Raw genomic sequence first — 444,234 nt, 5'->3', positions numbered from 1 at the left:
CCCCCCCCCCCCCCCCCCCCCCCCGCCCCAGAGGAGTCGCATCATGACCGTCATCACGCGCGCCGAGCGGAGCACCCGCACGAGGACGCCCGCCGAAGAACCGTCGATCCCGCAGCGCAGAGGGGGGACCGCGGGGTACTGGATCTACCTCCTGCCCGGGTTCGTCCTGCTGCTCGTCATCATCGTCATCCCCCTCCTCTTCAACGTCTATCTGACGTTCACGAAGTGGCGCGGAGTGCGCGAACCGGAGTTCATCGGCCTCGACAACTGGCTGAAGATCTTCACCGACGAGAAGTTCTGGACCTCGTTCGCGAACTCGATCTGGATGGTCATCGCGATGGTCGTCGTGCCGACGGTCGTGGGCCTCATCGTCGCCGCCCTCCTGTTCGACGTCGTCGGGCGCAAGTTCGGCGGCAAGGTCGGCAGCTTCCTGCGCGCGAGCTACTACCTCCCGCAGATCCTTCCCATCGCCGTCGCCGGCATCGTCATCGGCTGGCTCTTCCGGCCGGGCGACACGGGCGCGATGAACCAGATCCTGAGCGTGGTCGGCATCCCCGCCGTGGACTGGCTCGGCCAGATGCCCTCGGCCCTGCTCGTCCTCATGCTCGTGCTCGTGTGGGTGCAGATCGGCTACCCGATCGTCGTGTTCATGGCCGCACTGCAGCGCGTCGATCCCGAGCTCTACGAGGCCGCCGAACTCGACGGTGCGAACTGGTTCCAGCGCTTCGGTGCGATCACCCTCAGCATCATCCGGCCCGAGGTCTTCGTCGTCACGCTCACGTGCACGATCGCCGCCCTGAAGGTGTTCGGTCCGGTGTACGTCATCACCCAGGGCGGGCCCGCGGGAGCCACGCTCGTCCCCGCCTACTACGCCTACACGGAGTTCTTCACGAAGCGGAACATCGGCTACGGCGCGACCATCGCGACGGTGCTCACGATCCTCGTCGTCATCGTCTCGATCATCTTCATCCGCGTGCAGAACTCGCTGGAGCGCAAGGAAAGGGCGGGACTCTGATGGCCGCGACGACCGCAATCATCACCTCGGGCAAGACCCGGGTGCGCCCGCGCGGCGGCATGACCAAGAAGCGCGCGCTCGACTGGCTTCTGCTCGCCGCCGTCATCGTCGGCGCACTCATCGTGCTGGTGCCCTTCTACCTCATCCTCGTCAACGCCTTCAAGTCGCCGGTCGACTACGCGACGTCGGGTCCGTTCGCCCTTCCGCAGGCGATCGACTTCTCGGGCATCCAGGCGTTCTGGGAGCGGGTGAACTTCCCCCAGAAGGTGTGGAACTCCATCTTCATCTCCGGCGTGGTGGCCGTGCTCGCCGTGCTGATCTCGGTGCTCAACGCGTTCGCGATCGGCATCGGGCGCGTCCGCGGCCGCACGTGGATCGTGCTGCTGTTCCTGCTCGCGAACCTGCTTCCGCAGGAGGCGCTCCTGTACCCGCTCTACTACATGTTCAAGTCGGTCGGGCTCTACGACAGCGTCTGGTCGGTCATCATCGTCTTCACCGTCGTCCAGGCGGCGTTCGGCACCTATCTGCTGGCGTCGGTGTACGGCACCTTCCCCAAGGAGATCCTCGAGGCCGCCTCGCTCGACGGAGCGACGCGGTGGCAGATCCTGTGGCGGGTCGTCTTCCCGATCAGCCGGCCGACACTGGCGGTGCTGCTCATCTTCTTCTTCATCTGGACGTGGAACGAGTTCCTGATCCCGCTGACCTTCCTGCCGTCCAACGCCAACCAGACGGTGCCGGTGGCGATCAGCGTGCTCACCGGTGACCGGCTCATGGACGTCACGACCACGGCGGGAGCGGCGCTCATCAGCATCATCCCGACGATCATCTTCTTCCTCATCTTCCAGCGCACCCTCACGCGGGGCATCACGGCAGGAGCAGTCAAGTAATGAAGTTCACCGACGGGTTCTGGCAGCTCCGGCCCGGGGTCGAGGCGCTGTACGCCCAGGAGGCGTACGACGTCTGGCAGACCGATCGCACCCCGGACGGCCCCGGTCTCGTGGTCACCGCGCCCACGTCCGTGATCGCCAAGCGCGGCGACACCCTCAACCGTCCGGTGCTCACCGTCACCCTCTCCTCGCCCCTCGAGGGCGTGGTGCGCGTGCGCATCGCCCACCACGAGGGCGGTCGCTGGCACGGCGGATTCGCGCTGCCCGGCGCCGTCGAAGGCGGCGCGGGCGAGGCCGCCGCGACCGACGACGGCGGGACCATCACGACCGGGGGGCTCACCGCGCGCGTGACCGCGGGCGCACCGTGGTCGCTGTCATTCGCGCACGGCGACCGCGTGCTGACCTCGAGCGGGCACAAGGCGCAGGGCTACGTGAAGCTCGCGCCGGGCGCCCAGGTCGACCGCGGTATCGTCGACAACTCGCGCACCGGCGCGCCGGCACCGATCGAGCGCGTGTTCGTCCACGAGCAGCTCGACCTCGGGGTCGGCGAGCTCGTCTACGGGCTGGGCGAGCGGTTCGGCCCCGTGGTCAAGAACGGCCAGAGCGTCGAGATCTGGAACGCCGATGGCGGCACCTCGAGCGAGCAGGCCTATAAGAGCGTGCCGTTCTACCTGTCGGATCGCGGCTACGGCGTGCTCGTCAACGACCCCGGGCACGTGTCGTTCGAGATCGGCTCGGAGGCCGTCGAGCGCGTGCAGTTCTCGGTGCCCGGCGAGGTGCTCGAGTACTTCGTGATCGACGGTCCGACGCCGAAGGACGTGCTGACCCGCTACACCGCGCTGACCGGACGCCCGCCCGTCGTGCCGGCCTGGTCGTACGGGCTCTGGCTGTCGACGTCGTTCACGACCGACTACGACGAGGCGACCGTGACCTCGTTCATCGACGAGATGGCGGCGCGGGAGCTGCCGGTCTCGGTGTTTCACTTCGACTGCTTCTGGATGCGCGAGTTCAACTGGTGCGACTTCGAATGGGACCCGCGCACCTTCCCCGACCCCGACGGCATGCTCGCCCGCCTGCACGACAAGGACCTCCGCGTCTGCGTGTGGCTCAACCCCTACATCGGCCAGCGCTCGCCGCTGTTCGCCGAAGCCGCCGAGCGCGGCTTCCTGGTGAAGCGCGCGGACGGCTCGGTCTGGCAGTGGGACCTGTGGCAGGCCGGCATGGGCCTCGTCGACTTCACGAACCCCGAGGCGACCGCCTGGTACCAGTCGCACCTGCGGCGTCTGGTCGACCAAGGCGTGGACTGCTTCAAGACCGACTTCGGCGAGCGGATCCCCGTGGACGTCGAGTGGGCCGACGGCTCCGACCCGCAGCGCATGCACAACCTGTACACGCAGCTCTACAACGAGGCCGTGCACGCGGTGCTGGTCGAGAAGCGGGGCGAGGGCGACGCCGTGCTCTTCGCCCGCTCGGCGACCGCGGGCGGTCAGACGATGCCCGTGCACTGGGGCGGCGACTCGACGTCGACGTTCGTGTCGATGGCCGAGACGCTGCGCGGCGGGCTGTCGCTCGCGTACAGCGGATTCGCGCACTGGAGCCACGACATCGGCGGGTTCGAAGGGACCCCGGATACCGCGGTCTACAAGCGCTGGACCGCGTTCGGCCTGCTCGGCAGCCACAGCCGCTTCCACGGTTCGGGCTCGTACCGCGTGCCGTGGGCGTTCGACGAGGAGGCCGTCGAGGTCACCCGGCGATTCACGCACCTGAAGATGCACCTCATGCCCTACCTGTTCCAGGCGGGAGTGGATGCCGCGGCCACCGGCCTGCCGCTGCTGCGGCCGATGCTGCTGGAGTTCCCCGACGACCCCGCCGTGCGGCACCTGGACCGTCAGTACATGCTCGGCGGCGACATCCTGGTGGCTCCCGTCTTCTCGGAGGCGGGCGAGGTCGAGTTCTACCTGCCGGCCGGCGAGTGGACGAGCCTGCTCACCGGCGAGACGGTGACGGGCGGCGGATGGCGTCGCGAGACCCATGGCTTCGACAGCCTGCCGCTCTATGTGCGGCCCGGAGCAGTCATCCCGTGGGGCGCGCGCAGCGACCGACCCGACTACGACTATCTCGACGGGCTCACGCTGCGCGTCTTCCCCGGCGGCTCGGGAGCCCGCGACGTGACGGTCACGACCCCCGACGGCCGGAGCGAGACGTTCACGGCCGACCTGTCGGAGGTGACACGATGACACCCGTGACTTCTGCGACGATCACCCAGGGCAGCCCCGACTACCGCGACGCGGGTCTCGTGTTCCCGCCCGGCTTCACGTTCGGCTCGGCGACGGCGTCGTACCAGGTCGAGGGCGCCTTCGACGAGGACGGCCGCGGCCCCTCGATCTGGGACACCTTCAGCAAGACGCCCGGCAGGGTCTGGAACGGCGACACCGGCGACGTCGCCTGCGATCACTACCACCGCGTCGACGCCGACCTCGACCTGATGAAGGAGCTCGGACTCGGCGCCTATCGATTCTCGATCGCGTGGCCGCGGATCATGCCGACCGGCACCGGCGAGGTCAACCAGGCTGGGATCGACTTCTACTCCCGGCTGGTCGACGGTCTGCTCGAGCGCGGCATCCTTCCGGTGGCGACGCTCTACCACTGGGACCTGCCGCAGGCGCTGGAGGATGCCGGCGGCTGGCCGGTGCGCGCGACGGCGGACGCCTTCGAGCGCTACGCCGAGGTCATGGGCGCGGCGCTCGGCGACCGGGTGCACACCTGGACCACGCTGAACGAGCCGTGGTGCTCGGCCTACCTCGGCTACGGACAGGGCGGGCACGCGCCCGGGCGGCACGAGCCCGCCGCCGCGCTCGCCGCGGTGCACCACCTCAACCTCGGCCACGGCCGCGCCGTCCAGGCGCTGCGCGCGACGTCGACGGGCGACCCCGACTACTCGATCACCCTCAACTTCCACGTGCTCCGCGGCGTGGGCGACGGGGCCGGCGAGGCCATGCGCCGCATCGACGGCCTCGCCAACCGTGTCTTCACGCACCCGCTGCTGAAAGGCGAATACCCGTCCGACGTGGTCGCGGACACGGCATCCGTCACCGACTGGTCGTTCGTGCGCGATGGTGACCTCACCGCGATCCACCAGCCGATCGACGTGCTGGGCGTCAACTACTATTCGACGGCCACCGTGCAGCTCTGGGACGGCGTCTCGCCGAAGCAGATGAACGACGGGCACAAGGGCGCCGCCGGCGGCACCGCGTGGCCGGGCAGCGATCAGCTCGTCGAGTTCGTCGCGCAGCCCGGCCCGTACACCGAGATGGGCTGGAACATCGCTCCCGAGGGACTCGAGGAGCTCCTGCTGGCGCTGAAGGCGGAGTTCCCCGCCCAGCCGCTGATGGTGACCGAGAACGGCGCAGCCTTCGCCGATGTCGTCGCCGACGATGGGTCGGTGCCCGACCCGGAGCGGCTCGACTACCTGCGCCGCCACTTCACCGCGGCTCACCGCGCGCTGGAGCAGGGGGTGGATCTGCGGGGCTACTTCGTGTGGTCGCTCCTCGACAACTTCGAGTGGGGCTATGGCTACGCCAAGCGCTTCGGGATCGTGCGCGTCGACTTCGACTCGCTCGAGCGCACGGTCAAGGACAGTGGACGCTGGTACGCCGAGCTCGCGAAGACCGGAGTGCTCCCCGCCTGAGGCCGTCGCACAGAATCGGAGATCTTCGTCGACACACCGGGGGACGGATGCCGCGCCCAGCGTGTCGCGCACGATCTCCGATTCTGTGCACCGGCGCCTGGGTGCGACCCGGGAGGTCGCCGAGCGAACGCCGCGACATCCCGCCCGCCCGCGTCCCGGCGGGGGTGGGCGGGCATACCCTGACGAGGTGACTGAGCTGCGCTTCACCCACGAATCGGATGCCTCGCGCTACACGCTGCACCGCGGCGACGACCTCGTGAGCGTGCTCGACTATCGCGACGACGGCCGCACCGTCGCGATGACGCGCGCGTACACGGTGCCCACGTTCCGCGGGCACGGCTACGCCGGCGAGCTCGTCGACCGGGCGGTCGCCGAGCTCGAGCGCTCGGGTTCGCGGGCCGTCAGCCCGGTCTGCTGGTACGTGGCCGACTGGTTCGCGGCCAACCCCGGTCGCAACGGCATCCTCGCCGGACGCCGCTCCGCCTAGTCACCTGCTCCGCCGCCCGGCCCTATGCTGGCCGCGTGCGCATGGAAGAGGTGTTCACCACCGTCGCCGTGGGGTTCGAGGCCGTCGGCGCCGCCGCGATGATCGTCGGCTTCGTCATCGCCGTCGTGCTCGGTGCGCGGTCGCTGGCCCGGCACGAGGGCGGAGGTGCGGCGTTCACCACCCTGCGCACGACGCTCGGCGCCGCGATCCTGCTCGGTCTCGAGGTGCTGGTCGCCGCCGATCTCATCCGCACCATCACGTCCAAACCGTCACTCGAGGACGCCGCGATCCTCGGATTGATCGTGCTGATCCGCACGCTGCTGTCGATGTCGATCCAGATCGAGATCGAGGGCACCTTGCCGTGGCGTCGCGCCCTCACGCGCACGGGCGGTCAGATGCTGGGCGATGCGGTCGCCCGGGATCGTGCGGCCGGCCGCGCTGCCGCGGGTACGGATGCGGTCGGCGCCGCCGAGAGTCGCTGACTCGGCTTGTCAACCCCCTGATGCCCCAGCGGGGCTCCCCACAGGGTGGAGGGTGACGAGAGGAGCGCCTCATGGACCGTGATCTTCCCGATGGAGTGATCGACGCAGACCCGCCCGGCGGGTGGGACGAGGTCGGCGACACCGAAGCACAGGAGCGCAGCGCCGAGGAGGCCGACTCCGAGACGCTGCTGACCGACACCGCGCTGCAGCCCGACGACCCCATCGAGGGCGAGGCGGCGCGGCAGGGAGCCGACCCCGATCTCGGGGTGACCGAAGAACGAGGCGAAGAGGAGCCGTGATGAGCACCACAGGCAACGAGTTCGAGCAGCCCGGCGTCAACTACCCCGACCGGGGTGACGCGGCCGGCGCCACCGGAACCCCCGGTTCGGAGGACCCGACCCGAGAGGGCGGCGTCACGCCTGAGCCGACGAGCGGCAGCCATCTCGAGGCGGCCGACGAAGGCGCGGACGCCGCGCCGACGACGGCGGACGGCCCCGCGCAGGACGCCGAACCGGCGGCGGCCGCAGCCGCGGAGCCGAGCCACGAGGCGGTCGGCATCGGCGTGATGGGATCCGCGGACGGGCTCGACCACCATGGGCAGGACGAAGGGCGCGACACGCTCACCGTCGGCGAAGCCCAGCGTCAGGAGGGCGGTCTCGGCACCGAGCAGGAGCAGCGGCTGCCTGCGATGTCGCAGAACGACGCCAGCGCCATCGACAAGGTGTCGGGCATCGCCGCGCAGACGCGAGCCGACGTCGGCACAGAGCCGGTGGGACGCATCGCCGAGGTGCTGCAGCAGCGGCTCGATCAGGCCGGTGTGGACCTGCCGGCGGCTGACGTCGACGAACTGGCGAACCAGATCGCGACGGGTGACGCCGCATCGCCGGAGCAGGCGTAGAGACGAGCGATGCCCGCCCTCGATGTGAGGGCGGGCATCGTGCTGTCGGGCGATCATGCCCTCGGCGAGGGCGTGGTCGTTGGTCGCGTCAGGCGATCGCGCAGGCGGTCGGGCAGGCGTCGGCCGCAGCGGCATGGACCCCGATCGGTCGGGCCCACACGCCGCGCGGGCGTGCGGGGGCGGCCTGCGTCGGCGCGACGGCCGGAGCGGCGAGCGCGGCGGCCTGAGACTCGCGGCGTGCGCGGATGGAGCGCAGCAGGGCGAGTTCGCGATCGCGCCACATGGTCTCGTGGCGGTACTGCTGTTCGGCGGCGGTGACGAGCGAGAGCATTGTTTCCTCCGTTGCTTCCGATGACCACAACGTACGCCGGGGGTCCGACATTGCAGGCTCCCGCGGAGGTGGCAGGAATCCGCTCGATCGCGGCAGTCCGTCAGCGGTCGCCGGCGAACGCCCGGATGAGTGCGGCGGCGGGCGCGGCATCCCGGATCATCGTCTCGTGACCGCGGTCGGGCACCTCCTCGAGGCGCGCGTCGGGCATCGACGCGACGATGCGCTCGCACCAGGCTCGGGGTGCGACCAGGTCGTTCTCGCCGCGCAGCACCAGCGTCCGGGCCGAGACGGCGGGCAGCACGTCCTCCGGGCGGTGGACGAGCATCGCGCGGAACTTCGTGAGCAGCTTCGGGCCGGCGCGCACGTACTCGCGGGCACCGCGGGCGATCACCTTGGGACTCTCGCCTGCGATGTCGCGCAGCAGCCGCGACAGCTGCCGGAGGCCCGATCGTGCGTCGGGATCCACGGTCGGCCCCACGAGCACGAGGGCGGAGACGGCGGACGGATGCCGCGCCCCGAGCTCCAGGGCGATCTGCGCGCCCATCGAGTGGCCGATCACGATGACGGGTCCGTCAGCGTGGCCGCGCAGGTAGGCGGCGATCAGATCGGCCGTGCGCTCCATCGTGAGGACCCGGCGAGGCTCGGGCGCCTCGCCGTACCCCGGCAGGTCGATCGCGATGACCTCGGCGCGATCGTCGAGATTCGCGATGAGGTCGGCGAAGACGCTCCGGCCCATGCCGATTCCGTGGACGAGCAGGTAGACGGGGTCGCCGGCACCGCGGCGCTCCACCACCAGGGTCGCGCCGGCGAAGGAGAACTCTCGGGCCGGACTCACCCCAGAAGCGTATTCGACCGGCTCATGCCGCCCCGGGTTCGTCGCGCAGCCCGACCCGGTCGGGGATGTCGAACTGCACCCGCCGCAGCCACTCCGGATCCGGCCACGGACGCGACGCGGGGAGGGCGCGCAGGCGGGCGCGCAGCGCGGCCGCCGAGGCCTCGACCGGCAGCACGCGAGAGGGTGCGCGGTGCGCGAGGGCGCCGAGCCACCAGTGCCGCCACGTGCCCTCGATCGACTCGGGCCCGACGACGACGTAGTAGTCCGGCATCACCGCCTCGCCGTGGGCGAAGAGATCGAGGAAGGTCTGCACCTCGACCTCGAGCGTGCCGAGCGTGGCGCGCTCCTCGTACAGCTCGACCCAGGCCGCCGCGACGTGCTCGAGCGGGTCGGCATCGTGCACGACATACGGGGAGGCCGCCGACACGACCGCACGGGCGGCCTCGGCGGGATGGGCCGCGCGCAGCGACAGTGCGCGGACGGCCGGAACGTCTGCGAGGCCGCTCAGCAGCGGCTCGCTGTCGCCGCCGACCAGGGCGACGACGGTGGATCGCGGAGCGGGTTCCGTCGCGGGCGCCATATTCCACGATACGTCCGCAGGAGCGTGCGCGGGCGGCACGCGCCGCCGGGTCGAGGCATCCGCTCAGCTCGCTTCCAGCACGACCGTCGACAGATCGGCCCCGAACGTGAACCGCGCGTCGACGCTGCCGCCCCGCAGCACGCCCGGCAGCCACCGCACCGTGTCGGCGCGCATGCGCCCGTAGGGGATCTCGCCGAGCGGGAACCATCGGGGCGCGAGGGTCGCGCTCGCCGCCGGGACACCGGTGAACCGCCGGCACACGAATACGGTCGCATGCTCCGACAGCGTCCGCCGTGTCGGGAAGTGCCGCTCCACGACGCCCGCTTCACGGAGATCGGATGCCGCGACCCCGACGCCGACCTCTTCGAGGAGGCCGCGCACGGCGGCGTCGCGCGCTGTCTCGCCCCGCTGCAGAGCGCTGCCCGCGCCGACGATCCGCCCCCGTCCGGCGCCCGTCAGCCGGTCGCCCAGGAGCACCTCGAGGCCGTCCGCGCCGGTGCGCATCACGAAGACGACGCACACCTCGGGCAAGGGCATGGGAGCAGGCTACGCCCTGCGAACGGCCTCTCCCGTCGGCCTCGCCCGGCCTGCCTCGACCGCGATGTCGGCGCGCGAACGTACGGTGTGAGCATGCGGATCCTGCACACCTCGGACTGGCACATCGGGCGGTCGTTCCACGGCCACGCCACGCTCGATGCGCTCGGCGGCGTGCTCGAGGTTCTCGTCGGCCAGGTGCGCGAGCACGAGGTCGACGTCGTGGTCGTGGCGGGCGACGTGTTCGACTCCGCTGCGCCGGCCGCAGCCTGCTACGGCGTGCTCACCGGCGCGCTGGCCGCACTCTCCGACGCCGGTGCGACCGTGGTGGTGACGAGCGGCAACCACGACTCGTCGGCGCGCCTCGGATTCCAGTCGTCGCTGCTGCGGCAGGGCATCCACGTCGTCACCGATCCCCTGACGACGGGCACGCCCGTCACCGTCGACGACGAGCACGGACCGGTGCACTTCTACGGCATCCCGTTCCTCGAGCCCGCGCTCGTGCGCCACCTCTGGCCCGACGCCGAGATCCGCTCGCAGCGTCTCGCGATCGAGTACGCGATGGGGCTCGTCCGCGTCGATGCCGCGCGTCGCGGCGGGCGCTCCGTCGCGATCGCCCACTGCTTCGCCGCCGGCGTCGACGCCACGCCCGGCGTCGAGCGCGAGATCCGGCAGGGCAGCCTCGACGTCGTTCCGCTGGCCGCGTTCGACGGGCCGGACTACGTCGCGCTCGGTCACATCCACGGCCGCCAGCGGCTGTCCGACCGCGTCCGCTACGCCGGTGCCCCGCTGCACTACAGCTTCGGCGAGGGCGACAAGCCCCGCGGCTCGTGGCTGATCGACCTCGATGCCGACGGCCTCGCCGCGGTGGAGTGGCTCGACCTGCCGGTGCCGCGCCGCCTCATGACGATCCGAGGCTCGCTCGACGAACTGCTCGGCGATGAGCGCTTCGCGGAGGCCACCGACGCGTGGGTGTGCGCGCAGTACACCGACGCCACCCCGCAGCTCGATCCCATGCGCCGGCTGCAGGCGCGGTTCCCGCACTGCGCCACCGTCATGCACACGCCCGAAGGCCTGCGCGGCGACGACGGCCTCACCTACTCGCGCCGCGTGCGCCAGGCCCGCAGCGACGCCGAACTGGTCGATGCCTTCCTCGTGCACGTGCGCGAGGGAGAGGGGGCCTCCGAGCGCGAGTCCGAGGTCATCCGCGACGTCATCGACGAGCGCACGCTCGCGGAGGCGAGAGCGTGAGGCTGCACCGACTCGAGGTCACCGGGTTCGGGCCGTTCCGCGAGCGGCAGGTGGTCGACTTCGACGCGTTCGCCGACGACGGCATCTTCCTCATCGCGGGCCGCACCGGCGCGGGCAAGTCGAGCGTTCTCGACGCGGTGACCTTCGCGCTCTATGGCGGGGTGCCGCGCTACGACGGATCCGACAAGCGGCTGCGCAGCGACCATTGCGCCCCCGAAGACCCCACCGTCGTGACCGTCGAGTTCAGCGCGGGCGGCCGCCGCTGGCGCGTGACGCGCTCCCCGGAGTACGAGCGTCCGAAGCAGCGCGGCACCGGCATGACGACCGAGCCCCACCGGGCTCAGCTCGACGAGCACGTCGAGCGGGAGTGGATCGGCCGCGCTGCGCGACCCGTCGACGTCGCGCATGCGCTCGATGAGATCCTCGGACTCAGCCAGCAGCAGTTCCTCCAGGTGATCCTGCTGGCGCAGAACCGATTCGCCGAGTTCCTCCTCGCGAAGAACGACGAAAGGCAGCGGCTGCTGCGCCGACTGTTCGGCACGCGCACCTACGAGGCCTATCAGCTCGCGCTCGAGGAGCGGAGGAAAGATGCCGAGCGCTCGCTCGCAGCGGCCGGTGACGGCGTCGAGATGCTGCTGGCGGAGGCCGAGCGGCTCCTCGCGGCCGGGGAGCTCGACGGCGGGTCGCCCGTCGAGCCGCTCGCCCCGGCGGAGCGCCTGCCCGCTGCGGCTGTGGGGGTGCAGCGCGCCGAGTACCGCGCCGAGACGCTCGTGCGCGAGCGCGCCGAGGCCGACGCGGCGCACCGCTCCGCCGAGAACGCGCACTCCGCGGCGAAGACGCTGCGCGACAAGCAGGAGCAGCGCGCCCGGTCCCGGGCAGCGCTCGAGGCCCTCGAGGCGGCCGAGTCCGCGATCGCTGCCGACCGTGGGACGCTGACGCGCGCCCTCGAGGCCGAAGCGCTCCGGGCGCCGATTGAGGCTGCGGTCGGCGCGGCCGAGGCCGCGGCAGCCGCCGTCACCGAGGTGGCGCGTGCGCGTGCGGCCTGGGCCGAGGCCGCCGCCATCGACGACGCGGAACTGTCCGTCGATGCCCTCGCGGCCTTCATCGAGCAGCAGACCGGCGATCTCGCCGTGTGGTCCGCCGCCGAGGCCCGCGAGCGCGACCTCGCCCGCCTGACCGCCGAGCTCGCCGAGGGCGAGGCGCGCGCGACGGAGCACACCCAGAACCTCGGCCGGATCGATGAGCTGCGAGGCGCATTCCCCGCACGACTCGCCGAGCTCGACGCCGAACTGAGCGCGGCCCAGGGAGCCGCGGGCGCCCTCGACGCGGCGATCGCGCATCGCGACGCACTGGCGGCCCGTCTCGCCGCCGCGCAGGAGGCCGCACGCCTCGAGGACGCCGCAGGTGCGGCGGAGGCGGCGTATCTGCACGCGAGCGCCGAGCTCGACACCGCGCGGGCGGTCGTCACCTCGCTGCTGCAGCGCCGGCTCGCGGGCCGCGCCGGCGAGCTCGCCGCGGAGCTCGTCGACGGCGAGCCCTGCGCCGTGTGCGGCGCGACAGAGCATCCGGCCCCGGCTCCGGCCTCCGACACCCCCGTCTCCGATGATGAGATCACCGCAGCCGAGCACGCACGCGATGTCGCCGCCGAGGCGGAGCAGGCGGTGGCCGCGCGCGCGAAGGAAGCACGCGAGCGCTGCGCGGCGGCGGTCGCACGGGCGGGCGGTGCGGATGCCGACACCTTGACGACCGAGCTCGCGGCGGCCGAGGCGTCCGTCGCCGCCGCGTCCGAGGCGGCCGCACGCCGTGATCGCCTGGCGACGGAGCGCGCGCAGCTCGCCGCCACCGAGGCCGAGGCGCGGGCGGAGCGCGAGTCGCTGGCGACGGAGCTCGGTGCCCTGCGGGAGCGCCTTGCCGCGCTCGCGGCCGATGCGGCCTCTGCGCGCCGTGCCGTCGACGACGCGCGCGGCGACTTCGCCGGCGTCGCCGACCGCATCGCCGACGCCACGGCGAAGCGGTCCCTGGCGACCGCGCTGCGCGACGCACTGGCGACGGCCGATGCCGCGCAGGCCTCCGCCCGGCGCGCTGCCGGCGACCGCGACGCCCGGATCGCGGCATCCGCGTTCTCCGACGCCCTCGACGCGGCCGCGGCCCTGCGCGCGAGCGAGGCGAGGGTCGCCCTCGACGAGCGCATCCGCGAGCACGAGGTCGCCCTGCGGACGGAGCGCGATCGTCTGCGCGATCTCGAGCTCGAGCTCGCCGGGGCGCCGGAAGAGCCGGTCGACGTCGCGGCGACCGCTCTCGCGCTCGATGCGGCTCGCGACCAGTGGAGCGCAGCCGTCGATCGGGCGGCGCACGCGTCGCAGGTCGCCGAGCGGCTCGCCGACCTCGTCCGGCGCGCGACGACCGCGCATGACGCGATCAGCGGACTCGCCGCCGACCACGCGGTGATCGCCCGGCTCGCGAACACAGTGGCCGGCCGGGCGCCGAACACGCATCGCATGACGCTCGAGTCCTTCGTCCTCGCCGCCGAACTGGAGGAGATCGTCGAGGCCGCCAATCTGCGGCTCGACGACATGTCGTCCGGGCGCTATCGCCTGCAGCACAGCGACGCCCTCGCGGCGCGCGGCGCGTCGTCTGGACTGGGCCTCTCGATCATGGATGCGCACACCGGCCTCGCCCGTCCGGCGCAGTCACTGTCGGGCGGCGAGACGTTCCTCGCGTCGCTTGCGCTGGCGCTCGGTCTCGCCGAGGTCGTCACCGCACGTGCCGGCGGCGTGCGACTGGACACCCTGTTCATCGACGAGGGATTCGGCTCGCTCGACGACGACACGCTGGAGCTGGCGATGCGCACGCTCGACGAGCTCCGCCAGGGCGGCCGCACGGTCGGCCTCATCAGTCACGTCGCGGCGATGAAGGAGCAGCTCCCCGCGCAACTGGCCGTCGAGGCCACTCCCCAGGGGCCGAGCGTCATCCGCCAGGAGGCCGCCCTGCCCGCGTGACGCGGCACCCATTGCCCCGCCCGGATACACGGGTGTAACGTTCGCGCAGGATCGTTCCTGGGGACCGATCACGCCCGAACCGCCGGCTCCGTCCGGCCGCGGCCGCGCGCCGCGCACGCTCCATCCACAACGTCGTACGGAGTACTTCCACATGCGCACCTCATCCTGGGGGCGCCGCGCCCTCGCCACCCTCGCCGCCTCGGCGATCATCGTCACCGGCAGCCTGTTCACGGCGTCCGCCGCCCACGCGGCTCCCCTCCCACCGGACAACGTGCGTGTCATGGCCGCGCTGGGCGACTCGATAACCCAGGCCTCGATGACCTGCAGCAGCCTGCTCAACTGTCCGGCGAACAGCTGGGCCACCGGGTCGACGACGTCGGTCAACTCGCAGCTGCTCCGCCTTCGCGCGACCGCGGCGCCCGACAATGCCGTCGGGTACAACAACGCGGTCGCCGGGGCCGCCTCCGGAGCCCTCAACACGCAGGCCGCCAAAGCCGTGACTCAGGGAGCCCAGTACGTCACGATCGAGATCGGGGCGAACGATGCGTGCACCAAGACCGTCGGCGCCATGACGCCGACCGCCACGTTCAAGACCAACGTGCAGAACGCGCTCGTCACGCTGTCGAAGAGCGCCGCCGCGCCGCAGGTCTTCATCGCGAGCGTTCCGAACCTGCTGCGGATGTACGAGGTCAACAAGTCCAGCGCCAGCGCGCGACTCACGTGGGCCCTGCTCGGCATCTGCAAGTCGATGCTGGCGAATCCGTCGAGCACCAAAGCGGTAGACGTCCAGCGTCGAGCCGCGGTGCAGCAGCGGGTCGATGAATACAACCTGGCGCTCGCGGAGGCGTGTGCGGCGTACGTGTGGTGCCGATACGACGGCGGGGTCGTCGCGAACTACGCGTTCACCCGGGCCGACATCTCCACGCGCGACTACTTCCACCCGTCGCTGTCCGGTCAGGCGAATCTGGCCGCCATCACCTGGCCGAAGACGCAGTGGGCGTCGTGATGCGATGACGCAGAAAGGCCGGCCGGTACGCAGACCGGCCCGCCCTTCTCGTACGTCGACTACTCGACGAGGTACTGCTGCGCTGCGTCGTAGATCGTGGTGATGAACCGGGTGGCCTGCTCTTCACCGAACATGCCGTCGGAGCCCTCCACGATGCCGCCGATCGCTGCCTCGACGCCCGCGTCCCCCATCACCAGCGTGCTCTGACCGATCGAGATCAGCATCTCGTCGGTGTAGAACTGCGCGGTGACCTCCTCGGTGATGCTCGGCTCGATCTCCTGCATGATCGCGAGGATCTCGGGCCGCACGGCGGCGAGGTACGCGGCCTCGTCGTACGTTCCGGTCGCCTCGCCCTCCGAGCCGTCGTCGGTGCCGTCCTCGACGGGCGCCGACTCCGAGACAGTCGGCGCGGGCTCGAGCTCGCCTCCCGAGTTCGACCCCACAGCCGCCAGTCCGATCCAGACGAAGGCGAGCGTGATGGCGCCGATCCAGGCGAACCCGCCCAGCACCGAGGCGGCGATCGCGCCGATGCCGAGGCCCTTGCCGCCCTGCTTCTTGCTTGCGAGGGTGACGATGCCGAAGACGAGCGCCGCCAGCAGCAGCAGACCGCCGATCAGCGCGAGGACGAGCGAGACCCAGGCCAGCGGAAGGTACGCGGCGCCGACGAGCACGAGGCCGCCGATCGCGAGACCGAGTGAGACCCAGCCGAGCGTGCGCGGGCGGGCGGCGAGATCCGCGGGCGCCGCGCCGGCGTACGCTGGCTGCCCGTACGCGGGCTGACCGTAGGCCGCCTGCCCGTACGCGGCCGGGTCGGCCGGCTGTCCGTACTGCTGACCGGCGGGGGGCTGGCCGTACGCAGGCGGGTACGCCTCGGTGGGCTGCGCGTCGGCGGGCGGGTACGCCTCGGTGGGCTGCGCGTCGGCGGGCGGGTACGCCTCGGTCGGCTGCGCGTCGGCGGGTGCGCCGTAGGCCTCGGTGGGCTGCGCGTCGGGCGCCGGCGTGGCCTGTGCGTCGGCCGGGGTCGTGTCGTCGGAGGGGGGAGGGGTGGGGTCGCTCATGGTTTCCTTGCTGCGGAGAAAAGGTCGCGCGGAAGCCAGGACGATCCCCGCGGCCTCTCAGACTATCTAGGCTGTCAGGGTGAACAAGAGCACTGCATGGACCGTTCTGGGAGTCATCGCCGCGATCGTCATCGCCTGGGTGCTCGTCGACGTGCTGTTCTCGCTGCTGTGGTTCATCGGCAAGCTCGTCATCGTCGCCATCGTGGCAGCGATCGTCTTCTTCATCCTGCGCGGGCTGTTCTCGCGCAGGGACTGACGGTCAGACGCCGTATTCGGCGCGGATCGTGTCGCGCAGCTGGTGGCTGCAGGCCGTCACCGTGGCGCGCCAGTCCGTGATCGCGTCGTCCTGCGCGCGGTCCGAAACGGCCTTGAGCACGCGGATCGGAACACCGAACTGCTCGGCGACCCAGCCGTACGCGTAGGTCTCCATGTCGACGAGGCGGGCTCCGAGCGGGCGGATGACCGACACGGCCTCGGCGTCGTCGACGAAATGGTCGCCGGTCGCGATGGTGACCCCGTCGCGGCCGAGCTCCACGCGCGGGGGAAGCGACACGTGCTGGCCGACCTTGCCGTCGATATCGGTGACGTCGTGCTGGATCGCCGCCTCGATGTCGTAGACCGCCGCCTCGAGGGTCGCGTCGATGGCGCCGGCCGTGCCGACGACGACGACCTCGTCGTACGCGCGGGCGTCGAGGGCGCGCGTCAGCGCGTAGGTGGCCTGCAGCTTCCCGGGGCCGGTCACGAGCCGATCGAAGCCGGGGAGGTCGGCGGGGAACGCGACGAGTTCGGCCTCGAGGGCCGCGACGAGGAGCTTCACCCCCCTATTCTCCCCGGCCGTACCTGAACGTCCGCCGGTCGCGCCGCCGGACCTCGCGCGCGCTGGGGATCCCGCCCGCCCCTGGCCGCGCCTTCAGCTGCGGCGCAGAGCCATCGGGCCCAGCACGTCGCCGCGTCGCTCCCGATGCCACCGCTCTCGGGTGGTGCGGAACTCCGCGTGTGTGGTGAACCGGTAGTGATAGGCCACCGCGCGCACCCACACCGGCCGCTCGCCGCGGAACGGATCGTCGGCGAGCAACCGCAGGATCGCGGCATCCGCTTCGAGCAATCTGATCAGGAGCACCGTGAACCAGTCGTCGAGAGAGCGGCCGAGTGGCAGGAACCACATCAGCCAGTCGAGGCGCAGGTGATACGGGGCGAACTGCCGGGGCACGCGCCGCACATCGCCCGGCTTGCCTTTGAAGGAGTACTCGCGCCAGGTCGCGGCATCCGGATCCTCGTCCGTCGTCCCTTCGACGACGATCTCGATCCGCTGCTTGGTGACCGTGCCGAACGCACCGTAGGCGTTCGCCAGCTGCCAGCGGTTGAAGCTCGCGTTCATGAGCTGCCGGTGCGCGAAGAGGTTGCGCAGCGGCCACCAGCTCAGCACGGCGTAGACCACTCCGACGGCGCAGGTGACGACCAGCCAGGGGAGCGGCAGCCTGTCGACGATCCACGGCGGGTCGTGCGCGAGGGACGCGTCACGCGCGGACGGCAGCCCGATCGCCGAGAAGGCGAGCACGATGGTGATCCAGTTCAGCCATGCGAAGTTGCCCGTCATCACGAGCCACAGCTGCGTCGCGATGACGATCGCGCCGGCCACCGCACCGACGATCGCGGGAACGGGTCCTGGCAACGACAGCCCGACGAGCGGGGCGAAGAGGAACCACGGCACGATGAGCTGGGCGAAGTGGTTCCCCACCACTTCGCCCTTGTGGAACCAGCGGGGGAGCAGGTGCGCCTGCCGGCTGAGCGGACCGGGCATCGGCTGGGTCTCGTGGTGGTACGTGAGGGCGGTCAGGTCGCGCCACTCGCGGCCGCCGCGGATCTTGATCATGCCGGCCCCGAACTCGAGCCGGAACACGAGCCACCAGAAAAGCACGATCACCACGGTGGGCGGCGGCTCTACCGCCGACCCCAGGAACGCGGCGAGGAAGCCCGCCTCGAGCAGCAGCATCTCCCAGCCGAAGCCGTAGAAGGTCTGGCCAATGCTGACGATCGACATGTACCCCAGCCACAGCGCCAGGAAGCACGCCATCGGAGCCCACGGAGTGAACAGCTGCGGGATGCCGCACACTACCGCAGCCGCCACCACGATGCCCGCCCAGCACAGGGCCACCAGCCGGCGGTCGGTGTACCTCATCCAGCGGAACAGCGTCGGGCGCAGCCGCCAGGCCGATCTGCGCGGGCCGCGGGAGTCCTGCCCTCGCCCGGGCACCGACGCCTTCGCCCACGCCATCAGCTCGGGTGCGGGCAGCAGGCCGTGCTCGCCGAGCAGCGGGCGGAACTGGTTCAGCGTCGAGACGAAGGCGACGACGTAGATCGCGGCGATGCCCCGCTGGAGCACCTCCCGCGCGAACCCGAAGTCGACTGCTGCGAAGCCGTCCATGCCGTCACGTCCGGAACAGGTCCTCGGGCTCGAGCCGCAGCCCCTGCGTGTCGCGCAGCGCCTGCCGCGCCGCGTACCACCCCGGCATGCCCGTCACCCCGGGGCCGGGCGGCGACGCGGCCGACGCGAGGTACACCCCGGGCATCGGCGTGCGCCACGGCGTCGGCGAGACGGTCGGCCGGCGGATCGCCTGCGCGAAGGTGAAAGCCCCGCCCAGGATGTCGCCGCCGATGTCGGCCGGGTTGTAGGCCTCGCGCTGCGCCGCGGTCATCGCGCTCGTCGCGAGGATCCGGTCACGGAAGCCGGGGGCGAAGCGCTCGACCTGACGCGTCACGAGCTCGGTGGCGTCGAGCGTCGAGCTGGCCGGCACGTGGATGTAGGTCCACAGCACGTGCTTGCCCTCGGGTGCCCGGCTCGGATCGAGCACCGTCGGCTGCACGGCGAGCACGTACGGCCGGTCGGTGACCGAACCGCGGGCGACGGCGTTCTCGCTCGCCTCGACCTCGGCGCGGGTCCCGCCGACGTGCACCGTCGGCGCCTGCGCCACGTCGGAGTGCGCCCACGGCACCGGGCCGTCGAGCGCGAAGTCGACCTTGGCGGCGGCCGCCCCGTAGCGGTAGCGGCGGATCGCCGTCGCATACCGCGCAGGGATGCCGGGGTGGGTGAGCGCAAGCCGCGGCGACGTGTCGAGCAGCAGCACATCGCCCGCGGCGGGGTCGCCCCAGTCGAGACCGTCGAGCGTGGTCACGTGCTGCCCGGTCTCGATCGCACCGCCGTGCGCCCGCAGGTCGTCGGCGAGCACATCCGCGATGCGCTGCGCCCCGCCCCGAGGGAAGGCCCAGCCGTCGGCCGCGTGCGCGTGCGCCGCGAGGAAGAGCCCGGACGCCGACGCGCCCACGCTCGGCAGCTGCGAGTTCGAGTGGGCGAACACACCCGCGAGGAGGGCGTTCGCCTCCTCCGTCGCGAACGTCCCGCGGCCGAGGCGCGAGCCCAGCTGAAGGGCGCGCAGTCCGTAGCGGACGGCGGTGATCGGATGCCGCGGCCACCGCAGCAGCTGCGATCCGGTGAAGTCGACCACGGCGTCGAGGTGCGAGCTGAGCGGGCGAAGCGCCGCGAGCCACATCCGGCCGTCGCGGCCCAGCCCCGACGCGGTGCGCTCGATGTCGCGCCACGCGATCGCGGCCCGCCCGCCGTCCAGCGGCTGGGCGTAGGACGCCTCGGGGCGGATCCACTCGATGCGCTCGCCGAGCCCGAAGGCGCGGAAGACCGGCGATGACAGGGCGGCGGGATGCACCGCCGAGCACACGTCGTGCACGAACCCGGGCAGGGTCAGCTCCGCACTGCGCACGCCGCCGCCGAGGGTGGGGGCCGCCTCGAGCACGCGCACCTCGAAGCCCGCGCGGGCGAGCGCGACGGCGGCGGCGAGCCCGTTCGGCCCGCTGCCGACGACGGTCGCGCGTCCGGCCATGGCACCATCCTGGCACCGCCCTCGGCGCACCGTGCACGGGGGTTGCGCAACCTGTCGCGCGCGCAGCCGCGGTTGCGGCATCCCTCGCGCGGTGCCCTTCCTCGTTCCAGGAAGCCGGGACATGATGAGGGGAGCGGGGTGGCCGCGGGAAGAGGTGGACCATGGAATCGGTGCTGCTGGACACTCCGGCGGGGATCACGGCGCGGCTCGGCTGGGACCCGAAGCTTCCGGAGCACGATCGCAAGCGCACTCTGGCGAAGGAGATCGTCGCAGCGCAGCTCGGCGTCGACCCCGCGACCGTGCGCGTCGAGCGCGAGGCACCGGGGACCTTCGGCTTCCACACCCAGCTCATCGCCGAGGTGGAGGGCCAGGAGGTGCCGCTGCGCATCCGCAACGCCAACTACCGTGCGGCCACGGTGGTCGCCGTCGCCGACCCCGCGATCCCGCTCGGCCTCGACCTGCGCGACGCCCACCCCGACGAGCCGACGCTGCGAGAGATGAAGCGGCACTCCCACCTGTACGACGGCAGCGACGTCGACCAGCTGCTCGCGCACTGGACGCGCGTGCAGGCCGTGCGCGACGCCGACGGACGGGGCGCCCGGGTCGCCGCCGACCATGTGCGCCTCGACAGCCCGCGCACGAAAGGCTGGATCCCCGACCGCCGCGTCTACTACAAGCTCGCCGACCTGTCCCGCGACAGCTGGATCATCACCCTCGCCTACGGCGCGGCGCCGGTCTGATCGGCATGATCCGGCGTCGCAGGGACCCGGGTCGAGCACAGAATCGGAGCTCGTGGGCGACACGCCGCGCTCCGACCGGGACCGGCGGCGCGTCGGCGAGGATCTCCGATTCTGTGCGAGGGATGCCGAGGCCGCGGCATCCCGTCACTCGTCGACGAGCTCGGGGAGAGCGGCCTTGAGCTCCGCGATCCACACGTTCGCGTTGCCGTCCGAGGGCGCGCGCCAGTCGCCGCGGGGCGACAGCGAGCCGGTCGGCGAGACCTTGGGGCCGTTGGGGATCGCCGAGCGCTTGAACTGCGCGAACGCGAAGTAGCGCCGCAGAAAGACCTGCAGCCACTTCGCGACGGTCGGCAGGTCGTAGGCGTAGCGGTCCTCGGAGGGGAACCCGGGCGGCCAGGCGCCGGCATCCTTGTCGCCCCACGCGTGCGCGGCGAGGTAGGCGATCTTCGACGGGCGGAAGCCGAACCGCAGGAGGTGGTGCAGCGCGAAGTCGTGCAGCGCGTAGGGGCCGATCCGGTCCTCGGTCGACTGCAGCTTGCCGTCCTGCCCCGCCGGCACGAGTTCGGGCGAGATCTCGGTGTCGAGCACCGACTGCAGCACGCGCTTGGCGTCGGAGGACAGATCGGTCGAGCCCTCGCCCTCGTGCGAGATCACCCAGCGGATCACGTGCTGGATGAGCGTCTTCGGCACGCCCGCGTTCACGGCGTAGTGGCTCATGTGGTCGCCGACGCCGTACGTCGCCCAGCCGAGCGCGAGCTCGGAGAGGTCGGACGTGCCGATCACCATGCCGCCGTGGTGGTTCGCGAGGCGGAAGAGGTAGTCGGTGCGCAGGCCTGCCTGCACGTTCTCGAACGTGATGTCGTGCACCGGCTCGCCATCGGCGAACGGGTGGTCGAGGCGCTCGAGCATCTCGGTCGCGAGGGGGCGGATGTCGATCGTCTCGATCGACGCGCCCACGGCCTCGGCAAGGGCGATCGCGTTCGACTTGGTGTGCGCGCTGGTCGCGAACCCGGGCATCGTGTACGCGAGGATGTCGCTGCGCGGGCGGCCCATGCGGTCCATCGCGCGCGCGACGACGAGCAGCGCGTGCGTCGAGTCGAGCCCGCCGCTCACGCCGATGACGGGCTTGGGCCCTCCGATCGCCTGCAGGCGCTGGACCAGCCCCGAGACCTGGATGTTGAACGCCTCATAGCAGTCCTGCGCCAGGCGCTCGGGGTCGTCGGGCACGAACGGGAAGCGGTCGAGCGTGCGGCGCAGTCCGATGTCGGCGGCGGGCGGGTCGAGTTCGAAGTGGACGACGCGGAATCGCGGGTCGTACGTGCGGCGGTTGTCGTCGAAGGTGCCCTGGCGCAGACGGTCCTGGCGCAGGCGGTCGAGATCGACGTCGGCGACCGATCGGCGAGGTCCGTCGGGGAACCGCTCCGTCTCGGCCAGCAGGCTGCCGCCCTCGTAGATCATCGTCTGGCCGTCCCATGAGACGTCGTTCGTCGACTCGCCCATACCCGCGGCGGCATATGCGTACGCGGCGAGGCAGCGGAGCGACTGCGACTGGCACAGATCCTTGCGGTCCTCGGCGCGGGCGATCGTGATCGGGCTGCCGCTGAGGTTGAGCAGCACGGTGGCGCCCGCGAGGGCGGCTCCGGCGGACGGCGGGATCGGCACCCATACGTCTTCGCACACCTCGGCGTGCACGACGAGGCCGGGCACGTCGAGCGCCTCGAAGAGCAGATCGGGGCCGAACGGAGCCTCGAGCTCGCCTACGCGGATGTCTTCGCCCACCTGGTCGTCGCCGGGCGCGTACCAGCGGCGCTCGTAGAACTCGCGGTAGGTCGGCAGGTACGACTTGGGGGCGACGCCCAGCAGTTCGCCCCGGTGGATCACGACCGCGCAGTTGTAGAGCCGGTTGCGGTGGCGCAGCGGCGCGCCGACCACGAGCATCGGGAAGAGATCAGCGGATGCCTCGACCAGCCCCTCGATGGCGCGTTCGACGGCGTCGAGCACGGCATCCTGCATCACCAGGTCCTCGATCGAGTAGCCGGTGAGGCACAGTTCGGGGAAGACGGCGACCGCCACCGCCTCGGCGTCGCACTCGCCCGCCGTGGCGAGCACGGCGTCGGCGTTCGCGACGGGATCGGCGATCGTGATCGGGATCGTGCAGGCCGCGATGCGTGCGAACCCGTGCCGGTAGGCGCTCTCGAAGGGGAGGCTCATGCCTTCAGTCTGTCAGGCGCCGTCGGCCGGGGGCGAGGTCTTGCGGGCAGGTCTGCGGCCACGGGCTTCCCTGTCGTCGACCGATTCGCCCGGGCGGGCGAATCGGGCGTCCAGTTGCCGGCGGTGGCGGGGATGGGCGGTCCGAACCCGCCACGAGTGGCAACTCGCCCGAGGCACGGGCCGGTCGTGCTGGGCGGGCGAGCGGGACGCGGTGGTGTCGGCTGCCGCGGCTAGGGTCGTGGAGGGGAAGGGCGGGAATGCGATACATCGAAGACGAGGGCCGGATCGTCTGGAGCGCGAGCGATCTGAAGGCCGCCGCCGAGTGCGAGTTCGCGTGGCTGCGGGCGATCGACGCGAAGCTGGGGCGAGTGGCGGCGGTCGACGAGCCCGAAGACCTCACGCTCCTCCGCGCCGGGCGGCTCGGCACCGCGCATGAGCGCCGCGTGCTCGCCGAGTACCTCGAGGGGTTCGGCGACGGGGTCGTCGAGGTTCCCGAAGCGCGGTCGTCAGACGCCGCGGCGCTCGCCGAGGCCGTCGCGCTCACGAACGCCGCCCTCGTCTCCGACGCCGACGTCGTCTACCAGGCGGCGTTCGCGACGACCGACTTCGTCGGGTTCGCCGACTTCCTCGTTCGCGACGCCGACGGCCGGTGGATCGTGCAGGACACCAAGCTCGCCCGGCATGCGCGGGTCACTGCACTCATGCAGCTCGCGGCGTACGTCGACCAGCTCGACCGGCTCGGCGTCCCGCGGTCCGATCGCGTCGAGCTGCTCCTCGGCGACGGCAGCGTCAGCGCGCACGAGGTCGACGACCTGCTGCCGGTGTTCCGTCTGCGGCGCGAGCGCCTTGCCGCTCTCATCGCCGACCGCCGCCTCGACCTGCGCGTCGCCGGCGAGGCGATCGCGTGGGGCGACCCGCGCGGCGAGCTCGACGTCGTCGCGTGCGGACGCTGCGCGACCTGCGACGCGGAGGTCGTGGCATCCCGCGATCTCCTCCTCGTCGCCGGCATGCGACCGGTTCAGCGCCAGCGGCTGCGCGCCGCCGGCGTGCGCACGATCGAAGAGCTCGCCGTCGCGCCGCGGGGTCCCGCCGGCATGAACCCCGACACGTTCGGGATGCTGCGCACCCAGGCCCGGCTGCAGCTCGACAGTCCCGCCGGGACGCCCCCGCTCGTGTCACCGCCGTCGGATCACGCCGGCCCGCCGCCGCTGCCGACCTTCGAGGTCGTGGCGCCGACCGCGCTGGGCGCGCTGCCCCGCCCCGATCATGGCGATCTGTTCTTCGACTTCGAGGGCGACCCGCTTCACAGCGAGCCGCAGCCACCGGGCCGCGAGGGCGAGCCGACGCAGTGGGGGATCGACTACCTGTTCGGCTGGGTCGACGAGCGCGAGCAGTACAGCGCGCTGTGGGCGCACTCGTTCGCCGACGAGAAGCGCGCCCTCGAGACGTTCCTCGACATCGTCGACCTGCGCCGCACGCAGCATCCCGGCATGCACATCTACCACTACGCGCCCTACGAGCCGTCGCACCTGCTCGCCATGGCTGCTCGCCACGGGGTTCGCGAGGCCGACGTCGACCGCCTCCTGCGCGACGGGGTGTTCGTCGATCTGTACCCGATCGTGCGGCGCGCGCTGCGCGTGGGCTCGCGCTCGTACTCGATCAAGAAGCTCGAGCCGCTCTACATGGGCGCAGAGGTGCGTACGAGCGACGTGCAGAAGGGCGACGACTCCATCGTCCGCTACGTCGAGGCCCGCGCGCTCGCCGCCGACGGGGACGCGGCAGCCGCGCAGGAGATCCTCGACGACCTCGCGGACTACAACCGCTACGACTGCGTGTCGACGCGGCGCCTCCGCGACTGGCTGGTCGACCGTGCCCGTGAGGCGGGTCTCCGACCCTCGCCGAACGGCGAGGCCGACGAGCGTGCGTACGAGCCATCGCACCGCGCGCTCGCCCTCGGACGGCTCGCCCTCGAGCACCCCGCCGACTCCGCCGACGCGCAGTCCCTGCGACTGGGTGCCGCTGCGATCGACTACTACCCGCGTGAGTCGAAGACCTTCTGGGCCACGCACTTCCTGCGGCTGCGCGAGCCGGTGCCCCTGTGGGAGGAGACCCGCGATGTCGTCGTGATCGACCCGGCTCGCTCCCGCGTGGTCGAGGACTGGCACTTCGCCGAGAGCGGCCGCGGCGGAGAGCGTCGCACGATCGAGCTGCGCGGCGAGCTGGCGCCCGGCACGCGCCTGAGCGAGGGCGGTCAGCCCTTCGCGCTGTACGAGCTGCCGGCACCGTACCCGTTCGAGGGCTCGCCGCGGTGGATCCACTCGTACCGGTCGATCACCGTGCTCGAGGTGCTCGAGGACGGGGCGATCGTCGAAGAGACGGCGGTCGACGGCGTGACCTGGTCGCGACTGCCGATCGCGCTCACGCCGATGGCGCCGCCGTCCGCCGGCAACCAGCAGTCGGCGATCGACGCGTGGGCCGATGCCGTGGTCGACGCGGCGCCGTCGCTTCCCGCCGACCCGGCGACCGACATCCTCGCTCGGCGCCCGCCGCGCACCGTCGCCGGCGGACTGCCCGCGGCGACGGGCGACGACGTCGACGCGATCGTTCGCGCCGTCGTCGATCTCGACCGCAGCTACCTCGCAGTGCAAGGCCCGCCGGGGACCGGCAAGACCTACGTCGGCTCGCACGTCATCGCCCGGCTCGTGCGCGAGCGCGCATTCAAGGTGGGCGTGGTCGCGCAGTCGCACGCCGTGGTCGAGAACATGCTCGAGCGCATCGTCGCGGCGGGCGTCCCGAAGGAGCTCGTGGGCAAGGCACCCAAGACGGAGCGTGACGAGTACTGCTTCACTCCGCTGCGCAAGAACGGCGTCGCCGAGTTCACCGCCGATCGGGCCGAATCGGGATTCGTCGTCGGAGGCACGGCCTGGGACTTCAGCCACGAGGGACGCATCCCGCGCGGCAGCCTCGACCTCCTCGTCATCGACGAGGCCGGGCAGTTCTCGCTCGCCTCGACCATCGCGGTGTCGCTCGCCTCGCCTCGGCTGCTGCTGCTCGGCGACCCGCAGCAGCTTCCGCAGGTCAGCCAGGGCACCCATCCGGAGCCCGTCGACACGTCGGCGCTCGGCTGGGTCATGGACGGCGCCGACGTCGTCCCGCCCGAGTACGGCTACTTCCTCGCGCGCACGTGGCGCATGCATCCCGCCGTCGCCGAACCGGTATCGCAACTGTCGTACCGGGGCGAGCTCGCCGCCCATCCGTCGACCGCGCTGCGCACGCTCGCGGGGGTCGAGCCGGGGCTCCACCCGGTGCCGGTCCGCCACCGAGGGAACGCCACGCAGTCCATCGAGGAGGCCGCCGCCGTCGTCGACATCGTGAGAGGCGTCGTCGGCCGCGCGTGGGCCGACATCCGCGTCGACGACGACGGCGTGACGACGCCGCTCGCGCCGCGGGCGCTGCAGCAGGGCGACATCATCGTCGTCACGCCCTACAACGCCCAGCAGGTCGCGGTCGAGGAGGCTCTGGCCGCCGCCGGGTTCCCCGACATCCCGGTGGGAACGGTCGACCGCTTCCAGGGGCAGGAGGCCGCCGTCGCGATCGTGTCCCTCGCGGCGTCCGCGGGACGCGACGCACCGCGCGGCCTCGAATTCCTGCTGCTGCGCAACCGGCTCAATGTCGCGATCTCCCGCGCCAAGCACACCGCCTACCTGGTGCATTCGCCGGCGCTGCTCGACGACCTGCCCTACACACCCGAGGGAGTGGCGCGGCTCAGCGGATTCGCGCGGCTGGTCGGCCGGGGCTGAGCCGCGCGTAGACTCGCGCACACAGCGACCCAGGAGGTGCGCATGGCAGACGAAGCGCCGCGCCAGTTCGAGATCGACCTTCCGCCCGAGCACATCGGGGGCGCCTACGCAGACTTCGCCAACGTGTGGCACACGCCCACCGTGTTCGTCATGGACTTCCTCACCCTCGCGCAGCCGCCGCGTGAACAGGTCGACCCCGAGACCGGCGAGCGGCACACCATCGTCCCCGCGCGGGTCGTAAGCCGTATCCGGATCCCTCCGGAGCAGGTCTTCGAACTCGCCAAGGCGCTGACCCAGCAGCTGGAGTTCTGGGAGCAGGAGACGGGCCGTCGCAACCCCCAGGAACCGCTCCTCGACAACTGATCCACTAGACAACCGCGGCGAGCATGTCAACCCCGTCTCGAGGTTCCGCTCGCGCGCGTACTCTGACTTAGCGTCGCTTAGGCGCGGGTGCGGCATTCGTTCGGCGAGGGGCGGATGCCGCACCTTCTTGTTCCGGTGGCACGCGACGCCGGCGTCGGTATCACACGCTCCGCCCTGCCCTCTCTCACGGGTGAGGGGGTGCGACATGACCACGATCGCCCACAGCCCCACTACGGCGGCGCAGTCCGACGACGACGCCGCGCACGGCGCGCGACGCCGCGGTCTCGGCTTCTGGATCACGCGCTACCTCCCGGCCGAGATCGTCGGCACCGCCGCCATGCTCATCGCCGGTCTCGGGGTGACGATCTGGACCGGCAACCCGGCCGTCATCGCCCTCGCCGGACTCCTCGGCGAGACCCTCGGGTTCTACGCCGTGCTCGCGATCACCATCTACATCGAGCAGGCGCCGGTCTCGCGCAACCGCCGTGTGGCGGTCGGGCGCACGATGATGCTGCTCGTCGCCGAGTTCGGCCTCGCCGAGATCCTGGACACCCTGCTCATCCGGCCCGCCCTGCTGATGGCCGGCGTCTGGCTGCTGGCCGACCCGCTGTGGGGCCTGCTCGCCGGCAAGGTCATCGCCGACATCGTCTTCTACGCGATCGCGGCCGGGGCGTTCACGGTCACCGCCCGCACGGGTCTCCGCGACGGATCGCGTGCCGAGGAGCAGGTCTCATGATCGACACCGGCACGGACATCGGCACGGACGCCGGCATGCGCACCGACACGCGTGCCGACCGCCGTGCGACCCGCGCGCTCGTCGAACGGCGGCGGGCCGAGGCATCCGCTCTCCTCTCCACCGACGCCGCCCGCGCCGCGCTCGCGCTGCACGGCACCCCGCTGCTGCTGCTCGACCCGGAGCAGGTGCGGCGGCAGTACCGCCGGCTGCGCAACGCGCTGCCGTTCGTGCGGTTCCACTACGCGGTCAAGGCCCTCGCCCACGACGCCGTCATCGCCGCGCTCGACGACGCGGGCAGCGGCTTCGACGTCGCCACCGGAGACGAGCTGGAGCTTCTCACCCGGCGTGGGATCGACGTCGCACGGATCATCCACACCCACCCCGTCAAGAAGCCGTCGGAGATCGAGGCGGCGCTCTCCGCAGGCGTGCGCACGTTCGTCGTCGACAACGACGTCGAGCTCGCCAAGTTCGCCGGCGCCCCCGGTGACGTCGGCCTTCTCGTGCGGCTCGCCTACCGCAGCCCGCACGCGAAGAGCGATCTGTCGAGCAAGTTCGGCGTCGGGCCGTTCGAAGCAGCACGCCTCGTCGAGCAGGCGAAGCGTCAGGGCACCCGCATCGCCGGGTTCAGCTTCCACGTCGGCAGCCAGCTCGACGATCCCGCCCGGTTCGCCGCTGCCGTGAGCGAGACCCTCGCGCTGATGGTCGACCTCGAGCGCCGGTTGCGCGTGCGCTTCGACACTCTCGACATCGGCGGCGGGTTCCCCGTCTCGTACGACGCGCCCAGCGCGACCATCGAGGAGGTCGCCGCCCGCCTGCGGCCGATCCTCGAACCGCATGTCGGGCGACTCGACATCATCGCCGAGCCCGGACGTGTGATGGTCGCCGAGGCGATGACCCTCGTCACGAGCGTGGTCGGCGTCGCCGAACGCGGCGACGGACGCTGGTACTACCTCGACGACGGGGTGTACGGCTCGTACTCGAACGTCGTCGCCGAAGACGTCCACCCGCTGGTGTACGCCGAGAAGGAGCTGCGTGAAGGGCCGTCCGGCATCGCGACACACCGGTGGGCGACGCTGGGCGGGCCGACGTGCGACTCGACCGATGTGATCGCGCGCGAAACCCTGCTGCCCGAGCTCGCCGTGGGCGATCTCCTGGTGAGCCCGGCGATGGGCGCCTACACGGCGGTGACCGCGACGCGGTTCAACGGCCGCGCGCTCACGCCCATCGCGGTCATGGGTCGCGGACTCGCCACCGGCGAGGTGACGGCGGTCGGAGCATCCGACCCCCGTGCCGTCAGCATCGTGTGAGGGTCAGACCGTCCCGTACAGGCGGTCGCCGGCGTCGCCGAGCCCGGGCACGATGTAGCCCTTGTCGTTGAGGCGCTCGTCCATCGCGCCCAGCACGAGGGTCACGTCGCGGCCTTCGACCTGCTTCTCGATCGCCTTGACGCCTTCCGGGGCGCCCAGCAGGCAGATCGCGGTGACGTCCTGCGCGCCGCGCGCGAAGAGGAACTCGATCGCCGCGCCCAGTGAGCCGCCCGTCGCGAGCATCGGGTCGAGCACGAAGCACTGCCGGTCGCTCAGGTCGTCGGGCAGGCGCTCGGCGTACGTCGACGGCTCGAGCGTCTCTTCGTTGCGCACCATGCCGAGGAAGCCCACCTCGGCGGTCGGGATGAGCTTGACCATGCCCTCGAGCATGCCGAGGCCGGCGCGCAGGATGGGCACGACGAGCGGGCGGGGCTCGCTGATCTTCACGCCGGTGGTGGTGGTGACCGGTGTCTGGATCTCGAGGGGCGACACCCGCACGCTGCGGGTCGCCTCGTAGGCGAGGAGCGTCACGAGCTCCTCGGTGAGCTGGCGGAACACCGGCGACGGGGTGCGCTCGTCGCGCAGCACCGTGAGCTTGTGGGTGATGAGGGGGTGGTCGGCGACGTGCAGGCGCATACGCCCAGGGTAGTGCGTGACGGGCCGCGCGCCGGAAGCGGGTTCGCGCACGAGCCCGTCGGCCGTACGCTCGTGCTGTGACGTTCGACCCCGCCGACCTCGCCGCGATGGACCGCGCGCTGGCGCTGGCCGCGGCTGCGGGTGAGGCCGGTGACGTACCGGTCGGGGCGGTGGTGACGGATGCCGCGGGTCGGGCGATCGGCGAGGGCCGGAACCTCCGCGAGGTCGCGCACGATCCGACGGCGCATGCGGAGGTCGTCGCGCTGCGCGCGGCCGCAGCCGCCGTCGGTTCGTGGAACCTCGAGGGGTGCACGCTCGTCGTGACCCTCGAGCCGTGCATCATGTGCGCCGGCGCCGTGCTGCAGTCGCGCGTCTCGCGGCTGGTGTTCGGCGCCTGGGACGAGAAGGCGGGCGCGGCGGGGTCGATGTACGACGTCGTGCGCGACCGGCGCCTGCCGTATCGGGCGGAGGTCGTCGCCGGCGTCCGTGAGGCCGAGGCATCGGCTCTCCTCCGCGCCTTCTTCGACGTGCGGCGCTGACGGCGCGCTGACGCGCGCGAAGGTCCGATCAGGGCATCCGCTCGAGATCCGGGGGTTCGCGCGCCGCCCATCCGGGGGTCTGCACCCTGCCCGCCCCGCCGCCGCGTCCCTACGGTGACTGCCATGACTCGCCTCATCGAACCCGTCCGCACCGCCCCCGTCGCCACGCCGGTCTCACGCGCGAGCCGCCGCGTGGGATGGGCCTTCGTGCTTCTCTCGGCCCTCGCGGTGGTGGCGTTCTCGGCGTTGCCGTACTTCACCGCGTCGCTGCGGGATCTCGCCGGCGACGAGGTCGGCCTCGCGCCGACATACGCCGAGGCGCCGATGTTCGTGCAGGCGGCCTTCTACGTGCACATCGTCGGCGGCGCGACCGCGCTCGTCCTCGGCGCGCTCCAGTTCTGGCGCGGCCTGCGCGAGCGCGCCCCGCGCGTGCATCGCTGGACCGGCCGCCTCTATCTGGCAGGCGTCGCCGTGGGCGGGGTCGCGGGGCTCATCATCGCTCCGTCCAGCCCTGCCGGCTACGTCGGCTTCTTCGGATTCGGCGCGCTCGCGGTGCTGTGGCTCATCACCGGCTGGCGTGCCTACCGCGCGATCCGTCGCGGCGACGTTCCGAGCCATCAGGCCTGGATGATCCGCAACTACAGCCTCACGTACGCCGGGGTGACCCTGCGGCTCTGGCTGCCCCTGCTGCTGCTCGCGCCGTTGCTGCTCGGGCAGCCCTGGGAGTTCGATGCGGCGTTCGCGAACGCGTACGCCGCGGTGCCCTTCCTCTGCTGGCTGCCGAACCTGGTGGTCGCGGAGTGGCTCGTGCGCCGGCGTGGTCTCCCGTCGTACCGCCTGCCGGTGACGGGCGGCTGACTCAGCGGGGGAGGTGAGGCAGCACGTCCTGCCCGAGGTACTCGACCTGGTCGACGTCCTGCAGGTCCATCAGCTGCAGGTAGAGCCGATCCGCACCGAGCGCGGCGATCCGCTCGACCTTGGCGACGATCTCATCCCGCGAGCCGACGATGTTGGTGTCGCCCCGCAGCTGGTCCACCGTGCGATCGATGCTGGCGGCCCTTCGGTCGAGTTCGGGACGGGATGCCGCGGCCAGCGTCGGCAGCGCGACGGAGAGCTTGAGCGTGTCGGGGTCGCGGCCGATGCGCTCGCACGCGGCGCGCACCCCCGCGAAGCGCTCGGCGATCTCGTGCTCGGGGCGGAACCCGATGTTGAACTCCGTGGCGAACCGCGCGGCGAGCTCGGGCGTGCGCCGGGGGCCGGCGCCGCCCACGATCAGCGGGATGCGCTCCTGCACCGGGCGTGGCAGGGGCGGAGCATCCGTCAGCTCGTAGTGGTTCCCCGCGAACGAGAACGACTCCTCGGCGGGGGTGCCCCACAGACCCGCGACGATCGCGAGCTGCTCCTCGAGCAGATCGAACCGCTTCGCGGGGAACGGGATGCCGTACGCCCGGTGCTCGCGCTCGAACCAGCCTGTGCCGAGCCCGAGCTCGACTCGTCCGCCCGACATCGCGTCGACCTGCGCGACCTGGATCGCGAGGATGCCCGGCTGACGGTAGGTGACCGACGACACCAGCGTGCCGAGACGGATGCGCGACGTCTCCCGCGCGAGCCCCGCGAGCGTGGTCCATGCGTCGGTCGGGCCGGGCAGCGGATCGCCGTCGCCCATGTGCAGGTAATGGTCGGAGCGGAAGAATCCGTCGAATCCGAGACGCTCGCCCGCCTGCGCGAACGCGAGCTGGTCGTCGTAGGTCGCACCCTGCTGCGGCTCGGTGAAGAGGCAGTACTCCATCGCTCAGTCGGCCGAGCGGATCACGAAGTCCGACGTCGGGGGAGTGGGATCGTCGCCCGGTCGGTAGATATCGGGCTCGAAGTACAGCACGCGGGCCGTGGGCACCGCTTCGCGCACGCGCGCTTCGATGCGGTCGATGTCGGCGGCGACCGACGCGAGCGGCTTGTCCGACGCGAACCCGAGCTTCGCGGCGACGAGCAGCTCGTCGGGGCCGAGGTAGAGCGTCTTGATGTGGATGAGCTTCTCGATCTCGTGGCCCTCGAGGATCGCGGTCACGATGCGGTCGTGGTCGGCGGTCGTCGCGCCCTCACCGACGAGGAGGCTCTTGGTCTCGATGCCCAGCACGATCGCGATCACGATGAGCAGCGTGCCGATCATGAGCGTGCCCAGCGCGTCGAAGAGCGGGTTGTGCGTGATGGCGGTCATCCCCACGCCGAACAGAGCGAAGACCAGACCGATGAGCGCGCCGACGTCTTCGAGCAGGACGACGGGCAGCTCGGGAGCCTTCGAATGGCGCACGAACGACACCCACGACTGGCGCGGACCGCGCACATGGTTGCTCTCCTTGATCGCCGTGCGCAGCGAGAACGACTCGAGCACGATGGCGATCACGAGCACCACGATCGGCACCCAGTAGTTGGTGACCTCGTGCGGATGGGTGAGCTTCTCAATGCCCTCGTAGATCGAGAACAGGCCGCCGACCGAGAACAGGATGATCGACACGACGAAGGCGTAGACGTAGCGCTCGCGCCCGTAGCCGAAGGGGTGCTCGCGATCGGCGGAGCGCTTGGCGCGCCGCCCGCCGAGCAGCAGGAGGAGCTGGTTGCCCGAGTCGGCGACCGAGTGGATCGCCTCGGCGAGCATCGACGCCGAGCCGGAGATGAACCATGCGATGAACTTCGCGAGGGCGATGCCCATGTTCGCCAGGAACGCCGCGATGATCGCCTTGCCGCCGCCGGAAGCACTCATGCGACGAGTCTACGGATGCCGCGGTGGTGCGTCCGCCGGGTTGACGAGGCCTCAGTCGGAGGAGCGGAGGATGATCGCCTCGGTCGGCGGTGACGGATGGGCGGACGGTCCGACGTAGCCGATCGCGGTCAGCAGCGCGTGGCGGAACTCGGCGGGACGCTCGATGTGCGCCGTGTGACCGACGTCCTCGAGGGCGAGCTCGGTCACGTGGCCGCCGGCATCGGAGTACCGAGCCAGCACGTCGCGCATCTGAGACACCATCGGCTGCGGGGGTGCGGCCTCGTCGCCCGGCCACCCCGGCACGATGCCGAGCTTGCCGAGGTTGTTGAAGTCGTAGAGCGAGGCGTCGGACACGATCGCGTCGAGGAGGCCGTGCACCCACAGGATCGGAGGCTTCTCGGCGAGGTCGACGATGCCCGACACGTCGAAGTACTTCGGCGCCATCGTGTTGAGCACGCCGATGGTGCCGGGGGCGAACCCGGGCCAGCTCTCGCTCGTCGTGCTGTCGCCCGGGTAGTTGCCCGTCGCGGTCGAGGTCGACAGCATCGACGTCACCCACACGTCTTCGTGCTCGGAGGTGAATCCGGGCGCCACATAGCTCGCACGGAACACGCTGCGCGGTGAGGTCGCAGCCTCATCCGTCTCGTCGTGGTCGATGATGCGCTGCACGAAGTCGGGGTTCGTCCCGCCCCCTCCGCAGCCCGCGTCGTCCTCGGTGAGCCGCGATCCGTCACGACGGGTCGGCCCGACGCCGTACGGAGAGATGGGGGACTCCAGCGTGAGGCTGAGCGCGCCGTGGTCGAGCGCGTACTGCATGATCACACCGCCGCCCATGGACCAGCCGACGAAGTGCGCGCGGCCGATGCCGAGGGCCTCCAGGGTGGCGTGCACGTCGTCGCTGAAGTCGCGCACTCCCCGCGTGGCGTCGATCGGCGCGTGCTCGGAGCCGCCGAAGCCGCGGAGGTCGATCGCGATCACCCGCAGATCGCTCGGCAGGTCCTGCATGAGCTCCTGCCAGAACAGCGACGACGAGACGTTGCCGTGGACGAGGATGACCGTGCGGTCGCCCGGCGTGGTCTCGCTGTCGCCCTCCCGCTCGAGGATGCTGACGTTCAGCCGCGGCGTCTCGATGACGCGCTGCGTGATGCCGTCGAAGAGGGTCATGATCGGGTCCTCCGCTGTCGCACCGGGGACGCCCTCGCCCCCGCTGACTCGACTATAGCCCCGCCCGACCCATGGGTGAACCGGCTTTCACGTTCATGCCGGCGCGGCCGGCGCGGCTCAGGCTTCCGGAGACTCGTCGGCGGTCTGCCCGGTGTAGAAGAGGTAGGTGTTGGTCGCGGCGGCCGCTGCGGCATCCGGATCCCCGCCGTCGGCGACGTGCGCCTTCGCCCAGCCGTCGGCGGCCGCGCGCGAGAACCGCTTGCCCTCGTCGCTCACCTGCCACGCCTCGGCCTCCTCCGGCGCGATGCGCTCGCCGCCGGTGAGGTGGAGCGACAGCCCGAGCAGCCCCATGTCCCACCCGACGCCGGTGGCGCCCGGGCCGTACATCTCCCAGAAGCCGGGCGGGAGCCCCTCGGTCTTCGCGGTGTGGGTGAGCACCAGCTGCGTGCGGTCGTCGCCGAGGCTCGTGAGGCCGATCTCGAGCCACGAAATGCCGCCGCCGTACTCCCAGGTGACACGGTACGACGCGACGCCGTCGTGCGGGGGAGTGCAGGCGAGCACCTCGCCGCCCGCATTGCCGACCACCTGGTAGCGGCCGCCCAGGCGCAGGTCGCCCTCGACGGGCGCGAACCAGCGCGCGATGCGCTCGCCGGTGGTGACGGCATCCCACACGTCGTCGATCGGCGACGGATATGTCTGCGCGAGCGACTGGACCCGCGCCTCCTCGCCGTCGAGCTCGGTCGTGCGCAGGGTGCGGTCGACCGCACCGATCTGGGCGTTGACGTCCACCATGTCAGTTCTCCTCGTCATCGTCGTTGCTGCTGCTGTCGCTGTCGTCGCCGGCCGGCTCGCGGCGGTCGGGCGGATGCGCCGCCGGGCGTCGCGCCCGCCGCCCGCGCGCGAGCTCGGTGGCGAGCGCGTCGAGCTTCGGCTGCCACATCCGCCGGAACGGATCGAACCAGCTGTCTGCGGCTTCGAGTTGGGCGGGGTCGATCGCGTAGAGCCGCCGGGTGCCCTCGGGCCGCGCGGTCGCGAAACCCGACTCGCGCAGCACGCGGAGGTGCTGCGACACGGCGGGCTGGGATATGCCGAACTCGAGCTGCACGATCTCGCCGAGGTCGCCCGCGCTGCGTTCGCCGTCCGCGAGCAGTTCGAGCAGGCGTCGGCGCACCGGGTCTCCCAGGACGTCGAGTGCGTGCATCGCACCATGCTTGCATCATCACTTATATAAGTCAAGAGTGAATGAGATCGGATGCTCCGACCGCGCGCTCGTAGGATGGCGCCATGACCGACACCCCTCCCCTTCCCCCGATCGCGATCCTCGGCGCCGGCTCGATGGGCGGTGCGATCCTCCACGGTCTCGTGCGCTCGGGACTCGCGGCGCGCGGCGTCACCGCGACCAATCGCTCGGTCGCCAAGGCCGCCGAGCTCGACGGACTCGCGGGCGTGACGAGCATCGCGTTGGAGGCGCAGCCGACGGGCAACACGGATGCGGCGGCGGCCGCCGACATCGTTCTGATCGGCGTCAAGCCCACCATGGTGCCCGACCTGCTGCGAGAGATCGCGCCGAGCCTGCGCGCGGGGACGATCGTGGTGAGCCTCGCCGCGGGCGTCACGATCGCGACGTTCGAGTCGCTGCTCGGTGACGACGTCGCTGTGCTCCGATCGATGCCGAACACGCCGTCGCTGGTCGGCCGTGGTGTGACAGGGCTGGCGGCCGGAACTCACGCCGACGCGGGCGCCGTGGCGGTCGTGCGGCGGCTGTTCGAGACGGTGGGCACGGTCGTCGAGGTTCCGGAGGCGCAGATCGACGCTCTCTCCACCATCTCGGGCTCGGGGCCGGCGTACTTCTTCCTCGTCGTCGAGGAGTTCACCAAGGCGGCGATCGGCAAGGGATTCTCCGAGGCCGACGCCCGGCTCATGGCCGAGCAGACGTTCATCGGCGCCGCCGCGCTGCTCGAGGCCTCGGGCGACGACCCCGCCGAGCTGCGCCACCGTGTGACGAGTCCGAAGGGCACGACCGAGCGGGCAGTCGCGGTGCTGCACGATGCGCGGCTCGACGACGTGTTCGTCCGAGCGACCGACGCCGCGCTCGCCCGCGCGAAGGAGCTGGCAGCGGGCGCGTAGGCGCCCCCTGCCAGCCGGTTGTCGAGTGCGGCGCAGCCGCGGATCGAGACACACCGCCGGCGCGCGGTCCTAGCTCTTGTCGGCCTGATCCATCCACCACTCCGTGAACGACTCGGCGCGCTCGAGGTCGTCGGCGAGCGTCACGACCCACAGGTTGCTGTAGGTCGTGCCCGAGTCGTAGCGGGTCACCGCCTCGTAGAAGAAGGTGTGCCCGTCGACGCCTGCGACGTCGCCCTCGAACGTGAAGGTGCCGGGTTCATCGCGCCGTTCGAGCCACGACGCGACGATCGCGTCGGCGCCCTCGACGGCCGGGATCCAGGGGTCGGTGAGATATCGCGCATCCTCGCTGAACAGGCCGCGGATGTCGGCCTCGTCGTTGCTGTTCCACGCCTTGACGTATCGCTCGATCCAGCGGCGGGCCGCGGCATCCGCTTCAGCTCTTTCGATCATGACCCGAGTCTTCACCCCGGGTGCGACATCGGCTAGCGGTCGAGGGCGGCGAAGCGCTCGATGTCGGAGTTGGTGCCCGACACGATGATGAGGTCGTGGTTGGTCACCACGGTGTTCGCCTCGGCGTACCGGAACGGCTTGCCGGGGCTCTTCACACCGACGACCGTCACGTTGTACTTGGTGCGCACGCCCGACTCGTTGAGGCCCACGCCGCGGATGAACTTCGGCGGGTACATCTTGGCCAGCACGAAGTCGTCGTCGAAGCGGATGAAGTCGAGCATGCGGCCGCTCACGAGGTGCGCGACCCGCTCGCCGGCCTCGCGCTCGGGGTAGATCACGTGATTGGCTCCGACGCGGGCGAGGATCTTGCCGTGGGACTGCGACACCGCCTTCGCCCAGATCTGCGGCACTTTGAGGTCGACCAGGCTGGCGGTGATGAGGACGGATGCCTCGATCGACGAGCCGACGGCGACCACAGCCACCTGGAAGTCCTGCGCGCCGACCTGCTTGAGCGCGTCGATGTTGCGCGCGTCGGCCTGCACGGTGTGAGTGACGCGCTCGGACCACTTCTGCACGAGCTCGAGGTTCTCGTCGATCGCGAGCACCTCGCGGTCGAGCCTGTCGAGCTCGCCGGCGCAGGCGGCGCCGAATCGTCCGAGCCCGATCACCAGAACGGGTGCGTCGCTCCTGATGCGCTCAACCAACGATCGGCCTTTCCACCGGCAGCGAGTAGAGCTGCGAACGGGATGTCGCGGCCACCGCCGCGGCGAGTGTCACTGTACCAATGCGCCCCATGAAGATCGTCAGAGCCATGACGTACACCGCGGGGTCGGAGAGCTCGGCGGTGAGTCCGGTCGACAGGCCGACGGTGGCGAACCCGGAGATGACGTCGAAGAGCACGTCGGAGACCGGAGCCTGGCTGATCTGCGCGATGGTGATCGTCGACAGGGCGACGATCGTGGCTCCCCAGGCGACGACGGAGAGAGCGACGCGCTGAACGTCGCTCGGGATGCGGCGCCCGAACGCCTCGACGGACTGGCGCCCCTTGGCCTCGGACCACACGGCCAGCGCGAGCACGGCGAGCGTGGTGACCTTGATGCCGCCGGCGGTGGACGCCGACCCGCCGCCGACGAACATCAGCATGCAGCCCACGATGAGCGACGAGCCGTAGAGGTCGCCGATGTCGACGACGGCGAACCCGCCCGAGCGGGTCATCGCCGATAGGAAGAACGCCTGGAACGTCGTGTCCCACGCGTCCATCGAGCCGAACGTCTTCGGGTTGCCGTACTCGAGGGCGAGGAACGCCGCCGCCCCCGCGAAGAACAGCAGCACCGTGGTGATGATCGTGAGCTTGGTGTGCAGCGGCCAGCGGCGCACGTGCCAGTAGTTCTTCCACAGCGCGTAGATGACGGGGAAGCCGATGCTGCCGAGGAACACTCCGGCCATGAGCACCGTGAGCAGGAAGTAGTCGTCGGCGAACGGCACGAGGCCGCCCGGGTTCGGGGTGAAGCCGGTGTTCGTGAAGGCCATCGCCGCATAGAACGGCGCTTCCCACAGGGCTTCGAGGGGGCGGATCCCCGCGAAGACGAGCGAGGGGTAGAGGGCGATGGCCACGAGGGCCTCGATGAGGAGGGTCGACAGCGCGACCGTGCGCAGCAGCGTGCCGACCTCGCCGAGCCGCACGGTCTGGCCCTCGTTCACGGGGCCGCCGTGCGAGCGCAGCGGGTTCGAGTCGCTCGCCGCGATGAGCTTCGCGCGCAGACCCAGCCGCTTCGAGATCACCAGCCCGAGGATGGACGCGAGCGTGAGCACACCCATACCGCCGATGTTGACGCCGATGAAGATGATGACCTTGCCCAGCGGCGAGAACGTCGTGGCGATGTCGACCGTCGTGAGTCCCGTCACGCAGATCGTAGACACCGCCGTGAACAGGGCGTCGGCGAGGGGCAGTCGACGTCCGTCGGCGCTCGCCGCAGGAAGCGACAGCAGCGCCGTGAACAGCAGCACGAGCGAGGCGAAGACGAGGACGGCGAAGCGCGCCGGCGACGAAGTCGTGAGATTGCGCAGGCGGTCCCACGCGGCCTTCAGCGCCGACGGCACGCGGCGCACGATCGACCCTGCCGGGTCAGTCGCCATGTCGCCCCCTTCGCCGAGACTCCCGTCATGGTACTCCGCGGGGCTCTTGACTAATCTGAGCACATGGCGGATATCTTCGACGTGATCGCGGACGGCACACGTCGCGACATCCTGCGACTGCTCCTCGACCGCGCCGCCGCGGGAGAACGGGGAACGAGCGTCTCGCACATCGTGCATGAACTCGGGGCGAGTCAGCCCACCGTGTCGAAGCATCTCAAGGTGCTGCGCGAGGCGCACCTCGTCTCGGTGCGCGAGGAGGGGCAGCACCGGTTCTACAGCCTGTCGGCCGAGCCTCTCGACGAGGTCGACGACTGGCTGCTCCCCTTCCTGGGAGACGACGACGCCCCGCAGTACGCCGGTTCGACGCTGCCCGACTCGGCGGCCCATGCCGCCGACGTGGTGGGTCGGGCCGCGGCATCCGCCAAGTATGCGATCGAGAACGCCTTCAAGAAGCTCCCCGGCCGCTGACGCGACGTCCCGACGCGCCCCCAGCCTCAGCGGCGCCCGGCCTTGCGGCGGAACAGCCACGCGCCCCACGCGAACGACACGACGAGGATCGCGACGCACCAGCCGATCCCCCACCACGCCTGACCGTTCATCGGCGTGCCCATGAGCAGACCCCGGATGGTCTCGATGATCGGCGTCACCGGCTGGTTCTCGGCGATCCACTGCAGCCACTGCGGCATCGAGTCCACCGGCACGAACGCGCTCGACAGGTACGGCAGGAACAGGATGATGAACCCGTAGGCGTTGGCGCCTTCGGGGCTCTTCGACGCGAGGCCGAGGGCCGCGAACAGGTAGGTGATCGCGAGGATCCACAGCGCGATCATGCCGAGCGCGCCCGCCCAGCCCCACGCATCGGCGGTCGGCCGGAATCCGACGAGCAGCGCGACGCAGACCACCAGCCCGGTCGCGACGAGGTTGCGCAGCAGGCTCGCCACGACGTGGCCGGTGAGCACGGCGCTCGCCCGCACCGGCATGGTGCGGAACCGGTCGATGATGCCCGCTTTCATGTCGCTCGCGACATAGACAGCGGTGCTGGATGCTCCGAACCCGGCGCACAGCAGGATGATCCCGGGCACCACGTAGTCGACGTAGCCGCCGGTGGGGTCGATCGCACCGCCGAACACGTAGGTGAACAGCAGCATGAGCAGCACCGGGAGCATGATCGCCATCAGCAGTGACTCGCCGTCGCGCAGAGAGTGACGAAGACTGCGGCCGACGAACACGCTCTCGGCGACGAGTCCGCCGATGCGCGGCCGCAGGGCGGGGGCCTCGGGGGAGAGGGTCAGGGCGGTCATGCGATCTCCTTCGCTGCGGCCGCCGTGCGGCGGGTGTCGGGCGAGGTGAGGGCGAGGAACACGTCATCGAGGCTCGGGCGCCGCAGTGTCACGACGCCCTCGGCGCCGGCTTCATCGAGCACGTCCAGCGCGCGGCGCAGGCCCGACACGGTGCCGTCGGTCGGCACCTCGCGCAGCAGGTCGCCGTGGGAGTCGTGCAGTTCGACGGTGTCGCCGCCGACGCGCGCCTTCAGCTGGGCGGCGGTGCCGGTGGCGACGATGCGGCCTCCGTCGAGCACGGCGATGCGATCGGCGAGCTGGTCGGCCTCCTCGAGGTACTGGGTGGTGAGGAAGACCGTCGTGCCCGCGTCGGCGAGCGAGCGGATCACGTCCCACAGCTCGCGCCGGCTGCGCGTGTCGAGCCCCGTGGTCGGCTCGTCGAGGAAGAGCACCTCGGGGGTTACGACGAAGCTCAGCGCCAGGTCGAGTCGGCGCCGCATGCCGCCGGAGTAGGCGCCGACTCGCTTGGTCGCCGCGTCGGCGAGGTCGAACCGCTCGAGCAGCTCGGCGGCCCGACGTCGGGCGCCGCGCGCCGAGAGCCCTGACAGCCGGCCGAGCATGGTGACGTTCTCGATGCCCGTGAGCACGTCGTCGACGGCGGTGGACTGGCCGGTCAGGCTGATGCGTCGCTTCACGCCGTCGGGGTCGCGGACGACGTCGATGCCGGCGACTGCCACCGCACCCGCGTCGGGCCGGGTGAGCGTGGTGAGGACGTTGATCGTCGTCGTCTTGCCCGCCCCGTTGGGTCCGAGCAGGGCGAAGACCTCGCTCCTGCGGACCACGAGGTCGAGGTCATCGAGGACGACCTGCGCGCCGAACGCCTTTCGGACGCCGCGGACGTCGATGGCGGGAGTGCTGTTCTCGGGGGTCATGACGACACCTCCACTGTGTATGGACGAAACTGTTTATGACGCTAACACACTGTTTACGTGATAAACAGTCTTAGACTGACGCCATGACGGATGCCGCTGAGACTGAGCTTCCGCGCGGAGTCGCGCTCGCCTGGGGCGTCGCAGCGAACCCGCAGCGCGGCCCCAAGCGGGAGATGAGCGTCGAGCGCATCGTGGAAGCCGCCGTCGAGATCGCGGATGCCGAGGGGCTCGCCGCCGTGTCGATGGCGGCGGTCGCCGCGCGTCTGGGCTACACGCCGATGTCGCTGTACCGCTACGTCACCGCCAAGGACGACCTCGTGCTGCTCATGCAGGAGGAGGCGACCGGGCTGCCGTCGGAGGCGAGCCGCATCGCCGGATCATGGCGGGACCGGATGCAGGTGCTCTATCGCGAGCAGGTCCAGCGATACCTCGAGCACCCGTGGGTGCTCGACGTGCCGATCACCGGCTCGCCCACGACGCCGAACAGCGCGGCGTGGATGGATGCCGGGCTCCACGCCCTCGCCGATACTCCGCTCACGCATGAGGAGCGCCTGTCGGTGATGCTGCTGGTCACCGGCCATGCTCGATGGACAGGCACGGTCCTCGCAGGCTACGCGCGCGTAGAGCGCGAACGCGGCGTGAGCGACGCCGACATCACGCGGACGGAGGATGCCCTCTACCGCCGGCTCATCACCGCCGAGGCGTATCCCGACCTGCGCGCGGCGATCGACGCCGGGGTCTTCCTCGACGAGTCGGATCCCTTCGCGTTCAACCTCGATCGCAGCCTCGACGGCGTCGCGGCATACATCGCCGGGGTGGACAAGGGGCGTCGCGCCGAACGCGCGCCCTGGACCGGGATGGACGATGCCGACATCGCGGACGACAAGAAGTTCCGCGAAGCGCGCAAAGCGGTGCGGCAGGCGGAGAAGGCGCTGCGCGACGCCCGCCGGGGGGAACGGCAAGCGGCCCGCGAGGCCCGCGAGCGTCGCGCCCGGCAGCGCGGCGAGAAATGACCCGGCAAGATCACAGGATCACCACGAGTCACACAGGTTTACACGCGTCCCTCCGGCGCTCTAGAGTGTGGTCAGAACTGGGGAAAACCCCGATCACTCTCTGGGGAAAGGGATGACATGCCGGAACTGCCCGACGTGCGCTTCCTGACCGTCGCCGAGGTCGCCGAGCTCATGCGCGTCTCGAAGATGACGGTCTATCGCCTCGTCCACTCGGGCGAGCTGCCTGCGGTGCGCTTCGGTCGCAGCTACCGGGTGCCCGAATCGGCGGTGACCGCAGCGCTGCAACGGCCTATCGCCGACGTCGGCTAGACTGTCCCGAGGCATTTTCCGCATCTGCCCGTTCCCGGGCGCGCACGCGTCGCGCCCAGACCCCGACATTGTGAGGTTTTCCGTGGGTTCAGTCATCAAGAAGCGCCGCAAGCGCATGGCGAAGAAGAAGCACCGCAAGCTGCTTCGCAAGACTCGCCACCAGCGCCGCAACAAGAAGTAAGCGGCATCGACACCAAGCGCCTGTCTCCGGATGGGCGCTTCGTGTATGCGCCCGAGACCCCGCTAGCCCGAGAGGCCGCCATGCAGTCGATCACCGTCCACCAGCTTCGCGAGAACCCCGACACGCCCGTCATCGACGTGCGCGAGACGTGGGAGTTCGAAGGGGGGAGGGTGCCCGGCGCGGTCAACCTGCCGATGTCGACGATCGGCGAGCACCTCGACGAGCTCCCCGACGGCGCCTTCGCGGTCATCTGCAAGGTCGGCGGACGGTCGGGGCGCGTGGTCGAAGCCCTCGCCGCGCGCGGCTACGACGCCACGAACGTCGACGGCGGAACCGACGAGTGGATCGCGGCCGGGTATCCCGTCGAGGCGTGAGCACACCGTGACCACACTCACCCTGATCAGCAAGCCCGACTGCCACCTGTGCGACGTCGCGCGGGAGGTCGTCGAGACGGTCCTCGCCGACCTGCCCGAAGACTCCGTCGAGGTCGAGGAGCTGTCGATCGCCGACGATCCCGCCCTCTACGCGCAGTGGTGGGAGAAGATCCCGGTCGTGCTCATCGACGGCGAGCTGCACGGCCACTGGCGCGTCTCGCCCGACCGGCTGCGCGCAGCGCTCGGCGGCTGAGCCGCGGCATCCGCTCGGCGGCTGAGCCGCGGCATCCGCTCGGCGGCTGAGCCAAGGCATCCCGCTCCGCGGACGGGCCGCGGAAAAGCGTCAGGGCGCGAGACGCGTGGGACCCCTGAACAGGTACGTGACCTCGCGGATCGAATCCTGGCCGAGCAGCAGCATCATCACGCGGGCGAGGCCCATGCCGAAGCCGCCGTGGGGCGGAGCGCCGTAACGGAAGAAGTCGAGGTAGAACTCGAGGTGCTCGGGCTCGAGGCCCTTCTCCCTCGCCTGCTCGATCAGCACGTCGACGCGGTGCTCGCGCTGCGCGCCCGTCGTGATCTCCACACCCTTGAAGAGGAGGTCGTAGCTCTTGGTGAGCCCGGTCTCCTCGTTGCGCATGTGGTAGAACGCACGGACCTCGGGGTGGTAGTCGGTGATGAAGACGAACTGGTGACCGTACGTCTCCTCGACGTAGGCGGAGATCTGGCGCTCGCCCTCGGGGTCGAGGTCGCCATCGGTGCGCGGCACCTCATAGCCTCGGCTCTTCACGATCTCGAGCGCCTCGGCGAGCGGGATGCGCGGGAACGGGATGGCGGGCACCTGCACCTCGAGGCCGAAGAGCTCCTCGATCTCGGCGCCGTGCTTGTCCTTGACGGCCTGGAACGCGGTCTGCAGGAGCTCCTCCTGCATCTTCGCGACGTCCTCGTGCGAGTCGATCCAGCTGATCTCGGCGTCGATCGACGTGAACTCGGTCGCGTGACGGCTCGTGAACGAGGGGTCGGCGCGGAAAGCGGGTGCGATCTCGAAGATCTTGCCGAAGCCGGCGACCTGCGCCATCTGCTTGAAGAACTGGGGCGACTGCGCGAGGTACGCGGTCTTGTCTTCGAAGTACGGGACCTCGAACAGCTCGGCATTGGACTCGGATGCCGACGCCATGAGCTTGGGGGAGTGGACCTCGATGTAGTCGCGCTCGATCCAGTAGGTGCGCATGGCGTGCTCGAGGGTCGTCTGCACGCGGAAGATGAGGTTGTTGCGACGCTGGCGCAGGTCGAGGAAGCGCCAGTCCATGCGCTTGTCGAGACCGGAGTCCGCGGCGATCGGCGTCTCGGGCAGTGCTGCGGCGGCGATGTCCAGCGTGCCGATCTTGATCTCGACGCCGCCGAGCTTCACGCGCTCGTCGTGCTTGAGCTCGCCGTGCACCGTGAGGAACGTGCCCGTGGACAGGTTCGAGATGAGGTCCGTGAGGGCGAGGGCCGCGGCATCCTGCTCCGACCCGTCCTCGGCGGGGCGGGTGGCCGGATTCACCAGCTGAACCGCGCCGGTCTCATCCCGGAGGATGACGAACTGCACCTTCTTCTGATCGCGGACGGTCTCGACCCATCCGGAGACGGAGACGGGGCCGTCGGCGAGGCCGAGGAGCTGGTTGACGAGGACGCGTTCACTCACGAGGAACCAGTGTACGTGGGCCCTAGGATGGCGCCGTGACCACGTACCCCGCCCCGGGCCCCGCACGGACCCGCCGGCCGGTGCGCGTGTGGGACATCGTCGTCTCGTCGATCCTCCTGGTGCTGCTCGCCCTGCTCGCCGCGATGATGTCGTTCTTCGGCTTCTTCCTCGCGATGGCGTCCGACTCCTGCGGCGCGCGCGACTGCAGCTCGGAGCTGATCGGCGCAGGGCTGATCACCGCGGTCGCCCTGCCCTGGGTGATCCTGCTCGCGGCCGCGATCGTCACGATCCTGCTGCTCGTGTTCCGCAAGCTCGCCTTCTGGGTGCCGCTCGCCGCCGCCCCGCTCGTCGTCGCGTCGTGGTTCCTGGGTGCGTTCATCGCCGCGGCGGGAGTGCCGACGGGCTGACCCGAAGCGGGATTCGGGGGGCTGCACCCAGGATGAGCACACGTGGGTCGCCTAGCGTGGAGGAGTCCCGCCCGGCGTCGCCGCGGCATCCGATCACCGAGAGCGAAGCCCCCGATGACCGAAACCTCCCCCGACTCCTCCTGGCTCTCCGCCCTTCTGGACTGGTGCGTCTCGCTGATGGACGTGATCGGCCCGGCCGGCGCCGGCGTCGCCATCGCGCTCGAGAACCTGTTCCCGCCGCTGCCGAGCGAGGTCGTGCTCCCCCTGGCGGGGCTCGCGGCGAGCACCGGCTCGTTCTCGCTGTTCGAGGCTCTCGGCTGGACCACCGGCGGCTCGATCGTGGGGGCGCTCCTGCTCTACGGCCTGGGCGCGTGGCTCGGCGTCGACCGGCTGCGCCGCATCGCCGGTCGCGTGCCGCTGCTGCACCCGGAGGACATCGACCGCACGGTCGGATGGTTCCAGCGCCACGGCGGCAAGGCCGTGTTCTTCGGTCGTATGATCCCGATCTTCCGCAGTCTCATCTCCATCCCGGCGGGCGTGACCCGCATGCCGCTGTGGCGGTTCGGCCTGCTCACCGCGGCCGGGAGCCTCATCTGGAACACCATCTTCGTACTCTCCGGCTACCTGCTCGGCGAGTCGTGGCACGTGGTCGAGCAGTACGTCGACATCCTGCAGTACGTCGTGATCGCGGTGGTCGCGCTGGCGGGCGCGTGGTTCGTCTTCGTCCGCACCCGAGCCGTGGTCGAGGCATCCCGCGAACGGCGGACCGCTGCCCAGCACGAGGAGACCCGCGAGCTCGCCTCGTCGACGTCCGCCGGTCGGGACTGACGCTCAGCCGCCCCACAGAACGCGCCCACGTAGACTGGGCGGGTGCCCGCCGATCGCCTCCATCTCGTGCGCCATGGGGAGGTCCACAACCCCCGCCGCGTGCTCTACGGGCGACTCCCGGGATACGGCCTCAGCGTCGACGGCCGCAGCATGGCCCGGCAGGCGGCGGAGTACATCCAGTCGCTCGATCGTCCGGTCACCGCGCTCGTGTGCTCGCCGCTGCAGCGCACGCAGGAGTCGGCCGAGCCCTTCACCGAGCTCTTCGGCCTCGAGCCGCGCATCGACGAGCGCGTCATCGAGCCCACCAACGTCTTCGAGGGTCGGCGCATGGCCCGCGCGCTCCTCAACCCCTGGAACTGGCGCCACCTGCGCAAGCCGGCCCTCCCCAGCTGGGGCGAGCCGTACGCGGATGTCGTCGGTCGCATGAATCAGGCGATGACGGAGGCGTGGGATGCCGCGGACTCCGGCGACGTCGTGATCGTGTCGCACCAGCTCCCGATCTGGATCACGCATCTCGCGGTCGCCTCGCTGCCGCTGCGTCACGACCCCCGCGCGCGGCGCTGCGCGCTGTCGAGCGTGACGAGCTTCGAGATGACGGACGGCAAATGGTCCGAGATCGCGTACGCCGAGCCGGCGTCGCTCTCGGGCTCGGTCGATGTGGGAGCGGTGTGATGGGGTCACAGGCATCGGCGCGGGAGCGCTCGGGCATCCGGCGGGCGAGGGGCGCGGCATCCGCTCTGCTCGTCTTCGGACTGATCGGGGGGCTCGCCGCCTGCGCGAACGATCCGCTCGCGGAGCAGTACCGCGCCGGCGACAACAAGGGGTTCATCGCGGCCAACGGGTTCCAGATCGTCGAGATCCCCGAGGGCGAGCGCACCGAGCCCGTCGTGTTCGACGGCACGACGGAGACGGGCGAGAAGCTCGGCAGCGATGACGTGGCCGGCGATGTGGTGGTGGTCAACTTCTGGTACGCCGCGTGCGGTCCGTGCCGGGCCGAGGCGGAGGCGCTCGAGGCCGCGAACGCGTCGTTCGAGGGCGAGGACGTCTCGTTCATCGGCATCAACACGAGCGACGCCCCCGAGACCGCGACCGCGTTCGCCGAGCAGTACGGCGTCACCTACCCGAGCCTCATGGCCGCGCAGGACGGCGCGATCAAGCTCGCGTTCGCCGACAAGACGCCGATCAACGCCACGCCCACCACGCTCGTGCTCGACAAGCAGGGCCGTGTCGCCGCGCGCATCATCGGGCAGCTCGAGAGCGCCTCGATCCTGCAGACGCTCGTGCGCGACGCGCTGGAGGAGTCGTGACCCCGGCCGATCTGGTCGCCGGCGGGTCGCTGTTCGTCGCCGTGCCGATCGCGATCCTCGCCGGGCTGCTCTCGTTCCTCTCGCCGTGCGTGCTGCCGCTCGTCCCCGGCTACCTCGGGTTCATCGGCGGCGCGGTCAGCGCTCGGCCGGCTTCGGTGCCGGCTTCGGCGCGGGCATCGGTGCGGGCTTCCGCGCGGTCGGCGTCGAACGGTCGGGCGAATCCGGCTCTTTCGGGCGATTCCGGCGCAGAAACGCCGGAATTTCCCGACCGTTTGACGGCGGCGACGGCGACGGCGGCTTCGGCTGGGGCTGCGGCGGCCGGCACGACGGATGCCCCCGAGCCGGAGGCCCCCACCCGCGGCAAGCTGCTGCTCGGGGTGCTGCTGTTCATCGCGGGCTTCACGCTCGTGTTCGTGAGCGTTGCGACGCTCGGCGGCACGCTGGGCCGGTTCTTCATCGAGTACGCCGACCTCATCACCCGCGTCCTCGGGGTCGTGGTCATCGCGATGGGCCTCGTGTTCATCGGCGTCTTCGGCCTTGCGCAGCGCATCGCGCGCCCGCAGGTGCGCGGCAGCCTCGGGCTCATCGGCGCTCCGCTGCTCGGCATCGCGCTCGGCATCGGCTGGGCGCCGTGCATCGGGCCCACCCTCGCCGTGATCCTCGCGATGGCGTTCGACTCCGGCTCGGCCGCGCGCGCGGCGACCCTGGGCCTGGCCTACTCGCTGGGCCTCGGCATCCCGTTCATCCTCCTCACCCTCGGCTTCGGGTGGGCGACGCGCTCGGTGACGTTCGTGCGCCGGCACATCCGCGTCGTCAACCTGGTCGGAGGAGCCCTGCTGATCGTGCTCGGCGTACTGATGGTGACCGGCGTGTGGACCCAGCTCATGGCGAGCCTGCAGGGGGTGTTCGCGAATGTCCCGCTCCCGCTCTGAGTCCGGCACGGCGACGGCCGACCCGCTGCGGCCGTCGGACCACGCCGAGGCCGAGGCATCCGACATCACCCAGCCCGTACTCGGCGTCGTCGGCTGGCTGCGCTGGGGATGGCGCCAGCTCACGTCGATGCGCACCGCGCTCGTGCTGCTGCTCCTGCTCGCGATCGCCGCGGTGCCCGGCTCGCTCGTGCCGCAGCGCAGCGCCGACCCGAACGGCGTCACGCAGTACTTCGCCGACAACCCCGACCTCGCGCCGGTGCTCGACAACCTGAGCATGTTCGACGTGTACTCGTCGCCGTGGTTCTCCGCGATCTACATCCTGCTGTTCATCTCGCTGATCGGCTGCGTCATCCCGCGCACGAAGCACCACTGGAAGGCCCTCCGCGCCACGCCGCCGCGCACGCCCGCCCGTCTCTCGCGTCTGGACGCGCATCGCTCCGAGACGATCGAGTTCGATTCCGGAGCGGATGCCGCGGCCGCCGCGACCTCGGCCATCGAGGCCGCGCAGCAGCAGCTGAAGAAGTCCGGCTACCGCGTCGAGCGCTACGACTCGGGGGCGATGCTGTCGGTGTCGGCCGAGCGCGGCTACCTGCGCGAGACCGGGAACCTCGTCTTCCACGCGTCGCTGGTCGGCGTGCTGCTCGCGGTCGGATTCGGCGGCGGCTTCACCTACACCGGCCAGACCGTGATCCTCGAGGGACGCACCTTCGTGAACACGATGCTCGACTACACGTCGTTCAACCCGGGGCGGTTCGTGGACGAGGAGGCCCTCGAGCCGTACGCGCTGACGCTCGACCGCTTCGACGTCACGTACCAGCCGCTCGGCGCGCAGGGCCAGGGCCAGGCCGGAGACTTCGTCGCGAACCTCACCACGCAGTACGCGGGCGAGGAGCCGGTCGCGGGCGAGGTGCGGGTCAACCACCCGCTCGACATGGGCGGCGACCGCATCTACCTGATGGGCAACGGCTATGCGCCGACGCTCACCGTGCGCGACGCGGACGGTGAGATCGTCTTCTCGGAGTCGGTGCCCTTCCTCCCGCAGGACACCAACATGACTTCCCTCGGCGTCGTGAAGATCACCGACGGCCTGCCGGACCAGATGGCGCTGCAGGGCTTCTTCTACCCCACCCAGGCGCCGCTGCACACCGGTGCGTTCGCATCGGCCTACCCCGCACTGGTCAACCCGGTCGTGTCGCTCAACGTGTGGGTCGGCGATCTCGGCATCGACGACGGCACGCCCCGATCCGTGTACACGCTCGACCCGTCCGAGATGACGCAGCTCGCAGGGCGCGGCACCGATGTCGAGCCGATCGAGCTCGCGCCCGGAGAGACCGCCGACCTCCCCGACGGGCTCGGCAGCATCACGTTCGAGAACGAGGCGCCCGAGGGCGCGCAGGGCTACGAGGAGTCGGTGAAGCGATACGTGTCGCTGTCGATCCACCGGGATGCCGCGGCCACATGGGTGCTGGTGTTCGCGGTGCTCGCGACCGCAGGCCTGCTCGCCGCGCTCTTCGTGCCGCGCCGCCGCATGTGGGTGAAGGCGACCCCGCGAGGCGAGTCGCTCCACCTCGAGTACGCGGGACTCGCCCGCGGCGAGGACCCGACGCTCGATGCCGCGGTGGCGCAGTTCGCCCAGCGCCACCTCGACGGCCTGCAGTCCCCGGCGTACCCGAAAGTAGACTGAGACAATGCCTGAATCCTCCGCTCTCACGCTCGACTCCGTGTCGGTGCTGCTGGTGTGGACCGCGATCACGATCTACGCGCTCGCCTTCATCGCGTACGCCGTCGACCTCGCGCGCCGCGGAGCCGACGCGGTCGACGCCAAGGACGCCCAGCTGGAGGTGCGCGAACGCGAGCTGGTCGCGGCGGGCGGCGTCGCGACGGGTGGCTCGGTGGGCGAGCTGCGCGCGCAGGAGAAGGCGGCGGAGGAGAACCTCAACGCCCCGCTCGGCCGCCGGAAGCGGTTCGTGTGGGCCCGCATCGGCACGTCGCTGACGGTGCTCGGCTTCCTGTTCCACGTCGCGGGCGACGTCACGCGCGGCATCGCCGCAGGACGCGTGCCGTGGTCGAACATGTACGAATTCGCCCTCACCGGCACCATGCTCATCGTCGCGGTCTACCTCGCGGTGCTGATCCGCTACGACCTGCGGTTCCTCGGCTCGTTCATCACGGGTCTCACCGTCGTGCTGCTGGGGGGCTCGACGCTGGCCTTCTACGTCGAGATCACGCCGCTCGCCGACCCGCTCAAGTCGGTGTGGCTGGTCATCCATGTGTTCGTGGCGACGCTGTCGACCGCGCTGTTCGCCCTCGCCTTCGGCCTGTCGGTGATGCAGCTCATGCAGGCCCGGCGCGAGCGCCGGGCACTCGTCGCGGCGTCGGCCGAGGCACCCGCTCAGCCCGTCAAGACGGGTCCGCGGTTCCTCGCCACCCTCCCGGGCTCGGACGCGCTGGAGTCGCTCGCGTACCGCTTCGCGATCCTCGGGTTCATCTTCTGGACGTTCACGCTCATCGCCGGCTCGATCTGGGCCAACGACGCGTGGGGCCGCTACTGGGGCTTCGACACCAAGGAAGTCTGGACCTTCGTGATCTGGGTGCTGTACGCGGGATACATCCACGCCCGCGCGACGCGCGGCTGGCGCGGCGCCCGGTCGGCGTGGCTGTCGATCATCGGCTTCACCGCGGTGCTCTTCAACTTCACGATCGTGAACATGTTCTTCAAGGGCCTGCACGCCTACTCCGGCCTGAGCTGACGCTGGGCGGACGCGGCTGGGCTGACGCGGCTGGGCTGACCAGGGCTCGGCTGACCGCACTCGCCGTGCGCTCGTCGCACCGCCCGCATCGTGCCGGGGCGGTGCTCCTGCGGTGTGACAGGTGAGCGGATGCCTCCACCGAAGCGCTGCGGGCGGTGCGACGTTCCCCCGCCCGGGTTCACCTGTCGCGATGTGTCGAGACAGGCGGCGCTCCGTGACAGGTGAGCAAGGTGCGGGCGGCGATCGGAGGCTCACCTGTCGCGTTGTGTCGGTGCTGGCGGCGTTTCGCGACAGGTGAGCTGAGGCCGCGAGGCGGGACGAGACCCGCAAACCGGCCCGGCCCAACAGCGCAGAGCCCGACACCGCACAGCGCGGCCCGGACCGCACAGCGCAAGGCGCGGCCCGGCCCCCAGAGCGCAAGGCGCGGCCCGGCCCCGCAGACCGCGTGGCCGGGCCGGTATGCGTCGCGCTACGCCGTGACGGGGACGGCGTCGAGGAGCGCGCGAGCAGACGTCGTGCGGCGGCGGGCGACGGCGAGGATCGTCGCGCCGAACGCGAGCAGCGCCCAGACGATCAGCCCGGCGAACGCCGCTCCGATGCCGCCCGCCTCGGTGAGCGCGGCGACCATCCCCTGGTACGCGGGGGAGGTCGGCATGAGCGCCGCGAGGTCCGCCAGCACGCCCGGCACGGTGGAGACGACGCCGGTCGCGACGGCGAGCACGCCGATGAGCGCCGAGATCCAGCGGCCTGCGCCGCCGAAGACAGCCACGAGCGCCTGGTTGACAGCGGCGAAGGCGACGCCCGCGACGACGCTCACGCCGGCGAACACCCACCACTGGCTCCACTCGTACGAGGCGGCGAGCTGCACGACGCCGGCGACCAGGACGCCCTGGGCCGCGCCGAGCGCCGCCGCCGGGGCGAATCCGCGCAGCGCCAGCAGCACCGACGGCTCGCGTGCGGTGAGCGCGCGCCGCGACACGGCCTGCAGCGCGACGAACGTCGCGAGTCCGCCGAACCACAGCGCGAGCGTGGACAGCAGCGGGATCGCCGACGCGCCGAACAGCGACTTGCCGACGCCGTCGGCCTCGACCGGGTTCGCGACGACCTCCGCGAGGCTCGACGCCTCCGCGTCCGAGTACGAGGGAAGGGCGGTGGATGCCTCGTCCAATCCGTCCGCGAGCGTCGTGGTTCCTTCGGCGAGCTGCGTCACGCCGTCGGCGAGCGAACTCGCGCCCTCGCCGGCCTGGCCGATGCCGCCCGCGAGCTGAGCGGCGCCCGACGACAGCTGACCCGCGCCGTCGGCCGACTGGGAGGTCGCACCGGTGAGCTGGTCGAGACCCGAGCCGAGCGCGCGCGCACCGCCCGCGGCCTCGGTGAGCCCCGCGCTCGTCTGCGACATGAGCTCCGAGATCCCCGACGCGGTCCCGGCGGCGTAGCCGTCGGCATAGCCGGCGCTCGTCGCCGCCGCTCCGGCGTTCTGAGCTGCGGTGCCGGCCGTCGCCGCCGCGGCACCGAGCTGCGTGCAGAAGTCGATCGAGCCGCCCGACGCGATGCACTGCTGGGCGAGGCCGCCGAGTTTCTGCGCCAGGCCCAGCGGGCCGTTGGCGGGGTCGTCGTTGCCGAGCAGCAGGGCGAGGGCGAGGGTCTCGTCCGCGGCGGCGCCGGCGTAGCTCGCCGTCGCATCCGCGGCATCCTGCAGCTGCTGGTTGACGACCTTCGCAGCGGCCGTGTCGAGCCCGGCGGCGAGCTCGCGCGCCCCGCCGGCGGCGCCCCCGATGCCGCCCGCGATCTGCCCGAGTCCGCCCTGCAGGTCTCCGGCTCCGGAGGCGATCCCGTCGGCGCCGGACGCCAGCTGCGGCATCCCGTCGGCCAACTGCGTCGCGCCGTCCGCCGCCTGCGATGCCCCATCGGCCAGCTGAGCGGCACCCGAGGCCGCCTCGCCGAGCTGGTCGCCGAGCGTCGTGAAGCCGAGGAAGACGTTCTCGAGGTAGACCTGCGAGAGCTGCTCTCCCATGAGGGATGCCGCGGCCGTCGTCACCTGCGCCGTGATGGCGTCGTCGACGATCAGGCTGTCGGGCGGCGTCTGCACCTCGATGGTCGCGCGCGCCGGGGTCTCGCCAGGCTGTGTCGAGGTGGCCGCCGCCGAGAAGTTCTCGGGGATGGTCACGACGGCCGCGTACGTGCCGTCGGCGAGGCCTTCCGCGGCGTCATCCGCGTTCGAGATGGTCCACGTCAGGTTGCTCGGCTGGTCCTCCGAGCCTTCGACGAGCCCCGCGGTCAGCTGACGGCCGAGCGGGACGACCTGGTCGTCGATCGTGACGGGCTCGTCCTCGTTCACGATGGCGGCCTGCAAACCGTCGAGCCGCTCGACGGGGTTGTACAGCGCCGCGACGAGCACGCCGCCGATCACGACGGGCAGCAGCAGGACGCCGATCAGCGTCAGCCACGTCACGGGCCGGCGCGAGCGCGCGCGTTCGATGTGGAGGGTCATGCGGTCACCTCGGCGATGGAAGGGGAAGCAGGGGCGGTGCCGGTGCGCAGGGCGAGTGAGCTCACGTCGGAGCGTCGCGCGTCGGCCAGAAGGGCGAGCGCGGGGCCGTCGGCCTTCGCGGTCGCGATGACGGTGAGGGGAGCGGATGCCGCGCCCGATCGCGCTCGGGCGGCGGCCTCGGCATCCCGCAGCAGCGCAGCGGCCTGGTCGCGGTCGGCGGGATCGAGCGTGTCCAGACCGTCGACCACCACGAGGGTGGTGCGACCGCTCAGCGCACGGCGCAGCTCGCGCACGGGGTCGTCGGAGCCGCCGAGGATCGCGACGCCGACGTGTGCGCGCACCCACGCCGCCCGCTCGGGCAGCAGGTGGCCGGCGACGCGAAGGCGCCCGTCGCTCGGGGGGATGCGGCCGGCGACCGCGAGCCCGAACGCGCGCGCCGCGCGAGGATCCCCTGTGGCGATGAGCGTGCCGCCCGGCTCCACCCGGAACGTCGCGCCGTCGAACAGCGCGACGGACTCCTCGGGGCCTTCGGCGCGCACGGCGAGGTCCTCCGCGACGACTGCGGCGGTCGTGTGCGGCTCGGGCCACTCCGCGAGCGAGAGTTCGCGCTCGACGGCCTCGCCCTCGATGTCGAAGTGGGGGAGGACGCGCTCGAGCCAGCGCGGCATCCACCACGCCTTGGCGCCGAGCAGGGCCATGACGGCCGGCACCAGGGTCATGCGCACCAGGAAGGCGTCGACCGCGATGCCGACGGCGAGACCCAGGGCGATCGGCTTGATCGACGCGTCGCCCTCTGGCACGAAGGCCGCGAACACGGCGAACATGATGACCGCCGCGGCCGTCACCACGCGCGCCGAGGCCGAGAATCCCGAGCGCACGGCGCCGAGCGCGATGTCTCGATCGCTGCGCGTGGCGTGCCCCGACGCGGCCCGGCGCGCGTGCACGTAGTCCTCGCGCATGCGGCTGACGAGGAACACCTCGTAGTCCATCGCGAGACCGAAGAGCACTCCCATGAGGATGATCGGCATGAAGCTGATCACGGGCCCCGTCCGGTCCACGTGCAGCAGCTCGGCGCCCCAGCCCCACTCGAAGACGGCCGCGACGACGCCGAAGGCGGCGAGCACCGAGAGCAGGTAGCCGAGCGCGGCCTTGACCGGCACCCAGATCGACCGGAACACGATCATCAGGAGCACCAGCGACAGGCCGACGACGAAGATGCCGAACGGCAGCAGGGCCGCACCGAGACGGTCGGAGATGTCGATGCCGACGGCGGTGAAGCCGGTGACCTTCAGGTCGACGCCGTACTCCTCCTCCAGCTCCGGCGCGAGCGCGCGCAGCTCCCGCACGAGGTCGGCGGTCGCCGGGTCGTCGGGACCCGTCTCGGGAACGATCTGGATGAGCCCGGTATCGGCCGTCTCGTTGGGGGTCGAGAGGGCGATCGACTTCACGCCCGGCACCTGCTCGATCTCCTCGGCGAGGTCGGCCATCAGCCCGAGCGGATCGGTCGAGGTGACGATGGTGCCCGTCATGATGAGCGGGCCGTTCGATCCCGCGCCGAAGTGCTCGGCGGTGAGGTCGTACGCCTGACGCGCCTGGCTCGTCTGGGGCTGCTGGCCCGCGTTGGGGAGTGCGAGTGCGAGGCTGGCCGCGGGGATCGCCATCACCCCCAGCGTGACGATCACCGCGACGGTGGTGATCACGGGATGCTTCGTCACGAGCATCACCCAGCGGTTGGTCTTCTTCGGCGCGGCGGCGACGGGCGCAACGGCATCGGCTTCCTCGACGACGGCCTCGTCGTCCGCCCCGGCCGGCGCCACGTCGTCATCCGCGGTTGACGAGCGACGCCGCACGGGCAGCGCGACGCCGCGACGGGCCCTGCCGTGGCCCCAGCCGGCGACGCGACCCTTGGCGAAGCCGAGGAGCGCGGGCGTGAGCGTCAGGGCGACGACCACGGCGATGGCGACAGCCACCGCCGCGGCGATGCCCATCGTGGTGAGGAAGGGGATGCCGGCGAAGCCCAGGCCGATGAGGGCGATGAGCACGGTGGCGCCGGCGAACACGACGGCGGAGCCCGCGGTGCCGGTGGCGCGGGCAGCGGACTCCTCGGGGTCGACGCCGGTGCGCACCTGATCCTGATGTCGCGCGACGATGAACAGCGCGTAGTCGATGCCGACGGCGAGCCCGAGCATGATCGCGAGCATGGGGGTGGTCGACGAGATCGAGGCGAACGCCGTGGAGAGGTAGATGAGCGCGATCGCGAGCCCGACGCCGATGATCGCGGAGATCAGCGGGAACCACGCCACCGCGAAGGAGCGGAAGGTGACGATGAGCACGAACAGCGCGATGAGCACGCCGACGGCCTCGATGAGCGAGAGTGCGGGGACCGACGTCGAGAACAAGTCGCCGCCCATCGCCACCTGCGAGCCTTCGGGCAGCGTGTCGCGAAGATCGTCGGCGACCAGCGTGAGCGCGTCCTTCGTCTCGTCGGAGACGTCGGTGGACTGTCCGTCGAACTGGAGGCGGATGATCGCGGCAGACTCGTCGTCGGAGACCATGCCGGTGACCATCTCGTTGAAGGGATCGGTCACCGCGATGACGCCGTCGATGTCCTCCAGCGCTGTGACGGTGTCGTCGATCTCAGCGGCGTAGGGCGCCTGGGCGACGGTGTCGCCGTCGGCGGCGACGATCACCAGCTGGGCGCTCGTGCCGCTCGCCTGCGGAAAGCTGCGATCGAGCAGCTGGATGCCCTCCTGCGCCTCGGTGCCGGGGATCGAGAAGGAGTTGTCGGTGCCCTTCATGAACGCGAGCGCCCCGCCACCGGCGATGCCGAGGAGGAGGATCCATGCGACCAGCACCCGCCACGGGTGACGGTAGGACCAGCGACCGAGGGCATACAACAGGGTGGACACAGCGCCTCCGCGTTCCGGACGAATTCAGGTTCTTTCGATACAGCGCTGTATCGGATACATGAGTGTATCGTAAGGCGGGTTGCCGTCCTGAAACTGAGTAGTGCGTGTGAGACTGGCGAAGGAGGATCTCTTGAGCGATACGAGCGTCACGTCGCCGCGCCGCGAGGCGACGCGTCAGAAGCTGCTGGATGCCGCCGCCCAGGTCTTCGCCGAAGTCGGGCTGGACGCGGCATCCGTCGAAGCGGTCTGCGAGCGAGCAGGCTTCACCCGCGGCGCCTTCTACTCGAACTTCGAGACGAAGGACGAGCTCTTCCTCGAGCTGGCCGGACGCGTGTCACTCGGCCGCGTCGCCGCGGTGCGGGATCGCGTCGCCGAACTCGAGCGTGCCGGTGCCTTCGCCGACGTGCCCTCCAACGCGCTGCAGATCGTGCAGCAGGTGCTCGACATGTCGGCCGACGATCGTCTGGGCGTCCTGCTCCTGAGCGAGATCCGCATCCACGCGCTCCGCACACCCGCGCTCGCCGCCGCGTACTTGGCGCAGACCGACGAGATGCTCCGCAGCGTGGCGCAGATCATCGACGACATCGGGCGCGCCGAGTCCTTCACCTTCCGCCTGCCGCCCCTCGATGCGGCGCGCCTGCTGCTCACCGTCTGGGAGGGTGCTGCCGTGCGGTCGGTCATGGCCGGCGCCGATCAGGCCGAACTGCGCCGGGCGACGAACGAAGAGCTCGCCCGGGTCGCGCAGCTGCTGATCGCCCCCTCCGAAGGCTGACGCAGGCGGCCTCGGAACCGGGTTTCAGCCAGCGCGCTCGACGAGCAGCGCGTGACAGCGCGCGAGTCGGTCGAGCCACCAGTCGCGGCGGTCGGCGGATGCCTCGTGCCGAGCCGTCAGCGACGGGTCGGGCTGCACGCGACCGACCGGCAGCACGCCACCCACCGGAGCGAGCGGGGGCTCGGTCACGTCGGCGGTGAACAGCGACGCCGTGCCGAGTCCGCAGTCGTACTCGAGGACCGGCAGAGCGGCGGCGAGGGCCGCGCCCATCGAGAGTCCGATCGAGGTGTCGAGGGCGCTCGAGACGACGGCGGGAAGCCCGGCCTCCGCGACGATCGCCAGCGCTCGCCGCACGCCGCCGAGCGGCTGCGCCTTGACCACGAGCAGGTCGGCGGCGCCGGCGCGGGCGACGGCGAGCGGATCCGTCGCCTTGCGCACGCTCTCGTCGGCGGCGATCGGAATGCCCATGTACTTCACCCGGCGACGCAGCTCGGCGAGCTCGTCGACCGTGGCACACGGCTGCTCGGCGTATTCGAGGTCGAACTCGGCGAGGGCGTGCAGCGCCCGCTCGGCTTCGTCGACGTTCCAGGCGCCGTTCGCGTCGATCCGCACGCGCCCCTCCGGGCCCATCTCCTCGCGCACCGCACGCACACGCTCGACATCGTCCGACAGCCGCTGCCCGGCCTCGGCGACCTTGACCTTGGCTGTGCGACAGCCGTCGAACCTGGCGAGGACGGAGGGGACGGATGCCGCGGCCACCGCGGGCACCGTGGCATTGACGGGGATCTCGTTCCGGACGGCCGCAGGCTGCGGCATCCATCCGAAATCGATCGCGGCGGCCAGCCACGTCGCCGCCTCGCGGTCGTCGTACTCGGCGAAAGGCGAGAACTCGGTCCAGCCCTGCGGCCCCTCGAACAGGAGCGCTTCGCGCACGTCGACGCCGCGGAAGCGCGTGGCCAGCGGAAGCGCGACCACGCGGGCCGAGGCGAGGACTTCGGGCAGCGGCGGGGTGGCGTGGCTCACGCGACCCATCATGCCCGGGTCAGAACCAATAGGTCTGACTCTGCACGGAGCGTGCGCGCGCGCCGTTCTCGAAGGAGGCTGAGCCGCGCGCCGTGCCCGCCTGCGCCGCGCGCTGCGCCTGCGCCTGCTCGTGGGTCAGCGGCTTGCCGAGCAGGGCGTGGCGGATGCGGGTGAAGAACGAGGGCTTGGCGGTCATGGTGGCCTCCTTCGGGTCATCGTCGCATGGCGCCGCGGCCACGGCAATCATTTTCCGCTCAGCCGAGGCGCCCGTCGCCGGGGCGCGCGACGCGGAGCCACGTCCAGCCGTACGCCGGCAGCTCGATGTCGACGCGCCCGCGGTCGTCGAGCTCGCGACGGTCGGGACCGAAGAGGTCGCTGAGCTGGGCGCCCTCCGGTTCGTTGTCCAGCGTCAGCTGCACGCGGGTCGGCTCCTCCGAGAAGTTGTGGAGGGCGATCATGCGCCCGACGTCGGCCGAGACCGAGTGGGCGAGCACCGCGGGGGCGTCGTGCTCGAGGATCTCGACCTCGCCCCACCCGATCTCGGGCGAGATGCGGTAGCGCGCCGCGAGTCGGCGGATGAACTGCAGCAGCGAGTCGTCGTCGTTGAGCTGAGCCGATGCGTTGACGTGCGCGGGCGCGTAGCCGCCCTCAGGCGGCGCGGCGGTCAGCCGGGACGGCGGCGCGGTCGAGAACCCGCCGCTGCGGCTGTCGTTCCACTGCATCGGCGTGCGCACGGCCAGGCGGCCCGGGATCTCGGGGTTCTCGCCCATGCCGATCTCTTCGCCGTAGAAGAGCACCGGCGTGCCCGGGAGCGAGAAGAGCAGGCTGTAGACCATGCGGATGCGGCGCGGGTCGCCGCCGAGCATCGGGGGAAGCCGGCGTGTGATCCCGCGGCCGTAAACGCGCTGCCGCTCGTCGGGCGCGAACGCCTCGAAGACCTCGTCGCGCTCCTTGTCGGTGAGCTTGTCGAGGGTCAGCTCGTCGTGATTGCGTACGAAGTTGGCCCACTGCGCCTCGGGCTCGATCGGCGGACGCGAGCGCAGCGCCTTCGCGAGCGGTCGTGGATCGGAGCGGGCCAGTGAGAGATAGAGCGCCTGCATGCCGATGAAGTCGAACTGCAGGGTGAGCTCTTCGCCCTTCCCGGCGCCGAAGTAGTCGAGCTGCTCCTTGTACGGGAGGTTGACCTCGCCCAGCAGCACGGCCTCCTTGGAGCGCCGCCGCAGGAAGCGGCGAAGGTCGCGGAGGTACTCATGCGGATCGGTGAACTCCTCGCCCTCGGGCACTTCCAGCAGGAACGGCACGGCGTCCACGCGGAAGCCCGAGACGCCCACCTGCAGCCAGAAGCCGATCGTCTTCGCGATCTCGTCGCGCACCGTGGGGTTGGCGATGTTGAGGTCGGGCTGGTGCTTGTAGAAGCTGTGGAGGTAGTACTGGCCGCTCTTCTCGTCGAGCTCCCACAGCGTGCTCTCCTCGCCCGGGAACACCGCGTTGACGTTGTTCGCCGGCGGTTCGTCGCGCCAGACGTAGAAGTCGCGGAACGGCGAGGTCTTGGACCGACGCGCGGCGACGAACCAGGGATGCTTGTCACTCGTGTGGTTGACCACGAGGTCGACGATCACCCGGATGCCGTGGTCACGCGCGGTGCGCACCACCTCGACCAGATCGCCGTGCGTGCCGAGCCGCGGGTCGACGCCGTAGAAGTCCGTCACGTCGTACCCGTCGTCGCGATCGGCGGTCGGGTAGAACGGCATGAGCCACAGGCAGGTCACGCCGAGGTCGGCGAGGTAGTCGATGCGCCGGCCGAGGCCGGTGAAGTCACCGATCCCGTCGCCGTCGGAGTCGAGGTAGGTCTCGACGTCGAGGCAGTAGACCACGCTGGTCTTCCACCACAGGTCGCTGGTGTCGGTGATCTTCACAGGGTCCTCCGCAGGGCCGGGAGCAGCTCGGACGCGGCGCGGTCGAGGAACGCGTTCTGGTCCTTGCCGACGTGGTGCAGGTAGACGCGGTCGAAGCCGATGCGGGTGAGCTCGGTGATGCGCTCGGCGAGGGATGCGGCATCCGAGTCCACCAGCACCGCCTTGCGCAGCTCGCTCTCATCCGGCTCGCCGACGGCGGCGTCGAAGTCCTCAGGCTGGTCGAAGTCCCAGGCCTCCGGCGGCCCGATCAGGCCGTTGCGCCATTGGTCCTTCGCGAGGGCCAGGGCCGCGGCATCCGTCTCCGCCAACGACAGATGCACCTGCAGGGTGCACGGTCCGACGCCCCCGGACGAGCGGTACGCGTCGACGACGCGGCGCAGCGCATCCGGCTCCTGCGCGACGGTCGCCAGGCCGTCGACGCGTCCGGCGAGCCATCCGGCGGTCTCGGCGCTGACAGCGGCGCCGAACAGCGGGGGAGGCTGGTCGGGCAGCGACCAGATGCGCGCCCGGTGCACACGGACGTGACCGTCGTGCGAGACCTCGTGGCCCGCGAGCAGGCGCCGGATGACGTCGATCGACTCGTCGAGACGCGCGTTGCGATCATCCTTCGAGGGCCACGGGTCGCCGGTGACGTGCTCGTTCATCGCCTCACCGCTGCCGAGCACCGTCCAGAACCGTCCGGGGAACATCTCCTCGAGCGTCGCGATGGCCTGCGCGATCACGACAGGGTGGTAGCGCTGTCCGGGCGCGTTGACGACGCCGAGGGAGAACGAGGTCGAGGCGAGCGCGGCGCCGAGCCACGACCAGGCGAAGCCCGACTCGCCCTGCCTCACACCCCAGGGCGCCAGGTGGTCGGAGCACATCGCTCCGTCGAAGCCGGCGCGCTCGGCGCCGACGACGGAGGTCAGCAGTGCGCTGGGTGGGAGCTGTTCGTGCGAGGCGTGGTATCCGACGAAGACCATCGTCCGAGTCTCGACGGTGATGCCGAGCGGCTCAAGGCACTTGCGGGTTGGTCGAGTGGGTCCCAGCAAACAAGGTGATGCCCATGACAATGTGTCCTTGACGATAGTGTGTGACACACAGTACAGTGTGAGCCATGAGCGAATCCGAGATCCTCGACACGCACCTGCAGGAGCTGCGGCGCGGCACGATCGTGCTGGCCTGCCTCCGCCTGCTCGAGCAGCCGGGGTACGGGTACGGCCTGCTCGAACAGCTCGGGGATCGCGGATTCCCGACCGACGCGAACACCCTGTATCCGCTGCTGCGCCGGCTCGAGAAGCAGGGGCACCTTACGAGCGAGTGGAACACCGACGAGGCCCGGCCCCGCAAGTTCTACCGCACCAGCGCCGCAGGCTCCCGCCTCGCGGCCGCCCTCACCGACGAATTCCACGCGATCGCCACCGCGATCGACTCCCTTCCGCAGGAGGACTGACACATGGCAACGACAACGACCCTGACCGACCGCTACGTTGCGGCCGCGATGCGCACCGTTCCCGAGGCGCAGCGCGCCGACCTCGCCGCCGAGCTGCGCGGTTCGATCGACGACCAGGTCGAGGCCCGCGTCGCCGAGGGCGAACCGCGCGACGCGGCCGAGCGTGCGGTGCTGACCGATCTCGGCGACCCCGACAAGCTCGCCGCGGGCTACACCGATCGGCCGCTCTGGCTCATCGGCCCCCGCTACTACCTGACGTGGTGGCGCCTGCTGAAGCTGCTGTGGGCGATCGTGCCGGCGTGCGCCGCGTTCGGCGTCGCACTGGGCCAGACGCTGGCGGGCGAGCAGTTCGGCACCATCGTCGGCAACGTCGTCAGCGTCACCCTGGCTGTCATCGTGCACATCGCGTTCTGGATCACGCTGGTGTTCTTCATCGTCGAGCGCTCCGAGCGCGCATCGGGGTCCGGCATCGTCGAACCGTGGACGCCCGACGATCTGCCCGAGCCGAAGGACCGCGGGGCGAGCCTCAGCGACCTGGTCGCGTCGCTGATCTTCCTGGCGCTCGCCGCGGGCGCGATCCTCTGGGACCAGTTCGTCGGCGTCGTGTACTCACCGGCGGAGGGCTGGATGCCCTTCCTCTCCCCGGCGCTGTGGCCGTGGTGGATCGGCGCGCTCTTCGTGCTCATGGTCCTCGAGGCGCTGCTGGCGATCTCGGTTTACGCCAAGGGGGGCTGGAACATGGGATCCGCGACCGTGAACCTGTTCCTGAACCTCGTGATCGCGGGCGGTGCGCTGTGGCTGCTCTCGCAGCAGCTGCTGGTCAACCCCGCGCTGTTCCCCACGCTCGTGCCCGAAGACGCCGGCACCGTGACGGCCGTCGTCACGACCGTGTTCGGGTTCGGCGTCATCGCCATCGCCGCGTGGGACTCCATCGACGCGTACTTGAAGGCGTACCGCGCCCGCTGACATGAACAGGGGCGGGTGGGATGCCGGAGCCGCCGGCATCCCGCCCGCTTAGGCTTTTCCCATGCCCCTTCTGGATACCCCGGTGCGCCTCGGCGTGCAATTGGAACCGCAGCACGCCCCCTACTCCGCATTCCGTGACGCCGTCCTCCGGCTCGAGGAGATGGGCGTCGACATCCTCTTCAACTGGGATCACTTCTTCCCGCTGTCGGGCGACCCCGAGGGCATGCACTTCGAGTCCTGGACCATGCTCGCCGCGTGGGCCGAGCAGACCGAGCGCGTCGAGTTCGGGGCGCTCGTCAACTGCAACAGCTACCGCAACCCCGATCTGCAGGCGGACATGGCCCGCACGATCGACCACATCTCCGCCAAGGACGGCACCGGCCGCTTCATCTTCGCCACCGGCTCGGGCTGGTTCGAGCGCGACTACGAGGAGTACGGCTACGAGTTCGGCACCGTCGGCTCCCGCCTCGACGACCTCGCCGACGGGCTCGCCCGCATCGAGGCGCGCTGGCAGAAGCTCAACCCGGCGCCGACCCGGCGCATCCCGGTGATGATCGGCGGCAAGGGCGAGCAGAAGACCCTCCGTCTGGTGGCGCGCCACGCCGACATCTGGCACAGCTTCGTCCGCCCCGGAGAGCTCGCCCACAAGCTCGGCGTGATCGAGCGGTGGGCCGACAGGGAGGAGCGCGACACGTCGGGACTCATCGTCTCGAACGAGCTCAAGCGACGCGGCGAGGACGACGCGGATGACCTCTACGACGCCGGTGTGCGGCTGTTCACGCTGGGCTTCGGGGGGCCGGACTGGGACTTCGACCTCGTGAAGTCGTGGCTGCGGTGGCGTGACGCCAAGAACGGCGCGTGAGCGGCGGCATCCCGCGCTCTAGGCTGGAGCCCATGGTCTCGGAGCTCTTCGACGAAGCCGAGTGGATGTCGGCACCCGGCGCCGACCGCTTCACCGACATCACCTCGCACGTGTCGAAGGACGGGCGCATCGCGCGCATCGCATTCGACCGTCCCGAGGTGCGCAACGCCTTCCGCCCGCACACCGTGGACGAGCTGTACCAGGCGCTCGACGCCGCGCGCCAGAACCCGCGCATCGGCGTCATCCTGCTCACCGGCAACGGGCCCAGCCCGAAGGACGGCGGCTGGGCGTTCTGCTCGGGCGGAGACCAGCGCATCCGCGGCCGCGACGGCTACAAGTACTCCGAGACCGACACCGTCACCGACCCGGCGCGCGCCGGCCGCCTCCACATCCTGGAGGTGCAGCGGCTGATCCGCTTCATGCCCAAGGTCGTCATCGCCGTGATCCCGGGCTGGGCGGCCGGCGGCGGCCACTCGCTCCACGTCGTGTGCGACATGTCCATCGCGAGCGCAGAGCACGGGCGGTTCAAGCAGACGGACGCGGACGTCGGATCCTTCGACGCCGGCTACGGCTCGGCGTATTTCGCCCGGCAGATCGGCCAGAAGTTCGCGCGCGAGGTGTTCTTCCTCGCCGAGGAGTACTCGGCGCAGCGCGCCTACGAGATGGGTGCGGTGAACCGGGTCGTGCCGCACGCCGAGCTCGAGCGCGAAGCGGTCGCGATGGCGCGCACGATCCTCACGAAGTCGCCGACCGCGATCCGGATGCTCAAGTTCGCGTTCAACGCCGTCGACGACGGCCTCGTCGGCCAGCAGGTCTTCGCGGGCGAGGCGACGCGCCTCGCGTACGGCACCGACGAGGGCATCGAAGGACGCGATGCGTTCCTCGAGAAGCGTGAGCCCGACTGGGCCCCGTACCCGTGGCAGTACTGAGGCCATGAAGCTCGAACCCGTCATCGGCGACGACCCCCGCGACATCCTGCGCGCTCTGAAGAGTGCGCTGCACGGCGCCGGTCCGGCGCTCGGGCTCGGCATGGTCAGCGAACTGCCCGGCGAAGTGCGGCCGGGAACGGCCGTCGTGGTGACGACGTCGGGATCCACCGGCGTGCCCAAGAGCGTGGTGCTCAGCCGCGACGCCCTCACCGCCAGCGCGCTGGCGACTGCCGACCGTGTCGGCGAAGGGGCCTGGCTGCTCGCGCTCCCCGCGAGCTACGTCGCGGGTCTGCAGGTGCTCGTCCGCTCGATCGTCGCCGATCGCGAGCCCGCCGTCCTGAGCGGATCGTTCACGCCTCAGGGGTTCGCGGCCGCCGCGCTCATGATGGCCTCCACCGACCGCGGCCAGCGCATCCCGACCTACACGTCGCTCGTGCCGGCGCAGCTGTCGCGCCTGCTCGATGCGGCCGAGGACGACGCCACGGTGCTGACCGCCCTCCGGTCGTTCGAGACCATCCTCGTCGGCGGGCAGGCTCTGCCGCCCGTGACCCTCGAGCGGGCGCAGGCCGCTGGCGCGCGCATCGTCCGCACCTACGGCGCCACCGAGACCTCCGGCGGCTGCGTGTACGACGGCGTCCCGCTGCGCGGCGTGAGCCTGCGGATCATGCGCGGCGAGGTCCAGATCTCGGGGCCGGTGCTGGCCGAGGGCTACCTCGGCGATCCGGAGCTGACGGATGCCGCGTTCCCCCGCACCCCCGACGGTGCCCGCTGGTACCGCACCGGCGACGCCGGCATCCTCGAAAACGGCGTCCTGCGTGTGCGCGGCCGGATCGACAACGTGATCGTCTCAGGCGGCGTGAACATCTCGCTCGATCGCGTCGAGCGCATCGTCCGCACCGTGCCCGGACTGTCCGGCGCGGTGGTCGTCGGCGTCCCCGACGAGCGCTGGGGCGAGGCATCCGTCGTCGTCGCCACCCGGGGCGAAGTGCTGCGCCGCAGCGAGTCCGTGCAGCTCGAAGAGGCGCGCGCCGCCGTCAAGGACGCGATCGGCCCGCATGCGCGCCCGGCGAGGCTCGTGCTCGTCGACGAGCTGGCGACGCTGCCGTCGGGCAAGCCGGATCGCGAGGCGATCCGCCGCGCCGTCGCCTCCCTCCACTGACCCCGCGCCTCGGCCCGCGGCTTCCGCTCAGATCGCGGGGCCGTCACCGGGCAGGGGAGCCGGGGTAGGGGCCGGTGTCGACCACGCAGAAGCGGTTGCCCTCGGTGTCTTCGAGCACGATCCAGTCGGCGTCCTCGGGGTAGTCGTGCCAGTCGACCTCGCGTGCGCCGAGCGCCCGCAGCCGGCGCACCTCGGCCGCCTGGTCCTCGGCGTACAGGTCGAGGTGGATGCGCGGGGGATAGTGCTGCGGATAGCCCGTGACCGAGAGGGCCAGGCTCGCCCCCGGTGACGCCCAGTCCGCCTTTCCCGGCGGGTCGAGGATGAGCCAGTCATCGCTCGGCTCGCCCCGGTTCACGTAGCCCAGGGCACTCCGCCAGAAGTCGCCGGCGCGGGCGATGTCCTCGACCGTCAGCACGATCGTTCCGATGCTCAGCATGGCAGCCATTGTGCGCGCGCAGGGCGCGTGCAGGGAGGGGCTTGTGCCGACGCATGTCCACAACCCGGCGTCGCTTCGCGGCGGCTCATCGCGTCGCCCTCTAGGATGACGATTCGTGGCAGGCACCTCCAGCAAGAAGCGCAAGCATCCCGGTCCGAAGAAGCAGCCCTCCCGCGGCAACCCGCAGAAGGCGCGCCAGTCGGGTGATCCCCGCGCCGTCGAGCCGGCGACCGCGCGCGACTGGATCGGCGCGGCCCGTCTGCGCACGCTGCCCCTCGCGATCAGCCCCGTCGTCGTCGGCACCGCGGCCGCGATCCTCGTCGTGGACGTGTTCCACTGGGTGATCGCGCTGTTCTGCCTCATCGTGTCAGTGTCGCTGCAGATCGGCGTCAACTACGCCAACGACTACAGCGACGGCATCCGGGGAACCGACGACCACCGGGTCGGTCCGGCCCGGCTCACGGCATCGCGCAAGGCGAAGCCCCGCGCGGTGCTGACCGTCGCGCTGGTCTTCTTCGCGATCGCCGCGATCGCCGGCCTGGCCATCACGATCCGCACCCAGCAGTGGTGGTTCCTCGCCGTCGGTGCCGCGTGCATCCTCGCCGCGTGGTTCTACACCGGCGGCAAGCGGCCGTACGGCTACTACGGCCTGGGCGAGCTCTTCGTCTTCGTGTTCTTCGGACTGGTCGCGACGCTCGGCACGACCTGGGTGCAGGCGTTCGCCCTGCCGCAGGAGGCGTGGTTCGGAGCCGTCGCCATCGGTCTGCTGGCGTGCGCCGTGCTGCTCGCGAACAACCTGCGCGACATCGACCAGGACCGCGCATCGGGCAAGCGCACTCTCACGACCCTCATCGGCCGCACGGCCACGCGCTGGCTGTTCACGATCTTCGTGCTCGCGCCGTTCGTGATCGCCGCCTATCTCGCGCTCTTCTATCCGATCGCGTGGCTGTCGCTGCTCGTGCTGCTGGCAGCGCTCCCGGCCATCCTGATCGTGTGGACCTACCGCGACCCGCGCGAACTGGTGGTCGCGCTCGGGCTCACGTCGCTGACCTCGCTCGCCTACGCGGCGTTCCTCGCGTGGGCGCTCGTCGGCTGAGCACCCGCCGGGCGCCGGCGCACGCCGGAGTCAGTCGCCGGAGCGGGACTCGGAGGGGCCGGCCGCGGCATCCTCTGCATCTTCGTCGCTCACCGCTCGCTCAGCGCGCGATCGGTCACGGCGCTCAGCGATGCCCGCGCTCATCTGGTCGAGCGGACGGCGCAGGAACAGCATCGACAGGCTCAGGCCGATGAGCGCGGCGAAGATCGCGGCGAGCCAGTAGTACTCGCGCATGATCGGCAGCAGCATCAGCAGGCCGAACGGCACCAGGAAGGCGAGGAGCCGCAGCACCGTGTAGACGAGGGCGGACCGGGCTTTCACGCGTCCATCGTAATCGAGCCGGCAGTGCGTTCCGGCGGGGCGGCCCACCCAGACGACGGTTCGGTCACGACAGGGCCGCGCCGCACGATGCTCGCCTAGGATGGGGAGCATGACACGGGCCCTGCTCATCCTGGCCCTGGCGGCGACGGCTTTCTGGGTCTATACGATCGTGGACTGCGCGGTGCAGCCTCCCACGAGGCACCGCGGTGTGAGCAAGCCCATCTGGATCCTCATCGTCGTGTTCATCCCCGTGCTCGGCGGTGTGCTCTGGCTGCTCGTCGGCCGCACGCGCCGCGCCGCGCTCGCCGCACGACGCGCACCCGACGACGATCCCGAGTTCCTCGGACGCATCGGCGCGGTGAGCGACCAGGACGAGCGCATCCGCCGCCTCGAGGAAGAGCTCGCACAGCTCGACGCCGAGGCCGACGACCCGCGGTGGAGCATCGACGGACCCGCCGCTGCAACCGGACCCGCCGCGGCCGACACGTCGCCGACCGCCTCGGCGCCGCCGGCCGACGCTCCCGCCGATCCGCCCGTCCGCCCGTCGGACGAAGGTGACGAGCGCGGCCAGCGCGGAGCCGTCAACTGACCGAGATCAGCGGCGAGAGCGGACTCGCCTCCGCCGCCACCGATGCCGCCGCGGCACTGCTGTGCCGACTCGTCGAACTCGGCGTCGAGCACATCGTGCTCAGCCCGGGATCCCGCTCGCAGGCGCTCGCCCTCGTCGCCGCCGAGCTCGAGCGGCGCGGAGCGGTGCGCCTGCATGTGCGCGTGGACGAGCGTGTGGCGGGCTTCACGGCGCTCGGCATCGGACGAGAATCACGGATGCCGGCGGCCGTGGTCTGCACGTCCGGCACCGCCGTCGCCAACCTCATGCCCGCTGCGCTCGAGGCCCACCACGCCGGTGTGCCGCTGCTGCTGCTCACCGCCGACCGGCCACCCGAGCTGCGCGGAGTGGGGGCGAACCAGACGACGCGGCAGCCGGGCATGTTCTCGCCGAGCGTGCGGTACGAGGCCGACCTTCCCGTGCCCGAGGGCTGCGACACCGAGGGGGACGAAGAGCAGAGCGTCATGCTCCGGCGCGTCGCCGAAGAGGCCGTCGCGGCCGCGCTGGGCGCGGGTCTGCGCTCGGCCGGGCCCGTGCACCTCAACCTTCCCTACCGTGAGCCGCTCGCCGGCGACCTCCCTGCGTGGTTCGGCGTGCCGACCGCCGAACTCGCGTCGACCACCGACGATGACCCCGACGGCCCGCCTGCTCCCGACGTGGCGGCGGCGGACGAGGCATCCGGTGCGCTCTATCAAGGCGGCGGCGGGATCGGCGTCTCGGACGTGCCCGACGATCCCGAGGAGCAGCCGTTCGTGGTCGTGCGCGGACCGCGCACGGTCGTCGTCGCCGGATCGGACGCCGGCCCCGATGCCGAGGTGCTCGCGCACGCGGGCGGATGGCCGCTCATCGCCGAGATCGTCAGCGGTGCGCGTTTCGGCCGGTACCTCGTCCACGGCTACCGCGCGCTGCTGCGTGATCCCGAGCTCGGCGGGCGCGTGGAGCGCGCGATCGTGCTCGGCCATCCGACCCTCAGCCGCGAGGTGGCCGCGCTCCTCTCCGACCCCGAGGTCGAGGTCATCGCGCTGCGCGGCCCGGGCGAGCCGCTCAACCTCAACGGCGCCACGACCGCGGTCGACACCGTCGCCGTCGCGACCGGCGACGCCGATCGGGAGTGGCTCGGCGCCTGGCTCCATGCGTCGCGCGAGGCATCCGTCGATCTCGCTCCGCCGCCGCCCGACGCCGAGGGGCTCACGTCCGCGGTGCCGCAGGAACGGCTCGGCGCGATCGCCGCCGAACTGGCGGCGGCGCGCGCACCGATCGACCGGGCCGTCCTCGTCGACGCGGTGTGGCGCGCGACCTGGCCGCACGACCGGCTGATGTTCGGCTCCTCCCGCCTGGTGCGCGTCGCCGACGACCTCCTCGGCGGCAAGAAGGTGCCGGTGCATGCGAACCGCGGTCTCGCCGGCATCGACGGAACGGTCGCGACGGCGACGGGCATCGCGCTCGCGAGCCAGACCGCCGGGCGTCCCGGCGTCACGCGAGTGCTGCTCGGCGATCTCGCGCTGCTGCACGACGTCGGTGCGCTGCTGCTCCCACCCGGCGAGACCGAGCCGCGCATCCAGGTCATCGTCGGCAACGACGGCGGTGGCACGATCTTCGACGGCCTCGAGGTCGCGGGAGTCGCCGGCGCGGACGCGATGGACCGCGTGCTGTACACGCCGCACTCGGTGCGCCTCGAGCACCTCGCGCGCGCGTACGGCTGGGAGTACCAGCGCGTGACGACCCGCACCGCGCTCGACCAGGCGCTCACCGCCCCCGCGGGCGGGCGGCAGCTCATCGAAGTCCCGCTCGCGCGGTAGCGCGGCATCCGCTCGGCTGCTCTTCGGCACGGCCGATCAGCGTGTCTCCTGATTCCGGCACGCGCGGACACCGCCGGGGTCGGCATGATGGGCACATGATCGCGAAGAGTCAGAAGCACTGGTCGGGCGATGTTGCGGAGATGCTCCGCGTACGGGAGGGCTTCGTGCTCGCCGACGTCGACGCTCAGGCCACGCCCGGGTACGAGGAGGACAAGGTGCAGGCGGCCGAGGACCTGGCGGCGGGCTCGATGCAGCTCGACGAGTACCAGGAGCGCCTCTTTGCCCGTAGCCGCGTCGATGCGACTGACGCCGCGGTGCTGCTCGTGCTGCAGGCGATGGACTCCGCAGGCAAGGGCGGGATCGTGCGTCACGTCGTGGGCTCGGTCGACCCGCAGGGCGTGTCGATCACCGCGTTCAAGAAGCCCACGCCAGAGGAACTCGAGCACGACTTCCTGTGGCGCGTCGCGAAGCGCGTGCCCGAGCCGGGCATCATCGGGGTCTTCGACCGGTCGCACTACGAGGACGTCCTGATCGGCAGGGTCCGCGAGCTCGCCCCGCACGACGAGATCGAGCGGCGCTACGGCGCGATCAACACATTCGAGGAGCAGCTCGCCGGCAGCGGGACCCGCGTGGTCAAGGTGATGCTGCACATCTCGTCGGACGAGCAGAAGGCGCGGCTGACCGAGCGGCTGGACCGGCCAGACAAGCATTGGAAGTACAACCCCGGCGACGTCGACGAGCGCCAGCTGTGGCCGCAGTACATGGACGCCTACCAGCAGGTGTTCGAGCGCACGTCGACCGATCACGCGCCCTGGTTCGTCGTGCCCGCGAACCGCAAATGGTACGCGCGCCTCGCGGTGCAGCACCTGCTGCTCGAAGCTCTCGAGGAGATCGACCCGCAGTGGCCGAAGGCGGATTTCGACGTGGAGGCCGAGAAGAAGCGCCTTGCGCTGACCTGACCGCACGACGTGCGCTCAGCGCGGCACCACGCCCCGCGCCGCCCAGGCGGTGGCCGTCACGGTGAACGGCCCGGCGGGCATCAGGTCGACGCACCGCTCGCGCACGAGCGTGCGCTGCTCCTCCGACAGCGCCTGCAGCTGCCTGCCGGCGGGGGAGACCCCGAGCGTGTACGGCTCCCACCACTCGTCGAACCCCGCGTAGTCGACGGTGACGGACAGCTCGGATTCCTCGACTTCGGTGCAGCCGGCGCCCCGCAGGAGGGCAGCCAGGTCGCCGGCCGCGGCGCCCACTCGGTCGGTCTCGTCGTCGATTCCGTCCACCACCGCCGACAGCCCCGAGAAGAACGCCGACTGCGGTGCGCGCCGCCCCGCAAAGTCCCATGCGCATGACGCCACGACACCGCCGGCACGGGTGACGCGCACCATCTCGCGGGCGCCGGCCGCGGCATCCGTCATAAAATGCACCACCAGCGAGGCGAGCGCGGCGTCGAACGTGTCGTCCTCGAACGGCAGCGCTTCGGCCGTGCCGTGCCGCACATCCGCCCACGGGTGCCGGTCGTGCGCGGCTGCGACGAAGCTCTCGGACGGATCGACGCCCGCCACCTGGTCGGGGCCGAATCGCCGTGTCAGCACGGCGAGCAGCGCGCCCGGACCGCAGCCGACGTCGAGGGCGCGGCCGTGCTCGGGCAGCCGAGCCCACTCGGCGAAGCTCCCGGCCAGCGGCGCGGAGTAGCGCCCCATGAACCGGTCGTAGGCATCCGCCGCCACGTCGAACGACATGCCCGCAGTCTAGAGCCGAGGTGGTGGACCCGATATAGAAGCATGTCGCATTGAGTACTTGATCTGATACAGTACTCGACATGGCAAAGGACGACGCGTTCGCAGCAGACCTGCTGCGCGGTCACACCGACACGATCGTGCTCGGCGTGCTCCGGCGAGGCGACCGGTACGGCTTCGAGATCTACAAGACGATCCGCGACGCGACCGGCGGCGACCACGAGATCAAGGAAGCCACCCTCTACGCCACCTATCGCCGTCTCGAGAAGGACGGACTCGTGGAGTCCTACTGGGGCGACGAGACGCAGGGCGGCCGCCGCAAGTACTACCGCATCACCGACGCCGGACGCGCGGTCTTCAGCAACAACGTCGCGGCGTGGAACGCCACCCGCCGCATCATCGACTCGCTCCTCGACGTGAAGGGCACGGAGAAATGACAGAGAACACCGACATCCACCGCCTTCTCGACGAAGCGTTCCGGAGCATCGACATGACCGCCGACGCGCAGGACCTCAAGGAGGAGATGCGTGCCAACCTCCTCGCGCGCGCCGCCGAGCTGGAGGAGGCGGGCAGCACGCCCGCCGATGCTGCTCGGCGGGCGGTCGCGGAGTTGGGCGACGTGCGCGATCTGGTCGCCGAGTCGACGGATGCCGCAGCCACGACGCCGCGCGAGGACTACGCGGCCCTGCAGCAGCGGCACCGGGTGAAGCCCAAGGTCGGCTACGTCGTGCGTGCCGTGGTCTGGTCGCTCGCCGCGATCGTCGGCATCGTGCTCGGCGTGCTCGGAGCGACCGGGGTCCTCCCGCTCGTCGCCGGGCCGATCATCGGACTCTTCGGCATGGCGTCGACCGGACTCGGACTCCTCGTCGGCGACACCCTCGCGCAGGAGACCACCACGAACCACCCGATGCCCGAGAACCGGGCCGGCGGCTTCGCCGGGGCGACGTTCCTCGCCGCGTACGGCGTGGCCTTCGGGTTCATGGTCGCCGTCGGCGCGCTGCCGGTCTGGTGCGTCGTGTTCGCCGCGCTCGGCGTCATCGCGTCGATCATCCTGTTCGCGTTCCTCGGCGCGAGCCAGACCAACCGGCACAAGGCGTGGACGCGTCAGGCGCTCGCCCGCGAGCCCGCGAACCGATTCGAGCGCGAGCCCGAGACGGCGGCGCGCTTCGGCCTCTACACCGTCGCGATCTGGATCGTCACCTTCGCCGTCATCGCGGTGCTCGTCTTCACCGTGGGCTGGTGGTGGGCGCCCCTCGCGTTCGCCGGCGGCTTCGCGGCGATGATGCTCGTCCTCGCGCGGATGCTCTTCGCCCCCGACAAGACGTCCTAACCCGGGCGCGGCCGCGCGCGCGGCGCGTGGCGCGTGCGCGGCGCGTGGCGCGTGCGCGGCGCGTGGCGCGTGGCGCGTGGCGCGTGCGCAGAATCGGATGCCGCGGCCGCCTCGCCGGGCGGCTGGGCACGAACCCCGGCGTGTCGTCACGATCTCCGATGTTGCGTTGGGCACGGGCGGCCGCCGGGCGGCGGGCAGCCGGCACCCGGCGTCAGGTGAGGCGGGCCTCAGGCGAGGGCATCGACGATCGGGCGGAACTTCACCCGCGTCTCGAGCAGTTCGGTCTCGGGGTCGCTGCCGGCCACGATCCCGGCACCGGCGTGCGCGACGACGGGGATGGTGTCGCTGTACTCGGCGAAGCGCCGCACCGGTTCCGCGCCGATCTGCGCGCACCGCAGCGCGATCGCCCATTCGCCGTCGCCGTGGGCGTCGACCCAGCCGACCGGGCCGGCGTAGCGCCGGCGGTCGAACGGCTCGAGCCGGCGGATGACCTCGAGCGCGGCATCCGTCGGCGTCCCCGCCACCGCCGCGGTCGGGTGAAGCGCCGCGACGAGGTCGAGCGCGGAGGCGTGGTCGGCGATCTCGCCGGCGACGTCGGTCGCGAGGTGCCAGAGGTTGGGCAGTTCGAGCGCGAACGGCTCGTCGTCGGCGCGCACCGAGCTCACGTGCGGGGCGAGGGCATCGAGCACGCTCTGCACCGCGAACTGGTGCTCGTCGAGGTCCTTGCCGCTGTGCGAGAGGCGGAAGGATGCCGCGGCGTCGTCGTCGGCGTCGGCGCCGCGCGGGAACGTCCCGGCCAGCACGCGGGCCGTGACCTCGCCGCCCGACACCGTCACGAGGGTCTCGGGGCTCGCGCCGATGAGGCCGTCGACCGCGAAGGTCCAGGTGTCGAGATAGCCGGTCGACAGCGCGCGCACGAGCCGGCGAAGGTCGGAGCCGGCGGGCACGGTTCCCACCAGGTCGCGGGCGAGCACGACCTTGCCGACCTCGCCGGCGGCGATGGCGTCGAGCCCGGCGCGCACGGCGGCCTGGTAGCCCTCGGGGTCGAGCGCGCCCGGGCCGAGGGTGGCCGACCAGTACGGACCGTACGGCAGGGGCTCGGCCGGCGGCTCGGGCAACTCGGTGTCCGACCAGCGGATGCGGGTCATCCACGAGCGTCCGTCGCGCCGTCCGACGACGAGCTGGGGAATGATCAGGCGGCTCGACGCGGCCGAGCGCGCATCGAACACGAGGGTGCCGAAGGCGACGAGGCCGGTGCCGTGCAGGCCGATCGGGTCGTCGATCTCGGCATGGGCACAGAGCCCGCGCCACCAGTCGGCCGGGCTCGGCTGCGCGGCCCCGGGAAGTGCCCCCGGAAGGCCGGTCTCGTAGCCGCCGACCGTGCCGATGCCGACGATGCCCTCCCCGCGCCGCAGCCAGGCGAGCGGGGAACCCGGATCGGTGTACGACAGCAGATCGTCGACGGTCGCGATCTCACGGGTCTCGACCACCAGCTTCGGCGGGCGGAGCGAAGAGGTCACACGTCAAGCCTAGACTCGCCACGTGACCGACGACGCCGTCCCCGCACGCCCCGCTCCGGGCACCCGGCTGCTGTTCCGCTGGCGCAAGTGGGACGGCGGGCCCCACTGGGTGCACGAGTGCGTCTACCTCGGCAGCGATCGCTGGGGCGACTGGTTCGGCCAACTCCCGGGCTGGGACAGCTCCAGGCCTGGGCGCGTGTTCGAGCCGGAGCATCCGAACATCACGCTCCTCCCGCCGAGCGGCGACTACGCCTACACGCACAACGCGGCGCCGCATCGCACCCGCGTCTACGTCGACATCGCGTGGGACCTCCGATGGCAGGATGGCGAGCCCATGGGCATCGACATGGACCTCGACGTGATCGAGCGCACCGACGGCGGCGTCTTCATCGACGACCGCGACGAGTGGGACGAGCATCGCGTCGCGTACGGCTACCCGCCCGACGTGGTCGAGCGGCTCGAGGCGCTGGCCGTCGAACTCGAGAAGCACGTCCTCGGCCGCGTCCCGCCCTTCGACGAGGTGACGGCCGAGAGGTGGCTGGGCCGGCTGGCCGAGCTCGGCCTGGAATGACGCCGGGTGCCGGTGCGCGGCCCGCCGCCTAGACTCGACGGGTGGCATCGCACCCCTCCGAGCACGAGCCGAATCGCGCCGACCTGCACAAGGACCCGTCGCGCGTGAGCGGCATGTTCGACCAGGTGGCGCCGGCATACGACCGCACCAACACCGTGCTGAGCATGGGCAACGACCGCTTCTGGCGGGCGGCGACCACGCGGGCCGTCGCGCCGCGCCAGGGTCAGCGCATCCTCGATCTCGCGGCCGGGACCGGTGCATCGAGCGTCGCGCTCGCCCGCAGCGGCGCGAGCGTCGTGGCCGCGGACTTCTCGCCGGGGATGATCGCGGAAGGACGGCGCCGGCACAGCGGCATCCCGAATCTGACCTTCGTCGAGGCCGACGCGACCGACCTGCCGTTCGATGACGACGGGTTCGACGCGGTCACGATGTCATTCGGGCTGCGCAACGTGAACGAGCCGAAGAAGGCGCTCGCCGAGCTACTGCGTGTGACCCGCCCGGGCGGCCGCCTCGTGATCTGCGAGTTCTCGCACCCGCCGTCGCCGGTGTTCAACGGCCTCTACCGCTTCTACAACGACCGCGTGCTGCCGGTGGTCGCCAAGACCGTGAGCTCGAACGCCGAGGCGTACGACTACCTCAACGAGTCGATCCGCGACTGGCCCGATCAGCCCACGCTGTCGGCGTGGATCCGCGAGGCGGGGTGGACGGATGTCGCGCACCGCAACCTCTCGATGGGCATCGTCGCCCTGCACCGCGCCACCAAGCCCGTCGTCGCCCCCGGTCGGTGAGCGGGCGACGCGAGACCACGCATCCCCGGCCGCCGTGGGGCACCGCGCGGACCGAGGCGAATCGCAGCCCCGGTAGGCTGGGCGTGTGACTCCCTCAGCGCCGGGCTCGCGCATCGCGGGCAAGCTGGGCCTCACCGACCGTGTCTTCGCGGGGCCGAGGTCCCGCAAGCTCCTCGCCGCGGTCGAGGCGGGCCTGAAGCGTGTGGACCATGCGCTCGAGCGCGAACTGCGCGTGGCGGACTCGCTCGCCGACGCCACCAGCCGCTACCTGTACGAGGCCGGCGGTAAGCGCGTGCGCCCGATGCTCGCCCTCCTCACCGCTCAGCTCGGCGACGGAGCGACCGAGCGCGTCATCGACGGTGCGACCGCGCTCGAGATGACGCACCTCGGCTCGCTGTATCACGACGATGTGATGGATGCCGCGGACAAGCGCCGCGGAGTCCCCAGCGCGCACGCGATCTGGGGCAACAGCATCGCGATCCTCACCGGCGACATCCTCTTCTCCCGTGCGAGCCAGATCATGGCCCGGTACGGCGACGATGCCATCAAGCTCCAGGCCGACACGTTCGAGCGCCTGGTGCTCGGCCAGATGCACGAGACGGTCGGTCCGCAGGAGGGCGACGACCCTGTCGACTTCTACCTGCAGGTGCTGTCCGACAAGACGGGCTCGCTCATCGCCGCCGCCGCGCAGGCCGGCGTGATCTTCTCGAACGGCCCCACCGAGTTCGAGGCGCCGATGGTGACGTTCGGCGAGAAGGCCGGTGTCGCCTTCCAGTTGCTCGACGACGTCATCGACCTGTCGGCCGACCCCGACGAGACCGGCAAGGTACCCGGCACCGACCTGCGCGCCGGCGTGCCGACGATGCCGTACCTCGTGCTCGGGCAGCGCACCGACGCCGGCTCCGTCGCCCTGCGCGCGCGGATCGATGACGGCGTCGCGCGCATCTCCGACGGCGCCGACCCGGCGATCCTCGACGATGCGCTCGCAGAGCTGCGCGACCACGAGGCCACGCAGGCCACGCTCGATCTCGCGAACGCGTGGTCGCGCGAGGCCGTCGATGCGCTCACCCCCCTTCCCGACGGCCCGGTGCGCGAGGCGCTGACGCGCTTCGCGCAGGCTGTGGCCGACCGCTCGAGCTGAGGCGCCGACCCGGCAGTCCACCTCACCTGGTTTGTCGAGCAGCGGCGCCGCCGCGACTCGAGACACGAAAGGACCACCATGACGAAGCTCCGACTGGCGATCGTCGGCGCGGGCCCGGCCGGCATCTACGCGGCCGACATCCTGCTGAAGGCCGAGCGCAAGTTCGACGTCTCGATCGACCTCTTCGAGCAGCTCCCCGCCCCGTACGGCCTCGTCCGCTACGGCGTGGCCCCCGATCACCCGCGCATCAAGGGCATCATCACGGCCCTCCGCGAGGTGCTCGACCGCGGTGACATCCGCCTCTTCGGCAACGTGCGCTTCGGCGAGGACATCAGCCTCGAGGACCTCAAGCATCACTACAACGCCGTGATCTTCGCCACGGGCGCCGTGCGCGACACCGATCTCGACATCCCCGGCATCGACGCGGTCGGGTCGTACGGCGCCGCCGACTTCGTGAGCTGGTTCGACGGCCACCCCGACGTGCCGCGCGAGTGGCCGCTCGACGCCGAGTCGGTCGCCGTGATCGGCAACGGCAACGTGGCCCTCGACATCGCACGCATGCTGGCCAAGCACGCCGAAGACCTGCTGCCCACCGAGATCCCGAACAACGTCCACGCCGGCCTCGCGGCGAGCCCCATCACCGACGTGCACATCTTCGGCCGCCGCGGTCCCGCGCAGGTGAAGTTCACGCCGCTCGAGCTGCGCGAGCTCGGTGAGCTGCGCGACGTCGACATGGTCGTCTACGACGAGGACTTCGACTACGACGAGGCGTCCAGGACTGCCATCGCCAGCAACAAGCAGGTCATGGTCATCGACCGCGTGCTGCAGTCGTGGCGCCAGCGCCCCTCGGCGAACAACGCCGGGGGAGAGGCATCCCGCCGCCTTCATCTGCACTTCTACGCGAAGCCGCTGGAGGTCGTGAAGGATGCCGAGGGCCGCGTCAGCGCGTTCCGGTACGAGCGCACGCGTCCTGACGGCGAGGGCGGCGTGGTCGGCACCGGCGAGATCCGCGAGGTGCGGATCCAGGCGATCTACCGCGCCGTCGGCTACTTCGGCTCGCCACTCCCTGGCGTGCCGTTCGACAAGCGCCACGGCGTGATCCCGAACCACGAGGGCCAGGTGCTGCGGCGCGAATCGAACGAGCGCGTGCCCGGCGTCTACGCGACCGGCTGGATCAAGCGCGGCCCGGTCGGCCTCATCGGTCACACCAAGTCCGATGCGATGGAGACGATCCGCCACCTCATCAACGACCAGGGGTCGTGGTGGCAGCCGGCCGATCCGTCGGAGGACGCGATCCCCGCGCTGCTCGCCTCGCGCGGAGTGATCTGGACCGACCTGGACGGCTGGCATCGCCTCGACTCGCACGAGGTCGCGCTCGGCGCCCCGCACGGGCGTGCCCGCATCAAGGTCGTCCCCCGCGACGAGATGGTGACGATCTCGCGCGACTGACCGCCGTCCCGTCGCCGCGTTCCGCGAGCGGGGGTGCGGCTGGATAGGCTCGCGTCATGGCGGGCCAGTGGCAGACCGACGTCCTCGGGAAGCCGTTCGAGCAGGTGACGCTCGATCTCGGCCTCGACGAGGAAGACGGACCGCTCGCGGCGACCCTCGTGCGCCTCATGCCGAATCCGGTCGTGGCCGTGGTTCAGCCGCTGCGCGACGTCGACGTGCTCTACGTGCACGGCTGGTCGGACTTCTTCTTCCAGGCCGAGCTCGCGCGCATGTGGACCGGGCTCGGAGCGCGCTTCCACGCCCTCGATCTGCGTCGCTATGGCCGCAGCCTCCGCACCGAGAACGCACCCGGCTACGTCGACGCGCTCGACGACTACGACGTCGACATCGAGGCGGCGCTCACGGTGATGGGACAGGGGATGGATGCCGCGCCCCGCCGCCGGCTCGTGCTGCTCGGCCACTCGACGGGGGGCCTCACGCTGACGCTCTGGGCGGCCCGGCATCCGGGCCGTGCGAGTGCCGTGGTGCTCAACAGCCCGTGGCTCGAGTTCCAATTCGGGGCGGTGGGCCGGCAGGCGATCGCGCCGCTCGTCAACGCGCGGGCGCGGTTCGATCCGCGGGGCAATCAGCCTGCGGTCGACCTCGGCTTCTACACACGAGCACTGACCGAGCTCGGCGTCCTGCCGCTCGCCGTCGACCACCCCGACTGGCGGCCCGAGCGGGGCTTCCCCACACGGCCGGCGTGGCTGGCGGCGATCCTCGACGGCCACCGGCGGATCGCCGCAGGCGTCGACGTCGGGTGCCCGACGCTCGTCCTGCTGTCATCCCGATCGACGCCGCCGCTCGCGTGGAACGAGACGATGACCACGTCGGACTCGGTGCTCGTCGTGGACGACATCGCCAAGAGCGCGACACGGATCGGGAGGCTCGTCACGATCGCACGGATCCAGGATGCCGTCCACGACGTGTTCCTCTCAGGACCGGCGGCGCGTGCGGAGGCGTACCGGGTCCTCCGGCGGTGGGCCGTCGACACCGTCGGGCGCGGCATCCGTCCCCTCGTCTGACTGCGGGAGCGGGGTCGTCCGCAGCGGACGGTGGTTGGTCCACGCGGTGCGGAATGTCCAGTAGCCGTAGGTCATGAAGCACACGATGAGCACCACCGCGACGAGGATCCCCGCGGCGATCGCCCATCCCGTCGCCTGCCCCGCAGCCACCAGAACGGACCCGGCGAGCAGACCCGAGACGCACGCATTCACGACGGCGATGAGCATCGCGGAGCTGCCGAACAGGTGCGACACGCTCCGCCGGCGAAGGAACGAGTAGGTCAACTCGAGTCCGCGCTCGTCGTCGGCGATCGCGGCGAGGAAGTAGCGCTGCACCCGCGGATCGAGGTCGACGTAGGCGCCGCGCAGGCGGTTCATCGCCACGACGTACATCATGTCCTCTTCGGCGACGTTGAAGACCCGGGTCTGAGTCATGAACCCGATGAGCGCCAGGAACCCGAGGATCGAGAGCGCGGCGCCGGCGAACCAGTCGTCGAAGCCGGTCGCCTGTCCGAGCAGACCGATGGTGACCAGTCCGGCCGACACCAGCGTGAGGAAGATGGTGATGCGGGTGAGCACCTCGCTCTGCGCGGTGCCACGGGCGGCGAGCAGTCCCCAGTGCTCGGTCGCGAGGATCTGCGCGCGCCGCCCCAGGACGGCGTCGGACTCCGGGCGGTCCGGCGCCGGCGAGGCGTCGTCGGCTGCAGGGTCGACGGGCGTGTCGACGGCCATGGCTCATTGTCCACCCGGCGGCGGCGGTCTGCCAGGCCCGGCCGCAGGATCAGGGAGACGCCGGCGCGTAACGCGCGCAGTCGTCTGTCGGCGCGTCGCCACCCAGAAGCTGAGACTCCGTCCAGTTCACCAGCAGGGGCAGGAAGCGCGATCCGGGCAGCAGTGGTCGCAGGTGGTCGTATCCGCCGTAGACGACCCACCGCACACGGTCGCCCTGCGCGCAGAGCCGGTCGACGAACCGCTGCTGCAGGCGCGGGGGGATGACCTCGTCGGCATCGCCCCAGGCGACGAGCACCGGCGTCGTGAACGGACCCTCGACGGCGTTCTGCGCGAGCCGCTCGCCGAGCGGACCGGCAGTGAGATCACCCACGTAGAGCGGTCGGTCCTCCGAGACGCCGAGGGACGTCAGGACCGACACGATGACGCCGGGCTCGCTGGGGCATCGTTGCGTCATCTCTCGGACGATCGTGCGCGATCCCGGCGCGACATAGTTCCTCAGGTCGATCTCGGGGTACGTGTCGGCGTAGGGCACGAGCACCCACGACACCAAGACGGACAGGAGGGGGTCCGCATCGCGAGCCGACAGCTCCTGGGCGAGCTCCAGCGGCGCCGTGACGGGCGCGAGCGCAGCCGTGCCCCGGAAGTCGATCTCTGGCGCGTACCGCTCCGCCAGCTGGGCCATCCACAGCGCCGCGTGACCGCCTTGGGAATGTCCCCACGCGACGGTCTCGGGACGCAGGGCGAGACCCTCGAGCTCGCGGCTCGCCAGGACGGCGTCGAGTGACGAGCGAGCCTCCCCGGCGCCGATCAGATAGGGGAAGACCCCCGGTGCCCCCTGGCCGGAGTAGTCCGTCGCGACGACCACCCACCCCCGGGCCACCGCGTCGTTGAGCGCGGGAATCGCCCAGTGGGTCGCGGAAGCGTCGCGCAGGCTCGGTGCGCAACCGCGGGCGACGCCGGTCGTACCGTGGTTCCAGGCGACCACGGGCCGAGCGCCGGCCTGGTCTTCACTCGGAGCGATGACCAGGGCGCTGGCGACTGCCGGAGCGCCGAACGCGTCGCGGGTGGTGTAGAGGATCCGCACCACATCGGCGTCAGGTGGGCTCTGGCCGGCGAAATCGTCCACCCGGATGAGCCGCCCGTGCTCCGCGGGAACGGTGGCGGGTGGATCGTAGAACGCGTCGGCGACGGGCGCCCCCTCGGCGAGCCAGCTGTTGAGCGCCCAACCCGCTGCGCAGACGCCGAGCAGGACGGCGGTGAGCGCATACCGGCCCGCCGCCATCCAGAAGGTCGATCGATCCAGACGGGCAGCGGTCGTCGCCGACGCCGACGCTGTTTTCGCCTCGGACGACGCGATGCCCTGGGCGCTCTCCGCTCGGATGGCCCGAGCGGCGAGGGATCCTCCGTAGAGCACGGTACGAATGCCGAACACGACGGCCACCACGAGGACCGTGACGTCCGGCCACGCGAGCGCAAGGATCCCGAAGACGATCTGGCTCACGCCCCAGGCGCAGGTCAGGACGCGCTGACTGACCGAGGTCGGAGACAGCGCGTCGCCGATCGAGGCGAGCCCGCCCAGCACCAGGAGCAGCGCCATCGCGGGAGGAAGGAGCTGCAGGCTTCGCTCGAGGAACAGCAGGATGATGGCGCCGGAGACGAGCCACACGCTCGCGACGAGTCGCGGCCACCACGCGCGTTCGCCGCGTCGGCCCAGCAGCTCGGCCAGTCCGGAGACGATCGCGCTGCACCCCACGTAGATCCCGAGGAGGACGATCGAGGTGAGCGGTCGCGTGACGATCAGAGCGCCGAGCAGGATCAGGCCGAACCCGACGATGATCGCGACCGGGACGGGCGCGCGGTCGAGAAGGATCGGCAGCGCACCCTTGCGCGGGAGGAGTCTCACGGACGGCTTTCGCGCCATCGCCACATGATATTCGCGCACTGAGGACGCGCTGCGCCCACGGCGGCCGTCGCCGTCAGCAGATCTTCGCGGTGGCGGCTTGGTGGATGGTCATGTCGGTGATGTCGTGCCACCCGAGCGCGAGGTCGCCGGCGACTCCTGCCGGGGTCGACGCCGTCTGCACGATCCGGTCGCGCAGATCATCGCCGTTCTCCCACCCGGTCGCGTCGATGAGGATCACTTCGATGAAGCGGCCGCGCGAGCGCTCGAGTTCGGCGTGGAGCCTGGTCGCGGTCTGTGCGGCAGCGGACAGACAGCTCCCTTCCGGAAGCGAGGCCCCGTGCGTGTAGACGACGAACAGGTGGGTGAGGCTCGACTGAGCCTGGCTCGCCCGCGCGATGCCGCGCGCTTCGGCTCGCAGCTGCTTGTGCGCTGCTCGCCGGGTCGGTGCCGAAGCGAGGTCCAAGCCCCACACCAGGGTCTTCGGCGACTCCAGGCCGCTGGCCTGGCTCACGGCGAGCTCGCTCAGCACCGCGAGGTGGTCACCCCGCACGATGTAGTCCGCGGTCTCGGTCATGGGTCGGCCTCGCAATCGTCGGTTCACACTGTGCCGACCAGGCTTCCCGGCTCACCATCGCCCCACTTCGTGCGAGGCGCGGCCGAGACTACGCCCTCCGCCTGGGCGTCGCGCGGTATTGACACCCGGCGTGTCCATCCGTGCCTGGCGCATTCGAGGGTCCACGCGCGCCCGCCTTCGGGGTGGTGGGGGCTTCCGCCGATTTGTCAAGAGGGGACAGCCCGGACCCTGCTCCGAATAACGTGTGAACGGTCGTGACCCGGATGGGTGGCGCGGGGGAGGCAACAGTGGCAGTCATGCAGCAGGGTGCCGCGGTGACCGGCCGATTGGATGGCCGGTACCGGCTCGAAGAGTGCGTGGGGTCCGGCAGCGTGGCGCGGGTTCACCGCGCCATCGACGAGCAGCTCGGTCGCACCGTCGCGGTCAAGCTCATGCGGGACGGCTCCGACGATCTCTGCACCCCGGAGCGCGCCCAGAACGAGATGACGGTGCTCGCGTCGCTGAGTCACCCGTCGCTGGTCAAGCTCTACGACGGCCGGGTGCGGTCGGACGGGCCGAGCTACCTCGTGATGGAGTACGTCGACGGCGAGACCCTTGCAGCCGCCCTCGGCCGCGGCCCGCTGCCCGCCGCGCGGGTGCGTCATCTCGCCACCGAACTCTCGTCGGCACTGCATGTCGTCCACAGGGCGGGAGTGGTGCATCGCGACCTCAAGCCTTCGAACATCCTGCTCGCCGAGAACCCGGTGCCCGGTCTCGGCGAGCAGGTGAAGCTCGGCGACTTCGGCGTCGCCCAACTCGTCGACGGCACGCGGATCACCGCCGCCGGCACCATCGTGGGCACCGCCGCCTACCTCGCGCCGGAGCAGGTGCGGGGTGAACCGGCCGGACCCGCGTCCGATGTCTACGCGCTCGGACTCGTGCTGCTCGAGGCGCTGACCGGTGTGCGCGCCTACGGGCAGTCGTCGGGGATCGCCGCGGTGATGGCGCGCCTCATCGATCCGCCGCCGGTGCCGGGGTGGGTGGGTCCCGAGTGGGCTCGCCTGCTGACCGAGATGACGGCGACGGATGCTGCGCACCGGCCCGCCGCACTGGACGTCGCGCAGCGCGCGGCCACTCTGCCGATCGACATCGCCCCTGACGCGGTCGGCGACCCCGAGGCCACGCAGCCGGCGATGCCGGTGCTCAGCGCCCTCCCGTCGATTCCCCCGGCCCCGACCCTCCCGTCGGTTCCGGTGGCCCCCGCTCTCCCCTCGATTCCGGTCGCATCCGCCGCAACGGAGGTGGCAGTGGGGGCGTTCGCTCCCACGGCCCCCAGCCTGCGGGCCCGGCCCGCACGGCGCAGGCGTGCACGGGCGCTCGCCGCTCGCCGACGCCGAATCGTCGCAGCCGGAGGAGGGGCGGTTGCCGCAGCCACCGTCGCGCTCGGCCTGGTCCTGGGCGCGGGCGTGCCCGGTGCCCCGGCCACCTCGTACGGCGAACTGCGCGACGCCACCTCTTCGCCCGTTCCGGAGCCGCTGCTCGACGGCGGGGCGGACGAGGCCACGCCTTCGGCCCCCGAAGGCCAGGTCGAGGACGGGCTCTCCATCGAGCCGGCGTCCCACGTCGTCGAGGCGCCGAAGCGCGAGGCCGGTGCGGCCGCCGACAAGGCCGCGAAGGATCTCGCGAAGGAGGAGCGCAAGGCGGCGAAGGACGCCGAGAAGACCGCCGAGAAGGCGGCACGCGACCTCGCGAAGGAGGAGCGCAAGGCGGCGAAGGAAGCCGAGAAGGCCGTCGGCGCGAACTCTCAGCCGGGCAAGGAGAAGGGCCAGGGCAAGCGCGACTGACGCGCGCCCCAGCGCCTCAAAGCCGTCGCCGAGCGTCGGTCTGGTTGATCGATAGGCCCTCGTCGAGGGGTCGGTTTCGTTGATCGATGAACCGACGCCCGTGGTGCGACTTCAAATTGCTCCTTGCGCGACTGTTAGCGCTATCAGTATGGTGGCGATGCCCCAGGGCGGCGAGTCGACGTCGACGCGCCCATCAACGAGGAGGTTGGCATGGAGATATCACGACGCCGTAGACGCCAGAGGCGGTGGGGAAGGGCAGGCCTGTCGGCGATCGTCGCCGCGACGGCGGGCGCACTGGTCCTGGGAGGCTTGTCGCCGGCACATGCCGTCGACGACTTCGGACTGGGTGATCCTGTCCTGGAGCTGACCTTCGAGGACTCGGTCGTCGACTCCAGCCCTCTCGCGCACCCCACCGCATTGAAGGGGCACAACGGGTCGACCACCCTCAATCACGAGTACATCGCCGGCAACAAGGCCGGCACGAAGGGCCTGAAGCTCAACGGCAGCACCTTCCTCGATCTGGGCACGGGCAGCGAGCTCGTCCCGTCCGACCTGACCTTGTCGTTCTGGTTCAAGCCCACGGCGGCCATGGGTTCGGGTGAGCAGATCATCACCTGGAACAAGCGCGCATACAACACCGCGGGCTGGTACGCCTCGTCGGTGAGCGCGACGAACCCCCTCCTGTTCTCCTTCGGCCCGGGCGGAGGCCAGCCGCACGAGGTGCGGGCCGCCTCGACCGATCGCGCCGCATTCTTCCCCGTGGGCGAGTGGACGCATATCACCGCCACGTACAGCAGCACGTCGAAGCAGTTCAACCTGTACCGCAACGGCGTCAAGGTCACGACGTCGGTGCAGACCCCTGTCAGCGCCACCGCGACCGGCACGATCGCCGAGGCGAGCCCCGTGCTGCCCAAGTCGATCGGGTACAACGGCCCCAACTACAACGGCGGATACCTGACCAGCGCGCTGGACGACTACCGACTGTTCGAGGGCATTGCCGACCTCGCAGGCGTCGTCGCCCTCTACGAGGACGGCGGAGGCACGGTGGACCGTGCGGCTCTCGCCGCATCGGCGGCTGCAGGCATCACGGTCCCGACGACGGCGACGGTCAACCTGACGCTCCCCACGACGACGTCGAACGGGTCGACCGTCAGCTGGACATCGACGGACCCCGAGGTCATCGCTCCGTCCGGAGTCGTCGTGCGCCCTGAGGCAGGCGAAGAGGACGTCACCGTCACGCTGACCGCCCGCGTCAGCTACCTCGGCGGCCCCGCGACCACCAAGACCTTCGAGGTGTACGTTCCGGCGGTCGTCGAACCGGTCCAGGACACCGGCCTCGAGGACGTCGTCATCTTCGACGACTACCTCAAGAACGCGCAGGACAAGGAGATCGACTACCTCCTCACGCTCGACCCCGAGCGGTACCTCCACTGGTTCCGCGTGACGGCGAACTCCTACAAGCCCGGCAGCTTCACCGTCAACACGACGAGCTACCCCGGGTGGGAGAACGGATCGGTGACCTGGAACTTCCGCGGCCACTCCTTCGGTCACTACATGTCGGCGCTGGCGATGAACTACGCCAACTCCGACGACCCCGCTGTCAAGGCTGAGGTGCTCGCCGACCTCGAGGCCACGATCCGCGGTCTCGCCGCGGTGCAGGACAGCTACGACGGCACGTCGCGGGCGGGCTACCTCGCCCCGTTCCGCGACTCGGCGCTCGACGCTGTGGAGGGACGAGGCACGTCCGACGATCAGGTCATCGTGCCGTATTACAACCTGCACAAGATCCTCGCCGGACTGCTCGACGCGTACGAGTACGTGCCCGGCGAGCTGGGCGAGCTGGCGCTGGATGTCGCTGAAGGCTTCGGCGAGTACATGTTCGGGCGCGTCTCCACCCTCAGCAACACCGCCACACTTCTCGGCACCGAGTACGGCGGTATGAACGAGGCGCTCTACGAGCTGTTCGACGTGTCCGGGGGCAACCCCCACTTCAAGACGGCCGCGCAGGGATTCGATGAGGTGTCGCTCTTCCAGTCGCTCGCGAACGGCACCGACGTGCTTCCCGGTCGTCACGCCAACACGACCATCCCGAAGTTCATCGGCGCGCTCAAGCGCTACACGGTGTTCACCGAGAACCCCGAATACTACGAGATGCTCACGCAGGCCGAGAAGGACAACCTCGGGATGTACCTGACCGCCGCGCAGAATTTCTGGCAGACGGTGGTCGATCACCACACCTACGTGACGGGGGCCAACAGCCAGTCCGAGCACTTCCGCGCTCCGGACACGCTGTGGCGCTACGCCACACAGCAGGGATCGACGGGCAATCCGCAGACGGCCGAGACGTGCAACGAGTACAACATGCTCAAGCTGTCGCGCGAGCTGTTCAAGGTCACGCAGGACGTCAAGTACATGCACTACTACGAGAACACGTTCATCAACACGATCGTGTCCTCGCAGAATCCCGACAACGGCATGAGCATGTACTTCAACCCGATGGCGCCCGGCTACTACAAGGTCTACGGCCCGGCACCGACCGAGTCGCAGCTCTTCTGGTGCTGCATCGGCACGGGGATGGAGAACTTCTCCAAGCTCGCCGACACGCTGTACTTCTCCCGTGACAAGAACGTCTGGGTCAACCTGTACTTCAGTTCCCAGTACGACCACGCCGACAGCAACATGCGCGTCACCCAGGAAGCCGACTTCCCGAACGACGACACGGTGCGCATCACCGTGGACGCCCTGACGGGATCTCAGCTCGCGGAAGGCGCCACGCTCCGTCTGCGCGTCCCGGACTGGGTGGCCGGCGAGCCGACCCTCACCGTGAACGGCACGGTCGTGTCGCCGGACGTGCGCCAGGGCTACATCGTTCTCGATGAGGTCGCCGCGGGCGATGTGATCGAACTGACCACCCCGATGGAGGTCGTGGCGTACGACACCCCCGACAACGCCGACTTCGTCGCGTTCAAGTACGGACCGACGGTGCTCAGCGCCGGCCTGGGCACCGAGAACATGACGGGCTGGGGATCGGTCGGAGTGAGCGTGCGGATCGCCCTCGCGCCGTCGGCCGAGGTTCAGCAGACGGTGACGGTGGCCACGGAGACCACTCAGCAGTGGTACGACGACATCGCGGAGAACGTGGAGCGCATCGAGGACAATGCGGACGGCGAAGCGCAGTTCGTGCTGAAGAACACGCGCGACGGGGGAGACCTCATCTACACGCCGCACTACTCGCAGCACGGTCAGCGCTATGGCATCTACATGAACTTCGAGGTCCCGGACTCGCCGGCCGCACAGCAGGCGATCCTCGACGAGAAGAAGCGCCAGCGTGACGCCGCACGGTTCATCGACGTCCTCACCACGTTCGACAACAACAACGGAGAGGCCGCGAAGAACCTGAAGACAGGCGGCACGACGAGCGTCGGAGTCCACAACGGTCGGCAGTATCGTCACGCGAACAGCAACGGCTGGTTCAGCTACGACATGGCCGTTGACCCCACCGCATCGACCAACCGACTCGAGACGACGTACTTCTCGGGGGACAACGGACGGTCGTTCGCGATCTACCTCAATGACACCCTCTTCAAGACGCAGCAGATCACCAACGCTGCGGGCTCCGGAGTGTTCTACGAGGTGGTCGACACGATTCCGGCGCAGTACCTGACCGGCCCGAACGTCCGGTACAAGGTGGACGCCGCCGGCAACCCGGTACTGGATGGGCAGGGCAACCGGATCCCCGTGGTCACGGTGCGCTACCAGTCGACGGGAGGCTTCGCGGGCGGCGTCTTCGGAGTCGCGACCTCGCGGCCGGTGACCTACAGCACGGAGTCGTCGCTCACGGGTCTCACGGTCGACGGGGGAGTCCTCTCGCCGACGTTCTCCGGATCGACCACCGACTACACGGTGACGGTCCCGCAGGGCGCTACCTCGATGTCGTTCACCGCGACGCCGAACGTGCCCAGCGGCCTGGTGCGGGTGGGCGACATCCTGATCGACGACACCGAGCCTCGCCAGGTATCGCTGGTGCCGGGGGAGGAGAAGACGGTCACCATCCGTTCGTTCGCGCAGGATCACGAGACGTCGACGACGTACACCCTGGTGATCCGCGAGGCGGCCGACCGGCAGCTCGCCGTCACGGGCACCGCAACGGCCCGCTGCGTGGCGGGCAAGGCGGTGCTGACGGTGAGCGTCGCGAACGGCGACGAGGTACCGGTCGGCGTCCGTCTCGAGTCGACGTACGGCACCAAGACCGTCGCCTCCCTGGGTGCCGGCAAGACCAGCAGTCACGCGTTCACCACGCGTGCGGCGGTCCTGCCGCAGGGTGTGGCGGTGGTGACGGCGACTGCGACCGTCGGCGGTGAGGATGTCACCACCGCGGTGAACGTCCCGTACGCTCAGGCCGCCTGCGGCGCCGGCGCGCTCTGACACCGGTCCGGGTGCCGGCAGCGAACTCGCTGCCGGCATCCGGCCTTTCACCGACCCACTCGATCCGGAGACATCACCATGGCCAAGCGCCGTCGCCCGATGGGAACGCTGAGTCCCGCAGCACGGACTCGTGTCGCGACCGCGGTCGCGGCATCCGCCCCCGCATCAGCGCCGGAGGCGCCGCCCCTTCGCCGGCGGCGCGTGTGGTGGGGTGTGGTCCTTGCGATCGTCCTGGTGGGAATCGGGCTGGCGACACAGGTCCTGACCGACGTGGCTCTGCCGGAGCGGCTGCAGGACGGACTCACCCTCGCGGTGAGCGTTCTGATCGAGTCGATGCCGTTCGTGATGCTAGGGGTGGTGCTCGCCGTCGTCATCCAGGTGTGGATCCCGCCGGGAGCGATCGAACGCTGGCTCCCGCGGCGCGCCTGGGCCCGGCGCGCGGTGCTCTCGCTGCTCGGGATGCTGGTGCCGGTGTGCGAGTGCGGCAATGTCCCGTTCGCGCGCGGCCTGATGATGCGCGGTTTCTCGGTGCCCGAGACTCTCACCTTCCTCATGGCGGCGCCGATCGTGAACCCGATCGTGATCCTGACGACGCACCAGGCGTTCGGATTGAACGACGGCATCCTCGTCGCGCGGCTGCTCGGCGGATACGCGATCGCCAACCTCATCGGATGGCTGTATTCGCGGCATCCTGATCCCACGTCCCTCCTCACCGCTCGGTTCGCCGCCACCTGCGCCGCCCCCTCTGTTCTCGAAGCCGAGAGCCGGGGACGCCGGACGGCGACGCAGGTCCTCGTCGAGCTCCGCGCCGTCATGCCGGCGCTCGTCCTGGGCTCGGCTCTCGCGGGTGCGATCCAGGTGCTCGTGCCCCGTGAGGTACTCGTCGCGATCGGCAGCGACCCCGTGCTCTCCATCCTCGCGATGACCCTGCTGGCGCTCGTCGTGGCCATCTGCTCGAACGTCGACGCCTTCTTCGCCCTGTCGTTCGCCTCCACATTCACGCCTGGCTCGATCGTCGCCTTCCTGCTGATCGGTCCGCTCATCGACGTGAAGATGCTCGCGCTGCTGCGCACGACGTTCACGACCCGCCTGCTCGCCGGGGTGGTGCCCGTGGTCATCCTCAGCGCCTGGTTCATCGGAGCGGTGGTGAACCTCGTTGCGTGACGTGTGGGAACGCTGGCTGGGTGCGGGCCTCGCCGCGGTGCTCGGCATCGCGACGCTGGTGCTCGCGCTGACCGGTCGGCTCGGACTCTTCCTGAACCCGGCAGGCAGCTGGTTCGCGATCGCGATGGCGGTTGTCGCGATCGGAGTGGGGGTCGTCGGTCTCGCCCTTCCCCTCGGCATCGAGCGGGAGCACGATCATCCTGGCGAAGCATCCGCCGACCACGATCACGATCACGATCACGGCCGGGATCACGTCGACGATCACGGACGGGGCCACAGCCAGGTCGCCGTCGCCCGGGCGAGCACTGTATCGATCGTGGGCGGTGCCATCGCCTCGGCGGTGGTGGTCGCCGCCTGGCTGCTCCCACCCACCACGCTCTCGGTCACGCTTGCGATGGATCGAGCGACCAACGCCCCCGCGCTGTTCGGCAGGGATGACGCGGTCGAGCTGGCGAGCTCCGGCGACACGCGAGAGTTCGGAATCCCCGACTGGTCGACCGTGTTCGCCACGGCCACCTCGCCCGAGGACTTCGCCGGCGACGCCGTGGAGCTCGAGGGGTTCGTCACCCCCCACCCCGACGACCCAGAGCAGTTCCTTCTCACCAGGCTGGTGATCACTCACTGCGTCATCGACGCGCAGCCCGCCGCCGTGCCGGTCAGCGACGCGGACTGGGATGCCGGCATCGAAGTCGGCGACTGGGCGCGCGTGGAGGGGACCGTGGTCCTCGAGGGCGAGGAGCTGACCATCCGTCCGACGACGCTGACGCCCATCGAGGAGCCGCAGGATCCGTATGAGTACTGACGAGCACGCGGGCACGGGCCGCGGGAAGCGGTTCCTCCTCGTCTACGCAGCCGTGCTGGCGGGGATCCTGGTCGCGTCGACGGCTGCCGCCGGCGCGAGCGTCGCAGCCGGCCCCCGCGTCTCAGCGGTGCTGTCCGACCCGGCCGCGGCGACGACGGTCAGCGGCTCTCGCGTGATCTTCACGGCGAATCAGGCGCTGGCAGAGGTGTCCGCTACGCAGGTGGAGATCGAGCCGGAGGTGCCCTTCACGGTCGACACCGCCGGCCGCGACGTCGGCGTACGCCTTGCCGAGCCGCTGCAGGACGGCACCCGCTACACGCTCACGATCAGCGACGTGGTGGGCAGGTCGGGCGGCCCATCCTCCACCTTCTCCACGTCGCTGGAGACGCCGCGCGCAGAGGCGTTCCTCCTCGAGCGCTCGCCCGACGACGACCGCATCTATCGCACGACCCTCGACGGCGCCACGGAGGAGACGGTGTTCGAGCACCCGCGGATCGAGGACTTCCGCTCGTCCCCCCGCGGATTGGTCGTCGCGCTGCGAACCGAGCAGGGTGATTCCGAACTCGTGGTGGTCCGAGAGGACGGCCGTGTCGACGAGGTGCGTCTTCCCGCCGTCGGTCGCCTTGCTCGCCTGCAGCTCTCGGACTCCGGCGACCGCTTCGCCTACACGTGGACCGACCCGTCCGTCGAGGGCATCCCGGTTCGCGACTCGGTGGTCTTCCTCGGCAGCATCTCCGCACCCGATGCCAAGCCCGAGCAGCTCGATCTCGGCACGTCCGACCCGCGCATCGACGACTTCCGCTTCGTGCAGGGCACGACGTCGCTTCTCCTCGTGACGCGCGGCGACGACCTGCTGCTGGCCGACCCCGTCGCGGAGGGCGAACCCGTCACGCTCGGCAAGGCGTCCATCATCGACGACGTCTCGCGTACCGAGGCCGTTGCGTACGTGCGAACCGCGGAGGGCCCGCAGATCGTGGACCTCCGGGACGGTTCACGCACTCCTGCCGCGGGGGCCGACCCGCAGTTCGGACAGCCGTTCGCCGCGGAGGAAGTGACGGGGAACGGGACGCTGCTCACCTATCTGCGTCTCAGCGACTCCGGCGAGCTCGAGGGCCAGACGGTGGTGATGCGAGCGCCTTCCGTCGACAGCCGGGTCATCGCCGAGGTGGCGACGACCGACGCCATCCTGCAGGTGTGCGCAGCACCGAGCGGGCGCTGGGTGGGTGTCGTCGTCGCTCCGGACATCGCCGCGAACCCGCTCGACGACGCGATTCTCGCGATGCCCGAGACCGTCGAGACGAGGATCTTCTCCCTCGAGTCGGACGACACGCAGGTGATGCCCGGTCTCGCGATCTCCTGGTGCCGCGCACCCGCGTCGTGAGTGAGGGCACCGGCCCGCGGGCCGGCCGCGCGTCGCGCGCTACCGGTAGTTGACGAACTGGAGGTCGACGTCGAGGTCGGCGGCCTTGAGCATGCGCTGGACCTCCTGGAGGTCGTCGCGACTCTTCGACTGCACGCGCAGCTCGTCGCCCTGGATCTGCGACTTCACAGACTTGGGACCCTCGTCGCGGATGAGCTTCGAGATCTTCTTGGCGTTCTCCGACGAGATGCCGTCCTTGAGCGTCGAGACGATCCGGAACTCCTTGCCGCTGGCGAAGGGCTCGCCCGAGTCGAGGCTCTTCAGTGAGATGCCGCGCTTGATCAGCTTCGACTGGAAGACGTCGAGCACCGCCTTCGCGCGCTCCTCGGTGCTCGCCTTGATCAAGATGGAGTCGCCGCTCCACTCGACGGATGCGCCCGTGCCCTTGAAGTCGTAGCGCTGCTCGATCTCCTTGCGCGCCTGGTTCAGGGCGTTCTCGGCCTCCTGGTGGTCCACCTTGCTGACGATGTCGAACGAAGAATCGGCCATGACGGGCAGTCTATCCGCGGTCGCGTGACGCCGCGAAGACCGGGCAGGCCTTGGAAGCGCTTGCAGATGAGGGGGTTTCGCGGATGATCCGCGTTATCCCGCAAGTCACGAACGCGTATCGATCATCCCAATCGCGGGTTGCGTTTCGGGCCGAAGATGATAACAATGTAAGCGCTTGCATCTTCTGCGAGCAGAAGAACGGCCTTCGACGGTGCTTGGCGCCGGCCCGGGCCGGTCTAACCCCAACAGCACTTAAGAGAGGCACACACCGATGAAGGTGAACAAGAAGAGCGCGCTCGCGATCAGTGCGTTCATCGCGGGCGGCGCGCTCGTGCTCTCCGGCTGCGCAAGCGGCGGCGGAGACGACAGCGGCAGCAACGACGAGAACGCGGACACGACCCCCATCACCGTCTGGGTCGACATCGAGCGCAAGCCGGCGCTCGAGGACGTCGCGGCATCCTTCACTGAAGAGACCGGCGTCGAGGTCAAGCTCGTCACCAAGGACTTCGCCACGGTCGACCAGGACTTCATCAGCCAGGTCCCCACCGGCAAGGGTCCCGACGTCATCGTCAGCCCCCACGACAAGCTCGGCGCCTACGTGTCGGCCGGCGTCGTGGCGCCGCTCGAGCTCGGTGACGTCGCCGATGGCTTCGCCGAGGCGGCCGTCCAGGCCATGACGTACGACGGCAAGGTCTACGGCGTCCCGTACTCGATCGAGAACGTCGCGCTCGTCCGCAACGCCGACCTCGTGTCGGAGCCCGTCGAGACGTTCGACGAGGTCATCGCCAACGGCAAGGCCGCCGGCACCGAGTACCCCTTCCTCGTCGGCCTCTCGCCCGAGCAGGGTGACCCGTACCACCTCTACCCGCTGCAGACCTCGTTCGGCTCGCAGGTGTTCGCGCAGAGCGCCGACGGCTCGTACGACCCGTCGCAGCTGGTGCTCGGCGACGCCGCCGGTGTCGAGTTCGCCACCGCTCTGAAGCAGTGGGGCGCCGAGGGCATCCTCAACGCCAACATCGACGGTGACAAGGCGCGCGAGTTCTTCGTCGCCGGCAAGTCGCCGTACTACCTCACGGGTCCGTGGAACATCCCCGCGATCTCCGAGGCCGGAATCAACTACGCCATCGACCCGCTCCCCAGCGCCGGTGGCGAGGAGGCCCGCCCGTTCGTCGGCGTCAACGGCTTCTTCCTGTCGAGCAAGTCGGAGAATTCGCTCGCCGCGACCGACTTCATCGTCAACTACCTCAGCACCGAGGACGCTCAGCTGAGCCTGTTCGAGGTCGGCGGTCGCCCGCCGGCACTGATCTCGGCCTACGAGAGCGCCGCAGCCTCCGACCCCGATGTCGAGGCCTTCGGCAAGATCGGCCAGACCGGTGCTCCGATGCCCGCGATCCCCGAGATGGGCGCCGTGTGGTCGGACTGGGGCAACGCAGAGCTCCAGCTCATCAAGGGCGAGGGTGAGCCCGCGCAGGTCTGGGAGACCGCTGCGACGAACATCCAGTCCAAGATCGGCTGAAAGCCGCAGTGACAGGCGGGTGGGGCCTTTCGCGGCTCCACCCGCCTTCTCTTCTACTCTGAACCTCACGACCCTGCGATGAAGGAGCGTCCCTCCATGGTCGATGTCAAGACCGCCGCGAAGAAGACCGCGGCACCGAGCGCCTGGGGCGATGACCCGTTCCACAAGCCCGCTCGGCGGCTCACGACGGGGGGTCTCGTCGCCCTCCTTGTGAAGGTCGTCCTCCTCGCGGTCATCGACGCGCTCGCTGTCTTCGGCGTCTGGGTGCTGGTCGCGAAGGGCGACTGGATCGCCGCCGGCGTGCTCCTCCTTGTCGTCGCAGGCGTCAACTACCTCTACCTGCGTCCCGGCCTGCTGCCGGGGAAGTACCTGGCGCCCGGCCTCGCGTTCCTCGCCGTCTTCCAGATCTTCGTGATCATCTACACAGGCTTCATCGCGTTCACCAACGCCGGCGACCAGCACAACAGCACCAAGCAGGATGCGATCGAGCAGATCATCCGCACCTCGCAGGAGCGTGTGCCCGACTCGCCCGAGTACACCGTCGAGGTCTACAAGCAGGCCGACCAGTTCGGACTCCTCGTGGCCGAGCCGGGCGGCGGCACCGCGTTCGGCACGAACGAGCAGCCCCTCCAGGACGCATCGAGCGCACCCGACGGCTGGGAGCAGCTCAACCTCAACCAGATCATCCGCCTCCAGGACGAGGTGCTCGCGCTCAACGTCCCGGTGAGCGACGACCTCAACGACGGCACCCTCCGCACCTCCGACGGGCGCAAGGCCTTCGTCTTCACCTCGAGCCTCGAGTACGACGAGGCTGCCGACACCTTCACCAACACCGAGACCGGACAGGTCTACTCCGACGACGGCGAGGGAAACTTCCGCGCCGAGAGCGGCGAGACGCTGACGCCCGGATGGCGCGTGGTGATCGGCTGGGACAACTTCGCGTTCGCCTTCACCAACGACCAGATCCGCGACCCGCTCCTGCGTGTGACCATCTGGACCTTCGCGTTCGCCGCGTTGTCGACACTGGTCTGCTTCGCCCTGGGCCTGTTCCTCGCGATCGTTCTCAACCACCCGACGCTGCGCGGCAAGAAGGTCTACCGCGTGCTGGTGATCCTCCCTTACGCGTTCCCCGCGTACCTGACGGGTCTCGTCTGGGCGGGCATGCTCAACACGGAGTTCGGCTTCATCAACGAAGTGCTGCTCGGCGGCGCGCAGATCCCGTGGCTCGGTGATCCGTGGCTCGCGAGATTCAGCGTCATCTTCGTGAACATGTGGCTCGGTTACGCGTACATGTTCCTTGTGTGCACGGGCGCACTGCAGTCGCTGCCCGACGACATCGTCGAGGCGGCCAAGATGGACGGCGCCGGCGCATGGCGGATCTTCCGCTCGGTGAAGATGCCGCTGCTCTTCGTGGCAGTCGCCCCGCTGCTCATCGCGACGTTCGCCTACAACTTCAACAACTTCGGCGTGATCTACATGCTCACCCGGGGCAATCCGCGGTTCACCGACACGACGCTCGACATCGGCGCGACGGACATCATGATCACGATGGTCTACAAGGTGGCGTTCGGCGGTGGCGGCGGCCGCGATCTCGGCCTCGCGTCGGCGCTGTCGATCCTGATCTTCATCATCGTCACGATCGTCGCTGTGATCAGCTTCCGGCAGACCAAGGCACTGGAGGACCTGAACTGATGTCCGATCTCGGCCAGAACGTGCGCGAATTCGAGCGCATCGAGACGATGGGCGCCGGCGGCGTCACCGCCTTCGGCGAGAAGACCCTGCGTCGCACCAAGACCGACCGGCGCCGTTCGTTCGGCGCATGGTTCACCGACACCGGATGGCGGCACGTGATCGCGTGGATCGCGATCGTGTTCGCGCTCTTCCCGCTCCTGTACATCCTGTCGGTGTCACTCAACCCGATCGGCACGCTGACCGGATCCAACCAGCTGTTCCGCACGATCGACATCTCCAACTATGTGCGGCTGTTCAACAGCCCCGACATCCCGTACGGCCGCTGGTACGTGAACTCGCTGATCATCGCGGTCATCACGAGCGTGTTCACGGTCCTTCTGTGCGCGCTCGGCGCCTACGCGTTCTCGCGCATGCGCTTCAAGGGACGCAGATTCGGACTCGCGACGCTGCTCGTGCTGCAGATGTTCCCGCAGCTGCTCGCGATCACGGCGATCTTCCTGCTGATGATCCAGATCGGCGATGTGTTCCCTGCGATCGGCCTCGGCACCCACGCAGGCCTCATCATGATCTACCTCGGCGGCGCGCTCGGGGTGAACACCTTCCTCATGTACGGGTTCTTCAACACCGTGCCGACGGCGATCGACGAGGCCGCGAAGATCGACGGCGCCGGGCACGCCCGCGTCTTCTTCACGATCATGCTGCCCCTCGTGATGCCGATCCTCATCGTGATCGGGCTGCTGACCTTCATCGGCATCATCGGCGAGTTCGCGATTGCGAGCGTCATCCTCACCGACCCGAACCAGCAGACCGTTGCGATCGGCCTCTTCCAGCTCGTGTCGGGCTTCATGTCGCAGAACTGGGGCATCTTCGCGGCCGGCGCCGTGCTCGCCGCGCTCCCGGTGATGGTCTTCTTCCTGGTCTCGCAGAAGTACATCGCAGGCGGCCTCACCGCGGGCAGCGTCAAGTAGACGGATGCCGCGGGGCGCGGCATCCTGGATCACACAACTCAAGGGCTCTGTCATGGCTTCCGGCCGTGCAACCACGTCGCACCCGGCGGCGCGCGCTGCCGACCGATCGAAAGGCATGCCATGACTCCTGCTCCCCACCACGACGGCTCGTCGCTGCACGTGTCGAACCTCGCGCCGGCGCTCGGCGAGGTCGTCACAGTGCGCTTGCGCGTGCCCGCCGGGTACGGACCGCTCGCGGCCGTGCGCACGCGCTCGAACCCCGACCACGAGCCCGAGTGGACCGACGCCGTGCGCGTCGGTGTCGCCGACGCGTGGGAGTGGTGGGATGCGCCGGTGACGGTGCGCAACCCGCGACACGGATATCGGTGGATGCTGCAGCACGCCGACGGCCGCGTCGAATGGCTCAATCAGACCGGCCTGCATCGCATCGAGACCCTCGACTCCGAGGACTTCGCGCTCGTGGCCTACCCGGCACCGCCCGCCTGGATGAACGAGTCGGTGATGTACCAGGTCTTCCCCGACCGGTTCGCGCGCTCCGCGGCGGCCGACGAGCACCCGACGCCTGAGTGGGCGATCCCGGCGGCGTGGAGTGACCCGGTCGACGCCGTGATGCCGGCGCGCTCGCAGCAGTTCTACGGCGGCGACCTTCCCGGGATCATCGAGAAGCTCGACCACCTGGTCTCGCTGGGCGTGAACCTGCTCTACCTCACCCCGGTGTTCCCGGCGGAGTCGAACCACCGCTACGACGCCGCCAGCTTCGATCGCATCGACCCGCTGCTCGGCGGGGAAGAGGCGTACATCCGGCTCGTCGAGGAGGCGCATGCCCGCGGCATCCGGGTCATCGGCGACCTCACGAGCAACCATTCCGGCGACAGTCACGAGTGGTTCCGGGCCCCGCTCGGCAACCCGGGAGCCCCCGAGGAGGACTTCTACTACTTCACCGACGAGGGCAACACCGCATACGTCTCGTGGCTCGGCTACGCGAGTCTGCCGAAGTTCGACTGGTCGTCGGAGGAGCTGCGCCGCCGGTTCGTCTCGGGCGAGGACTCGGTCGTCGCGAAGTGGCTGAAGCCGCCGTACAACGCCGATGGGTGGCGCATCGATGTGGCGAACATGACCGGCCGCCTCGGCGCCGTCGACCTGAACGCCGAGGTGCGGCAGCTGCTGCGCGAGACGATGCTCCAGGTCGATCCCGACACGATCCTGCTCGGCGAGTCCACCAACGACGCCGTTAGCGACCTGCAGGGCGACGGCTGGCACGGCGCGATGACGTACCCGTCGTTCACGCGGCCGCTGTGGGGGTGGCTCAGCGAACCGACCGGGGCGCCCTACCTCGACGCGGATGGCGGCGAAGTGACCGAGTCGTGGTTCTTCGGCCAGCCGATCGGCGGCATCCCGCGGTACACGGCGCGCGAGTTCACCGAGGCCGTCACCCGCTTCACAGCAGGCATCCCGTGGCGCGTGCGCCTCGGCAACATGCAGCCCCTCGACACGCACGACACCGCCCGGTTCGCGACGAACGCGGCGCCCGGTGCGATCCCGGTCGCCGTCGGCCTGTCGCTCACGATGCCGGGGCTTCCCGTCGTGTTCGCAGGCGACGAGTTCGGGCTGCTCGGAGCCGACGGTGAGGCCAGCCGCACCCCGATGCCGTGGGGCACCGAGGGCCAGCCCGAGGTCGCCGAGCGACTCGCGCTCTACCGCGATCTCATCGCGCTGCGCCGCAGCCATCCCGCGCTGCAGGACGGCGGGTTCCGCTGGGTGCACGTCGATGACGAGGCGGTCGTCTTCGTCCGCGAATCCGAGAGCGAGAGTGTGCTCGTCCTCGCGACGCGAGGAGATGCGGATGCCGCGATCCCGGCCGGCACCCTCCCTGGTGCGGCGTCCGGCGAGCCGGTGTTCGGCGACGCGACCCTGGCGGTGTCGGATGACGGAGCGGTGGTGCTCTCGGCCGAAGGTCCGGCGTTCGCGGTCTGGCTCCTTCCCGGGGTGGTTGCGCCGGCGCCCGCCCCGACGGAGGAGACGGCCGAGGTCTCGCGCGGCGTGGTCGACGCCGACGAGCAGACACCCGCCGAGATCGTGAAGGGCGCCGATTCCACAGGGGCGTGACACGGCGTCGCGGCATCGGGCACACTGAGTGCCATGTCAGCGTTGACCACCATCGGCCTGCCCGTGGCCCTCGGAATCATCATGTTCGGGCTCGGCCTGAGCCTCACCCTCGGCGACTTCGCCCGCGTCCTGAAGCAGCCGAAGGCGGTGATCGTCGCGCTGCTCTGCCAGCTGGTGCTCCTGCCCGCGATCTGCTTCGGTCTCGTCCTCGCGTTCCAGCTGCCTCCGGTGCTCGCCGTCGGCATGATGATGCTCGCGGCCTCGCCCGGCGGCACCACCGCGAACCTCTACAGTCACCTGTTCCGCGGGGACGTGGCCCTGAACATCTCACTGACGGCGGTCAACTCGGTGATCTCGGTCGTGACCCTGCCTCTCATCACGAACTTCGCGATCATCTACTTCGACCCGTTCGACAGCCAGCTCGGCATGCAGTGGTCGAAGGTGCTCGAGGTGTTCGCGATCGTGCTCGTGCCGGTCGCGATCGGCATGGTCGTGCGGCGCCTCTGGCCGGCGTTCGCGAAGGCGATGGACAAGCCCGTGCGCATCGCGTCGATCATCATCCTCGTCGTCGTCATCGCGGGTGCGGTCGCCTCGAACTGGACCCTCCTCGTCGAGAACTTCGCGCGCCTGTCGGTCATCACGATCGTCTTCTGCCTGATCAGCCTGTCGGTGGGCTACCTCGTTCCGCGTCTGCTCAAGGTGGGCAAGCGCCAGGCCATCGCAGCGTCGTTCGAGATCGGCATCCACAACGCCACTCTCGCGATCGTCATCGCGCAGACGGTGCTGGGCTCGGTCGAGCTCAGTCTTCCCGCCGCCGTCTACGGCGTGCTGATGTTCTTCATCGCCTTCGGGTTCGGCTTCCTCATCCGCGAGCGCAGCGGTACGTCCGACGACGAGATCGCGGCTGAAGACGACGAGGCCGAGGCCGCCGCGCGCTCCTGACCCGGGGTGGCGGAGGCATCCGTCATTCGTAGACTGGGGGCGCGAGGAGGTGCCATGCGCCCACTGACCGAAGACGACGTGCGTTCCGCGTTCGCGAACGCCTCACCCGAAGAGCTCCGCCTGGTCGCCCTGCCGACCGACTTCCTGCTCACCGACTGGGATCACCTCGACTTCTTCGCGTGGCGCGATCCGCGCACGCGCGGTCGCGGCTACGTGATCGCCGAGGTAGAGGGCGAACCCCGCGGCATCGTGCTGCGCGCCGCCGACGGCACGTCGAGTGCACGCTCGGCGATGTGCAACCTCTGCCACACGATGCAGCCCGCCGACCAGGTCGCGCTCTTCACAGCGCGCAAGGCGGGGGAGGCCGGACACGCCGGTGACAGCGTCGGCACCTACATCTGCACCGACTTGTCGTGCCACGAGAACGTGCGCCTCGCCCTGCCGCTCGCCCCCAACGAGGTGCGCGCCAGCGTCGACCTGAGGATCGACGGCACGCGCCGTCGTGCTGAAGCCTTCGTCGAGCGCGTGCTCGAGACCGCCGGAAGCCGGCGATGACCGCCGGGCGGGTGGTCGTGGTGGGCGATGCGCTCATCGACGAGCTGCGCGACGACAACGGCGTGCGCGAGTTCGTCGGAGGTGCTGCGCTGAACGTCGCGGTCGGCCTCTCCCGGCTCGGCGTGCCGGCCACGTTGATCGCGATGGTGGGCGACGACGAGCCCGGCGCCCACATCCGGTCCTATCTGGCGGACTACGGCGTGGAGCTCGTCGCCACGGTGTCGCCGCTCGGCACCGCCCGCGCGGTGAGCGTGCGCACGGGTGCCGGTGAGCCGGAGTACGACTTCAACGAGGCGTCCCAGCGGCGCCGCATCCGATTCGGTGAGGATGCGCAGCGCGTGATCGCGGACGCCCCCATCGTGGTCGTCAGCTGCTTCGCGTTCGACGACGCCGAGCAGGCCGCGGAACTCGCCGACGCGATCAAGAGCGCGGGTGTGCCGGTCGCGATCGACCCGAATCCGCGCACCGGCATGATGCGAGACGAGAATGCGTTCGTCCGCGGCTTCGAGGCGCTCGTGGCCGGTGCGACGCTGGTCAAGGTCGGCGAGGACGACGCGGCTCTGCTCTACGGCGAACCGCTCGACTGGCTGCGCGAGCGGCTGGTCTACCTCGGCGTGGCGGCGGTTCTCGCAACCGAGGGAGCGGCGGGCGCCACGCTCGAGGCGGGTGAGGTGGTCGTCACCGCGCCGATCACGGCGCTGCCGGGGAAGATCGTCGACACGATGGGCGCCGGCGACGCGGCGTTCGCGGCGGCGATCGAGTCGGTGGTCGACCGCGAGCCCGGGACCGAAGACGAGTGGGCGGAGACGCTGAAGAGTGCGATGGATGCCGCGGCCGCGACCTGCCGTTTCGAGGGCGCGCTCCTGCGCACGCCGGCGGCTCTCGAGGCGCTGGATCTGGACCGGATCGGCACCTGACCGCGGCTCGCGCCACGTGGATTTCGAGCACTGCGTGAGACAGCGTAAGATGTGTAATCGCGCCTCCGGTCGGCTGTGAAAGTTGGACGGGTGCGTCTGGCGAGTTACCCAAGCGGCCAAAGGGATCTGACTGTAAATCAGACTGCTCAGCATTCGGGGGTTCGAATCCCTCACTCGCCACCACCACTGCAAGCGGAAGAAGCCCCCTTCATGGGGGCTTCTTCCGTTGTGGCGGATCGGCGGCATGCCAGGATGATCGTGCGGACGCCGTGCCCGCGACAGAGAGGACCGTCATGACCGTGCCCGATCCCCACGCCCCGGTTCACCCGCAGGCGGCTGACGCGCCCGTGTCATCCCTGCTTCGCGCAGCGATCTGGGTTGCCATCGGCGCGCTCATCGCATCCGCGATCGTCTGTGTCGTGTGGGTGCTTGTCGGCGACCAGAGCGACATCATCGGCAAGGCGTTCCTCACGATCCTGCTGCTCGTCGCCTTCGCGGGCGTCACGATCCTCGACGCGCACCTCGCGCCGCGTCGCCCGGCCTGGTTCGCCCTCGCGAGCATGGGCACCTGGATCCTCACGCTCCTGATCGGTGCCGTGCTCATCTGGATGCCGGAGCGCTATTCGTGGGACGGCTTCACCCGCTTCGTCCAGTTCCTCTTCATCGTGCTCATCCTGCAGCTCGCCCTGTTGCACGTGAGGCTCTACACGAAGGCGCTGCAGCGCTACGACACTCCGTTCACCCGCACGGTCGCGGTGATCACGATCGTGCTCGTGGCCGCGCTCGTCGTGCTGCTGATCGTGCCGCTGATGTTCGACGAGTACCTCCGGTTCCCCGACATCTACTGGCGCATCGTGGTCGCCGTCGCGATCCTGGCCGCCGTCGGCACTGCGCTCATCCCGCTGGTGAACGTGCTGTTCGCACCGAAGAAGCCCCGCGCAGCCGCATACCCGGCGTACGGCGCGATGCCGGCCGCCGCTCCCGCCCCGGCGCCCGGCGCGCAGCAGGAGCTGCTGCCGTGGCCGAACTACGTCGACGGTGTCACGCCGCTGCCGATGCTGCCCGACGGCTCGCCGGACTGGAACGCCTACTACACGGGCTACCCGAGCCCGGGCGCGCATGTGTTCGGCGCCCCACAGGCACCGCCGCAGGGAGACGGTCCCCAGCCGAACGCTTCCGCGCTCGACAAGGCCGCGACCGCGCCGCACCCCGGCTACGAGGGCTATCCGCCCCCGCCGCCCCTTCCGCCGCGGCCGTAGCGGAACGAGCAGGGCGCCGCGCCGCGCGTCGGTTCCGCGCCGCGCGTTCGCTCCGCGTCAACCGCGAAGCAGTTCCGCCGCGGCCATGGCGGCGTTGTGCCCGCCGATCCCACTGACCGCGCCTCCTCGCCGTGCGCCCGACCCGCACAGCAGAATGCGGTCGTGCGCGGTCGCCACTCCCCAGCGCTGCGCTGGAGTGTCGAGCGGCTCGTCGTCCGTCGCCCACGGCCACGACAGCGGGCCGTGGAAGATGTCGCCGGCGGTCATGCCGAGCGAGTCCTCGAGGTCGGCCGTCGTCCGCGCCTCGATGCACGGCGTGCCGTCGGGAGCCTCGAACACGACGTCGGCGATCGGCTCGGCCAGCACCGAGTCGAGCGACGCCTGCGCCGCGGCGAGCAGCGCGGCGCGCGCAGCATCCCGATCCTGTCCTGCCACCAGCCGGTGCGGCACCTGCAGGCCGAACAGGGTCAGGGTCTGGGCGCCCGAGGCCTGAAGCTCGGGACCGAGGATCGACGGATCGGTGAGCGAGTGGCAGTAGATCTCGGCCGGAAGCGGGCGCGGGATGCCGCCACCGGCCGCCGTGCGATGGGCGTCGTCGAGCTGGGTCATCGTCTCGTTGATGTGGAATGTGCCGGCGAAGGCGGCTTCGGGATCGACCGACGTGTCGCGCAGCCGGGGGAGGCGTCGCAGCAGCATGTTGACCTTGACCTGGGCCCCCTCGGGGCTTTCGGCCGTCGACCCGGAGCCGCCGAGCAGCCGGTCGAGCACCGCCGGGCCGACGCCGCTCAGCACGACACGCCCGCGCAGCACCTCTCTGCGCCGGCCGTCGTAGACGACCTCGACGTCGCCATCGGGGGTGATCGAGGCCACACCGGCGCCGGTGCGCAGTTCGGCTCCGGCTTCACGGGCGGCGCGCTCGAGCTCGCCGCTGACCCGGCCCATACCGCCGACCGGCACGTCCCAGTCGCCCGTTCCGCCGCCGATCACGTGGTACAGGAAGCACCGGTTCTGGCGGAGGCTCTCATCGTCGGCGTTCGCGAACGTGCCGATGAGTCCGTCGGTGAGGACGATGCCGCGGGTGATGTCGGTGTCGAACGAGGAGCGCAGCACCTCGCCGAGCGGGCGCTCGACGAAGTCTGTCCACACGTCGCCCATCAGCTCCCGCACCGCCCCCGCACGGGGGAGAGGGTCGGTCACGGTCGGGAACAGCCGCTCCGCGACCGGCGCGAGTCGCTCGTAGAACCCGGCGAAGCGCTCGGCCTCGCTCGTATCGCCGGTGACGCGGGCGAACGAGGCAGCGGTGGCCGCGGCATCCGCTGTATCGATCAGAATGCCGCGCGACGCATCGGCGGGGTCCGGCGTATAGGAGGAGTACCGACGCCGCTTGAGGGCGATCTCGAGGCCGAGGTCGTCGATGATGCGCTGCGGCAAGAGGCTGACGAGGTACGAGTAGCGCGACAGCCGGGCGTCGACGCCGGCCCACGGGCGCTCCGAGACGGCGGCGCCGCCGACGTGGTCGAGACGCTCGAGCACGACGACCGAGTGGCCTGCGCGAGAGAGGTAGGCGGCGGCGACGAGGCCGTTGTGGCCTCCGCCGACGATGACGACGTCGTGGGTGTGTGCGCGGGCGTCGATGACCATCCCTCCACGCTAGCCGGGAGCGCGGTGCGCACACCGCGTCTGTCCCCAGGACGACGAGCGGATGCCGCATCCCGGCGACCCTCAGACGAACACCCCCACCCCCTCATTTTCCGAGCGCGGACCCTCAATTGCTCGCCCACGCGTTGACCGCCGCGTGCGGCCGGAGGACGGTCGAAGCGCGGGGAGATCAGCGCGGTCGCGCGAGGCCAGGAGGGCTCTCATGGGTATCAGGAGAAGGATCGTGACGGGTGCCGTGGTCACGGCGCTGGCCGTGGCGTCGCTGCTCGGCTTCGCGACGGGCGGACCGGCGGTGGCGGGTGAGGGTGGGAAGCCCGGCGGGAAGCCCGTCGCTTCGCTTCTCGCTTCCGGACTGCAGGGTGCCAGCGGCAGCACCATCGGACCGGACGGCGCCCTCTACGTCACCGAGGGGATGATCGGTCAGGTCACGCGCATCGACCCACGGACGGGTGCCAAGACGCCCTTTGCGACGTGCCTGCCGCCGGCGATCCTGCCGCTCGGCGGCGCGATCGACGTGGCTTTCATCGGCGAGACCGCCTACGTGCTGGTGACATTGGTCGGCGAAGGCGTGCCCGGCGGCACGGCCGACGACATCGCAGGCATCTACCGCGTCGACGGCCCCCACAGCTTCACGGCGATCGCCGACCTCGGCTCGTGGACGGTCGAGAACCCGCCGCCGCCTGAGATCGACGTCTTCGTGGCCGGTCGACCTGACCAGCACAGGCAGGCACGGCAAGGCGTGCGGGCACGGCGTCTGGTAAGAGCGGGGGAGCGGATTCCGCGTCCCCCAGCGCTCGCGGGGCGAGGCAGCGCTCGGGCCCGCCGCCCCGCGACGCCCGATAGCGTGAGGGGATGACGCTCGCGAAGGAACTCGAGTCCCTGGCCGTCGACATCGCTCGCGAAGCCGGTGAGCTGGCGCGGGTGCGTCGCACGGAGGGGGTCGCCATCGCCGCGACGAAGACGGCGCTCGCCGACATCGTCACCGAAGCGGACCGCGAGGTGGAGCGGCTCATCCGGGCCCGCCTCGCGGACGCCCGGACCGACGACGGCTTCCTCGGCGAAGAGACCGGCGCTGAGCGCGGCCAGAGCGACGTGACCTGGGTCGTCGACCCGATCGACGGCACCGTCAACTACGCATACGGCATCCCGGCCTACGGCGTCAGCATCGCGGCCGTCATCGGGGAACCGACGCCGGGGGAGTGGGAGACCGTCGCTGGAGCCGTCTACGCCCCGGCGTCGGGCGAGATGTTCCGCGCCGCGCGCGGGGAGGGCGCCTGGCTCGGCGACCAGCCGCTGACAGTGAACGCGGACGTGTCGGCCGCAGGTGCGCTGCTGGCGACAGGCTTCGGCTACGACCCGACGACGCACGCCGGCGACCTCGCCCGCGTCGGCCGCGTGATGCCGATGGCCCGCGACATCCGCCGCGGAGGCGCCGCATCGCTCGACTTCGCGTGGGTCGCGTCCGGGCGGCTGGACGGCTACTTCGAGCGGGGCCTCGCCCCGTGGGATCACGCCGCGGGATCGCTGCTGGTCACGGAGGCGGGCGGATCGTTCGCGTTCGTCCGGGACGACTCGGAGCGGTCGCGGCACCTGATCGTGGCGGCGACTCCGGTGATCTTCGAGCGGCTGGTGGACGCAGCGCTCGCCGACGAAACCTGAGTGTTTCGAAAGGATCCGTACGAAACGCCGCGAGTTGTCCACAGTGCTCATGGCATTCCCAGGTCGCCCCATGTAGTGTTTATGCGATCGTTACTTTCGCCGCCCGAACGGTGGAAGTCATCACTTGCCCGAAGACCGTACCGTTGCCCCCCGAGCGACACGACCCGAGAGCCCCCCGCTTGCCTTTTGACGCCCCGATGGCTGAGCCTGCGCCTACGCGCCGTTCCAGCCGCACCTCCACGACGCCTGTTCAGGCGACCTCGGAGACCCTCGGGATGTCGCGTGCGGAGCTCCGTCGCCGGGCCGCCGGTCCGGCTTCCGAGCGTCCGGCCGTCGTGTGGGGTCGTCCGGTCGAGGAGAAGCAGAAGGATGCCGCGCCGTCGGCGTCGACCGACGCTCCGGTGATCGCGGCCGAGGCCGAGGGCCTCGCACACGTGCAGCCCCTCACCGATCTGCCTGCCGCTCCCGTCGCCCCGGCCCCCTCGCCCTCCGCGATCGAGCTTCCGGCAGCGCCCATCCACATCGCCGACCCGATCGCAGCCGCGGTGCCTGTCGACGCCGCACCGCAGTCGGTCGTCGCGCCGCCCGCGCCGATGAGCCGTCGCGCTCGCCGCGCTCCGCGCACGGGCGAGCAGCCCGCCGTCGTCGTGCCGCCGATCGCGCTCGCCGCCCCGGCCGAGGCTGAGCGTCCCGCGCCCGTCTTCCACGCGGACCTCCCCTCGACGGAGGCTCCGGCACCGCTGCTCGAAACGGTCCTTGCACCCGCCGAGCCGTTCCAGCTGCTCGAGCCGACCGTCACGCCGGTGACCGAAGAGGTCGCCGTGCTCGAAGTCGTTCCCGACGAGACCCTGGTCGCCGAACCGACGATCGCCGCCGAGGCGGTCGCTGAGCCGGCGGACGAGCCGCGGGTTGCGGCATCCGCTTCCGATGAGTTCGAAGCCGCCGCCCGTCTGTTCTCGTTCACCGGTGAGCTGCCCGTCCAGGTCGAGCAGGCCGAGACGGTCGAAGAGGCCGAGCCCGCCGCAGAGACCGAGCCCGTCCAGGCCGCACACACCGCTCCGCGCAAGGCGCGCGTGAACCGCGGTGCGTCCTTCAGGCGCCTGACCGCAGCATCGTTCTCGGTGGGTGTGATGGGCATCGTCGGTCTGATGACCGTCGGCATGACCACCCCCGCCGAAGCCGTTGCCGCCGCCGGCGGTGCCGAGGCGTCGATGTCGATCCTCGCCCCCGGCGCGACCACCGTCACCGAGGTCGACGCCGACGAGATCCAGGCGTACGTCGCCCCGGCCGGTATCGCGGCCGACACGCTCGACCGCACCGAGAACTACGGCACCACGACCGTCGCCGAGCTCGCGTCCGAGGCGGGCATCCGCAACTTCTCCAACCTCTTCGTCAACGACCCGAACGCCGCGATCCAGTGGCCCTTCGCCGTCGGCGTCACCATGTCGTACGGCTTCGGCATGCGCTCCGGCCGCATGCACGAGGGCATCGACTTCACGCCCGGCGCGGGTGCTCCGATCCAGGCGATCGCCGACGGCACCGTTCGCGTGGCCTCAGAGGCCGGCGGTGCGTACGGCGTGCACGTGATCATCGACCACGTGATCGACGGGCAACTGATCTCGAGCCATTACGCGCACATGGAGTACGGCTCGATCCAGGTGTCGCAGGGCCAGCACGTCACGGTCGGCACGGTGCTCGGTCGCACGGGCAACACGGGCCGCTCCTACGGCGCCCACACGCACTTCGAACTCCTCCTCAACGGCAAGACCGCGATCGACCCGCTGCCCTGGCTGCGGGAGCACACCGGAGGCTGACCTCGATTCAAGAGTGGTGCCGTTGCTCTGGTATCCTCTTCTAGTTGCCCGCACGCGGGCAGCACGCCCCGATAGCTCAGTGGCAGAGCACTTCCATGGTAAGGAAGGGGTCGTCAGTTCAATCCTGACTCGGGGCTCGGAACATCGTGAGATGTGACGCGGCAGGGTAGCTCAGTTGGTGAGAGCGCACGACTCATAATCGTGAGGTCGCGGGTTCAAGCCCCGCTCCTGCTACAGATTAGAACCCCCGGATTTCCGGGGGTTTTGTCGTGTGTGACGTCAGTGCAGGGCGTCCACATTCAGCGTGAACCCCTGTGCGCGAAGACGCTCGGCCAAGGACTGCCCCATCGCGACCATCGGTGTCAGCACCCCGCCGCGCTCGGGCAGGTGGTCGAACGCGAGGCTCAGTGCCGACTCGCCGAGCATCACGCCGGTGCCCCCGTAGCCGGGATCGAACGGCGCAGCGACGCGTGTGCGAACCGGCTGACCCTCCACCGGATAGGCGTCGACGTCGAGAACGAAGCGACCCCGCTCGATTGCATCCGAACTCGGTCCAGCACCCGGGGCCGGGAGAACACGGTCCAGGACGGCCCTGGTCGGAGGAAGGGCCAGGCCGGCGACCAAGGCGGCGGTCCCTCCACTGATCGCGCACGCGCGAGCGAATCCGGCGAACCCGCGGCCGGTGGCGATCACCTCGCGGTACCGCATGAGCTGACCGTAGCTCCAGCCCGTCAGGTAGTTGCTGCGCTGAACGATCTGTTGGTTATAGGCCCCCATGACGAATGGCGCCTGCCACACATTCCGCTCCTTGCCCCAGCCACTCCCGCGACGCCCGGGAAGCCGGACGGACGGCCCCGGCGTGAGGGCGTACGGGTCGCCGACGAGGCGACGGATGGAGGCATCCGTCTTCACCTCTTTCATCTGCTGGCGGAGGGAGTCGATCGTTCCACCGCTGATGCCGCCGCGCAGAGACCTCACTCGCAGGGTCGCGGCGACGATCGGCACTCCTCCCGCGGTCTCGTGCGCGAGACCGAGGCCGAGGTCGGAGGGGATCGAGTCGAAGCCGCAGGAGTGGACGATCTTCGCACCGCTGCTCTCGGCGACGTCGTGATTGCGCTCGATGCTGCGGGCGACGAAGATGCTCTCGCCCGACAGATCGGCGTATGACGTTCCCGCCCGGGCGCACGCGGAGGCGACCTCCGTGCCGTAGCGCAGATACGGACCGACAGTCGTCGCGACGACCGACGTCGATGCCGCGAGACGGGCGACGGCGTCGGTGTCGGCCGTGTCGACCTGAATGGTCGGCCAATCAACGCCGAGATCGCGATTCACCTCCTGGAGCCGCGTGGAAGACCGACCGGCAATCGCGATCCGCGCGCCCGCGGGCGCCGACTGTGCGAGATGCCGCGCGGTGAATCGCCCGACGAACCCTGTCGCACCAAGGAGGACGATGTGGTGGTCGCGGTCGTTCTGGCTCATACCTCGCGAGCGTACGTGGGCGCTGGACGCCGACACCACCCTGCGCTCGTCGTGCGCAGCGCAACTCTCCGGCTGATCTCGAGCAGAGATTCGCTACGAGCGCGGCGCGACTTCGCCCAGGACTTCACGCAGGCGAGGTACGACTGCCGGGTCCTGGGCCATTTCGGGGCTGCCTACCACGTAGCTGCGCGATCTCCTGCGCGCGCTCCAGCGTGCCGGAATCGAGACCGAGGGTCCATTCCGCGACGTCACGCGCGAAATGCACGTGCGCCGGGTGGTCGATGACGGCGGTGGTGTTGACGTAGGACCCGCCGCCGTCGACGGCGATGAAGATCCGGATGCTGGCGGCCTCGGCATCCACATCGACGAAGTCCCCACTGGTGATCCCGTCGCGGATCAGCGCGATGAGCTGCGTCTGGTCGAGCGCGTCCTGCTCCTGGAGGAGCGTGTCGAGTGCGGGGCTGAAGCGGGAGAGATGGCGTGCGTTGAGCCACAGGCGGGCCAGGGCGAGGGATGCCCCGCTCTCGACGTGGTCGATGAAGTGCGCGAGCCGCTCCACCGGTGTGCCGTCTGCCGGGAAGAACCGGCCGCGCTCTCCGACGGCCGCGCGCTCGAACGCCTCGAGCACCAGTTCGTCGGCGGCGGGGAAGTAGTGGGTGATCAGGCCCGGTCGCACGCCGAGACGGTCGGCGACGGCCCGCAGCGTGATGCGCTCGAGCCCCTCTTCGAGTGCGATGTCCGCTGCGGCGGCCAGGATCTCAGCGCGACGCTCCTCGGGCCGCTTGCGAGATCGGGACGACACAGTGCTTGACGTCATGACCCTCATGTTATTGAATGTGTGACCAATAGTCTATTGGCCGCCCGACCAATAGGCTCCGGAACCTCCGGGCGATGAAGCCCGGACGAGAGGAACATCATGATCGAGACCCAGGCTCCCGGCGACAGGACGGCCGATTCCGCTTCGCACCCCGAGACCCGCGGCATCGAGCTCATCGGCGACGAGGAGCGCCACGGCCGCGCGCGTGACCTCTTCCTGGTGTGGGCGGCGCCGAACGTCAGCATCCTCAGCCTCACGATCGGCGCGACGCTCATCCTGCTCGGCCTGGAGATCTGGCAGGCGGTCGTCGTCGTGCTCGCGGCGGCGCTGCTCTGGATCTTCCCCGGCGTGATCGCCGCGAGCGGTCCGGCAGCGGGCACTTCGGGTTCGGTGATCACGCGCGCGATGTACGGCGTGATCGGCAACCGGCTGTTCGTCGTCTTCGTCGGGTGGTTCATCGGCGCGGTGTTCCTCTCGCTGACGTGGCTGGCCTCGTCGTTCCTCGGGGCGGACCTGCTGCGCCGGTGGGGCCTGACCGATCCGGTGTGGGTGCCGATCGGCGTGACCCTCGTCGTCTCGGCGATCACGGTCGTGGTCGCCGTGTTCGGCCACGGCTTGATCCTGCGACTGTTCCCCTTCCTCTCGGCGGCGGTGTTCGTCATCTTCCTGCTCGCGGCTGCGTTCATCCTCCCCTCGGTGAACTGGCAGTATGCGCCCGCCGAGCCGCTCGAGGGCGTGGCACTGTGGTCGGCGATGTCGATCGGATTCACGATCCTCGCCTCGACGCCTCTATCGTTCATCAACAGTCCCGACATCGCGCGTTACCTGCCGCGGTCGGTGAAGCCCTCGCACATCGCTACGGCGACGGCGCTGGGAGGCGGGGTTCCGTTCGTCGTCTTCACGATCATCGGCGCCCTGCTCGCGACCGCGCTCGCCCCGGAGTCGATCGATGCCGGCCTCGATGTCGCCCTGCTCGATCTGCTCCCCGCCTGGCTTGGACCGATCCTCGTGATCGGGGTGGTCATCAACACGATCGCCCTCAACGGCATGACCGCGTACACCTCCAGCATGGCTCTGCAGGCGATAGGCCTGCGCCTGCGGCGCATCCCCGCCACGGTCATCGTGGGCATCGTGGGCACCGCGCTCACGATCTACCTGGTGCTCTCGTCCAACCTCGTCGACGCCGCCAACCTCATGCTGCAGTTCCTCGTCGTCGTCTCCGGGCCCGCGATGGCCGTGTACACCGTCGACGCGCTCATGCGGCGGTACGCGTACGACGGGGTCGAGCTCTTCGACACCGACCGCGGTGCGCGGTTCTGGTACTCAGGGGGCTGGAGCGTCCCGGGCATCGCCGCCCTGCTCGTCGGTGGGCTGGTCACGGCGATGTGCCTCGCCACGAGCGTCTGGGCAGGCCCCGTCGCCGATGCGACGGGTTACGTCGACCTGTCGGTGCCCGCGGGGATGATCGTGTCGGCCGGCCTGTACGCGCTGCTCCACCGCTCAGGCCTGGCGAAGGCGGGCCGTCCGTGACTGCGCGCGAGACCGGGCCCGCCGGCATCCTCTACACGAACGGCCGTGTCTTCACGGGCGGCGAAGCAGCGGCTTTCGCCGAGGCGTTCACCATCGACGGCGAGACGATCGGCTGGGTCGGACCTCAGGCCGAGGCGCCCGCGGCCCGGCAGACGATCGACCTCGGCGGGCGTCTCGTGCTACCGGGGTTCACCGACAGCCACACGCACCTGCTCATGACGGGAGCCTCGCTGGGACAGGTGCCGCTCACCGACGCCCGCACCCTCGACGAAATCCAGCGGCTGCTGCGCGAGGCGCGCACGGCCGTTCCTGAGGCGAAAGATCTCCGTGGCCGCGGATGGCTTTTCGACGCCATCCCCGGCGGGAGACCGACCGCCGCGATGATCGATGCCGCGGTCGCCGACGTGCCCGTCTTCCTCGACGCGAACGACTACCACTCCTGCTGGGTGAACACGGCCGCGCTCGCTGTGCTGGGGATCACGCGCGACACCCCCGACCCGCTCGGTGGCGAGATCATCCGCGACGCCGACGGCGAGCCTACGGGCCTGCTCCTCGAGACCGCCGCCACGCAGTACGCGTGGGCCCATCGCGACGCCACGACGACCGATGCCGATCGCGACGCGGACGTGGAGCGCGTGCTCGACGCCTACCTCGCCGCCGGGGTGACCGGCGCGGTAGACATGGCGTTCGACGAGTACGGCCTCGCCGCCTTCCAGCGGGCGCAGGATCGTCGCGGCGGCGAGCTGCCCCTGCGCGTCGCGGCCCACTGGCTGATCGAGAACACCGGCGACGACGCGGCGAACCTCGCGCAGGTCGCGCGTGCCGCCGAGCTCGCCGACAGCCCGTCGACCCCGTGGCTGCGCGTGGTCGGGATCAAGCTCATCCTCGACGGCGTCATCGATGCGTGCACCGCTGCGATGCGGCATCCGTATGCCGACGGCTCGAACGCCGACCCCATCTGGCCGCCGGCGCAGCTCGATCCCGTCGTGGCTGCCGCCGACGCCGCCGGACTGCAGGTGGCCATGCACGCGATCGGCGACCACGCGAGCCGGATCGCGCTCGACGCGGTCGAGAACGCGATCGCCCGGAATGGCGAGCGACCCCGTCGACACCGCATCGAGCACCTCGAGTACGCGGCGCCCGGCACGGCGGAGCGGATGGCCCGGCTGGGCGTGACGGCGTCGATGCAGCCGGTGCACTCCGATCCGGCGATCTTCGCGAACTGGGTGGCGATGCTCGGAGACGACCGCGTCGATCGGGCTTTCGCGTGGAAGGAGTACGAGGACGCAGGTGCGCTGCTGGCCTTCTCGACCGATGCGCCGACCGCGCCCTACGACGCCCTGGCGAACATGTACGTCGCAAGCACGCGCGCTTCGGCCCTCGACCCGTCCGTCGGGGCGGTGCAGCCACAGCACGCGCTGCCCCTCGATCGGGCGCTGGGGCATGCGACGCGGGATGCCGCGGCATCGGTGGGTGACGGGGAGTGGCGCGGTCGCATCGCGCCGGGATTCGCCGCCGACATCGTCGTGCTCGACACCGATCCGTTCCGGGCCGGCGAGGGTTCGCTGCTGACGACGCGTGTCATGGAGACGATCGTCGCCGGGCGACCGCGGTACTCTGCCGACGGCTCGCGCGCGGGAGGCGACGGATAGGATCACGTGCCCACGATGGCCGGCGAGCCCAACGACATGCCCGGCTACGGCACCCTCGGGCGGCTCTTCGCGATCGGCTACATCCGGGGCTTGCAGGACGCGATCACGCGCTGACAGCTCGCCCGCGCAAGGAGTGCGAGGAATCCGCGGATGACGTCATCGAGCAGATCAACTCGTGAACTGAGAAGGGTGCGGATTCCCTCGCCGGAATCCGCACCACTGCAGCGACGATAGCGCTGCGCGAGCCCGATCGTCGGTGCCCTATCCGCAACCCGCAACAAGGATGACGCGTGGCGAACAGTCCGTCTCCGAGACGGGAGCCCTCGCCTTCGGCCGTCGTGCGCGCGGGACCTTCGACCCCTGTGGGCGAGCTGCCCTGGCGCAGTGTGAGGGATGAAGGAGGATGACATGTCCACCAACGCAGCCCCGCCCCAGGTACCGGCAGGCATGGGTGTTCCGCCGCAGACCGCGATGTCGGACAGGTCGTTCATCGCCACGTGGATGTTCGCCTGGCTGCTCGGGTTCCTCGGCGTCGACCGCTTCTACCTCGGCAAGATCGGGACCGGGATCCTCAAGCTGCTGACCGTCGGCGGGTTCGGCGTATGGTGGCTCATCGACCTGATCCTGACGCTGGCCGGTGTGCAGCGTGACAAGGAGGGTCGCCTGCTTCCCGACTTCCAGGAGCACAAGATGATCGCCTGGATCATCACCGCCGCAGGGTTCGGGCTCTGGCTCTTCACGGCGGCGATCTCGCGGGTGATGGCCTACATCCCCGACGTCTGGCCGATGATGCCGTGGTGGCAGCTGCAGTGATCGCACGGCCTCGCGCTTGGCGATCGAGCAGGGGAGCCGGAATGCTGGGCATGTGAAGCTGCTGCGCACCGTTCGGCGGTACCCGGTGATCACGGTGTCGGTCGTGATCCTCGCCGTCGTCCTGGGGCTGCAGTTCTCGGGTGCGGTCACCGCGGCGAGGTGGCTTGCGACCGCATACGTCGGTCTCTTCATCGCGTGGACGATCGTCGGCATGGTGCGCGACGTCCTTCGGGGGCACATCGGTCTCGACATCCTCGCCGTCGTGGCGATGATCGCCACGCTCGCCGTCGGCGAGTATCTCGCGTCACTGATCGTCGTGCTGATGCTGTCGGGCGGCGAAGCACTCGAAGAGTTCGCGGGTCGGCGCGCCCGGCGCGATCTGACCGCGCTGCTGGACCGGTCGCCGCGCACGGCTCACGTCATCCAACCGGACGCGGGGGAGCGTGAGGCGGTGGAGGATCGGGCCGTGGAGGAGGTCGCCATCGGCGACGTCCTCCTCGTGCGTCCGTCCGAGATCGTTCCCGTCGACGGCGTCCTGATCACCGCCACAGGCTCGTTCGACGAGTCCTCCCTCACCGGCGAGAGCATGCCGGTGACCCGCGAAGCCGGAAGCGAGGTGCTGTCGGGATCGATCAACGGGCAGCGCGCGGTGCGCATCCGAGCCACGCGCCTGAGCGCGGACAGCCAGTACCAGCAGATCGTCGCACTCGTCCAGGAAGCACAGGACTCGCGGGCGCCCGTCGTCCGGCTGGCCGACCGATTCGCGATCCCGTTCACCGCCGTGTCCCTCGTGCTGGCGGGCACGGCGTGGGCGCTGTCGGGGGACCCCACCCGATTCGCCGAAGTGCTCGTACTCGCGACGCCGTGTCCGCTCCTGATCGCGGCGCCGGTGGCGTTCCTCGGCGGACTCTCGCGCGCCGCGAAGACGGGCGTGATCATGAAGAGCGGTGCGGTCATCGAACAGCTCGCGCGCGTGCGCTCGGTCGCGTTCGACAAGACGGGCACGCTCACCGAGGGACGCCCCGACCTCGTCGCGGTCCGCCCGGCGGGGGGCTTCACGGCCGACGAGGTGCTGCAGTTCGCAGCATCCGCTGAGCAGTACTCCTCTCATGTGCTCGCCGCCGGCATCCGCCGAGCCGCCGTGACGCGGGGCCTCACGCTGCTGACGACGGACGACGCGAGCGAAGTCGCCACCAACGGTGTCGAGGCGACCTTCGGCGGGCGCCGGGTCGTGGTCGGCAAGCCGGCGTACGTCGCCGCCCTCGCACCCGACACGACACGGGCGGCGCTCGGCCCCGGGGAGGCCGCCGCGTACGTCGCCATCGACGGTCGCTTCGCCGGCACCCTCGTGCTCGCCGACGATCCGAGACCCGAGTCCGCCGACGTGGTGACGTGGCTCGGCGACAACGGTGTCGAGCGGATCGCGATGCTCACGGGTGACGCCCTGCCGACCGCGACCTCGATCGCCCGCGACGTGGGCATCGAGGAGGTGCACGCCGAGATCCTTCCCGGCGCGAAGGTGGAGTTGGCGCGTGGAATGGCACCCCGCCCGGTGATGATGGTCGGCGACGGGGTCAACGACGCGCCCGTCCTTGCGGCATCCGACGTCGGGGTCGCCATGGGCGCCAAGGGCGCGACCGCGGCAGGAGACGCCGCCGACGTGGTGATCCTGGTGGATTCCCTGGAGAGGATCGTCGATGCGGTCGCGATCGGCCGCCATACGCTGCGCGTCGCGCTCACCGCGATCTGGATCGGCATCGGGCTGAGCGTCGGGCTGATGCTCGTGGCGATGACCGGCGTCATCCCGGCGGTGGCAGGAGCGCTGACGCAGGAGCTCGTCGATCTCGCGACGATCCTGTACGCGCTGCGAGCGCTCGGAGGGCCGCCCGCCGGGTTCGGTGAACGCACAACGGCGAGCCGGAAGCACGACGCCGTGCCGCGGTGAGCCGCAGCGGCGATCTCGTCGTCGCGCATCGCGCGCGGTACTATCTGGCGACGCCAGGATGCGTCTTTCTGTGGGCTCCACAGGCGGGAGGCGACCATGACCGGTCCCGAGCAGCTGTCCTTCGCGGACGGTCCTCGCCTCGACCTCGACGAGGCTCTGTCCGCACTGGTGGCGCAGGCGGAGCGGGTGCGCTCCACGCAGGGGCGGCTTCGTGCGCTCCTCAGTGCGACACAGGTCGTCGTGGAGGAGAGCGACCTGTCCACGGTTCTCCGGCGTATCGCGCAAGCGGCGACGACACTCGCCAACGCGGAGTTCGGTGCGCTGGGGGTGGTCTCTCCTGAGCGGGATGCTCTCGAGGAGTTCATCTACGTCGGGTTGACCGACGAGAAGGCCGCGAAGATCGGACACCTGCCGACGGGCCACGGGCTGCTCGGCGTGCTGATCGACGACCCGCGGCCCATCCGGATTCCGCTGATGTCGGACGATGCACGCGCTTCGGGGTTTCCCGCCCACCATCCCCGGATGGACTCCTTCCTGGGCGTGCCCGTTCGAGTCAGGGGCGAGGTGTTCGGAAACCTCTACCTCACGAACAGCCGAGAGGGCTCGTTCTCCGAGGAGGACGAGCGGCTCGTCGAGGCGCTCGCCACCACCGCCGGGTTCGCCGTCGAGAACGCGCGCCTTCTCGAGCAGGCGCGCACGCGCGAGCGGTTCGTGACGACCGCCGCCGAACTCTCCGCGGCGCTCCTGTCATCGTCGACGGGGACATCGTTCGACCTGATCGCCGGGCGGATCCTGGATCTCCCCGACATCGACAAGGTCACGGTGCTGCTCCCGGACGAACCGGCGGGCGCGATGCGCGTCGCCGCGGCACGCGGGCCGGACGAAGCCGAGCTTCGCGGCACCCTGTTCCCCGCCGCCGGCACGTGCGCGGGCGATGCTCTGGACACCGGTCGGGTCGCGGCTCGCCCTCGCGAGGCGGAGGCGCACGACCCTGCGCGTGTCATGGCCGACGGGGTCGTCGGAGCGGTGATCGCGGCGCCGCTCGAGACACGTGGTCGGCTCTTCGGGCTGCTGTGTGCGGCCCGCAACCCGGACCGGGCACGGTTCACCGCGACGGAGGTCGAGAGCTTCTCCGATCTCGCCTCTCGCACGGCGATCGCGCTCGAGCTCGCGCACGCACGAGAAGAGAGTCAGCGAGCGCTGCTGGCCGATGATCGCCGCCGGATCGCCCGCGATCTGCACGACCACGTCATCCAGCAGCTCTTCGGCACCGGGCTCACGCTCCAGGCCGTGGCGAGCAGCGTGTCCGGCGAATCCGAAGCCCAGCGGCTTCGCGAGTCGATCGATCACCTCGACGACGCCATCTCGCAGATCCGCACCGTCGTCTTCGCGCTGTCTCAGCGCGAGGGATCTCTGCGTCACCGGATCATCGATGTCGTCGCCGAGCTGTGCGCGACGCTGACACGCCCTCCGGCGATCCGATTCAGCGGACCCGTCGATCACGCGGTCACCGGCCCCCTCGCCGAGGAGGTCGTCGGGGTGACCCGTGAACTCCTGAGCAACGCGATCCGCCACGCGAACGCCGACCGGATGAGCGTCGACGTGGCCGTTCGCGACGAATCGCTGACGGTGGTCGTGACCGATGACGGGATAGGAATAGGGGAGCCCGACCACCGGAGCGGCCTGCGCAACCTCGACGAGAAGGCGGGCAGGCGCGGCGGCTCCTTCGTCGTCGACTCGCAGCCCGGGACCACCGCTGCGCGCTGGAGCGTGCCGATCCCGCGCGACGGTGGGGGTGAGCGATGATCACGGTGTTCCTCGTCGATGATCACGAGATCGTCCGCCGGGGGATCGCGGACCTCATCGCCACGCAGGACGACCTGCAGGTCGTCGGCGAAGCGGGCACGGTCCGGCAGGCCTTCGGACGGATCGCCGCCACGATGCCGGACGTGGCGGTGCTCGACGTCCGGCTTCCGGACGGCAGCGGCGTCGACCTCTGCCGCGAGATCCGCTCGCGGCTGCCGTCCGTGGCCTGTCTCATCCTCACCGCGTACGACGACGACTCCGCGGTGAGCGCGGCGGTCCTGGCGGGAGCGGCCGGCTACATCCTCAAGGACGTCGGCGGCCCGCGGCTGGTGGACGTCATCCGATCCGTCGCGGCCGGAAGAAAGCTCGTGGATGACGCCGTCGTCCGCCGTGCGACCGAGCAGATCCGGCGGCGGGCGGACGACACCGACCCGCGGCTCGGCTCCCTCGGACTCCGCGAGCGCCAGATCCTCCGCCTGATCGCCGACGGAATGACCAACCGCCAGATCGGGGAGCAGCTCGGGCTCGCGGAGAAGACGGTGAAGAACTACGTGTCGTCGCTGCTCAGCAAGCTCGGGCTCGAGCGCCGTACTCAGGCGGCCGTCTTCCAGGTCGAGCACCAGACCGACGGGCCGGCGTAGCGGTCGAGGACCGGCTCAGCCCCGTCGCGTCCCCGGATGCGCGGAGTGTGCGGGCACGAACGTCGACCGGTGATGATGGAGGACGGGATGCAGGATCCCGAGCGCCAGCAACGTGAGGCCGAGCTCGAGGCATCCCACCGCGACGTACACAGCCTGCAGAAGGCTGAACGGGATGTAGACCATCTGCACGAAGATCCAGACGATGCAGGCGAACCCTCCTGCCGCTGCTGCGGGCAGCTGCCAGGGCGAGTCGGCGATCGTCGCGAAGAAGCCCACGGCGTGGACGCCGGCGACGACGACGATGAGCAGCAGGCCCGGGATCAGGTAGGACCTGAAGGGTGATCCGTCCAGGTAGCTCATCGGCGGGGTCAGCACGGATGCCCACGCGGGGTCCACGCTCCCGGCGATGAGGGCGATTCCGCCGGCAAGGCCGGTGACGGCGACGAACGCCTGTGTGATCAGCAGACCCACTCGGGTCGGACGACTCATGGTCAGACCTCCTTCGGTTGAGCGAGCGCCGCGTCGTGCGGCACGACGACCACGGGACACTCGGCGTCCCAGAGCACGCCGGCGGCCACGGAGTCGCGGAGACCGGGAGCGACGCGGCCGCTCCTCCGGCCGCCGATGACGACCATCGAGCTGCGCGGCGCGAACCGGAGGAGCGCGGCTGCTCGGCTGTCGCGGACCAGTTCCCTTTCGACGCGGACCGTCGGATGCTGCGCGGCGACCCAGGTCGCGGCGGTGTCGAGGATCGCGCCGTGCTCCGCCATCACGTCGGCCGGGGTCGCGACGAGAGCCGCCGTCCCCTCGAAGGAGGGGGTCGGCATGAGCCAGGCGTGCACGAGCCGGAGGGACGCCGCCGTGGCTGCGGCCTCGAGCGCGGCGAACGCCAGCGCAGCGGCGGACGAGTCGTCGTCGGCGATCCCGACGGTGACCGGGTCGCCGACATCGATCCATCCTGCGGGAACCAGGACGACGGGGACCTGCGCGATCGTTCTGACGCGCAACGACGATGTGGCCGCCACTGCGGAGCGGATCGGATGCCCGGGATCGATGCCCGCGACGTACAGCCCGGCGTCGACGGTGGCATCGCCGCCGTGCCCGGGGTCTCCGGCGACCGCGGGATGACGGCGCACGACAGCCGCGGGCGCGCGGTCTCGGAGGAGCTCTTCTGCGTCGTCGAACGGGTCTGCCGCATCGGCACGCACGCCGCCGAACCCCGAGACGACCTCGACCAGGTCCACCGTCGTGGCGCCTCGCGCCGCGCGCGTCGCCACCCACGACAGGGCGGATGCAGCGGCCGGGCTTCCGTCGAAGCCGAGGACAATGCGCTCCATGGCGACTCCTTCACACCGGCCCGACCGCCGGCCGTCCCGCTGACGGTATGCCGCATCGGCGGGCCTCCTCAGGCCGAAGGTCCCTCTGATGCGAGCGTCGGCGGGACCTTCGGCCCGGCGGGACACCGCGGGAGGCGCTCGACTGGGTGGGACGACGAGCAGGGAGACGAAGATGGCCCCGAACCCCGCCGCGCACGGCACGGCGACGCTGCGCTTCCTCGGCGCGGCCGACACCGTCACCGGCTCTCGGTATCTGGTGACCGTCGGCGATCGACGCGTCCTCGTGGACTGCGGGCTCTTCCAGGGATACAAGGTGCTCCGGTTGCGCAACCGCGCGCCGTTCCCGATCCCGCCGTCCTCCATCGACGCGGTCGTGGTCTCACACGCGCATCTCGATCACTCCGGCTATCTGCCGGCGCTCGTCCGCGACGGCTTCCGCGGAGTCGTCCACTCGACGGACGGCACCGCCGAACTCAGCCGGATCATGCTCCCCGACAGCGCGCACCTGCTGGAGGAGGAGGCCCGCCACGCGGCCAAGGGCACGTGGTCGAAGCATCCGCATCCCGAGCCTCTCTACCGCCTGCGCGACGCCCAGGCTGCGCTCGAGCGCTTCCGCCCCCTGCCCACCGGCGAGGTGCGGACGATCACGGATGGCGTCGACCTGGAGCTCGTGCCGGCCGGTCACATCCTCGGCGCCGCGCAGGTGCGACTGCGCGTCGCCGGGCTCACGCTCCACTTCACCGGTGACCTCGGCCGGCCGGACGACCCTCTGATGCGGCCCCCCGCAGCCCTCCCGCCCTCCGACGTCCTCGTCACCGAGTCCACCTACGGGGACCGCGAGCATGCTCCCGACAGTCCGGAGGTCGTGCTCGGTGACGTCGTGCGCAGGGTCGCGGGGCGTGGCGGGGTCGTGCTGATCCCTGCGTTCGCGGTGGGACGGACCGAGACCGTGCTGCTGCACCTCTCGCGGCTGCGGGACCGCGGTGAGATTCCCGACGTCCCCGTCTTCGTCAACAGTCCGATGGCGGTCAGCGCCCTGGAGGTCTACCGTCGTCACCCCGATGAGCATCGACTCGACACCGACGAGCTGCAGCGGATGTACCGGATGCCGAGCATGGTGACGAGCGTCGACGACTCGAAGCTCCTCAATCTGCGGGGCGGTCCGATGGTGATCATCTCTGCCAGCGGGATGCTCGCGGGCGGACGGGTCCTCCATCACCTCGCCGCGTACGGTCCGGATCGGCGCAATGCGATCGTGCTCACCGGCTACCAGGCGGGCGGAACGCGGGGCTCCGCGCTCCTCGCCGGCGCGCGGACGCTGCGCATCTTCGGACGGGACGTGCCCATTCGCGCCGAGGTCGTGAGCGCGGACTCCATGTCGGCGCACGCCGATGCAGACGATCTCATCGCGTGGATGAGGTCGTCGTCGGCGACTCCGTCCGCCGTCTACGTGACGCACGGGGAACCGGCTGCCGCGGATACCCTTCGGGCACGCATCACCCACGAGCTGGGATGGCCGGCGCGCGTGCCGGAGCACCTGGAGACCGTGCGCATCGCGTAGCGAGCGAGACGTCACCGATGAACCGGCGCGGGCAGAAGGGGACCGCGGGCCGGCCACCCGCGCCGGAACCCACGATCGGGGCCGACGGGCGCAGGCTCGTCGTCTCGTGGATCGCGGTCCTGCTGCTGAGCGCGATCCCCGCCATCGTCGCGGCCCAGGTCGCGGGCTCCGTGCCCGGCTGGCTCGTCGTCGCGCAGGGCGGGATCGTCGCGCTTCTCGTCTTGGCCGCGATCCTGGTGCCTCGACTTCGGCCGCTGTGGCGTTACGGCGTCTCGGCGGGTGCGCTCATCGCGTTCTCCTGGGCTGCCACCCTCGTCGACTGGAACGTCCCCGCGCTTCAAGGACTGCTCGGCGGTTCGGCATTCGATGCGCGCATGCAGGCGGAGCAGACGGGCAAGCTGGCGGTGACGTTCGGCATGATCGCCGTCCTCCTGGCCATGAGGCTGCGGCCCCGGGACTTCTTCCTCGTGCCAGGCGATCTGACGGCGCCGATCCGACCCGTGCGTCTCCTCGGCTTCCCTCGACCCGACACCTGGCGCCGATTCGGCCTCATCTGGGGATTCGGGATCGCGGGCGCGCTCGCGGTGGTCGGGTTCGCCCTGGTGCGACCGGAGCCCTCGCAACTGGAGGCGCTGCTGCCGGTGGCGCCCGCCATCGTCGTCTATGCGGCGCTCAACGCGTTCAGCGAGGAGATGACCTACCGTGCGCCGATGCTCGCGACTCTGGAACCCGTGGTCGGCGGTCGCCACGCACTGTGGCAGGCCGCGGTCTTCTTCGGCGTCGCTCACTACTTCGGCATCCCGGGCGGCCTCGTGGGTGCGGTGCTGTCGATCTTCATGGGATGGATGCTGAGCAAGGCGATGCTCGAGACACGCGGGCTCTTCTGGGCGTGGTGGATCCACTTCCTGAGCGACGTCGTGATCTTCTCGTTCATCGCCCTCGGGCTCACCCGGTGAGCGCCGTCGCCGCGAACGCCGCGGCGCGCGCAGGACGTCGGCGCGTCAGCCCGCGAGACGCTCGGTGAGCGAGTGCCCCCAGTCGCGAGCGCGCACGAGCTCGCCATCGACCAGCGGTCCCTCGTACCCCTCGACGAGGAAGCTGGAGGGCTCGAGAACGCGGAAGCCGAGCCCACGCGCCGCGCGCGTGGCGCTGCGCGATGCGGCGCCGGGGAGCAGCGGCATGTCCACCCGCGTGTCGAACGCCGCGAACTCCCGGTGCGACGGCTTCGCGGGCAGCGCGTGCAGCCACTCGCGTATCCCTCTGGGCACGTCCTTCGGATCGCCGCCCTGGCGCACCGCATCCTCTCGGGTGCGGTGTCTCGACATCGAGAAGGCATGCGTGGGGCCGCCCACGACCAGCAGCTCGATGTCGTCGGGGAGCTCGGCGGGTGCGTCGACGACATCCGTCACGACCACCTCTGCTCCGTCTCCCATGCCGTCTGCGATCGCATCCGCGATCCGGTGCGTGTTGCCGAACATCGACTCGAAAACCACCATTGCGCGCATCATGACGTCCCTTCACGACTCCTGTGCAGCGGTCCGCGGGTGCACGATCAGCACGGGGCAGTGGGCGTGTTCCGCGCAGGCGGCGCTCACCGATCCGAGGAGGAGGCCGAGGAAACCGCCCCTTCCGCGGCTGCCGAGAACGAGCATCCCGCAGCTCTTGCTCACTTCGATCAGCGTCTGCGCGGCCGGTCCGCCCAGCACCCGGCGGGTGAGCGGGTCGGGTGGCGAGTCGCCGAAGGCACGTCTGATCGCCTCGTCGAGGTCATCGGCCGCGATCTGCTCGGGGTACCACCCCGCCATCGGCGGCATTCCGGCGGCGAGGGGGAACGTCCAGGTGATGAGCGCTTCGAGAGGGGCGTCGAAAGCGTCCGCCAGCCGCTCGGCATAGCGCAGCGCGTCGACGGAAGAATCCGAGCCATCGACGCCTACGACGATGCGGTCCACGTCAAGGGTGTCATCCATGGAGCCAGCGTTGCGGGGATCAGGCCGCCACGGGGGGACGAAAGTCACACGGCACGTCCGCGAGGATGCGGGGGGCTGGCGTTCCCGACCATAATTGCCGGATGCCGAAGATCTCCGCTCCGACGGTCGCCGAGCACCGCGCCGCCCAGCGCGCGGCCCTCCTGCGCGCGGGCGAGGCCGTGCTGCTCGAGTCAGGGCTCGCCGGGGTATCGCCGCGGACCGTCAGTGAGCGTGCCGGCCTCGCGCGGTCGAGCTTCTACGATTACTTCGCGACGAAGGACGACCTGCTGGTCGCGATCGCGATCGCTGCGATCGAGCAGTGGGACGCCGAGATCGAGGCGGCCCTGTCGGATGTCGAGCCGGGGGCGGCGCAGCTGCGGGCGTTCGTGGACGCGACGATGACGATGACCGCAGACGGCAAGCACGCCATCGCCGGCGCTCTCCGTGAGGCGGACCTCAGCCCGAGTCGGTACGAAGACCTGATGACGCTCCATGACGTGCTCTTGCGGCCTCTCGTGGGGGTGCTGACGGATCTGGGAATCGAGCGGCCGGAGTCCGCCGCGATGCTCGTCCAGGGGGTGCTCGGCGCCGGTATCCAGCTCGTCTCGCACGGGATGGACCACCGTGTCGTCTCCGACGATGTCTTCCGGCTGCTGACCAAGGGACTGCCCGGCTGAACCGGCTCGACGCCGGGCGTGCCCTGCGGGCGCGTCAGGCCGCGACGTTCGCGGCGATGATGCGGGCCGCGGCGGCTGCGCCGTCCTCCTTCTGGTACGCGACCTTCACCTCTTCGGCGGCCCGGCGGATCGCGGGGTCGGACAGCACACGTTCGACCGCCTGGACGAATGCCGGTCGCGACACGTGCGCAGGAGGAACGGCGATGGCGTTGCCCCGCTCCTCGCAGAGCCGCACGTGCCAGGTCTGCTCCGGCTGAAGGCCCATGCCGACGAACGGCACGCCCGTGGCGCACGCCGTCTGCACCGTGCCCTGGCCTCCGTGCAGGACGGCGGCGTCCAGCATCCCACCCATCCGGTGAATCGGGAGCAGGTCGGTCACGTGCACGTTCGGGGGCACGGGGTCGTCGGCGTCGAGGTAGTGGCTGATGGGGGCGATGACGTTGATCGGCAGCGGGCCGAGGGCACGCGCTGCGGCGAGCGCGAGATCACGGTTTCCGGAGGAGCCGAGGCCGAGGTAGACGAGCGGCTCGGGCGCGGCCGCGAGGTCGGTGGCGAGCGACGGGATGGGCGCGTCGATGTGGGCGAAGATCGGCCCGATGCGCTGGAAGCCCGGCGGGAGCTCGAACCCGTTGAGCTCCCACGGCATCTCGGTCAGCAGATTGTGGTCGGCGGTGAGCAGCGAGGCGACGGTGCGCAGCGGGGGCACGCCGTTCGCCTTCGCGACGGTCGTGAACGGCCGCGGGGCGAGCGGAAGGGAGTTGTAGACCCACCGGAACGCCCACGTCGCCGCTCGATCCGCCGCGCGCGCGAACCGTCCGCGTCCGCGCACGAGCTGCTGGTGCGGTGCCTGCGCCACCTGCGGCTCCGTGAGGGCGAAGGGCACGGGAAAGAAGAGCGGGACCGACTCGGCGCGCGCCGAGATGAACGACGTCAGGTTCGATCCCGTGACCACGGCCTTCGCGTTCAGACGGCGGATGAGCTCACGCTCCACGTCGACGCGCGTGCGCACGAGGTCCTGGGTGAACGGGCTCTTCATGCTGCGGCCCTGATCGAAGGCGATCGCCTGGTCTCGCTCGGCCACGCTCCACGCCGGCTCGCACGCGCGGTAGTCGAAGCCCGCCGCGGTGATGAGGTCGACGTAGTCGTGCTCGTAGCCCATGAAGACGGGCTCGGAGCGACTGTCGAGGGCGCGGGCGACCTGGATCATGCGAGTGGTCTCGGCCAGGTTGAACGTCACCGGGCAGAAGAGCACGACGGTCACAGGACCACTCCCTTCGGGGGCGCACTGGTCCGAGTGTGGCACCCGCGCGACCGCCCCGCCACCCGCCGCGAGCAATGGTCGTCACGGCCCTGCCGGAGCGCTACGTCGTGCGGTCGGGGGCATCGAGCAGTGATCGGGCGAGCACCGTCGAGCCGGCGACGGCGGCGGGCATCGTGGCGACGGCGCCGAGCGGCACCATGAAGCACAGCTGTGTCGCGACGCCGAAGCCGAGCACGCGCGCACGGTGCGCGCGACTGAGCGACCGGCGTTGGGTGGGCAGCATCCCACGCGCGGTGAGCGCCCGCGAGACGAGCTCGTCGGCGACGAGCCATCCCGTCGCCAGGATGCCGAACACCGTGCCGAAGACGCCGCCCACCACCGGAATCAGTCCCAGCAGGCCGGCGAGGATCGCGACGCCGACTCCGCGGGCGACGAGGATCAGCCCGTCGAGCGCACCACGCCAGAAGCCGTAGGCGGAGTCCGCCGGCGAACCGCCCAGCTCGCGCTCGACGGCGACCCAGATCCGCTCGTAGAAGGGCTCGCCGACGAGCAGGGTCAGTGCCGTGAACGAGACGGCGACGATCACCAGCGCCGCACCGAACACCGCGGTGCCGACGGCGACGCGCATCACCGTCGCCCAGAGCCCCGGCCAGCCGTCCGCGAACGGGGTCGCCGCCTCGGCGATCGCAGGCAGGTAGACGCCGAGGGCGATGAGGCCCCCGAGCAGCAGCAGCGCAACGATGGCGGCGGGCACGAGGCCGAGCGCCATCAGGCCCGGTCGGCGACGCCAGTAGCCGAACCCCCGGCCCAGCATCCCGACGCCCCGCGCGAACTCCCGCATCCTTCTCAGCCTAGATGCGGCGAGCGGATGCCTCGCCCCCGCGCCCACGAGATCGGGCCGCGCCCCCGGGGTGCGGCCCGATCAGCGCGTGGTCAGCGGGTGCGGCGCCGGTAGATCGCCATCGCCCAGAAGTATGCGACGACGAGGATGCCGACGCACCAGGCCAGGGCGACCCAGATCTGCGTCCCCACCGGCTGCTGGGTGAAGATGTCGCGGATGGAGTTCACGATCGGTGTCACCGGCTGGTTGTCGGCGAACCACGCCACCGGTGCCGGCATGGTGTCGGTGGGCACGAACGCCGAGCTCAGGAACGGCAGGAAGATCAGGGGATACGAGAACGCGCTCGCCCCGTCGACCGTCTTCGCCGACAGCCCCGCGACGACGGCCAGCCAGGTCAGCGCCAGTGTGAACAGCACGAGGATGCCGAGCACGGCCAGCCAGCCGAGCACGCCGGCGCCGGTGCGGAACCCGATGGCGAACGCCACTCCCACGACGATGATCAGCGAGATGACGTTCGCCACCAGCGACGTCAGCACGTGCGCCCACAGTGCGCTCGAGCGCGCGATGGGCATCGACTGGAATCGCTCGAAGATGCCGCCCTGCATGTCCATGAACAGCCGGTACGCCGTGTAGGCGATGCCTGACGCGATCGTGATCAGCAGGATGCCGGGAAGCATGTAGTCGATGTACGAGTACGACCCGGTGTCGATCGCGCCGCCGAAGACGAACACGAACAGGAGCATGATGGCCACCGGGGTGACGGCCGTCGTGATGATCGTGTCGGGGCTGCGGAGGATGTGGCGCAGCGACCGCCCGGTGAGGACGGCGGTGTCGCCGACGAAGTGCGAGGTCATCGTGGTTCTCCCTTCTCTGCCGCCGCGGCGGCGTCGCCGGCGTCGGGCCTGTCTTCGCCGACGATCGCGAGGAAGACCTCCTCGAGCGTCGGCTGCTTCTCGACGTACTCGACGGTCGCCGGGGGCAGCAGCTGCTTCAGCTCGGCGAGCGTGCCGTTCGCGATGATGCGGCCCTGGTGGAGGATCGCGATCCGATCGGCCAGCTGCTCGGCCTCGTCGAGGTACTGGGTCGTGAGGAGGACCGTCGTACCGTTGGCGGCGAGCTCCTTGACGGCATCCCACACCTCGATGCGCGCCTGCGGATCGAGGCCCGTCGTGGGCTCGTCGAGGAAAACGATCGGCGGGTTGCCGATGAGGCTCATGGCGATGTCGAGGCGGCGCCGCATGCCGCCCGAGTACGTGCCCGCGCGGCGCCCGCCGGCGTCGGTCAGCGAGAACCGGGCGAGCAGTGCATCGGCGACCCCGCCGGGGTCGGCGATGTGCCGCAGCTGTGCCACCAGCACGAGGTTCTCACGCCCGGTGAGCACCTCGTCGACGGCCGCGAACTGCCCCGTGAGGCTGATCGACTCGCGCACCCGCGCGGCTTCCGCCTCGACGTCGTGGCTATGCACGGTCGCGCTGCCCGCATCGCCCTTCAAGAGGGTCGACAGGATGCGGACGACGGTGGTCTTGCCCGCGCCGTTCGAGCCGAGGAGGGCGAAGATGCTCCCCTCGGCGACATCGAAGTCGACGCCTGTGAGCACGTCGACGCCGGTAAAGGACTTCTCGAGTCCCTCGACCCTGATCGCGGCAGAGGTGCTCATCGCTCGCCGTCCTCTCGCTGTGCGTCGTCCATCGCCTTCGTGAGGCGAGCGCGCTCCTTGTCGATCCACCGCGTGCCGGCGTAGGCCTGGGCGAACGTCTCGGCGAACTCGACGGGGTCGTCGCCGATGATGTCGCCCACCGGCGTGCCGTCGACCGCGGCGCGCTCCCACAGGTCGGCCAGGTCGGTGAACATCTGGGTCATGGTGTCGCCGTCGGTGACACCGCCGTAGTACATGAGGTAGCGGTGCATCGCCTTCGCCGCGGTGGCGTAGGGCTCGGGGAGCCCGTCGATGCGCGCCTTGTCCTGCCTGTACTGCTTCTTCTGCTCGAGCGAGCCGGTCAAGAATTCGATCCACTTCGCGGCCATGTCACCGGTCTCCTTCGGTCTGAACTGCCTGGTCTGGGTCTGTGCTTCGGTGGAGCTGTTCGATGCGTTCTGCGAGGAAGCTCCAGGTCCTCCAGAACTCGGCGAGCTGCTCGCGGCCCTGCGCGTTGAGCGAGTACACCTTGCGCGGCGGGCCCTTCTCGGACGGCACCTTCTCGACGTCGACGAGCCCGCGCTGCTCGATGCGCACGAGGAGGGCGTACACGGTTCCCTCGGCGAGATCCGAGAAGCCCTCGTCGCGCAGGCGGGCGGTGATCTCGTAGCCGTACGCAGGCTGGACCGACAGCGTGGCGAGCACGATGCCCTCCAGCGTGCCCTTGAGCATCTCGGTCATCTGATTGCCCATCGCGCATCGCCTCCATCTACTCTGTGTTGCTGAGTACTAGTAGACGGTAACACTAGGTACCGGTAGATAGCAACACTGAATACCGGGTGCTCTTCCTCGGCAAGGTCGCGTTTGGGGCAGGGCGACGGCGCTCACCCCGGAGCGCGGGGGAAGACGTCAGTCCGACGGCAGGCGGGGCGTGCGCGGGGGCTCGGTGCGGCGGTGCGCGGTGGCCTCGAATGCGGCCGCCAGCTGCAGCAGCGCCGAGTCCGAGTGCGCGCGCCCGCAGAAGGTGAGACCCACCGGCATCCCGATGTCGTCCATCAGCCCCATCGGCACCGTGACGGAGGGGATGCCGAGGTGCCGCATCGCGAGATTGCCGTTGGCGATCCAGACCCCGTTGCGCCAGCCGAGGTCGGCCGATGCGGGGTTGACGTCCATGTCGGCCGGGCCGACGTCGGCGACAGCGGGGAACACGACGGCATCGAGCCCGAGGGCGTCCATCCAGTCCTCGAGGTCGACCTTCCGCGTGCGCTCCAGGCCGTGCAGGCCCGCCTCCAGCTCGGGAATGTCGTTCATCGACGCCACCGGGTGCTCGCGCACATGCGCCGGGTACTCGGCGATGTCGTCGTCGAAGCCCGTATAGCGGTCGGGGAGGGCGCCCTCCGGATGGGGGAAGATCTGCGTGCCGTCGACGTCGGCCAGCGACGAGAGGCGGGGATCGCCGTTCGCGTCGAGGAAGTCGTCCCACGCCCACGCCGACAGGTCGACGATCTCGCGCTGCAGGTAGGTGGGTGTGACATAGCCGCGCGTGCGGATGGTGGGGGCGCCCGGTCGGTCGCCCTCGTAGTTCGACACGACCGGGAAGTCGAGCTCGAGGACGGTCGCACCGTGCGCCTCGAGGTCGCGGCGCGCGGCCTCCCAGAGGGCGAGGACCGACGGACGCGTCTCGATGCGGGTGCCGGTGGGCCCTCCGATGCCGGGAGACTCGGAGGTTCCCGCCTCGTGGTCGGCGTTGATGTACATCCGCGGGATGCCGATGCGGCATCCGTCGAGCACGTCGCGGGGCTCGGCGGCGATGCGGCCGAGCGCGGCGTAGGAGTGCGGCCGGACGTCCGACGCGGCCGGCAGCGGGATCCACGGCTGCGCGCGCCAGAAGTCGCCGCGCGTCTCGGGGTCGTCGGCGACGACGACGTCGAGCACCTCGAGCAGGTCGGCCATCGTGCGCGTGTGCGGCACGACGACGTCCATCGTCGGCACGAGCGGCCAGTTACCGCGTACCGAGATCACACCGCGCGACGGGGTGTAGGCGCACAGGGCGTTGTTCGAGGCCGGGCCGCGGCCGCTCGACCAGGTCTCCTCGCCGAGTCCGAACGCCGCGAAGCTCGCAGCGGTCGCGGTGCCCGAGCCGTTGGACGAGCCCGACGCGAAGGGCGCCGTCAGGTAGTCCGCGTTGTAGGGGCTCTCGGCGCGGCCGTAGACCCCGCGCTGCATGCCGCCGTTGGCCATCGGCGGCATGTTGGTCAGTCCGAGGCAGATCGCGCCGCCCGCCCGCAGGCGCTCGATCGTGAAGGCGTCGCGCTGCGCGACGAGGTCGGCGAACGCGGGGCTGCCGGCGGCGGCGGTGAGCCCGGCGACGAGGTAGCTGTCCTTGGCGGTATAGGGGATGCCGTCGAGCGGCCCGAGGATCTCACCCGCGGACCGTCGCGCATCGGATGCCTCGGCCTCGGCCGGCGCGTCGGGGTTGCGCACGACCACCGCGTTGAGCGCGGTCGCCGTGTCGGCGCCGTCGTACGCGTGGATCCGCGCGAGGTAGGCGCGGACGAGTTCGACGCTGGTGACCTGGCCGCTCTCGAGCGCCGCCCGCAGCCCGGCGATCGTGGCCTCGACGACGTCGAACATCACGCGACCGCCGGCTGCTGCTGGGTGATGCAGTGGATGCCGCCGCCGCGGGCGAAGATCGGCCGCGCGTCGACGCTCACGACCCTGCGTCCCGGGTACGCCTCCGACAGGATGCTGCGGGCCGCGGCATCCGCTTCCTCCTCGCCGAATCCGCACGCGATGACGCCGCCGTTCACGACGAGGTGGTTGATGTAGCTCCAGTCGACGAAGCCCTCGTGGTCGCGGAGCGTCGCCGGGGCGGGGACGTCCACGACGTCCCACCGGCGGCCGGCCGCGTCGGTCTCGTTCTCGAAGACCGCGCGCAGCTCGCGGGTGACGTCGTGGTCGGGATGCCCGGGGTCGCCCTGGTGGTGCAGCAGCACGCGCCCGGGGGACGGGATGGTCGCGACGATGTCGACGTGGCCGTTCGTGCCGAAGTCGTCGTAGTCGCGGGTGAGGCCGCGCGGCAGCCAGATGGCGCGGGTCGTGCCGATTGTGCGGGCCAGTTCGGCCTCGACGCGCGCGCGGTCGGCGTAGGGATTGCGGCGCGGATCGAGCTGCACGGTCTCGGTCAGCAGCACGGTGCCCTCGCCGTCGACGTGGATGCCGCCGCCCTCGTTCACGAGCACCGAGCTGATGGGCTCGGCGCCGACCAGGTCGGTCACGAAGCGCCCGATCTGGGCGGAGAGTCTCCACTCCGCCCACTCGGGAGCGCCCCAGCCGTTGAAGATCCAGTCCACCGCGCCGAGCACACCCGGTCGCTCGTCGTCCACGACGAAGGTGGGGCCGAAGTCGCGCATCCAGAACTCGTCCAGTGGCGCTTCGACGATCTCGATCTCGCCTGACAGCATGCGCCGGGCGCGGCCCGTCTCGGACGGGTCGACGACCATCGTCACCGGCTCGAACTCGGCGATGGCATGGGCGGTCGCCGTCCACGCGGCGTAGCACTCCTCCTGTTCGGCCGGGGTGTCGCCCAGTGTCTGGCCCTCGCGCGGGAAGGCCATCCACGTGCGCTCGTGCGTCGTCGTCTCCGAGGGCATCCGCCAGGGCATGAGTCCGTCCTCCGTCTGTTGATCACTTGATCAATTCGGCATCACGGTACAGAATCGTCCCTGATGCCGTCAACACCCACGCGAAGATCCGCCGCCGAGCGCGTCGCCCAGATCGCCGACGCCGCCCGCGCCATCGCGCTCGAGTCGGGCCTCGTGGCCGTGACACTGCGGGCGGTGGCGACCGAGGTCGGCGTCGCACCGGCACTGGTCGCGCACTACGTGCCGAGCATGGACGAACTCGTCGCCGACACCTTCTCGGGCGTCGTCGGCGACGAACTCGCCGAGGTGATCGCGCTCGCCGAGAGCCGCAGCTCCGCGGCCGACGCGCTGTCCGCGGTGCTGGCGAGCCTGCTCGACGACGGCAGGGGCGAGGTGACGCTGATCTGGGTGCAGAGCTGGTCGCTCGGCCGCCGCAACGACCTGCTCGCCGAGCGGGTGCGCGAGCAGATGGACGCGTGGCGTCGCTTCCTCGGCGGCATCCTCGAGCGGGGCCGGGCCGCGGGGGAGTTCCGCTGCGACGATCCCGACGCGATCGCGGCCCAGACGCTCGGCATGGTGGACGGCCTGAACGCGCATTCGCTCGTGGCGTGGCAGGATGCCTCGGAGCGCGTGCGTCTGCTGCTGCGCTCGGTCGAGGCGATGCTCGACCTGCCGTCCGGGGCGCTGACCTCGGCCGGCGCGACCATCACGGCTCCGCACGCTCCGGAAGGCGGCACATGACTCGGGTCCTCGTGATCGTGGATATCCAGCGGGACTACTTCCCGGGCGGCGCATACCCGCTGGTGGGAGCGGATGCCGCCGCCGAGCGCGCCGCGGTGCTGCTGGCCGATCAGCGCGCGGTCGGAGCGCCGGTGATCCATGTGCGGCACGAGAGCCGGGAGTCGGGAGCCGGGATGCTCGTACCGGGCACGCCCGGCGGCGAGATCGACTCGCGCGTCGCACCGCTGGCAGGCGAGACCATCGTGCCGAAGGCGCACCCGAACGCCTTCCTCGAGACGCCGCTGAACGACCTGCTGCGCGGGGCCGCGGCATCCGAGGTCCTCATCGTCGGCATGCAGAGCAGCATGTGCGTGGACGCGACGGTGCGGGCGGCGTCCGACCTCGGCTTCGCGGTGACCGTCGCCGCCGACGCGTGCGCCGCCCCCGACCTCGAGTTCGCAGGCACCCGGATCGGCGGCGCCGACGTGCACGCGGCGTTCATGGCGTCGCTCGCCGCGGGGTACGCGAAGGTCGCGCTCGTCGACGAGCTCGTGGCCTGACGCGCGGCCGCCCGAGACCCGCGCACCCGCCTCGGCGAGGCGCACGCCACCCGGATAGACGCCGGCGCCGCGCGCTGTCAACCCCGTCGCGCCCGTCGCCGAGCGTCCCGCAGGCTCGATACGTGGCCGCGCGCAGTCGCGTCGCGGCCGAGACGAGTGAGGAGCGGCGACGAGCATGGTGCGATTCGGCTACACCCTGATGACCGAGCAGAGCGGGCCGAGGGAACTCGTGCGCTATGCCCAGGCGGCCGAGGAGGCCGGCTTCGACTTCGAGGTGTCGAGCGACCACTACTCGCCGTGGCTCACGACGCAGGGGCACTCGCCGTACGCGTGGAGCGTGCTCGGCGCCGTCGCGCAGGCCACCTCTCGGGTCGAGCTGATGACCTACGTGACCTGCCCCACCATGCGGTACCACCCTGCCGTCGTCGCGCAGAAGTCGGCGACGATGCAGCTGCTGTCGGAGGGGCGGTTCGTGCTCGGTCTGGGCTCGGGGGAGAGCCTCAACGAGCACGTCGTCGGCGAAGGCTGGCCGGGCGTCGACACGCGCCAGAGCATGCTCGAAGAGGCTGTGGAGATCATCCGCGAACTGCATTCGGGCGAGCTCGTGACCTTCGACGGCGAGTACTTCCGGGTCGACTCGGCCCGCGTGTGGGACGCGCCCGACGACGGCGTGCCGATCGGCATCGCGGTGTCGGGCGGCGACTCGATCGAGCGCTTCGCTCCGCTCGCCGACCACATGATCGCGGTGACGCCCGAGAAGGACCTGGTGGCGGGCTGGGATGTCGCGCACCCGGGCCCCTCGCGCAAGATCGGCCAGGTGCCCATCTCGTGGGATCCCGATCTGGAGACGGCGGTCGAGAGGGCGCACGACCAGTTCCGCTGGTTCGGCGGGGGGTGGCAGGTCAACGCCGACCTTCCGACGCCCGCGGGTTTCGCGGCAGCGAGCCAGTTCGTGCGGACCGACGACGTCGCCGAGGCGATCGCGTGCGGACCCGACCTCGATGAGCTCGCCGAGAGCGTGCAGCCGTTCATGGACGCCGGGTTCACCGATATCGCCATCGTGCAGATCGGCGACGAGCAGCAGGAGCGCTTCGTGACCGAGGTCGCCGAGCCGCTGCTCGAGCGACTGCGAGCGCTCGCCTGATCCGGGGAGAAGCGGTGACCCCCACCGACAGGACAGCCCTGAGGGTCTCGGTCGTGATCCCCGCCAAGGACGACGCTGAGCGGCTCGCGTCGTGCCTCGCCGCATTGGCCGTCCAGAGCCGTCCGGCCGACGAAGTCGTCGTCGTCGACAACCGCTCGTCCGACGGCACCGCGCGGGTGGCGCGTGCGGCCGGGGCGCGGACCATTCCGTGTGCCGAGCCTGGCATCCCCGCGGCATCCGCGACGGGATATGACGCCGCCACCGGCGACCTGGTCCTGCGGCTCGACGCCGACTGCCTGCCACCGGTGGAGTGGATCGAGCGGGTCGTGACCGCGTTCGCCGAGTGGCCCGAGGTCGGCGCGATCACCGGGGGAGCGGTGTTCGCGGACGGTCCGCCGCGGCTGCGCGTGCCGTTGGCGGCGGTCTATCTCGCCGCCTACATCGCCTCGGCCGCGCCGGCGCTCGGCCACCTGCCCCTCTTCGGCTCGAACCTCGCGTTCCGCAGGGACGTGTGGGACGACGTGCGCACCGAGGTGCACCGGCACGATCCGGAAGTGCACGACGATCTCGACCTCTCGTTCCACCTGGGCGATCGGCACGTCATCCGCTACCGCCGGGGTCTCGGTATGCGAATCTCGATGCGGCCGTTCGGCGACCTCACGGCGTTCGCGGTCCGCTTCTCGCGGGGCTTCCGGTCGGTGCTCGTCCACTGGCCGCACGACTTCCCGCCGCTGCGCTGGCTGCGGCTGATCCTGCGGCGCGCGGCAGGGTCGCAGACGGATCGGATGCCGCGCCCGCGCACGTCGCGGATCTAGCCTGACCGCGGCGCGGCGTCAACCCCTCCGGTTCGCGGGTCGCGCCTGAGAGAGTCGAAGCGATCGCCGCGGCAGCCCGCGGGCGCGTCACCAGGAGGACCCATGACGATCGCCGACATCGAATCCACCGCCATTCACGCCTTCGCGCCGCGGGGGCCGCTCAGCGCGACGACGCTGGCGATCCTCATGCACGACGACTTCGCCCATCGCCGCGATGCGATGGTCCGCGCCTGCCGGGAGGCCGTGCTGGAGAGCGACGACGTCACGACCGACGAAGACATCCAGTTCACGCTGTTCCTGCTCTACGCGAGCGTCTACGGGTCGGTCGAATGGATCGACGCCGGCTGGGAGTGGCATCCTGCGCTGGTCGAGGCGCGGGGGATCCTGGAGTCGGCCTTCGAGGCATCCCTTCGCCGCACCGTCCGGGTTCCCGACAGCCCGGAGCCGGACGCAGCCGCGATCGCGCAGGCGCTGTTCGACCTGACGGCACCGTCGCCCGGACCCTCTCTCTCCCGCTTCCTCGCCAAGGAGGCGTCGCTGGAGCAGGCGCGGGAGTTCCTGATCCATCGCAGCATCTACACGCTCCGCGAAGCCGACCCGCACTCTTGGGCCATCCCGCGGCTCACCGGGCGGGCGAAGGCCGCTCTGGTCGAGATCCAGTCCGACGAGTACGGCGGCGGGCGGCCCGAGCGCGTCCACGCCGAGATCTTCGCCCGCACGATGAGGGGCGCCGGCCTCGACTCGTCGTATGGCGCATACGCCGACGCCGTGCCCGCGGTCACTCTCGCCTCGCAGAACGCGATGTCGATGTTCGGTCTCAATCGTCGCCTGGTCGGCGCGATCGTGGGCCACCTGGCGGCGTTCGAGATGACGTCCTCGCTGCCGAACCGCTCGTACGGCGATGCCTTCCGGCGGCTGGGCTTCGACTCCGAGGTCACGGAGTACTTCGACGAGCACGTCGAGGCGGACGCCGTGCACGAGCAGATCGCCGCGCACGACCTGGCCGGAGGGCTGGCCGAGCAGCGGCCCGAGCTGGTGCCCGACATCATGTTCGGGGCCGCCGCCTGCCTCGCTCTCGACGACCTCAGCGCCGGCCACCTGCGCACGGCGTTCGAAGCCGGCCGGTCGTCGCTGCGGGCCGGGGACGGGTTCGCGTCGTGAGCGGGCGGACGCCGGTCATCACCGCGTGCGCGAACGGGCCGCTGCTGGTGCGCGGCGACGTCGAGATCCTCGGCGACGACGGCGAGCCGCTCGACAACCCTCGACGCACGGTCGCCCTGTGCCGGTGCGGAGCCTCGGCGATCAAGCCCTGGTGCGACGGCACCCACAAGCTCACCCGGTTCTCGACTGAACCCCCGCCTTCGACATCGTGACCCGAGTGGAGGCGCGGCTTCGGCAAGGAGCGGATGCCGCGGCCGCGCCATCCGCTCGGTTCTGCCGTGCTCGCGTGCCTCGCGGCGTCGCCGAAATCAGGAGATCTGGCGAGATCAGGCTGATTTCCGCGGAATCGTCCTGATGTCGTCGAATCCCCTGATCTGGGACAGGTGGGGGAGGCGAGGGGCGGATGCCGGGGGCCGAGGCATCCGCTCGGTCATGTCTTTCGCGTCCGTCAAGCCCCTCCCCGCCCAGGCGGACGCTTCATACCGTCGAGTCATCGAAAGGAGCGACGCGATGACCGACACGAACGCCGACACCCAGACCGACCCGCGCGACAAGCACCCGGAGGGCGGCTTCCCCGCCCAGGAGCAGGAGCAGCCGGGGCTCACCGACGAGACGCGCCCCGAACCCGACCACGGCGAGGACTCGTATGTCGGAGCCGGCCGGCTGGAAGGTCGCAAAGCGCTCATCACCGGCGGCGACTCGGGCATCGGCCGGGCGGTCGCGATCGCGTTCGCGCGCGAAGGGGCCGATGTGGCCATCGTCCACATGCCGGAGGAGCAGGAGGACGCCGACTCGACGATCGCGCTCGTGAAGGATGCCGGGCGCACCGGAGCCGCGTTCGCCGGCGACATCCGCGACGAGGGCTTCGCGACGTCGATCGTCGATGATGCGGTGACGGCGCTCGGCGGTCTGGACATCGTGGTGCTCAACGCGGCGTACCAGAAGGACCGTGAGGGCATCGAGACCCTCGAGACCGCGGAGTTCGACCGCGTCTTCCGCACCAACCTGTACGGGATGCTCTACACCGCGCGGCAGGCCGTGCCGCAGCTGACGGCGGGCAGCTCGATCATCGTCACGTCGTCGGTGCAGGCGTTCAACCCCTCGCCGGGGCTCATCGACTACGCGATGACGAAGGCGGCGCAGGTCGCGTTCGTCAAGGCGCTCGCCGAGGAGCTCGGCGAGAAGGGCATCCGGGTGAACGCCGTGGCGCCCGGTCCGATCTGGACCCCGCTGATCCCCGCGACGGGATGGGATGCCGAGCGCATCGCCACCTTCGGTACGGATACGCCGCTCGGCCGGCCGGGACAGCCCGCCGAACTCGCCGGCGCCTACGTCTACCTCGCCTCCGAGGCCGCGTCGTACGTGTCGGGAGCCGTGCTCCCGGTCACCGGAGGCAAACCGCTGTGAGGGGCGTCCGCTCCCGAGGGGCACGTCGCGCGCCGACGGGCCTCTCGGGAGCGGCGCGCGCAGCGCTCGCCGTCGTGCTCGCCGCGAGCGTCACGACGCTGTCGGGGTGCGGGCTGGAGATCCCGACAGACCCCGACGGGGCGCTCGACCGCATCACCGGTGGCGAGCTGCGCGTCGGGGCCTCGCCCAGCGGCGACCTCGTCGTGGTGGACGGCACCGTCGTCGACGGCGCGCTCGCCGACCTCATCGAGGGCTTCGCGCGCGAGCACGACGCGACGGTGGAGTGGTCGGTGGACAGCGAGGAGGACCTCGTCGCCGACCTGGAGGAGGGATCCCTCGATCTCGCGATCGGAGGGATCACCGCCGCGACGCCGTGGGCGGAGCGCGTGTCGGTGACCCGGGGGTATCCGGGCATCCCCGATTCCGGGGGCGCCGACGTCGCCGTGCTGCTGCCGCTCGGCGAGAACGGACTCCAGGCGGCACTGGAGACCTACCTCGACGGGGAGGTGTCGCGATGAAGTCCATGGGCCGCACCGACCTTCCCGCCGAGCAGCAGGAGGCGCTGCGCAGGGCCGTTCGGTGGGAGTGGTTCACGATCGGCTACACGATCGTCACGATCGCGATCATCGCGCTCGTCGTCGGCGGATCTCAGGCGATGAAGACCGCGTGGATCGAGGACATGCTGTCGCTCATCCCGCAGATCTCCTTCCTCGTCGCGCTCCTCGTCATCCGGCGACGCCCGACCCGGAAGTATCCGTACGGCCTGCACCGCGCGATGGGCGTCGGGCACCTTGTGGCCGGCGTCGCGCTCCTGGCCGTCGGCGGCAACCTCGCCGTCGAGGCGGTCCTCGGCCTCGTGCGGCAGGAGCATCCCGCGATCGGCACCGTCCAGGTGTTCGGCCAGACGGTATGGCTCGGGTGGTTCATGGTGGGCGCGATGGCGCTCATCACCATCGGGCCGTTCGTCTACGGTCCGGCGAAGGCGAAGCTCGCGCCGGTGCTCCACAACAAGGTGCTCTACACCGACGCCGACATGGCGAAGGCCGACTGGACGACGACGGTCGCCGCGATCGTCGGCGTGCTCGGCATCGGCATAGGGCTCTGGTGGCTCGACGGTGCGGCCGCCCTGTTCATCTCGATCGGCATCGTCAGGGATGGCTGGCGCAACTCCAAGTCCGCCGTGCTCGACCTGATCGATCAGCGTGCCCGCACGCACGACGACGAGGCGCGGCATCCGCTCCACGGGCGCATCGTGGCGGCGCTCGAGGCGCAGCCGTGGGTGCGCGAGGCGGCGGTGCGCATCCGCGACATGGGCCAGGTGTTCCACGTCGAGGCGTTCGTCGTGCCGCATCGGCCCAAGGTGTCGATCGATCACCTCGAGGCCGCGCGCACCGCGATCGCCGCCATGGACTGGAAGGTGCAGGACGTGATCGTCGTCCCCGTCACCGACCTGCCCGACGAGGCGTCGCGAGGCGACGCCGAGGAGGCGCGGACACGGTCGGCCTCCGCCGCTAGGCCGAGACCAGCGAGCTGAGGGTCTCGGGGGAGAGAGCGTGCTCTATCGCGAGCACGCTCGCCCCGAGCACGCCGGCGTTCTGCGCGGCGACCGACTGCACGATCGCCAGATGCTCGGTCGCCAGCGGGATGGACCGCGTGTAGACCACCTCGCGCACGCCGGCGATGAGGTGCTCGCCGACGCGGGCCATCGATCCGCCGATCGCGATCACCGACGGGTTCACGAGGCTCACGCAGGTCGTCAGCACCTCGCCGATGTCGCGGCCGGCCTGACGCACGGCCTGGATGGCGTCGATGTTGCCGCGCTTGACCAGGTCGACGACGTCATTGCCGTTCTCGGCCGGCACGCCCTGGGCGCGCAGGGCGCGCGCGATCGCGGGGCCGGAGGCCAGCGCTTCGAGGCAGCCCTGGTTGCCGCAGTGGCACGGCACGCCGGCGCCGCGGGCCACGCGCACGTGCCCGATGTCGCCCGCGATGCCCTGGGCGCCGCGCTGCAGCGCACCGCCCGAGATGACGCCCGCGCCGATGCCGGTCGCGACCTTCACGAACATGAGGTGCTCGACACCGGGGTAGGCGGCGGCGCGCTCGCCGAGCGCCATGATGTTCACGTCGTTGTCGACGAGGACCGGCACATCGAGGTGCTGCTGCACCCAGCCGGGCACGTCGAAGCGGTCCCAGCCCGGCATGATCGGCGGGTTCACCGGCTGCCCGGTCGAGTGCTCGACGGGCCCGGGGATGCCGACGCCGATGGCGGCGACGTCGTCGGTCGAGCGGCCGATGCGCTCGAGCAGCGCCACGGCGTTGTCGACGAGCCACGTGAGTACCGGCACCGGGCCGAGCGAGACGTCGAGCGGCTCGCCGTGCTCGACGACGATGCTGCCCGCGAGGTCCGTCACCGCGAGCGTGGCGTGCGAGGCGCCGATGTCGGCGGCGAGCACGAGACGGGCGCTGGGGTTCAGAGCGAACTGGGAGGGCGGGCGACCGCCGGTCGACACCGTCTCGGCGATCGGCGTGATGAGGCCCATCCGCATGAGCTCGTCGACGCGCGCTGCGATGGTCGAGCGCGCGAGACCGGTCGACTTCGCCAGCTCGGCACGCGTGCGAGGAACGCCGTCGCGCAGAAGCTGGAAGAGCTGACTGACTCCCGAGACGTTCGGGGCCGTTTCGATGCTCATTTTCGCCACATTTCAGTTTATCGGCGGCCGAGAAGGCGCCGAAGTCCGATGACTTCCGACGGGATGCCGCGGCCCGGCGCGATGCGACCGTCTAAAGTGCACGGCGCCGGGCGGCGGCATCCGCTCAGGTCGCTCGTCCAGTGGGCTTCGCGAACCGCTGCTGCAGCAGCACGGCGACCACGATGATGACGCCCTTGACGACGGCCTGGATCGACGAGTTGAGGTTGTTCTGCACGAAGACGTTGGTGAGCGTCGTGAAGATCAGCACGCCGAAGACCGTGCCTGTGATCGTGCCACGCCCGCCGACGAGCAGGGTGCCGCCGACGACGACCGCGGCGATCGCGTCGAGCTCGAGGAGCGTGCCGTGCGTCGAGGTTCCGGCGGTCGTGCGGCCGAGGTACATGATCGCCGCGATGCCCGCGCACAGGCCCGAGATGGCGTACAGCCACATGGTGTGGCGCTTGACGTTGATGCCCGCCAGACGTGCCGCTTCGCGGTTGCCGCCGATGGCGACGGTGCGCCGCCCGAAGGTCGTTCGGTTGAGGATGATCCATCCGAGGACCGCGACGATGGCGAAGATCCAGATCAGGATGTCGACGCCGATGAGATCGGCGTTGAGGAAATTGATGAGGTCGCGGTTGCCGACCTGCAGCGTGCGTCGTTCGGCCAAGACCTCGGCGAGACCGCGCGCGGCGATCAGCATCGCCAGGGTCGCCATGAACGCGACGACCTTGCCGTACGCGATCACGATGCCGTTGATCAGTCCGGCCGCGACGCCGACGAGGAGCGCCATCAGGATCATGACGATCCAGTGGAGCTGGTCGGCCAGATCCTGGATGGCGGCGAGCGTTGCGACGACCGACGCGAGGCCGAGCACCGATCCGACCGAGAGGTCGATGCCGCCCGCGGTGATGACGAGCGTCATGCCGATCGCGACCACGCCGAGGATCGACGCCTGGCGCAGGACGGTGAGCGTATTGCTCAGAGTCAAGAAGGTGTCCGGCGCGGTGACCGCACCGACGATGACGAGGAGCAGCAGCGCGACGACGAGGCCGAGGTTGCGGCCGACCGAGCCGGACATGAACCGGCGGAGGCCGGACTTCTGCGTCGTGTCGACAGGGCCGGCGGGCGGCGGTGCCTCGCTCGAGCTGGGCACGGCGTCGGTGCCGAGGGGGGTGGACTCGCTCACGCGGCGGTTCCTTTCATGACGAGATCGAGCACACCGTGCTCGTCGATCTGGGAGGCGGGAAGGGTTTCGAGCACGCGGCCGTCCGCGACGACGAGCACGGTGTCGGCGAGGCCGAGCACCTCCTCGATCTCGCTCGACACCACGACGATCGCGTTGCCCGCGGCGGCGAGCTCGCGGATGAGCGAGTAGATCTCGGCTCTCGCGCCGACGTCCACACCGCGGGTGGGCTCGTCGAGCAGCAGGACGCGCGTACCGTGGACCAGCCACCGCGCCAGCAGGATCTTCTGCTGATTGCCGCCCGACAGGGTGATCGTCTGGCGGTCCGGGTCGGCGGGGCGCAGCTCGAGCGAGTCGATCTGTGCGCGCGTCGCCGCGCGCGCACTGCGCTCGTCGAGGAACCCGGCCTTCGCGAAGCGCTTGAGGGAGGCGAGGGTGACGTTGAAGTAGATGGGCTCGTCGAGCACGAGCCCCTGGCTCTTGCGCTCTTCGGGGGAGAGGCCGACGCCCGCCTGGACGGCGTGCACGACCGAGCCGCGCCGGAGCTGCTTCCCACCGACCTTCACTGAGCCGGCCGTTGCCCGGCGGGCGCCGTACACCGTCTCGAGGATCTCGGAGCGGCCAGAGCCCACGAGGCCGGCGAGACCGACGACCTCGCCCGCGCGGACGGTGAACGACACGTCGGAGAAAGCGCCCGCAAGCGCGAGGTCCTCGACCTCGAGCACCGTGGGTGCGTCTGCGGGCACAGGCACGGCCGGCGGGAAGACGTTGGCGACCTCGCGGCCGGTCATCAGGCGGATGAGATCGGCGGTGGCGGTGTCGGCGACCGGGAGTCCGACCGCGGTGGTGCGGCCGTCCTTGAGGACGGTGATCCGGTCCCCGATCTGACGGATCTCCTCGAGCCGGTGGGTGATGTACACCACGGCGATGCCCTCGGAGGTGAGCTCGCGCACGACGTGGAAGAGGTTCTTGACCTCCTCGGTGTCGAGCACGGCGGACGGCTCGTCCATGATGATGAGCTTGATGTCGTGCGAGAGGGCGCGCGCCATGCTGACGATCTGCTTGTTCGCGGCACTGAGGCTTCCCACCTCGGTGTGGGGAGAGAGTCCGGGATGCCCCAGCCGACGGAGCAGCTCGCGGGTCTGCCGCGCGGCCTCTGAGCGCTTCGTGAACCCGCCGCGTGCGAGCTCGTGACCGAGGAAGATGTTCTCGGCGATCGTGAGCCCGTCGACGACATCGAGCTCCTGGTACATCGTCGCGATGCCGAGCTCGATGGCCGCTTCCGGATCGGGGATCTGCACCGTCTCGCCGAGCCACGAGATCTCGCCCTCATCGGGGCGGTGGACGCCGGCGAGGGTCTTGATGAGCGTCGACTTGCCCGCACCGTTCTGTCCGAGGACGCAGTGGACCTCGCCCGGGAGGACCTCGAGGTCGACACCGCGGAGGGCGCGGACTCCGGCGAAGGACTTCGTCACGCCCTTGACGGACAGTAATGCCGATTGATGGTCAACTTTGATCACCCGGTGAACATAACACGTCCGGCCCACGGGGGACGAGCACATTTTCGCCGGTCGAGGTTTCGAAGCATGGGCGACGTCACCGCTCAGCTGCACGAACTTCTGCAGGTCAGTTGGGATTCAGGGACTTCTGACGGGCGGAAAACAAAAGATGACAAAGCGAGGTGCACTTCTGCTACGGTGAACTTCGTCAGCGTGGACCCCCTCGAGTGCGGGCAGCTCCCCCTCAGAACCACGCTGGTCCTAGCTGCATCACATTCAAGGAGGAAACACATGCGCTCACACCTGAAGGCGCGCACGCGACTCGTGCTCACCGGCACCGCCGTCGTGGCCGCCATCGGTCTTCTCGCAGGCTGCACCGGGGGCGGGGCCGACGAGGACAACGTCGTCGACCAGGGCACCACCACCGAGGAGAACGCGGAGTCGGGCGACACCGTCGTCATCGGCTTCTCGGGCCCCGCGGCCGACCACGGCTGGCTCGGCGCCATCAACTCGGGCGCACAGGCCGCGGCCGACAGCTTCGACGACGTCGAGCTGCGCGTGGCCGAAGGCACCAACGACCCGATCGCGCAGATCGCGGCCGTCGAGACCTTCGTCAACGACGGTGTCGACGCGATCGTGCTGCTGCCGACCGACGGAGCCGCGCTCACCGAGGCCGCGATCGCGGCGATGGAGGCCGGCATCCCGGTCATCAACGTCGACCGCGAGTTCTCGAGCCCGTTCGCCGCGCGCGCCACCATCCTCGGCGACAACTACGGCATGGGCGTCAGCGCCGGCACGTACATCTGCGAGCAGCTCGGTGGCGAGGGCTTCGTCGCCGAGATCGCCGGCATCGACTCCCTGCCCCTGACGCAGGACCGCTCGCAGGGCTTCGCCGACGCGCTGGAGGACTGCGGCCTGCAGGTCGACGCCCGCGTCGCGGCCGACTTCACGGTCGCCGGCGGTGAGGCGGCGGCATCCCAGCTGCTCGCGGCCAACCCGCAGATCGACGCGATCTGGAACCACGACGACGACCAGGGCATCGGCGTCCTCGCGGCGATCGACTCCGCCGGTCGCGACGAGTTCTTCATGATGGGCGGCGCGGGAAGCCGCTCCGCGATGGAGGCCATCGAGGCGGACGACTCCGTGCTCAAGGCGACGGTCATCTACCCGTCGACGCAGGCCGCCGACGGCGTGGCGCTGGCACGTCTCATCGCGCAGCAGAAGACGCTGGGCGACCTGATCACGCCCGGTATCCCGAACCGGATCGTGCTCGACGCGCCGGTCGTCACGAAGGACAACGTCGAGGACTTCATCGACCTCTCCTTCGAGTAAGCCCGACGATCGATCCGCGGGGGGCCCCCCCCCCCCCCCCCCCCCCCCCCGCGCCTCACCTCCCGAGAGAGAGGACACCGCGTTGACTGAGACGCTCCGCATCGCCATGATCGGCCACGGCTTCATGGGCGCCGCACACTCGCAGGGGTGGCGTGTCGCCCCCCGTTTCTTCGATCTTCCGCTCGAGCCCGAGATGACCGTCGTCGTGGGCCGCAATGCGGCCACGGTCGAGGCATCCGCCCGCAAATGGGGCTGGGCCGAGTCCGCCACCGACTGGCGCGAGGTCATCGCCCGCGACGACATCGACGTCGTCGACGTGGTGACCCCGGGCAACACGCACGCCGAGATCGCCATCGCGGCGCTCGAGGCCGGCAAGCACGTCCTGTGCGAGAAGCCGCTCGCCAACTCCGTCGCCGAGGCCGAGGCGATGGCCGCGGCCGCCACCGCGGCGGCGGCTCGCGGCATCCGCTCGATGGTCGGCTTCACCTACCGGCGCGTGCCGGCGACCACGTTCGCGCGCGACCTCGTCGCCGCCGGACGCATCGGCGAGATCCGCCAGGTGCGCGCCGAGTACCTGCAGGACTGGCTCATGGATCCCGAGGGGCCGATGACGTGGCGCCTGGACAAGGACCTCGCCGGCTCGGGTGCTCTGGGCGACATCGGCGCCCACGCGATCGACCTCACCGAGTACATCACCGGACAGCGGGTGACCTCGGTGTCGGGCATCCTCGAGACGCTGGTCTCGGAGCGTCCGCTGCTCGGCGAGGGGATCGGTCTGTCGGGGACGGCCTCGGCTGAGCGCGGGACGGTCACCGTCGACGACCTCGCACTGTTCACCGGTCGCCTGGAGTCGGGCGCTCTCGCCTCGTTCGAGGCGACCCGCTTCCGGACGGGGCGCAAGAACGCCCTGCGCATCGAGGTCTCCGGCTCGAAGGGGGCGATCGCGTTCGACCTCGAGCGTCTCAACGAGCTCGAGTTCTACGACGCGACGCTGCCCGAGACCGGTCTCGGATTCCAGCGCATCCTCGTCACCGAGCACGATCACCCCTACCTCGCCCCCTGGTGGCCGACCGGTCATATGCTCGGCTACGAGCACGGCTTCTCGCACCAGGTGTACGACTTCGTCACCGCCATCAGCGAAGGCACGCAGCCGCGGCCCTCGTTCGACGACGGACTGCACGTTCAGCGCGTGCTCGATGCGGTCGAGCGCAGCTCGGCGGCCGGCAGCGCCTGGGTTCGCGCCGACGACTGAACCCGCCAACACCGAGAACCGGAGGAACCGCAATGTCGCGACCGATCACATTGTTCACAGGCCAGTGGGCCGACCTTCCCTTCGAGGAGGTCGCTCGGCTGGCCGGCGAGTGGGGCTATGAGGGCCTCGAGATCGCCTGCTGGGGCGATCACCTCGACCCGTGGCGATGGGATGACGACGCCTACGTGCAGTCCCGCCTCGACATCCTCGAGCGCAACGGGCTCAAGGTCTGGGCGATCTCGAACCACCTCAAGGGCCAGGCGGTGTGCGACGACCCGATCGACCAGCGCCACCGCGACATCCTGTCCGACCGGGTGTGGGGCGACGGCGATCCGGAGGGCGTGCGTCAGCGTGCCGCCGAGGAGATGAAGAACACCGCGCGCATCGCCGCGAAACTGGGTGTGAAGACCGTCGTCGGGTTCACGGGGTCGTCGATCTGGAAGTACGTGGCGATGTTCCCGCCGGTCTCGCAGGAGGCCGTCGACGCGGGCTACCAGGATTTCGCCGACCGCTGGAACCCGATCCTCGACGTGTTCGACGAGGTCGGCGTGCGTTTCGCGCACGAGGTGCACCCGTCCGAGATCGCCTACGACTACTGGACGACGGTGCGCACGCTCGAGGCGATCGGCCATCGCGAGGCGTTCGGGCTCAACTGGGACCCGTCGCACTTCATCTGGCAGCAGCTCAACCCGGTCGACTTCATCCTCGAATTCGCCGACCGGATCTACCACGTCGACTGCAAGGACGTGAAGCTCAACCTCGGCAACGGCCGCAACGGCCGGCTCGGGTCGCACCTCGCGTGGGCGGACCTGCGCCGTGGCTGGGACTTCGTGTCGACCGGCCGCGGAGACGTGCCCTGGGAGGCGGCGTTCCGCGCACTCAACCAGATCGGGTACGACGGCCCGATCTCGGTCGAGTGGGAGGACGCCGGCATGGACCGGCTCATCGGCGCCCCGGAGGCGCTCGAGTTCGTCAAGCGCAATGCGTTCGCCGCTCCCGAGGCGGCGTTCGACGCGGCTTTCAGCAGCCGCTGACACAGTCATGGGGGTGGGATGTCTCGGCCCGAGGCATCCCACCCCTCCGCTGTCTGGATCGGACGGCGCCGACGGCGCCGGGATAGGGTTTCAGCATGGCGACGACACCTCCCGGCTGGTACGACGACGGACACGGTGCGCTGCGCTGGTGGGACGGTACGCAGTGGACCGAGCACGTCGCGGAGCCCGACCCCGAGACGGCCGAGGGCGACGTCGCGCCGACGGAGGCCGAGATCGTCGCCGCCGCCGAAGCCGAGTCCGAGCGGGAGGCGGCTGAGGTCGATGCCGCGACGGCGCTGGGCTTCGGCATCCCGCCCGTCGGAGCCGCGCCCGAGTACCCCGCCGCCGCCACGCAGCAGGTCCCGTACCCCGGCGCACACCCGGGCGCGGAGGCCGGCGGTGGCGCGTTCACGGCGGCGACCGAGCCGCGCAAGTCGAACCTGTGGATCCTGTGGGTCGTCCTGGGCGTCGTGATGCTCGGCATCGTCATCGCCGCGGCCGTGGTGATCCCGCTCATCTTCCTCAGCCTCACCACGGGTTCGCAGCAGTCGGTCGCGCCGTCGGGGCCGGACGAGCAGGCCGCCGTCGCCGCGGTCGAGCTGTACGACGAGGCCTGGCAGACCGGGGACTGCGACGCCTACACCGAGGCGACCACCGAGGAGTTCCGTGAGGCCACGTCCTTCGCGGACTGCGCCGCCTTCACCGAGCGCGCGGCCGGATTCGCGGCCTCTCTCGAGGACTACGAGCTCACGGTGACGGGTATCGCGACCGGGGCGGACGCGATCCTGATCTCGACGACCGAGACGTTCGACGCCCTGCTCGACGAGTCGGGCGAGCCCCTCGCCGAACCGCAGGCCCAGCGGGCCCAGTACGAGTACACGGTCGTGCCGGTCGACGGAGGCTGGGCCATCGACGACCTCGACGACCTCGCCGACTGAGCGTGGCCGAGAGCTCCACCGCGCGCCCGAGAGATGCGCGCTTCATCCTCACGTGCGTCGGCATCGGGCTGCTCGCCGGCCTGCTGTCGGGGCTGTTCGGCGTCGGCGGCGGCACGGTCATCGTCCCGCTGCTCGTGCTCATCCTCGGCTTCGACCAGCGTCTCGCGGCCGGAACGTCGCTCGCTGCGATCGTGCCCACGGCGACCGTCGGCGTGATCTCCTACGCCCTCCACGGCTCGGTCGCCTGGATCCCGGCGCTTCTGCTCGCCGCCGGCGCCGTCGTCGGCGCGCAGATCGGCACCTGGCTGCTGCCGCGGCTGTCGCAGACCATCCTCCGCTGGGCGTTCGTCGGCTTCCTCGTGCTCGTGATCGTCAGTCTCTTCCTCGTCGTGCCCTCCCGCGAGGCGGAGCTCGTGCTGACTCTGCCATCGGGCACCGGACTCGTCGCGCTGGGCGTCGTGACCGGCATCACGGCGGGCCTGATCGGCGTGGGCGGCGGCATCATCGTCGTGCCCGCGCTCATGATGCTCTTCGGCACGAGCGACCTCGTGGCGAAGGGCACGTCGCTGCTCATGATGATCCCGACCGCCGTCTCGGGCACCATCGGGAACGTGCGACGCCGCAACGTCGATCTGGTCGCCGCCGCGATCATCGGCGTCGCCGCGTGCACGACGACAGCACTCGGCGCGTGGCTCGCCACGGTCCTCGACCCGTTCACGGGCAACATCCTCTTCGCCGCCTTCCTGGTCGTGATCGCCGTGCAGATGGCTCTGCGGGCCGTCCGGGGCCGACGGCGGTAGCGACCGGCGAGTGCGCAGGGGCGGCTCGGTAGGATGGCCTGGTGCCAGTGAACCCCGAGATCGTCGGCCGGGAATTCCCCCCGACGGCCCCCTACCTCGTCGGCCGCGAGAAGGTGCGCGAGTTCGCGCGCGCCGTCTTCGCCACCGACCCGCAGCACACCGATCCCGCAGCCGCGCAGGCGCTGGGGTATCCCGACGTCGTGGCGCCGCCGACCTTCGCGATGGTCGTGCAGGATCTCACGCTGCAGCAGCTGCTCGCCGAGCCCGACTCGGGCATCGTGCTGCAGAACGTGCTGCACGCCGAGCAGCGCTTCCGCTACTCGCGGCACATCGTCGCCGGCGACGAGCTGACCGCGCGCCTGACGGTCACCGGCATCCGCACGCTCGGCGGCAACGCCATGGTCACGAGCGATGCCGAGATCACCGACGCCGAGGGCGCGCACGTCGTCACGGCGACGTCCGTCCTGCTCGTAGGGGAGGGAGACCGGTGAGCGCCGCCCTGCAGGTCGCAGTGGGCGACATCGTCGCCGAGCGCACCGTTCATCTGACCCGGGAGTCCCTCGTGCGCTACGCCGGGGCATCCGGTGACTTCAATCCGATCCACTACCGCGACGACGTCGCCGCCTCGGTCGGGCTTCCCGGCGTGCTGGCCCACGGCATGCTGACGATGGGCCTCGCCGTCGAGACGATCGTGCCGTGGCTCGGCGACGCCGGTCGCATCCTCGAGTACGGCGTCCGCTTCACACGCCCCGTCGTCGTCGACCCCGAGGCCGGTGCGGACGTCACGATCGTCGCGAAGGCCGGTGCCGTCGACGACGACAGCGCGCGCATCGACCTGACGGTGACGTTCGACGGGGTGACCGTGCTGGGCAAGGCGCAGGTGCGCGTCCGCACCGCATGACCGAGGTCACCCCTGTCCCGCTCTCCGAGCTGACGACCCTGCGCACCGGCGGCGCACCGGCGCGCATGTTCGAGGCGGCCACGCCCGACGAGCTCGTCGCCGTGCTCCGCGACGTGTGGGCCGACGGCCAGCCGTGGTTCGTGCTGGGCGGCGGATCCAACCTGTTCGTCGGTGACGAGCCCTACGACGGTACCGTCGTGCGCATCCTCACCCGGGGCGTCGAGCGACTGCCCTCGCCACGACCGGGCTTCACGCGGCTGCGAGTTCAGGCCGGGCACGACTGGGACGCCCTCGTCGGACACGCGGTGGCAGAAGGCCTCGCCGGCATCGAGGCGATGTCGGGCATCCCCGGCTCGGTCGGGGCGGCGCCGGTGCAGAACATCGGCGCGTACGGCCAGGAGATCGTCCAGACGCTCGTCGAGGTCGACCTGATCGACGAGGCCACCGGCGACGTGTCGACCGTGCCGGCGTCGGAACTCGGTCTCGGCTTCCGCACGTCGGTGCTCAAGCACCACTACGGTTCCGCGCCCGAGCGGCGCGCCGTGATCCTGTCGGTGACGCTCGAGCTGGCCGAGGTCGGACACGACGAGCGCCCCATCCCCGGTGAGCAGCTGCGCACCGCCCTGGGCCTCGGGCCCGGCGACGCGGTGTCGGTGGCCTGGGTGCGCGACCACGTCCTCACCACACGCGGGCGCAAGGGCATGGTGCTCGACGCCGACGACCCCGACACGTACAGCGCCGGGTCGTTCTTCCAGAACGCGATCGTGTCCCCCTCGTTCGCCCGCACCCTTCCGCCGGAGTGCCCGCGCTGGCCTGTCGCGCCCGACATCGATCCCGTGGTGGTCATCCCGCTCGCGGCGTACGACGGGTACGTGCCGCCGACCGAGACCGTGGAGTCCGACGTCAAGGTGAGCGCGGCCTGGCTCATCGAGCACAGCGGTCTGCGCAAGGGGTTCAAGCTGCCGCGCTCGCGGGCGGCGCTGTCGAGCAAGCACGCCCTCGCCCTGACCAACCGCGGGGGCGCGCGGGCGGCCGAGCTCGCCGAACTGGCCCGCTACATCCAGGGGCGCGTCCAGGCCGAGTTCGGGCTGCTGCTCCAGCCCGAGCCCGTCCTCGTCGGCGTCGAGCTCTAGCGCGGCGCAGCGGCGCGTCGCGCGACGTCCTCCGGCAGCGCCGCACGGCGGGAGGCGAGTTGCCCGTTCGGGTGGGATCGACGGCCCGCATACCCACCGCGGGTGGCAACTCGTCGGGCTCAGGCGCTGCTTCAGGCGCGATTCAGGTCGGATGGGACACGATGGACCCATGCGCGTGCTGGTGGTCGACGACGAAGTGCGTCTGGCCGACGGTCTGCGCCGTGGTCTCGAGGCGGAGGGCTTCTCCGTCGACGTCGCGCACAACGGCGTGGACGGCCTGTGGCTCGCGCGAGAGAACGAGTACGCGGTGATCCTCCTCGACGTCATGCTGCCGGGCATGAGCGGCTACTCGATGTGCCGCGCACTGCGTGACGAGGAGAACTGGACGCCGGTGATCATGCTCACCGCCAAGGACGGGGTGTGGGATCAGGTCGAGGGTCTCGACACCGGCGCCGACGACTACCTGACGAAGCCCTTCTCGTTCGCCGTGCTGCTGGCTCGCCTGCGCGCTCTCACGCGCCGCGGGTCGACGCCCCGGCCCGTCGTCCTCACCGTCGGCGATCTCGTGCTGAACCCCGTTTCGCGTGACGTCTCGCGCGACGGCACGCGCATCGAACTGACCAGCCGCGAGTTCGCGGTGCTCTCCTTCCTCATGCGGCGCGCCGGCGAGGTCGTCTCGAAGGCGCAGATCATCGAGGCGGTGTGGGACTTCTCGTTCGACGGCGACCCGAACATCGTCGAGGTCTACATCGGGCATCTGCGGGCCAAGGTCGACCGACCCTTCGGCCGTACCTCCATCCGCACCGTCCGCGGGGCGGGCTACAAGATCGACGCCGATGGCTGAGCGACGACGCCGGCTCGGCATCCGGGCGCGGATCACGTCGGTCGCCGTCGCAGTGGTCGCCGTCGCGCTCATCGCCGGCGCGGTCGGCTTCTGGCTGACGCTGCGCACCTCGCTGCTCGGTCAGCTCGAGGTCGCCGCGGTGCAGGATGCCACGGCGTGGGCGGAGCAGGTCGACGATGCCGGGGTCGACTCTCTCCCCGACGTCGACGACGACCGGTTCTGGCAGGTGCTGGACCGCGACACCGGATCCGTCGTGGCGGCCAGCGATGTCGCCGAAGACCTCGGACCGCTCGCCGACCGCGAGGGTGCGCTCGCGGATGCGATCGACATCCCCGGTGCGGGGGTGTTCGTCGTCGCGGCGGACCGGGACGGCGGCGACTGGGTCGTCGTCGCCGGCCGCAGCACCGCCGCCGCCGACGCGACCCTGGCCTCGGTGGCGACGCTGCTCGCCGTGTCGGTGCCGCTCGTCGTCCTCGTCGTGGGCGTTACGACGTGGATCGCGGTGGGACGCGCGCTCGCGCCCGTCGACCGCCTCCGCAGCCAGGTCGACGCCGTGACGGCCAGCGACCTCTCGCGCCGGGTCGACGACCCTCACACCACCGACGAGGTCGGCCGTCTCGCACGGACCATGAACGGCATGCTCGCTCGTCTCGAGACCGCTCAGCACAGTCAGCGACGTTTCATCTCGGATGCCTCGCACGAGCTCAAGTCGCCCCTCGCGGTGCTGCGGCAGTACGCCGAGGTGGCCCTCGCCCACCCCGAGCGCGTCTCGCCGCGATTGCTCGCCGACACGGTGCTCGGCGAGGGTGCGCGGCTGGAGCGGCTCGTGCAGGGCATGCTGGTGCTCGCGAAGGCCGACGAGAACGCGCTCGTGCTCGACGCGGTCGAGGTCGACCTCGATGACGTGCTCTTCGCGGAGGCGCAGCGCGTGCGCGCCACCACCGCCGTCGAGGTCGACGGGTCGGGCATCCGTCCGGTCCGTGCGCGCACCGACGTGGGACTCGTCGCCCAGGCGGTCCGCAACCTCGTCGACAACGCCGTCCGTCACGCCTCGGGCCGCGTCGCGCTGTCGACGGCGCAGGCCGACGGGATGGCGGTCGTCGTGATCGAGGACGACGGCCCCGGCGTGCCGCCCGACCAGCGGGAGCGCGTCTGGGAGCGGTTCGTGCGGCTCGACGAAGCGCGGTCGCGGGATGCCGGCGGCAGCGGCCTCGGGCTGGCGATCGTCGCGGAGATCGCGCGCGCGCACGGGGGGAGCGTGCGACTGGACGACGCCGCACTCGGCGGCGCGCGGTTCACGCTGTGCCTGCCGGAGTGATCTTCGCGGGCTTCAGGCTGGCTTCAGCATCCACTCGCGAAAGTGGAGTCCTACCCAGGAGGACACCATGCGAAAGAGCGCCATCATCATCACGTCCGCGGCGGTCGTCGCCTCGCTGGCCGGCGGAGCAGCGGCATTCGCCGCGAACACCGCACCGCAGGCGACACTCGCCACCACCAGCGCGGCGACCCCCGCCGCCACCCCCGACACGAACTCGCTCGGCGGAGCGGCCCCCGGCAGCGGACCCGTCGGAGTGGCGTCGGGGAACCCGGCCGATCTCGACGCCGCCATCGCGGCAGCGCTCGAGGAGACCGGCCCCGGAACGGTCGTCGAGGCCGACATCGACGACGACCCGACCCACGCCTACGAGATCGACATCCGCCTGGACGCCGGCGGGTTCGTCGAGGTCAAGCTCGACGCCGAGTTCGGCATCGTCTCCGTGACCCCCGACGACGGCTCGTCGGACGACGGCTCGTCGGACGACGCGTCGGGCGAGTCGACGGGCGACGACCTGCCGGTCACCGACGACGCGGTCCGCACGAAGGCGGCCGACGCGGCGCTCGCCGAAGTGGGCACCGGCACCGTCACCAGCGTCGAGTTCAGCGACGACGCCGACCACGTCTACGAGGTCGAGATCGACCTCGGCAACGGCGACGATGCCGACGTCGAACTCGACGCGGACTTCGCCGTCGTGAAGGTCGACTGACTCTCCCCAGAGAATCCCCCCAGAACCGCCCGCCGCCTCCCCATGCGGCGGGCGGTTCCAGGTTTGCGGGCGCTCACCGGCGGGCGGTGAGTTCTGGTGGGGACAACGGCTGCAGACCCGCCACCAGCGGCAACTCGTCGAGTCCGGCGCGGAACCGCGCCGCAGTAGCGGGGGTGACTCGGTCTACGAGGCGAAGAGCTGCTGCAGGCGCTGGACACCCTCGAGCAGGGCGTCGTCGCCGAGCGCGTACGACAGCCGGAGGTAGCCGCTCGGCCCGAACGCCTCGCCCGGTACGACGGCGACCTCGGCCTCTTCGAGAATGAGATCTGCCAGCTCGAGCGTCGTGGCCGGAGTCTTGCCCCGCCATTCACGGCCGAGCAGCCCGCGCACGTCGGGGTAGACGTAGAACGCCCCGAGCGGGTTGGGCACGGTGACGCCCTCGATCTTCGACAGCTCGGCGACGATCAGGCGGCGCCGGCGATCGAACGCGAGGCGCATCTGCTCCGCCTCGTCCTGCGGCCCGGACAGCGCCGCGAGCGCCGCGCGCTGTGCGATGTTGTTGACGTTGCTGCACAGGTGCGACTGCAGGTTCGCCGCGACCTTGATGGCGTCCTTCGGCCCGACCATCCAGCCGAGGCGCCAGCCGGTCATGGCGTAGGTCTTGGCGACGCCGTTCACGAGGATCGTCTGGGCCGCGGCATCCGGAACCGCCTCGACGATCGAGACCGCGCGCACGCCTTCGTAGACGAGGTTCTGGTAGATCTCGTCGGTGATGATCCAGATGCCGTTCTCGACGGCCCATTCGCCGATCGCCCGGGTCTCCTCCGGCGTGTAGACCGAGCCGGTCGGGTTCGAGGGCGACACGAAGACGAGCGCCGTCGTCCTGTCGGTGCGGGCGGCCTCGAGCTGGTCGACGGTGACCTTGTAATCCTGCTCGGCGGGCGCGAAGACCTCGACCGGAACGCCGTCGGCGAGGGCGATCGCCTCGGGGTAGGTCGTCCAGTAGGGAGCGGGAAGCAGCACCTCGTCGCCCGGGTTCACGACCGCCTGGAAGGCCTGATACACGGCCTGCTTGCCGCCGTTGGTGACGATGACCTGCGACGGGTCGACCTCGAGACCCGAGTCGCGCAGCGTCTTGGCCGCGATCGCCTCGCGCAGCACGGGGAGGCCGACGGCGGGCGTGTAACGGTAGTTCGCGGGGTCGTGCAGCGCCGCGGCGGCGGCGTCGACGATGAACTGCGGCGTGGCGAAGTCCGGTTCGCCCGCCGCGTACGAGATCACGGGGCGGCCGGCGGCCTGCAGTGCTTTCGCCTTCGCATCGACCTTGAGGGTCGCGGACTCGGCGATGGCGGAGAGCTTGCGGGAGAGCGGGGCGCGGTCTGTCACGCCTACGAGCGTAGTGCGACCGGGCGCTGTGCACTGTCCGGAATCCGTGGGCCGCACGACAGTCCGTGGCTCGCGTGGCCTCCCACTCGGTCGACGCCGTCCTCCACCGAATGGGGGATGCCTCCTCCTGCGGATGACGGCTGGGGGAGCCGCCTCGCCCCCGCGAGGCTGGAGGCATGAGAACTCCAGCAGTGCAGGTGCGCAACCTGCGGAAGACGTACGACGGCCGCGCCGTCGTCGACGGCGTGAGCTTCGACATCGAGCGCGGCGAGACCTTCGCCCTGCTCGGCCCCAACGGCGCCGGCAAGTCCACGACCGTCGAGATCCTCGAGGGCTACCGCCGTCGCGGCGGTGGCGAGGTGAGCGTGCTCGGGGTCGACCCGGAACGCGGCGGCCTCGAGTGGAAGGCGCGCCTGGGCATCGTGCTGCAGACCTGCGGTCAGAGCGGCCTGCTCACCGTGCGCGAGCAGCTGAGGCAGTACGCCGGGTTCTACCCCGACGCGCGCGATGTGGACGAGGTGATCGCCGCCGTAGGCCTGACGGCGCAGGCGAAGATGCGCACCTCGAAGCTGTCGGGCGGGCAGCAGCGCCGGGTCGACGTCGCCATGGGCATCATCGGGCGACCTGAGCTGCTGTTCCTCGACGAGCCCACGACCGGCTTCGACCCCGAGGCGCGGCGCGAGTTCTGGGAGCTGATCCGCGGACTCAAGGCGGACGGCACGACGATCCTCCTCACGACCCACTACCTCGACGAGGCGGCGCAGCTCGCCGACCGGGTGGCGGTCATCGCCGACGGCCGGCTGCAGGCGCTCGGCCCGGTCGACACTTTCGGCGGGCCGGATGCTCGCGTGCCTGTCGTGCGCTGGTTCGAGGACGGCGTACAGCGCGAGGAGCGCTCCACCGCACCCCTCGCTCTCGTGGGCGAGCTGAGCCTCCGACTGGGCGGTGAGCCGGAGCGGCTCGAGATCGTCCGGCCCAGCCTCGAGGACATCTATCTGGAACTGGTCGCGCGCGCATCGGGCTCGGCGGCCGAGCTGGCGAAGGAGACCGTGCGATGAGCATGACAGCGACCAGGGTGCCCGGCATCGTCCCGACCGGGCTGTGGCGGGCGCGTTTCGAATTGACCCAGTACTTCCGCTCGGGCGACACGCTGTTCTTCACCTTCCTGTTCCCGGTCTTCATGCTGGGCCTGTTCAGCGTCGCCTTCGGCGCGGACGGCGATGTGCAGATGGCGCCCGGCCTGCCGGCCCTGCCGATGGCGCAGCTCTATCTGCCGGGCATGATGGCCGCCGGACTCCTGCTGTCGGGCTTCCAGAACCTCGCGATCGACATCGCGCTGGAGCGGGCGGACGGCACCCTCAAACGACTCGGCGGGTCGCCGCTGTCGCCGGTGAGCTACTTCCTCGGCAAGATCGTCCAGGTGATGGTCACCGGCGTGCTGCAGGCGGCGCTGCTGCTCGCCGTCGCCGGGCTCGCCCTGGGCGTGCCGCTGCCCACCGAGCCGTCGCAGTGGTTCACCTTCGCGTGGGTCTTCGTGTTCGGCATCGCGACCTCGGCACTGCTCGGCATCGCCCTGTCGGCCCTGCCCCGCAGCGCGAAGAGCGCGACGGCGGTGGTGATCCCGATCGGGCTCGTGCTGCAGTTCATCTCCGGGGTGTACCTGATGTTCTGGCAGCTCCCGGAGTGGCTGCAGAACGTCGCCTCGCTGTTCCCGCTCAAGTGGATGGCGCAGGGGATGCGCGCCGTGTTCCTCCCCGAGGAGTACGCGGCACTCGAGCCGGGCGGCGAGTGGAACCTGGTCGGCGTGGCGGCCGCCCTCGGCATCTGGCTCGTCGTGGGGCTGATCATGTCGCTCATCACCTTCCGGTGGATCCGCCGCAACGCGTAGCCTCACCAAGAGGACCAGGAGGACCATGCTCAACAAGCGCTGGTGGGATGTCGCGGTCGTCGCCGGAACGGTGGCGACCGCGGCCGCCATCGCGTTCGGGCTCGTGCCGGCGGACGCGGTCGAAAGCGTCGTGGCCTACAGCGCGATCGCCGCGTTCGCCCTGACCTACCTCATCATCGCGCGTCCGGCGATCGCCGTGGGTGTACCGTCGGACGCCCGGTTCGTCGCCTACCTCGTCGCGGTCGCCGTGGTGCTCGTCGTGGGCACGGCGGCGTCCGCGTTCCTGGCCATCCTGCAGGCGCTTGCCTACCCGCTCGCCTGGGTGCTGGGCGATTCGCGTCGCCGAGGGGTCATCGGCTCCGCCGTCGTCGCCGCGGCAGTGCTGATCGGCTACACGATCGGCGGCGGCTTCAGCCTCGGCGCGATCCTGGCGGGGCTGGCGACCACGGGTTTCTCCTTCGTGTTCGCGACGGCGCTCGGGCTGTGGATCACGAGCATCGCGGAGTACGGCGACGAACGTGGGCGCCTCGTCGAGGAGCTGACGGCGGCCCAGGCCGAGGTGCGGGCGCTGAGTCATGAGCGCGGCGCCTCCGAGGAACGGGAGCGGCTGGCGCGCGACATCCACGACACCCTCGCCCAGAGTCTCGCGGGTCTCGTGATCCTCGCGGAGCGCGCCGGGCGGCAGTCGCGGGAGGGGGCAGCGGATGCCGCGGCCGCGACCCTGGCGACCGTCGAGCAGGTCGCACGCGACGCGCTGGACGAAGCCCGCGCCCTCGTCGCGCGCACGGCGGCCGTGCCCGGCGAGGCGGCGCTCGGCGCGGCGATCGAGCGGCTGGCCGAGCGCTTCCGCGCCCAGTCGGGTGCCGCCATCGACGTCTCCGTCGATGCGACCGCCGAGGCGCTCGACCGCGACCGTCAGGTCGTGCTGCTGCGCTGCGCGCAGGAGGGGCTGTCGAACGTCGCCCGGCACGCGCAGGCGACGCTCGTCACGGTGTCGGTGCGCGTGGCCGAGAGCGCAGCGACGCTGGAGATCACCGACGACGGGCGCGGCTTCGACCCCGCAGTTACCGGCACCGGGTTCGGCATCGACGGCATGGGAGACCGCGTTGCGCTCGCGGGCGGTACGTTCGAGGTCGACTCGGCGCCGGGCGCCGGCACGACCGTGCGGGTGCGGCTCCCGCTGGAGGCGGGCGCGGTCGCCGGGAGTGTGCCGGCAGCCGAGTCGCGCACGGAGGTCACGCCATGATCCGTCTGCTCATCGCCGACGACCACCCCGTCGTGCGCGCGGGGCTCGCCGGGCTGCTCTCGGACGAACCCGGCTTCGAAGTGGTCGCCGAGGCATCCGACGGGGACGAGGCGGTCACGCTGGCGCGGGCGACCTCGCCCGACGTCGTGCTCATGGATCTGCGCATGCCCCGCGTCGACGGCGTCTCGGCGACCGCGCGGATCGCCGGTGGAGAGGCGGGCACCCCGCCGCCGCGCGTGCTGATCCTCACGACGTACGAGTCCGACGACCAGATCCTCGCCGCGATCGAGGCGGGCGCTTCGGGATACCTGCTCAAGGCGGCACCGCAGGCCGAGATCGTGGCGGGCATCCGCTCCGTCGCCGCCGGTCAGTCGGCGCTCTCGCCGCAGGTCGCCGTGCGCCTCGTCGAGCGGATGCGTCGGCCAGATCCCGACGCTGTCGCGCTCACTGCGCGCGAGCTCGACGTGCTGCGGCTGGTCGCGACCGGGCACAGCAACAAGCAGGTCGCGGTGGCACTCGGCATCGGCGAGTCGACGGTGAAGACGCATCTCCTCAAGGTGTTCGACAAGCTCGGCGTCGCCGATCGCACGCGCGCCGTCACCCTCGCCATGGAGCGCGGCCTGCTGTCCTAACACGTATGGCGGAGACGACGGATGCGCGGACCGTGCGGCCCGCGCATCCGTCGTCTCCGTAGATCAGCCGAACTGGTTCATCGTGTTGTCCTTGCCACCGGCCTTCAGGGCCGCGTCGCCGGCGAAGTACTCCTTGTGGTTGTCGCCGATGTCGCTGCCGGCCATGTTCTGGTGCTTCACCGTCGCGATGCCCTCGCGGATCTCGCGGCGCTGCACGCCCTTCACGTAGGCCAGCATCCCCTCGTCGCCGAAGTACCCCTTGGCCAGCGTGTCGGTCGACAGAGCGGCCGTGTGGTAGGTCGGCAGCGTGATCAGGTGGTGGAAGATGCCGGCACGCGCCGAGCCGTCCGCCTGGAACGTGCGGATCTTCTCGTCGGCCAGCCGCGCGAGCTCGGTGTCGTCGTACTCTACGCTCATCAGGCTGCTGCGGTCGTACGCCGACACATCCGCGCCCTCGGCTGCGAGCTGGTCGTACGCCTGCTGGCGGAAGTTGAGCGTCCAGTTGAACGACGGGCTGTTGTTGTAGACCAGCTTCGCGTTCGGGACGGCCTCGCGGATGCGGTCGACCATGCCGGCGATCTGCTCGACGTGCGGCTTCTCGGTCTCGATCCACAGCAGGTCGGCGCCGTTCTGCAGCGACGTGACGCAGTCGAGCACGACGCGGTCCTCACCGGTGCCGGGCCGGAACTGGTACAGGTTGCTGGCGAGGCGCTTCGGGCGCAGCAGCCGACCCTCGCGGCGGATGACCACGTCGCCGTCGCTGAGCTCGGACTCGGAGATCGTCTCGACGTCGAGGAACGCGTTGTACTGGTCGCCCAGGTCGCCCGGCTCGCTCGAGACGGCCAGCTTCTGCGTCAGCCCGGCGCCGAGCGAGTCGGTGCGGGCGACGATGATGCCGTTGTCGATGCCGAGCTCGAGGAAGGCGTACCGCACCGCGTTGATCTTCGCGAGGAAGTCCTCGTGCGGCACGGTGACCTTGCCGTCCTGGTGGCCGCACTGCTTCTCGTCGGAGACCTGGTTCTCGATCTGGATCGCGCACGCGCCCGCCTCGATCATCTTCTTCGCCAGGAGGTACGTCGCCTCGGGGTTTCCGAAGCCGGCGTCGATGTCGGCGATGATCGGCACGACGTGGGTCTCGTGGGTGTCGATCTGCGACTGGATGAACTCCACCGCGGTCTCGTCGCCCGCGCGGCGCGCATCGTCGAGCTGCGTGAAGAGCAGGTCGAGCTCGCGAGCGTCGGCCTGGCGGAGGAACGTGTACAGCTCCTCGATGAGGGCCGGCACCGCGGTCTTCTCGTGCATCGACTGGTCGGGCAGCGGGCCGAACTCCGAGCGGAGGGCAGCGACCATCCAGCCCGAGAGGTACAGGTATCGCTTGTTCGTGCTCTTCAGGTGCTTCTTGATCGAGATCAGCTTCTGCTGCCCGATGAAGCCGTGCCAGACGCCGAGCGACTGCGTGTAGACCGACGAGTCGTCGTCGTACTCCGCCATGTCGCGGCGCATGATGTCGGCCGTGTACTGCGCGATCTCGAGCCCGGTCCTGAACCGGTTCTGCGCGCGCATCCGGGCGACGTACTCGGGGTTGATGGCATCCCAGGGGGATCCGTACTGCGTCTTCAGGGCCTCGACGGCCGCGATGTCATCGGTGTAAGTGGTCATGTCGTTGTCCTTCGGGGAGGTGCGTCAGTCGGTCTCGACGAGGAAGCGCGCGTAGGCGGGCAGGGTGAGGAAGGCCGGGAACTCGGTGCCGAGGGCGACCTCGCGGAACACCTCGGCGGCGTCGTCGAACCGGTCGCCGTCGCGACGGTCTACCTCACCGAGGACCTGCTCGATGAGTTCCTCGACGTAGGCGCGGGTGATCGGGGTGCCGTCCTCGGTGGCGCGGTCCTGGTGGATCCACTGCCACACCTGGGAGCGCGAGATCTCGGCGGTCGCGGCGTCCTCCATGAGGTTGTCGATCGCCACGGCGCCGAGGCCCCGCAGCCATGCCTCGATGTACCGGATCGCCACCGCCACATTGCCGTGGACGCCGGCCGCCGTGATCGGCCGGCCGATGTGCACGTCGATCAGGTCGGCCGCCTTCACGTCGACCTCGGGACGCTGCCGGTCGACCTGGTTCGGCCGGTCGCCGAGCACTGCGTCGAACTCGGCGCGGGCGACGGGGATCAGGTCGGGGTGCGCCACCCACGTGCCGTCGAAGCCGTCGCCGGCCTCGCGCTTCTTGTCGGCGGCGACCTTCTCGAATGCGCGCTGGGTCACCTCGGGGTCGCGACGGTTCGGGATGAAGGCGCTCATGCCGCCGATCGCGAAGGCGCCGCGCTTGTGGCACGTCTGCACGAGCAGCTCGGTGTACGCCCGCATGAACGGCACGGTCATCGTGACCTCGCTGCGGTCGGGGAGCACGAAGCGAGCCCCGCGGCCGCGGTAGTTCTTGATGATGGAGAAGATGTAGTCCCAGCGGCCGGCGTTGAGGCCGGCGCAGTGATCGCGCAGCTCGAAGAGGATCTCCTCCATCTCGAACGCCGCGGGCAGCGTCTCGATGAGCACGGTCGCGCGGATCGTGCCGTGCGGGATGCCGATGTACTGCTCGCTGAACGAGAAGACGTCGTCCCACAGCTTCGCCTCCTCGCTCGACTCGAGCTTGGCGATGTAGAAGTACGGTCCGCGCCCGTTCGCGATGAGCTGCTGGGCGTTGTGGAAGAAGTACAGGCCGAAGTCGACGAGCGAGCCGGATGCCGCCATCGTGCGGCCGGTGCGGTCGGTGAAGCGGATGTGGTGCTCGGTGAGGTGCCAGCCGCGGGGTCGCATCACGATCGTGGGCGTCTCGGTCGCCGTCACCTCATACCGCTTGCCTTCGGGGCTGGTGAACGAGAGCTCGCCGCGGATCGCGTCGCGCAGCGACAGCTGGCCCTCGATGACGTTCTTCCAGGTGGGGCTGGTGGCGTCCTCCTGGTCGGCCAGCCACACCTTCGCGCCGGAGTTCAGCGCGTTGATGGTCATCTTCGGGTCGGTCGGACCGGTGATCTCGACACGGCGGTCTTCCAGACCCGGGCCGGCGCCGGCGACGCGCCAGTCGGCGTCCTCCCGGATGTGTCGCGTGTCGTCGCGGAACTGCGGGTCGTGCCCGTTGCCGACCTGGAAGCGGCGACGCATGCGGTCGGCCAGCCGGTCGTGCCGGCGTGCTCCGAAGCGGTGGTGCAGCTCGGTGAGGAAGGCGAGCGCCTCCGGGGTGAGGATCTCGTCGTAGCGCGGGGCGAGACGTCCGGCGACCTCGATGGCCGGCTCGTGGATCTGCGTGGGGATGGGGCCGGTGCGCGTGCGCATCGGGGTGGCGGTTGCAGGTGTCATATCCCTGTCTTCCTGTGAACGAATGTCAAGTGCCTCTGGGGGATGCTCCGACCCGACGTGTGCGTCGGGTCCGGCATCCCGAGATCCGCGTTCTGGATCAACCGGTGATGGTCGTGTGTCCACTGTGCGGTGAAGTTCACCCCTTCACCTGACCAATTCGGCTGTGAAGATTTCGGGTATTTCTGCTTTCGTGACAGAATCGCCCCATGACGACGTCCTTCACCTCCTATCCGGTCGCGGAAGTCTCCGACGATGGGGATGTGGACTCCCTCACCATCGGCCGCCGCATCCGGCAGCTGCGCGCCGAGCGCGGCATGACACTGGAAGAGCTCGCGGCGGCGGTCGACCGTGCGCCGAGCCAGCTGTCCATGATCGAGAACGGCCGGCGCGAGCCTAAGCTCACGCTGCTGCAGGCCATCGCCCGCGCGCTCGGTTCATCGCTCGATGCGATCCTCGAGTCGGAACCGCTCGACGAGCGCGCGACCCTCGAGATCTCGCTCGAGCGGGCGATGCGGGGGCAGACGTTCCAGGCGCTCGGCATCCCGCCGTTCCGCATCGGCAAAACCATCCCCAGTGAGGCTCTCACCGCGATGCTCGCGCTGCAGTCCGAGATCGAGCGGCTGCGCGACGAGCGGGCGGCGACGCCTGAAGAGGCGCGTCGCGCCAACGTCGCACTGCGCCGCCTCATGCGCACGCAGAACAACTACTTCGCCGACCTCGAGGAGCACGCGCGTGCGGTGCTCGACGCCGTCGACCACCCGGGCGGCCCGCTGACGCAGCGCTCCGCATCCGACATCGCGGCGCACCTCGGGTTCACGCTGCACTACGTGCCCGACCTGCCCCAGACCACCCGCAGCGTCGCCGACCTCAAGAACGGACGCCTCTACCTCTCGAGCCGGGTCACCGCCAAGGGCGACCCGCGCACGGCGGTGCTGCAGGCGCTGTCGAGCCGCATCCTCGGGCACCGCGAGCCCACGTCGTACGCGGAGTTCCTGCGCCAGCGCGTCGAGACGAACTACCTCACCGGGGCCCTGCTCATCCCCGAGCAGCATGCCGTGCCGTTCCTGCAGGAGGCCAAGAAGGACCGCGCGATCTCGATCGAAGACCTTCGCGACGCGTACTCGGTCTCGTATGAGACGGCCGCGCACCGGTTCACCAACCTGGCGACCGTGCACCTCGGCATCCCGGTGCACTTCCTCAAGGTGCACGAGTCGGGCACGATCACGAAGGCGTATGAGAACGACGACGTCAACTTCCCGACCGACCGCCTCGGCTCGATCGAGGGTCAGATGTGCTGCCGCAAGTGGACCTCGCGCGCGGTCTTCGACGTCGACGACCACTTCAACCCGTACTACCAGTACACCGACACCGGCAACGGCACCTACTGGTGCACGGCCCGCGTCGAGCAGTCGAGCGAGGGCGCGCACTCCGTGAGCGTCGGCGTTCGCTTCGACGACACGAAATGGTTCCTCGGGCGCGACACCCCGCACCGCGGCGTCTCGACGCACTCCGTGGAGGCGTGCTGCCGGCGCGCGCCGGCCGACCTCGAGGCCGCCTGGCGCGAGAACTCCTGGCCGAACGTCCGCACGCCGCGCACGCTCCTCGCGACGCTGCCGACCGGCGCTTTTCCCGGCGTCGACACGACCGACGTGTACGAGTTCCTCGCGGCCCACGCTCCGCGCTGACCTCTTGTACGGGCCGCTCGCCGCCGCCGCTCGTCTTTCGCTCACCTGTCACGAAGTGCTGGGGCGCGCGGCGTGTCGTGACAGGTGAGCGGGGGTGCGTGAGAGACGCGTGAGAGAGCGGATGCCGGGGTTCCGCCAATACCTGGCAGGTGTTAGGTTTTCCGGACCGACGGCTCCGCCCGCGGAGCCGCTTTCGACGAGGAGAGCGCGATGAGACGATGGCTGAGCACGGCGACCGTGGCGGGACTGATAGCGGCAGGAGTGGCGCTGGCGCCACCGGCGGCGGCGATCGCCGGCCCGGGTCAGGGCAAGCCCGGCAACGACACCCTGCAGCGCTACGCCGCAGACACCTGGGCGTCGCTGGACGCGATGACCGATGAGGCGACGGGCCTGCCGTCCGACAACATCACGGGCGACCTCGCCACCGCGGGCGCCTACACGTCGCCGACGAACATCGGCGGCTACCTCTGGTCGACGGTCACGGCGCGCGATCTGGGCATCATCTCGAAGGGCGAAGCCCGCGATCGCATGGCGACGACGCTCGACACCCTCGAGGACCTCGAGCGCAACGACGCGAGCGGCATGTATTACAACTGGTACGACCCGGCCACGGGAGCGAAGCTGACGACCTGGCCGGACTCCGGCGACCCCGTGTACCCGTTCCTCAGCACGGTCGACAATGGCTGGCTCGCAGCATCCCTCCGCATCGTCCGCGAGGCGGAGCCGAGCCTGGCCGCGCAGGCGGACACGCTGTACGACTCGATGGAGTTCTCGGCGTTCTTCAACCCCGAGGGCGCGCCCGGCCTGCCCGCCGGAACGAACCGCGGTGGGTTCTGGGAGGCGCCGCCGCCGGACTGCAGCGTCGAGGCGCCGATGTACAACGGGTCGGGTGAGACGGCGTTCTACACCTGTCACCACTACGACACGACCGTGAGCGAGAGCCGGATCGCGACGTACCTGGGAATCGCGAACGGCGAGATCCCGGCGACCGCGCTCTACGGCACGCACCGCACCATGCCGCCCGGCTGCGACTGGGCATGGCAGGAGCAGCTGCCGACCGGCACCTACCGCACGTACCAGGGCTTCGAGGTCTGGGAGGGCGTGTACACCTATGCCGGCATGAGCTTCGTGCCGAGCTGGGGCGGCAGCATGTTCGAGGCGCTCATGCCCGACCTGCTGGTGCCCGAGACGACGTGGGGACCGCGGTCGTGGCGGCTGAACCATCCGATCACCGTCGCGGTCCAGAAGCACCACGGGCTCGAGGACGCCGGCTACGGCGCATGGGGCTTCTCGCCGGCGAGCAACCCGTTCGGCGGCTACGCCGAGTACGGCGTCGACCTCGCCGGCATGCGCTCCGACGGGTACACGTCGGACGTCGAGAAGACGGATGTCGACATCGACCGGCCCGGGTGCACCGAGGGGACGAACCCCGATCCCGAGTTCGGCGACGGGGTCGTGACGCCGCACGCGAGCTTCCTCGCGCTGCCCTACGACCGCCGAGGCGTGCTCGAGAACCTCGCACACCTCGAGGAGGACCTCGGGGCTTACGGACCCGGTGGGTTCTTCGACTCGGTGGCCGTCGGCAGCGGCACCGTCGCCGAGCGCTACCTCTCGCTGGACCAGTCGATGATCATGGCGGCCATCGGCAATGAGCTGACCGGCGATACGCTGAAGCGGTACTTCGTCGACAAGGAGATGGAGAAGCGCCTGCGGCCGGCCATGAAGGCGCAGGTGTTCAGCTCCGAGGAGAACACGCGCGAGTGAGCAGCGAAGCCGCCGAGACCGCAGCCGGGGCACCCACGTCGGGTGCCCCGGCTCGCGGTGCGCGCGCGCCCCGCGGCAGCTACGCGAAGGGCCAGGCGCGTCGCCAGGCGATCGTCGATCAGGCGCTCATCGTCTTCGGCCGCAGCGGGTACCACAGCGGGTCGCTGCGCGAGATCGCGAAGCGCGTCGGGCTCACCCCGACGGGACTGATGCATCACTTCGCCAACAAGGAGGAGCTCTTCACCGAGGTGCTCCGCCAGCGCGACGAGGCGATCCGCGCTGCCGCGGGCGACCCCGCCGAGCACACGCTGATCGAGCAGGCGACCAAGGTCGTCGCCTACAACCAGGAGTCCCGCGGCCTCACGTCGCTGTACGCCACGGTGTCAGCCGAGGCGACCGACTCGGAGCACCCCGCGCACGAGGAGTTCGCGCGGCGGTACCGCGAGGGCGCCGAGAGCGCGACGCCGATCCTCGTCGCGGCGCAGGCCGACGGCGAGGTGCGGGCCGACATCGACCCGGCGCTCGCCGCACGTCTCATCAGCGCGGTGATGGACGGGATCCAGCAGCAGTGGCTGCTCGACGACACCGTCGACATGAACGCGCTGTTCGCAGAGTTCGTGCGCGGTTACCTGCTGCCCCGCCGCGACGTGTAGGCGCGGGCGCGTGCGCGCGGCCGCTGGCGCGACGCGGCGCTACGGGCGCGGGTGCGGCGCTTCGGCGCAGGAGCGGCGACGCACGGCGCAGGAGCGGCGACGCACAGCGCCCGATCTCGGGCCAGCGTCAGGAGACACGCCGTCGCAGCCGCCCCGGGGCGCCTGCTGCGCGGCGCGTCTCCTGACTGTGGCGCGCCCCGCGTCAGAGGGCGTTCGCGCGAGCCACGTCGCCGAGCCAGGCCAGGCTGGGCTTCGGATGGCGTTCGAACGTCTCGCGGTCCCACGCGATCAGCCCGAAGGTCGGCCGGTAGCTGCCCCACTCGTAGTTGTCGAGCAGGCTCCAGTGCAGGTAGCCCCGCACATCCACGCCCTCGGCGATGCAGGCGTGCACCGCCTCGAGCGCCCCGCGCGTGTAGTCGATGCGCCGGGAGTCGTCGGCCGTGGCCATGCCGTTCTCGGTGACGTAGACCGGCACGCCGGCGCGGGCCCAGGCGTTGCGGATGCCGTCGCCCACGGCCGGCGGGTAGTACTCCCACCCGGTCAGCGTGCGCTCGGCGTCGTCCGGAATGGGCAGCGGCCCGTCGGGGCCGATCTTCGTTCGCGTGTACGCCTGCACGCCCACCCAGTCATCGCCGGTCGCGGCGTCGAGGAACACGTCCTCACGCGACCCGCCGTACTCGGCCGCGACGGCCTCGCCGCCCTCGACCGGCTGGTACGCCTGGGTCGCCACCGACCACCCAGCCCGCCCGCCCGCGCCGCGCACGAGCTCGACGGCGCGCTTGTGCGCGTCGACGAGGCGGTCGGTCACGGCCGGGACCCCCGGAGGCAGCCCGATCGACGGGAACCCGACCTCGGGGTCGGCGAGCACCGACACCATGTTCGGCTCGTTGATCGTGCACACGAGGTCGACACCCTCGAGCACGGGAAGGGCGGCCTCGACGTAGCGGGCGAACCGGTCGGCCGCGGCATCCGCGTGCCATCCTCCCTCACGGGCGAACCACACCGGATTCGTGAAGTGGTGCAGGGTGATCATCGGCTGCAGCCCCAGTTCGCGGGCCGTCGACACCATCCGGCGGTAGTGGTCGATCGCCGCGCGCGAGACGAAGCCGTCCTCCGGTTCGATGCGCGCCCATTCGATGCTGAAGCGGTACGTGTCAAGTCCTGCGTCGGCGAGGAGTGCCATGTCTTCGCCGTAGCGGTGGTAGCTGTCGGCGGCATCGCCGGACGGCGTCTCGACGGGAGCGCCGGGCAGATGCCCCCACTCGCGCTGCCACCAGTCCGAGTTGACGTTGCCGCCCTCGATCTGATGCGCCGCTGTCGACGCACCCCACAGGAAGCCTTCGGGGAAGTCCATCGTTCGATGGTCCTTTCTGTCGGAGGAGCGGATGATCTCGATACGGCGCCTTCGGCGCCACTCGATCCGTCGGCCGCGGCCTCATCCGCTCACGTCACTTGATGCCGGTGAGCGCGATGCCCTGTACGAAGTAGCGCTGCAGGAAGAGGAACAGCAGGAGCATCGGCAGCACCACGACCACCGCGCCGGCCATCATCAAGCCGTACCGTGCCGCGTTCTGGCCCACCGAGTAGAGGGCGAGCGCCACCGGGAGGGTGTACATGTCCTCGGTCGTGGCGACCACGAGGGGCCACAGGAAGTTGTTCCAGCTCGCGAGGAACGTGAGGATAGTGAGCGTCGCGACCGCCGGACCGCACAGCGGCATGATGACGCGCAGGAAGATGCGCCATTCGCTCGCACCGTCGATGCGGGCCGCCTCGATCAGCTCGTCGGGCAGGCTCAGCATGAACTGCCGCATCAGGAACACGCCCAGCGGCGAGATGAGGAACGGCAGGATCAGGCCCGGATACGAGTTGACGAGGCCGAGGTTGGCGGTCAGCACGAACAGGGGCACGAACGTCACGACGCCCGGCACCATCAGCGTGCCGATCACGATGACGAAGAGCAGCTTCTTGCCGCGGAACTGCAGCTTCGCCAGTGCGTAGCCGATCATCGAGCAGAACACGATGTTGCCGAGGGTCACGAAGACCGCGACCACGATGCTGTTGATGAAGAACGTGGTGAAGTCGAGCCGGCCGAACAGCGTCTCGAAGTTCTCGATCGTCGGCTGCTCCGGCAGGAAACCCGTCGGATTGCGGCGGATCTCCGCGTCGGTCTTGAAGGCACCGAGGATCATCCACACGAAGGGCATGATCATGACGACCAGGCCCACCGTCAGCACGATGTACAGCCACCAGCGGGGGCGCTCGCCGCGGCCTCGGCGACCGGCGGGGTGAGGCTCCTGCTCGACCACGTCGGTGTCGGTGACCGACGCGGAGGCGAGGACGGGCCCGAGGCGCCGCGGCGGTTCGCCGGGCGCGTCTGCGGTGCGCGGGGGAGTGGCGGTCATGTCAGTCCCTCCTTCCGAGGAACCGGAACTGGATGAGCGAGAGCACCACGATCGCGAGGAAGAGCACGTAGCTCGCCGCCGACGCGTACGCGTAGTTGCCGAACCCGAACTGGTCGTAGGTGTACATCGCCGTCGACAGGGTCGCATCGAGCGGTCCGCCCTGGGTCATCACGTACGGCTCCTCGAAGAACTGCAGGAACCCGATGCCCGTGATGACCGCGGCGAACAGGATCGCCGGCCGCATCGCCGGCACGGTGATGTTCCAGAACCGCTGCCAGGCGTTCGCGCCGTCGACCATCGCGGCCTCGTGGTGCTCGCGTGGCACGCCCTGGAGCGCGGCGAGGAAGATCACCATGATCGTCCCGATGTTGCGCCAGACCGCCATGACGATGAGCGACGGGAGCGCCCAGGTCGTGGACTGCAGCCAGTCCGGACCCTGGATGCCGAAGATCGCGAGAAAGCCGTTGAGCAGGCCGTCGGGCTGCAGGATGAACCTCCACACCAGCGCGATCGCGACGATGCTCGTCACGACCGGGGCGTAGTACCCGACGCGGTACACCGTGCGGAAGCGCCGGATGCCCTTGTCGAGAGCCAGTGCGACCGCCAGGGCGAGGGCGATCGTCAGAGGTACCGCGACGACCACGAACGTGAAGGTGTTCAGGAGGGATCGGAGGAAGCGCGGGTCCTGGAACAGCCGGATGTAGTTGTCGAACCCGACGACGTTCACCTGGAACGGCGTCTGCAGGTCGCGGGTCGTCATGTCGGTGAAGCTCATGAGCAGCGACCCGATGATCGGGCCGGCCATGAAGATCACCCACAGGATCACGAACGGCGCGGCGAAGAGCCAGGCGTTGCGTGTCATGCGGCGCTCCCGCCGCGTCGCCTTCACACGGGGTGCGGGGCGACGCGGCGGGGCCGCGGGAGCGATGGCGGTCATCGGAGGGGTCGCTTACTGACCCGTGCCGATCGACGCGGCCTGTTGCTGGATCGTGGCGATCGCGTCTGCCGGCGTCGTGTCGCCGCGTGTGGCCTTCTCCAGCTCCTGGTCGATCACGGCGGACACCTGCGCCCACGTGGGGATCGCGGGCGGCGCCTTCGAATCCTGCAGCTGCTCGCCGAAGACGCTCAGGTACGGGTCGTCGCTGAAGGTCGGGTCGTCCCAGGCCTCCTGCACGCTCGGAAGGTCGGTCGAGATCTCGTACCAGGCCAGCTGCGTCTCGGGCTGGCTCAGCCAGCGCACGAACTTCCACGACGCGTCGCGGTTCTCGGCGTCCTCGAACACGGCGAGGTTGCCACCACCGGTGAAGCTGGTGCGGCTGTCGGCACCCGGCACCATCGCGACTCCGAACTTGTCGGCGAACTCCTCGCCGCCCTGGTCCAGGAGCAGTCCGACGTGGAACGGACCGCTGTAGAACGCGCCGACCTCACCCGTGATGAAGGCCTGCTCGATCTCACCGCCCTCCAGACGCCGAGGCTCGGCGATGCCGTCCTCGAAGAAGCTGGTGTAGAAGGAGAACGCCTCCTCCCACTCCGGGGTGTCGAAGGTGAACTCGGTGCCGTCCTCGTTGAGGATGTCACCGCCCTGCTGCCACGCGAGCGGGGTGACGTACTGCCATGAGTCGAAGCCGCCCGGCGGGAGCGATACGCCCCACTCCGCGCCGGCTTCCTGGAGGCCCTTCGTGAATGCGGTGTACTCCTCCCACGTCGCGGGCGGCTCGAGGCCGGCCTGCTCGGCGAGGTCGGTGCGGTAGTAGAGCACGCGGGTGTCGACGTACCACGGCACGCCGTAGGCGACGCCGTCGACGACTGCGGTGTCCCACGATCCCGCGAAGAACGACGACTCGTCGACGAGACCGTCGGGGGTGGGCTCGAACGCGCCGGTCGCGGCGAACTCGCCGACCCAGGTGGTGCCGAGCATCGTGACGTCCGGCGTCTGGCCACCGGCGATCGCGGTGGCGATGCGGTCGTGGGCACTCTCCCACGGCACGGCGGTCACCTCGATCGAGACGTCGGGGTTCTCCTCCTCGAACTGGGCGGCGAGCTCGTCGAGGACTTCGCCCTCGTTGCCCATCGCCCATATCTCGACGGTGCCGCTGGCGGGCGAGTCGTCGATGGCGTCGCCGCCTCCGCCGTCGCCGCCGCCCGTGGGCGCGTCGCTGCGCCCGCAGCCGGCGAGCACGAGTGCGCCGACGAGCGTCAGCGCTCCGGCCGCAGCCCACCGGGATGTTCTGCGTGTGAATGTTCTGGTCATCGGTCTGACGCCTCCATCGGTCGTCGCCGCCTCCGTGGCGGCCCTGCCTCGGCTGTGATCGCGACGCGGGGGCGTCGCGGTCCCCGACTGTACGCCAAAAACCTTACACATGAAAGGTATTGGCGATGAGAGTCATCTCATCGACGGCAGGATGCCTCTCGGCAGGGGTGCAGCCAATGACCTGGCGCGGCCCTCGTCGAAGTGCTACCGAGGAGTGTGGACGCGGCCGAACGCCGTGGTGCGGAAGCCGCGACACGGCCCCGCGGAAGCGGCGACACGGCGCGCGGAACGCGGCGCCGGGCGCGGAGCGGAGGGGGCGGCGCCTGGCGGGGAGCGGACGGGGCGCGTCAGTGGCGCCCGGCGACGAAGTCGGCCACGTGCGCGGGCCACGCCGTGCCGGTGCCCGACCCGGATGCCTCGAACCGATCCGCCGTGCGGTACGCGGCGTAGATGGCATTGACCGCGAGCCAGCGCAGCGGCTCGGGCTCCCACTTCTTCGCCCGGTGACCCACCCAGGGAAGGCGCACCAGGTCGGTGTCGCGCCCGAGCACGAGGTCGGCCAGCGTCCGGCCCGCGAGGTTGGTCGCGGTGACGCCGGTGCCGACGTAGCCGCCGGCCCAGCCGAGTCCGGTGGCGTGGTCGAGGCCGACGGTGGCGGCCCAGTCGCGCGGAACCCCGAGAACCCCCGCCCAGGCGTGTGCGATCGGCACGTCCGCCGCATCCGGGAAGAACCCGCGCAACAGCGCCGTCAGCGACGCGATCGTGCGCTCCTGCGTCGTGCCGTCGGCGTCGACGTGCGAGGCGTACCGGTACGGCACCCCGCGCCCTCCGAAGGCGATCCGGTCGTCGGCGGTGCGCTGCGCGTACATGTACACGTGGGCGAAGTCGCCGAGCGTCTCGCGGCCCTCCCAGCCGATCGACGCCCAGGCCGCCGCGGGCAGCGGCTCGGAGACGATCATCGACGAGTTCATGGGCAGCCACGTGCGGTGCTCGCCCCGCAGGTCGGCGGTGAATCCCTCGGTCGCGCGCAGCACGTGCGTCGCGCGCACGGTCCCGCGGTCGGTGAGTGCGCGGCCCGGCGCGATCTCGGTGACGTGCGTCTGCTCGTAGATCGTCGCCCCCGCGCGCTCGACGGCTGCCGCGAGTCCGGCGACGAGCTTGGCGGGGTGCACCCGGGCGCAGTGCGGATGCCACACGCCCCCCAGCACGCCCTCGACGGCGATGCGGGATGCCGCGGCCGAGGCATCCAACCCCTCCACATCGGTGTGCGGCCAGGACTGCTCGTCCGCCACAGCGGCACGGAGGCGCGCGAGCTGCGAGGGTGTGCGGGCGATGCCGAGCTCGCCGCCCTTGACGATGTCGGCGTCGATGCCCTCGCGCGCGGCGACGGCGATGACCTCGTCGACCGTCTCGTTGAGGGCGCGCTGCTGCGCGATGGCAGCCTCGCGGCCGTGGGATGCCGCGTACCGGTCGCGCCCGCCCGTCACCGTGTTCGTCAGCCAGCCGCCGTTGCGGCCGGATGCCCCGAATCCGGCGAACCGCTGCTCGAGCACCGCCACGCGCAGGTCGGGCTGCAGGGTCCTGAGGTAGTAGGCCGCCCACAGGCCGGTGTAGCCGCCGCCGACGATCGCGACGTCCACGTCGAGGTCACCGTCGAGCGGCGGGCGCGGCGACGGCGCGCCGCCGAGCTGCCCCCACCACCACGAGACGTCTCCGTTGGGTACGCGCGCATCCGCCATGCGTCCATCCTCCCGGTGACGGGTTGCCGGCGGCGCGGGCGATCTGTCCCGAACCGTGCCGCACCCCGGCGGATTCGCCCGGCCGCCGCGACGCAGCGTCGGAGATCGTGCGCGACACGCCGAGGGCGGATGCCGCGGCCCGGCGTGTTGCCCACGATCTCCGATCTTGCGACGTGACGCCGCCCACCCCCGACGTCAGTCGAGGGCGCGGAGCGCGGCCCAGAGCTCGGCGCGCGTCGGAAACGACGACAGGTCGCGCCCGAGCACACGCTCGGCCTGAGCCAGTCGCGTGCGCACGGTATGCCGGTGCACGCCGAGAGCGCGAGCGGATGCCTCGTGCGAGCAGTCGTTCTCGAGCCACGCGCGCAGCGTCTCGACGAGTCGCGTGCCCTCGTCGGCGTCGTGCGTCGCGAGCGGCGCGAGCTCCGCCCGGGCCAGGGTGCGCGCGTCGTCCGTCAGGGCCGAGAGCACGCCCGAGCGGGCGACGTCGGCGAACATCGTGACGGGTCCTGCGCCGCGGTCGCGGGCGACACGCGCCTGGCCGACGGCCGCGGCGAAGCCGTCGTAGCCGGTGGGATCCGACATCCCGAGCCTGACCCCGAAGCGCTCCGCGAGCTCGTCCACCGGGCCGTGCTCGCCCGCCGGCAGCACGAGCACGAGCCCGTCGTCGCCGCGTCCGAAGAACAGCGAGCCGCGCCGCTCGTCGACGCGCAGCTCGAGCAGCTCGGCGATCGCGTCGACGCGCGAGGCCGCGGCATCCGTCACCGCAACCTGGATCGGCGCCGCCGGCAGCGGCCCCCAGACCTCGCGCGCGATGCGCCGCGCGAGCGACGGGTCGTCGGTCATCAGGTTGTGCAGCAGCCCGGCCCGCAGCGCCCCGCGGGCTCGCCCGAGGCCCTGCTGCTGCTCGAGCGCGAGCCCGGCCATCGCGATCACCGAGGTCACGACGCCCCGGCCCTCCTGGTCGAGGTCGCCCGCCGCGATGGCGATCACTCCGCGCAGATGCCCGCCGCGGCCGAGGGTCTGCAGCGTGAACGGGGTGTCGTCGATCCGCAGCGACGATCCGGCGCGCGCCCCGCGGTTGAGCACTCCGGTCACCTCGTGGCGCAGGGCGGCGGCCGTCGCTGTGCCGAGTCCGTCGACGGGATGCTCGCGCGACAGCTCGCCCGCCGCGTCGAACATCCCGACCCAGGTGTCGAGCTGCTTCGCGAGTTCGGCGACGGTGGCGCCCAGGCCGTCCGGGCGCAGTGCCGCGAGCGCGATCGCGCGCTGCGCCGCGAGGGCCCAGCTCCGCCGCGCGTAGGCCTGCGCCGCGATGGCCTCGGCGTTCGCGCGCGCCACGGCGATGAACGGTGTGCGGTACGGCACCTCGAACAGCGGCATCCGCTCGTCTCGGCAGGCGTGCGCGAGCGCCGGCGGCAGACCTGCCCGCACCACCTCGGTGCCGAAGCCGAGCCCGACCACCCCGCGCGCCGCGAGCCGGTGCACGTACGCGCGGTACGGCGCGACGTCGTCGCCCGCGTCGGTGAACTGCGTGCCGGTGGTCAACAGCACCAGGCCCTCCGAGAGGAACGGCGTCGGGTCCGACAGATCCGAGCTGTGCACCCAGCGCACCGCGCGGTCGAGAGCTGCGGGGTCGAGCCCATCGTCTTCGGCGAGCGTCAGACGGAGGTCGCCGCGCGTGAGGAGCGCGCGCAGGGTCGGTGTGTCGGCGGGAGCGTTCACGGGTCCTCCGGGGTATACCACCTGTACAGCGGGTTAGGGAGAATGTACAGCGAGGAAGGTGCGGGCGCGCGAAGCCAGCGCCTACGCTCACCCCATGATCCCCGTCGACACCGTTGCCACCACGCCCCTGGGCGGTCCGTCCCTGCCGCAGGAGCGGCGCCTGGTCACCGGCATCCCGGGTCCCCGCTCGCAGGAGCTCATCGACCGCAAGGCGTCAGCCGTCGCCGCGGGCGTCGGCCACACGGCTCCGGTCCATGCCGTCGCAGCGGGCGGCGGGGTGATCGTCGACGCCGACGGCAACTCGCTCATCGACCTGGGCTCGGGCATCGCCGTCACGACGATCGGCAACGCGCACCCCAAGGTCGTCGCCGCCGTGCAGGAGCAGGTCGCCCAGTTCACGCACACGTGCTTCATGATCGCCCCGTACGAGTCGTACGTCGGCGTGGCCGAGGCGCTCAACCGCATCACGCCCGGCGACCACGCCAAGAAGAGCGCGCTGTTCAACTCCGGGGCCGAGGCCGTCGAGAACGCGGTCAAGATCGCCCGCAAGTTCACCGGCAAGCAGGCCGTCGTCGCGTTCGACCACGGGTACCACGGCCGCACCAACCTCACGATGGCGCTCACCGCCAAGTCGATGCCGTACAAGAGCGGCTTCGGCCCGTTCGCGTCCGAGGTCTACCGTGCGCCCTTGTCGTACCCGTTCCGCGACGGGCTGAGCGGAGCGGATGCCGCCAAGAAGGCCATCTCGGTCATCGAGAAGCAGGTCGGCGCCGACAACCTCGCAGCGGTCATCATCGAGCCCATCCAGGGCGAGGGCGGGTTCATCGTGCCCGCCGACGGCTTCCTGCCGGCGCTCGTCGAGTGGTGCCGCGCCAACGACGTGGTCTTCATCGCCGACGAGATCCAGACCGGGTTCGCACGGACCGGCGAGATGTTCGCGAGCGATGTCTTCGGCATCGTTCCCGACCTGATCACGACCGCCAAGGGCATCGCGGGGGGCCTGCCCTTGGCGGCCGTCACCGGGCGCGCCGAGATCATGGACGCCTCGCACGCCGGCGGACTCGGCGGCACGTACGGCGGCAATCCCATCGCCTGCGCGGCCGCGCTCGCCGCGATCGACGTGTTCGAGAACGACGGCATGATCGAGCGCGCACGCGAGATCGGCGCGGTCCTGAAGGACCGACTCGGAGCCCTGCAGGCGTCCGACGCCCGCGTCGGCGACGTGCGCGGACACGGCGCGATGATCGCCGCCGAGTTCGTCGACGCCGAGACGGGTGAGCCGGATGCTGCGCTCACCGCCGCCGTCGCGAAGGCCTGCATCGCCGAGGGCGTCATCGTCCTCACCTGCGGCACCTACGGGAACGTGATCCGCTTCCTCCCGCCGCTGTCCATCACCGACGACCTGCTCCACGAGGGCCTCGACGTCGTCGCCGCCGCGCTCGCGGCCCACTGACCGCGTTCCGTCCCGTTCCGCCCGATCGACGACCGAGAAGCCGTCGACCGGGCGAGGCGAGCGAGACGGAACGCCCGACCTGACGCGATCGCGCGACGCGCGGAGCGAACGAGACGAAGGAGTCCCATGACCGAGCTGACCCGTGACGTCGTCATCGTCGGCGCCGGCGCTGCCGGCCTGACCGCGGCGAACGAGCTCAAGAAGGCGGGCCTTTCGGTCGTCGTGCTCGAAGCCCGAGACCGCGTGGGCGGGCGCCTGTGGACCGATGTGGTCGACGGCGCAATGCTCGAGATCGGCGGACAGTGGGTCTCGCCCGACCAGGAGGCGCTCAAGGAGACGATCGCCGAGCTCGGACTCGAGACCTACAGCCGCTACCGCGAGGGCGAATCGGTCTACATCAACCGCGACGGCGATCTCACGCGCTTCACGGGCGAGATCTTCCCCGTGCCGCCGGCCACCGAGAAGGTGATGGTCGAGCTCATCGAGAAGCTCGACGCGATGGTCGCCGAGGTCGATCCCGACCGGCCGTGGGAGCACCCCGACGCCGAGGCGCTCGACCGCATCTCGTTCGAGGCGTGGCTCGAGCAGCAGACCGACGACCAGGAGGCCCGCGACAACATCGCACTCTTCATCGCCGGCGCGATGCTCACCAAGCCCGCGTACGCGTTCTCCGCCCTCCAGGCGCTGCTCATGGCCGCGAGCGCCGGCAGCTTCTCGAACCTCGTCGACGCCGACTACATCCTCGACGAGCGCGTCGTCGGCGGCCTGCAGCAGGTTCCGCTGCTCCTCGCGGAGCGGCTCGGCGACGATGTCCTCCTCGGCCGGCCCGTCATCGAGGTGCGTACCGATGATGACGGCGTGACGGTCGTCACCGACGACGGCGTCACCGTGCGCGCGCGGTTCGTCATCCTGGCGCACGCTCCGATCCTCTACCCGTGGATCGAGTTCGACCCGCCGCTGCCCCGTCTCAAGCAGCAGATGCATCAGCACCTCTCGATGGGCTTCGTCATCAAGGTGCACGCCGTGTACGACCGCCCGTTCTGGCGTGAGCAGGGGCTCTCGGGCACCGCATTCAGCCCGTACGAGATCTCGCACGAGGCCTACGACAACACCAACCACGGCGACGAGCGCGGCACCCTGGTCGGCTTCGTGTCCGACCGCAACGCCGACGACCTCTTCCGCGTCTCGGCGGAGGAGCGCAAGGCGCGCATCCTCGAGTCGCTGTCGCACTACTACGGCCCCGAGGCACTCAACCCGATCGTCTACTTCGAGAGCGACTGGGGCGCCGAGGAGTGGACGCGCGGTGCCTACGCGGCGAGCTTCGATCTCGGCGGCCTCGCCCGCTACGGCGCAGACCTGCGCACCCCCGTCGGCCCGATCCACTTCGCGTGCAGCGATATGGCGGGTGCGGGCTACCAGCACGTCGACGGCGCGATCCGCATGGGTCGCCTCGTCGCCGCGAACATCGTCGAGGAGACCCGCGCATGAGCTCTCGCATCGTCGTCGGCTACACCGCGACCGACGCCGGGGCCGACGCCCTGGCGCTCGGAGCGCGCCTGGCGCTGGCATCCGATTCCTCCCTCCACGTCGTGGTGGTGCTGCCCGGAGAAGAGCGCAGCGTCATCACGCCGCCCGACGCCGGCTATGACCGCTACCTGCGGGAGCAGGCCGAGGAATGGCTGACGGGGGCAGCGGCCACCGTCCCCGACGCGGTGCGCGTGCGCACCCACGTGCGCTTCGGCGAGTCGTTCGCCGCCGGGCTCCTCGACACCGCGCACGACGTCAACGCCTCGCACATCGTCGTCGGCGCCGCCAACGGCGGCCGGCGCGGACGCCACCGCCTCGGCACGGTCGCGAGCGAGCTGCTGCACTCGGCGGACGTGCCGGTCGTGCTCGCCCCGGAAGGGGCGCGGCGCATCGATCCGACGAGCGGAATCACGCGCATCACCGCCGCGATCGGCCTGCGCCCCGGCGCCGACCTGCTGCTCGAGGAGAGCGTCGCACTGGCGACCGCCACTGGTGCGGAGCTGCGCCTCGTCTCGCTCGTGGCCATCGACCTACCTGCCGGCATCGCTGGCAACGAGTCGGCCGCGTCGCACGCCGACGAGGTGTTCGTGCATGCCCGCCGCAGTCTGCCGAAGGGTGTGGACGCCGAGGCGGTGGTCGGACTCGGCGACAGCGTCGAGGACGCCGTCGCCCACCTCAGCTGGGAGCCGGGGGAGATCGCGATCGTCGGCTCGAGCCGGCTCGCGCGGCCGCGGCGCCTGTTCCTCGGGTCGACGGCGGCGAAGATGCTGCACGAGCTGCCCGTTCCCATGATCGTCGTGCCGCGCACGCGGAAGAAGAAGAAGGGGGCAGAAGCATGAGCGAGCAGAATCGTGACGCGGATGTCATGACCGGCGAGCCCCTCACGGGCGGCCTGTCCAAGAAGGGCCTGAGCGCCGGCACCATCGGCTTGATCGGTGCGGTGGTCATCGGGATCTCGTGCATCGCTCCCGCCTACACCTTCACCGCGGCGATCGGACCGACGGCCTCCGTCGTCGGGCAGCAGATCCCCGCGATCATCCTCATCGGCTTCATCCCGATGCTCCTGGTCGCCTTCGGCTATCGCGAGCTCAACAACCGGATGCCCGACGCCGGCACATCGTTCACGTGGGCGAGTCGCGCGTTCGGTCCCTGGGTCGGCTGGATGGCGGGCTGGGGACTCATCGTCGCGACGATCCTCGTGCTGTCGAACCTCGCCGGCGTGGCGGTGGACTTCCTCTTCCTGCTCATCGCCCAGATCACCGGCAACGAGGGCATCGCAGATCTCGCCGCGGTCACCTGGATCAACATCGTGGTCTGCCTCCTGTTCGTGCTCGGCGCCACCTACATCTCGTATCGCGACATGCAGACGACCCAGAAGCTCCAGTACGTGCTGGTCACCTTTCAGGTCGCGGTGCTGCTGTTCTTCGCCGTCGCTGCCATCTTCCAGGCGCTGAGCGGCCAGGCGTTCGACTTCATGCCGTTCGACTGGTCCTGGTTCAATCCGTTCGCCGTCACCTCGTTCGGGGCGGTCGCGGCGGGGCTCTCGCTGTCGATCTTCATCTTCTGGGGATGGGACGTCACCCTGACGATGAACGAGGAGACGAAGGATCCCGAGCGCACGCCCGGCCGGGCTGCCACGCTCACGGTGCTGACGATCGTGTCGCTGTACCTCCTCCTCGCCGTCGCGATGATCATGTTCGCGGGCGTCGGCACCGGCGAACTCGGCCTCGGGAACGAGGACATCCAGACGAACGTGTTCTTCTTCCTCTCCGGGCCGATCCTCGGACCGCTGGCGTTCCTGGTCTCGCTCGCGGTGCTCACAAGCTCCGCCTCGTCGCTGCAGTCCACGTTCGTCGGCCCCGCGCGCACCCTCCTCTCGATGGGTCACTACGGGGCGCTGCCGCCCGCCTTCGCCAAGGTCAGCCCCCGCTTCTTCACACCCGGGTTCGCGACGATCGTCTCGGCCATCGTGGCGTCCGTGTTCTACGCGGTGATGCGCGTGGTGAGCGAAGACACCCTGTGGGACACGATCCTCACGCTCGGCATGATGATCTGCTTCTACTACGGCATCACCGCGTTCGCCTGCGTGTGGTACTTCCGCAAGCAGTGGTTCGACTCGGTGCGCAACGTGTTCTTCACGTTCCTCTTCCCACTGGTCGGCGGCGTCATCCTGGCGGTCCTGTTCTTCACCACCCTCATCGACTCGATGGACCCGGCCTACGGGAGCGGCTCGCAGATCGGAGGCGTCGGCATCGTCTTCATCCTCGGGATGCTGATCATCGTCGTGGGTGTGGTCATCATGGTCTGGCAGGCGATCAAACGTCCGGCATTCTTCCGCGGCGAGACACTCGGGATGGATGCGCCGGAAAGCCTTCGACGTAAGCGCCGCTGAGCGGCAGACTGTCACCACCCACCCGATCGGAGAGAACACCATGAGTGAGTACGCCGTCGTCAACCCCGCCACGGGAGAGACCCTGGCCACCTACCCGACGATCACCGACGACGCCCTCGAGGCGGTCGTCGCCGGAGCGGACGCGGCCTTCCGCACGTGGCGCACGACGCCCGTCGCCGAGCGCGCGGCGCGCATCCGGAAGGTCGCCGAACTGCACCGTGAGCGCCGCAACGAGCTGGCCGCCATCATCGTGCGCGAGATGGGCAAGCCGCTGGAGGCAGCCCTCGGCGAGGTCGACTTCGCCGCCGACATCACCGAGTACTACGCCGATCACGCCGACAAGATCACGGGCGACCAGCCCATCGACATCGAGGGTGAAGGCACCGCGGTCATCCGCCGCACGGCGCTCGGGCCGCTCCTCGGCATCATGCCGTGGAACTTCCCGTACTACCAGGTCGCCCGCTTCGCGGCGCCGAACATCGTGATCGGCAACACGATCATCCTCAAGCACGCCGGTCAGTGCCCCGAGTCCGCCGCGGCGATCGAGAAGATGTACGCGGATGCCGGACTCGGCGACGGCGTCTACACCAACATCTACGCGTCCAACGAGCAGGCTGCTGCGGTCATCGCCGACCGCCGCGTGCAGGGCGTCTCGGTCACCGGATCGGAGCGCGCGGGTGCTGCCGTGGCCGAGGTCGCGGGTCGCAACCTGAAGAAGGTGGCGCTCGAGCTCGGCGGTTCCGACCCGTTCATCCTGCTGTCGACCGACGACCTCGACGCGGCCGTGCAGGCCGCCGTGGACGCCCGCCTCGACAACACCGGCCAGTCGTGCAACGCGGCGAAGCGGTTCATCGTGGTCGACGGGCTCTACGACGAGTTCGTCGAGAAGTTCACCGCGAAGATGACCGAGGCCAAGGTCGGCGACCCGTTCGCCGAAGACACGGTCCTCGGACCGCTGTCGTCGCTCACGGCGGCCGAGCGCCTCGCCGAGCAGGTCGACAAGGCCGTCGCCCAGGGCGCGACGCTGGTTGCCGGCGGCAAGCGCGACGGCGCGTTCTACCCCGGCACCGTCCTCACCGACGTGACGTCCGAGATGGACGCCTACGGCGAGGAGTTCTTCGGACCGGTCGGCATCGTCTTCAAGGTCGCCGACGAGGACGAAGCGGTGAAGATCGCCAACGACACGAGCTTCGGCCTCGGGTCGTACGTCTTCACGACCGACGAAGACCAAGCGGCACGCGTCGCCGACAAGATCGATGCCGGCATGGTCTACGTCAACGTCGTCCTCGCCGACGAGCCCGGACTGCCGTTCGGCGGCGTGAAGCGCTCCGGCACCTCGCGTGAGATGGGCCTGCTGGCCGCAGACGAGTTCGTGAACAAGAAGCTGATCCGCATCGGCGCCTGATCGTCCCTCGCCGAGACCGGGGATTCCTGACGCGACCGGAGGCACCGCCCCCGGGTTCCGGTGGGAATCCCCGGTTTCACGTTCGCGCAGGCGTCAGCCCGCAGTGCGCGCTTCGCCGAGCGCCTCGTCGGCCCACCGGACCTGCTGCGGCGTGCCCCAGCGGACCGCGGCTTCCCGGGCCCTCTCGAATTCCGTCACGGCCTCGTCGGTATGCCAGGCGTCGTAGTGGGCCCACCCGGCGTTGCTGTGCAGCGACACGGTCCAGCGCAGGGTGCGCGGGTCGGTGGTGCCCTCGAGGACGTCCAGCGCGCATGCGGTCCACTCGGCGGCGTGCTCGGGGTCGGCGATCGCGAGCATGTGCAGCGCGTCGACGCGGAGGAACGTGAGATGAGCGGATGCCGCGGCCTCCGCGGCGAGTTCGAACAGCCCGATCGCCGCTCCGGCGTCGCCGGCGGAGTTGCGCAGGCGCCCGCGTTCGAGCGCGACCCGCACCGCGGCTTCGGCTGAGGTCACCGGCGTCGTGCTGAGCACGGCCTCCGCGTCGGCGTACCGCTCCTGGAGGCCCAGCGCCCGCGCGACCTGGGTGGCGAGCTCGGCGCGGGTGGCGGCATCCGTCTCCGCCTCTGCCGCCGTCCGCAGACGCGCCTCCGACCCGGCCGGATCGCCGAAGTCCCACAGCTCGTCGAGCAGCGCCTGCGAGAGTGCCATGACCGCATGGTAGACCCGGCATCGGGGGGTGTCGCGGGGCGGCTCGGCGCGAGAGGATGGAGGCATGGCAGACACACCGGATCCCGTCGTCGCGCTGAGCGACGAACAGTGCTGGGAACGCCTGCGCACGCAGGAGCTCGGCAGGCTCGTGACCCACGTCGGCAACGTGCTCGACATCTTCCCCGTGAACTACGTCGTCGACGACGAGACGCTGCTGTTCCGCACCGCTCAGGGCAGCAAGCTGTTCGAGCTGACGGTGAACGACGAGGTGCTCTTCGAGGTCGACGACCACACCGACACCGACGCCTGGAGCGTCATCGTGCGGGGTCGTGCGCACACTCTCGACACGTCCGCTGAGGTCGAACGCGCCGATGGACTGGGCCTTCGTCCGTGGATCCCCACGCTGAAGTACACGTACGTGCGCGTCGAGCCGACGTCGCTCTCGGGGCGCGCCTTCCAGCGCGCACCGGAACCCGACCGCTACGGCGTGCAGCAGTACTGACCGATTCGCGGGGCCTCAGACCATGCCGTACACTGGAACGTGCAGTTGAAGTCTGCATTCTTTCGCCGTGCCCATCGTCGGTGCGGCTCCCTTTCGCTCAGGTGATGGGGGGAGTGTGCGGGCATCCGAGGTCTCCGGACCTCTAGGGCGGTAGCTCAATTGGCAGAGCAGCGGTCTCCAAAACCGCAGGTTGCAGGTTCGATTCCTGTCCGCCCTGCGCGTCAGCGCAACGTCGGCAAGCCAAGGTCGACGGTTGACAACACAGTGAGTCGGCCCACGCCGGCGCACGGAAGGTAATCAGGTGGCATCGATGGTTCAGGACGAGCCGGGCGAGGTCGTCCCCGCGGGCGGCCCCCGCGAGAAGAAGCCCAACGTCTTCGCGCGGATCGCCATGTTCATCCGTCAGGTCTTCGCCGAGCTCCGCAAGGTCGTCACTCCGACGCGCCAGGAGCTGCTGAAGTACACGGCGGTCGTGCTCGGGTTCGTCGTCATCATGATGGCGATCGTCTACGGCCTCGACGTGCTGTTCGTGTGGATCACGGCGTACGTCTTCGGAGTGCCCGGCGCAGCCTGAGCCGCCTGACGGCCCCGATCAAGCTGAGGGGTCTCGCGGATGGGGTCTCAACCCACCGCAGACGGAACGGAAGAGAACGCAGTGTCTGAAAGATTCATCGACGACGCCGATTGGGCGACGGCGGCTGAGCAGTCGTCCGAGGACGACGAAGCCCAGGAGGGCAACGTCCTCGCAGAGGAGGACGCCGCCAACACCCCCGCCGAGCACGTCGCGATCCACATCGTGGACGACGCTGCCGAGGACGACGCCGACCTGGACGACATCGACATCGACGACCCGGAGGCAGACGCCATCGTGAACGACGCCCTGAACCTGGACGAGGCCGCTGAGACCGAGGCCGCCGCCGAGGTCATCAACGACTCGATCGCCGAGGAGGTCGCCGAGCTCGAGGCCGAGGCCGCCGAGGAGGTCACTCCCTACGACGGTCCCGACGTGAACGGCGACGACGACGAGGCGTCCGACGACGACTCCGACGACGAGGCGTCCGACGACGAGGCGTCCGAAGACGACTCCGACGACGAGGAAGACCCGTACGAGGCGTTCCGCGCCGAGCTGCGGTCGCTCCCCGGCAAGTGGTACGTCATCCACTCCTACGCCGGCTTCGAGCGCAAGGTGAAGGCCAACATCGAGCAGCGCAAGTCGACGCTCGAGGTGGAGGACGACATCTTCCAGGTCGAGGTCCCGATGGAGGACGTCGTCGAGATCAAGAACGGCCAGCGCAAGATGGTCACGCGCGTCCGGATCCCCGGCTACGTGCTCGTGCGCATGGACCTCAACGAAGACACCTGGTCGGTCGTGCGTCACACGCCCGGCGTGACCGGCTTCGTCGGCAATGCCCACAACCCGACGCCCCTCCGCTTCGAGGAGGCCTTCAACATGCTGAAGAGCCTCGTCGAGATCAAGGAGACGACGCCTGCCAAGGCCGGTGCCGCGAAGAAGGGCGCCGCGGCCGCCTCGCGCGTCATCCCCGCCGAGGTCGACTTCGAGGTGGGCGAGACCATCACCATCAAGGAGGGCTCGTTCGCGGGTCTTCCCGGCACGATCAGCGAGATCAAGCCCGAGAGCGGCAAGCTCACGGTTCTCGTCTCGCTGTTCGAGCGCGAGACCCCGGTCGAGCTCAGCTTCGACCAGGTCACCAAGCTTTAAGACTTCCCGGGTCCATCCCGGGGGAACCGCTGTCCGGAGATGCCGGATGTGCGGGAGAACGGATGCCTCGCGGCATCCGCTCGATTGAGAGGAAACAAGAATGGCACCGAAGAAGAAGGTGACCGGCCTGATCAAGCTTCAGATCAACGCCGGTGCAGCCAACCCGGCGCCGCCGATCGGGCCCGCGCTCGGTCAGCATGGCGTCAACATCATGGAGTTCTGCAAGGCGTACAACGCCGCGACCGAGTCGCAGCGCGGCAACGTCATCCCCGTGGAGATCACCGTCTACGAGGACCGCAGCTTCACCTTCATCCTGAAGACCCCGCCGGCCGCCGAGCTCATCAAGAAGGCCGCCGGCGTGCAGAAGGGCTCGTCGACCCCGCACACGACCAAGGTGGCCAAGCTCACCAAGGAGCAGGTGCGACAGATCGCCGAGACGAAGCAGCCCGACCTGAACGCGAACGACATCGAGGCTGCCTCGAAGATCATCGCCGGCACCGCCCGTTCCATGGGCATCACGGTCGAGGACTGAGGGGGAGAATAATCATGGCAACCAAGTCCAAGGCCTTCCGGGCCGCTGCCGCCAAGATCGAGGCGGACAAGTTCTACACCCCCACCGAGGCTGTCGCGCTCGCGAAGCAGACCGGTTCGGCGAAGTTCGACTCGACCGTCGAGGTCGCGCTCAAGCTCGCCGTCGACCCGCGCAAGGCGGACCAGATGGTGCGCGGCACCGTCATCCTCCCGCACGGCACCGGCAAGACCGCCCGCGTCATCGTCTTCGCGACGGGTCCGGCCGCTGAGGCCGCGATCGCCGCGGGTGCTGACGAGGTCGGCGGCGCCGAGCTCATCGAGAAGGTCGCCGGCGGCTGGACGTCGTTCGACGCCGCCGTCTCGACCCCCGAGCTCATGGGCCAGGTCGGTCGTCTGGGTAAGGTGCTGGGTCCCCGTGGCCTCATGCCCAACCCCAAGACCGGCACCGTGACCCCCAACCCGGCCAAGGCCGTCGAGGAGATCAAGGGCGGCAAGATCGAGTTCCGCGTCGACAAGCACGCCAACGTGCACTTCGTCGTCGGCAAGGCGTCGTTCTCGGCCGAGCAGCTCGACGAGAACCTCAAGGCCGCGCTCGAGGAGATCGTGCGCCTCAAGCCGTCGAGCTCGAAGGGTCGTTACATCCAGAAGGGCGCCGTGTCGACCACGTTCGGCCCGGGCATCCCGCTGGACGTCAACTCCATCTGATCCACGGATCAGCACGAACGGGGCTCCACCTTCGGGTGGGGCCCCGTTTCTCGTGCCCGCCGGTCGCAACGGCGGAGTTCGTGGGGGACACGCCGGTTCGGGATGCCGTGCCTCGGCGTGGCGCGGGCGGTCTCCGATTCTGCGGCGTGGGCGGCTCCGCCGGTCGCAACGGCGGAGTTCGTGGGGAACACGCCGGTTCGGGATGCCGTGCCTCGGCGTGGCGCGGGCGGTCTCCGATTCTGCGGCGTGGGCGGCTCCGCTGGTCGCAATGGCGGAGTTCGTGGGGGGCACGCCGGTTCGGGATGCTGCGCCTCGACGGGTCGCGGATGGTCTCCGATGCTGCGGCGTGGGCGGGTCCGCCGGTCGCAACGGCGGAGTTCGTGGGGGACACGCCGGTTCGGGATGCTGCGCCTCGGCGTGTCGCGGATGGTCTCCGATTCTGCGGCGTGGGCGGCCCCTGCGAGCGGGGGCGGCCGGGGTCTAGCGTCCCGGGTCTGCATCTGCATAGTTCTGCCCATCTCGGACCCGCGTGAAGATGGGCGATTCGGTCGACGCGACAAGCCGGGACGCATTCGTAGCGTGGGATGCATGGACGTCCCCCTGATGGCAGGCACGATCGCGACGGTGGTCTTCGCGATCAGCAACCTGCCGATGCTGCGCAAGGCGCTGCGCACGCGGGACGTCTCCTCGTACAGCCTGCCGAGCATCGTCATGATCAACGCGGCGAACGCCGTGTACTCGCTCTACGTGGTCACGCTGCCGTTCGGGCCCGTCTGGGGGCTGCACACCTTCTACGTCGTCTCGTGCGCGATCATGCTGGTGCTGTGCGTGCGGCAGCGCCGGGCAGCCGCGTCCGCGCCCAGAGCCGACTGCGACGAGGGACGACTCATCGGTGCCGGGCGGGGGTCCGATGCGTAGCGTAGGAGCATGTCGCTCACACAGCTGCTCGGGATCGATGCGCCGATCGTCCTCGGACCCTTCGGCGGACTCTCCTCCGTCGACCTCACCGCCGCGGTGAGCAACCGCGGCGGCCTCGGCTCGTACGGGCTCTACGGGTACTCCGCCGAGCGCATCCACGACACGATCGGGGCGCTGCGGGCCGCCACCGCCAAGCCGTTCGCGGTCAACGTGTGGCTGCCGACCGGCGACGAGGTCACCCCGTCCGACGTCGACCTCGAACCTGCCCGTCACGCGCTGGAGCCGCTCTTCGAAGCTGCGGGCGCCGCTCTGCCCGAGGCGCCGGCCCGATTCCTGCCCGATCCGGCTGAACAGCTGGAGGCGATCATGGATGCTGCGCCCGCGGTGTTGAGCCTCGTGTTCGGCGCGCCCGACCCGCGCCTGGTCGAGACCGCGCACCACCGGGGCATCCGCGTCATCGGCACGGCGACGACGGTCGCCGAAGCGGTCGAGCTCGAGGAAGCGGGGGTGGATGCCGTCGTGGCGAGCGGGGCGGAGGCCGGCGGCCACCGCATCTCCTTCCTCGAGCCGGCCGACCGGTCGCTCATCGGCACGTTCGCCTTGGTGCCGCAGGTCGTCGACGCCGTGCGGGTGCCGGTGATCGCCGCCGGCGGGATCGCCGACCGGCGCGGCGTCGCCGCCGCGTTCGCGCTGGGCGCCGCCGGAGTGCAGGTCGGGACGGCCTTCCTCCGCACGAACGAGTCCGCCGCCACCGAGGTGCACCGGCGCGCGATCGCCGGCGCGACCGACACCGACACCGTGCTGACGCGGGCGATGAGCGGGCGGCTGGCACGCGGCATCCCGAATCGTGCCATGCGCGAGATCGAGAAGGCGGGGGTGATCCTGCCGTTCCCGGCGCAGAACTGGCTCACCGGCGTGTTCCGGGCCGCAGCGACGCGCAGCGGCGACGGTGACCTCGTCTCGCTGTGGGCGGGGCAGGCAGCCGGTCTCGCGACGAGGGATGCCGCGGCCGACGTGTTCGACGAGCTCGCCGCGGGCCTCCCCGAGGGCTCAGGAGGCAATCCGGCGTAACGCGATGAAATTCCTGGCGACACTCCGTGTTGTACTGGGGAGTCCTCCTCGGGACCGCGGCGAACCCGCCGCTTCGTCCCCCGCACCGACCCACCAGGAACGCACCATGTCACGCCGCAGTCTCACCGTCATCGCCCTCGCCGCCGCAGCCGCCCTCACTCTGGCGGCGTGCAGCTCCACCGCGCCAGAGCCGTCCGAGTCGGCGGGCGGCGACGAGTTCGGGCTCGTCAGCGAGGGCACGCTGACCGTGGCGACCGAGGGCACCTACCGGCCGTTCAGCTTCCACGACGAGACCGGTGAGCTCGTCGGCTTCGACGTCGAGATCGCCGAGGCGGTCGCCGAGAAGCTCGGCCTCGAGGTCGCCTTCGAGGAGACCCAGTGGGACGCCATCTTCGCCGGGCTGGACGCCGGGCGATTCGACGTCATCGCCAACCAGGTGTCCATCAACCCGGAGCGCGAGGAGAAGTACCTCTTCAGCGAGCCGTACACGGTGTCGCCCGGCGTCATCGTCGTGCCCGAGGACGACGACTCGATCACGAGCTTCGACGACCTCGCCGGCAAGACGACCGCGCAGTCGCTCACGAGCAACTGGTACGAGCTCGCGCAGGCCAGCGGTGCCACGGTCGAGGCCGTCGAGGGCTGGGCCCAGGCGGTCGCGCTCCTGCAGCAGGGCCGTGTCGACGCCACCATCAACGACAACCTCACCTTCCTCGACTACGAGAAGACCGACGGCCCCACCGGTCTCAAGATCGCGGCCGAGACCGATGACCCCGGCTACAGCGCGCTCACGTTCACTCAGGACAAGGAGGAGCTCGTCGCCGCCGTCGACCAGGCGCTCGCCGAGCTGCGCGACGAGGGCGTCCTCGCCGAGATCAGCGAGAAGTACTTCGGCGCGGACGTCACGGAGTAGAACTTCCGACCGGCCCGCCATAGCGTGGGCGGGCGGCGGCATGCGCCGCCGCCCGGTCGGAAGGACCATCCATGGATGATGTCTGGTCTCGCCTGACGAGTGCGCCGGCCGTCGTGCCGGCCGGTGTCGGCGACAGCGGCGACGACACGTGGACGCTCATCGTCGACTCGTTCTGGCCGCTCCTGCTGGCAGGCCTCACGGCGACGATCCCGCTCGCGGTGCTGTCGTTCGCCCTCGGGCTCGTGATCGCGCTGGGTGTGGCGCTGCTTCGTCTGTCGCCGAACCCGGTGCTGTCGGGGATCGCGCGGTTCTACATCTCCGTCATCCGCGGGTCGCCGCTGCTGGTGCAGCTGTTCGTGATCTTCTACGGTCTGCCGTCGATCGGCCTGATCATCGATCCGTGGCCCGCGGCGATCATCGCGTTCTCGCTGAACGTGGGCGGCTACGCGGCCGAGATCATCCGAGCCGCGATCCTCTCGGTGCCGAAGGGCCAATGGGAGGCGGGGCACACCGTCGGGTTCTCGCAGGCGCAGACCCTGACGCGCATCGTCCTGCCGCAGGCGACGCGCGTCTCGGTGCCGCCCCTGTCGAACACGTTCATCTCGCTCGTGAAGGACACCTCGCTCGCGTCGCTCATCCTGGTGACGGAGCTCTTCCGCCGTGCTCAGCAGATCGCCGCGTTCACATACGAGTTCATGATCATCTACCTCGAGGCGGCTCTGATCTACTGGATGTTCTGCCTCGTGCTGTCGGCCGGGCAGAACGCGCTGGAGAGGAGGCTCGACCGCTATGTCGCCCACTGACGTCCCCGATGGCGACGCGCTCGCTCCACCGGCTCCTGCCGACGACCGGCCGCTGCTGCAGGTCAGCGGCCTCACCAAGAGCTTCGGCGCGAACACCGTGCTGCATGGCGTGGACTTCGAGGTGCGTCGCGGCGAGGTCGTCGCGCTCATCGGGCCGAGCGGCTCGGGCAAGACCACGGTGCTCCGCTCGCTGAACGGGCTGGAGACGCCCGACCGCGGAAGGCTCGAGTTCGCCGACGGTCCGAGCGTGGACTTCACGTCGCCGGTGCCGAAGGCCACCCGCACCCAGCTGCGCGACCGCTCGGCGATGGTGTTCCAGCACCACAACCTCTTCCCGCACCGAACGGTGCTGCAGAACGTGATCGAGGGCCCGGTGCATGCGCACAAGGTCCCGAAGGCCGAGGCGATGGCGCGGGCCGAGGCGCTCCTCGACCGGGTCGGGCTCAGCGACAAGCGGGATGCCTTCCCGTTCCAGCTCTCGGGCGGCCAGCAGCAGCGGGTCGGGATCGTCCGCGCCCTCGCGCTGCAGCCGTCGCTGCTGCTGTTCGACGAGCCGACGAGCGCGCTGGACTCCGAGCTGGTCGGCGAGGTGCTGCTGGTCCTGAAGGAGCTCGCCGAGGAGGGCTGGACGATGGTCATCGTCACCCACGAGCTCGCGTTCGCCCGGCAGGTCGCCGACGAGGTGCTGTTCTTCGACGACGGCGTGATCCTCGAGCGCGGCGCTCCGAAGGACCTCTTCACCCATCCGCAGCACGTGCGCACGCGCCGGTTCATCGACCGGATCCTGCGCCCCTTCGACGACTGACCCCCCCTGGGTTCGGTGTCCACAGATGCCGGGTTGGGACGGCTGCCGAACCCGCGTCCGTGGACACCGAACCACGGGGGGCGAAGGGAAATGACCCGGGTCAGCCGGTCGCGCGGACCTCGAAGGTCTCGTCGCCGGAGGGCGCGGCATCCGTCACCGTCGCCTCCGTCACCCGAGACCCGGGCGGGCCCTCGGCCATCCACGCGAGCACCTCGTCGACCTGGTCGGCGGTGCCCTCGACCTCCGCCTCGACGGAGCCGTCGGTGCGGTTGCGCACCCAGCCGGTGACGCCCGACCCGCGCGCGATCATGCGCAGCGTGTAGCGATAGCCGACACCCTGGACCTCGCCGCGCACGACGACGTGAACGCGCTTCATGCCCTCCATCGTGCCGCGGGCGGGGTGCCGATCGCGAGCGGTCGATGACAGGATGCCTGCATGGGAACCGTCGACGACCTGCTCTCCGCGCTCGACCCCGCCGACCGGGGAGCGATCGCGCACGTGTACGACCTCGCGCGTGACGTGGTGCCCGACGCGGAGCAGGGCCTCGGCTACGGCATGCCTGCGCTCGTCTACCGGGGCAAGCCCCTCATCTCGGTCATGCGCGCGAAGAAGCACATCGGCGTCTACCCGTTCAGCCCCGACGCAGTGAGCGCGGTCGCCGGTGCACTCGCCGATCACCCCGGGATCGGACTCGACAAGGGCACGATCCGGTTCCAGCCCGAGCATCCGCTGCCCGACGACGTGGTGCGGCTGCTCGTCGGCGCCCGGCGGGACCAGATCGACGGCTGAGCTCGCCGAGGTCAGTGGGGGAGGACGAGGCTCACGCCGAGACCGATCATCACCACCGCGATCACGGCGTCGAGGATCCGCCACGCGCGCGGCGTCGACAGCCAGCGCCCGAGGTAGCGCGCGCCGAAGGCGAGTCCGAAGAACCAGACGACGCTCGCGGCCATAGCACCGGCCGCGAAGAGCCAGCGCTGATCGCCATGGGTGCTCGCGACCGTGCCCAGCAGGAAGACCGTGTCGAGGTAGACGTGGGGGTTCAGCCACGTCAGCGCGAGGCAGGTCAGCACGACCGGCAGCAGGCGGGTGCGGGTGGAGGTGCCGGCCCGGCTGGTGCTGCCGGCAGGTGGTGCGGAGTCGGTCTCGACGGATGCGTCGAGGCCCTGGTCGGATCCGCGCCACGCGCGCCGCGCGGCGAGCAGTCCGTACACGACGAGGAACGTCGCGCCGGCCCAGCGAACGACGTCGACGAGCCACGGCACCGCCTGCAGCACGAGCCCGACGCCCGAGACGCCGAGTGCGATGAGGAGGGCATCGGATGCCGCGCAGATCGCCGCGACGACGAAGACGTGCTCACGCCGCAGACCCTGGCGCAGCACGAAGAGGTTCTGCGCGCCGATCGCGATGATGAGCGACAGGCCGAGGCCGAAGCCCGCGAGGACGGAGGTGAGCACGCTTCGACGCTAGGCGCAGACCGATCTTCAGTCCAGCTCATCATTCTTCAGGTGCATTAGCCTGGCTGATGTGAGAATTCCGTTCGACCTGGCCGAGACCGTCGCCGCTGTCGTGGACGAGGGCACGCTCGATGCCGCCGCCCGGCGGCTGCACGTCACGCCGTCCGCGGTGAGCCAGCGGATCAAGGCGCTGGAGGAGCAGCTGGGGCAGGTGGTGCTCGTGCGCTCGAAGCCGGTGCGCGCGACAGAGGCGGGGATGGCGGTCATCCGCCTGGCACGGCAGGCGGCGCTGCTCGAGCACGACACGCTCGCCGAGCTCGGAGCCGACCCGGCCGCCGACGGCCGCACATCGGTGCCGCTCGCGGTGAACGCGGACTCCTTGGCCACCTGGTTCCTCGAGCCGCTCACGCGCCTGTCGCGGCGGCACCCCGTCGTCTTCGAACTGCACCGCGACGACCAGGACTTCACGGCTGGACTCCTCGAGTCGGGCACCGTGATGGGGGCTGTCACGTCGCGGGCGACGCCGGTGGCGGGATGCCGCGTGAGCGGCCTCGGCGCGATGCGGTACGAGGCTGTGGCGACCCCCGCGTTCGTCGAGCGCTGGCTCGGGGGCGACCGGCGGGCCGCTCTCGAGACCGCCCCGGTCGTCGACTTCGACCGACGCGACGACCTGCAGAGGGAGTGGCTGGCGGCGGAGGGGATCGATCCGGCGCTGCCGCCGCGCCACTACGTGCCCGCGTCGAACGACTTCGCCACCGCCGTGCGCCTCGGCCTCGGCTGGGCGCTGCTGCCGACCTTCCAGTCCCACGAGCCGCTCGCGAGCGGTGAGCTGGTGCGTCTCGGCGGGCGTCCGGTCGATGTGGCCCTGCACTGGCAGCAGTGGAATCTGCGCTCGCCGCTCCTCGACGCCATCGCGGACGAGATCGTCTCGGAGGGCAGGCGGGTGCTCCGCCCGGCCTGAGCCCGGTCGCGACTGCGCCGGCCGCGCCCGCTCAGTCGTCGCTGACGCGCAGCACGATCTTGCCGCGGGTGTGGCCCTCCTCGAGCATGCGGTGCGCCGCGGCCGCCTCGTCGAGCGGGAAGACCCGATCGATGTAGACCTGCACGGCCCCGGAGTCGAGCAGCCGCGCGACCGTCGCGAGCGTGCCGCCGTCGGGGATGACCTTGTAGCTCGTCGACCGCACGCCCGCCGCCTCGGCGGCCTCGCGATACTCCGGCCACGAGCCGGTCGCGACGACGACGTACAGCCCGCCGGGCCGCAGCACGGCGAGCGACCGGCTGCCGGTGCCACCGTGCACGTTGCCGATCAGATCGATCACCACATCGACGTCGGCGATGACCTCCTCGAATCGGGTGGTCGTGTGGTCGATGACGACCGCCGCGCCGAGTTCGCGCAGCCATGCCGCGTTGCGTCCCGACGCGGTCGCGGTCACATGCGCCCCGAAGTACGCGGCGAACTGCACGGCGAAATGCCCCACTCCGCCGCCGCCGGCGTGGATCAGGATGCGCTGTCCCTCGTGCGCATGCGCCGTCTCGACGATGAGCCCCCATGCGGTGAGGGCGGCCAGCGGCACACCCGCCGCCTCGACGTGCGAGAGCGAGGCCGGCTTGCGGGCGACGGAGAGGGAGGGCACAACGGCGTACTCGCCATAGGTCCCTCCGGACCGCGGGAAGGCCGCCATGCCGAAGACGGGTGTGCCCGGTGCGAGCGGGTGAGCCTCGTAGGGGCTCTTCACCACGACGCCGCTGAAGTCGAAGCCCAGGGTCGAGGGGTAACCGGGGATCTGCGCCGACACCCCGGCACCGCGCCGCGTCTTCGCGTCGATGGGGTTGACCCCTGCGGCGACGATGCGAACGAGGAGCTCGCTGATCACCGGCGAGGGCACGGCAGCCTGCGCGAGGCGCAGCGCCTCCGGCTCGCCGGGCGCATCGAACACCACGGCGTTCATGGTGGCGGGTGGAGCGGTGACGGCCACCCGTTCGGCATCGGAGGCTGTGGCTGATCGCAGCGGCCGGAATCTCATCGGACGCCCCCTTCCGCGCTACATCGTCGTCGGCGGCACTCGCGGCCGCGGTCACGCCAGTCAAGCGCGAGATTGTCTCGCCCGTGTTACGCGGGTGCTACCACGCCGAGAAACCCCGCCGAGACGATGTCAGGATGCGGGCGACTCGTCGGGCGTCTCGCCCGCCGTCAGCGCGTGCAGCAGACGCGACAGGTTGCGGATGTCGTCGAGATCCCACGCCTCGAGCGCGGCCATGAGCGACCGCTCCTGCGGCGCCCGCGCCTCGGCGAGACGCGTCAGACCCTCGGCAGTAGGCGAGAGCAGGCTCGAGCGCCCGTCGTCGGGGTCGGGCGTGCGCTGGATGAGGCCGAGCTGCTCGAGCTCGCGGACTGTCCGGCTGATCTGGCCTTTGTCGGCCATGAGGCTCTCCGCGAGCGCTGACAGCGTGATCGACTCGCGGCGCACGATCGTCGTGAACACCTTGTATGCCCCGGGAAGCATGCCGGGGCTGACGCGGCTCGCGTTCTCGGAGATGAATCGCCGGAACCGGTTGATCAGCTCGCCGAACTCCGCCTCGAGGGCGCGCACGGCCTCGGTGCGCGCCTCTCGGGTCTCGTCGTCGGTCATCGTGATCGACATTAGCGGCGGCGGGCGGATGCCTCGTCCGCGGGCGCCTCGGTGTTCTCTGCCGGGCCGCGGGTCGCGGCATCCGTCCTCTCCTCTGCTGCCGTCGCCTCCAGAGCCGACATGCCCTCCGCCGTCGTGATCGTGGCGAGGTCTGCCTCGCTCGCCGCCGCGCGCTCGCTGGTGGTCATGCGGTTCAGCGGGATGTTGGGCAGGAAGACGATCGCGATGAGGCTGATCACGGCCAGCGGAACGGCGATGAGGAACGAGTGGGCGATCGCCTGTGCGTAGATGTCCTCGACGATCACGCGGATCGACTCGGGCAGTGCCGACACCTGCGGGATGGTGCCCGACTGGAGCTGCTCCGCGATGGCCGCGCCCTTCTCGCCGAGCTTCGCGATGGCGGCGCCGATCTCTTCCTTGCGCACGCCGAAGAGGTCGGTGGCCGACGTCGCGAGGGCCGCGCCCATGACCGAGACGCCCACCGTGCCGCCGAGGCTGCGGAAGAACGCGACTCCCGAGCTGGCGACGCCGATCTCACTGGGCTTCGAGGTGTTCTGCACGATGAGCACCAGGTTCTGCATCGTCATGCCGACGCCCGAGCCGAGCAGGAACATGTAGAGCGACACGAGCGCGAAGTGGGTGTCGTAGTGGATCGTCGACAGCAGGTACGACCCGGCGATCAGCAGAACGCCGCCGACGATGAGGTACGGCTTCCAGTGGCCGTGACGGGTGACGAGACCGCCGATGACGATGGAGGCGATCAGCAGGCCCGCGATCATCGGAATGGTCATGAGGCCGGCCTCGGTGGGGGTCGCGCCGCGTGCGAGCTGCATGTACTGGCTGAGGTAGACCGACGTGCCGAACATCGCGATGCCGATCGAGATCGACGCGATCACGGCGAGCGTGAAGGTGCGGTCGCGGAACAGGGTCAGCGGGATGAGCGGCTCCTTCGAGCGCAGCTCGACGATGACGAAGGCGACTGCGGCCAGGAGGGCGCCGCCGACCATGAGGATCGTCTCGGTGCTCCACCAGCCGTAGTCCGAGCCGGCGTTGGTGACCCAGATGAGCACCAGTGAGACGGCGGTCGACAGCAGCACGATGCCGAAGTAGTCGATGCGCGCCCTGGTCTTCGGGCGAGCGGGCAGGTGCAGCGTGCGCTGGAGCATGATGAGCGCGGCGACCGCGAACGGCACGGCGATGTAGAAGTTCCAGCGCCAGTCGATCGTGTCGGTGATGAAGCCGCCGAGCAGGGGCCCGCCGACGGTCGCGACAGCCATGACGGCGCCGAAGAGGCCCATGTAGCGGCCGCGCTCACGCGGGCTGATGATGTCGGCCATGATGATCTGGCTGAGCGCTGCGAGACCGCCCGCGCCGATGCCCTGCACCGCGCGGAACGCGATGAGCGTACCCGGGTCCTGCGAGAATCCGGCGGCCGCCGTGGCCACGACGAAGATCACGATCGAGAGCTGGATGAGCAGCTTGCGATTGAAGAGATCGGCGAGCTTCCCCCAGATCGGTGTCGAGATCGCCGTGGTCAGCAGCGTGGCGGTGACGACCCAGGTGAACGCCGCCTGGTCGCCGCCCAGGTCGTGGACGATGACGGGGAGCGAGGTCGAGACGACCGTCGATGCCAGCATCGACACGAACATGCCGAGCAGCAGGCCCGTGAGCGCCTGCAGGATGCGGCGGTGCCGGCGCGCATCGTCGGCGTCAGGTGCGCCGGGGGCGGTGGCGACCGATCCGGTCGCGGCGGAAGCTGCCATGGAGAGTCCTTCTTGTGGAGCGGAAGAGGCGGAAGTGGGCGCGGCGGGCGGCCGCGAATGGTTGACAGAGGTCAACAGTTGATAAGAGTCAACTATAGACTGAATCGTTGACAAGCGTCAACTATTCCCTGGCGTGTGAGACGGGACGGAGAGGATGGGAGCATGTTCAGCGTCGAGTTGGTTCCGGATGCCGCGATCGAGGCCGCCGTCCGCGATGACTGGGCGCGACTGGAGCGTGCGGAACTGCCGAACTCGGGTCGCAACCCGTCCCCGAGCAACCGTCCTCACATCACGCTGGCGGTCCGCGACGAGCTCGTGGCCGGGGTCGTCCGCGGGGCGGAGGAGCGCCTGCCGCTGCCGCTCGAACTGAGCGGGATCCTGCTCTTCCCTCGACGGCGCGGGGTCGTCGTGGCGCGGCACGTGGTCGTGTCCGGCGCGCTCCTGGCGCTTCATCGGGAGATCGCAGACCGGCTGGGCGCACCACCCCCGCGGTACGCCAACACATCCGTCGGCCGCTGGACGCCGCATGTCACCCTGGCGCGCAGCGTTCCGTCCGCCGACGTGGCGTCGGTGCTCGCCACGATCGAGGCCGGGCACGTCGTCGGCGAGGCGGTCGGTCTGCGCGTGTGGGATGCCGCGGCCAGGACGATCACGACCCTGCGCTGAGATGCGGGCGAAGCGCCGGCGGCGCTAGTCGGCCAGAGCGAGGGCGCGGAACGGCTGTCGCGGAGCCGGGGGCTGCGGCATCCGTTCTCCCACCGGAGGGCGCGTCGTGGTCGTGCGGTGGTAGAGCTCGTCGATGAGGGCCGTCGCCAGCTTCACCAGCTTGGCGATCTCCGCCTCGTCGCGGTCGACCCAGGCGCACCGCGGCTCGTCGTCGACGGGCACGAAGCCGTCGTGCTGCTCCCACGCGACGAGGGTGCGCTCTGCGCCGAGCACATGCTGCTGCCACCAGACCTGACGAAGATACGAGCGGGGGATGCTGCGCCACGGCTTGTTCGTCGTCTTGATCTCGCTGAGGGTGACGCGCCCGCCCGCGTCGACGCCGATGCCGTCGGGCGTCGCGAGGTGACGCTTCTCGACCACCGCGTGGAACAGCGCCGACGACGGCCGGATGCCGTGCGTCGCCGCGACCCACGCCGCGATCTCGGGCTCGCGCGCGCGCCCGTGGGCGGTGTAGGCGTTGCCCGAGAAACCCGACCCCATCAGCTTGGCGTCGGCGGCGCGCGCGATGGCCCGCTCGGAGGTCAGGGCCGCGACATCCGTCGCCGTGATTCCGCGCGATCGCGCCCGAACCCAGGCCACCCGGTCGCGGGAGTCCGCGACGATGCGGGCGGCGAGTTCCGGGGTCACCACTCGAGGCTACGCCGCCGGCGCGACATCCGCCGCCACGACCCGCGTCTCAGACGACGCCGGTCAGGCGTGGCGCTCGAGGAACGCGTAGACCTCGTTGTCGTCGACGCCGGGGAACGTGCCGCGGGGGAGCGGCGAGAACATCTGCATGTGCACGCGCGCGCTCGGCCAGGCTTTGCCGGCCCAGCGCTCGGCGACGTCGGCGGCGGGCCTGCGGCAGCACGACTCGTCGGGGCAGGTCGACGTCGCCCGCTTCTGCGTCTCGCGGCCGCGGAACCACCGGGCGTCATCGAACGGGACGCCGACGGTGATCGAGAACTCGCCCTCGGACGTGGTGCCGGTCTGCGTGGAGCACCAGTAGGTGCCTGCCGGGGTGTCGGTGTACTGGTAGTGCTCGGTCGTGCGGTTCTGCTCCGAGAACGCCGCCCGTGCCGAGAACCTGCGGCACGCGATCTGCCCGTCGACGGCGCCCGTGACGTCGGCCGGCAGGGGCAGGTCGTCGTTCTCGTACACGCGCGTGATGGCGCCCGAACCGTCGACGCGGAGGAAGTGCAGCCGGATGCCGAGGTGCTGCGTCGCGAGGTTGGTCAGGCGCATGCCCGCCGCCTCGTGGGTCACACCGAACGCGTCGCGGAAGTCCTCGACCGCCAGGTTGCGGTCCTTCTTCGCCTGCTGAAGGAACGCGACCGACGCCGTCTCGGGCATGAGGCAGCACGCCGCGTAGTAGTTGATCTCGAGGCGCTGCTGCAGGAAGTCGGCGTAGTCGGTGGGGCGCTTGTGACCGAGCAGGCGGTGAGCCATCGCCTGCAGCGCCATCGAGCGCAGACCGTGGCCGCCGGGGATGGATGCCGGTGGAAGGTAGATGCGGCCGTGCTCGAGGTCGGTGACCGAGCGCGCCGAATGGGGGAGATCGTTCACATAGATCAGCTCGAAGCCGAGCTTCTCGGCCATGATGCTGACAGTGCGATGCGTGAGGGCGCCCGACACGTGCCCGGCGGCCTTGAGCTGCTTCTCGGCGAGCTTCTCGATGTCGGGGCGGTAGTTGTCGAGGTCGCGCATCTTGAGGCGCAGCTCGGTGTTCGCGCGACGCGCCTCCTCGGGAGTCGCGATCGCTTCGCGCTCGCGACGCTGCAGCTCGCGGTGGAGGCCGAGGATCGACTCGATCGTGTCGTCTGCCATGCCCTTGGAGACCTTCACCGGCGCGATGCCGAGCTGACGGAACACCGAGCTCGCCTGCGCGCGCTCCAGCTCGATCTCGAGCGCGGCCCGCCGGTTCGGGGGCTCGGTCGACAGCAGATCGCCGACCTCGACGCCGGTCGCCGTGGCGATCGCCTGAAGCAGGGAGAGCTTGGGCTCGCGCTTGCCGTTCTCGATCAAGCTGAGCTGACTGCCGGCGACGCCGACGCGCTCGCCCAGCTCATCGAGTGTGAAGCCGTGCGAGATGCGCTGATGACGGATGCGGTGGCCCAGGGTCGACAGTTCGAGAGCGCTAGGGGGCATTCCTTGATGATAGCGAAAGAATCGTAAGTCTTGACGCGACCAACGGCGCGAAGACGTCATGCAATGCAACGAAAGTAGAGGAAGACCTCAGTTCTGAACGTCTCATCGAAGAGGAGCGACCCCATGGCCCTTGCCGACATCTTCACCCGGCCCGAAGGTTCGAGCGCCGCACGCCCTGATGCTGTGAGCCGCACCTACGGTCAGCTGCCCACCATCCAGGGGCCGGGAATGGCCGAGCTGGTGGCGTGGGTGGACGAGATCACTGCGCTGACCAAGCCCGACCGGGTTCACTGGGTCGACGGCAGCCGCGCCGAGAACGACACGCTCCTGCGCGAGATGGTCGATGAAGGCAAGCTGATCAAGCTCAACCCCGAGTGGCGGCCGGGCTCGTACCTGGCGCGGTCGCACCCCAGCGACGTCGCCCGCACCGAGGCGCGCACCTTCATCGCCTCGGAGCGCGAGGAGGACGCGGGTCCCACGAACAACTGGGCGGCCCCCGACGAGATCCGTGCGACCATCACCCCGCTGTTCGACGGGTCGATGCGTGGTCGGACGATGTACGTCGTCCCCTTCTCGATGGGCGCCGTCGGCGGCCCGCTCTCGCACATCGGCGTGCAGATCACCGACAGCGCGTACGCCGTCGCCTCGATCGAGATCATGACGCGTGTCGGCACCGAGGTGCTCCGCGAGATCGCCGGCGGGGCTCCGTGGGTGAAGACCGTCCACTCGGTCGGCGCCCCGCTCGAAGCCGGCGAGGCCGATGTCGCGTGGCCGTGCAACGACGAGAAGTACATCGTCCACTTCCCCGACACGCTCGAGGTGTGGTCGTACGGCTCCGGCTACGGCGGCAACGCGATCCTGGCCAAGAAGTGCTTCGCGCTGCGCATCGCCTCGGTGATCGGCCGCAACGAGGGCTGGCTCGCCGAGCACATGCTGCTCATCCGCGTCATCGATCCGGCCGGCCGCGCGTACCACCTGGCCGCGGCGTTCCCGTCGGCGTGCGGCAAGACCAATCTCGCGATGCTGCGTCCGACGATCCCCGGCTGGCGCGTCGAGACGCTCGGCGACGACATCGCATGGCTGCGTCCCGGAGAGGACGGCCGCCTGTGGGCCATCAACCCCGAGGCCGGCTTCTTCGGTGTCGCGCCGGGAACCGGCGAGTCGACCAACGTCACCGCGGTCGAGACGCTGTGGGGCAACACGATCTTCACCAACGTCGCGCTCCGCCCGGACGGCGACGTGTGGTGGGAGGGACTCACCGACGAGGCGCCGGCCGAGCTCATCGACTGGGAGGGCAACCCCTGGACGCCGGCATCCGGTCGCCCCGCCGCCCACCCGAACTCGCGCTTCACCGTCGCGGCGGCCCAGTGCCCGCAGATCGCCCCCGACTGGGACGCGCCCGAGGGCGTGCCCCTCGACGCGATCCTCTTCGGCGGTCGCCGCGCCACGAACGTGCCGCTCGTCGTCGAAGCCACCGACTGGACGCACGGCGTCTTCCTCGGCTCCAACATCTCGTCCGAGCGCACCGCGGCCGCTGAAGGCACCGTCGGCGAGCTGCGGCGCGACCCGTTCGCGATGCTGCCGTTCTGCGGCTACAACATGGCGGACTACTTCGGCCACTGGCTGAAGGTCGGGCAGAAGCTGCGCTTCGACCGCGCTCCGCGGATCTTCCAGGTCAACTGGTTCCGCAAGGGAACGGACGGCCGGTTCCTGTGGCCGGGCTTCGGCGACAACTCGCGCGTCATCGACTGGATCATCCGTCGCCTCGACAACGAGGTGGGTGCCGTCGAGAGCCCGATCGGCCGCCTGCCGCGCCCCGAGGACCTCGACCTCGACGGCATCGACGTGCCGCAGGCCGACCTCGACGAGCTGTTCGCGATCGACCCCGCCCTGTGGCTGCACGAGGCCGACCTGACCGAGGAGTTCTACCGCACGTTCGACGGCCGAGTGCCGGCGCCGCTGTGGGCCGAGCTCGCCGCACTGCGGTACCGCCTGCAACGCGCCTGAGCGGTCTTGGAGGATGCCCCGGTCCCGCGCCTGTGCGGCGGGCCGGGGCATCCGCCTGTCCGGGAGCCCGAGTCAGGTCACACCAGGAGCTGGTGCTTCGCGAGGTCGCGGTAGAGCGGTGTCGAGGCGACGAGCTCGGAGTGCGTGCCCTCTCCCACCACGCGGCCGTGCTCCATCACGACGATGTGGTCGCTGTCCACGACGGTCGACAGCCGGTGCGCGATCACGATGAGCGTGCGGCCGGCGGCGACCGCGTCGATCGCCTCGCGCATGCGCTGCTCGTTCAGGCCGTCGAGCGACGAGGTCGATTCGTCGAGCAGCAGGATCGGCGGCGCGGCCAGCAGCGCGCGGGCGATCGCCAGGCGCTGGCGCTCGCCGCCCGACAGCATCACGCCGCTCTCGCCGACGGGAGCGTCCAGTCCCAGGGGATTGCGGTCGAGCACCTCGCCGAGGTTCACCGCGCGCAGCACCGCGTCGCACTCCTCGTCCGTCGCATCGGGCGAGGCGAGGCGCAGGTTGTCGCCGATGGTTCCGGCGAGGGTTGGCGCGTCCTGCTCCACGTAGCCGAGCCGGGCCCGCAGTTCCGTGCGGTCGAGGGCGCGCACGTCCGTCCCCTCGAGCAGGATCGCTCCGCCGGTCGGGTCGTAGAAGCGCTCGATGAGCGCCAGCGTCGTGCTCTTGCCCGCGCCCGATGGACCGACGAGCGCCACGCGGGCGCCGCGGGGCACCGAGAACGAGACCCCGCGCAGCACCTCGGCTGCGGCATCCGAGTCCTCCACTTCGTCGAGGGATGCGTCGTCGCGCACGATCGCGCGGGTATCGACGTGCGCGCTCTCGAGCACCGCGAGAGCCTCGGTCTCGGCTTCGCGGCGCGCGGCCACGACGGCCTCGGGGTAGCGGAAGCGCACGTCGCGGAACTCGATCGCCGGGGCGTCGGTGGGGGTCGCGGCATCCGGCGACCGCTCGATCGCGCGGGCGAGGGCTTCGTCGTCCTGCGACTCGGTGGGCAGGTCGAGCACCTCCTGGATGCGCCCCAGCGCGCCCAGCGCCTGGTTGACCGAGGTGATCGCGCCGAAGAACGAGCCGAGCGGCGCGATCAGCATGAAGAGGAACATGATGAAGGTCACGAGGCTGGCGATGCCGATCGCGCCGGACGCGACACGGTAGCCGCCGAGCCCGATGACGACCAGGAGCGAGACCTGGAGGGCGATGCCGGCGATCGGCACGACCAGCGCCGACACCTTCGCGATGCGCACGCCGACCCCGTAGGCCTCGGTCGCGCGCTCGGTGACCGCTGCGACCTCCCGCTCCGTCGCGCCCGCGGCGCGGACGGTGCGGATCGAGCCGACGGCGCGCTCCACACCGGACGCCAGTTCGCCGACCTTCTCCTGCTGCTCGGTGGAGGCGGTGCGGATGCGTCCGCTCAGCGCCGTGACCGCGAGCACCGAGACCCCGATCACGAGCACGATCAGCACCAGCAGTACCCAGTCGATGAGGGCCATCGCGATGAGGGCGCCGACGAAGAGCAGCGCGTTGCCGATCGCGTCGGCGAGCCCCTGGGTGAGCACCGCGTAGAGCAGCGTCGTGTCGCTGCCGACGCGCGAGACGAGGTCGCCCGTGCGGCGGGCGTCGAACTCGCTGACGGGCAGGTGGAAGATGCGCGCGATGAGCTGGCGTCGGCTCGAGTAGACGACGGCGGTGCCGGTGCGCTGCAGCAGGTAGTGCTGCCAGCCCGAGATGAGCGAGGCGGCGATGACGAATCCGACGAGGGCCCACAGCAGCATCCCGAGCGGGACGCTGTTCTGCACCCGCTCGATCACCAGGCCGACGAGCAGCGGCTGCGCGAGCATCGCCACCGCGCTCAGAACGCTCAGCACCGCGACCACGACGAGCGTGCGCTTGTGCTCGAAGAGGAACGGGAGCAGCTGGCCGAAGGTCGCGCGCGGGCCGTCGTCCTTCGCCCGCCGGCCGCGTCCAGGTCGGCCACGGGTCGGTGCGGGAGTGGGTGCCGGGGCGGGCGCGTCGTCGGGTTCGGCGGAGGGCATGGCGGTACCTCGTTCGTGCGTGGGGGTCACCTTCGACCGTACTTCCTGTGGACGGCCTGCTTCGTCACGCCCAGGGCGCCGGCGATCGCCTGCCAGGAGTAGCCCAGGTTGCGGGCCTTGCGCACCTGCACCTCTTCGGCGCGGGCCAGCTCGCGGCGCACGTCGGCGAGCCGGTGCAGCTCGGCGATGGGCTCGCGCTCGGGAGCCGAGCCGATGAGGATGCGCAGGTCGTCGCCGCTCACGGGTCTCCTTCGGGGAGGGATGCCTCGAGAGCGGGCATCCCTCGTCAACAATAGTTGACGAGCCGGAGGGGTGTCAACAAACGTTGACGCCTGCGGTGGTGCGGCGGGCTGCGCGTGCCACCGTCAGGAGACACGCCGAACCGGTCCCCGTGCGGCGCGCGACGGTCGGCGCGCCGCCTGACTGTGGACCCGTGTGTGCGTGTCCGCGCGCGGGGTTAGGGTTGTCCGGTGCCTGCCCCCGTGATCGATGCGAAGAACCTCGTCAAGGCCTACAAGGTCAAAGGAAAGCCCGACTTCCTGGCCGTCGACGGCCTGTCGTTCGAGGTTGCTCCCGGCGAGTCGTTCGGCCTCCTCGGGCCCAACGGCGCGGGCAAGTCCACGACGATGAAGATGATCGGCGCCGTGTCGACGCGCACCGACGGCGACCTGTCGATCCTCGGGCTCGACCCCGACCGCTACGGGCCCGAGATCCGGTCCCGGCTCGGCGTCGTGCCGCAGCAGGACAACCTCGACGGCGAGCTCAACGCGCGCGAGAACCTCTACATCTACGGCCGGTACTTCGGCCTGCCCGGCAAGGTGTGCGCGCAGAAGGCCGACGAGCTGCTCGCCTTCGCCGCGCTCGAAGACAAGGCGAAGAGCAAGGTCGACGCGCTCTCGGGCGGCATGAAGCGACGCCTGACGATCGCGCGCGGCCTGATCAACGACCCGCGCATCCTGCTGCTCGACGAGCCGACCACGGGCCTCGACCCGCAGGCCCGACACGTGCTGTGGGACCGCCTGTTCCGGCTCAAGGAGCGCGGCACCACGCTCGTGCTGACGACCCACTACATGGACGAGGCCGAGCAGCTCTGCGACCGCCTGATCGTGGTCGACAAGGGCCGCATCATGGCCGAGGGCACGCCGGCCTCGCTCATCCGCGACCACTCCAGCCGCGAAGTGCTCGAGGTGCGCTTCGGCTCCGACCGCAACGAGCAGGTCGCCCCGCAGCTGCAGGGCATCGGCGACCGCGTCGAGGTGCTGCCCGACCGGGTGCTCGTCTACGCGAGCGACGGCGAGGCGGCGCTCGAGCAGGTCACCCAGCGCGGATTGCATCCCGTCACGAGTCTCGTGCGCCGCTCGAGCCTCGAAGACGTCTTCCTGCGCCTCACCGGACGGTCGCTGATCGAATGAGCGGCGCGCTACCTCCGAATCACGGCGAGCGGATGCCGCAGCCGCCGCACACCGCTGTCGAGACCGATGCGGGCCTCAACGAGCTTCGCGCCGAAGCGATGGAGTGGGGTCGCAAGCCCCGCGGCCTCGGCACGTTCTACGTCACCGAGCACATGGTGCGTGCGATGCGCGCCTACGGCTGGACGATCATCATCGGCGCGCTCGGCCAGCCGGTGCTGTACCTGCTCGGCCTGGCTGTGGGCCTCGCAGCCCTGATCGACGCGCCGATCGACGTCGGCGGGCAACAGGTGCCGTACCTGGTCTTCGTGGCGCCGGCTCTGCTCATGACGTCCGCCGTCGCGGTGGCCTCCGAGGAGTTCACCTATCCGGTCATGGCCGGGTTCAAGTGGCGCCGTTACTTCTACGGCTTCAACGCCTCGCCGCTGTCATCGGGGCAGATCGCCAACGGCGTCGTCACCGGCGCCGCCGCCCGCATGGCCGTGACGGTGGTGCTCTACTTCCTCTTCATCGTGCTGTTCTTCGCGTGGCTGCAGCCCGAGGCGACGCGCCCCGGCACCGCGTGGCTGGCGATCTTCATCGCGCTGTTCGGTGGGCTCTCGTTCGGCACGCCGCTGCTGGCGTATGCCGCGTCGATCGAAGACGACAAGGGTCAGTTCGCCCTCGTGCAGCGCTTCGTCTTCATGCCGATGTTCCTCTTCTCGGGCACGTTCTATCCGCTCAGTGCCCTGCCTGACTGGCTCGAGTGGATCGGCTGGATCTCACCGCTGTGGCACGCCACCGAGCTCGGCCGGGTAGTGACCTACGGCCAGCCGTCACCGCCCATCCTGATCGTCGTGCACGTGGTCTACCTGCTTGCCCTCGCGATCGGCGGGCTCGTCGTCGGCCGTCGGCTGTTCGAACGGAGGCTGGCCAAGTGAGCGCGGTGATGACCGAGGCACCCATCCGGGCCGGCGGCGTGCGTGCGCTGTGGGCGGGCAACCCGCACTCCGTGGTGCAGCGCGGTCTCATCGCAGCGCGCTCCTCCAGCTGGATCGTCGTGCTCTCGGGGTTCTTCGAGCCGGTGTTCTACCTCGCGTCGATGGGCATCGGACTGGGCTCGATCATCGGAGACGTCGAGACGTCGAGCGGCGCGCAGGTCTCGTATGCGGCGTTCATCGCCCCGGCGCTGCTGGCCGTCTCGGCGATGAACGGCGCGATCTACGACTCGACCTGGAACGTCTTCTTCAAGCTGAACTACGGCAAGCTCTACGAGGGCATGCTGGCGACGTCTCTCGGCCCGCTCGACGTGGCGCTGGGCGAGATCATGTACGCACTCCTGCGCGGTCTGCTGTACGCGACAGGCTTCATGATCATCATGCAGATCCTCGGGCTCAACCTCGCGTGGACGGCGATCCTGGCGATCCCCGCCGTGCTCCTCATCGCGTTCGGCTTCGCGAGTCTCGGCATGGCGGTGACGAGCTACATGAAGACGTTCCAGCACATGGACTGGATCAACTTCGTGCTGCTGCCGATGTTCCTGTTCTCGGCGACGCTGTACCCCATCTCGGTCTACCCCGAGTGGATCCAGCACGTCATCATGGCGTTCCCGCTGTGGCACGGCGTCGAGCTCGTGCGCGGTCTCACGACGGGCATCCTCATGCCCGACATGTGGTGGCACGTGCTCTACTTCGTCGTCATGATCGGCATCGGGCTGGTCTTCACCACGAAGCGGCTTCGCGCGCTCTTCTTGGACTGATCCCCGGGGCTCACCCGGGAGTGCACTGCGGCCCGTCGGTGTCGAAGCCTACGGCGCCGAAGATTCCGACACGATAGCCGCCGCCGCCGTGGTGCTCGATGCGGATGCTGCCGAGCAGCGCACCGTCCTCGGCGATCGGCTCGACGACCACCGTGTCGTAGCGGGCTGCTCCTGCCTCGGCATCCGGCAGGGCCTCGAGCCCGGCGCGAAGCGTGCGTACGGCGATGCGGGCGGCCGTGCGGTCGATGTCGCCCGGCCGCTGAGGTCCGGCCACCAGCGCCTGCTCGTGCCAGTCGAGCTGCTCCTGTATTGCACCGGCCCGAGTGGAGGGTCCGGGAGAGCCGTCCCACTCGATGACGACGCCATGGCTGCACTCGTCGGAGGGGACGCGCGTGGAGAGGGGCGTCGGGTCGGCGGGGTCCGGACTGCGCTCGGTCGACGTCGGATTCGACGGGGTGCACGCGGCCATCAGCGCGACCAGCAGCGTCGCGCCCGCGACGATCGGCACGGGCTTCACCCGCCGTCGACGGTCCGTCACTCCGAGCAGGCTTCCCACACTCCCTTTGTGTCCGGCCGGGTGCGTTCGTCTCGCGCGGACGGAGAATGAGGGATGCCGCGGGCACAGGCCCACGGCATCCCTCATTCACGAATCGTGGTGGGCGACGCCGCCTACAGCGAGCCGGTCTCGCCGAGACCGAGGTTGTCGTCGTAGTCGACGTCCTTGGTCTCCTTCGAGAGCGCCAGGGCGATGATCGTCAGCACGGCGGACCCCGTGAGGTACACGCCCACGAGCCAGGGCTGACCCCCGGTCGCCGCCCACAGGGCGACGGCGACGATCGGCGCGAGCGCGGCGCCGAGGATCGACGACACGTTGTACGAGATCGCCGAACCGGTGTAGCGGACGTTCGTGGGGAACAGCTCGGGCAGGATCGCGCCCATCGGCCCGAAGGTGGCGCCCATGAGCATGAAGCCGAAGATCAGGAAGGCCTGCACGAGGGCTCCGGTGAACATCGGGTCGAGCTGCGGGAGTAGGAACACGTTGAAGGTGAGGCCGAAGAGCGCGATGGCGGCCGTCACCCACAGCAGGAGCTTGCGGCGTCCGATCGCGTCGGCGACCGGTCCCGAGAGCAGCGTGAAGATGCCGAAGAACACCACGCCGATGATCTGCATGATGACGAAGTCGGTGTAGCCGAAGCCCAGTCCGGGCACATAGGTCGCGGCGTCGAACGGTGTGCCGGCGGCTTCCGCCGCCGTGCGCGCCGTCTCGGTCGCCGCCTTGGTGCCGTACGACAGGGTGAAGCTCGTCATCAGGTAGAAGAGCACGTACGTCGCCAGCATGATGAACGTGCCGAGGATGAGCTGCCACCAGTGCTTGCGGATCGTCTCGCCGAGCGGGAACTTGCGGATCGCGCCCTTCGCCTCGGCCTTGGTGAACGTCTCGGACTCGACGAGGCGCAGACGCACCCACAGGCCGATGATGACCATGACGGCCGAGAACAGGAACGGCACGCGCCAGCCCCACGCGAGGAAGGCCTCGGAGCGCTGCGCGGGGCCATCCGGGTGGGGGAGGGCGAAGTTGATCAGCAGGAAGATCGTGTTGGCGATGATGAAGCCGAGCGGGGCGCCGAGCTGCGGGAACGTGCCGTACCACGCGCGCTTGCCGGCTGGTGCGTTCTCGGTGGCGACGAGTGCCGCACCGGACCATTCGCCACCCAGGGCGAAGCCCTGCGCGAGCCGGAGGATGAGCAGCATGAGTGCCGCCCAGAGGCCGATGTCGTTGAACGTGGGCAGGAACCCGATGAGGAAGGTCGCGATGCCCATCGTGAGCAGCGAGGCCACCAGCGTCGCCTTGCGGCCGAACTTGTCGCCGAAGTGCCCGAAGACCACGGCACCGAGGGGACGGGCGACCATGGCGGCGCCGAAGACGCCGAACGAGGCGAGCAGGGCGGTCGTCTCGTTGCCGGTGGGGAAGAACAGGATCGGGAAGACCAGCACGGCGGCGGTGGCGTAGACGTAGAAGTCGTAGAACTCGATCGTCGTGCCGACCAGGCTCGCGGTGATGACGCGCGAGCGGGGATTCGCGGGGACGGTCGTGGGGGAGGGTGCGGATGCAGTGGGGGAAGACATTCAGTACCTGTGGGGCGCGAAGCGGAGCATCCTCGTGGGACGAGTGGTGGGCAGCCGCTCGACGCAGGGTGACGCGTCAGGCGGCACTGCACTGGGTCACCGGGAGCCGAGGCTGATCACCTGACTACGGAGAACAACCCTAACCCCGGTGCGTCGGTGCGAGGCGCGGCTACTGGAGGAAGGCGGAGAGCGGATGCCGCCGCCGGGCCGCGGCATCCGCTCGATCGCTCTTCGGCTTCCGGCTCAGCGCCAGAGCACGGCGATCGCGGCGTTGGCGAGCGTGAGCAGGCCGATCGACCAGAAGACCGCCGGCGGCACCGAGCCGCTCTTGCGCTGGCGCCCGGCGCCGATGCCGAGCAGAGCGCCGATGACCAGCAGGATGACGAGCTTCACGCCGATCTTGGTGTAGTTCAGGTCGTAGTCGATGCCCCACGGCGCGGCCAGGATGAGCCCGGCGACGCCGGCGATCGCGAGACCCCAGTGCATCAGGCGCGTGATGCCGCGGTGCCCGCTGACGAGTTCGACGACCCACGCTCCGAAGAGGATCGCGAACCCGACGAGGTGGAACAGCAGGACGAGGTGGCGAAGGAACTCCATGGACGTCACGGTATGCCCGTGGCGCCGTCACCGCCAGCAAGGCGCGCCTCACCGGGGCTGACCGGCCCGCTCACCGGACGTATCGATGGACGCCGGCGAAGGGGGCAGGTCAGTCCGCTGCGCCGCCGAAGCCGGCCGGTCAGCGCGCGCGCAGCTCGCGGAGCACCAGAGCGGTGCGGATCGCCGCATCCGCCGCTTCGTGGCCCTTGTCCTCCTCGGAGTCGGCGAAGCCGGCGCGCGCGATGCCCTGGGCCTCGTCGTCGAGCGTGAGCACGCCGAAGCCGACCGGCTTGCCAGTGTCGAGCGCGACGCGGGTCAGGCCGTCGGTCGCCGCCGACGACACGAACTCGAAGTGAGGCGTACCGCCGCGGATGATCACGCCGAGCGCGACGACCGCGTCGGCCCCGGCCTCGAGCGCGGTCTTGGCGGCGACGGGCAGCTCGAACGAACCGGGGACGCGCACCAGGCGCCACGTCGCTCCGGCGGCGTCGAGGGCGCGCTCGGCGCCGGCGATGAGGCCGTCGGTGATCACGTCGTGCCACGTTCCCGCGATCACGACGACGTCGAGACCGGAGGCGTCGACGGTCTCGACGGTCTGGGGAGCGCCCTTGCCGCTCATCGCTCTGCTCCTTCGTGCATCTGCGCGAGCGCGTCGGCGAGGTCGCCCTCGTCGATCAGGTGGCCCATCCGGTCGCGCTTGGTCTCGAGGTACTGGTGGTTGTTCGGTCCGACGCCCACGAGCAGCGGCACCTGCTCCACGATGTCGAGACCGAACTCGCGCAGCTGCTTCACCTTGTCGGCGTTGTTCGTGAGGAGGCGGACCTTGTCGACCCCGAGGTCGGCGAGGATGCCGGCGGCGGCCGCGTAGTCGCGCGCGTCGGCGGGCAGTCCGAGCGCGAGGTTGGCGTCGACGGTGTCGAGGCCGCGCTCCTGCAGCGAGTAGGCGCGCAGCTTGTTGATGAGGCCGATGCCGCGGCCTTCGTGGCCGCGCATATAGACGACCACGCCGCCGTCCTGCTCGATGGCGTCGAGCGCGGCGTCGAGCTGAGGGCCGCACTCGCACTTGAGCGAGCCGAACGCCTCTCCGGTCAGGCACTCCGAGTGCACGCGCACGAGCGGTGCGTCGCCCAGCTCGCCCGACACCACGGCGAGGTGGTCGGTGCCGGTGACCCGATCCTTGTACGCGAGGAACCGGAACTCGCCGTGCGAGGTCGGCACGAGGGCCTCGGCGCGCAGGCTCACGCGCCGCTTATGAGCGGCGTGTGCCTGGGAGGCGGGATCGAGCGGCTCGTGCTCGTTGAGGTAGGCGATGAGCTGCTCGATCGTGATGACGGGCACGCCGTCTCGTGCGCCGAGCTCCTGCAGCCCGGGCAGCCGCATCATGGAGCCGTCCTCGGCCACGACCTCGGCGATCGCGCCCACCGGCTGCACCCCGGCGAGGCGCATGAGCTCGACGGCCGCCTCGGTGTGGCCGCCGCGCTCGCGCACGCCGCCATCCACCGCGCGCAGCGGCAGGATGTGGCCGGGGCGGATGACGCTCGTCGGGCCGGACTCCGGGTTCGCGAGAACGTTCAGCGTGTGGGCGCGGTCGGAGGCGCTGATGCCGGTCGACACGCGATCGGCGGCATCCACGCTCACGGTGTAGGCCGTCGAGCGGGCGTCCTGGTTGACCTCGACCATCGGCGGAAGGTCCAGGCGGTCGGCCCAGTCGGCCGGCATCGGCGCGCAGATGAACCCGCTGGACCAGCGCACGGTCCACGCCAGCCACTCGGGCGTCGCGAGCTCGGCGGAGAGGACGACGTCGCCCTCGTTCTCGCGATTCTCATCGTCGGCGACGATGACGGGCTTGCCGGCGCGGATAGCGTCCAGCGCCTCGGGAATGGTGGAAAGGCTCACTTCGAGCCTCCTTCCGTGGGTGCGGCGGTGGCCGCGGGGTACTCGGGGACTGCGGGAGCGGCCGAAGCCGCGGAAGCGAACGCGTGCAGGCGCTGCACGTGGCGCGCGAGGATGTCGGTCTCGAGGTTGACGCGGTCGCCGATGACCCGGCGGCCGAGCGTCGTCGCCTCGAGGGTCTCGGGGATGAGCGAGACCTCGAACCAGTGGATGCCGTCGGCCGGTGCCGCAGGACTGGCGGCGCTCACCGTCAGCGAGACGCCGTCCACGGCGATCGAGCCCTTGTCGACGACGAGCGGGGCGAGGTGGGCGGGGAGCGCGATGCGCAGGACGCGCCACTGCGCGCCCGGACGGACCTCGAGCACCTCGCCGGTGCCGTCGATGTGGCCCTGCACGATGTGGCCGCCGAGGCGGCCGTGCGCGACGGTCGCGCGCTCGAGGTTGACGGGGCGCCCGGCGTCGACCCCGAGCAGTGTCGACATGTCGAGCGTCTGGCGCATGACGTCGGCGGTGAACCAGTCGGGTCCCTGGCCGACGACGGTGAGGCACACGCCGCTCACCGAGATGGAGTCGCCGTGCGCGGCATCCGACACCGCCTTCGGCGCACGGATCGTGAGACGCACCCCGTCGCCCGAGGCCTCGACCGCGGTGACCTCGCCGATCTCCTCGACGATTCCGGTGAACATCAGCTGACTCCTTCTGTGGCAGGGGCGGCGACGACCAGCAGATCGTCGCCGAGCGTCTCGACGCCGCGCACCGTGAGGCGGCGCGCTTCGCCGATGGTTGTGACGCCCACGTCGCGCAGGGCGAGCATGTCGCCGCCGATCAGCGCGGGGGCGATGTAGACGAGGAACTCGTCGGCGAAGCCGGCGCGCACGAACGACGCCGCGACGGCGGGGCCGCCCTCGACGAAGACGCGGTGCACGCCGCGCCTGCGCAGGTCGTCGAGCGCGGCGGCGATGTCTCCCGGGTACTGGACGAAGGGGAGCGGATGCTGTCGCACGGCCGCACCTTCGGGTACGGAGCGTTCGCCGAGCACGACCGGCATCGGCTGATGCGCGAGCAGGGAGCCGTCGACGTCGCGGGCGGTGAGAGCTGGATCGTCGGCGAGCAGCGTGCCCGTGCCGACGACGATGGCATCGGCCGCAGCGCGACGCCGGTGCACGTCGGCGCGCGCGGCCGGTCCGGTGATCCACTTGCTCGTGCCGTCGGCTGCCGCAGCGCGGCCGTCGAGGCTCTGCGCCCACTTGACCGTGACGTGCGGTCGACCGAGGCGCTGGACGGTGAGCCACGAGTCGAGCAGCGCGTGCGCGTCGTCGGCGAGCACGCCGGACTCGACCACGACGCCCGCGTCGCGCAGGCGCCGCGCACCCCCGGACGAGACGTCGTTGGGGTCGTCGATGGCGTAGACCACGCGGGCGACGCCCGCGGCGATGAGCGCCTCCGCGCAGGGGCCGGTGCGGCCGGTGTGGTTGCAGGGCTCGAGCGTGACGATCGCGGTCGCCCCGGTCGCGTCGCCGGGCGAGAGGTGCGAGAGCGCGTCGACCTCGGCGTGCGGCGTGCCGGCGCCGCGGTGCCAGCCCTCGGCGAGGATCTCGCCGGCGGGGGAGAGGATCACAGCGCCGACCTGCGGGTTGATCCCGCGCGGGCCGCGACGGGCGACGTCGAGCGCCAGACGCATCGCGTCGTGCTCAGCCGGTGTCGCCGTCATCCGTGTCCTCCGTGTCGGTCGCGGTGATCCGGGGCACGGGAGACCGGCGACGCGCATGGCGTCGCCCGTGCTGCCTCCCATCCGGACTAGCGACAGATACCTGTCGCATCACCGTCGGTTCCGGATTTCCACCGGATCAGCCGTGGCGGCACCCATTCGGATGCTGATGCCGCGGCTCGCGGACTGTCACCGCCGGTTCGGATTCTCACCGACCCCGGAGCACGTTGATGCTCTCGAGTCTACTCAACGTCCCCGACGCGAGTTCATTCCATGTGTTCGCATGAAACGCTCCGTCACGCGGGTCACTCGGTCAGCGCGCGTGCGACCGCCTCGTCGACGACGAGGTCGGTCGCGAGGCCGGCCGCGAGGGCGCCCTGCAGGCTCGCGAGCTTGGAGACCCCCGATACGACGCAGAGTCGTCGCGGCACCGCGCGCAGCACATCGAACCGGGGTCCGGTGGCGCGTTCGTTGAGCGGGATGCCGTCGCTCGAGCCGTCAGCACGGAAGAAGACCGTCGCCACATCGCCGACGACGCCTTCGGCTTCGAGCGACGAGAGCTCCTGCGCCTCGAGGTACCCGCCCGAGTAGACGTGGCTGGGCACACGCGAGTCGGCGGAGCCGGTGCTGAACACCACGAGGTCCATGGCCGCCTGCATCGCCAGAATGCGCCGCGTGCTGCGCTCCCGCCACATCGCGCTCTTCGTGCGCGGGTCGTCGAAGAACGCCGGCACCGGGAACTGCTGCGCACTGCCGCCGTACGCGGCTGCGAACCGGCTCAGGATCTCGCTCGCGTAGAGAAGGCCCGTCGTGTGCGTGTTGCCCGACCCGTTCAGCTGCACGAACGTCGTGCCGTGCGCCGGCTTCGGCGCGAGACGCCGGCTGATCGCGGCCGTCGTCGACCCCCACGCGACGCCGATCGTCATGCCCTCGCCGACGAGGTCTCCCAGCAGGTGGGCCGCGGCGACGGACACGCGTTCGAGACGCTCCACCTCATTCGCGTCGTCGGGCACCGGCACGACGTGGGCGGCCACGCCGAACCGCTCGGCCAGGTTCTCCTCGAGCAGCTGCGGCGCCGCGAACGGGGAGCGGATGCGGATGTCGACGATGCCGGTCGCGCGCGCCTGCGTGAGCAGCCGCGACACCGTTGATCGCGAGGTGCCCAGTTCGCGCGCGATCGCCTCCATCGTGCGGTCCTGCACGTAGTAGAGGTGGGCCGCGGTCAGTGCCCGCTGGATCGCGCGTGCGTCGAGGAGCTCTTCCACGCGCCCATCCTTGCACATATGTGCATACGGCCTGCAAGGACGTCCAGAGATGCGATCATGGACAGACGCCGGACGAACACAACGGGGGATGACGATGGGCTCACGCACCGCACCAGGATTCGACGCACTGGCCAAGCGCCCCTACGCCGACGTCCTGATCGTCGGCGGGGGCATCAACGGGCTCGCCACCTTCCGCGACCTCGCGATGCAGGGCGTCGACGTCGCCCTCGTCGAGCGCGACGACTTCATCAGCGGGGCGTCGGCGGCGTCATCGCACATGATCCACGGCGGCATCCGCTACCTCGAGAACGGCGAGTTCCGGCTGGTGCACGAGGCCGTCACCGAGCGGAACGCGCTGCTGCGCATCGCCCCGCACTACGTCCGTCCACTGCAGACCACCATCCCGATCTTCTCGACGTTCTCGGGCGTGCTCAGCGCGCCGCTGCGGTTCCTGCGGCACGGCGGGGGCGCGCACACCGAGCGCGGCGCCGCGCTGATCAAGATCGGGCTCGTGATCTACGACTCCTTCTCGCGCGGCGGCGGACGCGTGCCGCGCCACGCGTTCCGCGGTCGCAAGCGCTCGCTGCAGGAGCTGCCGGCGCTCAACCCCGACGTGAAGTACACCGCGACGTACTGGGACGCCTCGCTCCACGACCCCGAGCGGCTCGCCATCGACGTGCTCCGTGACGGGCGCAGGGCGGGCGGCGACCAGGCGCGCGCCGCGAACTACACCGCCGCGGTGGGCGTCCAGGACGGCCGCGTCGTGCTGCGCGACATGGTGTCGGGCGAAGACCTGCCGTTCGCGGCATCCGTCGTCATCAACGCGTCCGGACCGTGGACCGACCTCACGAACCTCGCCCTCGGCGACCCCACGAGCTACATGGGCGGAACCAAGGGCTCGCACATCGTGCTGGACAACCCTGAACTGCTCGCGGCGACCGGCGGGCGCGAGCTGTTCTTCGAGAACGCCGACGGCCGCATCGTGCTGATCTACCCGCTCAAGGGTCGCGTGCTCGTCGGCACCACCGACCTCGAGCACCACATGGGCGACCCGATCGTGTGCACCGAGGACGAGGTCGACTACTTCGTCGACCTCATCGGCCAGGTGCTGCCCGCGATCGGGGTCGACCGCTCGCAGATCGTGTACCGCTTCTCGGGAGTGCGTCCGCTGCCCGGCCACGGCGACCTCGCCCCCGGATTCGTGTCGCGCGACTACCGCGTCGAGGCGGCTCCGCTGGTGGGAGGGGATGCCACGGTGCTGAGCCTCGTCGGCGGCAAGTGGACCACATTCCGTGCCTCGGCCGAGCACCTCGCCGACCGCGCACTCGAGTTGCTGGCACGCCCGCGCCGGCGGTCGACCAAGGGTGTCGCCATCGGCGGCGGCAGCGGCTTCCCGACCACCGAGCGCGCCCGGCAGCAGTGGATCGCCGGGCATGCTGACGGGCTGCCCCCCGCGCGCGTCGCCACGCTGCTCGATCGGTACGGCACGGTGGCGGCGGACCTCGTCGCGGCGATCATCGACGACGCGGACGACGTCGCGCTCGTGCACACCCCGGGCTACAGCAGCGCCGAGCTGCGGCACCTCGCGTTGACGGAGGACGCCGTGCACCTCGACGACCTGCTCATGCGGCGCACGAGCATCGCCTTCGTGGGCGGCGCGACCGAGGACGCCGTCGGCGAGATCGCCGCAGTCGTCGCGCCGGTGCTCGGGTGGGATGCCGCGCACACGGCGGCGGAGGTCGAGCGTGCGATCGCGAAGGTGCACGCGGCCGACCCGTCGTGGGCCGAGGCATCCGCCACCTCGCGATAATCTGACCGCAGCCGGACGCACGCGAGCGTGTGCCGGCGACGCACGCGGGCGGTGCCGCCCGGGTGAGGAAGGAGCCGGCTTGGCCGACCACGTTCTGGCGATCGATCAGGGCACGACCTCGACGCGGGCCATCGTGTTCGACTCGTCGGGGGCCGTCGTGTCGGTCGCCCAGCGAGAGCACGAGCAGATCTTCCCGCGCGCCGGGTGGGTCGAGCACGACCCCGTCGAGATCTGGACCAACACCGAGTGGGTGATCGCCTCGTGCCTGTCGCGGGCCGGGGTCGCGGCATCCGACATCGCCGCCGTCGGCGTGACCAACCAGCGCGAGACGGCCATCGTGTGGGACCGTCGCACCGGACGCCCCGTGCACAACGCGCTGGTGTGGCAGGACACCCGCACGCAGCCTCGCATCGACGAGCTCATCCGGGCAGGCGACATGGGCGGTGCGGGTGCGCCTCCGGGCGACGGTGCCTACCGCTTCGCCGAGACGACCGGGCTGCCGCTTGCGACGTACTTCTCGGCCTCGAAGGTCGCATGGATCCTCGACCACGTGCCGGGTGCGCGTCAGGACGCGGAGGCCGGGCACCTCGTGTTCGGCACGCCCGACACGTGGGTCATCTGGAACCTGACGGGCGGGGCTCGTGGCGGCATCCACGTGACCGATGTCACGAACGCCTCGCGCACGCTGCTGATGGACCTGCGCACTCTCGACTGGTCCGACGACCTGCTCGCGGTGTGGGGCATCCCGCGCTCGATGATGCCCGAGGTCCGCTCCTCGTCCGAGGTCGTCGGCACCTCGCGGCTGCCCGACGTGCTGCACGGCACGCCGATCGCCGGCATCCTGGGCGACCAGCAGGCCGCGACATTCGGCCAGGCGGCGTTCGACGCCGGCGAGTCGAAGAACACCTACGGCACCGGCAACTTCCTGCTGGTCAACACCGGCACCGAGATCGTGCGCTCCGACAGCGGGCTGATCACGACCGTCGCGTACCGGTGCGGCGACGAGCCCGCGCGCTACGCCCTCGAAGGATCGATCGCCGTGACCGGGTCGCTGGTGCAGTGGCTGCGCGACAACCTCGGCATCATCCAGCGCTCGGAAGACGTCGAATCGCTCGCCGCGACCGTCGACGACAACGGCGGCGCGTACTTCGTGCCGGCGTTCTCCGGCCTGTACGCGCCGTACTGGCGTCCTGACGCGCGCGGCGCGCTCGTGGGCATGACCCGCTACGTCAACAAAGGTCACATCGCCCGCGCCGCCCTCGAGTCGACCGCGTTCCAGACGCGCGACGTCATCCAGGCGGTGGTCGCCGACACCGGCCGTGCGCTCGACGAGCTGCGCGTCGACGGCGGCATGACGCGGAACAACGCGCTCATGCAGTTCCAGGCCGACATCCTGGGCATCCCGGTCGTGCGCCCGAAAGTCGTCGAGACCACGGCGCTTGGAGCGGCCTACGCGGCCGGATTGGCGACGGGGGTGTGGAGCACGCGCGACTCGTTGCGCGCCCACTGGCAGGAGGACGTGCGCTTCGAGCCCCGGATGACCGAAGACGAGCGCGAGCGCCGCTACCGCCTGTGGAAGAAGGCGGTGTCGAAGTCGCTCGACTGGGTCGACGACGACGCCCGCACGCTCATGGGCACGACGAACGGCTGATCACTCGAGGAGGCGCGAGAGGGGACAGGCGGTGCGAGTTCCCTGCCCCGCTACTTGAGCAGGCGCGACAGCCGCCGGTCGGCGAGGATCTTCCCGCCGGTCTGACACGTCGGGCAGTACTCGAGCGAGTTGTCGGCGAAGAACACGCTGCGCACCTCGTCGCCGCATACCGGGCAGGTCTCGCCGCGTCGCCCGTGCACCTTCATACCGCGACGCTTGGCGTCTTTCAGTTCGGCAGGAGGCTTGCCGGATGCCTCGGCGATCGCCTCGGCGAGGGTGTCGGTCATCGCCTGGAACAGGCGGTCGATGTCTGCGTCGTCGAGGCTCGACGCCAAGGCGTACGGCGACATCTTCGCGGCGTGCAGGATCTCGTCGGAGTACGCGTTGCCGACGCCGGCGATCGTGGCCTGGTCGCGCAGCACGCCTTTGATCTGCGTGCGGCGGCCGGTCAGCAGGCCGGCGAGCGTGTCGCGGGTGAAGGAGGGGTCGAGCGGGTCGGGCCCCAGCCGGGCGATGCCGGGGACGTCGGCCGGGTCGCGGACGACGTAGACGGCGAGCGACTTCTTCGTGCCCGCCTCGGTGAGGTCGAAGCCCGAGCCGTCGGAGAGCGCGACGCGCAGCGCGATCGGCGTCTTGCCGGGGCGGATGAGCGTCGTCGGCAGCTGCTCGTAGAACCGCAGCCACCCGGCCTTGGCGAGGTGGAAAACAAGGTGGGGCGCGGCATCCGTACCGGTCGTCGCCAAGTCGACGAACTTGCCGTGGCGCGCGACCCCGGCGATGCGTGCGCCGGTGAGGGCGTCGACCGGAGGATCGTAGGTCTTCAGCGCGGCGATGTTCGCCACCGAGACGCGGGTGACCTCGAGTCCGGTCACGCGTCCGCGAAGGAACTCGACGAGACCCTGCACCTCGGGCATCTCGGGCATGGGGACATCCTGCCACGGGCAGCCGACGGGCGAGCCGGGGCTTGACGCCGGCGCGCGGGCTCGTCGCTAGCCGTCGAGAACCGGCCAGGGCTGCGGCATCCGCTCGTCCGTCCTGAGCAGTGCGGCGATCCAGCCGTCGTCGCGGTACTTCGCGTTCGCGAGCGCCTGGCGCAGCAGCCCCTCGTAGCGGAAGCCGAGTGCGCGGGCGACGCGCGCCGAGGCGAGGTTGCCGACGACCGCGCGCCACTCGATGCGCGTCAGGTCGAGGCCATCGGCGGCGAAGCCCCAGTCGATCACGGCGTTCGCGGCCTCCGCGAGGCGGCCGTCGCCGCGCGCCCACGGCGCCATCCAGAACCCGATCTCGCCGTTGCCCATGCCGTCGACGCGATACATGCCGATCGTGCCGACGAGGGCGCCCTGCTCGCGGATGGCCCACGTCAGGTTCTTGCCCGCCTCCCAGTCCCGGGGCACCTGCGCGACGAAGCCCTCGGCATGCGAGCGCTCGTACGGCACCGGCACGGGCGTGTAGCGCTGGATGCCGGCGTCCTGGCAGGCGTCGAGGATGGCGTCGACGTCGGCCTCGGTCGGCAGCGATAGCTCGAGCTGCGCCGTGCGCAGCGTCACCGGTTCCATCGGCTCAGGCTACCCGGCGGGCGGGGTGAAGCTCGGCGCCTCGGGAGCCTGTGCACATCGTCGGCACAATGCGGCGCCGAGCGCTCAATCGTCGGCACGAGGCGACCTCAAAGGCGAGTTGCCGACGCTGTGCACGCGACTCCTCCGCAGCCGCATGCGTTGCGGCCCGTTCCACAGAACTCAGGAGCGGAGGATCTGCGAGTCCGGCCGTCAGCGAGCCTGTCGCCATGAAGACGCCCGACTTGGAGCGCGCGAAGATCCTCGACTCGATCGTGCTTGGATATGCCGACCTCCGCCTCGAGTTCTCGCGCCGGCGAATCGATGCGCTCCTGGCCGATGGCCGGATCATCCGGCTGCGCAAGGGCTCATACGTGGGAGCGGATTGTCCTCCCCTTCTGGGCGCGGCCGCCCGCGGGGGCGGCCGCCTGGACTGTGTCTCGCTGCTGCGGCTGCTCGGGGTATTCGTCCTCGAGTCGGCGGGCACCCACATCCAGATGGACAGGACCGCTACGCGCATCCCGCGAAAGGACGCTCGCTTCGTGAGGCACTTCCGTGAGTCGGGCGTGGTTCGGAGCAGCCTTGTGGCAGACCTCGTCGAGGCGGTCGCGCAGGCGTGCCGGTGTCAGTCCCCTCGCGCGGCGATCGCCACGCTCGACAGTGTCGTGCACCTGGGGCTGCTCGACGAAGTCGGGATCGCCGAGGTGTTCGCGCGCCTTCCGCGTCGATACCAGGTGCTCCGGGAACTGCTCGATCCGAGGAGCGAGTCGGGTCCCGAGACACTGGTCCGACTCCTCGTGCGCGGTCTCGGCCTCGACATCGATCTCCAGGTCGTCCTCAGCGGGGTAGGCCGAGTCGACCTCATCGTGGATGGCTGGCTGATCATCGAGTGCGACAGCGAGGCGCATCACTCGGGGTGGCCGGCCCGCCGACGCGACAGCAGGCGCGACCTGGCGGCGGCTGCGCTCGGATTCACCACGCTGCGGCCGATCGCGGAGGACATCATGTACCACCCCGACATCGTGGTCGAGGCTGTGCGGGGACTCGTCCAGGCGCGTCGCGGCGCGCACAACGTCGGCGAACCGCGCACCCGCACCCGCGGCACCCGGTGATCGGTCGTCTCGCTGCGCGTGGTGCCGACGTTGTGCGCGGGCGGCCGCCCGGCGACGAGCCGCCCTCAGACCCGTCGGAGGAGGCCGACCCTGTCGTAGACGTCGCCGAGCGTGCGGTCGGCGACCTCGTCGGCCTTCGCGGCGTTCGAAGCGAGCACCCGGTCGAGCTCCGCCGGATCGTCGAGCATGTCGAGGGCGCGCTGGCGCACCGGACCGAACTCCTCGACCACGACCTCGGCGAGACCCTTCTTGAAGTCGCCGTATCCGCGGCCTGCGTACTCGTCCTCGAGGGCGGGGATCTGCCGCCCCGTGAGGGCGGCGTAGATCACGAGCAGGTTCGAGACGCCGGGCTTGTTCTCGCGGTCGTAGCGGACCGTGCCCTCGCTGTCGGTGACGGCGCGCATGATCTTCTTCGCGCTCTTCGCGGGGTCGTCGAGCAACCACAGCACGCCCGCGTCGGTCTCGGCCGACTTCGACATCTTGGCGGTCGGGTTCTGCAGGTCGTAGATCCGCGCCGTCTCCTTCTGGATCACCGGCATCGGCACGGTGAACGTCTCACCGAACCGGCTGTTGAACCGCTCGGCGAGATCGCGCGTCAGCTCGACGTGCTGCTTCTGGTCGTCGCCGACGGGCACGATGTCGGTCTGGTACAGCAGGATGTCGGCTGCCATCAGCACCGGGTAGGTGAAGAGGCCGACCGACGTGGCGTCGGCGCCGTACCGCTGCGACTTGTCCTTGAACTGCGTCATGCGACCCGCCTCGCCGAAGCCGGTGATCGTCGAGAGGATCCAGGCGAGTTCGGCGTGTGCGCGTACGTGCGACTGCACGTACAGCGTCGACTTCGACGGCTCGATGCCGGCGGCGATGTACTGCGCTGCGGTGCGGCGCGTCTTCTCACGGAGGTGCTCCGGATCCTGCGCGACGGTGATCGCGTGCAGGTCGACCACGGAGAAGAACGCGTCGTACGCGAGCTGCAGGTCGCGCCACTGCATGAGGGCCCCGATGTAGTTGCCGATCTGAAGCGAGTCGGCGGAGGGCTGCATGCCGGAGTACAGACGGGGTTTGCTCACCAGACAATCCTAGGGGCCGTCGCCGGGCGGGCTCCCGGCAGCCGTCGGCTGGCATCCGCGCTAACGGGCTGGGCCCGCGTTAGCGAGGGTGAAGGATGCGGGCAGGCCCGCGAGAGCCAGGGCGACGGATGCCGCGCCCCGTCAGAGCCCGAGCGTGTAGTCCGCGACGACGGGGGAGTGGTCGCTCCACCGGGTGTCCCACGAGGGGGCACGGACGACCTGGTAGTTCGTCGCGCGTGCCGCGAGAGCCGGCGTCGCGAGGTGGTAGTCGATCCGCCAGCCGCTGTCGTTGTCGAACGCGCGCCCGCGCATCGACCACCAGGTGTACGGACCGTCGACGTCGCCGTGGGCTACTCGTCCGACGTCGACCCAGCCGAGGCCGGTGCCGGTGGTGCCGTCCACGGCCGTGACAGGCTCGCCCGCGGCGCCGAGGAACCGGTCGAAGTACGCGCGCTCGCGGGGGAGGAAGCCGGCCTTCTTGACGTTGCCCTTCCAGTTGCGGATGTCGAGCTCGCGATGCCCGACATTGAGGTCGCCCATGACGAGCGCGAACGGGGATGCCTGCTCGAGCTGCGGCATCCGCTTCTCCATCGCATCGAGGAAGGCCCACTTGGCATCCTGCCGGGGAGTGTCGGCCTCACCGGTGTGGACGTACGCGCTCACGATCGTCACTCGCTCGCCGTCGATGTCGAAGTCGGCCTCGATCCAGCGCCCGGCGGAGTCGAGCGGCTCGGGCCCGAGCACACGGCGCACGTCGACGGCGGGCATGCGGGTCGCGACGGCGACACCCGCGCGGCCCTTGGCCAGCGCCTCGTCGTTCACGATCTCCCAGCCCGGAAGCACGGCCTGCATCTCGTCGAGCGTCGCCCGCACCTCCTGCAGGGCGAGCACATCGACATCGGCGGCGTCGAGCCACTCGATCATGCCCTTCCTGGTGGCGGCGCGAATGCCGTTGACGTTGACGGAGGCGATGCGGACTCGGCGGGGCACGCCCGCCAGCCTATCCGCGACGGCCGACACGATCGGTCGCCCGTCCACCCGTCCGGACCTCGCTCAGGGAAGGCCGGGCTTCTCGCCCTGCGCGGCGTCCGCCGCCTTCGGAGACCGCTTGGACGCCTTGCGCACCGTCTTCTTCGGCGGCGGCGGCGACGCCGGCGCCTTCGCCGCGTGCGGAGGAGAAGGTGGAGCGGATGCCTCGACCTGCCGCAGCTCCTCCTCCGCTTCGCGGACGGCACGGTCGGCGAAGGGGCGGCGGAACCAGGATGCCTGCGCTCGCGCGTCCTTCGCGGTGCGCAGCCGCACGCGCGCCGCGAGGAGGAGCGCGGCATGCTCGGCTGCGATCCGCTCGGCCTCGGTCTGCGGAAGGATCGCGACGTCGCGGTCGCGGGCGGCGACGGCGACCCACGAGGCGGCGACCAGCATGACGATGCCCATGAGCCGGAACCACAGCAGCATCCCGACGAAGAAGGCGAATCCGGCGAGCAGCGGATTCGAGGGTGTGTAGCTCAGCAGCAGGCCCGCGCCGAGCTGCAGCAGGGAGAGCCCGACGCCGCCGATGATCGCGCCCGGCCAGATCCGCCGCCACGGCAGCTTCGTGCCGGTCAGGAATCGGAAGAGGCCCGCCAGGGCGGCCGAAGTCACGGCGAACCCGATCAGCAGGGAACCGGCGCTCACGGTCAGCTCGGTGGCTCTGCTCGCAACCCCCCAGCCGATGAGCGACACCAGCCACTCGACCGCGTAGGTGCCGATCGTGCTCAGCGCGCCGCCCAGGATCAGCACGGCGCCGAACAGGAGGGCGGCGAGCAGATCCCGTGCCTTCAGCAGGAAGTAGCTGCGGCGGTCGGGCGGGATGGCGAAGAGCTCGCGGACGGCGCGCCGCGTGTAGGTCACCCAGTCGATGGCCGTCCAGATGAGGGCGCCGAGCGCGACGACACCCGTCCAGCCCAGCACGCCCGAATTCTGCGAGGCGATCGCCTGCACCTGCTCGGGCGTCGCGAACGCGCTGTCGTCTGAGATCAAGTCCGGGATGTAGCTGTTGATCAGGTCGATGAGGGCGTTCACTGCCTCGGTGTTGCCGCCGAGCCACAGCCCCGTGATCGCGAACGCGAGGTAGATCGCGGCGAAGCACGCGAACAACGCGACGTAGCTGACTCCGGCCGAGAGCAGGAATCCGTTCTCGATGAGGAAATTGCGCCAGACGCGCACGGGGAACCACTCCAACGTGGCTTCGGTGAGCCGCGTGGCGCGCTGGATCGGCACGTCGAACCGCTGACGGAGGCTGACTTCGGTCGCGTCCCACCGCTCGCGCAGCGATTCCTCTTCGCGCTGGGCGGCGTCGGCCGCCGTCTGCGCGTCCGGCGAGGGGGTCTGCGTCACGGTGTCAGATTAGCGACTGAGGCCGGTGCCGGTCGTCTGGGCGCCCGGCGATGCGGCGCGCGCGGCCTGGGAGGGCGAGCGGAACCATCGCACCGCCAGCAGGATCGCCGCGAGGGCGACGGCGGGGATGAGGAAAGCGGGTCCGTAGCCGGTGACGTCGGCGAGCAGCCCGACGACGACCGCGCCCAGGATCGCTCCGGCGTAGTTGAAGAGGTTCACGCGGGCGATGACCTGGTCGCTGTGCTCGGGGGAGAGCTCGCCAGCCGCACCGAACGTCACCGGGATCAGCACGCCCGCGCTGACGCCCGCGAGCGCGAAGCCGATGATCGCCGCGACGGGGAACGGCACGAGTGCGACGACGGCGCAGCCGATCGCCGACGTCACGGCGGCGATCGCGACGAGGCGGGGGCGCCCGATCGCCGGGATCAGCCGGTCGGTCACCAACCGGGTGACCAGCACGACCGCCTGGTAGGCCGCGTAGCCGAGCGGAGCGATCCACGCGAGCGTCTCGAGGTCGAGCTGGAGGTACTGCGTGCTCCACGTGCTGACCGCCGAGTCTGCGATGAAGACCGCGAGGATCACGAGGCCGAAGATCCAGATCCCGGCGCGCGGCAGCTTCGCGCGCTCGGCAGGCGGCAGCGCCTCATCGATCGGGACCTCACGAAGGAGGAATCGGATGCCGATCACGGCCGCGCCGAGAGCGATCGCGGCCGCGCACATCAGCGCGATACCCGCGGCGGTCGCGGTCAGGGCCACGGCGGAGACGAGGAGCGCACCGACGATCGCGGCGGCCGTCGCGGCGGCGAAGAACGAGCCGAGCAGGTGGCGCCCGTACGCACGCTGCACCGCCACGCCCTGCATGGCAGCGGCAGCGTCGACGCAGCCGAGGCCGACGCCGAACACGCCGAACGCGCCGGCGAACACGGCGAAGGGCGCCGGGACCGCGATCACCGGGAGGGCGACGGCTTGGATGATCAGCCCCAGGGCCAGCGCGGTGCGGCTGCCCCACCGTACGGCGACCGCATTGGCGATCACCGAGCCGAGCGCGGCGGCGACGGCCACGCCCAGCACGAGGATCGACACGATCGCGGCATCCCGGATGTCCTGTCGCTGCTGCAGCGCGGGCAGGGATGTCACGATCACCGCATAGCCGAGGCCCTGCGCCACATAGGCGGCCGTGACTGCGCCGCGGGCGCGGCGGAGCGAGGGGTCCAGCGGAGCGGTCGGCGCGTCGTCGCGCAGGGGCTCTGTCACACAGGGAAGCCTAGGGGCGTCCGCGCAGAACCGCCTGCTTGACTTCGGCGATCGCCTTCGTCACCTCGATGCCGCGCGGGCACGCCTCGGTGCAGTTGAAGGTCGTGCGGCAGCGCCACACACCCTCTTTGTCGTTGAGGATGTCGAGGCGGACGTCGCCGGCATCGTCGCGCGAGTCGAAGATGAACCGGTGGGCGTTGACGATCGCGGCCGGGCCGAAGTACTGGCCGTCGGTCCAGAAGACCGGGCACGACGAGGTGCACGCGGCGCACAGGATGCACTTGGTCGTGTCGTCGAAGACCTCACGGTCGACGATCGACTGGATGCGCTCCTTGCCCGGCTCGGGCGTCGAGTTCGCGATGAGGAACGGCTGCACCTCGCGGTAGGAGGCGAAGAACGGCTCCATGTCGACGATGAGGTCCTTCTCGAGCGGCAGGCCCTTGATCGCCTCGACGTAGATCGGCTGCGAGATGTCGAGATCCTTGATCAGCGTTTTGCAGGCCAGGCGGTTGCGGCCGTTGATGCGCATCGCGTCGGAGCCGCAGATGCCGTGCGCGCACGAACGGCGGAAGGTCAGCGAGCCGTCGACCTCCCACTTGATCTTGTGCAGTGCGTCCAGCACGCGGTCGGTCGAGTACAGCTCGACGTCGTAGTCGACCCAGCGCGGCTCCTCGTCGACCTCGGGGTCGAAGCGACGGATGATGAACGTGACGAGGAACGACTGGATGCCGGTGTCCGCCGGCGTCTCGACCTGGGTGGGGGCGTCGGTGGACGCGTCCGCAGCGACGACGGTGGTCATCAGTACTTCCTCTCCATCGGCGGGTAGTTCAACTCGCCCTTGTCGTTCCGCGTGAAGACGACCGGTTTCCAGCCCAGCTCGATGTGGTCCTCGGCGTGGGACGAGTGCGGGTCGCCGGTGAGGTACGCCATCGTGTGCTGCATGTAGTTCTCGTCGTCGCGGTGCGGGAAGTCGTCGCGCATGTGGCCGCCGCGGCTCTCCTTGCGGTTGCGGGCGGTGACGACGACGACCTCGGCGATGTCGAGGAGGAACCCGAGCTCGACGGCCTCGAGCAGGTCGGTGTTGTACCGCTTGCCCTTGTCGTCGACGTGCACGTTCTTGAACCGCTCGCGCAGCTCTTCGATGACCTCGAGCACCTCGCCGAGCGACTCCTCGGTGCGGAAGACCTGAGCCTTGCGGTCCATCTCATCCTGCAGCTGCTTGCGCAGGACGGCGATGCGCTCGGTGCCCTGGTTGTCGCGCAGCCCCTCGATGAGCCCGCGCACCTCGGCGGCGGGGTCGTCGGGCAGCGGGACGAAGTCGGCCGTCTTGACGTACTCGACCGCATTTCGGCCGGCGCGCTTGCCGAAGACGTTGATATCGAGCAGCGAGTTCGTGCCGAGACGGTTCGACCCGTGCACCGACACGCACGCGCACTCTCCGGCGGCGTAGAGGCCGGGAACGACGGTCGTGTTGTCGCTCAGCACCTGTGCGTCGTTGTTGGTCGGGATGCCGCCCATGGCGTAGTGCGCGGTGGGCATGACCGGAACCGGCTCGACGACCGGGTCGACGCCCAGGTAGGTGCGTGCGAACTCGGTGATGTCGGGGAGCTTCGTCTCGAGCACCTCGGCGCCGAGGTGAGTGCAGTCGAGCAGCACGTAGTCGCGGTGGGGCCCTGCGCCACGGCCCTCGGCGACCTCCTGGACCATGCAGCGGCTCACGATGTCGCGCGGCGCGAGGTCCTTGATCGTCGGGGCGTAGCGCTCCATGAAGCGCTCGCCCGAGGCGTTGCGCAGGATGGCGCCCTCCCCACGGGCGCCTTCGGTGAGCAGGATGCCGAGGCCGGCGAGACCGGTCGGGTGGAACTGGAAGAACTCCATGTCCTCGAGCGGCAGGCCCTTGCGCCAGATGATGCCGACGCCGTCGCCCGTGAGCGTGTGGGCGTTCGAGGTCGTCTTGAAGATCTTGCCGAACCCGCCGGTGGCGAAGATGACGGCCTTCGAGTGGAAGACGTGCAGGTCGCCGGTGGCCAGCTCGTAGGCGACGACCCCCGCGACCTCGGTCTTGCCGTCGGCGTCCTTCACCGTGATCAGGTCGAGCACGTAGAACTCGTTGAAGAAGTTGATGCCGAGCTTGACGCAGTTCTGGAACAGCGTCTGGAGGATCATGTGACCCGTGCGGTCGGCGGCGTAGCAGGCGCGGCGCACCGGTGTCTTGCCGTGGTCGGCCGTGTGCCCGCCGAATCGGCGCTGGTCGATCTTGCCCTCGGGCGTGCGGTTGAACGGCAGGCCCATGTTCTCGAGGTCGATGACCGCGTCGATGGCCTCTTTCGCGAGGATCTCGGCGGCATCCTGGTCGACGAGGTAGTCGCCGCCCTTGACGGTGTCGAAGGTGTGCCACTCCCACGAGTCCTCTTCGACATTGGCGAGGGCCGCGGCCATGCCGCCCTGCGCCGCGCCCGTGTGGGAGCGCGTCGGGTAGAGCTTCGAGATGACCGCCGTCCGGGCACCCGGCCCTGCCTCGATCGCTGCTCGCATGCCGGCACCGCCGGCGCCCACGATGACGATGTCGAACTGGTGGTAGTGGACGCCGTCCTTGACGTAGCTGTCCGGGGTCTGAGTGGTCACGTAAGAGTGCTTTCGGTCGCTGTCGGTCTCGTCAGTTCGCCACGCTCTGGCACATCTCCCACAGCGAGCTGTCGGAGGTCACGCCGATGCAGGGATCGAACGTGAAGACGACCAGCGTGCCGAGGACGATGAGGAATCCGGCGGACAGCCACAGAGCCCAGACCAGCACCTTGCGGGTGGCCTCGTGGCCGACGTAGTCGTTGACGATCGTGCGCATGCCGTTCGCGCCGTGGATGAGCGCGAGCCAGAGCATGAGGACGTCCCACCACTGCCAGAACGGCGTGGCGAACTTCCCGGCCACGAAGGCGAAGTCGATCTGGTGGATCCCCGTGCCCGTGAGCAGGTTGATGAAGAGGTGCCCGAAGATCAGGACGATCAGCAGCACGCCCGAGACGCGCATGTAGATCCAGCCCCACTTCTCGAGGTTGGGTCCCTTGCGGCGGACGGCGGCGCGCGGGGCGCGCGGTTCGGCGATGGTGGTCATCAGTGCCCGCCTCCGATCTCGGCGAAGACGTTCATGAGGTGACGCGGCGCGAAGCCGAGCATCGTCACCGCCCACAGTCCGAGCACGCCCCACCACAGCTGGCGCTGGTGGCGCGTGGCCCACGACCACATGTCGACCAGGATGATGCGCAGCCCGTTGTAGGCGTGGTAGGCGACCGCACCGACCAGCGCGACCTCGCCGATACCCATGATCGGGTTCTTGTACGTGCCGATCACCGCGTCGTACGCCTCGGGGGAGACCCGGATCAGCGCCGTGTCGAGCACGTGGACCAGCAGGAAGAAGAAGATCGCAATGCCGGTGATGCGGTGCAGCACCCACGACCACATGCCTTCGCTCCCGCGGTACAGAGTTCCGCGGGGGACTCGGGACGTGGTCTCGGATACCGACGGTGTGACGCGTGCTGGTGCAGACACGGCCGTCCTCCCTGAATCGAACATGGCGGGGCGGGAAACGTTGCCCCTGAGGTGGCCCGGCACTGGAGACTCGGGCCATCGGCGTCACGCGGGCGCTCCTTCCATCCTATTCCCGCTTTGAACACAGCGGCGACGAAGGGGAGCCTTACCGGCCGCCTTCCCGGGAGGTCCTTCGCAGGCGGCAAGAACCAGAGTTCTTTCAGGTGCGCACAGGCGTCGCGGATACGCTGTTCGTCATGCCTGAACCCATCGAGGACTTCTACGCTGTGATCCCCGCGGGGGGCATCGGAAGCAGACTGTGGCCCCTCTCGCGCGCCGACGCGCCCAAGTTCCTCCACGACCTGACCGGGTCCGGCCAGACCTTGCTGCGCGACACATGGGATCGCCTGGAGCCGCTCGCCGGACCCGACCGCATCGCGGTGGTCACCGGCCGCGCGCATCGCGCCGCCGTCGAGGGCGAGCTGCCGGGCATCCCCGATCTCAACGTCTTCCTCGAGTCGGAGCCGCGCGACTCGACCGCCGCCATCGGCCTCGCCGCCGCGGTGCTCCTCCGCCGCGAGCCCGACGTCATCATCGGGTCGTTCGCCGCCGACCATGTGATCCGCGTGTCCCACCTCTTCGACTGGGCGGTGCGTCAGGCGGTCGCCACAGCGCGCGCCGGCTACATCTGCACCATCGGCATCCAGCCGTCCGAGCCGTCGGTCGGGTTCGGGTACATCCGCAAGGGGTCGGAGCTCGTCGTGGACGGTGCGCCCGAGGCGGCGCTCGTCGACAGCTTCGTCGAGAAGCCCGACCTCGACACGGCGAAGAAGTACTTCGCCGACCGCTCCTACCTGTGGAACGCCGGCATGTTCATCACCCGGGCGGACGTGCTGCTCGGCGAGATCGCGGCGAATGAGCCCGCGCTGCACGCCGGGCTCATGGAGCTCGCCGAGGCCTGGGACGACCGCGAGCGCCGCGGCCCCGTCGTCGACCGGGTCTGGCCGGAGCTCAAGAAGATCGCGATCGACTACGCGGTGGCGGAGCCCGCAGCGGCACGCGGCCGGCTCGCCGTCATCCCGGGCCACTTCGACTGGGACGACGTGGGGGACTTCGCCAGCCTCGCCAAGCTCAACTCGCACGGACGCAAGAACGACCTGGCGATCCTCGGCGAGAACGCGCGAGTGCTGTCGGATGCCGCGAGCGGGATCGTCGTCAGCCAGACCTCGCGCGTCATCAGCCTGATCGGAGTGCGGGACATCGTCGTGGTCGACACCGACGACGCGCTGCTGGTCACCACGAGCGAGCACGCGCAGCGGGTGAAAGGCGTCGTCGACGCGCTGAAGCTCAACGGCCGCGGCGACGTCCTCTGAATCCCGCGGCGATGACGCCTCCGTCTCGCCACATTGCGTCTTTGTAACCATTCGGCACCGACCCCCCGCCGCGACTGCAAGCATCGCGTCACAGTGGGTAACTTTGTGCAGTCCCCGTGAAGGACGCGGGGCGATACAAGTGGAGGCTGAGTTGACCATCTCACGCACCAAGAAGCTCGTCGGCGTCGTCGCTGCCGCGGGCCTTCTCGTCGCCCTCGCGGGCTGTGGCTCCGCCCCGGAGGCGACCCCGACGGAATCCGAGTCCGAAGGACCTGTCGCGGTCGAGGGCTTCATGCCCTGCCTCGTCTCGGACGACGGCGGCTTCAACGACAAGTCGTTCAACCAGTCCGCTCTCATGGGCATGGAGAAGGCCTCGGACGAGCTCGGCGTCGAGTTCATCGAGGTCGAGTCGGCTTCGGCGAACGACTACGCGCCGAACCTCGAGAACCTCGTCGCTGAAGGCTGCACGTTCATCGTGGCCGTCGGCTTCAAGCTCTCGGCCGACACGATCGCCTCGGCGACCGCGAACCCCGACATCGACTACGCGATCATCGACGACATCGCCGACGCCGACGGCGACGGCGCCCCTGACGCGCCGAACATCAAGCCGCTCCAGTTCGACACGGTTCAGGCCGCGTACCTCGGCGGCTACGCCGCGGCCGCCTGGTCGGCCGAGCAGGGCGTCAACAAGATCGGCACCTTCGGCGGCATCCCGATCCCGCCCGTCACGATCTTCATGGACGGCTTCGTCGACGGCGCCGCCAAGTACAACGAGGACAGGGGCGCCGCAGTCGAGACCTTCGGCTGGGACGTCGACGCTCAGGAGGGCTCGTTCACCGGTGGCTTCGCTGCGAACGACACCGCCAAGCAGACCGCGCAGGGCATCCTCGACCAGGGCGTCGACGTGGTCCTGCCTGTCGGCGGCCCGATCTACCAGAGCGCTGCTGCGGCGATCACCGACGCCAGCTCGGAGTCGCTGCTCATCGGTGTGGACTCCGACCTCGCCGTGGTCGACCCGTCTGTCGCCGACCTGGTGCTCTTCTCGATCATGAAGCGCATCGATGCGGCCGTGTACGACGCCACCATGCAGGCCGCCACCGGTGAATTCGACGCGACGCCGTACGTCGGCACGCTCGAGAACGAGGGCGTCGGCCTCTCCGGCTTCGGCGCGTTCGAGTCGGAGCTGCCCGAGGGCCTGACCGACGAGCTCGCTGCTCTGCAGGAGCAGATCATCTCGGGTGAGCTCGAGGTGACCTCGCCCAGCTCGCCTCAGCAGTGATCTCGGCGTAGTCGAACGACTGCTGACCGCGGCCGGGTGGATGAGTCCACCCGGCCGCGGTTCTTCCAGCCCGATGGAGACAGTGGATAAGGTGCACATATGAAGCTCGAGCTCCGTGGGATCACGAAGCGTTTCGGGTCCCTCGTCGCGAACGACCACATCGATCTGGTGGTCCAGCCGGGAGAGATCCACGCCCTCCTGGGCGAGAACGGCGCAGGCAAATCAACACTGATGAACGTCCTCTACGGCCTGTACCAGGCCGATGAGGGGGAGATCCTCCTCGACGACGTCGTGCAGCACTTCCGCGGCCCCGGCGATGCGATGGCCGCCGGCATCGGCATGGTGCATCAGCACTTCATGCTCATTCCCGTCTTCACGGTCGCCGAGAACGTCATGCTCGGCCACGAGGACACCAAGGGCCTCGGAGCGCTCGACCTGCCCAAGGCCCGCCAGCACGTGCGCGACGTCGCGCAGCGCTTCGGCTTCCAGGTCGACCCGGATGCGATCGTCGGCGACCTGCCGGTCGGCGTCCAGCAGCGCGTCGAGATCATCAAGGCCCTCTCGCGCGACGCCAAGGTGCTCGTGTTCGACGAGCCGACTGCGGTGCTCACGCCGCAGGAGACCGACGAGCTCATGGCGATCATGCGCCAGCTGCGCGACGAGGGCACCTCCATCGTCTTCATCACCCACAAGCTCCGTGAGGTCCGCGCCGTCGCCGACCGCATCACCGTCATCCGGCTCGGCAAGGTCGTGGGCGAAGCCGCTCCCACCGCCACCAACGCCGAGCTCGCCTCGCTCATGGTGGGACGCGCGGTCGAGCTGACGGTGCACAAGGATCCGCCGAAGGTTGCCGATGGCGGCGGCCTCGAGGTCAAGGGCCTCCGCGTGCTCACTCCGAGCGGCGCGGTCGTCGTCGACAACGTGAGCTTCGACGTCAAGCCCGGTGAGGTGGTCGCCCTCGCCGGCGTCCAGGGCAACGGTCAGACCGAGCTCGTCGAGGCCATCGTCGGCCTCGCCGACCGCGCCTCCGGCTCGATCACGCTCGACGGCGTCGAACTCATCGGCAAGAGCGTGCGCGGCATCCTCGACGAAGGCGTCGGCTTCGTGCCCGAAGACCGCACCGAGGACGGCCTCGTCGGCGGGTTCACGGTCGCTGAGAACCTGATCCTCGACCGCTCGGGCGACTCGGAGTTCGTGCGCGGCGGCACGGTCATGCGGGGCGTGCTGCACGAGTTCGCGCAGGCCCGCATCGCCGAGTACGACATCCGCACCCAGGGTCCCGATGTGCCCGCCGGCACCCTCTCGGGCGGCAACCAGCAGAAGGTGGTGATCGCGCGCGAGATGAGCCGCGACCTCAAACTGCTGGTGGCTGCGCAGCCGACCCGCGGTGTGGATGTGGGCTCCATCGAGTTCATCCACACGCGCATCGTCGAGACGCGCGACTCCGGTGTGCCGGTGCTCGTGGTCTCGACCGAACTCGACGAGGTCGCCGCCCTCGCCGACCGCATCGCCGTGATGTATCGCGGCGCGATCGTCGGAATCGTGCCGGGCGACACCCCGCGCGATGTTCTGGGACTGATGATGGCCGGCGAGACGCCGGGAGACGGGGTGGCCGCGTGAACGACGACGCCAAGGGAACGACGCCGGGTGCGTCGGACCCGACCAGCGGGCTTCCTCCCGAGCAGCTTCCGCCGGTCTCCGGCCCGCTGACCGGGACTCCGGTCGCCGCTGCCACGCCCGCGACGCCCGCAGAGCCCGCGACCCCCGGAACGGCCGACGGCGAGATCCCGCCGCCGCCGCGTCAGAACGCGTTCATCAAGGACCTGCTGCGCAGCAACTGGGTGACCACCGTCCTCGCGATCGTCGCGGCGATGATCGTCGGCGGCATTCTCATGGCCGTGACCGACGAGGACGTGCGCGCAGCATCCGCCTACTTCTTCGCACGCCCTGGCGACACGCTCATCGCGATCTGGAACTCGGTGTACGGCGGCTACGAGGCCCTGTTCCGCGGTGCGGTGTTCAATCCGCGCGCACCCGACTTCCTGACGCAGATCCGCCCGATCACGAACACGCTCGGCTTCGCCGCTCCGCTGATCGCCGCCGGCCTCGGTGTGGCGCTCGCGTTCCGGGTCGGCCTGTTCAACATCGGCGGTCGCGGCCAGATGCTCATCGCGGCCGCGGTGGCCGGTCTCGTGACCTTCAATCTCGACCTGCCGATGTTCCTCCACCTGCCGCTCACCCTCGCTGCCGGCATCGCGGGTGGCGCGATCTGGGGTGGCATCGTCGGCGTGCTGAAAGCCCGCACCGGCGCGCACGAGGTCATCCTCACGATCATGCTCAACTACGTCGCGTTCTACCTCGTGACGTGGATGGTCCGCACCCCCGGGCTGCTGCAGCGCGCCGCCGAGGACCAGCCGATCTCGGATCCGACGCCGCCCACTGCGCAGTTCCCCGATCTGTTCGGGCCGCGGTTCCCGCTGCTCGACTGGGGCTTCCTCATCGTGATCGCCGCGACCGTGTTCGTGTGGTGGCTCGTCGAGCGCTCCAGCCTCGGCTTCCGCCTGCGCGCCGTGGGTGAGAACCCGCACGCGGCGCGCGCGGCCGGCATCTCGGTGCAGCGCATGTACATCTACGCGATGCTCTTCGCGGGAGGCCTCGCGGGTCTGGCCGCCATGAACCAGATCCAGGGCTCGGTCGTCAGCGGCTTCGACGGCTTCATCGACGCCGGCATCGGCTTCGATGCGATCACCGTCGCCCTCCTCGGCCGCAGTCGCGCGTGGGGCGTGTTCGCAGCCGGCATCCTCTTCGGCGCTCTGAAGGCAGGCTCGTTCACCATGCAGGCCTCGCAGGGCATCCCCGTCGACATCGTGCTCGTCGTGCAGTCGCTCATCGTGCTCTTCATCGCGGCACCGCCGCTGGTGCGCGCGATCTTCTTCCTGCCGAAGACCGACGCCGAGAAGGCCGCCAAGGCGAGAGCCAAGGCCGCGAAGAAGGCGGTGGCCGCATGATCCCCACGCCCACTCCAGACGCCGCTGGCGCGTCGCCCGGAGCCTCGGGGCGCGTGGGCCCAGCGCTCGCCCCCGCCACCGCCGCCGACGGCACGATCCAGCTCGCGACCGTGAAGGTGCGCCACTGGAAGATGGCCATCAGCCTCGGCATCACCACCGTGCTGCTGTTCCTGCTGTTCCTCCTCGTGCCGCGCGACGGCGTGAGCACCTTCCGCCTGAGCGACCGGTCCTCGTCGCTGGAGATCCCCAACGTCAGCGTGCCGACGGCCGCCACCAGCTGGGCAGTGCTGGTCGTGCTCGTCCTGCTCACGCTGTGGGCGGTCTGGAACGCGTGGTCCTACCGCCGCACGGGCGTGTGGCTGCCGATCGTCTACGGCGTCCTGGCGATCTTCGCCTTCCTCACCTGGGCGGCCGCCGGTGGTCTCGTGCCCGTCACCGGCCTGCTGTTCGGTGCCGTGTCCCTCTCCGTCCCGCTGATCTTCGGCGCGCTGGGCGGCGTCATCGGCGAGCGGGTCGGCGTGGTCAACGTCGCGATCGAGGGCCAGTTCCTCCTCGGCGCGTTCAGCGCCGCGCTGATCTCGAGCATCACCGGCAACCCGTTCGTCGGGCTCCTCGGTGCGATGGTCGGCGGCGTGCTGGTGGCGTTCGTGCTGGCAGCCTTCTCGATCAAGTACCTGGTCGACCAGGTGATCGTCGGTGTCGTGCTCAACGTCCTCGTGACGGGTCTTACCGGGTTCCTCTACGGCGCGCTGCTCGTGCCGAACGAGGCGACGCTCAACCGCCCGATCCGGTTCACGCGCCTGGAGATCCCCCTGCTCGGCGACATCCCGATCATCGGACCCGTGCTGTTCAACCAGACGTTCATCGTCTACCTGATGTACATCACGGTCGGTGTCGTGGCGTGGGGCCTCTACCGCACGCGGTGGGGCCTGCGCCTCCGTGCCGTCGGCGAGCACCCGCAGGCAGCCGACACCGTCGGCATCAAGGTGAACACGAGCCGGTTCTGGAACGTCTCGCTCGCTGGTGCGATCGCCGGCATCGGCGGTGCGTTCTTCACCCTCGTGTCGGTCGGCCAGTTCACGAAGGAGATGACCGCCGGACTCGGCTTCATCGCCCTCGCCGCCGTCATCTTCGGTCGCTGGGATCCGATCCGCGCGACTCTCGCCGCGCTCCTGTTCGGCTTCGCGACGAACCTGCAGAACCTGCTCACGGTGCTCAAGACGCCGATCCCGAGCGAGTTCATGCTGATGCTGCCGTACCTGGTCACCATCATCGCGGTGGCCGGATTCGCCGGGCAGATCCGCGGGCCCGCTGCGGCGGGCAAGCCCTACGTGAAGGGCTGACCGAGGATGCAGGCATCCGACCCTCCTGATACCGCTGTAGAGAAAGGCCGTCCGTGACCGACATCGACTGGGATGAGCTGCGGGCGGCCGCGACCGACGCCATGACGCGCGCCTACGCGCCGTACTCGCGCTACAAGGTGGGCGCGGCAGCGCTGGTGACCGACGGGCGCATCGTGACGGGCTGCAACGTCGAGAACGCGTCGTACGGCGTGACGCTGTGCGCCGAGTGCGGGCTCGTCAGCGAGCTGGCGATGTCGGGCGGCGGCAACCTCGTCGCGTTCGTGTGCGTGAACGGCGAAGGCCACACGATCATGCCGTGCGGGCGCTGCCGTCAGCTGCTGTACGAATTCGCGATTCCGGGGATGCTGCTCGAGACGGTGTCGGGCATCCGCACGATCGACGAGGTGCTGCCCGACGCGTTCGGACCGCGCGATCTGGAGGAGGCCGGGCGATGAGCACGGTGGAGCCGTTCGACGCCGTCGACGTCATCCGGGCGAAGCGCGACGGGGGAGCGGTCCCCGGCGACGCGCTGCGCTGGATGGTCGACGCCTACACCCGCGGCTACGTGGCCGACTCGCAGATGGCGTCGTTCGCGATGGCGGTCCTCCTCAACGGGATGACGCGCGAGGAGATCCGCGTCATGACCGACGCGATGATCGCCTCGGGCGAGCGCATGAGCTTCGCCGGACTCGGCAAGCCGACGGTCGACAAGCACTCGACCGGAGGCGTCGGCGACAAGATCACGTTGCCGCTCGCGCCGCTCGTGGCGGCGTTCGGCGTGGCCGTGCCGCAGCTCTCGGGACGGGGCCTCGGCCACACCGGCGGCACGCTCGACAAGCTCGAATCGATCCCCGGCTGGACGGCGGCCCTCTCGAATGACGAGCTGTTCGCGCAGCTGCGCGACGTCGGCGCCGTCATCTGCGCAGCCGGATCGGGCCTCGCCCCGGCCGACAAGAAGCTCTACGCGCTGCGCGACGTGACCGGCACGGTCGAGGCGATCCCGCTGATCGCGTCGAGCATCATGTCGAAGAAGATCGCCGAGGGCACCGACTCGCTCGTGCTCGACGTGAAGTTCGGCTCCGGCGCGTTCATGCGCGACGTCGACAAGGCGCGCGAGCTCGCCCGCACGATGGTGGCCCTGGGCACAGACTCGGGCGTGGCGACCACCGCGCTGCTCACCGACATGAACACCCCGCTCGGCCTCGCGATCGGCAATGCGAACGAGGTGCGCGAGTCGGTGGAGGTGCTCGCCGGCGGCGGACCGACCGATGTCGTCGAGCTCACCGTGGCGCTCGCGCGCGAGATGCTCGCGCTCGCCGGCCAGCCCGACGCCGACGTCGAAGCGGCGCTGAAGGACGGCCGCGCGATGGACGTCTGGCGCGAGATGATCCGTGCGCAGGACGGGGATCCGGATGCCGCGCTCCCCGCGCCCCACGAGACCCACACCGTCACCGCGACCGAGGCAGGGTACGTCACCGGCATGGAGGCGCTGCCGTTCGGGATCGCCGCCTGGCGCCTCGGCGCCGGCCGCGCTCGCGCCCAGGACCCGGTCATGCACGCCGCGGGCATCGACCTGCACGTCAAGCCCGGCGATGCCGTGGCGGTCGGTCAGCCGCTCTTCACGCTGCTGGGCCACGACGACACCCGGTTCGAGCGAGCCCTCGACGCGCTCGAGGGCGCGTGGCAGGTGGGCGCCGATGCCCCGGACGCGACCCCGCTCGTGCTCGAGCGCATCACCGCCTGAGCCGAGGCATCCGCCCCGCCGCCCACCCCAGCCGCCCACTCCCCAGGAGAGACAGATGCCCATCGACCAGCACGGAGATGCCCTCCTCGACGGAGCCTCGATCCGCGACCTGCCGAAGGTCTCGCTGCACGACCACCTCGACGGAGGCGTGCGGCCTGCGACGATCGTCGAGCTGGCCGATGCGGCCGGGGTCGAGGTGCCCGAGTCCGACCCCGACGACCTCGCGGACTGGTTCGCCGAGAAGAGCGACTCGGGATCCCTGGTCGAGTACCTCAAGACCTTCGACCTCACCACGGCCGTGATGCAGACCCGCGAGGGGCTCACGCGCGTCGCGCGCGAGTTCGTCGAAGATCTCGCCGCCGACGGCGTGATCTACGGCGAGGTGCGCTGGGCACCCGAGCAGCACCTGTCGCGCGGACTGTCGCTCGACGAGGTGGTCGCGGCCGTGCAGGAGGGGATCGAAGAGGGGGAGGATGCCGCGGAGCGCGCGGGTCGCGACATCCGCGTGGGTCAGCTCATCACGGCGATGCGCCACACCGACCGGTCGCTCGAGATCGCCAAGCTCGCCGTCGACTGGCGCACGCGCGGCGCCGTCGGGTTCGACATCGCCGGACCCGAGGACGGCTTCCCCGCCTCGAACCATCGCGAGGCGTTCGACTACCTCGCGTCGCAGTTCTTCCCGTCGACGGTGCACGCCGGCGAGGCTGCCGGGCTCGACTCGATCCGCTCGGCGCTGCTCGACGGTCGCGCGCTGCGCCTCGGTCACGGCGTGCGGATCGCCGAAGACCTCGAGGTCGTCTCGCGGGCCGGTGAAGAGGTGCTCGTGCAGTTCGGCGACCTGGCCCGCTGGGTGCGCGATCGCGAGATCACCCTCGAGCTGTCGCCGTCGTCGAACCTGCAGACCGGGGCGATCTCGGCGTGGGGCACGACGATGGAGGACCACCCCTTCGATCTGCTCTACCAGCTCGGGTTCTCCGTGACGGTGAACGTCGACAACCGCACGATGAGCCGCACGTCGCTCACCCGCGAGCTGGCGCTGCTGGCGGAGACCTTCGACTACGGCCTCGACGACCTCGAATCGTTCCAGCTCAACGCCGCCGCGGGCGCGTTCCTTCCGGTCGAGGAGCGCGAGGAGCTCATCGAGCTCATCGCCGAGGGCTTCGGCGACTAGACGTCCCGACCCGCGGGCGCCTGGCCTGGCCGCGGGCGTGTGGCCTGGCCGCGGGCGTCTCGCCTGGCCGCGCCTGGCCTGGCCGCGGGCGTCTCGCCCACGGGCGCGGGCCCCGTTCTGCCTTCACCCGGATCAGGAGATCTGCCGTACGCAGGACGTTTTGGCGCGAGACGTCCTGTCTCCGCCAGATCTCCTTATCTCGGCGACGGCGGAGGGGAGGGAGGAGGCATGCCGCAGCCCGGCGCCCGTCGGCGATCCGAGGCCACGAGCCGCAGCCCGCGGCTCAGCGCCGGGCGACGCCGGGGTGGGTCGCGAGGTAGGCCTCGAAGGCCTCGGCCGAGGTCTTCGTCGGTGTGAAGCCGAAGTCGCGCTTGAGGGCCTCGTTGGCGAGCACCGGGCGGTAGCGGAGGAAGCCGACCTGTTCGGGTCCGTGGACGGTGAGGCGCAGCATCCGTCCCACGCGCAGCGCGAAGGCGAGGACGCCGGCCGGCACGGTGAGCAGCGGCTTGCCGAGTCGCCGGGCGATCTCGTGCACGGTGAGCTTCCCGTCGCCGGCGACGTTGTAGATGCCGGCGGGGCCGTCCGTCGCGGCGCGGACCATCGCGGCGGCGACGTCGTCGACCCACACGAACACGAAGGGCGAGTCCGAGCCGCGCACCGCGAGGACGCGCGGACCGTCCCAGAGCGCCGTGATCTGATTCTGCACGGTCGGGCCGAGGATCGTGCCGATGCGGAACACGACCTGCTCGAGTCCGGGCGCGCTGCGCCGGCGCTCGGCGAGCATCTCCTCGACAAGGCGCTTGTGCTTCGAGTACGGGAACTCGTCGTTGCCGCGGATCGCGTCGGTCTCGCGCAGCCACTCGGGGTTGTCGGGGTGGTAACCGTACGCCGCACCCGACGACGACACGACGATGCGCCGCACGCCGACGGCGACGCACGCGTCGAGCACGTGCTCCGATCCCTCGACGTCCACGCGGTACTCGAGGTCGTGGTCGCGGCCCGGGTTCACGATCGCGGCCAGGTGCACGACCACGTCGATGCCGTGGCGCTCCAGCAGTGGCACGAGGCCCGACGCCCGGGTGACGTCGCAGTCGTCGTAGACGACTCCCTCCAGCGGATGCTCCGGCCGGCGCACGTCGCCGGCGACGACGAGCTCGACGTCGGGGTGCGCGACGAGTGCGGCGGCGACGTTCGAGCCGAGGAAGCCCGCACCGCCGGTGACGAGGACGCGAGCGCTCACGATGCCGACCCTGCGGCGGCGTCGGGCGAGGCGGCGTCGTCCGCGGCGGCGTCGGGCGAGGCAGCGTCACCCGCGGCGTGGGGAGCCGAGGCATCCCCGTCCAGCGCGTGCCGGGTGGCATCGCCCTTCGAGCTGCCGGTGCGCTTCTTCGTGTGCCGTGCCCACAGGGCGGCGACGATCAGGCCGGCGATGATGTCCCAGATGCCCCACCAGCCGGCCACGATGGCCATGCCGCCCAGTCCGCCGAAGAAGGCGAAGACGAGGCCGAGCCCGAGGCCGGCGTTGCGGATGCCGACCTCGAACGTCATCGCCTTGCGCTCGCGGGTGCCGAGCCCGCCGACCACGGCGGTGCTGTAGCCGATCGCGAGCGCGACGGCGTCGTGGATCGTCACGACGAGCACGATGATGCCGAGGAACGCCACGAAGTACGCCCAGTTGCCGGCGAGCGCGGCCACGATGAAGCCGACCAGGGCGAGCAGCGAGAACCACTTGACGAACGGCTGGACGCGCACGGCGAAGCGCTCGAACCGGTTGCGGATGAGAAGGCCCGCCGCGAAGGGCAGTCCGATGATGAGGAAGATGTCGAGCAGCATCGCCCACGCGTTGAGCTCGACGGCCTCGAGCAGCGTCGAGGCGGTGGGGTGCAGCGAGCCCCAGAAGGCGACGCTGAGCGGCAGCGCGAAGATGTAGATCACGTTCGACACGGCCGTCATGGACACGGAGAGGGCGACATTCCCGCCCGCGCGGTGCGTGAGCACCTGCGAGATGTTGCCGGGCGGACAGCACGCCACGAGGATCATGCCGAGCGCCATCGAGGGCGTCACCGGAAGGATCAACGTCAGCCCGAACGTGACGGCGGGCAGCACGAGCAGCTGCGCGAGGATCGCGATGACGAACGGCTTCGGCTTGCGGGCGACGACCTTGAAGTCGTCGACGGTGGTATCGAGCGCGATGCCGAACATGATCAGCCCGAGCACCACGTTCAGGATGACGAGCGTGCCCGGGTTGAAGTTGAGCGCGATGTCGTCGGGATTCATGCGGGCACCTTCTTCGAACGGCGACGAGATGAGCGGATGCCGCGCCCCGGCGCCGCGTCACGGGCGTCGCCGCGGAGCGCGGTGGTGGCGGCGCGCACGGCGCGGCGGTAGGCGTCCTTGTTCACGTAGTACGACATGCGCTCGAGTCCGAGGTACCTGTAGCCGCCGGTGAGGTCGGGCCACGGCTCGCCCGTCGCGCGGCGGCGGAACTCGGCTGCGCGCTCGGGGGCGCGCTCCAGCGCGGCGAGGTACTCGGCGATCAGCTCGGCCTGCTCGTAGCGGCCCTGCCAGCCGATGCCCGAGGCCTCGATCATCCCCATGACGTACAGCCCGTTGAACGACGGCGGGAAGACGTTGAGGAAGAGCTTCGGCGACCACCCGGTCCAGTGCAGCGCCTCGCGGTCGACGAAGGGGTAGTCGAGCGTGTAGCCGGTCGCGAGGAGCACGAGGTCGTACTCGCCGCGGGAGCCGTCGCGGAAGTGCACGGTGCGGCCGTCGAAGCGGTCGACGTCGGGGCGGATCCGCAGATCGCCCTGGCCGAGGTGGTTGAGGATCAGCGTGTTGACGATCGGATGCGACTCGTAGAGCCGGTAGTCGGGCTTGGGGAAGCCGAACCGCACCGGGTCGCCGGTGAACGCCTGGAGCACCCGCTTGTCGACGAACTGCTTGATGCGCGCGGGGAGCGGGCGCCCCTGGTTGAGCGTGTCGCTCGGCTTGCCGAACAGGTACCGGGGCACGAAGTAGTACCCGCGGCGCACGCTCATGTCGACGGATGACGCGTGGTGCACGGCGTCGACCGCGATGTCGCAGCCGGAGTTGCCGGCCCCGATGATGAGCACGCGCTTGCCGGCCAGCTGGCTCGCGGCCTTGTAGGCGCTGGTGTGCAGCAGCTCCCCGGTGAACTCGCCGCGGAAGGTCGGGACGTTCGGCTCGGCGAGGGTGCCGTTCGCGAGGATGACTCCGTCGTAGCGCTCGTCGAGAGGGCCGTCGGGCGAGTCGGCGCGCAGCATCCATTCGCCGTCGTCGTCGCGCGTGAGAGAGGTGACCTTCGTCTCGAACCGGAACCGCTCGGTGAGCCGGAATCGGTCGGCGAAGTCGCGGAAGTAGCGGATGAGCGTGCGATGGCTCGGGTAGTCGGCGTCGGTGTCCATCGGGAACTCGGCGAACTCCGTGGTGGTGCGCGACGAGATGAGGTGCGCGGACTCGTACATGGTCGAGCGCGGGTTCTCGATGTCCCAGAGGCCGCCGACCCCGCGGGATGCCTCGTATCCGTCGAAGTCGATGCCCGCCTTCTGGAGGGCGCGCGCGGCGGACAGTCCCGATGGACCGGCGCCGATGATGGCATAGCGAAGCTCGCTCATTCGTCTCCCACACGTCATTGTGTCGGCGTGACGACGCCGACCCCAGCGAAGAAACACTAAACGTTAGTCGGCATTAACCGAAATCGGATCCGATCAGGGGCGATGCCGTCAGGACAACAGTGCCAGGATGCCGCGCACGAGCACCACCGTCGCGCCCGCCCACGCGATGGCGAGCATCGCCTTCCGCGCGATGCCGGGTGCGACGTGACGGCTCAGGATGGTTCCGATCGCGATCCCGCCGGCGGTGGCGGCCACGAGCGTCCAGACATCGGGGACGGGGGATGCCGGCAGTCCGCGCAACGCGACCGAGACGACGCTGAACACGGCGAAGATCACCTGCACGCTCGCCGCGAACCGGCGCTGAGGCCAGCCGTCGCCGACCGCGTATGCGGCGAGCGGCGGGCCGGACAGTCCACTCGCGACGTGCATGAACCCCGCCGCCGAGCCCGCGACGACGGCGCCCGTGCGGCCCCGCAGCGAGGCGGACAGTGCCGGCATCCGGCCCGCGAGCAGGGCGAAGTAGGCCATGGCGGCGATCAGCAGGAGCAGCGCCGGCTCGGGCAGGACGCGCACGAGAAGGGCGCCGAACGGAGCGGCGAGCAGCCCCGGCCAGATGAGCCACCAGGCGCGACGCCACTCGATCTGCTTCCACACCAGGGGGATGGCCGTGAGCGAAGCGACGAGCGCGAGCAGCACGCCGATCGTGACGCCCTCGAGGGGACCGTAGAGCAGCACGATCGGCCCGACGAGCACCAGGACGAATCCCAGCCCCGTGATGCGCTGGATCACGGCCGCGACGAAGGCGGCGGAGCACGCGAGGACGAGCGTCACTGCGCGAGCTCCTCCCCGAACGACACCAGCAGGGCCGACAGCGCGGCATCCATCTCCGCGTCCGAGATCGTGGGCGTGCCGTCTCCGGCCTGCAGGCCGTAGTCGCCGAAGGACGCGTGGCTGGCGCCGTCGATGACCTCCATGCGCGCGTCGTCGGGCAGGAGCGGCCGGGCGTCGGCGATCTTCTCCGGAGTCGAGAGGCCGTCCTCGCTTCCCGCGATGCTGATCACGGGCAGCCCGGAGTCGGACAGGTCGTTCGCGCAGTACGAGCCGAACAGCACCAGCGCCTCGGCGTCGGTCGCGAGCTGGCAGGCGCGCACGCCGCCGAGTGAGTGGCCGCCCACGGCCCACGTGTCGATCCCGGGCACGAGCTCGGTGAACGCCGACAGGGGCCGCAGGTCGAAGAATGCGAGGTTCAGCCACGGCTTCGTGATCACCACGGTGACGTTCGCGTCCTCGACCATGCCCGCGAGGTTGTTCGCGTACGCCCACGGATCGACCTTCGCGCCGGGGACGAAGACGAGGCCCGTCTCGGACGCGCCGTTGGCGGGCTCCATCACGATCGCGCCCGATGTGTCGGTGATCTCGATCGCGGCGTTCGCTCGCACCTCGGCGAGCGGCTCCGGCTCGGCCGCCATGACGCCGACGTGGCTCCAGATCAGGATGCCGACGACGGCGAGCAGGAGGAGGGCGCCGATCGACCCGAGGATCCACCACAGCACGCGCAGCCCGCGCCGGGGCGAGCGTGGTGTCCCGGAGGGAGCGGCGGGGGAGTCGGGCGAGGACGATTCGGTCACCTCACGAGCGTAATCGCGCGCGGGGATCCCTCCACGCCCGCCCGGGCGGTGGTCGTGCGCCGGCGGGCGTCCTCAGCCCGCGCCGATCTCCGCCTGTCGGGCTTCGACGACGGTGACGACCTTCGCGAAGAGCGGATGCTGCGGCTCGAGGCCGGTCGCGGCCGCGGTGAAGCTCGCGGCATCCTGCTCGCGCAGCATCCGCTGCAGGTCCACCGCCTGCGGATCCTCGCCGTCGTCGAACGCCAGCAGCGCGCCGATCGCGGCGACGAGAGCGTCCACCGACAGGCCGCGCTCGGCGGCCTCGGCCGCCGGTCCGACGAAGCGCTCGTGCCGTGAGAGCTTGCGCAGTGGCTGCCGCCCGACCCGCCAGACCGTGTCGGGCAGCGCCACGTTGCGGAACCGGCCCAGGATGGTCGCGCGGTAACTCGCCAGGTCTGCGGGGTCGAGGCCGTGCTTGGCCTCCAGCAGCGCCGAGGTCTCCTCGAGCGTCGCGGCGACCCGCGCTGCGATCGCCTCGTCGGCCAATGCCGCGGCGATCGTGTCCATGCCCGCCTGGGCGCCGAAGTACGCGGTGGTGGCGTGCCCCGTGTTCACGGTGAAGAGCTTGCGCTCGATGTACGGCGCGAGGTCCTCGACGAAGTGCGCGCCCGGGATGACGGGCGGCTCGTCACCGAACGGCGGGCGCTCGATGGCCCACTCGTAGAACGGCTCGACGGTGACGTCGACGCCGCCGCCCTCCGGCTGGGCCGGCACGATCCGGTCGACCGCGGTGTTGGCGAACACCACGCGGGCGGTGAGGGCCTCCCACGCGTCGCCGGCGGACTCCTTCATCAGGTCGCGCAGCACGTCGGTGGCGTTGATCGCGTTCTCGCAGGCCATGACCTGCAGCGGCGGGGAGGAGGGATCGCGCAGGGCGAGTCCGGCCACGATGTGCGGCGCGACGAACCTGAGGATCGTCGGGCCGACGGCCGTCGTGACGACGTTGGCCGACGCGACCTCCTCGATGACCTCGTCGGGGTGCTCGGCGCTGTTGATCGCCCGGAAGCCGGTCACGACCGTGTCGCGCGCGGCGTCGCCCACCTCGTGGACCGTGTACGAGTCGACGGCGTTGATCGCATCGACGAGCGGGGCCGCGACATCGGAGAAGACGAGCTCGTACCCGCCCTCGTGCAGGAGGAGCCCGACGAACCCCCGGCCGATGTTGCCGGCTCCGAAGTGGACGGCCTTCATCACACGCCCGCGGCGGAGACCAGCGCGAACAGCTCTTCGGGCGTCTCCGCCTCTTTCAGCTTCTGCACCTCGTCCTCGTCGGAGAAGAGGATCGCGATCTGCGACAGGATCTCGAGGTGCTCGTCGCCCTTGCCGGCGATGCCCACCACGAAGGTCACGGGCTCGCCGTCCCAGTCGACGCCGCCGTCGTAGCGGACCACCGACAGCGCCGAATCGAGGATCGTGTGCTTGGTCTCGTTCGTACCATGCGGGATCGCGAGCTCGTTGCCCATGTACGTCGACACGGTCTGTTCGCGCTGCTGCATCGCATCGAAGTAGGCGCTGGTGACGGCGCCGGCGGACTCGAGGATGTCGGCCGCCTCCTTCATCGCCTCCTCGCGCGTCGCGCTCCCGCTGTGGATCCGGACCTGTCCGATGCTCAGTACGTCACGTGCCATGTCTTCGTCGCCTTTCGTTGTCGATCGGATGCCTCAGCCGAAGACCACGGAGCCGGGGGCCTCTCGCCGCCCGGCTCCGCAGCCGTTCTCAACGCCTAGACACCATCCTGGTGCTGGTCACGCACGAGGTCCACGACCTCGTCGTACTTCGGCGAGTTCATGAAATTGTCCACCGACACGTGCACCGCGCTCGGCGTCTGCTTGCGCGCGCGGTCGGTGAGCTGGTTCTGCGTGATGACGAGATCCGCCGACGCATCCAGGTTGGCGATCGCCTTGTTGACGACCGTGACGTCCTCGATGCCCGCCTTCTTGATCTTGTTGCGCAGCACGCTCGCGCCCATCGCCGATGAGCCCATGCCCGCGTCGCACGCGAACACGATGTTGCGCACGCGCTTCGTGGTGAGCACACCGCCGTCGGCGAGGCCCGCGGTCTCGGCCTCGGTCTCGAGCTTGTCGACCGCCTCCTCGGCTTCGCGCACCGCCTCGCGGTCCTTGCCGTCCGAGGCGCGAAGCGCGTCGAGAGCAGCCGAGGACTTGCCCTTGTTCGCCTCGGTCTGGCTGATCGCGGCGCCGAACGTGTCGCCCTCGGCGAGCAGGTCGCGCTTGCGTGAGGCGCGCAGGATGACGCCGGCGACCAGGAAGGTCACGGTGGCCGCGAGGGCGACCGAGAGGTACACCACCAGGAGGTTGCCGATGCCGGGTCCGATCGCTGCGGCGGTCACCGCGATGATGCTGCCCGGAGCTGCCGGGAACGCGAGTCCGCCGCCCAGCAGCATGTTCGTCGTGACGCCGGTCGCGCCTCCCGCGATCAGCGCCAGGACCGTCATCGGCTTGCTCAGCGCGTACGGGAAGTAGATCTCGTGGATGCCGCCGAAGAACTGGATGATGATCGCGCCGGGAGCGGACGCCTTCGCCGCGCCCACACCGAAGAAGGTGAACGCGAGCAGCAGGCCGAGGCCCGGGCCGGGGTTCGCCTCGATGAGGAAGAGGATCGACTTGCCGGTCTCCGCGGCCTGCTCGATGCCGAGCGGCGTGAAGACGCCATGGTTGATGGCGTTGTTGAGGAACAGCACCTTGGCGGGCTCGACGATGATCGAGACCAGCGGCAGCAGGTTGAACTCGACCAGCCAGCCGACCGCGCCACCGAGGACGGCGCTGATGCCGAGCATCACCGGGCCGAACGCGAAGAAGCCGATGATCGCGAGGATCATGCCGAGGATGCCCGCCGAGAAGTTGTTCACCAGCATCTCGAAGCCGGGCTTGATCTTGCCGTCCCAGATCCGGTCCATCCACTTCGTGATCAGCGCCGCGATCGGACCCATGATCATCGCGCCGAGGAACATCGGGATGTTGGTGCCGACGATGACGCCGACCGTTGCGATCGTGGCGACCACGCCGCCGCGCTCACCGTAGACCATGCGGCCGGCGGTGTTGGCGATGAGGAGCGGAAGCAGGTACGTCACCATGGGCCCGACGAGGCCCACGTAGGCCCAGAAGGTCGCCCCGTCGGCTTCGGCCAGGGCCACCATGGAGCCCTGCCAGCCGATGATGGCCTGATCGCCGCCGCCGCCGATGATCTCGGATACGGGGTACCAGTGCCACCCGAAGGGGCTGTCCACGCCGAAGAATCCGGCGGGGATGAAGAGCATGGTGATGAAGCCCCATGCGATGAAGGCCGCGATGTTCGGCATGATCATGCCGGAGAGGAAGGTGCCGAAGCGTTGGACCCCCACTCTCGCCTTGTTCATGCCCGAGGCGGGCGCTGACGTCGTCGTCATTGCTGTGTCTCCCTTGTCGATCAGGCGACCGCGCGTGCGGCCTATCGGGTGGCCGCGGCGTGAGCCGCGGTTCTGGCGGACGCCGCATCGGTCGCGGCGAGGGCGGCCTCGGCGATGACACGCGCATCGTCGAGGGAGTGCTGGAGCAGAGTGGCCCGCACATCGGCGAGCGCGGTGGGGGCCATGGACAGGCTGGTCGCGCCGAGGCCGACCAGCACGACGGCGAGCATCGGGTCGGCGGCGGCCTCGCCGCAGATGCCGACGGGCTTTCCGTGGACGCGGCCGGCGTCGCCCACCTCGCGGATGAGCCGCAGCACGGCGGGGTGCCACGGGTCCTGCAGTGATGCGACCGAGCCGAGCAGCCGGTCGGCGGCCATCGTGTACTGAGTGAGGTCGTTCGTGCCGATCGACGCGAAGTCGGCATGCGCCAGGATGCGGTCGGCGAGGAGCGCCGACGACGGCACCTCGACCATCACGCCTGCGGTCTTGATGCCGTAGTCCCGCGCCAGGTCGGTGAAGTACGCGGTCTCCTCGACCGTGGCGACCATGGGGGCCATGACCCACAGGTCGGCCGGGCCCTCCGGCGTCTGCCGGGTCGCGGCATCCGCTTCCGCCAGCGCGGTCAGCTGCTCGCGCAGGATGTCCTCGCTCGCACGCAGCGCGCGGATGCCGCGGAGTCCCAGCGCGGGGTTCTCCTCGTGCGCGTCGTTGAGGAACGCGAGCGGCTTGTCGGCGCCGGCGTCGAGCACGCGCACGACGACCTTCTTGCCGGGGAACGCGGAGAGGAGCTGCGTGTACGCCTCGCGCTGCTGCTCCACCGTCGGCGCCTGCGCCGAGCTGAGGAACAGGAACTCGGTGCGGAACAGCCCGACCCCCTCGGCGCCGAGCGCGACGGCATCGGCCGCGCCTTCCGGCTTGCCGAGATTCGCCAGCAGGGGGATCGGCGTGCCGTCCGCCAGCGCGCCGTCGGTGATCGGCGCCGACGAGGCCGCCGCGCGGTCTTCGGCACGGTGCTGCGCGCGCTCGAGCTCGTCGGGCGTCGGATCGGTCGTGACAACGCCGGCCGCGGCATCCACGATCACCGTCTCGCCCTCGCGCAGGCCGGTCGCCTCCACCGCCCCGACGACCGCGACGATCGACTTCTCGCGGGCCAGGATCGCGGTGTGCGAGGTCGGACCGCCCTCGGTCGTGACGAGGGCGAGCACCTTGTCGAGGTCGAGGAGCGCGGTGTCGGCCGGCGCGAGGTCCTTGGCGACGAGCACGAAGGGATGCCCGGGATCGGGCACACCCGGAGCCGGTTCGCCGCGCAGCCGGGCGATGACGCGCTGGGCGACGTCGTCGAGGTCGGCCGCGCGCTCGCCCAGGTAGCCGCCGAGCGCCGTGAGCTGGTCGCGGAACGAGGCGAACGCGTCGAAGACCGCGAACTCGGCTGTCTTGCCCTGATCCACCCGCGCCGCGACCTCGTCGGCCAGGCTCGGGTCCTCGGCCATCATCGCCTGCGCCTCGAGCACATCCTGCGCCGCGCCGCCGGCCTGCGCGCCGCGCTGCTCGAGCTCGCGGGCCACCGCGGCGACCGCCTCGGTCACGCGCGCCTTCTCCTCGCCGGGCGCCAGCGCGCTCGGCGCGTCGCTCGGCGCCGGCAGCGGCTCGGCCATGCGGGCCACCGGCCCCTGGGCGACCCCGAGGCCGATTCCCACTCCTCGCAGCTCAGTCATCGTCTAGGCCGCGTCGTGGTCGGTTGTCAGGAGCTCGGCGAGTGTGTCGAGCGCCGCCTCCGCGTTGTCGCCGTCGGCCGTCAGCGTGACGTAGTCGCCCTGCTCCACGCCGAGTGCGATGACGCCGAGGATGCTCGCGGCGTTGACGGGCGCGCCCGAGGCCTTCGCGACCGTGATCGGGATGCCCGCCTCTTTCGCCGCCTGCGCGAAGAGCTTCGCCGGGCGGGCGTGCAGGCCGTGGGACGAGCCGATGCGGACGGTCCGCGAGATGGATGGCATGGTGTGACCTCTCTGTCGTCAGTCGCTGGTGGGGAGCGGGTCGGCGGATGGGGCTGCTGCGGTCGTCGGCGTGGTCGTGCCGCCGGCCGTCGGAACCTGCCCCCCAGGGTCTCCGACCGCGTCGCGGACGAGGGCGAGCGTCCGGGTGCCGTCGAGATCCGCGAAGATATCGGGCGGCAGCAGCACCACCGTCGTGCCTCGGGCCGCGGCATCCCGCTCGATGCGCTCCATCGCATGAGCCAGATGCGGGCCGACGAGCACGACGTCCGCGGCGTCGAGATCGATCGGAAGCGACTGCTCGGTGCCGGCGAAGGCGGAGCAGGGGAACCCTGCGTCGTGGGCCGCATGGCGCACGCGCTGGGCGACGAAGGTGCTCGACGCACCCGCTCCGCAGACCACGAGGATCCTCATCGACCCGCCTCCATGTGGCCATTCTTGTGAGTTTCCTGGGAGCGGACAACCAGGCCTTCTTCCGGTGGGGCGGAAAGATCGGGCGGATGCGGGCGCCGCGACTCGCCCGTGTGCAACGCGTGGTTGACTGGCACCACCCCGGGCGCCGCGGCCCGCCGTCGAAGCAAGGACCACCCGTGACGAGAGCGCGACAGGACAGGCTGCTCGGCCTGCTCCTGCGCGATGGCGAGTGGGCGACGGCCGCCACGCTGGCCGACGCGCTCGGCGTCACGCCGCGCAGCATCCGCTCATATGTGACCGCCGTGAACGCGCGCGTCGCACCCGGCACGGCGATCGAGTCCGGACCGCTCGGCTATCGAGCGGGGGCGGACGCGGCTGCTGCCCAGCGGATGACGGGGACGGATGCCGGCACCCCGCGCGACCGACTGCACACACTCGTGCGCGCGCTCCTCGACGACCCCGAGGGCATCGACACGTTCGAGTTCGCCGACCGGCTGCACGTCAGCCCGGCGACGCTCGACGCCGACCTCGCGCGCGTGCGCGGCCTGCTCGGCGGCACCGAGCTGACGCTCGAGCGGTCCGCGTCGCGCGCACGGCTGCGCGGCACCGAGATGGCGCAGCGCCGGCTGCTCAGCCGGCTGGCACACGACGAGATGGACGCCGGATCGTTCGACATCGTGGCCCTCCGCCGCACGCTCGGCGAGGACTCGGTCGGCGCCGCGGCCTTCGGGCCGTTCAAGGCCGACCTCGTCGCCGAGCTCGGCACCCAGGGCTACTTCGTGAACGAGTTCGGCATCGCCGACGTCGTGATGCACATCGCGATCGCCGCCGACCGGGTGTCGCAGGACCGGGGCCTCGAGCGCCCGACCGCCGACTCGAAGCCCGCACAGGAGGAGGTCGCCGCGCTGCTCGGCCGGCTGGCCCAGAAGCACCTCGGCGTGGAGCTCGGGTCGGGCGATCTCCAGCACCTCGCGACGCTCGTGCTCACGCGGGTCGTGGCACCCGGCGTGGAGGCACCCGCCGACCACGCCCGATCACGGCTCGATCCGGAGGTCGAGGCGGCGGTGCGCGACGTCGTCGGCACCGCGTCCGCCGAGTTCCTCGTCGACATCGCGCACGAGGACTTCATCCTGCGGCTCGCGCTGCACGTGCAGAACCTGCAGCACCGGGCGCGCGAGCAGGCGTGGTCGCGCAATCCGCTCACCCGGTCGCTCAAGTCGACCTATCCGATGATCTTCGAGGTCGCGGTGTTCATCGCGAGCCGCCTGCAGGAGCGTCTCGGCATTCCGCTGCCCGACGACGAGATCGCGTACATCGCGATGCACGTGGGCGGCCGCCTCGAGCGCAGTCGTCGCGCCGACCAGTTGCTCACCGCGACGATCGTGTGCCCCGGCTACTACGACCTGCACGAGCTGCTGCGCTCGAGCGTCGACCGGTCGCTCGGGCAGGCGATCGAGGTCGTCGGCGTCGAGACCCGAGTCGACCCGGACTGGGCATCGATCGACACCGACCTCGTGCTCACGACGATCGACCCGGCCGTGCCGGGGGAGCGGATCGTGAAGATCCAGCCGTTCCTCACCGACGCCGACATCGAGCGCGTGCAGGCCGCCGCAGGGCGCATCCGCCGCAGCCGGCGGCTCGCCCGGCTGCGGACCGAGCTCGAGCGCTACTTCGCGCCGTCGGCCTTCGTGCGCGGGCTGGGCGAGACCGAAGGCGAGGAGGACGTCATCCGCCTCCTCGGCGACGCGCTCATCGCGCAGGGTGTGATCGACGACGACTACGTCACGCGCACGATCGAGCGCGAGCGGCTGTCGTCGACCGCGTTCACCGACGCGCTCGCCGTGCCCCACGCGCTCGGGATGACCGCGACCCGCACCTCGATCGCCATCGGGATCGCCGACCCGTCGATCCCGTGGGGCGAGGGGCGCGTGCAGGTCGTAGCGCTGGTCGCGTTCTCCGAGACCGATCGGGAGGCGTTCCAGACGGTGTTCGAGCAGTTCGTCGAGGTGTTCTCCGAACGCGACAGCGTGCAGCGGATCGTCCGCCGCGCCGCCGACTTCAGCGGCTTCCTCGACGAGCTGGTGGCTGTCATCGACGGCTGAGCCGCGGCATCCGTCCCCCGCGGCGTCGCCGCTGCCGCTGGCATCCCGAGTCTTCCCGGGTTGCCCAGAACAGGTGATCTGGCGCACACAGGACGTTCTGCGGCGAATCGTCCCGTGCGCGCCAGACCTCCTGTTCTCGGCGAAGGCCGGGACGGGAAGGCCCGGGACGCGAAGGGCCGGGACGCGCCGGTCACCCGCGGTGCAGCCGCTCCTGGAGGCCGAGGCGCACCGCGGGCCACTCGGTCGGCAGGATCGAGAAGACCACGGTGTCGCGCAGCGTGCCATCGGGGCCGAGGCGGTGGTTGCGCAGCACGCCGTCCTGCTTGGCGCCGAGCCGCGCGATCGCCGCGCGCGACTGCAGGTTGTGCCAGTGCGTGCGGAACTCGACGGCGATCGCGTCGCACGCCTCGAACGCGTGCCCGAGCAGCAGCAGCTTCGACGCGGTGTTCACGAACGTGCGCTGGGCCTCGAGGCCGATCCACGTGTGGCCGATCTCGACGTGCCGGTTGGCCTGGTCGATGTTGCAGAACGTCGTCTCCCCGACCACGCGGCCGGTGTCGAGTCGCCGCACGGCCCACGCCGTCATGTGCCCTTCGTCCTGCCACCGCAGGCGCTGCGCCACGTCGGCCGCAACCTCGTACGGCTGCGGCACCGACGTGTACCACGCGTGCTCCAGCCCGACCGCCGCGTCGGCGAGGTCCGTGACGTGATCTGCGCTGAGCGGCTCCAGGCGGACGTGGTCGTTCTCGAGCATGGTCGGCTGCGTGAGAAGCATCCTCCGAGCCTAGGACGCAGGGCGGGAAGCCGCGGCTCACGGCTCCTTGCTGTGCATGGCCTCTTCGACCGCGGCTGCGGCCACGGCGGGGTCGCCCCCGGACACCTGCGAGGCCGCGCGCGCCGCCGCGATGGCGCGCTGTCCGGCCGGCAGCCACACGGCGAGCCCGATCACGACGAACGTCAGGATGCCCGCCGCGACCAGCAGCAGCTCGATCGGCAGGACGTCGGCGAGCGGCCCGAAGACGACCATGCCCAGCGGCATCGCGACGGCCATGACGATGCCCATGAACCCGAACACACGCCCCTGCCGCTCGGGCTCGACCGTCTCCTGGAGGAGGGTCATGGACGGCGTCGAGAAGAACGGCACGGCGAGCCCCACGAGGAACATGAAGCCGAAGAAGATCCACACGTTCGGCGCGAGCCCGAGGCCGATCGACAGCACGCCGAACACGAGCGACGAGACGACGATGAGCCCGATCCGGCTGCGCTTGGCGAAGAACGACGCGACGAGGATGCCGCCGAGCATCATGCCGACGCTGAAGGCGATCTCGAGCACCGCGAGGTTGACGACGTCCTGTTCCGCACCCGCGGGGAAGGAGCGCACGAGCATGAGCGGCGTGAGATTGGAGGGCGCCACGGTGAGCACGAAGATGATCGCGAACACGATCAGCAGCCACCGCACGAACGCGTGGTGCACGACGTACCGCACGCCGTCGACGAGGTCGGCGAAGTAGCCGGTCTGCACGTCGGACGCCTTGCGCACCGTGCCCACCGAGATGAAGGCGAGGATTCCGATACCGATCACCGCGGTCGCCACGTCGATGAAGAAGATCGGGATGAGCGACGCCGCGGTGCCGCCCGTGGCCGCCGACGACCACGCATAGATCGCACCGGCCGCAGCCGGGGCGAGGAGTGCCATCGCCGATTGGATCGATCCGTTCACGCCGTTCACCCGGATCAGGTTGCGCGTGGGCGTGATCTGGGGGAGCAGGGCCGCGACGGCGGGCATCTGGATGCCCGCACCCGCCGACCGCACCGCCATCACCGCGAAGAGCAGCCACACGGCGTCGTACCCGGTCATCATGATGAGCGCCAGCGCGAGGGTCGACAGCGCGATCGCGGCGTCGGCGCCCATGATGAGGTACTTGCGGTTGTGCCGATCGGCCCACACCCCGCCGAAGATCGACACGACCGCCTGCGGCAGGAAGCCGAACAGCGCCGCGAGCATCATGTAGACGCCCGAGCGGTACTCGATCGTGAGATACCAGAACACGGCGTACTGCACGAGCATCGAGCCCAGCAGGCTGATCGTCTGGCCGCTCAGGAACAGGACGACCTTGCGAAGCCAATGAGGGGGATCGGATGCCTCGGCCGCGGCATCCGCTTCGTACTCGCCGTTCGCCACGGCCATCACCACTCCTCGTATCGACGTCGATCCCCCAGCGATTCCTCGCGAAAACGCCGTTGGAGGCGAAGTCACGATATATCGCGACCTGCACTCTAGCACGGGGCTCCGACACGCGGAGACCCGCGGACGGATGCGCCTCCTCGGCCGGCGCCAGCCTCAGGCGCCGAGGTCGTCGAGCAGTCTCCGGGCGCCTGCGGCGAGGGCCGCGATGCGCTCGGCCGCGTCGTCGGACGAGTCCCCGCGCACGTCGAGGTACAGCTTCAGCTTGGGCTCCGTACCGCTCGGCCGCACGATCACGCGCGATCCGTCGACGAGCCACAGCCGCAGCACATCGCCCCGGGGCAGATCGTCGACACCCTCGAGCAGGTCGTCGGTCCGCTCGACCGCGACGTCGCCGATGGCGGACGGATGCTGCGCACGCAGCGCCGTCATGATGCGCCCGATGGCGGACACGTCGTCGACCCGCACCGAGATCTGGTCGCTGGCGAAGGCGCCGAAGGTCTCGTCGAACTCGGCGAGCAGGTCGGCGAGCGAGGCGCTTCGGCCGCGGGCCTCCGACACCATGCCGAGCATGGCCACCGCGGCGGAGATGCCGTCCTTGTCGCGCACCGTCCCCGGGTTCACCAGGTAGCCGAGCGCCTCCTCGAACCCGAACACGATGCCGGGCGCGCGCGAGATCCACTTGAACCCGGTGAGGGTCGAGTGGAAGTCCAGACCGTAGTGCCGGGCGACGACCTCGAGCCCGGGAGACGACACCAGCGAGCACGCCAGCGAGGCGCCCTCGGTGGCGCCGGTCTCAGCCGCGAGGCGCGCCGCGCGCCAGCCGAGGAGCAGCCCGATCTGATTGCCGGTCAGCCGGCGCCAGCCGTCGGGGGTCGAGGTGTCGGGAAGCGCGACCGCGAGGCGGTCGGCGTCGGGGTCGTTGGCGATGATCAGCTCGGCGCCGACCTCGCGGGCGCGCTCGAACGCGAGATCCATCGCGCCGGGCTCCTCGGGGTTCGGGAACGCCACGGTGGGGAACGCGCCGTCGGGCTCGACCTGCGCGGGGACCGGCTCGGGCGCCGGGTAGCCGGCCGCCTCGAGGATGCGCGAGAACGTCTCCCAGCCGACGCCGTGCATCGCGGTGTAGACCCACGAGAGACCCGACGCGCCCTCGGGGGCAGGCGCGACGGCGGCGGTCGCGGCGACATAGTCCTCGACGACCGACTCGGGGGCGATCTCGTACCCGAGCGAGCGGGGCAGGGTGGAGATGTCTCCGAGCTCGGCCACGCGCTCGATGTGCGCGGCGATCTCGGCGTCGGCGGGTGCGACGATCTGGGACCCGTCGTCGGCCCCGCCGAGGTAGACCTTGTACCCGTTGTCGTTCGGCGGATTGTGGCTCGCGGTGACCATCACGCCGGCGGCGGCGCCGAGGTGGCGCACCGCATACGCGAGCACGGGCGTCGGCAGCAGGCGCGGGAGGAGGATCGCGCGAAGGCCGGCCCCGGCGAAGATCTCGGCGGAGTCCTGCGCGAACACGTGCGAGTTGCGTCTCCCGTCGTAGCCGACGACGACGGTGGGGCTCTCGACGTCGCCCGCCCTCTCGCGCACGTACGCCGCGAGGCCGGCGGCGGCCTGCGCGACCAGCACGCGGTTCATGCGGTTGCTGCCGGCCCCCAGCTCGCCGCGCAGACCGGCCGTGCCGAACGCGAGCCGCGCCGCGAAGCGGTCGTCGAGGTCGGCGGCCGCAGCTTCGTCGCCGGAGTCGGCCGCCGCGATCAGCGCGCGCAGCTCGGCGCGGGTCTCGCCGTCGGGGTCCTGCGCGAGCCACGCACGGGCACGGTCGAGGACCGACGCCCCGTCCGCGGCGCCGGTGGGCACCGATGCGGGCGCGGGCTCCTGGCGGTCGGGTGCGGCCGCCGGGACCTCCTCGTCGCTCACAGCGCGCCCACCACTCGGGCGAGGAGCGACGAGATCACCGGCTCGGCCTCTCGGCCGGCGTCGATGACCTCCTGGTGGCTGAGCGGCGTGGTCTGGATGCCGGCCGCCATGTTCGTGATGAGCGACATGCCCAGCAGTTCCATGCCCGCCTGCCGTGCGGCGATCGCCTCGAGCGCCGTCGACATGCCGACGATGTGCCCGCCGATCGTCTTGGCCATGCGCACTTCCGCCGGCGTCTCGTACTGGGGGCCGCGGAACTGGCAGTACACGCCCTCGTCGAGCGACGGATCGATCGACCGCGCGAGGTCGCGCAGCCGCAGCGAGTACAGGTCCGTCAGGTCGATGAACGTGGCGCCTTCGAGCGGCGAGTCGCCCGTGAGGTTGATGTGGTCGCTGATGAGCACGGGCGTGCCGGGCTTCCACGTGTGCTTGATGCCGCCGGCGCCGTTCGTGAGGACCATCGTGCGGGCGCCCGTCGCGGCGGCGGTGCGCACGCTGTGGACGACCCGGCGCACGCCGTGGCCCTCGTAGTAGTGGGTGCGCGCGCCGATGACCAGCACGCGGCGCCCCTTCGGCGTGACGACGCTGCGCAGGGTGCCGACGTGACCTTCGAGGGCCGGGCGGGAGAATCCGGTGACCTCGGTCGCGGGGAAGCTCGCGGTGGTCTCGCCGATGAGGTCCGCCGCCTTGCCCCAGCCGCTGCCGAGAGTGAGGGCGATGTCGTGCTGCTCGACGCCCGTGATGCGGGCGATGTCGGCCGCTGCGGCGGCTGCGACCTCGAAGGGGTCGGCCGCGGGATCGTCGAGAGGGTTGCCGGTGGTGTCAGACATGCCGACACTCTAGGAGCGCGGCGGGGGCGAGGGCCAGCCGGGGGCGACCATCGGGGTGTCGTGCCGACGCCGCCGCGCGGGAGAGAATGGATGTCATGTCCTTGAGCTTCGAGCGCACTCAGAGCGTCGCCATCATCGGTGGCGGCCCCGGCGGCTACGAAGCGGCGCTGGCCGCCGCCCAGCTCGGAGCCGAGGTGACCGTGGTCGAACGGGCGGGCATCGGCGGTTCGGCGGTGATCACCGACGTCGTTCCGTCCAAGACGCTGATCGCCACCGCCGACGCGGCCGTGGCGATCGCTGGCGCGAGCGACCTCGGCGTGCAGCTGTTCGCGAAAGGCAAGGACGGCAAGCCGCTCAAGCCCGAGATCGCGATCAACCTCGCCGCCGTCAACCGGCGCCTCCTGTCGCTTGCGCGGCAGCAGTCCGACGACATGCGCGCTTCGCTCGCCGAAGCGGGGGTGCGGATCATCTCGGGGCACGGCCGCCTCGAGGGCGAGAACGCCGTCGTCGTCTCGACGGGCGCCGGCGGCACCGACTTCGACCGCATCGAGGCCGACACCCTCCTGGTCTCGACCGGCTCGTCCCCGCGCGAGCTGCCGACCGCGAAGCCCGACGGCGAGCGCATCCTGACGTGGACCCAGCTCTACGACATGAAGGCCATCCCCGAGCACCTGATCGTCGTCGGCTCGGGCGTGACGGGCGCGGAGTTCGCCGGCGCCTACATGAACCTCGGCGCCAAGGTCACGCTCGTCTCGAGCCGCGACCAGGTGCTTCCGGGTGAGGATTCGGATGCCGCGGCCGTGCTCGAACGCGTGTTCAAGCGCGGCGGCATGACGCTGCTGTCGAAGTCGCGTGCCGACAAGGTCGAGAACCTCGGCGACAGCGTGCTGGTGACCCTCAGCGACGGACGCACCGTCGAGGGCAGCCACTGCCTTGTCGCGGTCGGCTCGATCCCCAACACCGCGGGCATCGGCCTCGAGCAGGCGGGGGTGCAGATGACCGAGTCGGGTCACATCCAGGTCAACCGCGTCGCGCGCACCTCGGTGCCCAACATCTACGCCGCCGGCGACTGCACCACCTTCGTGCCGCTCGCCTCGGTCGCGTCGATGCAGGGACGCACCGCCATCTTCCACGCGCTCGGCGACGTCGTGATCCCGCTCGAGCGCCGCCGCATCACCTCGAACATCTTCACCGCCCCCGAGATCGCGACGATCGGCTGGCAGGAGAAGGACATCGCCGAGGGCCTGATCGACGCCGTCGTGCACAAGCTGCCGCTCGCCGCCAATCCGCGCGCGAAGATGATGGGCATCAAGGACGGCTTCGTGAAGCTGATCGCCCGCCAGGGCAGCGGCACCGTGGTCGGCGGCGTGATCGTCGGGCCGCGTGCATCCGAGCTGATCTACCCGATCGCCATCGCCGTCGAGCGTCGCCTCACGGTCGACCAGGTGTCCCGCGTCTTCGCCGTCTACCCGTCGCTGTCGGGCAGCATCACCGACGCCGCCCGCGCGATGCACGTCGTCGACCACAACGTGTACGGCGGCTGACCGTCGACGGGATCAGGCGACTCGACGAGAACAGGCGGGTTCGCGGTCTTTCCGCCTGATTCGTCGACGCTTGACAGTCCATGAGCGGATGCCGCGGCATCCGCTGCCCATCCGTCGGTTGTGCGCTCAGCCGTCGTCCGCGTCGAGCGGCGGCCTGCTGGAGCCGGTGATCGAGACGCGGAAAGCGATCGGATCGCCCCCGGCCGTCGTGGCGACGACCCCGACCGTCTGAACGTCTTCGACTGTGAATCCGAGGGTGATCCGCTCCGACTGGCCGGTGCACGCGACGTCCGCGGAGCCGGTCGAGGTTGTGCCGTCCGCCGCGATGCGCCACGAGACCTCGATCGCACCGTGGTCGAGGCAGGCCGCCTCGAACCCGTCGACACTCGTAGGGTCCGAGTAGCCGAGGCTCCCTGAAGCTTGGTCGGCTGATTCACTCAGAGCACCCGACACCCCGCCGACCAGGTCGGTTCGCCCCGCTTCGGAGGCCGCCATCCCGTCCGTCCACTCCTCCACCCGCTCTTCGTCGACGTTGGGCGGCGCCGCGGTACAGCTCGGAAGGGCGACCATGCCGATGAGGAGAACGGCGACGGCGAGGGTGTGACGCATGCCCGTGACCCTATCGAGGGCGGGCGGCCGCGGCATCCCTTGTCCACAGGCCCCGCCACGATCGGGTCTAGGGAGGCGGGCAGTCGTGACGGCCCGCAGGCCCTGAGGCCGCGGCATCCGCTGCCCTTTCCTGCACTCGCGGTTCGCACGAGCGCGCGCGATCGCAGGTTTCGAGAGCGTGAGCGCCCTCGATAGCGCGAGCGCGTCGGCCCCCGCGCGAGAAGCGTCAGGAGATGGTGAGCAGCTGGTGCCCGGCCGACACGGTGGTGCCGGCGTCAGCATTGATCGCGCCGACGGTGCCGTCCTTGTGCGCCTGGATCGGCTGCTCCATCTTCATCGCCTCGAGCACGATGACGAGGTCGCCCTTGACGACCTGCTGGCCCTCCTCGACGGCGACCTTGACGATCGTCGCCTGCATCGGGGCCTTCACGGCGTCGCCCGACGCACCAGCGACCACGGTCGGCGCGTGCGAGCGACGCGACGGCGGAACCGCGGCAGGGCGACCGGCGACACCCGGCGCGGCGACCACGCGGTCGGGCAGACTCACCTCGAGGCGCTTTCCGGCGACCTCGACGACGACGGTGTGGCGGTGCTCGCTGGGCTTGGGGGCCTCGAGTTCGCCGTCCCACGGCGCGATGTCGTTGTCGAACTCGGTCTCGATCCAGCGCGTGAAGACGCCGAACTCGCCGTTCTCGGCGGTGAAGGCGGGGTCGCGCACGACCTTGCGGTGGAACGGCAGCACGGTCGGCATGCCGGCGACCTCGAACTCGTCGAGTGCGCGGCGCGAGCGCTCGAGGGCCTCAGCGCGGTCGCGGCCGGTCACGATGATCTTCGCCAGGAGCGAGTCGAACGAGCCGGAGACCGTGTCGCCGGCGGTGACGCCGGAATCGAGGCGGATGCCGGGTCCGCCGAAGGTCTTGAAGACGTGGATCGGGCCCGGCTGGGGGAGGAACCCTCGACCGGGGTCCTCGCCGTTGATGCGGAACTCGATTGAGTGCCCCTCGGGGGTCGGGTCGTCGTAGCCGAGCTCCTGGCCCTCGGCGAGGCGGAACTGCTCGCGCACGAGGTCGATGCCGGTGACCTCCTCCGACACGGGGTGCTCCACCTGCAGGCGGGTGTTCACCTCGAGGAAGGAGATGGTGCCGTCGGCGCCGATGAGGAACTCGCACGTCCCCGCACCGACGTAGCCGACCTCCTTGAGGATGGCCTTCGACGACTCGTAGAGCGTCGTGTTCTGCGCGTCGGTGAGGAAGGGCGCGGGCGCCTCCTCGACGAGCTTCTGGTGGCGGCGCTGCAGCGAGCAGTCGCGCGTCGAGATGACCACGACATTGCCTGCGGCGTCCGCGAGGCACTGCGTCTCGACATGGCGCGGCTTGTCGAGGTACTTCTCGACGAAGCACTCGCCGCGGCCGAAAGCGGTGATCGCCTCGCGCGTGGCGGATTCGAAGAGTTCCGGCACCTCGTCGATCGTGCGGGCGACCTTCAGGCCGCGGCCGCCGCCGCCGTACGCGGCCTTGATCGCGATGGGGAGGCCGACCTGCTCGGCGAAGGCGACGACCTCGTCAGCGCCAGAGACGGGACCGGGGGTGCCGGGGGCCAGGGGCGCTCCGACCTTCTCGGCGACGGCACGCGCGGTGACCTTGTCGCCGAGCGATTCGATCGCCTCGGGCGAGGGGCCGATCCAGATCAGCCCCGCGCCGATGACGGCGCGCGCGAAGTCGGCGTTCTCGGCGAGGAAGCCGTAGCCGGGGTGAACGGCGTCCGCGCCGGAGCGGCGGGCGACCGAGAGGATCTTGTCGATCGACAGGTACGTCTCGGCGCTCGTGGAGCCGTCGAGGGCGTACGCCTCATCGGCGAGGCGGGCGTGCATGGCGTCGCGGTCCTGCTCGGCGTAGACGGCGACGGAGGCCTTCCCGGCGTCACGGGCGGCACGGATGACGCGGACGGCGATCTCGCCGCGGTTGGCAACGAGAACCTTGGCGATCTGAGGCATGCGTGCCAGCCTACCCACGCGACGGGGGCGGGATTTGACTGGTTCGCACAAGAACACCGCCGAAACATGGGACTCCTCCCACAATGACGGTCAGGGTGCGGAGTGCACGCCCGGGTCGGCCTGCCGGCCCAGGTCGGTGTGCTCGAGCGAGGGGTCGGTCGTCGCCCACAGCGCGGTCCACTCGACGCCCAGTTCGCGCACGAGTCGCCGCAGCGTCGAGACCGACATCCCCACGACCGTCGAGGGGTCGCCCTCCACCCGCGTGATGAAGGCACCGCCGAGGCTGTCGACCGTGAAGGCGCCGGCGACATGAAGAGGCTCACCGGATGCGACGTACGCGTCGATCTCAGCATCCGACACATCAGCGGCGAAGGTGACGGATGCCTCGGCCACCGCGTGCACCTCGCGCGCCGGCTCGCCGGGGGCGACGCGCACGACCGCATGCCCCGAGTGCAGCACGCCCGTCTGCCCGCGCATCGCGTGCCAGCGCGCGCTCGCGCTGTCGGCCGTGTAGGGCTTGCCGAGCACCTCGCCACCCAGCTCGAACATCGAGTCGCCGCCGATCACGATGCCGTCGAATCCCGGGATGTCGTCGGCCAGTCGCGCCACCACGTCAGCCGCCTTGCGACGCGCCAGCAGGAGCACGTGCTCATCGGGCGCGAGCACGCGGCCCTCGGCGGCCTCGACCGCGGCGACCACCGCGTCTTCGTCGACGTCGGGGGCGACCGTGAGCGGACGGATGCCGAACTGCCGCAGCAGCATCAGGCGGGCGGGCGAGGTCGAAGCGAGGCACACGCGCATGGGTCCACCGTAGGCTCTCCTTCGTGACCGACTCGACTGGCGACCCCGGCCCGATCATCGAACTCGAGATCGGAGACGTCGCCCACGGCGGCGTGTTCGTCGCCCGGCACGAGGGGCGCGTGGTGTTCGTTCCCGACGTCCTGCCCGGAGAGCGCGTGCTGGCGCGCGTGACCGATGCGAGCAAGAACTCGTTCTGGCGCGCCGAGGCCATCGAGGTGCGGGATGCTTCGCCCCACCGCCGCCCGCACGTCTGGCGGGAAGCCGACATCGCCGTCGCTCCCGAGAACCGACCCGGCGGCGCCGACTTCGGGCACATCGCGCTCGAGCACCAGCGCGAGCTGAAGCTGAAGGTGCTCCGCGACGCGCTGCAGCGATTCGGCGGGATGCCGGACCCTCAGGTCTCCATCGCCGCGGCGGGACGCGAAGCCGACCCCGAGAGCGCGGACGGCACCGGCTGGCGCACCCGCGTGAGCCTCCACGTCGACGGCGAAGGTCGAATCGGCCCCTACGCCGCACGCAGCCACCGGGTGATCGCGGTCGAGAGCCTGCCGCTGGCCACCCCCGATGTCGAGCGGGTCGCGCTGAGCCTGGCGTCCGGCGAGCCCGGCCGCATCGATCTCGTGCAGCCTGCCGACGGCCGGGTGCGGGTGCTGCCGCGGCCCGAAGCCGCGCGCGCCCGCGGCCGAGGCGGACGCGGCCGCGGGACCGGCGGCCGAGGGAGGAGCGGCGGCGCCGGCAAGGGCGGACCTCGCCCCGCGGCGCCCGAGTCGGTCGTCGAACGCGTCGGCGACCGCGAGTTCCAGGTCGACGCGGGTGGGTTCTGGCAGGTGCACAGGCTCGCAGCATCCACTCTCTCGTCGGCCGTCGCGCAGACGCTGCGCGGACTCGGCGACGATGTGGGGTGGGATGCCGACGCCTGGCACCTCGACCTCTACGGCGGCGTGGGGCTCTTCGCTGCCACGCTCGGCGACGTGGGCGGCCCCGCCACGCGCGTGACGAGCGTCGAGTCCGACCCGCGGGCGACCGAGCACGCCGGCGAGAACCTCGCCGCGTGGGTCGGCGCGCGGGCCCAGACGGGCCGCGTCGACCGCTGGCTCGCGCGTCTCGCCGCCGAGGCGTCCGCGGCCGAGCGCGAGCGTCTGTCGCACGGCGTCGTGCTGCTCGACCCGCCGCGAGCGGGCGCCGGCCGGGCGGTCGTGGAGTCGGTGGCGTCGCTCTCACCGGCGGCCGTCGTGTACGTCGCGTGCGATCCTGTGGCCCTCGCACGCGACCTTGCGACCTTCCGGGAGGCGGGCTACGAGACGACCGGCGCGCAGGCCCTCGACCTCTTCCCGCACTCGCACCACGTCGAGGCCGTGGCGGCCCTCACCCCCGTCACCGGTCGGCGTTAGGCTGACGGAATGACCCGGGTTGCGCTCATCGACGACCATGAGTCCGTCAGACTCGGACTCGAGGCCGCGTGTGCGCGTGCCGGAAGCAAAGATGTCGTCTTCTCGGGCAGCACCGTCACCGACTATCTCAAGTGGCGAGCCGCCACGATGGCCGGGCCGGCCGACGTCGTGGTGCTCGACCTGACGCTGGGCGACGGCACGACGGTGACCGAGAACGTCCGTCGCCTCGTGGTCGACGGCTCGAGCGTGATCATCCACAGCGTCGCCGACCGGCCAGCCGCCGTACGCGAGGCGCTGGCCGCAGGTGCCGCCGGCGTCGTCAGCAAGTCGTCGCGCATCGACGACGTGATCGCCGCGGTGCGCACGGTCGCGAAGGGCGAGCCGCTCAACAACGTCGAGTGGGCGAGCGCCGTCGAAGGCGACCGCGAGTTCGCCGACGCGCAGCTCTCGGCGCGCGAGCGCGAGGTGCTGCGGCTCTACGCCGCGGGCCTCCCGCTCAAGGTCGTCGCCGACCGGCTCGGCGTCGCCTACTCGACCGCCAAGGAGAACATCACGCGCGTGCGGGTCAAGTACGTCGAGGTCGGGCGCCCCGCGCCGACCAAGGTCGACCTGCTCCGGCGGGCGATGGAGGACGGCATCGTCGAACCCGCCGACCAGGAGGACATCGCGCGTGGCGTCTGACGCACCGGCGGTCCTCGACAGCGCGTGGGGGCACATCCCGCATTCGCGCGAGGCGACCGCAGGCATCGGATCGTTCACGCGCACGCGCGTCGAGCGCATCATCTCGATCGTCGCGGGCTTCGGCTCGCTCGTGCTCGGGGTGCAGGCGTTCCTGACCGCGCTCGCGCCGTCCGACGAGCAGCCGGGTTGGCACGAGCCGCTCGTGGTCGCCGTGTTCGCCCCGCTGGCCGTGATGATCCTCGCCTGCTTCATCGGGCGCGGCGTCCGCATCGCCGCGGGTGTGTTCGCCTTCGTCTACGTGCTCGCACTCATCGCGTGGCCGATCGCGACCGCCGGGAGCGACCCGCCGGCGACGCCGCAGCCGTGGATCTGGTACCTCGTCAACATCGCCACGCTGGCGGCGGTGCTCGCCTTCCCGTTCCCGCTGCAGATCGTGTGGACGGTTCTGGCGCCGCTGCTGTTCGGCCTGGTCCGCCTCATCCAGGGCGGGTTCGCCACCGAGTTCTGGTTCGCCAACGGCCTCGACGTCTCGTTCGCGCTGATCCTGGGCGGTGTCATCCTCACGCTCGGCTGGGTGTTCCGGTCGGTCGCGGCGAACGTCGACGAGACGCGGGCCCGCGCCGTGTCGTCGTATGCGCAGGCGGCAGCAGCCGATGCCGCGGAGCAGGAGCGCATCGCCGTCGCTGCGCTCATGCACGACAGCGTGCTCGCGGCGCTCATCGCAGCCGAGCGCGCCGACACGCCCCGCGCGCAGACGCTGGCCGTCGCGATGGCGCGCGAAGCGCTGACACGCCTCGCGAACACCGAGCAGGACGCCCACGAAGGCCCGGACGAGCCGCGCGACGGCCACTCGATCGCGGACGACATCGACGCCGCGGCGAACGAGCTCGGCGCCGACCTGCTGGTCGATCGCGTCATCGCGGCCGACGGCCCGCAGATCCCCGGCCGCGTCGCGCGGGCGCTGGTGCTCGCGGCGACACAGGCGATCGCAAACGCCCTGCAGCACGCCGGCGGCGCCGGCCTGACGGTGTCGGTCGAGGCAGCGGGCGACTTCGTCCACGTCGAGGTGCGCGACCTCGGAGAGGGATTCGACCTCGACGACGTGCCCGACGACCGGCTCGGCATCCGCGCGTCGATCTTCGCGCGGGTCGCCGCCGTCGGCGGGTCGGCCGACATCGACAGCGGCCGCCACGGCACGACCGTGCGCCTCGACTGGGAGGGGACGCCGGAGTGATCAGCGTCAAGAACGTCCTGGTGGCGCTCGCCGTCGCGTTCACGGCCTACCTCGCCGCCCGCGGACTGTGGTGGACCGAGCCCGTTCCGTACCCGCTCATCGTCGTCGCCACGCTGGGCATGTACCTCGCGACGACGTGGCTCTGCATCTTCTGGGATCCGGCGTCGATCAGCGCGGCGCAGGAAGAGGAGCACATCGGCGATGCGCACCGCGCGCGCGGCCGGCTCCCTGTGCCCGCCATGATCCTCGCGCTGGCCGCTGCGATCATCGTCCCGAGCGCCATCTCGTTCGCGGTCGGTCCGGGCGCGGTGACGTCCGGGTTCGCCACGTGGTACCTCGGCGGCATCGGCGCACTCATGACCATCGTCATGGTGCGGCGCCGGCCGTGGACGGCGTGGGCGGGCATCGTGATCCTCGCCGTCGGCTCGATGGCGTGGATGGGACCCGCCAACGCGCTGGCTCTCGGACTCGTCGGCTCGATCGTGTGGGTGACGTGTGCGCAGCTGCTGGTGCGGTCGCTCGACCGGGCCGCGCGCGACACCTCCAGGCTCGCCCAGCTGCAGCGCGCCGCGTCCGCCTGGCAGGCCTCTCAGGTCGGCCGCCAGCGCGAGCGTCGCGTGCAGGTGCAGCAGGCACTCGCCGTGGCCGGCCCCGTTCTCACGCGCACGGTCGCCACCGGCGGACGGCTCAACGACGACGACCGCCTCGAGGCGCGCCTCGCCGAGGGCAGGCTGCGCGACGAGATGCGCGGCCCGCGCCTGCTCGACGACGAAGTGCGCGCTGAGCTCGAACGCGCTCGCCGACGTGGTGCGAACGTGACGGTGCTCGACGAGGGCGGGCTCGAGGGGCTCGACGACGAGACGCTGTCCGTCATCCGCGCGCAGCTGGCCGAGGCGCTGCGGTCGGCGAGCTCCGACAGGCTGTACATCCGCACGTCGCCCGACGCGCGCGTGGCGGTCACCGTCGTCGGCCGGTCGCCCTCCGTCGGCGGTCCGTCCGAAGAAGACGGCGTCGACCTCTGGCGCGAGATCCCGCACCCCGGCGCGGCGTAGGCCGGGCGCCGGTTCGGCACTCGACCTGTGCGAGACGGCCTGGCCCGTCACCTGTCGGCCCCGCCGCACGGCGGTCGGAAAAGAAACTGCTCCCCGTCTCGATGGGGGAGGGGTACCGAGACGGGGAGCGGAACCGAAGGAGGCGAGGGGCGGCGAAGCCGCCCGCCCCTCGCCTGGCGGACTGTTACCCGAAAACAGCCCGCGTGGCCGAACTCGGATCTTCCACAAGAGCGGAGAGCGAGTCAGCCGAACGCAGAAGCGTTCCAGCGAGACAAGTATCTCCGAGCCGTACGCACCCCGTCTGTAGGTATTTCGGGGGACAAGCGGGGGGTTGTCCGGTTCGGGCGGGCCCGTCACGGCCCAGATTCCCCGGGCCGTACAATTGCCGAGTGCCCCCCGCCGCATCCGCCGCCGCTTCCGCGGCTCCAGAGGTGGACGCGCCCGACCCCAACCGCGCACGCATCGCGAGTCTCGACTGGGCCCGCGGGTGGATGCTCATCGCGAGCGTGACCGTCAACAGCCTCATCGTCGTTCCGCCCTGGTTCGACCACGCACCGTGGAACGGTGTCCATCCGATCGACGTCATCTTCCCCGTCTTCGTGACGCTGTCAGGCTGCGGATTGGCGTTCGCGATGACGAGGACCGTGAAGGTCGCCCCCCTCTTGAGACGGGTAGCCGTGCTGTTCGTCGTGGGGTTGGCGTACAACGCGATCGTGGAGTGGTCGCTCGACGTCTTCACGTGGCGCATCACAGGTGTGCTGCAGTTGTACGCGGTGCTCGTGGCTGTGATCGGCCTCCTGCACGTGGTGACCAAGAGCTGGCAGGGCTGGGCGGCGATCACAGCCCTGACAGCGCTCGCGCAGACGACGCTTCTCACCGTCTACGCGACGACCTGTTCGGCGCACGTGCTCACTCCCGAGTGCAATCCGAGCGGGCCGATAGACAGCGCGATCTTCGGCGCGGCCCACATCTACAGGCTCGGAGCGGCGGGGCACGACCCGGAGGGGCTGATCGCCATCATGGGTGCCGTCGTGTCGGCCTCCGCCGGCGCCACCGTCGGCCATCTGCTGCTGGCGACCCGCCGTAGGGCGCTGGGAGCCGGTCGCGGACCGGAGACTGCGATCGGGCCGGTGCTGCTGTCGTCCGCCGGATTCATCGCGCTCGCGATCGTGCTGATCTACTCGCTGCCCATTCTGCTCGGTGTGCAGCTGCCGATCATGAAGCGCCTGTGGACCGCCCCGTTCGCGCTGGTCGTCGCGGCGGGAACCGCCCTGTTGCTCCTCGTCGGCCATCTGCTGCTGGATCGCGCCCGGGTGCCGCTGTTCGTCGAGCGGGCGTCGTATCCGCTGCTGGCCCTCGGGCGCAACAGCCTGCTCGTGTACTTCGGCTCCCATGTGCTGATGAGCCTGCTCACCCGCCCGATCGGGCAGTCGGGGACGTCCGTCGCCGCCCGGGTGACGGACGTGCTCGCTTACGTCGGCCCGCCGCAGCTGCTGTGGACGCTGCTCCTGCTCGGCTTCTGGATCGGTCTGGCCTCGCTGCTCCATCGTCACCGTATCTATCTGCGGCCATGAGTCCAGGCACTGCGTCCTCCGCGAAACGGCGGTCATCGGCGGTCGTCTCTTGGGCGATTGCCGTCCTCGCGCTGACCCTGGTGACGGTCGGGATGCTGGCGCTCGCGATGACCGCGGACGACGATGAGCGCACGATGAGCCTCGCTGTCGTCCCGCACCCCGACGACGAGTTCCAGATGTGGTCGCTTCTCGAGCAGACACCGCGCGAGTACAAGGTCTTCGTGTCCCTCACTCAGGGCGAGGAGTCGGGCTTCTGCGAGCCGGACATGCTCGAGGGCGCGCTGCAGGCGGACCTCGGTGAGGTGCCTCCCTCGCCGACGCCGACCGGGCGGTGGACGGCCGAATGCAAAGAGGCGCGGATGGCCTCGCTTCTGGGGTATCTGTCGCAGATGTCCGAGTCCGACGCGTCGATCCCGGGAGACTTCGCGGCGGGGCGGTCGATCGAGCTGCCCGCAGGTGCGACGAGCCCGTGTCGCATCGACGATGGCGTCGAGGACTGCGAGGGGGCGCGCGAGGTGCGCGTATGGACGGATCGGCAGGATCGCGGTGCAGTTGTCGCGTTCGACCTCGGTGACGGAGATCTCACGACCGCGGAGATCGGATGGGCGCTGCGGTCTGTCATCGACGAGAGGGCGGCTCTCGGCATCGACGAGGACCTGAGGATAGGGGCGGCGCTCGGCGCCTTCGCGAACGACCACCACCGCTGCCATTCGTACCCGCATCCCGACCACCTGGCGGTACACGACGCTCTACGCACGATCGACCTGAACATCGGTCCGCAGCTCGCCGCCACCTGCTTCGCGGACCCGGCCCAGTCCCTGACGTCGCTCGTCAGCCGCGGGAGCGCCGACGCCGCATTCTCCCTGGGTCCTCACGGCGAGCGGCTCGGCGCGCATCCGCGGCACTACGGCTGGCTGAGTGTCTCGACCTATCCGCTGGGGGGATTCCTGCAGTCGGAGCTGTTCATGCGGCTGCAGTCGTTCTGGGTCGCTTTCAACTGAGGCGCGCATCACCTTCGGCGGCACTCGACAACCGGATTCACCGGCTGAGCACGCTCAGCCGGTGAATCGACCCCAGCCGAGCTCGGGGCGGAAGGGCTCGCGCAGGCTGCGCTGCGTGAGCGACCACGCCGAGCGTCGGTTGTCGTCGGCCGCCACGGCCTCGGCCGCCTCGCCCGTGTACGCCTCGGTGACGACGGCGATGAGCGCCGCGAGCTCCTCCTCGGTGGCCTGTCCGCGCAGGATGTCGATCGTGACGCCCCGGGCGTCCTCGTCCGCCGGACTCACAGCGGGATGTTCCCGTGCTTCTTGGGCGGCAGGCTCGCGCGCTTGCCACGCAGAGCGCGCAGTGCCTTCGCGATCGAGACCCGCGTCTGCGCGGGCTCGATGATGCCGTCGAGCTCACCGCGCTCGGCGGCGAGGAACGGCGAGGCGACGTTGTAGGTGTACTCGTTCGCGAGGCGCGTGCGCACTGCGGCGACGTCTTCGCCGGCAGCCTCGGCGCGCTTGATCTCGCCGCGGTACAGGATGTTCACGGCGCCCTGTCCGCCCATCACCGCGATCTCGGCCGTCGGCCACGCCAGGTTGATGTCGGCGCCCAGCTGCTTCGAGCCCATGACGATGTACGCGCCGCCGTACGCCTTGCGCAGGATCACGGTCACCAGCGGGACCGTCGCCTCCGCATACGCGTACAGAAGCTTCGCGCCGCGGCGGATCACGCCGGTCCACTCCTGGTCGGTGCCGGGCAGATACCCGGGCACGTCGACCAGCGTCACGATGGGGATCGAGAACGCGTCGCAGAATCGCACGAAGCGGCTTGCCTTCTCGCCGGCCTCGATGTTGAGCGTGCCGGCCATCTGTGACGGCTGATTGGCGATGATGCCCACCGAGCGGCCTTCGATGCGACCGAAGCCGACGACGATGTTCGGGGCGAACAACGGCTGCACCTCGAGGAAATCCTCGGCGTCGACGATGCCGCGGATGACCTGGTGGATGTCGTACGGCTGGTTCGGCGAGTCGGGGATGATCGCGTTCAGCGCGCGGTCGGCATCCGTCGTCTCGAATTCGAACTCCGACTCGTAGACCGGCAGCTCCGACATGTTGTTGTCGGGCAGGAAGCCGAGCATCGTGCGCACGTAGTCGATCGCGTCGTCCTCGTCTTCGGCGAGGTAGTGCGCGACGCCGGAGCGGGTGTTGTGCGTGTGCGCGCCGCCGAGCTCCTCCATGCCGACGTCTTCGCCCGTGACGGTCTTGATGACGTCGGGCCCGGTGACGAACATCTGGCTCGTCTTGTCGACCATGACGACGAAGTCGGTGAGCGCGGGGGAGTATACGGCGCCACCTGCGGCCGGTCCCATGATGATCGAGATCTGCGGGATCACGCCCGACGCGCGGGTGTTCAGGCGGAAGATCTCGCCGTACTTGCCGAGGGCGACCACGCCCTCCTGGATGCGGGCGCCGCCCGAATCGAGGATGCCGACGATCGGGATGCCGGAGCGCAGCGCGAGCTCCATCACCTTGATGATCTTCTCGCCGGCGACCTCGCCGAGCGATCCGCCGAAGGTCGAGAAGTCCTGCGAGTACACCGCGACGGTGCGACCGTGGATCGTGCCGACGCCCGTGACGACGGAGTCGCCGTACGGCCGCGACTTGTCCATGCCGAACGCAGTGGTGCGGTGGCGCACGTACTCGTCGAGCTCCACGAAGCTCCCGGTGTCGAGGAGCTGGTCGATGCGTTCGCGCGCGGTTCCCTTGCCCTTCGCGTGCTGCTTCTCCTTCGCGACCGCCTCGGGATCGAGGACGGCTTCCTGGAAACGTGCGCGGAGGTCGGCGATCTTGCCGGCGGTCGTGAAGAGGTCGGGCTGATCGGTCACGGATTCCACCTTATCGGCGGCCCCTGTGGAGCGGTTGGAGGGTTCGCACAAGGGGCCGGGGTGATCGCTGTGCACTCGCTGACCGTGTCGCACGGCCCGAGTCAGGGGGCGAGACGAGTAGGTGTCCGTCGGGCAAGTTTCACGCCGCTCTCACGCGGCCGCCGGCCGACAGCGGTTAGGGTCGGCAGGGGACACAAAGCGACTGGGGATACGAAACCGATGTGAGGAAGTCGTGAAGGGTCGAGTCGTCAAGGGTCGCATTGCACAAGCCGTGGCTGTGGCGGTGGTCGTCGGGATGCTGGCCCCGCTCACCGTTGACCTCTCGGCGGCGAGCGCCGTCGTCCGGCCGTCAGCCACCGTCGACAGCGGGGCGGAAGGGGCGACGCCCGAGCCCACCCCCGAGCCGACGCCGGAACCCACCCTCGACCCGACGCCGGAACCGGCCCCCGAGCCCGAGCCCGACGTCGTCGAGCCGGGCGGGACACCCCCGCCGGCGACGGACGCCGACGTGGCCGAACCAGCTCCTCCCGGGGAGGAGCCCGTGGTTGAGGGCGATACCGGGGCGGGTGCGGTTGCCCCGCTGGCATCACCCGTCACGCCGACCGTTCCGACCGCGTCGCGCATCGCCGGCGTCGACCGTTACCAGACAGGTGTCGCCGCGTCGCAGGCGGCGTTCCCGAGCGGAGCCGACACCGTGCTCGTGGTCTCCGGATCGGCTGCGGTCGACGGAGCCGTGGCGGCGAGCATGGCGGCGTCGCTCGCCGCGCCGCTGCTGTACGTGGCGACCGGCGGTGTGCCGTCGGTCACGGCGACAGAGCTGCGCCGCCTGCAGCCGACGTCCATCGTCGTCGTCGGAGGACCGGCCGTCGTCGGTGATGCCGTCTTCCGGCAGCTGCAGGGCCTCGCCCCCGACGTGCGCCGATTCGGCGGCGCCGACCGATACGAGACCTCTCGCCTCGCGCTGGCAGGGCGCGGGCAGACCTTCGGCACGATCTATCTGGCGGGTGGCGCCAACCTCGTCGACGCGCCGCTGGCGTCGGCGACCGCGGCGGCGACCGATCGTGGCGCGCTGCTCGTCGACGGCACGAAGGCCCTCGACAGCGCCACGCTGGCAGCCGTGCGCGCGGCCGGCGCCAGATCGCTCGTGATCGTCGGCGGCGTCGGCACGGTAACCCCGGCGTTCGCGGCGGAGCTATCGGCTGCCGGGTTCACCGTGTCACGCCGTGCCGGAGCCGACCGCTACGCGCAGTCCGTGCTGATGGCGGGCGAGCGCACCGCGCCCGCCGCGCGCGCGATCGTCGCCAACTCCGCGACGGACCCCGACGTCGCCGTCGCGACGGCGCTCGCCGCCGTGACCCGGCAGCCGCTGTACTACGCCATCGAGAAGTGCGTCCCCGACGTCGTCTCCCGGCACCTCGACGCGGTCGGCCTGCGTGTCACGGGCGTCGGAGGCACGCACTGGCTCGAGGCGCCGGTGCTCGCGAACGATGACTGCTCGGCAGTCAAGACGTCCCTCCAGTCACAGCTCAACTCGGCGATCCGCGCGACGATGGCCGCGTACCCGGGAACCTTCAGCGTCACGGTCCGCCAGCTCGGCGGCCTCGGTGAGATCACCCACGTCGACGGGGGCGTCCGGCGCGAGCCGGCGAGCATGCTGAAGATCTTCGCGGCGTGGGCGGCGTACAAGCGCATCGAGCAGGGCAGCGCGACACCGTCGACGGTGCTTCCGTCCGGGGTGTCGCTCGGGACGTGCGTGCAGATCATGCTCCATGTCTCCGACAACTACTGCCACACCGACATCGTCCACTGGATCGGCATCCCGCAGCTCAACGCCATGATCCGCGGGGCGGGCTTCACGAACACCGTCTACGGGAGCGTCCCGTCGGGCACGAGCGTGCTCTACGCCGGCAACAGATCCACCTCGAACGATCTCGCATGGATGATGGAGAGGCTGGCAAACGGATCGATCCTGGCGAAGAGGTACAGCGACACGATCATCAACATCATGCGCACGCAGATCTGGCGCTCGCGCATCGCGTCCGGCATCCCGCCCGCCGCCCGCCAGGCGAGCAAGCCCGGGTCCCTGTGGATCGCCTCCGGCCTCCTGCAGGGCGACACCGCGATCGTCAACGGCACCCGGTACTCGTACGCGATTTCCATCATCGGCGACGACGGGCCGCCGCAGGCTGCGCTGCGAGCCCTCTCGCGCACGGTGTACTCGCATTTCCACGGGAGCTTCGGCACCGCGACGAGCTACCCGGTGCAGCAGATGGTGACGCGCACGGCGTCGGTGCTGCGCGCCTCGCCCGGCGGCGCGACCGTCACGACCATTCCGGTCGGCGTTCTGCTTCAGGTGCATGACGCGCAGCGGGTGTGGTACCAGGTGCAGTACGGCAGCCGGAAGCTGTGGGTCTACTACACGGGACTGCGCAACCGGTGATCGCGCCGGTAGCGTGAACCGCATGCCGATCGCATCCGAAGGCTATCCGCTCGCAGCGGCCGCATCGCCCAGGGTCCAGGTCGTCGAGACCACCGACTCCACGAACGCTGACGTGATCCGCCACGTCGTCGACGCGCCGGAGGAGTGGCCGCACCTGTCGCTGCTGCTCACGACCGACCAGCGTGCGGGCAGGGGCCGGCTCGACCGCTCCTGGACGACACCACCGGGCACCGCGCTGGCGCTCTCGGTGGTGGTGCACGTCGGGGCGATCCCGCCCGCCTCGCGCGGCTGGATCCCGCTGGTCGCCGGTGCCGCCATGACCCGCGCGATCGCCGGGCAGGTGCGCGGCACGGGTCACACCGCGCGGCTCAAGTGGCCGAACGACGTGCTGCTGGACGGGTACAAGGTGTGCGGCATCCTCGCGGAGGTCGTGCCGGGGCATCCCGACACCGTCGTCATCGGCTCGGGGGTCAACACCCGGATGCCGAAGACCGACCTGCCCGTCGAGACGGCGACGTCCTTCGAGGCGCTCGGCATCGAGGTCGACGACGACGCGCTCGTCGCCGACTACCTGACGGCGCTGGCAGAGCACCTCGACGCCCTGGTCGGTGCGCGGGGCAACGCGGCCGCCGCGGGCGTGCTCGCGGAGGTGGAAGCCCTGTGCTCGACGCTGGGCAGCGAGGTCGCGGTGTCGCTTCCCGACGGAGATGTGCTGCGAGGCCGCGCCCAGCGGATCGACGACGAGGGCCGGCTCGTCGTCGAGCAGGACTCGGAGTTCGAGAGCGCGGTCTCGGCCGGCGACGTCGTCCACGTGCGCTGACAGGTCCGCATGACGCGACACGGCGGTGCGCCGCCGCCGTGTCGGTCGTGACACGCACAATGGGAGCATGACGCAGCCGATCAGCTACGGCGGCCGGCCCCTGCCCCCGGCACCGGGCGCACCGACGCCCGAGCTGCGGGTCGCGCGCTTCCGCGGGCACGCACGGCGGCTCACGTGGTCGGCGATCGTGCTCATCGGCGTCGCCGGGGCGACCGGGTTCTTCTACGGCAACCTTCCCGCGCCGTTCGAGAACTGGATGCTGCTGGCCGGCGCCGGCGTGATCGTGCTGCTGCTCGTGATCCTGCCGTTCCTGCGGTGGTGGGCGCACGTCTACACGATCACCACGCGCCGTGTGCTCGAGCGCACCGGCGTCCTGAGCGCGCGCCATCGCGAGCTCGACCATGTGCGGGGCTACACGATCCAGGTGCGCCGCGGTCTGCTGCAGCGCATGTGGGGCGCCGGCACCCTGACGCTGTCGAACGGCGTCGATCCCTCGCTCCGCCTCGTGAACATCCCGAGCGTCGAACTGGTGCACGAAGCCCTGGTCGACCAGGTCGAGGTGAACCAGATCCTCGCCCACCGCGACGCCCAGCCGCCGCTGCCGCCGCAGCCGCCGCTGCCCGCCGGGCGCTGACGGCTCCGGAGTCCCGCGGCGGTGCGGGATGATGGAGGTCGCACGAGAGGAAGTGGACGGCATGGCATTGCGAGTCGGAGTCGTGGGAGGCGGGCAGCTCGCCCGGATGATGATCGGGCCAGCTGTCGAACTCGGAGTCGAGCTCCGCGTGCTCGCGGAGGAGCCCGGCATGTCGGCGGCGCTCGCCGCCACCGCCGTCGGCGACTACCGTGACGCCGACACGGTGCTCGCCTTCGCGCGCGATGTGGACGTGCTCACCTTCGACCACGAGCACGTCCCCCAAGACGTGCTGGCGGCGCTGCTCGAGGCGGGCGTCGCGGTGCACCCCGGCCCCGGCGCGCTCGCGGTCGCTCAGGACAAGCTCGTCATGCGCACGCGGATGGCGGAGCTCGGCATGCCGCAGCCCGACTGGGCGGCGGTGACCGACGCCGAAGAGCTGCAGGCCTTCCTCGACGACCACGGCGGTCGCGCGGTCGTCAAGACGCCGCGGGGCGGCTACGACGGCAAGGGCGTCCGGGTGGTCAGCGCGGCGACCGAGGCCGACGACTGGTTCGCGGCGCTCGCCGAAGACGCGCGGGGCGGTGCGCTCCTCGTGGAGGAGCTCGTCGACTTCTCGCGCGAGCTCGCGCAGCAGGTGGCACGTCGTCCGTCCGGCGAGGTCGCGGTGTACCCCGTCGTCGAGACCGTGCAGCGAGACGGCGTGTGCGCAGAGGTGCTCGCGCCGGCGCCCCACGGCAGCGAGAGGCTGCGCGCCGTCGCCGCCGACATCGGTGTCGCGATCGCCGAGGGTCTCGCTGTGACGGGGATGCTGGCCGTCGAGCTCTTCGAGACGACCGACGAGCGGCTGCTGGTCAACGAACTGGCGATGCGCCCACACAACAGCGGCCACTGGACCCAGGACGGCGCCGTGACCAGCCAGTTCGAGCAGCACCTGCGCGCCGTGCTCGATCTTCCCCTCGGCCGGCCCGAGCCGACGGCGGCGTGGTCGGTGATGGTCAACGTGCTGGGCGGTCCGGCCGAGCAGCCGCTCGACGCGCGATTCGCGGCGGCGATGGCCGATCAGCCCGACGCCAAGGTGCACACGTACGGCAAGGCGCCCCGGCCGGGGCGCAAGGTCGGTCACATCAACGTGAGCGGCGACGACCTCGACGACGTCGCGTACCGGGCGCGGGCCGCGGCATCCTTCTTCCAGGACTGACCGTGATCGCGCGGCGGACCGCGCCGTTGCGGGGTTCTTCCAGGCACGACCCCTAGCCTTGACGGGTGACTCGCCCGCTGCACTCTTCCGACGAGCCCTTGGTGGGCGTCGTCATGGGATCCGACTCCGACTGGCGGGTGATGAGCGACGCCTCGCAGCTGCTCACCGACTTCGGCGTCCCGCACGAGGTCGAGGTCGTGTCCGCGCACCGCACGCCCGACAAGCTCATGCGGTACGGCCGGGAGGCCCGCGGTCGCGGGCTGAAGGCGATCATCGCCGGCGCCGGCGGCGCCGCGCACCTGCCCGGCATGCTCGCGTCGGTGACGGCAGTCCCGGTGATCGGCGTCCCAGTGCAGCTGGCGACTCTCGACGGGCTCGATTCGCTGCTGAGCATCGTGCAGATGCCGGCCGGGATCCCCGTGGCCACCGTGTCGATCAACGGCGCCAAGAACGCCGGTCTTCTGGCGGTGCGCGTCATCGCTACGTCGGACGCTGCTCTCGCCGAGAGCGTCGAGGCGTACGCGCGCACGCTCGAGGCCCAGGTCGAGGAGAAGAGCCGGCGGCTCAAGGAGTCCCTGTGACCGTGGTGAGCCCGCCGCGGACCCAGTCCGGGTATCGCGCGCCGCACGTCGTCGAGGAGAAGCCGCTGCGGTATCCCGACGCCTCGTCCCGCGCAATGATGACCCGGCGCGGATGGTGGCTCGTCCTCCTCAACTTCCTCCTGCCCGGCTCGGCACAGGCGCTGGCCGGCAACCGGCGCCTCGGGCGCCTCGGCCTCGGCGCCACGCTCGCGATGTGGGGGGTCCTGACTCTCACGCTGCTTTTCGCACTGCTGGCGCCGACGGCAGGGTTCAGCATCGTCACCGGCGCATGGCTGCCCGACTGGCTCGCCCTCGGGCGCCCCGTGCCGCTGTTCCTCGCACAGGGACTGCTGATCGCGTACGCGGTGCTGTGGATCGTTCTCACGATCGACACGCTGCGGCTGGTGCGGCTCGTCAAGACTGGTCCCGTCGCGCGCTTCGGCATCGCCCTCGGTGCGGTGGCGCTGATGGTCGTATCGAGCGGCACCGCGGCTTTCGGCGCCACGACGGTCGGCACGGTGCGCGACACCCTCGGCTCGATCTTCCAGGCGACGGGCCCGCTCGTGCCACCCTCCGACGGCTACTACAACATCCTCCTCCTCGGCGCCGACAGCGGTGCGGGCCGCGACTCGATGCGGTTCGACAGCATCTCGGTGGTGTCGGTGAACGCCGAGACGGGCGCGACCACCATCACCGGCATCCCGCGGGACATGCCGCACTTCCCCTTCGCCGAGGGACCGATGCAGGACCGCTATCCCGACGGTCACGAAGGATTCTCAGATCCCGACTGCGGGTGGGGGAGCGGCATCAACCAGCTGCGCACCGAGGTCGAGGTCTGCCAGGACGGCAACGAGCTCTACCCCGACGCGGTCGACAACGGGTCGGCGCCGGCCATCGAGGCCACGAAGGACGCGGCGGAGGGCATCCTGGGCGTCGAGATCCCGTACTACGTGTTCATCGACATGCACGGGTTCTCCGCGCTGATCGATGCGCTCGGCGGGGTCGACATCGACGTCGCCGAGCGGCTGCCCAAGGGCGGCGGCCCGTCGTACACCGGTCAGCCCGTCGACGAATGGGCGATCGGCTGGATCGAGGCCGGTCCGCAGCACATGGACGGCGATACGGCGCAGTGGTATGCCCGGTCGCGCTACACGACGGACGACTTCGACCGGATGGCGCGTCAGCGCATCCTGCAGCAGGCGATCCTCGCGCAGTTCACGCCGCAGACGGTGCTGACCCGCTTCCAGGACGTGGCGGCCGCCGGCGCCGATGTCGTCCAGACCGACCTGCCCCAGTCGCTGCTGCCGTTCCTCGCCGATCTCGCGCTCAAGGCGAAGGAGCTTCCGGTCAGCACGATCGAGCTGACGCCCGAGGGTGGCGTCGACGAGCACGAGCCGGACTACGCGTTCATCCAGGAGCTCGTGCGCAGCACGCTCCACCCGCCGAGCCCGACGCCGGAGGGGTAAGGATGGTCGCCACGCTCCGTGTGATGGTCGACCAGATGGTCGTCCCTACCGAGCCGCCGCTGGTGGAGGCATCCCGCGATCTCACTCGCGCCTTGATCGCCGGCGCCCCCGCGGGGTGCGAGGTCGAGGCGATCGCGCCGGCCGGCGGCGCCGAGATCGAGCTGCCGGGCGTCGCGGGCGTGCGGCGGACGGCGCTGCCGCGCCGGGAGCTCGCGGCCGCTCTCCAGCTGGGCGTCGGGACCGGCATCGGCGGCGGGATGATCCACTCGCCGACGCTCTTCGCACCGCTCGTGCGCCATGACCGCGTGCACAACCACGACCAGACCGTCGTCACCGTCTGGGACCTGCGTCCGTGGGAGTCGCCCGCCGAGCTGTCCAGGTCGGCCGTCGCGTGGCACCGCGCGATGCTCAAGCGAGCCGTCCGATTCGCCGACGCGGTGGTCGCGCCCACGCACTCGATCGCCCAGCGCCTCGCCGAGCTGGCCCCGCTCGGCGACCGCCTGCGCGTCGTGACCGGCGCCTCGCCGCTCGGCTTCGCCGTGCCGACCGATGAGGTCGGCCGGCGCCGGGGGCTCGATCTGGCCGAGGGGTTCGTACTCCTCAGCGGTGGCCCGACGCCCTCCGACGGGCTGGACCTCGGCATCGCGGCCGTCGTAGCCTCCGGTGTCGACCTGCCGGTCGTCGTGATCGACGTCGAAGAGGGGCACGAGCCGGCCGTCGCCGACCTCGCGGCGGCCGCGGGGCTCCCCGAGCGACGCCTGCACGTGCGCGGTGCGCTCGACGCAGTCGACCGGGCAGCCGTCTTCGGTGCGGCGCTCGCCTTCGTGGCGCCGTCGGGCCGGGCCGCGTTCCCCTGGCGCGTCGTCGACGCCCTGACCCTCGGCATCCCGCTCATCGCCGTGGATTCCGAGGTTCACCGCGAGGTGATCTTCGACGGCGGTGAACTGGTGTCAGGTGCGGATGCCGCGGCCACGGCAGACGGGCTGGCGGACGCCCTCCGCCGGGCGCTCGCCTCGACGGCGGCGGCGGAGCGGCTCGCGGTCCTCGCCGGCGACCGTGGCCGGAGCTTCTCGTGGCGGGAGGCCGCCGATAAGGTGTGGCACCTGCACGCGGAACTCTGACACAGGCCGCAGAGTCCCTGAGAATCGCGTGTCGGACCGCGGATCGGCGCACTCGTGTTGTACTCATCCGTCACATCCGTCACACTGGTCGCATGGCGGGGGCTGACAAGACGGGCGCGCACGCGTCCCTCAAGACATTGACGGGTATCGGGCTGGCGATCGCCGCCCTCGTGATCGGGCTGGTGGCGCCCGCGGCGACAGCGGCCCCCTCCGGGCCGGTGGAGGCGTCCGCCGCCGCGGCGCCCGCGGTCGGCGCGGGAGGGGTGCTCACCGCGGATCTCACCAAGTTTCAGCCGGGGAACATCATCGGCGACGCCGTCTTCTTCAATCGGTCCGCGATGACCGAGGCGCAGATCCAGAGCTTCCTCCAGGCGAAGGGCCCGGCATGCCGCGCCGGGTACACCTGCCTCAAGGACTACTACGACACGTCCCGGACGGTCGCAGCCGACGCGATGTGCGGGGCGTATTCGGGCGGCGTGCGCGAGCGGGCCTCGCGCATCATCTACAAAGTGGCGCAGGCATGCGGCATCAACCCGCAGGTGCTGATCGTCATGCTCCAGAAGGAGCAGGGCTTGGTCACCCACGACTGGCCGAGCGAATGGCGCTACACCGCGGCGATGGGGCAGGGCTGCCCCGACACGGCGGCCTGCGACACCCGCTATTACGGCTTCTTCAACCAGGTGTACGGCGGGGCGTGGCAGCTGAAGCGCTACGCGAATCCGCCCGGCACGACCAAGTTCTTCACCTGGTACGCGCCCGGTAAGACCTGGAACCTGCTCTACAACCCGAATCGGGCATGTGGCACGTCCCCTGTCTACATCCAGAACCAGGCGACCGCGAACCTCTACTACTACACGCCATACCAGCCCAACGCGGCGGCCCTCCGTGCCGGCTACAGCACGGGCGACTCCTGCTCGTCGTACGGCAATCGCAACTTCTACAACTACTTCACAGACTGGTTCGGCTCCACCCAGTACTTGTCGTTCGCGTCGGCTCCCAACCCGACGGTTTCGGGCACCGCGCTCGCAGGCCAGGTGCTCACGGCGTCGCCGGGAACCTGGTCGCCTGCGCCGACCTCGCTCTCCTATCAGTGGCTCAAGGGCGGCCAGCCGATCGCGGGGGCGACGGCGGCGAGCCTCAAGGTGACGAACGACCTCGCGGGGGGCGCGCTCTCGGTGCGGGTCGTGGGGAAGAGGACTGCGTACGCGACCGAGACCAAGACTTCTGGCGCGGTCGCGGCGCGCGGATTCACCGTCGACCGCCTGGCCGGCAGCACCCGGTACGAGACGGCGGTCGAGGTGTCGAAGCGGGCCAATCCCGGAACCGTGGGAACGGTGTATCTCGCCACCGGCGCCGACTACGCCGACGCGCTGTCTGCGGCGTCGCTGGCGGCGCGCGAGAAGGGCGCATTGCTCCTCGCGCCCGTGGACTCCCTCCCCGACGTCGTCGCGGCGGAGCTCAAGCGACTCAAGCCCACCCGCGTGGTCTTGATCGGCGGCCACGGCGTCCTCGACGCCGGCGCTGAGAGCCGGGTCGCTGCGGCCCTCGGCGCGACCGCCACGGTCGAGCGCATCTCGGGCGTCGACCGCTACGAGACCTCCCGGATGCTCGCGGCACGCTTCGGGACCGCGCCGACGGTGTACATCGCTACGGGGCGCGCCTTCGCTGACGCGCTGGGCGCCGCTGCCGTCGCGGGGACGCGCGGCGCCCCCGTCCTCCTTGTGGACGGCGTGAGCGCTTCGCTGGACACTGCGCAGACGACCGCTCTCAAGACGCTGGCGACGAAATCGGCGATCATCGTCGGCGGCGAGGGCGCCGTCTCCAAGGGGATCGCCGCACAGCTGGCCACCCTCGGTATCGCGTCTTCCCGGTACGCGGGCGCCGATCGCTTCGCAACGAACACCGCGCTCAACGCGGCCTCCTTCGCGGCGACGACACCGCGGGCGTACATGGCCACGGGCTTCGACTTCCCCGACGCGCTCACCGGCTCCGTTCTGGCCGCCGGCGGGAGCGCACCGCTGGTCATCAGCGCACCCTCGTGCGCCTCCGCGTCGGCGGCGGACTTCCTGCGAGACCGCGCGGTGACGGCGGTGACGCTGGTCGGAGGCGAAGGAGCCCTCTCTGCCGCCACCGCACGTCTTCTGCGCTGCTGAGGGGGAACGTCCAGGGTGCGCGACCCTCGTGACCTAGACTGTGATGGTTTGCAAACGAGGGCCCGTCGCCCTTGCCCCTTGACGAAGCAGAACCCGTGAGCGACAACCCCCGCCTGTTCGACGCCATCCCGCGCGCGCAGTTCGACGTGCCCGGACGCAGCAACGGCCTGCTCGACGTGTTCCGCTGGCACTACCTGCTGCGCCTTCTGGTGCGCACCGGCGTAACGACGCGCTACCGCAATTCGGTGCTCGGCTGGACCTGGTCGTACGTGCGGCCGGCGGCGCAGTTCCTGGTCTTCTTCGTCGTGCTGGGCGTCTTCCTTCAGCTGAACCGCGGCATCCCGAACTACGCGATCTACCTGTTCTCGGGCATCGTCGTCATCAACCTCTTCAGCGAGGGCTTCAAGAACGCGACGACGTCGATCGTCAACAACGCGCCGCTCGTGCGCAAGGTGTATCTGCCGCGGCAGCTCTTCGCGGTGTCGGCCGTCATCGTGGCGTTCGTCCACTTCCTTCCGCAGGTCGCGCTGCTGCTGATCGTCTGCCTCTTCTTCGGGTGGATCGTCCACATCTCGGTGCTCAGCATCCTGGCGATCCTTGCCGGGATGCTGCTCATCATGCTGTTCGCGCTCGGTCTGGGGCTGCTCTTCGGCGCGGTGAACGTGCGGTTCCGGGATGCCGAGAACATCGTCGAGCTGCTCCTGCTGCTCGCGACCTGGGCATCGCCGGTGCTCTATTTCTGGACGATGGTGGCCGACGTGCTGCCCGACTGGCTGTTCCAGATCTACATGCTCAACCCGATCACGCAGGCGGTGGAACTGTTCCACTTCGCGTTCTGGTATCCGATCACGGAGACGACGGCGGAACTCCCGCTGCCCCCCATGCTCGGGATCAACACGCTGTGGACCTTCCTCATCACGATCGTGTCGATCGTCATCGGCCAGGCCGTGTTCCGCCGCCTCGAGGGAAGGTTCGCGCAGGACCTATGAGCCAGCCCATCGCCGCACCGCACCGCCCGAGCATCATCGTCGACGGCGTGCGCAAGCGCTTCACGATCAATCACGCCCTGTCGCTCAAAGACACCGTTGTCGCCTGGATCCGCCGCCGCACTCTCACGAGCGACTTCGAAGCCCTGAAGGGCGTCGACATCGTCGTGGACGAGGGCGAGTCCGTCGCCATCCTCGGCCTCAACGGCTCGGGCAAATCGACGCTGCTGAAGCTGATCTCGGGCGTGATGGCGCCCGATGGCGGGGAGGTGCTCACCCGCGGCCGCGTCGCCGGCCTGATCGAGGTCGGCGCCGGATTCCACCCCGAGCTGTCGGGGCGCGAGAACGTGTTCCTCAACGCCGCCATCCTGGGCATGAGCCGCAGTGAGATCGAAGCCCGCTACGACGAGATCGTCGCGTTCAGTGAGATCGAGGAGTTCATCGACCAGGAGGTCAAGCACTACTCGTCGGGCATGTTCATGCGCCTGGCATTCTCCGTCGCCATCCACATCGCCGTCGACGTGCTCTTGGTCGACGAGATCCTGTCGGTGGGCGACGCGCCGTTCCGGGAGAAGTGCCGTCTCAAGTTCGAGGAGCTCATCGCCGCGCGCAAGACCCTCCTCATCGTGAGTCACGACCTCGACATGGTGCGCGAGCTTTGCGTGCGCGGCGTCGTTCTCAGCAAGGGCGAGGTCGTCTACGACGGCCCGATCGAGGGGGCCGTCCGCCTGGTGGAGTCGTGATCGGCACCTGGCTGGGCGCCCTGCCCGCCCTCGTCATCGCCGTCGCGGTTCTCTTCGGGCCCGGACTCGCGATCGGCGCGGCACTGCGTCTGCGCGGACTCGCCCTGTGGGCACTCGCCCCCGTCGTGAGCGTCGCCGTCGTCGCTGGGCTCGCGCTGGTCTTCGGCTTCGCGAAGGTGCCGTGGGAGGCATGGTCGATCCTCGCCGGGGTCGCCGTGGCGGCCGGCCTGGCGTGGCTCGCCAGGTTCCTCCTCGGGCCCCGTCCGCCGCTGCCGGCGCGCGACGCCCGGGGCACGTGGCTGGTCACGGCCGGCCTCGCCGTCGGCGGGCTCCTCACTGCTGCGCGCTTCATCGTCTACGTTCACGAGCCCGCCGCGATCTCGATGACGAACGACGCGGTGTTCCACCTCAACGCCGTGCGCTTCGTCCTGGAGACCGGGTCGGCGTCATCGCTGCATGTCAGCGGAGTGATCGGGGCACAGGGGTTCTATCCCGCCGCCTGGCACGCGATCACCTCCGCGGTCGTCCAGTTCACCGGTGTCGAGATTCCGGTGGCCGCCAACATGGTCTCGCTGGTGATCGCCGCCGGCGTCTGGACGCTGGGCATCACCTGGTTCGCGCGAAGGATCTCCGGAGCACCGGCGGTGACCGCTGCGCTCGCGGCATCCCTCTCCGCATCGCTCGCGGTGTTCCCGATGCTGATGTTCCAGTGGGGCGTCCTCTACTCGTACGCGCTGTCACTCGCTCTGCTGCCGGCGGCCGCCGCGCTCGTCGTCGGATCGCCGCGCTGGTTCGCTGGACGCGGCCCCACCAGCGGACCCGTGCGCACCGCCGCCCTGCTCGGCGTGCTCGCGCTCGCCGCCGCCGGCGCGATCGCGCTGTCGCAGCCCGCGACTCTGCTCGCGTGGGCGGTCCTCTCAGTCGCCTGGTTCTCGTTCTGGGCGATCTCGCGCGCGGTTCGCACGCCCGGGCGAGGACGCGTCATCCTGCTCCTCGCAGTGGCCGCCGTCTGGGGGGCCTTCGCGCTGCTGTGGTACCTCCTCACGCGCAGCACGTCGGGTTCGCACTGGCCGCCCTTCCGCGGCAAGGTCGAGGCCGTCCTCGACGTCCTCCTCAACGGCCAGGTGCTGCTTCCGGTCATGCTCGGGATCAGCATCCTGATGATCGCCGGTCTCGTGGTCGCGGTCCTGCGCCCCGAGCTGCGGTGGCTCGCCGCCGCGTGGGCGGTGTTCGGCATGCTCTATGCGGTCTCGGCGTCCATCGGCCACCCGGGCCTGCGCCGCTGGTTGCTCGGCGCCTGGTACGCAGACCCCTACCGGATCGCAGCGGCGGGAGCGACCGTCGTGATTCCGCTCGCAGCGATCGGGCTCGCCGTCATCGCAGCCTGGGCCGCGCGCTCGATCTCTGCCCGGCGAGGCTTCCGCGCCGAACGGTTCGGTGCGGCGTGGGCGATGGCGGTCGTCGCAGGTCTCGGCGTGGTGACGCTCGTCGCCGTCCCGATGATCCAGATGCGCGCCGTCACGCAGGGCACCGTCGACGCCGAGTCGCGCTATATCACCGAGGACTACCTCTCGCCCGACGAGCGCGCCCTGCTCGAGCGCCTCGACGTGCACGTCGCCGAGGGAGAACGCGTGATCGGCAACCCCTCGACGGGGATGGGTTTCGGCTACATGCTCAGCGGTGTGGACGTCTTCCCGCGCACGTGGGCGCCACCGCGGACCGAGCCGTGGCGTGTGATCGAAGACGACCTCCGTGATGCGGCGGAGGATCCCGCGGTGTGCGAGGCCCTCGAGGTCTACGGATCTCCGAGCTATGTGCTCGATTTCGGCCTCGGCGAGGACACCCCGGGCCGCTTCGAACTGCCCGGGATGACGGACTTCGCCGGCCGCAGCGGCTTCGAACTCGTCGACGCGGAGGGGGAGGCGTCCCTGTGGCGGATCACCGCGTGCGCACCGTGACCGACGCACGGGCCCGGTTAGGATCGGGTGATATGCCGGACCGTCCGCAGCCTCTTCTGATCGTCGTCCCGGCGCTCAACGAAGAGGATGCCGTGGGCGCTGTCGTGCGCAGCATCCGTGAATCGGTTCCGGATGCCGTCTGCCTGGTCGTCGACGATGGATCGACGGATGCCACGGCCGACCTCGCCGCCGACGCGGGCGCGATCGTGCTCAGGCTGCCTTTCAACCTCGGAGTGGGCGGCGCGATGCGGGCGGGGTTCCGGTACGCGCGCGATCACGGCCATCGCGTGGTGGTCCAGGTCGACGCGGACGGACAGCACGACCCGCGCTACATCGAGGCTCTCGTCGCCGGTCTGGACTCGGCCGACGTCGTAATCGGTGCGCGCTTCGCCGGCGTCGGCGATTACGGCGTCCGGGGCCCGCGTCGGTGGGCGATGCGGGTCCTCGCGTCCGCCGTGAGCAGCGTGGCCGGCCGGCGCCTGGACGACGTCACGAGCGGCTTCAAGGCGAGTGGTCCGGCGGCGGTGCGGCTCTTCGCCGAGACCTACCCGGCTGAGTACCTCGGCGACACGGTGGAGGCGCTCGTCATCGGTGCGCGCGCAGGACTCGAGATCACCCAGCTTCCCGTCGAGATGCGGCCGCGGCAGGGCGGGGTGCCCTCCCATCAGCCGCTGCGGGCCACGGTCTATCTGCTGCGCGCCGGAATCGCCTTCCTGCTCGCCCTCGTCAGGCCCCGCGTCGCCATTCCCCGGGAGCGCTCCGAATGAATCCCGTGACCTATGCATTCGGAATCGCGGCCGCCGTGCTCGCCCTGGTGGCGATCGTCGAACTGATGCGGCGATCGACGCTCCGCGAGCGCCATGCCGTCTGGTGGCTCGTGGGCGGTGTGATCGCCCTCATCGTCGCGGTCTTCCCCCAGACGCTGACCTGGGCGGCCGATCTGCTCGGTGTCGCTCTGCCCACGAACCTCGTCTTCTTCATCGCGATCGGCCTGCTGTTCCTCGTCAGCCTTCAGTACGGCGCCGAACTGACCCGCGTGGAAGACAAGATCCGCACCCTTGCCGAGAAGAGCGCGTTCCATGAACAGCGCATCGCCGACCTGGAGACCGCAGCCGCGGAGCGCACGGCCGCATCCGACCCGACCCAGCCCGACCCGATCGACGACGAGGGCGAGGGCGAAGCGCGATGAGCGCGAACCGCAGCGACCGCCCGACGGTCGTCATCGCCTCGCGCCTGTTCACGCCCGAGGTGAGTGCCGGCGCCTTCCGCCTGGGCGCCCTCGCGCGCGGATTGGCCGCCGGCGGCGCCGAGGTGACCGTCGTCACGACGACTCCGCCCCCGCACGCGCCGCCGGTCGCCGATCCCCCGGGGGTTGGCGTCTCCCGGTGGCCGGTGCTGCGTGACCGCGGCGGGAACGTCCGCGGGTACATCCAGTACGCGAGCTTCGACGCGCCGCTGCTCTTCCGCCTGCTCTTCCGCCGCTGGACGACGGCCGTCGCGGAGTCTCCGCCGACCACCGGGCTGGTCGTCGCCCTGGCGGCCGCGCTGCGCCGGCGGCCGTTCGTCTACTACGCCGCGGACGTCTGGACCGACGGCGTCATCGCGATGGGCGCGGCGCGACCGGTCATCGGCCTGATGCGCACGATGGAGCGAGCCGTGCTGCGCCGGGCCGCGGCCGTGCTGTCGATCTCCGACGAGGTGACCGAGCGCCTGGTGTCGCTCGGAGCGGATCGCGGCCGGATCGCCCTCGTCGGCAACGGGATCGACACCGACGTGTTCTCGCCCGACGTCCCGCCGGCGGCGGCCGATCGGTACTTCGTCTACACCGGCACGATGTCGGAATGGCAGCGCCCCGACGTCTTCGTGCGGGCGTTCGCGCTCATCGCCGACGAGCATCCCGACCTTCGGCTGAGGTTCTTCGGTCAGGGAGCGGTGGAGGCGGATCTCCGCGCGATCGCAGAGGAACTCGTGCCGGGCAGAGTCGAGTTCGGCGGCGTCGTGAGGCCTTCCGAGTCGGCATCGTGGATCCGGGGCGCGACCGCGGCACTCGTCAGCATCGCACCGGGAATCGGATACGACTTCGCGCGACCGACCAAGACCTATGCCGCCGCAGCGTGCGGCACGCCGGTGCTCTTCGCCGGCGCGGTGACCGGCGGTGCGCTGGTCGCCGACGCCGGTCTCGGCGAGGCGGCCGGGTTCGAGCCCGCCGCGATCGCGGCCGCGATGACTCGACTGCTGGATGCCGCGGCATCGGGGGAGACCGAACGCCGCCGGCCTGCTCGCGCGTCGTGGGCCCGCGACAACGTCTCGCTCGCCGCTGTGGGGGAGCGGGCGGCCCAGGCTGTCCTGGGCACCGGGACGGGGCGGCGATGAGGGCCGGATACAATCGATGCGCACCGTCCGCCGTCCCCATGCCCGGTGCAGGGAGCCCCGAATCGTGACACACTCTTCCGCCGTGCGCATCGTCGACTCGGCCGACGTATCTCCTGCGGCCACGATCGGCGAGGGCTCGTCGATCTGGCATCTCGCGCAGGTCCGCGAGCAGGCCGTGCTCGGCACGAACTGCATCATCGGTCGCGGAGCCTACGTCGGCACCGGCGTCGTGATGGGTGACAACTGCAAGGTGCAGAACTACGCCCTCGTCTACGAGCCCGCGCGCCTGGGCGACGGCGTCTTCATCGGTCCGGCCGTGGTCCTCACCAATGACACGTACCCGCGCGCGATCAACCCCGACGGCTCGCTCAAGAGCGCACATGACTGGGAGCCGGTGGGTGTGACGATCCAGACCGGCGCGTCTATCGGCGCGCGGGCGACCTGCGTGGCGCCGGTGACGATCGGCGCCTGGGCGACTGTCGCGGCCGGCGCGGTCGTCGTCAAGGATGTGCCGCCGTTCGCGCTGGTCGCCGGCGTGCCGGCACGGCGTCTGGGGTGGGTCGGGAAGGCGGGAGTGCCGCTGAGCCGTGATGAGCCCGACGGTGCCTGGATCTGCCCGGAGACGGGTGCCCGATACATCGAGTCCGACGGACTCCTGACAGAGGAGAACGCGTGAGCGAGTTCATCCCGCCCGCCAAGCCCATCATCGGCGACGAGGAGCGTGAGGCAGTGGACCGTGTGCTGCGCAGCGGCATGGTCGCACAGGGTCCCGAGGTCGCCGCGTTCGAGCGTGAGTTCTCCGAGCACTTCGTGAAGGGACGCCCGGTCGTCGCCGTGAACTCCGGCACGGCGGGCCTGCATCTCGGCCTGCTCGCCGCGGGCGTCGGGCCCGGCGACGAGGTCATCGTGCCCTCGTTCACGTTCGCCGCCACCGGCAACTCGGTCGCCCTCACCGGTGCGACCCCGGTCTTCGCCGACATCGAACCCGAGACGTTCACCCTGGATCCCGCGGCGGTGGAGGCATCCATCACCTCCAAGACCAAGGGCATCATGCCAGTGCACCTCTACGGCCACCCCGCCCGCATGCGCGAGCTGGAGGCGATCGCGACGAAGCGCGGCATCGCGCTGTACGAGGACGCGGCGCAGGCGCACGGCGCGTCGCTCGACGGACGGCCGGTCGGCACGTTCGGCGCGTTCGGCATGTTCTCGCTCTACCCGACGAAGAACATGACCAGCGGCGAGGGCGGCATGATCTCGGCAGCGGACGACGAGATCGCCCGCACTGCACGTCTGCTGCGCAATCAGGGCATGGAGCGTCAGTACGAGAACGAGGTGATCGGCTTCAACGCCCGCATGACCGACATCCACGCCGCGATCGGGCGGGTGCAGCTGACGAAGGTGGATGCCTGGACGGCCACCCGCCAGTCCAACGCAGCGTTCCTCGATGCGAACCTGCGCGGTGTCGTGGTGCCGCCGGTGCTGGACGGCGCCGTGCACGTCTACCATCAGTACACCGTCCGCGTGACCGACGACCGCGACGGGTTCGTGGCCGCGCTCAAGGCGGAGCACAACGTCGGCAGCGGCGTGTACTACCCCATCCCGAACCACCGTCTGCCGTCGCTCGCGCACTTCGCGCCGGGGCTGGACCTTCCGGCGACCGAGACCGCGGCACGTGAAGTGGTCTCGCTTCCGGTGCACCCCTCGCTCTCGCGCGGCGACCTCGAGCGCATCGTCGAGGCCGTCAACGCCGTCGCGGGAGCGGGCGCCTGATGGCCGCGCTGCGTGCCGGCCTGCTGGGCGTCGGCATGATGGGGCGCCACCACGCCCGCGTGCTGCGCGAGATCGAGGGCGTCGACCTCGTCGCGATCGCCGATCCAGGCGGTGACCCCCACGGTGTGGCCGGCGATCTGCCGGTGCTCCCCCACATCGAGGCGCTCATCGACGCCGGCATCGACGTGGCCGTCGTCGCCGTGCCCACGCGCTTCCACGAGGACGCCGCGCTCAAGCTGGCGGCCGCCGGCGTGCACACGCTCGTCGAGAAGCCCATCGCCGAGACCGTGGAGGCCGGCCGGCGGATGGTCGAGGCCTTCGCCTCGGCCGGGCTCGTCGGCGCGGTCGGTCACATCGAGCGGTTCAACCCCGCTCTGCAGCAGCTTCGCCGGCGTCTCGAGGCCGGCGACCTCGGCAACGTGTACCAGATCGCCACGCGCCGTCAGGGTCCGTTCCCGGCCCGCATCGCCGACGTGGGTGTCGCGAAGGACCTCGCGTCGCATGACGTCGACCTGACGGCATGGGTCGCCCAGAGCGAGTACGTCAACGTGTTCGCCCAGACGACGTTCAAGAGCGGCCGGGAGTACGAGGACATGATCGCGATCACCGGTCGCCTCGCGTCGGGCGTCATCGTGAACCACCTGGTGAACTGGCTCAGCCCCATGAAGGAGCGCGTCACGATCGTCACCGGCGAGAAGGGCGCGTTCGTCGCGGACACCGCGACGGGGGACCTGACCTTCTACGCCAACGGCACGATCCCGCTCGAGTGGGAGTCGGTGTCGAGCTTCCGTGGCGTCTCCGAAGGCGACGTGACGCGGTTCGCATTCGCCAAGCGCGAGCCGCTCCGGGTGGAGCACGAAGCCTTCCGCGACGCCGTGCTCGGACTGCCGAGCGACGTCGTCACGATGGAGCAGGGGCTGCGGACCCTCGCCGTCGTCGAGGCGGCGCTCGCCTCCGCGCGCACGAGCCACGCCCGCGCGCTCTAGCTGTTCTTCCCCGACACGTTGTGATCACGTGGGTGAGCGAAGACCTCCGAGAATGATGGGGTAACCACACTCGGATCGTTTCCACGGAGGTCTTCGTGACTCACGCTGACGCGCCATTCACTCCAGAGGGCAGGGCACGCCCGGCCCGACTCATCGTCGTTGGCGGCTGGGCAGTGCGCCGCGCCGCCGAACGGTTCCGTGCCCGCCGGCAACCGCGCCCCGTGGGCGGATCGGTATCGGGCGGGTCAGCTCACGATCGTCGAGTCCACGTCGCGCTCTCGAGCACACCGCCACGGCCGATCACCGTCGCGCGGCTACGCGTTCCTGCACCACGCCGTCGACGACTGCACCCGACTGGCTCATTCGGAGCGCTTCCTGAACGAGCGCAAGGAGATCGCCGCGGCGTCTGGGCCCGAGCTCGCGAGTTCTTCGCCGAGCACGGCGACGCTGTCACCGCGGTGATGACCGACATTCAAGCTGGGTGGGCAGCAGTCGAGCAAGTTCGTCGGCCGGCGGGCAGGATCGGTGTTGTTCGGCACCGTAGCACGCGACCGTTCCGGCCACAGACCAACGGCTAGAGGCGCCCGACCCGCTTTTCCGGATACCTGAGTTGAGGCGATGATCGTCTCGCAAGAGGTCCGTGAGATGCCCGCACCGCATTTGCCGGAGTTCCGGCGTCGAGCCCTGGATCTGGTCGCGCAGGGCACCCTCGGGGCTCAGACCGCCCGTCATCTCGGGATCAGCGAGTCGTGTCTGCGCAATTGGATGAACCGCGACGCTAATGACTCCGGCGCCAAGCCGGGTTTGACCACGACGAGCGCAAGGCGCTCGTCGACGCGCGCCGCAGGATCCGCGTGCTGCAGATGGAGAACGACATCCTCAAGCGCGCTTCGGCGTACTTCGCCAGGGAGAACGTGCCCCAAAAAAGGGTTCCGGCTGGTCCAGGAGCTCGCCGCCGACGGGATCTCTGTCGCCGTGGCCTGCCGGTTCCTGAGCGTTTCGACCTCTGGCTATAGCGGGTGGGCGTCCCGGCCGTCGACACGAGCGACGTCGGACTACGGTCGGCCCATTCCGTAGTAGGACCACCCGGCTGCGCGCCAGGCGGCAGGGTCGAGTGCGTTTCGTCCATCGACGATTACACGGCCTCGGGTTAGCGACGCTGCGTGATCGGGAGAGAGTTGCCGCCGGTACTCATCCCACTCGGTCACCAGCACGACGGCATCTGCACCTCGCAGAGCGGTGTCTCGGTCCTGCGCATAGGTGAGCTGAGGATGGACGCGACGCGCGTTTTCGACCGCTGCAGGGTCCGTCACCGTAACGTTCGCGCCCAGTCCTCGCAGTCGCACCGCAACGTCGAGCCCTGGTGAGTCGCGGATGTCGTCTGAGTGTGGTTTGAACGCCGCCCCGAGAACAGTGATGCTGCTCCCGAAAACGGATCCATCCAAGGCATCCACGACGAGGCTCACCGCGCGCTCGCGCCTACGAAGGTTGATTGTGTCCATCTCCCGCAGAAAATTGACGGACTCCCCCCGTCCTAGCTCCTCGGCTCGCGCCGAGAAGGCCCGGATGTCTTTCGGTAGGCAACCACCTCCAAAGCCGATGCCGGCCCCGAGGAACCTTCGGCCAATCCGCTCGTCATGCCCTATGGCATCCGCCAACAGTGTGACGTCGGCGCCTGTGACTTCCGCGATCTCTGCCATGGCATTGATGAACGAGATCTTTGTTGCGAGAAAGGCGTTCGCGGCCACTTTTACGAGCTCCGCGGTGGCGAAGTCGGTGACGATGAAGGGTGTACCTTTCGATACCGCCGGATGGTACACCTTTCGGAGAACCTCAGCAGCGCGCTCGCCTGCCGAGGTCGCGGGGACCCCGACGACCAATCGATCGGGATCAATCGTGTCCTGTACCGCCCAGCCCTCGCGGAGGAACTCGGGGTTCCAGACCAAGGTAGCGCCGGTCGCCTCGACTCGGCCTGCACGCATTGATGCCGTTCCCACGGGCACCGTGGACTTGCCAGCGACGATGTCGCCCGGGGTTAAGGACGGAAGTAGGGCATCTATTGCCTCATCGACGAAGGTGAGGTCAGCGGCATATCCATCTTTCTGCTGCGGTGTGCCAACCCCAATGAAGTGAACGGCCGCCCCTGCGGCGGCAGCGATCTCGGTTGTGAACGAGAGTCGACCAGACGCAATCCCTTCGCTGAGAATCTCGGTCAGCCCCGGCTCGAAGAACGGGGCGACGCCGCGCGAAAGGTCATCGATCTTCCCCGCATCAATGTCGATACCGACGACGTCATGCCCGATGGATGCCATGGACGCCGCATGCACTGCGCCGAGGTACCCACAACCGATGACAGATAGCTTCATGAAGCCCCTCCAAGCGAGCGAACGCTCCACGTTACCCCGATGACATCGCCGTGCGAGGGACTGTGTGATTTCCGGTGCTTCTGGGGCGGCCTGCCCGCCGACGGCGGCAACATCCGCAACGGCACCAGGTCGAAGACCGTGCTCACCGAAGTCCGCCCGGTGCAGATCGACGTCCCGCGGGATCGGGACGGATCGTTCGACCCGAAGATCGTGCGCAAGCGGCAGAGACGGCTGACGGGTGTCGACGAGATCGTGCAGTCGCTGACTGCCCGCGGGCTGACGACCGGGGAGGTCGCCGCGCACTTCGACGACGTCTACGGGGTCCAGGTGTCGAAGGACACGATCTCGAGGATCACGGACAAGGTGATCGAGGAGATGACGGAGTGGCAGAACCGTCCGTTGGATCGCGTCTACCCGGTGGTGTTCATCGACGCCTGGTGGTGAAGGTCCGTGGCGGGCAGGTGCGGAACAAGCCGTTCTACATCGCTGTCGGCGTCACCGTGAACGGGGAACGCGACATCCTCGGGATCTGGGCCGGCGACGGCGGCGAGGGCGCGAAGTTCTGGCTCGGCGTGATGACCGAGATCAAGAACCGTGGCGCCGAGGACGTCTGCATCGTCGTCTGCGACGGCCTCAAGGGGCTGCCCGAGTCGATTAACACGGCATGGCCGCTCGCGACGGTGCAGATCTGCATCATCCACCTCATCCGCAACACGTTCCGGTTCGCGTCCCGCCACTACTGGGAAGAGATGGGCAAGGACCTCCGACCCGTGTACACCGCCCCGACCGAGGCGGCCGCGGCCGAGCGATTCCGTGAGTTCGACGCGAAGTGGGGTGCCCAGTATCCGGCGATTACGAAGCTCTGGCAGAACGCATGGGCCGAGTTCGTCCCATTCCTGGACTGGGACGTCGAGATCCGCCGCGTGATCTGCTCGACGAACGCGATCGAGTCGCTCAACGCCCGCTACCGGCGCGCAGTCCGGGCACGCGGACACTTCCCGAACGACGCCGCCGCGCTGAAGTGCCTCTACCTCGTGACCCGTTCGCTTGACCCGTCAGGTCGGGGCAGGGCACGCTGGGCGACGAGATGGAAGCCAGCGCTGAACGCGTTCGCGATCGCCTTCGAAGGCCGCATCAACTAATGACCGCCGGCCCAGAAATACCGTTCACCGGACAGACTCCAACCGCACGGGGAAAGGACACTTGGCGCTCGACGGGAAGCGCGCGTTCGCTATCGCGTCGAGGCATCTGCCATGATTGCGCTGATCGCGCGCTGCCAGGGGCCGACCGTCTGCTCGCCGCTCATCTCCCACGCTGCGCGATCTGCGGCGCGCTTCCATGATGCGACGGTATCGGGATCCAGGCTCTGGAGTACGCTGACCAGGTCTTCCGACGAGAAGCCTTCACTGACCGCCCCGAGGTTGTTCGCCTCGACGAGCGGGGCCATCTCGGGGCTCGGCCCGACGATGATCCCCAGCCTGGCCTGAACGTAGTCGAAGAACTTGTTCGGCAGCGCCCACTTGTAAGAGAAGGTCGCAGGGGGCAGCACGAACACGCCGAGATCGAACTCGTTCAACGTGTTGACGAGCTCCGAGTAGGGTACGGGATCGTTGATGCGAATCCGTTCGTGACGGCCGTACGCGTCCTTCAGCTCAGCCAGGTAGCCGGGATCGTTGGGCGTCACGAAGAGGTCGAGAGTGATGTCGGCCGCGGCCTGCACGACAGCCTCGAGCATGACCTCGAGTTGGCGCTTGCGCAGGCAGGCACCGGAGTGGACCAGGCGAACCGGAGCCCCGACAGGGCTGGGCCGGAGGTCGGCGTAGGGCGTCGCGTTGGGTACGAGATCCGGTCGGAGCCCGAACTGATCCTTAAACGCGCGGCGAAGACCGCCGCTCACTGTCGATGTCGACGTGGCCTTCGTTACGTAGCGGGAGAGCAGCCACGACATATAGGGGGAGATCCGTCGGCGCCATGCGGTGTGGTAGTCGTGCATGCTCGGGTAGTGCTCATGCAGATCTGCGTGGACGCCGCGGGTCCGCAGCCTCAACGCGATAGGGACGGCTTCGACATCGTTGGCGAGGACGGCGTCGAACGAGCGGCCGCGCAACTGTTTCCAGGCGTTTCGTACGGCGGGGACGGACCAGTAGGCCGCCGCGTATTGTCTCAGGGTGATGAGACGTCCGTCGAGTTGAGTCGGGAGCAGATCTGCGGGCAGCTCGATGTGCTCGACCACGCCGTCGGGTGCCTCACCGAATCCCGCGGTCGTCACGGCATAACTATGGCGGAACAGATTGATCTGCCGCAGCACGCGGGCATCTCCACGCAGGGGCGAGAAGGAGAGGATCAGCAGGCTCTGTTTGCGTGTGGCGTGGCCGGGCGGCTCGGTCGCGCGGCCGCCGACGGCAGGCTGTCGGGTACGAACGGTCGCTGAGCGGAACGCCCGGAGCCGGCGCCGCACGGTGTAGCCGAGCCCGGTGAGGTGCAGACGCACCGGTCCGTCGTGCTTGAGAAGAAAGGCGAGGCGGGAGGGCAGCAGCTGCCGTAGTGAGAGAGATCCGGATTCGCGTGCGGCGGCGGCCAACGTCCGGTCGATGTCTGCGGCGGCGAGGGCTTGGATCGTCTGACTGCTCGAGTCGCGGAAACTCTGCAGCACCGCGGGACACTCGTCGAGGATCCGCACGGCCAGGGCGGACAGCCACGCGAAGTCACCCGGGCCCCACTCTTCGGGCCGCGGGCGAGCCAGGACAGCGCCGTGGACGTGGACACGCATGACCTTCACCGCGAGGGCCTCGCGCGTCGGGGCATCCAGCTGCCGAACCCATGACTCGTCCCAGAGCGCGAGCCACGCGGCGCCTTGCTCCGCGAGTGGCCGGCGGGTCGTCGTCGTGCGAGTCTTCGCGTCGGCGCCGACCACGTACGCCGGGTCCAGCGGATCGAAGGAGATCGAGTGGCCGCCGCTCCACAGCCGTGCACCGACGGCGACATCCTCGCCCACGGCGAAGACGCCTCCGAACCTGTACTCGGGGCGCTGCAGGAGCTCTGTGCGGATGATGCCCAGCGGTGCGGTGCGGTAGAACAGACGGTCGCGGGCAGGCTGCAGCATCCGACGGCGGAGTGTCTGCGGGACGAAGCCGCGCGCTCCGTCCTGGTAGGCCAACGGCGCGACGACGACGTCGGCCCCGTCGCGTGCGCCGCGGAGCCTCATCGCGGCGAGGGCACCCTCTTCGTACCAGTCGTCAGATCCCATGATCCCCACCCACGGCGCCGTCGCGACGGCGATTCCGGCGTCGAAGGCGGCGCCCGGCCTGCCGGGGTTCCCTTCGAGCGCGACGACGCGGACTCGGGCGTCGTCTGGAAGATCGAGCTGTTCGGGATCGACATTGTGTGCCACGACGATCGCGCCGGAGGCGGGGTCGGCCAGGACCGAGCTCACCGCTCGTCGAATGGGACGGTCGAGAGTATGGACAGGCACGACGATCTGCGTGCGCACCCCATCCGGGCCGCCCGTGTCCGCTGCGGCTCGCGGGTTCCCCGCGGGGCTGACCGCCCGGGCGCGGCTTCGTCGCATCAGCACGGACTGGAGCGCATCGAGCGGATCACGAGCACGCGAGAGCACTCCGTCAATCCGGACCCGCGCCCAGAAGTTTCGCTGCAGGGGCCCGGTGGCATGCGCGGGCAGCCGCCAGTCACGGTAGGAGGAGCTGCGCTGTGCCGTGAGTGCGGCATGGAGGTCTCCCGCGAGCACCGCGTTCCAGATGCTCTGACGCGCCCTGGTGAAGCCGCGGTCGAGCCGGGGCTCGAGGCTCTCCACCCGGCGAGCGAGCTGCGCCAGGAACTCGAAGTCCCCTTCGCGCCACTGGCTCGGCTCCGGCCGGACGGCGACCATCCCGAGGATGTGCACCTGCACGAACTTCTCCGCGAGCGCCCGACGATGACGCGGCGCGATAGCGAGCACGTGCTCGTCATGCCACAGCCTGCGCCAGGCTTCCGCGTGTTCCGCGAGCGGCCGGGTGATCGTCGTGACGCGCGGTTTGCCGTCGTCGCACATGACATACGCGGGGTCCGCCGGGAAATGGGCGATGCGGATGCCGGAGCTGTAGAGGATCGCGCTGAACTTCTGATCCACGCCCGCGGGAACGCCCTCTTCGAACCGCACGGGAAGGCCCTGCCAGGTCTCGCGGCGATAGAGGCCGGCGGGAACCGTCCGGAAAAAGAGACGATCACGAGCGGGGTCGAGACGCGTTCGCCGGATCGTCGCCGGGCTGCGCGTGGAAGTGGTCTCGCCCTCGAACTTCAAGGGGATGATCACTCCGTCCACGCCTGCTCGGATGATGCGCGAGTGGAGAGCGGCCAGCGCTCCCGGCTCCAAGTAGTCGTCGGAGTCCAGCAGGCCGATGAACTCGGCTTCGCACGCATCCAGTCCGGCGTTCGAAGCGAAACCCGAGAAGCCGACGCCTTCGTCGCAGCGAACCACTCTGATTCTCGGGTCGCCGGGAAGGTCCAGCTCGGCCGGATCGATCCCGTGCGCGACGACGACCGCTCCGGCGGCCGGGTACTCGAGAATCGACTCGACCGCCCGGCGCAGCGGGCGGTCGCTGCGGTGCACGCGGACGATGATCTCGATCTCTGGTTTCGGCGGCATCCGCGGTCTGTCTCTCATGCCTTTCAGATCGGTGAGGGCGCGTCGGAGCACCGGTCACCTCACAGCTGTACAGCACTACTCTAGACAGGGTGCCGATCACGCAGTCCGCGAATGGGAGTGTCCGTTGAAGCAAGCCCTCGCGCAGATGCGACTCATCATGCCGTTTCTGCCGTCCAGCGCGCGGAGATACATCTGGACGTTCATCACGGCCTCCTGCCTGCTGGCGCTGCTCGATGTCGCGGCTCTCATGCTCATGGCTCTCTCCATCTCGGCCATGCTGACCGGGGCGGACGTCAACGTGCCCGTCGTCGGCGTGGTGCAGGAGGAGAACTACGTCTGGCTCCTGCTCGCCGTCAGCGGCCTCATCCTGCTCAAGTCGACGCTGTCGCTGTGGCAGCAGTGGGCGGCCACCCGTCGATTCGCCGAATTCGAGCTGGTGCTGGGGGTGCGCCTCTTCGACGCCTACATCGGAGCACCCTGGGTGGAGCGACTCGGCCGAACCTCCTCCCAGCTCGTGCGAATGGCCGACGTCGGCGTCTCGGCCGTCATCTCCGGGCTCGTGCTCCCTCTGATGGGCATTCCCACGCTGGTGCTGTCGACGACTCTCATCGCCGCGACCCTCTTCTTCGTGCAGCCGCTCACGGCGGTCGTGACGGTGCTGTACCTCGGTCTCATCGCCCTGCTCATGTCGTGGGTGCTGACCAAGCGTGCAGTCCAGGCCGGCCGGGTCAACCGCGACTACAGCTACAAAGTGGCATCGCTGATGACCGACATGGTCGCTGCTCTCAAGGAGGTCACCCTTCGCGACAAGGTCGACGAGGTCGCCGAGGTAGTGCGGGAGCATCGCGTGCACGCAGCTCGTGCCCGAGCCAACATCCAGTTCCTCGGCGGGGTTCCCAAGTTCATCCTCGACACGGCCCTCATCGGCGGCTTCCTGATCGTCGGCACCCTGTCTTATCTGGTCGAGGGCAGCCTGGCAGCGGCGATCAGCGCCATAGCGCTGTTCGCTGTCGCGGGTCTGCGGCTCGTGCCGGCGCTGACGACGTTCCAGTCGGCCAGTAACTCCATCAATGCCAACCGCGCGCAGGTCAACGCCGTGCTGCGCGACATGCGGTATGCCGATCGGCAGCGCGAGCACCGCGAGACGCTGGGGCGCGAGCCGCTCGAGGACGAGCCGAAGGAGCTGATCCTGAGAGATGTCAGCTTCACGTATCCGACCGGGGATGAGCCCGCGGTGTCGAACGTGTCGATGACCATCAAGATGGGCTCCAGCATCGGACTCGTCGGGGAGTCCGGGTCCGGCAAGTCGACTCTGGTCGACATCCTCCTCGGCCTGCTCGTGCCGCAGTCCGGGTCGATCCACGTCGACCAGCAGAACCTCAGCGACGTCCTTGCCGCGTGGCGTTCGCGAGTCGGCTATGTGCCCCAAGAGGTGGCGCTCTTCGACGGCACGGTTGCACAGAACGTCGCGCTCGCGTGGAAGGGCGACATCGACGAAGACAAGGTCGTCGACTGCCTGAAGCGGGCACAGCTGTGGGACGCCGTCCAGAAGCGCCCCGGCGGGATCGGGGCGAAGGTCGGAGAGCGGGGGATGGGCTTCAGCGGCGGCCAGCGCCAGCGCCTGGGCATCGCGCGCGCCCTGTACACCGACCCGTACGTTCTGATCCTCGACGAAGCCACGTCCGCGCTCGACACGATCACCGAGGCCGAGGTGGCGAAGGCCGTCAGTGCCCTGCGTGGCAACGTCACCGTGATCTCCATCGCGCACCGCTTGTCGACAGTGCGCGACGCGGATGAGCTGTTCTTCATGGAAGACGGCCTCATCTTGGCGCACGGCACCTTCGACGAGGTGGTCGACGAGGTTCCCACGTTCCGTCAGCAGGCGACGCTCGCGGGCCTCATCTCGGGCACGGAGCCGGGCCCCGTCCGCATCGACTGAGTCTCGCCGGAGGCGCGGTCACCCCAGCAAGAACGGCTCCAGGGCGGCGGCGGCAGCGGCGTCCGAGTGCACTTCCCGAGCGAAGCGCCGGCCCTGCTCGATGCGATCCCGGTAGTGGCCGGGGTGGGTGGCGATGTCTTCGACGACGTCAGAGATCGTGGCGGGGTTCGCTTCCACGATCGGCAGATCCCAGCCCGTCTCGCGCGCGATGTGCGTGCGGATGTGCTGACCCGCCTGGGCGACGACGATCCTGCCCGCGAGCATCGCCTCGACCGAGGCGACGCCGTACAGCGCCATGCTCAGCTGATCGATGACGATGTCGGCCCGGGCGATCATCGTGGGCATGTCCTCGTAGGGGACACGCTCGGCCTCCACGTAATGGATCAGGCCGAGGTGTTCGAGTCGCCGCATGGCCGGCGAGATCGCGGCCGTTCCCTTCAAGGCCGAGCGCGAGGGAACGTGCAGCACGACGGGGGTGCGCGTGCCGAAGGCTGACGCGGGGAGCCGCTCCCAGCGCTGCGGGTCGGTCAGCGTGGGCAGCCAGGTCGCCTCGGGTCGATACAGCAGCAGGTCGGGAGTGGACACATAGGTGGGAAGTCCCAGCGCGTCCAGCGCCTGATGGTTCAGGCGAGTGCTCGTCTCGAGATTCGCCGTCAGGCCACCGAGGGGGTCGACGAACGGTGAGTACGGCTCCAGCTCGACGTGGCGGGAAGGAACCCGGGTGTCGCTGCCGTGCGACACCATCGCGATCGCGATGCCGTGATCCTGAAGGTCGTTGATCTCTGCGACCAGGTCGCCGTCGTAGAGCGTCGGCAGGAGCGGACGCTCGGCCTCGTAGAGGACGTGGGTGAACCCCCGCAGGATGGCCTTCCGCTGCTTGCGGGCCCAGAGGTGGGAGTGGCGACCGACGTTGCCCTTGACCGCGACATCCGGTTTGATGTGCGCGATCTCGGGCGCCCAGCCGAACGCGAGGTTGACCGCCGACACGCCGGGGAGAGTCTCTGCGGCACGCGCCCAGTAGTAGCCCTGCGACGCGAAGTTCGCGCGGGCGATGAGCAGCCGCGTGTTCCCGGGCTTGGCGCGCGCGACGGGCCTGAGGTCGGCGTATGACCACGAGTACTCCGCGGGAACCAGTCGCCGCCGCAGTGCTGCCGGCAGAGCCGGCGCCATCCGCGCCGAGATCTCGGTGCGCACGTTCGAGACGAAGCCTGCCATCCGCTTCGTCTCCTTCCGCGGCATCCGTGTGCCGCAGCGATCCGGTCGTGTGCCGTCCGGCCGCTCAGTTGGTGTTGCTTCCCGCATACGAACGATACTGGAATCTGGATATCCCTTCGGCGCCGTGGGCGAGGGGCTCAGACGGAGAGGAGCGCGCGTGCGGATCGCCATCTCGGCTGTTCAGTTCAGTAACGACCGTCCTATCGGATCCAAGCGACCCCGCGCGCTCGCGCAGCTCCTCGCCGAGCGCGGGCATGACGTGACCGTGTTCACGCCGTGGACGGAGCCCCACGAGACCGCCCCGGTTCCGCCAGGCGTCACGGTGAGGACGCTCCCGCCCTATCCGTCGGCAGCTCGCGAGCAGCAGTCCGCTTCGTTGTGGCGGCGCGCGCTTCTCTTCGCCTTCGTCGCCCCGACCGTTCCGAGAGCGACGGTGCTCTCGTCGCCTCGTCTGTCCCGTCTGTTCGGCATCGGCGCGGACCGACGCGAGTCCGCGTTCGAGGAACTCAACAAGAGGCGGAAGCTGACGGTCGACCGCGTCCGGTCCCTCCTCGATGCTCGACGGTGGGCGTCTCAGGCCGGGGATCAGCTGACGGCGAGCGAGACGACCGGCTTCGACGCGATTCTGTCCACCTACGCGCCCTTCGGGTCCTTGATCTTCGGCCGGCTCCTCGCGCGGCGCAATCAGGGCTCGACGTGGGTGTCGGACATCCGTGACGCGATGGTCGTGCCGTCGATCCTGTGGACCGGGCGAGTCGTCATGGCCTTCCAGGAGCGCAAGGCGATCCGCGAGGCCTCGACGATCACAGTGGTGTCTGAGGGAGTGAAGCACTCCATCCTCGAGCAACGGGCCAACCGGAGGTTCGCCGATGCGATCGTGGTGCTGCCGAACGGGTTCCTGGACAGAGACCAGCGAGCAGACCGGGCTGCCGCGGAACCGGCAGCGGCGGGGCCGGCCCCGCTGAGGATCGGGTACACCGGACAGATCTATGCGGAGGGCCGGGATGCGACTCCCCTCTTCCGCGCGATCGACGCGATCCGGCAGGGTCATCCGGCCACGCGTGTCGAGGTGCACTACGCGGGGAATCAGGGACATCTGATGACCGCGTTCGCCGCCACGTTCGGCCTGGAGGACCTCGTGGTCGATCACGGCATGCTGTCTCACGCCCAGGCCGTGGAACTCCAGGACTCGATGGACCTGCTGCTCGTGCTCAGCTGGAACCGCAGAAACAGCCAAGGGATCATCTCGGGCAAGTTCGGTGAGTACCTGGCCGCCGAGAAGCCGATCCTGGCACTGGTGACCGGCGATCTCGCCGGCGCCGAGCTGTCGTCGCTCGTGCGGACGATGAACGTCGGCCATGCCTGGGAGGAGGCATCCGGCGACGATGCGCAGAAGAAGCTGACCGAGTTCCTGCACGGTGCCGTGCGTGCTCGCGAGGCGGGCGAGCCGCTCGCATACGAACCCGACGAGGACGAGCGCGCCACGTTCGACTACGAGACGATCACGAGCCGGTTCGAACGCCTGCTCGCCCCGGGCCGCGACGGCGACCGCCCGGACTCGAGCCGGCGATGACGAGGCTTCTCCTCTTCACCAACGATTACCCGTACGCGACGGGCGATGCGGTCTTCGTCGACAAGGAGATCCGATACCTCGCCGCCGCTTTCGATGACGTCGCAGTGTTCTGCTACGCGCGAGACACGTCGGCCGGGGTGGTCGACATGCCTGCCAACGTGTTCCTCGCCGACAATCTCTTCGAGCGCGCACCCGACGACAGTCTCTTCGCGCCGCTGCGGCCGCAGATGATCGCAGCCCTGGCCAGGGCGGCTGGGCAGGAGATGAGGGCCGGCCGGCTGAGGCGGCACCTGCGGCTGTTCTTGATGGGTGCGCGCGTCGGCATCACGGGCGCCCGCCGACGGGCGGTCCGGGATGCGATCTCGGAGGACCCGGACTGCGTCGCATATGCATTCTGGGGAATGGGCGGCGGACTCGCGCTGGCCTGGTTGCGCGGTGTGCGTGCCCGCGTCCTGCGGCTTCACCGATACGACCTCTACGAGGAGCGTTCCCCCGAGGGATACCTCCCGTTCCGCCGCTTTCTGCTCTCACGCGCCGATCGCGTGCTCGCGATCTCCGACGACGGGGCCGACTACCTGAGACGCACCTACGGGTCGGCGGTGCGCCCGGGGGCGATCCGGGTGAGCCGCCTCGGGGTGTGGGGGCCCGACGTGGTGGTTCGCCCAGGGTCCGAGCGGGCGCGCACCGTCGTGTCGTGCTCGGCGGTGACGGAGGTCAAGCGGGTCGAGCTCATCTACGAGGCGGTGCGGGCGGTGCCGGGGCTGTCTCCTGAGAACCCGATCCGGTGGATCCACTTCGGCGACGGCGATCTGTTCGGGGAATTGGTCGCTCGGATCGCCGACCCCCCGCCGGGACTGGAGGTCGAGCTGCGAGGCCAGGTTCCCAATCGCGATGTCGCCGCCTTCTACGAGCGGCACCGTGTGGACGCCTTCGTGAACCTCAGCTCGAGTGAGGGAGTGCCGGTGAGCATCATGGAGGCGATCGCCTACGGCATCCCGGTCGTCGCGACCGCTGTCGGCGGGACCCCCGAGATCGTCTCGCACGACCAGAGGTCGGGTGAACTCGTCGCGGTGGATGCCGACGCGTCGACGATCGGCGGGGTGCTGCGTGCGGTGATCGACGCCCCGGACGGCACATACGACCCGCGGGCCGTGTGGCGTGAGCGCTACGACGCGCGCGTGACCGGCCCCGCCGCGGCGGACCTGGTGCGAGGGGCCCTCGACGATCACGCACACCTGAACTCGAAGGAGACACCGTGACGAGTCTGCTCATTTTGTCGTTCTCGCCCATCGCCTCTGACGCGCGCGTGCTCAAGCAGGTAGACCTCTTCCGTCATGACTACGAGGTCACGACGTGCGGATACGGTCCGGCGCCTGAGGGTGTGGCCGACCACGTCGAGATTCCGTCGGATCTGCAGGTGTGGCGGTATCCGCGACTCCTCGTGGTCGCACGGCAGTACCGGCGAGCGTACCGCGGCAATGCGGCCATCCGCGCGGCGCGGTCGGCGCTCGCGGGGCGGGAATTCGACATCGTGCTGGCCGACGACGTGGATACTGTGCCGCTGGCGCTCGCGCTGCGCCCGCGGCGCGGCGTGCACGCCGATCTTCACGAGTACGCGCCCCGCCAGAAGAACGAGATGCTGCGGTTCCGCCTGTTCGTCCGGCCGTTCATCGAATGGATGTGCCGCAGGTACGTGCGGCGCGCCGACTCGTGGACCACCGTGAGCGAAGGCATCGCGCGTGAATACGGGCGACGGTTCGGCTTTACGCCAGAGGTCGTCACGAACGCCGCGCCCTATGTCGATGCCGAGCCGACCCCGGTGCACGAACCGCTGCGCTTCGTGCACTCCGGAGCCGCGCTGCGCGGACGCGGTATCGACACGCTGGTCGAAGGGATAACGGCAGCGCGATCGGGAACGCTCGACCTGTACCTCACCCCCAACGACCCCGGTCTGATCGACGAGCTCACGGCGAGGGCACGCGAGAGCGCGGGGCGCGTCCGCGTGCACGACCCGGTGCCGTACGCGAAGCTGTCAGAGACGCTCCGATCGCACGACGTCGGCGTGTTCCTGTTGCCTCCGGTCAATTTCAACCATCGATGGGCGCTGCCCAACAAGTTCTTCGACTTCGTACAGGCGCGGCTCGGGCTGATCATCGGTCCGTCGCCCGAGATGGCGGCCTACGTCGAGCGATACGGCATCGGCGCAGTGACCCGCGACTTCTCGGCCGCCGCACTCGCCGAGGCGGTCGACGCTCTGGACGTCGATCAGGTGGCACGCTACAAGGCCGCATCGCACCGTCATGCGCGCGAGCTCTCGAGCGAGGCTCAGGTGCAGATCTGGAAGCGAGCCGTCGACGCGATCGCCGCGGGCTGATCAGATCAGCTGCAGAGCGGATGCCGCGGCCATGCGCAGCGGTGCTTCGCGGTGCAGCGCGTGCCGCAGCTGCCGCGGCAGCAGTGAGCGCGGGTGGGCGTGGCTGCGCCGGAGCATCCCGGCGGAGACGAGGGTGGCGGCGTCCACACGCTCGTCGAGCACGGCATCGAGGACATCCCGGTCGCGCCGCGACAGCACCCGCTCGATGCCGCCGCCTGCCGCGACGATGCGGCGCGTCGTGTCCCGCAGCGCAAGACGTTCTCCGGTCGTCCAGTACGCGGCATCCGCTCGATTGGCGACGGCCCCGAACACGTGGATGCGCAGGAACTTGACCGCGATCGCCGAGCGGGCAGCCCCGGAGAGGGTGTCGAACCACGGATCGTCGAGCACGGCGGGCACGTAGGCGAGTTCGTCCGCGATCGAGCGGGGTGCCACGGTCGTGCGATCCGCCGAGTCGGTGTGGATCAGGTACGCCGGCCCGCGCCGGTCGTAGGCGACGCGCGCTCCGGAGAACCACAGCCGGGTCACGTAGGGCACGTCCTCGCCCACAGCGAGACCCTGCGCGAAGCGGAGCTCGCCGAACGTCGCCCGCGAGACCAGTCCGAGTGGGGCGGACCGGTAGCTCACGCGGTCGGCGACAGGATCGAGCAGGCTGCGGCGCAGTGGGCGCGTCGGGGGAGTGGGCACAGCCGCGCCGCCCGCGATGCGCAGGCGCGTGATGACGGCATCCGCTCCGGTCCTCTCCGCCGTCCGCAGCCACGACGTGATGGCTCCCGGGGCGATCTCGTCATCGGAGCCCAGAACCGACGTGTAGCGTGCGCGCGCGGCATCCAGTCCCGCATTGAAAGGTCCGGCGGGGCTTCGGATGCCGTCCGCGAGGGCGAGCACCGTGACGTCGGGATGCGCGGCGAGCGGACCGAGCCGGTCGACGATGGGGTCGAGCGACGTGTTGTGCGCCACCACGATGACACCGGTCGCGCCGGGGGACCCTGCGCTCAGTGCCGAGCGGACTGCGCGTTCAACGGGCCGCGAGGGGTCGTGGACGGCGACGACCACGTCGACGTCGCGGGTCACCGGGCGGCCGCCGTCGCGTAGACGCGCTCGAGGGCGCGGGCCACCGTGTCTTCGGAGAACCGGTCGGCGACGGTGGCGGCGATGTCCGCCGCAGACATGCCGGCGGTCGTCCGCCGCACGTCGAGCACGGCCTCGGCATACGCGGAGCCGGTCTGCTCGGTGACGAACCGGCTCACCGACGGCAGGGCGTAGTCGACTGCCCCGGTCTGCGCACCCGAGACGAGCGGGCGCCCGTGCACGAGCGCCTCCGCCGCCACCACGCAGAAGTTGTCGCCCTGTGTGGGGAGCAGGAGCAGGTGGGCGGCATCGAGCTCCTGTCCGACAGCGGTCGGCTCCAGCACGCCCGTGAGCCGGACGCGGCCGCCGAGGCCGAGGGCGTCCGCCGCGGCGATCACAGGCTCGCGCTCGGGGCCGTCTCCGACCCAGACGAGCTCGGCATCCTCGCCCCGGGCGCGGAGCTCGGCCAGCGCGCTCACCGCGAGAAGCGGCCCTTTGCGGGGAATCAGCCCGCCGATCCCGATGAGCCTGAGCGGCCGCCGCTCCGGCAGCTGCTGCACCGAGACCTCGGGGACGATGCACGGTACGAGCTCGGTCGGACCCGATCGTGTCCGGGCCACCGCGCGGGTGAGCCTGCTGCTCTCGGTGACGACGACATCGGGACGGGCGAGAGCCGGCCGGAGGATGCGCGCGACGACCCGTTCCGCTCTCGACAGCGTCTCGGGCGACGTCAGCCCCGACCAATGCTCCGAGTGGACCCAGGGCTTCCGCGTCGGACGACCCGCCACCCACGGGATGAGCAGAGTCAGTGCGTGGGTGTGCACGACGTCCGCACCGGCGCCCGCAGCTCGCACCGCGCGCCGCGCGCGCAGGTAGTCGAGGGGTCTCGCGCGACGCAGGGACAGTCGCTCGAGGCCGAAGCCGGCGTCACCTGGCGGGTTCGCGTCGGCGGGGCCGGTCCAATCGAGATGGAGGACGTGCACGTCGTGCGACCGGGACAGCGCGAGGGCTTCGCGATGCACGAAGAGACCCTGCTGCGGAGCCTCCGCCGTGGGGAACCACGGCGTGATGATGAGGATTCGCACGTCGCGAGCGTATCAAGTCGGCATACGTCGAACGCACGTCGACTAGGGTCCGAGGGTGACGTCTGCCCCCTCCGGCCGCATACCGGCCCTCGACATCCTTCGCGTCGTGGCGGTCGCCGGCGTCGTCACCATCCACGTGTTCGCCGCCACGGTCGAGAACGACTCGATCCGGGGCAGCGGGACATGGTGGGTGGCGGTGGCCCTCGACATCGGCTTCATCTGGGTCGTGCCGGCGTTCGTCATGGTGAGTGGCGCGCTGCTGCTCACCCAGCGGATGCAGGGGGAGGGGCCTGCGGTCTTCTATCGCAAGAGGCTGCTCCGGCTCGGTCCCGCGTTCGTCTTCTGGCAGCTGTTCTACATCGTCGTGGTGCGCACGTGGATGACCGGCCAGGAGCTGGGCCTCGGTGCAGCCCTCGGCCTGATCGCCGGCGGGAGGACCTACACCCACCTGTACTTCCTCTGGCTGATCGTCGGGCTGTACGCCGTCGCTCCCGTGCTGTGGCCCTTCCTGCGCGACGGCGGGCGCAGGCGTGCCGTCATCCTCGCGACGTGCGTGATCCTCGCGACCGCGGCGGTGTACACGATCGCGGCGCTCTTCGGGGCGACGGGGTCACCACGCCCGATCAATCTCACTGCGCTCACGCAGTGGCTTCCCTACGTCGGGTACTTCGTCGCGGGAGCGGCGTTCGCCGGGATCGTGGTGAGCAGCTCCCGCGCGATCGCGATGGCGGTGGGCGTGACCGCGCTGCTCGGGTTCGCCATCTGGGAGTACGGCGTCAGCCCCGACTTCCCGGCCGTGCGGGCCGCGCTGCCGGTGACCTACACCAGCGTGGTCACGGCGGGTGCCACGATCGGGATCTTCCTGCTGACGCAGCGCTTCTTCGCGGGCAGGGTGGGACCGGCCGCCGGCCGGGTCTGGCGGACGCTGTCGGATGCCTCGTTCGGCGTCTTCCTGGTGCACTTCGTGATCATGATCGCCCTCCGGATGCTGCTGCCCGACCTCGCGCGCACAGCGACGGAGTCCATCGGCGCGGCGGTGCTCATGTGGCTCGCCGTCGTGATCCTGTCCTTCGCGGTCTCGCTCGCGTCTCGGCGCATTCCGTTCGTCCGGCGGGTGTTCTGAAGGCGCCGCCTAGACTGGTCTCTCGTGAAGATCGTCAGCGTCGTCGGCGCCCGTCCCCAGTTCGTCAAGCTCGCGCCCATCGCCAAGGCCGCCGACGCGGCCGGCGTCGAGCATGTCATCGTCCACACGGGGCAGCACTACGATCCGATGCTCTCCGACGTCTTCTTCAGCGATCTGGGCATCGCAGCGCCCGACGTCCATCTGGGTGTGGGCAGCGGGTCGCACGGTGTGCAGACCGGGGCGATGCTCGCCGCCCTCGACGGCGTGTTCGATGCGCAGCAGCCGGACTGGGTTCTCGTCTACGGCGACACCAACTCGACGGTCGCCGCTGCGCTCAGCGCCGTGAAGATGCACCTCCCGGTCGCCCACCTCGAGGCGGGCCTGCGCAGCTTCAACCGCCGCATGCCGGAGGAGCACAACCGTGTTCTGACCGACCACGCGGCAGACCTCCTGCTCGCGCCCACCGAGGTGTCCGTCGGACACCTCGCGGCGGAAGGGCTGGCCGAGCGCACGGTGCTGGTCGGCGACGTGATGACGGACGTGCTGTTCGAGGTGCGCGACCAGGTCGGTGCATCTCCCTCGCGACTGCGCACCGAACTCGGCCTGGAGGAGGGCGGATACTACGTCGCGACGATCCACCGCGCCGAGAACACCGACGACCCCGCGCGCCTCGCCCAGGTGGTGGACGGACTCGCCGGCCTGGACCGGCCTGTCGTCCTGCTGGCGCACCCTCGGGTCGTCGCGAAGGCGGCGGGGGCCGGGATCGAGCTGACCCAGGGATCGCTCGTCTCTCATGCGCCGCTGGCCTACCCCGATCTGATCTCCGCTGCGCTGTCGAGCGCGGGAGTGGTCACCGACTCCGGCGGACTGCAGAAAGAGGCGTTCCTGCTGCGGGTGCCCTGCACCACCGTTCGCACGGAGACCGAGTGGGTCGAGACCGTCGAGCTCGGCTGGAACGTCCTCGCTCAGACCGCCGAAGAGATCGCGGCAGGAGTGTCGCGCCCGCGTCCGGCCGATACCGATACCGCCCCTTACGGCGAGGGGAAGGCCGCTGTGCGCGTCGTCGAGACGCTCATCGAGCGACGGATCCGTTGAGCCCCACCACGAGCACGGGGCTCGGCCCCGGTGTCCGCACCGGGTCAGACCGGCAACGTGGCTTTCGCACCGATATCCAGGGGCTGCGTGCCGTGGCGGTCGGTCTCGTTGTGCTGTACCACGCCGGGATACCCTTCGTCCCCGGCGGGTACGTCGGCGTGGACGTCTTCTTCGTCATCTCGGGATTCCTCATCTCCAGCCATCTGCTCGAGTCGCTGCAGCGCGACGGGCGGGTGAGTTTCGCGCAGTTCTATGCCCGCCGCGCGCGGCGGATCCTGCCGGCGTCGTTCGTCGTGGCCGCGTTGACGGCCGTCGCCGTCGTCGTGGTCTACCCGCCGCTCGGGGCAGAACGCGTGCTCGGTGACGCCCTCGCCACCGTCCTGTACGTGCCGAACGTCCGATTCGCCATCGAGAACACCGACTACCTCGCCGATCACTCGCCCTCGCCCTATCAGCACTACTGGTCGCTCGGGGTGGAGGAGCAGTTCTACCTGCTCTGGCCGGTCGTCCTGCTTCTGCTGTTCCTCCTCGCTCGCCGACGAGGGCGTACCCTCACCGTCCTGATCGCGACTCTCGCACTCGCGAGCCTCGTCGCCTGCGTCATCCTCACACCCGTGCAGCAGCCCGCCGCGTTCTTCCTGCTCCCGACGCGGGCGTGGGAGCTGCTGGCGGGCGCGCTGGTGGGAATCCTCCTGCAGGAGCGCCGGCGCGCCCATCCGCCCGGGGTCGCCGCGGCCGGCGGCTGGATGGGGGTGGCCATGATCCTCGGCGCGGCGGCGCTGTTCAGCGAAGCGACGGTCTTCCCTGGGTTCGCGGCCATCCTCCCCGTCGCCGGAACGGCGCTCGTCATCTACTTCGGCGTGCAGAGCGCGCCCGGAGGACCGACGGCCGCCCTGTCGGTTCGTCCGATGCAGTTCCTCGGTCTCATCTCGTACTCGCTGTACCTCGTCCACTGGCCGCTGCTGCTGATCCCGCAGGCTGCGGTCGGCGACTCCCGCCCGCTGCCGCTGTGGGCGACGGTGCTGCTCGGCGTCGTGCTCGCGATCCCGCTCGCCTACCTCCTCTACCGCTGGGTGGAGACGCCGCTGCGTGCCCCAGCCGCGCTCACGAGACGCCGCCCACGTGTCACACTCCTCGGCACGGCGGCGGTCACGGCCGTTCTTGCGCTCGGGATCTGGGCGGCGATCGGGTGGGTGTCCACGCGCCCGATGCCGACGGGAGAGGCGGTGGCCGCAGCGCCCGACTTCCCCTCCTCTCCGCCCGCGGCCACAGACTTCGTGCCCGCGAACCTGACTCCGTCGCTGGAGGACGCGGCGACCGACATTCCGCGGCTCTACGCCGACGACTGCCACCACGACACCGGTGTGGAGACGGTTCAGGACTGCGTCTACGGTGCCGCGGATGCACCCGTGCGGATCGCGCTCTTCGGCGACTCCCACTCAGCTCAGTGGTTCCCCGCGATCGACGAGTACGCGCAGGAGCATGGGGAGGTGGCGATCTCGACGTTCACGAAGTCGTCGTGCCCCGCGGTGTCCGCCACCGTGCTGGACAAGAACAGCCCCTATACGTCCTGTGACCGGTGGCGGGACGCGGTCATCGAGCACCTCGTCGCCGACCCTCCCGAACTCGTCATCTTCTCGAGCTACGCCTGGTACGAACTCGCCGGCGTCGATGACGACACGGAGCGTCGCGAGGTATGGGCGGCGGGACTCGCGTCGACTGTCCGTGCACTCACGGCGTCCGGCTCGGAGGTGCTCGTGATCGCCGACACACCGCGCTTCTCCTCCTCGCCACCGGCGTGCGTGTCGGCCGACCCGCTGGACGTCTCGGCGTGCGCGGGAGACCGCAGCCTCGTGCTCGACGAGGCGCTCACCCGTGCCGAGGCGGCCGCGACTGCCGCCGCCGGGGGCGGATTCGCCGACCTCACCGAGTACATCTGCGGCGCTGCGGAGTGCCCGGTCATCGTCGACGACATGCTCGTCTACCGCGACGTGAACCACCTCACATCGACCTACGTGCGATACCTGGAGCCCGCGCTCGCCGAGCCGATCGACGCCCTGCTTCGGTGATGCCGGGTGCCCGCCCGCAGAGACGGGGCGCGCCGCCGCTCATCTAGACTGGAATCCATGCGCATCGCCGTCGTGGCCCTCGGAAAGATCGGCCTTCCCCTCGCCGTCCAGTTCGCCGACTCCGGTCATGACGTCATCGGCGTCGACGTCAACGCGAAGGCGGTTGAGACCATCAACGCCGGTCTCGAACCGTTCCCCGGCGAGGCTCATCTGCAGGAGAAGCTCTCCGCGCTCGTCCCCGCCGGCCGCCTGCGCGCCACCACCGACTACGCCGAGGCCATCCCGGATGCCGACGCCGTCGTGCTCGTCGTCCCGCTCTTCGTGAACGACACCACGTGGGAGCCGGACTTCGCATGGATGGATGCTGCGACCCGCTCGCTCGCCGAGCACCTGACACCCGGCACGCTCGTGTCGTACGAGACGACCCTCCCCGTCGGCACGACCCGCGGGCGCTGGAAGCCGATGCTGGAGGAGGGCTCGGGCCTCACCGAGGGCACCGACTTCCACCTCGTCTTCTCGCCTGAGCGCGTGCTGACCGGCCGCGTCTTCGCCGACCTGCGCAAGTACCCCAAGCTGATCGGGGGCCTGTCCGAGGCCGGCGCCCAGCGAGCACGCGAGTTCTACGAGGCCGTGCTGCAGTTCGACGAGCGCGACGACCTGCCCCGACCGAACGGCGTGTGGGACCTCGGCAGCGCCGAGGCCTCCGAAATGGCCAAGCTCGCCGAGACGACCTACCGCGACGTCAACATCGGACTCGCCAACCAGTTCGGCCTGTTCGCCGCCGAGCACGGCATCGACGTCTACCAGGTCATCGAGGCCTGCAACTCGCAGCCCTACAGCCACATCCACCGCCCGGGCATCGCCGTGGGCGGCCACTGCATCCCGGTGTACCCGCGGCTGTACCTGTCGACCGATCCCGACGCCGACATCGTCCGCACCGCGCGCCTCCTGAACGCTTCCATGCCTGAGCGACTCGTCGCGCAGGCCGCTGGCATCCTCGGGTCGCTCGAGGGCACGCGCGCCGTCGTGCTCGGCGCCGCCTACCGCGGCGGCGTGAAGGAGACCGCGTTCTCGGGCGTCTTCCCGACCGTCGAGGCGCTGAAGTCCCGCGGTGCCGACGTGCGCGTGCATGACCCGCTCTACACCGATGATGAGCTGCGCGCGCTGGGGTTCGAGCCGTACGCCCTCGGCGACGCGGTCGACCTGGCGATCCTGCAGACCGATCACGCGGACTACCGCTCCGTCAGCCCGGCCGATCTGCCCGGCATCCGCCTCATCGTCGACGGTCGCAACGCGACCGATGCTGCGGTCTGGGCAGGCACGCCCCGCATCGTCGTCGGCTCGGCCGCATAGCCGCATAGCCGCATAGCCGCTGAGCCGACGATCGGGGCGCGACCCGGCTCGACCGCCGGGATCATCCGATCGCGGTGTACTGGCCCCACCCGCTGCCGATGGACGACACTGCTCCCCATCCGCCCTTGCCGTTGCCGCGGTAGAGCGAGAGGGTGCCGTCGGCTCGGCGGGCCACCACGTCGGGCGTGCCGTTCCCGTCCATGTCGCCTGCGCCGATGACCGCGGTCATACCCTGCCATCCGCTGCCGACCTTCTTGGCGACGCCCCACGACCCTGACCCGTTCGTGGGGTAGATCCACAGGGAGCCGTCGGCGCGCCGAGCGAGCAGATCGCCGTGCCTGTCGCCATTGAAGTCACCCGCATACAGAACGGCCGTCATCGACCCCCAGCTGTTGCCGACCTGCTTCACGGTGCCTGCGAAGCCGCCGTTGCCGTTGCCGCGGTAGAGGATGAGGTTGCCTGCGGAGTTGACGGCGAGAATATCGGAGCGCCGGTCTCCGTCGAAGTCGAGTCCGCCGATGACGCGCTTCATGCCCTGCCATCCCGCGCCGATGTTCGAGGCCGCGGAGTACGTGCCCGAGCCTGTACCCCGGTAGAGGGCGAAGACGCCATCGGCGCGGATGCGGCCGAGGTCGCTGATGCCGTCACCGCTGAAGTCCCCCATCGTGACCAGCCTGTCGCCCGACGCCCAGCCGGTCACCCCCGTCGTGCTGCTCGCGAAGCCGCCCTTTCCACTACCGCGCTGCACGACGAGCGTGCCGTCCGCCTGCAGCGCGACGACGTCGGCGTTGAAATCGCCATCCGCGTCGCCGGCTCCGGCTGCGGCCGCCGTCTTGCTCATCCCGAAGATCTGCACCCAGTACGCCGAGTAGCACGTGCCCTTCGCGTAGCCGATGCCGACACCGGTGTATCGGGTGTCGAGGATGTTCTTCTTGTGACCGGCGGACCCCATCCAGCCCCGCACGACGTCGGCTGCGGCAGGGTAGCCGGCGGCGATGTTCTCGCCCGTGGACGACCAGCCCGCCGACGCGGTCCTGCTCGAGCGCCACGACGCGCTGCTGTGCGTGAAGGTGCACGTGTTCGCGAGGTGCTGCGCCCACGCCTGCGCGGCCTTGTCGAGAGCGGGGTCGGAGATGAGGGGCTTCACTCCGGCGTTCACGCGCTGCGCGTTGGTCAGGCTGAAGACGGTCGCCGCAGGCCCGGTCGCCGCCGATGCGGCGGGTGCTGTCACCGCCCCTGCGGTCGCGAGCAGGGTGAGGGCGAGGAGAAAGGCAGAGATCTTCGCGCGCATGGGCCGTCCTTCGTACGTCTGGGTGTCGCACTACCGTTGGCCTGTGACGCGTCCCAGGGGAGTCTCGGGACGCGCTTGCGAACACGTTATCCGACCAACCGTCGCGAACACGACCATTCGCTGTCCCCTCTTCGGGGGACAGCGGGGCGGTCGCGCGGCATCGGCGAGCTCCGCGGATCGTGCGGAATCCCAGGTTCGCGGGGCGGCGCTGGGTAGAATCGGGGCTGCGGCGGTGCTCTCTGCCCGCCGCGTCGCCGTGTCTGCGGCACCCGTCTCACGAAAGCGCACAACCGCATGGATCTTCTCGTCGTCGGCTCCGGGTTCTTCGGCCTCACGATCGCAGAGCGGGCCGCGGCATCCGGTCGCAAGGTGACTGTGATCGACCGCCGGCCTCATATCGGCGGCAACGCGTACAGCGAGGACGAGCCGACGACGGGCATCGAGGTGCACCGCTATGGGGCCCACCTGTTCCACACGTCCAACCCGGGGGTGTGGGAGTACGTCAACCGGTTCACGACGTTCACGGACTACGTCCACCGCGTCTACACCAACCACAAGGGCGTCGTGTTCCCGCTGCCCATCAACCTCGGCACCATCAACCAGTTCTTCCAGGCCGCGTACTCGCCCGACGAGGCGCGCGCTCTCGTGCACGAGCTCGCGGGCGAGTTCGACGCGAAGGACGCCGCGAACCTCGAGGAGAAGGGCATCGCCCTGATCGGACGGCCGCTCTACGAGGCGTTCATCCGGGATTACACCGCGAAGCAGTGGCAGACCGACCCCAAGGATCTCCCCGCCGAGATCATCAGCCGCCTGCCGGTGCGCTACACCTACGACAACCGCTACTTCAACGACACGTGGGAGGGCCTGCCGACCGACGGCTACACCGCGTGGCTCGAGCGGATGGCCGACCACCCGAACATCGAGGTGCGCCTCGGCACCGACTTCTTCGACGACTCGCAGCCGTTCCACAAGACGGCGACGGTCGGCCAGCTGCCGGTCGTCTACACCGGCCCGGTCGACCGCTACTTCGACTACGCCGAAGGCGCGTTGTCGTGGCGGACGCTCGACTTCGAGCAGGAGGTGCTCGACGTGGGCGACTTCCAGGGCACCTCGGTGATGAACTACGCCGACGCGGACGTCCCGTACACGCGCATCCACGAGTTCAAGCACTTCCACCCGGAGCGAGCCGACCGCCACCCGTCCGACAAGACCGTCATCATGCGGGAGTTCTCGCGCTTCGCGACGCGCGAGGACGAGCCGTACTACCCGGTGAACACCCCCGACGACCGCGCGGGACTCGTGGCCTACCGCGAGCTCGCCAAGGGTGAGCAGGGCGTGCTCTTCGGCGGACGGCTCGGCACGTACCAGTACCTCGACATGCACATGGCCATCGGCTCGGCGCTGTCCATGTGGAACAACCAGCTCGCCTGAGCCCCGGCCCTAGACTCGCATCGTGACCACAGCGGCTGTCGGCGCCCCCGGATCGCCGAGGCGATATCTCCACTCGCTGTGGCTGCTGTCGGGGCGCGATCTGAAGGTCCGCTACTCGACGAGCGCCCTCGGCTACCTGTGGTCCGTGCTCGATCCGCTCGTCATGAGCGCGATCTACTGGTTCGTCTTCACCCAGATCTTCCAGCGAACCGTCGGTGAGGAGCCGTACATCGTGTTCCTCATCACGGCGCTGCTGCCGTGGGTGTGGTTCAACGTCACGGTCTCCGATTTCACGCGCGCGTTCAACAAGGATGCCCGCCTCGTCCGCTCGACGGCCATCCCGCGCTCGATCTGGGTGAACCGCATCGTGCTGTCCAAGGGCATCGAGTTCCTGTGCTCGCTCCCGGTGCTCGTGCTGTTCGTCGTGGTGGCCTCGTTCGGCCAGACTCCCGTCCAGCTCAACTGGGGACTGCTCCTGTTCCCCGTCGCCGTCGTGCTGCAGGCGGTGCTGCTCGTCGGTCTGGGGCTGCTCGTCGCCCCGCTCTGCGTCATCTGGACCGACCTCGAACGCACGACGAAGCTCATCCTGCGCGCACTGTTCTACGCGTCGCCGGTCATCTACGGCGTCTCCGACCTTCCCGGCGGGTTCGAGGCCCTGGCCGCCTTCAACCCGCTGTCGGGCATCTTCGCGCTCTACCGCGTCGGGTTCTTCCCGGCGGAGTGGGATCCGTGGGTCATAGGCATCGGCGCGCTGATCTCGTTCCTGGTCCTCGCACTGGGGCTGCTCGTGTTCCGCCGGCTCGAGCGTCCCCTCCTGAAGGAGCTGTGATGACGGCCTCCGATCTCGCCATCGAGGTGAAAGATCTCGGTGTGCGGTTCCGCCGCAACCGGCGCGGACGCCGCAGCATCAAGGATCTGTTCGCCGACTCGTCGCGCCGATCCAAGCCGGGCGAGTTCTGGGCGCTGCGAAACGTCAGCTTCCACGTGCGGCCCGGCGAGTCCATCGGCGTGGTCGGCCGCAACGGTCAGGGCAAGAGCACGCTGCTGAAGATGGTCGCCGGCGTCCTGATCCAGGACGAGGGCAGCGTCACCGTCCACGGCGGCGTCGCCCCGCTCATCGAGATCACGGGCGGCTTCGTCGGCGATCTGACGGTTCGCGAGAACGTGCGTCTCACGGCGGGTCTGCACGGGATGCCGCGAGCCGAGGTCTCACGGCGGTTCGACGGGATCATCGACTTCGCCGAGCTGCAGGACTTCGTCGACACCCCCTACAAGCACCTCTCCAACGGCATGAAGGTGCGGCTCGCGTTCGCCGTGGTCTCGCAGCTTGAAGAGCCCATCCTGCTCGTCGACGAGGTGCTCGCCGTCGGCGACAAGGCGTTCCGGGAGAAGTGCTACAGGCGCATCGACGAGCTGCTGACCGAGGGGCGCACGCTGTTCTTCGTCAGTCACAACGAGCGTGACCTGCGGCGCTTCTGCACGCGCGGACTCTACCTCGACAAGGGACGCCTCGCGCTGGATGCGCCCATCGGCGAGGTCCTCGACCGGTACAACGCCGACTACAACGCCGGCTGACCGCCCGGGGCGTCCGCGGCGTCCGAGGCGGCGAGCGGCGGCATCGGCGTCCACGAGGTGTCGCGGGCGATGCGGCGTCCGTCTCGGAGGCCGCGGAAGAGGTTGCTCGTCCCGCGGAATGTGCGCTCGACGAACACCAGGCGGATGAGCTCCTTGCCGAACGTCAGCGCCGTGCCGAGGCCGAACAGCACAGGGCGGTACACATCGAGAGCCCGGTAGTAGTGCTTGATGTACGCACGGTTGCGCATGATGTAGTACCGATACGCGTTGCTCGACGCGTTCAGATGGCGAATGCCCAGGTCCCACTGCTTGATCTCGCGCGTGCGGCGCAGCACGAACTCGTCGACGATGACGGACTGCGTCTTGCGCGACGCGAGCCAGCCGTAGAGCTGGTCGTCCCAGTAGATGAAGAAGCGCGGGTCCGGCAGGCCGATCTGCCGCACGATGTCCCGGTGGATGAACATGCCCTCGAAGCATCCCGAGTTCATCGGCTTGTAGCCCGACTCGTCGAAGCCGGCGGGCGCGAAGGGAATCGGGATGCCGAGGGGCACCGCGACGCGGTACTGCCAGTAGAACTCGCTGCCGTCATAGTCGTAGCGACGGCCCTGGATGCTCTTGAAGCGGGGCGCCCACCTCGCCATCTTCGCGAGGCCATCGGGGATGACCTCGACGTCGTCGTCCATGAGCCAGATCCATTCCGATCCGAGCTCGTACGCGACCCGCATTCCTTCGCTGAACCCGCCGGAGCCACCGGTGTTGGTCTCCATGCGCCGGTACACGAGCGTGGTGCCGATTCGCTCGCGGAACGAGTCCACGACCTCGGTCGTGTCGTCGGTGGACGCGTTGTCGATCACGACGACGTGGCCGGGGCGGGGGTCCATCTGTCCGATGCTGGTGAGCAGGCGGGTCAGTAGCCCCGACCGGTTGAACGTGACGATGGCGATCGTCGCCGACGCGGGGTCGAACGACTGCGCCGTGGGATCGTGCGGATCGGTCAACGCGACTCCTCGAAGGTGCGCTCCCACGCGGCGAGCGAGGTGAGGTCCGGGGCCGCGGCGCGATACTGGGCGGAGAGTTTGGGCCAGTCCCGGCGCAGGCGGCGGTGAAGTCGGTAGCTCTCGGAGAGCATGCGACGGAACTGGCGCCGGTCGCGGGTGTAGACGTTCTTGCCCGATCCGTCGGCGGCGCTGACGAGGGCGCTGTCGTAGACGGGGATGCGCCACCAGTACGCGTCGCCCTTGCCGAATTCGACCTCGGGCTGGGCGATGTTCTCGGGCCGCGGGGCGTGGAACCAGTGCGAGACGAGCGTCGACAGCGTGAACCAGCGCAGGCGCCATCCGGTCGGGTTGTCCAGCTTGTTCACGGAGAGGCGCTTGAACACCACGCGCCCGCGCCGCGCGCGCAGCGGCACGCCGGCATCCTTGTGGATCACGGTCTCGGGGAAGTCGGCCGCGAGCGCGCGGGCCGCAGGCATGGCGGTGGCGAGGTTCGCCCGCATGTGCTCCGGGCCCGACAGGATGTCGTTGAGGGCGCGGTGCCGCAGCGCGACCGGGTAGTACTGCATCATCATCAGATGCTTCATGTCCATGCGACGGCTGTGCCGGATGAGAGTGCCACCACGGGGGACCTGCGAGTGCAGCAGACCCGCCGCGATGCGGTTGCGGGCATGGAAGTAGGCCTGCCAGTCGATCGAGTCGTCCTTGCCCACCCAGGACACGTGCCACAGTGCGACGCCGGGCACCGACACGGTCGGGTAGCCGGCCTCGCGCGCACGGAGGCAGAACTCCGCGTCGTCCCACTTGATGAAGGCGGGGAGGGGGAGGCCGACCTCGCGGATCACGGAGACCGGGATGCTGCACATCCACCAGCCGTTGTAGTCGGCGTCGAGGCGCATGTGCAGCATCGGCGTCTGGCGCAGGTTCGCGACGCTGAAGTCGTGCGGCAGCTTCTCCTGGTAGAGCGCGCGCCACATGAACGGCTCTTCGTCGACCACCTCGGCCCATGCGTGCAGCTTGGGGCGGTCGAGCAGGTCGAACATGTGCGCGCCGACGATGGTGGGAACCGTGGCGAAGCGCGAGAAGATGATCGACCGGCGCACGGACTCTGGCTCGAGGCGCACGTCGTCGTCCATCAGCTGCACGAACTCGGTGTCGGGCCGCGCGAGGCTCTCGGCCATGACGCGCGCGAAGCCGCCCGACCCGCCGAGGTTCGGCTGCGTCACGATCTCGAGGGTTTCGCCGAGCGCCTCGGCCACCACCGTGAACCCGGGCTGCGCGTCGACCCGGCGATCGCCCTGGTCGACGATGAAGATGCGGTCGACGAGCTCGAGCACGTCGGGGGACTCCGACAGGTTGGTGAGCGTCCAGACGCAGTAGTCCGGCTTGTTGAACGTGGTGATGCCGATGGAGGCCTTGCCCCTGCGCGCCGGCTCCTGCTCGGTCGACCACTCAGCGCCCTCGAAGAGCGCACTCTTCTCGTCGGCGACGATGTCGAACCAGATGAACCCGCCGTCGCTGTACTGATCGAGGACCAGGTCGAACGTCGTCGCGGCGGCGCCGTCGACCTCCTTCGTGTCGAGGCGCTGGCGGACGCCCGAGCCGTTCGACCGGTACACGAGGATCGTCGCCGGGCCGACCGTGCGGACGGTGAGGCGCACGTCCCGGACCGTGGTCCAGTGCTGCCAGTACGCGGCCGGGAACGCGTTGAAGTACGTGCCGAACGACACCCGACGGCCGGCGAGGATGCGTGCGGACGTGCGGCCCAGGATGTTCCCCAGGTGCGCCCGGCTCGACACGCGCACCGGCTCCTCGTCGATGACCGACCACGTCTCGGGGTCGACGTAGAGGGGGAGGAGGTCGGGATCGCGATCCGTCGGGAAGACGACGTTCTGAAGGATGTGGGTCACGTGAAGAGCTCCCGTATGCAGGCTGGCGCGAGGCGTCGGGCCGAGAGTGAAGCTTACCCTGCCGATCTGCGCGACTCCCTGGGTGTGCAGGCGTGCGGGCCCGTGCGGCGGCGCGGTCTACGTCGTCAGAGGCGCTCGCCGTCGTGAGGCAGGCCGGACGTCTCGGACGCGGCGTCGATGCGCTCCCGCCACGACCGCGACAGTCCGGCCCGCACGGCGCACAGCACGAGCATCAGCCAGCCGATGCCCACCAGGGTGAAGCTCTCGAACATCGAGTCGACGAGCAGCGCGATCAGGATGAGCGGCGTCCACGCGTAGATGACGGAGCGGCGCTCGCTCGCGGCCAGCCAGGAGCGTACGAGCGCCGTCGCGGCGAGCGCGATGAACAGGATCAGTCCCACCCATCCCAGCTGCAGGAGCACGTCGAAGAAGGCATTCAGACCGGTGGCGTGCGTCGACTCGAGGAAGTAGTTGATGAAGCTGAAGGGCTGCTCGCGCGGCGCCCACGCGCCGTACCAGCCCCAGCCCTGCACCGGTCGCGAGCGCACCAGATCGACCATGACGTTCCACAGGTCGACGCGCATCGAGAAGTCGGTGCCGGCGCCGAGCCACGCGATGATCGGGTGCCGCGCGACGTATCCGACGGCGACGCCGATGACGACGGCCGCGCCGAGCGCGAGCTGCAGGGCGCCGCGATGCTCGGGCCGGGTGTGCCTCACCCACGCGAGCGCGCCGACCGAGAGCCCGACGCCGACGGCCAGCACGAGCACGGTGGGCGAGTCGCTCAGTGCGGCGAGGCCGCCGGCGAGCACGACCGAGGCGATGGAGACGCCGGGACGCACGGACTGCGTGCGCCACTCGATCAGGAAGGTGATGAGCGCGAGGACGGCCACGAACCCGAGCATGTTGCGGGTGCCGAAGATGCCCTGCACCGGGCCGAGCTGGGCGAGGTTGCCCTGCACCCCGAGGAACCGGAAGGGGAGGTCGAGCAGCACGCCCGACAGCACCTCGACGCCCAGCGAGACGGCGAGCAGGACGCGCAGGACGTCGCCGAGTGCGCGCGCCGTCTGCAGCGTGTCGCGGATGTGGCCGATCACGATCGCGAGGAACGCGAGCGCGGCAGTGGTGATCCAGCTCAGGAACGAGGTGGTGGCATCGGTGCTCCAGAACACGCTGAGCAGCGACCATCCGACGAGGACGACGAGTGTCGTGGGCACGAGCCGGACGAGCGAGATCTCCTGCCGGCGCACGATGAGCACGCCCGCGCCGATGACGCACAGCCCCGCGATGATCGTGATGTAGGTGACGCGGCCCGCGAGCCGCTCGATCGCGACCGAGGCGAAGACAGCGCCGAGCACCGAGAGCGTGTAGGCGCGCGCGAACGACGCCGAGCCCAGCAGCGTGCTCAGCCACCCGGCGTGGCCGGGGCGAGCCGGCGGCGCCGTCACGGCTCCTGCTTCTCGGGTTCGCCGCGCTCGATCGCGGCACTCTGCTCGGCGGGGCCTTCGCCGACGTGCGGCGACTGCTTGATCTTGGAGCCGAGCATCACCACGAACAGCCATCCCCACAGCAGGAGGGGAGAGGACTCCGCGAGTCCCTGCACCAGCACGATCGCCCCGACCAGCGTCGGCAGAAGGGTGAGCGACGAGTACGGGCGGTCGTCGCGCAGGTCCCAGCGCGGCCGGTCGACAGCGAAGAACCAGGAGCGCCAGACGAAGGCGAGGTAGAGCAGACCGAGCAGGACGACGCCGACGATGCCCAGCTGCATCCGGATGTCCACCCACATGTTGTGGGCCTGCAGCACGGTCTGGCCGTGGTCGATGATCCAGCCGTCGAATGCAGGGTCCCACGGCGCCCAGGGCGTCGCGTAGCCCCAGCCGATCCACGGGCGCTCGGACGCACGCTCGAGCACCTTCTCCCAGATCGTCTCGCGTCCGGTGAGGTCGGAGTCGCGGCCCAGGGCGCTGAAGATCGTGGTGCGGAAGAAGAACAGCGCAGCCAGTCCGCCGATCCCGACGACGGCGTAGCCGAGGTAATAGCGCGTCCGCTCGCCCGGCCGCCGCGCACGCCGCATCAGCAGGACGGTGGCCAGAACCACGAGAACGCCTGCGGCGGCGACGTAGGCGGTCGCAGACGAGGCGCGGTAGAAGAGGTAGGCGGACACGGCGATCCAGGCCCACAGCAGTGCCCGGCGCGGCGCCCTCGCGGCGATGCGGATCGCGAACACGATGATCGCCAGCAGCGCGACGGGACCGAGCAGGTTGGCGTTGCCCATGATCCCCTGGATGCGCGCGCCCCAGTCGAAGAGGTTGTTGCGCGACCAGTACTCGATGGGGTCGTCGGCCGTACCCACGACGAAGCCCGGCAGGACCGGCGCCTGCACGAAGACCGACACCCACAGCTCGAACAGGATCGACAGTGCGATCACCCATTTGAGAGCGGATGCCGCGGCCCTCACGAGCTCGCGCCAGGTGAGCACGCTCCCGATGAAGAGCGCCTGGATGGTCGTGATCCACAGCAGCAGAAGGGTGAGCGCCGTCGTCTGGGGCCAGGCGGACCAGATGAGCGAGAGCGTCGCCCACGCGACGTAGGCCACGACGAACCACGGCAGGCGCGGCCAGTGCACCGGCGGGCGGATGACGAACCACAGGATGACCGACAGGATGCCGCCCGCGATCGTGATGACCGCAGCGGTCAGCTCTCCGAACGCATGCACCCAGGCCGTGCCCGACAGCGACATGAGCATCACGAAGATGCACCATCCGCGCAGCATGAGGTGCCCCGTCTTCTCACGGACCGGGGGAGCCGGCGGCGCCGCCGCGGGGTGCTTCGAGTGGACGGCCATCGCATCACAGGCTACCCCCGACCCCGTGCGGGACCCCGCCAGGAGCAGGCCGTCGCAAGCACGCCGTCTACGCTGGATCCATGCTCGTTCCGTTGACGAACGACCCGCGGGCGTACGCCTGGGGATCGACGACCCTCATCCCCGACCTGGTCGGCCGCGCGCCGTCCGGCGGACCGGAGGCGGAGGTGTGGTTCGGCGACCATCCGGCCGACCCCGCGGTGACCGCGGACGGCCGCACCCTCGACGCCTGGCTCGCCCAGGACGGAGCCGCGGTCGGATCTCCGGCGCAGCTCCCCTATCTCCTCAAGCTGCTGGCCGCGGCATCCCCTCTCTCGATCCAGGCCCACCCGTCCAAGACGCAGGCCGCAGCGGGATTCGCGCGGGAGGAGGACGCCGGCATTCCCCGGGATGCCGCGGACCGCACGTACCGCGACGCCAACCACAAGCCCGAGCTGATCGTCGCGGTGAGCGAAGAGTTCCACGCGCTCGCGGGACTGCGCGACCTCGCCGCCACCCGCCGGCTGATCGACGTGCTCGGACCCGGAGCCCGCCCCCTCGCCGAGCGCCTGGCGGCGGCGGACGATTCGCTGGCCGGTGTGCTCGGCTGGGTGCTGACCGATGAGGCGGCGCCCGACGTGCGCGCGGTCATCGACGCGGCGACAGCGGCGGACTCGGAGGAATTCGCAGCCGAACTCGAGCTCGTCCGCGCGATGGACGCTCAATTCGCCGGCGACCCGGGGATCGTCGTGGCGCTCCTCATGAACCGGATCACCCTTCGGCAGGGTGAGGGCCTGTTCGTGCCCGCAGGGGTGCTTCACGCCTATCTCAGCGGTCTTGGCGTCGAGATCATGGCCGCGAGTGACAACGTCGTGCGGGGTGGCCTGACTCCGAAGCACATCGACGTCGCCGAACTGATGACCGTCGTCGACCCGCGGCCGGGTGCAGTGGACATCGTCCGCCCGCGGCGCGTGGCTGATGGCGTCGATCGCTTCGACGTCCCGGTGGCCGACTTCTCCCTGGACCGGGTGCAGGCGGCCGCCGATGAGCGGCATGTCACGGTAGGCGGTCCGGCGATCGCGTTGGCCACCTCGGGTGAGCTCGTCGTGGCGGGAACGTCCTCCGGTGCGTCGCTCACGCTGCGCCCCGGGCAGGCGGCGTTCGTCACGCCCGACGAACGGTCCGTGCGCGTCACCGGAGACGGCGAGCTGTTCCTCGCCGCACCGGGGGAGGTTCGCGTCGGCCGAAGCCGCCGGGGGTGAGTTCTCATCCGACCGTTATGAAGTGCGACACGCCGTCGGCGCGTCGCAAAAGTTCAAGACGGACTTGAGGCTTTAGTATCTGCGACTTGACCTCGGTGAACTACACGGGTGTAATTACTCGTACACGCACACCGCGTGCAGGGGGATTTCCCGGGGGGAAGAACGAGATGACGGCATCGCAATACCGTTCAGGCGTTCCCGACAACTGGTTCGTCGATCCGGTGCAGCTCGGGGTTCCGGGCGTACGCCGGCCGGTCGAGGGCGAGGACGACAATCCCCTCGCGTGGCAGACCGACGCACTGTGCTCGCAGACGGATCCCGAAGCGTTCTTCCCCGAGAAGGGCGGCTCGACCCGCGACGCCAAACGCGTCTGCGCGTCGTGCGACGTCCGGGGCGAATGCCTCGAGTACGCGCTGCAGAACGACGAGCGCTTCGGCATCTGGGGCGGCCTGAGTGAGCGCGAACGCCGCAAGCTCAAGCGTCGCGCCTGACTCTGCGGGGCGCTGACCTGTCCTCGATCCGGCGGACGCGGCGCGTGCGTCGCGGACCGCTCCTCTCGGCCGCTTAGGCTGACGGGGTCATGCCCGCTCGAGTCCACGCCATTCTCGTCGTGCGTCCCGACGGTCGCACACCCGCCGCGTACCACCTGCGGCGAACGCTCGCCGCTCTCGCCGAACAGACGCGCCCGGTCGATGTCCTCACGCTCGTTCTCTGCGGCGGCGACGACATCCTCGCCGAGGTGGCGGCGTCCTCCGGCGCCGAGTCGGTCGTGACCGCCCCCGCGTCGACGGGGTATGCGGCTGCAGTCGCCCTGGTGTCTCCGCGGCTGGACGGCGACGCGGTCTGGCTCCTCGCGCAGGACACCGCACCCGAACGCGACGCGCTCGCCCGGCTCGCCGGCGCCCTCGAGCTCGCGCCGTCGGTGGCGTGCATAGCCCCGAAGCTCGTCCGCTGGGACGACCGCTCCGAGATCGTGTCCCTCGGCGTCGGCATGACGCGCCTCGGCCGCGCTGTGGGCTTCGCCGACGGCGAGCTCGACCAGGGGCAGCACGACGGTCGCGACGATGTGCTCGGCGCGGATGTGCGCGGACTCCTGGTGCGCGCCGACGCCTGGCGCGAACTCGGAGGGCTCGACCCCGCGCTGGCCGGAGCCGACGAGGGTCTCGATCTCGGGGTGCGCGCCCGCCTGGCCGGCGCGCGGGTATCGCTCGCCCCGACGGCCATCGTGGCCACCGCCGGAGACGGCGTCGCCGGAGCGCCGACGCCGCTGACGGCCCAGCGTCGGCGACGGGCGACGTTCTCGGCGCGCGTCGCGCAGCTGCACCGGCGCCTCGTCTACGCGCACATCGCCGCCGTGCCGTTCCTGTGGCTCTCGATCCTTCCCCTCGCGCTGTGGCGGACCGTCGTCGATCTGCTGCGCAAAGAGCCGGGCAGCATCCTGCCCGAATGGGGAGCGGCCATCCTCGTCATGGTCAGGCAGGCCGCGGTGGCGCGCTCGCGCCGCCGCCTCTCCGGACCCCGTCGCGTCTCGTGGGCGCAGCTCCAGCCGCTGCGCACGACGGGCAACGAGCTGAGCCAGAGGTTCGGCGACGAACCGGACCCCGGTCCCGCGGGTGCCCACCGGCGCGGTGAGCTGCGCTTCTTCGCCGGCGGCGGAGCGTGGCTCGTCCTCGCGTCGCTCGTGGTGGGGGTCGCGGCGTTCCCTGCGCTGCTGGCATGGCCGGTGCTGGGCGGGGGAGCGCTCCAGCCGCTGCGCACCACCGTGGTGCAGCTGTGGGCGGACGCCGCGTTCGGTCAGCGCGCGCTGGGCCTCGACACGATCGGACCCGCGGACCCGTTCGCCGCCGTCATCGCCCTGCTCGGGTCCCTCTCGCCGTGGGAGCCGTCGCGCGCCCTCGTCGTGCTGTGGGTCCTCGCCCTGCCGCTCGCGGCGCTCGGCGGATGGTTCGCCTCGACCCGCGTCACCGACCGATCGATGCTGCGTCTGGCCGGCGGCGCACTGTGGGCGCTCTCGCCGACGTTCCTCATCGCCCTGACACAGGGGCGCCCCACCGCGGTCATCGCTCACCTCCTGCTTCCCTGGCTCTTCCTCGCCGGATCGGTCGCGCATCGGTCCTGGGCCGGCGCGGGCGCGGCATCCCTCCTCCTCGCCGCCGTCCTGGCGGTCGCCCCCTCCCTCGCCCCGGCCTTCGCCGTGGTGTGGGCCGCGTCCATCGTGCTCGCCGTGGTCCTGCGCGGCGGACGGGGCGTCGCGCGCCTGATCTGGGCGGTGGTGCCGTCGATCGTGATCTTCGCGCCGCTGGTGTGGACCACGATCCGCCGCGGCGAGGCGTGGGGGCTGCTGTCCGACCCGGGGATGCCGTGGGCCGGCCCGCAGGTGGCGGCCGACGCCGCCGGTCGCGCCCTGCTGGCGGCAGGCATCCCGACCTCCGATCTCGCCGGCTGGACGACCTTCGTTCCCGCCGGCTTCCCGACGTGGTGGGTGCCGCTGCTCGCCGCGCCGGTCGCGCTCCTCGCGCTCGCGGCCCCGCTCACGCAGCGGTGGGCCGCGGGCATCGTGCTGCTGGCGCTCACGGCCGTCGGGCTCGGCACGGCGTTCGCGGCCGTCGGGGTCGCCGTGTCGTTCGAGCAGTCGATCCCGGTGGCGGTCTGGGCGGGTTGCGGGCTCAGCCTCGCGTGGCTCGGTGCCGTCGGCGGGGCCCTGGTCACGCTGGACGCCGGCCTCGCACCGCGCCTCGCGATCGCGCGCGGACTCGCCGCAGCCGTCGTGCTCGCCGCGGTCGCGCTGCTGGCGCTTCCGTCGCTCACCGCCCTCGCGCGAGGCACCGCGCTGCTCACGAACGGACCCGCGAGCACGCTCCCCGCGTACGTGGCCGCCGAGGGCCGCGACGACCCGGATGTCGGCACGATCGTGCTGACGCCGCAGAACGTCTCCGGCATCTCCGCGCGCGTCGTGTGGGGCGGCGGCGAGACGCTGGGCGGCCAGACGACCCTGCTCTCGACGCGTTCCGAGACGTCGGCCGACGACTCCGTCATCGCCGAGCTCGCCGCCGACCTCGCGACATCGTCCGCCGAGAACGTCGTCTCGGAGCTCGCCGGTCACGGCGTCGGGTTCGTCCTGCTCGCGCCCGCGCTGCCGCCCGAATCCGACGCAGCGCGCGCGATGCGGCTCTCGGTGACCACCTCGCTCGACCAGCGCGACACCCTCGACTCGGTCGGTGAGACCGCCAAGGGCACGCTGTGGCGCGTCACCACCGAGGTGGCGGCTCGCCCGTCGGTCCCCGCCGCGGTGCACGTCACGGCGAGCCTCGTGGCCGGCACGCAGCTCGCCGTGCTCGCCGCGGCGCTGCTCCTCGCCCTTCCGACCGCCGCCTCGCGACGAGAGGCGAAGCGCACGCCGCGCGTCGTCGGACCCTACTGGCAGGAGGGCCGATGAGCGATCGCCGCGTGTTCCGCTGGGCGACCACCAGCACACGGCTGCTGGCCGGTACCGCCGTCTCGGCTCTCGCCGCGGTGGCCGTCGTGACCGCGGTCTCCGTTCCCTGGCCGACGCTCACGCGCGAGCCGCTGAGCATCTCGACGCTGCCCGCTCCCTCGGCATCTGTCGTGTCATGCGACGGCGGGCTGCTCTCCGTCGGCCGCGACAGCGCGGACGTCGACGCGATCTCGCTCGCGAAGCGACAGGTCCTCACGAGCGGCGTCAGTGAAGGCGCCCAGGATCCGCAGGAGCAGGTGCTGGACGTACCCGGCCTGCCGGAGGGCGACGGACCCACGGTCTTCACCGCTCCGCCGCGCGAGCGGGAGCGCGTCGACCTGGCGGCGGCCGGCTCCGCGACGGCGACCGACGACGACCTCGCCGGCTACGCGGCCTCGGCGTGCCGGCCGCCCCTGCTGGAGTCGTGGCTGGTGGGCGGCTCCGGTGAGACCGGCGCGTCCGACCTCGTCCTGCTCGCCAATCCCGGCGTCGTCCCCGCCCGCGTGCAGCTCACGGTGTACGGCGCCGAAGGTCCGACGACGCCGCCGGGCGGCACCGACCTCGTCGTTCCCGCCGGCGAGCAGCGCGTCGTCGCGCTGGCCGGCCTGCTGATCGGCGAGGCCAGCCCCGTCGTGCGCGTATCGGCCGTCGGGGCGGCCGTCCACGCCTCGCTGCAGGCGAGTATCACGCGCACCCTGACTCCCGGCGGCGTGGACCAGGTCGGCGTGGTGGCCGAGCCGCAGGCGGTCCAGACGATCACCGGCGTCGCGGTCACACGCAACCCGGGGGCCGAGGGCGCCTCCGATGCCGCGACCGTGCTGCGCATTCTGTCGCCCTCCGCCGACGCGACTGCGAAGATCACGGTCACGGCCACCGGGCGCGACGAACCGTCCCTCGAGCCCGACGACGTCCCGCTCACCGCCGGAGAGCCGGTCGAGGTCGACCTCGGCGGTCTCGCGCGGGGCACCTACACGGTCGAGGTGACCGCCGACACGCCACTGGTCTCGGCGGTGTGGCAGGCGACCGGGTTCGAGGAGGGGGACGACTTCGCCTGGTACACCCCGTCGCCGCTCATCAGCGTGCCGAGCCTGTTCGCGGTGCCGTCCGGCCCGCCGCCCGCGCTGACGCTTGTCAACCCCGGCGACGAGCCCGCCGAGGTGTCGGTGACGTCCGCCGACGGCTCGTATCGACTCGAGCTCGCCGTCCCCGCGAACGGGAGCATGACCGCCCGTCTGTCCACGCGGACGGTCTACGTGCTCGATCCCGGCACCAGCGAGGTGCGCGCGGGGCTCTCGCTGACCGGCAACGGCGCGCTCGCGGGCATTCCGGTATGGCCGGCGGATGCCGCGTCCCCCGAGATCGTCGTCTACCCGTAGGAGCGCTCGCTCAGAGGAAGCGGAACCGCTCGGGGCCGAGGTCCCACGGGTCGCGGTCGAGATACTCGGCGGCCGCGCGGAACACGCAGCTCTCGACCATCATCCGCCGGTGGAGCTCATCGTCGCGGTGCAGGTGGCTGAGCCGCTCGATCGGAAGCCGATAGACGATGATGCGCTTCGCGTCCGAGAGGACCGTCCACCGCGGGATGCCATCCTCGTCGGCCGCCTGCGGCATGTCGGCGATCTCGAAGCTCACCTCGCGCAGCTCGGGCCAGGCCGAGCGGAGGAACTCCGCCGCCGTGCCGACGGCGAGGTCGAAGCGCTCGACGCGCGTGTCGAGCGGGGGGAGCGGCGGCCTCACGACCGGGCTGCGCCCCTCGCGTCCGTGACGGCCGTGTCGCGGGGCGCGTCGACGGGCGGTCTCGGTGCTCCGGGTACGCCGCCACGCCATGCGTCCATCCTAGGCTCGGGGCCGGATGATCGGCCGATCCGCGTGCGCCGGGCGCGGCATCCCGTCCCGTCGCCCTCCGGTGGATAGTGTCGTGCCGATGCGCGAGAGACTCTGCTCCAAGGTCGGATGCGCCCGCGAGGCCGTATCGACGCTGACCTACGACTACGGCGACCAGATGGCCGCCCTCGGACCCCTCGGCGGAGAGGGCGATCCGCACGCGCACGACCTGTGCGCGATCCACACCGACCGCCTGTCGGTGCCCAAGGGCTGGGTCGTCGTGCGCCACGAGACGCTTCGCGTCTGAGTCATCCCGCTGCGACCCTGCCGCCCTGCGGCGCCCGCGGGCGCGTGCGACAATGCACGCATGAGTCGGCTGCTGGTCACGGGCGGTGCCGGGTTCGTCGGCTCGAACTTCGTGCGCCACGCGATCGACCATGGCGACGAGCACGTGACCGTGCTGGACGCATTGACGTATGCGGGTGATCTCCGCTCGCTCGAGGGACTGCCGGCCTCACGGCTCGCGTTTATCCACGGCGACGTGACCGACGCGCCGCTCGTCGACCGTCTGGTGAGCGAGGTCGACGCCGTCGTGCACTTCGCCGCCGAGTCGCACAACGACAACTCGCTGCGCGACCCGCGGCCGTTCCTCGACACCAACGTCGTGGGCACATACACAATGCTCGAGGCCGTGCGACGGCACGACCGCCGGCTGCATCACGTCTCCACCGACGAGGTGTACGGCGAGCTCGAGCTCGACGACCCGTCGCGCTTCACCGAGCGCGCGGCGTACCGCCCATCCTCGCCGTACTCGTCGACCAAGGCCGCCGCCGATCTCCTGGTGCGCGCGTGGGTGCGCTCGTTCGGCGTGCGAGCCACGATCTCGAACAGCTCGAACAACTACGGCCCGTACCAGCACGTCGAGAAGTTCATCCCTCGCCAGATCACCAGCATTCTGCGGGGGCTGCGTCCGAAGCTCTACGGCGAGGGGCGCAACGTCCGCGACTGGATCCACGTCGACGACCACTCGTCGGCCGTGCGGGCGATCGTCGAACGGGGAGCGGTCGGCGAGACGTACCTGATCGGCGCCGACGGCGAGCGCAGCAACGCCGAGGTCCTCGCCCTGATCCTGCGGCTCATGGGCCGACCCGCCGACGCGTTCGACCGCGTCGTCGACAGGGCGGGCCACGACCTGCGGTACGCCGTCGATCCCTCGAAGCTGCGGACCGAGCTGGGATGGGAACCCGCTCACCGGGACTTCGAGGCGGGGCTCGCCGCGACGATCGAGTGGTATCGCGACAACGAGGCGTGGTGGCGCGACGCGAAGGATCCGACCGAGGCCGGCTACGCCGCTCGGGGGCAGTGATCCGAAAGAGCTGACGCACAGGCGTCGCGCGGGCTCGCGGGCCGCGCCCGCGCGGTGGCGCGCCGCGTGCCGGGTGCGAGAATGGGCGCATGACGACCGAGTCGCCCGCCACCGCCGCCGTCCGCACGCTCGACTTCGAGGTCGCCGACCTCGCCCTCGCCGAGGCGGGGCGGCACCAGCTGCGTCTCGCCGAGAACGAGATGCCCGGCCTCATGGCCCTGCGCGAGGAGTACGGCCCGCAGCAGCCGCTCGCCGGAGCTCGCATCGCCGGCTCGCTCCACATGACGGTGCAGACGGCCGTGCTCATCGAGACGCTCGTGGCTCTCGGCGCCCAGGTGCGCTGGGCGAGCTGCAACATCTTCTCGACGCAGGACGAAGCGGCGGCCGCGGTCGTCGTCGGTCCGGCGGGCACCGTCGACGCGCCCGCGGGCGTTCCGGTGTTCGCGTGGAAGGGCGAGACGCTCGAGGAGTACTGGCGACTGGCCGACCGCATCTTCGACTGGAGCGCCGAGGGCGCCGACGGCCCGAATCTGATCCTCGACGACGGCGGCGATGCGACCCTGCTGGTGCACAAAGGCGTCCAGTTCGAGCGGGAAGGGGCGGTTCCGGATGCCGCGCCCGGCGACTCCGAGGAGTACCGCATCGTGCTCGACACGCTGCGGGCGAGCCTGGGTGCCGATCCGCAGCGCTTCACGCGCATGGCGCAGGGCCTCATCGGCGTGACCGAGGAGACCACGACCGGCGTTCACCGTCTCTACGAGCTCGCCGCCGCCGGCCGGCTGCTCTTCCCCGCGATCAACGTGAACGACTCGGTGACCAAGTCGAAGTTCGACAACACCTACGGCATCCGCCATTCGCTGCCCGACGGGCTCAACCGCGCGACGGACGTGCTGATCGGCGGCAAGGTCGCGTTCGTCGCCGGCTACGGCGACGTGGGCAAGGGTGCGGCCGAGGCTCTGCGGGGTCAGGGTGCACGCGTGATCGTGGGCGAAGTCGACCCGATCTGCGCGCTCCAGGCGGCGATGGACGGTTTCCAGGTCGCGCGGCTCGAGTCCGTCCTGGGCGAGGTCGACATGGTGATCACGGGTACCGGGAACACGCGGGTCGTCACGCCGGAGCACATCCTGGGTCTCAAGCACCTCGCGATCGTCGCGAACGTGGGCCACTTCGACGACGAGATCGACATGGCGGGTCTGGCGGCGGTCGAGGGGGCCGAGCGCATCGAGATCAAGCCGCAGGTGCACGAGTGGCGCCTGCCGAACGGCCGCAGCGTGCTGGTGCTCAGCGAAGGCCGCCTCATGAACCTCGGCAACGCGACCGGCCACCCCTCGTTCGTGATGAGCGCGTCGTTCACCAACCAGGTGCTGGCCCAGCTCGAGCTGTACACCCGCCCGGACGCGTATCCGATCGGCGTCTACACGCTCCCCAAGACCCTCGACGAGAAGGTGGCCCGGCTGCACCTCGCCGCGCTCGGCGTGGACCTCACCGTCCTCACACCCGAGCAGGCCGCGTACATCGGCGTTCCGGTCGAGGGGCCGTACAAGCTCGACCACTACCGGTACTGACGCCTCAGCGCGCCGGGAAGCCCCTCGGTGCGGCGGGCGTCGTGCCGGTGAGCGCGGCGACGCGATCGCGCTCGAGCTCGAGGGCGCGCAGCTCGCGCTGACGGCGGAGCGCGACGACGCCCATGATCAGCGTCTCGGGGTCGACCGCGGGGACGGGCGACACGTGCAGCGACGCCTCGGCGGCGAGGGATGCCGCGACCCGCGCCCGGGCCGACGGCTCCATGTTGCGCGCGGACTGGCCGAACTGCGCCAGCCGCCGCGCGAGGCGCTCGGGCAGGCGAGCGACATCGGCGGTCTCCGCCCACGCGACGAGCGGGGGCGGGGTGTCGAACGGCGCCGGCGGGAGGCGGGGGGTGCGGGTGCGCTCGGAGTAGGTGCCGGCCATCAGGTCGCCCAGGCGCTGCGAGCGCGGTGTGAACGCTCCGACGAGCGCGGCCACGGCGCCGAAGGTGAGCCAGAGCTCGAACACGCCGATGAGGGCGCGGATGAGCGCGTGGCGGAATCCTGCGGCGCCGCCGTCGGTGCGGACGATACGCCCGCCCACGGCGAGCTTCCCGAGACTGCGGCCGCGCGAGGTCGTCTCGACGACCGTCGGCACCACGACCGTCACCACGACGATGATCGCGATCGTCAGGATCGGCGCCGAGTCCGGAGGGAGCGCGCCCTGACCGTCGAGCCATTCGACGATGAGGAGCAGGAGAAGGAACAGCGCCACGCCGAGCAGCATGTCGATCAGCACGCCGAGCGCGCGCAGGAAGTACCCGATCGGCTGCACGTCCAGCGCGACGGCTTCGCCCGTGAGCACCTCGTCCTGGTGGATGTCGATGATCGTCGGGCGGACGTCGGTCATGGGTACAGTGAAGCACATGGATCTCGACGCCCTGACCGCCGCGAGACGGGCGGAATGGGAGCGTCTCGACGAGCTCAGCCGCGCTCGGCGGCTGACCGGCGCGGAGGTCGACGAACTGGTCGACCGCTATCGCGCCGCCTCGGCCGATCTGGCTGACGCGAAGACGTCGGCGGGGCGCAGCATCCAGGGCGACCACATCTCGACCATGCTGGCGCGCGCCCGGCTGCGGCTGACCGGGGCGCCCGAGAACGTGCTGCGACAGATCCCCCGGTTCTTCGCACTCCAGCTGCCCGCGGCACTGTACCGCGTGCGGTGGGGAACTCTCGTGATCGCGCTCGGGTTCCTCCTCGTGGGCACCGTCGTCGCGTTCTGGATCTCCGGCGATCCCGCGCTCGTCGCGGCACTGGGCAACCGGCTCCAGCTCGAGCAGTACGCCGAAGGCGACTTCACGGACTACTACAGCGAGAAGCATCCGGCGACGTTCGCGGGCACCGTGTGGACCAACAACGCCTGGCTCGCCGTTCAATGCGTGATCTTCGGCATCACGGGCTTCTGGCCGGTGATGGTGCTCGTGGCCAACGCCGTCAGCGTGGGCACCGCGGCGGCGGTCATGCTCGCTTTCGGCCGCGGCGACGTCTTCCTGCTGTACATCCTTCCCCACGGCCTGCTCGAGCTGACGTGCCTGTTCGTCTCGGCGGCCGCAGGCCTCGGCATCTTCTGGGCGTGGGTCGCGCCGGGCCGCCGCACGCGCGGGGAGGCGATCGCCTCGGCCGGTCGCTCGCTCGCGACGATCGCGATCGGCCTCGTGCTGTGGCTGGCCGTCGCAGGCGCCATCGAGGGCTTCGTCACGGCGCAGCCGTGGCCGTGGCCCGTGAAGATCGGCATCGGCGCCCTCGCGCTCGTGCTGTTCCTGGCCTACATGATCGTCGTAGGCGGTCGCGCGCACCGCCGCGGTGAGACCGGCGACCTCACGGAGTACGAGGCGGGGACTCCGACGCTCGTCGCCGGGTGAGGCATCCGCTCGTCTTTTGAATCCCTCAAAAGAGGGTAAGGTGGATGCATGACCTCGCTCCGCTCCACCGCGCACGACGCGGGGGAGCGGATCCGCTCGGCGGGCCTGCGCGTGACGGACTCCCGCCGCGCCGTGCTCGACGCCGTGCGCGAGCGACCGCATGCGAGCGCGGACGAGCTGTTCACCCTCGTCGCGAGGACGGTTCCGAACACGAGCCTGCAGTCCGTGTACAACGCACTCGGCGATTTCGTCGAAGCCGGTCTCGTCCGGCGCATCGAACCGGCCGGCCGCCCCGGTCTCTTCGAGCTGCGCGTCGACGACAACCATCACCACCTCGTCTGCGCCGAGTGCGGCGCGGTCGAAGACGTCGACTGCACGGTCGGCGCCGCTCCCTGCCTCACGCCCTCCGACGCCCACGGGTACGCCGTCAGCGTCGCCGAGGTGACGTTCTGGGGGGTCTGCCCGGCCTGTGCCGCGGCATCCCGCTGATCTCTTCATCCATCTGAACCAGGAAGGAAACCCATGGACGCCAACCATGAGGGCGCCGAGCCCATCGGTGCGAACCCCACCGACGCCGACCAGGCGGTCACCCCGATCGACACGCCGGTCGACGAGCGTGAGGACGGCGAGAGCCGCCCGCGCCCGAACGAGTCCGAGGGGTGCCCTGTCATCCACGGCGGGCAGCCGCACCCGACCACCGGCAACGCCAACAGCGTGTGGTGGCCGAACCAGCTGAACCTGAAGATCCTGGCGAAGAACCCCGCGGTCTCGAACCCCCTCGACGAGGGCTTCGACTACAAGGCCGCGTTCGAGGCGCTCGACCTCGCCGCGGTCAAGGCCGACATCGCCGAGACGCTCACCACCTCGCAGAACTGGTGGCCGGCCGACTTCGGCAACTACGGCCCCCTCATGATCCGCATGGCGTGGCACAGCGCCGGTACCTACCGCGTCACCGACGGCCGTGGTGGCGGAGGCGCCGGTCAGCAGCGCTTCGCCCCGCTCAACAGCTGGCCCGACAACGTCAACCTCGACAAGGCGCGCCGCCTGCTGTGGCCCGTCAAGAAGAAGTACGGTCAGTCGCTCTCCTGGGCGGACCTGATGATCCTGGCCGGCAATGTGGCCCTCGAGTCGATGGGCTTCGAGACCTTCGGCTTCGCCGGTGGTCGTGCCGACGTGTGGGAGCCCGACGCCGACGTGTACTGGGGTCCCGAGACCACGTGGCTCGACGACGAGCGCTACTCGGGCGACCGTGAGCTCGAGAGGCCGCTCGCTGCGGTGCAGATGGGCCTCATCTACGTGAACCCCGAGGGCCCCAACGGCAACCCCGACCCGCTGGCGTCGGCCCGCGACATCCGCGAGACCTTCGGCCGCATGGCGATGAACGACGAGGAGACCGTCGCACTCATCGCCGGTGGCCACACCTTCGGCAAGACGCACGGCGCCGCTCCCGACACGAACATCGAGGGCAACCCCGAGGCTGCCGGACTCGAGCAGCAGGGCCTGGGCTGGAAGAACAACCATGGCACCGGCCACGGCGACGACACCATCACCTCGGGCCTCGAGGTGACGTGGACCTACCACCCGACGCGCTGGGACAACGAGTTCTTCCACATCCTCTACGCGTACGAGTGGGAGCTCATGAAGAGCCCCGGCGGCGGCCACCAGTGGCGCCCGATCAACGGCGGCGGCGCCGACATGGTGCCGCTCGCGCACTCGGACGGCCGTCGCGAGCCGCGCATGCTCACGAGCGACATCGCTCTGCGCATGGACCCCGAGTACGACAAGATCTCGCGTCGCTTCAAGGACGACACCGCCGCCTTCGCCGACGCATTCGCTCGCGCGTGGTTCAAGCTCACCCACCGCGACATGGGCCCGATCGAGCGCTACCTGGGTGCCGAGGTCCCCGCGGAGGAGCTCCTCTGGCAGGACCGCGTGCCGGCCGTCGACCACGGGCTGATCGACGCAGCCGACGCCGCAGCGCTGAAGGCGCAGATCCTCGAGTCGGGCCTGACGGTGTCGCAGCTCGTCGAGACCACGTGGGCCGCGGCATCCTCGTTCCGCGGCAGCGACAAGCGCGGCGGCGTCAACGGCGCCCGCATCCGCCTCGCGCCGCAGAAGGACTGGGAGGTCAACAAGCCCGCCCAGCTCCAGTCCGTGCTCGGCAAGCTCGAGGAGATCCAGGCGTCGTTCAACGACGGCCGCACCGACGGCAAGAAGGTCTCGCTGGCCGACCTCATCGTCCTCGCCGGCAACGCCGCGGTCGAGAAGGCGGCCCGTGACGCGGGCGTCGAGGTCGAGGTGGACTTCCACCCCGGCCGCACCGACGCGACGCAGGAGCAGACGGACGCCTCGTCGTTCGCGTTCCTCGAGCCGATCACCGACGGGTTCCGCAACTACTACGGTCCTCGTGCGTTCATGCCCGAGGAGCACCACCTCATCGACCGCGCGAACCTGCTGACGCTGAGCGCGCCCGAGATGACGGTCCTCGTCGGCGGGCTGCGCGTCCTCGGCGCGAACTGGGACGACTCCGACTACGGCGTCTTCACCGACCGCAAGGGCGTGCTGACGAACGACTTCTTCGTCAACCTGCTCGACCTGGGCACGACGTGGAAGCCGCTCGACCCGGGCTCGCACGCGTTCTCGGGTACGAAGGACGGCTCGGGCGAGCCCGTCGGCGTCGGCACGCGCGTCGACCTGCTCTTCAGCTCGAACTCCGAGCTGCGCGCGGTCGCCGAGGTGTACGCGTCCGACGACGCGAAGGAGAAGTTCGTGCGCGACTTCGCCAAGGCCTGGGGCAAGGTCACCGAGCTCGATCGCTTCGACCTCGTCTGACCCTCCCGCCAGAGCGACGAAGCGGCCCGCCCCCCCGGGGGCGGGCCGCTTCCGCGTTCCGCGCGGTCGCTACTCGCCGGCGGGGTCGTCGAGGAGGCTCCCCGCGCGAACGGCGGCCTCGGTGCGCGACGACACCTCGAGCTTGCGCAGCAGAGCGGTCACATGGACGCTCGCGGTCTTCGGGCTCATGTAGAGCCGCGCGCCGATCTGCCGATTCGTGAGGCCCTCGCGCAGCAGGAGCAGCACGTCGCGCTCACGCGGGGTGAGGAGGCCGCCCCGCGAGCCCCCGCCGGTCAGGCGTGCCTGCAGCTCGCGCGCGCGCCGGACGTCGCGCGCGGCTCCGATGCTCCGGGCGACGCCCAGTGCTCGCTCGGCGGCCGCTCGCGCGGGTGCGCGCTCGCCGTCGGCCGCGAGCGCTGCCGCATGGTGCAGGATCACCGGTGCGAGCATCCAGCGATGCACCGAGGCGTGGTCCGCGGCGTCGACCGCACGCGACCAGTTATCGGCCGTCGGCGCGGCGTACGCGTCGGTCACGGCGCGCCAGCGTGCCGTGCGCGGAGTCGGCGGCATGATCGCGAGCGCCTCGTGTGCGAGGCCGACGGCCTCGTCGACGCGGGCGCCGGCAGCACGCCGTGCGGCGGCGATCTCGCACGCCGCGAACAGCGGGTACATCGCCTCGGAGGCGGGGAAGTCGTTCGAGAGGTCGTCGGAGAGAGGCCGCAGCTCGTCCCACGCGACGTCCTGCTCGCCGCGTGCGACCGCCAGTTCGGCGCGGGCGATCCGGAGCCCGCGCGTCTCCTCCTCGCTGAGCTCGGGGTGGCGCACGAGATCGGCATGCACGTCGAGCAGCGAGGCCGCGTGGTCGAGCCGGTCGGCGAGCACCTCGAGGCGGACGAGCTGACGCAGTCCGTAGGCGGCGAAGTCGAGGGCCGGTGCCAGACCGAGCGTGCGCTCTGCGAACGGGCGGGCGTCGTCGAGCGCTCCGACGGCGGCCAGCGAATCGGCGAGATTCCCGCTGATGAGAGTTCCCCAGGTGCGGCCGTGCTGCAGCTCCTCGGCTCGAGCGACACCGTTGCGACCGAGCTCGGCCGCCTCGGCGAACCGACCCACGCGATGCAGCCCGTCCACGGTGTTGAGCGTCAGACGGAGCTCCGCTTCGGGCGAGACGAACGAGGTCGACCGCACGAAGTCGCGCAGGTCGAGGGGAACCCGCTCGTCGCCGGCCTCGATCGCGTCGACGGCGAGCGACGAGCGCACATAGGCCTCGAGATCGCTGTCGCCGAGCTGGGCGGCGAAGGCCCGCGCCCGCGCGGCGTGCGCCGCGCCATCGGCGAACGCCTCGGACGGGAGACCGCCGAGGTTGCCGTGGACCCGCGCCCTCGCCGCGATCGCAGCCGCATCCTCGAAGGCCGCGAGCAGGTCGAGGGCTTCGAGTCCGGCGGCGATCGTCTCGGTGACGCGCCCGCTCGAGACGGCCTGCGAGTGCGTCAGCAGCAGGAGCTCCCCGCGTCCGCGTGCGTCATCGGGGCCGAGGAGCGACTCCGCGATGTCGAGAAGCGGGCGGATGCGCGACGTGAGACCGCCCCGATCGGCGGCCTCGGCGGCGGCGATGACAGCGCGTGCGCGCGTCACGCCGCTGCGCGCGTCGGCGTCCGGCACGAGCGGCCAGAGCTCGACGAGCCGTTCCAGGATCGCCGACTGCGCGCGGAACCCGAAGGTCGCGCGGGCGTCGTCCAGCGCCGCGAGGTAGGCGTCGAAGGCCAGAGCCGGCTCGTGCGCGGCGAGCCAGTGCCGTGCGGCCTCGCTCGCCACCGAAGGATCGGCCGCGAAGTCGAGGCGCTTCGCATACGCGGCGTGCAGCCGGTCCTTCTCGCCGGGGAGGATCTCGTCGGCGACGGCCTCGCGGCTCAGGGCATGGCGGAATCGGTAGGCCTCGTCGGCGACCGTGATGATCCCGCCGGACGCCGCCTCCCGCAGTGCGTCCTCGAAAGCGTCGCCGGGGATCCCCAGCTCGTCGGCCACGCCGGCGAGCACGCGGTGATCGATGCTCTCGCCGATGGCGAGGACGCGCAGCACGCGCTTGGTGCCTTCGCTCATGCGGTCGTACCGTGCGAGCACCACGTCGCGGAGCGAGTCGGCCAGCTGACCGTCGGCGAGGCCGAGCAGCTCTTCGATGAAGAAGGGGATGCCGTCGCTGCGCTCGATGAGGCGGTCCAGCTCCTGGGCCTCGGCCATGCGTCCGCGACCTTCGACGGCCATCTGCGCCACGGCATCGCGGGGGAGCGGCGTGAGCTCGATGCGAGTGGCGAGGCGACCGCGGTCCACGTCGTGAAGGAACCCGCGCAGCGGATGCCCGCGTGGCACGTCGTCGGTCCGGTAGGTCAGGATCAGGAAGCGACGTCCTGACGTGCGGTAGCGGAGGATCGCACCGAGCAGGCCGAGGGTCGAGGTGTCGACCCAATGCAGATCCTCGATGACGACGACGAGAGGACGCGTCGCCGACAGCTCCTCGAAGACGAGGTCGACGGCCTCGTGGACTCGCGCGGGGGAGAGATCGGGTTCGAGGCCGGCCCCGAGCCCGACGGGCAGGAGGCCGGCGAGGGTCCGGGCGACCGGGGCGATCGCGGCATCCCACTCCTCGGCGCCGACCGCGGCGGGCAGCTGCCGCAGGATCTGGCGAATCGGGACGAAGGGCGCGATGTCCTGTGACTCGTAGCAGGAGCCGACGGTCACGACGGCTGCGTCGCCGATCGTCGACAGGAAGTCCGTGACCAGCCGCGACTTGCCGATCCCCGCTTCGCCGCTGACGACCACGGCGCGCTGACCGCCGGCGGACAGCGCGAAGGCCTCGGCGAGGCGCTGCATCTCGGCATCCCGTCCGACCAGGCTCGTCCGCGCGGGGGATTCCATACTCGATAGTGGCACGTCGACCTTCCGCGGGAGGAGGGCGAAGGAGCTCAGGCCGTCTGCAGGCGGGTCCGCAGCCGGCGCAGCGCGCCGCGGGCGAAGAGGCGGGCGGTGGCGGGAGCGGTGCTCCGGTCTGCGGCGGCGCGCTCATCGCTCCGGCGACGCAGCTCGGCCATGGCGGCGACCTCGCGCTCCTGCTGGCGGGCCATCGTCTCGAAGTAGAAGGTCGTGTTCATGATGTGCTCCTGGGGTGAGGCCGGGTGTCCGGCGGGGTTCGATGACACAGACATTCCTCTCTAAGGAGCACCCCGCGGATCGGCACTGTGCCCAGGTTCCGGCGGCTCCGGGGCCTTAGGCGTCGCACCCGGCCGCAGTCCGCCTAAGGCGCCGGCGGGCGCACACGACGAAGCGGCCCGTCCCTCCCGGGACGAGCCGCTTCGGCGTTGGTGCGCGGGTTACTTGACGCGCGCCTCCGCCGGGGCGGGCGGCACGGACCCCTTCGACTCGAACAGCGCGCGATGCAGGAATCCTGCGAGCAGGCCCCCGACGAGCGGGAACACGATGAACACCCACAGCTGGCCAAGGGCCGCCGGCCCGCCATAGATCGCCGTGGCGATCGAGCGCGCCGGGTTCACCGAGGTGTTGTCGATCGGGATCGACGCCAGGTGGATGAAGGTGAGGGTGAGGCCGATGGCGAGACCCGCGAACCCGGCAGTGCCGCGCTGCGGGTGGGTCACACCGAGGATCACGAGCAGGAAGACCGCCGTGAACAGGATCTCGGCCACGATCGCGGCACCCAGGCCGAAGCCGCCGGGCGACTGCTCGCCGAAGCCGTTGCTCGCGAAGCCGCCGTCCTGCGCGGCGGCGAGCCAGCCCGAGGGGCCGAAGATGCCGATCAGCACGATGAGCGTCGTCGCCAGCGCGCCGCCGACGATCTGCGCGATCAGATAGCCGGGGGTGTCCTTCCACGGGAAGCGCCCCGCGGCGGCGAGCCCGAAGGTCACGGCCGGGTTGAAGTGCCCGCCCGAGATCGGACCCCAGGTGTAGATGCCGGCGAGCAGCGTCAGGCCGAAGGCCAGCGAGACGCCGATGAAGCCGATGCCGAGCGATGAGCCGTTCGACCCGGTGCCGAAGTCGGCCGCGAACAGGGCCGCGCCGATGGAGCCGAAGACGAGCAGGAACGTTCCCAGGGCCTCTGCGACCAGCTTGTTCGCAGTGGTTGGCGTGGTGGTGGTGTCGGACATGGACAGACCCCTTTCCTCGTCGCGAGGGTATCGCCACTGTCAGGTGATTCCCAGGAAGCGGCGGCGGAGTGTCCTCGGGTCGGGTCACGTCGCCGTCCGTGGCGGGAAGAACGAGTGCCGATCAGAGCCGGCCGGCCGCCTTCAGGGCCAGGTAGCGGTCGGCGATGCGCGGGGGGAGAAGCTCCGGGCTGTCGGCGATCGCCTCGGCGCCCGCCCGGCCGATCGCGGCGGCGACGGTCGCGGCATCCTGAGCGGTCTTCTCGGCCGCTGCGTCGCGGTAGACGGATGCCGCGTCCGGCCGCTCCTCGCGGGGCGGAGCATCCTGGGTGACGGTGCCCACGAGGACGTGGGCGCGCGAGGTGAGCCCCGGCAGCGACCCGAGGAACCCGCGTGCGGCGTCGGCGGCGTCCTGCGCGGTGAGCAGCACGACCAGCGACGGACGGGACGTCAGAGCGCGCACCTGCGCGAAAGCGGCGTCCCAGTCGGTGTCGATGAGCTGCGGCTCGACCGGTGCCATGGCATCGACGAGGGCCGGCAGCAGGGCCGGGCCGTCGACCCGTGTCACCCGTGCCCGGATCACGCGGTCGAACATCAGCAGGTGGGTGTGGTCTCCCGCGCGGTTCGCCAGCGCCGCGAGCAGCAGCGCGGCCTCCATCGCAGCATCCAGGCGCACTCCGTCGCCGACGCGAGCGGCCGACGTGCGTCCGGTGTCGACGACGATCACGACGTGGCGGTCGCGCTCCGGGCGCCACGTGCGCAGCATCGTCGTCGTCGAGCGGGCCGTTGCGCGCCAGTCGATCGCGCGCACGTCGTCGCCGCGGACGTACTCGCGAAGGCTGTCGAACTCGGTGCCCTGACCGCGCACCTGGACGCTGGTGTTGCCGTCGAGCTCGCGCAGCCGGGCGAGGCGCGAGGGCAGGTGACGGCGGGCGGTGAACGGCGGCAGCACCCGGATCGCCCCCCGCGCGTCGATCTTCGCCTGGCGCCCGGCCAGCCGCAGGGGTCCGTCGGAACGGACGACGACGAACGCGGTCGTCAGCTCGCCTCGACGCCGGGGGATCAGCGGGATCGCCGTCATGCGCCGCTCGCCGGGCGGGATCACGACGGGGACGCGCTCGGAGGGCGCGCCCGCGGTGGGCTGCCACGCGTCGCGGAAGCGTCCGCGCAGCGTGCGCGATCCCGTATTGCGGAGACCCACCTCGGCGACCGCAGGCTCGCCGAGCAGCACGCGGCGCGGCATCCGTCGCTCCACCGTCACCTGGCGCGGGTCGGGCGCGCCTGCGGCGTCCGCCAGGACGGCGATGACGCAGACGGCCAGCCACCCCGACGCCGCGAGCCACGCGTCCACGCCGGCGAGCGAGAGCAGCACGACGGGCACGACGCCGACGGCGACGAGGAGCGGGGTGCGTCCGGTGAGGTACACGGGTGGGCCTCAGATGGGGACGCGGGTCTGCTGCACCACCGAGCCGAGGACCGCGTCGACCGAGACGCCCTCGAGCTCGGCGTCGGGGCGCAGTCGGATGCGGTGGCGCCAGGTCGGCAGCAGCATCGTCTGCACGTGGTCGGGCGTGATGGCCGGGTACCCGCCGAGCCAGGCCCACGCCTTCGCGGCGGCCAGCAGCGCGGTCGCGGCGCGCGGGCTCACCCCGAGCTGCACCGACGGGCTGCGGCGGGTCGCCTGCGCGAGGTCGACGACGTAGCCCAGCACGTCGTCCGAGACGGTGACGGATGCCGCGGCACGCTGCGCCGCGCGGATCTCGTCCGCCGTCACCGCGCGCTCGAGGCCCGCCGCGGCGAGGTCGCGCGGGTCGAACCCGCTCGCGTGGCGCCGCAGCACCGCGAGTTCGGCGTCGCGGGCCGGCACATCCACGATCAGCTTCAGGAGGAAGCGGTCGAGCTGGGCCTCGGGCAGCGTGTACGTGCCCTCGTGCTCGATCGGATTCTGCGTCGCCGCCACCAGGAACGGGTCGGGGAGGGGGCGCGTCACGCCGTCGGCCGAGACCTGGCGCTCCTCCATCGCCTCCAGCAGTGCGGCCTGGGTCTTCGGCGGCGTGCGGTTGATCTCGTCGGCGAGCACCACGTTCGTGAAGACCGGCCCCTCGCGGAACTCGAACTCGCCCGAGCGCGCGTCGTAGATGAGTGAGCCCGACACGTCGCCGGGCATGAGGTCGGGCGTGAACTGGATGCGCTTGGTGTCCAGGCCGAGCGCCGTCGAGAACGCGCGCACCAGCAGCGTCTTGGCGACACCGGGAACGCCCTCGAGGAGAACGTGGCCGCGGGCGAGGACAGCGATGAGCAGCCCGGTCACGGTGCCGTCCTGCCCGACGACGGCCTTGCCCACCTCGACGCGGACCCGGTTCATCGCCTCGCGCAGCGTGGCGTCGTCGGTGGCGGCCGTATCGATCGGGGGAGTGTCGGTCATCGCGGGTTCCTTTCCGGACGGACGGCCGCGTGCACGGCGTCCTCGAGGTGGCGCAGCTGCAGGCTGAGGGAGACGAGGTCGGCGTCGCTGACGGGGATGTCGTCGATGAGGATCCGCCGCGCGGCACCCGCGTCGACCCCCGCACGCGCGGCGGCGGCGTCGGAGATCTCGGGCGCGGAAGCGGCGGGACCGAGGCCGAGCGTCCGGCCGAGACGGCCGAGGGCGCCGAGGCGCAGCTGGTCGGCGGCGTGCAGGGCGTCGCGGGACTGGGCGTAGAGCCGTGCGCGACCTTCTGTGGTCTCGGACGCGCGCACCGTGACAGGAAGGCGCTCGGCCACGAGCGGGCCGAACCTGCGTCCGCGCCAGATGCCGGCGGCGACGCCGGCGACGATGACAAGCACGATGACAGGGCTCACCCACGGCGGGGTCAGCTCGCCGATCGACAGGTCGGTGTCGGCGATGTCGGTGTCGCCCGTTCCGGGCTGATACCAGACGACGAGCGGATGCCGCCCCATCAGGTTGATCGCGAGCGCGGCGTTGCCGTCCTCGGCGAGACGCGCGTTCGTGAAGAGGTCGGTGCCGTCGACGGCGGCCGCGCGGCCGTCACCGTGCGGCCCCACGAGCAGCCCGTAGCCGTCGCCTGCCGGGTAGCACGCCGAGAAGCCGGGCGTGGCGGCGGCGTCCGCATCGGGCGGCATGAGCGCTATTCCCGGCTCGATCGCGCCCGAGCGCACCGCGTCACCGAGGTCGCAGTCGGGGTCTGTGGTGCCGAGGGGGGCGTACCCTGCGGTCTCGGCGCCCGGAAGCAGGAGATCGAGCGATCGCGCACGCGGCTCGATGAGCACGACGTCCGCCGCTCGGTCCACGAGGTCCTGCAGGCCGTCGTCGGAGAGCGCCGGGGTGTCGGGGAGCACGAGCGTCGCCGGCCCCCCGTCGAGCGCGGAGCCCGCGCCGACATGATCGCGTACCACGCGCACCGCGACGCCCTGGTCGCGGAGCACCTCGACGAGCGCCCGGGTGCCGGTCGGACCGGCCGACTGGGGATCGAGCGCGTCGCGCTCCGCCCACTCTCCAGCCGCGGCGATCACGGCGCCGATGCCGCCGATGGCCAGCAGCGCCACGGCGATGAGGATCCACGTCGTCACACGGGGAGCGCGCCCCGGGGAAGGGGGCGGTCCGGCGTTGACCGGCGGCGCGTCGACGGCCGTCATGCCGGGACCTCTGCGGCGACGAGCGGCTTCGCGGCGACGACGGCGCTGTCGGTCTCGGCCACCTGCCGGTAGAGGGCGGCGGTTCCGGGGCGCCGCAGATAGCGCACGTCGTCGAAGGCGGTCGCCGACCTCTCCAGCTCGTCGGCGAGATGGGGGAACACGCGCGCAGCCGCGCGCGCGAAGGCGTGGACCGTCGCGCCGGGAGGCGTCTCGACGACCCCGCGTTCGCTGCATCCCCGCGCCAGCGCGCGGAAGTGCAGCACGATCGCCGCGTCCCACTCGGCCTTGCGCGCGTGGGACGCCGCTGCCGACCGGAGCTCGGCGGCGGAGCGGACCTCGGCCTCGCCGAACAGCGAGGGCGACGGGGCATGAGCGCGACGCGAGGAACGCGGGATTCCCCAGAGCGCGAACGCGACCCCGATCAGGATGAGCACCACGATCGCCGCGACGACGGCGACCGCGGGGCCCCATTCGCCGGAGAGCTCGGTCGCGAAGAGCCGCTCGAAGAAGTCGGCGACGGCGCGGGCGATCCGGTCGAAGGGCGTCGGCTCGGCGATGTCGTAGACCGGGTCGGACAGCTCCTGCTCGGCCCAGCGGCGCGCCTCATCGCCGTCGGGCGTCAGCGGACCGGCGTCGGCGGCGCGGCGCGGCGCGACCGACGTCACCACGGCGCCCAGCGCGAGGACGGCGCTCAAGCCCACGGCGACTCTCGGTCGACGCCGTCGGCCGGGGTGCCGGGCGCGGTCCAGGTGGTCGGCGCCGGCGCGGGGTGCTCCTCGGTCGGCGCCGCCTGCGGTGCCGGCGCGGGCTGTGCGACGGGCGCGTGCGGCGGCGTCACGGGTGCGTGCCCGTACGGCTGCTGCGGTGCGGCGTACCCGCCCGCATACGCGGGCGCCTGACCGTACGGCGCGGCGGGCGCCTGGCCGTACGGCGCCTGGCCATACGGCGCCTGGCCGTACACCGGCGGCTGACCGTGGGTGGGAGGGTATCCCGGGGGCACGGCGTAGGCGGGCTGCGGCAGCCGTGGCGCGACGGCGCGGCCGATGTGCTCGCGGTACGGGTCGGGCAGCGCGGTGGCGCCGGCGTCCCGCCGCTCGACATAGGCGAGCAGGTCGAGGTCGAGCCCTTCGTGCCGCATGCGGCAGTCGATGTAGATGATCGCGGTCGCCGTCGACTGAACGACCACGGCCACCGACTGCAGCAGCAGCGTGACCACCTGGGTGAGCAGCAGCACCACGATCATCGCGATGATCGCGGAGGGCTCGGGGTCACCGGTCGGGGCGATGACGGTGGTGAGCCCGGTGCTCAGGAAGCTGAACGGCACGCTGACGATCTGGGCGACGAACCCGAAGACCAGCGAGATCAGGATGATCACGCCGAGTGCGGGCCAGAAGCGCCCGCGCGTCAGCCGCCAGGAGCGGGCGATCGCCTGGCCGATCGTGGCGTGCTCGAGGATGATCGCCGACGGCGCGAGAAGCAGCTTGATCATCAGCCACAGCGTCAGCGGGATGGCGGCGAGGATCGCCATCACCGTGAAGAGGATGGCCAAGGGGCCCGCCGCGATCGCGATGCCGACGATCGCGGCGACCACGGCACCCGTCACGATGACCACGGCGAGCGTGAGAAGCAGCGTGTAGCCGATGAGCCGCCACACGACCGGCCTCAGCTGTCGCCACAGTGCGGAGAGCCGCAGCTTCTCCGCCACCGCCGCGTGGGCGACCTCGATGACCACGATGCCCTGCACGATGACGCCGAGCGCACCGGCGGCGAGCCCGAGCACCAGGCCGGCGATCAGCGTGATCGCGACCGACCCGGCCATGACGGCCTCGAACTCCTCGGTGCCGAACCGCAGCGTGTCGAGCCGCGTGAACGATGCCCATGCGACACCCACGATGGCCGCCGTCACGATGAGGTAGGCGAGCGTCTGCACGACCAGCGCGAACCCGAGCAGCACGCGCGGGTTCTGGCGGAGCGCCGAGAACGAGCGGCCCAGGATCGTTCCGAACGGGAGCGGGTGCAGGGGGATGATGCCCGGGCGGGATGCCGGTGTCCAAGCCGGATAGGCGGTCACGGTCTCCCTCTCTGGATCGGGCTGTCCGCATGGGGCGGAGCGCCTCGCTGGCTGATCCCTATCGTGTCACATCCGCCGAGGGCTCCCAGGGCGTTCATGACCGACGTTCGGCGGCATCACGGTTCGTCTTGGGCCGCTCCTCAGGCGGGGTCCACTACTCTGTGGGGAGCGCAGGGGGACGGCGCCGAACACGCCGTGCCCTGCGTGCCCGACAAGAAGGACGAACCGCGCGATGACTTCACGCATCCTGGTGGTCGACGACGACACCGCCCTCGCCGAGATGATCGGCATCGTGCTGCGCACCGAGGGGTTCGACACCGCGTTCTGCGCAGACGGGGCGAAGGCCGTGGACGCGTGGCGCACCGAGCGGCCCGATCTCATCCTCCTCGACCTCATGCTCCCGGGCATGGACGGCATCGAGATCTGCACCCGCGTGCGCGCCGAGTCCGGCATCCCGATCATCATGCTGACCGCGCGCACCGACACCGCCGACGTCGTGAAGGGCCTCGAGTCGGGCGCCGACGACTACATCGTCAAGCCGTTCAACCCGAAGGAGCTCGTCGCGCGGATCAAGACCCGGCTGCGCCCTGCGAGTCAGCCCGCGAACGACCACCTGCGCATCGGCGACCTGACGGTCGACGTCGCCGCGCACGAGGTGCGTCGCGGCGACACCCCCATCGCCCTGACCCCGCTCGAGTTCGAGCTGCTCGTCGCGCTCGCGTCGAAGCCGCAGCAGGTGTTCTCGCGCGAGATGCTCCTCGAACAGGTCTGGGGCTACCACTACAAGGCCGACACGCGCCTCGTGAACGTCCACGTGCAGCGTCTGCGCGCGAAGGTCGAGCTCGACCCCGACAACCCGAAGATCGTGACCACGGTGCGCGGCGTGGGCTACCGCGCCGGCGCCGTCGTCTGAGGTCACGATGACGGCCCCGATCACGGGGGTGACGGCCACCCGCACACCGCTCACGGGATGGCGCGACTGGAGTGCCTGGCCGGGCAACATCGCCGCGCTGTGGCGACGGTCGCTGCGGTTCCGCACCATCCTGGTCACGTTCGGTCTCACCGCGCTCGCCGTGATCGTGGCGTGCGTGTGGATGGCACTCGCGATCCAGAACGACCTCTTCGTCTCGCGCAAGGACCAGGTGCTGCAGGACGCGCTGCGGGGGTCGTCCGCCGCGCAGACGACGCTCGACAGCGCGACCGCGCAGAGCGACAGCGTTCAGCTGCAGAACGTGATGATCCTCGTGCAGAGCACGCTCGCGGCGCAGTCGTCCAGTGACATGCGGGCGGCGTTCCGCATCGGTCCGCCGGCGCCGTCGGCACCCCAGGACTTCACCAGCAACCTGCGCTTCGAGGACTCGATCAGCGAGTCGCTGCGCGAGGCGGTGCGGGCGAGCGCGGACCGGCAGGTCTGGCAGTCGATCGCCATGCCCACCGACGACGGCTCCACGGTGCCCGGCATCGTCGTGGGACAGCAGCTGACCGTTCCGGGCGTGGCCGCGTACGAGCTCTACCTCGCGTACGACCTCGAGAACGCGCCGCAGACCCTCAGGTTCGTCCAGAGCACGCTGTGGATCGTCGGCATCGGGCTGGTGCTGCTCATCAGCGGGATCGCGTGGTTCGTGCTGCGCTCGGTGACTACGCCGATCGGCGAGGCGGCCGACACCAGTGCGAAGCTCGCGGCCGGAGAACTCGGGGTGCGCCTGCCGGTGCGGGGCGAGGACGAGCTGGCGACGCTGGGGCGCTCCTTCAACGCGATGGCCGACAGCATCGAGTCGCAGATCAAGGAGCTGGCCGACCTCTCGCTCGTGCAGCAGCGCTTCGTGTCGGACGTGTCGCACGAGCTGCGCACGCCGCTCACGACGATCCGCCTCGCCGCCGACATGATCAACGACCAGCGCGAGGACTTCGACCCGGCGACCGCCCGGGCCGCCGAACTGCTCAACAACCAGGTGCAGCGGTTCGAGACGCTCCTGACCGACCTGCTCGAGATCAGCCGCTACGACGCAGGCTCGGTGCAGCTCGAGCTGGAGGCGACGAGCCTCGCCCACCTCGCGGAAGACGTCATCGCCTCGATGGAGCAGCTCGCCGAGCAGCACGGCAGCGATGTGCGCCTCGTCGCTCCGGGCGGGTACTCGCCGGTCGACATGGACCCGCGCCGCGTGCGCCGCGTGGTGCGCAATCTCCTCGGCAACGCCATCGAGCACGGCGAGGGCCGCCCGATCGTCGTCACCGTCGACAGCAACCAGCAGGCGGTGGCGCTCGGCGTGCGCGACTACGGCCTCGGCATGAAGCAGGACGAGGTGGAGCGCGTCTTCGACCGGTTCTGGCGCGCCGACCCCTCGCGCACGCGCACGATCGGCGGCACGGGTCTCGGGCTCTCGATCGCCCTCGGCGACGCGCGGCTCCACGGCGGAGAGCTGGCCGTGTGGTCGGAGCTCGGGCGCGGCACGAACTTCGTCCTCACGCTGCCCCGCAGCGGCGGACCGCTGGTCGGCCCCTCGCCGATCCCCTTGGATCCCGGCGACGACTCCGTCGGCATGGTCGAAGACCTCGGGCTGACCCAGCCCATCCAGGTGCTTCGTCAGGACGCGGCGGGGGCTCGGGATGCCGCGCCCCGGGGAGGTGCGTCATGACCCGGCGCCGCAGCATCCCGATCGCACTCATCACCCTGCTCGCCCTGATGCTCACCGCCTGCGCGGGCCTGCCCACGAGCGGCCGGATCAACTACGGACTCGGCACGGCGGATGCGCCCGACGACGAGGAGATCTCGTTCCTCCTGCCTGACAGCCCGCAGCCGGGCGCGACGCCGGTGCAGATCGTCGAGGGATTCGTGCGGGCCGGCTCCGGGCCGGGCCTCGGGGCGAGGTGGGACCGCGCACGCGAGTTCCTGACCGAGGAGTTCGCGAGAGTGTGGAACCCCGAGGCAGCAGTGACCATCGACGTGCTCGAGGATCGCGTGCCGAGGGAGACATCCGAGGGCAACGTCGAGCTCGCGGTCACCGCTATCGCGACGGTCGACGACCTGGGCACGTACGAGCGCGCCGCGGTGGGCGAGAGGGTGCTGCCGTTCGAGCTCGTCCAGGAGGGCGGGGAGTGGCGCATCAGCCTCGCGCCCGACGGCGTCGTGCTCGACGAGAACGTCTTCCCCCGGGTGTTCCACCGCTACGGCGTCATGTACTTCGACCCGTCGTGGCAGTACCTCGTGCCAGACGCGCGGTGGTTCCCGACCACCAACTCGGCCGGTCGCGTCGCGCGGGCACTGGTGGACGGGCCGCCGAGCGCGTGGCTCACCGACTCGGTGCAGTCGGCGTTCCCCGAGAGCGTCGAGGTGGCGCCCGCCGTACCCGTCACCGGCAACGTCGCGCAGGTCGACCTCAACGAGGCGGCTCTCTCGGCCGATCCCCAGGCCCTCGACCGCATGTACACGCAGCTCCTCGAGAGTCTGCGCACGGCCAACATCACCGACGTCGAGCTCACCGTCGATTCCGTGCCGATCGATGCCGAAGCCGTGCGCGTGCGCTCCACGCGCGTACCCGGCGCGCCGCTCGTCCTGACCGCAGACGGCTTCGGATTCATCACCGGTGGGGAGACCCTTGACCCGGTGCCCGGCATCTCGCCGCTGGTCGAGCAGTACTCGCCCCTCGCACTGCAGCTCGCGCCCGACCGCGATGTGGCGGCCGCCCGTCTCGAAACGGGCGAGGTGATGCGATTCCGCGACGATGAGACCTTCGAGGTCGTCGACTCCCGGCCGGGCCTGGTCGATCCGTCGATCGATCCCTTCGGCATGGTCTGGAGCGTGCCGCGCGACGAGCCGGCCGCGGTCCGCGTCATCCTGCCGGACCTCACCGCCGTCGATGTCGCCGACGCGTGGTCGGGCTCGATGTCGATCACGGCGATGGCGGTGTCGCGGGACGGGACCAGGGTCGCTGCGATCGTGTCCGCCGGTGGCCGCGGCGCGCTGTGGGTCGCCGGGGTGGTGCGCGAGACGGATGATCAGGTCCCGGTGCGCCTGGGTGATCCGGTGCAGCTCGCCGAGGTCTCGAACGGGATCGGACTCGCGTGGCTCGACGACGGTTCGGTCGGGGTGCTCTCGGGCGATGCCGAGGGATCCTCGATCCTCGAGCAGGTCGTCGGCGGCGCGGGCACGCGGAGCTCGGCGTCGGCGGGGATGGTGACCATCGCCGGGGGCACGTCGCTCTCGAGCGCGCGGCTGCGCGCCGACGACGGCACGCTCTACGTCAAGCGCGGTACGGGCTGGCAGCCGACGGCGTCCGATGTGCTCCTGCTCGCCACGCAGCAGGGCGCACCCGAGTAGCGGCTCCTCCCCAGGCAGGCTCCTGTGCGGGGAGGTCACCGGATGCGCCGCACGGCCGGCGCGGCATCCCGCTCCGCCTCACACTCGGGCGCATGACCTCGCACCCGCCGACCCGATCCGTCGTGGGCGCGGCGATCGCCGACGCGCTCGCCCTTCTCCTCCCCGTCATGTGCGCGGGCTGCGGTGCGCCCGATGCCGACATCTGCGAGGAGTGCCGGCCCGCGCTCGCGCCACGGGTCGGCACGCGGTGGGTGGATGCTGCCGGTGGCGCAGTCCCGGTGTGCAGCGGTCTGCGGTTCGAGGGGGTGGCGGCGCGGATCGTGCGGGCGGTCAAGGAAGAGGGCCGCACGCCGCTCGTGAGGGCGCTCGCTCCGGCACTGCGCGCGGCCGTCGCGGTGTTCGCAGAGCCCGGCGCTGTGCTCGTGCCCTTGCCGACCTCGCGCGCCTCGTTCCGCCGCCGCGGCTACCGTGTACCCGACCTGCTGGCGCGCCGTGCGGGGCTGCCGGTGAGACACCTGCTGCAGACGGTCCGGCGCACCGCCGATCAGCGGGGGCTCGGTCGCGATCAGCGGCGCGCGAACGTCGCGAAGAGCATGATCTCGAGGGATGCCGCGTCCCTCCGCGTCATCCTGATCGACGATGTCGTGACGACCGGCGTCACGCTCGCGGAAGCGGTGCGGGCGCTCCGCGAGGCCGGTGCCGGCGTGATCGGAGCCGCCACGGTGGCCGCAACTCCGCGCCGGATGAGCGCTGGCGCATCCGGGTCCGTCGCATCGGAAACTCACAGGTGACAGGTGCCCCCCACCGGGATAGCGTGGGGGGACAAGGCGACTGATGGTCCGCCCTTGGCCGGGTGGACCGGAACAAGGAGGTCAGGGATGGAAACCAGCATCGTCGGCGTGGGAGTGGGGATCACAGATCGCTTCCGCTCGGTCGTCGAAGACAAGGCCGCCCGCATCGAACACCTCGCTCCGCGCGCTCAGCGCGTGGACGTCAAGGTCACTCACCGCGCGTATCACAACGGACGTGTGGAGGACGACACGGTCGAACTGACGCTCACCGGAAAGGGCCCGATCGTTCGGGCCGAGGCCACTGACGGTGACAAGTTCACTGCGCTCGATCTCGCGGTCGACAAGCTGTGCGAACAGCTGCGACGCGCGAAGGACAAGCGCGTGGACGCTCGCAACCACCCGCGAGGCGCGAAGCTCGACAAGGGAAGCGGCGCCATCCAGGGGATCGATCTGCAGCCGGCATCCGTCGACGTGCTCCGCGCCGTCGCGACCGGCGAGATCCCGATCATCACCGGCAACGAGGAGGAGGAGGGCTACACGCCCGTCGTCATCCGCACGAAGGAGTTCGAGCCGGAATGGATGTCGGTGGAGGAGGCCGTCGACCGCATGGAGCTGGTCGGCCATGACTTCTTCCTGTTCGTCGACGCCCGCACCGACCACCCGAGCGTCGTGTACCGCCGCAAGGGCTGGGACTACGGCGTGATCTCGCTCACGACGCAGGCAGCCCCCGAGGCGGTCGCTTCGTAGGCGCACTCTGATGATGACGGATGCCCCGGCCGGAAGGCCGGGGCATCCGTCTCTCGTCGTGCGGCGTCAGTCGATGAAGCCGTCGAGGATGCTGCCGATCACGAGGCCGCCGAGGATGCCGCCCATGAGGTCGCTGCCACCGCGGCGACCGCCGCCCCAGCCCTGCTGCGGGCCGCCCCACTGATCGGGACCGCCCTGCGGACGCGAGGAGTCGATGTCGCGCTGCGCGAGCTGGAGCGCCTCTCCCGCGAGGAACGCGACGCGGCGCGACATCGCCATGGCCTGCTCACGGTGGTCGTCGTCGATCATCGTCGCCGCGCTGGCGGACATGCCGAGGTAGCGGTCGAGATCGATCCGGATGCGTTCCGCTTCGGCCAGGCGCGTGCGCGCATCGGCGCCGATCCAACCGCGGTGCCCGGCGATGACGTCGCGTGCGACCGCGAGTTGCCGGTCGGCGTCATCGATCGAGTGGCGGACGTGCTCGAAGGGCGGGATCGGGCGGGCGGCGCGCTCGCGCGCCTTGGCGATCGCCTCGTCGAGTCCGGAGTTCGCCTCGCGCAGCCGCGACAGCAGGGTGAAGGGGTCGGTGTTGACGCCGGCCGCCGGCAGCGACGCGAGGGCGTCCTGCAGCGTGGCGATCGCCGCGCTCACCTCGGGGTTGTGCGGCTCTTTCAGTGCGACGACGATGTCTTCGCGCGAGTCCTCGACGATGGCCGACAGCGTCGACTCGGCCCGCAGCGCCTCGACCTCGAACGTCTCGACCGCGTCGATCAGTGTCGCCGCGCGGCGCGCAGCCTCGGTGCACGCCTCGAGCGCGAGGTTCGCCTGCTCGCGCTGACCCGCCTCGCGGCGCCGCTCCGAGATGCCGGCGCTGTGCTCGGCGAATCCGATCAGCTGCTCCGCCTCCGCGGGGTTGGCCTCGACCTGAGCGAGCGCTTGCGCCGAGTACCGCGCAGCGAGTCGCTGGATGGTCTCGCGGGCCTGGGGGAGGCGGCTGCGCAGCCGCTCCGCGTCCGCGCGCACGCCCGCGATGATCTCCGGAGCCCGGCGGGCCCGCTGGATGGGGGCGGCGAGCGCCTCGGTACGGTCGTCGAGGAGGTCTTCGGCCCACTCGCAGAGCTGCACGATGCGCGCGTTGCGGGTGCGCAGCTCTTCGGCCGTGTCGGGGATCTCGTCGTGGTTGAGCTGGTGCAGGTGGAACGCCTCGGACATGTGCGTGCGCACGGCCTCCAGGGCGTCGCGGAGCTCCTTCGTGGGCTCGACGCCCAGCTCGATCTCGGCGAACGACAGCTCGTCGGTGGTCACCCGGATACGCTCGTCGGCTGCAACGAGCGAGGAGCGGGCGCGGCGCGCCAGATCGGCGTCCTGCGCCGCGAGCTCGGCGTTGTCACGTTTGCGTTTGCCCCAGAATCCGGCCATGCCTTCGATCCTATGGGCGGTCGCGGGGAGCGGGCTGAGCGTCGCAGGGGCTGTGGACGCCACCCGCGGCCGCGATGCGCCCGAGCCGGGCCGCGGCGGTGCTCACCGCGTCCGCGGGCGCCCCCGTCAGTCGCGGTGACGCGGCTTGCGGGCGGGGCGGTCGCCGTCGTCGCGGCGGCGTCCGGGACCGCCGGTGTCGAGCCGCAGCTCGATCAGCCGGCCCGAGATGCGCGTGTCGGACAGCCGGTCGAGCGTGCCGCGCGGAAGGTCGGCGGGCAGCTCGACCAGCGAGAAGTCCGGGCGGATCTGGATCGCGCCGAAGTCGTCACGGCGCAGACCGCCCTCGTTCGCGAGCGCGCCGACGATCTGGCGCGGCTCGACGCGGTGGCGCTTTCCGACGGCGATGCGGTAGGTCGCCATGCCCTCGCGCGGGGTGCGCTGCCGCCGCTCCGGGCGGTCGCCTCGGTCGTCGCGGTCGAACCGGCTGCCTCGCCGGTCGTCACGGTCGCGCGACTCGTAGCGGGGACGCTCGGGCTCGGGTTCGAGGAGCAGCGGGGTCTCACCCTGCGCCACCACCGCGAGAGCCGCGGCGACGTCGACCTCGGGCACGTCGTGGTTGCGCACGTAGTGCGCGACGATGTCGCGGAAGCGGTCGATGCGCTCGGTCTCGGCGAGGGCCGCGGTGATGCCGTCGTCGAAGCGCGAGAGGCGCGTGACGTTCACCTCATCGACGCTCGGCAGCTGCATCTCGGTCAGCTCCTGGCGGGTCGCGCGCTCGATGGCGCGCACCAGCCCGCGCTCGCGCGGAGTGACGAAGCTGATCGCGTCGCCGGTGCGGCCGGCGCGGCCGGTGCGGCCGATGCGGTGCACGTACGACTCGGTGTCGGTCGGGATGTCGAAGTTGACCACGTGCGAGATGCGCTCGACGTCGAGACCTCGGGCCGCGACGTCGGTCGCCACGAGGATGTCGAGCTTGCCCGACTTGAGCTGGTTGACGGTGCGCTCGCGCTGCACCTGCGCCACGTCGCCGTTGATCGCGGCCGCGGAGTACCCGCGGGCGCGGAGCTTCTCGGCGATCTCCTCGGTCACGCTCTTGGTGCGGCCGAAGACGATCATGCCGTCGAAGTTCTCGACCTCGAGGATGCGCGTGAGCGCGTCCATCTTCTGCTGGAACGACACGATCAGGTAGCGCTGCGAGATCGTCGCCGAGGTCGTCGTCTTGGTCTTGACGGTGATCTCTTCGGGGTCGTGGAGGTACTGCTGCGACATGCGGCGGATCTGCGCCGGCATCGTCGCCGAGAACAGCGCGACCTGCTTCGTGTCAGGCGTCTCGGCGAGGATCGTCTCGACGTCCTCGGCGAAGCCCATCTTGAGCATCTCGTCGGCCTCGTCGAGCACGAGGTACGTCAGCTCAGACAGGTCGAGCGTGCCCTTGTCGAGGTGGTCCATGATGCGGCCGGGCGTGCCGACGACGATGTGCACGCCGCGGCGCAGCGCCGAGAGCTGCACGCCGTATCCCTGGCCGCCGTAGACGGGAAGGATGTGCACGCCCTTGAGGTGCGAGGCGTACTTCTCGAAGGCCTCGCAGACCTGCAGCGCCAGCTCGCGCGTGGGGGCGAGCACGAGCGCCTGCGGGTTCTTCTGCGACAGGTCGAGCCGGTCGATGATCGGCAGCGCGAAGGCCGCCGTCTTGCCTGTGCCGGTCTGGGCCAGGCCGACGACGTCGCGGCGGGCGATGAGCGGCGGGATGGTCGCGGCCTGGATCGCCGACGGCGTCTCGTAGCCGACATCGCGCAGCGCCTTGAGCACCGCATCGCCCAATCCGAGGTCCGCGAAAGTCAGGGGGGTGGGCTCTGCCGGAGCGTCGGTCTCGGTCGTCTCTGCCGTTTCGGTCACGCTTAAGGGTAGTGCGTGCCGCCTGGGAGGCGACAGGACGTCGCGGGCGCGGCATCCGCTCGTCGTCTCTTTCCCGAACAGAAGCCCGGCAGCGCGAACTCGAGCGCCTGGGTCAGCGCGGTCGGAGCGATTGCGCGGCGAGTTCGGTGATGTCGATGGGCTCGGTCGGGGGGAGGTGGATGGCGGCGGGGTCGATGGCGGGCACTGCGGTGGTCATGGCACGTCCTCTCCAGCGGTTCACCAGGGAGGTGTCGGCGGGGGCGGATCCGTCTCACGTCTTCCCGACGGCGATCAGGCGACGGATGTCTCGACCCTCGCCGGACGGCCGCGCTTGGGGCGCTCGGTCGAGAGCTCGAGGGCCAGCGCGTGATCGGGATGCCGCGCCAGGAGCTGCTCGGCGTGGTCGAGCCAGCGGGCCTCGGCCTCGGCGGCGAAGACCATCGAGTCGACCACGAGCGACCACGCCAGAGCTTCGGGGCTGTCGCGGTCGGCGCCGGCGTAGGTCGCGCTGCGGAGCGACTCCAGCTGCGCGAGCGACGCACGGCGCTGCGTCCGGATGATCTCGACCGCGTCGACGCCGGGCAGCGTCGCGGCGACCGAGAGCTTGATCGCCAGCGCGTCGCGCGTTCCCTGGGCGCGCTCGACGGGGGACGCGAGCCACGCCCGTGCCTCGGCGGAGCCGGCATCCGTGATCTGCCAGTAGACGTGCCCCTGGGCGTCGACATCGCCCTTCTCCACGAGGCGGTCGCGCTCGAGGCGGTCGAGCGTGTTGTAGATCTGGCCCACGTTGAGGGGCCAGGTCGAGCCGGTGCGCCGGTCGAACTCCGCACGGAGCTGGTAGCCGTAACAGGGGCCCTGATCGAGGATGGCCAGCAGGGTCTGTCTCACCGACATGGGCGGTCTCCGTTCGGGTGCATACCGCGTATGTAGTTGCCGAGCATATACATACGCGGAATCCGTTCAGCGGTCATCGCTCACACCCAGCGCACACCAAGGTCACGGGTGGATAACATAGGCAGGTATGTCTGGGGCCATGCGCCCCGGCGGCACCGGCGCCGTTCGCGCCACACCCGACAGATGGAGACTCCGTGGCAAACCCGCTCGAGAAACTGCTTCGCGCCGGAGAGGGTCGCATCCTCCGACGGCTGCAGCAGGTCGTCAAGGCGGTCAACGCCCTCGAAGAGGACTATTCGCACCTCACCGACGAAGAGCTGCGGGGCGAGACCGCCGAACTCCGCGCCCGTTTCGAGGCCGGCGCAACGCTCGACCAGCTCATGCCCGAGGCGTTCGCCGCGGTCCGCGAGGCAGCCAAGCGCACGCTCGGCCAGCGCGCCTACGACGTGCAGATCATGGGCGGCGCCGCCCTGCACCTCGGCAACATCGCCGAGATGAAGACCGGTGAGGGCAAGACGCTCACCGGTGCGTTCCCGGTCTACCTCAACGCGATCGCGGGCCAGGGCGTCCACGTCGTCACCGTCAACGACTTCCTCGCGTCGTACCAGGCCGAACTCATGGGCCGCATCTACCGCGCCCTCGGCATGACGACCGGCATCATCGTCGCCGGACAGACCCCCGAGGTCCGCCGCGAGCAGTACAACGCCGACATCACCTACGGCACGAACAACGAGTTCGGCTTCGACTACCTGCGCGACAACATGGCGTGGCGCAAGGAAGACCTCGTGCAGCGCGGCCACTTCTACGCGATCGTCGACGAGGTCGACTCGATCCTCATCGACGAGGCGCGCACGCCGCTCATCATCTCGGGTCCGTCATCGGGCGAGGCCAACCGCTGGTTCGTCGAGTTCGCCAAGATCGCCAAGACCCTCGAGGTCGGCGTCGACTACGAGGTCGACGAGAAGAAGCGCACCATCGGCGTGCTCGAGCCCGGAATCGAGAAGGTCGAGGACTACCTCGGCATCGACAACCTCTACGAGTCGGCGAACACCCCGCTGATCTCGTTCCTCAACAACTCGATCAAGGCGCTCGCGCTCTTCAAGCGCGACACCGACTACGTCGTGATGAACGACGAGGTCATGATCGTCGACGAGCACACCGGCCGCATCCTCGTCGGCCGTCGCTACAACGAGGGCATCCACCAGGCGATCGAGGCGAAGGAAGCGGTTCCCGTCAAGGCGGAGAACCAGACGCTCGCCACGGTCACCCTGCAGAACTACTTCCGCCTCTACGACAAGCTCGCCGGCATGACCGGTACCGCTGAGACCGAGGCGGCGGAGTTCATGTCGACCTACCAGCTCGGCGTGGTGTCGATCCCGACGAACAAGCCGATGATCCGCAAGGACCAGCCCGACCTCGTCTACAAGAACGAGCAGGCCAAGTTCGCGCAGGTCGTGGAAGACATCGCGCAGCGCCACGCGAGCGGTCAGCCGGTGCTCGTCGGCACCGTCAGCGTCGAGAAGAGCGAGTACCTCTCGCGACTGCTCGCCAAGAAGGGCATCAAGCACGAGGTCCTCAACGCGAAGAACCACGCGCGCGAGGCCGAGATCGTCGCCCGTGCCGGCCGCCTCAGCGCCGTCACCGTCGCCACCAACATGGCCGGTCGAGGAACCGACATCATGCTGGGAGGCAATGCCGAGTTCCTCGCGGTGCAGGAGATGAAGGCGAAGGGGCTCGACCCGGTCGAGACGCCCGAGGAGTACGAAGCCGAGTGGGACGCCGTCTACGAGGCCGTGCGCGAGCGCGTGGCCGGAGAGGGCACCAAGGTCGTCGAGGCCGGCGGTCTGTACGTGCTCGGCACCGAGCGCCACGAGTCGCGCCGCATCGACAACCAGCTGCGCGGTCGTTCCGGCCGACAGGGCGACCCCGGCGAGAGCCGCTTCTACCTGTCGCTCACCGACGACCTGATGCGCCTGTTCCAGTCCGGTGCCGCCGAGGCGATCCTCGCCCGCACCAACTTCCCCGACGACGTCGCGATCGAGTCCGGCATGGTCACGCGCGCGATCAAGTCGGCGCAGAGCCAGGTCGAGGCGCGCAATGCCGAGATCCGCAAGAACGTCCTCAAGTACGACGACGTCCTCAACCGGCAGCGCGAGGCGATCTACTCCGACCGCCGTCACATCCTGCAGGGCGACGACATCGCCGACCGCGTGCAGCACTTCATCGAAGACGCGATCAACGCCGTCATCGACGACCACACCGGCTCGGGTCACAACGAGAGCTGGGACTTCGACGCGCTGTGGACCGAGCTCAAGACGCTCTACCCGGTCAGCGTGACGATCGACGAGGTCGTGGCCGAAGGCGCCGGCCGCAAGGGCGGCATCACGGCCGACGGCCTCAAGCGCGAGATCCTCTCCGACGCGCGCATCGCCTACACCGCCCGCGAGGAGTCGCTCGGCACCGCCGCGACCCGCGAGCTCGAGCGCCGCGTGGTGCTGCAGGTGCTCGACCGCCGCTGGCGCGACCACCTCTACGAGATGGACTACCTCAAGGACGGCATCGGCCTGCGCGCGATGGCCCAGCGCGACCCGCTCATCGAGTACCAGCGCGAGGGCTACCAGATGTTCCAGTCGATGATGGGGCAGATCAAGGAGGAGTCGGTCGGCTACCTCTACAACCTCGAGGTCGAAGTCCGTCGCCAGGGCGAGGGCGAGGCCGAGGTCGACGCCAAGGGCCTCGGCGCGATCCCCGCGGCTCCGCAGGGCCTGGAGTACTCGGCGGCCAACGATGCCGGCGAGGTCGAGGTGCGCAACGACCGCGGTCAGGTGCAGCAGGCGGCGACGAACCGCCTCCGCCAGGCGGCGGCCGCTGCCTCGGCCGCTCAGGCTGCCGGTCAGGCCCAGGCTCCCGCAGCCCCCGCGGCCGAGCCGCAGCGCGGGGCGTTCGGGCAGCGCACCGACGGCGGCGGCCAGCCCGCTCCGCAGCAGGCGCCGATGAATCGCGCCCAGCGTCGCGCAGCCGGCAACAAGAAGTGAGTCGGGGTCGGGTCGAAGCCGCGAAGCGGCGTTGACCCGACCCGACTCAGATCGAGTGCGCCGCAGGCGTGCATCGAGCTCTCGATGCCGCGGCCCCGGGCCGCGGCATCCGCTCGTCTGCACTTCTGGTTTCTGCTCTCTCAGAACAGGTGATCTGACGGAAACAGGACGATCTCGCGCAGATCCTGCTGCCTACGCCAGATCACCTGTTCTCGGTCGTGCGCCCGGCACCGGCCACCGGCGGTCGATTGGCCCCTGCATCCCGCCGGTATCCTGATCCGATGAGTCCCCTCCGCCCGCTCGACCAGTCCAGCAAGCTCAAGGATGTGCTGTACGAGATCCGCGGGCAGGCACTGGTCGAGGCCGACCGGCTGGAGGACGAAGGCCACACGATCCTGAAGCTCAACACCGGCAACCCGGCGGTGTTCGGCTTCGAGGCGCCGTTCCAGATCGTGCGCGACATGCTCGAGGCTGTGCCTCACGCGCACGGCTACAGCGACAGTCGCGGCATCATGTCGGCGCGGCGCGCGGTGGTGTACCGCTACGAGCAGGACCCGACGTTCCCCGCGTTCGGCCCCGACGACGTCTACCTCGGCAACGGTGTGTCCGAGCTCATCACGATGGTGATGCAGGCTCTGCTCGACGAGGGCGACGAGGTGCTCATCCCCGCGCCCGACTACCCGCTGTGGACCGCCATGACCAGCCTCGGCGGCGGCACGCCGGTGCACTACCTCGCCGACGAGCAGAACGGCTGGCAGCCCGACCTCGACGACATCCGCGCGAAGGTCACCCCCCGCACCAAGGCCATCGTCGTGATCAACCCCAACAACCCCACCGGCGCGGTCTACTCGCGCGAGGTGCTCGAGGGGATCGCCGAGATCGCGCGCGAGAACTCGCTGCTCGTGCTCTCCGACGAGATCTACGACCGCATCCTGTTCGACGAGGCGACGCACATCCCGATGGCGTCCGTCGCGCCCGATCTGCTGGTGCTCACGTTCAACGGCCTGTCCAAGACGTACCGTGTGGCCGGCTACCGCTCCGGCTGGCTCGTCATCACCGGGCCGAAGTCGCACGCCACGGGCTTCCTCGAGGGGATCACGCTGCTGGCGTCGACGCGTCTGTGTCCGAACGTGCCGGCGCAGCACGCGGTGCAGGCGGCGCTCTCGGGCGTGCAGTCCATCGACGCGCTGATCGCGCCGACCGGGCGCCTCCACGAGCAGCGCGACGCCGCATGGGAGGGTCTCGAGGCCATCCCCGGCGTCACGTGCGTGCGGCCGCAAGGAGCGCTGTACGCGTTCCCCCGGCTCGACCCCGAGGTGTACGAGATCCGCGACGACGCGAAGCTGGTGTACGACTTCCTCGTCGCCGAGCACGTGCTGCTCGTGCAGGGCACTGGCTTCAACTGGCCGACGCCCGACCACCTGCGCATCGTGACCCTGCCCGAGGCGCGCGTGCTGTCGGAGGCCATCGAACGGCTTGGCAACTTCCTGTCGTCGTACAAGCAGTGAAGCGAGACGGATGCCGCGGCATCCGTCAACCCCTCCCGCTGCCACCCGTCCCCGACGTAGCGTCGCACCATGGCCATCGAACTGAATCAGCCCGCGCTGAAGCATGCACGTGCGCTCGTGCGCGAGGGCAAGGTCGTGCGCGACGACCGGGATGCCTGGTCGGAGGCGGCGCCGACCCCCGATGAGGAGAACGCGTTCATCGAGCGCGAGGGGTGGACCGAGTACTCGCACTGGCATCTCGGCATCGACAAGAGCGAGGATCGCCAGACGAAGGGCGCCTATTCGTTCCCGTTCGGGGACTTCCGCAAGGTGCACCGGTCGGGTGTCATCTCGGGCGAGAGCCGCGCCGGCCAGCACGACCACGACGAGATCCGCGACGCGCTCAAGGCGCTCCTCGACCTGATCGACGAGGACGACAGCTGACGTCAGGACCGGTCACGACGCTGTGACGGGCCCTGGCGCCGGTCCGGCGTTCTACAGCAGCGCGAGCGAGGTCGCGCGCCAGCGGCCGTCCATGCCTTCGAGGCGCAGCGCAACGGCACGCGTGCGGGCGGGACCCTGCACGATCACGACCGACTCGACCACGCCGTCGGCGGGCGACGAGTGGTGCACCGAGAGGATCGCGTGCACCGGGCGCATCGCGGGCACGCCGCGCGCGCTGCGGGCACGCGCCGCGAGGTTGGATCTCGTGACGAGCTTGCGGTACGGCTCTTCGGTGAGCCAGCGCGCGAGCTGGTCGACTTCGCGCACCCCCGCGAGCACTTCGAGCACGCCTCGCGTGATGTTGCGGAGGAACGGCTCGGGCTCGGGGAGCGCGGTGGACGACGTGCGCTGCGGCGCGAAGAACTCGGAGAGCTCGACGGCGCCGCCGGGCACGCGAAAGACGCGGGCGGAGCCCGCGGGCGTCATTGCCATGGGTGCCTATCTCGACAGGGGGGATGTCTTGCGGACAGTAGAACACACGGTCAACTCACAGCGAGAATCGACAGGGGGCGTTGTGGATAACTTGTGATCCACTCGTGATGATTCGCCTACTCTCGCTGGGTGCGCTGGGACCGGTTCTTCGACGACCTCGAAGATCAGCTCGCCTCCGAGTGGGAGGCGGAGCGGGCGGCTCTCGACACGGAGGCGGAGCGTCTTCGGCTGTCACGCGTCGCCCTGCACGAGCGGCTGAGCCTGCTGACGGGGCGGGATGCCGCGGCCCCGGTCATATCGATCGAGCTGTCCGGCGACACGACGCTGCGCGCCACCGTGACGGGGATCGGAGCGGACTGGGTGGCCCTGCAGCCCGTCGAGGGCCGGCCCGGAGCCCTGGTGGTGCCGTTCGCGGGGATCGTCGGGATCGGGATGCCGCACCACGACCTGCTGCGCAGCGCGCGCCCCGCGCCGCCGCGCTCGGCCCTCACCGAGCGCATGACGTTCGGGTTCGTGCTGCGGGACCTCGTGCGTCGCCGGGCGGGGGTGGCTGTCCACCTCACCACAGGGCGTGTGCTCACCGGCACGATCGACCGCGCCGGCGCCGACCACCTCGACCTCGCGCTGCACGATCCTGGTACGCCGCGTCACGCGGACGCGATCGCCGGGCACCGGATCGTGCCGTTCAGCGCGGTCGCGTGGGTGCGCGTCGAGGGGAGTGCGCCGATCTTGTGATCGGGGCCGGGATGGCCCGGCCGGCGGGCGCGATGCCTGTCGAGGCGGGGCGTCAGTCGGGGTGGCGGACCGAGCCCGTGCCCCACAGCTCGGGGAAGCTGGCGTTCTGCGCCTGCTGCCAGAGCGCCGTGCGCCGCGCCTCTTCGGCCTGGTCATCGAGGTAGGCGGCGACGCTCGCCTCCTCCACACGCCAGCGCGCAGGGGAGCCCACGCGCATGCCGCGCAGCCGGCCCTCCAGCACGAGCGCCATCACCTCGTCGACGGACACGCCGAGCACTTCTCCCACCTGAGCAGGAGCGAGCAGGCGCACGTCCGAAGTCGGGATCTCGGGCATGAGCCCATTATGGCCTCGCCCCGGTGCAGGGGGCTCGGCCCCGCAACGGCTGTGGATAAAGAAACCGGCCGATGCGCGGCCTGGGTGACGATGGGGGAATGACCGCCCTCGATGCCGCCCGCACCCCCCGCCGAGCCTTCTGGGGTGACGCCCGATTCCTGCTCGGCGTGCTGCTCATCGTCGCCTCGGTCGCCGGCGTCTGGTTCGTCGTCTCGGCCGCGCGCCAGACGGCACTCGCGTACGCCGCGGCGCGCACGATCGTGCCGGGCGAGGCCATCACGTCCGAGGACCTCCGCGAGGTCGATGTCGCGCTCGGCGCGATCGGCGGCGCGTACTTGACGCCCGAGCAGCTCGGGAGCGACGTCGTGGCGACGCGCACGATCGCCGAGGGCGAGCTCGTCCCCTCGGCGGCGGTGGGCGATGCAACCGGCTCGCGCACCACCCACGTCGTGGTGCGCAGTGCTGTCGAGGTGCCGTCCTCGGTCGACACCGGCTCGGTCGTCGAGGTCTGGGCGGCGCCGCTCGAGGAGAGCGGCGACCACGCCAAGCCGCGCATCCTGGTCGCAGACGCGACCGTCGTCTCCGTCGCGCGCGACGACTCGATGATGGGCGGGGGCGCGTCGGCGGTCGAGCTCGTCATCCCGCGGGCGGATGTCGCCGCCACCCTGGCGGCGATGGCCGACGAATCAGCGCTCTCGGTCGTCCCGACGGCGGGTGCGGGGTCGTGAGAGTCCTCGTCGCGGTCGACGCCGGAGCCGCGCTGTCCGAGGGACTGCGCCGCGAAGGCCTCGAGGTGGTGGCGACGGTCGAGGCATCCGCTCTCTCCCTCCTTGCCGACGACGGGATGCTCGGAGCTGCAGGCGAGCGGATGCTCCGGGCCGTGGCCGACGCCGACGCCGTGGTGCTCGAGATCACCCGCGAGACCGTGGCGACCTCGGTCGTCGCACTGTGCGACCGCGCCTCCACGCGGATCGTGCCGCTGTGCGCGGGCCCGGCCGAGGAGCGGCTGGCGGCGGCGTTCGGCCTCGAGCGGCCCGTCGGCGTCGACGTCGAGCCGTGGCGTCTCGCCGATCTGCTGGCCTCGACACCGACGCCGGCCGGTGCACCTTCGGAAGTCGCACCACCGTCGGCGCCCCGGCTGATCGCGGTGTGGGGACCGGCGGGCGCTCCCGGCCGCTCCACCGTCGCGATCGAGCTCGCGGTCGAGCTGGCGCGCGGCGGTCGTCACGTCGGGCTGGTCGACGCCGACACCCACGCGCCGTCCATCGCCCTCGCATTGGGGCTGGCCGACGAGGGCCCGGGGTTCGCGGCGGCCTGCCGCCAGGCCGAGCTCGGCGGACTCGACACCCGCGAGCTCACGCGCGTGAGCACGCCGATCGGCCGCACGGGCGTCGAGGTGCTGACCGGCATCAACCGCCCGTCCCGCTGGCCGGAGCTCGGCGAGCGGCGCGTCGAAGGTGCCTTGGCTGTCTGCCGCGACTGGGCGGACTTCACCGTCGTCGACGTGGCCGCCTCGCTCGAGCGCGACGAGGAGATCATGAGCGACCTCGACGGGCCACGCCGCAACGCCGCCACGCTCGCGGCGCTGCGGTCGGCCGACCTCGTGGTCGCGGTCGCCGGCGCCGACCCCGTCGGCGTGTCTCGGTTCCTCCGCGCGCACGCAGAGCTCCGGGCCACGATCGGGGCGACGCCGATCGCCGTGCTGGCCAACCGCCTGCGACCGGGCGCGCTCGGCATCGACGCGCGCGGGCAGGTGCGCCGCACGCTCGACCGCTTCGGCGGCATCCACGACGTCTGGTTCCTGCCGCAGGACCCCCGCTCGGCCGACGCCGCGCTGCTGGCGGCGCGGCCGATCGCCGACGTCGCGCCTCGGTCGCCCTTCACGCTCGCGCTGCGGCGGTTCGTGGGCGAGGCCGTCGTCGCGCCCCCCGCGGCGGAGCGTCCGGCGCGGCGCCGGCGCGTCACGCCGTCTGAAGCGGAGCGTCCGTCGCGGCGCCGGCGCGTCACGCCGACGGAGCGCCTCTCACGCGCCGTCTAGGCTGAGAGCGTGTCGACCCTCAGCGATCTCGTCTACGCCCAAGGCCGCTCGAGTGCGGAGGACGTGGAGTGGCTCCACCGTCTCGCGGGCGACGGCCAGCTCCTCGCCGATCTGGCTTTCGCCGACATCGTGCTGTGGGTGCCGACATCCGATGACTCCTTCGTCGCCGTCGCGCACACGCGCCCCAGTGGCGCCGCCACGCTCTTCTATCGCGACATCGTGGGCGACCGCGTGCGTCCGCAGTGGCGCACCCAGGTGCGCGACGCCTTCGCGACGGGTCGCATCGTCGACTCCGCCTCGCCCGACTGGTTCGAGGAGACCCCGACCCGCGTGCGCGCCGTGCCCGTCGTGCGGGTCGGCTCCGGCAACGGCCGGCAGACCATCGGCGTGCTGACCCGCCACACCAACCTGGGCGAGGCGCGCACGCCGTCCCGGCAGCAGATCACGTTCAACGACTGCGCCGACGAGCTGTTCGGCATGGTGGCCACCGGCGACTTCCCCGACATGTCCGCGCCGACCTCGCCCCGCCGTGGTGCTCCGCGTGCCTCCGACGGCCTCGTGCGCCTCGACGTCGACGGCATCACGACGTTCGCGAGCCCCAACGCGCTGTCGGCCTTCAACCGGCTCGGCTTCGACGACGAGCTCGAGGGAGAGTCGCTGGTGGAGGTCGTCACGCGCATCCTGCCGGGCAAGCGCCAGTTCGACGAGTCTCTGCCTGTCGTGGTGACAGGCCGCGCGCCGTGGCGATCCGACATCGAGGCGCGTGGCGTGACGGTGTCGCTGCGCACCATCCCGCTCCGCGACCACGGCAAGCGGATCGGGGCGATCGTGCTCTGCCGAGACGTCACCGAGATCCGCCACCAGGAGCAGGAGCTCATCACCAAGGATGCGACGATCCGTGAGATCCACCACCGCGTCAAGAACAACCTGCAGACCGTCGCGTCGCTGCTGCGCATCCAGGCGCGCCGTTCCCATAGCGAGGAGGCGCGCGAGGCGCTGACCCAGGCAATGCGCCGCGTCTCGGCGATCGCGGTGGTGCACGACACCCTCTCCGAGGGGCTCGCGCAGAACGTCGACTTCGACGAGGTCTTCGACCGCGTGCTCAAGCTCGTCGCCGAAGTCGCCGCGGCACCCAACACGCGCGCGAAGACCCACTCGACGGGGCGCTTCGGCACCCTTCCGAGCGAATACGCGACGCCGCTCGCGCTCGCGCTCACCGAGCTCGTCACGAACGCCGTCGAACACGGGCTCGCCGGCCAGGAGGGCGACGTGGAGATCATCGCCGAGCGCACCGACGAGCGCCTCGAGGTGCGCGTGCGCGACACCGGTTCCGGACTGCCCGAGGGTCAGGTCGGTCGCGGGCTCGGCACGCAGATCGTCCGCACGCTCATCCAGGGCGAGCTCGGCGGCACGATCGACTGGCACACCATCATGGGCAGCGGCACCGAGGTCACGATCGACATCCCGCTGCGCTACATCGAGCGCTCGCGCGACTGAGTCGCCGCGCGGGGCCGTCGACGGCTTCGGGATGCCTCGGCCGAGGCATCCGCTGAATCCATCCGGCTCGCGCGCGACGTCGCTCGGGTCCCGGGCTGCGCACAGGTCTGGTCCCCTTGCCGAAAACAGGTGTTCCGGCGTGTACAGGCTGTTTCCCGGAGGATCGTCCTGCGTGCGCCAGACCACCTGTTCTCGGCAAACGGAAAGTCGGCTCGGGGCGCGAGAAGCCGGGGGAGCCGGCTCGCGTCAGGAGGCGCGGCGGGCGCGTGCGGCGCGGCGCTTGAGAGCGCGACGCTCGTCTTCGGAGAGACCGCCCCACACGCCGGAGTCCTGGCCGGTCTCAAGGGCGTACTGCAGGCAGATCTCGGTCACGGTGCAGCGGGCACACACCGACTTGGCCTTCTCGATCTGATCGACGGCCGGCCCGGTGTTCCCCACGGGGAAGAACAGTTCGGGGTCGACAGTCAGGCAGGCGGCCTTATCGCGCCAGTCCATGGTGGTGCTCCTTGATACGAGAGGGTTCTGAGAGTGAGGACACCGAATTCGGGTCCGGTACCCTGTGGGGTGTGCGAGCGACTCGCTCGCCCCACGTCGCTGTGGGAGCACACGGCTTCACCAATCGTCCCATAGCGGTTTACCCGAATCAAGGGATGAGCGGCAGGATTCTGTGCAACTTGCTGAGTATTCCCTTTGCGACATAGAGGGTTCGCACAATCTGCGGCCCGGCCACTGGAAAGAACGTCAGGTATGCGAACAAACACGATCGGACGCGTCGCCGCCCTCCTCGTCGGCCTCGAGGGACTGGGGCTGGTGGCGCTGACCGTGTGGCAGGTTGTCGCCCTCTTTGCGGGCGACACGGCGGTGATCGACACCGCGGTCGCGCTGCTCGTGCTGACGGCGGTCGGCGCGGCGATCGTGATCGCGTTCGCGGTCGCGATCTGGCGGGATCAGTCGTGGGGCCGCTCGGGCGCGATCGTGCTGCAGCTGCTGATCCTGGCGGTCGCCCTCGGCGCGGCCACGGGGTCGTACGCCGAGCCGATCGTCGCGCTGTGGCTGGCCGTGCCCGCGCTGATCGTGCTCGTGCTGCTCGTCCTCGCCGTGCGTGACGCCGGCCGCCGTGCGCGCGCCGAGTCGTCGCCCGACGGTGGGTCCGCCTGAGCGAGGGTCGCTGACCTCACCCCGCCGCGCGCGACCGGGTCAGGCCGCGTCGAGCCCGACGAGCTTGCGGACGCGGGCGACGTGGCCCGTCGCCTTGACGTTGTAGAGCGCGTGCTCGATGCGTCCGTCGGCACCGATGACGAAGGTCGAGCGCAGCACGCCGGTGACCTTCTTGCCGTAGTTGAGCTTCTCACCCCATGCGCCGTACGCATCGTGCACCGCGTGGTCGGGGTCGCTCAGCAGGTCGAACGTGAGGGAATCGCGCTCACGGAAGCGGCGGAGCTTCGCGGGTTCGTCGCGCGAGATGCCGAGCACCGCATATCCGGCGGCCTGCAGCGGGGCGAGGCTGTCGCGGAAGTCGCACGCCTCGGTCGTGCAGCCGGGGGTCATGGCCTCCGGGTAGAAGAACAGCACCACGCCCTGGCCGCGCAGCGACCCGAGCGAGACGGGGCGGTCGTCCTGGTCGACGAGGGTGAAGTCGGGCGCGGGGGAGCCGGGTTCGAGGCGCGTGGTCACGCCTCCACCCTATGCGCCGTCGCGCTGAGCGGTGGCGTCGCGCTTGGCGAACGTCTCGAGCAGACGCTGCAGCGAGTCGAGCCGCGCCTCGCCGCCGGGTCCGAGACGCCCTTCGGCGACCGCCTCGACGATCGCGCAGTCCGGCGCGTCGGTCAGGTGCGTGCACCCGCGCGGGCACTCCTCTGCGATCTCGGCCAGGTCGGTGAACGCGCGCAGGATGTTGGACGGGTCGACGTGTCCGAGGCCGAACGAGCGCACACCGGGGGTGTCGATGACCCATCCGTTGCCGCCGCGGCCGCGGTAGCGCAGCGACACGGTGGAGCTCGAGGTGTGGCGTCCGCGGCCGGTCACCTCGTTCACATGCCCGGTCGCGCGCCGAGCCTCGGGCACGAGCGCGTTCACCAGCGTGGACTTTCCCACTCCGGAGTGGCCCACGAACACGGTGGAGTGGCCGATCAGCGCGGCGCCGATGCGGTCGAGCGGCATGCCGGCCGCCGGATCGTCCTCGGTGCCGAGGGCGCTCGTGAACACCTCGAGGTCGAGCCCGTCGAAGTGCGCGAGGAACCGGGACGGGTCGGCGAGGTCGGTCTTCGTGACGACGAGGAGGGGACGGATGCCGGCATCCAGCGCCGCGACCAGGTAGCGGTCGACGAGCCTTGCGCGCGGCTCCGGATCGGCGGCGGCGACGACGACGAGCATCTGGTCGGCGTTGGCGACGATGACCCGCTCGACCTGGTCGGTGTCGTCGGCACTGCGCCGCAGCAGCGATGTGCGGTCCTCGATGCCGACGATGCGTGACAGCGTTCCCTGGTCGCCGCTCGTATCGCCGACGACCCGCGCACGGTCGCCCGTCACGATCGGGGTCTTGCGCAGTTCCCGTGCCCGTACCGCCGAGATCGCGAGTTCGCCGGGGCCGTCCTCGTCGACGAGCACGGTGTACCGCCCGCGGTCGACGCCGAGCACGCGCGCGATGCGGGCGTCGGAGTGGGCAGGTCGGCGCTTCGTGCGCGGCCGATTCGCCTTCGGGTTGGGCCGGACGCGCACGTCGGCCTCGTCGAACTCGGGTTCGTCGTCCTCGTCGGAATCGTCGAGCCAGCTCACGATGCCCGCATCGTCTCCGCGTGATGGCCGGCGGCCGAGCCGTCGTCGTCGAGCATGGCCTGCCAGAGCTCGGGGAACTCGGGCATCGTCTTGGCGGTCGTACCGATGTCGTCGACCTCGACGCCCGGCACGGCCAGGCCGATCAGCGCACCGGTGGTCGCCATCCGGTGGTCGTGGTGCGCGTGCCACGCGCCGCCGTGCAGCGGCCGGGGCACGATGCGGATGCCGTCGGGGAGCTCGTCGGCCTCGCCGCCGAGACCGCGCAGCTCTCCGACGAGCGCTGCGATGCGGTCGGTCTCGTGGCCGCGGATGTGCCCGATGCCGTGCAGTGTCGACGGCGTCTCGGCGAACGCCGCGAGGGCGAAGATCGTGGGCGTGAGCTCGCCGGCTGCCGACAGGTCGAGGTCGACGCCCTGGATGCCCGCAGCCCCTGCCGTCACCGTGAGTGCCCCGCCGCGGCGCTGAACCCGGGCGCCCATGAGGGACAGGATGTCGGTCAGCATGGCGCCGGGCTGCGTCGAGTGCGCCGGCCAGCCGGTGACGGACACCGAGCCGCCCGCCAGCATGGCGGCGGCGAGGAACGGTGCGGCGTTGGAGAGGTCGGGTTCGATCGCCACGTCCTTGCCCCGGACCGGCCCGGCGGGGACGATCCATTCGCCCTGCGCGGGTCGCTCGACGTGGACGCCGCGGTGCGCGAGGGCTTCGACCGTCATGTCGATGTGCGGGATGCTGGGCAGTCGCGCGCCCGAGTGGTGGAGGTGCAGGCCGACGTCGAAGCGGGGTGCGGCGAGCAGCAGGCCGGAGACGAATTGGCTGGATGCGCTCGCGTCGATCGTCACTTCGCCGCCGCGCGTGTGGCCGTGGCCCCGGACGATGAAGGGGAGAGCCCACCGGCCGCCGTCGTCGATGTCGACGCCGACGTCGCGCAGAGCGGTGATCATCGCGCCCATGGGGCGGTGCAGTGCGCTCTCGTGGGCGGTGATCGTGACGTCGCCGCGGGCGAAGCCACCCAGGCCGGCCACGAACCGCATGACGGTGCCCGCCTGCCCGCAGTCGACGATGGTGTCGCCGCGCAGGGGCCAGACCGGCGTGACGATGATGTCGTCGCCGAAGCGCCCGGCGCCCGGCTCGAGGCTGATGCCGACTCCGAGAGCCTTCAGCGCCTCGATCATGCGCGCCGAGTCGTCGGAGTGCAGCGGTGCGATGAGGCGGCTCGGACCGTCGGCCAGCGAGGCGAGGATCAGCTCGCGATTGGTGAGGGACTTCGACCCCGGGACGGTCACCGTCGCGTGCAGCGGACCCGCCGCCACAGGCGCGCGCCAGGGGCCGCGCCCACCGGCCGCGGCGGAAGGGGAATAGCCTCTGCCTGTCATCGGGTTCTACCCTACTGAACCCCGTCCCCACGGCCGGGAAAGACGTCACGGAAGCGGAGTCGGATGATCGCCACCCTCGAGCGCCTCGATACCGAGGCACCCCTGCCGGACCCCTCGGATGACATGGGGCCCGTCGCCGTAGACTGGCGCGTGATGAGCGAGCCGATCGAGCAGGTGCAGGACGCGCGCGGACAGTTCGAAGAGCAGGCGCTGCCCTTCATGGACCAGCTGTATGCCGCCGCGATGCGCATGACGCGCAACCCGGCGGACGCGGCCGACCTCGTGCAGGAGACCTTCGTCAAGGCATTCGCCTCGTGGAAGACCTTCACGCAGGGGACCAATCTGAAGGCGTGGCTCTACCGCATCCTGACGAACACGTACATCAACACCTACCGCAAGAAGCAGCGCGAGCCCTACCAGGGCACGATCGACGACCTCGAGGACTGGCAGCTCGGCGGGGCCGAGTCCACCACGGCCACGAGCACGCGCTCGGCCGAGGCCGAGGCGATCGACCACATGCCCGCGTCGGCGGTCAAAGACGCGCTGCAATCCATCCCGGAGGACTTCCGGCTGGCGGTGTACCTCGCAGACGTCGAGGGCTTCGCCTACCAGGAGATCGCCGACATCATGAAGACCCCGATCGGCACGGTCATGAGCCGTCTGCACCGTGGCAGGCGGATGCTGCGTGAACTGCTGGCCGACTACGCGAATGAGCGCGGCATCGACACTGCCGCCACGAGGAGCAAGAAATGACGGACTGCGGCTGCGAGAAGGCGCGGCGCGACCTGGAGGAGTACCTGCGCAACGAGGTGTGCAAGACGAAGCACACCGACATCGCGGAGCACCTCGAGAACTGCACCGGATGCCGTGACGAGGCGCTCGTCGCGACCACCCTCACCGAGGTCGTGGCGCGCGCGTGCAAGGAGACCGCTCCCGAGGAGCTCCGAGACCAGGTCCTGGCCAAGATCCGGGCCGTCCAGGCCACGCACTGAGACACCCGCGGGCGCGCCGGCCGTGCGTCACCCGTCGGGCGGCTGCGCAGGCGGCGCGAACACAGTGAGCGCCCGGGCCGCCACGTCGATCGTGAGCGGCAGCGCGCCGATCGGATCGCCGTCGGCGTAGGCGGTGACGCCCGGCGCGGACAGGCGCGCCGACCGCACGCGGCGCATCGCCACCTCGGGGATCGTCCCATGGGTGCCCGCGTACACGCGCGGCAGCAGTCGCAGCAACCGCAGACGCCCGGCGGGGCGCACGAGCACGACATCGAGCAGTCCGTCGGCCGGATCGGCGTCGGGACAGATCGGGATGCCGCCGCCATAGGTGCGGCCGTTTCCCACCGTCGCCATCACGAGGTCGCCGGCGACGTGCTCGCGCGTCCCGTCGGCCAGCTCGAGCTCGACCTCGTAGGGGATCCCGGTGAGCGTCGCGAACTCGAGCAGCAGCGCGATGTTGTAGCGCGAGCCGCCGCGAGGCCAGCGCATGGCGTTCGCGCGGTCGTTCACCTTCGAGTCGAAGCCGCTCGCCAGCACCGTGCCGAAGTACGCCGAGGACCCGTCCTCCCGCGTCACGCGTGCGAGGTCGACCGTGCGCGTCGTCCCGGCGGCGATCGCGTCGGCGGCGGCCGTGACGTCGAGCTCTCGCAGGCCGAGCGCGGTGGCGAAGTCGTTTCCGGTGCCCGAGGGGATGATGCCGAGCGGGATGCCGGTGCCCGCGATCTCCTGGATCGCGAGGTTGACCGTGCCGTCGCCTCCGGCGACCGCCACCGCATCGGTGCCGAGCGCGATCGCGGCGCGCAGCAGCTCGGTGGACTCGGCCGCGCTGCCGCCGCTGATGATCGCCGTCTTCACGCCGTGGGCGCGGAGGCGGTCGGCGGCGTGCACGGCCGCTCCGGTGTGGCCCCCGCCGCGTGCCGCCGGATTCACCAGCAGTGCGACGCTCACGTGCCGGAGTCCAGGCCGTCGGCAGGGAGGAGAGCACCGGGGTTCATGATGCCTGCAGGATCCACGACGGCCTTCACCGCCCGCAGGATCTCGACCCCGAGCGGGCCGATCTCGGCCTCGAGGTGATCGCGGTGGTCGCGACCGACGGCGTGATGGTGGGTGATGGTGCCTCCCGCGTCCATGATGGCGCGGGACGCGGCATCCTTCGCCCCCTCCCACTGCGCGAGCGGATCGGCGGTCAGCGCGGCGACGACGGTGAAGTAGAGCGACGCGCCCGCCGGGTAGACGTGCGAGATGTGGCACAGCACGATCGGCTTGGTGCCGGTGCGCGTGAGCGCGTCGACGAGGGCGGTGGTCACGGCGGACTTCAGCGCGGGCAGCCCCGCCCACGTGGTCGCCGTCTCGAGCGTCTCGGCGAGGATGCCGGAGTCCATCAGCGTGTCGCGCAGGGCGGGTGAGGCGAAGCGGCCGCGCTCCCACGAGCGGGCGGGATCCTCTCCTCGCGACGTGGCTCCGTGGGCGGCGAAGATGCCGTCGAGCGCGGCGCGTACGGCCTGCGCCTCGCCCGCGGTCGCGCCCTCGAAGGTCGCGATGGCGAGGCATCCGCGCAGCCGCGTGATGTGCCCGCCCATCACGGCATTGACGCGCGTCTCGGTCTCGTCGCTCAGTCGGAGGACGGTGGGACGGATGCCGCGCTGCGTGGCCTCCCGGAAGGCCGCCGCTCCGGACGCGAAGTCGGGGAAGCTCCAGGCGCCGTACTCGGTCGCCGCCGGGATCGGGCGGATGCGCACGGTGACCTCGGTGAGCACGCCGAGCGCACCCTCCGACCCGAGGAACAGCTGCCGCAGGTCGGGACCCGCTGCGCTCGCCGGCGCTCGGCCCAGGTGGAGGTCGCCTCCGGGCGTCGCGACGCGGAGCCCGTGGACGAGGTCGTCGAACCGGCCGTAGCCGCGTGAGGCCTGGCCGCTCGAGCGCGTGGCCGCGTACCCGCCGAGCGACGCGAACTCGAAGCTCTGCGGGAAGTGCCCGAGGGTGAGGCCGTGCGGGCGCAGCAGCTCTTCGGCCTGGGGGCCCGTCGTGCCGGCGCCGAAGGTCGCGAGCAGGGACGTCTCGTCGAGATCGAGGAGTGCCGCGGTGCGGACGAGATCGAGGGCGATCACGGCGCGGTGCGCGCCCGCGACAGGGTCGACGCCCCCGACGACCGACGTGCCGCCGCCGAAGGGCACGACGGCGAGACCGAGTCGCGTGCATGCCGCGAGCAGTGCGGCGACCTCGACGTGGTCGGCGGGCGAGGCGACCGCGTCGGGCGCGGTCTGCGGCTCGTCCAGCCGCCGGCGCAGGAGGTCGGGCGTGCTCTTGCCGCCGAGATGCCATGTGCGCACGGTGTCGTCGCGCGTGACGTGGTCGCCGTCGACGACGTCCGCCAGCGCGGCGAGGTCGGCGTCGCGCAGCCGTGAGCGCGTGAGCACCGGGCGGTCTCTTCGGGCGACGGGATGCGCCTTGCCCGGCAGAAGCGTCGCCATGATCGCCTTCGCGCCGGCCGGGAGCCGCGCGGGCTCCGTGCCCCACGCGTCCCACGCCGATCGCGGGCGCGGCGGAGGGACCGCCAGGGGACGAGGGGGTGAACCCGGGTGCGCCGTCGCGGTCATGGCGACAGTATGACACATTCTGTATGGTTGTCACATGGCTGACGGGGCGAACGCGACCGAGACGGCGATCCTCGACGCCGCACTGGAAGAGGTGCTCGCGCACGGCATCCGCCGCACGACCGCCTCCGACATCGCCCGGCGCTGCGGCATCGCACGGCAGACCCTGTACCGGTACTGGCCCGACGCGCAGGCCATCTTCGCCGCACTCGTGACGCGCGAGCTCGTCGCCGCTCTTCCGACGGGTGCTGCCCACCCCGCCGATCTCGCCGGCATGGTCGACCTTCTCGTCGAGACCGCCGACCGCATCCGCCGCATGCCGCTGGTGGACCGCCTGCGCGACACCGACCCCGAGCTGTTCGCGCGCTACATCCTCGACCGCCTGGGCACGAGCCAACGGGCGATGCACGCCGAGATCGCCCGGCGGATCGCGGCGGGACAGACGACGGGAGCCGTGCGCGCCGGCGACCCCGTCCGGCTCGCGGCGATGGTCCTGCTCATCACGCAATCAGCCGTGCAGTCCGCGCCGCTGGTGGCGGAGTGGCTCCCCGCCGACGCCTGGCGCGCCGAGCTCGGCGCTGCGCTCCGCGGCTACCTCACTCCGGATCCGCGCTGATGCCGCGCATCGTCGGCCGCACCCCGCACCCGTCGGCGCTGAGCGCCGGCCGGCGGGCTCGGGAACTCGACGCGCTGGCCGCCGACCCGGTCGTCGATGTCCTCGTGATCGGCGGCGGCGCGACGGGCACCGGGATCGCGCTGGATGCCGCCGCCCGCGGTCTGCGGACCGTGCTCGTAGAGCGCCACGACCTGGCCCACGGCACGAGTCGCTGGAGCTCCAAGCTCATCCACGGCGGACTGCGCTACCTCGCCTCGGGGCAGCTCGGCATCGCACACGAGAGCGCCGCCGAGCGCCACCTCCTCATGACGCGCCTCGCGCCGCACCTCACGCGCCCGCTCGCGCAGATCGTCCCGCTGTACGCCCCTGGGCACGTCACACGCGGGGCGTTCGTCGGCGCCGGCTACGGCCTCGGCGACGGCCTGCGGCGCTTCGTCGGCACACCCGCGGTCGTGCTCGCGTCGCCGAGCCTGATCGGGCCCGAGGAGACCCTGCGGCGCGCTCCCGCGGTCCGCGCGGACGACCTGCGCGGCGGCGTACGCGGGTGGGACGGGCAGCTGCTCGACGACGCACGCCTGGTGGTCGCGATCGCACGGACGGCGGCGGGGTACGGGGCATCCGTCCTCACTCGGGTCGAAGCGGTGTCCGCCGACGGCGACGGCGCCGTCCTCCGTGACGTCGTGACGGGGTCCGAGCTCACGGTGCACGCTCGCACCGTCGTGAGCGCGACGGGCGTCTGGGCGGGCGAGCTCGACCCCAGCGTGCGGCTGCGCCCGAGCCGTGGAACGCACCTCGTGGTCTCGTCGGAACGGCTCGGCGGAGCGGACGTCTCGCTCACGGTGCCGGTTCCGGGCTCGTCGAGCCGATTCGTCTTCACTCTGCCCGCGCCGCACGGGCGCACCTACATCGGGCTGACCGACGTTCCCGCCGACGGCGCGCTGCCGGACGAGCCGCAGGCGACCGACGCCGAGATCGACATGCTGCTCTCCACCGTCAACACGGTGCTGGCCGGCCCGCTCAGCCGCGACGACGTGATTGCGACCTTCGCGGGACTGCGGCCGCTGCTCGCCGGAGGCGCGCCCGGTCGCGGTGTCGCCGCAAGCGTCGACGACAGTGAGGACACGAGCGACCTCTCGCGGCGTCACGCCATCCTGGAGGGACCCTCGGGTGTACTGAGCGTCGTCGGCGGCAAGCTCACGACCTACCGGCGCATGGCGGAGGACGCCGTCGACGCCGTCGTCGCCCGGCGGTTCGCGAGCGCCGCACTGCCGGCATCGGCGACGCGGCGGATCCCGCTCGTCGGAGCGTGGCCCCGCGCGCGGCTGGACGAGATCGCCGCGCCGGCGCGGTTCGTCCGCCGGTACGGTGCCGAAGCCCCGTTCGCCGCCACGCTGCCCGACGGAGCCGACGCCGCGTGCGGGGTGACCGCCCAGGAGCTGCACTGGGGCGTGGCCGTCGAGGGCGCGCTCGCCGTCGACGATCTGCTCGACCGCCGCACCCGTCTCGGCCTGGTCGCGACGGATCGGATGCGATCCACGGATGCCGCGGCCGCCGCCTTCGAACGCGCCCGCGTCGAGCCGATCTGACGTTGGCAGGAATCCGCAGAACGACGTCCGATGCCCGCCAGCGCGCTGTCACAGGCCGGCGCAAGACTGGACGGATGACCTCGCCTCACCCCGCTGCGCGCACCCACGGCACGCTCGGCGTCGTGCAGGGCACCGCCCTGTACATCGCATCGGTGCTCGGCACCGGCCTGCTGGTGCTGCCCGGACTCGCCGCCGAGGCGGCCGGTCCTGCGAGCATCGTGGCCGTGATCGCCGTGATCGGGCTCTCGATCCCGCTCGCAGGCACCTTCGCCGTGCTCGCCGCCCGGTATCCCGACCCGGGTGGCGTCGCCAGCTATGTGCGTCGCGCCCTGGGCGGCACCGCGGCGCGCATGACGGGCTACTGGTTCATGTTCGGCGTGTGTGCCGGCGCACCCGTCGTCGCCGTGCTCGGCGGTGAGTACGTCGTCGCCGTGGCCGGGATCGACCGGGCGATGGTGCCCGTGATCGCGTCCGCGATCCTCGTGCCGCCGTTCGCCGCGAACGCCTTCGGCGTGCGCGTCGCCGGCTGGGTGCAGTTCGTGCTGACGGCGTTGCTGCTCGCCGTGGTCGTCGGGGTCGTCTCGCTCGCCGCCCCGGCCGTCGAACCGCAGAACTTCCAGCCGTTCCTCCCGAACGGCTGGGCGGGAGTGGGCACCGCGATCAGCCTGTTCGTGTGGGCGTTCGCCGGGTGGGAGGTCGGTACGCACATCTCCGGTGAGTTCCGCAATCCGCGCCGCGCGATCCCGATCGGCACGGCCATCGCCCTCGTCGTCACCGGTCTCTGCTACCTCGTGCTGCAGATCGTGACGGTCGGTGCGCTCGGCGCGGCCGCCGGCGACGGCGCGGTCCCGCTCCTCGAGCTCGCCCGGCTGGGCTCGCCGGGTCTCGGCGCCGCGGCCGTGGGCATCATCGCCGGGATCGTGGCCCTTGGCGTCATGAACGCCTACCTCGCGGCGTTCGCGAAGCTCGCAGCATCCCTCGCCGTCAATCGCGACCTGCCCCGCTGGTTCTCGGCCGGAGCCGAGGCCGGGGGAGTGCCGCGCCGCGCACTCGCACTCATCGGTGCGGTGGTGCTCGTCTACTTCTCGCTCGTGCTGCTGTCCGGACTCGAACTGACCCCGTTCATCCTCGTGCACACGAGCAGCATGGTCGCGATCTACGCGGTCGGCATGGTCGCCGCGGTGCGGCTGCTTCGCCGGGGCACTGCGGGCTGGTGGATGGCGGTGCTCGCGGCGGTGCTGTGCGCGGGCATGCTCGTGCTCGCGATCGGCTCGCTGCTTCCGGCCGTGGTGCTCGCGCTCGCCGCGGTCATCGTCACCGTCGTGCGGCGCCTTCGTCGCGGACGGGCGGCGCAGCCGCAGGACGCCGATGCCGAGGTGAAGACGGCACCGGACGCCCTGGTGGGTGCCGGACGCACGTCGGCCCTGGAAGCGGGCGCTCCCAGGGCCGACGTGACCGGCGCGGACTGACTAGAGCGTCAGCGCCTTCTTCATGATCTCGGCCTGCTCGGCGGCGTGGACCTTCGGCGAACCCGTCGCCGTCGACGCGGCGGCGGCACGCGACACGCGGCGGATCGTGCGGCCGCGGAGGTGCTTGCTCACCTCGAGGGCCATGAAGGGCCAGGCGCCCTGGTTCTCGGGCTCGTCCTGCACCCACACCAGCTCGGCGTCGGGGTACTGCTCGATGACCGTGTTCAGGGCCTCGGCCGGCGTCGGGTAGAACTGCTCGAGGCGCACCAGGGCGATCTCGGGGTTCGGGTTCTTGTCGAGCTCGGCCCGCAGATCCCAGTGGATCTTGCCGGAGTGCAGCAGCACGCGCTTGACGGCGGACTTGTCGATGCCGCGGTTGTCGTCGAGCACCGGCTCGAAACGACCCGTCAGGAAGTCCTCGACCGGGCTCGTCGCGCCGCGCAGTCGCAGCATCGCCTTCGGCGTGAACACGATGAGCGGGCGGCGCGGGCGAGCGTACGCCTGGCGGCGCAGCAGGTGGAAGTACGACGCGGGCGTCGACGGACGGGCGACCGTCATGTTGTCCTGCGCGCACATCTGCAGGTAGCGCTCGATGCGAGCCGACGAGTGGTCGGGCCCCTGGCCTTCGTAGCCGTGGGGGAGGAGCAGGGCGACGCTGGACTGCTGTCCCCACTTCTGCTCGGCCGAGGAGATGAACTCGTCGATGACCGACTGTGCGCCGTTGGCGAAGTCGCCGAACTGCGCCTCCCACAACACGAGCGAGTCGGCCCGCTCGACCGAGTAGCCGTACTCGAACGCCATCGCGGCGTACTCGCTCAGAAGCGAGTCGTACACCCAGAAGCGGCCCTGGTCGTCGGCAAGGTTCGCGAGCGGGATCCACTCCTGCCCGTTGGCGCGGTCGTGGAGCACCGAGTGGCGCTGCACGAACGTGCCGCGCCGGGCGTCCTGGCCGGCCAGGCGGACGTTCGTCTTCTCGAGCAGCAGCGAGCCGAAGGCGAGCAGCTCGCCGAAGCCCCAGTCGATCGAGCCGTTCCGGCTCATGTCGAGGCGCTTGTCGAGCAGCTGCTGGAGCTTGGTGTGGACGGTGAAGCCCTCGGGCTTGTTGACGAAGGCATCGCCGATCAGGTTGACGACCTCGCGCGAGACGCCGGTGGTATCGGGCTCGCCCGCGGCGGGCCCCTCGTCCGCGGCATCCGCGTCGATCACCGTCGACGAGCCGGTCTCGGCGGCGTGCGTCTCGGCGAATGCGACCTCGAGGCGGCCCTGGAAGTCCTGCTTGGCCTTCTCGTACTCCTCCTCGGTGATGTCGCCGCGACCGACCAGGGCCTCGGTGTACAGACGGCGGACGGAGCGCTTCGCCTCGATGAGGTTCGTCATGAGGGGCTGCGTCATCGACGGGTCGTCGCCCTCGTTGTGACCGCGGCGGCGGTAGCAGACGAGGTCGATGACGGCGTCGCGATGGAAGCGCTCGCGGTAGGCGAACGCGAGCTGCGACACACGCGTGACGGCCTCGGGGTCGTCGCCGTTCACGTGGAAGACCGGCGCCTGGATGGACTTGGCGACATCGGTGGCGTACACCGACGAGCGGGCGTCGATCGGAGTGGTCGTGAAGCCGACCTGGTTGTTGACCACGACGTGGACCGTGCCGCCGGTGCGGTAACCCCGCAGCTGCGACATCTGCAGGGTCTCGACGACCACGCCCTGTCCTGCGAACGCGGCGTCGCCGTGCACGAGGATCGGGAGCCATGAGAAGGTGCCGATGGGCTTGCGGTCCTGCTTGGCGCGGACGATCCCCTCGAGCACGCCGTCGACCGTCTCGAGGTGCGAGGGGTTCGCCGCGAGGTAGACGGGAAGCTGTGCGCCGCTGTCGGCGACGAAGGTGCCTTCGGTGCCGAGGTGGTACTTCACGTCGCCCGATCCGCTCTTCGAGCCGATCGCGACGGAGCCCTCGAACTCGCGGAAGACCTGACCGTAGGTCTTCCCGGCGATGTTGGTGAGCACGTTGAGACGGCCGCGGTGGGCCATGCCGATGGCGGCGCCGTCGAGGCCCGCCTCGGCCGCTCCCTGCAGGATCTCGTCGAGCATCGGGATGAGCGACTCGCCGCCCTCGAGACTGAAGCGCTTTTGCCCGACGTACTTGGTCTGCAGGAAGGTCTCGAACGCCTCGGCCTGGTTGAGCTTGTCGAGGATGCGAAGCTGCTCGGCGTGGCCGGGCTTCTGGTACTTGACCTCGACGTTGTCCTGGAACCACTTGCGCTGCTCGGGGTCCTGGATGTGCATGTACTCGATGCCGATCGTGCGGCAGTACGAGTCGCGCAGCACACCGAGGATGTCGCGCAGCTTCATCTGGCGCTTGCCGCCGAAGCCGTTGGTGACGAAGACGCGGTCGAGGTCCCAGAACGTCAGCCCGTGGCTCTCGATCTCGAGGTCGGGGTGGGTGCGCTGGACGTACTCGAGCGGGTCGGTGTCGGCCATCAGGTGGCCGCGCACCCGGAACGCGTTGATGAGCTCCTGCACGCGCGCCGTCTTGTCGACGCGCTCGGCGAGGTCGACGTTGATGTCGGCGGCCCAGTGGATCGGGGCGTAGGGGATGCGCAGCGCGGCGAAGATGTCTTCGTAGAAGTTGCGCTGGCCGATGAGCAGCTCGTGCACCTTCTTGAGGAACTCGCCCGAGCCGGCGCCCTGGATGACGCGGTGGTCGTACGTGCTGGTGAGCGTGATCGTCTTGCCGATCGCCATCTCGTTGAGCGTCTTCTCACTCGCGCCCTGGAACTCGGCGGGGTACTCGAGGGCACCGGCGCCCACGATGCATCCCTGCCCCTTCATGAGGCGCGGCACCGAGTGCACCGTGCCGATGCCGCCGGGGTTGGTGAGCGAGATCGTCGTGCCCTGGAAGTCGGCGGCGGTCAGCTTGTTGTTGCGCGCGCGGGTGACCAGGTCTTCGTAGGTGGTGAGGTACTCGCCGAACGAGAGCTGGTCGGCGCGCTTGATGCTCGGCACGAGCAGGGCGCGGGTGCCGTCGGGCTTCGGGAGGTCGATCGCGATGCCGAGGTTCACGTGCGCGGGGGCGACGACGGAGGGCTTGCCGTCGACCTCGGCGTAGAACACGTTCTGGCTGGGGAACTCCTTGAGCGCCCGGATGATCGCCCAGCCGATGAGGTGCGTGAAGCTCACCTTGCCGCCGCGGGTGCGCGACATGTGGTTGTTGATCACGATGCGGTTGTCGATCATGAGCTTCGCCGGCACGGTGCGCACGCTCGTTGCGGTGGGCACGGTGAGCGACTCGTCCATGTTGGACGCGAGCGTCTTGGGCATGCCGCGCAGCGGCGTGACCTTGTCTTCCGCGCCTTCCGTGACCGCGGACGGCTGCACCTTGGGCGCCTGCGCCGGGATCGGCTGCGGAGCGGCCGGACGGGCGGTCGTGCGGGCGACGGGCTGGGCGCCGATCACGGGGATCGGTGCCGTGACGGGCCGGGGCTCGCTGGACTGGGGGGCCGTCGCCGACGGATTCGCGCCCTCCGAGACGGGCTGGGTCGGCACCGACGGCGGCGGTGCGACGCCTTCCTCATCGACGGGGTGGTAGGCCTCGAGAACCGGCCACCATGCCTTGTCGACGGAGTTCCGGTCGATCTTGAACTGTTCGTACAGTTCGTCGACGAGCCATTCGTTGGCTCCGAACTCTCCCTCGTTCGAAACTCCGATGCCCGTCGTCTGGCTCGACACGCTCGATCGCCTGCTTTCATCGATGAAGATTGGGGAAGCATCCGAGAGCCGCAATGCGCCCTCCCGCACGACTGTTAAGCGTAGCCCAGTATGGGGCGGCGAATCCGGCCCCGCCTCTCACCAGCTGAGAGAACGCCCATCATTTCCTGCACAGGAAGTGTCACTACTGTTGGCGCCTATGGAGTTCTACGGCGATCAGCCAGACGTCGACCTGACGTATTCCGATGTCTTCCTCGTCCCGCGGCGGTCGTCGATCACCAGCCGGCTGGACGTCGACCTCTCTCCGGGTGACGGGACGACCGCGACGATTCCGATCGTCTCGGCCAACATGAACTCCGTCACCGGCGCCCGTCTGGCGGCGACACTCGCGCGCCGCGGCGGGCTGGGGGTGCTGCCGCAGGACATGCCCCTGCAGGAGCTCGACGCCGCGATCCGGTGGGTCAAGGCTCAGCCGGTGCCGTGGGACACCCCGCTGGTCCTGCCGCCCCATGCGACCGTCGCCGACGCGTCGCGGCTGCTGCCCGCCACCGACGGTCACGGGATCGTCGTGGCGGACGCCTCGAACGACCCGATCGGCATCGAGGACATCCTCGGCGTGGTGCCCGCCGCGCGCCTGGGCACCGCCCTGCCCGACGCACGCCTCGGCGACCTCACCCGCGGGCGCACGGCATCCGTCGACGCGGTCGACATCGAGAGCGCGCGCCACGCCTTCGACGTGATCGTCGCCGCCGATGCCGAGACGGTCTGCGTGCTCGACCACGGCCACCTCGTCGGCACGCTGTCGCGCCGCAGCGCGCTGCGCTCCACCCTCTACACGCCGGCGGTCGACGCGTCGGGTCGCCTCATCGTCGCCGCGGCGATCGGCATCAACGGCGACGTCGCCGCCAAGGCCCAGGCGCTCGCCGGTGCCGGCGTCGACGTGCTGGTGGTAGACACCGCACACGGACATCAGGAAGGGATGCTGCGCGCCCTGCGCGCCGTCGCGGATCTCGACCTCGGCATCCCGATCGCCGCCGGCAACATCGTGTCGGCCGAAGGCGTGCACGACCTCGTCACGTCCGGCGCCGACATCCTCAAGGTGGGCGTAGGCCCGGGCGCCATGTGCACGACGCGCATGATGACCGCCGTCGGCCGCCCGCAGTTCTCGGCCGTGCTCGAGACGGCCGAGGCCGCGCGTGTCATGGGCGCGCACGTGTGGGCCGACGGAGGCGTGCGCTACCCGCGCGACGTCGCCCTCGCGCTCGCCGCGGGCGCGGCATCCGTCATGATCGGCTCGTGGTTCGCGGGCACGATCGAAGCGCCCGGGGAGTTGCAGACCGACTCGGCCGGCCGCATCTACAAGGAGTCGTGGGGCATGGCCTCGACGAAGGCCGTGCACGAGCGCTTCGGGCGGCTCGACCCGTACGAGCTCGCGCGCAAGGAGCTCTTCGCCGAGGGCATCTCGTCGTCGAAGATCTATCTCGACCCCCTGCGTCCGGGCCTCGAGGACCTGCTCGACATGATCACGTCGGGCGTGCGCTCCTCCTTCACCTACGCCGGCGCGTCGACGGTCGCCGAGTTCCACGACCGCGCGCGCGTGGGCCTGCAGTCCGCCGCAGGCTACGACGAGGGCAAGGCGCTCCCCGTCAGCTGGTGAGCCAGGGCAGGCGGGCCGTGCGACCACCCCGCGCGGTCGTTTCCGGCATCCGCGCCGTCGCGCGCACACGCGCTACAGCCTGCGCCGAGCGCTGACGTAGACTTGTCGGCACAATGGACGACCCTCCTAGTTGCAGACGATCGCCCCACAGACCCTCCTCCCGTTCGATCGGGGGTGACGCGTGATGGATTACGTCATGTTGGGCGTGGGGCTCCTGCTCACGGTCGGGACCGGCCTCTTCGTCGCGAGCGAGTTCGCGCTGGTCAACCTCGACCGCGCCGACCTCGAGGCTCGCCAGGCTGCCGGCGAGACCCGGCTCTCGCTGACGATCAATGCGCTGAAGATCACCTCGACGCACCTCTCCAGCGCGCAGCTCGGCATCACGCTGACGACGCTGCTCACCGGTTACACGATGGAGCCGGCGATCTCGAACCTCCTGCGACCGGTCTTCACGGCGTGGGGACTCCCCGAAGGGCTCGTCAGCCCGCTCGCCGTCGTCATCGCCGTCTCTGTCGCCACGATCTTCTCGATGATCATCGGCGAGCTCGTGCCGAAGAACTTCGCCCTCGCGATCCCGCGGCAGACGGCGAAGCTCGTGATGCCGTTCCAGGTCGCGTTCACCACGGTCTTCCGTCCGGCGATCGTCGTGCTCAACGGCTCCGCCAACGGCGTGCTGCGCTCGGTGGGGATCGAGCCGAAGGAGGAGCTCTCGGGCGCCCGCACGGCCGAGGAGCTGTCGAGCCTCGTGCGCCGCTCCGCGAGCGCGGGCGTGCTCGAGGAGGACACCGCCTCGCTGCTCGACCGCAGCCTCACGTTCGCGCGCCTCAGCGCGGCCGACGTCATGACGCCGCGCCCCAGCATCCACGCCCTCGCTGCCGAGGACTCCGCCGAGGACGTCATCCAGCTCGCCCGACGTACCGGCCACAGCCGCTTCCCGGTCTATGACGACTCGATGGACGACATCACAGGCATCGTGCATCTCAAGGCCGCGGTCAGCGTGCCGCGCGAGCGGCGCACCGACGTGCCCGCCGCCGCGCTCGCCACCGAACCGCTGCGGATCCCGGAGGCCGTGCACCTCGACGCACTCGTCTCGGAGCTGCGGGCCCGCGGATACCAGATGGCCGTCGTCGTCGACGAGTACGGCGGGACGGCCGGTGTCGTCACCCTCGAGGACCTCGTCGAGGAGATCGTCGGCGAGGTGCTCGACGAGCACGACCGCCGCCGCGCCGGGATCGTGCGCGCCGAGAACTCGGTCATCTTCCCGGGCGAGCTGCGACCCGACGAGGTGCGCGACCGCACCGGCATCCGGATTCCCGAAGGCGACGTCTACGACACGGTCGGCGGATTCATCATGAGCGAGCTCGAGCGCATCCCCGTCGTGGGCGACGCGATCGAGATCGAGGACGGGACCATCGAGGTGCAGCGCATGGACGGCCGTCGCGTCGACCGGGTGCGCTTCACCCCGACGCCGATGCCGCACGACGAAGCGACGACGGAAGGGGGTGATCGCCGATGAACGATTGGGCCGGACTCGCATGGCTCGTGGTGCTGCTCATCGCGAACGCCTTCTTCGTCGGCGCGGAGTTCGCTGTCATCTCCGCCCGGCGCTCGCAGATCGAGCCGCTCGCCGAGAAGGGCTCGCGGTCGGCCAAGACCGCGCTCTACGCGATGGAGCACGCCACGCTCATGCTCGCGACGAGCCAGCTCGGCATCACGATCTGCTCGCTGCTGATCCTGAACGTGTCGGAGCCGGCGATCCACCACCTGCTCGCCGAGCCCCTCGCGCTCACCGGCTGGTCAGAAGGAGCGGTCGACGCGATCGCGTTCTTCGTCGCGCTGCTGATCGTGTCGTACCTGCACGTCGTGTTCGGCGAGATGGTGCCGAAGAACCTGGCGTTCTCGGTGCCCGACCGCGCGGTGCTGATGCTCGCGACCCCGCTCGTGTGGGTGTCGAAGGTGTTCCACCCCGTGATCGTGAGCCTCAACTGGATCGCCAACCACGTGGTGCGGCTGTTCCGTGTCGAGCCGAAGGACGAGGCTGCCTCGACCTTCACGCTCGAGGAGGTCGCCACGATCGTGAACCAGTCGCGCATCGAGGGCGTGCTCGCCGACGCGGCCGGCACGGTCGCGGCCGCCGTCGAGTTCACCGACAAGAAGGCCGCCGAGATCGCCGTGCCGCTCGCCGACCTCGTGACGCTGCCGCACACGACCACGCCCGACGAGATCGAGCGCGCGGTCGCGAAGCACGGCTTCTCGCGGTACGTGATCGTGGACGGCGACGGCACGCCGCTCGGTTACGTGCACCTCAAGGACATCCTGAGGGCTGCGGAGGGGCCGGATGCCGCGACCGACGTCGCGCGTACGATCCCGGCGAAGCGCATCCACCACATGGTGCCGGTCCTCGAGACCACCGATCTCGAGGACGCGCTCGCCGTGATGCGGCGCGCGGGGCGTCACCTCGCGCAGGTCCGCAACGCCGAGGGCGACACCACCGCGGTGCTGTTCCTCGAGGACATCATCGAGGAGCTCATCGGCGAGGTGCAGGACGCGACCCGTCGCGGCCGGCGCTGACCCGTCCATCCGTCGGTCGTTGAGCGGGCGCAGCGGTAGGCGTGCGCGCAACGGCCGGGGAGCGTCAGACGCCCCGCGCTCGCTCAACGGCGAGGGCGTCAGGCCCGCGCGCGGAGGTACTGCTTCGGCCAGTAGTCGATGTCGGCGCCGAGCTCGGCGGCGGCGCGCAGACCGTAGTGCGGGTCGCGCAGCCACTCTCGCCCGGCCATGACCGCCAGCGCGTGGCCGTCGGCGACGACCTTCTCGGCGTGGGCGGCGTCGTCGATCATGCCGACGGCGCTCACCGGCACGCCCGCGACCCGCGCGACGTGGGCAGCGAGGTCGACCTGGTAGCCGGGTCCGGTCGTGATCCGCTGGTGTGCGACGAGTCCGCCGCTCGAGATGTCGAAGAAGTCCACGCCGCGGTCGGCCGCCCAGCGGGCGACCGTCGCCGTCTGGTCGGCGTCCCAGCCGCCCTCTGCCCAGTCGGTGGCGGAGAAGCGCACGAGCAGTGGAGCGGCGGGCGCGGCATCCCTCACCGCATCGATCACCCGGAGCAGCAGGCGCGCCCGGTTCTCGAGCGACCCGCCGTACTCGTCGCCTCGGTGGTTCGACAGCGGCGACAGGAACTGGTGCAGCAGGTAGCCATGGGCGGCGTGGATCTCGAGCACCTCGAACCCCGCCTCGACGGCGCGGCGGGCGGCGGCGCCGAAGTCGGTGACGACCCGGTCGATCCCTGCCGCGTCGAGCGCGATGGGCTCGTCGAAGCCCTCGAACGCGATCGCCGACGGGGCGGCGGTCTGCCACCCGCCCTCCGCCACGGGCACCGTGCCCCGGTGACCTGAGAACGGCGACCACGTCGACGCCTTGCGGCCGGCGTGGGCGAGCTGAACCCCTGCGACGGCGCCGCGGGCACGCACCGCGGCGACGATCGGGCGCCAGGCGTCGCGCTGCGCGTCGGTCCACAGGCCGGTGTCCTCGGGCGAGATGCGACCCTCGGGGGAGACCGCGGTCGCCTCGGCGATCACGAGTCCCGCGCCGCCCGACGCGAACTGCGCCAGGTGGGTGTGGTGCCACTCCTGCGGCACACCGTCGACCGCGCTGTACTGGCACATCGGCGAGACCCAGAGCCGGTTGCGCAGGGTGAGGTCGCGCAGCGACAGGGGTGTGAAGAGGATGCTCATCCGGGGGAGACTCCGCGAGTAGGGTGGCGCCATGACGCGGTCATGGACGATGGAGGACACGGGACGCGCCCTTCGGAGGCCAACGGCCGCGGATGACAAGTATTCCCGAGGCGTCCTGGGAGTCCGCACCGGCTCCGACGCCTACCCCGGCGCCGCCGTCCTCGGCGTGGAAGCCGCGTGGCGCACGGGGCTGGGCATGGTCCGCTACGTCGGCCCGGACCGCCCGACCTCGCTCGTGCTCGCGCGGCGCCCCGAGACGGTCGCGTCCGAAGGGCGGGTCCAGGCCTGGCTGATCGGATCGGGGACGGATGCCGCGTCCCGCGCCGCCGGCGAGACCGAGGCGCTGCGGGGGATCCTCCATGACACCGACCCCGTCGTTGTCGACGCCGGGGCACTCGACCTCGGCGCGGACGCCACGGCTCCACGCATCCTCACGCCGCACGACCGCGAGCACGCGCGGCTGCGGTCGTCCCTCGGCCTCGCTCCGGCCGGCCCCGACCGCGTCGCGGCAGCCGTCGAGACGGCCGAGGCCACCGGCGCCGTCGTGCTGCTGAAGGGCTCGGCCACCATCGTCGCAGCGCCCGACGGCTCCGCGATCGAGGTCGCCGCGGGCACGCCCTGGCTCGCGACGGCGGGCACCGGCGACGTGCTGGCCGGCGTCATCGGCGCGCTCGTGGCCGGCGCGAACGCGCGAGAGCGGGGGACGGATGCCGCGTCCCTCGGCGTGCTCGCCGCCGCAGGGGCGTGGCTGCACGGCCACGCCGGCCGCCTGGCGTCGGCGGAGCGCGGCGGCGGCCCGATCACTGCGCTCGATGTGGCCGAGGCGCTGCCGCGCGCCGTGTCCGAGGTGCTCGCCGCGGTATGACGACCTCGCCCGGTCGACGTGGGCGGGCCGGCGGCCGAGCCGCCACCGTCGGGCGGCCCTGCCTCGGCGAAATAGGATGGCACGATGTCGAGGCGCGCCGGGCTGTGGATCGCATTCGTGCTGGTCCACCTCGTCGTCGCCGTGCTGGGCTTCACCGAGCCGAACACGCCGCGGGGCGACGTGCCCCTCGTGTACGAGCCGTGGGCCCGCGCGGCCGTCGAGGGCTCGGCGATCATGGGGATCACCCAGAGCTGGATCTACCCGCAGCTCGCCCTCGTGCCCATGGTCCTCGCGTTCGCCGTCAAGGGACTCATCGGTTTCGAGTTCGCGTGGGTGGCGCTGGTGACGGTCGCGAACGCGCTCGCATTCGCCCTCCTCGTCGGCCGTGGCCGCTCGCGCGGACGCACCCTGGCCGCGGCGTTCTGGCTGGCCTTCCTGCTCCTGCTGGGGCCGGTCGGCTTGTACCGCCTCGATGGCATCACGGTCTCGCTCGGGATCGCCGGGTGCCTGTGGCTCGTGGGGCGCCCGCTCCTCGCGTCGATGCTGTTGGCTGCGGGCACCTGGATGAAGGTGTGGCCCGCCGCCCTGCTCGCCGCCGCACTGATCGCCGTCCGTCGCCGGAGGATCGTGATCGGCGGTGCGCTCATCGTGACGGCGCTCATCGTGATCGCGGTCGTCGTCGCCGGAGGCGGTGCGCATCTGCTCGGGTTCGTGTCGGGGCAGACCGGCCGGGGTCTTCAGCTCGAGGCGCCGGTGACGGCCTGGTTCCTGTGGCAGGCTGCGGCGGGCGTCGACGGCGCATTCGTCTACTACGACACCGAGATCCTCACCTTCCAGGTCACCGGTGCCAACGTCGACGCCGTGATCGCCGCGATGACCCCCGTGCTCGCGCTCGCGGTCCTGGCGATCGCCGCCCTCGGCGCCGTGAAGGCCTGGCGCGGCGCCAGTTTCGCGGCCCTCTTCCCGTCGCTCGGGCTCGCCCTCGTGCTGGCGTTCATCGTGTTCAACAAGGTCGGCTCGCCGCAGTTCCTCACGTGGATCATCGCCCCGCTCGTTCTGGGCCTGGTGCTCGACCGCCGGCGCTGGACGATGCCGGCCGTGGCCGCCCTCGCCGCGGCGCTCCTGACGCACCTCGTGTACCCGCTGCTCTACGCCCGGCTGATCCTGGCCGAGACCCTCGCCGTCAGTGTGCTCACCGCCCGCAACGTCGTGATGGTCGCGCTTCTCGTCTGGGCGATCGCGTCCGTCGCCCGCGTGCCCCTGCGGGTGCGCCCGTCCGCTTCCCTGTCCACCACTCCCTGACCCTCCGGAGGTTCCCCATGCTCGTCGCCTTCTCCGTCGCACCCAGCGGCACCGGCAACGCCGACGGCTCAGTGCACGACGCCGTCGCCGCGGCCGTCCGCGTCGTCCGTGACAGCGGACTGCCGCACCGCACGACCTCGATGTTCACCGAGATCGAGGGGGAGTGGGACGCGGTGTTCGACGTCGTCCGGCGCGCGACCGAGGCGGTCCAGCCGTACGGGTCGCGCGTGTCGCTGGTGCTCAAGGCCGACATCCGGCCCGGCTACAGCGGCGAGCTCGACGGGAAGATCGAACGCCTCGAAGCGGCCATCGACGAGCAGACGCCGAAGCCGCAGGGCGAGTGACCGCCCCGCACGCGCCATAGAGTGAGGGGCATGTCCGCGCCGACGCCGTCTCCTGATCGTGCGGTGAGCGCTCTCGCCGACGCCATCGGCGACTCGCGTCCTCGGCGTGCCGACGACGCCGGCGATGACATCCCGGTCGCCGCGACCGTCGTCATCCTCCGCGACACGGCCGACGGCCCGCAGGTGCTGCTCATCGAGCGCCCCGACCGAGGTTCGTTCGCCGGTGCGTGGGTGTTCCCCGGAGGCAAGCTCGACGCCGCGGACCATCGTGCGCGCGACGCCGAGGAGGACACCGCCCGGCGTGCGGCCGTCCGCGAGACCGTCGAGGAGGTCGGACTCGTCGTCGACGCCGCAGACCTCGTCACCCTGTCGTGCTGGGATCCGCCGCCCGGGCTGAAGGTGCGCATCCGCACCTGGTTCTTCGTCGTGGCCGCGCCCGACGGGCCGCTGACCCTCTCGCCCGACGAAGCGGTCACCGCCGAGTGGGTCGCACCCGCCGAGGTGCTGGCCCGGCACGGCCGCGGCGAACTGACGCTCTACCCGCCGACGTGGGTCACGCTGCATCACCTCGTCGGCCATCCCGACGCCGGCTCGGTCCTCGACTCCGCGCGCCTCGGAGGCATCCGCCGCTTCGAGACCGTCGCCCGGCGCGGTGCCGAGGGTCCGCTGCTGCTCTGGCACGGCGATGCCGAATACGAGGAGAGGACGGATGCCGCGGCATCCGCTGCCCGTCACCGTCTGGAGATCGGCGCGCTGCCCTGGAGGTACACCGAGGCGGAGTGACCCGCCGGTCAGCCTTCGAGCAGGCGACGGACGTGCGTGCCGACGGCGTGCGTCTCGATGAGGAAGCCGTCGTGGCCGAAGTCGCTCGCGAGCACGACGGAGCGGTCGCCGTCGAGGGTGTGACGGATGCCGCGCGCGATGCGGTGCTGACCGTCGATCGGGAAGAGCCGGTCGCTGTCGATCCCGAGGACGAGCGCGGTGGCGGTCACGCGTGCGAGGGCGTCGTCGATGCCGCCGCGGTCGCGGCCGACGTCGTGCGAGTTCATCGCCTCGACGAGCGTGATGTAGGAGTTGGCATCGAAGCGGCGCGTGAACTTGTTGCCGTGGAAGTCGAGGTAGGACTCCACCGCGAACCGGCCGCCGTGGCCGAGGGGGCTGACGCCGGACTGCCACGAGCGCTGGAAGCGCTGGTTGAGCTCGGTGGGAGAGCGGTAGTTGAGCAGCGCCATGCGGCGGGCGAGCGCGAGTCCGCGGTTCGGGCCGTCCCCGTCGGCGGCGTCGTAGTACTCGCCGCCTTGGAACCGCGGATCGATGCGGATGGCCTCGAGCTGCACCGAGTTGAGCGCGATCTGGTCGGCGGTGTTGACGGGCGGAGCCGAGAGGATGCCGACGCGCTCGACGCGGTCGGGCAGACCGACGGCCCACTCCAGCGCATGCATCCCGCCCATCGATCCGCCGATGACGCCGGCCCACACGTCGATGCCGAGGGCGTCGGCGAGGCGCACCTGCGCGGCGACCTGGTCGCGGATCGTGAGGTACGGGAACCGCGACGCCCATTCGTAGCCGTCGGGGCCGATGCTCGCGGGGCCGGTCGAGCCCTGGCAGCCGCCGAGCATGTTCGGTGCGACGACGAACCAGCGGTCGGTGTCGATGGGTGCGCCGGGACCGACGATGTCGTCCCACCAGCCGGTCGTGGGATGCCCCGGCCCGGCCGGTCCGCGCACGTGGCTGTCGCCGGTCAGGGCGTGGAGCACCAGCACGGCGTTGTCGCGCGCGGTGTTGAGCTCGCCCCACGTCTCGTAGGCGAGGCGATAGGCGGGAAGCTCACGGCCGCCCTCGGTGCGGAACGACCCGAACGCGGCGAAGTGACGCTCGCCAACCGGGTCGCCGTCGCGCCACGCGCCCGTAGCCGGCGGGCGGCCCAGCAGCAGGCGCGCGTCGGCCTCCGTCACCGGTGCCGACGGCACGGTGTCTTCGGAGGTCTGCCAGTCCATCCGCCTATTCTCCCGCCCGGCCCCTGCCCGTGGGCCGAGTGTTACGGAGGGGCGTTACGGCGCGTCGAGTGCCAGCGTCAGGACGCACGCCGCGGGTGGCGGTGGCAGGGGTCGCGCGGGCGGCGTGTCGCCTGACGGTGGCACGCGCTCGCGCGACGCCCGTCCTGCCTCAGCGCGCGAACGGCGCCGTTTCGTACAGCGCGCCGTGCTGGCCCGCGAGGGCGATCGGTCGGGCGTCCCACGTCTGCACGAAGCGGTGGTCCGTCGGCGTGCCGGGCGGCAGCTGCGCGTCGATCTCGTCGAGCGTGCCCGTCGTCTCGTTCGACAGCCACACCACCCGGCGGCCGATCGCGTCGCCGAGCCCGCCCATGATGTCGGCGAACCGGCGGCGCTGCGCCGCGTCGAGGTACAGCAGCACCGCGCTGTGGAAGACGACCAGCGTGGCCTCCGGGGGAGCGGCGGCCGCGACATCCGTTACCCGCTCCAGCAGATCGCCGCGGACGATCTCGGGAGGATCGGATGCCGCGATCGCAGCGGCCGCGCGCAACCGGGCGACCCGGGCGTCGTGGTCGGGCCCGGGCCAGATGAGGTTCGCGAGCCAGTCGACGGCATCGGCATCGCCGGAGTCGATGGGGTCGAGGTCGATCCCGCGCCGCCAGACCACGTCGGGAGAGCGGGCGGGGACGGATGCCTCCTCGTCGACGGTGCAGGCCAGCACCACCTCGCTCGGCCCGTCCGGCGGGTCGATGCGCCGTCGGCCGGCGGGCGTGGCGTAATCGACGCTGTACCGGTCGGGGAACAGGCACAGCCCGGCGGCGGCCCCGACCTCGAGCAGGGCGACGGGCCCGTCGATGCGCGAGAGCGGCGGCAGCCAGGTCGCACAGCGATTGGCCTCGTTCGTCTGCACCGTGCGGGCGGCGCCCGTCCCCACGATGCGGTCCCAGTGCTCCAGCAGCCACGGGCGCACCTCGTGGTACGGGCTCAGTGCCGCGCCCTCCCATCGCGCGGCGGCGAACATGAGGTTCGGCTGCTGCTTCGCCCGGGGGAGCGCCGCGAGCCGCGCGAGCACCTCGGGATCACGCGCGATGCCGAGCGCCCAGTCCTCGTACAGAGGGGAGGTGCCGTGCGCCCAGCGACGGCCGAAGTCGTCGTAGAAGGCCGCGATCTCATCGCGCGGATCGGTGCTCACCGCCCCACCCTACGAGCGCTCCGGTGACGGTGTCACCGGGCCGGTCTAGCATGCGTGGAATGGACGTCATCGAGTACCTCATGAGCGGCGACCCGGCGATTCGCTGGCAGGTGATGCGCGACCTCACCGATGCTCCCGCAGACGAGGTCGCGGCCGAGCGCGCCCGCGTGGCGACCGAAGGCTGGGGCGCCCGGATGCTCGCCGAGCAGGACGCAGACGGGCGGTGGGATGCCGGCACCTATCGGCCCGGGTGGGTCGACGAGGAGCGGCCGTTCTACGACGCCTGGACGGCGACCCACTTCTCCCTGCAGTCGCTGGCCGAGTACGGCGTCGACCCCGGTGCCGACGCGGTGCGCGCGGCTGTGCAGCGGGCGGCTGAGGGTGCCCGCTGGGAGTACAACGGCGCACCCTACTTCGAGGGCGAGATCGAGCCCTGCATCAACGGCATCGCGCTCACCGTCGGCGGGTACTTCCGGCGCGACGACGCCTCTCCGATCGCGGCGACACTTCTCGCCACGCAGCACGCCGACGGCGGGTGGAACTGCTGGGAGGAAGACACCGCCGCGCCGAGCTCCTTCCACTCCACGATCTGCGCCATCGAGGGGCTCTGGCAGTGGGGGGAGCACGCCGGTCACAGCGACGAGCTGCGGGAGAGCAGGCTCCGCGGCGAGGAGTGGCTCCTCGAGCGCCGGCTCTTCCGGCGCAAGTCCGACGGCACCGTTCCCGACCCGCGCATGACCATGACGTCGGTTCCCGGGCGATGGTTCTACGACGTGCTCCGCGGGCTGGAGTACTTCCGACTCGCCCGCCCGAGCGCGACGAGCGCTGCGCCGAGGCCGTCGAGCTCATTCGGGCGAAGCGCCTCGAGAACGGGATGTTCCGATTCGAGAACCACCACGAAGGGCCGATGCTGTTCGAGCTGGACGGCGAGGGCGACGGCTTCCCGAGCCGGTGGGTCACCCTCCGCGCCCTGCGCGTGCTGCGCTGGTGGGACGCAGGCTGACGCCGGCCCCGGAGACAGAACTGCGGATGCCCCGGCCCGCGTGGGCCGAGGCATCCGCTGATCTGAAACCGACGTCAGGCGCGCGCAGCCTCCGACACGCGACGAGCCGCCGCGAGCGCCTGCTCGAGGTCGGCCTTTAGGTCGTCGATGTTCTCGAGGCCGACCGACAGGCGCACCAGGCCCGGCGTGACACCGGTGGTGAGCTGCTGCTCGGGCGTGAGCTGCGAGTGCGTGGTCGACGCGGGGTGGATGACGAGCGAGCGCACGTCGCCGATGTTGGCGAGGTGGCTGAACAGGGTGAGCGAGTTTACGAACTCGCGGCCCGCCTCGACACCGCCCTTGAGCTCGAACGACAGCACGGCGCCGACGCCCTTCGGCGCGTAGGTGTTGGCAGCCGCGTACCACGGCGACGTGGGGAGGCCCGAGTAGTTGACCGACGCGACGTCGTCCTGATTCTCGAGCCACTCCGCGATCTCCTGCGCGTTCTGCACGTGACGCTCGATGCGCAGCGACAGGGTCTCGATGCCCTGGATCAGCAGCCACGCGCTCTGCGGAGAGATGGCCGCACCGAGGTCGCGGAGCAGCTGCACGCGAGCCTTGATGATGTAGGCGAGCGGGTCGCCGACCGCGGCCGTGTAGGACGCGCCGTGGTACGAGGGGTCGGGCTCGGTGAGGCCCGGGAACTTCTCGACGTTCTTCGACCACTCGAACTTTCCGCCGTCGACGATGACGCCGCCGATGACCGTGCCGTGACCGCCGAGGAACTTGGTAGCCGAGTGGATGACGATGTCGGCGCCGTGCTCGAAGGGCTTGATGAGGTACGGCGTCGCGATCGTGTTGTCGACGATGAGCGGGATGCCGTTCTCGTGGGCGACGTCGGCCACCGTGCGGATGTCGAGCACGTTGATCTTCGGGTTGCCGATGGTCTCGGCGAAGAAGAGCTTCGTGTTCGGGCGGACGGCGCGGCGCCACTCCTCGGGGTCGTCCTGGTTCTCGACGAACGTGGTCTCGATGCCGAGCTTGGCGAGCGTGTACTTGAAGAGGTTGTACGTGCCGCCGTAGATCGAGCTCGACGACACGATGTGGTCGCCGGCCTGGGCGATGTTGAGCACCGCGAAGGTCTCGGCGGCCTGGCCGCTGGCGACGAGGAGCGCACCGGTGCCACCCTCGAGCGCGGCGAGGCGCTCCTCGACAACGGCCTGCGTCGGGTTCTGGATGCGGGTGTAGATGTTGCCGAACTCGGCCAGCGCGAAGAGGTTCGCGGCGTGGTCGGCGTTGTCGAACACGTACGAGGTCGTCTGGTAGATCGGCGTGGCACGGGCCTTGGTGACCGGGTCCGGTGCGGCACCGGAGTGGATCTGCTTGGTCTCGAAACGCCAGTTCTCGGGTGCGGACATGGCTTGCTCCTGCGGGTTCAGTGGGCGGAGGCGGCATCCCCCGACCGGATCGACAGTACGGATGGCGCGACCTTGTCAACAACGAAAGGGAAATGTGACGTAACCTGCGGGCCGCGCGGACGGCGGACGACCTGGGGCGGAATGGGTACCGTGGAGGCATGACGACCAGACGTGCTGTGGTGACCGGGGCGAGTTCGGGGATCGGTGAAGCGACGGCGCGGATGCTGCGCTCGCGAGGCTGGGATGTCGTCGCCGTCGCCCGCCGGGCGGACCGCCTCGAGACGCTCGAAGCAGAGACCGGTGCGGTGGCGTTCGCCGCCGATCTCACCTCCGACGCCGACGTCGAGGCGCTCGCCGAGTTCCTCGACGGCTCCGGTCCGGTGCACTCGCTCGTGCACATCGCCGGCGGCGCCCGCGGCGCCGACCGCGTCGAGGACGGCCTCGTCGAGGACTGGCAGTGGATGTTCGACGTCAACGTGCTGTCCGCTCAGCGACTGGTGTCGGCGCTGCTGCCGCAGCTGCGCCGCGCCGCGCGCGAGGGCGGCCACGCCGACACCCTCTTCGTGACCTCGACCGCGGCGCAGACGGCCTACGCCGGCGGCGCGGGCTACAACGCCGCGAAGGCCGGCGAGGCGATGCTCGCGCACGCCCTTCGGCTCGAGCTGAACGGCGAGCCGATCCGCGTCATCGAGGTCGCCCCAGGGATGGTGTACACCGAGGAGTTCACGACCAATCGGCTCGGCGGCGACAAGGTGGCGGCCGAGCGTGTGTACGAGGGCGTTCTCGCGCCCCTCACCGCCGACGACGTCGCCGACGTGATCGCGTACGCGCTCGACGCGCCGGCTCATGTCAACCTCGACCTCATCACGATGCGCCCGGTCGCGCAGTCCGCCCAGCACCTGCTCGCCCGCGGTCCGCTGCGTCCGCGCGGCGAAGGCGGCCTCGCGTGATCCCCGTCACCGGCACGACGATCACCTACGCATCCGGCGCGACGTCGTCCACGAGCACGGTCGTGCACGTCGCCGACGCCGGCGACGGGCGCTCGGCCATCGTGGTCGGCGCGACCGCGTTCCATCCCGTCGACACCGCGTGGCCCGACCAGCCGGCCGACCGCGGCTCGCTGCGCGCGGGCGGTGCGACGCACCCGATCGTCGACGCCGTCGTCGGGGCGACGCAGGGCGACGAGCTCGTGCTCGGCCGCGACGTGCCGGTCCGCACGGGCACCGATGGCTGGACCTTCGTGGTCGCGCACATCGTCGAGGGCGACGGCATCGCCGAGGGCGACACCGTCGAGATCGAAGCGGATGCCGCCTACCGCGCGGCCCTCTCAGCCGGGCATACCGCCTGCCACCTCGCCTCGCTGGCGCTCGATGCCGCGCTCGCGGACGCCTGGCGCAAGGAGACACCGACCGATGCGCTCGGCGCCCCGGCGTTCGACGCCCTCGCGATCCAGGAGTCGCGCATCCTTCCCGACGGATCGCGCGACGTCTACCGCATCGGCAAGTCGCTGCGCCGCAAGGGGTTCGACCCTGCCGCCTTCGACGACCCCGCCGCGGTGGCCGAGCGCGCGAACGCGCTGCTCGCCGAGTGGATCGCGACCGGCGGAGCGGTGCGCGTCGACGCCGACGGCCCGAGCCTCGCCGACCGCCGCACGTGGGTCTGCGAGCTTCCCGCGGCGGAGGTGCGCATCCCCTGCGGCGGAACGCACGTGTCGTCGCTGTCGGACCTGGCCGAGGCGACCGTGTCGCTCGAGGCGCAGCCCGTCGAGGGCGGTCTCGAAGTCGTCATGACGACGACGGCGACCCGGCGCTGACGCCGGGGCGGGGCATCCGCTCGTTCCGTCGTCTGCGGTACCCCGTCGGCCGCACACGGGTCAGATGATCTGCGCCTCGCCGGCGACGGTCTCGACCTCTTCGGGCAGGGTGTCGGCGAACGCGACCTTCGGCACGAAGAACAGCAGCACTGCGGCGAGGAAACCGCCCGCCGCGCAGATCGACCACACCGCGAGGTAGCCGCCGAGCGACGCCGCGGTCTCGCTCGCGACGACGCCCGCACCGGCGGCGAGCACGATGCCGAAGACGGCCGAGGCGAACGTTCCGCCGATGGTCTTGGTCGTGTTCGTCAGCGCCGAGGCGATGCCGGTCTGCCCATGCGGAGCCGCCGCGGCGGCGGCCGCGGGCAGGGCGCCGACGAGCGCACCCGAGCCGATGCCCGCGATCGACAGGTTGAGCAGCACCTGCCACAGCTCGACGTGGAACGGGAGGAACAGTGCGTAGCCGATGCCGACGAGCGCCGAGGCGACGATGAGGATCGCGCGGGGGTTCGCCCGGCGTGAGGTCACGGCGAACAGGATCGCGCCCACGATGAGGGACACGAGGTAGAGGCCGATCACGTAGGAGCGCGCTTCCGCATCGAGTCCGAGGCCGTAGCCGAGCGACGAGTCGGTGCCGGCGTAGGTCGAGAGCGGGCCCTGCGCGCCGAGCAGGCTGATGCCGACGAGGAACGCCGTCGCCTGCACAGGCCACATCTCGGGACGCCGCAGCACGCGGATGTCGATGGCAGGATCGGTTTGCCGCAGCTCGAACAGCACGAAGAGCACGAACGCGACGATGCCGAGCGCGAGCAGCACCCACACGAACGCGGAGCCCGCTCCGTTGAGCCGCAGGAACGTGAGCGAGCTGGTGACGAGCAGCAGGCCGAGAGCGAGGATGACGAAGCCCCAGGTGTCGAGTCGCCGGCCGCGCACGGGCTCGGACTCGGGCACGCCGAGCCAGATCACCAGGCACACGAGGGTGACGGCGATCGCGGGAACCATGAGGGTGAGCGTCAGGTCGCCGGTCGCGGTGAAGATGCGCCCCGCCGCGAGGGCGCCGATGATCGCTCCGGCCTCGAGTCCGACGACGAGAAGACCGGCAGCGCGCCGCGTCAGCGAGACGCCCCGGTTCTGCTTCCTGCCGCGCTCGAAGATCAGCGCGATCTCGAGCGGCAGCCACACGACGTAGAACCCCTGCAGCGCCCACGCGATCAGGAAGCTCCAGAAGTCGCCGGCGAAGGCCAGCCACCAGCTCGCACCTGCGGTGAGGATCGCCGCGATCAGCAGGATCTTCTTGTGCCCGTACATGTCGCCGAGCTTCGCGAGCACCGGCACGACCAGCGCCGACAGCAGCAGCTGCGCGGCCTCGAACCAGTTCACATCGGAGTCGTGGATGCCCAGCTGATCGACGATGTCGCTGAACAGCGGCACGTAGTACCCCTGCAGGATGCCGCTCGTGACCTCGACGAGGACGAACCAGCCGATGAGGCCCGCCGTGATGCCGAGGGCGGAGCCGCGGAGGCGGTCGGTGGCGCTGGAGACTCGGGACACGAGGGCGAGACTACTCGACCCGCGCACCTAGGCTGGGGGCGTGTGGATGACGGCCCCGGACGCCCGGCGCGGGAGCGCTCCGTGGCGATGACGCTGCCCGAGCTCGCGGATGCAGGGCTCGTGGATCCGGGGTGGGCGGCGGCGCTCGCGTCGGTCGGCCCCGACATCGCCGCGCTCGGCGAACGACTGCGTGCGGAGGTGACCGCCGGCCGGTCGTACCTGCCCGCCGGAGACCGCGTGCTGCGGGCGTTCCAGCGGCCGCTCGCCGACGTGCGGGTGCTGATCGTGGGACAGGACCCGTACCCGACGCCGGGGCATCCGATCGGCCTGTCCTTCGCGGTCGACCGGCACGTCCGCCCGCTGCCGCGGAGCCTCTCGAACATCTACCAGGAGCTCGAGGCCGACCTCGGCATCCCGCGGGCGGTCCACGGCGACCTGTCGGCGTGGAGCGACCAGGGCGTCATGCTGCTCAACCGCGTGCTCACGGTCGCGCCGGGGCAGCCGGCATCCCACCGCGGCTGGGGCTGGGAGAAGGTCACCGAGCATGCGATCCGCACGCTGGTCGACCGAGATGGGCCGCTCGTCGCGATCCTGTGGGGGAGGGATGCCGCGAACCTGCGCCCCCTTCTCGGTTCGACGCCGATCATCGAGTCCGCCCACCCGTCGCCGCTGTCGGCCGGCAGGGGGTTCTTCGGGTCTCGCCCGTTCTCTCGCGCGAACGCTCTGATCGAGGAGCAGGGCGGTCGGCCCGTCGACTGGGCCCTCCCGGCCGAAGCGTAGGCTGGCGGGATGCTTGAGGAGGAATACGACCGCGACCGGCGCCGGCTGCCGCGTCATCTGCGCCGTCGTCCTGAACCGGAGCGTCCCTTCTCGTTCGACATCCGGCCCGTCGCCGAGCGTGACATCCCCGATATCCGTGAGATCTACAACTACTACGTGACCAATTCGGTCGTGACGTTCGACGAGAAGAAGTGGTCGATCGCGCAGTGGCGCGAGAAGCTCGCGTACCTGCGCAAGCTCGATCTGCCCTTCCTGGTCGCGGAGTCGCCGACCGGGCAGGTCCTCGGCTACGCGCTGGTGCAGCCGATGTCAGCGAAGTCGGCGTACCGCTTCTCGGTCGAGAACTCGATCTATCTGGGGCAGGCCGCAACGGGAAAGGGACTCGGAAAGGCGCTGCTGGTCGCCCTCATCGAGGCGTGCGAGCAGAAGGGCATCCGGCAGATGGTGGCCGTGATCAGCGACAAGGGTGCCGAGGGCTCGGTCGCCCTGCACGAGAAGCTCGGGTTCGTCGAGGTGGGGCGCATGGGCCGGGTCGGGTTCAAGTTCGGACGATGGCTCGGCACGATCTATCTGCAGAAGGAGCTCAAGCCGGTCAAGAAGAAGGGCATCTTCGCCCGCTGACCGGCTCAGCGCCGCGGTGACGAGCCTGCCGCTTCCTTCACCGCGTCGATGAGCTCGCGCCACGGGCCCCGGACGTCGGCGTCGGCGAGTTCGGCCTCGCGTGCACGCTCGCCGCACCGGGCGTCGAGACGCCACAGGAAGCGGTCGGCGCCGGTGTCGTCGCTCAGGATCGTCACCGCCTCCCACGGGCACCCCTCGATCAGCGCGCGCCACCGCTCGGCGTCGGACTCACCGGCCTCGGCGCGCCACTTGCGCGACAGGCCCGCGAACCCGCCCGATCGCGTCACAGTCACCGAGACGGGGAGTTCGGCGCTCGCGTCGCTCTCGGGGCGCGGTGCCGGCTCTTCGCCGCGGACAGGGGGCTCGGGCGAAGGCCCCGGCGAGGGCGTCGGCGACGGGCGCGGTGAGGGGGCTGCGGGACGTGCGCCCTCAGGCGCGTCAGGCAGCGGTCTCTGCGGCTCGTGCATCGTCGATCACGCCGACACTCGTCCAGGCGGCCCGGACGGCGGCGACCTCCTCCGACTCCTCACCGTACTCCGCGGCGGCGGCCGCCAGGGTGGCGTTCGCGAACGTCGAGAAGTCAGCCGTCGACGGCAGGGCGCCGGTGAGCGCGCGGTACCAGATCAGACCTGCACGCTCCCAGGCGTGCCCGCCGAGCGCGGTGGCCACGAGATAGAACGCGTGATTCGGGATGCCGGAGTTGATGTGCACGCCGCCGTTGTCGTCGCGGGTCACGACGAAGTCGCGCATGTGCGCAGGCTGCGGGTCGCGGCCGAGCACGTCGTCGTCGTACGCGGTACCGGGTGCGGCCATGGACCGCAGTGCGCGGCCTTCCACAGCATCCGTGAAGATGCCTTCGCCGATGAGCCACGATGCCTGGTCTGCGGTCTGCCCGAGATGGTGCTGCTCGGCGAGCGCGCCGACGACGTCGGCGATCGACTCGTTGAGCGCGCCCGACTGGCCGCGGTAGAGCAGGCCGCCCTCGTCCTCGATCACACCGTGCGCGAGTTCGTGCGCGATGACGGTGAGCGATCTGGTGAAGCCGGAGAAGACCTCGCCGTCGCCGTCGCCGAACACCATGCGCTCGCCGTTCCAGAACGCGTTGTCGTAGTGCTCGCCGTAGTGCACGGTCGACAGGAGCGACCCGCCCGAGCCGTCGAGGCTGTCGCGACCGAAGGCGTCCCACAGGAAGTCGAACGTCGCGCCGAGACCGTCGAACGCCTGGTCGACGGCGGTGTCGCCGGTCGCCGGGTCGTCTTCGCCCCGCACCTTCACCCCGGGAAGCTGCTCCTTCTGCTGCGCGTCGGAGATCTCACGGTCGGGGGCGGGGGTGGCCTCGGCGACCAGGGTGCCGTCGTCTTCGATCGACAGCCGCAGTCGGGAGCGCACGGGGCGGTACTCCCGCGGCGCAGCCAGCGTCGACCGGGCCGCCTCGGCTGCCTTGGCCCACGTGGGCTCCTGCACAGCGGCGATTCGGGCGAGGAGATACGGAGGGACGATCGCGTGGGCCATGGTCAGAGGCTAGCGGCGAGGTCCGACGGTGGGCGCGCCAGCGCAGCGCGTCCGCGCGCTCCGCCGCCACGGTCGGTCGACGATCGCGTCGGCGGAGAAGGGATCGGATCAGAAGGCGGCGGCGCCGGCCTCCGCCACGGTCTGGTCTTGATCGCCCGAGCCGCCGCTCACCCCGACTGCGCCGACGACGACGCCGTCGCGGGAGAGCGGCACGCCGCCGGCGAAGATCGCCACCTTGCCTCCGTTCGTGGCGTGGATGCCGTAGAACTGCTGGGTCGGCTGCGAGTTCTCGCCGAGGGCCTTCGTCTCGATGTCGAACGCCTTCGACGTCCAGGCTTTGTTGATCGAGATGTTGACGCTGCCGATCCAGGCGCCGTCCTGGCGGACGTGGGCGACGAGGTTGCCGCCCGAGTCCACGACGGCGATGTTCATGGGCTGGCCGATCTCGTCGGCGCGCTTCTCTGCGGCGGCGATGACGCGGCGCGCGTCTTCGAGGGTGACGGACATGTTGAGTTCCTTTCGTCGGGTCTGTCAGGCCGTCTTGATGTACCCGTTGGGGTTGAGCACGTACTTCTTCGCGGCTCCCTGGTCGAAGTCCGCGTAGCCCTGCGGGGCGTCTTCGAGCGGGATCGCGGTGGCGCCGACGGCGTCGGCGATCGCGACCTTGTCGTGCAGGATCGCCATCATGAGCTGGCGGTTGTAGCGCATCACCGGACACTGCCCGGTGGTGAACGAGAGCGACTTCGCCCAGCCGAGGCCCAGCCGCAGCGACAGCGAGCCGACTTTGGCGGCTTCGTCGACACCCCCGGGATCGCCGGTCACATAGAGGCCCGGGATGCCGAGCGCGCCACCCGCGGCCGTCAGGTCCATGAGCGAGTTGAGCACGGTGGCCGGAGCCTCGTGCGACGCGTCGGCACCGTGGCCGCGGGCCTCGAAGCCGACCGCGTCCACGCCGCTGTCGACCTCGGGCACGCCGAGGATCTGCTCGATCTGGTCCTTCGGGTCGCCCTTCGACACATCGACGGTCTCGCACCCGAAGGAGCGGGCGCGGGCGAGACGGGCCTCGTTGAGGTCGCCCACGATGACCACCGCGGCCCCGAGCAGCTGGGCGCCGACGGCGGCTGCGAGACCCACGGGCCCGGCCCCCGCGATGTACACGGTCGACCCCGGGCGCACACCCGCGGTGTAGGCGCCGTGGAAGCCGGTCGGGAAGATGTCGGACAGCATCGTCAGGTCGAGGATCTTCTCGAGCGCCTGGTCTCGGTCGGGGAACTTCAAGAGGTTCCAGTCGGCGTACGGCACGAGCACGTACTCGGCCTGGCCGCCCACCCAGCCGCCCATGTCGACGTAGCCGTAGGCGCTCCCGGGGCGGTCGGGGTTGACATTGAGGCAGATGCCGGTCTTGCCCTCCTTGCAGTTGCGGCAGCGGCCGCATGCGATGTTGAACGGCACCGAGACGATGTCGCCGACCTCGATGAACTCGACGTCAGGGCCGACCTCGACGACCTCGCCGGTGATCTCGTGACCGAGCACGAGGCCTGCGGGAGCCGTCGTGCGACCGCGCACCATGTGCTGGTCCGAACCGCAGATGTTGGTGCTCACCGTCTTCAGGATCGCGCCGTGCGGCACCTTCCTGCCGACGTTCGCCGGGTTGACGCCTGGGCCGTCCTTCAGCTCGAACGTCGGATAGTCGGTGTCGATGACCTCCACTTCGCCGGGTCCTTTGTAGGCCACCGCCCTGTTCGCAGACATCCTCGTCCTCTCCGTCGCACGACGGCATCGCGCGACTGCTTCGTCACGTGGGTGGGCTCGTCATGAGCCTGGACCGTACAGCCGCGTCGCGCAACGGGGTCGGCTGCGCGGCCCGCGGCCTGCGGCCCGCGGCGTGAGAGCGTTCGCCCCGAGGCGATCGGAGACAGCGGCCCCGCCGCCGGTCAGACCGTGCCCGGGTCGATGACCGGGATCGAGGCGAGGAGGCGACGCGTGTAGGAGACCTGCGGCTGCAGCAGCACCTTCTCTGTCGGTCCCTCCTCGACGATGCGGCCGTCCTTCATCACCACCACCTCGTCGCACAGGCTCTGCACCACGCCGATGTCGTGCGACACGAGCAGCATGGTCAGCCCGTCGCGCGCCCGCAGCTCGCCCAGCAGCTCGAGGATCTGCGCCCGCACGGTGACGTCGAGCGCCGACAGCGGCTCGTCGCCGACGAGCAGCTCCGGGCGATGCACGATCGCGCGGGCCAGCGCGATGCGCTGCCGCTGGCCGCCCGAGAACTCGTGCGGGAAGCGGTTCGCCATGGCTGCCTCGAGTCCGACGTCTTCGAGCACCTCGCGCACGCGGGCGCGGCGGTCGCCCTCGATGCCGAGCGCCCACAGCGGCTCGCCCACGATGCGGCCCACGCTCATGCGGGGATCGAGCGACGAATACGGATCCTGGAACACGATGCCGGTGCGGCGGCGCAGCCAGTGCAGCGACCGGGCGCGCGCCGACGCGTCGACCGGCCGGCCGTCGAACTCGACGGTCCCCTCGGTGGGGGCATCGAGCGCGAGCAGCAGACGCACGAGCGTCGACTTGCCCGAGCCCGACTCGCCGATGATGCCGACGGCAGAGCCGGCGCGCACGTCGAGGTCGGCGTCCTCCAGGCCCGTCGTGTACACGCGCGGCCCGAACAGCCGGGTCTCCGGGGTCGGGTAGCGGCGGGTGAGACCCCGCGCCCGCACCAGGAACTCGCTCATGCGGCACCTCCCGCGGGTGCGCCGCCGGGGCGCCAGAGCGTCGCCGTCGCATCGCGTAGCAGCCCCTGGGTGACCGGCGAAGACGGTGCGGTGAGCAACTGCGACACCGGCGCGTCCTCCACCACGCGGCCGTCCTCCAGCACCACACCGTGGGTCGCGATCTGCGAGAGCACGGCGAGGTCGTGCGTGATGAAGACCAGTGACATGCCGTCGTCGCGCACGAGCGAGAGCAGAAGATCGAGGATCTCGGCCTGGATCGTCACGTCGAGCGCCGTCGTCGGCTCGTCGGCGATGAGCAGGCGCGGCCGGCACGCGAGGGCCATGGCGATGGCGACGCGCTGACGCTGGCCCCCCGACAGCTGATGGGGATACCGCGAGACGATGCGCTCGGGGTCGGGAAGGGCGACACGGGAAGCCTCAGCCACAGCACGGGCAGCGGCATCCCGTCTCGATGCCTTCTCGTGGATGCGGATCGACTCGGCGATCTGACGGCCCACCGTGCGGATCGGATTGAGCGCCGTGCGGGGCTCCTGGAAGACGATGCCGATCTCGTCGCCGCGCAGCTCGGCGAGCTCGCGGTCGGGGAGGCCGATGAGCTCGCGGCCGTTCCAGCGGATGCTGCCGGTCGCGGTCGCGCCGTCGGGCAGCAGCCCCAGGATCGCGAGCGCCGTCAGCGACTTGCCCGAGCCCGACTCGCCGATGAGCCCGACGCGCGCGCCGTCGGGCACCGCGAAGCCGACCCCGTCGACGACGCGCCGTCCGCGGATCTCGATCGTGAGGTCCTGCACCTCGAGGCTCACGCGACCACCTCCGGCACATGGGTGCGCGCGACGCGGCCGGCGCCACGCGCGTGCGTCAGCGTCGGATCGGTCGCCTCGCGCAGCCCGTCGCCCAGCAGGTTCAGCCCCAGGACCGTCAGCGTGATCGCGAGGCCGGGCCACACCACCGACAGCGGGTGCACCGTGATGAACTGCTGCAGCTCTGCCAGCAGCAGGCCCCAGGAGGGCTCGGTCACGGGAGCGCCGAAGCCCAGGTACGACAGGCCCGCCTCGGCGAGCACGGCGACGGCCATGCCCCACGACAGCTGCACGATGAACACCGGAGCGACGTTCGGCAGCAGATGGCGCATCAGGTTCTGCGCCGGCGTGAGACCCGAGGCGCGGCCGGCCACGACGAAGTCGCTGTGCAGCACGCGGCGCAGCTCGGGTCTCGTCACCCGCGCGATGTTCACGCCGAAGCCGATGCCCACCGCCCAGATCACGACCCACAGCGAGCCGCCCCACACGGCCGAGATCATCATGGCGATGATCAGCACCGGGAACGCGATGAGGATGTCGACGAACACCGCCACCGACTCGCGCACCCACCGCGCGGTGAGCGCGCCGAGCGAGGCGAGCGCGATCCCGATGATCGTCGCGACGATCCCGGCGCCGACGGCGACGAGGATCGTCGTGCGGGCGCCGGCCATGAGAAGGCTCAGGATGTCGCGACCCGCCGCATCGGTGCCGAGCACATGCGGCCAGCCCGGCGGCAGCCACCGCGACGAGATGTCGACCTGCTGTGGGTCGAACGGCGTCCAGAACCGCGCGACGATCGCCGTCGCGACCACGATGATCACGACGATCAGGCCGAAGCGGCCCGTCGACAGGCGCCACAGCCGGCCGAGCCACGCCCACCGGGAGGGCGGGGCGTCGGTCGCGGCATCCGTCTCCGCTCCCTTCCGGCGACCGCTCATGCCGCCTCCCGCTCGCGGGGATCGATGAGACGGTGCACGAGGTCGACGACGAAGCCGATGATCAGCACGAAGCCGGTGAGCACGAGGAGCTCGCCCTGCACCTTGGGCAGGTCTCGCGCGCTCACGTCGGCGACCAGCATGCGCCCGATGCCGGGGAGGGTGAACAGCTGCTCGATGATCACCGCGCCGACGATGATCCCGGCGACCTGCAGGCCGAGGACCGTGATCACCGACAGGCCGACGTCGGGGAGACCGTGGCGGATGAGCGCGGCGTTGCGGGTGAGGCCCTTCGCGGCGCCCGTGCGGACGTGGTCCTGCCCGACGGCCTGGAGCGTCGCGCTGCGCACGAAGCGCATGAGCATGGCGCCCTCGACGATGCCGATCGTGAGCGCGGGCAGGAGCAGCGCGCGGAACGCCGCCCACGGGTCCTGCCAGCCCGCGCGGGGGAAGCCCTGGGCCGGCAGCCAGCCCAGCCACACCGCGAAGACGACGACGAGCATCATCCCTGCCCACACCACAGGCACCGCGGCGAGGGTTTGGGCGCCGACGCTCAGCGCGGTGCCATCGGCACGGCCGCGGCGCATCGCCGAGAGCACGCCCAGCGGCACGCTGAAGACGACCGCGATCGTGAGCGACATGATGCCGAGCGGGACCGTCACCTGCGCCTTCTGGGCGAGTTCGTCGGCGACGGCGGTGCCCGTGAGCAGCGAGCTGCCCAGGTCACCGCGGAACACGCCGCCGATCCAATCGACGTACTGCGCCGGCAGAGGCTGGTCGAGGCCGAGCCGCTCCCGGATCGCCTCCACCTGGCCCGGGCTGCTGTTGACCCCGGCGATCAGCTGGGCGACGTCACCGGGCAGGACGCGCAGGGAGAGGAAGATGAGCACGCTGGCGACGAGCAAGCCGAGCAGAAGCAGGGCAAGACGCGTCAGCGTGTATCGGATCACCCGTTGCTCTTGGCCAGCTCGGAGAGGTCGAGCCGCTCGTTCACGTTGATCGACGGCATACCCGTGATGTTAGTGCCGACCGCGACCACCGACGCGCCGTTGTACAGCCAGTCGGCCGCGGCGTCTTCCGAGACGATGCGCGCGGCCTCGGCGAGCAGCTCCGCCGCCTCGTCCTCGTCGGTCGCCGCGAGCGACTCGGCGAAGAGCTCCTGCACCTCGGCGTTGTCGTACGTGAAGTAGTAGTCCGGGTTCGCCCAGTTCTCGAAGTCGCGCGCCTCGGTGTGCAGCACGAAGCTGAGGTCGTAGTCCTTGTTGATGTAGACATCGTTGAGCCACGTCGAGAAGTCGACCGAGTCGACCTCGAGGGTGATGCCCACGTCGTTGAGGTTCGACACCAGGATCTGCGGAATCGTCGTGGAGTAGAAGTTCGGGATCTTCAGCGTGAGTTCGAGGTCTTCGGCGCCGGCGTCCTCGAGGAGGGCGCGGGCGGCGTCCGGGTCGAACGGGGCCACGTCGGCCAGGTCTTCGTAGCCGGGGTCGAGGGACGGGATCGGGCCGTACTGCGTCTCACCCGAGGCCAGCGCCTCGACGAACGTGTCGTGGTTGATGGCCTGACGGATCGCCTGGCGCACGCGCTTGTCGGCGAGCGGGCTGCCCGGCTGCTGGTTGAACGCGAGGGTGCCCTTGTCGGTGGACCGGCCGAGCACGAGTGCGAAGTCGCCGTTCGCCTCGATCTGGTCCTTGAGGTTCGCGTCGTAGCCGGTCACGACATCGACCTCGCCGGCGAGCGCCGCGTTGAGCGCCGCCTGGTTGTCGGGGATGTAGTCGAACACGACTTCGGCGACCTGCGCCTGGTCGCCCCAGTACTCGTCGTTGCGCGCGAAGGTGATGCTCGCGCCCTGCCGCCAGCTGTCGAGGCGGAACGGACCGGTGCCGTTGGCGGCCGTGTTGTAGTCGACCGTGTCGCCCTCCTTGAACACGAGCCCGGCACGCCCGGTCAGGTTCCACAGCAGGCTCGAGTCGGGCTCGGCCAGGGTGAGGGTGATGTCCTGCCCCTCGGCGGTGATGGCCGTCACGTTGGCCAGTCGCGCCGAGTCGCGCCATTCGGGCGTCGCCTTGCGCGTGGTGAGCGACCACACGACGTCCTGCGGCGTGAGCGCCTGGCCGTCGTGGAAGAGCACGCCCTCGCGCAGCGTGAAGGTGTAGGTCAGGCCGTCGGGGGAGACGCTCCAGTCGCTCGCGAGCGAGGGCACGATCTCCTGCTCGGGCGTGCGGGCCACGAGCCCCTCGTAGATGTTGTCGACGAGGATCTGGTCGAGCGCGGCGCCGGCGGTCTGGCGGATGTCGAGGTTCTCGGGCTCGAGCACCAGGCGGATCGCGACGGAAGCGTTGGGGTCGGGCGCTGCGGTCGCGCTCGGCGTCGGGGACGAGCCGGCCGAGCAGGCGCTGAGCAGGAGCGCGCCGGCGGCGAGGAGCGAAGTCGCGGCGATCGCAGTGCGACGAAGCATGGAGATCCTTTCGGAGGGGGATCCGCACGGTGTGCGGTGCCGGGGTCAGTCGGATTGGGTGGACCGACACGCCGGATCACAAGCCTATTCAACGGAATCGGGAGGCGAGGAACCCGTTACCCGGAACGCAACAGAAGCGTTAATCGTTCCCGAGGAGGATGGGCCGCCGCGTTCGGTGCGCCGCCGCTGTTCGATGCGGCGCCGCCGAGGACCGGGGCCGGGCGATCCGGCGTGGGTAGGCTGGCGGCATGACCGAAGAACGGCGCGTCCACCTCTCCCGCTCGGCGCCGCCGGCCTATCAGTCGCTCGCGGCGTTCTCGAAGACGGTGGGAGGCATCGCGGCCGAGAGTGGGCTCGACGACCGGCTGAAGGAGCTCGTCCAGATCCACACGTCGCAGCTCAACGGCTGTGCCTACTGTGTGCGGGTCCACGTCGAGCGCGCGGTGGCGGCGGGGGTCAGTCCCGACGTGCTCACCCAGATCGCGGTCTGGCGCGACTCCGGGGTCTTCAGCGATCGCGAGCGGGCGGGGCTCGAGCTCGCCGAAGCGTTCGCGTTCATCCACGAGGATGGTGTCCCCGACGACGTCTACGACCGCGTCGGCGCGATCCTGAGCGAGCAGGAGTACGTGGCGCTCAGCTGGATCCTCGTGTCGATCAACGCGTTCAATCGCGTCGCGATCGCAGGCCGCTACAGCGTGCCGCCGCGAGACGACCTCGCGGGCGAGGATCGCGACGCCGCATCGGGCGCTGCATGGTGACGGACCCCGACGATCCGGTCGTCTCGGGGGCGGTCAACCTCCGCGACGTGGGTGGTCTGCCCGCCGGCGCAGCGGTCACGCGGCACGGCGTGCTCTTCCGCTCGGGCAACCTTGCGCAGCTCGACGAACACGGCACCGCCGCCCTCGGCGGGCTCGGGCTGCGCCGAGTCATCGACCTGCGCGCCGATGACGAGGTGGCGCACGCGCCCAGCCGGATCGACGGCCTCGAGATCGTCACGCAGCGCGTGCCGCTGTTCCTCGGTTCGGTCGAGTCCTTCTTCGCCGACGACATCAGCCTCGATGAGATGTACCGGCAGCTCGTCGACGACTCGTCGGCGGGCGTGGTCGACGTTGTGCGGGGGATCGTGACAGACCAGCCGGTGCTCGTGCACTGCACGGTGGGGAAGGATCGCACGGGCGTCACCGTCGCGCTCACCCTCGCTGCCGCCGGCGTCGACCTCGACGCCGTCGTCGCCGACTACGCGCGCACCGAGGGCCTGCTGCCCGAGTGGCGCAACCGCCGGGTCGTGCAGCTGCTGCGCGCGATGCACCCCGAGGCGACGCACCTCGAAGACCTCGCCACGCGGTCGCCCGCCCCGGTGATGCAGGCTCTGCTCGACGACGTGACGGCGCGGTTCGGCTCGCCGGCCGACTACCTGCGCGCGCACGGATTCGCCGACGACGAGATCGCCGAGCTGCGCCGGGTGCTGCTGCGCCCGCTGTGACGCTCTCCCTCCTCTTGGTTCGCTGTCCACAGAAGCCGGGCTGTCGGCACCGCCAGCCCTGCACCTGTGGACACCGAACAGAGGGGTGTGGGGACCGTGGGGTTGTGTGAGGTTAGGCAACCCTTTGTTCGGGGTATAGTGGTGGTGTCATGACCCACCACACCGAGCACAGCGCCGCAGCCTGCCGTTCCTCACGGCACACGCGCGTTCAGCACCTGATCACGGCCGACGAGTCCTCGCTCGCCGAACTGCAGGTCGTGCTCGCCACGCTGCCGATCTGCTCGACGGGCCGTGTGTTCGTGGAGATTCCGGATGCCTCGTGGGAGGCCCACGTCACGGTGCCGAGTCGCATGGTGCTGACCTGGCTCGACCGCTCGCGCCGGTCGGGTGCGCCCGGCACGAGCCGGGGCTGCGCGCCCGGCGAGGCGCTCGCCCGCGCGGTGAACGGCTGGGCGGACGAGATGCTGTGCACCGAAGACGACCAGACCCGTATCCATCTGCTGGGCGGCTACCTCGGCACGGCCGACATCGTCGACCACCTCACGGGCATGGGCATCGCGCCGACGTCGATCCACGCGCCCGCCGAGTACGGCCTCACGACCTCGCGCTGACCCGCCTCCGGTTTGCCGTGGTCTCAGGCCGCGCCGCGAGGCACGTAGTTGCCGTCCTCGAGGCCGGCCAGGATCTCGAACCGGTTGCGCAGCGGGTCGCGGCCGGCGAAGAGGTAGAGGAACGGCATGAGGACTCCATACCGTCGCCATTGCGCCTTGTGCACGGCTTCGTGTCGCAGCAGGTGGTCGCTCACGGCGCCGTCACCGGTGAGGAAGCAGCCGCCCACGCACACCCCGCCGCGCACGAACGTCCACGTCGGCATGCCGCGGAACACCCACAGGCCCTCCCGACGCTCGATCCGGCCCGTGCTCCACAGCGTGCCCCACACCCAGCCGACGGCGGTGCCGTAGCCGTAGCCGACGAGGCTGATGGGGGAGTCCAGCAGAAACGCGGGGATGAAGCGGTCGATGCGTCGCCCCCGTTCGACCGCGAGGTCGGCCCGTGCGCGCCATCCCTGCGGGGGCGTCGCGATCGGACTCACGCCAGCGCCCCGATGACGCGCAGGATGGTTCCGAGGTCGTCGGTCGCCGACGTCGCCGACGCCGGGGAGTAGCCCGCGAGGGAGGAGCCGGCGAGCGGCAGCTCAGCCCGCACGGCCGCGATGGCCGCGGTGAGCTCGGCCACCGCCAGCCCGAACGGCTCGGGGTGGGCGTTGCCGGCGATCTCGGCGGGGTCGAGCACGTCGACGTCGACATGGATGTACACGGCTTCGGCTCCGCTGTCGCGCACCGCGGCGGCGAGGGCAGTCGGGTCACGCAGTGCGTCGACGTCGAGCGCGGTCACGCCGAGCGCCGTGACCGCCTCGATCTCGGCGTCGTCGTACGACCGCGCCCCGACGATGAACGTTCGCTCGGCGGTGACCGCACCTTCGGGGAGGGCCAGCTGCGGCGCCCCTTCGCCGAGCACCGCACGCAGCACCATTCCGGCGAACGCCCCGGAGGGAGAGGTCTCGGGGGAGTTCAGGTCGGGGTGAGCATCCATCCACACCACCGCCAGCCGCGGAACGCGGCGCGCAGCGTGGGCGATGGGCTCGATGGCCACGCCGCAGTCGCCGCCCACGGTCAGCACGGGCTCAGCTGACGAGTCGAGGGCCGCCGCGATCAGCTCGCGCACGCGCTGCAGGCTGCTCAGCCGGTGCACGCCCGTGCCGAGGGCCTCGCCGGCCTCCATCGGCACGTCGAGGATCGTGGTGGCCGAGCGAGGCAGGTCGCCGGCGATCGCAAGCGCGCCGTCGATGAGCTGCATCGCCCGCGAGGAGGGGCTTCCCTGCCATTGCGGCACAACGAGGTAGCGCGTCATCCCCTCATCCTCTCGCAGCCCGACCCGCCCGCGCAGGCCGAGGCGCACGCCGTGCGCGAACACGGCGAAGGGCGCCGCCCCGCGGGGAGCGACGCCCTTCGATCGGCCTGCTTACGGCGTGTACGGAGCGCTGGGGGCGTCGATGGCCGCCTGCGCCGGGCTCGAGCCTGCCTTCAGCGCGGAGAGCCGCGCCTCGACCTCGGTGAGCTCGCCCACGTCGTCGAGGCTCTCGAACTGCGCATCGAGAGTGGATGCCGCGAGCTCCTGCTTGCCCGCCGCGAGGGCCTCCTGGCGACGGACCTTGTCTTCGAAGCGACCGAGCTCGCTCGTCGGGTCGAGGACATCGATCGACTTGACCGCGTCGTGCACCTTGTTCTGGGCCTCGGCGGTCTTGGCGCGCGCGAGCAGCTCGGAGCGCTTGGACTTCAGCTGCTCCAGCTTCTGCTTCATGCCGTTGAGGCCGTCCTTGAGCTTGGCGACGACCTCGGTCTGCGACGCGATCGTGGGCTCGACGGCCTTCGCCTCGTTCTCTTCGCTGATCTGGCGCTGGAGCGCGATCTTGGCCAGGTTGTCGAACTTGTCGGCGTCGGCGGTGTTGCCGGCGCCGCGCAGCTCGTCGGCCTTGCGGCTTGCGGCGAGAGCCTTGTTGCCCCACTCGGAGGCGGCCTGCACGTCTTCCTGGTGGTCGCGCTCGAGCAGCCGCAGGTTGCCGATCGTCTCGGCGATCGCCGCCTCGGCGTCGGCGATGCTGTTCGTGTAGTCGCGCACGAGCTGGTCGAGCATCTTCTGCGGGTCCTCGGCAGAGTCGAGGAGCGCATTGATGTTCGCCTTCATGAGGGTCGAGATTCGACCGAAGATGGACTGCTTCGCCATCGTTTTTCCTTCCTATCGGACAGATCGGTAGTGGTCAGGTTCAGGGGTGGGATGCCGTCGGTGCGGCGCGGGCGCGATCAGAAACGACCACCTCCACGACGGGCGCGTGTGCCGCCCCCGCCGAAGCTGCCTGGCCGGATGCCGCCGCCGGAGCCCCCGCCGCCGAACATGCCGCCCAGGCTTCCGCCGCCGAGGCTTCCGCCCGACGACCGGCCGCCGCCCATCATCGAGTTGATGAGGATGCCGCCCAGCACGGCTCCGAGGACGTTGCCCCCGCCGCCCTGCTGCTGGCCGCCGCCGAACATGCCGCCCATGCCGCCGCCCTCGAACGAGCCCACGTCGGACTGCGCGAGCTGGATCGCCTGCCCGGCGAGCTGGTCGGCGCGCTGTGCGTGCTGCATCGCCTGCTCGGGGTCGCTCGTCTGCAGCTGCTGCGCGCGCACCAGCGAAGCCCCCGCCTCGGCGAGGCGCGTGCGCGCCTGCGCTCCGACGGCGCCCCGTCGTGCGGTGATGTAGTCCTCGGCGGTCGACACCTGGGCCTGCGCCTGCATGATCAGCTGACCGACCATCTGACGTGCGCGCTGGGCCTGCGCCTCGGCATCCCGAATCCCCTTCACGAGCGCGTCGATCTGCTCGTTGGCGCTCTCGAGGCTCTTCAGAGTGACGAGCGGCCGCTTCGCGGGACTCGCGAGGTTCGCCTTGGCCGCCTCGATCTGCTGGGTGGTCGCGGCGATGGTCGCGGCGACGCGTCCGTCGGGGTCGGGCAGTGTGCCCGCGGTGACGACGTCCTGCTCGAGCTCGGCGATCAGCTCGACGGCGCTGCGCTCGCCGGCGGCGAGGTCGGAGGCGAGCTTGCCGATGGCGTCTTCGAGCAGCTCGGCCTGGCCGACGGCCTCTTCGGCCGCTCGGATGCCGACGGCAGCCTCGCCGCCCTTGCCCGCGCCGATGGCCGCCTCGGCCACGACGAGCTGCTCGCCGGCGAAGGCGAGACGCTGACGGGCCTGCTCGGGGTTGTCGGCGATGGTCGCGAGCGCCTCGGGCGCGTAGGCCGAGCGCAGGGTCTGCAGGGCGGCGGCGGCGCTGTCGAGGGATGCCTCTGCCTTCGCCTTCTCGCCCTGCACCCGGGCGAGCGCCTCGGGGGCGTTCTGCTCGAGCTTGCGCAGCTCGTCGAAGTCGGCGGCCTTGTCATCGAGCATCGCGTTGGACTGCTCGCACAGGGCGATGATGCGCTCGTTCCAGGCGCGGGTGTCCGGCTCGGAGTCGGGCGTGGCGTCGTCGAGCTGCTGCTTGAGGGTGAATGCCTCGTCGAGGTTCGCCTTCGCCGTCGCCAGCGCCTCCTCGAACTCGGCCGTCGCGGCGTCGCCGAACTGCGCCTTCGCGAAACCGAGCTCCTGTGCGCTCGTCTTGATCGCGTCATCGGTCTGGACCAGAGCGGATGCTGCGCGCCGCTCGAGCTCGTCGAGGGGAAGCTGCTCGACCGCGGGCACGCCGGCGCCGCCGGCCACCGTGCCGGACTTCTTGCGGCGCGCCCGCAGGACCAGCCAGATCACCAGCAGCACGACTCCGGCGATGACGACGACCCAGAGGATGCCCGACGGGAAGCCGCCGGTGCCCGCGGCGCCGCCCCCGCCGCCGAGCGACGATCTGATGGAGTCCGCGGTCGCGGTGATCGCGCCGACGTAGTCCTCGTCGCGGAGGTGCGGCTGGGCGGCGGCTTCCGCGGCGACCACCTGCTCCTCGGAGAGCGGACCCTCGGAGTCCGCGGAGAGGTAGTACTGGCGTCCTTCGGTCGAGACGGCCAGCAGGTACTGCGACGGACCGAGTCCGTTCTGCTGGGCGACCGTGTTGGCCCACTGCTCGCTGTTGGACGGGTTGGTGAACTCGTCGACGAAGACGACGTAGAGATCGGCCTCGGTACTCGACGCGAGCTCGCTGAGCTCCGTCTCGGCGGCCGCCAGCTCACCGGCGCCGAGCGCTCCGGCCTCGTCGAGGACGTACGCCGAGCCCAGTCGCACGGGGTCTGTCGCCGTCGCGGCACCCCCGACCGCCGTCAGGGCGACCACCAGAGTCGCCGTGAGCATCGCCGCCCATCGCCCACGCATCGATTCCCCCTCCGGGACGCGGAATCCAGCCCCTCCGCGAGTCTATGCAGGCGCGGGCGACACGCGAAAGCCCGGGCGGAGGTCCGGCCCTCGGCGCGGGTCGCTGCCTCGTTCTCAGCGTGATCGCGGGTAGCCTCTCCGATTCGGGGGAGACATGGACGATCGCTACGGCACCGACGTGCTGGCCGACGGCTGGCGCGCGCGCTCGGCCACGCAGCTGGCGCGGGTCGAGGCATCCCGCGATCTCGTCGTGGAGGTCGCCGACGACGGATTCTGCGGAGCGGTGGTCGGACTCGCATCGGGCATGGTCGAGCTCGAGGACCGCCACGCCCGCCGCCGACTGTTCCCGCTCGGCCCGGGCTTCCTCGTCGACGGCGCCGATGTCGTGCTGGTCGCGCCGACCACCGTGCCGTCATCGACCGGTCCGAAGCGCACCGCGTCGGGATCGTTCGCAGCCGGGGACGCGCGGGCGCGCGTGGCGCGGGCGAGTCGCATCTTCGTGGAGGGGCGTCACGACGCCGAGCTCGTCGAGAAGGTGTGGGGAGACGACCTGCGCGCCGAGGGGGTCGTGGTCGAGTACCTACAGGGCATCGATCTCCTCGAGGCCGTGCTCGACGAGGAGCCGCCGTCGGCCACCCGGCGGTACGGCGTGCTGGTCGATCACCTCGTGCCGAACTCGAAGGAGTCGCGCATCGCGCAGGCGCTCGAGCGCGGCCGGCACGGAGCCCACATCCGCATCGTCGGTCACCCGTGGATCGATGTGTGGCAGTGCGTCACGCCCCGGGCGATGGGCATCGAGGCATGGCCGGAAGTGCCGCGCGGCATCGAGTTCAAGGTCGGCGTCTGCCGCGCGCTCGGCTGGCCGGCCCGGGATCAGACCGACATCGCGCGGGCCTGGCAGCGCATCCTCGGGTCGGTGCACAGCTACCGCGACCTCGAGCCTGCCCTGCTGGGTCGAGTGGAAGAGCTGATCGACTTCGTGACGCTGGACTGACGCAGGCTCTCGCTCGCCCGAGGGCCGGTTCGGCTGCCGCAACATCGGAGATCCCGGCGACACGCCGGGCCGCCGCATCCGTCAACCGGCGTTTCCTGCGCGATCTCCGATTCTGCGACCGCCCGACCGCCCGACCGGCCGGAGGGCGCCGCCGCTGTCCGAGCGGCGGATGTATCGGAGAGCTCTTCCCGGCGCTCCTTGCAGGTGGGCGGCGAGCCTGCTGTCCCCGAGCGAAGGAGCGGCAATGGCCGACATCGATCCCAAGGATGCCCGCGTACTGGCGGGCGTCGAACTGAATGCCCTCGCGATCGCCGGGGTGTTTCCGAAAGAGCGGCTCGACGGGGCCGAGGTGGGTCCGGATGCGACACCCGTGTACGACATCACCGGCGTCGTCCTGTTCTACCGGCTGCCGGTCGACCGCGGACGTGAGCGGCTGGGGGCCGTCGACATCGCCGCCGATGCCGTGCTGGGCGATGTCCTGGTGGCCTACTCGGACGGGATGACCTGGAATCCCGACGCCCTCATCGGTGAGGCGCGCGAAGCCGGTGCCCATCGGAAGTACGAGGTCTACGCGGCCGACGAGGTGCGGTTCGTCGCGTACAGCTACCCCAAGCTCGGGGTGCAGTTCCTGCGGGAGGGCGAGGAGATCGTCCTGCTGGAGCTGTTCACATGGGAGCCCGTGCCGCCTGCAGGAGCGACGATCGGTCGAGCCGCGAAGCGGGCCGACCGCAAGCCGCTCGAGCCCGAGAACTTCGAGCGGTGGAGCCTCGTCGAAGAGACGCCTGCGCCGGCTCGGCGCACGCGGGCGAAGCGCTTCGGCGAGCGTCTTCGCAACCTGAGCGAACTCAAGCTTCACCGCAACGCGTACGAGGTCAACCCCGACCTGTGGCGCGACATCCTCGTGTTCTCGCTGGTGGAGACGCGCGAGATCCGCTACTCGCTGCGAACGAGTCATCACACGCCCTGCTACGAGTTGCGTGGACAGGAGACGAACGTGTGGTGCGTCGGGGCGAGCTCGCAGATGTTGCTGGACTTCTACCGCTACGAGTACACGCAGGACCGACTCGCACAGGAGCTCGGACTCGGCACGAAGGCCAACCCGAACGGGCTGCCCTACAGCCAGGTCGGGCACGTGGTCACGGCGCTGGAGGCACTCACCGGCGGCGGCCTGGATGTGACGATGATCACCAATCCGACGTTCGCGGCCTTCCGCACCGAGATCCGGGCGAATCGGCCGCTCATCAGCTTCGTGCCCGGTCACTCGCGCACTGTCGCCGGCTTCACCGAGACGAGGATCCCCGTGCTGTACAGCGGACCCAATCGAGGGCTGCTCGTCTACGATCCCTGGCCGCCGAACGCGGGCGTGATCACCAAGTGGGAGAACTTCGCCACCCAGACGTACCAGTACGCCTACACGGCAAGGGTGAGCATGATCTAGATATGGCCGATCTGGAGTTGGTGCGAAGCAGAGCCGAGTCGTTCGTCGATGACCCGGCTCTGCTCGGCACGCCGATTGCGGTGAAGGATGCTGGGGGCGCGCTGACGTCCTGGTTCGTGCCGATCCTGGCCGGCGCGAGCCTGGTGGGATTCGTCGAGATCCTGCCCGACCTCACCCACCGCCGGACGTCGTGGTTCGCGGACGCCCCGGCGGCATCGTCGTGGCTCGATCCGGTGGCCATCCGCACTCGCGCGGCGACCGCTCTTGCCGATGACGAGATCGTGGGGGAACCGTCCCTGTCCTTCGATGGGAGTCCCGACCGGCTCGCGTGGGCCGTCCCCGTCCGCGGTGCCCGTGGTGACCGGATCGTGTTCGTCGCCGGCGACGTTGTGTGGCCGAGCGAGGCCCGCTGAACTTATGGTTCTCGCGAGTGCGTGGGGATGACCACTGATCGAGCGCGCGCGGGGCGGACACGGCTCCTGCTCGCCGACTCACGCCGCCGGGCGAAGCGCGGGGCGGCTCTCGAATAGCCTGGGAGGGTGTCCGACACCGTTCCCCCCGCAGACGACCAGCCCCGCACCTTCCGGGAGCGTCCGGTGTCGTTCGTGCGGCGCAGCGGGCGCATGTCCGACGCGCAGGAGCGTGCCTGGTCCGAGCTCGCCGGCACGTATGTCGTCGAATCGCCGCGCGACCTCGCGGCAACGAGCATCCGCCCCGGCTCCGCCATCGACCCCGCCCGGGTCTGGGGCCGCCACGCCCCGCTGATCGTCGAGATCGGCTCCGGCCAGGGTCACGCGATCGTGCATGCCGCGGCATCCCGCCCCGACGACGACTTCCTCGCGATCGAGGTCTTCCGCGCCGGACTCGCCCGCACGATGCTCGACGCCGACAGGGCCGGCGCGCGCAACCTGCGCCTCGTCGAGGCGAACGCCCCCGAGGTGCTCGAGCACCTGCTGCCCGAGGCATCCGTCTCGGAGCTCTGGGTGTTCTTCCCCGACCCGTGGCACAAGAAGAAGCACACCAAACGTCGCTTGGTCACCAGCGCGTTCGCGGCGCTCGCCGCGCACGCGCTGACCGACGGCGGCATGCTGCGGCTCGCCACCGACTGGGAGGACTACGCCCTCCAGATGCGCGCGGTGCTCGGCGACGCCGCCGACTTCGAGCCTGCGTTCGAGGGGGAGTGGGCGCCGCGATTCGACGGCCGCGTGCTCACGGCGTTCGAGCGCAAGGGCGCGCGGGTCGGTCGCGACATCCGCGACCTGGCGTATCGGCGAAGGCCGAGGCCGTGACACAGCCCTCGGAACCGCCGTCGACGCCGCCTGCGCCAGGGACGGAGCGAGCGGATGCCGCGGCCCGCGACCGCTGGCGGGTGGTGCGTCCGCTCAGCCACCGCGACTTCCGGGTGCTGTTCGGCGCGGTCGTGCTGTCGATCTTCGCCGCCGGCATGTGGGCGGTCGTCATGGTGTACGCCGTCATCGACGCCGGCGGCGGCCCGCTCGGACTGTCGCTCGTCGCCGGAGCCAACGCGACGGGCCTGCTGCTGTGCGCGATCCCCGGCGGAATCGTGGCCGACCGCGTCTCGCGCCGCACGATCGTGCGCGTGGTGGAGTTCACGAACTTCGTCGCCATCACGACGATCGTGGTCGCCGGCATGGTCGGGACGGTCACGATCCCGCACCTGACGATCGTCGCGTTCGTGCTCGGCGCGGGGGCCGGGTTCTTCTTCCCCGCGTACAGCGCGATCCTGCCGCGCATCCTGCCGCAGGGGCAGCTGCTGGCCGCGAACGGGCTCGAGGGCGCGATCCGTCCGGCGCTGCAGCAGGCGGCGGGGCCGGCTGCGGCGGGCATGCTGCTGGCCGCCCTCATCCCGAGCCACGCCGCCGTCGTCATCTCGGTCGCCTACGCCCTCGCGTTCGTCGGCCTGCTGTTCCTCCGGGCCGAGCCGCCCGCGCCGCACGACGAGCCTGAGCGCGCGGCATCCGTGTTCCACGACCTCAAGGAGGCGGTGGTCTTCACCGTCCGCACCCCCTGGCTCTTCGCCACCCTGCTGTTCGCGACGGGATGGGTGCTGGTGTTCGTCGGCCCCGAAGAGGTGCTCCTGCCGTTCCTGCTGCGCGAGCGCATCGGCACCGACCCGCGGTGGTTCGGCTTCCTGCTCGCGGTCTACGGGTTCGGCGGCGTGGTCGGGTCGATCGTCGTCTCGTCGATGAAGCTGCCGCGCCGGTACCTCACGGTGATGAACGTCGTGTGGGGCGTCAGCACCCTGCCGTTCGTCATCGTCGGCCTCACCGATCAGTACTGGCTCATGCTCATCTCGATGTTCATCATCGGCTTCGGGTTCAGCTACGGCAACGTCATCTGGGGGACGCTGCTGCAACGTCGGGTGCCGCGCCACATGCTTGGCCGCGTGTCGAGCCTGGACTTCTTCGTGTCGCTCGCCCTCATGCCCCTGTCGATGGCCCTCGCCGGCCCGCTGTCGGAGGTCGTCCCGCTGCAGACGATCTTCATCGTGGCCGGCATCCTGCCGCTGCTGTTCGGACTCATCGCGATCTTCGCGGCGCGCATGCCGCAGGACGAGATCGCCCACCCTCTGGATCACTGATGCCCGCCTCTCCTGCCGCCGCCCCCGTCGCCACGCTGCCCGCCTGGTCGTGGCATCTCGCGCCCGCGCTCCTGGTGTGCCTCGCGGCACCCGCATTCTTCGTGCTGCGTATCCCGTGGGTGGGCTGGGTGCTGCTGGCGGCCGGCCTCGCGGTGGCGCTGATGATGGAGCGATCGGATGCCGCGACCCACGGCCCCCGCGATGACGTCGCCGAGTCCGGACCGCGGCGCCCGAGCATCCTTCGCGACCTGTCTCTCATCGCGATCGGAATGCTGATCGTCAGCGCGATCCCGCTCGAGGCGGAGCTCGACAACGTCGCGTTCCTGCGGTTCGGGCTCGCGCTGGGCGGCGCGGTCGCCGTGCCCTACGTCATCTCACGGTGGGCCTACCGCGACTACGCGATCCGCTTCCCGTGGCGGGGCGGCGGGCGGTGGACGGCGTTCCAGTGGACATGGCTGGCCGCGGTGCTGGTGCTCGGCTGGCTGATCCTGCCGTTCTACTTCATCACCTCCGGGGTCTACCTCAACTGGCCCGTCGTCGACACCCCCGACCTCATCGCGCGCCTGTTCGTCGGCGTCGGAGCGGTGGGCATCTGGGACGAGCTGTTCTTCATCTGCACGTGCTTCGCACTGCTGCGCCGGCACTTCCCGTTCTGGCAGGCGAACCTGCTGCAGATGATCGTGTTCGTCTCGTTCCTGTGGGAGCTGGGCTATCGGGCGTGGGGTCCGGTGCTGACGATCCCGTTCGCGCTGCTGATGGGCTACATCTTCATGAAGACGCGCTCGCTCGCGTACGTCGTGACCGTGCACCTGCTGTTCGACGCGGTCGTGTTCGCGGTGCTCGTCCACGCGCACAACCCTGGACCGATGGACTGGCTCTTCCTGGTCTGAGTGGTTCTCGCCCCTGGCTCGCGGGCTGCCCAGGGGGTGCCCAGGCCGGATCGCTAGACTGGCTCGTGGATCCCGACCGGATCCCCGGACGACGGATCAGTACCCGGTGAGCGACAAGACTGGCCAGGAGCACAGTCATGGCGTGGGTCATCCTCATCGTTTCCGGCATCCTCGAGGCCGTCTGGGCGACAGCGCTCGGCAAAGCCGAGGGCTTCACCAAGCTCTGGCCGACCGTGATCTTCGGCGTCGCGCTCGTCCTGAGCATGGGCGGGCTGGCGTGGGCGATGCGCGACATCTCCACCGGCACCGCGTACGCGGTGTGGGTCGGCATCGGCGCATCGCTGACCGTCGCGTACGCGATGATCACCGGCGACGAGGCGTTCTCGATCGTCAAGATGCTGCTGATCGTGGGCCTCGTCGGCTGCGTCGTCGGACTCAAGCTCGTCGGCCACGAGTGACGCTGGAATTCACCTTCAACTTCACGTCGAGATGACTTGATCGAGAACTCTTGACGACCCCCCGGGGTCGCTGAGTACATTCGGTCTTGCGAAGAGAAAACGGAAACGAAGGAACCCGAGAGGGAGACGGAAACAGGAACCGCACATCGCATTGATGATCGCCCCGAGGCTTCGGCCCCGGGGCGATCTTCGTTGTGCGAGCAGGGGTGTCGCGGGGCTTGCCGGGCGGCTCAGGCCGGCTCGCGCGTGATCGCCCGCACCGCGTCGTGCAGGGCGGCGACGGCGACCTCGGGTGCGGCGACGCCCGCCACGAACCCGTCAGGCCGCACGAGGTACACGCGGTCGGCTGCCAGGCGGCCGTGGGGGTCGCGTGCATGCGCGACCGGTTCCACGCCGAGCGTTCGCGCGATGCGCTCGACCGCCAGCCGATCGACTCCGTACCCGTGCAGCTGCCACGTGAAGTCGCGCAGCGAGGCGAAGTTGTCGCCGGTCCACGGCAGCCGGCGACCCAGCACGTGCTCGCGGGCGCGTGCGCCCGGCATCCGGTAGCGGATGCGCGTCTGCGAGAGGTAGCCGAAGACGCGCTCGCCGCGGGCCGCGCGTGGGACGATCCGCACCGCCGCCGGTCCGACCGCCGGGACGATCTTCGTCCGCACGAACCGCGCCCACCGGCCCCGCGAGGTGAGGCGCGAGAAAAGGGCGTCGGTCGTGCGCACGAGGCGCTCGGCGACCGGGCGCCGCTCGGCCTCGTACTCGTCGAGGATGTCGGGCAGCGCGTCGCCTGAGATCACCTGCGCGAGCTTGCACGCGAGGTTGTGGGCATCCTGCAACCCGGTGTTCATGCCCTGCGCGCCGACGGGGGAGTGCACGTGCGCGGCGTCGCCGACGAGGAACACCGCGCCGTCGCGGAACCGCGCCGCGATGCGGTGGTGCGTGCGGTAGCGCGAGAACCACGACGACTGCGTGTACTCGACGCCGAACCTCTCGGCGAGCATTCGCTGCACCCGCGCCTCGACCTGCGCGTCGGTCTCGCCCTCGACGTACTCGGCGATGCCGAGCAGGCGTTGGTGGCCCTCGCCGCCCATCGGGAACCCCAGCATCAGGTCGTCGCCCTCGATGCGCAGGTTGACCCCGCCTTCGACGACGCCGGTCGCGTCGAGCGCGTCGGTGACGAAGTACGACAACGGGCTGGTGGAGCCTTCGAACGGGATGCCCCGTGCCTTGCGCACTGTGGATGACGCACCATCCGCGGCGATGAGCCACGGCGCGCGCAACGTCATCGGCCCGTCAGGCCCGTCGGCCGTGACCGTCACCGGTGCGCCGCCAGTCCCGCCCTCGACGGCGACGAGCGCGTGCTCCCACAGGACGGTGCCGCCGAGCGTCAGGAATGCGTCACTGAGGATCTGCTCGTTGCGGCTCTGCTCGAGGATGAACACGCCGGGGTAGGGCGTGACAGTGCGCCCCAGCTCGGTGAGCGCCACCGCGCCGAACACCGTGTGCCCGTACCCCGGGTTCACCGATGCGGCCAGCGTCGCCTGCGCGAGCACGGGTTCGGCCAGCCCGAGTTGATCGTAGATCTCGATCGACCGCGCCTGCAGGCCGAGCGCGCGCGACTCCCGCGTCGGGCCGGCCTTGCCGTCGAGCACGACGACGCGTGCGCCCAGGCGGGCGAGGCAGGTCGCGGCCATGAGCCCGCTCGGGCCGGCACCCGCGACGATCACGTCGGGGGCGGCATCCATCCCCCCACTCTCTCATCCCTCGGCGACATGGGTTCGCGCATGACGTCTGGTGGGTGCCCCGTAGGCTCGGACCCGTGACACCTATCGACCTTGCAGATGGAGCGACGCTGCGCGCTGCGCGTCCCGGCGATGAAGCGGGCATTCTCGCGATGATCCACGGGCTGGCCGTGTACGAGCGCGAGCCCGACGCCGTGGAGAACACCGTCGACGCGCTGACCGCGAGCCTGTTCGGGCCCGAGCCGCGTGTCTTCACGCACGTCGTGGAGCGTGAGGGGGTGATCGTCGGGATCGCGATGTGGTTCGTGACGTACTCGACGTGGACCGGCACGCACGGCATCTGGCTCGAGGACCTCTTCGTCGATGACGCCGAGCGCGGGCAGGGGTACGGCAAGGCCCTGATCGCGTCGCTCGCGGCCGAATGCGTGGAGCGCGGGTACTCGCGACTGGAGTGGACCGTGCTCGACTGGAACGCTCCCGCGCTCTCGTTCTACCGCTCACTGGGCGCGGCGCCGATGGACGAGTGGACGACGCAGCGGCTGACGGGCGACGAGCTGGCGGGGCTGGCACGCCACGTGAGGCGGGCCTGACGTGGCCGACCGTGCGGAGCGCATCGCGCAAGCGGCCAAGGATCGCGACCTGCGGGTGGGCGTTGCCGAGTCACTCACCTGCGGCATGCTCTCGAGCACCATCGGCGCGGGGAGCGATGCCGAGGCCTGGTTCGCCGGCGGCGTCGTCGCGTATCGCACGGAGGTGAAGGAGTCCGTGCTCGGGATGACGCCCGGCATCGACACCTGCTCCGCGCAGTGCGCGGTGGAGATCGCGCAGGGCGTGAAGCGGGTGCTCGACGTCGACATCGCGGTCTCGACGACGGGCGTCGGCGGCCCCGACCCGCAGGACGGCCACCCGGCCGGCACCGTGTACCTGGGTTGGGCGACCGCCGACGACGAGGGTCACCGGTTCTACGAGTTCTCCGGCGAGCCGGAGGAAGTGCTCGAGCAAACCGTGGAAGCCGCGCTCGCGCTGCTCGAGGAACTCGTCGAGGGGTGAGCGTTTCCGGTCAGGCCTCGCCCTCGGCCTGAGACGGATGGCCTTCCGCGGGCAACACTTCTCCGTCGTCCGCGCGGTCAGGGTCTTCGCCCTCGGCCTGGCTCGGCTTGGCGGTTTGGGGGCGCTGGGCCTCCTGTCCGTCGGCCGGGTCCTCCTCGGGGTTGCCGGGGCGCACGGGCGCGTCGTCGCGGATGTCGATGCGCGTCACGTTGCCCTCGCGCTGGGTCACGTCGATGCGGGGCGCCGCATCTTCCTCGACGGCGTCGGGCGCGGCCAGCAGCTGGTCGCGGCGCTTCTCCTCGTCGGTCATGCCGTCGCTCATGGCGTGCTTCCTTTCGTGATCGGATGCCGCAGGCTATCGAGCCGCGGAGGGTCGAGGCCACGGGTTGACAGGGAAGTGGACTTACGCGCGATTGCGTGATCGGGGCGGGGATCGCCAGTATCGAGGGAAGCGGCGAGGGACGCCGCGGCTGGGGAGCGCCGTGAGGGATCGAATGAAGTCTGCGCAGCGCTGGGCTGCGGTCATGCTCGGGTCGGTAGGAGTGCTGGCGCTCGCCGGATGCGTGGGCGTGGCATCCACTGTCTCTGATGAACCGGCGCCGTCGGCGACGCCGTCGGCACCTGTCGTGGCAGTGGATGTCGCGGCGGGGGAGATCGACCAGGACGTCGACGTTTCGGTGCCGGCCGGGGCGGAGGGCGTGGGCGTGACGTTCCGCGAGATCACTATCGCGCCCGGGGCTGGAACGGGCGAGCACTGCCACTACGGCCAGCTCATCGCGGCGGTGAAGCAGGGGACGCTCACTCACTACGCGCCGGTGTATCCGACGGGCGTGCGCGAGTACGAAGAGGGCGACGCGATCATCGAGGGTGCCGGGTACATCCACGAGGGCGTCAACGAGGGCGACGTCGATGTCGTGCTGTGGGTCACCTACGTCATTCCCGAGGGCGACCCGCTCGCCGAGACCGACCTCAGCAAGTGCGACGCGTGACTCCGCTCACTCCTTGACCGCAGGAGGCGCCGGCGATTTCATCGGCGCCGCTCGGGTCAGCGCCAGACGGTCGCCAGCACGAGGTTGAGCACGGTCAGCCCGCCGATGGTCGGGAGCACCCAGCCTGCGACCGCCTCGTGCTTGCGGTTGACGAGCGCGATGACGATGATCGCGATGAGCACGACGAGCTTCACGGTGATCTTCACGTTGTTGACGTCGTTGCCGAGCGGGTACTGCAGGCCGACGAGGATGATGCCGGTGACGAGCATCGTCCATGCTCCGTGCATCATCGCGGGCAGAATCCGGCCCTTGCCCTCGCGCATCGGCGTGATCTGGTAGATCACGCCGCCGAGCAGCGCGACGACTCCGATGATGTGCAGGGCGAGGATCAGGTTCTTGAGAATCTCCATGGTCGGTATCTTACCGACACAGTGTCGGATTGATTGACCTGGCGTGGCTCGCGTTATCAGCGAAGGCGGGACCTGCCGCCGCCCGGTCCGCTGGCGAGCCAGGGACCGGGCGGCTGCGGATCAGGTGCTGGCGCCCTTGCGGGGCTTGATGAACGCGGCCGGCTCCTGCTTGGCGCGCTTGGCCGCGCGCTTCTCCTTGATCGAGAGCTGTGCGACCTTCTTGGCTCCGCGTGATTGCGGCGACTTTCCAGACATGGACTCGCTTCCCCTTCTGACGGCTGGCGGGTGAACCCATGACCATAGCCCGCTTCCACAGGAAGTCAACTCGGGGCGTCTTGGTCGACGTCGGGGCGACGCGGAGGCGGCGGTCAGAGGTAGTAGCCGACGACGGGAGCGGTGCTGTCGGGGTGCAGGTGCGGGCCGTCCGACGCCCACTCGAAGGTCGTCGGCGTCGCACTCGGCGCCTTGAGCTCGTCGAGCTGCGCCGACGAGAGCGCGAAGACGACTCGTGGGATGCCGGACCGCGCGATCGCTCCGCCGCACATCGAACACGGCTCGCAGCTCGTGTACATCGTGACGCCCTCGAGCTCCTCGTGTGAGAGTGCACTCGCCGCCCATCGGGCGAGCTTGAGCTCGGGGTGGGCGGTGATGTCGCCGTCGGTCAGGGTGGAGTTGGTCTCCTCCCGGAGGACCGCGCCGTTCGAGTCGGCGAGCAGCGACCCGAACGGCGGGTCGCCGCCCTCGCGAGCGCGCGTCGCGAGCGCGAGCGCCCGATGAAGCAGCTGAGTCTCGACCGCGGAGATTGTCATGACGCCCAGTGTGCACCGGGTGCGGCATCCGCTCATCGAGAAATGCGAACGAGCATGCGATGACCGACGACGGCCGGCCCGATCACGTTGGGCTGTTGACCACCCGCCGGCACAGGGCCAGGATGAGGGCCGATCGGCGGCCTGGAGGTTTCGCGCCGACCTCCCCGGGGGATCTCCCCGGTCGGATACGTCAGCTACAAGGGAGTAGAGATGTTCCGCAGGGTTGCCGTCGCCGCCGTCGCGGCCGTCGTTCTGACCGGGCTCGTCGCCACGCCGAGCGTCGCGAGTCCGCCGCCGAGCGGCGACGATCGCCTCGCGGTGTATTCGGGAACAGTGGATGCCGCTGGCCTTGCCGCCATCGTGGAGCTCGGCGTCGACCGCAATGAGCTCGTCACCGCGCCGAGTGCCGACGGGTCCGGCCTCGTCGACGTGCAGGTCATCCTGAGCGGGGGCCAGGTCGACGCGCTCGCGGCGCAGGGTGCAGAGCTGCAGGTTCAGGCCGACCCGTCGAGTCAGCGCCGCGCGCTGCAGGCGACGGCGGGGGTCTTCCGGATGTACAGCGGTGAGGGCGGCATTCTGGAAGAACTCATGGCGCAGGCGGCCGCGCACCCCAAGATCGCCGAGTTCCGCGTGATCGGCCAGACGGTCCAGGGGCAGGACATCGGCGCCGTGCGGGTGACGAAGAGTGTCGCGAAGGCGAAGGACGGCAAGAAGCCGACAACGGTCTACGTCGCCGCGCAGCACGCTCGCGAGTGGATCACGCCCGAGATGGTGCGCCGGCTGCTCGACCTCTATCTGACCGGGTACGGCACCGACGACCGCATCACGGACCTCGTCGACGACACCGAGCTGTGGTTCGTGCCCGTTGCGAACCCGGATGGCTACGACTTCACCTTCCAGGAGGGCCAGCGGCTGTGGCGCAAGAACCTCCGCGACAACGACGGGAACGGGGAGATCACCGTCGGCGACGGCGTCGACCTCAACCGCAACTCCGCGACGCGGTGGGGCTACGACAACGAGGGCTCGTCTCCCAACCCGGCGAGCGACACCTACCGCGGGCCGTCGCCGGCGTCGGAGCCCGAGACGCAGGCTCTCGATGGGCTCTTCGGCCGTCTCACCCCGCAGTTCATGATCAACTACCACTCCGCGGCCGAGCTGCTGCTGCACGGCATCGGCTGGCAGGTCGCGACGCCGTCGCCGGACGACGTGATCTACGAAGCGATGGTGGGCGACGACGAGAACCCAGCGGTGGCGGGTTACGACCCCGATATCTCGGCGGAGCTGTACACGACCAACGGCGACCTCGACTCGCACATGCAGGAGGCGCACGGCACGCTGGGCTTCACACCCGAGATGTCGACGTGCGAAGCGGCGGTGGAGTCGGTCCCCGACGACGAGTGGACGCTGGATGACTGCCAGTTCCTGGGCTTCGACTTCCCCGACGACGAGAGTCTGATCCAGGCGGAGTTCGAGAAGAACATCCCGTTCGCGCTCGCCGTCGCGGAGTCGGCGATCGATCCCGACGACCCCGTCTCGGTCGTGGGTCGCGACGCCGAGGATTTCCGCGTCGACTCGTTCACCGTGTCGTACGGCGACCCGCAGACTGTCGCGGTCTGGGCGAAGAAGGCACTGAAGGCCAAGAAGATGACTTACTCGATCAACGGCGGCAAGCCGAAGAGCGTGGGCGTCACCGAGTGGAAGGGTGGTGAACGCTACGGCTTCGAGAACGTGGACTACTACGCCGAGTACCGCGGTGTGGTGAAGGGTGCGAAGCAGGGCGACTCCGTCGAGGTGTGGTTCACGGGAGACGACAAGGACAAAGACGAGCCGAAGGGCAAGGACAAGTCGAAGGGCAAGAAGGGCGGCTCGGTCGAGAGCGAGCACGTCAGGTACGAGGTCGCGCAAGACACGGGCAACTCCGTGCTGATCGTCGCGAACGAGGACTACACCGGCGTGAACCCCACCTACCCGGCGGGGACCACGGCGCCGAAGTACCTCGACGAGCACCTCGACGCGCTGGTCGCGAACGGCGTCACCCCTGACGTCTGGGATGTCGACGCGCAGGGTGTGCCGCATGACCTGGGCGTGCTGAGTCATTACGACGCGGTGCTCTGGTACCTCGGCGACAACCGGCTGACGCAGGATCCCGAGGACGAGCTCACGCAGTATGGCGGCAACCAGCTCCCCGACCTCGCAGTGGCCGAACGCCAGCAGTATCTGACGATGGCGATGAGGGACTACCTCAATGAGGACGGGAAGGTCGCCTACGCCGGCGAGACCACGGCCTACTACGGCCTCGGCGGCGGGCTGTTCGGCGGCATCTACTACGGCCTCGACGGACACCCCGATCAGGAGTGCGTGGTCACCGTCGATCCGTTCAGCGACTGCCTGCTGCTGGCCGACGACTTCACGCAGTACTGGATGGGCGCCTACGATCGCGCAGCACTCGCTGCAGCCGGCGTGGACGGCACCGCTGAGCCGCTGGACGGCTTCGCGGCTCTGTTCGGCGGCTCGGCGACGGCCGACAACCCGATCAACGAGGTCGGCGCCTTCACTCCGACGAGCGAACGGCTGCCGCTCGCCGACTTCCCGCAGTTCGAGAGCTGGGCAGCGGCCGACTACACCGACGTCACGGGCAGGATCGTCGCGATCGAAGGGACGATGGCAGCAGCGGCCACGCACGTCGACGACGGCTACCAGCGGTTGGGTCGCACCTTCGACCTCACAGGTGTCGCCGCTGCCGATGTGCCGACCTTCGAGGCGCAGATCGCGTTCGACACCGAAGCGGGCTACGACCACGTGATCGTCGAGGCGCGTCCGGCCGGCACGGACGACTGGACGACCCTGCCCGACCTCAACGGCGGCACCTCTTCGGCGGTGCCGACGGAGTGCGAGGCCGGCTTCTACATGGGCGAGCACCTGCAGCTCGCGCACTACCTCACCCTCGGCAACCCCTGCCTGCCGACAGGCTCGACAGGTGCCTGGAACTCGTTCACCGGCTCGTCCGGCGGTTGGATTCCCGTCGCGTTCGACCTCAGCGCCTACGCGGGTGGCACTGTCGAAGTGGTCGTGAGCTACGTGACCGATCCCTCGACCGCCGGCACGGGGCTCATCGTCGACGACACCCGGCTGGTCGTCGGGGGAGAACCGACCCAGGCGGAGGGCTTCGAAGCAGGCTTCGGAGCATGGTCGGTGCTCGGTGCCCCCGACGGAAGTCCGGAGAACGTGAGCGACTTCGAGATCGCCGACGGCCTCGGTGATGTGGTGGCGGTCACCGCGACCCCCGACACGCTGCTCTTCGGTTTCGGCCTCGAGCAGCTCGAGTCGGACGACGCCCGTGCCGACGTCGTGGCGAGGATGCTGGCCCACTTCGCCGGGTAGTCGAGGAACGGATGCCGCGGCGGGAACGCTCGACGCCGCGTCGGCCGTTGTGCGCGCCCCGACCGCGCCGGTCCACTTCTGCCCGATCGGCCCGTCCGCGGGAGTCGAGCGGATGCTTGGATCGAGGGATGTCGGATGGTCTGGTGTTCTCGACCGATGCCGCCGCGATGGACGTCGGGCGCGTGCATCGATGGCTGGCGGAGGAGTCGTACTGGGCGCGTGGCCGCGCGCGTGAGGCCCATGAGGCCGCGATGGCAGGCTCGCGCAACTACGGTGTATTCGACGCCGCCAGCGGCGTGCAGCTCGGCTACGCCCGGGCGATCACCGACGGAGCGACTTTCGCGTGGATCGCCGACGTCTTCGTGGATCCAGAATCCCGCGGCCGCGGCGTCGGCAAACGCATCATGGCCGGCATCCTCACCGACCTCGAGCCGTTGGGTCTGAAGCGCACGGCGCTCTTCACCGAGGACGCCCACGGCCTGTACGAGCAGTTCGGGTTCCAGCGCATCACCGACGCGGAGTCCTGGATGCTGCGCTGGGGCGCGGGATACGGGCCGGCCGGGGGCGGGCCGGTCGAGCTTTGCGGCGACGAGAGTGTCGCTGGTTCGTACCGGTAAGCCCGTGATCGACGTAGATGTTCGCGTCGCGAACTCGCCCGTTCGGAACGGTCCTCGCTCCTAGCTCCAACCGGTGCCGAGGTGTGCCCTTGCACTTTGCAGTGACGGGGAGGGGATTGCGCAGCGGCCCGACGCGGTCGGCCACAAACCGAAAGAGACCGACCCTCCGGGCCGGTCTCTTTCGACCGCACCCAAAGAAAAATCCCAGGCTGACCTGGGATTTATCTTGTGCCCCCGACAGGAATCGAACCTGCGACCTTTGGTACCGGAAACCAACGCTCTATCCCCTGAGCTACGGAGGCGTGCCGATCGAGGTTACCACCCGCGAACCTCGGTCCTGCGCCAGTCAGGGGGTGACGACGTCTTCGTCGAGCGGGGCGTCGGCCACGACATCCGTCGCCTCTGTCATGCCCGCGATCGCCGTCGCGACCCTCTCCGCCAGATAGGCGTGGCCGGCGGTCGACGGGTGATCGCGACCGGTGTCGCTCGTGTCGATGAGCTCGAGGTAGTTGTCGGGGGTGATCCAGCTTTCGGCGATGGGGGAGATGTACCACCAGCCGCGCTCGGCGGCGAAGGCAGCGAGGTCGCCGTCGATGCCCGCGGTCGCCGCCTCGACGGGCAGCACCTGCGGGGCGGGGCCAAGCACCACGATGGCGGCGTCGGGGTACAGCGCTTCGAGCGAGTCCCAGACGGCGGTGACAGCATCCCGATACCCGCTCGGATACAGCCGGCGGTCGTTGATCGAGCCCTCGACGATCACGAGGTCGGGGTCGAGCGCCGGGTCGAGCATCGCGACGCGCTCGCCGTACGAGCCGCCGTCGAGCCCGGGCTTGAGGTAGCCGCTGCCGCGCACGCCGTCGACGATCGTCTCGCCGCCGAGGTGGTCGGCCAGCCGGTACGCGAAGCCGAGGCTCGGCACGATCGCCGCCGAGCCGTAGACCCACGAGTCGCCGAAGACCAGCACCCGCGGTGCATCGGGAAGAGCCAGCGGCGCGGCGCCGGCGACCACGGCGACCGACTCCGCCTCGACCGCGACGGGCGCCGACGGAACGACCCACGGTCGCCACATGCCGAGCGCGCAGACGGCAGCGACGGCGAGCGCGGCGCCGACGATCGGCAGCCACGGACGCCGTGCGCGGAGGCGTCCGGGCGCGTGCATGCACCGAGGGTACGTCACGTTCCGGGGCCCGCTGACCACCCGACGCAAAGGTGGGGAAACGTCGCGCGAATCCTGAGCGATCGGCCGATGCACACCCGCACTGGGGCTCTGTGCACAAGCGCAGGAAGCACCCTTCCGGGCATGCGAGGATACTTCGGTGCAACGCGTCGTGACCGCCGAACTGGACCTCGATCTGGGGTCGTCCGTCGACCTCATCTTCCAGATCACGGCGGCGCAGGCGGTGCCCCTCGTCAGCGAGCAGCTCACCTTCACTCAGGGCGACCGCGTCTACACGCCGACCGAGATCGTCGACCAGTCCGGCAGCCGCCTGCACCGCCTGATGGGCGAGTCCGGACGCCTCGAGGTGCGCTACGAAGCCACCGTCGACGGCCAGGCCGCGACAAGTCGCACGAGTGACCTCGAGGCCATCACCTACCTGCGTCCGAGCCGCTACTGCCAGTCCGACGAGGTCTTCCAGCAGGCGCGCCGGCAGTTCAAGGGCCTCCAGGGGCACGACCTCATCGCCGCCGTCTCCGACTTCGTCGCCACGAGCACCACCTACACGCCCGGCCTCAGCCACGGCACCGACAGCGCCGTCACCACCCTCATGACCGGCCAGGGCGTCTGCCGCGACTACGCCCACGTCGTCATCGCGCTCCTGCGCGCCATGGACATGCCGGCCCGCTACGCCGCGTGCTTCGCGCCGGGCCTCCAGCCCATGGACTTCCACGCGGTGGCCGAGGCCTACCTCGACGGCGCCTGGTACGTGATCGACGGCACGCGCCTCGCCAACCGCCGGTCGCTGGTCCGCATCGCGACGGGGAGGGATGCGGCGGACTGCGCCTTCCTCAGTTACCACGGCGGGTACGTCGGGCTTCAGCGCATGCGGGTCGACGCATGGGTCGTGCCGGACGACGTCGAAGGGGTCGAGGGAGCGGCGCGGATCGAAGTCGGGGCCGCGGATCCGTCGGCGGACGACTTCGTCGAACTGGTGCAGCTGGCGTAAGAGGCTCCTCAAGGGCCAAGACGCGTTTCGTCCCGCTTCGCTCGCTCAACGACCCGGCAGCGAAGAGCGCACGACAGGAGCGCCGAGCGGGATCGCCCTGATACGCCCGTAGAATTGGCGGGCTATGAATCCCGAAGCGCTCTCCGCCGCCCTGCTCGCCGTCATCGCACCCCTCGCGGAGGCGCGACGCCCCGGCGCGGCAGACGGCCTCACCGCGGCCGACCTGGTGCTGGACCGGCCGAAGAACCGCGAGCACGGCGACTGGGCGTCGAACGCGGCGCTCAAGCTCGCGAAGGGCATCGGCGCGAACCCGCGTGAGTTCGCCGCCGAGATCGCCGAGGGCCTCTCCGCGGTGGAGGGCATCGCCGACGTCGAGGTCGCCGGACCGGGCTTCATCAACATCCGACTGGATGCTGCGGCCGCCGGCGCCCTCGCGAAGACCATCGTCGACGCGGGCGCAGCCTTCGGCACCAACGCCAGCCGCGCCGACGAAGTCATCAACCTCGAGTTCGTCTCGGCGAACCCGACCGGACCCATCCACCTCGGCGGCACCCGCTGGGCGGCGGTGGGTGACTCGCTGGCCCGCATCCTGGCTTCGCAGGGCGCGTCCGTGACGCGCGAGTACTACTTCAACGACCACGGTGCGCAGATCGACCGGTTCGCCCGCAGCCTCGTCGCCGCGCACGAGGGTCTGCCGACCCCCGAGGACGGCTACGGCGGCGGCTACATCGTCGACATCGCCCGCCGCGTCGCGCTGGCCTACGAGGGCGACATCGACGCGCTCGACGCCGACGCGAAGCAGGAGGCGTTCCGCGAGCTCGGCGTCGGCTTCATGTTCGAGGAGATCAAGAAGAGCCTCCACGAGTTCGGCGTCGACTTCGACGTCTACTTCCACGAGAACGACCTGCACGAGTCCGGCGCCGTCGAGCGCGCGGTGAAGCGCCTCGACGAGCTGGGTCACATCTTCGAGGACGACGGTGCGGTCTGGCTGCGCTCCACGACCTTCGGCGACGACCGCGACCGCGTCGTCATCCGCTCCAACGGCACGCCGGCCTACATCTCGGGTGACCTGGCCTACTACCTCGACAAGCGCGAGCGCGGCTTCAACCGCTGCATCATCATGCTCGGCGCCGACCACCACGGCTACGTGCAGCGGCTCATGGCCATGTGCGCGGCCTTCGGCGACGAGCCGGGCGTCAACCTGCAGATCCTCATCGGCCAGATGGTCAACCTCGTCAAGGACGGCCAGCCGATGCGCATGTCGAAGCGCGCCGGCACGGTGGTGACCCTCGAAGACCTCGTCGAGGTGGTGGGGAAGGATGCTGCGCGCTACGCCCTCGTGCGCAGCTCGACCGACTCCAACCTCGACGTCGACCTCGACGTGCTGCAGAAGCGCACCAACGACAACCCGGTCTTCTACGTGCAGTACGCCCACGCGCGCACGCACAACGTGGCCCGCAACGCCGCGAACTCCGGCGTGGACCGCTCGGAGTTCGCCCCCGAGCTGCTGTCGCACGAGACCGAGTCAGCGCTCCTCGGCGCGCTCCAGGAGTTCCCGCGCATCGTCGCCTATGCAGCCGAGGTGCGCGAGCCGCACCGCATCGCGCGATACCTCGAGGAGCTCGCCGGCCTCTACCACCGCTGGTACGACAACTGCCGCGTGATCCCGCTCGGCGACAACCCCGTCGAGCCGGTGCACCGCACGCGCCTGTGGCTCAACGACGCCACGGGCCAGGTGCTGCGCAACGGCCTCGACCTGCTCGGCGTGGGTGCGCCGGAACGGATGTGACACGATGATGGCCGCCGACGCGCATCCCACCCAGCCGCTGCCCGAGTGGGAGCAGCCGCCGGCGCCCCGTCGACGACGCCGTGCGTGGCCGTGGATCATTGCGCTGCTCATCGTCGTCGGACTCGCCGTCGTCGCGTGGTTCGTCGCCGAGGCGGTCGCCCGCGACCTCGTGCAGCAGACCGTCAAGCAGGAGATCCGCGAACGGCTCTCGCTGCCGGCCGATCACCCGATCGACGTCGCCGTGCCGGGGGTGCTCATCCCGCAGCTCCTCGGCGGCAGCCTCGACGAGATCACCGTGTCGTCCGAGGATGTGCCCGTCGGCGAGTACGAAGGCGACGTCACCGTCACCGCGACCGACGTGCCCATCCGCCAGGGCGCCGACATGGGTGGCGCCACGGCGACGGTGACCCTCGACGAAGAGCAGCTGCGCGGGCTCCTCTCCGCGGTGGAGAACTTCCCGGCAGAGACCGTCAGCCTCGCCGAACCCGACATCAGCGTGGCGACCGAGCTGCAGCTGTTAGGTGCGGGGTTCCCGGTCGGGGTGACGCTCGCCCCCTCCATCGCCGACGGCGACATCGTGCTGACGCCCACGTCGTTCGAACTCGCGGGAGCCCAGATCGACGCCTCCCAGCTCTCGGAACAGTTCGGGCAGCTCGCCGACGTCGTCGTGCGCGACTGGACGTTCTGCCTCGCCGAGTACATCCCGGCCGGCGTGACGCTCACCGACGTGCAGGTCGATGGGGACGTGCTCGTCGCCGATGCCGACGTCGACGGCGGGATCGTCACCGACCCCGCGCTGCAGGCTGACGGCACCTGCGACTGACCCTCGCGGGGCGTCACACATCACGGGCCCGGCATGGGCTGTGCCCTAGACTGCAAAGACCGTCCGGCGCGGGAACTCACGGGTGAACGCGACCGCCGGATCGAGTGCGCGCCCGGCGCGTCCGCCGAGCTGATTCGCGCAGATCCGGTCCACCGGACGGTCCCGCGCCGAAGCCCGAACCGATTGGTCCTCTCCGTGTCCGCCCCTTCGCAGTCCCGCTCCCTGGCACCGTCATGGCTGTCCGAGCCGGATGATGCCAACGCCCTCACGCCGCTCGTGTGGCCGACGGCAGCGACGCGCGACGGCGATGGCGTGCTGCGCCTCGGCGGCATCCCCGCGACGGCGCTGCGCGAGCACTTCGGCACGCCGCTGTGGGTGCTGGACGAAGACGAGGTGCGCGCGACCGCCCGCCGCACGCTCGACGCCTTCCGCGCGGCGGCTGCCCTGCACGGCGTGCAGGCGCGCGTCTACTACGCCGGCAAGGCGTTCCTGAGCGCCGAGGTCGTGCGCTGGGTCACCGAGGAGGGGCTCGCGGTCGACGTGTGCACGGGCGGCGAGCTCGCCGTCGCGCTCGCCGCCGGTGCCGATCCGGCGCGGCTCGGCTTCCACGGCAACAACAAGAGCGTCGCCGAGCTCGAGGCCTCCGTCGAGGCGGGCATCGGGTCGATCGTCATCGACAGCCTGATCGAGATCGAGCGCCTCGCCGCGATCGTCGACCGCCGCGGCGTGCGGCAGTCGGTGCTGCTGCGGGTGAACAGCGGCGTGCACGCCGAGACGCACGACTTCCTGGCGACGGCGCACGAAGACCAGAAGTTCGGTTTCACATTGACGGATGCCGCGGCCGCGGCATCCCGCATCCGCGAGCTCCCGGGGCTCGACCTCGTCGGTCTGCACTGCCACATCGGGTCGCAGATCTTCGGCACCGCCGGGTTCGAGGAGTCCGCGTCGCGCATCGTCGAGCTGCATGCCGAGCTCCTCGCGGGCGGAGAGCTGCCGGTGCTGAACCTCGGCGGCGGCTTCGGCATCGCCTATACCTCGGTCGACGACCCGACGCCCATCGAAGAGCTGGCGATGGGCATCGCCGACGCCGTCGCACGTCAGTGCGAGGTGCGCGGCATCCCGATCCCGAATCTCGCCTTCGAACCCGGACGCGCGATCGTCGGTCGCGCGGGGGTCACCCTCTACGAGGTCGGCACGACCAAGCCGGTCGAAGTCGACGGCGCCGAGCGCCTCTACGTGAGCGTCGACGGCGGCATGAGCGACAACCCCCGGCCCGCGCTGTACGGCGCGGAGTTCTCCGCGCGCATCGCGTCTCGCGCAAGCGACTCCGAACCGGTGCTGGTGCGCGTGGTCGGCAAGCACTGCGAGTCGGGCGACGTCGTCGTCGACGCGGAGTACCTGCCCGGCGATGTGGCTCCGGGCGACCTGCTCGCCGTCCCGGCGACCGGCGCCTACTGCTTCTCGCTCGCGAGCAACTACAACTACGTCCCCCGCCCGCCCGTCGTGGCGCTGCGCGGGGGAGAGGCGCGCGTCATCGTGCGCGGCGAGTCGATCGACGATCTGCTCGCGCGCGATGCCGGCCTCACCGGCCACCCCGAGAAAGGGATCGACATGCCTGTACTGAGCGACCGGAGCGAGGACAAGTGACCGATTACCGACGTCTTCGCGTTGCGCTGCTGGGTGCCGGGGCCGTCGGCTCGCAGGTCGCGTCGCTGCTGCGTCAGCACGCCGACGAGCTCGCCGACCGCGCCGGAGCGCGTCTCGAGCTGATCGGCATCGCCGTGCGCGACGTCGACGCCCCGCGCGATGTCGACCTGCCCCGTGAGCTGCTCACCACCGACGCCGAGTCGCTCATCGTGGGCGCCGACATCGTCATCGAGCTCATGGGCGGCATCGAGCCCGCGCGTTCGCACCTGCTCACGGCGATCAACTCGGGCGCCGACGTCGTCACCGCCAACAAGGCGCTGCTCGCCACGCACGGTCCCGAGATCTTCGACGCCGCCGACCAGGTGGGCGCCGAGGTGTACTACGAGGCGGCCGCGGCCGGTGCGATCCCGATCATCCGTCCGCTGCGCGACTCGCTCGCCGGCGACCGGGTGCAGCGCATCATGGGCATCGTCAACGGCACGACGAACTACATCCTCGACCGCATGGACACCGAGGGCGCCGAGTTCGCCGACGTGCTCGCCGACGCCCAGCGCCTGGGCTACGCCGAAGCCGACCCCACCGCCGACGTCGAAGGCTACGACGCCGCGCAGAAGGCGGCGATCCTCGCAAGCCTCGCCTTCCACACCACCGTGCCGCTCGAGTCGGTGCACCGTGAGGGCATCACGACGATCGACAAGTCGATGATGGATGCCGCGCGCCACGCCGGCTACGTCATCAAGCTCCTCGCCGTGTGCGAGCGCCTGAACGGCGGCGCCGACGAGTCCATCTCCGTGCGTGTGTACCCGGCGCTCGTCGACCGCGCCCACCCGCTCGCGAGCGTGCACGGCGCGAACAACGCCGTGTTCGTCCAGGCCGAGGCTGCGGGCAACCTCATGTTCTACGGTGCGGGCGCCGGCGGCGTGCAGACCGCGTCGGCCGTGCTCGGCGACGTCGTCTCGGCCGCGCGCCGGCATATCGCGGGCGGCGTCGGCGTGGGAGAGTCCACTCTGGCGAACCTCCCGATCGTCCCCATCGGACGCGTCACGACCCGGTACCAGATCACCCTCGAGGTCGACGACCAGCCCGGCGTGCTCGCCACGGTCGCCGGCATCCTCAGCGACGGCCGCGTGTCGATCGCGAACGTCGAGCAGACCGTCGTGGGCGAAGACGCCCGCACCGCGCGTCTGGTGATCGGCACGCACAAGGCTTTGGAGCAGGACCTCAGCGAGACGGTCGACCGTCTCGCCGCGAGCGGCGTCGTCGAGCGCGTCGTCTCGGTCCTGCGTGTGGAAGGAGACTGACATGGCACACGTCTGGCGCGGAGTCCTGCGCGAGTATGCGGATCGTCTGGGCGTCACGGATGCCTCGACCGTCGTCACCCTCGGGGAGGGCGGCACGCCGCTTCTGCCCGCCCCCTCGCTGTCGCGCCGCACCGGCACCGACGTGTGGGTGAAGTTCGAGGGCATGAACCCCACCGGGTCGTTCAAGGACCGCGGCATGACCGTCGCCGTCTCACGCGCGATCGAGCACGGTGCGAAGGCCGTCATCTGCGCGTCGACGGGCAACACGTCGGCGTCGGCCGCGGCCTACGCGGCGCACGCCGGCATCACCGCGGCGGTGCTGGTGCCCGAGGGCAAGATCGCCATGGGCAAGCTCAGCCAGGCCGTCGCGCACAACGGCCAGCTCATCCAGATCCGCGGCAACTTCGATGACTGCCTCGAGATCGCGCGCGAGCTCGCCGACAACTACCCGGTGCACCTCGTCAACTCGGTCAACCCCGACCGCATCGACGGCCAGAAGACCGCCGCCTACGAGGTCGTGGAGCAGCTCGGCGACGCGCCCGACTTCCACTTCATCCCCGTCGGCAACGCCGGCAATTACACCGCGTACACCCGCGGCTACCGCGAGGAGGCCGAGGGCGGCGTGTCCACGCGCGTGCCGCGCATGTTCGGCTTCCAGGCAGAGGGCTCCGCGCCGCTCGTGCGCGGCGAGGTCGTGAAGAACCCCGACACCGTGGCCAGCGCCATCCGCATCGGCAATCCGGCCTCGTGGGAGCTCGCGCTCGAGGCGCGCCACGCGACCGACGGCTACTTCGGCGCCATCGACGACCAGCGCATCCTCGCCGCGCAGAAGCTGCTGGCGGGCGAGGTCGGCATCTTCGTCGAGCCCGCGTCCGCGATCAGCGTCGCGGGTCTCCTCGACCGCGTTGAGGCCGGCGTCGTGCCGCAGGGTGCGCGAGTCGTGCTCACCGTCACGGGCCACGGACTCAAGGACCCGCAGTGGGCACTGCGCAACGCCGACGGCAGCCAGGTCGAGCCGACCGTGGTCGACGCCACGACGTCGGAAGTGGCATCCGTCCTCGATCTCGCGCCTGCGGCGGCGACCGCGTGAACGCAGCCGTCGTCCCGGCTCCGGGACGCCGTGTGCTCGTCCGGGTGCCCGCGACGAGCGCCAACCTCGGACCCGGCTTCGACACACTCGGCCTGGCGCTGAGCGTGTACGACGAGCTCGACGTCACGGCCCTGCCGCCGGGGGAGCTCGAGATCGAGGTCACCGGTCAGGGTGCGGCCGACGTGCCGCGCGACGCCTCGCACCTCGTCGTGCGCGCGATCGCGTACACGTACGAATCGGTCGGGCGCCGCATGCCGGGCCTGCGGCTGCACGCGCACAACGTGATCCCCCACGGCCGCGGACTCGGATCGTCGGGCGCCGCCGTCGTGTCGGGCATCCTGGCGGCCAAGGGGCTGCTCGAGGGCGACATCGAACTCGGGCCCGACACCCTGCTGAGCCTCGCGACCGAGCTCGAGGGGCACCCCGACAATGTCGCGCCGGCACTGTTCGGCGGACTCACGATCGCGTGGATGGACGAGCAGGGCCCGCAGCACAAGAAGCTGCTCGTGCACCGCGGCGTTTCGCCGCTGGTGTTCGTGCCCGAGTTCACGATGTCGACCGAGGTCGCCCGCAGCCTGCAGCCGCTGCAGGTGCCGCGCGAGGACGCCGTGTTCAACGTCTCGCGCTCGGCGCTCCTGATCGCCGCGCTCACCCAGAGCCCCGAGCTGCTGCAGGCCGCGACCGAAGACAAGCTCCACCAGAACTACCGCGCGAGCGCGATGCCGGCCACCGACAACCTCGTGCGCATGCTGCGTGCCGAGGGGTTCGCCGCCGTCGTCTCGGGCGCGGGACCGAGCGTGCTCGTGCTCGCCGACGGACCGGGCCGCCGCCTCGAGGCCGCAGCCCTCGCGTCGGCGGCATCCGACACCCCGTGGGAGGCGCTCATGCTCGCCGTCGACTTCAAGGGTGGTACAGTGAGGGAGTACGCGGAGGGTTCCACGTAAATCGTGAATCTGGCCTCCGTTCGCATTCTGCGAAACCCGCACGACCCCCCACATCCTGCTGACGGTCTCTGAGCGCCATCGCGGTTCTCGAGTCCATCTCAGGGCCTTGAACGTCGAAGGGTCGGGCAAGACGCCTGATGAACAGCGCGCCTCGTGCGGATGTGCATTTCCATTCGTTTGACAAGGGAGAACTCGTGGAGTCCATCTCCGAGATCCAGAGCGACGCAACGGCCGACGAGCGCACGGAAGCGCCCGAGGCCGTCGAGAACGTCGACACCACCACCGACGCCGTCGCCGAGTCGACCGCGCCCGTTGCTGAGCCTGAGGCTGAAGCGGATGCCGCGGCTGACGCCCCGGCTGAGGGCCAGGGTGCCGCCGAGGCTGCTCCGGTCGAGGCGCCTGCCGCCCCGGCCGAGGTGCCTGCGACAGAGGCTGAGGTTGCCGAGCCCGAGGCCGCCGCGCCTGTGAAGGCGCCGCGCAAGCGTGCGCCGCGCCGGGCCAAGACGGCGGACGCCGTCACGCCCGAGCCCGTGGTCGAGGCTCCGGCCGAGGCCGCGCCCGCAGCTGAGGCCGAAGCGCCCACCGCTGAGGCCGAGGCCGCCCCGGATGAGGCACCCGCCGAGGCTCCGGCCGCTGAGACGCCGGCTGTTGCCGACGCTCCGGCTGAGGCCGCCCCCGCCGACGCGCCCGCCGAGGCATCCGCCGACGCGAAGATCGAGGCATCCGCCGACGCGAAGCCCGAGGCATCCGCCGACACGAAGCCCGAGGCATCCGCCGACACGAAGCCCGCCGACGGCGACGCAGCTGAGCAGACCGGCGACGAGACCCCGTCGCGCAGCCGCAGCCGCAGCCGCAGCCGCAGCCGGAATCGCAACCAGAACGACAAGGGCGACAAGGGCGGTCAGCAGCAGAACGGCCAGCAGCAGAACGGCGGCAAGGACAACGCGCCCGCCGCCACGCCCGAGGCCGACGAAGAGCCGGCTCAGGGCGCGGGTCGCGGCCGCCAGCGCAACAAGCGCCGTGGCGCCCCGCAGACGGGCGACGAGTTCGAGACCGAGATCGGCGAGGACGACGTCCTGATCCCGATCGCGGGCATCCTCGACGTCCTCGACAACTACGCCTTCGTGCGCACGTCGGGCTACCTGCCCGGCACCAGCGACGTCTACGTGTCGCTCGGCCAGGTGAAGAAGTACAACCTCCGCAAGGGCGACGCCGTCGTCGGCGCGATCAAGCAGCCGCGCGAGGGCGAGCAGTCGAGCCGCCAGAAGTACAATGCGCTGGTCAAGGTCGACGCGATCAACGGCCTGTCGGTCGACGACGCCGCCACCCGCGTCGAGTTCGGCAAGCTCACGCCGCTCTACCCGCAGGAGCGCCTGCGCCTCGAGACGGCCCCCGAGAAGCTGACGCAGCGCATCATCGACCTCGTCGCGCCGATCGGCAAGGGTCAGCGCGGTCTCATCGTCGCACCGCCCAAGGCCGGCAAGACGATCGTGCTGCAGCAGATCGCCAACGCCATCGCGACCAACAACCCCGAGGTCCACCTCATGGTCGTGCTCGTCGATGAGCGCCCCGAAGAGGTCACCGACATGCAGCGCACGGTGAAGGGCGAGGTCATCGCCTCGACATTCGACCGCCCCGCCGAGGACCACACCACGGTCGCCGAGCTCGCCATCGAGCGTGCGAAGCGCCTGGTCGAGCTCGGCCGCGACGTCGTCGTGCTGCTCGACTCGATCACCCGCCTCGGCCGCGCCTACAACATCTCGGCGCCCACCTCGGGCCGCGTGCTCACGGGTGGCGTCGACGCGTCGGCGCTGTACCCGCCGAAGCGCTTCTTCGGCGCGGCGCGCAACATCGAGAACGGCGGATCGCTCACGATCCTCGCCACGGCTCTCGTCGAGACCGGCTCCAAGATGGACGAGGTCATCTTCGAGGAGTTCAAGGGCACCGGCAACAGCGAGCTGCGCCTCAACCGCCAGCTCGCCGACAAGCGCATCTTCCCGGCCGTCGACGTCAACGCGTCGAGCACCCGCCGCGAAGAGATGCTGCTGTCGCCCGACGAGGTCAAGATCACCTGGAAGCTCCGCCGCGCGCTGGCCGGTCTCGAGCCCCAGCAGGCCCTCGAGGTCGTGCTCGGCAAGCTCAAGGAGACGCAGTCGAACGTCGAGTTCCTCGTGCAGATGCAGAAGTCGATCCCGGCGCCGTCGACCGGTCACGGCGGGCGCAGCCACGCGGACGACAACAGCATCCGCTGAGCCGCGGAGGGAACTGGGTGTTCGACTCCGTCAAGGCGCTGATCGAAGAGCACAAGGCGGTTCAGGAGGAGCTCTCCGACCCCGCCGTGCATGCCGATGCGGCACGCGCCAAGCGGGTCAACCGCCGCTACGCCGAGCTGTCTCGCATCGTGAAGGCGAACGAGGACTGGGTCGCGGCATCCGATGATCTGGAAGCCGCGCGCGAACTCGCTCGTGAGGACGACGCGTTCGCCGAGGAGGTTCCCGCGCTCGAGGCGAAGCTCGCCGAAGCGCAGGAGCGTCTGCGGCGTCTGCTGATCCCGCGCGACCCCGACGACGCCCGCGACGTGATCATGGAGATCAAGCAGGGCGAGGGCGGCGCCGAGTCGGCGCTGTTCGCCGCCGACCTGCTGCGGATGTACCTGCAGTACGCGGCGTCGAAGGGCTGGAAGACCGAGCTCCTCGAGCGCAACGAGTCCGACCTGGGCGGCTTCAAGGACGTGCAGGTCGCGATCAAGGGCTCATCGAGCGATCCCGCCCAGGGCGTGTGGGCGCACCTCAAGTACGAGGGCGGTGTGCACCGCGTGCAGCGTGTGCCGGCGACCGAATCTCAGGGGCGCATCCACACCTCGACGACGGGCGTGCTCGTCTTCCCCGAGGTCGACGAGCCCGAAGAGATCCACATCGACGCGAACGACCTGAAGATCGACGTCTTCCGGTCCTCGGGCCCGGGCGGGCAGTCGGTCAACACGACCGACTCGGCGGTGCGCATCACGCATGTGCCGACCGGGATCGTCGTGTCGATGCAGAACGAGAAGTCGCAGCTGCAGAACCGCGAGGCCGGCATGCGCGTGCTCCGGGCACGCCTGCTCGCCAAGCAGCAGGAGGAGCTCGAGGCCGCGGCATCCGATGCCCGCAAGTCCCAGATCCGGGGCATGGACCGCTCCGAGCGCATCCGCACGTACAACTTCCCCGAGAATCGCATCGCCGACCACCGCACCGGCTACAAGGCGTACAACCTCGACCAGGTCATGGACGGCGCACTCGAGCCGATCATCGAGTCGGCCATCGCCGCCGACGAAGAGGCCCGGCTCGCCGCGCTCGGCTCCGACGACTGACGCTCCGCTGCGTTTCGTCCGCCGAGACCTGGCATTCGCGACGAGACGGCGTGCAACGCCCTGGGTTTCGTCGCGAATCCCAGGTCTCGCGGTGCCCGTTGCGGCTGGTGCGTGTCGGCGGGTGCGTCTAGCGTCGAGGCGTGTCGGAAGGACGCGTCATGGCCGAGTTCGTCTTCACCTCTCCGGCGGGTGTCACGCTGCGCGGCGGCCGACACGGCGAGGGGATGCCGCTCCTCGCGCTGCACGGAGGCTATTCGGCGCGCGGTGAGATCGAGGCCATCCTCGATGCCGTGCTTCCCGAGGTGCCGCCGTTCGACCGGTGGACGCCCGACCTCCCCGGCATGGGCGACAGCGTCGACACCGCGGTAGACGACGCCGAGCAGGTCGTCGAGCTGCTGTGCGCTCTGGTCGACGCGGAGTTCGGCGGCCGGAAGTTCGCGCTCCTGGGGCACTCGCTCGGCGGCTTCCTGGCGCGGGCGGTGGCCGCGCGCCGCCCGGAGCAGGTCGTCGCCATCGCGCTGCTGTGCCCGCTGCCCGGAGAACTGCAGCCCGAGCCGGCGACGGTGGTGCAGTCCGAGCCCGGGGCCGCCGATGTGCTCAGCGACCGTGAGAGAGCGGAGTTCGAGGGCTACTTCGTGTGGCACACCGCTCAGGCGGTCGAGCGCTTCCGCTCGGGCGTCGCCGGCTCGCTCGACCGGTACGACGGCGACATCGTCGGGCGCATCATGGAGTCCGCCGACTTCGACATCGGCGACGGGGCGGACAGCGTGCCGATGCTGGTCGTGCTGGGCCGCCGAGACAGCCTGCTCGGATTCCGCTCGCAGGCCGCCCAGGCAGCACACTGGGCGGCTGCGACCGTCGTGATCGTCGACGACGCGGGGCACGCGCTCCCGCACGAGAAGCCCGAGCTGGTGCGGGCGCTGCTCGCCGACCTGTTCACCCGGGCGGGTTCCGTCGTCCGGACGTGACGCGCCTGCGAGACGGCGTATCCGCGACGAGACGGCGCACACCGCACCAGGTCTCGTCGCGGATCCGATGTCTCGCCGGTGGGGGCGCAGGGGAGCGGATGCCGCGCCGCCGCCTCAGCGCCGCCGCAGACGCCGAGACGGCGTATTCGGGACGAGACGGCGTACACCGCGGAAGGTCTCGTCGCGGATCCGATGTCTCGCCGGCCGGGGCGCAAGGAGAGCGGACGCCGCGCCGCTAGGCTCGGCTCGTGCTCACGCTCCTCATCCGCGCGGCGATCTTCCTCGTCTCCGCGTTCCTCGGACTCGTCGCGGCCGACCTGATCCTGCCCGGCTTCACGCTGCACTGGGACGACTGGTGGGGCATCCTGCTGGCGGTCGTGATCTTCGCGGTGCTGCAGAGCATCCTCGCGCCCTGGCTGTTCACGATCACGCGGCGCCACGCCAACGCCCTGATCGGCGGAATCGGCCTGCTGTCGACGTTCGTCGCGCTGCTGATCGCGGTGCTGATCCCGGCAGCGGGCATCGGCATCAACGGTCCCGTGGCGTGGATCATCGGCACGCTCATCGTGTGGCTCGTCACCGCGCTCGCGACCTGGCTGCTCCCACCCCTGTTCATCAAGAAGCGCGTCCAGGACCGCCGCGAGTAGACCCCGGTTCTCCGGGGCCCCCGGTGAAGGGATTTCGATACGCGGCGCCTTCGGCGGCGCTACTCCATCTTGATCCGAGGCGCATCGACGCGGCTTCGCCGCATTGCTCCGCCTCGCGTCAGATGTGGTACTCGGGGTACTCCGGGGTCGTCAGGATCGAGCGGGTGTCCTCGCCCTCGCGGCGCTGACGCGGCTTGGCGGGCACGCCCACGAGCACGCTGTCGGCCGGGGCATCCTTCGTCACCACCGCGTTCGCGCCGACGACCGATCCCGCGCCGATCGTGATCGGACCGAGGATCTTCGCGCCGGCGCCGACGGCGACGCCGTCTTCGAGCGTGGGATGCCGCTTCCCGCCCTCGCGCTGACGGCCGCCGAGCGTCACCCCGTGGTACAGCATGACGTCGTCGCCGACCTCAGCCGTCTCGCCGATCACGACCCCCATGCCGTGGTCGATGAAGAAGCGGCGGCCGATCTGCGCGCCGGGGTGGATCTCGATCCCGGTGAGCCAGCGGGTGATCTGCGACCCCGCGCGGGCGAGGAACCGCACTCTGCGCACCCACAGCGCGTGCCACACCCGGTGCGCCCAGATCGCGTGCAGGCCGGGATACAGCAGCGCGATCTCGACGCCCGACCGGGCAGCGGGGTCGCGCAGCCGTGCCGCGACGACGTCTTCGCGGATGCGGGCGAAGAAGCCCTCCCCGCGGCTCATGACGCGCTCTTCTCGGGCTCGCGCAGGTGCTCGTACAGCGCTGTCGAGAGGTAGCGCTCGCCCGAATCGGGGATGATCACGACGATGCGCTTGCCCGCGGCCTCCGGGCGCGCGGCGATCTCGAGCGCCGCCCACACCGCCGCGCCCGCCGACATGCCCCCGAGGATGCCCTCGCGCACGGCGAGGTCGCGTGCCACGCGGATCGCGTCGTCGAACTCGACGTCGAAGATCTCGTCGATGACCGACCGGTCGAGCACCGCCGGCACGAAGTTCGGCCCGATGCCCTGGATGCGGTGACCGCCGGCGCGGCCCTCCGACAGCATGGGGGAGTCCTTCGGCTCGACGATGGCGATCTTCACGTCGGGATTGCGCTGCTTGAGCACCTGGCCCACGCCCGTGATGGTGCCGCCCGTACCCGAGCCCGCGACGAAGTAGTCCACTGTGCCCTCGGTGTCGCGCCAGATCTCCTCGGCCGTCGTGCGGCGATGGATCTCGGCGTTGGCCTCGTGCTCGAACTGACGGGCGAGCACGGCCCCCGGCGTCTCGGCGACGATCCGCTCCGCGGTCTCGACGGCCTCGGTCATGCCCTTGTACGGGTCGGTGAGCACGAGCTCGGCGCCGTACGCCTTCAGCAGCGTGCGCCGCTCCTTCGACATCGACGCGGGCATCGTGAGGATCACCTTGTAGCCGCGGGCCGCTCCGATCAGCGCCAGGGCGATGCCGGTGTTGCCGCTGGTCGACTCCACGATCGTGCCGCCGGGCTTCAGTTCGCCGGCCGCCTCCGCGGCGCCGATGAGCGCATAGCCCAGGCGGTCCTTCACACTCGAACCCGGGTTGTAGAACTCGAGCTTGGCGAGGACCTCGCCGTGGAGGCCCTCCGTGAGGGCGTTGAGCCTCACCAGCGGGGTCTCGCCGAATGCGGTCGTGATGTCGGAGTGGATCCCTGGCACGGGGCGCCTTTCTGGAGCGGTGTGTCTCAATCCTCTCGCAGGTTCTCGAACAGCGCAGTCGACAGGTAGCGCTCGCCGAACGACGGCACGATGACGACGATGTTCTTGCCCTCGGCCTCGGGGCGCGCGGCGATCTGCAGCGCGGCCCAGATCGCGGCGCCCGACGAGATGCCGACGAGGATGCCGTCCTTGGTGCCCACCGCGCGTGCGGTGTCGATCGCGTCCGCGAACTCGACGTCGACGACCTCGTCGATGACTCCCTGGTCGAGGATCGCCGGCACGAAGTTCGGGCCGATGCCCTGGATCTTGTGGGGTCCGGGCGTGCCCTTGGTGAGCAGCGGCGAGTCGGCGGGCTCGACGGCGATGACCTTCGCGCCGGGCACCCGCTCCTTGAGCACCTGGCCGACGCCGGTGATCGTGCCGCCCGTGCCGATTCCGGCGACGAAGTAGTCGACGGCACCGTC

At 70.5% G+C, this 444,234-nt stretch carries 406 protein-coding genes, 5 tRNA genes, 4 pseudogenes and 2 riboswitches (1 of these 417 running past the window's edge); of the genes and pseudogenes, 245 read left to right on the top strand and 170 right to left on the bottom strand.

What is annotated here, in order from left to right; all coding sequences use genetic code 11:
• The first annotated feature begins 43 nt into the window (after positions 1-43).
• The 8 genes from H9622_RS02785 to H9622_RS02750 all read left to right on the top strand — a co-directional run bounded on the left by H9622_RS02785 (position 44) and on the right by H9622_RS02750 (position 7,457).
• Positions 44-1,015, top strand: coding sequence for a carbohydrate ABC transporter permease (locus H9622_RS02785; RefSeq protein ID WP_191764032.1), 972 nt, complete (start codon positions 44-46; stop codon positions 1,013-1,015).
• On the top strand, positions 1,015-1,902 hold the full coding sequence (locus H9622_RS02780; protein ID WP_191764031.1) for a carbohydrate ABC transporter permease: 888 nt from the start codon (positions 1,015-1,017) through the stop codon (positions 1,900-1,902). Before H9622_RS02785 ends, H9622_RS02780 begins: the two co-directional genes overlap by 1 nt.
• Positions 1,902-4,139, top strand: coding sequence for an alpha-xylosidase (gene yicI, locus H9622_RS02775; protein WP_191764029.1), 2,238 nt, complete (start codon positions 1,902-1,904; stop codon positions 4,137-4,139). The genes H9622_RS02780 and yicI overlap by 1 nt, the downstream gene beginning before the upstream one ends.
• Positions 4,136-5,590 (top strand): GH1 family beta-glucosidase, encoded by a 1,455-nt coding sequence (locus H9622_RS02770; protein ID WP_191764020.1) that lies wholly within the window; start codon positions 4,136-4,138, stop codon positions 5,588-5,590. The genes yicI and H9622_RS02770 overlap by 4 nt, the downstream gene beginning before the upstream one ends.
• A gap of 187 nt (positions 5,591-5,777) precedes the next feature.
• Complete coding sequence (locus tag H9622_RS02765; protein WP_191764018.1) at positions 5,778-6,077, top strand: GNAT family N-acetyltransferase; 300 nt, start codon at positions 5,778-5,780, stop codon at positions 6,075-6,077.
• Between the two features lie 41 nt (positions 6,078-6,118).
• Positions 6,119-6,559 carry a DUF1622 domain-containing protein gene (locus H9622_RS02760; protein ID WP_225221672.1) on the top strand — a complete coding sequence of 147 codons (441 nt, stop codon included), beginning with the start codon at positions 6,119-6,121 and terminating at the stop codon, positions 6,557-6,559.
• 71 nt (positions 6,560-6,630) lie between these two features.
• On the top strand, positions 6,631-6,858 hold the full coding sequence (locus H9622_RS02755) for a hypothetical protein (RefSeq protein ID WP_191764014.1): 228 nt from the start codon (positions 6,631-6,633) through the stop codon (positions 6,856-6,858).
• On the top strand, positions 6,858-7,457 hold the full coding sequence (locus H9622_RS02750; protein ID WP_191764011.1) for a hypothetical protein: 600 nt from the start codon (positions 6,858-6,860) through the stop codon (positions 7,455-7,457). The genes H9622_RS02755 and H9622_RS02750 overlap by 1 nt, the downstream gene beginning before the upstream one ends.
• 88 nt (positions 7,458-7,545) lie before the next feature.
• On the opposite strand, the gene H9622_RS02745 is transcribed toward H9622_RS02750, so the two are convergent.
• From H9622_RS02745 to H9622_RS02730, 4 genes are all read right to left on the bottom strand, one after another.
• On the bottom strand, positions 7,546-7,788 hold the full coding sequence (locus H9622_RS02745) for a hypothetical protein (RefSeq protein WP_191764009.1): 243 nt from the start codon (positions 7,786-7,788) through the stop codon (positions 7,546-7,548).
• 100 nt (positions 7,789-7,888) lie between these two features.
• On the bottom strand, positions 7,889-8,623 hold the full coding sequence (locus H9622_RS02740; RefSeq protein ID WP_191764007.1) for an alpha/beta fold hydrolase: 735 nt from the start codon (positions 8,621-8,623) through the stop codon (positions 7,889-7,891).
• Between the two features lie 22 nt (positions 8,624-8,645).
• The gene (locus H9622_RS02735; protein WP_191764005.1) at positions 8,646-9,203 is read right to left on the bottom strand and encodes a hypothetical protein; all 558 of its coding nucleotides are present in this window, start codon (positions 9,201-9,203) and stop codon (positions 8,646-8,648) included.
• A gap of 63 nt (positions 9,204-9,266) precedes the next feature.
• Positions 9,267-9,740: an 8-oxo-dGTP diphosphatase gene (locus H9622_RS02730; protein ID WP_191764003.1), complete on the bottom strand. Its 474-nt coding sequence runs from the start codon at positions 9,738-9,740 to the stop codon at positions 9,267-9,269.
• 93 nt (positions 9,741-9,833) lie between these two features.
• Here H9622_RS02730 and H9622_RS02725 point away from each other — a divergent pair, with 93 nt between their 5' ends.
• The 3 genes from H9622_RS02725 to H9622_RS02715 all read left to right on the top strand — a co-directional run bounded on the left by H9622_RS02725 (position 9,834) and on the right by H9622_RS02715 (position 14,993).
• Positions 9,834-10,988 (top strand): exonuclease SbcCD subunit D, encoded by a 1,155-nt coding sequence (locus tag H9622_RS02725; protein WP_191764001.1) that lies wholly within the window; start codon positions 9,834-9,836, stop codon positions 10,986-10,988.
• Entirely contained in the window at positions 10,985-13,987 is a 3,003-nt protein-coding gene (locus H9622_RS02720; RefSeq protein WP_191763999.1) for an AAA family ATPase, read from the top strand. The genes H9622_RS02725 and H9622_RS02720 overlap by 4 nt, the downstream gene beginning before the upstream one ends.
• Positions 13,988-14,138: 151 nt before the next feature.
• Positions 14,139-14,993 carry an SGNH/GDSL hydrolase family protein gene (locus H9622_RS02715; protein WP_191763997.1) on the top strand — a complete coding sequence of 285 codons (855 nt, stop codon included), beginning with the start codon at positions 14,139-14,141 and terminating at the stop codon, positions 14,991-14,993.
• A 59-nt stretch (positions 14,994-15,052) separates the two neighbouring features.
• Here H9622_RS02715 and H9622_RS02710 read toward each other — a convergent pair whose 3' ends face one another.
• Positions 15,053-16,051, bottom strand: a complete 999-nt coding sequence (locus tag H9622_RS02710) for a hypothetical protein (protein WP_191763995.1) — start codon at positions 16,049-16,051, stop codon at positions 15,053-15,055.
• Positions 16,052-16,130: 79 nt separating this feature from the next.
• On the opposite strand from H9622_RS02710, the gene H9622_RS02705 reads away from it, so the two are divergent.
• On the top strand, positions 16,131-16,307 hold the full coding sequence (locus tag H9622_RS02705; protein WP_191763993.1) for a hypothetical protein: 177 nt from the start codon (positions 16,131-16,133) through the stop codon (positions 16,305-16,307).
• Positions 16,308-16,310: 3 nt separating this feature from the next.
• Here H9622_RS02705 and H9622_RS02700 read toward each other — a convergent pair whose 3' ends face one another.
• From H9622_RS02700 to H9622_RS02690, 3 genes are all read right to left on the bottom strand, one after another.
• Positions 16,311-16,868, bottom strand: a complete 558-nt coding sequence (locus H9622_RS02700; protein ID WP_191763991.1) for a phosphorylase family protein — start codon at positions 16,866-16,868, stop codon at positions 16,311-16,313.
• Between the two features lie 93 nt (positions 16,869-16,961).
• On the bottom strand, positions 16,962-18,476 hold the full coding sequence (locus tag H9622_RS02695; protein ID WP_191763990.1) for a lipase maturation factor family protein: 1,515 nt from the start codon (positions 18,474-18,476) through the stop codon (positions 16,962-16,964).
• A gap of 4 nt (positions 18,477-18,480) precedes the next feature.
• Positions 18,481-19,944, bottom strand: a complete 1,464-nt coding sequence (locus tag H9622_RS02690) for a phytoene desaturase family protein (RefSeq protein ID WP_191763988.1) — start codon at positions 19,942-19,944, stop codon at positions 18,481-18,483.
• 161 nt (positions 19,945-20,105) lie between these two features.
• On the opposite strand from H9622_RS02690, the gene H9622_RS02685 reads away from it, so the two are divergent.
• A complete protein-coding gene (locus tag H9622_RS02685) occupies positions 20,106-20,684 on the top strand; it encodes a hypothetical protein (protein ID WP_191763986.1) in 579 nt (192 codons plus the stop codon).
• A gap of 144 nt (positions 20,685-20,828) precedes the next feature.
• On the opposite strand, the gene H9622_RS02680 is transcribed toward H9622_RS02685, so the two are convergent.
• Positions 20,829-22,895, bottom strand: a complete 2,067-nt coding sequence (locus H9622_RS02680; RefSeq protein ID WP_191763983.1) for an NAD(+) synthase — start codon at positions 22,893-22,895, stop codon at positions 20,829-20,831.
• A 257-nt stretch (positions 22,896-23,152) separates the two neighbouring features.
• On the opposite strand from H9622_RS02680, the gene H9622_RS02675 reads away from it, so the two are divergent.
• The 4 genes from H9622_RS02675 to H9622_RS02660 all read left to right on the top strand — a co-directional run bounded on the left by H9622_RS02675 (position 23,153) and on the right by H9622_RS02660 (position 29,101).
• Entirely contained in the window at positions 23,153-26,695 is a 3,543-nt protein-coding gene (locus tag H9622_RS02675) for a TM0106 family RecB-like putative nuclease (RefSeq protein WP_191763981.1), read from the top strand.
• 42 nt (positions 26,696-26,737) lie between these two features.
• Entirely contained in the window at positions 26,738-27,058 is a 321-nt protein-coding gene (locus H9622_RS02670; protein WP_191763979.1) for a DUF3467 domain-containing protein, read from the top strand.
• 205 nt (positions 27,059-27,263) lie between these two features.
• On the top strand, positions 27,264-27,794 hold the full coding sequence (locus tag H9622_RS02665; protein ID WP_191763977.1) for a hypothetical protein: 531 nt from the start codon (positions 27,264-27,266) through the stop codon (positions 27,792-27,794).
• A complete protein-coding gene (locus tag H9622_RS02660; RefSeq protein WP_225221530.1) occupies positions 27,791-29,101 on the top strand; it encodes a type III PLP-dependent enzyme in 1,311 nt (436 codons plus the stop codon). Before H9622_RS02665 ends, H9622_RS02660 begins: the two co-directional genes overlap by 4 nt.
• 3 nt (positions 29,102-29,104) lie before the next feature.
• On the opposite strand, the gene upp is transcribed toward H9622_RS02660, so the two are convergent.
• Positions 29,105-29,737 carry a uracil phosphoribosyltransferase gene (gene upp, locus H9622_RS02655; protein WP_191763975.1) on the bottom strand — a complete coding sequence of 211 codons (633 nt, stop codon included), beginning with the start codon at positions 29,735-29,737 and terminating at the stop codon, positions 29,105-29,107.
• 107 nt (positions 29,738-29,844) lie between these two features.
• Here upp and H9622_RS02650 point away from each other — a divergent pair, with 107 nt between their 5' ends.
• Together H9622_RS02650 and H9622_RS02645 are read left to right on the top strand one after the other, a co-directional pair.
• Positions 29,845-30,276: a nucleoside deaminase gene (locus H9622_RS02650; RefSeq protein WP_191765562.1), complete on the top strand. Its 432-nt coding sequence runs from the start codon at positions 29,845-29,847 to the stop codon at positions 30,274-30,276.
• A gap of 123 nt (positions 30,277-30,399) precedes the next feature.
• Positions 30,400-31,134 (top strand): DUF2306 domain-containing protein, encoded by a 735-nt coding sequence (locus tag H9622_RS02645; protein WP_191763973.1) that lies wholly within the window; start codon positions 30,400-30,402, stop codon positions 31,132-31,134.
• Between the two features lies 1 nt (position 31,135).
• Here the strand turns inward: H9622_RS02645 and H9622_RS02640 are convergent, their stop codons facing one another.
• From H9622_RS02640 to H9622_RS02620, 5 genes are all read right to left on the bottom strand, one after another.
• Entirely contained in the window at positions 31,136-32,065 is a 930-nt protein-coding gene (locus tag H9622_RS02640; RefSeq protein WP_191763971.1) for an LLM class F420-dependent oxidoreductase, read from the bottom strand.
• 3 nt (positions 32,066-32,068) lie between these two features.
• Positions 32,069-33,034, bottom strand: coding sequence for a cation diffusion facilitator family transporter (locus tag H9622_RS02635; protein ID WP_191763969.1), 966 nt, complete (start codon positions 33,032-33,034; stop codon positions 32,069-32,071).
• A 51-nt stretch (positions 33,035-33,085) separates the two neighbouring features.
• Positions 33,086-34,198 (bottom strand): alpha/beta hydrolase, encoded by a 1,113-nt coding sequence (locus H9622_RS02630; RefSeq protein ID WP_191763967.1) that lies wholly within the window; start codon positions 34,196-34,198, stop codon positions 33,086-33,088.
• A gap of 117 nt (positions 34,199-34,315) precedes the next feature.
• The gene (locus tag H9622_RS02625) at positions 34,316-34,990 is read right to left on the bottom strand and encodes an SRPBCC family protein (protein ID WP_191763965.1); all 675 of its coding nucleotides are present in this window, start codon (positions 34,988-34,990) and stop codon (positions 34,316-34,318) included.
• Position 34,991: 1 nt separating this feature from the next.
• On the bottom strand, positions 34,992-35,399 hold the full coding sequence (locus H9622_RS02620; RefSeq protein ID WP_191763963.1) for an ArsR/SmtB family transcription factor: 408 nt from the start codon (positions 35,397-35,399) through the stop codon (positions 34,992-34,994).
• Positions 35,400-35,482: 83 nt separating this feature from the next.
• Between H9622_RS02620 and proC the strand changes: the two genes are divergently transcribed.
• Complete coding sequence (gene proC, locus H9622_RS02615; RefSeq protein ID WP_191763961.1) at positions 35,483-36,325, top strand: pyrroline-5-carboxylate reductase; 843 nt, start codon at positions 35,483-35,485, stop codon at positions 36,323-36,325.
• A 69-nt stretch (positions 36,326-36,394) separates the two neighbouring features.
• Here the strand turns inward: proC and H9622_RS02610 are convergent, their stop codons facing one another.
• Genes H9622_RS02610 through H9622_RS02600 form a run of 3 tightly spaced genes read right to left on the bottom strand, consistent with a single transcriptional unit; the run spans position 36,395 to position 38,911 of the window.
• Positions 36,395-36,775 (bottom strand): nuclear transport factor 2 family protein, encoded by a 381-nt coding sequence (locus tag H9622_RS02610; RefSeq protein WP_191763958.1) that lies wholly within the window; start codon positions 36,773-36,775, stop codon positions 36,395-36,397.
• A 32-nt stretch (positions 36,776-36,807) separates the two neighbouring features.
• The gene (locus tag H9622_RS02605) at positions 36,808-37,479 is read right to left on the bottom strand and encodes a potassium channel family protein (RefSeq protein ID WP_191763956.1); all 672 of its coding nucleotides are present in this window, start codon (positions 37,477-37,479) and stop codon (positions 36,808-36,810) included.
• A complete protein-coding gene (locus tag H9622_RS02600) occupies positions 37,472-38,911 on the bottom strand; it encodes a TrkH family potassium uptake protein (RefSeq protein ID WP_191763954.1) in 1,440 nt (479 codons plus the stop codon). The genes H9622_RS02605 and H9622_RS02600 overlap by 8 nt, the downstream gene beginning before the upstream one ends.
• Before the next feature lie 63 nt (positions 38,912-38,974).
• On the opposite strand from H9622_RS02600, the gene H9622_RS02595 reads away from it, so the two are divergent.
• Complete coding sequence (locus H9622_RS02595) at positions 38,975-39,379, top strand: ArsR/SmtB family transcription factor (RefSeq protein ID WP_191763952.1); 405 nt, start codon at positions 38,975-38,977, stop codon at positions 39,377-39,379.
• 26 nt (positions 39,380-39,405) lie between these two features.
• Here the strand turns inward: H9622_RS02595 and H9622_RS02590 are convergent, their stop codons facing one another.
• On the bottom strand, positions 39,406-40,212 hold the full coding sequence (locus H9622_RS02590; protein ID WP_191763949.1) for an ABC transporter permease: 807 nt from the start codon (positions 40,210-40,212) through the stop codon (positions 39,406-39,408).
• On the bottom strand, positions 40,209-41,123 hold the full coding sequence (locus H9622_RS02585; RefSeq protein WP_191763947.1) for an ATP-binding cassette domain-containing protein: 915 nt from the start codon (positions 41,121-41,123) through the stop codon (positions 40,209-40,211). Before H9622_RS02585 ends, H9622_RS02590 begins: the two co-directional genes overlap by 4 nt.
• Positions 41,124-41,206: 83 nt before the next feature.
• On the opposite strand from H9622_RS02585, the gene H9622_RS02580 reads away from it, so the two are divergent.
• The 5 genes from H9622_RS02580 to H9622_RS02560 all read left to right on the top strand — a co-directional run bounded on the left by H9622_RS02580 (position 41,207) and on the right by H9622_RS02560 (position 43,253).
• Positions 41,207-42,136 carry a TetR/AcrR family transcriptional regulator gene (locus H9622_RS02580; protein WP_191763945.1) on the top strand — a complete coding sequence of 310 codons (930 nt, stop codon included), beginning with the start codon at positions 41,207-41,209 and terminating at the stop codon, positions 42,134-42,136.
• 117 nt (positions 42,137-42,253) lie between these two features.
• Positions 42,254-42,445, top strand: a complete 192-nt coding sequence (locus H9622_RS02575; RefSeq protein WP_191763943.1) for a helix-turn-helix domain-containing protein — start codon at positions 42,254-42,256, stop codon at positions 42,443-42,445.
• Positions 42,446-42,527: 82 nt separating this feature from the next.
• Positions 42,528-42,626 carry a 30S ribosomal protein bS22 gene (locus tag H9622_RS02570; protein ID WP_003792170.1) on the top strand — a complete coding sequence of 33 codons (99 nt, stop codon included), beginning with the start codon at positions 42,528-42,530 and terminating at the stop codon, positions 42,624-42,626.
• 80 nt (positions 42,627-42,706) lie between these two features.
• The gene (locus H9622_RS02565; RefSeq protein WP_191763941.1) at positions 42,707-43,000 is read left to right on the top strand and encodes a rhodanese-like domain-containing protein; all 294 of its coding nucleotides are present in this window, start codon (positions 42,707-42,709) and stop codon (positions 42,998-43,000) included.
• A 7-nt stretch (positions 43,001-43,007) separates the two neighbouring features.
• On the top strand, positions 43,008-43,253 hold the full coding sequence (locus H9622_RS02560; protein WP_191763938.1) for a glutaredoxin family protein: 246 nt from the start codon (positions 43,008-43,010) through the stop codon (positions 43,251-43,253).
• 90 nt (positions 43,254-43,343) lie between these two features.
• Here the strand turns inward: H9622_RS02560 and aspS are convergent, their stop codons facing one another.
• The gene (aspS, locus tag H9622_RS02555) at positions 43,344-44,684 is read right to left on the bottom strand and encodes an aspartate--tRNA(Asn) ligase (protein ID WP_191763936.1); all 1,341 of its coding nucleotides are present in this window, start codon (positions 44,682-44,684) and stop codon (positions 43,344-43,346) included.
• A 35-nt stretch (positions 44,685-44,719) separates the two neighbouring features.
• On the opposite strand from aspS, the gene H9622_RS02550 reads away from it, so the two are divergent.
• The 7 genes from H9622_RS02550 to ccsB all read left to right on the top strand — a co-directional run bounded on the left by H9622_RS02550 (position 44,720) and on the right by ccsB (position 50,908).
• Complete coding sequence (locus H9622_RS02550) at positions 44,720-45,091, top strand: DUF6264 family protein (protein WP_191763934.1); 372 nt, start codon at positions 44,720-44,722, stop codon at positions 45,089-45,091.
• 114 nt (positions 45,092-45,205) lie between these two features.
• Entirely contained in the window at positions 45,206-45,919 is a 714-nt protein-coding gene (locus H9622_RS02545) for a DedA family protein (protein WP_191763932.1), read from the top strand.
• A 42-nt stretch (positions 45,920-45,961) separates the two neighbouring features.
• Complete coding sequence (locus H9622_RS02540; RefSeq protein WP_191763929.1) at positions 45,962-46,591, top strand: histidine phosphatase family protein; 630 nt, start codon at positions 45,962-45,964, stop codon at positions 46,589-46,591.
• Entirely contained in the window at positions 46,591-47,226 is a 636-nt protein-coding gene (locus H9622_RS02535) for a TlpA family protein disulfide reductase (RefSeq protein WP_191763927.1), read from the top strand. The genes H9622_RS02540 and H9622_RS02535 overlap by 1 nt, the downstream gene beginning before the upstream one ends.
• The gene (locus H9622_RS02530) at positions 47,223-48,158 is read left to right on the top strand and encodes a cytochrome c biogenesis CcdA family protein (protein WP_191763925.1); all 936 of its coding nucleotides are present in this window, start codon (positions 47,223-47,225) and stop codon (positions 48,156-48,158) included. The genes H9622_RS02535 and H9622_RS02530 overlap by 4 nt, the downstream gene beginning before the upstream one ends.
• Positions 48,139-49,842, top strand: a complete 1,704-nt coding sequence (resB, locus tag H9622_RS02525) for a cytochrome c biogenesis protein ResB (protein WP_191763923.1) — start codon at positions 48,139-48,141, stop codon at positions 49,840-49,842. Before H9622_RS02530 ends, resB begins: the two co-directional genes overlap by 20 nt.
• 4 nt (positions 49,843-49,846) lie before the next feature.
• Positions 49,847-50,908: a c-type cytochrome biogenesis protein CcsB gene (gene ccsB / locus H9622_RS02520; RefSeq protein ID WP_191763921.1), complete on the top strand. Its 1,062-nt coding sequence runs from the start codon at positions 49,847-49,849 to the stop codon at positions 50,906-50,908.
• A gap of 469 nt (positions 50,909-51,377) precedes the next feature.
• Here ccsB and H9622_RS02515 read toward each other — a convergent pair whose 3' ends face one another.
• Both H9622_RS02515 and H9622_RS02510 read right to left on the bottom strand, forming a co-directional pair.
• Complete coding sequence (locus H9622_RS02515; RefSeq protein ID WP_191763919.1) at positions 51,378-53,399, bottom strand: YhgE/Pip family protein; 2,022 nt, start codon at positions 53,397-53,399, stop codon at positions 51,378-51,380.
• Positions 53,396-56,308 (bottom strand): MMPL family transporter, encoded by a 2,913-nt coding sequence (locus H9622_RS02510; protein ID WP_191763917.1) that lies wholly within the window; start codon positions 56,306-56,308, stop codon positions 53,396-53,398. The genes H9622_RS02515 and H9622_RS02510 overlap by 4 nt, the downstream gene beginning before the upstream one ends.
• Positions 56,309-56,438: 130 nt before the next feature.
• Between H9622_RS02510 and H9622_RS02505 the strand changes: the two genes are divergently transcribed.
• Positions 56,439-57,080 (top strand): TetR/AcrR family transcriptional regulator, encoded by a 642-nt coding sequence (locus H9622_RS02505; protein ID WP_191763915.1) that lies wholly within the window; start codon positions 56,439-56,441, stop codon positions 57,078-57,080.
• A gap of 24 nt (positions 57,081-57,104) precedes the next feature.
• Here H9622_RS02505 and H9622_RS02500 read toward each other — a convergent pair whose 3' ends face one another.
• Genes H9622_RS02500 through H9622_RS02485 form a run of 4 tightly spaced genes read right to left on the bottom strand, consistent with a single transcriptional unit; the run spans position 57,105 to position 60,981 of the window.
• The gene (locus tag H9622_RS02500) at positions 57,105-58,112 is read right to left on the bottom strand and encodes an o-succinylbenzoate synthase (RefSeq protein ID WP_191763913.1); all 1,008 of its coding nucleotides are present in this window, start codon (positions 58,110-58,112) and stop codon (positions 57,105-57,107) included.
• A gap of 10 nt (positions 58,113-58,122) precedes the next feature.
• Positions 58,123-58,299 (bottom strand): hypothetical protein, encoded by a 177-nt coding sequence (locus tag H9622_RS02495; RefSeq protein WP_191763911.1) that lies wholly within the window; start codon positions 58,297-58,299, stop codon positions 58,123-58,125.
• Positions 58,300-58,357: 58 nt separating this feature from the next.
• Positions 58,358-60,019: an alpha-amylase family protein gene (locus H9622_RS02490; RefSeq protein WP_191763909.1), complete on the bottom strand. Its 1,662-nt coding sequence runs from the start codon at positions 60,017-60,019 to the stop codon at positions 58,358-58,360.
• Positions 60,016-60,981 (bottom strand): TIGR03885 family FMN-dependent LLM class oxidoreductase, encoded by a 966-nt coding sequence (locus H9622_RS02485; protein ID WP_191763906.1) that lies wholly within the window; start codon positions 60,979-60,981, stop codon positions 60,016-60,018. Before H9622_RS02485 ends, H9622_RS02490 begins: the two co-directional genes overlap by 4 nt.
• 134 nt (positions 60,982-61,115) lie before the next feature.
• On the opposite strand from H9622_RS02485, the gene H9622_RS02480 reads away from it, so the two are divergent.
• The 5 genes from H9622_RS02480 (at position 61,116) to H9622_RS02460 (ending at position 65,367) form a co-directional block, all read left to right on the top strand.
• The gene (locus H9622_RS02480; protein WP_191763904.1) at positions 61,116-61,451 is read left to right on the top strand and encodes a PadR family transcriptional regulator; all 336 of its coding nucleotides are present in this window, start codon (positions 61,116-61,118) and stop codon (positions 61,449-61,451) included.
• Positions 61,452-61,454: 3 nt separating this feature from the next.
• Positions 61,455-62,417: a permease prefix domain 1-containing protein gene (locus H9622_RS02475; RefSeq protein ID WP_191763902.1), complete on the top strand. Its 963-nt coding sequence runs from the start codon at positions 61,455-61,457 to the stop codon at positions 62,415-62,417.
• A gap of 61 nt (positions 62,418-62,478) precedes the next feature.
• A complete protein-coding gene (locus H9622_RS02470; RefSeq protein WP_191763900.1) occupies positions 62,479-63,279 on the top strand; it encodes an LLM class F420-dependent oxidoreductase in 801 nt (266 codons plus the stop codon).
• A gap of 32 nt (positions 63,280-63,311) precedes the next feature.
• A complete protein-coding gene (locus H9622_RS02465) occupies positions 63,312-64,208 on the top strand; it encodes a 1,4-dihydroxy-2-naphthoyl-CoA synthase (RefSeq protein WP_191763898.1) in 897 nt (298 codons plus the stop codon).
• Between the two features lie 4 nt (positions 64,209-64,212).
• A complete protein-coding gene (locus H9622_RS02460; RefSeq protein ID WP_191763896.1) occupies positions 64,213-65,367 on the top strand; it encodes an AMP-binding protein in 1,155 nt (384 codons plus the stop codon).
• Between the two features lie 43 nt (positions 65,368-65,410).
• Here H9622_RS02460 and H9622_RS02455 read toward each other — a convergent pair whose 3' ends face one another.
• Complete coding sequence (locus H9622_RS02455) at positions 65,411-65,803, bottom strand: VOC family protein (protein WP_191763893.1); 393 nt, start codon at positions 65,801-65,803, stop codon at positions 65,411-65,413.
• A gap of 115 nt (positions 65,804-65,918) precedes the next feature.
• Here H9622_RS02455 and H9622_RS02450 point away from each other — a divergent pair, with 115 nt between their 5' ends.
• A complete protein-coding gene (locus H9622_RS02450; RefSeq protein WP_191763892.1) occupies positions 65,919-66,899 on the top strand; it encodes a 1,4-dihydroxy-2-naphthoate polyprenyltransferase in 981 nt (326 codons plus the stop codon).
• Positions 66,900-66,929: 30 nt separating this feature from the next.
• On the opposite strand, the gene H9622_RS02445 is transcribed toward H9622_RS02450, so the two are convergent.
• Positions 66,930-67,220, bottom strand: coding sequence for a DUF4229 domain-containing protein (locus tag H9622_RS02445; RefSeq protein WP_191763890.1), 291 nt, complete (start codon positions 67,218-67,220; stop codon positions 66,930-66,932).
• 109 nt (positions 67,221-67,329) lie between these two features.
• On the opposite strand from H9622_RS02445, the gene H9622_RS02440 reads away from it, so the two are divergent.
• The 3 genes from H9622_RS02440 to H9622_RS02430 all read left to right on the top strand — a co-directional run bounded on the left by H9622_RS02440 (position 67,330) and on the right by H9622_RS02430 (position 70,585).
• A complete protein-coding gene (locus H9622_RS02440; RefSeq protein ID WP_191763888.1) occupies positions 67,330-67,809 on the top strand; it encodes a PLD nuclease N-terminal domain-containing protein in 480 nt (159 codons plus the stop codon).
• Between the two features lie 5 nt (positions 67,810-67,814).
• Positions 67,815-69,626, top strand: coding sequence for a 2-succinyl-5-enolpyruvyl-6-hydroxy-3-cyclohexene-1-carboxylic-acid synthase (menD, locus tag H9622_RS02435; RefSeq protein WP_191765560.1), 1,812 nt, complete (start codon positions 67,815-67,817; stop codon positions 69,624-69,626).
• A 95-nt stretch (positions 69,627-69,721) separates the two neighbouring features.
• A complete protein-coding gene (locus tag H9622_RS02430) occupies positions 69,722-70,585 on the top strand; it encodes a PPK2 family polyphosphate kinase (RefSeq protein ID WP_191763886.1) in 864 nt (287 codons plus the stop codon).
• A gap of 15 nt (positions 70,586-70,600) precedes the next feature.
• Here the strand turns inward: H9622_RS02430 and H9622_RS02425 are convergent, their stop codons facing one another.
• Positions 70,601-71,365: a class I SAM-dependent methyltransferase gene (locus H9622_RS02425; RefSeq protein WP_191763884.1), complete on the bottom strand. Its 765-nt coding sequence runs from the start codon at positions 71,363-71,365 to the stop codon at positions 70,601-70,603.
• An 80-nt stretch (positions 71,366-71,445) separates the two neighbouring features.
• On the opposite strand from H9622_RS02425, the gene H9622_RS02420 reads away from it, so the two are divergent.
• A complete protein-coding gene (locus tag H9622_RS02420; protein WP_191763883.1) occupies positions 71,446-71,799 on the top strand; it encodes a PadR family transcriptional regulator in 354 nt (117 codons plus the stop codon).
• On the top strand, positions 71,796-72,692 hold the full coding sequence (locus tag H9622_RS02415) for a permease prefix domain 1-containing protein (protein WP_191763881.1): 897 nt from the start codon (positions 71,796-71,798) through the stop codon (positions 72,690-72,692). The genes H9622_RS02420 and H9622_RS02415 overlap by 4 nt, the downstream gene beginning before the upstream one ends.
• Before the next feature lie 227 nt (positions 72,693-72,919).
• On the opposite strand, the gene H9622_RS02410 is transcribed toward H9622_RS02415, so the two are convergent.
• On the bottom strand, positions 72,920-74,212 hold the full coding sequence (locus H9622_RS02410) for an isochorismate synthase (RefSeq protein WP_318247004.1): 1,293 nt from the start codon (positions 74,210-74,212) through the stop codon (positions 72,920-72,922).
• A gap of 22 nt (positions 74,213-74,234) precedes the next feature.
• Between H9622_RS02410 and H9622_RS02405 the strand changes: the two genes are divergently transcribed.
• From H9622_RS02405 to H9622_RS02385, 5 genes are all read left to right on the top strand, one after another.
• Positions 74,235-74,783 (top strand): DUF402 domain-containing protein, encoded by a 549-nt coding sequence (locus tag H9622_RS02405; protein WP_191763879.1) that lies wholly within the window; start codon positions 74,235-74,237, stop codon positions 74,781-74,783.
• 41 nt (positions 74,784-74,824) lie between these two features.
• Complete coding sequence (locus H9622_RS02400; RefSeq protein ID WP_191763877.1) at positions 74,825-75,571, top strand: demethylmenaquinone methyltransferase; 747 nt, start codon at positions 74,825-74,827, stop codon at positions 75,569-75,571.
• 85 nt (positions 75,572-75,656) lie between these two features.
• Positions 75,657-76,712 (top strand): polyprenyl synthetase family protein, encoded by a 1,056-nt coding sequence (locus H9622_RS02395; RefSeq protein WP_191763875.1) that lies wholly within the window; start codon positions 75,657-75,659, stop codon positions 76,710-76,712.
• Between the two features lie 78 nt (positions 76,713-76,790).
• Positions 76,791-78,161 (top strand): FAD-dependent oxidoreductase, encoded by a 1,371-nt coding sequence (locus tag H9622_RS02390; RefSeq protein ID WP_191763873.1) that lies wholly within the window; start codon positions 76,791-76,793, stop codon positions 78,159-78,161.
• 56 nt (positions 78,162-78,217) lie between these two features.
• On the top strand, positions 78,218-79,225 hold the full coding sequence (locus H9622_RS02385; RefSeq protein ID WP_191763872.1) for an alpha/beta hydrolase: 1,008 nt from the start codon (positions 78,218-78,220) through the stop codon (positions 79,223-79,225).
• Here the strand turns inward: H9622_RS02385 and H9622_RS02380 are convergent.
• Genes H9622_RS02380 through H9622_RS02370 form a run of 3 tightly spaced genes read right to left on the bottom strand, consistent with a single transcriptional unit; the run spans position 79,136 to position 82,413 of the window.
• On the bottom strand, positions 79,136-79,936 hold the full coding sequence (locus H9622_RS02380; protein ID WP_191763870.1) for a hypothetical protein: 801 nt from the start codon (positions 79,934-79,936) through the stop codon (positions 79,136-79,138). The genes H9622_RS02385 and H9622_RS02380 overlap by 90 nt on opposite strands.
• A 49-nt stretch (positions 79,937-79,985) precedes the next feature.
• On the bottom strand, positions 79,986-81,857 hold the full coding sequence (locus H9622_RS02375) for a lipase family protein (RefSeq protein ID WP_191763868.1): 1,872 nt from the start codon (positions 81,855-81,857) through the stop codon (positions 79,986-79,988).
• Between the two features lie 55 nt (positions 81,858-81,912).
• A complete protein-coding gene (locus H9622_RS02370) occupies positions 81,913-82,413 on the bottom strand; it encodes a hypothetical protein (protein WP_191763867.1) in 501 nt (166 codons plus the stop codon).
• 296 nt (positions 82,414-82,709) lie between these two features.
• Between H9622_RS02370 and H9622_RS02365 the strand changes: the two genes are divergently transcribed.
• From H9622_RS02365 to H9622_RS02345, 5 genes are all read left to right on the top strand, one after another.
• Positions 82,710-84,236: a serine/threonine-protein kinase gene (locus H9622_RS02365; protein ID WP_191765556.1), complete on the top strand. Its 1,527-nt coding sequence runs from the start codon at positions 82,710-82,712 to the stop codon at positions 84,234-84,236.
• A 210-nt stretch (positions 84,237-84,446) separates the two neighbouring features.
• A complete protein-coding gene (locus H9622_RS02360) occupies positions 84,447-88,661 on the top strand; it encodes a beta-L-arabinofuranosidase domain-containing protein (protein ID WP_191763865.1) in 4,215 nt (1,404 codons plus the stop codon).
• 78 nt (positions 88,662-88,739) lie between these two features.
• Positions 88,740-89,825, top strand: coding sequence for a permease (locus H9622_RS02355; protein WP_225221529.1), 1,086 nt, complete (start codon positions 88,740-88,742; stop codon positions 89,823-89,825).
• A gap of 1 nt (position 89,826) precedes the next feature.
• A complete protein-coding gene (locus H9622_RS02350; protein WP_318247003.1) occupies positions 89,827-90,627 on the top strand; it encodes a TIGR03943 family putative permease subunit in 801 nt (266 codons plus the stop codon).
• On the top strand, positions 90,617-92,008 hold the full coding sequence (locus tag H9622_RS02345) for an Ig-like domain-containing protein (protein ID WP_191763861.1): 1,392 nt from the start codon (positions 90,617-90,619) through the stop codon (positions 92,006-92,008). Before H9622_RS02350 ends, H9622_RS02345 begins: the two co-directional genes overlap by 11 nt.
• 39 nt (positions 92,009-92,047) lie before the next feature.
• Here the strand turns inward: H9622_RS02345 and H9622_RS02340 are convergent, their stop codons facing one another.
• A complete protein-coding gene (locus H9622_RS02340; RefSeq protein ID WP_191763859.1) occupies positions 92,048-92,536 on the bottom strand; it encodes a YajQ family cyclic di-GMP-binding protein in 489 nt (162 codons plus the stop codon).
• A gap of 271 nt (positions 92,537-92,807) precedes the next feature.
• Between H9622_RS02340 and H9622_RS02335 the strand changes: the two genes are divergently transcribed.
• From H9622_RS02335 to H9622_RS02295, 9 genes are all read left to right on the top strand, one after another.
• Positions 92,808-94,052 (top strand): sugar ABC transporter substrate-binding protein, encoded by a 1,245-nt coding sequence (locus H9622_RS02335; protein WP_191763857.1) that lies wholly within the window; start codon positions 92,808-92,810, stop codon positions 94,050-94,052.
• Between the two features lie 96 nt (positions 94,053-94,148).
• Complete coding sequence (locus tag H9622_RS02330) at positions 94,149-95,744, top strand: ABC transporter permease subunit (RefSeq protein ID WP_191763855.1); 1,596 nt, start codon at positions 94,149-94,151, stop codon at positions 95,742-95,744.
• 47 nt (positions 95,745-95,791) lie between these two features.
• Positions 95,792-96,712, top strand: coding sequence for a sugar ABC transporter permease (locus H9622_RS02325; protein WP_191765552.1), 921 nt, complete (start codon positions 95,792-95,794; stop codon positions 96,710-96,712).
• 120 nt (positions 96,713-96,832) lie between these two features.
• Positions 96,833-98,818: an alpha-amylase family glycosyl hydrolase gene (locus H9622_RS02320; protein WP_191763853.1), complete on the top strand. Its 1,986-nt coding sequence runs from the start codon at positions 96,833-96,835 to the stop codon at positions 98,816-98,818.
• Between the two features lie 33 nt (positions 98,819-98,851).
• Positions 98,852-99,760: a bile acid:sodium symporter family protein gene (locus H9622_RS02315; RefSeq protein WP_191763851.1), complete on the top strand. Its 909-nt coding sequence runs from the start codon at positions 98,852-98,854 to the stop codon at positions 99,758-99,760.
• A 54-nt stretch (positions 99,761-99,814) separates the two neighbouring features.
• On the top strand, positions 99,815-100,315 hold the full coding sequence (locus tag H9622_RS02310; protein WP_191763849.1) for an FBP domain-containing protein: 501 nt from the start codon (positions 99,815-99,817) through the stop codon (positions 100,313-100,315).
• A complete protein-coding gene (locus H9622_RS02305) occupies positions 100,312-101,232 on the top strand; it encodes a PfkB family carbohydrate kinase (protein WP_191763847.1) in 921 nt (306 codons plus the stop codon). The genes H9622_RS02310 and H9622_RS02305 overlap by 4 nt, the downstream gene beginning before the upstream one ends.
• Before the next feature lie 98 nt (positions 101,233-101,330).
• Positions 101,331-101,415: transfer RNA gene (locus H9622_RS02300), tRNA-Tyr, on the top strand.
• Between the two features lie 110 nt (positions 101,416-101,525).
• Positions 101,526-102,491 carry a hypothetical protein gene (locus tag H9622_RS02295; RefSeq protein ID WP_191763845.1) on the top strand — a complete coding sequence of 322 codons (966 nt, stop codon included), beginning with the start codon at positions 101,526-101,528 and terminating at the stop codon, positions 102,489-102,491.
• Between the two features lie 57 nt (positions 102,492-102,548).
• On the opposite strand, the gene H9622_RS02290 is transcribed toward H9622_RS02295, so the two are convergent.
• A complete protein-coding gene (locus H9622_RS02290; RefSeq protein ID WP_191763843.1) occupies positions 102,549-104,132 on the bottom strand; it encodes a phytoene desaturase family protein in 1,584 nt (527 codons plus the stop codon).
• A 241-nt stretch (positions 104,133-104,373) separates the two neighbouring features.
• Here H9622_RS02290 and H9622_RS02285 point away from each other — a divergent pair, with 241 nt between their 5' ends.
• The 5 genes from H9622_RS02285 to H9622_RS02265 all read left to right on the top strand — a co-directional run bounded on the left by H9622_RS02285 (position 104,374) and on the right by H9622_RS02265 (position 107,857).
• Positions 104,374-105,006, top strand: coding sequence for a hypothetical protein (locus H9622_RS02285; RefSeq protein ID WP_191763841.1), 633 nt, complete (start codon positions 104,374-104,376; stop codon positions 105,004-105,006).
• Positions 105,003-105,809 carry an inositol monophosphatase family protein gene (locus H9622_RS02280; protein WP_191763839.1) on the top strand — a complete coding sequence of 269 codons (807 nt, stop codon included), beginning with the start codon at positions 105,003-105,005 and terminating at the stop codon, positions 105,807-105,809. The genes H9622_RS02285 and H9622_RS02280 overlap by 4 nt, the downstream gene beginning before the upstream one ends.
• A gap of 275 nt (positions 105,810-106,084) precedes the next feature.
• Complete coding sequence (locus tag H9622_RS02275; RefSeq protein WP_225221528.1) at positions 106,085-107,623, top strand: M23 family metallopeptidase; 1,539 nt, start codon at positions 106,085-106,087, stop codon at positions 107,621-107,623.
• Positions 107,624-107,688: 65 nt separating this feature from the next.
• A tRNA-Thr gene (locus H9622_RS02270) sits at positions 107,689-107,760 on the top strand.
• A gap of 23 nt (positions 107,761-107,783) precedes the next feature.
• Positions 107,784-107,857: transfer RNA gene (locus H9622_RS02265), tRNA-Met, on the top strand.
• Between the two features lie 45 nt (positions 107,858-107,902).
• Here the strand turns inward: H9622_RS02265 and H9622_RS02260 are convergent.
• Both H9622_RS02260 and H9622_RS02255 read right to left on the bottom strand, forming a co-directional pair.
• A complete protein-coding gene (locus H9622_RS02260; protein ID WP_191763837.1) occupies positions 107,903-109,102 on the bottom strand; it encodes a saccharopine dehydrogenase family protein in 1,200 nt (399 codons plus the stop codon).
• A gap of 124 nt (positions 109,103-109,226) precedes the next feature.
• Positions 109,227-109,919, bottom strand: coding sequence for a TetR/AcrR family transcriptional regulator (locus tag H9622_RS02255; protein WP_191763834.1), 693 nt, complete (start codon positions 109,917-109,919; stop codon positions 109,227-109,229).
• 99 nt (positions 109,920-110,018) lie between these two features.
• Between H9622_RS02255 and H9622_RS02250 the strand changes: the two genes are divergently transcribed.
• From H9622_RS02250 to H9622_RS02220, 7 genes are all read left to right on the top strand, one after another.
• On the top strand, positions 110,019-111,449 hold the full coding sequence (locus H9622_RS02250; RefSeq protein ID WP_191763832.1) for a purine-cytosine permease family protein: 1,431 nt from the start codon (positions 110,019-110,021) through the stop codon (positions 111,447-111,449).
• Entirely contained in the window at positions 111,446-113,101 is a 1,656-nt protein-coding gene (locus tag H9622_RS02245; RefSeq protein WP_318247002.1) for an amidohydrolase, read from the top strand. Before H9622_RS02250 ends, H9622_RS02245 begins: the two co-directional genes overlap by 4 nt.
• A gap of 6 nt (positions 113,102-113,107) precedes the next feature.
• A complete protein-coding gene (locus H9622_RS16055; RefSeq protein ID WP_318247001.1) occupies positions 113,108-113,215 on the top strand; it encodes a hypothetical protein in 108 nt (35 codons plus the stop codon).
• Between the two features lie 294 nt (positions 113,216-113,509).
• Complete coding sequence (locus H9622_RS02235) at positions 113,510-113,914, top strand: TM2 domain-containing protein (protein WP_225221527.1); 405 nt, start codon at positions 113,510-113,512, stop codon at positions 113,912-113,914.
• A 52-nt stretch (positions 113,915-113,966) separates the two neighbouring features.
• A complete protein-coding gene (locus H9622_RS02230) occupies positions 113,967-115,859 on the top strand; it encodes a heavy metal translocating P-type ATPase (RefSeq protein ID WP_191763830.1) in 1,893 nt (630 codons plus the stop codon).
• A 96-nt stretch (positions 115,860-115,955) separates the two neighbouring features.
• Positions 115,956-117,665 (top strand): GAF domain-containing sensor histidine kinase, encoded by a 1,710-nt coding sequence (locus tag H9622_RS02225; protein ID WP_191763828.1) that lies wholly within the window; start codon positions 115,956-115,958, stop codon positions 117,663-117,665.
• A complete protein-coding gene (locus H9622_RS02220) occupies positions 117,662-118,306 on the top strand; it encodes a response regulator (RefSeq protein WP_191763826.1) in 645 nt (214 codons plus the stop codon). Before H9622_RS02225 ends, H9622_RS02220 begins: the two co-directional genes overlap by 4 nt.
• Positions 118,307-118,321: 15 nt before the next feature.
• Here H9622_RS02220 and H9622_RS02215 read toward each other — a convergent pair whose 3' ends face one another.
• Together H9622_RS02215 and H9622_RS02210 are read right to left on the bottom strand one after the other, a co-directional pair.
• Complete coding sequence (locus H9622_RS02215; RefSeq protein WP_191763824.1) at positions 118,322-118,795, bottom strand: hypothetical protein; 474 nt, start codon at positions 118,793-118,795, stop codon at positions 118,322-118,324.
• A 2-nt stretch (positions 118,796-118,797) separates the two neighbouring features.
• Positions 118,798-119,643 carry a universal stress protein gene (locus H9622_RS02210; RefSeq protein ID WP_191763822.1) on the bottom strand — a complete coding sequence of 282 codons (846 nt, stop codon included), beginning with the start codon at positions 119,641-119,643 and terminating at the stop codon, positions 118,798-118,800.
• A 172-nt stretch (positions 119,644-119,815) separates the two neighbouring features.
• Here H9622_RS02210 and H9622_RS02205 point away from each other — a divergent pair, with 172 nt between their 5' ends.
• Positions 119,816-121,204 (top strand): MBL fold metallo-hydrolase RNA specificity domain-containing protein, encoded by a 1,389-nt coding sequence (locus H9622_RS02205; protein ID WP_191763820.1) that lies wholly within the window; start codon positions 119,816-119,818, stop codon positions 121,202-121,204.
• Positions 121,205-121,221: 17 nt separating this feature from the next.
• Positions 121,222-122,160 (top strand): CPBP family intramembrane glutamic endopeptidase, encoded by a 939-nt coding sequence (locus H9622_RS02200; RefSeq protein WP_191763818.1) that lies wholly within the window; start codon positions 121,222-121,224, stop codon positions 122,158-122,160.
• 45 nt (positions 122,161-122,205) lie between these two features.
• Here the strand turns inward: H9622_RS02200 and H9622_RS02195 are convergent, their stop codons facing one another.
• A complete protein-coding gene (locus tag H9622_RS02195; RefSeq protein WP_225221526.1) occupies positions 122,206-122,700 on the bottom strand; it encodes a flavodoxin family protein in 495 nt (164 codons plus the stop codon).
• 21 nt (positions 122,701-122,721) lie between these two features.
• A complete protein-coding gene (locus tag H9622_RS02190; protein WP_191763814.1) occupies positions 122,722-123,171 on the bottom strand; it encodes a universal stress protein in 450 nt (149 codons plus the stop codon).
• Positions 123,172-123,272: 101 nt separating this feature from the next.
• On the opposite strand from H9622_RS02190, the gene H9622_RS02185 reads away from it, so the two are divergent.
• Positions 123,273-123,848 (top strand): TetR/AcrR family transcriptional regulator, encoded by a 576-nt coding sequence (locus H9622_RS02185; RefSeq protein ID WP_191763812.1) that lies wholly within the window; start codon positions 123,273-123,275, stop codon positions 123,846-123,848.
• 34 nt (positions 123,849-123,882) lie between these two features.
• On the opposite strand, the gene H9622_RS16050 is transcribed toward H9622_RS02185, so the two are convergent.
• The 8 genes from H9622_RS16050 to H9622_RS02145 form a co-directional block, all read right to left on the bottom strand.
• Positions 123,883-125,109: a glycosyltransferase gene (locus H9622_RS16050; protein ID WP_191763809.1), complete on the bottom strand. Its 1,227-nt coding sequence runs from the start codon at positions 125,107-125,109 to the stop codon at positions 123,883-123,885.
• Between the two features lie 100 nt (positions 125,110-125,209).
• The gene (locus H9622_RS02175) at positions 125,210-125,950 is read right to left on the bottom strand and encodes an EI24 domain-containing protein (RefSeq protein ID WP_225221525.1); all 741 of its coding nucleotides are present in this window, start codon (positions 125,948-125,950) and stop codon (positions 125,210-125,212) included.
• Positions 125,951-126,042: 92 nt separating this feature from the next.
• A complete protein-coding gene (locus H9622_RS02170) occupies positions 126,043-126,804 on the bottom strand; it encodes an ABC transporter permease (RefSeq protein WP_191763807.1) in 762 nt (253 codons plus the stop codon).
• Positions 126,801-127,607 carry an ABC transporter ATP-binding protein gene (locus H9622_RS02165; protein ID WP_191763805.1) on the bottom strand — a complete coding sequence of 269 codons (807 nt, stop codon included), beginning with the start codon at positions 127,605-127,607 and terminating at the stop codon, positions 126,801-126,803. The genes H9622_RS02170 and H9622_RS02165 overlap by 4 nt, the downstream gene beginning before the upstream one ends.
• Positions 127,604-127,975 (bottom strand): DUF1048 domain-containing protein, encoded by a 372-nt coding sequence (locus tag H9622_RS02160; protein ID WP_191763803.1) that lies wholly within the window; start codon positions 127,973-127,975, stop codon positions 127,604-127,606. The genes H9622_RS02165 and H9622_RS02160 overlap by 4 nt, the downstream gene beginning before the upstream one ends.
• 1 nt (position 127,976) lies before the next feature.
• On the bottom strand, positions 127,977-128,339 hold the full coding sequence (locus H9622_RS02155) for a PadR family transcriptional regulator (RefSeq protein WP_191763801.1): 363 nt from the start codon (positions 128,337-128,339) through the stop codon (positions 127,977-127,979).
• A 156-nt stretch (positions 128,340-128,495) separates the two neighbouring features.
• Positions 128,496-130,220 carry an amidase gene (locus H9622_RS02150; protein WP_191763799.1) on the bottom strand — a complete coding sequence of 575 codons (1,725 nt, stop codon included), beginning with the start codon at positions 130,218-130,220 and terminating at the stop codon, positions 128,496-128,498.
• Positions 130,220-131,251, bottom strand: coding sequence for an agmatine deiminase family protein (locus H9622_RS02145; protein WP_191763797.1), 1,032 nt, complete (start codon positions 131,249-131,251; stop codon positions 130,220-130,222). The genes H9622_RS02150 and H9622_RS02145 overlap by 1 nt, the downstream gene beginning before the upstream one ends.
• A 63-nt stretch (positions 131,252-131,314) precedes the next feature.
• On the opposite strand from H9622_RS02145, the gene H9622_RS02140 reads away from it, so the two are divergent.
• The 9 genes from H9622_RS02140 to H9622_RS02100 all read left to right on the top strand — a co-directional run bounded on the left by H9622_RS02140 (position 131,315) and on the right by H9622_RS02100 (position 138,571).
• Positions 131,315-131,971 carry a TetR/AcrR family transcriptional regulator gene (locus H9622_RS02140; RefSeq protein WP_191763795.1) on the top strand — a complete coding sequence of 219 codons (657 nt, stop codon included), beginning with the start codon at positions 131,315-131,317 and terminating at the stop codon, positions 131,969-131,971.
• Complete coding sequence (locus tag H9622_RS02135; RefSeq protein ID WP_191763793.1) at positions 131,968-132,510, top strand: cysteine hydrolase family protein; 543 nt, start codon at positions 131,968-131,970, stop codon at positions 132,508-132,510. The genes H9622_RS02140 and H9622_RS02135 overlap by 4 nt, the downstream gene beginning before the upstream one ends.
• Positions 132,511-132,685: 175 nt before the next feature.
• Complete coding sequence (locus H9622_RS02130) at positions 132,686-133,654, top strand: TIGR03557 family F420-dependent LLM class oxidoreductase (RefSeq protein WP_191763791.1); 969 nt, start codon at positions 132,686-132,688, stop codon at positions 133,652-133,654.
• A gap of 14 nt (positions 133,655-133,668) precedes the next feature.
• Positions 133,669-134,469, top strand: coding sequence for a glycosyltransferase family A protein (locus tag H9622_RS02125; protein WP_191763789.1), 801 nt, complete (start codon positions 133,669-133,671; stop codon positions 134,467-134,469).
• Positions 134,470-134,571: 102 nt separating this feature from the next.
• On the top strand, positions 134,572-135,630 hold the full coding sequence (locus tag H9622_RS02120) for an iron-containing redox enzyme family protein (protein ID WP_404802842.1): 1,059 nt from the start codon (positions 134,572-134,574) through the stop codon (positions 135,628-135,630).
• Entirely contained in the window at positions 135,627-135,842 is a 216-nt protein-coding gene (locus H9622_RS02115) for a CDGSH iron-sulfur domain-containing protein (protein WP_191763787.1), read from the top strand. The genes H9622_RS02120 and H9622_RS02115 overlap by 4 nt, the downstream gene beginning before the upstream one ends.
• 298 nt (positions 135,843-136,140) lie before the next feature.
• Positions 136,141-137,037 (top strand): SDR family oxidoreductase, encoded by an 897-nt coding sequence (locus tag H9622_RS02110; RefSeq protein ID WP_191763785.1) that lies wholly within the window; start codon positions 136,141-136,143, stop codon positions 137,035-137,037.
• Positions 137,034-137,555: a type 2 periplasmic-binding domain-containing protein gene (locus H9622_RS02105; protein ID WP_318247000.1), complete on the top strand. Its 522-nt coding sequence runs from the start codon at positions 137,034-137,036 to the stop codon at positions 137,553-137,555. Before H9622_RS02110 ends, H9622_RS02105 begins: the two co-directional genes overlap by 4 nt.
• The gene (locus H9622_RS02100; protein WP_191763783.1) at positions 137,552-138,571 is read left to right on the top strand and encodes a cation diffusion facilitator family transporter; all 1,020 of its coding nucleotides are present in this window, start codon (positions 137,552-137,554) and stop codon (positions 138,569-138,571) included. The genes H9622_RS02105 and H9622_RS02100 overlap by 4 nt, the downstream gene beginning before the upstream one ends.
• Here the strand turns inward: H9622_RS02100 and H9622_RS02095 are convergent.
• The 3 genes from H9622_RS02095 to H9622_RS02085 all read right to left on the bottom strand — a co-directional run bounded on the left by H9622_RS02095 (position 138,549) and on the right by H9622_RS02085 (position 142,388).
• A complete protein-coding gene (locus H9622_RS02095; RefSeq protein ID WP_191763781.1) occupies positions 138,549-139,727 on the bottom strand; it encodes an ROK family transcriptional regulator in 1,179 nt (392 codons plus the stop codon). The two genes, H9622_RS02100 and H9622_RS02095, sit on opposite strands and share 23 nt — an antisense overlap.
• 124 nt (positions 139,728-139,851) lie before the next feature.
• A complete protein-coding gene (locus H9622_RS02090) occupies positions 139,852-140,916 on the bottom strand; it encodes an ABC transporter permease (RefSeq protein WP_318246999.1) in 1,065 nt (354 codons plus the stop codon).
• Positions 140,913-142,388 (bottom strand): sugar ABC transporter ATP-binding protein, encoded by a 1,476-nt coding sequence (locus H9622_RS02085; RefSeq protein WP_191763779.1) that lies wholly within the window; start codon positions 142,386-142,388, stop codon positions 140,913-140,915. Before H9622_RS02085 ends, H9622_RS02090 begins: the two co-directional genes overlap by 4 nt.
• Positions 142,389-142,703: 315 nt before the next feature.
• Here H9622_RS02085 and H9622_RS02080 point away from each other — a divergent pair, with 315 nt between their 5' ends.
• From H9622_RS02080 to H9622_RS02030, 11 genes are all read left to right on the top strand, one after another.
• Positions 142,704-143,744: a substrate-binding domain-containing protein gene (locus tag H9622_RS02080; protein WP_191763777.1), complete on the top strand. Its 1,041-nt coding sequence runs from the start codon at positions 142,704-142,706 to the stop codon at positions 143,742-143,744.
• A gap of 106 nt (positions 143,745-143,850) precedes the next feature.
• Positions 143,851-144,996: a Gfo/Idh/MocA family protein gene (locus tag H9622_RS02075; RefSeq protein WP_191765537.1), complete on the top strand. Its 1,146-nt coding sequence runs from the start codon at positions 143,851-143,853 to the stop codon at positions 144,994-144,996.
• Positions 144,997-145,028: 32 nt separating this feature from the next.
• On the top strand, positions 145,029-146,030 hold the full coding sequence (locus H9622_RS02070) for a sugar phosphate isomerase/epimerase family protein (protein WP_191763776.1): 1,002 nt from the start codon (positions 145,029-145,031) through the stop codon (positions 146,028-146,030).
• A 95-nt stretch (positions 146,031-146,125) separates the two neighbouring features.
• Positions 146,126-146,968, top strand: a complete 843-nt coding sequence (locus tag H9622_RS02065) for a DUF2510 domain-containing protein (RefSeq protein ID WP_191763774.1) — start codon at positions 146,126-146,128, stop codon at positions 146,966-146,968.
• Positions 146,965-147,768: a sulfite exporter TauE/SafE family protein gene (locus H9622_RS02060; protein ID WP_191765535.1), complete on the top strand. Its 804-nt coding sequence runs from the start codon at positions 146,965-146,967 to the stop codon at positions 147,766-147,768. Before H9622_RS02065 ends, H9622_RS02060 begins: the two co-directional genes overlap by 4 nt.
• A 41-nt stretch (positions 147,769-147,809) precedes the next feature.
• Complete coding sequence (locus tag H9622_RS02055) at positions 147,810-148,259, top strand: FAS1-like dehydratase domain-containing protein (protein ID WP_191763772.1); 450 nt, start codon at positions 147,810-147,812, stop codon at positions 148,257-148,259.
• Positions 148,256-148,669 carry a MaoC/PaaZ C-terminal domain-containing protein gene (locus H9622_RS02050; protein WP_318246998.1) on the top strand — a complete coding sequence of 138 codons (414 nt, stop codon included), beginning with the start codon at positions 148,256-148,258 and terminating at the stop codon, positions 148,667-148,669. The genes H9622_RS02055 and H9622_RS02050 overlap by 4 nt, the downstream gene beginning before the upstream one ends.
• The gene (locus H9622_RS02045; RefSeq protein WP_191763770.1) at positions 148,666-149,802 is read left to right on the top strand and encodes a UDP-N-acetylmuramate dehydrogenase; all 1,137 of its coding nucleotides are present in this window, start codon (positions 148,666-148,668) and stop codon (positions 149,800-149,802) included. The genes H9622_RS02050 and H9622_RS02045 overlap by 4 nt, the downstream gene beginning before the upstream one ends.
• Positions 149,803-149,971: 169 nt before the next feature.
• A complete protein-coding gene (locus H9622_RS02040) occupies positions 149,972-150,646 on the top strand; it encodes a response regulator transcription factor (protein WP_191763768.1) in 675 nt (224 codons plus the stop codon).
• Complete coding sequence (locus H9622_RS02035; RefSeq protein ID WP_191763766.1) at positions 150,639-151,964, top strand: sensor histidine kinase; 1,326 nt, start codon at positions 150,639-150,641, stop codon at positions 151,962-151,964. Before H9622_RS02040 ends, H9622_RS02035 begins: the two co-directional genes overlap by 8 nt.
• Before the next feature lie 67 nt (positions 151,965-152,031).
• On the top strand, positions 152,032-152,670 hold the full coding sequence (locus tag H9622_RS02030; RefSeq protein WP_191763764.1) for a PepSY domain-containing protein: 639 nt from the start codon (positions 152,032-152,034) through the stop codon (positions 152,668-152,670).
• 183 nt (positions 152,671-152,853) lie between these two features.
• Here the strand turns inward: H9622_RS02030 and H9622_RS02025 are convergent, their stop codons facing one another.
• Positions 152,854-154,056 carry a pyridoxal phosphate-dependent aminotransferase gene (locus H9622_RS02025; protein ID WP_191763762.1) on the bottom strand — a complete coding sequence of 401 codons (1,203 nt, stop codon included), beginning with the start codon at positions 154,054-154,056 and terminating at the stop codon, positions 152,854-152,856.
• Between the two features lie 176 nt (positions 154,057-154,232).
• Here H9622_RS02025 and H9622_RS02020 point away from each other — a divergent pair, with 176 nt between their 5' ends.
• Genes H9622_RS02020 through H9622_RS02005 form a run of 4 tightly spaced genes read left to right on the top strand, consistent with a single transcriptional unit; the run spans position 154,233 to position 157,822 of the window.
• Positions 154,233-155,114, top strand: a complete 882-nt coding sequence (locus H9622_RS02020) for an ABC transporter ATP-binding protein (RefSeq protein WP_191763760.1) — start codon at positions 154,233-154,235, stop codon at positions 155,112-155,114.
• Entirely contained in the window at positions 155,111-155,944 is an 834-nt protein-coding gene (locus tag H9622_RS02015; protein WP_191763758.1) for an ABC transporter permease, read from the top strand. Before H9622_RS02020 ends, H9622_RS02015 begins: the two co-directional genes overlap by 4 nt.
• Positions 155,945-155,969: 25 nt before the next feature.
• Entirely contained in the window at positions 155,970-157,190 is a 1,221-nt protein-coding gene (locus H9622_RS02010) for a sensor histidine kinase (RefSeq protein WP_191763756.1), read from the top strand.
• Positions 157,187-157,822, top strand: a complete 636-nt coding sequence (locus H9622_RS02005; protein WP_191763754.1) for a response regulator — start codon at positions 157,187-157,189, stop codon at positions 157,820-157,822. The genes H9622_RS02010 and H9622_RS02005 overlap by 4 nt, the downstream gene beginning before the upstream one ends.
• Positions 157,823-157,885: 63 nt before the next feature.
• On the opposite strand, the gene H9622_RS02000 is transcribed toward H9622_RS02005, so the two are convergent.
• Both H9622_RS02000 and aceB read right to left on the bottom strand, forming a co-directional pair.
• Positions 157,886-159,481, bottom strand: coding sequence for an isocitrate lyase (locus H9622_RS02000; protein WP_191763753.1), 1,596 nt, complete (start codon positions 159,479-159,481; stop codon positions 157,886-157,888).
• A 24-nt stretch (positions 159,482-159,505) separates the two neighbouring features.
• A complete protein-coding gene (gene aceB, locus H9622_RS01995) occupies positions 159,506-161,146 on the bottom strand; it encodes a malate synthase A (RefSeq protein WP_191765531.1) in 1,641 nt (546 codons plus the stop codon).
• Between the two features lie 230 nt (positions 161,147-161,376).
• Between aceB and H9622_RS01990 the strand changes: the two genes are divergently transcribed.
• From H9622_RS01990 to H9622_RS16045, 3 genes are all read left to right on the top strand, one after another.
• Positions 161,377-162,855: an XRE family transcriptional regulator gene (locus H9622_RS01990; RefSeq protein ID WP_191763751.1), complete on the top strand. Its 1,479-nt coding sequence runs from the start codon at positions 161,377-161,379 to the stop codon at positions 162,853-162,855.
• A 210-nt stretch (positions 162,856-163,065) separates the two neighbouring features.
• Complete coding sequence (locus H9622_RS01985) at positions 163,066-164,619, top strand: glucoamylase family protein (protein WP_191763749.1); 1,554 nt, start codon at positions 163,066-163,068, stop codon at positions 164,617-164,619.
• A complete protein-coding gene (locus tag H9622_RS16045; protein WP_191763747.1) occupies positions 164,616-165,272 on the top strand; it encodes a TetR/AcrR family transcriptional regulator in 657 nt (218 codons plus the stop codon). Before H9622_RS01985 ends, H9622_RS16045 begins: the two co-directional genes overlap by 4 nt.
• Before the next feature lie 202 nt (positions 165,273-165,474).
• On the opposite strand, the gene H9622_RS01975 is transcribed toward H9622_RS16045, so the two are convergent.
• The 6 genes from H9622_RS01975 to H9622_RS01950 form a co-directional block, all read right to left on the bottom strand.
• Positions 165,475-166,626, bottom strand: coding sequence for a glycoside hydrolase family 1 protein (locus H9622_RS01975; protein WP_191763745.1), 1,152 nt, complete (start codon positions 166,624-166,626; stop codon positions 165,475-165,477).
• A 94-nt stretch (positions 166,627-166,720) separates the two neighbouring features.
• A complete protein-coding gene (locus tag H9622_RS01970) occupies positions 166,721-167,674 on the bottom strand; it encodes a carbohydrate ABC transporter permease (protein ID WP_191763743.1) in 954 nt (317 codons plus the stop codon).
• 1 nt (position 167,675) lies between these two features.
• Positions 167,676-168,611, bottom strand: a complete 936-nt coding sequence (locus tag H9622_RS01965; protein WP_191763741.1) for a carbohydrate ABC transporter permease — start codon at positions 168,609-168,611, stop codon at positions 167,676-167,678.
• Between the two features lie 12 nt (positions 168,612-168,623).
• The gene (locus H9622_RS01960; RefSeq protein ID WP_191763739.1) at positions 168,624-169,925 is read right to left on the bottom strand and encodes a sugar ABC transporter substrate-binding protein; all 1,302 of its coding nucleotides are present in this window, start codon (positions 169,923-169,925) and stop codon (positions 168,624-168,626) included.
• A 347-nt stretch (positions 169,926-170,272) separates the two neighbouring features.
• The gene (locus H9622_RS01955; protein WP_191763737.1) at positions 170,273-171,664 is read right to left on the bottom strand and encodes an NAD(P)/FAD-dependent oxidoreductase; all 1,392 of its coding nucleotides are present in this window, start codon (positions 171,662-171,664) and stop codon (positions 170,273-170,275) included.
• Between the two features lie 195 nt (positions 171,665-171,859).
• The gene (locus H9622_RS01950; RefSeq protein ID WP_191763735.1) at positions 171,860-173,389 is read right to left on the bottom strand and encodes a PucR family transcriptional regulator; all 1,530 of its coding nucleotides are present in this window, start codon (positions 173,387-173,389) and stop codon (positions 171,860-171,862) included.
• Positions 173,390-173,483: 94 nt separating this feature from the next.
• Between H9622_RS01950 and gabT the strand changes: the two genes are divergently transcribed.
• The 5 genes from gabT to H9622_RS01925 all read left to right on the top strand — a co-directional run bounded on the left by gabT (position 173,484) and on the right by H9622_RS01925 (position 180,166).
• Entirely contained in the window at positions 173,484-174,842 is a 1,359-nt protein-coding gene (gene gabT, locus H9622_RS01945; RefSeq protein WP_191763733.1) for a 4-aminobutyrate--2-oxoglutarate transaminase, read from the top strand.
• A gap of 126 nt (positions 174,843-174,968) precedes the next feature.
• On the top strand, positions 174,969-176,330 hold the full coding sequence (locus H9622_RS01940) for a flavin monoamine oxidase family protein (protein ID WP_191763731.1): 1,362 nt from the start codon (positions 174,969-174,971) through the stop codon (positions 176,328-176,330).
• Positions 176,327-177,208, top strand: coding sequence for a universal stress protein (locus tag H9622_RS01935; RefSeq protein ID WP_191763728.1), 882 nt, complete (start codon positions 176,327-176,329; stop codon positions 177,206-177,208). The genes H9622_RS01940 and H9622_RS01935 overlap by 4 nt, the downstream gene beginning before the upstream one ends.
• Positions 177,205-178,761, top strand: coding sequence for an APC family permease (locus H9622_RS01930; protein ID WP_191763726.1), 1,557 nt, complete (start codon positions 177,205-177,207; stop codon positions 178,759-178,761). Before H9622_RS01935 ends, H9622_RS01930 begins: the two co-directional genes overlap by 4 nt.
• 40 nt (positions 178,762-178,801) lie before the next feature.
• The gene (locus H9622_RS01925) at positions 178,802-180,166 is read left to right on the top strand and encodes an NAD-dependent succinate-semialdehyde dehydrogenase (protein ID WP_191763724.1); all 1,365 of its coding nucleotides are present in this window, start codon (positions 178,802-178,804) and stop codon (positions 180,164-180,166) included.
• 93 nt (positions 180,167-180,259) lie between these two features.
• Here the strand turns inward: H9622_RS01925 and H9622_RS01920 are convergent, their stop codons facing one another.
• Complete coding sequence (locus H9622_RS01920; protein WP_191763722.1) at positions 180,260-180,874, bottom strand: hypothetical protein; 615 nt, start codon at positions 180,872-180,874, stop codon at positions 180,260-180,262.
• A 64-nt stretch (positions 180,875-180,938) separates the two neighbouring features.
• Here H9622_RS01920 and H9622_RS01915 point away from each other — a divergent pair, with 64 nt between their 5' ends.
• The 11 genes from H9622_RS01915 to H9622_RS01865 all read left to right on the top strand — a co-directional run bounded on the left by H9622_RS01915 (position 180,939) and on the right by H9622_RS01865 (position 188,839).
• Entirely contained in the window at positions 180,939-181,376 is a 438-nt protein-coding gene (locus tag H9622_RS01915) for a pyridoxamine 5'-phosphate oxidase family protein (protein WP_191763720.1), read from the top strand.
• Between the two features lie 144 nt (positions 181,377-181,520).
• Positions 181,521-181,593: transfer RNA gene (locus H9622_RS01910), tRNA-Trp, on the top strand.
• A gap of 93 nt (positions 181,594-181,686) precedes the next feature.
• Complete coding sequence (gene secE, locus H9622_RS01905) at positions 181,687-181,950, top strand: preprotein translocase subunit SecE (RefSeq protein ID WP_191765528.1); 264 nt, start codon at positions 181,687-181,689, stop codon at positions 181,948-181,950.
• A gap of 81 nt (positions 181,951-182,031) precedes the next feature.
• Positions 182,032-183,096, top strand: a complete 1,065-nt coding sequence (gene nusG, locus H9622_RS01900) for a transcription termination/antitermination protein NusG (RefSeq protein ID WP_191763718.1) — start codon at positions 182,032-182,034, stop codon at positions 183,094-183,096.
• Positions 183,097-183,196: 100 nt separating this feature from the next.
• Positions 183,197-183,628, top strand: a complete 432-nt coding sequence (rplK, locus tag H9622_RS01895) for a 50S ribosomal protein L11 (protein WP_055959966.1) — start codon at positions 183,197-183,199, stop codon at positions 183,626-183,628.
• A gap of 14 nt (positions 183,629-183,642) precedes the next feature.
• Positions 183,643-184,332: a 50S ribosomal protein L1 gene (gene rplA / locus H9622_RS01890; RefSeq protein WP_191763716.1), complete on the top strand. Its 690-nt coding sequence runs from the start codon at positions 183,643-183,645 to the stop codon at positions 184,330-184,332.
• A gap of 588 nt (positions 184,333-184,920) precedes the next feature.
• A complete protein-coding gene (locus H9622_RS01885) occupies positions 184,921-185,250 on the top strand; it encodes a hypothetical protein (protein ID WP_191763714.1) in 330 nt (109 codons plus the stop codon).
• A gap of 9 nt (positions 185,251-185,259) precedes the next feature.
• Positions 185,260-186,321, top strand: a complete 1,062-nt coding sequence (locus H9622_RS01880; RefSeq protein WP_191763712.1) for an NAD(P)H-dependent flavin oxidoreductase — start codon at positions 185,260-185,262, stop codon at positions 186,319-186,321.
• A gap of 106 nt (positions 186,322-186,427) precedes the next feature.
• Positions 186,428-187,231, top strand: coding sequence for an amino acid ABC transporter substrate-binding protein (locus H9622_RS01875; RefSeq protein WP_191763710.1), 804 nt, complete (start codon positions 186,428-186,430; stop codon positions 187,229-187,231).
• Between the two features lie 71 nt (positions 187,232-187,302).
• Positions 187,303-188,034 carry an amino acid ABC transporter permease gene (locus tag H9622_RS01870; RefSeq protein WP_191763708.1) on the top strand — a complete coding sequence of 244 codons (732 nt, stop codon included), beginning with the start codon at positions 187,303-187,305 and terminating at the stop codon, positions 188,032-188,034.
• Positions 188,021-188,839, top strand: coding sequence for an amino acid ABC transporter ATP-binding protein (locus H9622_RS01865; RefSeq protein WP_318246997.1), 819 nt, complete (start codon positions 188,021-188,023; stop codon positions 188,837-188,839). The genes H9622_RS01870 and H9622_RS01865 overlap by 14 nt, the downstream gene beginning before the upstream one ends.
• 100 nt (positions 188,840-188,939) lie before the next feature.
• On the opposite strand, the gene H9622_RS01860 is transcribed toward H9622_RS01865, so the two are convergent.
• Positions 188,940-189,215 carry an acylphosphatase gene (locus H9622_RS01860; protein WP_191763706.1) on the bottom strand — a complete coding sequence of 92 codons (276 nt, stop codon included), beginning with the start codon at positions 189,213-189,215 and terminating at the stop codon, positions 188,940-188,942.
• Between the two features lie 60 nt (positions 189,216-189,275).
• Here H9622_RS01860 and H9622_RS01855 point away from each other — a divergent pair, with 60 nt between their 5' ends.
• Positions 189,276-189,629, top strand: a complete 354-nt coding sequence (locus tag H9622_RS01855) for an iron chaperone (RefSeq protein WP_191763704.1) — start codon at positions 189,276-189,278, stop codon at positions 189,627-189,629.
• Between the two features lie 11 nt (positions 189,630-189,640).
• Here the strand turns inward: H9622_RS01855 and lysE are convergent, their stop codons facing one another.
• Complete coding sequence (lysE, locus tag H9622_RS01850; RefSeq protein ID WP_191763702.1) at positions 189,641-190,297, bottom strand: L-lysine exporter; 657 nt, start codon at positions 190,295-190,297, stop codon at positions 189,641-189,643.
• A 70-nt stretch (positions 190,298-190,367) separates the two neighbouring features.
• Here lysE and H9622_RS01845 point away from each other — a divergent pair, with 70 nt between their 5' ends.
• A complete protein-coding gene (locus tag H9622_RS01845; RefSeq protein ID WP_191763700.1) occupies positions 190,368-191,258 on the top strand; it encodes a LysR family transcriptional regulator ArgP in 891 nt (296 codons plus the stop codon).
• A 31-nt stretch (positions 191,259-191,289) separates the two neighbouring features.
• Here the strand turns inward: H9622_RS01845 and H9622_RS01840 are convergent, their stop codons facing one another.
• From H9622_RS01840 to H9622_RS01830, 3 genes are all read right to left on the bottom strand, one after another.
• Positions 191,290-192,321, bottom strand: coding sequence for an NADP-dependent oxidoreductase (locus H9622_RS01840; RefSeq protein ID WP_191763698.1), 1,032 nt, complete (start codon positions 192,319-192,321; stop codon positions 191,290-191,292).
• A gap of 129 nt (positions 192,322-192,450) precedes the next feature.
• Positions 192,451-192,927 carry a MarR family winged helix-turn-helix transcriptional regulator gene (locus tag H9622_RS01835; protein ID WP_225221522.1) on the bottom strand — a complete coding sequence of 159 codons (477 nt, stop codon included), beginning with the start codon at positions 192,925-192,927 and terminating at the stop codon, positions 192,451-192,453.
• Between the two features lie 11 nt (positions 192,928-192,938).
• A complete protein-coding gene (locus H9622_RS01830) occupies positions 192,939-194,690 on the bottom strand; it encodes an MDR family MFS transporter (RefSeq protein WP_191763694.1) in 1,752 nt (583 codons plus the stop codon).
• 162 nt (positions 194,691-194,852) lie between these two features.
• On the opposite strand from H9622_RS01830, the gene H9622_RS01825 reads away from it, so the two are divergent.
• Complete coding sequence (locus tag H9622_RS01825) at positions 194,853-195,356, top strand: 2'-5' RNA ligase family protein (RefSeq protein WP_191763692.1); 504 nt, start codon at positions 194,853-194,855, stop codon at positions 195,354-195,356.
• A gap of 24 nt (positions 195,357-195,380) precedes the next feature.
• Here H9622_RS01825 and H9622_RS01820 read toward each other — a convergent pair whose 3' ends face one another.
• Both H9622_RS01820 and H9622_RS01815 read right to left on the bottom strand, forming a co-directional pair.
• Positions 195,381-196,043: a YqaJ viral recombinase family protein gene (locus H9622_RS01820; protein ID WP_191763690.1), complete on the bottom strand. Its 663-nt coding sequence runs from the start codon at positions 196,041-196,043 to the stop codon at positions 195,381-195,383.
• A gap of 63 nt (positions 196,044-196,106) precedes the next feature.
• Positions 196,107-197,543 (bottom strand): XRE family transcriptional regulator, encoded by a 1,437-nt coding sequence (locus tag H9622_RS01815; protein WP_191763688.1) that lies wholly within the window; start codon positions 197,541-197,543, stop codon positions 196,107-196,109.
• Between the two features lie 123 nt (positions 197,544-197,666).
• On the opposite strand from H9622_RS01815, the gene H9622_RS01810 reads away from it, so the two are divergent.
• Positions 197,667-199,550, top strand: a complete 1,884-nt coding sequence (locus H9622_RS01810; protein WP_191763686.1) for a phosphoenolpyruvate carboxykinase (GTP) — start codon at positions 197,667-197,669, stop codon at positions 199,548-199,550.
• Positions 199,551-199,627: 77 nt separating this feature from the next.
• Here the strand turns inward: H9622_RS01810 and H9622_RS01805 are convergent, their stop codons facing one another.
• Together H9622_RS01805 and H9622_RS01800 are read right to left on the bottom strand one after the other, a co-directional pair.
• Positions 199,628-201,595, bottom strand: a complete 1,968-nt coding sequence (locus tag H9622_RS01805; RefSeq protein ID WP_191763684.1) for an ABC transporter ATP-binding protein — start codon at positions 201,593-201,595, stop codon at positions 199,628-199,630.
• Positions 201,596-201,621: 26 nt separating this feature from the next.
• On the bottom strand, positions 201,622-201,837 hold the full coding sequence (locus H9622_RS01800; RefSeq protein ID WP_241112440.1) for an AsnC family protein: 216 nt from the start codon (positions 201,835-201,837) through the stop codon (positions 201,622-201,624).
• A 228-nt stretch (positions 201,838-202,065) separates the two neighbouring features.
• On the opposite strand from H9622_RS01800, the gene H9622_RS01795 reads away from it, so the two are divergent.
• Genes H9622_RS01795 through H9622_RS01785 form a run of 3 tightly spaced genes read left to right on the top strand, consistent with a single transcriptional unit; the run spans position 202,066 to position 204,742 of the window.
• Positions 202,066-203,007 carry an ABC transporter ATP-binding protein gene (locus tag H9622_RS01795; protein ID WP_191763682.1) on the top strand — a complete coding sequence of 314 codons (942 nt, stop codon included), beginning with the start codon at positions 202,066-202,068 and terminating at the stop codon, positions 203,005-203,007.
• A gap of 32 nt (positions 203,008-203,039) precedes the next feature.
• Positions 203,040-203,924 carry an ABC transporter permease gene (locus H9622_RS01790; protein ID WP_191763680.1) on the top strand — a complete coding sequence of 295 codons (885 nt, stop codon included), beginning with the start codon at positions 203,040-203,042 and terminating at the stop codon, positions 203,922-203,924.
• Between the two features lie 8 nt (positions 203,925-203,932).
• Positions 203,933-204,742 carry an ABC transporter permease gene (locus H9622_RS01785; RefSeq protein ID WP_191763678.1) on the top strand — a complete coding sequence of 270 codons (810 nt, stop codon included), beginning with the start codon at positions 203,933-203,935 and terminating at the stop codon, positions 204,740-204,742.
• Between the two features lie 10 nt (positions 204,743-204,752).
• On the opposite strand, the gene H9622_RS01780 is transcribed toward H9622_RS01785, so the two are convergent.
• From H9622_RS01780 to H9622_RS01745, 8 genes are all read right to left on the bottom strand, one after another.
• Positions 204,753-205,280 carry a hypothetical protein gene (locus H9622_RS01780; protein ID WP_191763676.1) on the bottom strand — a complete coding sequence of 176 codons (528 nt, stop codon included), beginning with the start codon at positions 205,278-205,280 and terminating at the stop codon, positions 204,753-204,755.
• Positions 205,281-205,411: 131 nt separating this feature from the next.
• A complete protein-coding gene (locus tag H9622_RS01775) occupies positions 205,412-206,869 on the bottom strand; it encodes an MFS transporter (RefSeq protein ID WP_191763674.1) in 1,458 nt (485 codons plus the stop codon).
• Positions 206,870-207,112: 243 nt separating this feature from the next.
• Entirely contained in the window at positions 207,113-207,466 is a 354-nt protein-coding gene (locus H9622_RS01770) for a Fe-S protein (protein ID WP_191763672.1), read from the bottom strand.
• Between the two features lie 139 nt (positions 207,467-207,605).
• Positions 207,606-208,085, bottom strand: a complete 480-nt coding sequence (gene ribH, locus H9622_RS01765) for a 6,7-dimethyl-8-ribityllumazine synthase (protein ID WP_191763670.1) — start codon at positions 208,083-208,085, stop codon at positions 207,606-207,608.
• Positions 208,082-209,362: a GTP cyclohydrolase II gene (gene ribA / locus H9622_RS01760; RefSeq protein WP_191763668.1), complete on the bottom strand. Its 1,281-nt coding sequence runs from the start codon at positions 209,360-209,362 to the stop codon at positions 208,082-208,084. Before ribA ends, ribH begins: the two co-directional genes overlap by 4 nt.
• Positions 209,359-210,045, bottom strand: a complete 687-nt coding sequence (locus tag H9622_RS01755) for a riboflavin synthase (RefSeq protein WP_191763666.1) — start codon at positions 210,043-210,045, stop codon at positions 209,359-209,361. Before H9622_RS01755 ends, ribA begins: the two co-directional genes overlap by 4 nt.
• Positions 210,045-211,070, bottom strand: a complete 1,026-nt coding sequence (ribD, locus tag H9622_RS01750; RefSeq protein WP_191763664.1) for a bifunctional diaminohydroxyphosphoribosylaminopyrimidine deaminase/5-amino-6-(5-phosphoribosylamino)uracil reductase RibD — start codon at positions 211,068-211,070, stop codon at positions 210,045-210,047. Before ribD ends, H9622_RS01755 begins: the two co-directional genes overlap by 1 nt.
• A gap of 64 nt (positions 211,071-211,134) precedes the next feature.
• A riboswitch (FMN riboswitch) is annotated at positions 211,135-211,296 on the bottom strand.
• Positions 211,297-211,372: 76 nt separating this feature from the next.
• On the bottom strand, positions 211,373-212,350 hold the full coding sequence (locus H9622_RS01745) for a sugar-binding transcriptional regulator (RefSeq protein WP_191763662.1): 978 nt from the start codon (positions 212,348-212,350) through the stop codon (positions 211,373-211,375).
• Between the two features lie 70 nt (positions 212,351-212,420).
• Between H9622_RS01745 and H9622_RS01740 the strand changes: the two genes are divergently transcribed.
• Together H9622_RS01740 and glpK are read left to right on the top strand one after the other, a co-directional pair.
• On the top strand, positions 212,421-214,142 hold the full coding sequence (locus H9622_RS01740) for a glycerol-3-phosphate dehydrogenase/oxidase (RefSeq protein ID WP_404802841.1): 1,722 nt from the start codon (positions 212,421-212,423) through the stop codon (positions 214,140-214,142).
• Positions 214,143-214,221: 79 nt separating this feature from the next.
• Positions 214,222-215,793, top strand: a complete 1,572-nt coding sequence (gene glpK / locus H9622_RS01735; protein WP_191763660.1) for a glycerol kinase GlpK — start codon at positions 214,222-214,224, stop codon at positions 215,791-215,793.
• Between the two features lie 50 nt (positions 215,794-215,843).
• Here the strand turns inward: glpK and H9622_RS01730 are convergent, their stop codons facing one another.
• Both H9622_RS01730 and H9622_RS01725 read right to left on the bottom strand, forming a co-directional pair.
• Positions 215,844-216,716 carry an Fpg/Nei family DNA glycosylase gene (locus H9622_RS01730; RefSeq protein WP_191763658.1) on the bottom strand — a complete coding sequence of 291 codons (873 nt, stop codon included), beginning with the start codon at positions 216,714-216,716 and terminating at the stop codon, positions 215,844-215,846.
• 66 nt (positions 216,717-216,782) lie between these two features.
• Positions 216,783-217,349, bottom strand: a complete 567-nt coding sequence (locus tag H9622_RS01725; protein WP_191763656.1) for a GNAT family N-acetyltransferase — start codon at positions 217,347-217,349, stop codon at positions 216,783-216,785.
• Positions 217,350-217,576: 227 nt separating this feature from the next.
• Between H9622_RS01725 and H9622_RS01720 the strand changes: the two genes are divergently transcribed.
• Positions 217,577-218,458: an endonuclease domain-containing protein gene (locus H9622_RS01720; protein WP_225221521.1), complete on the top strand. Its 882-nt coding sequence runs from the start codon at positions 217,577-217,579 to the stop codon at positions 218,456-218,458.
• 65 nt (positions 218,459-218,523) lie between these two features.
• On the opposite strand, the gene trpS is transcribed toward H9622_RS01720, so the two are convergent.
• The 8 genes from trpS to sdhC all read right to left on the bottom strand — a co-directional run bounded on the left by trpS (position 218,524) and on the right by sdhC (position 226,701).
• Entirely contained in the window at positions 218,524-219,528 is a 1,005-nt protein-coding gene (gene trpS / locus H9622_RS01715; RefSeq protein ID WP_404802840.1) for a tryptophan--tRNA ligase, read from the bottom strand.
• A 141-nt stretch (positions 219,529-219,669) separates the two neighbouring features.
• Positions 219,670-220,518, bottom strand: coding sequence for an exodeoxyribonuclease III (locus H9622_RS01710; protein ID WP_191763654.1), 849 nt, complete (start codon positions 220,516-220,518; stop codon positions 219,670-219,672).
• A gap of 63 nt (positions 220,519-220,581) precedes the next feature.
• The gene (locus H9622_RS01705) at positions 220,582-221,904 is read right to left on the bottom strand and encodes a YihY/virulence factor BrkB family protein (protein ID WP_191763652.1); all 1,323 of its coding nucleotides are present in this window, start codon (positions 221,902-221,904) and stop codon (positions 220,582-220,584) included.
• A gap of 9 nt (positions 221,905-221,913) precedes the next feature.
• The gene (locus tag H9622_RS01700; RefSeq protein ID WP_191763650.1) at positions 221,914-223,158 is read right to left on the bottom strand and encodes an MFS transporter; all 1,245 of its coding nucleotides are present in this window, start codon (positions 223,156-223,158) and stop codon (positions 221,914-221,916) included.
• A 10-nt stretch (positions 223,159-223,168) separates the two neighbouring features.
• The gene (locus H9622_RS01695; protein ID WP_225221520.1) at positions 223,169-223,957 is read right to left on the bottom strand and encodes a succinate dehydrogenase iron-sulfur subunit; all 789 of its coding nucleotides are present in this window, start codon (positions 223,955-223,957) and stop codon (positions 223,169-223,171) included.
• Positions 223,957-225,783 carry a succinate dehydrogenase flavoprotein subunit gene (sdhA, locus tag H9622_RS01690; RefSeq protein WP_191763648.1) on the bottom strand — a complete coding sequence of 609 codons (1,827 nt, stop codon included), beginning with the start codon at positions 225,781-225,783 and terminating at the stop codon, positions 223,957-223,959. The genes H9622_RS01695 and sdhA overlap by 1 nt, the downstream gene beginning before the upstream one ends.
• Before the next feature lie 31 nt (positions 225,784-225,814).
• Positions 225,815-226,267 (bottom strand): succinate dehydrogenase hydrophobic membrane anchor subunit, encoded by a 453-nt coding sequence (locus H9622_RS01685; RefSeq protein ID WP_191763646.1) that lies wholly within the window; start codon positions 226,265-226,267, stop codon positions 225,815-225,817.
• Positions 226,267-226,701, bottom strand: coding sequence for a succinate dehydrogenase, cytochrome b556 subunit (gene sdhC, locus H9622_RS01680; RefSeq protein ID WP_191763644.1), 435 nt, complete (start codon positions 226,699-226,701; stop codon positions 226,267-226,269). The genes H9622_RS01685 and sdhC overlap by 1 nt, the downstream gene beginning before the upstream one ends.
• 236 nt (positions 226,702-226,937) lie before the next feature.
• On the opposite strand from sdhC, the gene H9622_RS01675 reads away from it, so the two are divergent.
• The 8 genes from H9622_RS01675 (at position 226,938) to H9622_RS01640 (ending at position 236,598) form a co-directional block, all read left to right on the top strand.
• Positions 226,938-228,053, top strand: coding sequence for a mannose-1-phosphate guanylyltransferase (locus H9622_RS01675; RefSeq protein WP_191763642.1), 1,116 nt, complete (start codon positions 226,938-226,940; stop codon positions 228,051-228,053).
• A gap of 151 nt (positions 228,054-228,204) precedes the next feature.
• Entirely contained in the window at positions 228,205-229,332 is a 1,128-nt protein-coding gene (locus H9622_RS01670; RefSeq protein ID WP_191763640.1) for a BMP family lipoprotein, read from the top strand.
• Between the two features lie 99 nt (positions 229,333-229,431).
• Positions 229,432-230,952 carry an ABC transporter ATP-binding protein gene (locus H9622_RS01665; RefSeq protein ID WP_191763638.1) on the top strand — a complete coding sequence of 507 codons (1,521 nt, stop codon included), beginning with the start codon at positions 229,432-229,434 and terminating at the stop codon, positions 230,950-230,952.
• Positions 230,949-232,340, top strand: coding sequence for an ABC transporter permease (locus H9622_RS01660; protein WP_191763636.1), 1,392 nt, complete (start codon positions 230,949-230,951; stop codon positions 232,338-232,340). The genes H9622_RS01665 and H9622_RS01660 overlap by 4 nt, the downstream gene beginning before the upstream one ends.
• A gap of 53 nt (positions 232,341-232,393) precedes the next feature.
• Positions 232,394-233,683: an ABC transporter permease gene (locus tag H9622_RS01655; RefSeq protein ID WP_318246995.1), complete on the top strand. Its 1,290-nt coding sequence runs from the start codon at positions 232,394-232,396 to the stop codon at positions 233,681-233,683.
• Positions 233,684-233,736: 53 nt separating this feature from the next.
• The gene (locus H9622_RS01650) at positions 233,737-234,138 is read left to right on the top strand and encodes a cytidine deaminase (RefSeq protein ID WP_191763632.1); all 402 of its coding nucleotides are present in this window, start codon (positions 233,737-233,739) and stop codon (positions 234,136-234,138) included.
• Complete coding sequence (locus tag H9622_RS01645; protein WP_191763629.1) at positions 234,135-235,427, top strand: thymidine phosphorylase; 1,293 nt, start codon at positions 234,135-234,137, stop codon at positions 235,425-235,427. The genes H9622_RS01650 and H9622_RS01645 overlap by 4 nt, the downstream gene beginning before the upstream one ends.
• Positions 235,428-235,482: 55 nt before the next feature.
• Positions 235,483-236,598 carry an adenosine deaminase gene (locus tag H9622_RS01640; RefSeq protein WP_191763628.1) on the top strand — a complete coding sequence of 372 codons (1,116 nt, stop codon included), beginning with the start codon at positions 235,483-235,485 and terminating at the stop codon, positions 236,596-236,598.
• A gap of 283 nt (positions 236,599-236,881) precedes the next feature.
• Here the strand turns inward: H9622_RS01640 and H9622_RS01635 are convergent, their stop codons facing one another.
• The 11 genes from H9622_RS01635 to H9622_RS01585 form a co-directional block, all read right to left on the bottom strand.
• Positions 236,882-237,838, bottom strand: a complete 957-nt coding sequence (locus H9622_RS01635; protein ID WP_318246994.1) for an SDR family oxidoreductase — start codon at positions 237,836-237,838, stop codon at positions 236,882-236,884.
• On the bottom strand, positions 237,835-238,875 hold the full coding sequence (locus H9622_RS01630; protein WP_191763626.1) for a bile acid:sodium symporter family protein: 1,041 nt from the start codon (positions 238,873-238,875) through the stop codon (positions 237,835-237,837). The genes H9622_RS01635 and H9622_RS01630 overlap by 4 nt, the downstream gene beginning before the upstream one ends.
• On the bottom strand, positions 238,872-240,236 hold the full coding sequence (locus H9622_RS01625; protein WP_191763625.1) for a flavin-containing monooxygenase: 1,365 nt from the start codon (positions 240,234-240,236) through the stop codon (positions 238,872-238,874). Before H9622_RS01625 ends, H9622_RS01630 begins: the two co-directional genes overlap by 4 nt.
• Before the next feature lie 108 nt (positions 240,237-240,344).
• The gene (locus H9622_RS01620) at positions 240,345-241,067 is read right to left on the bottom strand and encodes a TSUP family transporter (RefSeq protein ID WP_191763623.1); all 723 of its coding nucleotides are present in this window, start codon (positions 241,065-241,067) and stop codon (positions 240,345-240,347) included.
• Positions 241,064-241,864: an alpha/beta hydrolase gene (locus H9622_RS01615; RefSeq protein ID WP_191763621.1), complete on the bottom strand. Its 801-nt coding sequence runs from the start codon at positions 241,862-241,864 to the stop codon at positions 241,064-241,066. The genes H9622_RS01620 and H9622_RS01615 overlap by 4 nt, the downstream gene beginning before the upstream one ends.
• A 72-nt stretch (positions 241,865-241,936) precedes the next feature.
• Positions 241,937-243,094, bottom strand: coding sequence for a mannitol-1-phosphate 5-dehydrogenase (locus tag H9622_RS01610; RefSeq protein WP_191763619.1), 1,158 nt, complete (start codon positions 243,092-243,094; stop codon positions 241,937-241,939).
• Entirely contained in the window at positions 243,094-243,531 is a 438-nt protein-coding gene (locus H9622_RS01605) for a PTS sugar transporter subunit IIA (protein WP_191763617.1), read from the bottom strand. The genes H9622_RS01610 and H9622_RS01605 overlap by 1 nt, the downstream gene beginning before the upstream one ends.
• 95 nt (positions 243,532-243,626) lie before the next feature.
• A complete protein-coding gene (locus H9622_RS01600; RefSeq protein ID WP_191763615.1) occupies positions 243,627-245,309 on the bottom strand; it encodes a PTS mannitol transporter subunit IICB in 1,683 nt (560 codons plus the stop codon).
• Positions 245,310-245,350: 41 nt separating this feature from the next.
• Entirely contained in the window at positions 245,351-247,024 is a 1,674-nt protein-coding gene (ptsP, locus tag H9622_RS01595) for a phosphoenolpyruvate--protein phosphotransferase (RefSeq protein ID WP_191763613.1), read from the bottom strand.
• A 3-nt stretch (positions 247,025-247,027) separates the two neighbouring features.
• Positions 247,028-247,303, bottom strand: a complete 276-nt coding sequence (locus H9622_RS01590) for an HPr family phosphocarrier protein (RefSeq protein ID WP_191763611.1) — start codon at positions 247,301-247,303, stop codon at positions 247,028-247,030.
• 18 nt (positions 247,304-247,321) lie between these two features.
• On the bottom strand, positions 247,322-247,714 hold the full coding sequence (locus H9622_RS01585; RefSeq protein WP_191763609.1) for a PTS sugar transporter subunit IIB: 393 nt from the start codon (positions 247,712-247,714) through the stop codon (positions 247,322-247,324).
• A 176-nt stretch (positions 247,715-247,890) separates the two neighbouring features.
• On the opposite strand from H9622_RS01585, the gene H9622_RS01580 reads away from it, so the two are divergent.
• Positions 247,891-249,816, top strand: a complete 1,926-nt coding sequence (locus H9622_RS01580) for a BglG family transcription antiterminator (protein ID WP_318246993.1) — start codon at positions 247,891-247,893, stop codon at positions 249,814-249,816.
• Positions 249,817-250,006: 190 nt separating this feature from the next.
• Here the strand turns inward: H9622_RS01580 and H9622_RS01575 are convergent, their stop codons facing one another.
• The 4 genes from H9622_RS01575 to H9622_RS01560 form a co-directional block, all read right to left on the bottom strand.
• Complete coding sequence (locus H9622_RS01575; protein WP_191763598.1) at positions 250,007-250,591, bottom strand: GNAT family N-acetyltransferase; 585 nt, start codon at positions 250,589-250,591, stop codon at positions 250,007-250,009.
• A 36-nt stretch (positions 250,592-250,627) separates the two neighbouring features.
• Complete coding sequence (locus H9622_RS01570; RefSeq protein WP_191763596.1) at positions 250,628-252,004, bottom strand: MFS transporter; 1,377 nt, start codon at positions 252,002-252,004, stop codon at positions 250,628-250,630.
• A gap of 153 nt (positions 252,005-252,157) precedes the next feature.
• A complete protein-coding gene (locus H9622_RS01565) occupies positions 252,158-253,861 on the bottom strand; it encodes a phospho-sugar mutase (RefSeq protein WP_191765511.1) in 1,704 nt (567 codons plus the stop codon).
• Between the two features lie 56 nt (positions 253,862-253,917).
• A complete protein-coding gene (locus tag H9622_RS01560) occupies positions 253,918-254,751 on the bottom strand; it encodes a purine-nucleoside phosphorylase (protein WP_191763594.1) in 834 nt (277 codons plus the stop codon).
• A 95-nt stretch (positions 254,752-254,846) separates the two neighbouring features.
• Between H9622_RS01560 and H9622_RS01555 the strand changes: the two genes are divergently transcribed.
• Positions 254,847-256,295, top strand: a complete 1,449-nt coding sequence (locus tag H9622_RS01555) for an NAD(P)H-quinone dehydrogenase (RefSeq protein ID WP_404802839.1) — start codon at positions 254,847-254,849, stop codon at positions 256,293-256,295.
• 126 nt (positions 256,296-256,421) lie between these two features.
• On the opposite strand, the gene H9622_RS01550 is transcribed toward H9622_RS01555, so the two are convergent.
• The 3 genes from H9622_RS01550 to H9622_RS01540 all read right to left on the bottom strand — a co-directional run bounded on the left by H9622_RS01550 (position 256,422) and on the right by H9622_RS01540 (position 259,698).
• On the bottom strand, positions 256,422-256,904 hold the full coding sequence (locus H9622_RS01550; RefSeq protein WP_191763590.1) for a hypothetical protein: 483 nt from the start codon (positions 256,902-256,904) through the stop codon (positions 256,422-256,424).
• Between the two features lie 226 nt (positions 256,905-257,130).
• The gene (locus tag H9622_RS01545) at positions 257,131-258,897 is read right to left on the bottom strand and encodes an acetyl/propionyl/methylcrotonyl-CoA carboxylase subunit alpha (RefSeq protein WP_191763588.1); all 1,767 of its coding nucleotides are present in this window, start codon (positions 258,895-258,897) and stop codon (positions 257,131-257,133) included.
• Positions 258,898-258,987: 90 nt separating this feature from the next.
• On the bottom strand, positions 258,988-259,698 hold the full coding sequence (locus tag H9622_RS01540; protein ID WP_191763586.1) for a Maf family protein: 711 nt from the start codon (positions 259,696-259,698) through the stop codon (positions 258,988-258,990).
• 23 nt (positions 259,699-259,721) lie between these two features.
• Here H9622_RS01540 and H9622_RS01535 point away from each other — a divergent pair, with 23 nt between their 5' ends.
• From H9622_RS01535 to H9622_RS01510, 6 genes are all read left to right on the top strand, one after another.
• Entirely contained in the window at positions 259,722-261,089 is a 1,368-nt protein-coding gene (locus H9622_RS01535) for a class I SAM-dependent RNA methyltransferase (protein WP_318246992.1), read from the top strand.
• 9 nt (positions 261,090-261,098) lie between these two features.
• On the top strand, positions 261,099-261,770 hold the full coding sequence (locus H9622_RS01530; protein ID WP_191763584.1) for a response regulator transcription factor: 672 nt from the start codon (positions 261,099-261,101) through the stop codon (positions 261,768-261,770).
• Positions 261,760-263,004 carry a sensor histidine kinase gene (locus tag H9622_RS01525; RefSeq protein WP_191763582.1) on the top strand — a complete coding sequence of 415 codons (1,245 nt, stop codon included), beginning with the start codon at positions 261,760-261,762 and terminating at the stop codon, positions 263,002-263,004. The genes H9622_RS01530 and H9622_RS01525 overlap by 11 nt, the downstream gene beginning before the upstream one ends.
• On the top strand, positions 263,001-264,056 hold the full coding sequence (locus H9622_RS01520) for a hypothetical protein (RefSeq protein ID WP_191763580.1): 1,056 nt from the start codon (positions 263,001-263,003) through the stop codon (positions 264,054-264,056). The genes H9622_RS01525 and H9622_RS01520 overlap by 4 nt, the downstream gene beginning before the upstream one ends.
• Positions 264,057-264,445: 389 nt before the next feature.
• Positions 264,446-265,630, top strand: coding sequence for a heparan-alpha-glucosaminide N-acetyltransferase domain-containing protein (locus tag H9622_RS01515; protein WP_191763578.1), 1,185 nt, complete (start codon positions 264,446-264,448; stop codon positions 265,628-265,630).
• Positions 265,627-266,631, top strand: coding sequence for a hypothetical protein (locus H9622_RS01510; RefSeq protein ID WP_191763576.1), 1,005 nt, complete (start codon positions 265,627-265,629; stop codon positions 266,629-266,631). Before H9622_RS01515 ends, H9622_RS01510 begins: the two co-directional genes overlap by 4 nt.
• 54 nt (positions 266,632-266,685) lie before the next feature.
• Here the strand turns inward: H9622_RS01510 and H9622_RS01505 are convergent, their stop codons facing one another.
• Together H9622_RS01505 and H9622_RS01500 are read right to left on the bottom strand one after the other, a co-directional pair.
• On the bottom strand, positions 266,686-266,916 hold the full coding sequence (locus H9622_RS01505) for an acyl-CoA carboxylase subunit epsilon (RefSeq protein ID WP_191763574.1): 231 nt from the start codon (positions 266,914-266,916) through the stop codon (positions 266,686-266,688).
• Positions 266,913-268,502: an acyl-CoA carboxylase subunit beta gene (locus H9622_RS01500; RefSeq protein WP_404802838.1), complete on the bottom strand. Its 1,590-nt coding sequence runs from the start codon at positions 268,500-268,502 to the stop codon at positions 266,913-266,915. Before H9622_RS01500 ends, H9622_RS01505 begins: the two co-directional genes overlap by 4 nt.
• Before the next feature lie 232 nt (positions 268,503-268,734).
• On the opposite strand from H9622_RS01500, the gene H9622_RS01495 reads away from it, so the two are divergent.
• From H9622_RS01495 to H9622_RS16150, 19 genes and pseudogenes are all read left to right on the top strand, one after another.
• The gene (locus H9622_RS01495) at positions 268,735-270,942 is read left to right on the top strand and encodes a serine hydrolase (RefSeq protein ID WP_191763570.1); all 2,208 of its coding nucleotides are present in this window, start codon (positions 268,735-268,737) and stop codon (positions 270,940-270,942) included.
• A gap of 22 nt (positions 270,943-270,964) precedes the next feature.
• The gene (locus H9622_RS01490) at positions 270,965-271,762 is read left to right on the top strand and encodes a biotin--[acetyl-CoA-carboxylase] ligase (RefSeq protein WP_191763568.1); all 798 of its coding nucleotides are present in this window, start codon (positions 270,965-270,967) and stop codon (positions 271,760-271,762) included.
• A 67-nt stretch (positions 271,763-271,829) separates the two neighbouring features.
• Complete coding sequence (locus tag H9622_RS01485; protein ID WP_191763566.1) at positions 271,830-272,396, top strand: PH domain-containing protein; 567 nt, start codon at positions 271,830-271,832, stop codon at positions 272,394-272,396.
• 61 nt (positions 272,397-272,457) lie between these two features.
• Positions 272,458-273,594, top strand: coding sequence for a 5-(carboxyamino)imidazole ribonucleotide synthase (locus tag H9622_RS01480; RefSeq protein ID WP_191763564.1), 1,137 nt, complete (start codon positions 272,458-272,460; stop codon positions 273,592-273,594).
• A 113-nt stretch (positions 273,595-273,707) separates the two neighbouring features.
• Entirely contained in the window at positions 273,708-274,175 is a 468-nt protein-coding gene (gene purE / locus H9622_RS01475) for a 5-(carboxyamino)imidazole ribonucleotide mutase (RefSeq protein ID WP_191765507.1), read from the top strand.
• Positions 274,172-275,641, top strand: a complete 1,470-nt coding sequence (locus tag H9622_RS01470) for an LCP family protein (RefSeq protein ID WP_191763562.1) — start codon at positions 274,172-274,174, stop codon at positions 275,639-275,641. Before purE ends, H9622_RS01470 begins: the two co-directional genes overlap by 4 nt.
• A 2-nt stretch (positions 275,642-275,643) precedes the next feature.
• A complete protein-coding gene (locus H9622_RS01465) occupies positions 275,644-276,762 on the top strand; it encodes a glycosyltransferase (protein WP_191763560.1) in 1,119 nt (372 codons plus the stop codon).
• A 92-nt stretch (positions 276,763-276,854) separates the two neighbouring features.
• Positions 276,855-278,915, top strand: coding sequence for a cell wall-binding repeat-containing protein (locus H9622_RS01460; RefSeq protein ID WP_191763558.1), 2,061 nt, complete (start codon positions 276,855-276,857; stop codon positions 278,913-278,915).
• A 95-nt stretch (positions 278,916-279,010) separates the two neighbouring features.
• Positions 279,011-279,904 carry an ABC transporter permease gene (locus tag H9622_RS01455; RefSeq protein ID WP_318246991.1) on the top strand — a complete coding sequence of 298 codons (894 nt, stop codon included), beginning with the start codon at positions 279,011-279,013 and terminating at the stop codon, positions 279,902-279,904.
• Positions 279,901-280,644, top strand: a complete 744-nt coding sequence (locus H9622_RS01450; RefSeq protein WP_191763556.1) for an ABC transporter ATP-binding protein — start codon at positions 279,901-279,903, stop codon at positions 280,642-280,644. The genes H9622_RS01455 and H9622_RS01450 overlap by 4 nt, the downstream gene beginning before the upstream one ends.
• Positions 280,641-282,602, top strand: coding sequence for a DUF6541 family protein (locus H9622_RS01445; protein WP_191763555.1), 1,962 nt, complete (start codon positions 280,641-280,643; stop codon positions 282,600-282,602). The genes H9622_RS01450 and H9622_RS01445 overlap by 4 nt, the downstream gene beginning before the upstream one ends.
• 32 nt (positions 282,603-282,634) lie before the next feature.
• Entirely contained in the window at positions 282,635-283,369 is a 735-nt protein-coding gene (locus H9622_RS01440; protein ID WP_191763553.1) for a glycosyltransferase family 2 protein, read from the top strand.
• Positions 283,366-283,791 carry a DUF2304 domain-containing protein gene (locus H9622_RS01435; RefSeq protein WP_191763551.1) on the top strand — a complete coding sequence of 142 codons (426 nt, stop codon included), beginning with the start codon at positions 283,366-283,368 and terminating at the stop codon, positions 283,789-283,791. Before H9622_RS01440 ends, H9622_RS01435 begins: the two co-directional genes overlap by 4 nt.
• Positions 283,788-284,975 (top strand): glycosyltransferase family 4 protein, encoded by a 1,188-nt coding sequence (locus H9622_RS01430; protein ID WP_191763549.1) that lies wholly within the window; start codon positions 283,788-283,790, stop codon positions 284,973-284,975. Before H9622_RS01435 ends, H9622_RS01430 begins: the two co-directional genes overlap by 4 nt.
• Before the next feature lie 64 nt (positions 284,976-285,039).
• Positions 285,040-285,651 (top strand): acyltransferase, encoded by a 612-nt coding sequence (locus H9622_RS01425; protein WP_318246990.1) that lies wholly within the window; start codon positions 285,040-285,042, stop codon positions 285,649-285,651.
• A complete protein-coding gene (locus H9622_RS01420) occupies positions 285,648-286,745 on the top strand; it encodes a DegT/DnrJ/EryC1/StrS family aminotransferase (protein WP_191763545.1) in 1,098 nt (365 codons plus the stop codon). Before H9622_RS01425 ends, H9622_RS01420 begins: the two co-directional genes overlap by 4 nt.
• On the top strand, positions 286,745-287,731 hold the full coding sequence (locus tag H9622_RS01415; RefSeq protein ID WP_191763543.1) for a Gfo/Idh/MocA family protein: 987 nt from the start codon (positions 286,745-286,747) through the stop codon (positions 287,729-287,731). Before H9622_RS01420 ends, H9622_RS01415 begins: the two co-directional genes overlap by 1 nt.
• 95 nt (positions 287,732-287,826) lie before the next feature.
• Positions 287,827-288,007 (top strand): annotated as a pseudogene (locus tag H9622_RS16180) (IS481 family transposase); the annotation flags it as partial.
• A 342-nt stretch (positions 288,008-288,349) separates the two neighbouring features.
• Complete coding sequence (locus H9622_RS16150; protein ID WP_404802837.1) at positions 288,350-288,808, top strand: helix-turn-helix domain-containing protein; 459 nt, start codon at positions 288,350-288,352, stop codon at positions 288,806-288,808.
• Here H9622_RS16150 and H9622_RS01410 read toward each other — a convergent pair.
• Positions 288,787-290,097 (bottom strand): UDP-glucose dehydrogenase family protein, encoded by a 1,311-nt coding sequence (locus tag H9622_RS01410; protein ID WP_191763541.1) that lies wholly within the window; start codon positions 290,095-290,097, stop codon positions 288,787-288,789. The two genes, H9622_RS16150 and H9622_RS01410, sit on opposite strands and share 22 nt — an antisense overlap.
• 108 nt (positions 290,098-290,205) lie before the next feature.
• Here H9622_RS01410 and H9622_RS01405 point away from each other — a divergent pair.
• Positions 290,206-291,239: pseudogene (locus H9622_RS01405) on the top strand (IS256 family transposase); the annotation flags it as partial.
• A gap of 89 nt (positions 291,240-291,328) precedes the next feature.
• Here H9622_RS01405 and H9622_RS01400 read toward each other — a convergent pair.
• On the bottom strand, positions 291,329-294,739 hold the full coding sequence (locus tag H9622_RS01400; protein WP_404802836.1) for a glycosyltransferase: 3,411 nt from the start codon (positions 294,737-294,739) through the stop codon (positions 291,329-291,331).
• 124 nt (positions 294,740-294,863) lie between these two features.
• On the opposite strand from H9622_RS01400, the gene H9622_RS01395 reads away from it, so the two are divergent.
• Entirely contained in the window at positions 294,864-296,678 is a 1,815-nt protein-coding gene (locus H9622_RS01395) for an ABC transporter ATP-binding protein (protein ID WP_225221516.1), read from the top strand.
• An 18-nt stretch (positions 296,679-296,696) separates the two neighbouring features.
• On the opposite strand, the gene H9622_RS01390 is transcribed toward H9622_RS01395, so the two are convergent.
• Positions 296,697-297,893 (bottom strand): glycosyltransferase family protein, encoded by a 1,197-nt coding sequence (locus H9622_RS01390; protein ID WP_191763537.1) that lies wholly within the window; start codon positions 297,891-297,893, stop codon positions 296,697-296,699.
• Positions 297,894-298,050: 157 nt separating this feature from the next.
• Between H9622_RS01390 and H9622_RS01385 the strand changes: the two genes are divergently transcribed.
• Genes H9622_RS01385 through H9622_RS01375 form a run of 3 tightly spaced genes read left to right on the top strand, consistent with a single transcriptional unit; the run spans position 298,051 to position 301,840 of the window.
• Positions 298,051-299,466, top strand: a complete 1,416-nt coding sequence (locus H9622_RS01385) for a glycosyltransferase (RefSeq protein ID WP_191763535.1) — start codon at positions 298,051-298,053, stop codon at positions 299,464-299,466.
• A complete protein-coding gene (locus tag H9622_RS01380) occupies positions 299,463-300,725 on the top strand; it encodes a glycosyltransferase (RefSeq protein ID WP_191763533.1) in 1,263 nt (420 codons plus the stop codon). The genes H9622_RS01385 and H9622_RS01380 overlap by 4 nt, the downstream gene beginning before the upstream one ends.
• On the top strand, positions 300,722-301,840 hold the full coding sequence (locus H9622_RS01375; protein ID WP_318246988.1) for a glycosyltransferase: 1,119 nt from the start codon (positions 300,722-300,724) through the stop codon (positions 301,838-301,840). The genes H9622_RS01380 and H9622_RS01375 overlap by 4 nt, the downstream gene beginning before the upstream one ends.
• Here H9622_RS01375 and H9622_RS01370 read toward each other — a convergent pair whose 3' ends face one another.
• Positions 301,841-302,914 (bottom strand): glycosyltransferase, encoded by a 1,074-nt coding sequence (locus H9622_RS01370; RefSeq protein WP_191763531.1) that lies wholly within the window; start codon positions 302,912-302,914, stop codon positions 301,841-301,843. It abuts the gene before it with no gap.
• Positions 302,911-303,996 (bottom strand): glycosyltransferase, encoded by a 1,086-nt coding sequence (locus tag H9622_RS16040; RefSeq protein ID WP_191763529.1) that lies wholly within the window; start codon positions 303,994-303,996, stop codon positions 302,911-302,913. Before H9622_RS16040 ends, H9622_RS01370 begins: the two co-directional genes overlap by 4 nt.
• 55 nt (positions 303,997-304,051) lie before the next feature.
• Between H9622_RS16040 and H9622_RS01360 the strand changes: the two genes are divergently transcribed.
• The 4 genes from H9622_RS01360 to H9622_RS01345 all read left to right on the top strand — a co-directional run bounded on the left by H9622_RS01360 (position 304,052) and on the right by H9622_RS01345 (position 309,636).
• Positions 304,052-305,119, top strand: coding sequence for an acyltransferase (locus H9622_RS01360; RefSeq protein ID WP_191763527.1), 1,068 nt, complete (start codon positions 304,052-304,054; stop codon positions 305,117-305,119).
• A gap of 24 nt (positions 305,120-305,143) precedes the next feature.
• Entirely contained in the window at positions 305,144-306,214 is a 1,071-nt protein-coding gene (gene wecB / locus H9622_RS01355) for a non-hydrolyzing UDP-N-acetylglucosamine 2-epimerase (RefSeq protein WP_191763525.1), read from the top strand.
• 74 nt (positions 306,215-306,288) lie between these two features.
• Positions 306,289-308,283, top strand: coding sequence for an acyltransferase family protein (locus H9622_RS01350; protein ID WP_404802854.1), 1,995 nt, complete (start codon positions 306,289-306,291; stop codon positions 308,281-308,283).
• Positions 308,284-308,340: 57 nt separating this feature from the next.
• On the top strand, positions 308,341-309,636 hold the full coding sequence (locus H9622_RS01345; protein ID WP_191763521.1) for a nucleotide sugar dehydrogenase: 1,296 nt from the start codon (positions 308,341-308,343) through the stop codon (positions 309,634-309,636).
• A gap of 61 nt (positions 309,637-309,697) precedes the next feature.
• Here the strand turns inward: H9622_RS01345 and H9622_RS01340 are convergent, their stop codons facing one another.
• A complete protein-coding gene (locus H9622_RS01340; protein WP_191763519.1) occupies positions 309,698-310,927 on the bottom strand; it encodes an FG-GAP-like repeat-containing protein in 1,230 nt (409 codons plus the stop codon).
• A 294-nt stretch (positions 310,928-311,221) separates the two neighbouring features.
• On the opposite strand from H9622_RS01340, the gene glf reads away from it, so the two are divergent.
• Genes glf through H9622_RS01325 form a run of 3 tightly spaced genes read left to right on the top strand, consistent with a single transcriptional unit; the run spans position 311,222 to position 313,933 of the window.
• Complete coding sequence (gene glf / locus H9622_RS01335) at positions 311,222-312,358, top strand: UDP-galactopyranose mutase (RefSeq protein ID WP_191763517.1); 1,137 nt, start codon at positions 311,222-311,224, stop codon at positions 312,356-312,358.
• A gap of 22 nt (positions 312,359-312,380) precedes the next feature.
• Positions 312,381-313,187: an ABC transporter permease gene (locus H9622_RS01330; protein ID WP_191763515.1), complete on the top strand. Its 807-nt coding sequence runs from the start codon at positions 312,381-312,383 to the stop codon at positions 313,185-313,187.
• Positions 313,187-313,933, top strand: coding sequence for an ABC transporter ATP-binding protein (locus H9622_RS01325; RefSeq protein ID WP_191763513.1), 747 nt, complete (start codon positions 313,187-313,189; stop codon positions 313,931-313,933). Before H9622_RS01330 ends, H9622_RS01325 begins: the two co-directional genes overlap by 1 nt.
• Here the strand turns inward: H9622_RS01325 and H9622_RS01320 are convergent.
• From H9622_RS01320 to H9622_RS01305, 4 genes are all read right to left on the bottom strand, one after another.
• Positions 313,918-314,931 carry a glycosyltransferase gene (locus H9622_RS01320; protein ID WP_191763511.1) on the bottom strand — a complete coding sequence of 338 codons (1,014 nt, stop codon included), beginning with the start codon at positions 314,929-314,931 and terminating at the stop codon, positions 313,918-313,920. The two genes, H9622_RS01325 and H9622_RS01320, sit on opposite strands and share 16 nt — an antisense overlap.
• Positions 314,928-316,838, bottom strand: coding sequence for a glycosyltransferase (locus tag H9622_RS01315; protein ID WP_191763509.1), 1,911 nt, complete (start codon positions 316,836-316,838; stop codon positions 314,928-314,930). The genes H9622_RS01320 and H9622_RS01315 overlap by 4 nt, the downstream gene beginning before the upstream one ends.
• A gap of 125 nt (positions 316,839-316,963) precedes the next feature.
• Positions 316,964-318,286 carry an O-antigen ligase family protein gene (locus tag H9622_RS01310; protein WP_318246987.1) on the bottom strand — a complete coding sequence of 441 codons (1,323 nt, stop codon included), beginning with the start codon at positions 318,284-318,286 and terminating at the stop codon, positions 316,964-316,966.
• Positions 318,283-319,683, bottom strand: a complete 1,401-nt coding sequence (locus tag H9622_RS01305; RefSeq protein WP_191763505.1) for an O-antigen ligase family protein — start codon at positions 319,681-319,683, stop codon at positions 318,283-318,285. The genes H9622_RS01310 and H9622_RS01305 overlap by 4 nt, the downstream gene beginning before the upstream one ends.
• An 80-nt stretch (positions 319,684-319,763) precedes the next feature.
• On the opposite strand from H9622_RS01305, the gene manA reads away from it, so the two are divergent.
• From manA to H9622_RS01285, 4 genes are all read left to right on the top strand, one after another.
• The gene (manA, locus tag H9622_RS01300) at positions 319,764-320,942 is read left to right on the top strand and encodes a mannose-6-phosphate isomerase, class I (RefSeq protein ID WP_191763503.1); all 1,179 of its coding nucleotides are present in this window, start codon (positions 319,764-319,766) and stop codon (positions 320,940-320,942) included.
• 167 nt (positions 320,943-321,109) lie between these two features.
• Positions 321,110-321,433, top strand: coding sequence for a WhiB family transcriptional regulator (locus tag H9622_RS15950; protein WP_191763501.1), 324 nt, complete (start codon positions 321,110-321,112; stop codon positions 321,431-321,433).
• 89 nt (positions 321,434-321,522) lie between these two features.
• Positions 321,523-324,378, top strand: coding sequence for a glycosyltransferase (locus H9622_RS01290; RefSeq protein WP_191763499.1), 2,856 nt, complete (start codon positions 321,523-321,525; stop codon positions 324,376-324,378).
• A complete protein-coding gene (locus H9622_RS01285) occupies positions 324,375-325,793 on the top strand; it encodes a DUF5719 family protein (RefSeq protein ID WP_191763497.1) in 1,419 nt (472 codons plus the stop codon). Before H9622_RS01290 ends, H9622_RS01285 begins: the two co-directional genes overlap by 4 nt.
• Before the next feature lie 10 nt (positions 325,794-325,803).
• On the opposite strand, the gene H9622_RS01280 is transcribed toward H9622_RS01285, so the two are convergent.
• Positions 325,804-326,244 (bottom strand): metallopeptidase family protein, encoded by a 441-nt coding sequence (locus tag H9622_RS01280; RefSeq protein WP_191763495.1) that lies wholly within the window; start codon positions 326,242-326,244, stop codon positions 325,804-325,806.
• Between the two features lie 97 nt (positions 326,245-326,341).
• Here H9622_RS01280 and H9622_RS01275 point away from each other — a divergent pair, with 97 nt between their 5' ends.
• The 3 genes from H9622_RS01275 to ahcY all read left to right on the top strand — a co-directional run bounded on the left by H9622_RS01275 (position 326,342) and on the right by ahcY (position 329,172).
• Positions 326,342-326,548, top strand: a complete 207-nt coding sequence (locus H9622_RS01275; protein WP_191763492.1) for a DUF3499 family protein — start codon at positions 326,342-326,344, stop codon at positions 326,546-326,548.
• A gap of 60 nt (positions 326,549-326,608) precedes the next feature.
• Positions 326,609-327,607 (top strand): dTDP-glucose 4,6-dehydratase, encoded by a 999-nt coding sequence (rfbB, locus tag H9622_RS01270; protein ID WP_191763490.1) that lies wholly within the window; start codon positions 326,609-326,611, stop codon positions 327,605-327,607.
• Positions 327,608-327,696: 89 nt separating this feature from the next.
• Complete coding sequence (ahcY, locus tag H9622_RS01265) at positions 327,697-329,172, top strand: adenosylhomocysteinase (protein WP_191763488.1); 1,476 nt, start codon at positions 327,697-327,699, stop codon at positions 329,170-329,172.
• A 4-nt stretch (positions 329,173-329,176) separates the two neighbouring features.
• Here ahcY and H9622_RS01260 read toward each other — a convergent pair whose 3' ends face one another.
• A complete protein-coding gene (locus H9622_RS01260) occupies positions 329,177-330,022 on the bottom strand; it encodes an RDD family protein (RefSeq protein ID WP_191763486.1) in 846 nt (281 codons plus the stop codon).
• A gap of 16 nt (positions 330,023-330,038) precedes the next feature.
• On the opposite strand from H9622_RS01260, the gene H9622_RS01255 reads away from it, so the two are divergent.
• Genes H9622_RS01255 through katG form a run of 3 tightly spaced genes read left to right on the top strand, consistent with a single transcriptional unit; the run spans position 330,039 to position 333,866 of the window.
• Positions 330,039-331,034, top strand: a complete 996-nt coding sequence (locus tag H9622_RS01255; RefSeq protein WP_191763484.1) for a stage II sporulation protein M — start codon at positions 330,039-330,041, stop codon at positions 331,032-331,034.
• Between the two features lie 48 nt (positions 331,035-331,082).
• Positions 331,083-331,523, top strand: coding sequence for a Fur family transcriptional regulator (locus tag H9622_RS01250; RefSeq protein ID WP_191763482.1), 441 nt, complete (start codon positions 331,083-331,085; stop codon positions 331,521-331,523).
• Between the two features lie 33 nt (positions 331,524-331,556).
• Positions 331,557-333,866 carry a catalase/peroxidase HPI gene (katG, locus tag H9622_RS01245; protein ID WP_225221514.1) on the top strand — a complete coding sequence of 770 codons (2,310 nt, stop codon included), beginning with the start codon at positions 331,557-331,559 and terminating at the stop codon, positions 333,864-333,866.
• A gap of 69 nt (positions 333,867-333,935) precedes the next feature.
• Here katG and H9622_RS01240 read toward each other — a convergent pair whose 3' ends face one another.
• The 8 genes from H9622_RS01240 to H9622_RS01205 all read right to left on the bottom strand — a co-directional run bounded on the left by H9622_RS01240 (position 333,936) and on the right by H9622_RS01205 (position 343,721).
• On the bottom strand, positions 333,936-336,776 hold the full coding sequence (locus H9622_RS01240) for a helix-turn-helix transcriptional regulator (RefSeq protein WP_191763480.1): 2,841 nt from the start codon (positions 336,774-336,776) through the stop codon (positions 333,936-333,938).
• Positions 336,777-336,823: 47 nt separating this feature from the next.
• Positions 336,824-337,009 (bottom strand): hypothetical protein, encoded by a 186-nt coding sequence (locus H9622_RS01235; protein ID WP_191763478.1) that lies wholly within the window; start codon positions 337,007-337,009, stop codon positions 336,824-336,826.
• Positions 337,010-337,228: 219 nt separating this feature from the next.
• Complete coding sequence (gene aqpZ / locus H9622_RS01230) at positions 337,229-338,017, bottom strand: aquaporin Z (protein WP_191763476.1); 789 nt, start codon at positions 338,015-338,017, stop codon at positions 337,229-337,231.
• A 121-nt stretch (positions 338,018-338,138) separates the two neighbouring features.
• Complete coding sequence (locus H9622_RS01225; protein WP_191763474.1) at positions 338,139-339,440, bottom strand: DUF58 domain-containing protein; 1,302 nt, start codon at positions 339,438-339,440, stop codon at positions 338,139-338,141.
• Between the two features lie 9 nt (positions 339,441-339,449).
• Positions 339,450-340,439, bottom strand: a complete 990-nt coding sequence (locus H9622_RS01220) for an AAA family ATPase (RefSeq protein WP_191763472.1) — start codon at positions 340,437-340,439, stop codon at positions 339,450-339,452.
• Positions 340,436-341,650, bottom strand: coding sequence for a DUF4350 domain-containing protein (locus H9622_RS01215; protein WP_225221513.1), 1,215 nt, complete (start codon positions 341,648-341,650; stop codon positions 340,436-340,438). Before H9622_RS01215 ends, H9622_RS01220 begins: the two co-directional genes overlap by 4 nt.
• Positions 341,647-342,345, bottom strand: coding sequence for a DUF4129 domain-containing protein (locus H9622_RS01210; RefSeq protein ID WP_191763470.1), 699 nt, complete (start codon positions 342,343-342,345; stop codon positions 341,647-341,649). Before H9622_RS01210 ends, H9622_RS01215 begins: the two co-directional genes overlap by 4 nt.
• Positions 342,342-343,721 (bottom strand): glycerophosphoryl diester phosphodiesterase membrane domain-containing protein, encoded by a 1,380-nt coding sequence (locus H9622_RS01205; RefSeq protein ID WP_191763468.1) that lies wholly within the window; start codon positions 343,719-343,721, stop codon positions 342,342-342,344. The genes H9622_RS01210 and H9622_RS01205 overlap by 4 nt, the downstream gene beginning before the upstream one ends.
• Positions 343,722-343,953: 232 nt before the next feature.
• Between H9622_RS01205 and mtrA the strand changes: the two genes are divergently transcribed.
• From mtrA to hpf, 5 genes are all read left to right on the top strand, one after another.
• Positions 343,954-344,634: an MtrAB system response regulator MtrA gene (gene mtrA, locus H9622_RS01200; protein ID WP_191763466.1), complete on the top strand. Its 681-nt coding sequence runs from the start codon at positions 343,954-343,956 to the stop codon at positions 344,632-344,634.
• 7 nt (positions 344,635-344,641) lie between these two features.
• The gene (gene mtrB, locus H9622_RS01195) at positions 344,642-346,357 is read left to right on the top strand and encodes an MtrAB system histidine kinase MtrB (protein WP_191763464.1); all 1,716 of its coding nucleotides are present in this window, start codon (positions 344,642-344,644) and stop codon (positions 346,355-346,357) included.
• A complete protein-coding gene (locus tag H9622_RS01190; RefSeq protein ID WP_191763462.1) occupies positions 346,354-348,039 on the top strand; it encodes an LpqB family beta-propeller domain-containing protein in 1,686 nt (561 codons plus the stop codon). The genes mtrB and H9622_RS01190 overlap by 4 nt, the downstream gene beginning before the upstream one ends.
• Positions 348,040-348,131: 92 nt before the next feature.
• On the top strand, positions 348,132-348,830 hold the full coding sequence (locus tag H9622_RS01185; RefSeq protein WP_191763460.1) for a ComF family protein: 699 nt from the start codon (positions 348,132-348,134) through the stop codon (positions 348,828-348,830).
• A gap of 87 nt (positions 348,831-348,917) precedes the next feature.
• Positions 348,918-349,577, top strand: coding sequence for a ribosome hibernation-promoting factor, HPF/YfiA family (gene hpf, locus H9622_RS01180; RefSeq protein ID WP_191763458.1), 660 nt, complete (start codon positions 348,918-348,920; stop codon positions 349,575-349,577).
• A gap of 66 nt (positions 349,578-349,643) precedes the next feature.
• Here the strand turns inward: hpf and H9622_RS01175 are convergent, their stop codons facing one another.
• The 3 genes from H9622_RS01175 to H9622_RS01165 all read right to left on the bottom strand — a co-directional run bounded on the left by H9622_RS01175 (position 349,644) and on the right by H9622_RS01165 (position 353,786).
• A complete protein-coding gene (locus H9622_RS01175; protein WP_191763456.1) occupies positions 349,644-350,996 on the bottom strand; it encodes a hypothetical protein in 1,353 nt (450 codons plus the stop codon).
• A 126-nt stretch (positions 350,997-351,122) separates the two neighbouring features.
• Positions 351,123-352,892 carry a DEAD/DEAH box helicase gene (locus tag H9622_RS01170; RefSeq protein WP_191763454.1) on the bottom strand — a complete coding sequence of 590 codons (1,770 nt, stop codon included), beginning with the start codon at positions 352,890-352,892 and terminating at the stop codon, positions 351,123-351,125.
• A gap of 291 nt (positions 352,893-353,183) precedes the next feature.
• On the bottom strand, positions 353,184-353,786 hold the full coding sequence (locus tag H9622_RS01165; protein ID WP_191763452.1) for a PadR family transcriptional regulator: 603 nt from the start codon (positions 353,784-353,786) through the stop codon (positions 353,184-353,186).
• Between the two features lie 194 nt (positions 353,787-353,980).
• On the opposite strand from H9622_RS01165, the gene secA reads away from it, so the two are divergent.
• The 3 genes from secA to H9622_RS01150 all read left to right on the top strand — a co-directional run bounded on the left by secA (position 353,981) and on the right by H9622_RS01150 (position 358,752).
• Entirely contained in the window at positions 353,981-356,821 is a 2,841-nt protein-coding gene (gene secA / locus H9622_RS01160) for a preprotein translocase subunit SecA (RefSeq protein WP_191763450.1), read from the top strand.
• A 281-nt stretch (positions 356,822-357,102) separates the two neighbouring features.
• Positions 357,103-358,329, top strand: a complete 1,227-nt coding sequence (locus H9622_RS01155; RefSeq protein ID WP_191763448.1) for a pyridoxal phosphate-dependent aminotransferase — start codon at positions 357,103-357,105, stop codon at positions 358,327-358,329.
• 69 nt (positions 358,330-358,398) lie between these two features.
• Positions 358,399-358,752 carry a hypothetical protein gene (locus H9622_RS01150; protein WP_191763446.1) on the top strand — a complete coding sequence of 118 codons (354 nt, stop codon included), beginning with the start codon at positions 358,399-358,401 and terminating at the stop codon, positions 358,750-358,752.
• A 51-nt stretch (positions 358,753-358,803) separates the two neighbouring features.
• On the opposite strand, the gene H9622_RS01145 is transcribed toward H9622_RS01150, so the two are convergent.
• Positions 358,804-359,244: an Rv3235 family protein gene (locus H9622_RS01145; protein WP_191763444.1), complete on the bottom strand. Its 441-nt coding sequence runs from the start codon at positions 359,242-359,244 to the stop codon at positions 358,804-358,806.
• Between the two features lie 129 nt (positions 359,245-359,373).
• Between H9622_RS01145 and H9622_RS01140 the strand changes: the two genes are divergently transcribed.
• Positions 359,374-359,979, top strand: coding sequence for a hypothetical protein (locus H9622_RS01140; RefSeq protein ID WP_191763442.1), 606 nt, complete (start codon positions 359,374-359,376; stop codon positions 359,977-359,979).
• Between the two features lie 52 nt (positions 359,980-360,031).
• On the opposite strand, the gene H9622_RS01135 is transcribed toward H9622_RS01140, so the two are convergent.
• Positions 360,032-360,313, bottom strand: coding sequence for a helix-turn-helix domain-containing protein (locus tag H9622_RS01135; RefSeq protein ID WP_191763440.1), 282 nt, complete (start codon positions 360,311-360,313; stop codon positions 360,032-360,034).
• Between the two features lie 98 nt (positions 360,314-360,411).
• Here H9622_RS01135 and H9622_RS01130 point away from each other — a divergent pair, with 98 nt between their 5' ends.
• Genes H9622_RS01130 through H9622_RS01120 form a run of 3 tightly spaced genes read left to right on the top strand, consistent with a single transcriptional unit; the run spans position 360,412 to position 363,848 of the window.
• The gene (locus H9622_RS01130) at positions 360,412-361,041 is read left to right on the top strand and encodes an SAF domain-containing protein (protein WP_191763438.1); all 630 of its coding nucleotides are present in this window, start codon (positions 360,412-360,414) and stop codon (positions 361,039-361,041) included.
• Positions 361,038-362,351 carry an AAA family ATPase gene (locus tag H9622_RS01125; protein ID WP_191763436.1) on the top strand — a complete coding sequence of 438 codons (1,314 nt, stop codon included), beginning with the start codon at positions 361,038-361,040 and terminating at the stop codon, positions 362,349-362,351. The genes H9622_RS01130 and H9622_RS01125 overlap by 4 nt, the downstream gene beginning before the upstream one ends.
• Before the next feature lie 9 nt (positions 362,352-362,360).
• On the top strand, positions 362,361-363,848 hold the full coding sequence (locus H9622_RS01120) for a sensor histidine kinase (RefSeq protein ID WP_191763434.1): 1,488 nt from the start codon (positions 362,361-362,363) through the stop codon (positions 363,846-363,848).
• A gap of 246 nt (positions 363,849-364,094) precedes the next feature.
• Here the strand turns inward: H9622_RS01120 and H9622_RS01115 are convergent, their stop codons facing one another.
• A complete protein-coding gene (locus tag H9622_RS01115; protein WP_018171995.1) occupies positions 364,095-364,343 on the bottom strand; it encodes a WhiB family transcriptional regulator in 249 nt (82 codons plus the stop codon).
• 252 nt (positions 364,344-364,595) lie between these two features.
• On the opposite strand from H9622_RS01115, the gene H9622_RS01110 reads away from it, so the two are divergent.
• Positions 364,596-365,006 (top strand): histidine kinase, encoded by a 411-nt coding sequence (locus H9622_RS01110; RefSeq protein ID WP_191763432.1) that lies wholly within the window; start codon positions 364,596-364,598, stop codon positions 365,004-365,006.
• 39 nt (positions 365,007-365,045) lie between these two features.
• On the opposite strand, the gene bcp is transcribed toward H9622_RS01110, so the two are convergent.
• From bcp to aroA, 3 genes are read right to left on the bottom strand one after another with little or no spacing between them, the layout of a single operon-like run.
• Positions 365,046-365,522, bottom strand: coding sequence for a thioredoxin-dependent thiol peroxidase (gene bcp / locus H9622_RS01105; RefSeq protein WP_191763430.1), 477 nt, complete (start codon positions 365,520-365,522; stop codon positions 365,046-365,048).
• A 9-nt stretch (positions 365,523-365,531) separates the two neighbouring features.
• Positions 365,532-366,623, bottom strand: coding sequence for a ribosome small subunit-dependent GTPase A (gene rsgA, locus H9622_RS01100; protein ID WP_191763428.1), 1,092 nt, complete (start codon positions 366,621-366,623; stop codon positions 365,532-365,534).
• Entirely contained in the window at positions 366,620-367,996 is a 1,377-nt protein-coding gene (gene aroA / locus H9622_RS01095; RefSeq protein WP_191763426.1) for a 3-phosphoshikimate 1-carboxyvinyltransferase, read from the bottom strand. Before aroA ends, rsgA begins: the two co-directional genes overlap by 4 nt.
• A 123-nt stretch (positions 367,997-368,119) precedes the next feature.
• On the opposite strand from aroA, the gene H9622_RS01090 reads away from it, so the two are divergent.
• Complete coding sequence (locus H9622_RS01090) at positions 368,120-368,749, top strand: sigma-70 family RNA polymerase sigma factor (protein WP_191765495.1); 630 nt, start codon at positions 368,120-368,122, stop codon at positions 368,747-368,749.
• Positions 368,746-368,988: an alpha-ketoglutarate decarboxylase gene (locus H9622_RS01085; RefSeq protein WP_191763424.1), complete on the top strand. Its 243-nt coding sequence runs from the start codon at positions 368,746-368,748 to the stop codon at positions 368,986-368,988. The genes H9622_RS01090 and H9622_RS01085 overlap by 4 nt, the downstream gene beginning before the upstream one ends.
• A 27-nt stretch (positions 368,989-369,015) precedes the next feature.
• Here H9622_RS01085 and H9622_RS01080 read toward each other — a convergent pair whose 3' ends face one another.
• Both H9622_RS01080 and H9622_RS01075 read right to left on the bottom strand, forming a co-directional pair.
• A complete protein-coding gene (locus tag H9622_RS01080; protein WP_191763422.1) occupies positions 369,016-369,936 on the bottom strand; it encodes a diacylglycerol kinase in 921 nt (306 codons plus the stop codon).
• On the bottom strand, positions 369,933-371,459 hold the full coding sequence (locus H9622_RS01075; protein ID WP_225221511.1) for an FAD-binding oxidoreductase: 1,527 nt from the start codon (positions 371,457-371,459) through the stop codon (positions 369,933-369,935). Before H9622_RS01075 ends, H9622_RS01080 begins: the two co-directional genes overlap by 4 nt.
• Before the next feature lie 187 nt (positions 371,460-371,646).
• Between H9622_RS01075 and H9622_RS01070 the strand changes: the two are divergent.
• From H9622_RS01070 to H9622_RS01060, 3 genes and pseudogenes are all read left to right on the top strand, one after another.
• Positions 371,647-372,198: pseudogene (locus H9622_RS01070) on the top strand (TetR/AcrR family transcriptional regulator); the annotation flags it as partial.
• Positions 372,198-373,784: a glycerol-3-phosphate dehydrogenase/oxidase gene (locus tag H9622_RS01065; RefSeq protein WP_191763416.1), complete on the top strand. Its 1,587-nt coding sequence runs from the start codon at positions 372,198-372,200 to the stop codon at positions 373,782-373,784. The pseudogene H9622_RS01070 and the gene H9622_RS01065, both read left to right, overlap by 1 nt.
• A 74-nt stretch (positions 373,785-373,858) precedes the next feature.
• Entirely contained in the window at positions 373,859-375,253 is a 1,395-nt protein-coding gene (locus H9622_RS01060; RefSeq protein ID WP_191763414.1) for an APC family permease, read from the top strand.
• Here the strand turns inward: H9622_RS01060 and H9622_RS01055 are convergent, their stop codons facing one another.
• Entirely contained in the window at positions 375,254-378,976 is a 3,723-nt protein-coding gene (locus H9622_RS01055) for a multifunctional oxoglutarate decarboxylase/oxoglutarate dehydrogenase thiamine pyrophosphate-binding subunit/dihydrolipoyllysine-residue succinyltransferase subunit (RefSeq protein WP_191763412.1), read from the bottom strand.
• A gap of 178 nt (positions 378,977-379,154) precedes the next feature.
• On the opposite strand from H9622_RS01055, the gene guaB1 reads away from it, so the two are divergent.
• The 3 genes from guaB1 to H9622_RS01040 all read left to right on the top strand — a co-directional run bounded on the left by guaB1 (position 379,155) and on the right by H9622_RS01040 (position 383,183).
• Positions 379,155-380,612 (top strand): GMP reductase, encoded by a 1,458-nt coding sequence (gene guaB1, locus H9622_RS01050; protein WP_191763410.1) that lies wholly within the window; start codon positions 379,155-379,157, stop codon positions 380,610-380,612.
• 184 nt (positions 380,613-380,796) lie between these two features.
• Positions 380,797-382,128: a hemolysin family protein gene (locus H9622_RS01045; protein ID WP_191763407.1), complete on the top strand. Its 1,332-nt coding sequence runs from the start codon at positions 380,797-380,799 to the stop codon at positions 382,126-382,128.
• Positions 382,125-383,183 (top strand): hemolysin family protein, encoded by a 1,059-nt coding sequence (locus H9622_RS01040; protein ID WP_191763405.1) that lies wholly within the window; start codon positions 382,125-382,127, stop codon positions 383,181-383,183. The genes H9622_RS01045 and H9622_RS01040 overlap by 4 nt, the downstream gene beginning before the upstream one ends.
• Before the next feature lie 98 nt (positions 383,184-383,281).
• On the opposite strand, the gene H9622_RS01035 is transcribed toward H9622_RS01040, so the two are convergent.
• A complete protein-coding gene (locus tag H9622_RS01035; protein ID WP_191763403.1) occupies positions 383,282-384,346 on the bottom strand; it encodes an NADH:flavin oxidoreductase/NADH oxidase in 1,065 nt (354 codons plus the stop codon).
• 31 nt (positions 384,347-384,377) lie between these two features.
• On the opposite strand from H9622_RS01035, the gene H9622_RS01030 reads away from it, so the two are divergent.
• The 4 genes from H9622_RS01030 to H9622_RS01015 all read left to right on the top strand — a co-directional run bounded on the left by H9622_RS01030 (position 384,378) and on the right by H9622_RS01015 (position 387,640).
• The gene (locus H9622_RS01030) at positions 384,378-385,211 is read left to right on the top strand and encodes an ADP-dependent NAD(P)H-hydrate dehydratase (RefSeq protein WP_191763401.1); all 834 of its coding nucleotides are present in this window, start codon (positions 384,378-384,380) and stop codon (positions 385,209-385,211) included.
• A gap of 84 nt (positions 385,212-385,295) precedes the next feature.
• Positions 385,296-386,513 (top strand): glycosyltransferase 87 family protein, encoded by a 1,218-nt coding sequence (locus H9622_RS01025; protein WP_191763399.1) that lies wholly within the window; start codon positions 385,296-385,298, stop codon positions 386,511-386,513.
• Between the two features lie 17 nt (positions 386,514-386,530).
• A complete protein-coding gene (locus H9622_RS01020) occupies positions 386,531-386,857 on the top strand; it encodes a thiamine-binding protein (RefSeq protein WP_191763397.1) in 327 nt (108 codons plus the stop codon).
• 30 nt (positions 386,858-386,887) lie between these two features.
• Complete coding sequence (locus tag H9622_RS01015) at positions 386,888-387,640, top strand: NUDIX hydrolase (protein WP_191763395.1); 753 nt, start codon at positions 386,888-386,890, stop codon at positions 387,638-387,640.
• A gap of 8 nt (positions 387,641-387,648) precedes the next feature.
• Here the strand turns inward: H9622_RS01015 and metX are convergent, their stop codons facing one another.
• Both metX and H9622_RS01005 read right to left on the bottom strand, forming a co-directional pair.
• Positions 387,649-388,854, bottom strand: coding sequence for a homoserine O-acetyltransferase MetX (gene metX, locus H9622_RS01010; protein WP_191763393.1), 1,206 nt, complete (start codon positions 388,852-388,854; stop codon positions 387,649-387,651).
• A gap of 169 nt (positions 388,855-389,023) precedes the next feature.
• Positions 389,024-390,043 (bottom strand): DUF2332 domain-containing protein, encoded by a 1,020-nt coding sequence (locus H9622_RS01005; RefSeq protein ID WP_318246986.1) that lies wholly within the window; start codon positions 390,041-390,043, stop codon positions 389,024-389,026.
• A gap of 59 nt (positions 390,044-390,102) precedes the next feature.
• Here H9622_RS01005 and H9622_RS01000 point away from each other — a divergent pair, with 59 nt between their 5' ends.
• The gene (locus H9622_RS01000; RefSeq protein WP_318246985.1) at positions 390,103-391,107 is read left to right on the top strand and encodes a hypothetical protein; all 1,005 of its coding nucleotides are present in this window, start codon (positions 390,103-390,105) and stop codon (positions 391,105-391,107) included.
• A gap of 13 nt (positions 391,108-391,120) precedes the next feature.
• Here the strand turns inward: H9622_RS01000 and H9622_RS00995 are convergent, their stop codons facing one another.
• On the bottom strand, positions 391,121-392,443 hold the full coding sequence (locus H9622_RS00995; protein WP_191763391.1) for a bifunctional o-acetylhomoserine/o-acetylserine sulfhydrylase: 1,323 nt from the start codon (positions 392,441-392,443) through the stop codon (positions 391,121-391,123).
• Between the two features lie 158 nt (positions 392,444-392,601).
• On the opposite strand from H9622_RS00995, the gene H9622_RS00990 reads away from it, so the two are divergent.
• Positions 392,602-393,393 (top strand): SDR family oxidoreductase, encoded by a 792-nt coding sequence (locus H9622_RS00990; RefSeq protein ID WP_191763389.1) that lies wholly within the window; start codon positions 392,602-392,604, stop codon positions 393,391-393,393.
• Positions 393,390-394,256: an alanyl-tRNA editing protein gene (locus H9622_RS00985; protein WP_191763387.1), complete on the top strand. Its 867-nt coding sequence runs from the start codon at positions 393,390-393,392 to the stop codon at positions 394,254-394,256. Before H9622_RS00990 ends, H9622_RS00985 begins: the two co-directional genes overlap by 4 nt.
• Positions 394,257-394,316: 60 nt before the next feature.
• Here the strand turns inward: H9622_RS00985 and H9622_RS00980 are convergent, their stop codons facing one another.
• The gene (locus H9622_RS00980) at positions 394,317-395,807 is read right to left on the bottom strand and encodes an MFS transporter (RefSeq protein WP_191763385.1); all 1,491 of its coding nucleotides are present in this window, start codon (positions 395,805-395,807) and stop codon (positions 394,317-394,319) included.
• An 81-nt stretch (positions 395,808-395,888) separates the two neighbouring features.
• Between H9622_RS00980 and H9622_RS00975 the strand changes: the two genes are divergently transcribed.
• Complete coding sequence (locus H9622_RS00975) at positions 395,889-396,587, top strand: uracil-DNA glycosylase (protein ID WP_191765491.1); 699 nt, start codon at positions 395,889-395,891, stop codon at positions 396,585-396,587.
• A 9-nt stretch (positions 396,588-396,596) separates the two neighbouring features.
• On the top strand, positions 396,597-397,208 hold the full coding sequence (locus H9622_RS00970; RefSeq protein ID WP_191763383.1) for a GNAT family N-acetyltransferase: 612 nt from the start codon (positions 396,597-396,599) through the stop codon (positions 397,206-397,208).
• A 5-nt stretch (positions 397,209-397,213) separates the two neighbouring features.
• Here the strand turns inward: H9622_RS00970 and H9622_RS00965 are convergent, their stop codons facing one another.
• The 9 genes from H9622_RS00965 to H9622_RS00925 all read right to left on the bottom strand — a co-directional run bounded on the left by H9622_RS00965 (position 397,214) and on the right by H9622_RS00925 (position 405,645).
• A complete protein-coding gene (locus H9622_RS00965; RefSeq protein WP_318246984.1) occupies positions 397,214-397,501 on the bottom strand; it encodes a protealysin inhibitor emfourin in 288 nt (95 codons plus the stop codon).
• A 145-nt stretch (positions 397,502-397,646) separates the two neighbouring features.
• Positions 397,647-398,720, bottom strand: a complete 1,074-nt coding sequence (locus H9622_RS00960) for a M4 family metallopeptidase (protein ID WP_191763381.1) — start codon at positions 398,718-398,720, stop codon at positions 397,647-397,649.
• 108 nt (positions 398,721-398,828) lie between these two features.
• On the bottom strand, positions 398,829-399,227 hold the full coding sequence (locus H9622_RS00955; protein WP_191763379.1) for a GlcG/HbpS family heme-binding protein: 399 nt from the start codon (positions 399,225-399,227) through the stop codon (positions 398,829-398,831).
• Between the two features lie 24 nt (positions 399,228-399,251).
• Positions 399,252-400,472 (bottom strand): formaldehyde dehydrogenase, glutathione-independent, encoded by a 1,221-nt coding sequence (gene fdhA / locus H9622_RS00950; RefSeq protein WP_191763377.1) that lies wholly within the window; start codon positions 400,470-400,472, stop codon positions 399,252-399,254.
• A 182-nt stretch (positions 400,473-400,654) separates the two neighbouring features.
• Positions 400,655-401,455, bottom strand: coding sequence for an ATP-binding cassette domain-containing protein (locus H9622_RS00945; RefSeq protein ID WP_191763375.1), 801 nt, complete (start codon positions 401,453-401,455; stop codon positions 400,655-400,657).
• Entirely contained in the window at positions 401,452-402,255 is an 804-nt protein-coding gene (locus H9622_RS00940; protein ID WP_191763373.1) for an ATP-binding cassette domain-containing protein, read from the bottom strand. The genes H9622_RS00945 and H9622_RS00940 overlap by 4 nt, the downstream gene beginning before the upstream one ends.
• Entirely contained in the window at positions 402,252-403,190 is a 939-nt protein-coding gene (locus tag H9622_RS00935) for an ABC transporter permease (RefSeq protein WP_191763371.1), read from the bottom strand. Before H9622_RS00935 ends, H9622_RS00940 begins: the two co-directional genes overlap by 4 nt.
• Positions 403,187-404,137, bottom strand: a complete 951-nt coding sequence (locus H9622_RS00930) for an ABC transporter permease (RefSeq protein ID WP_191763369.1) — start codon at positions 404,135-404,137, stop codon at positions 403,187-403,189. The genes H9622_RS00935 and H9622_RS00930 overlap by 4 nt, the downstream gene beginning before the upstream one ends.
• Complete coding sequence (locus H9622_RS00925) at positions 404,134-405,645, bottom strand: ABC transporter substrate-binding protein (protein WP_191763367.1); 1,512 nt, start codon at positions 405,643-405,645, stop codon at positions 404,134-404,136. The genes H9622_RS00930 and H9622_RS00925 overlap by 4 nt, the downstream gene beginning before the upstream one ends.
• A 248-nt stretch (positions 405,646-405,893) precedes the next feature.
• Between H9622_RS00925 and H9622_RS00920 the strand changes: the two genes are divergently transcribed.
• The 3 genes from H9622_RS00920 (at position 405,894) to H9622_RS00910 (ending at position 407,739) form a co-directional block, all read left to right on the top strand.
• Positions 405,894-406,403 (top strand): carboxymuconolactone decarboxylase family protein, encoded by a 510-nt coding sequence (locus H9622_RS00920; protein WP_191763365.1) that lies wholly within the window; start codon positions 405,894-405,896, stop codon positions 406,401-406,403.
• Complete coding sequence (locus H9622_RS00915; RefSeq protein ID WP_191763363.1) at positions 406,397-407,128, top strand: tyrosine-protein phosphatase; 732 nt, start codon at positions 406,397-406,399, stop codon at positions 407,126-407,128. Before H9622_RS00920 ends, H9622_RS00915 begins: the two co-directional genes overlap by 7 nt.
• Before the next feature lie 149 nt (positions 407,129-407,277).
• A complete protein-coding gene (locus H9622_RS00910; protein ID WP_191763361.1) occupies positions 407,278-407,739 on the top strand; it encodes an SIP domain-containing protein in 462 nt (153 codons plus the stop codon).
• A 23-nt stretch (positions 407,740-407,762) separates the two neighbouring features.
• Here the strand turns inward: H9622_RS00910 and H9622_RS00905 are convergent, their stop codons facing one another.
• From H9622_RS00905 to H9622_RS15945, 4 genes are all read right to left on the bottom strand, one after another.
• Entirely contained in the window at positions 407,763-408,221 is a 459-nt protein-coding gene (locus tag H9622_RS00905; protein WP_191763359.1) for a Fe-S oxidoreductase, read from the bottom strand.
• Entirely contained in the window at positions 408,218-409,039 is an 822-nt protein-coding gene (locus H9622_RS00900; RefSeq protein WP_191763357.1) for an arginase family protein, read from the bottom strand. The genes H9622_RS00905 and H9622_RS00900 overlap by 4 nt, the downstream gene beginning before the upstream one ends.
• Positions 409,040-409,150: 111 nt before the next feature.
• The gene (locus tag H9622_RS00895) at positions 409,151-409,912 is read right to left on the bottom strand and encodes a PspA/IM30 family protein (protein WP_191763355.1); all 762 of its coding nucleotides are present in this window, start codon (positions 409,910-409,912) and stop codon (positions 409,151-409,153) included.
• Between the two features lie 77 nt (positions 409,913-409,989).
• Positions 409,990-412,014, bottom strand: coding sequence for a TPM domain-containing protein (locus tag H9622_RS15945; RefSeq protein WP_191763353.1), 2,025 nt, complete (start codon positions 412,012-412,014; stop codon positions 409,990-409,992).
• 154 nt (positions 412,015-412,168) lie between these two features.
• Between H9622_RS15945 and H9622_RS00885 the strand changes: the two genes are divergently transcribed.
• The 7 genes and pseudogenes from H9622_RS00885 (at position 412,169) to H9622_RS00855 (ending at position 418,396) form a co-directional block, all read left to right on the top strand.
• Positions 412,169-413,008 (top strand): DUF3097 family protein, encoded by an 840-nt coding sequence (locus H9622_RS00885; RefSeq protein ID WP_191763351.1) that lies wholly within the window; start codon positions 412,169-412,171, stop codon positions 413,006-413,008.
• 244 nt (positions 413,009-413,252) lie between these two features.
• Positions 413,253-414,446, top strand: a complete 1,194-nt coding sequence (locus tag H9622_RS00880; RefSeq protein WP_191763349.1) for a C39 family peptidase — start codon at positions 413,253-413,255, stop codon at positions 414,444-414,446.
• Between the two features lie 2 nt (positions 414,447-414,448).
• Entirely contained in the window at positions 414,449-414,859 is a 411-nt protein-coding gene (locus H9622_RS00875) for a hypothetical protein (RefSeq protein ID WP_191763347.1), read from the top strand.
• 210 nt (positions 414,860-415,069) lie between these two features.
• Complete coding sequence (trmB, locus tag H9622_RS00870) at positions 415,070-415,735, top strand: tRNA (guanosine(46)-N7)-methyltransferase TrmB (RefSeq protein WP_225221607.1); 666 nt, start codon at positions 415,070-415,072, stop codon at positions 415,733-415,735.
• 54 nt (positions 415,736-415,789) lie between these two features.
• A pseudogene (locus H9622_RS00865) lies at positions 415,790-417,048 on the top strand (MFS transporter).
• Positions 417,048-417,938: a CPBP family intramembrane glutamic endopeptidase gene (locus H9622_RS00860; RefSeq protein WP_191763343.1), complete on the top strand. Its 891-nt coding sequence runs from the start codon at positions 417,048-417,050 to the stop codon at positions 417,936-417,938. The pseudogene H9622_RS00865 and the gene H9622_RS00860 overlap by 1 nt, the downstream one beginning before the upstream one ends.
• Before the next feature lie 63 nt (positions 417,939-418,001).
• A riboswitch (guanidine-III (ykkC-III) riboswitch) is annotated at positions 418,002-418,066 on the top strand.
• Between the two features lie 9 nt (positions 418,067-418,075).
• On the top strand, positions 418,076-418,396 hold the full coding sequence (locus tag H9622_RS00855) for a DMT family transporter (protein ID WP_191763341.1): 321 nt from the start codon (positions 418,076-418,078) through the stop codon (positions 418,394-418,396).
• A gap of 230 nt (positions 418,397-418,626) precedes the next feature.
• Here H9622_RS00855 and H9622_RS00850 read toward each other — a convergent pair whose 3' ends face one another.
• Positions 418,627-420,135, bottom strand: a complete 1,509-nt coding sequence (locus H9622_RS00850; RefSeq protein WP_191763339.1) for an FAD-dependent monooxygenase — start codon at positions 420,133-420,135, stop codon at positions 418,627-418,629.
• 149 nt (positions 420,136-420,284) lie between these two features.
• Between H9622_RS00850 and H9622_RS00845 the strand changes: the two genes are divergently transcribed.
• Together H9622_RS00845 and H9622_RS00840 are read left to right on the top strand one after the other, a co-directional pair.
• Positions 420,285-420,722 carry a GNAT family N-acetyltransferase gene (locus tag H9622_RS00845; protein WP_191765485.1) on the top strand — a complete coding sequence of 146 codons (438 nt, stop codon included), beginning with the start codon at positions 420,285-420,287 and terminating at the stop codon, positions 420,720-420,722.
• Between the two features lies 1 nt (position 420,723).
• Positions 420,724-421,182 (top strand): CinA family protein, encoded by a 459-nt coding sequence (locus H9622_RS00840; protein ID WP_191763336.1) that lies wholly within the window; start codon positions 420,724-420,726, stop codon positions 421,180-421,182.
• A 10-nt stretch (positions 421,183-421,192) separates the two neighbouring features.
• On the opposite strand, the gene H9622_RS00835 is transcribed toward H9622_RS00840, so the two are convergent.
• Entirely contained in the window at positions 421,193-421,504 is a 312-nt protein-coding gene (locus H9622_RS00835; RefSeq protein ID WP_191765660.1) for a hypothetical protein, read from the bottom strand.
• Positions 421,505-421,676: 172 nt separating this feature from the next.
• Here H9622_RS00835 and H9622_RS00830 point away from each other — a divergent pair, with 172 nt between their 5' ends.
• The gene (locus H9622_RS00830) at positions 421,677-422,171 is read left to right on the top strand and encodes a cupin domain-containing protein (protein WP_225221510.1); all 495 of its coding nucleotides are present in this window, start codon (positions 421,677-421,679) and stop codon (positions 422,169-422,171) included.
• A gap of 56 nt (positions 422,172-422,227) precedes the next feature.
• Here the strand turns inward: H9622_RS00830 and H9622_RS00825 are convergent, their stop codons facing one another.
• From H9622_RS00825 to H9622_RS00820, 3 genes are all read right to left on the bottom strand, one after another.
• Positions 422,228-422,581 carry a hypothetical protein gene (locus H9622_RS00825; protein ID WP_191763333.1) on the bottom strand — a complete coding sequence of 118 codons (354 nt, stop codon included), beginning with the start codon at positions 422,579-422,581 and terminating at the stop codon, positions 422,228-422,230.
• A 120-nt stretch (positions 422,582-422,701) separates the two neighbouring features.
• Entirely contained in the window at positions 422,702-422,836 is a 135-nt protein-coding gene (locus H9622_RS15940) for a hypothetical protein (protein ID WP_263598665.1), read from the bottom strand.
• 113 nt (positions 422,837-422,949) lie between these two features.
• Complete coding sequence (locus tag H9622_RS00820; protein ID WP_191763331.1) at positions 422,950-423,390, bottom strand: nucleoside deaminase; 441 nt, start codon at positions 423,388-423,390, stop codon at positions 422,950-422,952.
• 210 nt (positions 423,391-423,600) lie between these two features.
• Here H9622_RS00820 and H9622_RS00815 point away from each other — a divergent pair, with 210 nt between their 5' ends.
• Both H9622_RS00815 and H9622_RS00810 read left to right on the top strand, forming a co-directional pair.
• Entirely contained in the window at positions 423,601-426,771 is a 3,171-nt protein-coding gene (locus H9622_RS00815; protein ID WP_191763329.1) for a M14 family metallopeptidase, read from the top strand.
• A gap of 128 nt (positions 426,772-426,899) precedes the next feature.
• Positions 426,900-427,388 (top strand): GNAT family N-acetyltransferase, encoded by a 489-nt coding sequence (locus H9622_RS00810; protein ID WP_191763327.1) that lies wholly within the window; start codon positions 426,900-426,902, stop codon positions 427,386-427,388.
• 229 nt (positions 427,389-427,617) lie between these two features.
• On the opposite strand, the gene H9622_RS00805 is transcribed toward H9622_RS00810, so the two are convergent.
• Both H9622_RS00805 and H9622_RS00800 read right to left on the bottom strand, forming a co-directional pair.
• Positions 427,618-427,690, bottom strand: a tRNA-Arg gene (locus tag H9622_RS00805).
• Positions 427,691-427,734: 44 nt separating this feature from the next.
• Positions 427,735-428,547, bottom strand: coding sequence for an SGNH/GDSL hydrolase family protein (locus H9622_RS00800; protein ID WP_191763325.1), 813 nt, complete (start codon positions 428,545-428,547; stop codon positions 427,735-427,737).
• 157 nt (positions 428,548-428,704) lie between these two features.
• Here H9622_RS00800 and H9622_RS00795 point away from each other — a divergent pair, with 157 nt between their 5' ends.
• From H9622_RS00795 to H9622_RS00745, 11 genes are all read left to right on the top strand, one after another.
• Entirely contained in the window at positions 428,705-429,553 is an 849-nt protein-coding gene (locus tag H9622_RS00795) for a transglutaminase-like domain-containing protein (RefSeq protein ID WP_191763323.1), read from the top strand.
• Between the two features lie 124 nt (positions 429,554-429,677).
• Positions 429,678-431,342 carry an arginine--tRNA ligase gene (gene argS / locus H9622_RS00790; RefSeq protein ID WP_191763321.1) on the top strand — a complete coding sequence of 555 codons (1,665 nt, stop codon included), beginning with the start codon at positions 429,678-429,680 and terminating at the stop codon, positions 431,340-431,342.
• A 4-nt stretch (positions 431,343-431,346) separates the two neighbouring features.
• Positions 431,347-432,165, top strand: coding sequence for an LmeA family phospholipid-binding protein (locus tag H9622_RS00785; protein ID WP_191763319.1), 819 nt, complete (start codon positions 431,347-431,349; stop codon positions 432,163-432,165).
• 195 nt (positions 432,166-432,360) lie between these two features.
• Complete coding sequence (gene lysA / locus H9622_RS00780) at positions 432,361-433,812, top strand: diaminopimelate decarboxylase (protein ID WP_191763317.1); 1,452 nt, start codon at positions 432,361-432,363, stop codon at positions 433,810-433,812.
• Positions 433,809-435,113, top strand: coding sequence for a homoserine dehydrogenase (locus tag H9622_RS00775; RefSeq protein WP_191763315.1), 1,305 nt, complete (start codon positions 433,809-433,811; stop codon positions 435,111-435,113). Before lysA ends, H9622_RS00775 begins: the two co-directional genes overlap by 4 nt.
• Before the next feature lies 1 nt (position 435,114).
• Positions 435,115-436,203, top strand: a complete 1,089-nt coding sequence (thrC, locus tag H9622_RS00770; protein ID WP_191763313.1) for a threonine synthase — start codon at positions 435,115-435,117, stop codon at positions 436,201-436,203.
• Positions 436,200-437,147 (top strand): homoserine kinase, encoded by a 948-nt coding sequence (gene thrB / locus H9622_RS00765; protein ID WP_191763311.1) that lies wholly within the window; start codon positions 436,200-436,202, stop codon positions 437,145-437,147. The genes thrC and thrB overlap by 4 nt, the downstream gene beginning before the upstream one ends.
• Before the next feature lie 194 nt (positions 437,148-437,341).
• Complete coding sequence (gene rho / locus H9622_RS00760; protein WP_318246983.1) at positions 437,342-439,399, top strand: transcription termination factor Rho; 2,058 nt, start codon at positions 437,342-437,344, stop codon at positions 439,397-439,399.
• Between the two features lie 17 nt (positions 439,400-439,416).
• Positions 439,417-440,496 carry a peptide chain release factor 1 gene (gene prfA, locus H9622_RS00755; RefSeq protein ID WP_191763306.1) on the top strand — a complete coding sequence of 360 codons (1,080 nt, stop codon included), beginning with the start codon at positions 439,417-439,419 and terminating at the stop codon, positions 440,494-440,496.
• Between the two features lie 140 nt (positions 440,497-440,636).
• A complete protein-coding gene (locus H9622_RS00750) occupies positions 440,637-441,464 on the top strand; it encodes an alpha/beta fold hydrolase (protein ID WP_191763304.1) in 828 nt (275 codons plus the stop codon).
• A 248-nt stretch (positions 441,465-441,712) separates the two neighbouring features.
• Positions 441,713-442,111 carry a phage holin family protein gene (locus tag H9622_RS00745; RefSeq protein WP_191763302.1) on the top strand — a complete coding sequence of 133 codons (399 nt, stop codon included), beginning with the start codon at positions 441,713-441,715 and terminating at the stop codon, positions 442,109-442,111.
• A gap of 118 nt (positions 442,112-442,229) precedes the next feature.
• Here the strand turns inward: H9622_RS00745 and epsC are convergent, their stop codons facing one another.
• The 3 genes in view from epsC to cysK (H9622_RS00730) are tightly spaced (at most 26 nt apart) and all read right to left on the bottom strand, a layout consistent with a single transcriptional unit that may run on beyond the window.
• Complete coding sequence (gene epsC, locus H9622_RS00740; protein WP_191763300.1) at positions 442,230-442,820, bottom strand: serine O-acetyltransferase EpsC; 591 nt, start codon at positions 442,818-442,820, stop codon at positions 442,230-442,232.
• On the bottom strand, positions 442,817-443,770 hold the full coding sequence (cysK, locus tag H9622_RS00735; protein WP_191763298.1) for a cysteine synthase A: 954 nt from the start codon (positions 443,768-443,770) through the stop codon (positions 442,817-442,819). Before cysK (H9622_RS00735) ends, epsC begins: the two co-directional genes overlap by 4 nt.
• Before the next feature lie 26 nt (positions 443,771-443,796).
• Positions 443,797-444,234: the end of a cysteine synthase A gene (cysK, locus tag H9622_RS00730; RefSeq protein WP_191763296.1), read on the bottom strand. It continues 501 nt past the right edge of the window; only the last 438 of its 939 coding nucleotides appear in the window; the start codon falls outside the window, past its right edge — the gene reads right to left on this strand; its stop codon occupies positions 443,797-443,799.

The organism is Microbacterium gallinarum (genome assembly GCF_014837165.1).
Classification (GTDB): domain Bacteria; phylum Actinomycetota; class Actinomycetes; order Actinomycetales; family Microbacteriaceae; genus Microbacterium; species Microbacterium gallinarum.
This window is presented reverse-complemented; position numbering and strand designations above follow the sequence as displayed.

Bases quoted from the DNA above. Each gene is read 5' to 3' on its own strand.
- H9622_RS02200 (WP_191763818.1), top strand. From the start codon at position 121,222: ATGAACCGGCGCGGGCAGAAGGGGACCGCGGGCCGGCCACCCGCGCCG.
- H9622_RS02735 (WP_191764005.1), bottom strand. From the start codon at position 9,203: ATGGCGCCCGCGACGGAACCCGCTCCGCGATCCACCGTCGTCGCCCTG.
- H9622_RS01145 (WP_191763444.1), bottom strand. From the start codon at position 359,244: ATGGCAATGACGCCCGCGGGCTCCGCCCGCGTCTTTCGCGTGCCCGGC.
- H9622_RS01985 (WP_191763749.1), top strand. From the start codon at position 163,066: ATGAGACGATGGCTGAGCACGGCGACCGTGGCGGGACTGATAGCGGCA.
- H9622_RS02515 (WP_191763919.1), bottom strand. From the start codon at position 53,399: ATGACCCTCCACATCGAACGCGCGCGCTCGCGCCGGCCCGTGACGTGG.
- H9622_RS02175 (WP_225221525.1), bottom strand. From the start codon at position 125,950: ATGCGGGAGTTCGCGCGGGGCGTCGGGATGCTGGGCCGGGGGTTCGGC.
- H9622_RS01730 (WP_191763658.1), bottom strand. From the start codon at position 216,716: ATGCCCGAGATGCCCGAGGTGCAGGGTCTCGTCGAGTTCCTTCGCGGA.
- H9622_RS01960 (WP_191763739.1), bottom strand. From the start codon at position 169,925: ATGACCAGAACATTCACACGCAGAACATCCCGGTGGGCTGCGGCCGGA.
- H9622_RS00810 (WP_191763327.1), top strand. From the start codon at position 426,900: ATGTCGGATGGTCTGGTGTTCTCGACCGATGCCGCCGCGATGGACGTC.
- H9622_RS01035 (WP_191763403.1), bottom strand. From the start codon at position 384,346: ATGAGCATCCTCTTCACACCCCTGTCGCTGCGCGACCTCACCCTGCGC.
- H9622_RS02650 (WP_191765562.1), top strand. From the start codon at position 29,845: ATGGACCGCGCGCTGGCGCTGGCCGCGGCTGCGGGTGAGGCCGGTGAC.
- H9622_RS02565 (WP_191763941.1), top strand. From the start codon at position 42,707: ATGCAGTCGATCACCGTCCACCAGCTTCGCGAGAACCCCGACACGCCC.
- H9622_RS02595 (WP_191763952.1), top strand. From the start codon at position 38,975: ATGGCGGATATCTTCGACGTGATCGCGGACGGCACACGTCGCGACATC.
- H9622_RS00970 (WP_191763383.1), top strand. From the start codon at position 396,597: ATGCTTGAGGAGGAATACGACCGCGACCGGCGCCGGCTGCCGCGTCAT.
- H9622_RS01990 (WP_191763751.1), top strand. From the start codon at position 161,377: ATGACGACGTCCTTCACCTCCTATCCGGTCGCGGAAGTCTCCGACGAT.
- H9622_RS01430 (WP_191763549.1), top strand. From the start codon at position 283,788: ATGAGCGCGAACCGCAGCGACCGCCCGACGGTCGTCATCGCCTCGCGC.
- H9622_RS02725 (WP_191764001.1), top strand. From the start codon at position 9,834: ATGCGGATCCTGCACACCTCGGACTGGCACATCGGGCGGTCGTTCCAC.
- H9622_RS02660 (WP_225221530.1), top strand. From the start codon at position 27,791: ATGATCGACACCGGCACGGACATCGGCACGGACGCCGGCATGCGCACC.
- H9622_RS02170 (WP_191763807.1), bottom strand. From the start codon at position 126,804: ATGACCTCGCACTTCGTCGGCGACACCGCCGTCCTCACCGGGCGGTCG.
- H9622_RS02620 (WP_191763963.1), bottom strand. From the start codon at position 35,399: ATGCACGCACTCGACGTCCTGGGAGACCCGGTGCGCCGACGCCTGCTC.
- H9622_RS01695 (WP_225221520.1), bottom strand. From the start codon at position 223,957: ATGACCACCGTCGTCGCTGCGGACGCGTCCACCGACGCCCCCACCCAG.
- argS (WP_191763321.1), top strand. From the start codon at position 429,678: ATGAATCCCGAAGCGCTCTCCGCCGCCCTGCTCGCCGTCATCGCACCC.
- H9622_RS02785 (WP_191764032.1), top strand. From the start codon at position 44: ATGACCGTCATCACGCGCGCCGAGCGGAGCACCCGCACGAGGACGCCC.
- H9622_RS01935 (WP_191763728.1), top strand. From the start codon at position 176,327: ATGAGCTCTCGCATCGTCGTCGGCTACACCGCGACCGACGCCGGGGCC.
- H9622_RS02750 (WP_191764011.1), top strand. From the start codon at position 6,858: ATGAGCACCACAGGCAACGAGTTCGAGCAGCCCGGCGTCAACTACCCC.
- H9622_RS02160 (WP_191763803.1), bottom strand. From the start codon at position 127,975: ATGGCCGCGAAGTGGATCGAATTCTTGACCGGCTCGCTCGAGCAGAAG.
- H9622_RS02080 (WP_191763777.1), top strand. From the start codon at position 142,704: ATGCGCTCACACCTGAAGGCGCGCACGCGACTCGTGCTCACCGGCACC.
- H9622_RS02495 (WP_191763911.1), bottom strand. From the start codon at position 58,299: ATGACCGCCAAGCCCTCGTTCTTCACCCGCATCCGCCACGCCCTGCTC.
- H9622_RS01640 (WP_191763628.1), top strand. From the start codon at position 235,483: ATGCCCATCGACCAGCACGGAGATGCCCTCCTCGACGGAGCCTCGATC.
- H9622_RS02610 (WP_191763958.1), bottom strand. From the start codon at position 36,775: ATGATCGAAAGAGCTGAAGCGGATGCCGCGGCCCGCCGCTGGATCGAG.
- H9622_RS02190 (WP_191763814.1), bottom strand. From the start codon at position 123,171: ATGGATGACACCCTTGACGTGGACCGCATCGTCGTAGGCGTCGATGGC.
- H9622_RS02600 (WP_191763954.1), bottom strand. From the start codon at position 38,911: ATGGCGACTGACCCGGCAGGGTCGATCGTGCGCCGCGTGCCGTCGGCG.
- H9622_RS02680 (WP_191763983.1), bottom strand. From the start codon at position 22,895: ATGAGCCTCCCCTTCGAGAGCGCCTACCGGCACGGGTTCGCACGCATC.
- H9622_RS02645 (WP_191763973.1), top strand. From the start codon at position 30,400: ATGACTCGCCTCATCGAACCCGTCCGCACCGCCCCCGTCGCCACGCCG.
- H9622_RS01190 (WP_191763462.1), top strand. From the start codon at position 346,354: ATGACCCGGCGCCGCAGCATCCCGATCGCACTCATCACCCTGCTCGCC.
- katG (WP_225221514.1), top strand. From the start codon at position 331,557: ATGGACGCCAACCATGAGGGCGCCGAGCCCATCGGTGCGAACCCCACC.
- H9622_RS15950 (WP_191763501.1), top strand. From the start codon at position 321,110: ATGACGGCATCGCAATACCGTTCAGGCGTTCCCGACAACTGGTTCGTC.
- H9622_RS01415 (WP_191763543.1), top strand. From the start codon at position 286,745: ATGGCCGCGCTGCGTGCCGGCCTGCTGGGCGTCGGCATGATGGGGCGC.
- H9622_RS01435 (WP_191763551.1), top strand. From the start codon at position 283,366: ATGAATCCCGTGACCTATGCATTCGGAATCGCGGCCGCCGTGCTCGCC.
- H9622_RS02635 (WP_191763969.1), bottom strand. From the start codon at position 33,034: ATGAGTGCTTCCGGCGGCGGCAAGGCGATCATCGCGGCGTTCCTGGCG.
- H9622_RS02335 (WP_191763857.1), top strand. From the start codon at position 92,808: ATGAAGGTGAACAAGAAGAGCGCGCTCGCGATCAGTGCGTTCATCGCG.
- H9622_RS00955 (WP_191763379.1), bottom strand. From the start codon at position 399,227: ATGTCCGTCACCCTCGAAGACGCGCGCCGCGTCATCGCCGCCGCAGAG.
- H9622_RS02500 (WP_191763913.1), bottom strand. From the start codon at position 58,112: ATGGGTCGCGTGAGCCACGCCACCCCGCCGCTGCCCGAAGTCCTCGCC.
- H9622_RS02730 (WP_191764003.1), bottom strand. From the start codon at position 9,740: ATGCCCTTGCCCGAGGTGTGCGTCGTCTTCGTGATGCGCACCGGCGCG.
- H9622_RS02290 (WP_191763843.1), bottom strand. From the start codon at position 104,132: ATGGTCATCGACGCCCGCGCACACACCCACGACGTCGTCATCGTCGGC.
- H9622_RS00900 (WP_191763357.1), bottom strand. From the start codon at position 409,039: ATGACGCGCTACCTCGTTGTGCCGCAATGGCAGGGAAGCCCCTCCTCG.
- H9622_RS01150 (WP_191763446.1), top strand. From the start codon at position 358,399: ATGGCCATCGAACTGAATCAGCCCGCGCTGAAGCATGCACGTGCGCTC.
- H9622_RS16150 (WP_404802837.1), top strand. From the start codon at position 288,350: ATGATCGTCTCGCAAGAGGTCCGTGAGATGCCCGCACCGCATTTGCCG.
- H9622_RS01255 (WP_191763484.1), top strand. From the start codon at position 330,039: ATGGATCTCGACGCCCTGACCGCCGCGAGACGGGCGGAATGGGAGCGT.
- H9622_RS02325 (WP_191765552.1), top strand. From the start codon at position 95,792: ATGGGCGCCGGCGGCGTCACCGCCTTCGGCGAGAAGACCCTGCGTCGC.
- H9622_RS01840 (WP_191763698.1), bottom strand. From the start codon at position 192,321: ATGAGATTCCGGCCGCTGCGATCAGCCACAGCCTCCGATGCCGAACGG.
- H9622_RS01135 (WP_191763440.1), bottom strand. From the start codon at position 360,313: ATGCCCGAGATCCCGACTTCGGACGTGCGCCTGCTCGCTCCTGCTCAG.
- H9622_RS01380 (WP_191763533.1), top strand. From the start codon at position 299,463: ATGACGAGGCTTCTCCTCTTCACCAACGATTACCCGTACGCGACGGGC.
- H9622_RS01075 (WP_225221511.1), bottom strand. From the start codon at position 371,459: ATGGCGACGCTTCTGCCGGGCAAGGCGCATCCCGTCGCCCGAAGAGAC.
- H9622_RS00915 (WP_191763363.1), top strand. From the start codon at position 406,397: ATGGTGACGGACCCCGACGATCCGGTCGTCTCGGGGGCGGTCAACCTC.
- H9622_RS02375 (WP_191763868.1), bottom strand. From the start codon at position 81,857: ATGGCGCGAAAGCCGTCCGTGAGACTCCTCCCGCGCAAGGGTGCGCTG.
- H9622_RS02545 (WP_191763932.1), top strand. From the start codon at position 45,206: ATGACCGAAACCTCCCCCGACTCCTCCTGGCTCTCCGCCCTTCTGGAC.
- H9622_RS01865 (WP_318246997.1), top strand. From the start codon at position 188,021: ATGTCGCCCACTGACGTCCCCGATGGCGACGCGCTCGCTCCACCGGCT.
- H9622_RS01025 (WP_191763399.1), top strand. From the start codon at position 385,296: ATGTCGAGGCGCGCCGGGCTGTGGATCGCATTCGTGCTGGTCCACCTC.
- H9622_RS01285 (WP_191763497.1), top strand. From the start codon at position 324,375: ATGAGCGATCGCCGCGTGTTCCGCTGGGCGACCACCAGCACACGGCTG.
- H9622_RS01480 (WP_191763564.1), top strand. From the start codon at position 272,458: ATGGCATTGCGAGTCGGAGTCGTGGGAGGCGGGCAGCTCGCCCGGATG.
- manA (WP_191763503.1), top strand. From the start codon at position 319,764: ATGCTCGTTCCGTTGACGAACGACCCGCGGGCGTACGCCTGGGGATCG.
- H9622_RS02195 (WP_225221526.1), bottom strand. From the start codon at position 122,700: ATGGTGGTTTTCGAGTCGATGTTCGGCAACACGCACCGGATCGCGGAT.
- H9622_RS02130 (WP_191763791.1), top strand. From the start codon at position 132,686: ATGGTGCGATTCGGCTACACCCTGATGACCGAGCAGAGCGGGCCGAGG.
- H9622_RS02465 (WP_191763898.1), top strand. From the start codon at position 63,312: ATGGTCTCGGAGCTCTTCGACGAAGCCGAGTGGATGTCGGCACCCGGC.
- H9622_RS01975 (WP_191763745.1), bottom strand. From the start codon at position 166,626: ATGGACTTCCCCGAAGGCTTCCTGTGGGGTGCGTCGACAGCGGCGCAT.
- H9622_RS01240 (WP_191763480.1), bottom strand. From the start codon at position 336,776: ATGGAATCCCCCGCGCGGACGAGCCTGGTCGGACGGGATGCCGAGATG.
- H9622_RS01325 (WP_191763513.1), top strand. From the start codon at position 313,187: ATGACGGCCTCCGATCTCGCCATCGAGGTGAAAGATCTCGGTGTGCGG.
- H9622_RS02755 (WP_191764014.1), top strand. From the start codon at position 6,631: ATGGACCGTGATCTTCCCGATGGAGTGATCGACGCAGACCCGCCCGGC.
- H9622_RS02155 (WP_191763801.1), bottom strand. From the start codon at position 128,339: ATGGGCAATCAGATGACCGAGATGCTCAAGGGCACGCTGGAGGGCATC.
- H9622_RS01090 (WP_191765495.1), top strand. From the start codon at position 368,120: ATGGGGCCCGTCGCCGTAGACTGGCGCGTGATGAGCGAGCCGATCGAG.
- ptsP (WP_191763613.1), bottom strand. From the start codon at position 247,024: ATGACTGAGCTGCGAGGAGTGGGAATCGGCCTCGGGGTCGCCCAGGGG.
- epsC (WP_191763300.1), bottom strand. From the start codon at position 442,820: ATGAGCCGCGGGGAGGGCTTCTTCGCCCGCATCCGCGAAGACGTCGTC.
- H9622_RS02340 (WP_191763859.1), bottom strand. From the start codon at position 92,536: ATGGCCGATTCTTCGTTCGACATCGTCAGCAAGGTGGACCACCAGGAG.
- H9622_RS00910 (WP_191763361.1), top strand. From the start codon at position 407,278: ATGACCCACCACACCGAGCACAGCGCCGCAGCCTGCCGTTCCTCACGG.
- H9622_RS02205 (WP_191763820.1), top strand. From the start codon at position 119,816: ATGGCCCCGAACCCCGCCGCGCACGGCACGGCGACGCTGCGCTTCCTC.
- H9622_RS02535 (WP_191763927.1), top strand. From the start codon at position 46,591: ATGGGGTCACAGGCATCGGCGCGGGAGCGCTCGGGCATCCGGCGGGCG.
- H9622_RS02010 (WP_191763756.1), top strand. From the start codon at position 155,970: ATGCTCAACAAGCGCTGGTGGGATGTCGCGGTCGTCGCCGGAACGGTG.
- upp (WP_191763975.1), bottom strand. From the start codon at position 29,737: ATGCGCCTGCACGTCGCCGACCACCCCCTCATCACCCACAAGCTCACG.
- H9622_RS02415 (WP_191763881.1), top strand. From the start codon at position 71,796: ATGACAGAGAACACCGACATCCACCGCCTTCTCGACGAAGCGTTCCGG.
- H9622_RS01545 (WP_191763588.1), bottom strand. From the start codon at position 258,897: ATGCCTCAGATCGCCAAGGTTCTCGTTGCCAACCGCGGCGAGATCGCC.
- H9622_RS01260 (WP_191763486.1), bottom strand. From the start codon at position 330,022: ATGACCGACGTCCGCCCGACGATCATCGACATCCACCAGGACGAGGTG.
- H9622_RS01280 (WP_191763495.1), bottom strand. From the start codon at position 326,244: ATGGCGTGGCGGCGTACCCGGAGCACCGAGACCGCCCGTCGACGCGCC.
- thrC (WP_191763313.1), top strand. From the start codon at position 435,115: ATGGCACACGTCTGGCGCGGAGTCCTGCGCGAGTATGCGGATCGTCTG.
- H9622_RS02420 (WP_191763883.1), top strand. From the start codon at position 71,446: ATGGCAAAGGACGACGCGTTCGCAGCAGACCTGCTGCGCGGTCACACC.
- H9622_RS01040 (WP_191763405.1), top strand. From the start codon at position 382,125: ATGAACGATTGGGCCGGACTCGCATGGCTCGTGGTGCTGCTCATCGCG.
- trmB (WP_225221607.1), top strand. From the start codon at position 415,070: ATGTCCGACGCGCAGGAGCGTGCCTGGTCCGAGCTCGCCGGCACGTAT.
- H9622_RS01510 (WP_191763576.1), top strand. From the start codon at position 265,627: ATGAGTCCAGGCACTGCGTCCTCCGCGAAACGGCGGTCATCGGCGGTC.
- H9622_RS02235 (WP_225221527.1), top strand. From the start codon at position 113,510: ATGTCCACCAACGCAGCCCCGCCCCAGGTACCGGCAGGCATGGGTGTT.
- H9622_RS02475 (WP_191763902.1), top strand. From the start codon at position 61,455: ATGGCAACGACAACGACCCTGACCGACCGCTACGTTGCGGCCGCGATG.
- H9622_RS02075 (WP_191765537.1), top strand. From the start codon at position 143,851: ATGATCGGCCACGGCTTCATGGGCGCCGCACACTCGCAGGGGTGGCGT.
- H9622_RS01110 (WP_191763432.1), top strand. From the start codon at position 364,596: ATGCGAACAAACACGATCGGACGCGTCGCCGCCCTCCTCGTCGGCCTC.
- H9622_RS00995 (WP_191763391.1), bottom strand. From the start codon at position 392,443: ATGTCCGCACCCGAGAACTGGCGTTTCGAGACCAAGCAGATCCACTCC.
- H9622_RS02590 (WP_191763949.1), bottom strand. From the start codon at position 40,212: ATGACCGCCCTGACCCTCTCCCCCGAGGCCCCCGCCCTGCGGCCGCGC.
- mtrB (WP_191763464.1), top strand. From the start codon at position 344,642: ATGACGGCCCCGATCACGGGGGTGACGGCCACCCGCACACCGCTCACG.
- resB (WP_191763923.1), top strand. From the start codon at position 48,139: ATGTCCCGCTCCCGCTCTGAGTCCGGCACGGCGACGGCCGACCCGCTG.
- H9622_RS01790 (WP_191763680.1), top strand. From the start codon at position 203,040: ATGCCGCAGCCGCCGCACACCGCTGTCGAGACCGATGCGGGCCTCAAC.
- H9622_RS02675 (WP_191763981.1), top strand. From the start codon at position 23,153: ATGCGATACATCGAAGACGAGGGCCGGATCGTCTGGAGCGCGAGCGAT.
- H9622_RS01570 (WP_191763596.1), bottom strand. From the start codon at position 252,004: ATGGCCGTGGCGAACGGCGAGTACGAAGCGGATGCCGCGGCCGAGGCA.
- proC (WP_191763961.1), top strand. From the start codon at position 35,483: ATGACCGACACCCCTCCCCTTCCCCCGATCGCGATCCTCGGCGCCGGC.
- H9622_RS00990 (WP_191763389.1), top strand. From the start codon at position 392,602: ATGACGACCAGACGTGCTGTGGTGACCGGGGCGAGTTCGGGGATCGGT.
- H9622_RS02760 (WP_225221672.1), top strand. From the start codon at position 6,119: ATGGAAGAGGTGTTCACCACCGTCGCCGTGGGGTTCGAGGCCGTCGGC.
- gabT (WP_191763733.1), top strand. From the start codon at position 173,484: ATGATCCCCGTCGACACCGTTGCCACCACGCCCCTGGGCGGTCCGTCC.
- H9622_RS02440 (WP_191763888.1), top strand. From the start codon at position 67,330: ATGACACGGGCCCTGCTCATCCTGGCCCTGGCGGCGACGGCTTTCTGG.
- H9622_RS02370 (WP_191763867.1), bottom strand. From the start codon at position 82,413: ATGACCGAGACCGCGGACTACATCGTGCGGGGTGACCACCTCGCGGTG.
- H9622_RS15940 (WP_263598665.1), bottom strand. From the start codon at position 422,836: ATGTCTGGAAAGTCGCCGCAATCACGCGGAGCCAAGAAGGTCGCACAG.
- H9622_RS01340 (WP_191763519.1), bottom strand. From the start codon at position 310,927: ATGCGCGCGAAGATCTCTGCCTTTCTCCTCGCCCTCACCCTGCTCGCG.
- H9622_RS02770 (WP_191764020.1), top strand. From the start codon at position 4,136: ATGACACCCGTGACTTCTGCGACGATCACCCAGGGCAGCCCCGACTAC.
- H9622_RS01810 (WP_191763686.1), top strand. From the start codon at position 197,667: ATGGCCCTTGCCGACATCTTCACCCGGCCCGAAGGTTCGAGCGCCGCA.
- H9622_RS01045 (WP_191763407.1), top strand. From the start codon at position 380,797: ATGGATTACGTCATGTTGGGCGTGGGGCTCCTGCTCACGGTCGGGACC.
- H9622_RS02120 (WP_404802842.1), top strand. From the start codon at position 134,572: ATGACGATCGCCGACATCGAATCCACCGCCATTCACGCCTTCGCGCCG.
- glf (WP_191763517.1), top strand. From the start codon at position 311,222: ATGGATCTTCTCGTCGTCGGCTCCGGGTTCTTCGGCCTCACGATCGCA.
- H9622_RS02585 (WP_191763947.1), bottom strand. From the start codon at position 41,123: ATGACCCCCGAGAACAGCACTCCCGCCATCGACGTCCGCGGCGTCCGA.
- H9622_RS01065 (WP_191763416.1), top strand. From the start codon at position 372,198: ATGCCGCGCATCGTCGGCCGCACCCCGCACCCGTCGGCGCTGAGCGCC.
- H9622_RS02020 (WP_191763760.1), top strand. From the start codon at position 154,233: ATGAGAACTCCAGCAGTGCAGGTGCGCAACCTGCGGAAGACGTACGAC.
- H9622_RS01305 (WP_191763505.1), bottom strand. From the start codon at position 319,683: ATGGCCGTCCACTCGAAGCACCCCGCGGCGGCGCCGCCGGCTCCCCCG.
- H9622_RS00920 (WP_191763365.1), top strand. From the start codon at position 405,894: ATGACCGAAGAACGGCGCGTCCACCTCTCCCGCTCGGCGCCGCCGGCC.
- H9622_RS02315 (WP_191763851.1), top strand. From the start codon at position 98,852: ATGTCAGCGTTGACCACCATCGGCCTGCCCGTGGCCCTCGGAATCATC.
- H9622_RS00825 (WP_191763333.1), bottom strand. From the start codon at position 422,581: ATGGAGATTCTCAAGAACCTGATCCTCGCCCTGCACATCATCGGAGTC.
- H9622_RS02690 (WP_191763988.1), bottom strand. From the start codon at position 19,944: ATGGCCGGACGCGCGACCGTCGTCGGCAGCGGGCCGAACGGGCTCGCC.
- H9622_RS01955 (WP_191763737.1), bottom strand. From the start codon at position 171,664: ATGGCGGATGCGCGCGTACCCAACGGAGACGTCTCGTGGTGGTGGGGG.
- H9622_RS01275 (WP_191763492.1), top strand. From the start codon at position 326,342: ATGCGCGAGAGACTCTGCTCCAAGGTCGGATGCGCCCGCGAGGCCGTA.
- H9622_RS01860 (WP_191763706.1), bottom strand. From the start codon at position 189,215: ATGAAGCGCGTTCACGTCGTCGTGCGCGGCGAGGTCCAGGGTGTCGGC.
- H9622_RS01625 (WP_191763625.1), bottom strand. From the start codon at position 240,236: ATGAGCGAGCTTCGCTATGCCATCATCGGCGCCGGTCCATCGGGACTG.
- H9622_RS02035 (WP_191763766.1), top strand. From the start codon at position 150,639: ATGGCTGAGCGACGACGCCGGCTCGGCATCCGGGCGCGGATCACGTCG.
- H9622_RS01345 (WP_191763521.1), top strand. From the start codon at position 308,341: ATGCGCATCGCCGTCGTGGCCCTCGGAAAGATCGGCCTTCCCCTCGCC.
- H9622_RS02365 (WP_191765556.1), top strand. From the start codon at position 82,710: ATGCAGCAGGGTGCCGCGGTGACCGGCCGATTGGATGGCCGGTACCGG.
- H9622_RS01940 (WP_191763731.1), top strand. From the start codon at position 174,969: ATGACCGAGCTGACCCGTGACGTCGTCATCGTCGGCGCCGGCGCTGCC.
- H9622_RS02575 (WP_191763943.1), top strand. From the start codon at position 42,254: ATGCCGGAACTGCCCGACGTGCGCTTCCTGACCGTCGCCGAGGTCGCC.
- H9622_RS02255 (WP_191763834.1), bottom strand. From the start codon at position 109,919: ATGACGTCAAGCACTGTGTCGTCCCGATCTCGCAAGCGGCCCGAGGAG.
- H9622_RS01930 (WP_191763726.1), top strand. From the start codon at position 177,205: ATGAGCGAGCAGAATCGTGACGCGGATGTCATGACCGGCGAGCCCCTC.
- hpf (WP_191763458.1), top strand. From the start codon at position 348,918: ATGGAAACCAGCATCGTCGGCGTGGGAGTGGGGATCACAGATCGCTTC.
- H9622_RS00835 (WP_191765660.1), bottom strand. From the start codon at position 421,504: ATGAGCGACGGCATGACCGACGAGGAGAAGCGCCGCGACCAGCTGCTG.
- H9622_RS02780 (WP_191764031.1), top strand. From the start codon at position 1,015: ATGGCCGCGACGACCGCAATCATCACCTCGGGCAAGACCCGGGTGCGC.
- H9622_RS02460 (WP_191763896.1), top strand. From the start codon at position 64,213: ATGAAGCTCGAACCCGTCATCGGCGACGACCCCCGCGACATCCTGCGC.
- H9622_RS02250 (WP_191763832.1), top strand. From the start codon at position 110,019: ATGATCGAGACCCAGGCTCCCGGCGACAGGACGGCCGATTCCGCTTCG.
- H9622_RS01835 (WP_225221522.1), bottom strand. From the start codon at position 192,927: ATGACCGACGACGAGACCCGAGAGGCGCGCACCGAGGCCGTGCGCGCC.
- H9622_RS01830 (WP_191763694.1), bottom strand. From the start codon at position 194,690: ATGGCAGCTTCCGCCGCGACCGGATCGGTCGCCACCGCCCCCGGCGCA.
- H9622_RS02110 (WP_191763785.1), top strand. From the start codon at position 136,141: ATGACCGACACGAACGCCGACACCCAGACCGACCCGCGCGACAAGCAC.
- H9622_RS01740 (WP_404802841.1), top strand. From the start codon at position 212,421: ATGACGATGGGCTCACGCACCGCACCAGGATTCGACGCACTGGCCAAG.
- H9622_RS02710 (WP_191763995.1), bottom strand. From the start codon at position 16,051: ATGAGCGACCCCACCCCTCCCCCCTCCGACGACACGACCCCGGCCGAC.
- H9622_RS02715 (WP_191763997.1), top strand. From the start codon at position 14,139: ATGCGCACCTCATCCTGGGGGCGCCGCGCCCTCGCCACCCTCGCCGCC.
- H9622_RS01645 (WP_191763629.1), top strand. From the start codon at position 234,135: ATGAGCACGGTGGAGCCGTTCGACGCCGTCGACGTCATCCGGGCGAAG.
- H9622_RS01855 (WP_191763704.1), top strand. From the start codon at position 189,276: ATGGGAACCGTCGACGACCTGCTCTCCGCGCTCGACCCCGCCGACCGG.
- H9622_RS02425 (WP_191763884.1), bottom strand. From the start codon at position 71,365: ATGTCGTTCGACGTGGCGGCGGATGCCTACGACCGGTTCATGGGGCGC.
- H9622_RS01610 (WP_191763619.1), bottom strand. From the start codon at position 243,094: ATGAAGGCCGTCCACTTCGGAGCCGGCAACATCGGCCGGGGGTTCGTC.
- H9622_RS00815 (WP_191763329.1), top strand. From the start codon at position 423,601: ATGTTCCGCAGGGTTGCCGTCGCCGCCGTCGCGGCCGTCGTTCTGACC.
- H9622_RS01550 (WP_191763590.1), bottom strand. From the start codon at position 256,904: ATGCGTCACACCCTCGCCGTCGCCGTTCTCCTCATCGGCATGGTCGCC.
- H9622_RS00895 (WP_191763355.1), bottom strand. From the start codon at position 409,912: ATGGCGAAGCAGTCCATCTTCGGTCGAATCTCGACCCTCATGAAGGCG.
- H9622_RS02470 (WP_191763900.1), top strand. From the start codon at position 62,479: ATGCCCCTTCTGGATACCCCGGTGCGCCTCGGCGTGCAATTGGAACCG.
- H9622_RS01085 (WP_191763424.1), top strand. From the start codon at position 368,746: ATGACGGACTGCGGCTGCGAGAAGGCGCGGCGCGACCTGGAGGAGTAC.
- H9622_RS01880 (WP_191763712.1), top strand. From the start codon at position 185,260: ATGTCGCTCACACAGCTGCTCGGGATCGATGCGCCGATCGTCCTCGGA.
- H9622_RS01915 (WP_191763720.1), top strand. From the start codon at position 180,939: ATGGCAGACACACCGGATCCCGTCGTCGCGCTGAGCGACGAACAGTGC.
- H9622_RS01410 (WP_191763541.1), bottom strand. From the start codon at position 290,097: ATGAAGCTATCTGTCATCGGTTGTGGGTACCTCGGCGCAGTGCATGCG.
- H9622_RS01290 (WP_191763499.1), top strand. From the start codon at position 321,523: ATGCCCGCTCGAGTCCACGCCATTCTCGTCGTGCGTCCCGACGGTCGC.
- H9622_RS00875 (WP_191763347.1), top strand. From the start codon at position 414,449: ATGGCCGATCTGGAGTTGGTGCGAAGCAGAGCCGAGTCGTTCGTCGAT.
- H9622_RS00960 (WP_191763381.1), bottom strand. From the start codon at position 398,720: ATGGCCCACGCGATCGTCCCTCCGTATCTCCTCGCCCGAATCGCCGCT.
- H9622_RS01485 (WP_191763566.1), top strand. From the start codon at position 271,830: ATGACGCAGCCGATCAGCTACGGCGGCCGGCCCCTGCCCCCGGCACCG.
- H9622_RS01825 (WP_191763692.1), top strand. From the start codon at position 194,853: ATGTTCAGCGTCGAGTTGGTTCCGGATGCCGCGATCGAGGCCGCCGTC.
- H9622_RS01815 (WP_191763688.1), bottom strand. From the start codon at position 197,543: ATGCCCCCTAGCGCTCTCGAACTGTCGACCCTGGGCCACCGCATCCGT.
- H9622_RS01400 (WP_404802836.1), bottom strand. From the start codon at position 294,739: ATGCCGCCGAAACCAGAGATCGAGATCATCGTCCGCGTGCACCGCAGC.
- yicI (WP_191764029.1), top strand. From the start codon at position 1,902: ATGAAGTTCACCGACGGGTTCTGGCAGCTCCGGCCCGGGGTCGAGGCG.
- H9622_RS00925 (WP_191763367.1), bottom strand. From the start codon at position 405,645: ATGCTTCGTCGCACTGCGATCGCCGCGACTTCGCTCCTCGCCGCCGGC.
- purE (WP_191765507.1), top strand. From the start codon at position 273,708: ATGGGATCCGACTCCGACTGGCGGGTGATGAGCGACGCCTCGCAGCTG.
- H9622_RS02330 (WP_191763855.1), top strand. From the start codon at position 94,149: ATGGTCGATGTCAAGACCGCCGCGAAGAAGACCGCGGCACCGAGCGCC.
- H9622_RS02000 (WP_191763753.1), bottom strand. From the start codon at position 159,481: ATGACCACTTACACCGATGACATCGCGGCCGTCGAGGCCCTGAAGACG.
- H9622_RS01665 (WP_191763638.1), top strand. From the start codon at position 229,432: ATGAAGCTCGAGCTCCGTGGGATCACGAAGCGTTTCGGGTCCCTCGTC.
- H9622_RS02095 (WP_191763781.1), bottom strand. From the start codon at position 139,727: ATGAGCATCGAAACGGCCCCGAACGTCTCGGGAGTCAGTCAGCTCTTC.
- H9622_RS00845 (WP_191765485.1), top strand. From the start codon at position 420,285: ATGATCCACGGGCTGGCCGTGTACGAGCGCGAGCCCGACGCCGTGGAG.
- H9622_RS00850 (WP_191763339.1), bottom strand. From the start codon at position 420,135: ATGGATGCCGCCCCCGACGTGATCGTCGCGGGTGCCGGCCCGAGCGGG.
- H9622_RS01460 (WP_191763558.1), top strand. From the start codon at position 276,855: ATGGCGGGGGCTGACAAGACGGGCGCGCACGCGTCCCTCAAGACATTG.
- H9622_RS01030 (WP_191763401.1), top strand. From the start codon at position 384,378: ATGACGCGGTCATGGACGATGGAGGACACGGGACGCGCCCTTCGGAGG.
- rplK (WP_055959966.1), top strand. From the start codon at position 183,197: ATGGCACCGAAGAAGAAGGTGACCGGCCTGATCAAGCTTCAGATCAAC.
- H9622_RS01175 (WP_191763456.1), bottom strand. From the start codon at position 350,996: ATGGCCGGATTCTGGGGCAAACGCAAACGTGACAACGCCGAGCTCGCG.
- H9622_RS01555 (WP_404802839.1), top strand. From the start codon at position 254,847: ATGTCCTTGAGCTTCGAGCGCACTCAGAGCGTCGCCATCATCGGTGGC.
- H9622_RS02580 (WP_191763945.1), top strand. From the start codon at position 41,207: ATGACGGATGCCGCTGAGACTGAGCTTCCGCGCGGAGTCGCGCTCGCC.
- H9622_RS02630 (WP_191763967.1), bottom strand. From the start codon at position 34,198: ATGACCCTCTTCGACGGCATCACGCAGCGCGTCATCGAGACGCCGCGG.
- H9622_RS01745 (WP_191763662.1), bottom strand. From the start codon at position 212,350: ATGTGCAAGGATGGGCGCGTGGAAGAGCTCCTCGACGCACGCGCGATC.
- H9622_RS01875 (WP_191763710.1), top strand. From the start codon at position 186,428: ATGTCACGCCGCAGTCTCACCGTCATCGCCCTCGCCGCCGCAGCCGCC.
- H9622_RS01235 (WP_191763478.1), bottom strand. From the start codon at position 337,009: ATGAACACGACCTTCTACTTCGAGACGATGGCCCGCCAGCAGGAGCGC.
- H9622_RS01725 (WP_191763656.1), bottom strand. From the start codon at position 217,349: ATGGAACCGGTGACGCTGCGCACGGCGCAGCTCGAGCTATCGCTGCCG.
- rplA (WP_191763716.1), top strand. From the start codon at position 183,643: ATGGCAACCAAGTCCAAGGCCTTCCGGGCCGCTGCCGCCAAGATCGAG.
- H9622_RS01605 (WP_191763617.1), bottom strand. From the start codon at position 243,531: ATGGCACGTGACGTACTGAGCATCGGACAGGTCCGGATCCACAGCGGG.
- H9622_RS02345 (WP_191763861.1), top strand. From the start codon at position 90,617: ATGAGTACTGACGAGCACGCGGGCACGGGCCGCGGGAAGCGGTTCCTC.
- H9622_RS01020 (WP_191763397.1), top strand. From the start codon at position 386,531: ATGCTCGTCGCCTTCTCCGTCGCACCCAGCGGCACCGGCAACGCCGAC.
- H9622_RS01060 (WP_191763414.1), top strand. From the start codon at position 373,859: ATGACCTCGCCTCACCCCGCTGCGCGCACCCACGGCACGCTCGGCGTC.
- ribD (WP_191763664.1), bottom strand. From the start codon at position 211,070: ATGACGGCGACACCGGCTGAGCACGACGCGATGCGTCTGGCGCTCGAC.
- H9622_RS02305 (WP_191763847.1), top strand. From the start codon at position 100,312: ATGACCGCCGGGCGGGTGGTCGTGGTGGGCGATGCGCTCATCGACGAG.
- H9622_RS01015 (WP_191763395.1), top strand. From the start codon at position 386,888: ATGTCCGCGCCGACGCCGTCTCCTGATCGTGCGGTGAGCGCTCTCGCC.
- rfbB (WP_191763490.1), top strand. From the start codon at position 326,609: ATGAGTCGGCTGCTGGTCACGGGCGGTGCCGGGTTCGTCGGCTCGAAC.
- H9622_RS01115 (WP_018171995.1), bottom strand. From the start codon at position 364,343: ATGGACTGGCGCGATAAGGCCGCCTGCCTGACTGTCGACCCCGAACTG.
- H9622_RS00855 (WP_191763341.1), top strand. From the start codon at position 418,076: ATGGCGTGGGTCATCCTCATCGTTTCCGGCATCCTCGAGGCCGTCTGG.
- H9622_RS01185 (WP_191763460.1), top strand. From the start codon at position 348,132: ATGACCTCGCACCCGCCGACCCGATCCGTCGTGGGCGCGGCGATCGCC.
- H9622_RS01870 (WP_191763708.1), top strand. From the start codon at position 187,303: ATGGATGATGTCTGGTCTCGCCTGACGAGTGCGCCGGCCGTCGTGCCG.
- H9622_RS01440 (WP_191763553.1), top strand. From the start codon at position 282,635: ATGCCGGACCGTCCGCAGCCTCTTCTGATCGTCGTCCCGGCGCTCAAC.
- H9622_RS01215 (WP_225221513.1), bottom strand. From the start codon at position 341,650: ATGACGGCCGTCGACGCGCCGCCGGTCAACGCCGGACCGCCCCCTTCC.
- H9622_RS02135 (WP_191763793.1), top strand. From the start codon at position 131,968: ATGACTCGGGTCCTCGTGATCGTGGATATCCAGCGGGACTACTTCCCG.
- H9622_RS02360 (WP_191763865.1), top strand. From the start codon at position 84,447: ATGGAGATATCACGACGCCGTAGACGCCAGAGGCGGTGGGGAAGGGCA.
- H9622_RS02640 (WP_191763971.1), bottom strand. From the start codon at position 32,065: ATGGAGTACTGCCTCTTCACCGAGCCGCAGCAGGGTGCGACCTACGAC.
- H9622_RS02220 (WP_191763826.1), top strand. From the start codon at position 117,662: ATGATCACGGTGTTCCTCGTCGATGATCACGAGATCGTCCGCCGGGGG.
- H9622_RS01775 (WP_191763674.1), bottom strand. From the start codon at position 206,869: ATGTCTTCCCCCACTGCATCCGCACCCTCCCCCACGACCGTCCCCGCG.
- H9622_RS02380 (WP_191763870.1), bottom strand. From the start codon at position 79,936: ATGGCCGTCGACACGCCCGTCGACCCTGCAGCCGACGACGCCTCGCCG.
- H9622_RS02480 (WP_191763904.1), top strand. From the start codon at position 61,116: ATGAGCGAATCCGAGATCCTCGACACGCACCTGCAGGAGCTGCGGCGC.
- secE (WP_191765528.1), top strand. From the start codon at position 181,687: ATGGTTCAGGACGAGCCGGGCGAGGTCGTCCCCGCGGGCGGCCCCCGC.
- H9622_RS01250 (WP_191763482.1), top strand. From the start codon at position 331,083: ATGACCTCGCTCCGCTCCACCGCGCACGACGCGGGGGAGCGGATCCGC.
- H9622_RS01600 (WP_191763615.1), bottom strand. From the start codon at position 245,309: ATGACGACGACGTCAGCGCCCGCCTCGGGCATGAACAAGGCGAGAGTG.
- H9622_RS02030 (WP_191763764.1), top strand. From the start codon at position 152,032: ATGCGAAAGAGCGCCATCATCATCACGTCCGCGGCGGTCGTCGCCTCG.
- ribH (WP_191763670.1), bottom strand. From the start codon at position 208,085: ATGAGCGGCAAGGGCGCTCCCCAGACCGTCGAGACCGTCGACGCCTCC.
- H9622_RS01630 (WP_191763626.1), bottom strand. From the start codon at position 238,875: ATGAATCCCGACGACATCGCGCTCAACTTCAACCCGGGCACGCTCGTC.
- H9622_RS00820 (WP_191763331.1), bottom strand. From the start codon at position 423,390: ATGACAATCTCCGCGGTCGAGACTCAGCTGCTTCATCGGGCGCTCGCG.
- H9622_RS02625 (WP_191763965.1), bottom strand. From the start codon at position 34,990: ATGGTGGACGTCAACGCCCAGATCGGTGCGGTCGACCGCACCCTGCGC.
- H9622_RS01755 (WP_191763666.1), bottom strand. From the start codon at position 210,045: ATGTTCACCGGAATCGTCGAGGAGATCGGCGAGGTCACCGCGGTCGAG.
- H9622_RS01575 (WP_191763598.1), bottom strand. From the start codon at position 250,591: ATGCTTCTCACGCAGCCGACCATGCTCGAGAACGACCACGTCCGCCTG.
- H9622_RS02185 (WP_191763812.1), top strand. From the start codon at position 123,273: ATGCCGAAGATCTCCGCTCCGACGGTCGCCGAGCACCGCGCCGCCCAG.
- H9622_RS01585 (WP_191763609.1), bottom strand. From the start codon at position 247,714: ATGAGGATCCTCGTGGTCTGCGGAGCGGGTGCGTCGAGCACCTTCGTC.
- H9622_RS01805 (WP_191763684.1), bottom strand. From the start codon at position 201,595: ATGCCCTCCGCCGAACCCGACGACGCGCCCGCCCCGGCACCCACTCCC.
- H9622_RS02015 (WP_191763758.1), top strand. From the start codon at position 155,111: ATGAGCATGACAGCGACCAGGGTGCCCGGCATCGTCCCGACCGGGCTG.
- H9622_RS01155 (WP_191763448.1), top strand. From the start codon at position 357,103: ATGAGTCCCCTCCGCCCGCTCGACCAGTCCAGCAAGCTCAAGGATGTG.
- H9622_RS01770 (WP_191763672.1), bottom strand. From the start codon at position 207,466: ATGGAGTTCCTTCGCCACCTCGTCCTGCTGTTCCACCTCGTCGGGTTC.
- H9622_RS01785 (WP_191763678.1), top strand. From the start codon at position 203,933: ATGACCGAGGCACCCATCCGGGCCGGCGGCGTGCGTGCGCTGTGGGCG.
- H9622_RS01685 (WP_191763646.1), bottom strand. From the start codon at position 226,267: ATGACCACCATCGCCGAACCGCGCGCCCCGCGCGCCGCCGTCCGCCGC.
- H9622_RS02040 (WP_191763768.1), top strand. From the start codon at position 149,972: ATGCGCGTGCTGGTGGTCGACGACGAAGTGCGTCTGGCCGACGGTCTG.
- H9622_RS01465 (WP_191763560.1), top strand. From the start codon at position 275,644: ATGGTCGCCACGCTCCGTGTGATGGTCGACCAGATGGTCGTCCCTACC.
- metX (WP_191763393.1), bottom strand. From the start codon at position 388,854: ATGGACTGGCAGACCTCCGAAGACACCGTGCCGTCGGCACCGGTGACG.
- H9622_RS02280 (WP_191763839.1), top strand. From the start codon at position 105,003: ATGACGCTCGCGAAGGAACTCGAGTCCCTGGCCGTCGACATCGCTCGC.
- H9622_RS01220 (WP_191763472.1), bottom strand. From the start codon at position 340,439: ATGACCGACACTCCCCCGATCGATACGGCCGCCACCGACGACGCCACG.
- H9622_RS01590 (WP_191763611.1), bottom strand. From the start codon at position 247,303: ATGCCATCCATCTCGCGGACCGTCCGCATCGGCTCGTCCCACGGCCTG.
- H9622_RS02685 (WP_191763986.1), top strand. From the start codon at position 20,106: ATGGAATCGGTGCTGCTGGACACTCCGGCGGGGATCACGGCGCGGCTC.
- H9622_RS02295 (WP_191763845.1), top strand. From the start codon at position 101,526: ATGACCGTGCCCGATCCCCACGCCCCGGTTCACCCGCAGGCGGCTGAC.
- H9622_RS02745 (WP_191764009.1), bottom strand. From the start codon at position 7,788: ATGCTCTCGCTCGTCACCGCCGCCGAACAGCAGTACCGCCACGAGACC.
- H9622_RS01720 (WP_225221521.1), top strand. From the start codon at position 217,577: ATGAAGACGCCCGACTTGGAGCGCGCGAAGATCCTCGACTCGATCGTG.
- H9622_RS00945 (WP_191763375.1), bottom strand. From the start codon at position 401,455: ATGAGCGAGTTCCTGGTGCGGGCGCGGGGTCTCACCCGCCGCTACCCG.
- H9622_RS01000 (WP_318246985.1), top strand. From the start codon at position 390,103: ATGGACGTCATCGAGTACCTCATGAGCGGCGACCCGGCGATTCGCTGG.
- H9622_RS02210 (WP_191763822.1), bottom strand. From the start codon at position 119,643: ATGGAGCGCATTGTCCTCGGCTTCGACGGAAGCCCGGCCGCTGCATCC.
- H9622_RS02385 (WP_191763872.1), top strand. From the start codon at position 78,218: ATGGCGGGCCAGTGGCAGACCGACGTCCTCGGGAAGCCGTTCGAGCAG.
- H9622_RS01965 (WP_191763741.1), bottom strand. From the start codon at position 168,611: ATGACCGCCATCGCTCCCGCGGCCCCGCCGCGTCGCCCCGCACCCCGT.
- aqpZ (WP_191763476.1), bottom strand. From the start codon at position 338,017: ATGTCCGACACCACCACCACGCCAACCACTGCGAACAAGCTGGTCGCA.
- H9622_RS02145 (WP_191763797.1), bottom strand. From the start codon at position 131,251: ATGCCCTGGCGGATGCCCTCGGAGACGACGACGCACGAGCGCACGTGG.
- fdhA (WP_191763377.1), bottom strand. From the start codon at position 400,472: ATGTCTGCGAACAGGGCGGTGGCCTACAAAGGACCCGGCGAAGTGGAG.
- H9622_RS01920 (WP_191763722.1), bottom strand. From the start codon at position 180,874: ATGGCACTCTCGCAGGCGCTGCTCGACGAGCTGTGGGACTTCGGCGAT.
- mtrA (WP_191763466.1), top strand. From the start codon at position 343,954: ATGACTTCACGCATCCTGGTGGTCGACGACGACACCGCCCTCGCCGAG.
- guaB1 (WP_191763410.1), top strand. From the start codon at position 379,155: ATGGAGTTCTACGGCGATCAGCCAGACGTCGACCTGACGTATTCCGAT.
- aceB (WP_191765531.1), bottom strand. From the start codon at position 161,146: ATGCGCACGCGCACCGGCCCCATCCCCACGCAGATCCACGAGCCGGCC.
- ahcY (WP_191763488.1), top strand. From the start codon at position 327,697: ATGACGACCGAGTCGCCCGCCACCGCCGCCGTCCGCACGCTCGACTTC.
- H9622_RS02165 (WP_191763805.1), bottom strand. From the start codon at position 127,607: ATGAGCACCTCTGCCGCGATCAGGGTCGAGGGACTCGAGAAGTCCTTT.
- H9622_RS01675 (WP_191763642.1), top strand. From the start codon at position 226,938: ATGCCTGAACCCATCGAGGACTTCTACGCTGTGATCCCCGCGGGGGGC.
- H9622_RS01560 (WP_191763594.1), bottom strand. From the start codon at position 254,751: ATGTCTGACACCACCGGCAACCCTCTCGACGATCCCGCGGCCGACCCC.
- H9622_RS02320 (WP_191763853.1), top strand. From the start codon at position 96,833: ATGACTCCTGCTCCCCACCACGACGGCTCGTCGCTGCACGTGTCGAAC.
- H9622_RS02355 (WP_225221529.1), top strand. From the start codon at position 88,740: ATGGCCAAGCGCCGTCGCCCGATGGGAACGCTGAGTCCCGCAGCACGG.
- H9622_RS01130 (WP_191763438.1), top strand. From the start codon at position 360,412: ATGACCGCCCTCGATGCCGCCCGCACCCCCCGCCGAGCCTTCTGGGGT.
- H9622_RS02695 (WP_191763990.1), bottom strand. From the start codon at position 18,476: ATGGACGGCTTCGCAGCAGTCGACTTCGGGTTCGCGCGGGAGGTGCTC.
- H9622_RS02430 (WP_191763886.1), top strand. From the start codon at position 69,722: ATGATCGCGAAGAGTCAGAAGCACTGGTCGGGCGATGTTGCGGAGATG.
- H9622_RS01390 (WP_191763537.1), bottom strand. From the start codon at position 297,893: ATGGCAGGCTTCGTCTCGAACGTGCGCACCGAGATCTCGGCGCGGATG.
- H9622_RS02140 (WP_191763795.1), top strand. From the start codon at position 131,315: ATGCCGTCAACACCCACGCGAAGATCCGCCGCCGAGCGCGTCGCCCAG.
- H9622_RS01540 (WP_191763586.1), bottom strand. From the start codon at position 259,698: ATGCGCGTGTGCCTCGCTTCGACCTCGCCCGCCCGCCTGATGCTGCTG.
- H9622_RS00830 (WP_225221510.1), top strand. From the start codon at position 421,677: ATGAAGTCTGCGCAGCGCTGGGCTGCGGTCATGCTCGGGTCGGTAGGA.
- H9622_RS02310 (WP_191763849.1), top strand. From the start codon at position 99,815: ATGCGCCCACTGACCGAAGACGACGTGCGTTCCGCGTTCGCGAACGCC.
- H9622_RS00885 (WP_191763351.1), top strand. From the start codon at position 412,169: ATGGACGATCGCTACGGCACCGACGTGCTGGCCGACGGCTGGCGCGCG.
- H9622_RS01165 (WP_191763452.1), bottom strand. From the start codon at position 353,786: ATGTCGGTGAGACAGACCCTGCTGGCCATCCTCGATCAGGGCCCCTGT.
- H9622_RS02065 (WP_191763774.1), top strand. From the start codon at position 146,126: ATGGCGACGACACCTCCCGGCTGGTACGACGACGGACACGGTGCGCTG.
- H9622_RS01450 (WP_191763556.1), top strand. From the start codon at position 279,901: ATGAGCCAGCCCATCGCCGCACCGCACCGCCCGAGCATCATCGTCGAC.
- H9622_RS01885 (WP_191763714.1), top strand. From the start codon at position 184,921: ATGGACGTCCCCCTGATGGCAGGCACGATCGCGACGGTGGTCTTCGCG.
- H9622_RS00935 (WP_191763371.1), bottom strand. From the start codon at position 403,190: ATGAGCGGTCGCCGGAAGGGAGCGGAGACGGATGCCGCGACCGACGCC.
- H9622_RS00800 (WP_191763325.1), bottom strand. From the start codon at position 428,547: ATGCACGCGCCCGGACGCCTCCGCGCACGGCGTCCGTGGCTGCCGATC.
- H9622_RS02485 (WP_191763906.1), bottom strand. From the start codon at position 60,981: ATGGTCTTCGTCGGATACCACGCCTCGCACGAACAGCTCCCACCCAGC.
- H9622_RS02665 (WP_191763977.1), top strand. From the start codon at position 27,264: ATGACCACGATCGCCCACAGCCCCACTACGGCGGCGCAGTCCGACGAC.
- H9622_RS02275 (WP_225221528.1), top strand. From the start codon at position 106,085: ATGTCGCGTGCGGAGCTCCGTCGCCGGGCCGCCGGTCCGGCTTCCGAG.
- H9622_RS00860 (WP_191763343.1), top strand. From the start codon at position 417,048: ATGCCCGCCTCTCCTGCCGCCGCCCCCGTCGCCACGCTGCCCGCCTGG.
- H9622_RS02150 (WP_191763799.1), bottom strand. From the start codon at position 130,220: ATGTTCGACGTCGTCGAGGCCACGATCGCCGGGCTGCGGGCGGCGCTC.
- H9622_RS02045 (WP_191763770.1), top strand. From the start codon at position 148,666: ATGACCGAGGTCACCCCTGTCCCGCTCTCCGAGCTGACGACCCTGCGC.
- H9622_RS02215 (WP_191763824.1), bottom strand. From the start codon at position 118,795: ATGAGTCGTCCGACCCGAGTGGGTCTGCTGATCACACAGGCGTTCGTC.
- H9622_RS02070 (WP_191763776.1), top strand. From the start codon at position 145,029: ATGTCGCGACCGATCACATTGTTCACAGGCCAGTGGGCCGACCTTCCC.
- ccsB (WP_191763921.1), top strand. From the start codon at position 49,847: ATGCCTGAATCCTCCGCTCTCACGCTCGACTCCGTGTCGGTGCTGCTG.
- H9622_RS00785 (WP_191763319.1), top strand. From the start codon at position 431,347: ATGATGGCCGCCGACGCGCATCCCACCCAGCCGCTGCCCGAGTGGGAG.
- H9622_RS01925 (WP_191763724.1), top strand. From the start codon at position 178,802: ATGAGTGAGTACGCCGTCGTCAACCCCGCCACGGGAGAGACCCTGGCC.
- aroA (WP_191763426.1), bottom strand. From the start codon at position 367,996: ATGACAGGCAGAGGCTATTCCCCTTCCGCCGCGGCCGGTGGGCGCGGC.
- H9622_RS01530 (WP_191763584.1), top strand. From the start codon at position 261,099: ATGACCCGGGTTGCGCTCATCGACGACCATGAGTCCGTCAGACTCGGA.
- H9622_RS02390 (WP_191763873.1), top strand. From the start codon at position 76,791: ATGACGAAGCTCCGACTGGCGATCGTCGGCGCGGGCCCGGCCGGCATC.
- H9622_RS02455 (WP_191763893.1), bottom strand. From the start codon at position 65,803: ATGCTGAGCATCGGAACGATCGTGCTGACGGTCGAGGACATCGCCCGC.
- H9622_RS00880 (WP_191763349.1), top strand. From the start codon at position 413,253: ATGGCCGACATCGATCCCAAGGATGCCCGCGTACTGGCGGGCGTCGAA.
- H9622_RS02225 (WP_191763828.1), top strand. From the start codon at position 115,956: ATGACCGGTCCCGAGCAGCTGTCCTTCGCGGACGGTCCTCGCCTCGAC.
- H9622_RS02005 (WP_191763754.1), top strand. From the start codon at position 157,187: ATGATCCGTCTGCTCATCGCCGACGACCACCCCGTCGTGCGCGCGGGG.
- H9622_RS15945 (WP_191763353.1), bottom strand. From the start codon at position 412,014: ATGCGTGGGCGATGGGCGGCGATGCTCACGGCGACTCTGGTGGTCGCC.
- H9622_RS01970 (WP_191763743.1), bottom strand. From the start codon at position 167,674: ATGACCGCCACTCCCCCGCGCACCGCAGACGCGCCCGGCGAACCGCCG.
- H9622_RS01490 (WP_191763568.1), top strand. From the start codon at position 270,965: ATGCCGATCGCATCCGAAGGCTATCCGCTCGCAGCGGCCGCATCGCCC.
- H9622_RS02670 (WP_191763979.1), top strand. From the start codon at position 26,738: ATGGCAGACGAAGCGCCGCGCCAGTTCGAGATCGACCTTCCGCCCGAG.
- H9622_RS02260 (WP_191763837.1), bottom strand. From the start codon at position 109,102: ATGAGCCAGAACGACCGCGACCACCACATCGTCCTCCTTGGTGCGACA.
- H9622_RS02100 (WP_191763783.1), top strand. From the start codon at position 137,552: ATGAAGTCCATGGGCCGCACCGACCTTCCCGCCGAGCAGCAGGAGGCG.